438 protein-coding genes, 1 tRNA gene, 3 rRNA genes, 1 other RNA gene, 2 pseudogenes, 3 riboswitches and 8 other annotated features (1 of these 456 cut by a window edge) are annotated in these 461,373 nt (G+C 37.6%); of the genes and pseudogenes, 63 read left to right on the forward strand and 382 right to left on the reverse strand.

Annotated elements, in window-relative coordinates:
* Window positions 1-96: 96 nt before the first annotated feature.
* The 13 genes from sigF to ACWNMY_RS03160 all read right to left on the reverse strand — a co-directional run bounded on the left by sigF (window position 97) and on the right by ACWNMY_RS03160 (window position 11,729).
* On the reverse strand, window positions 97-855 hold the full coding sequence (sigF, locus tag ACWNMY_RS03100; protein ID WP_449536825.1) for an RNA polymerase sporulation sigma factor SigF: 759 nt from the start codon (window positions 853-855) through the stop codon (window positions 97-99).
* A 12-nt stretch (window positions 856-867) separates the two neighbouring features.
* Window positions 868-1,308: an anti-sigma F factor gene (gene spoIIAB, locus ACWNMY_RS03105; RefSeq protein ID WP_449536826.1), complete on the reverse strand. Its 441-nt coding sequence runs from the start codon at window positions 1,306-1,308 to the stop codon at window positions 868-870.
* Between the two features lie 2 nt (window positions 1,309-1,310).
* Window positions 1,311-1,661, reverse strand: coding sequence for an anti-sigma F factor antagonist (gene spoIIAA, locus ACWNMY_RS03110; RefSeq protein ID WP_449536827.1), 351 nt, complete (start codon window positions 1,659-1,661; stop codon window positions 1,311-1,313).
* Between the two features lie 241 nt (window positions 1,662-1,902).
* Window positions 1,903-3,066 carry a D-alanyl-D-alanine carboxypeptidase family protein gene (locus tag ACWNMY_RS03115; RefSeq protein ID WP_449536828.1) on the reverse strand — a complete coding sequence of 388 codons (1,164 nt, stop codon included), beginning with the start codon at window positions 3,064-3,066 and terminating at the stop codon, window positions 1,903-1,905.
* 219 nt (window positions 3,067-3,285) lie between these two features.
* Window positions 3,286-4,587, reverse strand: a complete 1,302-nt coding sequence (locus ACWNMY_RS03120; protein WP_449536829.1) for a pyrimidine-nucleoside phosphorylase — start codon at window positions 4,585-4,587, stop codon at window positions 3,286-3,288.
* A gap of 38 nt (window positions 4,588-4,625) precedes the next feature.
* Window positions 4,626-5,438, reverse strand: a complete 813-nt coding sequence (locus ACWNMY_RS03125) for a purine-nucleoside phosphorylase (RefSeq protein ID WP_449536830.1) — start codon at window positions 5,436-5,438, stop codon at window positions 4,626-4,628.
* Complete coding sequence (gene deoB, locus ACWNMY_RS03130) at window positions 5,431-6,633, reverse strand: phosphopentomutase (RefSeq protein WP_449536831.1); 1,203 nt, start codon at window positions 6,631-6,633, stop codon at window positions 5,431-5,433. Before deoB ends, ACWNMY_RS03125 begins: the two co-directional genes overlap by 8 nt.
* Before the next feature lie 584 nt (window positions 6,634-7,217).
* The gene (gene xerD, locus ACWNMY_RS03135) at window positions 7,218-8,108 is read right to left on the reverse strand and encodes a site-specific tyrosine recombinase XerD (protein ID WP_449536832.1); all 891 of its coding nucleotides are present in this window, start codon (window positions 8,106-8,108) and stop codon (window positions 7,218-7,220) included.
* Between the two features lie 6 nt (window positions 8,109-8,114).
* Window positions 8,115-8,342 carry a YqzK family protein gene (locus ACWNMY_RS03140; protein ID WP_449536833.1) on the reverse strand — a complete coding sequence of 76 codons (228 nt, stop codon included), beginning with the start codon at window positions 8,340-8,342 and terminating at the stop codon, window positions 8,115-8,117.
* A 257-nt stretch (window positions 8,343-8,599) separates the two neighbouring features.
* Window positions 8,600-9,073 (reverse strand): ferric iron uptake transcriptional regulator, encoded by a 474-nt coding sequence (gene fur, locus ACWNMY_RS03145; RefSeq protein WP_449536834.1) that lies wholly within the window; start codon window positions 9,071-9,073, stop codon window positions 8,600-8,602.
* Between the two features lie 115 nt (window positions 9,074-9,188).
* Complete coding sequence (gene spoIIM / locus ACWNMY_RS03150; RefSeq protein ID WP_449536835.1) at window positions 9,189-9,839, reverse strand: stage II sporulation protein M; 651 nt, start codon at window positions 9,837-9,839, stop codon at window positions 9,189-9,191.
* A gap of 149 nt (window positions 9,840-9,988) precedes the next feature.
* Window positions 9,989-11,170, reverse strand: coding sequence for an endonuclease Q family protein (locus ACWNMY_RS03155; RefSeq protein WP_449538374.1), 1,182 nt, complete (start codon window positions 11,168-11,170; stop codon window positions 9,989-9,991).
* A 7-nt stretch (window positions 11,171-11,177) separates the two neighbouring features.
* Window positions 11,178-11,729, reverse strand: coding sequence for an NUDIX hydrolase (locus tag ACWNMY_RS03160; RefSeq protein WP_449536836.1), 552 nt, complete (start codon window positions 11,727-11,729; stop codon window positions 11,178-11,180).
* A 148-nt stretch (window positions 11,730-11,877) separates the two neighbouring features.
* Here ACWNMY_RS03160 and mciZ point away from each other — a divergent pair, with 148 nt between their 5' ends.
* On the forward strand, window positions 11,878-12,021 hold the full coding sequence (mciZ, locus tag ACWNMY_RS03165; RefSeq protein ID WP_449536837.1) for a Z-ring formation inhibitor MciZ: 144 nt from the start codon (window positions 11,878-11,880) through the stop codon (window positions 12,019-12,021).
* Between the two features lie 83 nt (window positions 12,022-12,104).
* The gene (locus tag ACWNMY_RS03170) at window positions 12,105-13,028 is read left to right on the forward strand and encodes an aldo/keto reductase (RefSeq protein WP_449536838.1); all 924 of its coding nucleotides are present in this window, start codon (window positions 12,105-12,107) and stop codon (window positions 13,026-13,028) included.
* A gap of 188 nt (window positions 13,029-13,216) precedes the next feature.
* Here the strand turns inward: ACWNMY_RS03170 and ACWNMY_RS03175 are convergent, their stop codons facing one another.
* The 4 genes from ACWNMY_RS03175 to ACWNMY_RS03190 all read right to left on the reverse strand — a co-directional run bounded on the left by ACWNMY_RS03175 (window position 13,217) and on the right by ACWNMY_RS03190 (window position 16,416).
* A complete protein-coding gene (locus tag ACWNMY_RS03175) occupies window positions 13,217-13,465 on the reverse strand; it encodes a YqkE family protein (protein ID WP_449536839.1) in 249 nt (82 codons plus the stop codon).
* 391 nt (window positions 13,466-13,856) lie between these two features.
* Window positions 13,857-14,513, reverse strand: coding sequence for a CoA transferase subunit B (locus tag ACWNMY_RS03180; protein WP_449536840.1), 657 nt, complete (start codon window positions 14,511-14,513; stop codon window positions 13,857-13,859).
* 4 nt (window positions 14,514-14,517) lie between these two features.
* Complete coding sequence (locus ACWNMY_RS03185) at window positions 14,518-15,216, reverse strand: CoA transferase subunit A (protein ID WP_449536841.1); 699 nt, start codon at window positions 15,214-15,216, stop codon at window positions 14,518-14,520.
* A 12-nt stretch (window positions 15,217-15,228) separates the two neighbouring features.
* Window positions 15,229-16,416, reverse strand: a complete 1,188-nt coding sequence (locus ACWNMY_RS03190; protein ID WP_449536842.1) for an acetyl-CoA C-acetyltransferase — start codon at window positions 16,414-16,416, stop codon at window positions 15,229-15,231.
* Between the two features lie 174 nt (window positions 16,417-16,590).
* Between ACWNMY_RS03190 and ACWNMY_RS03195 the strand changes: the two genes are divergently transcribed.
* From ACWNMY_RS03195 to ACWNMY_RS03205, 3 genes are all read left to right on the forward strand, one after another.
* Entirely contained in the window at window positions 16,591-17,502 is a 912-nt protein-coding gene (locus ACWNMY_RS03195) for a hydroxymethylglutaryl-CoA lyase (protein ID WP_449536843.1), read from the forward strand.
* A gap of 421 nt (window positions 17,503-17,923) precedes the next feature.
* Window positions 17,924-18,052: a hypothetical protein gene (locus ACWNMY_RS03200; protein ID WP_449538447.1), complete on the forward strand. Its 129-nt coding sequence runs from the start codon at window positions 17,924-17,926 to the stop codon at window positions 18,050-18,052.
* A gap of 132 nt (window positions 18,053-18,184) precedes the next feature.
* Window positions 18,185-19,093, forward strand: coding sequence for an alpha/beta hydrolase (locus ACWNMY_RS03205; RefSeq protein WP_449538375.1), 909 nt, complete (start codon window positions 18,185-18,187; stop codon window positions 19,091-19,093).
* A gap of 15 nt (window positions 19,094-19,108) precedes the next feature.
* Here ACWNMY_RS03205 and ACWNMY_RS03210 read toward each other — a convergent pair whose 3' ends face one another.
* Together ACWNMY_RS03210 and ACWNMY_RS03215 are read right to left on the reverse strand one after the other, a co-directional pair.
* Entirely contained in the window at window positions 19,109-19,351 is a 243-nt protein-coding gene (locus ACWNMY_RS03210; RefSeq protein WP_449536844.1) for a DUF2552 family protein, read from the reverse strand.
* On the reverse strand, window positions 19,341-19,679 hold the full coding sequence (locus tag ACWNMY_RS03215; RefSeq protein WP_449536845.1) for an iron-sulfur cluster biosynthesis family protein: 339 nt from the start codon (window positions 19,677-19,679) through the stop codon (window positions 19,341-19,343). Before ACWNMY_RS03215 ends, ACWNMY_RS03210 begins: the two co-directional genes overlap by 11 nt.
* Before the next feature lie 197 nt (window positions 19,680-19,876).
* On the opposite strand from ACWNMY_RS03215, the gene ACWNMY_RS03220 reads away from it, so the two are divergent.
* Window positions 19,877-20,071, forward strand: coding sequence for a CDGSH iron-sulfur domain-containing protein (locus tag ACWNMY_RS03220; RefSeq protein WP_449536846.1), 195 nt, complete (start codon window positions 19,877-19,879; stop codon window positions 20,069-20,071).
* Between the two features lie 115 nt (window positions 20,072-20,186).
* Window positions 20,187-21,989, forward strand: coding sequence for a dihydroorotate dehydrogenase (locus tag ACWNMY_RS03225; protein WP_449536847.1), 1,803 nt, complete (start codon window positions 20,187-20,189; stop codon window positions 21,987-21,989).
* 32 nt (window positions 21,990-22,021) lie between these two features.
* Here ACWNMY_RS03225 and ACWNMY_RS03230 read toward each other — a convergent pair whose 3' ends face one another.
* From ACWNMY_RS03230 to ACWNMY_RS03240, 3 genes are all read right to left on the reverse strand, one after another.
* The gene (locus ACWNMY_RS03230) at window positions 22,022-22,570 is read right to left on the reverse strand and encodes a GNAT family N-acetyltransferase (protein WP_449536848.1); all 549 of its coding nucleotides are present in this window, start codon (window positions 22,568-22,570) and stop codon (window positions 22,022-22,024) included.
* Between the two features lie 275 nt (window positions 22,571-22,845).
* Window positions 22,846-23,178, reverse strand: a complete 333-nt coding sequence (locus ACWNMY_RS03235; RefSeq protein ID WP_449536849.1) for a YolD-like family protein — start codon at window positions 23,176-23,178, stop codon at window positions 22,846-22,848.
* A 36-nt stretch (window positions 23,179-23,214) separates the two neighbouring features.
* Entirely contained in the window at window positions 23,215-24,477 is a 1,263-nt protein-coding gene (locus ACWNMY_RS03240; protein WP_449536850.1) for a Y-family DNA polymerase, read from the reverse strand.
* 155 nt (window positions 24,478-24,632) lie between these two features.
* Here ACWNMY_RS03240 and ACWNMY_RS03245 point away from each other — a divergent pair, with 155 nt between their 5' ends.
* Window positions 24,633-24,827 carry a YqzH family protein gene (locus ACWNMY_RS03245; RefSeq protein WP_449536851.1) on the forward strand — a complete coding sequence of 65 codons (195 nt, stop codon included), beginning with the start codon at window positions 24,633-24,635 and terminating at the stop codon, window positions 24,825-24,827.
* A gap of 322 nt (window positions 24,828-25,149) precedes the next feature.
* Here the strand turns inward: ACWNMY_RS03245 and ACWNMY_RS03250 are convergent, their stop codons facing one another.
* From ACWNMY_RS03250 to ACWNMY_RS03270, 5 genes are all read right to left on the reverse strand, one after another.
* Window positions 25,150-25,941, reverse strand: a complete 792-nt coding sequence (locus ACWNMY_RS03250) for a MerR family transcriptional regulator (RefSeq protein ID WP_449536852.1) — start codon at window positions 25,939-25,941, stop codon at window positions 25,150-25,152.
* Window positions 25,942-26,081: 140 nt separating this feature from the next.
* A complete protein-coding gene (locus ACWNMY_RS03255) occupies window positions 26,082-26,582 on the reverse strand; it encodes a GNAT family N-acetyltransferase (RefSeq protein WP_449536853.1) in 501 nt (166 codons plus the stop codon).
* Between the two features lie 12 nt (window positions 26,583-26,594).
* On the reverse strand, window positions 26,595-27,635 hold the full coding sequence (locus ACWNMY_RS03260) for a glutathione S-transferase family protein (protein ID WP_449536854.1): 1,041 nt from the start codon (window positions 27,633-27,635) through the stop codon (window positions 26,595-26,597).
* 172 nt (window positions 27,636-27,807) lie between these two features.
* A complete protein-coding gene (locus ACWNMY_RS03265) occupies window positions 27,808-28,602 on the reverse strand; it encodes an SDR family NAD(P)-dependent oxidoreductase (protein WP_449536855.1) in 795 nt (264 codons plus the stop codon).
* Between the two features lie 8 nt (window positions 28,603-28,610).
* Window positions 28,611-29,591 (reverse strand): MBL fold metallo-hydrolase, encoded by a 981-nt coding sequence (locus ACWNMY_RS03270; protein ID WP_449536856.1) that lies wholly within the window; start codon window positions 29,589-29,591, stop codon window positions 28,611-28,613.
* 214 nt (window positions 29,592-29,805) lie between these two features.
* Window positions 29,806-30,035, forward strand: a binding site (T-box leader).
* Window positions 30,036-30,164: 129 nt separating this feature from the next.
* Here ACWNMY_RS03270 and proI point away from each other — a divergent pair.
* From proI to namA, 5 genes are all read left to right on the forward strand, one after another.
* Window positions 30,165-31,010, forward strand: a complete 846-nt coding sequence (proI, locus tag ACWNMY_RS03275; RefSeq protein ID WP_449536857.1) for a pyrroline-5-carboxylate reductase ProI — start codon at window positions 30,165-30,167, stop codon at window positions 31,008-31,010.
* Window positions 31,011-31,146: 136 nt separating this feature from the next.
* Window positions 31,147-32,343: an MFS transporter gene (locus tag ACWNMY_RS03280; RefSeq protein ID WP_449536858.1), complete on the forward strand. Its 1,197-nt coding sequence runs from the start codon at window positions 31,147-31,149 to the stop codon at window positions 32,341-32,343.
* Window positions 32,344-32,433: 90 nt separating this feature from the next.
* On the forward strand, window positions 32,434-33,573 hold the full coding sequence (locus tag ACWNMY_RS03285; protein ID WP_449536859.1) for a CAP domain-containing protein: 1,140 nt from the start codon (window positions 32,434-32,436) through the stop codon (window positions 33,571-33,573).
* A gap of 58 nt (window positions 33,574-33,631) precedes the next feature.
* Window positions 33,632-34,444 carry a hypothetical protein gene (locus ACWNMY_RS03290; protein ID WP_449536860.1) on the forward strand — a complete coding sequence of 271 codons (813 nt, stop codon included), beginning with the start codon at window positions 33,632-33,634 and terminating at the stop codon, window positions 34,442-34,444.
* 138 nt (window positions 34,445-34,582) lie between these two features.
* Entirely contained in the window at window positions 34,583-35,599 is a 1,017-nt protein-coding gene (gene namA, locus ACWNMY_RS03295; RefSeq protein ID WP_449536861.1) for an NADPH dehydrogenase NamA, read from the forward strand.
* Between the two features lie 147 nt (window positions 35,600-35,746).
* Here the strand turns inward: namA and ACWNMY_RS03300 are convergent, their stop codons facing one another.
* The 3 genes from ACWNMY_RS03300 to rnz are packed head-to-tail and all read right to left on the reverse strand — an operon-like array spanning window position 35,747 to window position 40,716.
* On the reverse strand, window positions 35,747-38,956 hold the full coding sequence (locus tag ACWNMY_RS03300; protein WP_449536862.1) for a DEAD/DEAH box helicase: 3,210 nt from the start codon (window positions 38,954-38,956) through the stop codon (window positions 35,747-35,749).
* Window positions 38,957-39,007: 51 nt separating this feature from the next.
* Window positions 39,008-39,757, reverse strand: a complete 750-nt coding sequence (nfsA, locus tag ACWNMY_RS03305; RefSeq protein ID WP_449536863.1) for an oxygen-insensitive NADPH nitroreductase — start codon at window positions 39,755-39,757, stop codon at window positions 39,008-39,010.
* A gap of 17 nt (window positions 39,758-39,774) precedes the next feature.
* Window positions 39,775-40,716, reverse strand: a complete 942-nt coding sequence (gene rnz, locus ACWNMY_RS03310; protein WP_449536864.1) for a ribonuclease Z — start codon at window positions 40,714-40,716, stop codon at window positions 39,775-39,777.
* Window positions 40,717-40,987: 271 nt separating this feature from the next.
* On the opposite strand from rnz, the gene zwf reads away from it, so the two are divergent.
* The gene (gene zwf / locus ACWNMY_RS03315) at window positions 40,988-42,469 is read left to right on the forward strand and encodes a glucose-6-phosphate dehydrogenase (RefSeq protein WP_449536865.1); all 1,482 of its coding nucleotides are present in this window, start codon (window positions 40,988-40,990) and stop codon (window positions 42,467-42,469) included.
* 76 nt (window positions 42,470-42,545) lie between these two features.
* Here the strand turns inward: zwf and ACWNMY_RS03320 are convergent, their stop codons facing one another.
* The 8 genes from ACWNMY_RS03320 to mce form a co-directional block, all read right to left on the reverse strand.
* Entirely contained in the window at window positions 42,546-43,871 is a 1,326-nt protein-coding gene (locus ACWNMY_RS03320; RefSeq protein WP_449536866.1) for a 6-phospho-alpha-glucosidase, read from the reverse strand.
* A gap of 65 nt (window positions 43,872-43,936) precedes the next feature.
* On the reverse strand, window positions 43,937-45,538 hold the full coding sequence (locus tag ACWNMY_RS03325; RefSeq protein ID WP_449536867.1) for a PTS transporter subunit EIIC: 1,602 nt from the start codon (window positions 45,536-45,538) through the stop codon (window positions 43,937-43,939).
* 121 nt (window positions 45,539-45,659) lie between these two features.
* Window positions 45,660-46,439 carry a MurR/RpiR family transcriptional regulator gene (locus ACWNMY_RS03330; RefSeq protein WP_449536868.1) on the reverse strand — a complete coding sequence of 260 codons (780 nt, stop codon included), beginning with the start codon at window positions 46,437-46,439 and terminating at the stop codon, window positions 45,660-45,662.
* Between the two features lie 101 nt (window positions 46,440-46,540).
* A complete protein-coding gene (locus tag ACWNMY_RS03335; protein WP_449536869.1) occupies window positions 46,541-47,800 on the reverse strand; it encodes a DNA polymerase IV in 1,260 nt (419 codons plus the stop codon).
* 73 nt (window positions 47,801-47,873) lie between these two features.
* Entirely contained in the window at window positions 47,874-48,338 is a 465-nt protein-coding gene (locus ACWNMY_RS03340; RefSeq protein ID WP_449536870.1) for a chemotaxis protein CheW, read from the reverse strand.
* Window positions 48,339-48,461: 123 nt separating this feature from the next.
* A complete protein-coding gene (locus ACWNMY_RS03345) occupies window positions 48,462-49,580 on the reverse strand; it encodes a tripeptidase T (protein ID WP_449536871.1) in 1,119 nt (372 codons plus the stop codon).
* Window positions 49,581-49,658: 78 nt separating this feature from the next.
* On the reverse strand, window positions 49,659-51,209 hold the full coding sequence (locus ACWNMY_RS03350; RefSeq protein WP_449536872.1) for an acyl-CoA carboxylase subunit beta: 1,551 nt from the start codon (window positions 51,207-51,209) through the stop codon (window positions 49,659-49,661).
* Window positions 51,210-51,629 (reverse strand): methylmalonyl-CoA epimerase, encoded by a 420-nt coding sequence (mce, locus tag ACWNMY_RS03355; protein ID WP_449536873.1) that lies wholly within the window; start codon window positions 51,627-51,629, stop codon window positions 51,210-51,212. It lies immediately after the preceding gene.
* A 237-nt stretch (window positions 51,630-51,866) separates the two neighbouring features.
* Between mce and prli42 the strand changes: the two genes are divergently transcribed.
* A complete protein-coding gene (prli42, locus tag ACWNMY_RS03360) occupies window positions 51,867-51,959 on the forward strand; it encodes a stressosome-associated protein Prli42 (protein ID WP_149917164.1) in 93 nt (30 codons plus the stop codon).
* Between the two features lie 46 nt (window positions 51,960-52,005).
* Here prli42 and ACWNMY_RS03365 read toward each other — a convergent pair whose 3' ends face one another.
* From ACWNMY_RS03365 to ACWNMY_RS03440, 16 genes are all read right to left on the reverse strand, one after another.
* Window positions 52,006-52,962: an aromatic acid exporter family protein gene (locus tag ACWNMY_RS03365; protein ID WP_449536874.1), complete on the reverse strand. Its 957-nt coding sequence runs from the start codon at window positions 52,960-52,962 to the stop codon at window positions 52,006-52,008.
* A gap of 148 nt (window positions 52,963-53,110) precedes the next feature.
* Window positions 53,111-53,845 (reverse strand): amino acid ABC transporter ATP-binding protein, encoded by a 735-nt coding sequence (locus tag ACWNMY_RS03370; protein ID WP_449536875.1) that lies wholly within the window; start codon window positions 53,843-53,845, stop codon window positions 53,111-53,113.
* Window positions 53,838-54,497 (reverse strand): amino acid ABC transporter permease, encoded by a 660-nt coding sequence (locus ACWNMY_RS03375; protein ID WP_449538376.1) that lies wholly within the window; start codon window positions 54,495-54,497, stop codon window positions 53,838-53,840. The genes ACWNMY_RS03370 and ACWNMY_RS03375 overlap by 8 nt, the downstream gene beginning before the upstream one ends.
* 39 nt (window positions 54,498-54,536) lie before the next feature.
* The gene (locus tag ACWNMY_RS03380) at window positions 54,537-55,322 is read right to left on the reverse strand and encodes a transporter substrate-binding domain-containing protein (protein WP_449536876.1); all 786 of its coding nucleotides are present in this window, start codon (window positions 55,320-55,322) and stop codon (window positions 54,537-54,539) included.
* A gap of 356 nt (window positions 55,323-55,678) precedes the next feature.
* A complete protein-coding gene (locus tag ACWNMY_RS03385; protein ID WP_449536877.1) occupies window positions 55,679-56,116 on the reverse strand; it encodes a BrxA/BrxB family bacilliredoxin in 438 nt (145 codons plus the stop codon).
* A 197-nt stretch (window positions 56,117-56,313) separates the two neighbouring features.
* Entirely contained in the window at window positions 56,314-57,417 is a 1,104-nt protein-coding gene (gene meaB / locus ACWNMY_RS03390) for a methylmalonyl Co-A mutase-associated GTPase MeaB (protein ID WP_449536878.1), read from the reverse strand.
* Window positions 57,410-59,608, reverse strand: coding sequence for a methylmalonyl-CoA mutase (scpA, locus tag ACWNMY_RS03395; RefSeq protein WP_449536879.1), 2,199 nt, complete (start codon window positions 59,606-59,608; stop codon window positions 57,410-57,412). Before scpA ends, meaB begins: the two co-directional genes overlap by 8 nt.
* Entirely contained in the window at window positions 59,601-61,535 is a 1,935-nt protein-coding gene (locus tag ACWNMY_RS03400) for a methylmalonyl-CoA mutase family protein (RefSeq protein ID WP_449536880.1), read from the reverse strand. The genes scpA and ACWNMY_RS03400 overlap by 8 nt, the downstream gene beginning before the upstream one ends.
* A gap of 422 nt (window positions 61,536-61,957) precedes the next feature.
* A complete protein-coding gene (locus ACWNMY_RS03405; protein ID WP_449536881.1) occupies window positions 61,958-63,238 on the reverse strand; it encodes a dihydrolipoamide acetyltransferase family protein in 1,281 nt (426 codons plus the stop codon).
* Between the two features lie 78 nt (window positions 63,239-63,316).
* Window positions 63,317-64,300, reverse strand: coding sequence for an alpha-ketoacid dehydrogenase subunit beta (locus ACWNMY_RS03410; protein ID WP_449536882.1), 984 nt, complete (start codon window positions 64,298-64,300; stop codon window positions 63,317-63,319).
* 12 nt (window positions 64,301-64,312) lie between these two features.
* Complete coding sequence (locus tag ACWNMY_RS03415) at window positions 64,313-65,308, reverse strand: thiamine pyrophosphate-dependent dehydrogenase E1 component subunit alpha (RefSeq protein ID WP_449536883.1); 996 nt, start codon at window positions 65,306-65,308, stop codon at window positions 64,313-64,315.
* A gap of 92 nt (window positions 65,309-65,400) precedes the next feature.
* Complete coding sequence (gene lpdA, locus ACWNMY_RS03420; RefSeq protein ID WP_449536884.1) at window positions 65,401-66,822, reverse strand: dihydrolipoyl dehydrogenase; 1,422 nt, start codon at window positions 66,820-66,822, stop codon at window positions 65,401-65,403.
* A gap of 25 nt (window positions 66,823-66,847) precedes the next feature.
* On the reverse strand, window positions 66,848-67,990 hold the full coding sequence (gene buk / locus ACWNMY_RS03425) for a butyrate kinase (protein WP_449536885.1): 1,143 nt from the start codon (window positions 67,988-67,990) through the stop codon (window positions 66,848-66,850).
* Between the two features lie 93 nt (window positions 67,991-68,083).
* Window positions 68,084-69,184 (reverse strand): branched-chain amino acid dehydrogenase, encoded by a 1,101-nt coding sequence (gene bcd / locus ACWNMY_RS03430; protein WP_449536886.1) that lies wholly within the window; start codon window positions 69,182-69,184, stop codon window positions 68,084-68,086.
* A gap of 124 nt (window positions 69,185-69,308) precedes the next feature.
* Entirely contained in the window at window positions 69,309-70,217 is a 909-nt protein-coding gene (gene yqiS / locus ACWNMY_RS03435; RefSeq protein WP_449536887.1) for a phosphate butyryltransferase, read from the reverse strand.
* Window positions 70,218-70,370: 153 nt separating this feature from the next.
* Window positions 70,371-72,104: a sigma 54-interacting transcriptional regulator gene (locus tag ACWNMY_RS03440; RefSeq protein ID WP_449536888.1), complete on the reverse strand. Its 1,734-nt coding sequence runs from the start codon at window positions 72,102-72,104 to the stop codon at window positions 70,371-70,373.
* Between the two features lie 397 nt (window positions 72,105-72,501).
* Here ACWNMY_RS03440 and ACWNMY_RS03445 point away from each other — a divergent pair, with 397 nt between their 5' ends.
* On the forward strand, window positions 72,502-72,768 hold the full coding sequence (locus tag ACWNMY_RS03445; RefSeq protein WP_449536889.1) for a DUF2627 domain-containing protein: 267 nt from the start codon (window positions 72,502-72,504) through the stop codon (window positions 72,766-72,768).
* A gap of 25 nt (window positions 72,769-72,793) precedes the next feature.
* On the opposite strand, the gene ACWNMY_RS03450 is transcribed toward ACWNMY_RS03445, so the two are convergent.
* On the reverse strand, window positions 72,794-73,525 hold the full coding sequence (locus ACWNMY_RS03450) for a glycerophosphodiester phosphodiesterase (protein WP_449536890.1): 732 nt from the start codon (window positions 73,523-73,525) through the stop codon (window positions 72,794-72,796).
* A 65-nt stretch (window positions 73,526-73,590) separates the two neighbouring features.
* Between ACWNMY_RS03450 and ACWNMY_RS03455 the strand changes: the two genes are divergently transcribed.
* Window positions 73,591-73,737, forward strand: coding sequence for a YycC family protein (locus ACWNMY_RS03455; protein ID WP_449536891.1), 147 nt, complete (start codon window positions 73,591-73,593; stop codon window positions 73,735-73,737).
* 77 nt (window positions 73,738-73,814) lie between these two features.
* Here ACWNMY_RS03455 and spo0A read toward each other — a convergent pair whose 3' ends face one another.
* From spo0A to ACWNMY_RS03590, 27 genes are all read right to left on the reverse strand, one after another.
* Window positions 73,815-74,609: a sporulation transcription factor Spo0A gene (spo0A, locus tag ACWNMY_RS03460; protein ID WP_449536892.1), complete on the reverse strand. Its 795-nt coding sequence runs from the start codon at window positions 74,607-74,609 to the stop codon at window positions 73,815-73,817.
* A gap of 293 nt (window positions 74,610-74,902) precedes the next feature.
* Window positions 74,903-76,192 (reverse strand): SpoIVB peptidase, encoded by a 1,290-nt coding sequence (spoIVB, locus tag ACWNMY_RS03465; protein ID WP_449536893.1) that lies wholly within the window; start codon window positions 76,190-76,192, stop codon window positions 74,903-74,905.
* 177 nt (window positions 76,193-76,369) lie between these two features.
* Window positions 76,370-78,073, reverse strand: coding sequence for a DNA repair protein RecN (gene recN, locus ACWNMY_RS03470; protein WP_449536894.1), 1,704 nt, complete (start codon window positions 78,071-78,073; stop codon window positions 76,370-76,372).
* A gap of 33 nt (window positions 78,074-78,106) precedes the next feature.
* A complete protein-coding gene (gene ahrC, locus ACWNMY_RS03475) occupies window positions 78,107-78,556 on the reverse strand; it encodes a transcriptional regulator AhrC/ArgR (protein ID WP_449536895.1) in 450 nt (149 codons plus the stop codon).
* A 224-nt stretch (window positions 78,557-78,780) separates the two neighbouring features.
* Complete coding sequence (locus ACWNMY_RS03480; RefSeq protein ID WP_449536896.1) at window positions 78,781-79,611, reverse strand: TlyA family RNA methyltransferase; 831 nt, start codon at window positions 79,609-79,611, stop codon at window positions 78,781-78,783.
* 2 nt (window positions 79,612-79,613) lie between these two features.
* Complete coding sequence (dxs, locus tag ACWNMY_RS03485) at window positions 79,614-81,506, reverse strand: 1-deoxy-D-xylulose-5-phosphate synthase (protein ID WP_449536897.1); 1,893 nt, start codon at window positions 81,504-81,506, stop codon at window positions 79,614-79,616.
* Between the two features lie 132 nt (window positions 81,507-81,638).
* Window positions 81,639-82,532 carry a polyprenyl synthetase family protein gene (locus ACWNMY_RS03490; RefSeq protein WP_449536898.1) on the reverse strand — a complete coding sequence of 298 codons (894 nt, stop codon included), beginning with the start codon at window positions 82,530-82,532 and terminating at the stop codon, window positions 81,639-81,641.
* Window positions 82,532-82,765: an exodeoxyribonuclease VII small subunit gene (locus ACWNMY_RS03495; RefSeq protein WP_449536899.1), complete on the reverse strand. Its 234-nt coding sequence runs from the start codon at window positions 82,763-82,765 to the stop codon at window positions 82,532-82,534. Before ACWNMY_RS03495 ends, ACWNMY_RS03490 begins: the two co-directional genes overlap by 1 nt.
* Window positions 82,766-84,112 carry an exodeoxyribonuclease VII large subunit gene (gene xseA, locus ACWNMY_RS03500; protein ID WP_449536900.1) on the reverse strand — a complete coding sequence of 449 codons (1,347 nt, stop codon included), beginning with the start codon at window positions 84,110-84,112 and terminating at the stop codon, window positions 82,766-82,768.
* A 12-nt stretch (window positions 84,113-84,124) separates the two neighbouring features.
* Entirely contained in the window at window positions 84,125-84,991 is an 867-nt protein-coding gene (gene folD / locus ACWNMY_RS03505) for a bifunctional methylenetetrahydrofolate dehydrogenase/methenyltetrahydrofolate cyclohydrolase FolD (RefSeq protein ID WP_449536901.1), read from the reverse strand.
* A 72-nt stretch (window positions 84,992-85,063) separates the two neighbouring features.
* Window positions 85,064-85,456, reverse strand: a complete 393-nt coding sequence (nusB, locus tag ACWNMY_RS03510; protein ID WP_449536902.1) for a transcription antitermination factor NusB — start codon at window positions 85,454-85,456, stop codon at window positions 85,064-85,066.
* A 392-nt stretch (window positions 85,457-85,848) separates the two neighbouring features.
* The gene (locus ACWNMY_RS03515) at window positions 85,849-86,259 is read right to left on the reverse strand and encodes an Asp23/Gls24 family envelope stress response protein (protein WP_449536903.1); all 411 of its coding nucleotides are present in this window, start codon (window positions 86,257-86,259) and stop codon (window positions 85,849-85,851) included.
* Between the two features lie 200 nt (window positions 86,260-86,459).
* A complete protein-coding gene (accC, locus tag ACWNMY_RS03520) occupies window positions 86,460-87,809 on the reverse strand; it encodes an acetyl-CoA carboxylase biotin carboxylase subunit (protein WP_449536904.1) in 1,350 nt (449 codons plus the stop codon).
* A gap of 255 nt (window positions 87,810-88,064) precedes the next feature.
* On the reverse strand, window positions 88,065-88,574 hold the full coding sequence (gene accB / locus ACWNMY_RS03525) for an acetyl-CoA carboxylase biotin carboxyl carrier protein (protein ID WP_449536905.1): 510 nt from the start codon (window positions 88,572-88,574) through the stop codon (window positions 88,065-88,067).
* Between the two features lie 342 nt (window positions 88,575-88,916).
* A complete protein-coding gene (locus tag ACWNMY_RS03530; RefSeq protein ID WP_449536906.1) occupies window positions 88,917-89,540 on the reverse strand; it encodes a SpoIIIAH-like family protein in 624 nt (207 codons plus the stop codon).
* Window positions 89,541-90,215: a stage III sporulation protein AG gene (gene spoIIIAG / locus ACWNMY_RS03535; RefSeq protein ID WP_449536907.1), complete on the reverse strand. Its 675-nt coding sequence runs from the start codon at window positions 90,213-90,215 to the stop codon at window positions 89,541-89,543.
* Between the two features lie 6 nt (window positions 90,216-90,221).
* Entirely contained in the window at window positions 90,222-90,857 is a 636-nt protein-coding gene (spoIIIAF, locus tag ACWNMY_RS03540; protein ID WP_449538377.1) for a stage III sporulation protein AF, read from the reverse strand.
* Between the two features lie 34 nt (window positions 90,858-90,891).
* Window positions 90,892-92,097: a stage III sporulation protein AE gene (spoIIIAE, locus tag ACWNMY_RS03545; protein WP_449536908.1), complete on the reverse strand. Its 1,206-nt coding sequence runs from the start codon at window positions 92,095-92,097 to the stop codon at window positions 90,892-90,894.
* A 36-nt stretch (window positions 92,098-92,133) separates the two neighbouring features.
* Window positions 92,134-92,523 (reverse strand): stage III sporulation protein AD, encoded by a 390-nt coding sequence (gene spoIIIAD, locus ACWNMY_RS03550; RefSeq protein WP_083849220.1) that lies wholly within the window; start codon window positions 92,521-92,523, stop codon window positions 92,134-92,136.
* Window positions 92,524-92,537: 14 nt separating this feature from the next.
* A complete protein-coding gene (spoIIIAC, locus tag ACWNMY_RS03555) occupies window positions 92,538-92,744 on the reverse strand; it encodes a stage III sporulation protein AC (RefSeq protein WP_010284588.1) in 207 nt (68 codons plus the stop codon).
* A 15-nt stretch (window positions 92,745-92,759) separates the two neighbouring features.
* Window positions 92,760-93,275 (reverse strand): stage III sporulation protein SpoIIIAB, encoded by a 516-nt coding sequence (gene spoIIIAB, locus ACWNMY_RS03560; protein ID WP_449536909.1) that lies wholly within the window; start codon window positions 93,273-93,275, stop codon window positions 92,760-92,762.
* A complete protein-coding gene (gene spoIIIAA / locus ACWNMY_RS03565) occupies window positions 93,276-94,199 on the reverse strand; it encodes a stage III sporulation protein AA (protein WP_449536910.1) in 924 nt (307 codons plus the stop codon).
* Between the two features lie 76 nt (window positions 94,200-94,275).
* The gene (locus ACWNMY_RS03570; protein WP_449536911.1) at window positions 94,276-94,557 is read right to left on the reverse strand and encodes a YqhV family protein; all 282 of its coding nucleotides are present in this window, start codon (window positions 94,555-94,557) and stop codon (window positions 94,276-94,278) included.
* Window positions 94,558-95,209: 652 nt separating this feature from the next.
* The gene (gene efp, locus ACWNMY_RS03575) at window positions 95,210-95,767 is read right to left on the reverse strand and encodes an elongation factor P (RefSeq protein ID WP_449536912.1); all 558 of its coding nucleotides are present in this window, start codon (window positions 95,765-95,767) and stop codon (window positions 95,210-95,212) included.
* Window positions 95,768-95,984: 217 nt separating this feature from the next.
* Window positions 95,985-97,046, reverse strand: a complete 1,062-nt coding sequence (gene pepQ / locus ACWNMY_RS03580) for a Xaa-Pro dipeptidase (protein WP_449536913.1) — start codon at window positions 97,044-97,046, stop codon at window positions 95,985-95,987.
* Window positions 97,047-97,487, reverse strand: coding sequence for a type II 3-dehydroquinate dehydratase (gene aroQ, locus ACWNMY_RS03585; RefSeq protein WP_449536914.1), 441 nt, complete (start codon window positions 97,485-97,487; stop codon window positions 97,047-97,049). It abuts the gene before it with no gap.
* Between the two features lie 230 nt (window positions 97,488-97,717).
* Entirely contained in the window at window positions 97,718-98,239 is a 522-nt protein-coding gene (locus ACWNMY_RS03590) for a YqhR family membrane protein (protein WP_449536915.1), read from the reverse strand.
* A gap of 295 nt (window positions 98,240-98,534) precedes the next feature.
* On the opposite strand from ACWNMY_RS03590, the gene ACWNMY_RS03595 reads away from it, so the two are divergent.
* A complete protein-coding gene (locus tag ACWNMY_RS03595; RefSeq protein ID WP_449536916.1) occupies window positions 98,535-98,942 on the forward strand; it encodes an SA1362 family protein in 408 nt (135 codons plus the stop codon).
* Between the two features lie 98 nt (window positions 98,943-99,040).
* Here the strand turns inward: ACWNMY_RS03595 and ACWNMY_RS03600 are convergent, their stop codons facing one another.
* The 3 genes from ACWNMY_RS03600 to ACWNMY_RS03610 form a co-directional block, all read right to left on the reverse strand.
* Window positions 99,041-99,925, reverse strand: a complete 885-nt coding sequence (locus tag ACWNMY_RS03600; protein ID WP_449536917.1) for a patatin-like phospholipase family protein — start codon at window positions 99,923-99,925, stop codon at window positions 99,041-99,043.
* Window positions 99,926-100,065: 140 nt separating this feature from the next.
* Window positions 100,066-102,627 (reverse strand): vitamin B12-dependent ribonucleotide reductase, encoded by a 2,562-nt coding sequence (locus tag ACWNMY_RS03605; protein ID WP_449536918.1) that lies wholly within the window; start codon window positions 102,625-102,627, stop codon window positions 100,066-100,068.
* A gap of 338 nt (window positions 102,628-102,965) precedes the next feature.
* Window positions 102,966-103,802, reverse strand: a complete 837-nt coding sequence (locus tag ACWNMY_RS03610; protein ID WP_449536919.1) for a lipoate--protein ligase family protein — start codon at window positions 103,800-103,802, stop codon at window positions 102,966-102,968.
* Between the two features lie 157 nt (window positions 103,803-103,959).
* Between ACWNMY_RS03610 and ACWNMY_RS03615 the strand changes: the two genes are divergently transcribed.
* Both ACWNMY_RS03615 and ACWNMY_RS03620 read left to right on the forward strand, forming a co-directional pair.
* Window positions 103,960-104,331: a rhodanese-like domain-containing protein gene (locus ACWNMY_RS03615; protein WP_449536920.1), complete on the forward strand. Its 372-nt coding sequence runs from the start codon at window positions 103,960-103,962 to the stop codon at window positions 104,329-104,331.
* Between the two features lie 93 nt (window positions 104,332-104,424).
* The gene (locus ACWNMY_RS03620) at window positions 104,425-105,285 is read left to right on the forward strand and encodes a hypothetical protein (protein WP_449536921.1); all 861 of its coding nucleotides are present in this window, start codon (window positions 104,425-104,427) and stop codon (window positions 105,283-105,285) included.
* Between the two features lie 387 nt (window positions 105,286-105,672).
* Here the strand turns inward: ACWNMY_RS03620 and rrf are convergent.
* From rrf to gcvT, 6 genes are all read right to left on the reverse strand, one after another.
* Window positions 105,673-105,788 (reverse strand): 5S ribosomal RNA (rrf, locus tag ACWNMY_RS03625).
* A gap of 61 nt (window positions 105,789-105,849) precedes the next feature.
* Window positions 105,850-108,783, reverse strand: a 23S ribosomal RNA gene (locus ACWNMY_RS03630).
* 408 nt (window positions 108,784-109,191) lie between these two features.
* Window positions 109,192-110,741 (reverse strand): 16S ribosomal RNA (locus tag ACWNMY_RS03635).
* The 16S, 23S and 5S rRNA genes sit together here, the layout of an rRNA operon.
* A gap of 340 nt (window positions 110,742-111,081) precedes the next feature.
* A complete protein-coding gene (gene gcvPB, locus ACWNMY_RS03640; RefSeq protein WP_449536922.1) occupies window positions 111,082-112,542 on the reverse strand; it encodes an aminomethyl-transferring glycine dehydrogenase subunit GcvPB in 1,461 nt (486 codons plus the stop codon).
* The gene (gene gcvPA / locus ACWNMY_RS03645) at window positions 112,535-113,881 is read right to left on the reverse strand and encodes an aminomethyl-transferring glycine dehydrogenase subunit GcvPA (protein ID WP_449536923.1); all 1,347 of its coding nucleotides are present in this window, start codon (window positions 113,879-113,881) and stop codon (window positions 112,535-112,537) included. Before gcvPA ends, gcvPB begins: the two co-directional genes overlap by 8 nt.
* Window positions 113,882-113,909: 28 nt before the next feature.
* The gene (gene gcvT, locus ACWNMY_RS03650) at window positions 113,910-115,016 is read right to left on the reverse strand and encodes a glycine cleavage system aminomethyltransferase GcvT (RefSeq protein WP_449536924.1); all 1,107 of its coding nucleotides are present in this window, start codon (window positions 115,014-115,016) and stop codon (window positions 113,910-113,912) included.
* 598 nt (window positions 115,017-115,614) lie between these two features.
* Window positions 115,615-115,707: riboswitch (glycine riboswitch) on the reverse strand.
* 287 nt (window positions 115,708-115,994) lie between these two features.
* Between gcvT and ACWNMY_RS03655 the strand changes: the two genes are divergently transcribed.
* From ACWNMY_RS03655 to ACWNMY_RS03670, 4 genes are all read left to right on the forward strand, one after another.
* On the forward strand, window positions 115,995-117,686 hold the full coding sequence (locus tag ACWNMY_RS03655) for a DEAD/DEAH box helicase (RefSeq protein ID WP_449536925.1): 1,692 nt from the start codon (window positions 115,995-115,997) through the stop codon (window positions 117,684-117,686).
* Complete coding sequence (locus ACWNMY_RS03660) at window positions 117,664-118,458, forward strand: YqhG family protein (RefSeq protein ID WP_449536926.1); 795 nt, start codon at window positions 117,664-117,666, stop codon at window positions 118,456-118,458. Before ACWNMY_RS03655 ends, ACWNMY_RS03660 begins: the two co-directional genes overlap by 23 nt.
* A 380-nt stretch (window positions 118,459-118,838) precedes the next feature.
* A riboswitch (cyclic di-GMP riboswitch) is annotated at window positions 118,839-118,927 on the forward strand.
* Between the two features lie 33 nt (window positions 118,928-118,960).
* Window positions 118,961-119,089: an anti-repressor SinI family protein gene (locus ACWNMY_RS03665; protein WP_449536927.1), complete on the forward strand. Its 129-nt coding sequence runs from the start codon at window positions 118,961-118,963 to the stop codon at window positions 119,087-119,089.
* Between the two features lie 160 nt (window positions 119,090-119,249).
* Window positions 119,250-119,579 carry a helix-turn-helix domain-containing protein gene (locus tag ACWNMY_RS03670; RefSeq protein WP_449536928.1) on the forward strand — a complete coding sequence of 110 codons (330 nt, stop codon included), beginning with the start codon at window positions 119,250-119,252 and terminating at the stop codon, window positions 119,577-119,579.
* 242 nt (window positions 119,580-119,821) lie between these two features.
* Here the strand turns inward: ACWNMY_RS03670 and ACWNMY_RS03675 are convergent, their stop codons facing one another.
* From ACWNMY_RS03675 to ACWNMY_RS03725, 11 genes are all read right to left on the reverse strand, one after another.
* A complete protein-coding gene (locus tag ACWNMY_RS03675) occupies window positions 119,822-120,577 on the reverse strand; it encodes a hypothetical protein (RefSeq protein ID WP_449536929.1) in 756 nt (251 codons plus the stop codon).
* Window positions 120,578-120,766: 189 nt separating this feature from the next.
* Window positions 120,767-121,744: an ATP-grasp domain-containing protein gene (locus tag ACWNMY_RS03680; RefSeq protein ID WP_449536930.1), complete on the reverse strand. Its 978-nt coding sequence runs from the start codon at window positions 121,742-121,744 to the stop codon at window positions 120,767-120,769.
* 13 nt (window positions 121,745-121,757) lie between these two features.
* A complete protein-coding gene (locus ACWNMY_RS03685; protein ID WP_449536931.1) occupies window positions 121,758-122,978 on the reverse strand; it encodes a diaminopimelate decarboxylase in 1,221 nt (406 codons plus the stop codon).
* Between the two features lie 52 nt (window positions 122,979-123,030).
* A complete protein-coding gene (locus ACWNMY_RS03690; RefSeq protein ID WP_449536932.1) occupies window positions 123,031-123,639 on the reverse strand; it encodes a sugar transferase in 609 nt (202 codons plus the stop codon).
* A 73-nt stretch (window positions 123,640-123,712) separates the two neighbouring features.
* Window positions 123,713-125,233, reverse strand: a complete 1,521-nt coding sequence (murJ, locus tag ACWNMY_RS03695) for a murein biosynthesis integral membrane protein MurJ (protein WP_449536933.1) — start codon at window positions 125,231-125,233, stop codon at window positions 123,713-123,715.
* Window positions 125,234-125,246: 13 nt separating this feature from the next.
* Window positions 125,247-126,404: a glycosyltransferase family 4 protein gene (locus tag ACWNMY_RS03700; protein ID WP_449536934.1), complete on the reverse strand. Its 1,158-nt coding sequence runs from the start codon at window positions 126,402-126,404 to the stop codon at window positions 125,247-125,249.
* Between the two features lie 30 nt (window positions 126,405-126,434).
* A complete protein-coding gene (locus ACWNMY_RS03705) occupies window positions 126,435-127,142 on the reverse strand; it encodes a CpsD/CapB family tyrosine-protein kinase (protein WP_449536935.1) in 708 nt (235 codons plus the stop codon).
* Window positions 127,132-127,893: a YveK family protein gene (locus ACWNMY_RS03710; protein ID WP_449536936.1), complete on the reverse strand. Its 762-nt coding sequence runs from the start codon at window positions 127,891-127,893 to the stop codon at window positions 127,132-127,134. Before ACWNMY_RS03710 ends, ACWNMY_RS03705 begins: the two co-directional genes overlap by 11 nt.
* 117 nt (window positions 127,894-128,010) lie before the next feature.
* Window positions 128,011-129,291 carry an O-antigen ligase family protein gene (locus tag ACWNMY_RS03715; RefSeq protein ID WP_449536937.1) on the reverse strand — a complete coding sequence of 427 codons (1,281 nt, stop codon included), beginning with the start codon at window positions 129,289-129,291 and terminating at the stop codon, window positions 128,011-128,013.
* Window positions 129,292-129,315: 24 nt separating this feature from the next.
* Entirely contained in the window at window positions 129,316-130,482 is a 1,167-nt protein-coding gene (locus ACWNMY_RS03720) for an aminotransferase class I/II-fold pyridoxal phosphate-dependent enzyme (protein ID WP_449536938.1), read from the reverse strand.
* Window positions 130,483-130,524: 42 nt separating this feature from the next.
* Complete coding sequence (locus tag ACWNMY_RS03725) at window positions 130,525-132,351, reverse strand: polysaccharide biosynthesis protein (RefSeq protein WP_449536939.1); 1,827 nt, start codon at window positions 132,349-132,351, stop codon at window positions 130,525-130,527.
* A 594-nt stretch (window positions 132,352-132,945) separates the two neighbouring features.
* On the opposite strand from ACWNMY_RS03725, the gene ACWNMY_RS03730 reads away from it, so the two are divergent.
* Window positions 132,946-133,110, forward strand: coding sequence for an anti-repressor SinI family protein (locus tag ACWNMY_RS03730; RefSeq protein ID WP_449536940.1), 165 nt, complete (start codon window positions 132,946-132,948; stop codon window positions 133,108-133,110).
* A gap of 40 nt (window positions 133,111-133,150) precedes the next feature.
* Here the strand turns inward: ACWNMY_RS03730 and ACWNMY_RS03735 are convergent, their stop codons facing one another.
* From ACWNMY_RS03735 to tapA, 7 genes are all read right to left on the reverse strand, one after another.
* Window positions 133,151-133,360 (reverse strand): hypothetical protein, encoded by a 210-nt coding sequence (locus ACWNMY_RS03735; protein ID WP_449536941.1) that lies wholly within the window; start codon window positions 133,358-133,360, stop codon window positions 133,151-133,153.
* 16 nt (window positions 133,361-133,376) lie between these two features.
* Window positions 133,377-133,673 carry a DUF5658 family protein gene (locus tag ACWNMY_RS03740; RefSeq protein ID WP_449536942.1) on the reverse strand — a complete coding sequence of 99 codons (297 nt, stop codon included), beginning with the start codon at window positions 133,671-133,673 and terminating at the stop codon, window positions 133,377-133,379.
* A 93-nt stretch (window positions 133,674-133,766) separates the two neighbouring features.
* The gene (locus ACWNMY_RS03745; protein ID WP_449536943.1) at window positions 133,767-134,384 is read right to left on the reverse strand and encodes a TasA family protein; all 618 of its coding nucleotides are present in this window, start codon (window positions 134,382-134,384) and stop codon (window positions 133,767-133,769) included.
* Between the two features lie 87 nt (window positions 134,385-134,471).
* Window positions 134,472-135,308 (reverse strand): TasA family protein, encoded by an 837-nt coding sequence (locus ACWNMY_RS03750; protein ID WP_449536944.1) that lies wholly within the window; start codon window positions 135,306-135,308, stop codon window positions 134,472-134,474.
* A gap of 60 nt (window positions 135,309-135,368) precedes the next feature.
* On the reverse strand, window positions 135,369-135,869 hold the full coding sequence (locus tag ACWNMY_RS03755) for a TasA family protein (protein WP_449536945.1): 501 nt from the start codon (window positions 135,867-135,869) through the stop codon (window positions 135,369-135,371).
* 79 nt (window positions 135,870-135,948) lie between these two features.
* Window positions 135,949-136,530 (reverse strand): signal peptidase I SipW, encoded by a 582-nt coding sequence (gene sipW / locus ACWNMY_RS03760; RefSeq protein WP_449536946.1) that lies wholly within the window; start codon window positions 136,528-136,530, stop codon window positions 135,949-135,951.
* A gap of 19 nt (window positions 136,531-136,549) precedes the next feature.
* Window positions 136,550-137,422 carry an amyloid fiber anchoring/assembly protein TapA gene (gene tapA / locus ACWNMY_RS03765; RefSeq protein WP_449536947.1) on the reverse strand — a complete coding sequence of 291 codons (873 nt, stop codon included), beginning with the start codon at window positions 137,420-137,422 and terminating at the stop codon, window positions 136,550-136,552.
* 255 nt (window positions 137,423-137,677) lie between these two features.
* Here tapA and ACWNMY_RS03770 point away from each other — a divergent pair, with 255 nt between their 5' ends.
* The gene (locus ACWNMY_RS03770) at window positions 137,678-138,040 is read left to right on the forward strand and encodes a helix-turn-helix domain-containing protein (RefSeq protein WP_449536948.1); all 363 of its coding nucleotides are present in this window, start codon (window positions 137,678-137,680) and stop codon (window positions 138,038-138,040) included.
* On the forward strand, window positions 138,037-138,162 hold the full coding sequence (locus ACWNMY_RS03775; RefSeq protein WP_449536949.1) for an anti-repressor SinI family protein: 126 nt from the start codon (window positions 138,037-138,039) through the stop codon (window positions 138,160-138,162). Before ACWNMY_RS03770 ends, ACWNMY_RS03775 begins: the two co-directional genes overlap by 4 nt.
* A 33-nt stretch (window positions 138,163-138,195) precedes the next feature.
* On the opposite strand, the gene ACWNMY_RS03780 is transcribed toward ACWNMY_RS03775, so the two are convergent.
* Together ACWNMY_RS03780 and ACWNMY_RS03785 are read right to left on the reverse strand one after the other, a co-directional pair.
* Window positions 138,196-138,804, reverse strand: coding sequence for a hypothetical protein (locus tag ACWNMY_RS03780; RefSeq protein ID WP_449536950.1), 609 nt, complete (start codon window positions 138,802-138,804; stop codon window positions 138,196-138,198).
* Window positions 138,805-138,913: 109 nt separating this feature from the next.
* Entirely contained in the window at window positions 138,914-139,534 is a 621-nt protein-coding gene (locus ACWNMY_RS03785) for a hypothetical protein (protein WP_449536951.1), read from the reverse strand.
* Window positions 139,535-139,635: 101 nt separating this feature from the next.
* On the opposite strand from ACWNMY_RS03785, the gene ACWNMY_RS03790 reads away from it, so the two are divergent.
* Both ACWNMY_RS03790 and ACWNMY_RS03795 read left to right on the forward strand, forming a co-directional pair.
* Window positions 139,636-139,980 carry a YqzG/YhdC family protein gene (locus ACWNMY_RS03790; protein WP_449536952.1) on the forward strand — a complete coding sequence of 115 codons (345 nt, stop codon included), beginning with the start codon at window positions 139,636-139,638 and terminating at the stop codon, window positions 139,978-139,980.
* A 59-nt stretch (window positions 139,981-140,039) separates the two neighbouring features.
* Window positions 140,040-140,396, forward strand: coding sequence for a DUF2512 family protein (locus ACWNMY_RS03795; protein ID WP_449536953.1), 357 nt, complete (start codon window positions 140,040-140,042; stop codon window positions 140,394-140,396).
* Window positions 140,397-140,584: 188 nt separating this feature from the next.
* On the opposite strand, the gene moaA is transcribed toward ACWNMY_RS03795, so the two are convergent.
* Complete coding sequence (gene moaA / locus ACWNMY_RS03800) at window positions 140,585-141,607, reverse strand: GTP 3',8-cyclase MoaA (RefSeq protein WP_449536954.1); 1,023 nt, start codon at window positions 141,605-141,607, stop codon at window positions 140,585-140,587.
* A 519-nt stretch (window positions 141,608-142,126) separates the two neighbouring features.
* Here moaA and ACWNMY_RS03805 point away from each other — a divergent pair.
* Entirely contained in the window at window positions 142,127-142,339 is a 213-nt protein-coding gene (locus tag ACWNMY_RS03805) for a hypothetical protein (RefSeq protein ID WP_449536955.1), read from the forward strand.
* Window positions 142,340-142,411: 72 nt separating this feature from the next.
* On the opposite strand, the gene ACWNMY_RS03810 is transcribed toward ACWNMY_RS03805, so the two are convergent.
* From ACWNMY_RS03810 to ACWNMY_RS03860, 11 genes are all read right to left on the reverse strand, one after another.
* Window positions 142,412-143,970 (reverse strand): IS3 family transposase gene (locus ACWNMY_RS03810; RefSeq protein WP_449536956.1). Its coding sequence is split into 2 segments (ribosomal slippage): window positions 142,412-143,328 and window positions 143,328-143,970, totalling 1,560 coding nucleotides; the frame shifts between segments, so codons are not numbered across the junction.
* Window positions 143,971-144,045: 75 nt separating this feature from the next.
* Window positions 144,046-144,240: a YqzE family protein gene (locus ACWNMY_RS03815; protein WP_449536957.1), complete on the reverse strand. Its 195-nt coding sequence runs from the start codon at window positions 144,238-144,240 to the stop codon at window positions 144,046-144,048.
* A gap of 22 nt (window positions 144,241-144,262) precedes the next feature.
* A complete protein-coding gene (locus tag ACWNMY_RS03820) occupies window positions 144,263-144,784 on the reverse strand; it encodes a shikimate kinase (protein WP_449536958.1) in 522 nt (173 codons plus the stop codon).
* A 95-nt stretch (window positions 144,785-144,879) separates the two neighbouring features.
* Complete coding sequence (gene comGG / locus ACWNMY_RS03825; protein WP_449536959.1) at window positions 144,880-145,263, reverse strand: competence type IV pilus minor pilin ComGG; 384 nt, start codon at window positions 145,261-145,263, stop codon at window positions 144,880-144,882.
* On the reverse strand, window positions 145,260-145,700 hold the full coding sequence (gene comGF, locus ACWNMY_RS03830; protein WP_449536960.1) for a competence type IV pilus minor pilin ComGF: 441 nt from the start codon (window positions 145,698-145,700) through the stop codon (window positions 145,260-145,262). Before comGF ends, comGG begins: the two co-directional genes overlap by 4 nt.
* Window positions 145,687-146,034, reverse strand: coding sequence for a hypothetical protein (locus ACWNMY_RS03835; RefSeq protein ID WP_449536961.1), 348 nt, complete (start codon window positions 146,032-146,034; stop codon window positions 145,687-145,689). Before ACWNMY_RS03835 ends, comGF begins: the two co-directional genes overlap by 14 nt.
* Entirely contained in the window at window positions 146,018-146,470 is a 453-nt protein-coding gene (gene comGD, locus ACWNMY_RS03840; RefSeq protein WP_449536962.1) for a competence type IV pilus minor pilin ComGD, read from the reverse strand. The genes ACWNMY_RS03835 and comGD overlap by 17 nt, the downstream gene beginning before the upstream one ends.
* A complete protein-coding gene (gene comGC / locus ACWNMY_RS03845; protein WP_449538378.1) occupies window positions 146,445-146,756 on the reverse strand; it encodes a competence type IV pilus major pilin ComGC in 312 nt (103 codons plus the stop codon). Before comGC ends, comGD begins: the two co-directional genes overlap by 26 nt.
* Window positions 146,757-146,782: 26 nt before the next feature.
* On the reverse strand, window positions 146,783-147,820 hold the full coding sequence (gene comGB, locus ACWNMY_RS03850; protein ID WP_449536963.1) for a competence type IV pilus assembly protein ComGB: 1,038 nt from the start codon (window positions 147,818-147,820) through the stop codon (window positions 146,783-146,785).
* Complete coding sequence (comGA, locus tag ACWNMY_RS03855) at window positions 147,801-148,877, reverse strand: competence type IV pilus ATPase ComGA (RefSeq protein WP_449536964.1); 1,077 nt, start codon at window positions 148,875-148,877, stop codon at window positions 147,801-147,803. The genes comGB and comGA overlap by 20 nt, the downstream gene beginning before the upstream one ends.
* Before the next feature lie 437 nt (window positions 148,878-149,314).
* Entirely contained in the window at window positions 149,315-149,992 is a 678-nt protein-coding gene (locus tag ACWNMY_RS03860; RefSeq protein WP_449536965.1) for a DUF421 domain-containing protein, read from the reverse strand.
* Window positions 149,993-150,151: 159 nt separating this feature from the next.
* Between ACWNMY_RS03860 and ACWNMY_RS03865 the strand changes: the two genes are divergently transcribed.
* Together ACWNMY_RS03865 and ACWNMY_RS03870 are read left to right on the forward strand one after the other, a co-directional pair.
* Window positions 150,152-150,844 carry a helix-turn-helix transcriptional regulator gene (locus ACWNMY_RS03865; RefSeq protein ID WP_449536966.1) on the forward strand — a complete coding sequence of 231 codons (693 nt, stop codon included), beginning with the start codon at window positions 150,152-150,154 and terminating at the stop codon, window positions 150,842-150,844.
* An 85-nt stretch (window positions 150,845-150,929) separates the two neighbouring features.
* Complete coding sequence (locus tag ACWNMY_RS03870; protein ID WP_449536967.1) at window positions 150,930-151,172, forward strand: DUF2626 domain-containing protein; 243 nt, start codon at window positions 150,930-150,932, stop codon at window positions 151,170-151,172.
* Window positions 151,173-151,365: 193 nt separating this feature from the next.
* Here ACWNMY_RS03870 and ACWNMY_RS03875 read toward each other — a convergent pair whose 3' ends face one another.
* The gene (locus ACWNMY_RS03875; RefSeq protein WP_449536968.1) at window positions 151,366-152,502 is read right to left on the reverse strand and encodes a class I SAM-dependent methyltransferase; all 1,137 of its coding nucleotides are present in this window, start codon (window positions 152,500-152,502) and stop codon (window positions 151,366-151,368) included.
* A 184-nt stretch (window positions 152,503-152,686) separates the two neighbouring features.
* Window positions 152,687-153,322: an MBL fold metallo-hydrolase gene (locus tag ACWNMY_RS03880; RefSeq protein ID WP_449536969.1), complete on the reverse strand. Its 636-nt coding sequence runs from the start codon at window positions 153,320-153,322 to the stop codon at window positions 152,687-152,689.
* Window positions 153,323-153,616: 294 nt separating this feature from the next.
* Between ACWNMY_RS03880 and ACWNMY_RS03885 the strand changes: the two genes are divergently transcribed.
* Window positions 153,617-153,790: a DUF2759 domain-containing protein gene (locus ACWNMY_RS03885; protein ID WP_449536970.1), complete on the forward strand. Its 174-nt coding sequence runs from the start codon at window positions 153,617-153,619 to the stop codon at window positions 153,788-153,790.
* Between the two features lie 98 nt (window positions 153,791-153,888).
* Here the strand turns inward: ACWNMY_RS03885 and ACWNMY_RS03890 are convergent, their stop codons facing one another.
* From ACWNMY_RS03890 to rpmG, 12 genes are all read right to left on the reverse strand, one after another.
* The gene (locus ACWNMY_RS03890; protein ID WP_449536971.1) at window positions 153,889-154,203 is read right to left on the reverse strand and encodes an MTH1187 family thiamine-binding protein; all 315 of its coding nucleotides are present in this window, start codon (window positions 154,201-154,203) and stop codon (window positions 153,889-153,891) included.
* A gap of 34 nt (window positions 154,204-154,237) precedes the next feature.
* A complete protein-coding gene (locus ACWNMY_RS03895) occupies window positions 154,238-155,365 on the reverse strand; it encodes a YqgU-like beta propeller domain-containing protein (RefSeq protein ID WP_449538379.1) in 1,128 nt (375 codons plus the stop codon).
* A gap of 181 nt (window positions 155,366-155,546) precedes the next feature.
* Window positions 155,547-156,740 (reverse strand): M14 family metallopeptidase, encoded by a 1,194-nt coding sequence (locus ACWNMY_RS03900; RefSeq protein WP_449536972.1) that lies wholly within the window; start codon window positions 156,738-156,740, stop codon window positions 155,547-155,549.
* A 238-nt stretch (window positions 156,741-156,978) separates the two neighbouring features.
* Window positions 156,979-158,874 (reverse strand): LTA synthase family protein, encoded by a 1,896-nt coding sequence (locus ACWNMY_RS03905; RefSeq protein ID WP_449538380.1) that lies wholly within the window; start codon window positions 158,872-158,874, stop codon window positions 156,979-156,981.
* 401 nt (window positions 158,875-159,275) lie between these two features.
* Window positions 159,276-160,241 (reverse strand): ROK family glucokinase, encoded by a 966-nt coding sequence (locus ACWNMY_RS03910; RefSeq protein WP_449536973.1) that lies wholly within the window; start codon window positions 160,239-160,241, stop codon window positions 159,276-159,278.
* A gap of 33 nt (window positions 160,242-160,274) precedes the next feature.
* Window positions 160,275-160,499, reverse strand: coding sequence for a YqgQ family protein (locus ACWNMY_RS03915; RefSeq protein WP_449536974.1), 225 nt, complete (start codon window positions 160,497-160,499; stop codon window positions 160,275-160,277).
* 128 nt (window positions 160,500-160,627) lie between these two features.
* A complete protein-coding gene (locus tag ACWNMY_RS03920; RefSeq protein ID WP_449536975.1) occupies window positions 160,628-162,097 on the reverse strand; it encodes a spore germination protein in 1,470 nt (489 codons plus the stop codon).
* A 368-nt stretch (window positions 162,098-162,465) separates the two neighbouring features.
* Entirely contained in the window at window positions 162,466-164,013 is a 1,548-nt protein-coding gene (locus ACWNMY_RS03925; protein WP_449536976.1) for a rhomboid family intramembrane serine protease, read from the reverse strand.
* 274 nt (window positions 164,014-164,287) lie between these two features.
* Window positions 164,288-164,467, reverse strand: coding sequence for a hypothetical protein (locus ACWNMY_RS03930; RefSeq protein WP_449536977.1), 180 nt, complete (start codon window positions 164,465-164,467; stop codon window positions 164,288-164,290).
* A 42-nt stretch (window positions 164,468-164,509) separates the two neighbouring features.
* Window positions 164,510-165,304, reverse strand: a complete 795-nt coding sequence (locus tag ACWNMY_RS03935; RefSeq protein ID WP_449536978.1) for a DUF92 domain-containing protein — start codon at window positions 165,302-165,304, stop codon at window positions 164,510-164,512.
* Complete coding sequence (locus ACWNMY_RS03940; protein WP_449536979.1) at window positions 165,297-165,872, reverse strand: 5-formyltetrahydrofolate cyclo-ligase; 576 nt, start codon at window positions 165,870-165,872, stop codon at window positions 165,297-165,299. The genes ACWNMY_RS03935 and ACWNMY_RS03940 overlap by 8 nt, the downstream gene beginning before the upstream one ends.
* Window positions 165,873-165,937: 65 nt before the next feature.
* Window positions 165,938-166,087 (reverse strand): 50S ribosomal protein L33, encoded by a 150-nt coding sequence (gene rpmG / locus ACWNMY_RS03945; protein WP_057998762.1) that lies wholly within the window; start codon window positions 166,085-166,087, stop codon window positions 165,938-165,940.
* Between the two features lie 355 nt (window positions 166,088-166,442).
* On the opposite strand from rpmG, the gene ACWNMY_RS03950 reads away from it, so the two are divergent.
* Together ACWNMY_RS03950 and ACWNMY_RS03955 are read left to right on the forward strand one after the other, a co-directional pair.
* A complete protein-coding gene (locus ACWNMY_RS03950; protein WP_449536980.1) occupies window positions 166,443-166,802 on the forward strand; it encodes a hypothetical protein in 360 nt (119 codons plus the stop codon).
* A complete protein-coding gene (locus ACWNMY_RS03955; RefSeq protein WP_449536981.1) occupies window positions 166,802-167,302 on the forward strand; it encodes a hypothetical protein in 501 nt (166 codons plus the stop codon). Before ACWNMY_RS03950 ends, ACWNMY_RS03955 begins: the two co-directional genes overlap by 1 nt.
* A 33-nt stretch (window positions 167,303-167,335) precedes the next feature.
* Here ACWNMY_RS03955 and phoU read toward each other — a convergent pair whose 3' ends face one another.
* The 10 genes from phoU to ACWNMY_RS04005 form a co-directional block, all read right to left on the reverse strand.
* Entirely contained in the window at window positions 167,336-167,995 is a 660-nt protein-coding gene (phoU, locus tag ACWNMY_RS03960) for a phosphate signaling complex protein PhoU (RefSeq protein WP_449536982.1), read from the reverse strand.
* 65 nt (window positions 167,996-168,060) lie between these two features.
* Window positions 168,061-168,867: a phosphate ABC transporter ATP-binding protein PstB gene (gene pstB, locus ACWNMY_RS03965; RefSeq protein WP_449536983.1), complete on the reverse strand. Its 807-nt coding sequence runs from the start codon at window positions 168,865-168,867 to the stop codon at window positions 168,061-168,063.
* A gap of 27 nt (window positions 168,868-168,894) precedes the next feature.
* Window positions 168,895-169,779 carry a phosphate ABC transporter permease PstA gene (gene pstA, locus ACWNMY_RS03970; RefSeq protein WP_449536984.1) on the reverse strand — a complete coding sequence of 295 codons (885 nt, stop codon included), beginning with the start codon at window positions 169,777-169,779 and terminating at the stop codon, window positions 168,895-168,897.
* A 1-nt stretch (window position 169,780) separates the two neighbouring features.
* Complete coding sequence (gene pstC, locus ACWNMY_RS03975) at window positions 169,781-170,722, reverse strand: phosphate ABC transporter permease subunit PstC (RefSeq protein WP_449536985.1); 942 nt, start codon at window positions 170,720-170,722, stop codon at window positions 169,781-169,783.
* A gap of 128 nt (window positions 170,723-170,850) precedes the next feature.
* Window positions 170,851-171,831 (reverse strand): PstS family phosphate ABC transporter substrate-binding protein, encoded by a 981-nt coding sequence (locus tag ACWNMY_RS03980; protein WP_449536986.1) that lies wholly within the window; start codon window positions 171,829-171,831, stop codon window positions 170,851-170,853.
* 212 nt (window positions 171,832-172,043) lie between these two features.
* Window positions 172,044-174,155, reverse strand: coding sequence for a peptidoglycan D,D-transpeptidase FtsI family protein (locus tag ACWNMY_RS03985; RefSeq protein ID WP_449536987.1), 2,112 nt, complete (start codon window positions 174,153-174,155; stop codon window positions 172,044-172,046).
* Window positions 174,156-174,506: 351 nt separating this feature from the next.
* Window positions 174,507-175,793, reverse strand: a complete 1,287-nt coding sequence (locus ACWNMY_RS03990; RefSeq protein ID WP_449536988.1) for an MFS transporter — start codon at window positions 175,791-175,793, stop codon at window positions 174,507-174,509.
* 299 nt (window positions 175,794-176,092) lie between these two features.
* On the reverse strand, window positions 176,093-176,701 hold the full coding sequence (gene sodA / locus ACWNMY_RS03995; RefSeq protein WP_449536989.1) for a superoxide dismutase SodA: 609 nt from the start codon (window positions 176,699-176,701) through the stop codon (window positions 176,093-176,095).
* Between the two features lie 186 nt (window positions 176,702-176,887).
* The gene (locus ACWNMY_RS04000) at window positions 176,888-177,370 is read right to left on the reverse strand and encodes a DUF456 domain-containing protein (protein ID WP_449536990.1); all 483 of its coding nucleotides are present in this window, start codon (window positions 177,368-177,370) and stop codon (window positions 176,888-176,890) included.
* 65 nt (window positions 177,371-177,435) lie between these two features.
* Complete coding sequence (locus tag ACWNMY_RS04005; RefSeq protein ID WP_449536991.1) at window positions 177,436-179,070, reverse strand: Na/Pi cotransporter family protein; 1,635 nt, start codon at window positions 179,068-179,070, stop codon at window positions 177,436-177,438.
* 278 nt (window positions 179,071-179,348) lie between these two features.
* On the opposite strand from ACWNMY_RS04005, the gene ACWNMY_RS04010 reads away from it, so the two are divergent.
* Both ACWNMY_RS04010 and ispG read left to right on the forward strand, forming a co-directional pair.
* On the forward strand, window positions 179,349-179,675 hold the full coding sequence (locus ACWNMY_RS04010) for a LysM peptidoglycan-binding domain-containing protein (RefSeq protein ID WP_449536992.1): 327 nt from the start codon (window positions 179,349-179,351) through the stop codon (window positions 179,673-179,675).
* Between the two features lie 132 nt (window positions 179,676-179,807).
* A complete protein-coding gene (gene ispG, locus ACWNMY_RS04015; RefSeq protein ID WP_449538381.1) occupies window positions 179,808-180,908 on the forward strand; it encodes a flavodoxin-dependent (E)-4-hydroxy-3-methylbut-2-enyl-diphosphate synthase in 1,101 nt (366 codons plus the stop codon).
* 65 nt (window positions 180,909-180,973) lie between these two features.
* Here the strand turns inward: ispG and ACWNMY_RS04020 are convergent, their stop codons facing one another.
* The 5 genes from ACWNMY_RS04020 to ACWNMY_RS04040 form a co-directional block, all read right to left on the reverse strand.
* Entirely contained in the window at window positions 180,974-181,369 is a 396-nt protein-coding gene (locus tag ACWNMY_RS04020; RefSeq protein WP_449536993.1) for a DUF4190 domain-containing protein, read from the reverse strand.
* Window positions 181,370-181,469: 100 nt separating this feature from the next.
* Complete coding sequence (locus ACWNMY_RS04025) at window positions 181,470-181,883, reverse strand: Fur family transcriptional regulator (RefSeq protein ID WP_449536994.1); 414 nt, start codon at window positions 181,881-181,883, stop codon at window positions 181,470-181,472.
* Window positions 181,880-182,725, reverse strand: coding sequence for a metal ABC transporter permease (locus ACWNMY_RS04030; RefSeq protein WP_449536995.1), 846 nt, complete (start codon window positions 182,723-182,725; stop codon window positions 181,880-181,882). The genes ACWNMY_RS04025 and ACWNMY_RS04030 overlap by 4 nt, the downstream gene beginning before the upstream one ends.
* Window positions 182,726-182,729: 4 nt before the next feature.
* Window positions 182,730-183,503 (reverse strand): metal ABC transporter ATP-binding protein, encoded by a 774-nt coding sequence (locus ACWNMY_RS04035; RefSeq protein ID WP_449536996.1) that lies wholly within the window; start codon window positions 183,501-183,503, stop codon window positions 182,730-182,732.
* 244 nt (window positions 183,504-183,747) lie between these two features.
* The gene (locus tag ACWNMY_RS04040; RefSeq protein WP_449536997.1) at window positions 183,748-184,617 is read right to left on the reverse strand and encodes a YitT family protein; all 870 of its coding nucleotides are present in this window, start codon (window positions 184,615-184,617) and stop codon (window positions 183,748-183,750) included.
* Window positions 184,618-184,708: 91 nt separating this feature from the next.
* On the opposite strand from ACWNMY_RS04040, the gene ACWNMY_RS04045 reads away from it, so the two are divergent.
* Complete coding sequence (locus tag ACWNMY_RS04045; protein ID WP_449536998.1) at window positions 184,709-184,966, forward strand: DUF2624 domain-containing protein; 258 nt, start codon at window positions 184,709-184,711, stop codon at window positions 184,964-184,966.
* 154 nt (window positions 184,967-185,120) lie between these two features.
* Here the strand turns inward: ACWNMY_RS04045 and ACWNMY_RS04050 are convergent, their stop codons facing one another.
* Together ACWNMY_RS04050 and ACWNMY_RS04055 are read right to left on the reverse strand one after the other, a co-directional pair.
* Entirely contained in the window at window positions 185,121-186,014 is an 894-nt protein-coding gene (locus ACWNMY_RS04050; RefSeq protein WP_449536999.1) for a deoxyribonuclease IV, read from the reverse strand.
* A 303-nt stretch (window positions 186,015-186,317) separates the two neighbouring features.
* Window positions 186,318-187,625 carry a DEAD/DEAH box helicase gene (locus tag ACWNMY_RS04055; protein ID WP_449537000.1) on the reverse strand — a complete coding sequence of 436 codons (1,308 nt, stop codon included), beginning with the start codon at window positions 187,623-187,625 and terminating at the stop codon, window positions 186,318-186,320.
* Between the two features lie 275 nt (window positions 187,626-187,900).
* On the opposite strand from ACWNMY_RS04055, the gene vrrA reads away from it, so the two are divergent.
* Together vrrA and ACWNMY_RS04065 are read left to right on the forward strand one after the other, a co-directional pair.
* Complete coding sequence (gene vrrA, locus ACWNMY_RS04060; RefSeq protein ID WP_449537001.1) at window positions 187,901-188,458, forward strand: VrrA/YqfQ family protein; 558 nt, start codon at window positions 187,901-187,903, stop codon at window positions 188,456-188,458.
* 111 nt (window positions 188,459-188,569) lie between these two features.
* Window positions 188,570-189,517, forward strand: coding sequence for a 4-hydroxy-3-methylbut-2-enyl diphosphate reductase (locus ACWNMY_RS04065; RefSeq protein WP_449537002.1), 948 nt, complete (start codon window positions 188,570-188,572; stop codon window positions 189,515-189,517).
* A gap of 74 nt (window positions 189,518-189,591) precedes the next feature.
* Here ACWNMY_RS04065 and ACWNMY_RS04070 read toward each other — a convergent pair whose 3' ends face one another.
* The 27 genes and pseudogenes from ACWNMY_RS04070 to rpsU all read right to left on the reverse strand — a co-directional run bounded on the left by ACWNMY_RS04070 (window position 189,592) and on the right by rpsU (window position 216,172).
* Window positions 189,592-190,713 (reverse strand): Nif3-like dinuclear metal center hexameric protein, encoded by a 1,122-nt coding sequence (locus ACWNMY_RS04070; RefSeq protein WP_449537003.1) that lies wholly within the window; start codon window positions 190,711-190,713, stop codon window positions 189,592-189,594.
* The gene (locus ACWNMY_RS04075) at window positions 190,710-191,414 is read right to left on the reverse strand and encodes a tRNA (adenine(22)-N(1))-methyltransferase (protein ID WP_449537004.1); all 705 of its coding nucleotides are present in this window, start codon (window positions 191,412-191,414) and stop codon (window positions 190,710-190,712) included. Before ACWNMY_RS04075 ends, ACWNMY_RS04070 begins: the two co-directional genes overlap by 4 nt.
* Before the next feature lie 118 nt (window positions 191,415-191,532).
* Window positions 191,533-191,892: a cytochrome c550 gene (cccA, locus tag ACWNMY_RS04080; RefSeq protein ID WP_449537005.1), complete on the reverse strand. Its 360-nt coding sequence runs from the start codon at window positions 191,890-191,892 to the stop codon at window positions 191,533-191,535.
* Window positions 191,893-192,651: 759 nt separating this feature from the next.
* On the reverse strand, window positions 192,652-193,791 hold the full coding sequence (locus ACWNMY_RS04085; protein ID WP_449537006.1) for an acyl-CoA dehydrogenase family protein: 1,140 nt from the start codon (window positions 193,789-193,791) through the stop codon (window positions 192,652-192,654).
* 68 nt (window positions 193,792-193,859) lie between these two features.
* The gene (locus ACWNMY_RS04090) at window positions 193,860-194,393 is read right to left on the reverse strand and encodes a hypothetical protein (protein WP_449537007.1); all 534 of its coding nucleotides are present in this window, start codon (window positions 194,391-194,393) and stop codon (window positions 193,860-193,862) included.
* Between the two features lie 140 nt (window positions 194,394-194,533).
* Window positions 194,534-195,661 carry an RNA polymerase sigma factor RpoD gene (gene rpoD / locus ACWNMY_RS04095; RefSeq protein ID WP_449537008.1) on the reverse strand — a complete coding sequence of 376 codons (1,128 nt, stop codon included), beginning with the start codon at window positions 195,659-195,661 and terminating at the stop codon, window positions 194,534-194,536.
* A gap of 53 nt (window positions 195,662-195,714) precedes the next feature.
* A complete protein-coding gene (dnaG, locus tag ACWNMY_RS04100; protein ID WP_449537009.1) occupies window positions 195,715-197,526 on the reverse strand; it encodes a DNA primase in 1,812 nt (603 codons plus the stop codon).
* Between the two features lie 319 nt (window positions 197,527-197,845).
* Window positions 197,846-198,046: pseudogene (locus ACWNMY_RS04105) on the reverse strand (DUF188 domain-containing protein); the annotation flags it as partial.
* Between the two features lie 534 nt (window positions 198,047-198,580).
* Window positions 198,581-199,393: a pyruvate, water dikinase regulatory protein gene (locus ACWNMY_RS04110; protein WP_449537010.1), complete on the reverse strand. Its 813-nt coding sequence runs from the start codon at window positions 199,391-199,393 to the stop codon at window positions 198,581-198,583.
* 63 nt (window positions 199,394-199,456) lie between these two features.
* Window positions 199,457-200,101 carry a helix-turn-helix transcriptional regulator gene (locus tag ACWNMY_RS04115; protein ID WP_449537011.1) on the reverse strand — a complete coding sequence of 215 codons (645 nt, stop codon included), beginning with the start codon at window positions 200,099-200,101 and terminating at the stop codon, window positions 199,457-199,459.
* Between the two features lie 212 nt (window positions 200,102-200,313).
* A complete protein-coding gene (gene glyS / locus ACWNMY_RS04120) occupies window positions 200,314-202,392 on the reverse strand; it encodes a glycine--tRNA ligase subunit beta (RefSeq protein ID WP_449537012.1) in 2,079 nt (692 codons plus the stop codon).
* Entirely contained in the window at window positions 202,385-203,275 is an 891-nt protein-coding gene (glyQ, locus tag ACWNMY_RS04125) for a glycine--tRNA ligase subunit alpha (protein WP_449538382.1), read from the reverse strand. The genes glyS and glyQ overlap by 8 nt, the downstream gene beginning before the upstream one ends.
* Before the next feature lie 506 nt (window positions 203,276-203,781).
* Entirely contained in the window at window positions 203,782-204,531 is a 750-nt protein-coding gene (recO, locus tag ACWNMY_RS04130) for a DNA repair protein RecO (protein WP_449537013.1), read from the reverse strand.
* 101 nt (window positions 204,532-204,632) lie between these two features.
* Entirely contained in the window at window positions 204,633-204,776 is a 144-nt protein-coding gene (locus tag ACWNMY_RS04135; protein WP_449537014.1) for a YqzL family protein, read from the reverse strand.
* Window positions 204,777-205,088: 312 nt separating this feature from the next.
* Window positions 205,089-205,997 carry a GTPase Era gene (era, locus tag ACWNMY_RS04140; protein ID WP_449537015.1) on the reverse strand — a complete coding sequence of 303 codons (909 nt, stop codon included), beginning with the start codon at window positions 205,995-205,997 and terminating at the stop codon, window positions 205,089-205,091.
* Window positions 205,987-206,451, reverse strand: coding sequence for a cytidine deaminase (locus ACWNMY_RS04145; protein ID WP_449537016.1), 465 nt, complete (start codon window positions 206,449-206,451; stop codon window positions 205,987-205,989). The genes era and ACWNMY_RS04145 overlap by 11 nt, the downstream gene beginning before the upstream one ends.
* A 72-nt stretch (window positions 206,452-206,523) precedes the next feature.
* Window positions 206,524-206,904 carry a diacylglycerol kinase family protein gene (locus tag ACWNMY_RS04150; protein ID WP_449537017.1) on the reverse strand — a complete coding sequence of 127 codons (381 nt, stop codon included), beginning with the start codon at window positions 206,902-206,904 and terminating at the stop codon, window positions 206,524-206,526.
* A complete protein-coding gene (gene ybeY / locus ACWNMY_RS04155) occupies window positions 206,888-207,358 on the reverse strand; it encodes an rRNA maturation RNase YbeY (protein WP_449537018.1) in 471 nt (156 codons plus the stop codon). Before ybeY ends, ACWNMY_RS04150 begins: the two co-directional genes overlap by 17 nt.
* Entirely contained in the window at window positions 207,355-209,526 is a 2,172-nt protein-coding gene (locus ACWNMY_RS04160; RefSeq protein WP_449538383.1) for an HD family phosphohydrolase, read from the reverse strand. The genes ybeY and ACWNMY_RS04160 overlap by 4 nt, the downstream gene beginning before the upstream one ends.
* A 236-nt stretch (window positions 209,527-209,762) precedes the next feature.
* Window positions 209,763-210,731, reverse strand: coding sequence for a PhoH family protein (locus tag ACWNMY_RS04165; protein WP_449537019.1), 969 nt, complete (start codon window positions 210,729-210,731; stop codon window positions 209,763-209,765).
* Between the two features lie 3 nt (window positions 210,732-210,734).
* A complete protein-coding gene (gene yqfD, locus ACWNMY_RS04170; protein ID WP_449537020.1) occupies window positions 210,735-211,922 on the reverse strand; it encodes a sporulation protein YqfD in 1,188 nt (395 codons plus the stop codon).
* 148 nt (window positions 211,923-212,070) lie between these two features.
* Window positions 212,071-212,355 (reverse strand): sporulation protein YqfC, encoded by a 285-nt coding sequence (gene yqfC / locus ACWNMY_RS04175; protein WP_449537021.1) that lies wholly within the window; start codon window positions 212,353-212,355, stop codon window positions 212,071-212,073.
* A 77-nt stretch (window positions 212,356-212,432) separates the two neighbouring features.
* Window positions 212,433-212,915 carry a hypothetical protein gene (locus tag ACWNMY_RS04180; RefSeq protein ID WP_449537022.1) on the reverse strand — a complete coding sequence of 161 codons (483 nt, stop codon included), beginning with the start codon at window positions 212,913-212,915 and terminating at the stop codon, window positions 212,433-212,435.
* 44 nt (window positions 212,916-212,959) lie between these two features.
* Window positions 212,960-213,949, reverse strand: coding sequence for a flotillin-like protein FloA (floA, locus tag ACWNMY_RS04185; RefSeq protein ID WP_449537023.1), 990 nt, complete (start codon window positions 213,947-213,949; stop codon window positions 212,960-212,962).
* A 23-nt stretch (window positions 213,950-213,972) separates the two neighbouring features.
* On the reverse strand, window positions 213,973-215,301 hold the full coding sequence (locus ACWNMY_RS04190) for an NfeD family protein (protein ID WP_449537024.1): 1,329 nt from the start codon (window positions 215,299-215,301) through the stop codon (window positions 213,973-213,975).
* 234 nt (window positions 215,302-215,535) lie between these two features.
* Window positions 215,536-215,982 (reverse strand): GatB/YqeY domain-containing protein, encoded by a 447-nt coding sequence (locus ACWNMY_RS04195; protein ID WP_449537025.1) that lies wholly within the window; start codon window positions 215,980-215,982, stop codon window positions 215,536-215,538.
* 16 nt (window positions 215,983-215,998) lie between these two features.
* Window positions 215,999-216,172, reverse strand: a complete 174-nt coding sequence (gene rpsU / locus ACWNMY_RS04200; RefSeq protein ID WP_015595024.1) for a 30S ribosomal protein S21 — start codon at window positions 216,170-216,172, stop codon at window positions 215,999-216,001.
* A gap of 419 nt (window positions 216,173-216,591) precedes the next feature.
* On the opposite strand from rpsU, the gene ACWNMY_RS04205 reads away from it, so the two are divergent.
* Complete coding sequence (locus ACWNMY_RS04205) at window positions 216,592-217,518, forward strand: Na/Pi symporter (protein ID WP_449537026.1); 927 nt, start codon at window positions 216,592-216,594, stop codon at window positions 217,516-217,518.
* A gap of 85 nt (window positions 217,519-217,603) precedes the next feature.
* Here ACWNMY_RS04205 and deoC read toward each other — a convergent pair whose 3' ends face one another.
* The 13 genes from deoC to gpr all read right to left on the reverse strand — a co-directional run bounded on the left by deoC (window position 217,604) and on the right by gpr (window position 233,739).
* Window positions 217,604-218,272 (reverse strand): deoxyribose-phosphate aldolase, encoded by a 669-nt coding sequence (gene deoC / locus ACWNMY_RS04210; protein WP_449537027.1) that lies wholly within the window; start codon window positions 218,270-218,272, stop codon window positions 217,604-217,606.
* Window positions 218,273-218,417: 145 nt separating this feature from the next.
* Window positions 218,418-219,776 (reverse strand): tRNA (N(6)-L-threonylcarbamoyladenosine(37)-C(2))-methylthiotransferase MtaB, encoded by a 1,359-nt coding sequence (gene mtaB, locus ACWNMY_RS04215; protein ID WP_449537028.1) that lies wholly within the window; start codon window positions 219,774-219,776, stop codon window positions 218,418-218,420.
* Between the two features lie 5 nt (window positions 219,777-219,781).
* A complete protein-coding gene (locus ACWNMY_RS04220) occupies window positions 219,782-220,525 on the reverse strand; it encodes a 16S rRNA (uracil(1498)-N(3))-methyltransferase (protein ID WP_449537029.1) in 744 nt (247 codons plus the stop codon).
* A 106-nt stretch (window positions 220,526-220,631) separates the two neighbouring features.
* Window positions 220,632-221,576 carry a 50S ribosomal protein L11 methyltransferase gene (prmA, locus tag ACWNMY_RS04225; RefSeq protein ID WP_449537030.1) on the reverse strand — a complete coding sequence of 315 codons (945 nt, stop codon included), beginning with the start codon at window positions 221,574-221,576 and terminating at the stop codon, window positions 220,632-220,634.
* A gap of 269 nt (window positions 221,577-221,845) precedes the next feature.
* Window positions 221,846-222,976 carry a molecular chaperone DnaJ gene (gene dnaJ, locus ACWNMY_RS04230; RefSeq protein WP_449537031.1) on the reverse strand — a complete coding sequence of 377 codons (1,131 nt, stop codon included), beginning with the start codon at window positions 222,974-222,976 and terminating at the stop codon, window positions 221,846-221,848.
* A gap of 490 nt (window positions 222,977-223,466) precedes the next feature.
* Window positions 223,467-225,305, reverse strand: a complete 1,839-nt coding sequence (gene dnaK, locus ACWNMY_RS04235; RefSeq protein WP_449537032.1) for a molecular chaperone DnaK — start codon at window positions 225,303-225,305, stop codon at window positions 223,467-223,469.
* Window positions 225,306-225,340: 35 nt separating this feature from the next.
* Window positions 225,341-225,937: a nucleotide exchange factor GrpE gene (gene grpE, locus ACWNMY_RS04240; RefSeq protein ID WP_449537033.1), complete on the reverse strand. Its 597-nt coding sequence runs from the start codon at window positions 225,935-225,937 to the stop codon at window positions 225,341-225,343.
* Between the two features lie 93 nt (window positions 225,938-226,030).
* A complete protein-coding gene (gene hrcA / locus ACWNMY_RS04245) occupies window positions 226,031-227,062 on the reverse strand; it encodes a heat-inducible transcriptional repressor HrcA (protein WP_449537034.1) in 1,032 nt (343 codons plus the stop codon).
* 210 nt (window positions 227,063-227,272) lie between these two features.
* The gene (gene hemW, locus ACWNMY_RS04250; RefSeq protein ID WP_449537035.1) at window positions 227,273-228,409 is read right to left on the reverse strand and encodes a radical SAM family heme chaperone HemW; all 1,137 of its coding nucleotides are present in this window, start codon (window positions 228,407-228,409) and stop codon (window positions 227,273-227,275) included.
* Between the two features lie 212 nt (window positions 228,410-228,621).
* Window positions 228,622-230,445, reverse strand: coding sequence for a translation elongation factor 4 (gene lepA / locus ACWNMY_RS04255; protein ID WP_449537036.1), 1,824 nt, complete (start codon window positions 230,443-230,445; stop codon window positions 228,622-228,624).
* 288 nt (window positions 230,446-230,733) lie between these two features.
* Entirely contained in the window at window positions 230,734-231,087 is a 354-nt protein-coding gene (locus ACWNMY_RS04260; RefSeq protein WP_449537037.1) for a DUF3679 domain-containing protein, read from the reverse strand.
* Between the two features lie 21 nt (window positions 231,088-231,108).
* Window positions 231,109-232,305, reverse strand: a complete 1,197-nt coding sequence (gene spoIIP, locus ACWNMY_RS04265) for a stage II sporulation protein P (protein ID WP_449537038.1) — start codon at window positions 232,303-232,305, stop codon at window positions 231,109-231,111.
* Window positions 232,306-232,611: 306 nt separating this feature from the next.
* Window positions 232,612-233,739 carry a GPR endopeptidase gene (gene gpr / locus ACWNMY_RS04270; RefSeq protein ID WP_449537039.1) on the reverse strand — a complete coding sequence of 376 codons (1,128 nt, stop codon included), beginning with the start codon at window positions 233,737-233,739 and terminating at the stop codon, window positions 232,612-232,614.
* A gap of 263 nt (window positions 233,740-234,002) precedes the next feature.
* Here gpr and rpsT point away from each other — a divergent pair, with 263 nt between their 5' ends.
* Window positions 234,003-234,269 carry a 30S ribosomal protein S20 gene (gene rpsT / locus ACWNMY_RS04275; protein ID WP_449537040.1) on the forward strand — a complete coding sequence of 89 codons (267 nt, stop codon included), beginning with the start codon at window positions 234,003-234,005 and terminating at the stop codon, window positions 234,267-234,269.
* Between the two features lie 59 nt (window positions 234,270-234,328).
* On the opposite strand, the gene holA is transcribed toward rpsT, so the two are convergent.
* The gene (holA, locus tag ACWNMY_RS04280; protein WP_449537041.1) at window positions 234,329-235,345 is read right to left on the reverse strand and encodes a DNA polymerase III subunit delta; all 1,017 of its coding nucleotides are present in this window, start codon (window positions 235,343-235,345) and stop codon (window positions 234,329-234,331) included.
* A 383-nt stretch (window positions 235,346-235,728) separates the two neighbouring features.
* On the opposite strand from holA, the gene ACWNMY_RS04285 reads away from it, so the two are divergent.
* On the forward strand, window positions 235,729-235,863 hold the full coding sequence (locus ACWNMY_RS04285) for a YqzM family protein (RefSeq protein ID WP_449537042.1): 135 nt from the start codon (window positions 235,729-235,731) through the stop codon (window positions 235,861-235,863).
* Between the two features lie 76 nt (window positions 235,864-235,939).
* Here ACWNMY_RS04285 and ACWNMY_RS04290 read toward each other — a convergent pair whose 3' ends face one another.
* The 3 genes from ACWNMY_RS04290 to ACWNMY_RS04300 form a co-directional block, all read right to left on the reverse strand.
* Window positions 235,940-238,312: a DNA internalization-related competence protein ComEC/Rec2 gene (locus tag ACWNMY_RS04290; protein ID WP_449537043.1), complete on the reverse strand. Its 2,373-nt coding sequence runs from the start codon at window positions 238,310-238,312 to the stop codon at window positions 235,940-235,942.
* Window positions 238,275-238,844 (reverse strand): ComE operon protein 2, encoded by a 570-nt coding sequence (locus ACWNMY_RS04295; RefSeq protein WP_449537044.1) that lies wholly within the window; start codon window positions 238,842-238,844, stop codon window positions 238,275-238,277. Before ACWNMY_RS04295 ends, ACWNMY_RS04290 begins: the two co-directional genes overlap by 38 nt.
* Before the next feature lie 150 nt (window positions 238,845-238,994).
* Window positions 238,995-239,600: a helix-hairpin-helix domain-containing protein gene (locus tag ACWNMY_RS04300; protein ID WP_449537045.1), complete on the reverse strand. Its 606-nt coding sequence runs from the start codon at window positions 239,598-239,600 to the stop codon at window positions 238,995-238,997.
* 102 nt (window positions 239,601-239,702) lie between these two features.
* On the opposite strand from ACWNMY_RS04300, the gene comER reads away from it, so the two are divergent.
* On the forward strand, window positions 239,703-240,536 hold the full coding sequence (comER, locus tag ACWNMY_RS04305; RefSeq protein WP_449537046.1) for a late competence protein ComER: 834 nt from the start codon (window positions 239,703-239,705) through the stop codon (window positions 240,534-240,536).
* A gap of 94 nt (window positions 240,537-240,630) precedes the next feature.
* Here the strand turns inward: comER and ACWNMY_RS04310 are convergent, their stop codons facing one another.
* From ACWNMY_RS04310 to ACWNMY_RS04345, 8 genes are all read right to left on the reverse strand, one after another.
* Window positions 240,631-241,374, reverse strand: coding sequence for a class I SAM-dependent DNA methyltransferase (locus ACWNMY_RS04310; RefSeq protein WP_449537047.1), 744 nt, complete (start codon window positions 241,372-241,374; stop codon window positions 240,631-240,633).
* Window positions 241,371-241,727 carry a ribosome silencing factor gene (rsfS, locus tag ACWNMY_RS04315; RefSeq protein ID WP_449537048.1) on the reverse strand — a complete coding sequence of 119 codons (357 nt, stop codon included), beginning with the start codon at window positions 241,725-241,727 and terminating at the stop codon, window positions 241,371-241,373. Before rsfS ends, ACWNMY_RS04310 begins: the two co-directional genes overlap by 4 nt.
* Window position 241,728: 1 nt before the next feature.
* Complete coding sequence (gene yqeK / locus ACWNMY_RS04320) at window positions 241,729-242,301, reverse strand: bis(5'-nucleosyl)-tetraphosphatase (symmetrical) YqeK (RefSeq protein WP_449537049.1); 573 nt, start codon at window positions 242,299-242,301, stop codon at window positions 241,729-241,731.
* Entirely contained in the window at window positions 242,291-242,860 is a 570-nt protein-coding gene (locus ACWNMY_RS04325; protein WP_449537050.1) for a nicotinate-nucleotide adenylyltransferase, read from the reverse strand. The genes yqeK and ACWNMY_RS04325 overlap by 11 nt, the downstream gene beginning before the upstream one ends.
* A gap of 271 nt (window positions 242,861-243,131) precedes the next feature.
* Entirely contained in the window at window positions 243,132-243,431 is a 300-nt protein-coding gene (yhbY, locus tag ACWNMY_RS04330; protein ID WP_449537051.1) for a ribosome assembly RNA-binding protein YhbY, read from the reverse strand.
* A complete protein-coding gene (gene aroE, locus ACWNMY_RS04335; RefSeq protein WP_449537052.1) occupies window positions 243,425-244,270 on the reverse strand; it encodes a shikimate dehydrogenase in 846 nt (281 codons plus the stop codon). The genes yhbY and aroE overlap by 7 nt, the downstream gene beginning before the upstream one ends.
* 45 nt (window positions 244,271-244,315) lie before the next feature.
* On the reverse strand, window positions 244,316-245,410 hold the full coding sequence (gene yqeH / locus ACWNMY_RS04340; RefSeq protein WP_449538384.1) for a ribosome biogenesis GTPase YqeH: 1,095 nt from the start codon (window positions 245,408-245,410) through the stop codon (window positions 244,316-244,318).
* Between the two features lie 18 nt (window positions 245,411-245,428).
* On the reverse strand, window positions 245,429-245,944 hold the full coding sequence (locus ACWNMY_RS04345; RefSeq protein ID WP_449537053.1) for a YqeG family HAD IIIA-type phosphatase: 516 nt from the start codon (window positions 245,942-245,944) through the stop codon (window positions 245,429-245,431).
* Between the two features lie 493 nt (window positions 245,945-246,437).
* Between ACWNMY_RS04345 and ACWNMY_RS04350 the strand changes: the two genes are divergently transcribed.
* A complete protein-coding gene (locus ACWNMY_RS04350) occupies window positions 246,438-246,578 on the forward strand; it encodes a sporulation histidine kinase inhibitor Sda (protein ID WP_449538385.1) in 141 nt (46 codons plus the stop codon).
* 24 nt (window positions 246,579-246,602) lie between these two features.
* Here the strand turns inward: ACWNMY_RS04350 and ACWNMY_RS04355 are convergent, their stop codons facing one another.
* Window positions 246,603-247,403 (reverse strand): phosphatidylserine decarboxylase, encoded by an 801-nt coding sequence (locus ACWNMY_RS04355; RefSeq protein WP_449537054.1) that lies wholly within the window; start codon window positions 247,401-247,403, stop codon window positions 246,603-246,605.
* A 398-nt stretch (window positions 247,404-247,801) separates the two neighbouring features.
* On the opposite strand from ACWNMY_RS04355, the gene pssA reads away from it, so the two are divergent.
* Window positions 247,802-248,341, forward strand: a complete 540-nt coding sequence (gene pssA, locus ACWNMY_RS04360; protein ID WP_449537055.1) for a CDP-diacylglycerol--serine O-phosphatidyltransferase — start codon at window positions 247,802-247,804, stop codon at window positions 248,339-248,341.
* Between the two features lie 111 nt (window positions 248,342-248,452).
* Here pssA and ACWNMY_RS04365 read toward each other — a convergent pair whose 3' ends face one another.
* Window positions 248,453-250,246 carry a M3 family oligoendopeptidase gene (locus ACWNMY_RS04365; RefSeq protein ID WP_449537056.1) on the reverse strand — a complete coding sequence of 598 codons (1,794 nt, stop codon included), beginning with the start codon at window positions 250,244-250,246 and terminating at the stop codon, window positions 248,453-248,455.
* A gap of 183 nt (window positions 250,247-250,429) precedes the next feature.
* Between ACWNMY_RS04365 and ACWNMY_RS04370 the strand changes: the two genes are divergently transcribed.
* The 4 genes from ACWNMY_RS04370 to sigK all read left to right on the forward strand — a co-directional run bounded on the left by ACWNMY_RS04370 (window position 250,430) and on the right by sigK (window position 255,408).
* Complete coding sequence (locus tag ACWNMY_RS04370; RefSeq protein ID WP_449537057.1) at window positions 250,430-251,983, forward strand: spore germination protein; 1,554 nt, start codon at window positions 250,430-250,432, stop codon at window positions 251,981-251,983.
* A 7-nt stretch (window positions 251,984-251,990) separates the two neighbouring features.
* On the forward strand, window positions 251,991-253,100 hold the full coding sequence (locus ACWNMY_RS04375; RefSeq protein WP_449537058.1) for a GerAB/ArcD/ProY family transporter: 1,110 nt from the start codon (window positions 251,991-251,993) through the stop codon (window positions 253,098-253,100).
* Window positions 253,075-254,328 (forward strand): Ger(x)C family spore germination protein, encoded by a 1,254-nt coding sequence (locus ACWNMY_RS04380; protein ID WP_449537059.1) that lies wholly within the window; start codon window positions 253,075-253,077, stop codon window positions 254,326-254,328. Before ACWNMY_RS04375 ends, ACWNMY_RS04380 begins: the two co-directional genes overlap by 26 nt.
* A 366-nt stretch (window positions 254,329-254,694) precedes the next feature.
* Window positions 254,695-255,408 (forward strand): RNA polymerase sporulation sigma factor SigK, encoded by a 714-nt coding sequence (gene sigK, locus ACWNMY_RS04385; protein WP_449537060.1) that lies wholly within the window; start codon window positions 254,695-254,697, stop codon window positions 255,406-255,408.
* A gap of 489 nt (window positions 255,409-255,897) precedes the next feature.
* On the opposite strand, the gene ACWNMY_RS04390 is transcribed toward sigK, so the two are convergent.
* From ACWNMY_RS04390 to ACWNMY_RS04525, 28 genes are all read right to left on the reverse strand, one after another.
* Window positions 255,898-256,038: a YrzI family small protein gene (locus ACWNMY_RS04390; protein WP_449537061.1), complete on the reverse strand. Its 141-nt coding sequence runs from the start codon at window positions 256,036-256,038 to the stop codon at window positions 255,898-255,900.
* A gap of 375 nt (window positions 256,039-256,413) precedes the next feature.
* Entirely contained in the window at window positions 256,414-256,644 is a 231-nt protein-coding gene (locus tag ACWNMY_RS04395) for a YrhC family protein (RefSeq protein WP_449537062.1), read from the reverse strand.
* A gap of 274 nt (window positions 256,645-256,918) precedes the next feature.
* Window positions 256,919-258,052, reverse strand: a complete 1,134-nt coding sequence (locus tag ACWNMY_RS04400; protein ID WP_449537063.1) for a bifunctional cystathionine gamma-lyase/homocysteine desulfhydrase — start codon at window positions 258,050-258,052, stop codon at window positions 256,919-256,921.
* A gap of 1 nt (window position 258,053) precedes the next feature.
* A complete protein-coding gene (locus ACWNMY_RS04405) occupies window positions 258,054-258,977 on the reverse strand; it encodes a PLP-dependent cysteine synthase family protein (protein WP_449537064.1) in 924 nt (307 codons plus the stop codon).
* Between the two features lie 16 nt (window positions 258,978-258,993).
* Window positions 258,994-259,698 (reverse strand): 5'-methylthioadenosine/S-adenosylhomocysteine nucleosidase, encoded by a 705-nt coding sequence (gene mtnN, locus ACWNMY_RS04410; RefSeq protein WP_449537065.1) that lies wholly within the window; start codon window positions 259,696-259,698, stop codon window positions 258,994-258,996.
* A gap of 21 nt (window positions 259,699-259,719) precedes the next feature.
* On the reverse strand, window positions 259,720-260,364 hold the full coding sequence (locus tag ACWNMY_RS04415) for a class I SAM-dependent methyltransferase (RefSeq protein ID WP_449537066.1): 645 nt from the start codon (window positions 260,362-260,364) through the stop codon (window positions 259,720-259,722).
* Between the two features lie 151 nt (window positions 260,365-260,515).
* Window positions 260,516-261,265 (reverse strand): YrrS family protein, encoded by a 750-nt coding sequence (locus tag ACWNMY_RS04420; RefSeq protein WP_449537067.1) that lies wholly within the window; start codon window positions 261,263-261,265, stop codon window positions 260,516-260,518.
* A gap of 96 nt (window positions 261,266-261,361) precedes the next feature.
* Window positions 261,362-263,137 carry a peptidoglycan D,D-transpeptidase FtsI family protein gene (locus tag ACWNMY_RS04425; protein ID WP_449537068.1) on the reverse strand — a complete coding sequence of 592 codons (1,776 nt, stop codon included), beginning with the start codon at window positions 263,135-263,137 and terminating at the stop codon, window positions 261,362-261,364.
* Window positions 263,138-263,300: 163 nt separating this feature from the next.
* Window positions 263,301-263,777 carry a transcription elongation factor GreA gene (greA, locus tag ACWNMY_RS04430; protein WP_449537069.1) on the reverse strand — a complete coding sequence of 159 codons (477 nt, stop codon included), beginning with the start codon at window positions 263,775-263,777 and terminating at the stop codon, window positions 263,301-263,303.
* A gap of 194 nt (window positions 263,778-263,971) precedes the next feature.
* Window positions 263,972-264,607 (reverse strand): uridine kinase, encoded by a 636-nt coding sequence (gene udk / locus ACWNMY_RS04435; RefSeq protein WP_449537070.1) that lies wholly within the window; start codon window positions 264,605-264,607, stop codon window positions 263,972-263,974.
* 1 nt (window position 264,608) lies between these two features.
* Window positions 264,609-265,886 carry a peptidase U32 family protein gene (locus ACWNMY_RS04440; protein WP_449537071.1) on the reverse strand — a complete coding sequence of 426 codons (1,278 nt, stop codon included), beginning with the start codon at window positions 265,884-265,886 and terminating at the stop codon, window positions 264,609-264,611.
* A gap of 93 nt (window positions 265,887-265,979) precedes the next feature.
* Window positions 265,980-266,909: a peptidase U32 family protein gene (locus ACWNMY_RS04445; RefSeq protein WP_449537072.1), complete on the reverse strand. Its 930-nt coding sequence runs from the start codon at window positions 266,907-266,909 to the stop codon at window positions 265,980-265,982.
* A gap of 2 nt (window positions 266,910-266,911) precedes the next feature.
* Entirely contained in the window at window positions 266,912-267,556 is a 645-nt protein-coding gene (locus tag ACWNMY_RS04450; RefSeq protein ID WP_449537073.1) for an O-methyltransferase, read from the reverse strand.
* 146 nt (window positions 267,557-267,702) lie between these two features.
* Window positions 267,703-268,836 carry an endolytic transglycosylase MltG gene (gene mltG / locus ACWNMY_RS04455; RefSeq protein WP_449537074.1) on the reverse strand — a complete coding sequence of 378 codons (1,134 nt, stop codon included), beginning with the start codon at window positions 268,834-268,836 and terminating at the stop codon, window positions 267,703-267,705.
* 151 nt (window positions 268,837-268,987) lie between these two features.
* A complete protein-coding gene (locus tag ACWNMY_RS04460) occupies window positions 268,988-269,275 on the reverse strand; it encodes a DUF1292 domain-containing protein (RefSeq protein ID WP_449537075.1) in 288 nt (95 codons plus the stop codon).
* Window positions 269,276-269,290: 15 nt separating this feature from the next.
* Entirely contained in the window at window positions 269,291-269,707 is a 417-nt protein-coding gene (gene ruvX, locus ACWNMY_RS04465) for a Holliday junction resolvase RuvX (RefSeq protein ID WP_449537076.1), read from the reverse strand.
* Window positions 269,708-269,712: 5 nt separating this feature from the next.
* Window positions 269,713-269,979, reverse strand: a complete 267-nt coding sequence (locus ACWNMY_RS04470; protein ID WP_449537077.1) for an IreB family regulatory phosphoprotein — start codon at window positions 269,977-269,979, stop codon at window positions 269,713-269,715.
* A gap of 226 nt (window positions 269,980-270,205) precedes the next feature.
* Window positions 270,206-272,839, reverse strand: coding sequence for an alanine--tRNA ligase (gene alaS / locus ACWNMY_RS04475; RefSeq protein WP_449537078.1), 2,634 nt, complete (start codon window positions 272,837-272,839; stop codon window positions 270,206-270,208).
* 54 nt (window positions 272,840-272,893) lie between these two features.
* Window positions 272,894-273,205 (reverse strand) — a binding site (T-box leader).
* Between the two features lie 108 nt (window positions 273,206-273,313).
* Window positions 273,314-274,381, reverse strand: a complete 1,068-nt coding sequence (locus tag ACWNMY_RS04480) for an AI-2E family transporter (RefSeq protein WP_449537079.1) — start codon at window positions 274,379-274,381, stop codon at window positions 273,314-273,316.
* 368 nt (window positions 274,382-274,749) lie between these two features.
* Complete coding sequence (locus ACWNMY_RS04485) at window positions 274,750-274,881, reverse strand: YrzQ family protein (RefSeq protein ID WP_449537080.1); 132 nt, start codon at window positions 274,879-274,881, stop codon at window positions 274,750-274,752.
* 24 nt (window positions 274,882-274,905) lie between these two features.
* A complete protein-coding gene (locus tag ACWNMY_RS04490; protein WP_449537081.1) occupies window positions 274,906-275,094 on the reverse strand; it encodes a hypothetical protein in 189 nt (62 codons plus the stop codon).
* 23 nt (window positions 275,095-275,117) lie between these two features.
* Window positions 275,118-275,594, reverse strand: coding sequence for a PRC-barrel domain-containing protein (locus ACWNMY_RS04495; protein WP_449537082.1), 477 nt, complete (start codon window positions 275,592-275,594; stop codon window positions 275,118-275,120).
* Window positions 275,595-275,689: 95 nt separating this feature from the next.
* Window positions 275,690-278,098, reverse strand: coding sequence for an SF1B family DNA helicase RecD2 (gene recD2, locus ACWNMY_RS04500; RefSeq protein ID WP_449537083.1), 2,409 nt, complete (start codon window positions 278,096-278,098; stop codon window positions 275,690-275,692).
* Between the two features lie 36 nt (window positions 278,099-278,134).
* The gene (locus ACWNMY_RS04505; protein WP_449537084.1) at window positions 278,135-278,806 is read right to left on the reverse strand and encodes a tetratricopeptide repeat protein; all 672 of its coding nucleotides are present in this window, start codon (window positions 278,804-278,806) and stop codon (window positions 278,135-278,137) included.
* A 110-nt stretch (window positions 278,807-278,916) separates the two neighbouring features.
* Window positions 278,917-280,029 (reverse strand): tRNA 2-thiouridine(34) synthase MnmA, encoded by a 1,113-nt coding sequence (mnmA, locus tag ACWNMY_RS04510; protein WP_449537085.1) that lies wholly within the window; start codon window positions 280,027-280,029, stop codon window positions 278,917-278,919.
* Window positions 280,030-280,040: 11 nt separating this feature from the next.
* Window positions 280,041-281,183, reverse strand: coding sequence for a cysteine desulfurase family protein (locus tag ACWNMY_RS04515; RefSeq protein WP_449537086.1), 1,143 nt, complete (start codon window positions 281,181-281,183; stop codon window positions 280,041-280,043).
* A 187-nt stretch (window positions 281,184-281,370) separates the two neighbouring features.
* The gene (cymR, locus tag ACWNMY_RS04520) at window positions 281,371-281,784 is read right to left on the reverse strand and encodes a cysteine metabolism transcriptional regulator CymR (RefSeq protein WP_449537087.1); all 414 of its coding nucleotides are present in this window, start codon (window positions 281,782-281,784) and stop codon (window positions 281,371-281,373) included.
* 20 nt (window positions 281,785-281,804) lie between these two features.
* Window positions 281,805-282,476, reverse strand: coding sequence for a YczE/YyaS/YitT family protein (locus tag ACWNMY_RS04525; RefSeq protein WP_449537088.1), 672 nt, complete (start codon window positions 282,474-282,476; stop codon window positions 281,805-281,807).
* 334 nt (window positions 282,477-282,810) lie between these two features.
* Between ACWNMY_RS04525 and ACWNMY_RS04530 the strand changes: the two genes are divergently transcribed.
* On the forward strand, window positions 282,811-284,112 hold the full coding sequence (locus tag ACWNMY_RS04530; protein WP_449537089.1) for a replication-associated recombination protein A: 1,302 nt from the start codon (window positions 282,811-282,813) through the stop codon (window positions 284,110-284,112).
* A gap of 28 nt (window positions 284,113-284,140) precedes the next feature.
* On the opposite strand, the gene ACWNMY_RS04535 is transcribed toward ACWNMY_RS04530, so the two are convergent.
* Window positions 284,141-285,082 (reverse strand): ABC transporter permease, encoded by a 942-nt coding sequence (locus ACWNMY_RS04535; RefSeq protein WP_449538386.1) that lies wholly within the window; start codon window positions 285,080-285,082, stop codon window positions 284,141-284,143.
* A 1-nt stretch (window position 285,083) separates the two neighbouring features.
* Entirely contained in the window at window positions 285,084-286,004 is a 921-nt protein-coding gene (locus tag ACWNMY_RS04540; RefSeq protein ID WP_449537090.1) for an ABC transporter ATP-binding protein, read from the reverse strand.
* A 294-nt stretch (window positions 286,005-286,298) separates the two neighbouring features.
* Between ACWNMY_RS04540 and ACWNMY_RS04545 the strand changes: the two genes are divergently transcribed.
* On the forward strand, window positions 286,299-286,979 hold the full coding sequence (locus ACWNMY_RS04545; protein WP_449537091.1) for an RsfA family transcriptional regulator: 681 nt from the start codon (window positions 286,299-286,301) through the stop codon (window positions 286,977-286,979).
* 167 nt (window positions 286,980-287,146) lie between these two features.
* Here ACWNMY_RS04545 and ACWNMY_RS04550 read toward each other — a convergent pair whose 3' ends face one another.
* From ACWNMY_RS04550 to ACWNMY_RS04570, 5 genes are all read right to left on the reverse strand, one after another.
* Window positions 287,147-287,914, reverse strand: coding sequence for a tRNA threonylcarbamoyladenosine dehydratase (locus tag ACWNMY_RS04550; RefSeq protein ID WP_449537092.1), 768 nt, complete (start codon window positions 287,912-287,914; stop codon window positions 287,147-287,149).
* A 178-nt stretch (window positions 287,915-288,092) separates the two neighbouring features.
* A non-coding RNA gene (ssrS, locus tag ACWNMY_RS04555) (6S RNA) lies at window positions 288,093-288,339 on the reverse strand.
* Window positions 288,340-288,403: 64 nt separating this feature from the next.
* Window positions 288,404-290,173, reverse strand: a complete 1,770-nt coding sequence (gene aspS / locus ACWNMY_RS04560; RefSeq protein ID WP_449537093.1) for an aspartate--tRNA ligase — start codon at window positions 290,171-290,173, stop codon at window positions 288,404-288,406.
* A gap of 12 nt (window positions 290,174-290,185) precedes the next feature.
* The gene (gene hisS, locus ACWNMY_RS04565; protein ID WP_449537094.1) at window positions 290,186-291,454 is read right to left on the reverse strand and encodes a histidine--tRNA ligase; all 1,269 of its coding nucleotides are present in this window, start codon (window positions 291,452-291,454) and stop codon (window positions 290,186-290,188) included.
* A gap of 106 nt (window positions 291,455-291,560) precedes the next feature.
* Window positions 291,561-291,925: a binding site (T-box leader), on the reverse strand.
* Between the two features lie 153 nt (window positions 291,926-292,078).
* Window positions 292,079-292,255 (reverse strand): hypothetical protein, encoded by a 177-nt coding sequence (locus ACWNMY_RS04570; protein ID WP_449537095.1) that lies wholly within the window; start codon window positions 292,253-292,255, stop codon window positions 292,079-292,081.
* A 138-nt stretch (window positions 292,256-292,393) separates the two neighbouring features.
* On the opposite strand from ACWNMY_RS04570, the gene ACWNMY_RS04575 reads away from it, so the two are divergent.
* A complete protein-coding gene (locus ACWNMY_RS04575) occupies window positions 292,394-294,184 on the forward strand; it encodes an SH3 domain-containing protein (RefSeq protein ID WP_449537096.1) in 1,791 nt (596 codons plus the stop codon).
* 62 nt (window positions 294,185-294,246) lie between these two features.
* Here the strand turns inward: ACWNMY_RS04575 and dtd are convergent, their stop codons facing one another.
* The 7 genes from dtd to ACWNMY_RS04610 all read right to left on the reverse strand — a co-directional run bounded on the left by dtd (window position 294,247) and on the right by ACWNMY_RS04610 (window position 304,153).
* On the reverse strand, window positions 294,247-294,687 hold the full coding sequence (gene dtd, locus ACWNMY_RS04580) for a D-aminoacyl-tRNA deacylase (RefSeq protein WP_449537097.1): 441 nt from the start codon (window positions 294,685-294,687) through the stop codon (window positions 294,247-294,249).
* A gap of 92 nt (window positions 294,688-294,779) precedes the next feature.
* Entirely contained in the window at window positions 294,780-296,969 is a 2,190-nt protein-coding gene (locus ACWNMY_RS04585; protein WP_449537098.1) for a RelA/SpoT family protein, read from the reverse strand.
* 239 nt (window positions 296,970-297,208) lie between these two features.
* Window positions 297,209-297,721: an adenine phosphoribosyltransferase gene (locus ACWNMY_RS04590; RefSeq protein ID WP_449537099.1), complete on the reverse strand. Its 513-nt coding sequence runs from the start codon at window positions 297,719-297,721 to the stop codon at window positions 297,209-297,211.
* Window positions 297,721-300,078: a single-stranded-DNA-specific exonuclease RecJ gene (gene recJ, locus ACWNMY_RS04595; RefSeq protein ID WP_449537100.1), complete on the reverse strand. Its 2,358-nt coding sequence runs from the start codon at window positions 300,076-300,078 to the stop codon at window positions 297,721-297,723. Before recJ ends, ACWNMY_RS04590 begins: the two co-directional genes overlap by 1 nt.
* Before the next feature lie 265 nt (window positions 300,079-300,343).
* The gene (locus ACWNMY_RS04600) at window positions 300,344-301,240 is read right to left on the reverse strand and encodes a cation diffusion facilitator family transporter (protein ID WP_449537101.1); all 897 of its coding nucleotides are present in this window, start codon (window positions 301,238-301,240) and stop codon (window positions 300,344-300,346) included.
* Between the two features lie 129 nt (window positions 301,241-301,369).
* The gene (gene secDF, locus ACWNMY_RS04605) at window positions 301,370-303,619 is read right to left on the reverse strand and encodes a protein translocase subunit SecDF (protein ID WP_449537102.1); all 2,250 of its coding nucleotides are present in this window, start codon (window positions 303,617-303,619) and stop codon (window positions 301,370-301,372) included.
* 252 nt (window positions 303,620-303,871) lie between these two features.
* The gene (locus tag ACWNMY_RS04610; protein ID WP_449538387.1) at window positions 303,872-304,153 is read right to left on the reverse strand and encodes a post-transcriptional regulator; all 282 of its coding nucleotides are present in this window, start codon (window positions 304,151-304,153) and stop codon (window positions 303,872-303,874) included.
* 148 nt (window positions 304,154-304,301) lie between these two features.
* Here ACWNMY_RS04610 and spoVB point away from each other — a divergent pair, with 148 nt between their 5' ends.
* Window positions 304,302-305,864 carry a stage V sporulation protein B gene (gene spoVB / locus ACWNMY_RS04615; protein ID WP_449537103.1) on the forward strand — a complete coding sequence of 521 codons (1,563 nt, stop codon included), beginning with the start codon at window positions 304,302-304,304 and terminating at the stop codon, window positions 305,862-305,864.
* A gap of 24 nt (window positions 305,865-305,888) precedes the next feature.
* Here the strand turns inward: spoVB and ACWNMY_RS04620 are convergent, their stop codons facing one another.
* On the reverse strand, window positions 305,889-306,554 hold the full coding sequence (locus tag ACWNMY_RS04620) for a DUF421 domain-containing protein (RefSeq protein ID WP_449537104.1): 666 nt from the start codon (window positions 306,552-306,554) through the stop codon (window positions 305,889-305,891).
* A 275-nt stretch (window positions 306,555-306,829) separates the two neighbouring features.
* On the opposite strand from ACWNMY_RS04620, the gene ACWNMY_RS04625 reads away from it, so the two are divergent.
* On the forward strand, window positions 306,830-307,213 hold the full coding sequence (locus tag ACWNMY_RS04625) for a TIGR04086 family membrane protein (RefSeq protein ID WP_449537105.1): 384 nt from the start codon (window positions 306,830-306,832) through the stop codon (window positions 307,211-307,213).
* Between the two features lie 56 nt (window positions 307,214-307,269).
* On the opposite strand, the gene yajC is transcribed toward ACWNMY_RS04625, so the two are convergent.
* The 44 genes from yajC to ACWNMY_RS04845 form a co-directional block, all read right to left on the reverse strand.
* Window positions 307,270-307,530 carry a preprotein translocase subunit YajC gene (yajC, locus tag ACWNMY_RS04630; RefSeq protein ID WP_116351614.1) on the reverse strand — a complete coding sequence of 87 codons (261 nt, stop codon included), beginning with the start codon at window positions 307,528-307,530 and terminating at the stop codon, window positions 307,270-307,272.
* Window positions 307,531-307,575: 45 nt separating this feature from the next.
* Window positions 307,576-308,715, reverse strand: a complete 1,140-nt coding sequence (tgt, locus tag ACWNMY_RS04635; protein WP_449537106.1) for a tRNA guanosine(34) transglycosylase Tgt — start codon at window positions 308,713-308,715, stop codon at window positions 307,576-307,578.
* An 89-nt stretch (window positions 308,716-308,804) separates the two neighbouring features.
* The gene (queA, locus tag ACWNMY_RS04640; RefSeq protein ID WP_449537107.1) at window positions 308,805-309,833 is read right to left on the reverse strand and encodes a tRNA preQ1(34) S-adenosylmethionine ribosyltransferase-isomerase QueA; all 1,029 of its coding nucleotides are present in this window, start codon (window positions 309,831-309,833) and stop codon (window positions 308,805-308,807) included.
* A gap of 24 nt (window positions 309,834-309,857) precedes the next feature.
* Window positions 309,858-310,049, reverse strand: coding sequence for a DUF2905 domain-containing protein (locus tag ACWNMY_RS04645; RefSeq protein ID WP_449537108.1), 192 nt, complete (start codon window positions 310,047-310,049; stop codon window positions 309,858-309,860).
* Between the two features lie 237 nt (window positions 310,050-310,286).
* Entirely contained in the window at window positions 310,287-311,288 is a 1,002-nt protein-coding gene (gene ruvB / locus ACWNMY_RS04650) for a Holliday junction branch migration DNA helicase RuvB (protein ID WP_449537109.1), read from the reverse strand.
* A gap of 13 nt (window positions 311,289-311,301) precedes the next feature.
* Window positions 311,302-311,910 carry a Holliday junction branch migration protein RuvA gene (gene ruvA, locus ACWNMY_RS04655; protein WP_449537110.1) on the reverse strand — a complete coding sequence of 203 codons (609 nt, stop codon included), beginning with the start codon at window positions 311,908-311,910 and terminating at the stop codon, window positions 311,302-311,304.
* Window positions 311,911-312,249: 339 nt separating this feature from the next.
* Entirely contained in the window at window positions 312,250-312,777 is a 528-nt protein-coding gene (locus tag ACWNMY_RS04660) for a BofC C-terminal domain-containing protein (RefSeq protein ID WP_449537111.1), read from the reverse strand.
* Window positions 312,778-313,034: 257 nt separating this feature from the next.
* Entirely contained in the window at window positions 313,035-313,940 is a 906-nt protein-coding gene (locus tag ACWNMY_RS04665) for a YhcN/YlaJ family sporulation lipoprotein (RefSeq protein ID WP_449537112.1), read from the reverse strand.
* A 231-nt stretch (window positions 313,941-314,171) separates the two neighbouring features.
* Window positions 314,172-315,581, reverse strand: a complete 1,410-nt coding sequence (gene safA / locus ACWNMY_RS04670; RefSeq protein WP_449537113.1) for a SafA/ExsA family spore coat assembly protein — start codon at window positions 315,579-315,581, stop codon at window positions 314,172-314,174.
* A 386-nt stretch (window positions 315,582-315,967) separates the two neighbouring features.
* Window positions 315,968-316,828, reverse strand: a complete 861-nt coding sequence (gene pheA, locus ACWNMY_RS04675; RefSeq protein WP_449537114.1) for a prephenate dehydratase — start codon at window positions 316,826-316,828, stop codon at window positions 315,968-315,970.
* Between the two features lie 7 nt (window positions 316,829-316,835).
* Complete coding sequence (locus tag ACWNMY_RS04680; RefSeq protein ID WP_449537115.1) at window positions 316,836-317,276, reverse strand: ACT domain-containing protein; 441 nt, start codon at window positions 317,274-317,276, stop codon at window positions 316,836-316,838.
* 148 nt (window positions 317,277-317,424) lie between these two features.
* Window positions 317,425-318,711 (reverse strand): GTPase ObgE, encoded by a 1,287-nt coding sequence (gene obgE / locus ACWNMY_RS04685; RefSeq protein ID WP_449537116.1) that lies wholly within the window; start codon window positions 318,709-318,711, stop codon window positions 317,425-317,427.
* Between the two features lie 28 nt (window positions 318,712-318,739).
* Window positions 318,740-319,279, reverse strand: coding sequence for a Spo0B C-terminal domain-containing protein (locus ACWNMY_RS04690; protein WP_449537117.1), 540 nt, complete (start codon window positions 319,277-319,279; stop codon window positions 318,740-318,742).
* Window positions 319,280-319,445: 166 nt separating this feature from the next.
* A complete protein-coding gene (gene rpmA / locus ACWNMY_RS04695; RefSeq protein ID WP_449537118.1) occupies window positions 319,446-319,739 on the reverse strand; it encodes a 50S ribosomal protein L27 in 294 nt (97 codons plus the stop codon).
* Window positions 319,740-319,920: 181 nt separating this feature from the next.
* A complete protein-coding gene (locus ACWNMY_RS04700; RefSeq protein ID WP_449537119.1) occupies window positions 319,921-320,247 on the reverse strand; it encodes a ribosomal-processing cysteine protease Prp in 327 nt (108 codons plus the stop codon).
* 11 nt (window positions 320,248-320,258) lie between these two features.
* Window positions 320,259-320,567 (reverse strand): 50S ribosomal protein L21, encoded by a 309-nt coding sequence (gene rplU / locus ACWNMY_RS04705; protein ID WP_449537120.1) that lies wholly within the window; start codon window positions 320,565-320,567, stop codon window positions 320,259-320,261.
* A gap of 16 nt (window positions 320,568-320,583) precedes the next feature.
* Window positions 320,584-320,794: a sequence feature (ribosomal protein L21 leader region), on the reverse strand.
* A 61-nt stretch (window positions 320,795-320,855) separates the two neighbouring features.
* Window positions 320,856-322,322, reverse strand: a complete 1,467-nt coding sequence (locus ACWNMY_RS04710; RefSeq protein WP_449537121.1) for an Rne/Rng family ribonuclease — start codon at window positions 322,320-322,322, stop codon at window positions 320,856-320,858.
* Between the two features lie 54 nt (window positions 322,323-322,376).
* Window positions 322,377-323,243: a M50 family metallopeptidase gene (locus ACWNMY_RS04715; RefSeq protein WP_449537122.1), complete on the reverse strand. Its 867-nt coding sequence runs from the start codon at window positions 323,241-323,243 to the stop codon at window positions 322,377-322,379.
* Window positions 323,236-324,009, reverse strand: coding sequence for a peptidoglycan DD-metalloendopeptidase family protein (locus ACWNMY_RS04720; RefSeq protein ID WP_449537123.1), 774 nt, complete (start codon window positions 324,007-324,009; stop codon window positions 323,236-323,238). The genes ACWNMY_RS04715 and ACWNMY_RS04720 overlap by 8 nt, the downstream gene beginning before the upstream one ends.
* 177 nt (window positions 324,010-324,186) lie before the next feature.
* On the reverse strand, window positions 324,187-328,560 hold the full coding sequence (locus tag ACWNMY_RS04725) for a S8 family serine peptidase (protein ID WP_449537124.1): 4,374 nt from the start codon (window positions 328,558-328,560) through the stop codon (window positions 324,187-324,189).
* Window positions 328,561-329,197: 637 nt separating this feature from the next.
* Window positions 329,198-329,998: a septum site-determining protein MinD gene (minD, locus tag ACWNMY_RS04730; protein ID WP_449537125.1), complete on the reverse strand. Its 801-nt coding sequence runs from the start codon at window positions 329,996-329,998 to the stop codon at window positions 329,198-329,200.
* Between the two features lie 2 nt (window positions 329,999-330,000).
* Entirely contained in the window at window positions 330,001-330,693 is a 693-nt protein-coding gene (minC, locus tag ACWNMY_RS04735; RefSeq protein WP_449538388.1) for a septum site-determining protein MinC, read from the reverse strand.
* 197 nt (window positions 330,694-330,890) lie between these two features.
* On the reverse strand, window positions 330,891-331,400 hold the full coding sequence (gene mreD, locus ACWNMY_RS04740; protein ID WP_449537126.1) for a rod shape-determining protein MreD: 510 nt from the start codon (window positions 331,398-331,400) through the stop codon (window positions 330,891-330,893).
* Window positions 331,397-332,260 (reverse strand): rod shape-determining protein MreC, encoded by an 864-nt coding sequence (gene mreC / locus ACWNMY_RS04745; RefSeq protein ID WP_449537127.1) that lies wholly within the window; start codon window positions 332,258-332,260, stop codon window positions 331,397-331,399. Before mreC ends, mreD begins: the two co-directional genes overlap by 4 nt.
* A 160-nt stretch (window positions 332,261-332,420) precedes the next feature.
* Window positions 332,421-333,443 (reverse strand): rod shape-determining protein, encoded by a 1,023-nt coding sequence (locus tag ACWNMY_RS04750; RefSeq protein WP_449537128.1) that lies wholly within the window; start codon window positions 333,441-333,443, stop codon window positions 332,421-332,423.
* A gap of 231 nt (window positions 333,444-333,674) precedes the next feature.
* Window positions 333,675-334,346: a RadC family protein gene (gene radC / locus ACWNMY_RS04755; RefSeq protein ID WP_449538389.1), complete on the reverse strand. Its 672-nt coding sequence runs from the start codon at window positions 334,344-334,346 to the stop codon at window positions 333,675-333,677.
* Between the two features lie 150 nt (window positions 334,347-334,496).
* Entirely contained in the window at window positions 334,497-335,063 is a 567-nt protein-coding gene (locus ACWNMY_RS04760) for a Maf family protein (RefSeq protein WP_449537129.1), read from the reverse strand.
* Between the two features lie 216 nt (window positions 335,064-335,279).
* On the reverse strand, window positions 335,280-336,365 hold the full coding sequence (locus tag ACWNMY_RS04765; RefSeq protein ID WP_449537130.1) for a hypothetical protein: 1,086 nt from the start codon (window positions 336,363-336,365) through the stop codon (window positions 335,280-335,282).
* Between the two features lie 161 nt (window positions 336,366-336,526).
* Window positions 336,527-337,339 (reverse strand): PRC-barrel domain-containing protein, encoded by an 813-nt coding sequence (locus tag ACWNMY_RS04770; RefSeq protein ID WP_449537131.1) that lies wholly within the window; start codon window positions 337,337-337,339, stop codon window positions 336,527-336,529.
* Between the two features lie 75 nt (window positions 337,340-337,414).
* A complete protein-coding gene (locus tag ACWNMY_RS04775) occupies window positions 337,415-338,944 on the reverse strand; it encodes a hypothetical protein (RefSeq protein ID WP_449537132.1) in 1,530 nt (509 codons plus the stop codon).
* Window positions 338,945-339,152: 208 nt separating this feature from the next.
* Window positions 339,153-339,941: a hypothetical protein gene (locus tag ACWNMY_RS04780; RefSeq protein ID WP_449537133.1), complete on the reverse strand. Its 789-nt coding sequence runs from the start codon at window positions 339,939-339,941 to the stop codon at window positions 339,153-339,155.
* A 1-nt stretch (window position 339,942) separates the two neighbouring features.
* Complete coding sequence (locus ACWNMY_RS04785) at window positions 339,943-340,629, reverse strand: PilN domain-containing protein (RefSeq protein WP_449537134.1); 687 nt, start codon at window positions 340,627-340,629, stop codon at window positions 339,943-339,945.
* A complete protein-coding gene (pilM, locus tag ACWNMY_RS04790; RefSeq protein WP_449537135.1) occupies window positions 340,629-341,609 on the reverse strand; it encodes a type IV pilus biogenesis protein PilM in 981 nt (326 codons plus the stop codon). The genes ACWNMY_RS04785 and pilM overlap by 1 nt, the downstream gene beginning before the upstream one ends.
* A gap of 189 nt (window positions 341,610-341,798) precedes the next feature.
* Window positions 341,799-342,566: a prepilin peptidase gene (locus ACWNMY_RS04795; RefSeq protein WP_449537136.1), complete on the reverse strand. Its 768-nt coding sequence runs from the start codon at window positions 342,564-342,566 to the stop codon at window positions 341,799-341,801.
* A gap of 64 nt (window positions 342,567-342,630) precedes the next feature.
* Window positions 342,631-343,062 (reverse strand): prepilin-type N-terminal cleavage/methylation domain-containing protein, encoded by a 432-nt coding sequence (locus ACWNMY_RS04800; protein WP_449537137.1) that lies wholly within the window; start codon window positions 343,060-343,062, stop codon window positions 342,631-342,633.
* A gap of 144 nt (window positions 343,063-343,206) precedes the next feature.
* Window positions 343,207-344,412 carry a type II secretion system F family protein gene (locus ACWNMY_RS04805; RefSeq protein ID WP_449537138.1) on the reverse strand — a complete coding sequence of 402 codons (1,206 nt, stop codon included), beginning with the start codon at window positions 344,410-344,412 and terminating at the stop codon, window positions 343,207-343,209.
* Window positions 344,405-345,448, reverse strand: a complete 1,044-nt coding sequence (locus ACWNMY_RS04810; RefSeq protein WP_449537139.1) for a type IV pilus twitching motility protein PilT — start codon at window positions 345,446-345,448, stop codon at window positions 344,405-344,407. Before ACWNMY_RS04810 ends, ACWNMY_RS04805 begins: the two co-directional genes overlap by 8 nt.
* A 12-nt stretch (window positions 345,449-345,460) precedes the next feature.
* Window positions 345,461-347,116, reverse strand: coding sequence for a GspE/PulE family protein (locus ACWNMY_RS04815; protein WP_449537140.1), 1,656 nt, complete (start codon window positions 347,114-347,116; stop codon window positions 345,461-345,463).
* 13 nt (window positions 347,117-347,129) lie between these two features.
* Entirely contained in the window at window positions 347,130-348,488 is a 1,359-nt protein-coding gene (locus ACWNMY_RS04820) for a G5 domain-containing protein (protein ID WP_449537141.1), read from the reverse strand.
* Between the two features lie 246 nt (window positions 348,489-348,734).
* Entirely contained in the window at window positions 348,735-350,387 is a 1,653-nt protein-coding gene (locus ACWNMY_RS04825) for a hypothetical protein (protein ID WP_449537142.1), read from the reverse strand.
* Window positions 350,388-350,864: a PulJ/GspJ family protein gene (locus ACWNMY_RS04830; RefSeq protein WP_449537143.1), complete on the reverse strand. Its 477-nt coding sequence runs from the start codon at window positions 350,862-350,864 to the stop codon at window positions 350,388-350,390.
* Complete coding sequence (locus ACWNMY_RS04835; protein ID WP_449537144.1) at window positions 350,861-351,277, reverse strand: prepilin-type N-terminal cleavage/methylation domain-containing protein; 417 nt, start codon at window positions 351,275-351,277, stop codon at window positions 350,861-350,863. Before ACWNMY_RS04835 ends, ACWNMY_RS04830 begins: the two co-directional genes overlap by 4 nt.
* A 226-nt stretch (window positions 351,278-351,503) precedes the next feature.
* Window positions 351,504-352,814, reverse strand: a complete 1,311-nt coding sequence (locus ACWNMY_RS04840) for a bifunctional folylpolyglutamate synthase/dihydrofolate synthase (protein ID WP_449537145.1) — start codon at window positions 352,812-352,814, stop codon at window positions 351,504-351,506.
* Window positions 352,815-352,893: 79 nt separating this feature from the next.
* Window positions 352,894-355,536, reverse strand: a complete 2,643-nt coding sequence (locus ACWNMY_RS04845) for a valine--tRNA ligase (protein ID WP_449537146.1) — start codon at window positions 355,534-355,536, stop codon at window positions 352,894-352,896.
* 80 nt (window positions 355,537-355,616) lie between these two features.
* Window positions 355,617-355,845, reverse strand: a binding site (T-box leader).
* Between the two features lie 202 nt (window positions 355,846-356,047).
* On the opposite strand from ACWNMY_RS04845, the gene ACWNMY_RS04850 reads away from it, so the two are divergent.
* A complete protein-coding gene (locus ACWNMY_RS04850; RefSeq protein WP_449537147.1) occupies window positions 356,048-356,242 on the forward strand; it encodes a hypothetical protein in 195 nt (64 codons plus the stop codon).
* Between the two features lie 270 nt (window positions 356,243-356,512).
* On the opposite strand, the gene ysxE is transcribed toward ACWNMY_RS04850, so the two are convergent.
* From ysxE to hemA, 8 genes are all read right to left on the reverse strand, one after another.
* The gene (gene ysxE, locus ACWNMY_RS04855; RefSeq protein ID WP_449537148.1) at window positions 356,513-357,526 is read right to left on the reverse strand and encodes a spore coat protein YsxE; all 1,014 of its coding nucleotides are present in this window, start codon (window positions 357,524-357,526) and stop codon (window positions 356,513-356,515) included.
* 346 nt (window positions 357,527-357,872) lie between these two features.
* Window positions 357,873-359,126 (reverse strand): stage VI sporulation protein D, encoded by a 1,254-nt coding sequence (gene spoVID, locus ACWNMY_RS04860; protein WP_449537149.1) that lies wholly within the window; start codon window positions 359,124-359,126, stop codon window positions 357,873-357,875.
* Between the two features lie 139 nt (window positions 359,127-359,265).
* Window positions 359,266-360,555: a glutamate-1-semialdehyde 2,1-aminomutase gene (gene hemL / locus ACWNMY_RS04865; RefSeq protein ID WP_449537150.1), complete on the reverse strand. Its 1,290-nt coding sequence runs from the start codon at window positions 360,553-360,555 to the stop codon at window positions 359,266-359,268.
* Between the two features lie 71 nt (window positions 360,556-360,626).
* On the reverse strand, window positions 360,627-361,613 hold the full coding sequence (hemB, locus tag ACWNMY_RS04870) for a porphobilinogen synthase (protein WP_449537151.1): 987 nt from the start codon (window positions 361,611-361,613) through the stop codon (window positions 360,627-360,629).
* Window positions 361,614-362,414 carry a uroporphyrinogen-III synthase gene (locus tag ACWNMY_RS04875; protein ID WP_449537152.1) on the reverse strand — a complete coding sequence of 267 codons (801 nt, stop codon included), beginning with the start codon at window positions 362,412-362,414 and terminating at the stop codon, window positions 361,614-361,616.
* Window positions 362,414-363,346, reverse strand: coding sequence for a hydroxymethylbilane synthase (gene hemC / locus ACWNMY_RS04880; protein ID WP_449537153.1), 933 nt, complete (start codon window positions 363,344-363,346; stop codon window positions 362,414-362,416). The genes ACWNMY_RS04875 and hemC overlap by 1 nt, the downstream gene beginning before the upstream one ends.
* A gap of 17 nt (window positions 363,347-363,363) precedes the next feature.
* Window positions 363,364-364,197, reverse strand: coding sequence for a cytochrome C assembly family protein (locus ACWNMY_RS04885; protein ID WP_449537154.1), 834 nt, complete (start codon window positions 364,195-364,197; stop codon window positions 363,364-363,366).
* 17 nt (window positions 364,198-364,214) lie between these two features.
* Entirely contained in the window at window positions 364,215-365,567 is a 1,353-nt protein-coding gene (gene hemA, locus ACWNMY_RS04890) for a glutamyl-tRNA reductase (RefSeq protein ID WP_449537155.1), read from the reverse strand.
* A gap of 286 nt (window positions 365,568-365,853) precedes the next feature.
* Here hemA and ACWNMY_RS04895 point away from each other — a divergent pair, with 286 nt between their 5' ends.
* The gene (locus ACWNMY_RS04895) at window positions 365,854-366,339 is read left to right on the forward strand and encodes a LiaI-LiaF-like domain-containing protein (protein ID WP_449537156.1); all 486 of its coding nucleotides are present in this window, start codon (window positions 365,854-365,856) and stop codon (window positions 366,337-366,339) included.
* A 70-nt stretch (window positions 366,340-366,409) separates the two neighbouring features.
* Here the strand turns inward: ACWNMY_RS04895 and yihA are convergent, their stop codons facing one another.
* The 18 genes from yihA to ACWNMY_RS04985 form a co-directional block, all read right to left on the reverse strand.
* Window positions 366,410-366,997 (reverse strand): ribosome biogenesis GTP-binding protein YihA/YsxC, encoded by a 588-nt coding sequence (yihA, locus tag ACWNMY_RS04900; protein ID WP_449537157.1) that lies wholly within the window; start codon window positions 366,995-366,997, stop codon window positions 366,410-366,412.
* A complete protein-coding gene (gene lon / locus ACWNMY_RS04905; RefSeq protein WP_449537158.1) occupies window positions 366,998-369,319 on the reverse strand; it encodes an endopeptidase La in 2,322 nt (773 codons plus the stop codon). It abuts the gene before it with no gap.
* A gap of 450 nt (window positions 369,320-369,769) precedes the next feature.
* On the reverse strand, window positions 369,770-371,452 hold the full coding sequence (gene lonB, locus ACWNMY_RS04910) for an ATP-dependent protease LonB (protein WP_449537159.1): 1,683 nt from the start codon (window positions 371,450-371,452) through the stop codon (window positions 369,770-369,772).
* A gap of 240 nt (window positions 371,453-371,692) precedes the next feature.
* Window positions 371,693-372,955 carry an ATP-dependent protease ATP-binding subunit ClpX gene (gene clpX, locus ACWNMY_RS04915; protein WP_449537160.1) on the reverse strand — a complete coding sequence of 421 codons (1,263 nt, stop codon included), beginning with the start codon at window positions 372,953-372,955 and terminating at the stop codon, window positions 371,693-371,695.
* 511 nt (window positions 372,956-373,466) lie between these two features.
* Window positions 373,467-374,753 (reverse strand): trigger factor, encoded by a 1,287-nt coding sequence (gene tig, locus ACWNMY_RS04920; protein ID WP_449537161.1) that lies wholly within the window; start codon window positions 374,751-374,753, stop codon window positions 373,467-373,469.
* Window positions 374,754-374,997: 244 nt separating this feature from the next.
* The gene (locus ACWNMY_RS04925; protein WP_449537162.1) at window positions 374,998-376,026 is read right to left on the reverse strand and encodes a tetratricopeptide repeat protein; all 1,029 of its coding nucleotides are present in this window, start codon (window positions 376,024-376,026) and stop codon (window positions 374,998-375,000) included.
* 139 nt (window positions 376,027-376,165) lie between these two features.
* Window positions 376,166-376,759 (reverse strand): 3-isopropylmalate dehydratase small subunit, encoded by a 594-nt coding sequence (leuD, locus tag ACWNMY_RS04930; protein ID WP_449537163.1) that lies wholly within the window; start codon window positions 376,757-376,759, stop codon window positions 376,166-376,168.
* 2 nt (window positions 376,760-376,761) lie between these two features.
* Window positions 376,762-378,189, reverse strand: a complete 1,428-nt coding sequence (gene leuC, locus ACWNMY_RS04935) for a 3-isopropylmalate dehydratase large subunit (protein WP_449537164.1) — start codon at window positions 378,187-378,189, stop codon at window positions 376,762-376,764.
* A gap of 96 nt (window positions 378,190-378,285) precedes the next feature.
* The gene (gene leuB / locus ACWNMY_RS04940) at window positions 378,286-379,398 is read right to left on the reverse strand and encodes a 3-isopropylmalate dehydrogenase (protein WP_449537165.1); all 1,113 of its coding nucleotides are present in this window, start codon (window positions 379,396-379,398) and stop codon (window positions 378,286-378,288) included.
* A 56-nt stretch (window positions 379,399-379,454) separates the two neighbouring features.
* The gene (locus tag ACWNMY_RS04945) at window positions 379,455-380,999 is read right to left on the reverse strand and encodes a 2-isopropylmalate synthase (RefSeq protein WP_449537166.1); all 1,545 of its coding nucleotides are present in this window, start codon (window positions 380,997-380,999) and stop codon (window positions 379,455-379,457) included.
* Window positions 380,986-382,014: a ketol-acid reductoisomerase gene (ilvC, locus tag ACWNMY_RS04950; RefSeq protein WP_449537167.1), complete on the reverse strand. Its 1,029-nt coding sequence runs from the start codon at window positions 382,012-382,014 to the stop codon at window positions 380,986-380,988. Before ilvC ends, ACWNMY_RS04945 begins: the two co-directional genes overlap by 14 nt.
* Before the next feature lie 100 nt (window positions 382,015-382,114).
* Window positions 382,115-382,633, reverse strand: a complete 519-nt coding sequence (gene ilvN / locus ACWNMY_RS04955; RefSeq protein ID WP_449537168.1) for an acetolactate synthase small subunit — start codon at window positions 382,631-382,633, stop codon at window positions 382,115-382,117.
* The gene (gene ilvB / locus ACWNMY_RS04960; RefSeq protein WP_449537169.1) at window positions 382,630-384,348 is read right to left on the reverse strand and encodes an acetolactate synthase large subunit; all 1,719 of its coding nucleotides are present in this window, start codon (window positions 384,346-384,348) and stop codon (window positions 382,630-382,632) included. Before ilvB ends, ilvN begins: the two co-directional genes overlap by 4 nt.
* A gap of 147 nt (window positions 384,349-384,495) precedes the next feature.
* Window positions 384,496-384,755 (reverse strand) — a binding site (T-box leader).
* A gap of 553 nt (window positions 384,756-385,308) precedes the next feature.
* Window positions 385,309-385,385 (reverse strand) — tRNA-Arg (locus ACWNMY_RS04965).
* Between the two features lie 133 nt (window positions 385,386-385,518).
* Window positions 385,519-386,031: a metallophosphoesterase family protein gene (locus ACWNMY_RS04970; protein ID WP_449537170.1), complete on the reverse strand. Its 513-nt coding sequence runs from the start codon at window positions 386,029-386,031 to the stop codon at window positions 385,519-385,521.
* Window positions 386,031-386,633, reverse strand: coding sequence for an XTP/dITP diphosphatase (locus tag ACWNMY_RS04975; RefSeq protein WP_449537171.1), 603 nt, complete (start codon window positions 386,631-386,633; stop codon window positions 386,031-386,033). Before ACWNMY_RS04975 ends, ACWNMY_RS04970 begins: the two co-directional genes overlap by 1 nt.
* Before the next feature lies 1 nt (window position 386,634).
* The gene (gene rph, locus ACWNMY_RS04980) at window positions 386,635-387,384 is read right to left on the reverse strand and encodes a ribonuclease PH (protein ID WP_449537172.1); all 750 of its coding nucleotides are present in this window, start codon (window positions 387,382-387,384) and stop codon (window positions 386,635-386,637) included.
* Between the two features lie 136 nt (window positions 387,385-387,520).
* Complete coding sequence (locus ACWNMY_RS04985; protein ID WP_449537173.1) at window positions 387,521-388,594, reverse strand: GerMN domain-containing protein; 1,074 nt, start codon at window positions 388,592-388,594, stop codon at window positions 387,521-387,523.
* Between the two features lie 176 nt (window positions 388,595-388,770).
* Between ACWNMY_RS04985 and ACWNMY_RS04990 the strand changes: the two genes are divergently transcribed.
* The gene (locus ACWNMY_RS04990; RefSeq protein ID WP_449537174.1) at window positions 388,771-389,691 is read left to right on the forward strand and encodes a nuclease-related domain-containing protein; all 921 of its coding nucleotides are present in this window, start codon (window positions 388,771-388,773) and stop codon (window positions 389,689-389,691) included.
* A 1,058-nt stretch (window positions 389,692-390,749) separates the two neighbouring features.
* On the opposite strand, the gene racE is transcribed toward ACWNMY_RS04990, so the two are convergent.
* The 7 genes from racE to ACWNMY_RS05025 form a co-directional block, all read right to left on the reverse strand.
* A complete protein-coding gene (gene racE / locus ACWNMY_RS04995) occupies window positions 390,750-391,547 on the reverse strand; it encodes a glutamate racemase (protein ID WP_449537175.1) in 798 nt (265 codons plus the stop codon).
* 10 nt (window positions 391,548-391,557) lie between these two features.
* Window positions 391,558-392,016, reverse strand: coding sequence for a MarR family winged helix-turn-helix transcriptional regulator (locus ACWNMY_RS05000; RefSeq protein WP_449537176.1), 459 nt, complete (start codon window positions 392,014-392,016; stop codon window positions 391,558-391,560).
* A 224-nt stretch (window positions 392,017-392,240) separates the two neighbouring features.
* Window positions 392,241-392,465 (reverse strand): spore germination transcription factor GerE, encoded by a 225-nt coding sequence (gerE, locus tag ACWNMY_RS05005; protein ID WP_010678342.1) that lies wholly within the window; start codon window positions 392,463-392,465, stop codon window positions 392,241-392,243.
* A gap of 180 nt (window positions 392,466-392,645) precedes the next feature.
* Entirely contained in the window at window positions 392,646-393,095 is a 450-nt protein-coding gene (locus tag ACWNMY_RS05010) for an acyl-CoA thioesterase (protein ID WP_449537177.1), read from the reverse strand.
* 175 nt (window positions 393,096-393,270) lie between these two features.
* Window positions 393,271-394,029, reverse strand: a complete 759-nt coding sequence (gene sdhB, locus ACWNMY_RS05015; protein WP_449537178.1) for a succinate dehydrogenase iron-sulfur subunit — start codon at window positions 394,027-394,029, stop codon at window positions 393,271-393,273.
* 1 nt (window position 394,030) lies between these two features.
* Window positions 394,031-395,791, reverse strand: coding sequence for a succinate dehydrogenase flavoprotein subunit (gene sdhA / locus ACWNMY_RS05020; protein WP_449537179.1), 1,761 nt, complete (start codon window positions 395,789-395,791; stop codon window positions 394,031-394,033).
* A gap of 190 nt (window positions 395,792-395,981) precedes the next feature.
* Window positions 395,982-396,590, reverse strand: a complete 609-nt coding sequence (locus ACWNMY_RS05025) for a succinate dehydrogenase cytochrome b558 subunit (protein WP_449537180.1) — start codon at window positions 396,588-396,590, stop codon at window positions 395,982-395,984.
* A gap of 367 nt (window positions 396,591-396,957) precedes the next feature.
* Here ACWNMY_RS05025 and ACWNMY_RS05030 point away from each other — a divergent pair, with 367 nt between their 5' ends.
* Entirely contained in the window at window positions 396,958-397,434 is a 477-nt protein-coding gene (locus ACWNMY_RS05030) for a YslB family protein (RefSeq protein ID WP_449537181.1), read from the forward strand.
* Between the two features lie 82 nt (window positions 397,435-397,516).
* Here ACWNMY_RS05030 and ACWNMY_RS05035 read toward each other — a convergent pair whose 3' ends face one another.
* The 14 genes from ACWNMY_RS05035 to zapA all read right to left on the reverse strand — a co-directional run bounded on the left by ACWNMY_RS05035 (window position 397,517) and on the right by zapA (window position 414,769).
* The gene (locus ACWNMY_RS05035; RefSeq protein WP_449537182.1) at window positions 397,517-398,761 is read right to left on the reverse strand and encodes an aspartate kinase; all 1,245 of its coding nucleotides are present in this window, start codon (window positions 398,759-398,761) and stop codon (window positions 397,517-397,519) included.
* A gap of 153 nt (window positions 398,762-398,914) precedes the next feature.
* Window positions 398,915-399,092: riboswitch (Lysine riboswitch) on the reverse strand.
* A 68-nt stretch (window positions 399,093-399,160) separates the two neighbouring features.
* Entirely contained in the window at window positions 399,161-400,933 is a 1,773-nt protein-coding gene (gene uvrC / locus ACWNMY_RS05040) for an excinuclease ABC subunit UvrC (RefSeq protein WP_449538390.1), read from the reverse strand.
* A gap of 175 nt (window positions 400,934-401,108) precedes the next feature.
* The gene (gene trxA, locus ACWNMY_RS05045) at window positions 401,109-401,423 is read right to left on the reverse strand and encodes a thioredoxin (protein WP_449537183.1); all 315 of its coding nucleotides are present in this window, start codon (window positions 401,421-401,423) and stop codon (window positions 401,109-401,111) included.
* 396 nt (window positions 401,424-401,819) lie between these two features.
* Window positions 401,820-402,797: an electron transfer flavoprotein subunit alpha/FixB family protein gene (locus ACWNMY_RS05050; RefSeq protein WP_449537184.1), complete on the reverse strand. Its 978-nt coding sequence runs from the start codon at window positions 402,795-402,797 to the stop codon at window positions 401,820-401,822.
* 70 nt (window positions 402,798-402,867) lie between these two features.
* Window positions 402,868-403,644, reverse strand: a complete 777-nt coding sequence (locus ACWNMY_RS05055) for an electron transfer flavoprotein subunit beta/FixA family protein (RefSeq protein WP_449537185.1) — start codon at window positions 403,642-403,644, stop codon at window positions 402,868-402,870.
* A gap of 105 nt (window positions 403,645-403,749) precedes the next feature.
* A complete protein-coding gene (locus ACWNMY_RS05060) occupies window positions 403,750-404,523 on the reverse strand; it encodes an enoyl-CoA hydratase (RefSeq protein WP_449537186.1) in 774 nt (257 codons plus the stop codon).
* Window positions 404,524-404,728: 205 nt separating this feature from the next.
* The gene (locus ACWNMY_RS05065; RefSeq protein ID WP_449537187.1) at window positions 404,729-405,319 is read right to left on the reverse strand and encodes a TetR/AcrR family transcriptional regulator; all 591 of its coding nucleotides are present in this window, start codon (window positions 405,317-405,319) and stop codon (window positions 404,729-404,731) included.
* Window positions 405,320-405,539: 220 nt separating this feature from the next.
* The gene (locus ACWNMY_RS05070; protein ID WP_449537188.1) at window positions 405,540-407,228 is read right to left on the reverse strand and encodes an AMP-binding protein; all 1,689 of its coding nucleotides are present in this window, start codon (window positions 407,226-407,228) and stop codon (window positions 405,540-405,542) included.
* A 261-nt stretch (window positions 407,229-407,489) separates the two neighbouring features.
* Window positions 407,490-409,048, reverse strand: a protein-coding gene (locus ACWNMY_RS05075) for an IS3 family transposase (RefSeq protein ID WP_449537189.1) whose coding sequence is annotated in 2 segments (ribosomal slippage) — window positions 407,490-408,406 and window positions 408,406-409,048 — 1,560 coding nt in all. Because the reading frame shifts where the segments join, the coding sequence is not laid out codon by codon here.
* Between the two features lie 168 nt (window positions 409,049-409,216).
* Entirely contained in the window at window positions 409,217-409,636 is a 420-nt protein-coding gene (locus ACWNMY_RS05080; RefSeq protein WP_449537190.1) for a DUF350 domain-containing protein, read from the reverse strand.
* Between the two features lie 38 nt (window positions 409,637-409,674).
* Window positions 409,675-412,035 (reverse strand): endonuclease MutS2, encoded by a 2,361-nt coding sequence (locus ACWNMY_RS05085; RefSeq protein WP_449537191.1) that lies wholly within the window; start codon window positions 412,033-412,035, stop codon window positions 409,675-409,677.
* Window positions 412,036-412,109: 74 nt separating this feature from the next.
* The gene (gene polX / locus ACWNMY_RS05090) at window positions 412,110-413,822 is read right to left on the reverse strand and encodes a DNA polymerase/3'-5' exonuclease PolX (RefSeq protein ID WP_449538391.1); all 1,713 of its coding nucleotides are present in this window, start codon (window positions 413,820-413,822) and stop codon (window positions 412,110-412,112) included.
* A 143-nt stretch (window positions 413,823-413,965) separates the two neighbouring features.
* Window positions 413,966-414,493: a CvpA family protein gene (locus tag ACWNMY_RS05095; RefSeq protein ID WP_449537192.1), complete on the reverse strand. Its 528-nt coding sequence runs from the start codon at window positions 414,491-414,493 to the stop codon at window positions 413,966-413,968.
* 6 nt (window positions 414,494-414,499) lie between these two features.
* Window positions 414,500-414,769 carry a cell division protein ZapA gene (zapA, locus tag ACWNMY_RS05100; protein ID WP_449537193.1) on the reverse strand — a complete coding sequence of 90 codons (270 nt, stop codon included), beginning with the start codon at window positions 414,767-414,769 and terminating at the stop codon, window positions 414,500-414,502.
* Window positions 414,770-414,913: 144 nt separating this feature from the next.
* Between zapA and rnhC the strand changes: the two genes are divergently transcribed.
* Window positions 414,914-415,852, forward strand: coding sequence for a ribonuclease HIII (gene rnhC, locus ACWNMY_RS05105; RefSeq protein WP_449537194.1), 939 nt, complete (start codon window positions 414,914-414,916; stop codon window positions 415,850-415,852).
* 319 nt (window positions 415,853-416,171) lie between these two features.
* Here the strand turns inward: rnhC and pheT are convergent, their stop codons facing one another.
* The 5 genes from pheT to ACWNMY_RS05130 all read right to left on the reverse strand — a co-directional run bounded on the left by pheT (window position 416,172) and on the right by ACWNMY_RS05130 (window position 422,488).
* Window positions 416,172-418,586, reverse strand: a complete 2,415-nt coding sequence (pheT, locus tag ACWNMY_RS05110) for a phenylalanine--tRNA ligase subunit beta (protein ID WP_449537195.1) — start codon at window positions 418,584-418,586, stop codon at window positions 416,172-416,174.
* Between the two features lie 15 nt (window positions 418,587-418,601).
* Window positions 418,602-419,636 (reverse strand): phenylalanine--tRNA ligase subunit alpha, encoded by a 1,035-nt coding sequence (gene pheS, locus ACWNMY_RS05115; RefSeq protein WP_449537196.1) that lies wholly within the window; start codon window positions 419,634-419,636, stop codon window positions 418,602-418,604.
* Window positions 419,637-419,861: 225 nt separating this feature from the next.
* Window positions 419,862-420,107, reverse strand: a binding site (T-box leader).
* 137 nt (window positions 420,108-420,244) lie between these two features.
* The gene (locus ACWNMY_RS05120; RefSeq protein WP_449537197.1) at window positions 420,245-420,781 is read right to left on the reverse strand and encodes a small multi-drug export protein; all 537 of its coding nucleotides are present in this window, start codon (window positions 420,779-420,781) and stop codon (window positions 420,245-420,247) included.
* A 68-nt stretch (window positions 420,782-420,849) separates the two neighbouring features.
* Window positions 420,850-421,536, reverse strand: coding sequence for a YwaF family protein (locus ACWNMY_RS05125; RefSeq protein ID WP_449537198.1), 687 nt, complete (start codon window positions 421,534-421,536; stop codon window positions 420,850-420,852).
* Between the two features lie 202 nt (window positions 421,537-421,738).
* Window positions 421,739-422,488 carry a TrmH family RNA methyltransferase gene (locus ACWNMY_RS05130; RefSeq protein ID WP_449537199.1) on the reverse strand — a complete coding sequence of 250 codons (750 nt, stop codon included), beginning with the start codon at window positions 422,486-422,488 and terminating at the stop codon, window positions 421,739-421,741.
* Between the two features lie 120 nt (window positions 422,489-422,608).
* On the opposite strand from ACWNMY_RS05130, the gene sspI reads away from it, so the two are divergent.
* Entirely contained in the window at window positions 422,609-422,818 is a 210-nt protein-coding gene (gene sspI, locus ACWNMY_RS05135; RefSeq protein WP_449537200.1) for a small acid-soluble spore protein SspI, read from the forward strand.
* Window positions 422,819-422,854: 36 nt separating this feature from the next.
* Here sspI and ACWNMY_RS05140 read toward each other — a convergent pair whose 3' ends face one another.
* Both ACWNMY_RS05140 and dut read right to left on the reverse strand, forming a co-directional pair.
* Window positions 422,855-423,940, reverse strand: coding sequence for a M42 family metallopeptidase (locus ACWNMY_RS05140; protein ID WP_449537201.1), 1,086 nt, complete (start codon window positions 423,938-423,940; stop codon window positions 422,855-422,857).
* Window positions 423,941-424,044: 104 nt separating this feature from the next.
* Entirely contained in the window at window positions 424,045-424,482 is a 438-nt protein-coding gene (dut, locus tag ACWNMY_RS05145) for a dUTP diphosphatase (protein ID WP_449537202.1), read from the reverse strand.
* A 118-nt stretch (window positions 424,483-424,600) separates the two neighbouring features.
* On the opposite strand from dut, the gene ACWNMY_RS05150 reads away from it, so the two are divergent.
* Window positions 424,601-424,996: a sigma-w pathway protein ysdB gene (locus tag ACWNMY_RS05150; RefSeq protein WP_449537203.1), complete on the forward strand. Its 396-nt coding sequence runs from the start codon at window positions 424,601-424,603 to the stop codon at window positions 424,994-424,996.
* 15 nt (window positions 424,997-425,011) lie between these two features.
* On the opposite strand, the gene ACWNMY_RS05155 is transcribed toward ACWNMY_RS05150, so the two are convergent.
* The 25 genes and pseudogenes from ACWNMY_RS05155 to citZ all read right to left on the reverse strand — a co-directional run bounded on the left by ACWNMY_RS05155 (window position 425,012) and on the right by citZ (window position 451,326).
* Window positions 425,012-425,599, reverse strand: coding sequence for a TVP38/TMEM64 family protein (locus ACWNMY_RS05155; RefSeq protein ID WP_449537204.1), 588 nt, complete (start codon window positions 425,597-425,599; stop codon window positions 425,012-425,014).
* A gap of 381 nt (window positions 425,600-425,980) precedes the next feature.
* Window positions 425,981-426,250, reverse strand: a complete 270-nt coding sequence (locus ACWNMY_RS05160; protein WP_449537205.1) for a DUF1294 domain-containing protein — start codon at window positions 426,248-426,250, stop codon at window positions 425,981-425,983.
* Between the two features lie 204 nt (window positions 426,251-426,454).
* Window positions 426,455-426,811: a 50S ribosomal protein L20 gene (gene rplT, locus ACWNMY_RS05165; RefSeq protein WP_010678372.1), complete on the reverse strand. Its 357-nt coding sequence runs from the start codon at window positions 426,809-426,811 to the stop codon at window positions 426,455-426,457.
* A gap of 29 nt (window positions 426,812-426,840) precedes the next feature.
* Entirely contained in the window at window positions 426,841-427,041 is a 201-nt protein-coding gene (rpmI, locus tag ACWNMY_RS05170) for a 50S ribosomal protein L35 (protein WP_057999468.1), read from the reverse strand.
* A 21-nt stretch (window positions 427,042-427,062) separates the two neighbouring features.
* Window positions 427,063-427,581 carry a translation initiation factor IF-3 gene (gene infC, locus ACWNMY_RS05175; RefSeq protein WP_449538392.1) on the reverse strand — a complete coding sequence of 173 codons (519 nt, stop codon included), beginning with the start codon at window positions 427,579-427,581 and terminating at the stop codon, window positions 427,063-427,065.
* A 67-nt stretch (window positions 427,582-427,648) separates the two neighbouring features.
* Window positions 427,649-427,783, reverse strand: a sequence feature (ribosomal protein L20 leader region).
* A gap of 121 nt (window positions 427,784-427,904) precedes the next feature.
* A complete protein-coding gene (gene thrS / locus ACWNMY_RS05180; RefSeq protein WP_449537206.1) occupies window positions 427,905-429,836 on the reverse strand; it encodes a threonine--tRNA ligase in 1,932 nt (643 codons plus the stop codon).
* Between the two features lie 412 nt (window positions 429,837-430,248).
* Window positions 430,249-431,100: a putative sporulation protein YtxC gene (ytxC, locus tag ACWNMY_RS05185; RefSeq protein ID WP_449538393.1), complete on the reverse strand. Its 852-nt coding sequence runs from the start codon at window positions 431,098-431,100 to the stop codon at window positions 430,249-430,251.
* Between the two features lie 209 nt (window positions 431,101-431,309).
* The gene (gene dnaI / locus ACWNMY_RS05190; RefSeq protein ID WP_449537207.1) at window positions 431,310-432,239 is read right to left on the reverse strand and encodes a primosomal protein DnaI; all 930 of its coding nucleotides are present in this window, start codon (window positions 432,237-432,239) and stop codon (window positions 431,310-431,312) included.
* A gap of 25 nt (window positions 432,240-432,264) precedes the next feature.
* Entirely contained in the window at window positions 432,265-433,656 is a 1,392-nt protein-coding gene (locus ACWNMY_RS05195; RefSeq protein WP_449537208.1) for a replication initiation and membrane attachment family protein, read from the reverse strand.
* A gap of 133 nt (window positions 433,657-433,789) precedes the next feature.
* On the reverse strand, window positions 433,790-434,248 hold the full coding sequence (gene nrdR, locus ACWNMY_RS05200) for a transcriptional regulator NrdR (protein ID WP_449537209.1): 459 nt from the start codon (window positions 434,246-434,248) through the stop codon (window positions 433,790-433,792).
* Window positions 434,249-434,532: 284 nt separating this feature from the next.
* Window positions 434,533-434,922, reverse strand: a complete 390-nt coding sequence (locus ACWNMY_RS05205; protein ID WP_449537210.1) for a cytosolic protein — start codon at window positions 434,920-434,922, stop codon at window positions 434,533-434,535.
* Between the two features lie 113 nt (window positions 434,923-435,035).
* Window positions 435,036-435,416 (reverse strand): adenosylmethionine decarboxylase, encoded by a 381-nt coding sequence (gene speD / locus ACWNMY_RS05210; RefSeq protein ID WP_449537211.1) that lies wholly within the window; start codon window positions 435,414-435,416, stop codon window positions 435,036-435,038.
* 241 nt (window positions 435,417-435,657) lie between these two features.
* The gene (locus ACWNMY_RS05215) at window positions 435,658-436,689 is read right to left on the reverse strand and encodes a glyceraldehyde-3-phosphate dehydrogenase (RefSeq protein WP_449537212.1); all 1,032 of its coding nucleotides are present in this window, start codon (window positions 436,687-436,689) and stop codon (window positions 435,658-435,660) included.
* Between the two features lie 412 nt (window positions 436,690-437,101).
* Window positions 437,102-437,704: a dephospho-CoA kinase gene (coaE, locus tag ACWNMY_RS05220; RefSeq protein ID WP_449537213.1), complete on the reverse strand. Its 603-nt coding sequence runs from the start codon at window positions 437,702-437,704 to the stop codon at window positions 437,102-437,104.
* A gap of 60 nt (window positions 437,705-437,764) precedes the next feature.
* Window positions 437,765-438,400, reverse strand: coding sequence for a sporulation membrane protein YtaF (gene ytaF / locus ACWNMY_RS05225; protein ID WP_449537214.1), 636 nt, complete (start codon window positions 438,398-438,400; stop codon window positions 437,765-437,767).
* Between the two features lie 348 nt (window positions 438,401-438,748).
* Window positions 438,749-439,579, reverse strand: a complete 831-nt coding sequence (gene mutM / locus ACWNMY_RS05230) for a DNA-formamidopyrimidine glycosylase (protein ID WP_449537215.1) — start codon at window positions 439,577-439,579, stop codon at window positions 438,749-438,751.
* Between the two features lie 139 nt (window positions 439,580-439,718).
* Window positions 439,719-442,349, reverse strand: a complete 2,631-nt coding sequence (gene polA / locus ACWNMY_RS05235; protein ID WP_449537216.1) for a DNA polymerase I — start codon at window positions 442,347-442,349, stop codon at window positions 439,719-439,721.
* A gap of 128 nt (window positions 442,350-442,477) precedes the next feature.
* Window positions 442,478-443,407: a protease modulator HflC gene (hflC, locus tag ACWNMY_RS05240; RefSeq protein WP_449537217.1), complete on the reverse strand. Its 930-nt coding sequence runs from the start codon at window positions 443,405-443,407 to the stop codon at window positions 442,478-442,480.
* Window positions 443,404-444,372 (reverse strand): FtsH protease activity modulator HflK, encoded by a 969-nt coding sequence (gene hflK / locus ACWNMY_RS05245; RefSeq protein ID WP_449537218.1) that lies wholly within the window; start codon window positions 444,370-444,372, stop codon window positions 443,404-443,406. Before hflK ends, hflC begins: the two co-directional genes overlap by 4 nt.
* A gap of 283 nt (window positions 444,373-444,655) precedes the next feature.
* Window positions 444,656-446,086 carry a two-component system histidine kinase PnpS gene (gene pnpS / locus ACWNMY_RS05250; protein ID WP_449537219.1) on the reverse strand — a complete coding sequence of 477 codons (1,431 nt, stop codon included), beginning with the start codon at window positions 446,084-446,086 and terminating at the stop codon, window positions 444,656-444,658.
* Entirely contained in the window at window positions 446,079-446,798 is a 720-nt protein-coding gene (locus tag ACWNMY_RS05255; protein WP_449537220.1) for a winged helix-turn-helix domain-containing protein, read from the reverse strand. Before ACWNMY_RS05255 ends, pnpS begins: the two co-directional genes overlap by 8 nt.
* Before the next feature lie 241 nt (window positions 446,799-447,039).
* Complete coding sequence (locus ACWNMY_RS05260; protein WP_449537221.1) at window positions 447,040-447,516, reverse strand: MaoC/PaaZ C-terminal domain-containing protein; 477 nt, start codon at window positions 447,514-447,516, stop codon at window positions 447,040-447,042.
* 90 nt (window positions 447,517-447,606) lie between these two features.
* Window positions 447,607-448,548 (reverse strand): malate dehydrogenase, encoded by a 942-nt coding sequence (gene mdh / locus ACWNMY_RS05265; RefSeq protein ID WP_449537222.1) that lies wholly within the window; start codon window positions 448,546-448,548, stop codon window positions 447,607-447,609.
* A 286-nt stretch (window positions 448,549-448,834) separates the two neighbouring features.
* Window positions 448,835-450,109, reverse strand: a pseudogene (gene icd, locus ACWNMY_RS05270) (NADP-dependent isocitrate dehydrogenase); the annotation flags it as partial.
* Window positions 450,110-450,207: 98 nt separating this feature from the next.
* Window positions 450,208-451,326 carry a citrate synthase gene (gene citZ / locus ACWNMY_RS05275; protein WP_449537223.1) on the reverse strand — a complete coding sequence of 373 codons (1,119 nt, stop codon included), beginning with the start codon at window positions 451,324-451,326 and terminating at the stop codon, window positions 450,208-450,210.
* 583 nt (window positions 451,327-451,909) lie between these two features.
* Here citZ and ytvI point away from each other — a divergent pair.
* On the forward strand, window positions 451,910-453,025 hold the full coding sequence (gene ytvI, locus ACWNMY_RS05280; RefSeq protein ID WP_449537224.1) for a sporulation integral membrane protein YtvI: 1,116 nt from the start codon (window positions 451,910-451,912) through the stop codon (window positions 453,023-453,025).
* Window positions 453,026-453,065: 40 nt separating this feature from the next.
* Here ytvI and ACWNMY_RS05285 read toward each other — a convergent pair whose 3' ends face one another.
* From ACWNMY_RS05285 to dnaE, 8 genes are all read right to left on the reverse strand, one after another.
* A complete protein-coding gene (locus tag ACWNMY_RS05285; RefSeq protein ID WP_449537225.1) occupies window positions 453,066-453,458 on the reverse strand; it encodes an FxsA family protein in 393 nt (130 codons plus the stop codon).
* Window positions 453,459-453,747: 289 nt separating this feature from the next.
* Window positions 453,748-455,508, reverse strand: coding sequence for a pyruvate kinase (gene pyk / locus ACWNMY_RS05290; RefSeq protein WP_449537226.1), 1,761 nt, complete (start codon window positions 455,506-455,508; stop codon window positions 453,748-453,750).
* Between the two features lie 88 nt (window positions 455,509-455,596).
* On the reverse strand, window positions 455,597-456,556 hold the full coding sequence (gene pfkA, locus ACWNMY_RS05295) for a 6-phosphofructokinase (protein WP_449537227.1): 960 nt from the start codon (window positions 456,554-456,556) through the stop codon (window positions 455,597-455,599).
* Between the two features lie 324 nt (window positions 456,557-456,880).
* Window positions 456,881-457,861 (reverse strand): acetyl-CoA carboxylase carboxyl transferase subunit alpha, encoded by a 981-nt coding sequence (gene accA, locus ACWNMY_RS05300; RefSeq protein ID WP_449537228.1) that lies wholly within the window; start codon window positions 457,859-457,861, stop codon window positions 456,881-456,883.
* Window positions 457,855-458,718, reverse strand: a complete 864-nt coding sequence (gene accD, locus ACWNMY_RS05305) for an acetyl-CoA carboxylase, carboxyltransferase subunit beta (protein ID WP_449537229.1) — start codon at window positions 458,716-458,718, stop codon at window positions 457,855-457,857. Before accD ends, accA begins: the two co-directional genes overlap by 7 nt.
* Before the next feature lie 271 nt (window positions 458,719-458,989).
* Window positions 458,990-459,604, reverse strand: coding sequence for a FadR/GntR family transcriptional regulator (locus tag ACWNMY_RS05310; protein ID WP_449537230.1), 615 nt, complete (start codon window positions 459,602-459,604; stop codon window positions 458,990-458,992).
* A gap of 212 nt (window positions 459,605-459,816) precedes the next feature.
* Window positions 459,817-461,046, reverse strand: a complete 1,230-nt coding sequence (locus ACWNMY_RS05315) for an NAD(P)-dependent malic enzyme (RefSeq protein WP_449537231.1) — start codon at window positions 461,044-461,046, stop codon at window positions 459,817-459,819.
* 235 nt (window positions 461,047-461,281) lie between these two features.
* A protein-coding gene (dnaE, locus tag ACWNMY_RS05320; protein WP_449537232.1) for a DNA polymerase III subunit alpha crosses the window boundary here: on the reverse strand, window positions 461,282-461,373 show its end. The gene runs 3,280 nt beyond the window's last position; the window shows 92 of its 3,372 coding nt (coding positions 3,281-3,372); its start codon lies beyond the right edge, outside the window — the gene reads right to left on this strand; its stop codon occupies window positions 461,282-461,284.

Here is a 461,373-nt window from a genome sequence, read left to right on the forward strand (position 1 = left end):
TAAGGTGGAGATTTATTGTTGCTGCATTCAATATTCATGAGGAGTCTGTGTGAATAGTTAATTTCGCAGTTATTGCACACAAAAAAACCGAATGGATTATTCATCCATTCGGTCTTTCATTTGTTGCAATATTTTCTTTTCTAGCCTTGATACCTGTACCTGTGATATACCAAGTCTTGTTGCTACTTCAGACTGAGTTTGATCTTTGTAATAGCGAAGGAAAACAATTAACCGCTCACGTTCATCTAATTCGCGTATTGCTTCCTTTAACGCTATTTTATCAAACCATTTCGTTTCATTATTATCAGCAATCTGATCAAGTAATGTAATTGGATCTCCGTCATTTTCATATACAGTTTCGTGGATAGACGAGGGTGCCCGACTTGCATCTTGCGCTAATACAACATCCTCTGGTGTTATTTCCAAGAATTCAGCAATTTCATTAATAGTCGGTACTCTTCCAAACTGTTTCGATAATTCATCCCTTGCTTTACGAATTTTATTGCCAGTTTCCTTTAATGACCGACTTACCTTTACCGTACCATCATCCCGAATAAATCGTTGAATTTCTCCGATAATCATTGGTACAGCATAGGTTGAGAATTTGACATCATAAGATAAATCAAATTTATCAACAGATTTTATTAATCCGATGCAGCCTATTTGAAATAAGTCATCTGGTTCATAGCCTCGATTTAAAAATCGTTGTACAACAGACCAAACTAACCTCATGTTTTTTTGGACGATTAAGTCTCTTGCTTCCTGTCGTCCCTCTTGGCTAAGTTTAATTAATTTCTTAACCTCATTGTCCTTTAAATACGTTTCACTTTTGTTGTTCTTGACCTCCACATCCATTGGCAAGTCTCCTTAATTGCATAACGCTTTACTCTTTGATAAATGCTTTGTTAGCCGTAAAGTTGTACCTAAACTTGAACCTGTTTCCACTTCAAACTCATCCATGAAATTCTCCATAATTGTAAAGCCCATACCAGACCTTTCAAGCTCAGGCTTTGTCGTAAACAATGGCTGCCTTGCTTCCTCGAGATCGTTAATTCCAATACCTTCATCTCTAATGGTAATATAAACAGTTCCTTCTTCAATTTTACATGAGATATAAACAATTCCATTTGGGTCACTTTCATATCCATGAATAATTGAGTTTGTTACGGCTTCAGATACGACAGTCTTTATCTCAGTAAGTTCGTCTAAGGTTGGATCTAGTTGTGTAATAAAAGCTGCCACGGCAACTCGAGCAAATGATTCATTTTGGCTTAGTGCGGAAAATTGAAGGTGCATTTCGTTTTTCATACTTATGCCACCCCCAATGACTGAAGCGCAAAAGATTCATCACGCTCTAAACGAATAATCTTGAAGAGTCCAGACATCTCAAATAAGCGTTCTACTTGTAGAGATATAGAACATACGACCATTTCTCCACCAAGGTTTTTGATTTGCTTGTATCTTCCTAAAATAACACCCAATCCTGAGCTATCCATAAATGTAAGCTTTTCAAGATTCAGCAGGATGTGATTAATTTGATTATTCTCAATTATATCTGTAACTTTTACTCTTAATTCTTCTGCTGTATGATGATCTAGCTCACCAGTTAGCCGAATACATAACACATTGCTTTTTACCTCAAGTTCAATACCAAGACTCACTTTACAATGCCTCCTTAAAAAATCGTATAGTGAGTCTTTTCGCTATTAACATGAAGGAATCCTTCTACATGACAAAACTAGTGCTCATTCGGCAAAAAAATCTGTAATGCGCAAGCGTCTATAACAATTCACACAAGCACTAGACGAGCTGTCAAAAGGCGCGTTTATTTACCTTCTTGACAGATTGGGTTTTGACCTCGTGGGGCTAGGTTGCTTGCGCTAGACACAATAAACTACCTGCTTAAGGAGTCTTATTAAAACTTCCCATTGTGCGTTTAAATAATTTCCACCAGCTAGCAGAATCAATATTCTCAGCTGCTACAAGAGGGCTTTCACTAAGAACCTTGCCATCTTTTTTAATCACTAATTTACCAATTTCGTCACCTTTTTTAATTGGTGCATTTATTTTATCTGCGACAACAATTTCTTGTTTGACATCATCTATTTTTTCACCTTTTTTTGTTAATAGTGATATTTGCTCAGAGGTAACAAGCTTAACTTTCTTTTCGCTACCTTTGCTAACCTTTGCATCTGCGACCTCTTGGTTACGCTCATAAAGTGGATGTGTCTTATATTGACTAAACCCATAATCCAGCATTTTTGTCACCTGCGCATTACGCTCCTTTGGAGTCGGTGCACCAAAAATGACTGATATTAAACGCATATCCTCTTTTTCAGCTGTTGCTGTAAGACAATATTTCGCTTCAGTAGTAAAACCTGTCTTTAAACCATCTACTCCAGGATAAAATCTCACAAGTCGATTTGTATTTACTAACCAAAACTTATCTTCTGAGTCCTCACGTAAATAATCTTCATATTTTCCTGTGAAGTTTGTAATATCCTCATATTTTAGCAATTCCTTTGACATGATTGCCATATCGTGTGCAGAACTATAATGGTTTTCAGCAGGAAGGCCAGTTGGATTTTGAAATAATGTATTTTTAAGTCCCAATTCCTCAACCTTTTCATTCATCATTTCAACGAAAGCTTCTTCCGAACCTGCTATCTTTTCTGCCATGGCAACAGATGCGTCATTGCCTGAACCGATTGCAATTCCTTTTAACATTTCTTCAACTGTCATTTCTTCGCCTGGTTCAAGAAAAATTTGTGATCCACCCATCGATGCAGCGTGTTCACTAGTTCTAACCTTGTCAGAGTAGGTAATACTACCCTTATCAAGAGCTTCCATAATTAAGAGCATTGTCATTATCTTCGTCATACTTGCTGGCGGAAGCTTTTCATCACTATTTTTCTCGTAAAGAATTTTCCCTGTATCTCGTTCAATAAGTATTGCGGATTTTGCATTATTCGCTAGATCAACAGTGGATTCCTGTGCAGAAGCGAAAGGGCTAAAAGTAAAAATCATGATTGTAAAAATTAACAGATTAATAAAAAAGCGTTTCATCTCCAAACCCTCCATTCTTTATACTTTCCCATTTTTTCCAACAAACCAAAAATTATACATAGAAAGTTGTAGGCCCACAGTCTTAGGCTCCAAGTATATAAACATCAAAAAAGCAGGCTTTAATCCCTCTAGAAAGCGAATTTCTAGACCTAAGAACCGTTTGTACATAGAAATAGACAAAAAAAATCCGAGGATTTCTATCCTCGGAAAGTGAGTAAATTAAGAAATATTATCTTTAATTAAGGTAGGTGGTGTTACTGGGTTTTGAGTAATTTGTATACTTTCAGAAAGTTTCTTCTTGATTTCATCAATCTTTTCAAAATTGCTATGAATCGTCACAAGAGTATCACCTTTAGATACTTTGTCTCCAATCTTCTTTCGTAAAACTAAGCCCACTGCCAAGTCTATCGTTGATTCCTTCGTTGCTCTTCCAGCGCCTAATAACATAGCAGCCGTACCAATTGAATCAGCTATGATTTCTGATATATATCCATCAGTTTCTGCGTTGAATTCAAACTTATATGTAGCCTGCGGCAATCTATCGGGTGAATCGACGACAGTAGGATCTCCTCCTTGTGATGATAGGAACGTTTTGAAAGCCTCTAATGCCTTCCCATTGTTAATGGATTCTTCTAGCATTTTTCTTGCTTCATCAAGAGTATTTGCCTTCTTCGCAAGTACAACCATTTGGCTCCCCAGCACAAGACAGAGTTCTTGTAAATCTTTTGGGCCTTCACCCTTAAGAGTATCGATCGCTTCTTTAACTTCAAGAGCATTCCCAATTGCGAAACCTAGAGGTTGACTCATATCAGAAATAATTGCCATCGTATTTCTGCCAACACGTTTTCCGATTTCAACCATTGTTTCAGCTAATTCTCTAGCATCCTCAAGATCTTTCATGAAAGCTCCTGCACCCGTTTTTACATCAAGTACAATTGCATCTGCACCAGCAGCAATTTTCTTACTCATTATCGAACTAGCAATCAAAGGGATACTATTTACTGTTGCTGTTACATCCCTTAGTGCATAAAGCTTTTTATCTGCAGGTGTTAAATTACCACTCTGACCAATAACCGCAACCTTATTTTGATTGACAAGATGAATAAACTCATCATTATTTATCTCAACATGGAAACCTGAAACTGACTCGAGCTTATCAATCGTTCCACCTGTATGCCCTAGACCACGCCCTGACATTTTGGCAACGGGTACACCAACCGAGGCAACAAGTGGTGCAAGAACCAATGTAGTTGTATCGCCAACCCCACCTGTACTATGCTTATCAACTTTTATTCCTTCAATTTTTGAAAGATCAATTGTATCTCCAGAATGTACCATAGCCATTGTAAAATCAGCACGTTCTTGTTTTGTCATGCCTTTAAAGTAGACGGCCATTGTAAAAGCACTCATTTGATAGTCAGGTATGTCACCTTTGGTATATCCATTTATAATAAAGGAGATCTCCTCATTGGTTAGCTCCTGACCATCTCGTTTTTTTTCGATAAGGTCTACCATTCTCATTGTATATTCACCTTTTTCAACTATTGGTTTTGTATTTCTTAGATCTTCTTCACGACTTGTTTTACTAGTGATAGAAAGTCAGCCTTTACCTTTTCAGTTGTCTCGATTACTTCATCATGTGTTAGTGGCTGGTCTAATATTCCGGCAGCCATATTGGAGATACATGATATCCCTAGTACCTTTAAATTTGCATGGCGTGCAATAATTACTTCTGGTACGGTAGACATACCAACAGCATCTCCACCTAAGGTACGTAGCATTCTAATTTCAGCAGGGGTTTCATAAGAAGGTCCTGTCATACCAACATATACACCCTCTTTAATATCAATATTTAGTTCCTTGGCTACATCTTTTGCTAATGTACGAAGTTCTTTTGTATATGCTTCAGACATATCTGGAAATCTTGGTCCAAATTTCGAATCATTTGGTCCGATAAGCGGATTTTCTCCAAAATTCAAATGGTCGGATATAATCATTAGGTCTCCTGCATGGAATGATTCATTAATTCCACCCGCTGCATTGGTTACAACTAATGTAGTTACACCAAGCTCTTTCATTACACGCACGGGAAAGGTAACTTTATCAAGACTATATCCCTCGTAGTAATGAAAACGGCCTTGCATCGCTACAACTGATTTCCCTTGTAATGTTCCAAATACAAGCTGGCCAGCATGCCCTTCTACAGTTGATACCGGAAACTCTGGAATCTGATCATAGGGAACGTTGATTGGATTTTCGATTTCTTCTGCTAATACCCCAAGACCTGAACCTAAAATTAATCCAATTTCTGGAATAGATGGGCTTTTCTCTTTTAAATATTGTACTGATTTTTCTATAACTAATTTATCCATTCTCATTTCCTCCGTTAATCTCTGAAAGAAAGCTCTTTCCGTGTTTAGGTAGAGTTACATTAAAATTGTCCGCTACCGTTGCGCCAATATCAGCAAAACTTGTCCGTAATGGAATTTCTCTGCCACCATCCATTTTTTTGTTATACACTAGTAACGGAACATATTCACGTGTATGATCCGTACCTGGATGTGTTGGATCATTCCCATGATCGGCAGTGATGATTAATAAATCGTCATCGTTTAGCTTTTCAAACACTTCTGGTAATCGTGCGTCATATTCCTCCAAAGCCTTTCCATAGCCTTCTGGATCACGTCGATGTCCAAATAGCGCATCAAAATCTACAAGGTTTAAGAAGCTTAAGCCCGTAAAGTCCATTTCTAGTGTTTGAACTAATTTGTCCATGCCATCCATGTTTGACTTCGTGCGAAGAGTATTTGTAACCCCTTCACCATCATATATATCGGATATCTTCCCAATCGCAATCACGTCAAATCCGCCATCACTTAACTCATTCATAACAGTTCGATCAAATGGCTTTAATGCATAATCATGACGATTTGAAGTCCTGCTAAAATTACCTGGCTCCCCAACAAATGGACGAGCAATTACGCGCCCTACCATATATTTTTCATCAAGTGTCAACTCGCGTGCAATCTCACATATTTTATATTGTTCTTCTATTGGAACTATTTCCTCATGGGCTGCAATTTGTAAGACTGAATCTGCTGAAGTGTAAATAATTAATTTACCAGTCTTCATATGTTCTTCGCCAAGCTCATCAATGATTTCCGTACCTGAAGCTGGTTTATTTCCTAAAATGCCACGGCCTGTCCGTTTCTCAATTTCATCTAAAAGTTCCTTTGGAAACCCTTCAGGGAAAACTTGGAATGGTGTTTCAATATGCAACCCCATTATCTCCCAGTGTCCGGTCATAGTATCTTTTCCATTAGATGCTTCTTGCATTTTTGTATAGTAAGCTAATGGTTTGTCTTGAGCAGGAATCCCTTTGATTTCTCGTATGTTACTCAAGCCTAGCTTTGCCATATTAGGCATATGTAGTCCATTTCTTGCTTCCGCGATATGCCCTAGAGTATCCGAGCCCTCATCGCCAAACTTTTTTGCATCGGGTGCCTCACCGATTCCTACTGAATCCATCACAATTAGGAAGATTCGTTTATATGTATGTCCAGACATGTGTATCATCCCTCCAAAAGTCAGCTGAGCCTAGGCGTTGTTGCGACTAGCTTTGTATTCGATCTGCTAGAAGAGCATCTAGTAGTCCTATAACAACCACCAAGGCTTTAACTATACTCAATTAATTTGATTGTATCTATGACTGAATATAATTAATCTATGCAGTATTTTCCCCTTCTAGCTACAACTTACTCAAATTTTCGTTTTTAATCACTCGTCAGAAGTCTGACATCTTTGAGTATATAGCTGAAAGTAGGTAATTTCAAGAATAATACGTAAGATTTGGCAAAACTTTATGTATGAATAGTAAAAAAGACAAAAGCTAGACAATTATTGTCTAGCACAGACTGTTGACAAACGCTCGCATACTGCGTTGCTTGCCTCTCTCGTCCGCTCATGAAGGCAACTTCTATTCGCGTCTTCGATCGGCTTCACGCCTTGTTTGACATGCGTTTTCAAGGCAGTCTGAGTACATAATGTAACCAGAGATTTTCATATTAAAAGAGTGTAGGCAAAGTCATTTCTGATTTGCCTACACTCTGAGCTAGAGCTAGTCTTTATTGTCTAGCAATCTATTAAAAATATTAAGCTCTTGGGTGATACATTTTATACACGTCCTTAAGACGCGCTTTAGTTACATGTGTATAAATTTGTGTCGTTGAAATATCGGCATGTCCTAACATTTCCTGAACAGCACGTAAATCCGCACCATTTTCTAAGAGATGTGTTGCAAACGAATGTCGAAGTGTATGTGGAGTAAGTTCCTTCTCGATCCGAGCTACCTTTGCAATTTTCTTTAAGTTTTTCCAAAAACCTTGTCTTGTCAGACGGTTCCCATGATGATTGACAAAAAAGGCATCGGTTTTCTTTTGTTTTACTAATTGCCCTCGTGCATCTTCTGTATAATGGAGCAATGCCTTTGTAGCCACACTGCCAAGTGGAACAATCCGTTCCTTGTTACCTTTTCCAAGACATCGTATAAATCCCATAGATAAATGTATATCTGATAAATTTAGATTAACTAACTCACTAACCCGAATACCAGTAGCATATAGTAGTTCTAGCATCGCCTTATCCCTGATACCTAGGGGATTGTTCAGTTTGGGAGCATCTAACAGTGCCTCAACCTCTTTAATGTTTAATACCTTAGGCAATGTTCGTTCTGATTGCGGCGTTTCAATTTGTTCAGTTGGATTATGAGTCGTTACTTTTTCCCTAAATAAAAACTGGTGAAAAGAACGTATTGAAGCAATGTTTCTTGCTAGTGTCTTTGAGGATTTCCCTTGTTCCTTCAAGTATTTCAAAAAATGAATGACCTGAAGTCGACTTACCTCATTAAATGATGTAATAGATTCAACCTTCGTTAAATATGCATAATATGTTTTTAAGTCCCTTTCATAGGACATGACTGTATTGTTTGCAAGTCTTCTTTCTACGACTAAATAATGCAAATAATCTTTTACTTGATCTTCCACTACTCTCTACTCCCCGTTTCGGTAAAAAAACAAAAGTCTGTCAACTAGGCTTTCTTCCTTCTCTTCAATCATTGAAGTCGCCTTAACTGAATTCCCTTCTGGCTCATCATACTTTTGGTAATTTTGATATTCCTCATTAATCCATATAATACCATAATAAAATAAAACCGTGCAGCCGGTAAATAGAACAAACACCTTTAACGTATCATATACGACTCGTAACCATTGTTTCATCTAGTAATCCTCCAATAATAATTAAATCTACCTTGACCGTAAAGAGATTCGAGATTTGTATTTCTCAGCCTGAGGTATTTTTCTATTTAGTCATAGGGTAGCCCTACTGAATAAATATGGTCATATTAGAAGATATGCCAAATTCAACCGGTTTTATACATGCTTATCCCATTTTAGAAGGATTTCTTACCAGAAACTTATGTACCTATGAAATTATGAAAAAATAAAAACCCTTTCCATAGTGGAAAAGGTGTGATTTATAAAAGACTATTCTCTTCTTCTCTTTTTGCTTCTTTATCATGGCATCGATGACATATACCGTGGAAGGTTAGTCGATGGTCTTTAATAATAAAGTTCCAATTTTTTTCAACAATTTCTTCTACATCCTCGAGGAGGTCTTCTTGAATTTCGTCCACTGCTCCACATTCAATACATACGAGGTGATGATGGAAATGTGCTGCACCTTCTTGACGGAGGTCGTATCGTGACACACCATCTCCGAAATTTATTTTATCAACGATTTTTAATTCAGTAAGTAATTCAAGTGTCCGATATACAGTTGCTAAGCCGATTTCTGGCGACTTTTCTTTTACAAGGAGGTAAACATCTTCGGCACTTAAGTGATCCTCTTCATGTTCAAGTAGTACCCGAACGGTCGCCTCACGCTGTGGCGTAAGCTTATAACTTGACGAATGCAGCTGTTTCTTAATTCGATCAATCCGATTTTCCATGTAAAAAATTTCCCTCCCTCGCCGTTACCTCATTATTATAACAGAAGAAGGGGCACTGTCCAAATAAAATAATTATAAATAACGCAAAATAATAATTATCTTTTAATAATAATTATTATTGTTTATTAACTACGTCAATAACTTCCTTCATTAAGACAGGAGATGCGAATGCTTCCACAGCAGAAGCGATCAATATTACAAAAGTAACGGCAAGCATTAACAGCGAATATCGTGAGAGTAAGTGTAAAATTGGTTCATTCATACGCTTCATAAACTGTTGACGAATCATTTTTAATGAGAATGCGACTGCCACAGCCCCTACAATGATGAAAGTAGGGATAATTAATAAATTTTGTGGTAGTACTGATACAAATGATAGTAAAAATCCACTCCAGCCCATTTGATTTACAAGAAAACCAACCGTAAATCCAACTACAACCCCTTTTAAGAATAGAAGGATTAATATAATGGGAAGGCCAATAATTGATATACCTAAAAGCCAAATGAGCCCAACATATTTAAGGTTGTGGAGAAAGCTTTGTTTAAACATGTCGGTTGAATTTGCATATGTTCCTTCCGATACCTCACCAAAGAATCTACTTAAATAAAAATATAAGTCTTCCTTTTGACTAAAGTTAAGACTATTTACAACAATAGCCCCAAAAATAACACCCATTAAAAATAAAATAGAAATAAACAAATATATCGATGAATGCTCCCGAAAGTGGTTGGCTATGATTGTTTTAAATGGACGTTGCTTTTTCATCTATCGTTCCTCCTATCAATCTCTTAGTAGATTCTATGAGAACGTATAGATTTCTATGACAAACTTGCAAAACAATTTCTAGCATTTCACTTTATTTGATAGAAAACAGACCCCCTATCCAGGGGTCTGTACATGATATAAATTTTAGGTTATTCGGTTTCTACACGGGAATCTACTTTACCGTATTTCCCTCCTCCACCCGCTTTAAATCGCATTGTTCCCTGGCGTGCCTTCATGATAGCGTCCACGATTTGTGAACTTACAACATGTCTTAGCTCCTTTTCAGGTATCTCGTGGAGTATTGCCATTTCTGTCTTAAAATAATCTCGTAGTTTTTGTAATGTCTTTGGACCTAATCCAGGAATAAATTCAAGTGGTACCTGGTGAATATAGGGAGGCCTATTTAGATTTGGTTCATCACTAGTTTTTAGCTCATGTAACCTATCAAATACTCCCTTGACGAATCCTTTGTGTCCACAACTTGGACAAACTTCAACCATGACATCCTCGATAATCGTTACACATTTTTCACAAGTAGTCCTATGGTATTTACCTAATAAAGGATCTAAGCCGTAATTTGCTATAATTTCTCTTCCGTCTTTATGATGAAGTGCCAGGCGAAGCTCTTCAAACGTAGGCTCATTCATTCTTACAACTTGATATTCTCTCGCAATTTTTGGTAGAGAATGGGCGTCTGAATTGGATACAAATGTGTACTGATGTAGTTCCTTAATTTGGTCAGCCATTTCAGTATTTGAACTTAATCCAAGTTCAATTGCATCGATTAACGTTTCATCAAAAACCTCGGTTAAGGATTGTGCGACTCCCTTTCCATACATGCTTTTATAGGGTGTAAACACATGGGCAGGTATAAAAATCCCCGCTAAGTCTTTTACCTTTTTTTGCAGTTCCTTCCCACTCTCATAAATTCTCTGGGAACTTAACGTTATATTTTTCATTCTCGCAGTTAACCATGTTGAGAAATCTTTCATTGTTTCAATTGTAGGCATAAAGGCGAGGACATGGATGGGACCTTTGCAGTTCTCATCATAGATTTCAAGTTCACTCCCTAAAATGAGGGTCACATTCTTAAACCGTAATCCACCTTCTTCATAGGGATAAACCTCTCCCCTTGCGATAAGCGCTTCTAGCTCTTGGATGACCTCTGGAACATGGCAATCAATTACTCCAATCATATCCATTCCCTTAATTTCAGTGGACTCCCTTAGAATATTTTCAATTGTTAAGGTCTTGGCACCAGTAATTTTTACAGGTTTCCCTGAATTTGTTCTACCTATATGGATATGTAAGTCTACAAAGTAATTGTCCATCATGGCTTTATTCTCCTAATGCTTGTTGTAGTTGTAAGTACTGAACAGCATAAGCTGTTTTTGCGTCATAAATTTTTCGTTCTTGTAAAAGATTTAAAGCTTCATCTAACGTAATTTCTAATACGTCTACAAATTCGTCCTCGTCTAACCCTGCAGGATTTTCGATTTTTCTTAAGCCTCTTGCAATAAAAAGATGAACCAATTCATCTGCAAAACCCGGTGAAGTATAGAAGGAAATCAGCGGTGTCAGTGAATCACACTCATATCCAGTTTCTTCTTCTAATTCTCTTTTTGCCGTGTATTCAGGAGCTTCTCCCTTTTCAAGCTTTCCTGCAGGAATTTCAATAATTACCTTATCCAACGCTTTGCGATATTGTTGTACCATGACAAGCTTGTTGTCATCCGTGACAGCGAGTACCGCTACAGCACCAGGGTGCTTAATTAACTCTCGTCTACTAGTATGTCCATTTGGTAATTCTACTTCCTCTATATGTAAATCAATAATCTTTCCTTCAAAAAGAACTTCCCTACTAATTGTCTTTTCTAGTAAATGATCCATCAATACCAGCTCCTTGTTCTATCAATTATCTACACTTCATATATTTTAGCATAGATAATCTTATCAAATACGCTTTGGCTTATTTGTGTCCTGATTTTTTTGAGGAATCTGTTGGAGTCATAAAGTTGAAAATCCTAGGGGGTACGCTATGAAAATTGTGATAGGGAAAAATAGGATAACATTAGTGGGCAAGGCCTGGGAAATCCGTGAAAAACTTAAGGAATATGGTCGCTCTTTTCAAACCGTACAACAGTGGATTGATCATGGAAAAACAACACAAAAAAACAAGTAAGCTGCTTTATCCTCGTATCATTTGTCGTTCGTATTTTTAAACGTTAAAATGAGAGTAGACACAGGATATGGAGGGGTAAGCTTTTGGATAAAAGAAAAATTGGTGATTCCGATTTATATGTAAGTAAGATTGGACTCGGCTGTATGTCGATTGGTACTGAAGAAAATAAAGCACTTCAAATCATTGATGCTGCGTTGGATGCAGGGATTAATTATCTAGATACGGCTGATTTGTATGACCAAGGACTTAACGAGGAGTTTGTAGGAAAAGCCATTAGACACAAAAGACAAGATATCATACTTGCTACTAAGGTAGGAAACCGTTTTGAAAAAGGAAAGCAAGGATGGTCATGGGATCCTTCTAAATCCTATATAAAAACAGCGGTAAAAAATAGTTTACAACGCTTACAAACCGATTATATTGATTTATATCAGCTCCATGGTGGAACAATTGAGGACCATATCGATGAGACGATTGACGCCTTTGAAGAATTAAAAAAGGAAGGCGTTATCCGGTATTATGGGATATCCTCTATCCGCCCAAATGTGATACGAGAATATGTCAGGAAATCTTCTATTATAAGTGTAATGATGCAATATAGCATACTAGACAGACGGCCTGAGGAGCAAATGCTTCCATTTTTAAAAGAACAAGGAATAAGTGTGGTCACACGTGGGCCAGTTGCAAAAGGCTTACTTACAAATCGACCTCTTGAGGCAGTAAGTGAAAACATGAAGCAGAATGGTTATTTAGATTATTCCTTTGAGGAACTTGAAACTGTGGTTTCTACGTTAAAATCAGAGGTGGCCAATGGCCGACCTTTAACTGACATTGCACTACAATACTGTTTATTTGATGATGCTGTTGCTTCTGTTGTTACAGGGGCAAGCTCAATCGACCAAATTACAAGTAACGTTGCTGCAGCAAGTTCACGGCCACTTACTACGGAAGAAGTACTGAAAATTAAACAGATTACAAAGGCTTCTGTTTATAATGAGCATAGGTAAGCGAGTCATAATTCCGTTACTGATTAACGATTTTAAGTTTATAAACAGTAAATTAAATTAACGACAGTATTCTTGATTTAAATACAGTAGCCCCCACAAAGTGGGGGCTACCTTATTTCTTAGGCAGTCTCTTCAATCAATATAGTTGGCACTTTATATAGAAGCAACAATCTTTTAGAAAAGAGCCTTTATTTATAATCAGACCACTTTAGGTTACTTTCGTTAAACAATTCTTCGAAAGATTTATTTTTTTCTCTTTGTCTTCTCTCTTCTCGTTGTCTTTCGAGGGCATCTTCCTGTTGCTTTTGCTCCTCAGCCTTTAGTTGCTTTTGTGTATCCTTTAACTTTGAAAGAATATCTTCATTTAGGTAATCACCAAGACTTAGCTTTTCATCTGTTTGCTTTTTTGCAGATGGCCTTTGTTTCTTTTTAGCCATATTACTCCCTCCATACTATCAAATGCACCTCGGCGTATTTGTGCCCGATTTTTAGGCCCACACGAAGTGGGTCATAAAGACGTTGCCACAGGATGTGGAGTTCTTAGTCTTTGATCCTGCGCTCGAAAAATTCACTTTAAAAAATCGTGGCATCAGCCGGAGGCTTTAGGCCCACACGAAGTAGGTCACTCAGACGTTGTCACAGGAAGTGACGTTCTTAGTCTGAGTTCCTTAATTTCAGATGGGGTTTGAACCTCATCTGAATTGTATACTCTTTTGCATACTTCCCCACTTATAAGAAGAGGGGACTTCTGCTGAATACAGTAGACCAATTCGTACCCATTATAGCATAAAAATGCGAATAACCTGGCATTGGTTATTCGCATAAATTCTAATAGGCATCAAGGACTACGTGGTCATCAATAATTAACTCCGGTTCAGTCGAGGCTTTTACATCTTCAATTGTATAGCCTTTTGCTACCTCTATTAATTTCAACCCGTTCTCAGTCACATCGATTACCGCACGATCGGTAATAATTCGGTTCACAACACCTTTACCAGTTAATGGAAGGGTACAGTTTTTCAGAATTTTTGCCTCACCTTTTTTATTTACATGATCCATAATTACAATTATCTTCTGGGCACCGTGAACGAGATCCATCGCCCCACCCATCCCTTTAATCATTTTTCCAGGGATCATCCAATTTGCGAGGTCACCAGTCTCCGAGACTTCCATTCCACCTAGGATAGCTATGTTAATATGCCCTCCACGTATCATTGCAAAGGATTCTGCACTGTCAAAATAGGCTGCTCCAGCTATAGCTGTTACAGTTTCCTTTCCTGCATTAATTAAGTCCGGATCAACATTTGCTTTTTCTGGATAGGGACCTATTCCTAGTAATCCATTTTCAGATTGGAGGACAACCTGCTTATTAGAAGATATATAGTTTGCAACAAGGGTAGGCATTCCGATTCCAAGATTCACGTAGAATCCATCGTTAATTTCTTTCTCAGCCCTTTTTGCAATCTTTTCGCGAGTATTAGTCATATTCTTATTGCACCTCCCTTGCTAATGTCAAACGCTCAATTCGCTTCTCTTGTTTTCCAACTATCATTCCTTGAACATATATACTTGGTGTTTGGACCATGTTTGGATCCAGCTCACCTATTTCATAAAGTTCCTCAACTTCAGCAATCGTCACTTTTCCAGCTGCAGCTATCATAGGATTAAAGTTCCGGGCTGTTTTGTTATAAATCAAATTGCCCATTTTATCGGCTTTCTGTGCACGAACTAGGCTGAAATCAGCTACAAAGGCTTCCTCTAATACATACTCTTTTCCATTAAATACTCGAGTTTCTTTGCCTGCTGCTATAGGAGTTCCAACTCCCGCAGGCGTGTAAAACGCCGGAATTCCCGCACCACCTGCCCGAATTTTTTCCGCTAATGTCCCCTGCGGAACAAGTTCGACCTCAAGTTCACCCGATAAGGCCTGACGTTCGAATTCCTTATTTTCTCCAACATATGAACCTATCATCTTAGTTATCTGCTTATTTTGTAAGAGCAGTCCAAGCCCCCAATTATCAATCCCACAGTTATTTGAGATGACTGTTAGGTTTTTAACCCCTGTTTCAGCTAATGCTAAAATAAGGTTTTCTGGAATTCCACATAATCCAAATCCACCAACCATTATTGTTGATCCATCTTTTATCTCTTTTACAGCTTCCAAAAACGAGGAATATATTGGTTTCATATGGTCACCCCATTATTCAATATTTTCAACAATTGTAGCTACCCCTTGACCGCCGCCAATACATAGTGTGGCTAATCCGTAGCGTTCTTTTCGACGTTTTAGCTCGTGAATTAATGTTACCAGAATTCTTGCTCCACTTGCTCCAATCGGATGACCTAAGGCGATTGCTCCACCATTTACATTTAAAATATCATGATTAAATTGAAGTTCACGATCAACTGCAATTGACTGGGCAGCAAAAGCTTCATTGGCTTCGATTAAATTCATATCACTCACATGTAAGCCAGCTCTGTCCATTGCCTTCTTCACAGCTGCTACAGGACCAATCCCCATAATACTTGGGTCTACACCAGCATTACCGTTTGCCTTTATTGTGACTAACCCTTTTATACCAAGCTGATCGGCTTTTTGCCTGCTCATCACGACAAATGCAGCTGCGCCATCATTAATTCCAGACGCGTTCCCTGCAGTTACAGAACCATCCTTTTTGAAAGCCGGGCGCAAACCTCCTAGTTTCTCTACCGTTGTCCCTGCTTTAGGGTATTCATCTGTTTCAAAGAGAATGCTTTCTTTTCTCCTTTGTGGAATTTCAACAGGTACAATTTCTTCTTTAAATTTACCTGCTTCAATTGCTGCAACTGCCCTTTCTTGACTGCGGGCAGCAAATCTATCCTGTTCTTCTCTCGTAATCTCATATTTATCACATAAATTTTCAGCTGTGATTCCCATGTGATAGTCATTAAACGCACACCATAGCCCATCCGAAATCATACTATCTATAAGCTTTTGGTCACCCATTTTGAAGCCATTGCGGCCTCCCTTTAAAAGATAAGGAGCTTGACTCATATTTTCCATGCCACCAGCAACGACTACTTCTGCATCTCCTGCTAAAATTGCCTGTGTTGCCAAGTGGACAGCTTTTAATCCAGACCCACATACCTTATTTATAGTCATTGCAGGCGTTTCCTGTGGCAGACCTGATAGTAGTGCCGCCTGTCGTGCTGGATTTTGTCCAACTCCCGCCTGCAAAACATTTCCCATAATTACTTCGTCGACAAGAGTATAATCGATTCCTGCTTTTTCTAGTGCTCCTTTAATCACAACAGCTCCTAGTTCAGGAGCCGATACTGATTGAAGTGTCCCTCCAAAACTGCCAATCGCCGTTCTGACAGCGCTTACAATAACAACTTCATTATGCATCTTCAACATCTCCCTTTTCCTATTCTTACGATGATTTATGTATTCTTATAACATGTATATTTCTAGACCTTTTTCGAAATCCCTCTTATTTTGTCTAAATTTCTATTATTCTTGCTTTTTCTAAAAAACCTCAACTAGAATAGAGTTATCATAAGTTTTGCTGGAGGGTTGTCTATGCAATTACCTAAGCAAGTTACAATTATCGAAGTTGGGCCAAGGGATGGGCTACAAAATGAAAAAAGCCTAATTCCCACTGAAACAAAAATTGAGTTTATAAAAAAGTTAAAAATAGCAGGTATTCAAGAAATGGAACTAACCTCCTTTGTATCACCAAAATGGGTTCCACAAATGAAGGATGCAGAAGCCGTCATTACTTCCTCTTTAGACAACAATCGTAATATCGTATTAGCCCCAAATCGTAAGGGGATTGAAAGACTTTATGATACAAACTGCAGAGCGGTGGCTGTATTTGTCGGGGTGAGTAATAGTTTTAATAAAAAAAATATCAATCAATCAACCAATGAAAGTATGGAGGAATTAAAGCCGCTTATTTCGGAATTAAAACAGAAAAATTACTTTGTTCGCGCATGTATTTCTACATCTTTTCATTGCCCGTATGAAGGTAAAGTGAACGAGGAAGCTGTCCTCCAATTGTGTTCAACATTTGTCCAATACGGTGTAGATGAACTAAGTGTTGCAGATACAATTGGAAAAGCTAACCCAAAAGAGGTTTATTCCCTTTTTACCAAACTCAAAGAGCAATTACCTAATACCCTTTTGACGGCTCATTTTCACGACACCAGAGGCATGGCCCTCGCAAATGTTCTATCAGCACTACAAGCTGGGATTGACCGTTTTGATACTTCTGCAGGTGGTTTAGGTGGATGTCCTTTTGCACCGGGAGCTACCGGAAACGTTGCAACTGAAGATGTTGCTTATATGCTTGCTGAAATGGGAATAGAAACCGGACTGGATCTTACCAAACTCACCCAAGCTGTTGACGTTATTAAGCCTTATTTAACACGATCAATTGATAGTAAATATTATCGATTACAAGGAACAAATGCGCAAGCGCCTTTAACGTGAACGTCCACTAAAGTTTGCCAAGTCCTGTGATAAAGGCGGACGTCAGCACATCCTCGAAAATGCTATGAATATGCTTTCGAAGCTTTCCTTGCCCTGTGCAAGTCCGACCTCGAGGGGCTAGGCGCTAGAGCTGGACGTAGATAGACTATGCTATGAATTTTAAAAATTGGTAGTGTAAAAATAATCCAAACCAGAATAAAATAGGAATATTTTTTTAAAAACTCCACAACCTATCCATGATATTTTAAGTACTTATTCAAAAGTCACAAATTAGAAGCAAGAAAATCAGGAACTCCCGGAATGAGGACCGGAGCGTATTTTTTTATACGTGAGTACCGGAAAGGCCGAGTGACGCCGAGATTTGAAGTCTTATCATTTGGTGACTTTTTGAATATCATATTTTGGAATGGAGTTGTTAAAGTTGACCAAACGAGATAAAGGTCGCTCACAAAAAGGTAAACCAAATGCAGATACTACGAATAATACAATGGCTGCAGTGGAAATGGAAAAAGCAATTCATCCTACTAAGCGTCAAAATTCAGAGCAATGACATGAAACCGTACCAGTCACAGGTACGGTTTTTCGTATTCTTTTTTGGGTTAAAATGGTAAAATAATAATGTTTATGGATGCTCGCTTTTTACACATATTTATTTTTCAGGAGGAGCGTTTTCATGAAAAGGTTGAAAAGGCTATTTATCACACTTGGAGTCCTCTTAGGCTATATCGCTGCTATTGGTATGATATTTTCAAATACCGTTATGTTTATCAAAAAGAAAACGGATGAAGAAATTCTTGAACGTGAAACTCGAGAAGGCCGGCTTACTTTAGATGAGATCGAGTCCCTTCAAAAAGAAGATGTAACCATTGAGTCTAAGTTTGGCTATACCATTAAAGGCTGGTTTGTAAAAAAAACAGAAGAAAAAAAGTTTATCATTATCTCTCATGGTGTCACTCAAAATAAATTAAATTCAATTAAGTACATGAAACTTTTTTTACAGCGAAATTGGAACGTTCTACTTTATGACCATCGTCGACACGGAGAATCCGGTGGAAAAACGACTAGTTATGGGCATTATGAAAAGTTTGATCTTCATTCCGTTGTTTCGTGGGTTAAAGAACAATTTGGAGATGATAGTGTCATCGGAGTCCACGGAGAATCAATGGGAGCTGTAACGACACTGCTTTATGCGGGGATGATTGAAGATGGAGCTAATTTCTATATCGTGGATTGTCCTTTTTCTGACTTTGAAGCTCAACTTCGATATTTATTGAAAGTTGATTATAAAGTTCCTGCTCCTTTGGTGCTTCCTTTTGCGAATATGTTTTTAAAGTTTCGTGATGGATACAGCGTGAAAGATGTTTCCCCTGTTTCCGTGATACAAAATATCAAAAATCCGATTTTGTTTATCCATAGTGCTAAAGATGATTATATTCTGCCCGAAATGACAATGGAGCTTTATAAGCGGAAGGAAGGTCCGAAACAAATGTTAATTGCCGAAAAAGGCAAACATGCGTATTCTTTTGCTGAAAATAAAGAAGCCTATGAAAAAGTTATTGATGATTTTCTGCATGAATATGTAAGGGACTGAAAAATCAGTCCCTTATTATCCTAATACATCTGTTATTTCTTTAAAGTTCTCGTCAATCCATGCTAATGCCAGTTCAATAGTCTCGAATTCCTGTACCTCAAAAGTTACTTCATCCTGTAGAAGCCATACATCCTTTTGTTCATGATTTGCCCCTGCAACAGACCAATGAAGGAGACTATATGGATGGTTATCATGCAAAAAAGAAACCCATGTTTTATTTTCTGCTATATTCCGTATTGCTTTAAGTTTAGTGCCCATTTACTTCACTCATTTCTACAAATCGTAATCGGGGATTGAGAATTTCGTTTGGACTTCTTAGCTGGTAGCAATTTGCCGTTTCAACTACGTCAACAGTCATATTTTCATCTAAAAATACCATTTTTGACTTTTCAACTAAGAGAGGTCGATAATTTGTTTCTAGTGTTAGGTCATCATAATCTTCCGATTCCACTAGCCACAATGCGGTTACCCCACTCATTACACAGCCACAGCCTTCTGTCTGGTATTTTAGCTTAAGTTTTTTATCTTCATTTTTAATTTGTGAGTTTAGTTTTTCAATTGCACGTTCTGTAAATGTTACCTTCACTTTCTCTCCTCTTTCTTCTTAATATCCTTCACATATTGAAGTGGAACTTTGCTGAATAAAGTTAGTCCTATTTTAACATATCTTAATTCCTTCTACATATCATTACAGTAACCTCAGGTTTATTTACATTTGTATTTAGGCAAATAATTCCTTATTATCAATAATAATACTATATTTTTAAAGGAGGAACATAACAGATGTCAAAGGTAACAATTAAAGTAAATGATAATGGCTCACTACGCATTACTGGTGATGTTGAATTAGTAGATGCGGAAGGGAATGCATTTCAAACCAAACAAACCTTCTCCCTATGTAGATGTGGTTTGTCTAAAAATAAACCTTTTTGCGATGGATCCCATAAGGGAAATTTTGAATCAGTAGTACGTGCTTAAAAAATGATAGGCTTAAGCAGTAACCGAACGTTTATTGCGTTCGGTTTTTCATTATGTAATAGCTCAGATATGGTACAATACTGGTAAGTATAAGACAGTCACGGAGGTACAAATCATGCCTGATTGGTCATATCATGTACTTTTTCAACCCATTTTGTCTCATCTTTCACCGTATTGGTCTAGAGAGTTTATACATAGAGGAATGAATACTATAGCTTCCCTACCTGGCGGACACCGAATCATTCATTTTCTTGGTCGAGAGGAATCTTCCACTGCTGTAAAAAAGAATATCCAAGGCTTCGCTTATGCTAACCCTATTGGACTATCCGGAAAGGTTGATCCTTTATTAACAGGTTCTAAGGCTTTTTCAAACCTCGGCTTTGGATTTATCGAGATTGGTCCAGTAACGAAAGAGTATGTAGAGACTCCAACCCTACCAATAATCGACCACCAAACACAACTTATCACTTTTCCATCAAATTATGAATCTATTGGGATTGAAAAAACAGTTCAAAAATTAAAAAAGTGGAAACCGACACAACCAGTATGGGCACGGATAGACGGTACTATAGAAGAACAACTTGAATTAATGAGAAGATTGGAACCCTTTGTCTCTGCTTTTGTTACTTCTACTATCGATGAACAGATTTTTCGAGATACTTCTGGACGTCCTGTTTATCTCTCGGTTCCTATTCAAAGGGTTAAAGAGTTACCCATTAATAGAATGAAAAGGATTATTTCCGGTATTGTGATAGACGAACCAAGTGGTACAAAAAATGACGTCTATTTGGAGGAACTAGTAAATTCTATTCATTTTTTAAGGAATCGCGGTTTCACCCTCCCTATAACTACAGTTGGAGGTGTCTATGAACCTGCTGATGCAGTAAAGCTGTTTGACGCTGGTACTGACCTTGTCATGCTTTCAGGAGGATACATATTTTCAGGTCCTGGTCTTACGAAGCGGATTAATGAAGCTCTCTTATACCAAGAACAGCCAAAGCCTCCGGTACATCCCGCCTGGATATGGTACTGGCTATTCGGACTGGCCATTTTGATTGGTGGTATAATTGCTCTTCTCTTTAGTCTGACGACGATTATTCTGCCATATGATGAACAATTTCTCGGGATGAAAAGAGAAGATATCCTCCTGTTTAATGATCGAATCCTTTATTTCATGGCGCATGATCGCATGACTCTGGCAGGTACGATGATTTCTGGTGGTATTGTGTATATGGCATTAGCTCGGTTTGGGGTTCGAAGTCACTTGCTATGGGCAAAGCAGTCCATTGATTTGGCAGCTATCCTAGGCTTTTTAGGGATTTTTATGTTTATTGGCTACGGGTATTTTGATTGGCTTCATCTTATCTTTTGGCTTATTTTATTACCAATCTATTTAATTGCTTTTAAGAAAACAAGACATATTAAAGGGACAGCCACATCACTCAATTTACGAAATCATCTCGTTTGGAGACGTAGTTTACTAGGTCAACTAGCCTTTGTAGTACTTGGATTTTCATTTATTTTAGGAGGAGCTGTCATTTCTTATGTTGGAATTACAAGTGTGTTCGTTTCAACCGATATTCTCTATTTATGTATGCCGCCTGAGATACTTGATTCTTTTAATGACAAACTGATTTCAGTAATCGCCCATGACCGTGCTGGTTTTGGAAGTGCACTTCTTAGTGTTGGATTTCTGGTCCTCACTATTACCCTCTGGGGATTTCAGCAAGGCAACAAATGGGTATGGTGGACGTTACTAGTTGGGGGAATTCCGGCTTTTTTTGCAGGGATATGGATTCATTTTGCTATTGGATACACGACATTTTTCCACTTACTTCCCGCTTATTTTGCACTTTTTCTTTTTATCACCGGACTTTGTACAACATACCGTTTTTTTCATATGGGAAAGGATATATAGAAAGGAGCCTGCAAAGTATCAGGCTCCTTTTCTCATTTCGTATTTTCCCAGTCCTCTGCTAGCATTCCATATACCACATGATCTACATAATGGTCATAGAGCCATTCACTTTGTCTAATCTTACCTTCATTAACAAAACCAAGTCTTTCTGGAATCGCCCGACTCTTATCGTTTTCTACAGCTGCACGGATCTCTACACGGTTAAGTTTCATAGTTTCAAAAGCGTACTCTGTCAGCACCTTTGCTACTTTTGTCATGATTCCATTCCCTTGATACTGTTGGCCAAGCCAGTATCCGATATGGGCAATTTTATTGGACCAATCAATTGAATTATAGCTTGCTACCCCTACAATTTCATTCTTATAAACTATGGCGGTATAAAGTCCCTTTTGATCTACATAGCTTTTTTTACAAGACTCAATATACGCTTTTGTGTCTTCTATTTTTGTTGTAGTGTCTAGCCAAGGTAGCCATTCTCTTAGGTATGGTCTCGAACCTTCAGTTAAATTAAAAATCCGTTCCGCATCATTTGTTTCAACTAATTTAAGTGCCAGGTCTTCGTCAATTTGATAGACAAACATTCTTCATTCCCCCCTTACATCTATATACTTTTCTCTATTCCCTTGTAAAAATCCTTCCTCATGGGATTACGTAATTACCCTAATAGACTGCTTACTTACCTCACGATTCTCTCAAGAAATAATGACCGTCTTACCTTTAAAAGTACTGTAGAGATTTTACCGTATAATGAAGATTTGACACCTCAAACCGTTCCTCAAACTACCCCTTGGTTGGAGGTGCGAAACCTTGTACTATTGCCAAGGATACTAAAAAAAATCCCTCTTTTTGCGAGGAATTATTCCGAAAATCTTACATCTAGCAACATATTTACAGGGATGTAATGCACTTCGCCAAATTTATCAACGACATGCAATCTCCCTTGTAGCGCATCATAGTGATGAATGGTACCTAGAAGGAGCTTATGATGTTTGTACTCATAATGTGTAAGTACTAACTCTCTACCCTCCTCCATTGCCTGACAAAGTAGTCCATTCATTTCCTCAATTTGTTGCTCATCTAATTCAGGTTTTTGTTCATACGTATCTTCTTCCGCCCAATCTCTAAGTATTTTCACATGCTCTGGCAGCATCATTGCTGTCCATTTTATTGATCCTCGGTCTCGAATCATTCTCGTCACCTTTCTTATGTCTAGCGTTTTTAGTTATTACTCTGCCTTATGTCCACCAACAAGCTTACTACGATGTCTTGAGGTTCCGGCATTGGTATAGGAAACTGCACGTAAGATTGCATCTGAACCATATTTCCCACGGATTCCATCCATTACATAGCCGAGTTTGTGTTGTTTAACCCTATTTAAATAAAACAAATCCAATTGCATTTGTGTGTCATCCTCAATATTTGAAAGTGCAATATAAATTTTGCGGACTGTCTTTTGTGCATAAAATTTTTTGAATAGCTCTAGACACACCTCATATATTTCCATTGTGATATTTGTCGCAGTTTCAATTGTTTTTGAACGGTAAAACCCTCCACCAAACTCATCCCTACTATAATCAAGCCCAAGACTAATCGTTCTTCCTGCTTTTTTATGCCGGCGAGCACGTCTTGCTACCTCTTCACACATCTCTAGAATTACATGCTTTACTTCTTCTGGGTCCGGGTAATCACGCAAAAGAACCTGGCTTTTCCCAAAGCTAATTTGTCCCTGCATAATAGGAGCACCAATTTCTGATAAATCAACACCCCACGCATGGTAATAAAGCTGATTTCCCATAACTCCAAATTTCTTTTCAAGCAGTTCGAGTGGGTAATGGGCAAGCTGACCAACTGTCGTGATTCCCATCCCATGTAAGGTCCGTTCTACCCTACTCCCGATTCCCCACATTTCCCGTAATGGAGAAACTGGCCATAGTTTTTCGGGAATATCTTCATACGTCCATTCTGCAATTCCTTTTTTCTTCGCTTCCAAATCTAAGCAAAGCTTTGACATCAGCATATTAGGTCCAATCCCGATTGCACAGGTAAGACCATACTCAGCCTCAAGTTCTTGTTTTATTTTACGAGCGATTGTTGTCGCATCTCCCCATAATTTCTCGGTCCCATCAATTTTTATAAAACTTTCATCTACGCTATAAACATGGATTGCACTTTTCGGTACATATCGATTAAAAAGCCTTGTAATTTCAGTTGAAATTCGTAAATAGGTTGCCATTTTGGGATTCACAAGCTGAATTCTTGGATCCTTTGGGATTTCAAACAATCTTGATCCTGTTTTTATCCCAAATTCTTGCTTTAGTTTTGGCGAAGCCGCAAGTACGATACTTCCCTGTCTCTCCGTATCCCCGACGACCGCCAAATAGCACTCAAGCGGATCAAGACCTAATAAAACTGCGGCACAGCTTGCGTAAAAGCTCTTTATATCCACGCACAAAATCTTTTGAACGGGTAGCTTGCTGTAATCCACCATGTACATCATCTCCAAAAAGAATGTATGTTCGTATCATATTCTTAATGATAAGAGAATATACGTTCGATTTCAATGGAAATTTAAAACAGAAGTTAGTGGAGAATCATTTCGGAAACGTACTATAATAGGGTAAGTAGAAAAAGAGGTGCCGTTTAATGGATGAGAAATTCATTCGAAAATTGATTCGAAATTACTTTTATCAATATCAGCACGATAGCGATTCCGTGCCATTATCTGAAGAGGATTATAGAGGATTAATCATAAAGATCAAAAAGCGGCAGAATGCCGAACCAGAGGAAGCCCTGTACGACATCATAAATGATGTGATATATGAATACGTAACGACTTGAAAAAACCGGTCTGAGAAAAAACACTCTGAGGGCACAGGATTAACGAGTGAAAAGGTAATAAAACAAAGAGTTTTGCGCAGCTTTGACTACAAGTGGATTACTAAAACCATTCGCATCATACAGATAATGGAAAAATATACGCTGAGAGCACGACTAATTGTAACATTCTTCCACTTGCGCATGGTTTTTAAGTAAAAAGGTAATAAAATCATGCGCAAATAGGTTTGCGCATGGTTTGACTACAAGTTGCTTCATAAAAGCATCCGCATCATACATAAAATGGCAAATCCTATTTCCGAAGGTCTAATAAAATTTCTAAAATTCACTTAGAATCGTCAACATCAACCATATTCTGAGACATATAATATTCCATTGCCTCATTGAGCCACTTTTCCTCTTCTGCTGTGTAAGGCGAAGGTGCCATTTTTTCAAGGTTCATTAAGAGAAGTTCCTCATCTGTCTCTGTAAGGTTTAACTCGGCTAAGGCATGCATAGCATCTTCACCTATAAAAGAAAAGGAAGCTTTCAAGTATTTATCTATCATAGCCTGAACCTCTAGATTATGAACTGGCTTACCATATAAACGCTTAACTTCTTTTGATAATTGAATAAACTCCTTATCCAAGGCTAGCCGCTCTTCTTCTGATTTATTATAAAAATACTCTACAATGTCTGGCTTTGTATGCTGCTCTAGCCAAAGACGTTGTTCTTTTTCGGTTTGGGTACTATTAATCAGACTCATTAGAACAGCACTATCAACCTCCCCCTCTTCTTGGAGTAACGCTATTGTACGAGTAATGGCAGAAAGTGCAGACTCAATCTGCTCTTTCTTCTCTTCAAAAGCTTTTTTCTGAATCTGTAAAGACTCGTTTAAACTAAGGTCAAAGCTAGATTCATGAATCATTTCCCCTATTTGTTCTAAGCTATAACCTAGAAATTTGAAACTAACAACTTTCTGCAAGGTAAGTAGATCTTTGTTTGTGTATTGGCGATGGCCCGATGATGGGTGCTTATCAGGTGAAAGTAATCCAATTTCATCATAATAGTGCAGGGTTCTTATCGAGATGCCCGTTCTATCGGAGAATTCCCCTATAGAATAAAAATCATTCTTCATTAAATAAGTCTCCTTTCTAGCTAAAACTTCTTCTCAATTTGATTTTACATCCTTACGTAACTGTAGGTTCAAGAAAAATTCCCCTATAAACTAAAAAAAAGAACCAAAACGCTGCAATAGCGGATTGGTTTTTTTCAGTATTATATAGACAATCGGAATGCTTTTACGATAATCCCATCATTTGCAGGTTCAAAGTCATACTGTGGTAAACGCTCAAAGCCGTGCTTTGTATATAATGTAATCGCAGCCTTCATGAACTCACCAGTGTGTAAACTGATAAACTGGTGATTTTTCGCTTTTGAACGCTTGATGCATTCTTCAATCAAAGCTGAGGCCACCCCCTTACCTCTAACATCAGGATCAACTGCCAGCATTCTGATTTCAGGGTAATCTAGTGCCTCCAGCTGGCCTTCATATGCGTCAATTTTAGCAGGGAACAAAACGACACTCCCCGCAATTTTTCCAGCAAGTTCACAAACAATAAGCTCTACACCTGGCTGTCGATCTGCTTCTGAGGAGATAGCCTTCTTAAGTGCTTCCCAGTGGGCAGCAGGAATTGCTTGCGAATGCTCAAAATACGCTGCAACTCGCTGTTTCCGAATAAAATCTACCTCATCCTGTTTTGCATCACGAATTTTCATAGTTATCCACACCTACCCTTGAATCAAGAACTTTTCTTTTTTATGGCTCAATTGCTCGCGGTTATGTTCAGTAAACCACACGGATTCATCTGGTCCTTTAGGAAGAATATTTACTTCCCCTTTCGCTGGGTCAATCGTAATGGATAAATGATAATGCCTTTTTATCGCATCAAAATCCGTTGTTTCACCGAAACCAGAAGTCTGGTACAAGTCACGGGCATAGCCCCATAAATTAGGAAACTCACGAATTAAGTTTCGGTTTGTTCGAAATGCAGAATAATAGGCTGCATCAAATCGAACCAATGTGGTATATAAGCGAACATCTGAATCAGTTATAAAGTCACCAAATAGAAAACGATGCTTAGACAAGCGTTCCTCTAACTCATCTAATCTAGTAAACAATTGATTATAGGCTTGTTCGTAGGCTTCCTGTGAGCGAGCAAACCCACATTTATACACACCATTGTTTACCTCATGAAAAATGATGTCATTCAATGCATCAATCTCTTCACGCAAACCAATCGGATATAAATCTGGAGCGTTTTCCTTATGGAATGGAGCCCATGCTGTTTCAAAATAATTGGTTAGTTTGAAATAATCATTGTTAACCGCTTGTTTTGTTTTGACATCAACCATAACTGGAACGGTCGGTCTACCAGTGTAATCAGGGTCTGCATTCTTATAGGCCTCACTTATGTACCTTACCCCAAGAACAGGATCGACCCCATTTTCATCTAAAGAAAATTCCCAATCCACATGTTCAATTCGTGGTCTCATAGGACTTACCGTACCTAAGCTAATTGCAGCTTCTAAGCCAAGGATTTTGCGAACTATAACCGATCGGTGCGCCCATGGACATGCCGCTGACCAAAGCAGGCGATAGCGCCCAGCTTCAACGGGTAACTCATTTGTCTGAGATCCGAAAGGTGTGGTAAAGCGATTGATTTGACGGTTAAAAGATCCATCAGATGTAATTTCTTGCGGTTTTTTTGCGGAATCCGCTTCGGTTTTTACCGGAACACTACAACTACTTGCTTGATTATTTTGTGACATTAGTCTCTCTCCCTCTGTTTGCTACTCTATAACCAAATTTTAATACACAGTAATGTAATCAGTTTAATGTAATTTACTCATTATCTAAAACACGAGTCAAGAAATTAGACTTAGAAAATTCAGTTAAATTCGCGAAAAAAATACCCCTCTTTTAAAAAGGAGTATTGACGGTTTATTTTTTAAAAAACGCCTTCCCTCCAACTTTTTCAACAAGTCGGGGAAATAGGGTATAAAACATACTTCCTGCATTCATCCATCCTGGTAGATTGATCTCGCGCTTAGGTGTTAGCATTGCATGTACAATTTTTGAAGCAACCACATCAGGATCAAGCATGAAACGATTTACGTTTTTTGCATAGCTTCCTGATTCATCAGCAATATCAAAAAAGCGTGTGCGAATCGGCCCTGGATTGACAGATGTTACATGTATATTTGTATCAGAAAGCTCCATTCTCAAGCTATTCGTAAAACCAAGGACAGCATGCTTTGTTGCAGAATAGACACTTGATTTTGGCGTAGCAATCTTACCAGCCTGTGATGCAATATTAATAATATGACCTGTATTTTGCTCAAGCATTTTAGGCAAGACCATCTTTGTGCATGAGATGAGACCAAACACGTTTACCTCAAACATCGCTTTCATTTGGTCGATTTTTGCATCCACGACATTGGCGAACACACCAAACCCGGCATTATTAACTAGAACATCAACGGTTTTTACTTTATGTAAAATATCTGCAAACACTTCTTTCACATTTTCTGTATCACGAACATCTAACTTATAGAATAAGCATTCCGTGTTATATTTTTCTTGAATCGTTTGTGCAATTTTTTCTAACTGATCATGGCTACGCGCCAACAAAATAGGACGAGCGCCTTGTTCAGCGACAAGATATGCAATCTTTTCGCCAATTCCACTAGAAGCACCTGTAATAACAACTGTTTTCCCTTTTAGCCTTGAACTCATTTGGTCTTTCACCTCGGAGAAGATTTATATTGATGATAGATATGTTGACCGTTCACTACTTCTATCTTAATTTCCCCTATTTCCTCAAGGAAGTCAAGTTGTCCAACCGTTTCCGACATCGTGAAAAGAGGTTGCTTTACATATACTTTTGGAAATAATTTGGTACATACTTCAAAAGCGGTCATCGGCTTTTTCGTTAACATATCTAAAACCTTATAAGCCCGCTCTTTTTGAGATAAAAGTCTTTCCTGAATAAGTTCATAGGGATTTAGAATATCGTCTCCATGCCCTGTCACGGCTTTGGATACGTCTAGTGTAACTAACTTACGTAATGAATCATTATATTGAATTAATGGTCTCGGTCTTGTTGTTTCTCCAAATTGAGGTGGTTCTAGTAATGGATTTGGCGAGATTCTTGCCAAAAGAGTGTCACCTGCAATTAGAAGTCCATCATCTTCCCTATATAGAACAATATGGCTTTGAGCATGCCCTGGGGTCTCGATTACCTTAAAGCCAGTCATTCCATCAATCGTATCTCCTTCTCCAACTCGGGTTGTTAAGGATCGGTGACAAGAATAGGCAAGATCTTCCTTCATATCTACTAACGAAACAAAAGCAGGATTAAGTCCTAATTGAAGAAAAAGCTCGTTAAAGAATGGCTCACTATTTTTAAAAAATTGCAGGTCTTGACTAATCCATGGCTGGTTTTTAGGATGGCCAATTACAGGGATATCCTTATGGAAATAGTCAAGTAGTCCAACATGATCTGGGTGGTGATGAGTGATCACGACTTGTTCAATATCAGATGGTTTATAACCTAATTGAGATAGTTGCTCATTGAAGGATTGCCATGCCTCCTCCGTTTTAGCACCAGCATCAATTAAGGTTAGGGCCTCACCCTTAACTACGTATACGTTCACATCCCCCACCGCAAAGGGTGTTGGTAAGGTTATTTTGAAAACATCTTTCGTGGTAGTAAGTTTACTCATTGATTTCTCCTTTGTTCTGTTATTCTTATATATCAAAAACGTTCGCTTTGTTACATCACTGTATTGATCCTATTTCAGTTTACCTTTTTCATTTTTATTTGTCATTATATTCGAATAACTTATCTTGTATGTAACTCATTATTAGGCTATTTTTAAAAAATAATCCCTTGACATACCGATTAATCCAGTGCATAATGACTATCAATATTAATGATGCAAAGCAATGATTAGGACTAGTAAATCATCTAATGGCAATAAGAGAATGAGATCCACCGGCTGAAAGGTCTCATAGCCCACTTCTTGATTGAACCTACCTATGAGCTGTTAGGAAAACCTAACCGTCTCCCCACGATACGGGTTCGAGTTGAACATCAAAATTCGCCTAATTTTCATGATGTTAAGTAAGGTGGTACCGCGGATAGTCAGACCTATTCCGTCCTTTATTAAGGATGGAGTAGGTCTTTTTTATTTTTACACCTGGGTCACTTTTTAGCAGTGGGATGCAAAACCGACTGAATATTTACAGTGGGAATATGCCAAGACACATTTGATTTAATTAACGGAGGGATCGTTATGGAAACGAAACAAAATATTGTGTTTGTTGGGGCTGGCTCGATGGCTGAGGCAATGATTTCTGGAATGCTACAAAAGGAGCTCTTTTTGCCGAAACAGATTTCTGTAATGAATCGCTCCAATCATGAACGATTAGAATATCTTAACACCACATATGGAGTTGTCATTAGTAAAAACAAACAAGAAACAATAAAAAATGCGGGAATCATCATTCTTGCAATAAAACCAAAGGACGTAGCCGAAACTGTTCTAGCTATTAGAGATTATGTCAATGAACAACAGCTTATCATTTCAGTATTAGCAGGAGTGTCAACCACAACTATTACCGACTTGCTGAACAAGGAGGTTGCAGTAGTAAGAGCTATGCCTAACACCTCGGCAGCAATCGGCAAATCTGCTACTGCGCTCGCGGTTGGAACATATGCTTCAGAAAAACACCTTCTCATCTCACGCGAATTATTTGAAACGATTGGGATTGTAACAACGGTTGAAGAAACGGACCTCCATGCCGTTACGGGTCTATCAGGGAGCGGACCTGCCTATGTCTATTATTTAGTCGAGGCAATGGAAAAGGCTGCTGATGAAATTGGATTGGAAAAAGGAATTGCAAAGGACTTGATTCTGCAAACAATCATTGGCGCTGCGGAAATGCTTAAAAGCTCAACCAAACAACCAGCGATGCTACGAAAGGAAGTTACAAGTCCAGGTGGTACAACCGAAGCAGGTATAAAAGTGCTGGAGGAATTTAACTATCAAGAGGCCATGATAGCCTGTATTAAACGTGCAACATCGCGATCAACTGAATTAGGTAATGCCATGTTACAAAATGTTTCCGAAGAGAATTAAAAGCATCTAAATTTGGGGAATCTTGCCGTTTAATAGAAAAATGGTGCACAACGGTATGATTCTCTTACCATTTTTGGTAAAATTTAAGTACCAATAATAGTTAGCTAAACGAAATAAAATATGATGGGGAGATACGATGAGTGCACCAGCTATTAAAGAAACACCATCTCTAAAAACGACAAAAGAAAGAATTTGGACACGAGATTTTACACTGATTTGCATTTCGAATTTTTTTATTTTCCTTGGGTTTCAAATGACATTGCCCACAATTCCACTCTTTGTTGAACATCTTGGTGGTAATGATCGGTTAATTGGATTAGTTGTAGGTATTTTTACATTTTCAGCCCTATTAATTAGACCCTTCGCAGGTCATGCCTTAGAAAAGAAAGGGCGCCGCTTTGTTTATTTACTAGGACTTTCTATATTTGTACTTTCTGTTGGCTCCTATGGCATTATTTCAAGCCTCTTATTTCTATTTATTTTTCGAATGGTTCAAGGAGTTGGTTGGGGTTATTCAACAACTGCTTCTGGTACAATTGCAACTGATTTAATACCTGCTAAAAGACGTGGCGAAGGAATGGGGTACTTCGGGCTATTTGGCAATATTGCCCTCGCCTTTGGACCCACACTAGGTATAACACTTGTTGGTAATATATCCTATACAACACTTTTTTCGATCTGTGCGTTCCTAGGATTAGTCGCACTACTTCTTTCATCAAAAATCCACTACAAAAAAGTAGAACCCATTCAAGAACAACCTAGAAAATGGGACTTTTATGAAAAAACTGCCCTTCCCCCTTCTATTCTACTATTCTTTATTACTGTTACTTTTGGAGGTATAGCAGCCTTTTTGCCCTTATACACTGCCCAAAAGGGAATACCTGGGATCGAGTTATACTTTTTACTTTTTGCCCTAGCTTTAATGATTACTCGTACATTTGCAGGGAAAATATACGATTTGAAAGGTCATCGAGCAGTATTCGCTCCTGGAGCATTTTCCATTGTAGTAGCAATGTTTCTACTAGCTTGGCTACCTACTAGCCTCGTACTCTATGTAGCTGCAATCTTTTATGGACTTGGCTTCGGTGCTCTCCAGCCGGCCTTACAAGCATGGGCTGTGCAATCCGCTCCCGTACATCGTCGAGGAATGGCAAATGCTACCTTTTTTTCATCCTTTGATTTAGGTGTTGGTGTTGGCGCAATCGCCTTTGGTCAGGTTGCTTATCTTCTTGGATACCATTCAATTTACATTGTCTCAGCATTTTCTGTTCTTATCTCAATACTGCTTTATTTTACATGGATCGGTAAAACCAATACAGGTCGCACAGAGTAACAAGGGGCCACATTGCCCCTTTTCATTCTAGAATCCCTTATCGTTTCTGAAAAATTTGGATAGAATGTATTTAGGGATAGGAGGTTTTACATGAGAAGATTCCTGCTTTTACTATCATTTTTATTCTTCTTATACGCTGGCTGGACAGTACTAGATAAACTAGCAGCCAAAACTGAAAGTCAATCAGTTTTAGATACTATTTCTTCTGAGATTGAGAGGGTTTCTGAATCTGAGGAACTTGCAGATATAAAAGATAAACTCAATGAAGGCGTCCAATTTATCGCGACATTGCTACAAACCTTGGAAGAAAAGGCTCCTGAAAACTCAATAATCGACAAAAATGAAGTAGAAAAACCAGAATTACACGCACCTAGTGAACAGGCTTTTTCTATTCATAATATAGAGCTTGGGGAAAGTAAAGAGAATGTGGAAAGCCAGGTTGGCTCCCCAAAACGAGTTAGCATAAATGAGTATCGAACAAACTGGTACACCTATCATGAAAACTATCAAAATTTTTTAATGGTAGCCTATGATTCAGGGAATAAAGTTGTAGGATTGTACACGAATCAAGACCTCATTACATCAACAAATGGAGTCAAACGCGGGACTACCAAACAAGAGGCTTTGAATCAACTCGGTGATCCACTAACAAAGATCCAAAAAGGATTTGTTTACTATGAGTTTCAAAAAGATCGAGATTATGATGTATTCCACTTAGACAATACGTATGTCACCCTCTTCTATGATAAACATCAAAATAATACTGTGACGTCCATTCAAATTATTTCGGAAACACTAGAAGAGAACCGAAATGACTTTTACACAGATGCGAGTGAACAATTAAAGCAAGGGTTTGAGTATCAATTATTCGATATTACAAATGCGTCAAGAGTTAATCATGGACTTCCTATTCTTACCTGGGATGACCATGTCAAAGAAACTGCTAGAAAGCACAGCTTGGACATGGCTGAAAATAATTACTTTAGCCATACAAACCTCAAAGGTCAATCCCCTTTCGATCGTATGCTCGAGGATGAAATACTGTTTACGATGGCTGGTGAAAATCTTGCTTATGGCCAATTTAGTAGTATTTTTGCTCATGAAGGTCTAATGAATTCAATGGGGCATCGTGAGAATATATTAAAAGAAGAGTTTAGATATTTGGGGGTAGGCGTAGCGTTTAATTCAGAGTCTCATCCCTACTACACCGAAAAGTTTTATACAAAATAGGCTGTTTCATCTATATACCTCACAAATTTTGGTTATCCTACCAAAGAGGTGATAATAAATGAAACTTGTACAATTTTTGTTACTGTTTGCACTTTTCACTGGTTTTTCAGGTGTTACGTTCGCCGAACAAACCGTAGGTGAATATGGTCCTTTTACCATTGTTCAGAAGGAATATGTTGATTTAGATGGCGATGGCAAGAAGGATATTATAGAGCTATATGCCCGAAAGAATCAATACAACCTTGCAAATGAATGGTCAATCAAAATTAACGGAAAACAATTCGGAACGTATTCAAATAAAATGGATTTATATCAGTCAGCAGACATGGAATTTACGGATGTCACTCAAAATGGAAAGCAAGATATTCTTCTCTATTTTCGTTCTATCGGAAGTGGTGGAGTGAATGGTTTACATGTAGTTAGTTATACAGGTGACAGTATCGAGGAAATCTTTGCCGATCCTAACTCTGCCGGATGGTTTGATGAGGCAGAAAAACGTTTCTCAATGAAATACATCGGGGATAATGAAGTTAAATTTATTGATACGAAAACAGACTTACAAGCTGTTATTCCCTTATCAGAAGAACGCTATAAGGATTTTCCTGATAAAGACGAACTACAAAAACGACTAAATGAAATCAATGTAGGGGTTGATCCTGCTTCAAGATTTCGATTCGAAAAATTGACAAAAATGAAGCCCCAAGAAATTGTCGTAACCCAAGCTGTATCAGGCATTGCCCACTATGATGTAATTGCCTATTTTGAAACGAGATATGCTTTTGATAACCAAAATCAACAATATGTACCAACGAAGGTCTCTCTCATTAGTTCAGAAACACAAAAAAAGCTAGCAGAAAAAACATGTAAATAACCACATTTTTTTGCATCGGCTCTCATTGACCGATGCTTTTCCATTGCTTAACACTTTAGTTGGAAGTGCACAGAAAATGACCTTATAAGAATAGTTTGTTATAATATTTAGCGAACCGAAATACATAGGAGGTATGAAATGAACTCAGCATTATTTTCTCCGTATACCATTAAGAATGTTACCTTAAAAAATAGAATTGTAATGTCTCCGATGTGTATGTATTCAAGCCATAATGAGGATGGAATGCTTCAGGATTGGCATTATACACATTATGTAAGTAGAGCTGTTGGTCAGGTCGGTCTCATTATGGTGGAAGCTACAGCTGTTACCCCACAAGGGAGAATTTCTCCCCAGGATCTAGGAATTTGGAGTGACGACCATATACCAGGATTTAAGAAGCTGGTAAATATGATCAAAGCATATGGTTCTAAAACAGCCATCCAAATTGCCCATGCGGGTAGAAAGGCCACTGTGGAAGGAGAGATTGTTGCCCCTTCTGCGATTGCGTTCAATGAGAAATATAAAACTCCTAAAGAATTAACAATAAGTAAAATAAAAGAAACTGTTGAAGCTTTTAAAGCGGGAGCAAAAAGAGCAAAAGAAGCTGGATTTGATATCATTGAAATTCATGGTGCTCACGGCTATTTAATTAATGAATTTTTATCACCTCTTTCTAATGTGCGCGAGGACGAATATGGTGGTAGCGCTGAAAATCGGTACCGGTTTCTAAAAGAGATTATTGATGCAGTAAAAGAGGTCTGGGACGGTCCGCTATTTGTGAGGATATCAGCAAATGATTATACTGATGGAGGATTAACACCATCAGACTATGTTGACTTTGCAAAATGGATGAAAGACCAAGGTGTTGACTTACTTGATGTGAGCTCTGGTGCTGTAGTACCAGCTAGTATTGATGTTTACCCTGGGTATCAAGTTGGCTACGCTGAAAAGATCCGAACAGAAGCTAACATTCCAACCGGAGCAGTTGGTTTGATCACGAAAGGAGTTCAGGCTGAAGAAATTCTAAGGAACGACCGAGCCGATTTGATATTTATCGCACGAGAACTATTACGAGATCCATATTGGCCAAGAACTGCCGCAAAAGAGCTTGGCGTATCAATTGAGACCCCAAAACAATACGATCGTGGTTGGTAATAAAGAAATGAATAAATTGCAAGGCGCATAATCGAGCGAATACGACGACTTAAGGTTACTTGCATATTGAAGTAGAATATATAGTCATGATAGCGTTCGAACAAACTAAAGGAACCCTCTTATTGAAGCAGAGGGTTCCTTTCTTGTTTATATCATGAGGATTTCGCGAATGTCTTCTTCTGTAATTGTTGCTGTTGCCTTTTCATCTGAATCAATTAATTCCGCAATCATATTTCGCTTCTTTTCCTGAAGCTCGTTCATCTTTTCTTCAATTGTACCTCGAGCATATAGTTTAATCACTTGAACGACCTTTTTTTGCCCAATTCGATGGGCGCGGTCAGCAGCTTGTTCTTCAACAGCAGGGTTCCACCATAAATCATATAATATTACCGTGTCAGCACCAGTAAGGTTCAACCCAGTACCTCCCGCTTTAAGAGAAATCAAGAACAATTCCCTTTCCCCATCATTATATCGATTGCATAATTCAACTCGTTCTTCTGTTGGAGTTTGTCCATCAAGATAGAAAAATGAATGACCACGATTTGTAAGCTCTCTTCCTATTAAATCAAGCATTTTAGTAAATTGGGAAAAAATTAATACTCTTCTGCCAGACTGTTTGGATTCCTCAACGATTTGCAGGAGCTGTTCATATTTAGCAGAACTTCCCTTATAGCCGTCAACAAAAAGAGCGGGATGACAACAAATTTGCCTCAATCTGGTTAATCCTGCAAGAATTCGTATCTTATTTTTTCTAATGGTATCTTTATTAAGATGTTTTAATGTATCATGACGCAACTTTGCCAGGTATGCCGCATACAGCTTTTTTTGTTCTGGGAGAAGCTCGGATGATTCAAGTAATTCTATTTTTCCGGGTACCTCTCCTAGCACATCTTCCTTTAATCTACGGAGCATAAATGGTCGGACTCTCCGTGCAATGGCTTTTCTAGATAAATGACTGTACTCTTTTAATCCCCTGAAAAGTTGCGGGAAAACAACATAATAAATGGACCAAAGTTCTTCTAGAGAATTTTCTATTGGTGTACCGGAAAGTCCAAAGCGATGATTTGCCTGAAGTCTTTTTACAGCTTTGGCAGTTTGAGTCACCGGGTTCTTAAAAGCTTGGGCTTCATCAAAGAAAATGGTATGGAAAACTTTTGACTCATACCATTTAATATCTCGACGTAATAACGGATAAGATGTAATGATAACATCTACACCCTCTGATTCCTTTTGAAGTTCTTGTCTTTCACTTTTAATCCCGTCAATTACAATCGCTTGAAGTTCAGGAGCAAATTTGAGCATTTCATGTAACCAGTTATACGTTAAGGATGACGGACAAACGATAAGGACCGGTTGTTTCGTTTCTCGAATGCTAGAAAACTCAGAAATAATAAAGGCAATACTTTGTATTGTTTTCCCAAGCCCCATATCATCAGCAAGTACACCGCCAAATCCGAAGGTAGCTAGTGTCTTCATCCACTTAAAACCTAGTTTCTGATAGTCTCTTAAAATGGTGTCCAAGCGTTTTGGAACTTCCATTTCGATTTTATTTGGATCCCGAATAACATCAAGAAACTGTCTAAAAGATTCCTCAACCGTAAATATTTGACTATCATCGATTGAATCTAAGAGTGAGAGACCTTCAATCATCGGCATATTTAGGCTAGCCTCAAAATTATCATCCTGAACAGGAACAGCTTTCAAAAACCGCTGGATTTCTTCCATCTCTCTCGTCTCTAAGGAAAGGAGTGAGCCATTATTAAGGCGAAAGTATTTGCGTTTTTCTTCTAAGGCTGCCAGTATCTCGCGAATCTGCTTATCCGCTATACCATCCATTTCAAATGTGAATTCCAACCAATTCATACGCTCTTTTTTTACCTTGATTCTAATTTTAGGATGGGTACCCTTTCGAATGATACGATTCCGTATAGCTGTAGTGGCATAAATTTGAGTATACTGCTGTAATTGTGGTACCACATGATACAAAAACTCATACTCGAGGGCTTCATTATGCATGTAATAACCGCCCTCTGTCTTAGAAAAACCACTCTCATCCATTAACCGAAGAATTTCATCTTCTGTTTCTACATCCCTAATAATCATTGGACCAGTAGATGTATCCCGACTTTCCAATGGCTGGATTACTACATTCTCATAGTGGAATTCAAGACCCGCTAGGAGTTTATTATTCAAACGATCTAGGAAGAGCTTTGCGACAAGTGGTGTTCTCATAAACTCCTGGGATATTGCATGGGACATATGAACAACACCAATTCTTTTCAAGCTAGGCACAATTTTCTTTAGGAAAAATTGAAAATGATCCTTTGGTATCGGGATATGGTTTGTACCCGGCGCCGCTAACATCTTCTTTAATTCTGTAAGTCGGTCACAATCCTGTTGGGCTAACTGATAAAAACTCCCATCACTTAAGACAGAATGATAGGAATTTAAAACAATCATTCTGTTAAAACCCTCAATTGTTAAGCGAAGACCCTCCCCTTCTCCTTCTTCGAATACAAAATGCAAGGGTGGTGGACCCTCTATAAGTTCCAAGCCTTCATAAGACCGCTCATTATATTCAAGAATAACAGATTGATGTTTGGCGAGTAACGGCGCAATTCCAAGCCAGGATGACGGGGATATAAGTAATAATTGTAGACTAGCCTCGTAGTTTGAAAGTTCGGGTATCGACTCTAGGAATGCCTTTTCATCATGTACGACCTTCATCAACTGATGCAAAAGGGTATCTGATTCCCGTAAAAAGCAATGACTTCTAGGGTCATAGGTTAATGATTTAGAAAGGTGATTTGACTTACCCTGTTGTATGTTCTCTAGAAATTGTCGAATGTCATGTACCTTACTTTTTGCAACATCAACTTCGATACCAAGCAAATACTGTCCGTTTGAAATAAGTACTGGCTTACATGTGAATTCCACATGTAGTACTTCTCTGTTTTCAAAATGAAGTTGGTGCCCACTTGATGAAACCTTACGATTATTAAACAGAGTGATGAAGTCTTTTGTAAGGGTATCATAATGAGGTTGTAGAGCCTCTTCACTGACAACACTTTTTGCCTGTTGTTGCTGTTCATAAATAGCATGTAATACCGCCGCAACGTGTTGACAATCCTTTTGAAAGGTAGCTAAAGTCGGACAGCTACATGTCGCCTGTAGTTTCCCTTTATTTTTTTCAATAGTCACATGAAAATCCTCTGCGCCTTGAACAGTTGCTTTACATAAGTCCTCGCTATACTCATTAAATGTGACCTTGTTTGCTCGATAAAAAGCGTCCCCTCTTTTAAAGGAGACGGTCCCACACATTTCTTTTATCAATTTTTGATTCACTTTGAAATCCATGTATACCCCCTCCTTTCTATTGTATAGGGAAACATGCGAGCCTGGGGTAGATCAGTTTTTATTGAAGCCTTGCTTCGTAACAAAGTCCTTCATATACATTCGTTTCGGCTTGTCCAACATCGATGCCATTTGCGCCGTCCATGTATCTGAACGTTTTCCATTCGTTCGTTTCGTATAGTACTCAGAGATCGTCTCGTTGTACTGTTTAAGCCCTTGCTTGTATTTTTTGGTGTCTTGTTCGTATTGCTCTTCATGATATACATGTTCTAGAGGTAGTCTTGGTTTCTTATCCGGCATCTGAGCAGGATACCCTACAGCTACACCGAACAATGGAATCACATACGGCGGTATGTTTAGTACCTTACACACCTCGTCAAGATTATTACGTAAACCACCGATATAACATGCACCTAGTCCCATTGACTCTGCAGCAAGAACAGCATTTTGAGCTGCCAATGCTGCATCAATGACCGCTACCATAAATTTTTCCGTACTTTCAAGAGAAGTTGATAACTCTTTGTCCTCTAGGTCACTTATGATGTCATGACGATGTAAATCTCCGCAAAACACAAAGAAATGTCCATTTTCCGCAACATAGGCTTGATTTCCAGCAATTTCTGCTAATTTTTGTTTTCGTTCTTTGTCCTTCACTCCAATAATCGAATATGCCTGTATGAAGCTTGACGTCGATGCCGCTTGGGCACATTCAACAATTGTATGAATTTGCTCGTCTGTTAATCCCTTTTCCTCAAACTTTCGAATCGAACGATGATTCATAATTGTTTCAATGACCGAATTCATTCGTATTTCCTCCAGTTCTAAGTTTCTTTATTGTTGACTTGGTTTTTTACCTCAAACGATAGAAAATCCTTTGCAATATATGTAGATGGAAACACTTGTCTTGCTTCCATAAGAAGCTGTTCGGAATCCTCACCTTGATACCTTGAACTAATATGTGTTAAAAGTAGCGTCTTTGCCCCTGCTTGTGTTGCAACATCGGCAGCCTGTGTCGTAGTTGAATGGAAGTAATCATGAGCTAATTCACCTTCCTTTGAACTGAAGGTTGCTTCATGAATAAGCACGTCCGCATCCTTCGCAAGCTCAATACTTTTTTGACAAACACGTGTGTCGCCTAGAATTGTAACGATTCGTCCCTTTTTAGGTGGGCCAATATACTCTTTTCCATCTATTTGACGTCCATTATCCAGTACAACTTGTTGTCCTTCTTTAATCTTCTGAAAAATAGGGCCAGGCTTAATCCCTTCCTGTAAAAGTTTTTCAACAAGAAGTGTTCCTGGTAGATCCTTTTCTATGATTCGATAACCAAAGGATTGTATCCCATGCTGAAGCTCACCAGCCACAACACAAAACTGTTCATCCTCAAAAATGACTCCTTCCTCAATTTCTACTACCTCAAGTGGGTAGCGAATATGAGTCGAACTAATCGATAAGGAACATTCAACAAAGGACTTTATTCCCTTTGGACCATACACAGTTAACAAAGATTCTCCACCTTGAAATGAGCGACTTCCTAAAAACCCGGGCAGTCCAAACAGATGGTCACCATGTAAATGAGTAATAAAAATCTTTTCAATTTTCCGTGGCTTGATTGGCGTGTATAATATTTGATGTTGTGTTGCTTCTCCACAATCAAAGAGCCATGATGCCCTACGTTCCTCTAACAATTGTAAGGCAATTGATGTAACATTTCTTTCCTTTGCGGGCACACCTGCACCCGTCCCCAAAAATACGACTTCCAATCAAATAGCCTCCATTTTAAATCTAAATTATCTGTCGTTTTGTAAATGATTTATTTTATTTATTTACTATATCATATACTTCCTTTTATTCACTAGGTAAAGCACTCGAAATTCATTTGTTGATTACTTTCTAGAATATCCGTATTATGTTAAGGAATACTGAGTAAAGAAACTGAAAAATTTGAACGAATTAGTTGATTTACTAAACAAAAAAGTTTACATTTAATAAATATAATTAAGAAAAATAATGCTTGAAAAGTGGGGAATGTAAATGACAGCACCAAAATCAATCGTTATTATTTTTGGAGCAACAGGTGACCTTGCGAATCGAAAGCTATATCCTTCTATATATAACTTATATGCGAAAGGTAAACTTTCTGAGGATTTCGCGGTTATAGGTGTTGCAAGACGTCCATTAAAAAATGATGAATTTCAACAAAATGTTAGGAACTCTGTAGCTGGGAAGTTTGAAGAACATAATGCAGACATCGAGAAATTTTCGAAGCATTTTTACTATCTTCCTTTTAATGTGAAAGACAGTGCTTCCTATAGAGAGCTTAAGGGTCTTGCGGAGCAATTAGACACCACCTATCATACAGAAGGTAATAGAATTTTTTATCTAGCCATGGCTCCTGAGTTTTTTGGTACAATTGCTGAAAATATAAAATCAGAGGGGTTAACTTCAACAGCTGGGTATAATCGTCTTGTTATTGAAAAACCTTTTGGGCATAATCTCCCTTCTGCTAAGCAACTTAATGAACAACTCCGTCAAGCCTTTTCAGAGGATGAAATTTACAGAATCGATCATTACTTAGGCAAGGAAATGGTCCAAAATATCGAAGTAATTCGTTTTGCAAATGCGATATTTGAACCACTATGGAACAATCGTTACATATCAAACATTCAAGTAACTTCGAGCGAAGTTTTAGGTGTAGAAGACCGTGGGGGCTATTACGAAAAATCTGGTGCCCTTCGAGACATGGTTCAAAACCACATGTTACAAATGGTTGCGCTCCTCGCGATGGAGCCACCTATCAAATTAAATACAGATGAAATTCGAAGTGAAAAAATTAAAGTGTTACGTGCCCTACGACCTTTAGAAGATGATGAAGTGAAAAACTATTTTGTAAGAGGGCAATATGGTTCAGGTACCATTAATGGAAAACAGGTCCCTGGCTATCGTGAAGAGGAAAATGTAGATCCTCAGTCCAATACCGCTACTTTTGTTGCCGGGAAATTGTTAATTGACAATTTCAGATGGGCTGGAGTACCTTTTTATATTCGTACAGGGAAACGAATGAAAGAAAAGTCGACAAAAATTGTTGTTCAGTTCAAGGATATTCCGATGGATTTATATTATAAAGAGGAAAATGATCGTCAAAATCCAAACCTACTTGTAATTAATATCCAACCAGATGAGGGAATTACACTTTATTTGAATGCAAAAAGACCAGGTCAAAATACAATGACATTACCTGTTAAACTTGATTATTGCAATAACTGTATAGATGGGATTAATACACCTGAGGCTTATGAAAAGTTGATTTTTGACTGTATGATGGGTGATACTACAAACTTTGCTCATTGGGATGAAGTTGCTCTTTCATGGCGTTTTGTTGATTCAATCTCAAAAGTATGGGAAAATCAAATCTCAACTGAATTTCCAAACTATCCATCCGGAACTTCAGGACCTAAAGCTGCAGATGCATTGTTAGAAAATGATGGCTTCCACTGGTGGCCTGCTGAGGATTAATACAATAAATCTCTGGTTAAAATGGAAAAGGCGATAAAGCTCACTGCTTTTATCGCCTTTTTCTTCATGTTCATTTTTAGCTTAGTTCAGGCCAGTACCCTTTATTAGCTTCGATTAAATCATCTAAGATTTCTTTAGCCACCTGTGCACTAGGGACTGTCTTTGAAAGTGTTAATGCCTGCCATAATTTTTGATAACTGCCTTCAATATAGGCTTGTACCACTAATTTTTCAACTGTCACCTGCTGGTACATTAACGCTCTTTGGAAATCTGGAATTTTCCCTTGGCTTAATGGCTCTGGACCATCGCTTCCGACAATACATGGTACTTCAACCATGGCATCATCATCAAAGTTAGCAATCGCACCATTGTTCTCCACAATTAATAGCATTCTTTCATGAGTGTTAAAGGCAATCGCTCTGGCCAAATCAACTACGAAAGTAGCATGTGCACCCATTTCAAATTCGCAGCCTTCTGCTGTTCCATTTTCAATAATGGTTCTTGCTGTTGAAAAGACTGTCTTTTCTCTGCCAGCGATAACTTCATTTGCCCTTGTGTGTTCTGGGTTAGAAGTCTTCACCACATAGTCAGGATATAAATAATATTTTAAATACGTATTTGGCAAGAATCTCGGATCAACTGCTAACAAGTCCTTTGCTTTTTTATGAGTATCCTGCCAACTAGCATCTGTATGCTGAGTATCTACTTCCTTTTGAGTTAAATAGCCATTTTCTGCAACAAAGTTGCGTAGTTGAGGAAGATATTCGTTACCCTCTTTATCTTTTACACTTGTCCACCAACCAAAGTGGTTTAAGCCGAAATAACGTACTTCTAAATCTTGTGGTTCTTTACCAACGATATGTGACATTCTACGTAGCGTGCCTACAGGCATATCACAAATATTCAATACCTTTGAATTTGGACGGAGAACACGGCAAGCTTCTGCTACAATAGATGCTGGATTGGAATAGTTTAACATCCATGCATCAGGAGAATATTGTTCCATTATATCGATTAACTCGATCATATCACCGATACTTCTCATCCCATATGCAATACCACCGGGTCCACAAGTTTCTTGACCAACAACACCATGCTTTAATGGAATTTTTTCATCTTTTTCACGCATTTCATATTTTCCTGTGCGGATATGGGCAAAACAGAAGTCGATATCAGTAAATGCCTCTTCTGGGTCTGTTGTAAAACAATACTCAATATCCGGTGCTTTTTCTTTTAATACGATATCAATTGCTTCCCCTAAAACAGCTTGTCTTTCCTTGTCATTATCGTATAATTTTAATTTTCGAAGTGGAAAGCGGTCTAGGTTATCTAATAACATCATCACAATTCCTGGGGTATACGTACTTCCTCCACCTGCTATTACTACTGAAAACTTTTTCATGTTCTCCCATTCCCTTCTATCATTCTGTAGTTTCTTTGTTTGTAGAAAGAATTTATTTCACTATTTTACTCGTTTGAACTAAACCCTAAAAAGCTATCAACTTCTTTTCGAATATTTGTTACTTGTAAGCCATACACGACTTGTACATTATTACCTTTTATCACTACACCGCTTGCCCCTGTCTCTTTTTTCAACGTATCTTCGTTTACTACCTCAGGGTTGTCCAATGTTAAGCGGAGTCTAGTATAACAATTTGTAACTGTATTGATATTGCTTGCGCCACCTAGGGCATTAACAATAACGCCTGCAATTCCAGCATTTCCTTCAGGCATAGTAGTCTCTGTTTTTTCTTGGTTTTTCTTTTCGTTATATTCTTTCTTAGAATATAACTTTGTCTCGCTTCCTTCATCTTCTCTTCCGACAGTCTTAAAGTTAAATTTCACAATTAAGAAACGGAAGACTACATAGTAGATAACGAAGTATAGTATCCCTACTAAAATATACATTGGCCAATGTGTTTTTTCGATTCCTAGTGGTAAATTGAACAATAGGAAGTCAATCATTCCATTTGGACCAATCGCTCTCACATCTAATAGATTTAGCGTAACCATACTTAAACCACTTAACGCTGCGTGAACCACGAATAGCAACGGTGCTATAAACATGAATGAGAACTCAATTGGTTCAGTGACACCAGCAATAATAGATGTAACAGCAGCTGGAATTAAAATTGCTTTTACTTTACCTTTATTTTCAGGCTTTGCTGTATGGTACATCGCTAAACAAGCCCCAATTAATCCGAACATTTTAGAAATACCACGTGCATCCCATATTACACTTTCTGAAAGAACCTTAACTGTTGGGTCGGCGATTTCTGCATAGTAGATATTTCTAGCCCCTTCAAATACTTGGCCACCAACTTCTGCAACACCACCTAATGATGTATACAAAAATGGCGTATAAATTAAATGATGTAGTCCTGTTGGAATTAATAAACGTTCTAATGCACCATATAGGAATATTCCAAAGCTTCCACTATGATTGATCAGATTTCCAAGGTTGTTAATACCAGCTTGGAAGAATGGCCATATAAACGTAAGTGCTATCGATAAAAGTACAACAACTGGGATTAGTACGATAAAGACAAATCTTGATCCACCGTATATTTGAAATGCTCCCTTAAAATCTGTATCAATGAATTTGTTATGAACCATAGCGGTGATAATTCCTAGAATCAATCCAAGAAATACACCCATATCTAGAATTTGCACACCAAGGACTAAGGTTTGTCCAGTTCCTTGTAGAGACTCTCCTTCAACAAGTACCCCACTAAGCTCCATAAATTTATTCATGGCATTTACAAATACCAAGTAGCCTAATAAAGCAGTAAAACCTGCGACAGCCTTATCTTTATTAGCCAATCCTACTGTTATTCCTACGCAAAAAATGAGCCCCAAGTTACCGAGAATTGAAACCAATGATCCTGTTAAGATTGTTCCAAATCCGGTAGTAATGGGATTATCCAAAAATGGAATAAATTCCAATAATCTCGCGTTTGTTAATAAATTTCCTAGTGCAATTAAAATACCTGCAATCGGCAAAATAAGTACCGGAATGAACATCGCTTTTGAAAAACGTTGCATGCCTTCCATGACTTTCGTTTTCATTTTGCCTTCCCCTCCTGTAAATGTTATCGTTTTCGTTGACAGATTTAGAATACAATGTAACCGTTTTATAGTCGATAGATTCTGCCATATAAAAAACGTGTTTCACACATTGAAACACGTTTCACTCACTATTATCTTTCTCTTTTTTAATAAGAAATGATTCAACGTACTGCTTAACGATGAATTCGAACATCAATGTTAGTCTAGGAAAAAAGCTGTTTGGTAGCATATTTCGATCATCTAGTTTATTATGATCGATAATTTTAAAGTTTAAATCTGATAGTTCAGCAATCCGATTATTTGTTTCTTTTGTGAAAGATACAGTAAAGATATGGTGTTCCTTTGCAGCTAGTAATTTATCAACAACCACCTGAGTTTCTCCAGACTTTGAAATGACGACCAATGCACTAATATCTTCCAGGTTATTTTCAAATACACCAATCGAATCTGTTCCACTTGCAAAGATCGTTTTCCTTCCTAATACTAGTAGTTTTTTGTATAAATACTCTGCAGCAATAGCAGAAAAACCGGTAGCGTAAATAAAAATATAACTTTGCTGGAGGTTGAGTACTTTCTGAATAAATGTTTCTATATCTTCCATCGAATTATGTTCCATGTAATCTCTCTGGTTAATCTCAAAAAAATCTTCAGACAGAGCGTTTTCTGATATATCTGCTTTTTTGACAAGTGGTAGGAGCTGATAATACATATCGACAAACCCCGCATAGCCTAACTTTTTTGACAACCGAATGACTGTTGCTGGAGAAGTAAAGTTTTCTTTTGCTATTTTCCGTACACCCATTTGCAAAACTGTGTCAATATTCGCCACTATATATTGGACGAGTTGAACATCTATATCAGATAAATTTTTCCCTTGGATAATTTTGCTAATATCAATCATTTTTTCCTCACTCTCGCTCTATGAGAGCCTTTGTTATTAATAATACTTGATGTAGTTAGGTAAACTTTCTCTTTATGTTAGGAAAGTTTATATTAAAGCCTCTACTTATTATCAGTTAAAAAGTCTTTTTCAAAACTAGTTCCATGATCATTGTTTCGTGGGGTTTGATTTTTAGGGAGTTTGATTCCATTTGACACAATCTCTTTCCCATATTTGCCCTTTAATTGATCAATCACCTTTAATAATGGCTCTTTTTTAGCTTCCTTTTCATAAGAAAAGATATCAAGCTGCTTAAATGCCTCATTTTTCTCGACTAAGTCCTGAGCTGTAACACCTAATAAACGGATGGGTTCCTCATTCCAGTGATTTTTCCATAATCGGATTGCTGCTTGAAGAATTTCTTTATCCTGATCAATAGGGTTATCCAACTTCCGACTTCTTGTAACAGTTTTGCGATCCGCATATCGCAACGTCAGTTGGACATTGTTTGTTAGCATTTCCTTTCTTCTAATTCTTTCACCTACAGAAGCTGACAGCCGTTTTAACACACCCAAAAGCTCCTCCTCATTTGTCGAGTCATATGGTAGAGTTGATGAATTACCGATGCTTTTAAACACGGAAATAGAATCAGGATCAACGGGACGATCATCAATACCATTTGCCCGTTGCTTAAGCCGCGCTCCATTAATTCCTAACAGCTGCTTTAGTTGAATTTCATTTCCCTTTGCAAGTTCGCCAATCGTTTTAATATTTATAGTCGCTAATTTTTCGGCTGTTTTTTTTCCTACGCCATGCATTTCACCTGCAGGCAATGGCCAGAGAATTGATTGAACATCTCTCTTACGTAATACAGTAATTCCTAATGGTTTTTTCATATCAGATGCGGTCTTTGCTAGAAATTTATTTGGTGCAATCCCGATACTACAAGGAAGCAGTAGTGATTTTTGTATTGTTTCTTGAATTGATTTGGCTATCTCAATGGGAGATCCCTTCTCATAACAAGTTGTTATATCAAGATACCCTTCATCAATCGAGACTGGTTCTACTAGATCAGTATATGAACGGAGAATGTCAAACATTGCCAAAGAAGCCTTACGGTATCGTTCAAAATTCGGCTTCATTACAATCAGGTTGGGACATTTTTTCCTCGCCTCCCACAAGGGCATAGTGGTTTTCACACCAAATGCTCTAGCCTCATAGCTGCAAGTAATAATGATACCCTTTCTTTCCTCAACGTTTCCTGCGATTGCAACTGGTTTCCCCTGCAAGCTAGGATCATACGCGATTTCGACTGAGGCGTAAAAACTATTCATGTCCACATGTAAAATAACTTTTCCATTTTTCGGATACATTTCTTTCATGTTTAACACTTCCTAGAAACTATTCAAACTGAATAATGATACACTATCATTAGTTTATCATAGAAAAAACCACCTATTCTTGGTGGCTGTGAATGTGTTCTTTAATAACTTCGAAACCTTCTATATCTTCAAAAAGCTTAAAAGGATCGAGCAATGTAATTAGTCTATCATTAAGCGTAGCTACTCCAGATATGTAAGGAGATAGCTGATATGTTAGATTTAATTGTTTCAGTTGACTATGAGGAATATCTAGTATTTCCTTTGCATCATCTACAAGTAAACCTACTGATAATGAATCTGTTTTCGTGACAATAATTCTTGTTTTTTCGGTAGGTTCTATCTTTTTACTAAATAAGAGAATACCTGTATCTACAATTGGAACGAGCTCATCACGAATTGTTAATACGCCTTGCATATAGCTTGGCATATGGGGGATTGTATTTAGCTGTTGTGATTTTTCGATAGAAATGACATGTAGTACAGGTATACCAAATTCCTCATTTCCAGTAGAAAACACAACGACCTTTTCATTTTCCATCAAACTTCACCTCTATATGGTACGACCATTTTACTATTATTATCATACTGCACCTATTTCGTAAAAGAAATAGAAAAAAGTGAAACTCCTAGTTTATCTCAGGACTTTCACTTTTTTGAAAAGTTATCTTGCCACTTCTTCCGCAATTGCAACTATTAATTCAGCTGTTTTTACTAGTTCCTCAATCGGCATTTTTTCATTAGTTGTATGAATATCCTCATAGCCAACTGCAAGGTTAACAGTAGGAATGCCATGTCCTGCTATCACGTTAGCGTCACTGCCTCCACCACTTTGTTGGAGTTCACTTTGTCTTCCAATTTTAGCAGCAGCACGTTTTGCTACTTCCACCACATGGTCTCCATCTGCAAACTTAAAACCAGGATACATAACAGTAATTTCAACTTCTGCTCTACCGCCCATATCTGCTGCAACTGTTTCAAACGCATCTTTCATTTTTTGCACTTGATTTTCCATTTTCTCAGTTACTAATGAACGTGCCTCAGCTAATATTTCAACATGGTCACACACAATATTTGTTTGCGTACCACCTTCAAATCTGCCAATATTTGCAGTTGTTTCTTCATCAATACGTCCTAACGGCATTTTAGAGATTGCTTTTGCCGCAATCGTAATTGCTGAAACACCTTTTTCAGGGGCAACACCCGCATGTGCGGTTTTTCCAATTATGGTTGCTCTTACTTTCGCTTGAGTAGGTGCTGCTACGATGATGTTGCCTACTTTTCCATCACTATCAAGTGCGTAGCCATATTTAGCTGTGATCATTGAACGATCAATTGCTTTTGCTCCAACTAATCCTGACTCTTCACCAACCGTAATAATAAATTCGATTTTCCCGTGAGGAATTTGATTTTCTTTAAGTACTCGAATTGCTTCAAACATTGCAGCAAGTCCTGCCTTGTCGTCAGCTCCTAAAATTGTTGTACCATCTGTGATGATATATCCATCCTGAATAGAGGGCTTAATTCCTTTTCCGGGAACAACAGTATCCATATGGGATGTGAAATAAATTGTATCTGCCTCATTCTTTGTACCTTCAAGAGTACAAATTAAATTCCCCGCACCATGCCCGGTTTGAGAGATTGTATCATCCTCCACTACATGAACACCTAATGCTGTGAACTTTTCCTTTAACACCTTAGCAATTTCTGATTCAAATTTTGTTTCTGAGTCTACTTGAACAAGCTCTAAGAATTCCTCAACAAGTCTATCCTGATTAATCATTCTATGTACCTCCAAGATGTATCGTAATGTAAATTAGCCTATCATATTATCATCAAAAATCAAATTGATTTATTTCTCTTATAATGGAATGTTGCCATGCTTTTTCTTTGGACGACTCTCCTTTTTATTACGAAGCATTTCAAGAGCCTGGATGATTTTTATTCTCGTCTCTCGAGGGTCGATTACATCGTCTACCATTCCTTGACTTGCTGCAACATAAGGATTTGCAAATTTTTCCCGATATTCTTCTATTTTTTGTGCACGTGTTTTTTCAGGATCCGCACTTTCATTAATTTCACGCGCAAAAATAATATTGGCTGCCCCTTGTGGACCCATTACAGCTATTTCCGCATTCGGCCATGCGAATACTAAATCTGCCCCGATCGATTTACTATTTAAAGCTACATACGCACCGCCATATGCTTTTCTAAGAATGACGGTCAGTTTCGGCACGGTCGCTTCAGAGTATGCATATAGTATCTTCGCTCCATGACGAATAATTCCACCGTGCTCTTGTTTAACCCCTGGAAAGAATCCAGTAACGTCCTCAAACGTAATAAGCGGGATGTTAAACGAATCACAAAAACGAATGAATCTTGATGCTTTATCGGATGAATCAATATCAAGTCCTCCAGCCATATACTTCGGCTGATTACATACAAGACCCACAACTTCCCCCTTCACCCGAGCAAGTCCAACCACAATATTTTTGGCAAAATCTTTATGAACCTCCATAAATGATTCCTCATCAACTACTTGATGTATTACCTTTCTAACATCATACGGTCTAACAGCGTCAAAAGGAATCGTATCAGTTAGGTCTGGCCGATAATCATCAGTATCTTCAATAGGGACAATAGGAGCTTTTTCTTCATTATTTTGAGGAAGATAACTCACCAGTTCTCTTACCTGTGAAAGTACATCTTCTTCCGTTTTTCCAGAAAAATGTGCGTTACCACTTATAGAATTATGTACACTTGCTCCACCTAAGTCCTCAGAGCTAATTTTCTCTCCCGTTACGGTCTCAATTACTTTGGGGCCGGTTATAAACATCTGGGACGTTTTCTCAACCATAAAAACAAAGTCAGTTATTGCCGGAGAGTATACTGCCCCACCTGCACAAGGACCCATGATCACAGAAATTTGCGGAATGACGCCTGAATATATCGCATTTCTATAAAAAATATGGCCGTACCCATCTAGCGAGACAACTCCTTCTTGAATTCGTGCCCCGCCTGAATCATTTAAACCAATAAAAGGCGCACCATTCTTAGCAGCAAGGTCCATTACATTCGCAATTTTTTTTGCATGCATCTCCCCAAGTGCTCCGCCAAAAACAGTAAAATCTTGTGAAAATAAATAGACCGGTCTTCCTTTTATTTTTCCGTAACCAGTGACCACGCCATCACCTGGTCCTTTTTTATCAGCCAAACCAAAATCAATACTACGATGTTCAATAAAAGGATTTAGCTCAATAAAAGTATCTTTATCTAGTAATATATCAATTCTTTCTCTTGCCGTTAATTTACCCTTTTCATGTTGTTTTTCAATTTTTTCATCTCCGCCACCTAATTCAACCTCACGACGTCGATCGTACAGCTCATTAATTTTTTCGTAGATGTCTACCATTTATTCATTTGCCTCCTTACTAGGTTTCTCACAGAGTTCGTATAATACACTGCCTGTTGATTTAGGATGCATAAAAGCAATTTTGGCTCCACCTGCACCTCTCTTCGGCTCGTCTTGAAGCATTTTAATCCCATTTTCTTTGATCTCTTGGATACGCTCTTCTATTGAAGTGACTCCTAATGCAATGTGATGGATGCCTTCACCACGTTTTTCAATAAACTTGGCAATTGGACTTTCAGGAGAAAGGGGCTCTAAAAGTTCTAGCTTGGATTCTCCTATTTTGATAAAAGCAACCTTTACTTTCTCTGATTCAACTTCTTCAATTCCTTCTACTTGTAGTTTAAGAACATTTGTATAGTATGGTAGGGAGCTTTCAATGGAGTTGACTGCAATCCCAATATGATCTATTTTTTTTATCATGTAACTCCTCCTCTTAGCGAGCGCTCGCTCATTATGTAAGCGTTTAATCTCATTACCTAAGTTAAAAAAGTCTAATTGCAATGGCACAAAAGTACATTGTTCAGTATTTCTATTGTAGCATGAAATCAAATAAAATTGTGTATTTTCAGTCTTTATATAACTCACTTATTGGTTGTCCAACTCTCGTTTTCGAGGTAAAATATGAAGTAAATATGTAAGCAGAAGGGAGTATGAAAAGTGTCCCGTAAAACTCAAAAAATTGTCGTTTATTTAATGATTGCTGTTATGTTAATAACAACTCTATTAGCAGGCGTTGGTATGTGGTTTTAATAATTGAGGAAGCTTGATTCAATGGTAAAAGGTGACCTTGTAGTGGTCACCTTTTCGTCTCGCTTCTAAATAATCTTTTAATAATTAAGTACTCCTCCATCTCTTTGACAAACTGGAATAGAGCAGCTCTTGACTCGAATTCTTCCCTCGTACTTGGTAACGGCATTTCTCTAAATGTTTTTCTCATCGTATCAAGCTTATCTAAGAATTTACTCGCTGTGTTACCCGGATGAATAGACCGGCTAACCTCTTCAATGAAGTCTGCAACCATTTTCCCCTGTTCTACCGATAGCGTAATTGAAGTGATGGTCGGTAACATTCTTTGAAGGATCTCAAACTGTTTTTCCCTCATAGTAAAATACGTAAAATATGTACTTTCCTCTCTTAATAAGCTATTCTCTACATCGCGGTACGCAATTCGCTTGGCCTTTTTCAATAATTCTTCAGTGGCTGTTATCTCTTTTCCATCCCAGATGCTCTCACCAGTCCGTAGAAAATGAACCATCTCATTTAAAATGTTACCAAACAAGTCTTCAATTTCTTGCTGGTATAACTTAAGTTGGTTATCCACACTTGGCATATAAAGATTTACAATTAGTGCTATCCCAATTCCGATAATGATTAATCCGAGTTCGTTTAGTACCAATCCAATTGTTACTTTTCCTGCCGAAAAGATGTGCAGGATGATAACTGTACTCGTTACAATGCCGTCCTTTGCCTTCACAGCGACCAGTGTCGGAATAAAAAATATGAGTAACAATCCTATTGTGATTGGATAATATCCAATACCCTCAAAGAATACAAATGAAAAAGCAATACCTAAAACACAGGCAACGAAACGTTCCCATGAGCTCTCAAGGGATTTTTTTCTGGTTACTTTAATACACAAGATTGTGAGAATTCCCGCCGATGCGAAGCTATCTAATTCAAGTAATTTTGCAAGTAAAATAGAAATAGTCGTCCCTATAGCAGTTTTTAATGTACGGTACCCTATTTTCATCAACATTCATCTCCTATAAGAAACCTTTCTCCATTTGATTATATAGATTTACCATGGAAAGATAAAATTTACCATAAAAAAGTAGATAAATGCCAGTTTTATTGAATCATAAGAAACAAAAAAAGAATGACCACTAGGATCATTCCCTCTTTTATAAAACCTTTTCTAAAAATTCATGTGCCCTCTTGCTTTTCGGGTTTGTAAAAAACTCATCCGGTGTTGTTTCTTCAACAATTGCACCATCATCCATAAATAAAACACGGTCTGCCACTTCACGAGCAAATCCCATCTCATGGGTCACGATTAACATGGTCATTCCAGTATGAGCTAACCCTTTCATAACATTCAGAACCTCTTTTACCATTTCAGGATCTAGAGCAGAAGTAGGCTCGTCAAACAACATAATTTCAGGCTCCATCGCCAATGCTCTTGCAATCGCAACCCTTTGTTTTTGACCTCCGGAAAGGCGATTAGGATATTCCTTTGCCTTTTCGGATAACCCAACTTGCTTTAATAATTCATTGCCTTTGGCTTCAGCCTCTGACTTTGAGATTCCTTTTACCTTCATTGGTGCATATGTTAGATTATCGAGCACTGTTTTATGTGGAAAGAGATGAAAATGTTGAAACACCATTCCAATATGCTGACGAACCTTCGTAATATTTGTTTTTGCGTTTGTAATCTCATCACTTCCAACCCAAATATGTCCTTGTGTTGGGGTTTCTAGTAAGTTTAAACATCTTAGAAATGTAGACTTTCCTGAACCAGAAGGGCCGATAATGGCTACAACTTCACCTTGTTTAAAAGTGGTCGTAATTCCTTTTAACACATCTAGTTTACCAAATGATTTATATAAACCTTCTACTTTGATATGATCGTTATTCACTACGACGCAACCTCCTCTCAAGTCTTCCACCTAGGAATGTGAGAATTGTAACGATAATCCAATAAACTAAACCAGCAATTAAAAGTGGTTCAAAATAGCGGAACGTATTAGATCCTACAACTTGAGCACGCCTCATAATATCCAATAAGCCAATTGTACTTACAAGTGCAGATTCCTTTGTTAAGGTAACAAATTCATTTAATAGTGCAGGTAAGATATTCTTGATTGCCTGTGGCAAAATAATATCCTTCATCATTGGCTGGTACGGGATTGCCAGTGCTTCTGCTGCTTCTTGTTGTCCTTTATCAACTGCCTGAATACCTGCTCGAATAATTTCTGAGATATATGCACCTGAATTTAAACCAAAAGCCAAGACTCCAGCTGCAAACTTATCTATATCATATTGAAAAAGCTGTGGAACTGCAAAATAAATAAGAACTAGTTGAAGGATAAGTGGTGTCCCTCGAAAAATAGATGTATAAATATCTGCAAACCACTTTAAATATGAGATTTTACTTATTTTAAAAATCGCTAATATTGTTCCGAGAAGTAAACCTAAAATTGCCGATACTAGTGCAAAGGATACCGTGATACCGATTCCTTCTAGTATAAACGGAATTGAAGGCACGATTCCGGAAAAATCAATATCCAAACCCATGCCTTGCACCTCATTTCTACTAAAAATTTGTTGTTATTCTTCCATCCACTGTTTCTCTAATTTTTCTAATTCGCCATTCTCTTTCATTTCTTCTAAAACCTTGTTAAATTCTTCTACTAGTTCATTGCCTTTAGAAAAAGCAATCGCCATTCCTGGTGAAGCCTCAGTTGGGTCATCAAAGCCTGTAAGACCTAGCTCTTCAATAAAGCCAATTGCAACAGTCTTATCTAAATATACAGCATCGATTCTTCCAGCTTTAAGCTCTTGAATTAGCTCAGGAGCTTTATTTAACGCTGAAATTTCAAGGTTTTTCAGTTGTTCTGCTTGTATTTTCTTAGCGCCCTCTTCTTGGATTGATCCTAACTGAACACCAACTTTTTTCCCGTCTAAATCTTCAAAAGATGTAACATCTGAATCCTTTAATGTAACAAACATTTCACCTGATTTATGATATTCGGTTGAAAATTCCACACTTTTCTTACGCTCATCTGTTGCTGACATACCTGAAATAATAAAATCAAGGCGTTCAGATTGTAATGCGCTTATTAAACCACCAAAATCCATGTTTTCGATTTTAAGTTCATATCCAAGCTCATTAGCAATATGTTTAGCTAAATCTATATCAAAACCAATATAGTCACCAGTTTTTTCGTCGATCGTTTCAAATGGTGGGAAGTCAGCTGATGTCCCCATAGTTAAAACCTTTTTTGTGTCTGTACCTTCATCTGTCCCAGATCCATTATCATCACTTGTACCACATGCAGCTAATAGCAATACTGATAGAAAAGTAATCATTGATACTAGTAAAAATTTCTTCATTATGTTTTCCCCCAATGTTGGTTATTTATATTTATTCGATAGAATGTATTTTAACACATCTGTATAAATATACAATATGTTTTTTAAAAATAATAATAGATTGATAATTCTCTCATTTTCGGTAAAAACTTCAGTTTTTTACCTTTACTATAATTTAATCTATTAAACAATAAAGACTGTCCTATAGTGATTTACAGCCAACTATCACTTTTCATCAACTTATCAAGATTGCTTTTAAAAACTTTGTATAGAATAGTATTTTGTTTTTTCCATAATGAATAATAATGTATATTTTCTTACGTTATTATTCAAAAAATCACTGCCTAAGGCAAAAAAAAGAAGCCCTAAGGCCTCTTTTACATTTCTTCACAATATTCTTCAAACGATTCTTGTAATTTATTTATAACAGCCATTGGCTCATGCCCTTCAATCTCGTGGCGCTCAATCATTTTTACAATCTTACCATCTTTTAATAATGCAAAGGATGGTGAGGACGGTGGATATCCTTCAAAAAAGGATCTTGCTTTCTCTGTTGCTGCTTTATCTTGACCTGCAAACACTGTGACAAGTTGATCTGGGCGCTTATCATAATGAATTGCATGAGCAGCAGCTGGTCTTGCAATCCCGCCAGCACAACCACAAACTGAATTAACCATAACTAGAGTTGTTCCTTTACGGTTAAGTACTTCCTCTACCTCTTCAGGTGTTTTTAGCTCTTGATATCCAGCCTCCGTAATTTCTTTTCTGGCTGTTTGAACAATATCATTCATAAATAGATTAAAATCTACTTCCATGTTATACACTCCTTCAAATAACAAAATATATTGATTATCTTTATCATATCAATTTGCTATATGTTATGACAAATCTGAGATACTTTGTAAGCAACACGTTTATTATAACAATTTTTGGGTATCATATTACTACATCTAGATCATACCCCTAAACTCCCTAGATGGAAGGAAGGCATTTAATGGCTTTCCTTCTTTTTTTATTTTTCATAAAGCCGAATTAATTCCTTCACGGCTGATGTTACGTTAACGTCCCCCTTTACCACTTTGTTTTCCACTAGAGGAAGCATGCTTTTTATCGATTCATTGCTAAAAAAGCTTGTTTCTAGGTAATCTTTTATCATGGCATAGATCCAATCCCTCGTTTGAGAATTTCTTCTATCCTGAAAGACACCAGAGGCCTTCGTAATCTCTACAAAGCGTTCGATCACGTTCCACATCTCATCAATACCTTCATTGTTTAATGCTGAGGCTGTGTAGGCTTTAGTGGACCACCCCTTTGTTGCAGGTTGGAGATAATGAAGGATTCGACTATATTCAGAGCGAGCAACCTTCGCCTTCTGCTTATTATCTCCGTCAGCCTTATTAACCAATAACGCATCAGCAAGCTCCATAACCCCTTTTTTCATTCCTTGAAGTTCATCACCTGCACCCGTTAGGACAAGAAGAAGAAAGAAATCTACCATACTTCTCACAACGATTTCACTTTGACCCACGCCAATTGTTTCAACTAAAATCACATCGAATCCGGCTGCTTCACAGAGCAAAATTGTTTCCCTTGTTTTCCGATTCACTCCACCTAAATTTCCACCAGATGGAGAAGGACGAATGAATGCATTCCGATTTCGGGCAAGTGACTCCATCCTTGTCTTATCTCCAAGAATGCTGCCACCAGTTACACTACTACTCGGATCAACTGCCAACACAGCAACACGGTGTCCCTGTTCACATAAATAGGAACCAAAACTTTCAATGAACGTACTTTTACCCGCTCCAGGGACTCCTGTAATACCAATACGAACTGAGTTACCAGTGTGAGGAAGTACTTTGTTAATGACCTCCTGAGCCTGGTCTTCATGACGTTTCGCATTACTTTCAACAAGGGTAATTGCTTGTGCCAAAATCGTACGATCGCCACTTACTATACCTTGTACATAATCCATTGTCGAACGCTGCTTCTTTTTACTAAACTTACGCATTCCCACGGGTTGTTGCTGGCTATCTTTCCCTTTTACAATTTCAGTTGTAAACCCATCTGAGGGGTTTTCCGGCACCCAATCGGGACGCTGTCGTTTTTCACTCATTTCCTTCTTCCTCATAGCCAAGGCGTCGATAAATTTCTTCAATTACTTTCTCCGCAGCTACAGGGATAACAGTTCCAGGTCCGAATATGGCTGCCGCTCCCTGTTCTCTAAGGTACTCATAGTCTTGGGCAGGAATTACTCCTCCTGCAATCACAAGTATATCTTCTCTTCCTAATTTCCGTAGCTCTTCAATCAGTTGAGGTAGCAATGTTTTGTGTCCTGCAGCTAATGAACTCATGCCAACTACATGAACATCATTTTCAACTGCTTGTAATGCTGTCTCTTCTGGAGTTTGGAATAATGGTCCAATATCTACGTCAAACCCTAAATCAGCAAACGCGGTTGCGATTACTTTTGCACCGCGGTCATGGCCGTCTTGCCCCATTTTTGCAATTAAGATTCTTGGGCGTCGACCTTCATTTTCCAAAAATTCATCGGTTAATTGCTTTACATTCATTATCTCTTCCTCATTTGAATATTCAGAGCCATAGATGCCACTGATTGATCGGATAACAGCTTTATGACGTCTTGAAGCCTTCTCAATAGCTGTTGAAATCTCACCTAATGTTGCACGAGCTCTTGCAGCATTAACCGCTAGCTCTAATAGATTACCTTCACCCGTTTCAACTGCTCGTGTTATTTCAGATAATGCCTCTTCGACGTTTTGATCATTTCGAGATGCTTTTAATTCAGTTAGTCTCTCGATTTGTTTGATTCGAACAGCGGTATTGTCAATATCTAAAATATCGAGTGGGTCTTCCTTTTTTAAACGATACTTGTTAACACCTATAATCGTTTCTTTTCTCGAATCAATTCTTGCCTGTCTCCTTGCAGCGGCTTCCTCAATGCGCATTTTAGGCAGTCCAGTTTCGATTGCTTTTGTCATTCCGCCAAGCTCTTCAATCTCCTCAATATGCTTCCATGCTCTATCCATGAGTTCCTTCGTTAACGATTCTACATAATAAGATCCACCCCATGGATCGATTACGTTACAAATCCCTGTTTCATCTTGTAAATAAAGCTGTGTGTTTCTTGCAATTCTGGCTGAAAAATCGGTTGGAAGTGCAATTGCTTCATCGAGCGCATTTGTATGTAGTGATTGTGTATGCCCCATCGCAGCAGCCAAGGCTTCAATACACGTTCTCGTTACATTGTTATAAGGATCCTGTTCCGTTAAACTCCAACCAGAAGTCTGGGAATGTGTCCGAAGTGCTAATGATTTTGGATTTTTAGGATGGAATCCCTTCATCATTTGTGCCCATATGAGTCGAGCTGCCCTCATTTTTGCCACTTCCATAAAATAGTTCATTCCAATAGCCCAGAAAAAGGACAAACGCGGGGCAAAAGCATCTATATCTATACCCTTCTTGATACCCGTTCGAACATATTCCAAACCATCTGCTAACGTATATGCCAGTTCAAGGTCTGCAGGTGCTCCAGCTTCCTGCATATGATACCCTGAGATACTGATACTATTAAACTTTGGCATTTTCTTTGACGTGTACTCAAAAATATCTGAAATAATCCTCATAGAAGTTTCAGGTGGATAAATATACGTGTTACGCACCATATACTCTTTTAAAATATCATTTTGTATCGTTCCAGATAATTTTTCTGGTGTGACACCTTGTTCCTCGGCAGTCACAATATAGAACGCCATTATTGGAAGTACCGCACCATTCATCGTCATGGAGACGCTCATTTGATCAAGTGGGATTCCGTCAAACAATGTCTTCATATCCAAAATTGAATCAATTGCTACACCGGCCTTACCAACGTCACCAACAACACGAGAGTGGTCAGAATCATACCCACGGTGTGTAGCTAAATCAAATGCAACCGATAACCCTTTTTGTCCCATTGCTAGATTTCGTCGATAAAAAGCGTTACTCTCTTCTGCTGTTGAAAAGCCAGCGTATTGTCGAACTGTCCACGGTCGATTCACATACATAGTAGGATATGGCCCCCGCAAGAAAGGTGGTAGCCCTGGCATGTAATCGAGATGTGTAAGTCCCTTAAGATCTTCCTCGGTATATAGTGGTTTCACAGAAATTTGCTCATTTGTTTCAAAAAGTAAATCCTCAATTGAGTGGTTGATTTCGTCCTCAACTTTTTTTCTCCAATTTTCAGGTGTTGAAGGGGTATCGTTTGTCTTAAGTTGTATGGTCGAAAAGTCAGGTTTTTTAGCCATTATCCTGCACCCCCATTTCCTTTTGTAAGCTTTCTAAAAATCCATAACAATCAGTTCCAATATGGATAAAGTCGAGGATTCCCATCCTTTTATATTCCGCTACCGTAGCCTCGTCCTGCTGTCCCGCAATATACAAACGTATAGCCGGGTTTTGAAGCATAAGTTCCTTAGCTATAGCAGGGATCAACTCCCCATATCTATCATCTTTTCCACAAAATACAAAGGTTTGGAGCTTCATTGCCTTTGCACCAGCAATCGCAGCCTCGATAGCTTGATACCCATCGTCTCTTACGACTTGAAATCCTCCCGCTTCAAAGAAACCAGATATAAAGTCTGCCCTAGGTTTATGTTCTGGAATCGTACCTAAGTTTAGTAAACCTATTTTCGGACGTTCTCCAGTAGATTGTAAATGGTATTCAGACGCTTTTCGTAACTTTTCAAAACTCTCGGAGATACGGACTTGTGGTATTTTATCGACTGTCATTTGCTCTTGAGTATCATTGTTTGTTAGTTGATTTCTTGTTTCATTACTGCTAACCTGCATTTCTTTAATATTCGCATACACGTTTGTACCGACAATTTTTTCTTTACGGTAATTTACATTCTTTTGTCTTTCGGATAACACTTTATTTATACTAGTTTGGACACTTCCAGCTTTTAATGCCGAAAGCATACCACCTTGCAATTCTACTTCTTGAAACAGCTCCCACGCTTTCTCCGCCAGTTCATTCGTCAGGGACTCAACATACCAAGATCCACCAGCAGGATCAATAACCCTATCTAAGAATGACTCCTCTCGAAGAATGGATTGAGTATTTCTAGCAATTCTACGTGAAAATGAATCAGAGCTCTTAATCGGTTCATCAAATGGACTAACATGTAGACTGTCAATTCCACCAATAATCGCTGAGAACGCCTCTGTTGTTGATCGAAGCATATTTACATAAGGATCATAAATTGTTTTTGAAAAAGCTGATGTTCTTGCATGGATATACATTTTAGAGGATTCTTCTTTACCTCCATATGCCTCAATAATTGTAGACCAAAGAATCTTTGCCGCACGAAGCTTCGCAATTTCCATAAAGACATTTGAGCCGATCGAGAAAGTAAAAGTTATCCGCGATGCGATTTCGTCTATCGCAAGTCCTCTCTCAATAAGTTCGCTCACATATTCTGCAGCAGTTCCCAATGAATATGCTAGTTCTTGAACAGCATTCCCCCCACCATTGTGGTAGGGGTCTCCTTTTACAAGAATTGTACGCAGATTTGAACTCTTTTCTATTGCCCATTTTACCGATTCAGCTAATTGGTCATATCCTTTCTCAAGTGGCAAAGGTAAAGTACCGTTTGTGACTAATTGTGCAAACAGGTCCATGCCAATCGTTCCTGTAAGTTCTTCAGAGGAAATATTCTGCTCATTTATGTACGAAGAAACCAGATTTAGAAATGGAAGTAGCCCGGTTTTAGCGTCAATGAAAACAGGTATAGACGAAAGTGGAATCCCATCTAAAGCTATTTTCATATCTTCTATAGTATGTAGTGGAAGTCCTACTTCTGTACTATTTTGGGGCTGTAATGTAAAATGTATCATGGTTTGCCCATTTGCAAGTCCATCCTTTAGAGCTGCATTAAACCCTTCAAGTGTTGCATCATCTATTTCTTGACTTACATGCCAAGGTTGACTTACATATCCCGTGAGGCGAGTCCCACGCACTTTTGAGCTTTCACCCGGCATTTCCTTCAGAAAAGGATTATGTTTGATATCTTCCTTCGTATAAATGGGTTTAAGTATAATATTTTCATATGTTTTGGTATGTAGTTTTTCTATCGGCTTTCCTTTTAACGATTTTTCAGCTTCGTTTTTCCATGTCTCGTAATCTATTGGTGGGAAGGTAATAGCCTGGTATTCTTTAGATTGTTTTGTCACATGGTTGCCTCCTCTTTCGTAATCGCTTACAGTTAATTCTTTATTCTAATTTTAGTATATATATTGGGATGTCGCAATGGATAGATGTATTAGTAAATTGATGATAAGTGTTTGGAATCTTGTAGAAAAGAATAAATGATTTGTATAGATCAGGCTTAAAACGGGGATTGCATGTACCTCATGTTGCATGTTGTGGTACATGCTTAGGCTAATTTTGTTATAGCTTGTACGTCTAGAGCCCTCACGGTACAGGCTCGTGCTATTTGTCGAGATAGTTTGTACCTCTAGAGCCTTCTGCTCATGCTTAACTTGTACCTCTAACCATTCACGCAATACAGGCTCTTGAATATACAGGAGATAGTGTGTAACCCAAAATCGATGTAAAAAAAAGACACTGCCAATGCAATGTCTTTATCATGTATTTAATAAATGGATGTGTTCTCTTTGGAAGTAGTTTCGATAATTTCCTTTACACGAGCTAGGAATCTTCCACAAATAAGGCCGTCCAGAACGCGGTGGTCTAAGGACATGCAAAGATTCACCATATCGCGAACAGCGATCATTCCATTAATAATCACTGGTCGTTTCACAATTGATTCAACTTGTAGAATAGCAGCCTGTGGATAATTAATAATCCCCATTGATTGAACAGATCCAAATGATCCCGTATTATTAACAGTAAAGGTACCACCCTGCATTTCATCTGCTGTAAGCTTCCCAGCACGAACTTTAGCAGCTAACTCAGTGATTTCCCTTGCAATACCTTTAATAGATTTTTCATCAGCATGTTTAATTACTGGCACGAATAGAGCATCCTCGGTCGCAACTGCAATGGAGATATTAATGTCCTTCTTCTGGATAATTTTATCCCCTGCCCACATTGAATTAATTTGTGGAAATTCTTTCAAAGCCTGTGCTACAGCTTTTACAAAAAAGGCGAAAAATGTAAGGTTGAAGCCTTCCTTTTGTTTGAATTCACCCTTAATTGAATTTCTGTATTCCACCATATTCGTTGCATCAACTTCAATCATTGTCCATGCATGTGGAGCTTCATGCTTACTACGTAGCATATTTGCTGCAATTGCTTTTCGAACTCCTGTTACCGGAATTTCAATATCTCCTACTGAAGAAGACGTTATACTTGGTGACGTAGCAGGTTTGCTAACTTGTTTCTCAATAGTTTTGTTAGGAGTTTGTGTTGCTTCTTTTTCAACCAGTCCAGCGCTAGAAGGTATTTCTCCAGACTGAATTAGCTTTTGTAGGTCTTTCCGTGTGATTCTTCCACCTGCACCTGTACCTGTTACTTGACTTAGGTCAATATTATGTTCTTGTGAAAGCTTTAATACAGCAGGAGAATATCGTAGTTTAGACGAATTATCAGCAGGTTCTTGAGCTATCTTCTCATCTCTTTCCGGCGTTTCAACCACATTCAGATTTGATGCAGTTGGTTCTGACGACCCACCCGCTGTTTCGATGATACAAATAACCTCACCAACCGCTAACGTTTCTCCTTCTTCAGCAATAAGCTCTTTTATTGTACCTGAAAAAGACGAAGGTACCTCAGCATTTACCTTATCTGTCATTACCTCTGCTAATGGGTCATATTTATTAACCGTATCTCCAACAGCAACAAGCCACTTACTTATTGTACCCTCTGTTACACTCTCACCGAGTTGGGGCATTGTAATTTTTTCAGTTGCCAATCGTGAAAACCTCCTCAATTACCAATTCAAATCACTCTAATTCCCGAAGTTAAAATACAGGAATTATACGAATTAAAGTTAAAACTCTGCAAGCTCTCTCATTGCTTTTTCTACTTTATCAGGATTCACCATAAAGAATTTCTCCATTGTTGGAGCATACGGCATTGCTGGTACATCTGGACCTGCAAGTCGTTTAATTGGTGCATCTAATTCAAATAAGCAATTTTCAGCAATGATTGCAGAAACCTCACTCATAATACTTCCTTCTTTATTGTCTTCCGTTAGAAGAAGTACTTTACCTGTTTTTGAAGCTGCTTCCACAATAGCTTCTTTATCTAATGGATAAACCGTACGCAGATCAAGGATATGTGCTTGAATTCCATCTTTAGCTAGTCGCTCAGCAGCCTGTAGCGCGAAATGAACACATAAACCGTAGGTGATTACCGTGATGTCATCACCCTGACGCTTGACATCTGCTTTTCCAATTGGTAGTACGTAATCATCATCAGGTACTTCGCCTTTAATCAGACGATATGCACGTTTGTGCTCGAAAAATAAAACCGGGTCTTCGTCACGTATAGCAGCTTTTAGCAAGCCTTTAACATCATAAGGGGTAGATGGCATTACGATTTTAAGTCCAGGCTGGTTTGCAAACACAGCTTCAACTGATTGTGAATGATATAACGCACCATGCACTCCTCCACCATATGGAGCACGAATCGTAATCGGACAACTCCAGTCATTATTTGTTCGATAACGAACCTTCGCTGCTTCAGAAATTATTTGATTAACAGCAGGCATAATAAAATCTGCAAACTGCATTTCAGCAATAGGTCTCATTCCGTACATTGCTGCCCCGATTCCAACACCAGCAATAGCTGACTCAGCTAAAGGGGTATCAATGACTCGTTGTTCTCCAAATTGCTCATAAAGTCCATTGGTTGCTTTAAATACTCCACCTTTTACTCCTACGTCTTCCCCCAATATGAAAACCTTAGGATCTCGTTCCATTTCTTCACGAATTGCCATTGTTACAGCATCTATATAGGATATTACAGGCATTTTTCTTCCCCCTTACTGTTCAGCGTATACAAACTTTAATGCGTGTTCAGGCTCTGCATATGGCGCAGTTTCAGCATAATCTGTCGCTTCATTTACAAGCTTTGCAACACGATCTGCAATTTCCTTTTCCTTCTCCTCATCCAACACACCAGTATCCATTAAATAACTTTTAAAAGAATGAACTGGGTCATTTTTCTTTGCCTCTGCAACTTCTTCTTGCTCACGATATGCACGATCATCATCATCTGATGAATGGGCAGTTAAACGGTATGAAATTGTCTCTATTAAGGTCGGCCCTTCCCCTCGGCGACCTCTGTCCGCAGCTTCTTTAACTGCCTTATATACTTCAAGAGGATCATTTCCATCTATCGTTATCCCTGGCATTCCATAACCAATTGCACGATCCGAAATTTTCTCACAGGCAACCTGTTTTTCATAAGGAACTGAAATGGCATATTTATTATTTTCACACATGAAAATGACTGGCAGTTTATGAACGGCAGCAAAATTCGCACCTTCATGGAAGTCACCTTGGTTTGAGGAGCCTTCTCCAAACGTTACGAACGTAACTAAATCTTTCCCTTCCATCCTTCCGCCAAGCGCAACACCAACAGCATGTGGTACTTGAGTCGTAACAGGTGAAGAACCAGTTACAATTCGGTTTTTCTTCTGACCAAAATGACCAGGCATTTGACGTCCACCTGAATTTGGGTCTTCAGCTTTAGCGAATCCAGAAAGCATAAGCTCTTTCGCAGTCATTCCAAATGTTAGAACAACCCCCATATCACGATAATACGGTAATACATAATCCTTTTCTCGATCGAGGGCAAACGCCGCACCAACTTGCGCTGCTTCTTGACCTTGACAGGAAATGACGAATGGTATCTTCCCTGCTCGGTTTAACAACCACATTCTCTCGTCAATTTTTCGAGCTAAAAGCATTGTTTCATACATTTCAACAACCGCTTCATCGCTTAATCCTAATGCTTGATGACGATTTTCAGACATGTACTATACCTCCCAAAAAATCATAATGTATCTATTACACACAAATTTCTATGCTATCTCTCTATAAGAATAAAAGGTCCTTTTTATACTACCTATGAATGTATCGCCTTTCCATCAACAGCTAACGCAGCTTCCCCAATTGCTTCAGATAACGTTGGATGTGGATGGATGGTGTGTGCAACCTCCCAAGGAGTAGCATCTAGTACCCTAGCTAAACCTGCCTCTGATATCATATCTGTCACATGTGGTCCAATCATATGTACTCCTAATAGATCATCCGTTGCTTCATCTACCACGAGCTTTACAAAACCATCAGACTCACCAAAAACTAAAGCCTTCCCAATTGCTCTAAATGAGAACTTACCCACTTTCACAGAAAAACCTTTTTCCTTGGCTTCCTCTTCCGTAAAACCTACACTTGCAACCTCTGGGCTACTGTATACACACTTAGAGACGAGTGAGTAATCTATAGGTGCTGGCTGTTCATTAGCTATATGCTCTACTGCAACAATACCCTCATGTGAAGCTACATGGGCTAGCTGTAGACCACCAATTACATCACCGATCGCATAGATATGAGATTCCTTTGTTTGGAAAAACTCATTTGTTGTAATATAGCCTTTTTCCACGATAATCTCTGTATTTTCGATCCCAATGTTTTCAACGTTCGCTTGACGTCCTACAGATACAAGGATCTTCTCAGCTGAAAAGGCCTTTTCTTCACCCTTATGTTCTGCTTTTATGGTGATTCCGTCGCCTTTTTCGAGAGTTTCAGGTAAAACCTTTGCACCTGTTACAATTTTAACGCCTTTCTTCTTCATCAAACGTTGCATTTCCTTTGAGACCTCATGATCTTCTGTAGGAAGGATTCTGTCAGCATATTCTAGAACTGTTACTTCTACGCCAAAGTCATGAAGCATTGACGCCCATTCAATCCCAATAACGCCACCTCCGACAATAACAATTGACTTAGGGAGACTTTCCATCTGAAGAGCTTCGTCTGAGGTCATAACATATTCGCCATCAACTTCAAGTCCAGGTAATGACCTTGGTCTTGAACCAGTAGCAATAATTACGTTCTTAGGAATTAACATTTCATTTTCCTCACCGTTGTTCATTTCAACGGAAATTGTGCCTGGCATTGGGGAGAAAATAGATGGACCTAAAATACGTCCTAATCCATCAATTACATCAATTTTCCCCTGTTTCATTAAATGCTGTACACCCTTATGCAATTGTTCGGTAATACGTACTTTTCGTTCCTGCACCTTTGAAAAGTCTAGAGAAACTTCTTTTGCAATAACACCAAATTCCTCACTTCTCTTCGTTGTAGCATATACCTCAGCACTTCTTAATAGGGCCTTACTTGGAATACAGCCAGCATGTAAACAAGTTCCTCCAAGTTTCCCTTTTTCTACAACAGCCACTTTTAACCCTAGCTGTGAGGCACGAATTGCTGCAACATAACCGCCAGTTCCCCCACCAAGTATTACAACATCATATTCTTTTGCCATAACTACACACCTTCTTACATCCACATTATTTTAGTACATGGGTTTCAAGCGGCTTTCCAGGATATTCTTTTACCATTTCTTCTCCTCGAAGCACACGTAACGCACCCTCTGCCAACGCCTGTAATTCATTTTCTCCAGGTTGTATAATCACATCTGCAATCCAATTAACATGGTTAGAAATCTGGGTTATAAACTCTTGCCCGTAGGCTAACCCACCCGTTAGAATAATTGCATCTACTCTTCCAGACAAGACCGCACTTGCAGCTCCTATTTCCTTCGCTATTTGATAGGCCATTGCATGATAGACTAATTTCGCCTTTTCGTCACCTCTCGCAATCATTCTTTCAACTTCTACTGCATTATTTGTACCGAGATAACCGACTAATCCACCTTGACCTACTAGTTTCTTCATTATTTCTTCACGGAAATATTGACCCGAATAACAAAGGTCGATCAAATCACCAGCTGGTACTGTTCCAGCACGTTCTGGACTGAAAGGACCATCACCGTGTAGCCCATTATTTACATCTACAACCTTCCCTTGCTTATGGACGCCAACTGTAATTCCGCCACCCATATGTGTAACAATTAAATTCAAGTCTTCATAGCTTCTTCCAAGATCCTTTGCAACTCTTCTAGCAACAGCTTTTTGATTTAACGCATGAAAAATGCTTCTTCGCTCAATTAGAGCAAAACCTGTTATTTTGGCAATTGGATCTAATTCATCGACAACCACTGGATCAACGATATAAGGAGGAATATTTAACCCTGACGCAATCTCGTATGCAAGGATACCGCCAAGGTTTGAGGCGTGTTGACCGGCATACCCAATTCTCAAATCAAGGAGCATTTCTTCATTTACTTCATATGTCCCACCTTGGATTGGTTTCAATAATCCTCCACGGCCACACACTGCACTCAATTTCGAAATGTTAATTCCCTCATTGTCTAATGTTTCTAGGATCGTAGTTTTTCGAAACTCATATTGATCGATGATATTTTCAAATAAATGTAACTCTGAGCTCTCATGTCTGATTGTCTTCTCAAACACTGCACGTTCATTATCATATACGCCAATTTTTGTTGATGTCGACCCGGGATTGATAACCAGAATACGATATTCTTTGTCCTGCAATGTTGCAACCTCCAGTGTTGTACAGTGGTACATAATTTGGTTCAGTTAATTACTTTTTTATAAGGCTATCCTGAGAGGTTAAGAAGGGAAAAGCTTGTTTGCAGCATTTCCCCATATATAGTCTGATTACTTGTTTCTACGACTTAAAATGTTGTGTCCATTTCGTAAAAATTGACTGCGCGAATTTCTCATTCTTTCAATGCGCTCTTCCGCAAGACGATCTGCAGCTTGATAAGTAGGGATGCCATCTCTCTTTGCAATGGCAATTACTTTTTCAATTGTGTCGTAAATTAATTCGACTTTCTTAAGTGCGCGTTCTTGATTATAGCCATATAATTCATCAGCAACATTGATAACTCCACCAGCATTAATGACATAGTCTGGCGCGTACACGATTCCAAGTTCATGAATGATATCGCCATGGCGTGATTCTTTCAACTGGTTATTTGCAGAGCCTGCAATTACTTTTGCTTTTAACTGTGGGATAGTCTCATCATTGACTGTCGCACCAAGTGCACAAGGAGCATAAATATCACAATCCACAGTATATATATCATTTGGGTCAACTGCTTTCGCCCCAAAGTCTGCAACTGCTCGGTCAACCGCATCTTTATTGATATCTGTTACGATTAGTTGAGCTCCCTCTTCATGTAAATATTTACAGAGGGTATACGCAACATTACCGACACCTTGTACTGCAACTACCTTTCCTTCCAATGAATCAGAACCAAAGGCTTCCTTAGCTGCAGCCTTCATCCCGCGATAAACACCATATGCTGTCACAGGTGATGGATTACCTGATGAGCCAAACGCAGGCGAAATACCTGTTACAAAATCAGTTTCTTCGTGGATAATATCCATATCCGCAACGGTTGTACCAACATCCTCAGCCGTAATATAACGACCATTAAGACCTTGAATATAACGACCAAAAGCACGGAACATTTCTTCATTTTTATCCTTACGTGGGTCTCCAATTATTACTGTCTTTCCACCGCCTAGATTTAGTCCAGCAGCAGCGTTTTTATACGTCATTCCTTTTGCAAGCCTTAGGGCATCCTCAATTGCTGCCTCCTCAGAAGCATATGTCCACATACGTGTTCCACCAAGTGCTGGTCCTAATGTTGTATCATGTATCGCAATAATTGCTTTTAAACCTGATTGTTTATCCTGACAAAAAACTAATTGCTCATAATCATATTTTTCCATATAAGAAAAGATTTCCATTTGTAATTTCCTCCCCAAGATAGTGATCCAAATGCGCCTATGTTTAATTCCACCAGAATTTATCTTCCTAAAATCTCAGAACTAGGCTGCAAATTTTTTTCAGTTAATTGTAAAGCTGAATGTATTAATTAGTAGTAACAGAGCAAACTGCCAATGCTAATGAATATAATTTACTTTTAGCAGTATCAGCTCTAGACGTTAACACAATAGGTGCAGTGGCACCTGCAATTACAGCCCCTACTTCTGCTTTTGCAAAATAGACTAATGATTTATATAATGCATTTCCAACTTCAATCGTTGGAACTACCAAAATATCAGCCTGTCCAGCAACTTCGCTTGTAATTCCTTTATGCTCTGCCGCATGAAAAGAGACAGCATTATCTAATGCTAATGGACCATCAATGATACAGTTCTTAATCTGCCCTCGGTTATTCATCTGAGTTAAAACGGCAGCATCCAACGTTGCCTGCATTGCTGGATTTACTACTTCAACTGCTGCAATGGGTGCCACTTTTGGAAGAGATATCCCGATTGCATTCGCTACCCTCACAGCATTGTTTACGATCTGTGCCTTTTCTTGAAGTCCTGGCGCGATGTTCATTGCTGCGTCTGTTACAAAGAGTAAACGATCATACCCAGGAACATCGAAGACTGCTACATGTGAGAGAACATTTCCCGTTCGTAGTCCATACTCTTTATGGAGAACAGCTTTTAGAAGGGTTGAAGTAGAGATATTCCCTTTCATTAATACATCTGCTTCCCCTGTATGGACAGCTTTAACTGCTAACTCTGCTGATTCTTCTTGTGAGGCAGTATGTACCACAACAAGTGCTCCATGTCCTATTGTATTCTCTGCTTTTTCTGAAAGAATCTGATGAATTCTTTCCTCGTTCCCATACAAGAGAAATTGAGCAATCTCCTTGTTAACAGCCTGAACCACGGCTTCAAGTACCTCTGCATCCTCAGCTGCAGCAACAGCAACCATAACTAGCGGCTGCCTTACTGCCTTATCAACTAGATTTTTTAAATTCATAGAGCCTTACCTTCTCTTTTCTCTATTTCTTTTTGTATCATTACATGTTCTTACATTGCAAGAATCGTGCCAACCCATAAAAACAATGTAAGCGCTTTACTGCATTAAGTTTTATTAAAGGGATATGCTGCAACAACTTGCACATGTTGCAAATTATTGCGTGCTCAAATTTGCAAGATTATATTTTTCTAACTTATAATACAAACTCCTAAGCGATATCCCTAACGACTTAGCAGCTGCGGTCTTATTCCCGCCATTTAAAGCCAATACATCAGATATGACTTTTGCCTCGTATTGTTCGACTAACTCCGAGAGCGGTATATCTTTTATTTCCGATTCAGAAATAAGAGTACCAACCGGGACTTGTTCTTTTATATCATATAAAGGTTGAATATGCTTGATATCAATTAGTCTTTCCTGATACTTCATAAAGATTACGGCTCTACCAAGTACATTTTCTAACTCCCTGACATTTCCAGGCCAATCATAATCATGTAAATAATTGATGGCTTCTTCAGTTAGTCCTTCAACATTTCTACCGTAATCTTGGTTTATTTTATGTAGCAAATGCCCAGCTAACGGTTTTATATCTTGCTTCCTCATTCGTAAGGAAGGAATGTGGATTGGAATTTTATTCAAACGATAATACAAATCTTCTCTAAAGGTACCATTTGCAATTCCTTTTTCTAAATTTACATTTGTAGCTGCAATAATTCGGACATCAATTGAGGTCGGTTTCGTTCCTCCAACTCGAAGAATCTCTTTTTCCTGCAATACCCTTAATAATTTGGCTTGCGTATTTAATGATAATTCCCCAATTTCATCTAGAAAAATACTACCATTATTCGCTTCCTCAAATAAGCCACGCTTTCCACCGCGCATTGCACCTGAAAAAGCTCCTTCCTCATACCCGAAAAGTTCACTTTCTAAAAGCGACTCCGAAATCGCAGCACAATTCACTCTAACAAATTTATTAAATTTACGTTTACTCTCATTATGTATGGCATGTGCGAACAGTTCCTTACCAGTACCTGATTCACCTCGTAGTAAAACTGTTGCTGGAGTTTTCGCACCCAATTTTGCCTGTTCAATTGCAAATTCCATCTCTTCTGAAGAACCAATGATATCATCAAATGTATACTTTGCTTCGAGGGAACGGATGATATGCCTAGCTCGGCTCAATTCCGATGTTAACTGGCTGATTTCAGACATATCATGAATAACACCAACACTGCCCTTTAACCTGCCATCAACAATTACAGGTGCAACATTAACGATTACATCTTTATTATGAGGTCCTACCTTCATACGTACCCCACGAACAGGTCTCCTTGTCTTTAGAACCTGCATATGCATACTTTCACCTTCAGAAATATCTGCATTCGCTGGCTTCCCTATTACCTGTTCCTTATCAAGGCCAGTAATGCGAGAGTAAGCTCGGTTTATTAAAATTCCACGACCATCCTCATCAACCACAGAAATTGCATCATCCGAAGATTGAATAATTGCTTCAAGCATGGTTTGTATCTCTTTCAAGTTTGTTATTTCTTCAGCAAGATTTACAACTTCGGTAATATCTTTAAATACAGCAAAGGCACCTAACAACATACCTGAATCATTTACCATTGGAATTCGTGTTGTTATAATTTTGCGGCCATTGTTCAGGACTAATTCCTGATTCACTTCAACCGCCCTTGTAGTAAGAATCTCTGGAAGTTTACTATCTGGTATACATTCATAAATATGCTTTCCAACTGCTTTTTCCTTTGAGACACCAATCATCTTACTGGCACTATCATTAAGGAGGATAACTTGACTATTAATATCAATGACAATCATGCCATCATGGGTCGAGTTAAAAATAAGATCAATCATGACTTCTTGCATACCATTCCACCACCTACTGCAAAGTATTGAGTTGTGCAATAAATTACACACTCTATTATTGCCCTTTGCAAAAAAATGCACACCTTTATAATACCCCGAAAGCTCCAGCTTGACAAATCTTTTATTTAGCTTAAATTTATAGTAAGTATTTTTTATTGAAATGAGTATTCAAAAAGGAGGATGAAAAGGACCACGTCGACAAGGACGCCACGTCCTTGTCGACACTAGCACATCCTGTGCGTCGAAAGTTCAAGGCGGCGCCGTTATGAGTGCGGAGCTTCCACAGGATGTGGTGACTTCAACGTTCGACACAGGACGTGTCGGGGGTTAGTCGAAGTTCCTACTTTAGTCATTTTCACCGGACTTTTTGAACAGCCAATTGAAAGGATCTTATAAGATGCAGCGTATACTTGCCCTACTCGTACTACTTATTCCCGGTATCATTGCGGGGATTGGAATTAAATTTATGAGAGACATGTTTTTCGGAGTGTTACACGCCCCAATTCCATCTCTAATACTCCAATTTATTATTGGCCTTGTTCTCTTCCTAGCTGGCCTCTCATTCATTGGTGGATTTATCTTATACCGCGATCGAAAAAGAAACAAAGTACAAGAAAAATTCCAAAAAGAAGGCCCTCCAAATGGAGAGCACAATAATAACTAACCCCCGCTTTTATGAGCAGGGTTTTTTATTTATGTATCAACTTGACTGCCTTTTCAGGGTAATCGGTAATAATCGCAGAACAACCATAATCGACCAATTGTTTCATCTTTTGCTCATCATTTACAGTAAAAGGGCGAACCTGTATCCCATTCAGTTTGCACCCTTCTACAATTTCTTTATTCACAGTTTGATGATAAGGATGAATTCCGTTAACCAAAAGTCTATTCGCATAATCCCAGGGTTCGTATAGTCCCTCCATATATAAAATCGCAAGTTCAACTTTACTAGACAGGTTTCTACATTTCACTAGGCTATAATGATTAAAACTTGATAAGATAACCCTTTTTTCAAACCCATAATGCTGAATCATCTCAATCGTTTTATCTTCTATTCCTTTATACGAAACAAGCCCTGTCTTAAATTCCACATTCATTAATACCTGATTTGTTGTTGCCCAATCAAAAACCTCTTCAAGAGTTGGTATTTCACAAAAACCGTATTGATCCTTGAATTTATAACTTGCGTCCATTTTTTTTATCTGTTTTAACGTGTAATCCTTAACCCAACCCTTTTCCTTCCCATTGGTTGTTCGCTTAACAGTTTCATCATGAATAACTACAATCACACCGTCTTTAGTCATTTGAATGTCTAATTCAATTCCTTCAGCCCCAACACGCGCTGCTTCTTTAAACGAAAGTAACGTATTTTCCGGATGTGTTCCTGCGGAGCCTCTATGTCCAAAAATTTTTGTTTTCATCTTTGACAATCTCCTTTTTTTGGTATACTTCTATTATAATTCATTTTACTAAGGAGCAGTACTATATGAGGCCATTACAGATTTCTGCAGAAACCGCAGAACGTTTATCTAATTTTCTACAAGTTCCAATCGAACAAATCATGCATATGCCCCAGCATATCCTTATTCAGAAATTAATGGAGTTAGAACGAGCAGATAAAGAAGAAAAATAACAAAAACACCGCTTTCAAGTAGAAGGCGGTGTTTCCATTTATAAATTATGATAAGTTCAAGATCAATTCTTACCCTCTCAAGAAGCCTTGTGCTCCAAACGCAGCTTATCAGCCACCATTGCAATGAATTCACTGTTTGTAGGCTTAGCTTTAGACATACTCACCGTATAACCGAAAAGGCTAGAAATAGAATCGATATTTCCACGGCTCCACGCAACTTCAATCGCATGACGAATTGCACGTTCTACACGACTGGCAGTTGTATTAAATTTCTTTGCAATATCCGGATAAAGAACCTTTGTAATTGAACCTAATAGTTCAATATCATTGTATACCATAGAAATTGCTTCTCTTAGGTATAAGTACCCCTTGATATGTGCAGGAACACCTATTTCATGAATGATGCTTGTAATACTAGCATCTAAATTCTTTGGTCCACTCTCTTGTTGGGAGCGAAGAATAGAATTCGATGATGATCTTTTAATGAATGGAGCTGCTTTCCCACTCACTTGTCGGATTCTACTAGCTAGGTTCTCCATATCAAATGGCTTTAAAATAAAGTAGGCAGCGCCTAAATCTACAGCCTTTGTTGTAACATCCTCCTGACCAAAAGCAGTTAACATAATTACATTCGGCTGTTTTTCAAGCTTTAATTCACGCAGCTTTTCTAAAACAGCTAACCCATCTAAATGAGGCATAATTATATCTAAAACGAGAACATCAGGTTGTTTTTCTTGAAGTAAGTTGAGGCAGTCTTGACCATTGTACGCAACACCTAACACTTCGATATCATCTTGACTTGATAAGTATTCGTCAAGCAAATTAACCAGTTCTCTGTTATCATCGACCACACAAACTTTAATTTTCTTCACTATATTTCCTCCTCAAGCTAAATCCAGAAAATTTGTATATATTCTTATTCTAAAGAAAGAATTCGACAATGCAATGAAAAATCCTTTTATTTTTTAAAAAAATAGGAAAAATTTATTGAAAAATAAATTATTCTCCATTATACTTAAATATTCGACTAAAACCGGCACAATTTCTTGGGGAAATCTTGTTTTTGTCGAAAAATCTTTGTGCCATTTTATTATATAATTCATTCTTATTTTTAGCGATAGGTTTTCTCATTATTATTAAAAAAAACCAAAGGAAAGGCGAGCCGTTAGCTCGCCTTTTTTTGTTCCTTTTTATAAATATCAATACCCGCTTCACTTAGCATCCATTCTATGTGTACACCATAGCCACTTGTTGGGTCGTTTACGAATACATGTGTAACGGCTCCAATTAGTTTTCCATCTTGGATTATTGGACTACCGCTCATCCCCTGCACAATGCCTCCCGTTTTATCCAATAGGCGTTTGTCAGTAATTTTTACAACCATTCCTTTTGTAGCAGGAATTTTCTGAGGAACAGCACTTACAATTTCAATGTCAAACTCCTCAACTTTGTCGTCCTCAACAACAGTTAAAATTTTTGCAGGTCCTGGTTTTACTTGGTGTGATAGTGCAATCGGAATCGGCTTATCCATAATTCCGTTATTCACTTGTTTGTTTAATTCCCCAAAAATACCAAAGGGGCTGTTTCGTTTGATGTTACCGATTATTTCTTTATCTGCTGAAAATCTTGCCAACTTTTCACCTGGGTCACCGTTACTCCCTTTTTCAATAGATGTCACCGTCGATCGTACGATTTGCCCATCTGAAACAACGATGGGTTCCTTGGTATCCATATCCGAAATAACATGGCCTAACGCCCCATACTTTTTTGTATCTGGGTGATAAAAGGTCATTGTCCCAATTCCAGCGGCGGAATCACGTATATATAAGCCAATTCGGTATGCCTCATCATTCTTATCCTTAAGCGGCATTAGTTTCGTTTTGATGTCTTCATTATCACGGACAATAACTAAGTTTAACGCTTCACCTGTTTTGCCCGATTCTTGAACAAATGGACCAACATCACTCATTTTTTCAATCTTTTTACCATTAATTTCTTTGATAATGTCCCCAACCTCTACTCCAGCAATTTCTCCTGGAGATTTTTTACCATCTACTGTGTCGATTTGGTGATGACCAACCACCAATACCCCTAAGGTGTTTAATTTCACACCAATCGACTGACCACCAGGGATTACTTTAAAATCTGATAAAACATTAACATCGACTTTTTTTACAGGAATTCCAGCTAACTCAACCATCATCTTACCTTCACCGCTATTATTTGCAGCTACAGTGATTTTTTGATCTTCTACAGCTGACAAAAAGGCGGGATTGACTTGGTCCATGGATGTTGTAACTGGCAATGAGGATTGAACTGTGAAATTTTGGCCTTCAAATAGAGTAAGTTGCTTTGGAATGTCTATATATTCTTTAAGAGGCTTATAAAAACCTAAAGCCACTATTGAAACAAGGAGAAATGTACCGATTATATATCTAATTTTATCTATTTTCATTATAATTCACTCTCCTCGCTCCTATCCCACGCCATTTTTTTATGGCTACATTCTATAATTTGGCCTTTCTAGGCAACATTTATAACCTCAATGAGATTAAAAAAGCTACCCAATTTGGATAGCATTACAAATATTATTCTTTTGCAACAAAGTATAAAGCCATTTTGGAGGGAACTTCTATAGTTGACGAGCAAGTTTACTATCATTTGCTAATTTCAAAAGTTCTTTTGCATGCTCTTTTGTTAGGTCGGTTATTTCCACACCAGAAATCATTCTACACATTTCCTTAATCTTCTCTTGCTCATCCAGTGGTGTAACAGAGGATGTGGTTCTCCCTTGGACGGTTTTCTTTGCAATAAAGAGATGGGTATCTGCCATCGCAGCAACCTGTGGGAGATGAGAAATACATAAAACCTGTGATCCTACAGAAATCCCATATATCTTTTCTGCAATAGCTTGTGCTACACGGCCACTAACACCTGTATCTACTTCATCAAAAATAATCGAAGTTACACCTTGATGCTTCGAGAAGATACTCTTAATTGCGAGCATAATCCTCGATATCTCTCCTCCAGAAGCGATTTTTGCCAATGGCTTCAGTGGTTCACCTGGATTTGTCGAGATATAAAATTCGATATCATCTTGGCCAGTTGGTGTAAATTTTTGATGAGTACCACCAGGTAGAAAACTTATATCAAATTTCGCTTTTTCCATATAAAGCTCTTTTAGTTCTTTTCCTATCTTATTAATCAGTTCTTTTGCCAGTTTTTTTCGTATCTTTGAAACATTTTCGGCTTCTAGTTTAACGTCTTCTAAAACTGACTCAAGTTCTTCCTTAAGATTCCCTATATGCTGTTCTCGGTTTTGGATTGTGTCAATCTCATCCTCAATTTTTGCCGCATACTCGAGGATCTCTTCAACGGTTTGTCCATATTTTCTCTTTAATTGAGTAATTTCATTCAAACGACCTTCAATAAAATCTAAACGTGCTGGGTCATATTCAAGTTGATCTAGATGGTCTCGAATCCTATAGGAGATTTCCTCTAACAAATAAAAGCTATTTGAAATGGTTTCGTGAATATCTTTTAAATCTTTATCAATGTCCACGACATCCTCTGAGTGATTCATGGCAAGTCCAACCCAATCGAGACCTTTCTGGTCGCCATAGAGAGCATTATAACTATTTTGAAGGGACTTATATATTCTTTCATAATTTGAAATCTTTCTTTTCTCTTCTATTAGTTCTAGATCCTCTTGAGGCTGTAAATTGGCCTTCCCAATTTCTTTTAATTGAAATTGGATTAAATCCAAGCGATGGGCCATTTCTTGCTCATTTTCATTAAAGTTAGTAAGTCTTTGCTTAACACTCTTATACTTTCTATACACTTCTCCATACTCGAGTAAAGCTTGTTTTATCGTCGAACCTCCGTATTGGTCAAGCATATGAAGGTGCTGGTCTTGATTCATTAAATCTTGGTGTTCATGTTGTCCGTGTATGTCAATTAATGTTCTTCCAAATTCACGTAGAATTGATATCGTTACAAGTTTGCCGTTTATTCTACAAACACTTTTCCCTGTTTTTGAAATATCTCTGCGTAAAACAATCATTCCCTCGCTAATATCAATACCAAATTCCTTTGCTTTTGTATAGCTTGGATGATTATCATCTTCAATTAAAAATAAACCTTCTATTTCAGCCCGATCTTCACCATATCTGACAAACTCTGCTGAGCCTCTTCCACCCACTAATAAATGAATGGCGTCAATTATGATTGATTTACCTGCCCCTGTTTCACCAGTTAGGACAGTCAGCCCTTTTTCTAATGAAATCGAAAGAGATTCGATAATCGCGAAATTTTTAACCGATAATTCTGCTAACAATTACTACACCCCTAACTCCGATCTTAAACTTTCTTATAGCATATCTAGAAATCGTTTTGATACTGTCTCAGTTTGTTCTGGAGTTTTACAGATGATTAAAATGGTATCATCGCCACAAATTGTACCTAATATTTCGTCCCAATCTAAATGATCTATTAAAGCTCCTATAGCGTTCGCATTTCCAGGTAGGGTTTTCATAACGAGCATATGTCCTGCTGAATCTATCTTAACGAATGCATCCATTAAGGAGCGTTTTAATTTTTGAAGTGGATTGAAACGTTGGTCGGCAGGTAAACTATACTTATATCGACCATCAATCATTGGAACCTTTACCAAGTGAAGTTCTTTAATATCTCGAGACACAGTTGCCTGTGTTATGTTATAACCCTCACTCTTTAGAATATCAACAATTTCATCTTGTGTTTCTATATCATTACTTGTGATAATTTCACGTATTTTGATATGTCTTTGCCCCTTATTCATCGTGAGATCCTCCCTAATCAAATGATCTTTGGCGGTATTTAACCGAATTTATTTGAATATTTCTTTTATGTAAACGTACGAGTAGTATTATTACATCCTATGTTAGCCGATTCTGACAGAATTGTACATTTTTTTCACCATATATATTAGTTAACAATGTCACTGACGTATTTACATTTTACCCATTAAGAAAGAGGATAGCAGTCTAGCCATCCCCTTCCCGTTTATTTTTCACTCTTTAGTATAGTATGAGCGTTCTCAACAACTTCTTGTTCAGATACAGGTAGCTTATTCTCACCGATTTCGACTGGTCCATTCCAGCGCAGGTGCAGTAAAAATTCAATATTGCCTTCTCCCCCTGTAATCGGTGAAAAGGATAAATTGATGCAATCGTAACCTTCTTTCAAGGACAGCATGATAATTTGGGTTAATACCGCTTCATGCGTTTTCGGATCACGAACAATTCCTTTTTTGCCAACTAGCTCTTTGCCTGCCTCAAATTGAGGTTTTACAAGTGCTACCACGTCACTATTAGGAACAAGTAATGTTTTTAGCACTGGCAAAATCAGCCGCAGTGAGATAAAAGAAACATCGATTGTTGCAAACTCAGGTAATCCGTGCTGCAAGTCAGCTGGAGTTACGTATCTAAAGTTGGTTCGCTCCATTACGACAACACGTTCATCCTGTCTTAGTTTCCAAGCAAGCTGGTTATATCCAACATCAAGAGCATACGAGAGCTTCACACCGTTTTGAAGTGCACAATCAGTAAAGCCACCCGTAGATGAACCTACATCAATCATAATCTTATCTTTTATTTGCAGATCAAAGTCTTTAATTGCTTTCTCGAGCTTTAATCCTCCTCTACTAACATAAGGGATCACATTTCCCTTTATCGTAAGAGGAATATCAATTTCAACTTTTTCACCAGGCTTGTCTAATCTCTCTTCATTTGAGTAAACAAGACCAGCCATAATTGAACGTTTTGCCTTTTCTCTTGTATCAATAAGCCCACGTTCAACTAATAGCACGTCCAGTCTTTCTTTTTTTGTACCCATGTCTACACTCTCTTCTGCTTTTTCGGTACTAGTTTATGAATACGCTCTACCGCATTTTCCGTTGTCAGACCGATTTCAAGAAGTAGCTCATTTACATTCCCATGTTCAATAAATTGATCTGGAATACCCATACGATCAATTTGGTTGTTTTGATAGTTATGGTCATGCGCAAATTCAAGTACAGCACTTCCAAACCCGCCTTGAAGGACTGATTCTTCAATTGTTAAAATAGGAAGATTTGAACCTAGAATTTGGTGCATCATATCGTTATCTAATGGTTTGATAAATCGAGCGTTCACCACTCTTACGGATATATCCTCTTTTTCTAAGCGTTCTGCCGCCTCAATAGCCATAGGTATAGTAGTTCCAAACGTTAGGATAACAGCATCTGTACCCGGTCTTATGATTTCCCAAGAGCCTATCGGAAGAAGCTTTAACTCTTCCTCCATCTCAACTCCAAGTCCATTACCTCTTGCATAACGCAATGCAATTGGGCCATCGTCATAATGAAAGGCCGTATTTACCATATGTTGACCTTCATTTTCATCCTTTGGCATCATGATAACCATATTCGGGATATGCCTTAAGAATGCTATATCAAAAACGCCTTGATGTGTTTCACCATCTGCTCCAACTAAACCTGATCTGTCGATTCCGAAGACAACATTTAGATTTTGACGGGCTACATCGTGAACAACCTGGTCATACGCTCTTTGTAAAAATGTTGAATAAATAGCTAGAAACGGCTTCATATCCTGTGTAGCTAAGCCGGCCGCCATAGTCGTCGCATGCTGTTCGGCAATTCCAACATCATACATTCGATCTGGGAATTCCTTTGCAAACTTTTCAAGCTTTGAGCCTACAGGCATCGCTGGCGTAATTGCCACAATTCGCTTATCATTTTTTGCTAACTTCCGAACTGTTTCACTAATGACAGCACTCCAAGCTGGAGGTGCATTTACAGGCTTAACAAAGTCACCCGTATCAATCTTATACGGTCCTGTACCATGCCAAGTACCAATTTTATCTGATTCAGCTGGATAGTAGCCTTTACCTTTTTTGGTGATAACATGTACTAATACTGGACCCTTGGTCTTTTTCGCATATTCAAACGTTTCAAATAAGTCCTCGAAGTTGTGTCCATCGATTGGACCTAGGTATGTAAACCCTAGCTCTTCAAAGAAAACACCTGAAACAAGTAAATATTTGAGGCTATCCTTCACACGTTCTGCAGTTGATGCAAGTTTGCCACCTACAGCAGGTATCTTCTTTAGTAAAAGTTCAAGCTCATCCTTTACCCAATTATATTTTCCAGCTGTACGTAATCTTGCCAGAACATTATGAAGAGCCCCAACATTTGGAGCAATTGACATTTCATTGTCATTTAATATGACAATCATGTCCTTTTTTTCGTGTCCAATATGGTTTAGGGCCTCTAATGCCATTCCACCGGTTAAAGCACCATCTCCAATAATTGGGATGACAAATTCCTTTGTTCCTTTAATATCACGAGCTACAGCCATCCCCATTGCGGCAGATAGACTCGTTGAGCTATGCCCTGTTTCCCAAACGTCATGCTCACTCTCAACACGTTTCGGAAACCCACATAGCCCCTTATATTGGCGTAAGGAATCGAATTCACTAGCACGCCCTGTTAAAATCTTATGTACATAGGATTGATGTCCTACATCCCATAGAAATTTGTCCTTAGGACTGTCAAATTCCTTATGCAATGCAATTGTTAATTCAACTACCCCAAGATTAGGACCAATATGTCCACCTGTCTTTGACAACTTTGCAATTAAAAATTGACGAATATCCTCGCTAAGCTGATTTAGTTCATCTATTGTCAAATTTTTAAGGAACTTGGGGTCTTTTATATTTTGAAGATCCAAAGGATTCACTCACTTTCATTTACTATTCAGCAGGCAAAAACACCTTTTTACTATGGCAAACCATACTCGCGCCAAGATTTGTTCAAACTGCTTTAATAGACTTTTATAAATCCGATAGGCGCGCAGGTATTTTTAATGATCTCTAGATGCGATTAAAGTGCACATATGGTCTAGTATATCATGTTTTAATTCAACACTATATAAAAACCGCCGAGCTTCATCTACATGAAAAGTTAATTTTTCCTTTGCACCTTCAAGAGTTAAAAGGGCCGGATATGTATTTTTATTATTTCCTGTATCACTACCAACCGGCTTACCAAGCACAACCTCAGTGCCCTCTATGTCTAAAATATCATCTCTAATCTGAAAGGCTAAACCTAAATGATGGGCAAATTGAGTTAGTTTGTCGATTTGCTCATTAGTAGCATTTGCAAGAATGGCTCCTGCAATTACACTATAAGCCAACAATTTACCGGTTTTATTACGGTGAATATATTCCAATTCATCCAATTTTAATACCTTGCCTTCACCTTGCATATCAGCAACTTGACCACCAACCATCCCTTCAGAACCAGAAGCTTTCGCTAACTCTGTAATTAGCTTTAGCTTTGTCACAGGAGAAATAGTATCATCTAAGCCTTCAGAAATTACTTGGAAGCTATGTGTTAAAAGCCCATCTCCTGCGAGAATGGCAACTGCTTCACCAAAGACTTTATGGTTCGTAGGCTTTCCTCTTCGTAGATCATCATCATCCATACTCGGTAAATCATCATGGATAAGAGAGTATGTGTGAATCATTTCAATCGCACATGCAACAGGTAATCCTATACTCTCTTCTTTTCCAAAAGAATGAAGTGTACCCAGTAACAAAACTGGACGAATTCTTTTCCCGCCTGCTTCAAGGGAATATCTCATCGCATCTTTTAGTATTTGAGGAGCTGTCATGTCAGAGATATAAGATGGAAGTAGTTCCTCAACTTTTTGTTTTTGAATGTTAATAAATTGCTCTACATCAGTTGGGCCCACTATTCTTCCTCCTGAATCGTAAACGGCTCAAGCTCGCCATCTTCTCGCAAAATTTGTTCCATTTGCTTTTCAACATGCTGAAGCTTATCGTGGCATAGCTTTGAAAGCTTCATTCCCTCTTGGAAATAGGAGATTGCTTTCTCTAAAGGAACATCCCCTTCTTCAAGGCGGCCTACAATATGTTCAAGCTGCTCCATTGCTTCTTCAAAGGATAACACCTTTTCTTCACTCATTTATTGTCTCTCCTCTATATCTATAACTTCACAATCAAGCTGACCATCTGTTAGCTTAACTTTAATGCGATTCCCCTGTTCTACCTGGTTTACACTTTTAACTAAACGGGTTTCATCGTCATATACCAGACTGTATCCACGTTCCATTATTTTAAGTGGACTTAGTGCCTCAAGCTTTGATACCACAGATGAAAACTCAAATTGTTTATGTTTAAGTATTTGTGAAAATTCCTTTACTAACATCTTAGTATTTAAATCCTGCTTTTGTTTCGCTTGTATTAGTTTCTCTTTCGGATGGTTATGTTGTAACCGTACGCTAAGCTTTTGGAATTCTTCTCGCTTACGGGCAATCACCATTGCTCCTTCTCTTCCTAAGCGATCAACTAATCGATCTAATTGTTGTTCTTTCTGATCATAGAGGTTTTTTGGGAAACGAAAGGCATATGATTTCTTTAATGTATCTAATCTTTTTGTATCTTGAGCAAGTTTTTCCTTTAAGGCACGTAATAACCGAGTATGTCTTACCAATAAACGCTCTGATAGCTCAGCTATATGCGGTACCGCTAACTCAGCTGCTCCTGTTGGTGTGGGTGCACGTAAGTCAGATACAAAATCAGCAATCGTTATGTCTGTTTCATGACCAACAGCTGAAATGACCGGTACCCTCGATTGAAATATTGCTCTAGCTACTTGTTCTTCATTAAATGCCCACAGCTCTTCAATTGAACCGCCACCACGGCCCACAATTAGCACATCAATGTCACCGAAATCATTTGCTTTTTCAATCGCTTTAGCTACTGATGGTCCGGCATTTACACCTTGAACAAGAGCAGGAAATACAATTACCTTAGCAATCGGATATCTTCGTCTAATTGTCGTAATAATATCCCGAATCGCTGCACCTGTAGGAGATGTTACAATCCCAATATATTGAGGAATTTTAGGAATTGGTTTTTTATAACGATCTGAAAAAAGCCCTTCTGCCTCTAACCGTTTCTTTAGCTCTTCATAAGCTAAGTATAAATTTCCGATTCCATCAGGTTGCATTTCTTTTACGTACAGTTGGTAATTACCATTAGACTCAAATACTGTAACCTCACCACGAACCAATACCTTCATTCCGTTTTCAGGAGTAAACTTCAAATCTTTGTTATAACCTGCAAACATCACGGATTGGATTCTAGCTTGTTGATCCTTTATTGTAAAATACATATGTCCACGGCTATGAGCTTTAAAGTTTGATATTTCTCCCTTCACCCATATATCTTGAAGGTGTGGGTCTGCATCAAATTTTCGTTTAATATATTTCGTTAACGCCGTAACGGTTAAATAACGATTTTGGTCCATTTCTATTGATCCCTACTTCCTTGAAAGAAGGGCAAAATTCTTAGCAGATTGAACGGTATTGTGAAGGAGCATTGTAATTGTCATAGGTCCAACTCCACCAGGTACTGGTGTTATGTAGCTTGCCTTTTCTTTAGCCTCTTCAAATATAACATCCCCAACTAGCTTACCGGTGGTTTCAAGGCGATTAACGCCAACATCAATTACAGCTGCACCTTCTTTAATATAATCCGCTGGAATAAAGTTGGCTTTCCCAACAGCAGCTACTAGAATATCTGCTTGAAGTGTCATTTCTTTAAGATTCTTAGTCCTTGAGTGACAGTATGTCACAGTTGCATTTTCTTTAAGAAATAGCTGCCCTACTGGTTTACCGACAATATTACTTCTACCTACAACCACAACATGCTTACCATCAATCGGAATTTGTTTGGATTTTACCATTTCAATAATTCCAAACGGAGTACATGGTAAAAAGGAGTCTTGTCCAGTCATCATTCTGCCAATATTAATTGGGTGGAATCCATCGACATCTTTTTCTGGAGAGATCTTCTCAATTACCGCTGTTTCATTTATAGCTGCTGGCAATGGTAATTGAACAAGGATTCCATGGATAGAGGAATCCTGATTTAAACGCTCAATCTCTTGTAGTAAAGATTCCTCCGTAATTGTGTCTGGATATTCCAGCAGTACGGAGTGAATTCCAGTTTCCTTACAAGCTTTCTCTTTTCCTTTTACATAAGAACGTGAAGCTGGATTATTTCCAACTAATAATACAGCTAAACCTGGTACAATACCGTCATTTGCTAATTTCTCTACCTCGGCCGCAATCTCATTTCGCTTCGTTTGTGCTAATTCTTTTCCACTAATAATTTCTGCTGCCATTCTCTTACACTCTCCCCTGATTTCCTATGTTCATATTCTATCGTTTTATTAGTCCTTCAATTTCACTAAAAACTACTGCAATAATGTATCTTTGACCTTTGAAAGAATTGCATTTACGAAACGGCTTGAACTGTCATCTCCAAATTCCTTTGCAAGTTCGATTGCTTCATCAATACTAACTTTAATAGGAATTTCCTCAATGTATTTCATTTCATAGACGGCAATACGTAAAATAGAGCGGTCTACATTTGCTAATCTTTCAAGATTCCATTTCTCCAAATGATCCCGTAAAATGGCATCAATGTCTTCTTTTTGCTCGACAACTCCATGTACAAGTTGCTCCAAGAAAGGATTTGTCGACTCTTCTTCAAGTACATTTTCAATAGCTTCTTTTGGATCACTTTCACTTACATCAATTTGAAACAACGATTGCAGAGCTTTTTGTCTTGCTGTACGTCTCTTCATAGTATTACTCCTTTATGTATATAAAACTTTACTTGTTCTTTATATATAGTTCTATCCATTATCATGATAATATCATAACTTTATTTTAAAATAAAAAAAATCCGTAATAAAAAAACAAAAGTCCTAGCGCCTCGAAAGTGAACGTCCACTAAAGACTGCCACGTCCTGCGCAAACGGGGACGTCAGCACTTCCTCGAAATTGCTATGCATTTTCTTCGTGCGATGATATGCTGTCGAAGCTTTCCTTGTCCTGTGCAAGTCCGACAAGGGCACCTCGAGGGGCTTGGCGCTGGAACTAGGTGTCGAAATATCTTTCCACTGTTCAAGAACTTTATAATTTCCTAAACAAGAAAAAAAAGTCTGACAGCGTTTGCCATCAGACTCACTTTTCATTATAGTTCTTGGTCGACTTGAACTTCTGTCTTCTGAGACTCTAATAAAACTCCGACTACATGGATATTTACTTCATTCGCATCTAGTGCTGTCATATTTAATAAAGCCTGACGAACATTGTCTTGAATTTGACGAGCAACGTTAGGAATCGAAACGCCAAAGTTCATCACACAGAATACATCAACGATAATACCAGTTTCTGTTAGTTCAACCTTAACACCTTTACCATGGTTTTTCTTACCAAGTCTTTCAACTACTCCAGAAGCAAAATTGCCTCTCATCTGCGCAACTCCTTCAACTTCTGAAGAAGCAATACCCGCGATAACTTCAATAACTTCTGGTGCAATCTCAACCTTGCCTAGACCGTTATTACCTTGATTCATCTCCAATAGATTCGTTTCAGCTGCCATTAGCAAGCACCTCCTACATTTAATTTTATTCAGTTCCCACTTCTATATGTGGTAGTTGAATGCTCTATAAGTAATTCAGATGGGGTCCGAATCCCATCTGAATAAAAGTAAGCCTCCGGCGGATGCCACAATTTTTAATGGAACGTCCGAGCAAGCTCGAAAAAATCGGGCGCAAATACGCCAAAGCGTACTTGAACGTACTACTTCATTACCTCATATAATTCAAGAAATTTTGTGTTGAAGTCTCCGCCAACAAATTTTTCATGATTCATTAGCTTTAGGTGGAACGGAATTGTCGTGTGTACACCCTCAATCACAAACTCACTTAGTGCACGTCTCATTCTAGCAATTGCTTCTTCCCTTGTCGCACCATATGTAATAAGCTTTGCAATCATTGAATCATAATATGGTGGGATTGTATAACCAGGATATGCTGCTGAATCAACTCTAACACCTAGACCTCCTGGTGGTAGGTACATTTCTATTTTACCAGGAGAAGGCATAAAATTCTTCTCTGGATTTTCTGCATTGATTCGGCATTCAATTGACCATCCGTTGAACGTCACATCACTTTGACTTAACGAAAGCGTCTCGCCTGACGCAACTTTAATCTGTTCTTTGATTAAGTCCACGCCTGTTACCATTTCGGTTACCGGATGCTCAACCTGAATTCTTGTATTCATTTCCATGAAATAGAATTGATCATTTACATGATCATAAATAAATTCAATCGTACCTGCACCAGAGTATGAAACGGCTTGTGCTGCTTTTACAGCTGCTTCGCCCATCTTTTGTCTTGTACCTTCATTTAGTGCTGGTGATGGTGTCTCTTCTACTAGCTTTTGCAAACGACGTTGAATAGAGCAATCTCTTTCACCTAAATGTATCACATTACCATGGTTATCTGCTAATACTTGTATTTCAACATGGCGAAAATCTTGAATATATTTTTCAATATATACACCTGGGTTACCGAATGCAGTTGCTGCTTCCTGCTGAGTTATATTAATACCTTTAACTAATTCTTCTTCATCCTTCGCGACACGAATCCCTTTTCCGCCGCCTCCAGCAGTTGCTTTAATGATAACAGGATAACCCATTTCATTAGCTAACGTAATTGCTTCATCAGCATCCTTGATAATCCCCTTGGAGCCAGGAACAACCGGAACACCCGCTTCCCTCATCGTTTCACGCGCAACATCCTTAGTCCCCATTTTATTGATTGCCTCAGGGCTTGGGCCAATAAATGTAATGTTTACTTCACGGCATAACTCTGCGAAATCTGCATTCTCAGCTAAGAAGCCGTATCCTGGATGAATTCCTTCGCTTCCTGTAAGCTTTGCAACACTAATAATATTTGTGAAATTTAAATAGCTGTCTTTAGAAGATTTCGGTCCAATGCAGTATGCTTCATCTGCTAATTGAACATGAAGTGACTCACGGTCTGCTTCAGAGAAAACAGCTACTGTTTCAATTCCGAGCTCCTTACAAGCTCGAATGATACGAACTGCTATTTCTCCACGATTGGCTATTAATACTTTTTTTAACATGAGGTCGCTCCTTACTTTATGTGATGTTCAAAAAGTCGGCCGAATATGACACATCAAGAGTGGAACTTCAACTACATGCCGACACCTGTATGAAACGTCGAAGTTACCACATCCTTAGGAAGCGCGTTGGCCTGTTTCTGCGTTCATTACGTATAAAACTTTATATGCTACGGAACGCGAGAGCTGCAAGGCCTACGCACTGGAAGTTCTTGTGTCAACAAGACTTATGGACGCAGTCCTTTTTTTGAACAAACTTTATGCTTTTACGAGGAATAATGGTTGACCATACTCCACAAGTTGTCCATTTTCAACCAATATTTCAACAATTTCTCCATTTACTTCTGCTTCAATTTCGTTAAATAGTTTCATTGCTTCTACGATACAAACAACTGAATCTTCTTTAACTTTATCACCTTTTTGAACATATGCACTTGCATCTGGTGATGGTGAAGCATAAAAAGTTCCTACCATCGGTGAAACAATTTTATGTAAGTTTTCATCAACTGCAGGTGTTTCTGCTACAACTGGCTCAGCTACTTTTGCCTGTGCTTGTGGTTGTGTTTGTTGTACCGCATTCTGAGCAACCTCAGTAACAGTTGGAACAGCCGGCTGTGCCTGTACCTTGTTTTGAACAACTGTTTCAACAATTGTTTCTTTTTGCTTCTTCATTTTTATCTTAGAACCTTCACTTTCAAATGTAAACTCATCAATATTGGATTGATCTACTAACTTAATAAGTTCACGTAGCTCTTGAATTTTAATCATTGGTTACACTCCTTGTATTTTACAGAAATAGTTCAATGTGAGAACTTCATTTTATTGCTAGTATTAGTACCACATACTAATATGATACGATACTTAAATCCATCTTTTCAATATATTGTGGAGATTTTTTATTGAAAGCGATGTCATTTTTACGTAAATAACTATCAAAAACTAGTAAAAATTGTATACGTTTCATAAGAATTATACCCTATATTGATTAGTATTGGAGGGATTAAAGAAAATAAAAAAAATGAGGCAGAAGATTGTGTTGAGCTATAATGTTGGAAAATAAAGGAAAAGAACGAAGAAAGCACGGCTTTTTGAGCCATGCTTTACAAATCATTATTCGCTTTCTTCTTCAGTTAATTGAAATTGTACAGCAACATTTTGAAGGTCGCCTAACTCGCTGCGAACAAGACGTAGAATTTCATTTGCTGCTTGCTTAGAGCTCTCTTTCGATTTAACTGTAATCTTAATTTTGTCACCTTCTACACGTACCAATGCATCTTCGTAGTTATTGCCTTTGATTAGCATTTCGATGATTTTCTCTTTTGATTCAATATCTTCTAGATTCTTTAAGTCTTCATATGCCTGGTTCTTTTGGTCAGCTGTTAAATCCTTTGATGCAGTTTGCTCTTCTAGTGTACTTCTTAATTTGCTGCGTTGCTCGTCAATTTCCAAACGTAATGCTGCAAACATATCGTCACTTGAAACAGAAGAAATCACATTTCCTTCTTCATCTTCTTCAACTGTTACACTTGAGCCTTCGCCTTCACTTTTGCCATCTTCATTTTTGTTTTCTGTAGCTGTTTCTTCTACATTTTCATTTTGAGTTTCTTTTTCCTCTTCCTGCTGCATTGCTAGATCTCCATTGTTGTTTTCCGGAGTTGTAATATAATAGACCGATAACACAACAACTAGACTTAACATTGTTAATAACCATACAGTTTGCTTTTTCAATAACATTTATGAATCCCCCTTTGTTTTCCTTGGTACTACTGCCACTTTATGATTTGGAACATCAAATCCCTTTGTAACAGCCTCAACCACCATTTGTTTTATTTTTGCATTTTCAACACCCTTAGCGACGATTAGAACGCTCCGTATGTCTGGCTTTTCAATTTTTAAGATAATTGGAGTTTCTGAATCACCACTTCGAATGATAACAACTTGTTCATCCTTCGTTACATCCTCAACTTGTCTTTTTCCACCGTCCCGATCCTCTTCATTCGTGATTTGACTCTGGGTTACGGTGTTTTTTTCGAGCACCTTTGTTTCGGTGGCATCTACACTTACTGTTACAATGACATCCTCTACTCCAGCTATGGCCTCTAGTGCTTCTTTAAGCTCGTTTTCATAACGATCTTCGTACTCGGAGATAGCCATCGTTAGCTCATCCTTTTTATGACCAAACGTAGGCTCCTCTTCGGCACTTGCATCTGAGGATGAAGCTGTCATTACAGAAGATGTTGGTTTGTCACCAGAAAACAGGTTACTTATTAACATAAAGGCTATTCCAACTGCCAATAAAAGTAAGAAATATTGGTTCTTCTTTTTGTTCCCCTTCTTATCAGGTGGTTCATCTTTCGACCCAGAGAACATTCCTTTGATGGTGTTCAAAATTCCTTTGTTTTTATCCATCTGCGACTATTTCCCCCCTTCCACAGAGACTACAATTTTTTCTGAGTCAATTTCCCATTTCGTAGCTAATGAGTTTGTAATTGCTTTAATGTTGGTCTGATCCACTTGTTTGTACACTGGTTCAGTCTGTTTGGAGGTATCAATCTCAACAGGTTTAACTACTGGGACATCATCAGGCTCGGCTGTCTCTTCTGATAACACCACCTGAATTGACTGAATGTCATCTAAAGTAACAGTCTCCTCATTGTCAACTGTACTTGAAAGGAATACATTCACTTCTTGAACAGTTAGGTCATATTGCTTTTGCACCAACTCCTCTTCTACTTCTGATTTCAATTGGACAGCCATTGTTTCTAAAATATATGCACGATGTGAGGCTTGTATTTCTTTTTTCTTCAAATCTATTAAATTTTCTAGATTTTTTTCGCTTTGAACTGGTTTTAAGTTCATATTTAGCAAGGCTTGGTCTAGATCTGAATTAAATAGGGAGAACAAAGGAGTTAGGATAATCAATATCAATAACAACCCCGTTACCATTTTTACGTATTTTTTCATACTTGAACTTGGCAACAGCATGTCCACAATCGTTGCAAGTAAAATAAATAGAATAATATTTGTAACCCATTCTGCTATGAAACTCAGATGTCCTCACCTCCTTGGCCAAATCTACTAAAGGTTATCTAACCATTAACGTTAAGTTTCCTGCAGCAATAATGACCGTTATACTTAGGAAAAACATAAGTGATACAATGGCTAATGCTGCAAAAATATAAACGACACTTTTACTAATAATGTCTAAGCAGGCTATCACAGGCCCCCCTCCAAGTGGTTGAAGAAGTGCTGCTGCAAGCTTATAGATAATAGCTAAGGACAGTACCTTAATAGCTGGAAATGCGGCAATTAAGAGTAGAATTACAACCCCAAATATACCAACTGTGTTTTTCAAAATGACAGATGCGCTGATGACAGTATCAGTTGCATCTGTAAACATCCGACCAACGACTGGTATGAAATTCCCCGTAATAAACTTAGCTGTTCGGATTGTAATCCCATCCGCTATTGCTGTTGTCGTCCCCTGAACTGAAATAACCCCGAGAAAAATGGTAAGAAAGACCCCTATAATTCCAATACTGACATTTCGTAATAGTTTTGCGAGCTGCGTAACCTTGTACTGCTCACTTAGGGTACTTACAATACTGAGTAGAGCTGACATAAACAATAGCGGTAAAACGATATATTGAATGAGCAGACCACTTGTATTCATTAAAAATAAAATCAGGGGGTGGAAAAAGGCAGCTGACGCAATTCCACCTGAGGATGCTACCAATGCTAGTAATAATGGTACAAGTGCTAATAAAAAGCTGATCATCGTTTGAATGGCTTCCTCTGTGTACATAATCGCAACACGAAAGCTATTTAACGCAATAATAATCAACACCATATATACAATTGAATACGCAACCTTACTGACTGTACTCTTTTCAAATGAATTTTGAAGTGTTTGTAGAAACATACTGAAAACGGTGAGCATGATGAGGGTACTTAGGAGTTTTCCGTTTGCGATTACTTCATGGAATACAAATTTAACAAGTCCAAGCAGCCATTCTTTTAGTGAGAGCTCTTTCTCACCACGGATGAAATCTAGTAAACTACCCTTTTGACTTTCTGGTAAATATCCTCCATATTCCGTGACAATCTCATCCCAATATTGTTTCACCTCGTCGATTCCGAGGGTTTCTAGCTGCTCCTCAACTTGATCTTGAATTTGATTCTCGATAACATCTTGTTGTTGTTGTTGTGAGGGTGAGGCTTGTACAATTTGAGGTAAGGAAAAAAAGAAAAGAAAAAGAATAAAGAATGTAAATCTCTTAGTACCATTCACGCCAATCACCCCCATAGTAAACGACTTCATTTAGATTTAACTTGGAATTAGTCCAATAATGGTTTCGATTAGAACTGTTAAAATTGGAATTGCCATTGCTAAAATTAATATTTTTCCTCCGAGTTCAATCTTTGAGGCAATCGACCCTTGACCTGCATCTTTTGTAATCTGTGCTCCAAATTCAGCTATGTATGCAATTCCGATAATTTTAAGAATGGTTTCCACATACACTGTGTTCACATTTGCATTGATGGCAACCTTCTCAAGCATTCGAATAATATCTGATATTTCCCCAACTAAAAACAGAAAAATCACACAGCCAATAAAAACGACAAGCATAAAGGCAAAGGTTGGTTTTTGTTCTTTTACAATGAGTGCTAGAAAGGTTCCAATTAAACCTAATCCAACGATTTGTATAATCTCAATCGCTCATCCCCTCCTTAGCCCTGAAAGAGGAACACTGCTTTAATCTTTTTAAAAAGATCCTCTACAATTGTTGCAACCATGAACAAGATATATATGAAGCCCAGCAGAGTTACCCATTGGGCGTATTCCTTTTTACCCATCTGATCTAGGATTGTATGGAGGAAAGCAACCACAATTCCTACACCGGCTATTTGAAAAATAATATTTACATCCACTCCCATTTGCCTCTTCTCCCCCTAAATCAATAAAATGACTACTAATAAACCTGATAAAAAGCCTAAGCTTTTCACCATTTTTTCATAGCGATATTGTCTCTCTCTGGCTTCATTTTCTTCCCGTTCAAGGTGTGTAAGTGCTAATAAAATATGTTTCTGTTGTGAGGTTCGATCATGCTGTCCAAGCGTCTCACCAAACTGTTGGAGAATTTCAATTTCTCCCTTGTGAAAAGCTGTTAGCTTGGACACCTCCTGTAAACTTTCATCCCAAGCAACCTTTACACTTACCTCCCCTGTCTGTAGCCTCTTCGCAAAGTTCTCAAAAAAGTAAGAAACCGGCTTAGGTATTTGCCTAGACAGATGGGTGGCAACATCAATTAGAGGAACATGTCCATACATAATTTCAGCTTCAAGTGATTGTAGAGCTGTCTTTAGCATTCTTAACTGTCGGGGACGTTCACTTAACTTCCGTGCCGCCTCAAACCCTATCCAAGTTGTCGCGAGTAAAATTAAAACGGCTCCAATGATCTTTATCATTTACGTCACGCTCACTTTTGATAAAAGTTGCTTTCCAGTTGGACCGAGAATGGACTTAATCGTGCCTGGGCCTTTTGTCCGTGATAGCTCTACAAATCTCTCAATAACTCCAGCTTTAACAATTCGTTCAAGTGACGGTCGCTTTAAGAGGTCTGAAACCTGGTGTCCATGAGCGGTTACTATAAGGCTAACACCAGCATTCACAGCCTCCATGATAGCTTGGCTATCTTCTTCTCTACCAATCTCATCTACAATTAGCACGTCCGGACTCATCGAACGAATCATCATCATCATGCCTTCTGCCTTTGGACAAGCATCCAGTACATCGACTCTAGGACCTAAGGAAGCCTGTGGTACCCCCTTCACACAACCGGCAATTTCTGAACGTTCATCTACAATTCCAACCTTCATAGCAGGTATTCCTCGAGCTTCAACCCCTGTACTAATAAGTCTTGCGAGATCACGTAGCAAGGTCGTTTTTCCTGTTTGAGGCGGGCCAATAATGATTGTATTCTTCCAATAGGAATCATATAGATGAGTTGCAAGTGGTGTAGCAACCCCAATTTTTTGCTTGGCTATCCGAATATTGAAGGAGGTCACGTCCCTTATTGCTTTCACCTTTCCATTTTCTGTGATGACTTTCCCAGCTAGTCCAACACGATGCCCGCCCTGAATGGTAACATACCCCCGCTTAAGCTCCTCCTCTAATGTATAGATAGAGTATTGACCCAGCTTATTAAGGAGTTGAATGGCATCTTCACTAGAAATAGTATAACTATGAAAAATGGGTAAGCCATTTTCAATAATTTCAAGTGGCCTGGACACTCGTATTCGAATTTCTTCCATATTTTCGGTTCGCTCTGGAGGATACTTAGCTATTATGGTTGCGATCGATTTTGGTAGTACATCGAGTATTTCTTTCATATAGTAAACTCCTCACATTAACTCTCATAATTCAATGTATGCAGGCTTGGACACTTTATGCCTACTCATCTTATTTCTAACGGAAGATCCCATACAAAATAAAACCAACACCAAGCCCAATGAAGAGTAGCTTAGAATATGAAAGCTGATCAGCGAGTCCAATAAGCCCAATTGACATAGTAGCAATCAAAATAAGAGGTCCCACAATCGCAAGCGAAGCATTTACCGCTAACGCCTTTTTCACATCATTAAATACAAGCATTAAAATGGCTGCCGTGATTTCGAGACATCCGGATAGGATTCGCAAACCCGCCATTGTCAAAACAGATGAATCAAACGTCGAAAAAAATCGTTTCATAATTTCCTCCACCTATAAATTTTCTTTTGTACAACCTATGCTTGTTCAAAGAAATTCAGAATGGGAAAATTTGAATTAAATTTTGGTGAGGAGTGGAGTGAGGTATTGATTTTGGGATATGGATAATGTGAAACGGGGGTAGTACGGGTTAGGCGTTTTTTAATCTCTCTACTTTTTTAAACATGTTGATAGTTAGAGCTAGACTCTTTTCGGACATGCTTAGCCTTTTTCTGCTCGAGCTTGTACGGCTAAGCCCTTCTTATGGGACATGCTATCCTTTTTTCTGCTCCAGCTTGTATGGCTAGACCCTTCTTGCAGGACATGCTATCCCTTTTTCTGCTCCAGCTTGTATGGCTAGACCCTTCTTGCGGAACATGCTACCCTTTTTCTCATCCAGCATGTACGGTTAGACTCTTCTTGCGGGTCATGCTACCTCTTTTTTTCTCATCCAACATGTATGGCTAGACTCTTCTTGCAAGACATGCTACCCCTTTTTCTTCTCCAGCATGTACGGCTAGACTCTTCTTGTGGGACATGCTAGGCTTTCCTCGAACATCTACCGCTAAGCATTTCTCATTGTTCATGTCTTATTTCAATTAAATTTCCCCACAAAAAAAGAACCCACCAAAAAGTGGGTTCTACATGCTAACAATTAGGCACGAGACACATAAGATGCTTCTGTTGTATTAATGATTAATACGTCTCCTTCATTAATGAAGAATGGAACTTGTACGCTTAAACCTGTTTCAAGAATTGCTGGTTTTGTACCGCCTGAAGCTGTGTCACCTTTTATACCAGGCTCTGTTTCAGCAACCTTAAGTTCAACAGTGTTTGGAAGCTCAACACCAAGTGTTTCATTTCCGAACATCATGATATGCACTTCCATGTTTTCTTTCAAGAACTTTAACTCATATTCAATCGTTGATGCTGGAAGTTCGATTTGCTCATATGATTCATTGTCCATGAATACATGTTGGTCACCGCTTGCATATAAATACTGCATTCTGCGGTTTTCAATTTGTGCTTTCGCTACTTTTTCACCTGCGCGGAACGTTTTTTCCTGAACCGCACCAGTACGTAGATTACGTAGCTTTGAACGTACAAACGCTGCACCTTTACCTGGCTTAACGTGTTGGAAATCCATTACTCTCCAGATTCCACCGTCTACCTCAATTGTCAAACCTGTACGAAAATCGTTAACTGAAATCATCTATTGTTTCCTCCTAAAATCAAATGCGCCTTGGCGTTGTTACTCCCGATTTTTTTAGCCCCACACGATGTGGGTCACAAAGACAAAGACGTTCCCAAGGGAAGTGGTAATCATAGTCTTTAAACCTAAGCTAGAATCGAGGCACCCGTCTGAGGCTTTACCTTAATTCAGTTTGGGTTTGAATCCCAGTGAATTAAGATATCCGACAAACCAATGTCTATAGAATAATTAACTCTTTTGTAGAGAAAGAAAGAGACTCATTGCCATCTTTTGTGACAATTGTATCATCTTCAATTCTTACGCCACCTAATCCTGCTATGTAAATTCCTGGTTCAACCGTAACAATCATTCCTGGTTCAAGCACTGTATCTGAACGTACAGATAATGATGGTTGCTCATGAACTTCCATTCCTAGACCATGTCCTGTAGAATGTCCGAAATACTCACCGTAGCCTTTTTCCGTAATATAATCACGTGTTAGGGCATCCGCTTCTTTACCTGTAATACCTGCCTTAATGCCAGCCATACCGCGTAACTGTGCTTCTAAGACGATATTGTAAATGTTTTTAAGCTCATCACTTGGGTTACCAACAGCTACTGTACGTGTTATATCAGAACAATATCCTTTATAATATGCACCAAAATCAAGTGTTACAAAATCTCCTGTTTCGATCACTTTCTCACTTGCAACACCGTGTGGTAATGCAGAGCGAATGCCAGATGCCACAATCGTATCGAAAGAAGAAGATACAGCTCCTTGTTTACGCATAAAGAATTCTAACTCAGTGGATACTTCTATTTCAGTGATACCAGGTCGGATCACATTTAGAATATGTGTAAAGGCAGCGTCAGCTATCTCCGTTGCTTCCTTTAATATCTTAATCTCTGATTCTGACTTAATCAAGCGTAACTTTTCAATCGCGCCAGATACTGGGACAAGCTCTGCCTTTACTACACTTTCGTAAGCAGAATATGTAGAGAATGTAAGGTCATCCTGTTCAAATCCTAGCTTTGTTATCCCCATTTTTTCAGCTTGTTTTGCTACTTCTTCAAGAATTGGACCTGAATGCTGCACAATTTCAAACTCTTTAACTTGCTCACTAGCTTGTTCAACATATCGGAAATCCGTAATAAAAATGGCGCTATCTTCTGATATAAGTGCTACTCCAGCTGTGCCTGTAAAATTCGTTATGTACCTTCTGTTATAGCTATTTGTAACCAATAAACCATTAATACCATAATCCGAAAAACTTTCACGTAATTTCTCTAATTTACTCATCTAGTTTCCCCCCAAATGTTCTAGAATCGCTAAAAGTGCTAGAGTGTAACCGTAAACACCCAATCCCACAATTTGACCAATCGTAACAGGAGCTATTACAGACGTGTGTCTAAATTCTTCACGAGTATGAATATTTGAAATATGTATTTCGACCACTGGTACTGTAATCCCTGCTATCGCATCTCGAATCGCGTAGCTATAATGGGTAAATGCACCAGGATTCATTACTATCCCGTCGTATTCCCCTTCTGCATCATGGATCGCATCAATGATGGCACCCTCATGATTGGATTGAAAACAAACCAAATTTGCACCTTTACTTTCTGCAAACTTTGTTACATTTTCCTCCACATCCGCAAGCGTAACACTTCCGTATATATGTGGCTCCCGCATCCCGAGTCTATTTAAGTTTGGCCCGTTGATTAGGAGTATTTTTTTCATATTTAAAACTCCTTTAAAGTAGAAGTTCAAAAAGTCTGGTGAAAATGACACTTCGAATTTCTTCGTTGGCTTGCTTTTCCGTTCCTCACGTATTAAATGCATACGTTCCGGTACTCAAAACTTCGCCGCCTCGAACTTCTTCTTGGTCCTTTTCATCCTCCTATTTGAACACTCACTTAAAAATAGAATGTTCGAACAAGAACATTCTATCATAACTATTCCTATTTTACCTACTCATTTGTGGATACAGCATGCTTTGTAGTGTTCATTTCATTTTCTTCAAATGAAATGGAATACCCTATAAATACACCATAAAGGACATAAAAGCATATAGTAGTAATCACTGTATTTCTTTTTAATTCAGCGACTGTTTTAATATCTGGGAAGATTGGATTTAACACATAAAATACAATAACCCATAAAGCAATACCAAATGCTGCACCGACCCAAATAGACTGAAACTTTTTTAAAAATGCATAATATAAAAGTGCTACACCAATTGAAATAATACCTATCACAAATACCCCGATAAATTGGCCTAAAACCCGATTTTTCCATTCACCAAGAATCCATGGTTTTAGAACGAGATTTGGACTAATTTCGGTAAAATGAAAGACATAGCTTAAATAGGACAGTAAACTCCAAAATATTCCTCCGAACAACCCAATGACAACAACCTTTGTAAGAAAGGACATCTCGCCCTCTTTTTTGTTTTGTTCAAGGTTAGGATCCTTTTTCTTAGCATCTACCATTGGTAACACCTCCATTTGCTATTATGTCCAGCTTTTTCTAATCTATTTGAAAAAGATTCATGGAAAAATGTGTAGCAATGGAAATTGATGGATAGAATAGTAACTGTTTAAATGAAGTGAATAAAATAAAATTCTCATAAATTGATGTCGGTAACATGGAGGGTTATTAGCTTATCTTGTAGAATATATATAATATAAGATTTTTACAATTATCGATAAATTAAATTGAATATATGAGCAACAACGACATCACTTCATAATACAATAACAGTAATAGCTTTCAGGAGGTGTTCTCATGAATCGTCGGAAATCAAATATAGTTGTTATGATTTTACTAGGATTAGGCGCACTTGGTTTTGTATACACCCTTATTTCTAATCCAGGTTCATTACTCATGCAAGCAGGCATGATATTCCTATTCATAGGTATTATCTATCTACTATATAGGTTTGTGATTAGTCGACGTATGGGAGGAAAAGATCAATCCGCTTATTTACGCGCTGCCAAACTTTCAAAAAGACGTTTTAAAGCTGGAAGTCAGAGGAAATCTCAGATTACGAAAATAGGCAATAAAAAACCATCTGGTGCCTCCTCAAAAAAGTCAAATGTCTCATCCATTTATAAAAAACGAAAAAACAATACAACACACTTAACCGTTATTGAAGGAAAAAAGGGAAAAAAGAAGAATAGAGCATTGTTCTAACTTTATTCAGCCGGTTGCAGATTCCGGCTGAATAAAGGTACTGCTTCGACTACTTTGGAAAATAAGGCCACAAGTTAATGCCAAGCCCATTAAATAAATCAATAACCCCAGGTTCGTAAAAAAGCTTCTGCCCGCTTTCTACCTAATTCAATCAGTTCCAGTTTTTTTTCTTCCGAAACCCCAAACTCTGTTGTCAAACCACTTTCAACCGGAATAAAAATGATATTTTTCTCATGTCTCCTCGAAATATGTCGCGCATCATGAGCATTTTTCATTGTTTCAAACAACGCACCAAATAGGTCAATAGCGTTGTTTATTTTATTTCGTTGCTGTTGCTGACTATCTCCACTAAGCTTAATTCCAAGAACAGGACGTTTTTTAAGTTTCTTTTCCTCGTCAAACAACCAAATTGGAAAATTAGATAATACACCCCCATCAACTACAATCGTATTTCCTTGAACATCCTTTAAACGAACAGGCTCAAAAAAGTATGGAAGGCTGCAACTCATTCGAACGGCTCTCGCTACAGGAAATGTTGCAGGGTTAATGCCATACCGTTCTAAATCATCTGGTAAGACAATGATTCTTCCATTTGTTAAATCAGATGCAATGATTCTCAAAGAGTCATGTGGGAGGTTTTGAAACGTTACAACTCCTTTTGCACGAAGCTTCGTATAAATCCACTTTTCCAACATTTCTCCTTTATATAAACCAAGTCTCCAATATAATAGAAGCCATTTTGTCAACGCTGTATTTAGCGGAGTTTTTCGTTCATCTAAAAAGTCACTAAGGTTTAGTTCCTCCATCAGATCAATGATATCTGTACTGGTATAACCGGCAGAAATTAAAGCGGCGATCAATGAACCCGCACTGGTACCCGCAACTCTTTTAAAGGCTAATCCCTTTGCTTCAATTGCTTGATACGCACCTATAAGTGCAAACCCCTTAATCCCCCCACCTGAAAAGACGCCATCAACTAACATCCATTCCCCTCCCATTTCTTACACTTCCTCTATACATTTGTAATCCTGTAAAAAGCTATTTAGTACGATTTTAGATGGTGTTTATTTTTGAACATAAAAAAAGAAGGAATCTTTTACGATTCCTTCTTTGCGTTCGTATATTACAATCCACATTTTAGCTGTGCACCACAGTTAGTACATGTGTTACAGCCACCTAGGTCTTCTACTGTACCTTGTCGACAAACTGGGCATGTATCTCCTACTTCAGAACCGATTGTTACATCAGTTTGACGTAAATCAATTACTGTATCCATAAGAACGACACGGCTCTTTGGCTTCTCTTCTTCAGTTGATACATCAGTGTCCTCAAATGTGTTTTCCTCAGCCTTTAATGTTAGAACTTGCGCATCACGGCTGCCGTCTACATACACAGTTCCACCTTTTGCTCCACCTTTATACAGGCGCTCATATACAGCTTCTACTTGAGAAACAGTGTAGCCTCTCGGTGCGTTAACAGTTTTACTGATTGAGCTATCAATCCAACGTTGGATCACACATTGAACATCAGCGTGTGCCTCTGGGCTAAGCTCCATTGCAGAAACAAACCAGTTTGGTAGGTTGTTTGGATCTGCTTCTGGATGTTGTTCTAAATACTCTTGAACAATATCAGCTTTTACTTCAATAAATTTACCTAGACGTCCACTTCTGAAATATGAGAAGGAGAAGTAAGGTTCTAAACCTGTAGAAACGCCAACCATGGTCCCAGTGCTGCCTGTAGGAGCCACAGTTAATAAGTGTGAATTTCGAATTCCATATTCCATAATGCCATTTTTAATATCTTCTGGCATTTTTTGCATGTAACCAGTGTTTATAAGTGCTTCTCTAATACGATTTCCTTCCTCAGGTGAATTACCTTCTAAGAATGGAAAACTTCCTTTTTCTTTTGCTAGTTCGATAGAAGCACGATATGCAGTAGTTGCAATTGTTTCAAACACTTTATCAACTAACTGATTTCCTTCTTCTGAACCATACTCTGTTTCACAATAGATCAGTAAGTCATGTAGTCCCATTACACCAAGACCAACACGGCGCTCACCTAATGCTTGTTTCTTATTCGCTTCAAGGAAATAAGGAGTAGCATCAATAACGTTATCCTGCATTCTTATTCCTGTTTCAACTGTTTGCTTAAGTTTTTCAAAGTTTACAGTTTTTGTATCCTTATCAACCATTTCAGCTAGGTTAACAGCGGCAAGGTTACAAACTGAATATGGTGCCAACGGTTGCTCACCACACGGGTTTGTTGCAACAACCTTTTGACCATAGCTTTGCGCGTTAGTCATGTCATTCGCATTATCAATGAAGAAAATTCCTGGTTCTGCTGCGTAAGTTGCACAGATATTGATTAGGTTCCAAAGGTCTCTAGCTTTAATCTTTCGATAAACACGCACTTTGTGACCTAGTTTTTCCCACTCACGCACGTCCCCAACCTTGTGCCATTCTTCATTATAAATTTTCATCTCTTCTTGGTCATAGCTTTCAACATCTGGGAATCTCAGTTCATACATACCATCATTTTCAACAGCATCCATGAAATCCTTTGTAATACAAACTGAGATGTTTGCACCTGTTAAGAACTCAGGGTTATGAACACTATATGTTCCACCAGTTACTAATTTTTGCTCAGCATCTTTAATAATTTTCTCACTAAATCCACCTAAACCAGGTATCTGTTTATAATTCACAATACCTTGATACATCTGAACTTCTTGCTCAGAAAATGGTGAGAATTTTAGCTTTTCTTGAGCATATTTCTTAATCGTCTCATCTTCTGTATTTTCTATTAAGAATCGAAGTATTCTAGGGTTTTGCATCTTTGAAATAATGAATTCAATAATGTCTGGGTGATCAGACTGTAGCATAATCATTTGAGCTCCGCGTCTAGACCCACCTTGCTCTACTAGATGCGTTAATTTTGCAATGTCATCAAGCCACGAAACAGAACCTGATGATTTACCATTTACACCTCGTGCTAATGTGTTTCGTGGGCGTAATGTCGAACCATTCGTTCCTACACCACCACCACGGCTCATGATTTCCATTACTTGCTTTCGGTGCTCTGAGATTCCCTCACGTGAGTCCTGAACATACGGCATTACGTAACAGTTAAAGTACGTTACATCAGTCTCAGCACCTGCTCCGTAGAGAACACGTCCTGCCGGGATAAAGTTTAGATTAACAAGCTCTTGATAGAACTTTTCAAACCATTCCTGACGCTTCTCCTCTGTTTTTTCAACTGAAGCTAAACCAGTCGCATTTCTCTTTGCAATTTGCTCATAGAAGATTTCAAGTGGCTTCTCAATTACATCAAGCGAACGATTAACAATTCCGGTTTCAATCTCCTCGGGCTTGTCCAACACACCTCGATATTCTTCATCAACAAGTACTTGTGCGGTCTTTTGCTCCCAATCGATGTCAACGATGAAACCTAAACCACGTGCAGGAAACTTGGGATCTTCTTTAATCGTAAGAACAACGAAGTCTCCTTCAGCTAACGTAATCTTCTCAGTATCCTTGAAAGTATACCGATCGAGCATAACTAGCCTTGATACACCTTTATGAGTAATCTTCATATCCTCCGTAATTGGATGGACTTGAGGAAAAAGGCGTATATCCTGGTTCAACCTTTCAACATTAATATTCAATTTTTCTAGCACAACAGTCATTCCCACATCTCCCTTTAAATCTATTAATTCATTCTGTTATTTTTCTAATGATAAAATTAAGTTATCATATATCTATATGAAAGACAACACAAAAATCTATATATAGTACCTAAATAATTTTCGACACTACTATATATTGATTTTTAGATAAGTGAAATCTATTTTGTCAAACTGAAAATAGTATAATAAATAAAGCATACTAGAGGAAGTTCTAGGTAAACTGAAATTTTTCATCTATTTTGATGAATTTTGTCGCTTGCCTTTTTCTTTTTAAACCAAAACCTAGAAATATCAATCTTTACACTATTTGTTCATGAAAAAACGACTTAAAAAAGTCGTCATCTTTTAAAATTCCACTCATTACTTTTGTATCTTGTTTCTGCAATATTATGAACATATCTCAATTCTTCATCTGTTAATTGATATGGCTCTAGTATGATATTTAAACCTTGTTCAAACCCCTCTTTAAAAGCTTTTTTTGCTTCTTCTATCGAAACTGGGCTCTGTCTCAATGCATTAATTGCAACTGCCTTGCTTTTAAAATTTCGTTGCATCCTTTCTCTTACTCTTTCACTAGGATACTTAAAAAGGTCAAATAACTTATCCTCATCTATATCTAGTAGGATTGAACCGTGCTGTAGTATGACGCCCTTTTGTCTTGTTTGTGCACTACCAGCTACCTTTCTCCCCTCAACAACCAGCTCATACCAAGACGGTGCGTCAAAACAAACAGCAGACCTTGGATTTTTCAGCCCTTCACGCTCTTCAGCGGTTCTAGGTACAGCAAAGTATGCATCAAGTCCTAGTTTTCGAAAGCCTTGTAGAATTCCCTCAGAAATTACACGATATGCCTCTGTTACCGATTGAGGCATTTCAGGATGATCTTCTGATACAATTACACTATATGTAAGCTCCTGATCATGAAGGACTCCTCTTCCACCGGTAGGACGTCTTACAAATCCTAGTCCATACTTCTTTACTGCTTCTAGATCTATTTCCTTTTCAGCCTTTTGAAAATATCCAATTGACAGCGTTGCTGGATTCCAACCATAAAAACGGATAGTAGGTGGTATTTTCCCCTCACTATTCCAATCAAGTAAAGCCTCATCTAAGGCCATATTAAATTCGGGCGAACAATCGCCAGAATCAATAAATCTCCATATCTCTTTTTCCATACGAAACCCTCTTTGATTAAAATTAGATTTGCCTTCCTTAGTCTATCAGAACAAAAATGATTTTCAAAATCAAATACTCCAGAGAATTCCTTTGATTCTTTATAGCTACACGAATATAATAGAAAATGAGAGATAGAAAAAAAGGAGTAGATTGTTTTTGGAAATACTATTAATTGTTTTAGCTGCAGTTATAGCATATGGAGTTTTCACGTACTTCTATCAACGAAAAATAATGACTGTCTTAACTGAAGAACAGTTTCGTGAAGGATATCGTAAAGCACAATTAATCGATGTCCGTGAGCCAAATGAATTTGACGGGGGTCATATTCTAGGGGCACGTAATATACCATTATCCCAGATGAAACAGCGATTAACGGAAATCAGACCTGACAAACCAGTCTACTTATACTGCCAAAACACGGTACGTAGTGGACGAGCAGCCCAACTTCTTCGCAAAAAAGGCTACAAAGAGCTTTACCAACTTAAAGGTGGCTTTAAGAAATGGTCAGGTAAAATAAAGAAGAAATAACCTATTCCGTCTTTTGGAATAGGTTTTTTCTTACTCTTCTGCTCTTGAACCAGAATATGATAAAATATGGAAAGCAACGATCGAGGTGATATATTGAATTTTATTACCGGTTTATATCATACCATTTTCCATCCAAGACTCATCCTTATACCATTATTCATAAACGTCATATTACTCTTTATTGGTAGCCTTGGAGTATACATAGGCTTTAGCCTGCTTCCTCATCCCACAATGGAATTTCCATTGGATATGATAGCAATCTTTCCAATTGGGTTACCACTGATAGAAGATGTAAATTTTCCGTATCGTTTTATACAAACGACCGTCACCAATAATTGGCTACTGTCCATCATTGCAGGCACTTTCATATTACTTATTAAAAGCTATGCCTTAGGGATGTACTTGGGTTCGATGAAAAGCTTTTTAGAGGGACCTGATAATACATATTCGGCTTTAAAAATTGCTGCTTATTATTATAAAAATATGGTACTTTTCTCGTTAATCGAACTAATAGTAAGCGGAATTATCCTTATATTGGGCATAGTGTTTTGGCCATTGGCTCTAGTAGCAATTATCATTGTATGTTTCTATTCACTAACTCCATACCTTATTGTTATAGAAGATACAACGATCAGCCAAGCAATAACAAAATCGCCTTATCTATTTATAAAGAACTTTCAAGCCCTGATAATATTAGTACTGATACCTTTTTTCTTTCTATTATTGATGCAAATGTTTTCTTACAATGAGAAAACATTTGCTTATTATTTCGTTTTACTTCTATATAGTTTCTTAGGAACGGCTACCATTTTTGCAATCATGAATTGTTTACACAAAAGTATATTTAACATAAGCCTACCACCAAAAAGAGTTAGAAAGTCGCGAAATCTATACCCTCTTCTATGGTTAACTGCGCTACTTTTACCTTTACTTGGCGCATGGTTGGCGACTTAGCTTTATATCGTTTAGTTCTTTTGCGTTATATCATTTATCGTTTCTCGGCACTGCTTTATATCGTTTAGCTCGCTTACTATATACCATTTATCGTTTGTCTGCTTTGCTTTATATCGCTTAGACCGTTTACGATATATCATTTATCGTTTATCAGCTTTGCTTTATATCGTTTAGACCGTTTACGATATATCATTTATCGTTTATCAGCTTTGCTTTATATCGTTTAGACCGTTTACGATATATCATTTATCGTTTATCAGCTTTGCTTTATATCGTTTAGATAAATTTGCTGTGATTAAAAAATTATATTAATCAACAATCGAAACATTATAATTGATTCTAAAATATGAACAAAAAAAGATCAGCATAATAGCTGATCTTTCGTTTGCTTAGCGACGTCCTACTCTCACAGGGACAAAGTCCCAACTACCATCGGCGCTGAGAAGCTTAACTTCCGTGTTCGGTATGGGAACGGGTGTGACCTTCTCGCCATCGTCACTAAACTATATGAAGAAATATTCATTCCTTCAAAACTAGATAACTGAAACATTCATGAAGCTGTATTTGGTTAAGTCCTCGATCGATTAGTATCAGTCAGCTACACATGTCACCATGCTTACACCTCTGACCTATCAACCTCGTCATCTTCGAGGGATCTTACTAGTTTAACACTATGGGAAATCTCATCTTGAGGGGGGCTTCATGCTTAGATGCTTTCAGCACTTATCCCTTCCACACATAGCTACCCAGCGATGCCCTTGGCAGAACAACTGGTACACCAGCGGTGTGTCCATCCCGGTCCTCTCGTACTAAGGACAGCTCCTCTCAAATTTCCTACGCCCACGACGGATAGGGACCGAACTGTCTCACGACGTTCTGAACCCAGCTCGCGTACCGCTTTAATGGGCGAACAGCCCAACCCTTGGGACCGACTACAGCCCCAGGATGCGATGAGCCGACATCGAGGTGCCAAACCTCCCCGTCGATGTGGACTCTTGGGGGAGATAAGCCTGTTATCCCCGGGGTAGCTTTTATCCGTTGAGCGATGGCCCTTCCATGCGGAACCACCGGATCACTAAGCCCGACTTTCGTCCCTGCTCGACTTGTAGGTCTCGCAGTCAAGCTCCCTTGTGCCTTTACACTCTACGAATGATTTCCAACCATTCTGAGGGAACCTTTGGGCGCCTCCGTTACTTTTTAGGAGGCGACCGCCCCAGTCAAACTGCCCACCTGACACTGTCTCCAAGGCCGATAAGGCCTTCGGGTTAGAATTTCAATACAGCCAGGGTAGTATCCCACCGACGCCTCCACCGAAGCTAGCGCTCCGGCTTCCAAGGCTCCTACCTATCCTGTACAAGCTGTACCAAAATTCAATATCAGGCTGCAGTAAAGCTCCACGGGGTCTTTCCGTCCTGTCGCGGGTAACCTGCATCTTCACAGGTACTATAATTTCACCGAGTCTCTCGTTGAGACAGTGCCCAGATCGTTACACCTTTCGTGCGGGTCAGAACTTACCTGACAAGGAATTTCGCTACCTTAGGACCGTTATAGTTACGGCCGCCGTTTACTGGGGCTTCGATTCAGAGCTTCGCTTAGAGCTAACCCCTCCTCTTAACCTTCCAGCACCGGGCAGGTGTCAGCCCCTATACTTCGCCTTGCGGCTTCGCAGAGACCTGTGTTTTTGCTAAACAGTCGCCTGGGCCTATTCACTGCGGCTTTTCAGGGCTATTCACCCTAAAAAGCACCCCTTCTCCCGAAGTTACGGGGTCATTTTGCCGAGTTCCTTAACGAGAGTTCTCTCGATCACCTTAGGATTCTCTCCTCGCCTACCTGTGTCGGTTTGCGGTACGGGCACCATTTACCTCGCTAGAAGCTTTTCTTGGCAGTGTGGAATCAGGAACTTCGGTACTATATTTCCCTCGCCATCACAGCTCAACCTTCGCGGTAAGCGGATTTGCCTACTTACCAGTCTAACTGCTTGGACGCGCATATCCAACAGCGCGCTTACCCTATCCTCCTGCGTCCCTCCATCGCTCAAACGGTAAAGAGGTGGTACAGGAATATCAACCTGTTGTCCATCGCCTACGCCTTTCGGCCTCGGCTTAGGTCCCGACTAACCCTGAGCGGACGAGCCTTCCTCAGGAAACCTTAGGCATTCGGTGGAGGGGATTCTCACCCCTCTTTCGCTACTCATACCGGCATTCTCACTTCTAAGCGCTCCACCAGTCCTTCCGGTCTGACTTCGCTGCACTTAGAACGCTCTCCTACCATTGTTCGTAAGAACAATCCACAGCTTCGGTGATACGTTTAGCCCCGGTACATTTTCGGCGCAGAGTCACTCGACCAGTGAGCTATTACGCACTCTTTAAATGGTGGCTGCTTCTAAGCCAACATCCTGGTTGTCTAAGCAACTCCACATCCTTTTCCACTTAACGTATACTTTGGGACCTTAGCTGGTGGTCTGGGCTGTTTCCCTCTTGACTACGGATCTTATCACTCGCAGTCTGACTCCCGAGAATCAAGTCTTTGGCATTCGGAGTTTGACTGAATTCGGTAACCCGATGAGGGCCCCTAGTCCAATCAGTGCTCTACCTCCAAGACTCTATACTCGAGGCTAGCCCTAAAGCTATTTCGGAGAGAACCAGCTATCTCCAAGTTCGATTGGAATTTCTCCGCTACCCACACCTCATCCCCGCACTTTTCAACGTGCGTGGGTTCGGGCCTCCATTCAGTGTTACCTGAACTTCACCCTGGACATGGGTAGATCACCTGGTTTCGGGTCTACGACCACGTACTATTTCGCCCTATTCAGACTCGCTTTCGCTGCGGCTCCGTCTCTTCAACTTAACCTTGCACGGGATCGTAACTCGCCGGTTCATTCTACAAAAGGCACGCCATCACACATAAATGTGCTTTGACTACTTGTAGGCACACGGTTTCAGGTTCTATTTCACTCCCCTTCCGGGGTGCTTTTCACCTTTCCCTCACGGTACTGGTTCACTATCGGTCACTAGGGAGTATTTAGCCTTGGGAGATGGTCCTCCCAGCTTCCGACGGGATTTCTCGTGTCCCGCCGTACTCAGGATCCACTCAAGAGAGAACGAAGTTTCGACTACAGGGTTGTTACCTTCTCTGACGGACCTTTCCAGGTCGCTTCGTCTACTCCGTTCTTTTGTAACTCCGTATAGAGTGTCCTACAACCCCAAGAGGCAAGCCTCTTGGTTTGGGCTATCTTCCGTTTCGCTCGCCGCTACTCAGGAAATCGCGTTTGCTTTCTCTTCCTCCGGGTACTAAGATGTTTCAGTTCCCCGGGTCTACCTTCTCATACCCTATGAATTCAGGTATGGATACTACCCCATTACGGGCAGTGGGTTTCCCCATTCGGAAATCTTCGGATCAATGCTTACTTACAGCTCCCCGAAGCATATCGGTGTTAGTACCGTCCTTCATCGGCTCCTAGTGCCAAGGCATCCACCGTGCGCCCTTCATAACTTAACCTATTCGGCTTCGATAAGCTTCGAATCTCTTTGTCACCGCTGTCGTCATCATCCTCACGTACCCTAAAGTACGCTCCGGTGATTCCTCCATCGGTTCCTCGACCTTCTCGCTTCTCGTTCACCTTTAAGTTTTAAAGAACTTTACTTACTTCAATGAATGTTTTGTTACGTTATCTAGTTTTCAAGGAACGAGGCTACTGACTTCAATCACATCGTGATTAATCATCAGTGTTTCGGCATCATGCTGCCTTGCGCTGAGGAATCAATCATCTTCGATTCATCTTGTAGACGCAAGCGCAATGATTTTTGCAACAAGCAAAAATCTACCTTTGAGAGAAAAAGCACTCTCAAAACTGACCACAATACAAAGCGTCTTTTTATGAAGTTCGTAGAACTTCAGTTTCCTTAGAAAGGAGGTGATCCAGCCGCACCTTCCGATACGGCTACCTTGTTACGACTTCACCCCAATCATCTGTCCCACCTTAGGCGGCTGGCTCCTTACGGTTACCCCACCGACTTCGGGTGTTACAAACTCTCGTGGTGTGACGGGCGGTGTGTACAAGGCCCGGGAACGTATTCACCGCGGCATGCTGATCCGCGATTACTAGCGATTCCGGCTTCATGCAGGCGAGTTGCAGCCTGCAATCCGAACTGAGAATGGTTTTATGGGATTTGCTTAACCTCGCGGTTTCGCTGCCCTTTGTACCATCCATTGTAGCACGTGTGTAGCCCAGGTCATAAGGGGCATGATGATTTGACGTCATCCCCACCTTCCTCCGGTTTGTCACCGGCAGTCACCTTAGAGTGCCCAACTGAATGCTGGCAACTAAGATCAAGGGTTGCGCTCGTTGCGGGACTTAACCCAACATCTCACGACACGAGCTGACGACAACCATGCACCACCTGTCACCATGTCCCCGAAGGGAAAGCCCTATCTCTAGAGTTGTCATGGGATGTCAAGACCTGGTAAGGTTCTTCGCGTTGCTTCGAATTAAACCACATGCTCCACCGCTTGTGCGGGCCCCCGTCAATTCCTTTGAGTTTCAGTCTTGCGACCGTACTCCCCAGGCGGAGTGCTTAATGCGTTTGCTGCAGCACTAAAGGGCGGAAACCCTCTAACACTTAGCACTCATCGTTTACGGCGTGGACTACCAGGGTATCTAATCCTGTTCGCTCCCCACGCTTTCGCGCCTCAGCGTCAGTTACAGACCAGAGAGCCGCCTTCGCCACTGGTGTTCCTCCACATCTCTACGCATTTCACCGCTACACGTGGAATTCCGCTCTCCTCTTCTGCACTCAAGTCCCCCAGTTTCCAATGACCCTCCACGGTTGAGCCGTGGGCTTTCACATCAGACTTAAAGGACCGCCTGCGCGCGCTTTACGCCCAATAATTCCGGATAACGCTTGCCACCTACGTATTACCGCGGCTGCTGGCACGTAGTTAGCCGTGGCTTTCTGGTTAGGTACCGTCAAGGTACCGCCCTATTCGAACGGTACTTGTTCTTCCCTAACAACAGAGCTTTACGACCCGAAGGCCTTCATCGCTCACGCGGCGTTGCTCCGTCAGACTTTCGTCCATTGCGGAAGATTCCCTACTGCTGCCTCCCGTAGGAGTCTGGGCCGTGTCTCAGTCCCAGTGTGGCCGATCACCCTCTCAGGTCGGCTACGCATCGTCGCCTTGGTGAGCCGTTACCTCACCAACTAGCTAATGCGCCGCGGGTCCATCTGTAAGTGATAGCTAAAAGCCATCTTTTAATATAAGACCATGTGGTCTTATATGTTATCCGGTATTAGCTCCGGTTTCCCGAAGTTATCCCAGTCTTACAGGCAGGTTACCCACGTGTTACTCACCCGTCCGCCGCTAATCTTTGGGAGCAAGCTCCCAAAGATCCGCTCGACTTGCATGTATTAGGCACGCCGCCAGCGTTCATCCTGAGCCAGGATCAAACTCTCCAATAAGAGTATTGATTGCTCAATAATTTGTTACTTAGAATTAAAACGTTGACGCTTGTATTGTGTTCAGTTTTCAAAGAACTTTATGGCCGCCTTTCAAAAGCGACTTTAATAATATAACATTTTCAAACAAATAAAGTCAACAACTTTTTTAAAAAGTATTTTTTAGATGAACTTTTCATTTAAAAGTTTGTTGTTCTGTCGTTCACGTTGTCGTGATGACTTAACCTATATTACCAGCTAGGGACTTTTTTTACAAGACATTATACCACGGTAATTATTGGTAATTTATAAAACAAAAGAGATCCATCCATCTTAGGATGAATCTCTTCTATATAGTAAGTAATTATTGTTTTTGATATCGTAGAACTGGTTTTCTTGCAGCTAGTGTTTCGTCAAGACGGCTTACAACTGTTGTGTGTGGTGCTTCTTGAACGATCTCTGGATTTTCTTCTACCTCTTTTGCGATTTGAATCATGGCTTCGATAAAATCATCAAGAGTTTCCTTTGATTCTGTTTCGGTTGGTTCAATCATCATACATTCCTCAACATTTAATGGGAAGTAGATAGTTGGTGGATGATAACCGAAATCAAGCAAACGTTTTGCAATATCTAATGTACGTACGCCCAGTTTCTTCTGACGTCTACCTGATAATACAAATTCGTGCTTACAGTGCTTATCATATGGCAGATCAAAATATGGTGCTAAACGACGCATCATATAGTTCGCATTAATGACTGCATTTTCAGTTACCGCCTTAAGTCCATCTGGACCCATTGAGCGTATATAAGTATATGCACGTACATTGATACCAAAGTTACCATAGTATGGTTTCACACGTCCAATTGATTGTGGACGATTGTAATCAAATTGATAACCTTCTTCTGTTTTGACAAGCACTGGTTTTGGAAGGTATGGAATCAAATCTGCCTTTACTCCAACAGGACCTGAACCTGGACCTCCCCCACCATGTGGGCCAGTAAAGGTTTTGTGTAGGTTAAGGTGAACTACGTCAAAGCCCATATCTCCAGGGCGAGCTTTACTGAGAACCGCATTTAGGTTTGCACCATCATAATATACTTTACCACCTGCAGAGTGGATAATTTCCGTCATCTCTAGTATATTTTCTTCAAATAATCCTAGTGTATTTGGATTCGTAAGCATTAATGCTGCCGTATCGGATCCAACAACACGACGTAAATCCTCTAGGTCAACAAGTCCGTTTTCATCAGATTTAACCGTAATGGTCTCGAAACCGGCTACTGTTGCAGATGCTGGGTTAGTACCGTGTGCTGAGTCTGGAACGATAACCTTTGTACGGGCAGTATCATTATTTGCTTCATGGTATGCACGAATCATCATTAATCCAGTCCACTCACCATGTGCACCTGCAGCTGGTTGAAGTGTAACCTCGTCCATTCCAGTTATTTCTTTTAAGTGTTCTTGAAGGTCATACATAAGTTCAAGCGCACCTTGAGTAGTACTTTCATCTTGTAATGGATGAATATGTGCAAATCCATTGTAGCGTGCTACATTTTCATTAATTTTCGGATTGTATTTCATTGTACAAGAACCAAGCGGATAAAAACCTGAGTCCACTCCATGGTTTCGTTTGGATAATGCTGTATAGTGACGCATAATATCTAATTCTGACACTTCTGGTAGCTCTGGCTCCTCTACTCGAAGATAATCAGCAGGGATAACCTCATCTATATTTACCTCAGGTACGTCTAAATCTGGCAAGCTATAACCAACTCGACCTGACTTTGTTAGTTCAAAAATTAATGGTTGATCTTGCTTACTCATTGCCATCCCCCAATTCTTTTACAAGTGTGTCAATTTCTTCTTTCGTACGAAGCTCAGTAACAGCTACTAGCATATGTCCTTCAAACTCAGGATAGTCACGGCCTAAATCATATCCACCAATGATACCCTTTTCTATAAGATTAGCATTTACTTCCTTAACAGAAGTACCAACCTTCACAACAAATTCATTAAAGAATGGCCCTTCAAAAACAACCTCTAATCCATTTGCAACAAATTGTTGTTTTGCATAATGAGCTTTTTGGATATTTTGTGTTGCAATTTCCTTCACACCTTTTTTACCTAGTGCTGTCATTGCAACTGAAGCTGCTAATGCATTTAACGCTTGGTTTGAACAAATATTTGATGTCGCTTTGTCACGACGGATATGTTGCTCACGTGCTTGAAGCGTTAAAACAAAACCACGTTTACCTTCTTCATCAACCGTTTGACCTACAAGACGCCCTGGTACCTTACGCATTAGTTTCGATGTAACTGCGAAATAGCCACAGTGTGGTCCACCAAATGCTGCTGGAATTCCGAATGGTTGCGCATCTCCTACTACGATATCCGCGCCAAATTTCCCTGGAGGTGTTAACGCACCAAGTGCTAATGGATTACTTGATACAACAAACATACTTTTTCCTGTATGCGCAACCGGTTCAATGTCCTTAAGTGGTTCAATTTGACCAAAGAAGTTCGGATATTGAACAACTACACTTGCTACATCGTCATCCATTAAAGAGCGTAAAGCCTCAATATCAGTTACACCATTCTTAGTAGGAACTTCAACCACTTCAATGTATTGTCCCTTTGCATAGGTTTCAAGAACAAGTCTTGATTCTGGGTGTACCCCCTGTGAAACGAGCACTTTTTTCTTCTTTGTATGACCTGTTGAAAGCATCGCTGCTTCAGCAAGTGCAGTTCCACCATCATACATTGATGAGTTTGCTACATCCATACCGGTTAGCTCGCAAATCATAGTTTGAAATTCAAAGATTGCTTGTAATTCACCTTGTGAAATTTCAGGTTGGTATGGAGTGTAGGCTGTATAGAATTCTGATCGAGATAGCACATGATCCACAATAACTGGCATATAGTGATCATAAACGCCAGCTCCTAGGAATGATGCATGGCTACGTAAATCAGCATTTTTCGCAGCAAGTGCAGAGAGTTCTTTCATTAAAGAAGACTCCGATTTCGCTTTCTTGATATTGTATTCTCCTTTAAATCGAACACTTTCCGGAATATCATTAAATAGCTCATCGACAGCAGAAACGCCGATTGCTTCAAGCATTTCAGATTTATCTTGTTCCGTCATTGGTAAGTAACGATGTTTCATGAATGTACCCCTTTCCCACTTATCTCTATTATTTTTTTGGACGCTTATAAAATGGTGTTGCTACTACAACTGCTTTTAGGCGTTTTTTACGAACTTGAACTTCTACTTCTGTTCCTAGTTCGGCATATTCCTTTTTCATAAGGACTAATCCAATATTCTTTTGCAATGTTGGTGATTGTGTACCTGTTGTTACCTCACCGACTTGCTCGTCACCTACAAAAACTTCATAGCCATGACGCGGAATACCTTTATCTATCATTTCAATTCCTACTATTTTTCTAGGAGCCCCTTCTTTCTTTTGCTGCTTTAATGCAGCCTTTCCAAAGAAGTCAGCTTCTTTATTTGGTTTTACCGCAAAGCCGATTCCAGCTTCAATAGGGGTAATATCCTTGGATAACTCTTGACCATATAGAGCAAGATTTGCTTCAAATCGCAATGTATCACGCGCGCCAAGTCCGCAAGGTAACACTCCTTCAAGCTCGCCTGCTTCTAAGATTGCATTCCATAAGAAAGCTGCATCTTCCGCTTGGCAATAAACCTCAAATCCATCTTCACCTGTGTAACCTGTTCTTGAAACTAGCGTTTTCTTCCCTGCAATCTCAACGTCATCCTTAAACTTAAAAAAGGTAATTTCACTTAAGTCAGTAGCTGTAAGCTTTTGTAAAACAGCTTCTGCTACGGGACCTTGAAGAGCCAGTTGCCCAATTTCATTAGAAATATTGACAACCTCCACATCACCGAAAACATGCTGTTTCAACCAATCAAAATCTTTATCTGTGTTTGAAGCATTTACAACTAATAGATAATGGTCATCAGACTTTTTATAGATTAATAAGTCATCCACTGTTCCACCGTCTTCATAACACATAGCGGTGTATTGGGTGGCACCATCCTTTAAAAGAGCTACATCATTTGTCATCATTTTTTGAAGATAGGCTAAGCTGTCTTTACCCTTTACATCGATTTCACCCATGTGTGACACATCAAAAAGACCTGCTTTTGTGCGGACAGCTTCATGCTCTTCCTTAATGCTTGAAAATTGCACTGGAAGATCCCAACCACCAAAATCAATTGTTTTTGCACCATGATTTTGATATTCCTGAAATAATGGTGTTCGTTTTAAATCAGACAACATAATTCCTCCTTCAAAAATAAGTTCATTATCAAATGCGCCTTGGCGTATTTGCGCCCAGATTTTTTTTCGAGTTTGCTCGAAAAACTTCCTCTAAAAAATCTGAGGCATCCGCCGGAGGCTATAACTTTATTCAACCGGGATTTGAACCCTACTGAATTAATTACCTTTTACATTCAATCCCATTAAAGTAGAGACTTCTACCTGAATAAAGTTAAATGGGTTATGTTACTGCCATATCTTCTTTTGAATTCTTACTATTAAAAGATTCTGACAACATAAAAAAGGACAGATAAACTCCACAGCGTGTGTGAAGTCTCTGTCCTTGCACCTGAAAGTTTACCTAAGATAGATGAAGTTTAAAAAGGCCGGGAAAAATAGCTGTCGAATCTCTTCGTTGGCTCGCTTCTCTGGTGCTCATGTATTAATGGCATACACTCCGCTCCTCGAAACTTCGCCGCCTCGACCTTCTCGGCTCTTTTTGTCCTCCTTTTTAAACACTATCTAAAAAGGCTTTCCCCTTTGGTGGCCATTAAGAATTAAGCAAGATCAAAAAACAATTTACCTAAATTCTGTAATTTATCGGCTCTCTCCAGAGTTGCGTCGAACAAGAGTCTTTTTGCCTGAGAGATTCACAATGTTTATTGCTTGCTCCTTCGGCGCTACAAAATGTAGTCTCTCCCCTTGTTGTCATCCGCGGTCTTCATATTTTTCATTTTTTTGGTAATACTAACAAAACGACTATGAAAATTTATCCATGTCCATCCTGAAAGCTTTATTTTCTTAAAAATAAAGTAGGGCACAAACACTTCTATAAAGCATAGAGAAGCGTTTTCGAACTACTTTTATCCTACCATCTCCAAGTCATTTGGGCAATATATTATTTTCTTAACAATAAATTATTTTTCATTAATATTGTTCGTGTTTTGGGAGATTTAATCATTTTTATACAATACTCAACTACGAAAGGACTGTGAAAATATGAATGTCGATTTTGAATTTGATCAGTCGTGGCAAGGTGACTTTCTGCAGAGAATTGACGACGACGGTCCTTGGGCGAACTGGGAGTTGTATAAGCTTGCATACGAAGTGGAAAGGCACCAGTCGATACCTGAATTCGAAGGTCTTCAGGCACCTAAGCATTTACCACAATTAACGCCACTTCCTCATCAACTTGAGGTTGCAAAGCAAGTGGTTGAAAAAATGAACGGAAAAGCTATTTTAGCAGATGAGGTGGGGCTCGGAAAAACGATCGAGGCTGGTCTTATTTTAAAAGAATATATGATTCGTGGACTTGTCAAAAAGGTGTTAATCCTTGTGCCTGCATCCCTTGTATCACAATGGGCAACCGAATTAAATCAGAAGTTTTATATTCCTGCAGTTCAACAGAAAAAAAGTTATATGTGGGAACAATATGATGTGGTTGTTTCTTCTATTGATACAGCAAAACGAAGTCCACATCGAGAAATCGTGTATGAGCAGGATTATGACCTTATCATTATTGATGAAGCACATAAGCTTAAAAATAATAAAACCAAAAACTATGAATTCGTCCAAAATCTAAAAAAGAAGTTTTGTTTATTACTTACTGCTACACCAATCCAAAATAGAATTGAAGAGATTTTCAATCTAGTGTCATTATTAAAACCTGGACACTTAGGGAATCAAGAGAATTTCGAGGAATCGTTCGGAAAGAAAAGTCGTTCGATTGAGGATCATGAGCACTTAAAAGAACTAGTGAACAAGGTTATGATTCGGAACCGTCGAGATGATACGGGAATCGAATGGACAAAACGGAAGGTTGAAGCGGTTACGATTGAGTTCTCCGAAACGGAGCAGGAGCTCTATGATGCCATTACTGCCTATCGTTCAAATATGTCAAACTTTGCATCAAGTATGTTCTCCATTTTAACGTTACAAAGAGAAGCTTGTAGTAGTCGTGAAGCTGTCTATTATACATTGAAAAAGATGCTTGAAAAGAAAAATGAGGATGGCAGTGCCCAGGTACCTGAAGACCTTGTAATGGGACTAATGAAAAAGGTCGAGGGTGTTAGCCAAAATTCCAAAGCTGAAAAAGCGGTTGAATTAATAAAGCAAATCGACGATAAGGTGATTATCTTTACCGAATATCGAGCTACCCAAATGTATCTACAATGGTTCCTTAAGCAAAATGGTATTTCCTCCGTCCCATTTAGAGGTGGGTTCAAGCGCGGGAAGAAGGACTGGATGCGAGAGTTATTCAAAGGTAACTTCCAGGTGCTAATCGCAACAGAAGCCGGTGGTGAAGGGATTAACCTGCAATTCTGTAATCACATAATCAATTATGACCTTCCTTGGAATCCAATGAGACTTGAACAACGCATAGGTCGTATCCATCGTCTTGGGCAAGAAAAGGATGTTCATATATATAACTTTGCAACTAAAAACACAGTTGAAGAGCATATCTTAAAGCTATTATATGAAAAAATTAATCTGTTTGAGCGAGTGATTGGTCAACTCGACGATATTTTAACAAGATTGGACCTTGGAAATATCGAAGACCATATTCAGGATATTATGCTTCGATCACGTAGCGAAGGAGAAATAAAGATTAAAATGGAGAATCTAACATCCATTATTAGCTTTGAAGAACAAAACGGTGGTGAGCAGCATGCAGCAACAGGAAATAGTTAATTTTCTGGAAAAATATTTTGTTTCAAACAACTGTGAAATTCTTGAAAAACAACCTGGACATATGACCGTCCAATTAACAGTTGATATAGATAAGCAATTAATGAACCGTCCCTTCTATTGGACCTATGTTGAAAAAACAGGCGGTACCCCAAATCCGATGAAGCTTACATTAATCACAGACCGGGACAAAACACCTGATAACATAAAGGGGGACTTTATCCACTTCGGAGCTCCCCGCTTACATCAAATTTTTGAGTCTTCCAAAAAACTTGCAAGCTACATTAGGCTCTATCAACAGACAACTCCCGGTATGCAGGGTAACACTCCCCTTTTTCCATGGTTAGGGTTAAATGTGAAGGTTTCATATAAATGTGATCGAAAACGAGATGTATTGATGTCTCTCGGCATACAACTTATAAACGGAATGATTATAGAGGATTTCCAAGAAAAACTTGAACGGTTACCGTTAACACCAAAAATTCCTGATTTAACCTATACGATGTCTCCACTTGTAAAACCACAAAGTGGAGTGAGTCGATTACAGCAATATATCAGAGGGTTTGTTAAGACACAGGATCACTTATGGGCAGATGAAGCTAGAAAACGGTGGGATGAAGACCTTGCTCTTTTAAATGCTTTTTATGAAGGAATCGAAGAAAAACCAGAAAGCTATGAAATTGAAAAAGAAGCACTTAGAGACCAGTACGAACCAAAAGTTCTTGTCGAAATTATCAATGGCGGGTTGTTTTATCTCTGTCAAAATGCTTTATAAAATAGGCCTATCCTCATATTCGAGGGTGGGCTTTTCCTTTTTTGAGGGTGTTTTTTGAAAAATCGTTCGACAATTAACTTGCAATTTACTGGCAATTTTACAATTTACCCCATGTGATTATTGGAATATGTAAACTGAATGAAAAGACATATTAACAATTATAGGTCTTTCACCCCATCCTTCGAGCTTTTATAACAAAATACGATAATATCTAACATATTTTAAGTAGGCGAACAAACAACAAAACTATTTTTGTAAATATTTTGACATCGACATTTTTTTACAGAAATAATATTTTTTATGTTTTATACTTCTAAATGTAATACAAAGGTTCTATACATATAAGGGACTATCGTTATAGGTCAGTCAGCTGGAGTTCAAGCAGATAAAGGCAAACCTATTGAAAAATAGGGACGCAAAGTCACAGGTCTAACGTTGGGTATTCAATTATGATGGCTGGACTGCCTGGAATACAAATTGTATTTTGGGAGGAAAACGAATAATGATTAATGAAGTACAAAACAAAAATGAACAATTGGATCAAGATTGGATTGAACTAATTTTAGAAGCAATGGAGATAGGAATGAGCGTCCAGGATATTCAAGCTTTCCTCCAAAGTAAAACAGCATAACCAACCTTACATATAACAAACCGTACTATAAACTTATACTATTATTATCAAGCTAGAGAACTCGGAACACACCGGGTTCTTTATTTTTTATTTTTTGTTCTTATTATAAAACATTTCTTCATTATATGTTATAATGGGGAAGGGAAGGAAGGTGAAATCAATGATTGGTCAACGCATCAAAACATATCGCTTACAAAAACAATTATCTCTATCAGAACTAGCAGATCGGGCAGGAGTTGCCAAATCATACTTAAGCTCTATCGAACGAAACCTCCAATCGAACCCTTCTATCCAATTTCTAGAAAAGGTTTCTTCGGTCCTCGGCGTATCAGTGAATACATTACTCCATAATGAGGACCACGATACAAAAATAGAAGAACTTGATTCTGATTGGGCCCAACTAGTACAAGAAGCTATGAAATCAGGAGTTTCGAAAGAAGAATTTAAAGAGTTTTTGGAGTTTAACAAATGGAAATCACAAAATAAATAGAAAACGTGCAATATGATCAATCAGAGTATTCATCATATTGCACGTTTTTTTCTGGAATAGTGTGTAATATGACAATGAGGATTCCTTCACCTAAATTATTCATAGCTTTAAACCAAATCGACTCAAAACGTAGATATGACAAATTCCAAACTATTACAAATAAAGAATCTATAAAAAAATAAATCTTAATCAAATAATTCAATCAATGTTGATTCTGATAGGTCCAAGAAACTATATTAAAGTTAACTAGGACAACCTTTTGAAATATTATTAATCCTAGAAGATGTCTCTAAAATTCTCATTACTTCCTCTAGCATCCCTGTGTTAATAATCGACGTTAACTCACTTTGAAATGATCCATTGTTATCAATAATGGTATGTGGAAAAGATTTTATTACTTCATTACATAATTTTTCAATTACTTTTAATTGAAATCTTTGCAACACTTCATCTTTTTCAAAGTCTACTCTTAATTTACCATTGTCTCTTAGGTTTAAACGTTCTAGATCCTTTTCTAATTCGACAGATATATATATATGCCTTACAGGTGAGTTAACCCTTTCATAAAGTTTTCTAATAACGGCTTCAATGTCAACATTCTTATAAGTAACCGACAAGGAAATAGCTGCTTGTATAATTCCTTGATCTGCTATTACAAAATCTTTTTTGTTAGTTTGGTTTACATTTGTAAGTACAAAACAAACATTAACCCATTGTTTTATCACCTCATGATAATTTCTAATAGTGACCCCACTAAACATTGAAAATAAATCACATAAGTAAGCAAAGTTTTTTATCGTAAAAGTGATAGTATTAACAGTTTTTATTACAATCCGTTTTAAGGAACTATACTCATTATTCATATAATAAATATTTTCCTGTATCTCGTAACCATTTTCGTTCAATTTATTTGCAAGCAAATGGGCAATTGTTGTTTTCCCACTTCCCGGCAAACCAAAAAAGTCAACAATAATTCCATGCTTTAGGTCATTTTCCATATTTTTTCTATCGCCTCTCATAATGAAGAGGTTTTCTCTTTGAAAGTATCAACCTCTAACCAAATTTATAGATAGGTTTATTTTCTTCACACTAGCTGAAAAGCCAACTAATCGAATGACTGGTTAATTAATTTAGATAGCTTAGGGATTTTGGTACAGCTCTTGACCCAATTTTTGTATAAGGGATTACTATATACCACTCTCCGCATTAATGATTTGATGACTATCGAACTTAATCAATATGGAGCCTTCCTCATAGTTTCCAACCACTGATTGATTTGGAATACCTTTTAGATTATTAATGATGTTTTTTAGAAAATTCTGTCCTAGTTCATGAGCATGAGGGTACCCTCCCCCAAAACGTGGATTAATTTCCGAAATAAGATACCCAGATGTCGTTTTGAAGCAATCTATATCAATAGGCCCAATCGGTCCCAACGCATCTATTAATCTTTCAACGATGTTAAAAAGCTCCTCGTCCTTGACTGCCATGGATTTATCAGTTTCTCCAGCCCTCATTCTTATTTTTCGCTTTATAAAGATATTTGTAACATGATTATTAAGTAAATCGATATAACAGTCTACACCGTACTCCTCACCTTCAACAAAAGGCTGTATAACAATATCATCATTCGCTTTAAACAAAGCATGGAGTTCTTTAAAAGAATTAATTTTATGAATTCCTAAACTTGCACTACCTTTTCTCGGTTTCAGAATTAATGGAAAATGTATTCTCTCATTCTCTAAGTCTCTTTCAACTTCCTCAATATCAATATAAGAATTTATAAAAGGCAATTGATTTGATTGTAGAAATGTAGAAGTTAAATATTTATCATAACAAATATCTACCACATCACAATTTGAAATGATTGCTTTTATATTTTCGTTTTCAAACTCACTTTTATGGCTTGCTAATAACGTTAATTCCGGATCAATAAGTGAAAGAACAGCATCTATTTTATATCTTCTACATATATCCTTAATGGTCTGTAGGTATTCGGGTTGGTCTATGCGTGGAACAATTTCATAAGCATCTGCAAAATATAAAGCTGGTGCTTTATTGTCACAATCAACTGCAACTACATTTCCACCTATTTGAGCAAGCTCCTCTTTAAAATAGGAAACTAGTTTTACTCTTCTTCCTGCACTACATATTAAGATATTCATTTTCATCCCTCTTTTAAAAGCAGTATATATCCTCATTAAAGAATTCCTTAATTGTTTCTTTTTTTCTTACAATAAATGTTTTTTTCCCATCATAAGCAATAATAGCTGGTCTTTCTTTAATAAATGGGGGATTAAAAACTATCGTATAGGCGCCAACATTTTCAAAGATAAAATAATCGTTACGGCTAGGCACTTCACCAGCAATGTCGTGTGCAAGATAGTCCTTTTCCATACATGTATAACCAACTATTTGATAAATTCCATCTTCTGTGAAATTTTCGATAGCTTTTACAGTCTGCATTGGAAGATTTCTTTTATGCATAGTAGGCTTAATGTTATGAACACTACCGTCCACTAAAACAAAGTTTGTATTATTCACCTTTTTTACATCTATTACCTTTGTTATAAAAAGAAAAGTATTAGCAACCATTGAAATACCTGGTTCTAATACTAAAAAAGGCTTCTTAACAAAATGTTTAAATTCTTCATTGACAATTAAACATATGGCTTCAGCATAATCCTCAAATCCTGGTGCATTGACTCGAAAGGATTGAGGGAGTTCACCATATATTCCTCCCCCAATATCAATATACTCCACTGTATCAGGTATATATTGTATAACTAAATCACATAGTTTCTTTGTAATCGTTTGATATGTTTCAACGCTTCTTGTTTTTGTGGAAAAATGACCATGTAATCCGGTAATTTTTACATTGCTGATCATCTTCAATTCGTTTATTACATATTCAAAATTTCCATTTTCAACGCAAATACCAAATCTGCTCGTCTCATAACCTTCCTGAAGTGGACTTTCGCCGCCTTTTGAAAGTGAAAAATTAGCCCTCAACCCTACTTTTATTTGTTTATTTTCATTAGCAGCACAATACTCTTTGATTAAGTCTACTTCATACAACGAATCAATATTTAGAATGCTTTCATTTTCAAAGGCTAAATTTATATCATTCATGTTTTTTATAGGTCCATTAAATATAATAGACTTTGGATCTACACCGATTTTTAGTGCTAAATCGTACTCTAACCGAGATACCACTTCAGCATAGGCCCCTATTTTGGATAATTCCTTACATAAATAGGGAAGATAGTTAGTCTTGTATGAATAACCTATAATGAAGTTTTGATATCGACTTTTAAATGCATACTCTATTTTTCTATAGTTTTCCCTTAGCTTTTGAACATCCAGTAGAAAAAAGGAGGTTCCATATTTTCTCTCCAATTCTTCAACTCTTTTAAAGTCTAGAAGCAATCTTCTCACCCTCTATTCATTTCTACAAATTACCTGTCTTATTTTGGCTACCCTTAAAATCCGACATAGTAGCATGACTATCTTGGTTGATACCTTCTGGCTTAATCAGTCTTTTTAAAGTCATTAAAATAATTCTAATATCCAGGAGGAAAGATTGATGTTCCACATACCATACGTCTAATTCAAATCTTTTTTCCCAGCTAATTGCGTTTCTTCCATTAACCTGAGCCCAACCTGTTATACCTGGTTTTACTTCATGACGCCTTGCTTGAAAAGGTGAATACATGGGAATATATTCCAACAATAGTGGTCTAGGTCCGACTAAACTCATATCTCCTTTTACAACATTAATCAATTGAGGCAATTCATCTAAACTATACTTTCTAATGAAATTCCCAATTGGAGATAATCTTAAATAATCTGGTAAATCTTCACCATTTTTATCCCTCTCTTCGGTCATTGTTCTAAACTTATATAGTACAAAGGACTTCCCATTATAACCTGGGCGTTCCTGCTTAAATAGAATAGGTGAGCCAAGTTTTAATTTAACTAGAATTGCAGTGATGAAAATGATCGGACAAAACAAAATTAAAACAAGCGAAGCGATTAACAAATCAAATATCCTTTTCATGTAACCCACTCCAATTTCCACTACTTCGTTTTTTCTAGATCTCCACAATGATTTTCGTAAAAAATTTGATATACTAGAGAGATTTTTCAATCACTCTCTTTATACCCTTAATAAAGTCATCAACTTCTTTTATTTTCATAAAGTACATGATTAAACAATAAGCAATAGCACCTACCAATATTGAGATCAATAGCGACAATTGTATATGAAATATTTGACCTAGCATTACATAGGAAAATTTTGCAATGAATCCCATAATGACAGAACTACAAATGATTTTCAAAAATGACATAGTCATGTTTTTAAATTCAAAAAAGCCAATCTTTTTTCCTAGACTAATAAATAAAAGAATTGTACAAACACTTGCTGATATACTTGTTGCCAGTGCTAACCCACCTATACCTAGAAACTTTGATAAAACAATATTTAGGACTATGTTTAAAATAACGGTTAGAGCAGAATTAATCATTGGGGTTCGTGAGTCTTTTAGAGAATAAAATGCTTTTGTTAAGACATCTCTAAGACCAAATGCAATCATTCCAATAGAGTAGTAAAACAAGGCAGTTGAGGTCATATCAATTGCTTGTTTCGTAAATGCACCTCGGCCAAATAAAAGCTCTACAATTGGTTGAGCGAAAATAACACTACCCATTGTCACTGGAACAAGTAGCACACTAATCACAACCATAGTTTGTGATAATGCCTTTCTCAAACCTAAAACATTATCATTTGCCGCCATTTTTGAAATGACCGGGTAAAATACTGCGGCTATTGATGAAACGAAAATTCCTTGGACAAATAAATTAAGCTGGTTTGCATAGTTAAGGGCTGAAATACCTCCAATAGCTATATTTGACGCTATTGTTCTGTCTACAAGTTTATTAATTTGTTCAACAGATGAACCTAATATGATTGGAAAAGCTAAAACGACCATCCTCTTTAGATGATCGTTTTTTACATTTAATATCGGTTTGTAGGAGAAATCTTTTTGATAAACAAAAAAGAGTAAAAATAAAAATTGTAAAAAAGCACCCAGTACTTTACCGAAAGGCAGGATCGATATTTGAATGTAAGAACTTAATACAATTGCCAAGATTAAAGCAAAATTCAATGGTAATCCCATAAGACTTGGTGCAATATGATTACCTTTTATTTGTAGATACCCACTAAAAATATATATAAGGCCGGAAAAATACATACTTAATACTGTAACCCTTGTGAATGATGTCGCTAATTCTATAGTTTCTCCATCAAATCCAGACGCAAAAATTTTTACTAAGGGCTCAGTAAATAGTAAACAGATTAAACATAAAAAGGTGGTAAAAACAAGCATAAGGTTTATTAAATAATTCGTAAATTTATCTCCTTCTTTGACACCTAACTTGCTTTCAATATTACTATACATTGGGATATATGCAGAAGATACCCCTATTCCTATGAAACCAAAGATGACACTAGGTATGACTAGCGATATAAGAAAAGCATCACTTATGGAAGAGGCTCCATAAAAATAAGCAAGAATAATATCACGTAAAAATCCTATCCCTTTTGATAATAGGCTCAATAACATAACTAAAATAATTGTTTTTTTCACAATAAAGCAAATCCTATCGTATTAATTTTAGCCTCTCTTCACACTGTAGCCCCTGTTTCTCGTATATTTTATTCATATCGTTAATTACAACCTCAATAGAATATAAGTGAATTAGATCTTTGTTTTTTGTTGAAAACCTTTGTTGTATTTCCGCTGATTTGTAAAGTCTTTCAATTGATGAAGCACAACCATGCACATCATCTGTATCAACAACATAACCGTTTAAATCATGAATAACTAAGTCTCGATTCCCTCTACAATTCGTAACAACTAGAGGTAGCCCAGTCGCCATTGCTTCCATCACATTTACCGGTAGACCTTCTTGTCTAGATGTTGAAACTGCAATATCAGAAAGTGCCATTAATTGCGGAATATCTTCCCTGTACCCTAAAAAGGCAACATTTCTTTCTATATCGAGGCTTTTGGTCAACTCCTTATACTCTATTGATTTACTTCCTGAACCAACTACTAATAATTTTAAATTTGGAATACTTCCTTTTAGCCTGCCAACTGCCTTAATTATAAGGTCCTGGTGCTTACGGTAACTAAGTTCTCCAACATATATTAAGATAAAATCTTCATCACTAAAGCCATACTGGTAGCGGAGCTTATTTTTCTTTTCAAATGTTTGTGGTACAAACTTTTGTAAATCAAGTCCTATACCATTTACTTTGAAGATTGAATGCTCTTTTCGTAGCTTCAATTTTTTAGCAGATAAATAATCCTCATCATTCATCGTTATTAATCCATCCGTCCATCTGGCAGCCATTTTTTCTAAGGTGTAGTATAAAGCCCAGTTTTTCATTGGAGCTCCTTTAAAAAAATGAAACCCGTGGGCTGTATAAAGGATTTTGACATTTTGTATATTTCTACAAGCCATGCGGGTAATAAAAGAGGCAACAGGGGTGTGAACATGTAATAGTTCATATCCTTCCTCAGCTACCACTCTATGTATCTGTTTGTAGGCACTAACATTCTCAAGATCTAGTGGATTTCTTTGAAATGTAATAGGATGAATTTCACACCCTAACTCCAGCAATTTTGGGCTAATGTCATGTACTTTGTTACAAGCTATTCCCACCACATTCCCTTTGTCTAATAGAAATTTTATATGCGGAATAAAAAAATCATTGATCGTACTGGCGATTGTTGCAACATATAAAATCTTCATATATAAAAGTGACTCCTTTTTTTCAAGTTATTATTTTGTCCCATAATAATAACTGTCCTTTTTATTAAATTTCTTCTCTTTACGATTTAATATAACTCCCAATATGTTCGCTCTCGCCTTTAGCAAAAGTTCTTTTGCTTTAGCAGCACTTTCTTTTGTTGTTTTACCATTACTTATTACAAGAACAACACCATCGCTTTTTTGTGCGACAATTTGTGCATCCGTAACGGTGAGAATAGGAGGTGTATCAAGGATAATATAGTCATACTCTAAACGCGCCTCATTTAATACCCAATCCATTCTATTCCTACTTAACAATTCCGCAGGGTTGGGTGGAATAGGACCACTTGTTAACAATGATAAGTTGGGAACGGCCGTTTTATGAACCACTTCAGATAATTTAGCTAGATTAAATAAAACATTTGTTAACCCTGATTGATTTTCAACTCGAAAAGTAGAATGGCATGTTGGCTTCCTCATATCCATATCCACTAACAATACATTATGATCCTGCTGTGCTAACACAATTGCTAAATTCGATGCGGTCGTAGATTTTCCTTCACCTGGAGAAGCTGACGTTACCGTAATCATACGTATTTCTTTTTCTAAACTAGCAAACTGAATACTGGTTCGAATGGCTCGATATCGTTCGGAAATTGGTGATCTTGACCTATAATGGGAGATTAAACTACGATTACTTTCCATTACTCGTTCTTTTCTTTTGCGTTTACGACCCAATGTTCTCACCCTCTCCTATTTGTGTATTCATCGCAATATTAGTAATATTCTCCGCAGCTCGTGGGTTTATTTTCCATTGTTTTTCACTAATTTCCGGTACCGATCCTAGAATCGGCAATCCTAAAATACTATCAATTTCTTCCTCTGATCGTAGTTTATTGTCGAGAAATTCAATTAACAGGGAAAGTCCAATCGAAAACATTAAACCTGCTAAAAAGCCAATTACAATATTTAGGAAAAAATTTGGACTCACGGGATCAACTTCTACCTCTGCTGTTGTTAGAATAGAAACATTGTTAACATTCATAATTTCAGTTATTTCTCTTTGAAAAACTTCTGCCATTGTATTTGCTATTTGCATAGCAAGTTCAGGATTTTCATCTTTAACGCGAATAGAGATTACCTGTGAGTTCCCTTCACTTTCTACGCCTACCCTTTTACGTAATGTCTTTGCTGTTTGATCTAAGGATAGTTCCTTTACAACTCCTTCTAAAATTCTTGATGAGGTAATAATGACATTGTATGTATTAATGAGATCCATGTTGGTACGAATCTCATTAGATGTATACATATCACCTTCCTCTTTTGATTGATTTACTAACAGTAAAGTGGAAGATTGAAAGAGCGGTGTTAATAAAAAATACGTAATAAGTCCGCTTGATGCCACTGCTAAAATAGTAATGGAAACAATCATTATCCAACGCTTTTTCAAAACGATTACTAATTCTTTCAGACTGAATATGTCTTTCATCTTTTCCTCCTTTGCCCCCCATTAAAAAAGACAAATCAAACAAGAAGTTTGATTTGTCTTTTAAATAGGTAACTAAAATTATCATTGAGATAGATGTGCTTAAGAAGTATATTTCCTTTACTTGATAGGATTTTTATAAGTACCTTTTACCCTTTCAAGAGTAAGAGAAGCTACAAGTGCACCTAAAAATAACCAAAGCCCTCTTGCATTATTTAACGAAATCGCCATTGATCCAATTAAGAGAATAATGATAATATCCCTTAATATCATGTTTGTTTCGGAATTAGGCTTCTGCAGATTGGTTGCTTTTCCAATCATAATAAAGATATAAGAAAACAAAGTAAATGCTAATGGAATCCCCCATTCAGAGGCTACTTGTAAATATGTATTATGTGCAATACTATCTGATTTAAACAGTTGAAACGCTATATCCGAATAGGTTCCTATCCCAATTCCCAGTAATGGGGAAAGCTGAATAATCTGTAATGCCACTTGCCAAGTGGTATCTCTGCCGGATCCATTTTCTGATATAGCATCACTAAAATTAGTTAAGAGTAAATTAATCCTTGCAAACGATGGCATACTTGATGCTATTTCATTACTAATACTTTGTAGTACAGATAAACCATAGGGTGCAATGATTAAAATCAGCACAATCAAAAAAAATTGTGATATCAATGAAACAGATTCTTTCTTTAAAAGAAAAATATACTCGAAAGTTCTAAAAATCATATAACAAAAAAGGGTTATCATCCCTGTTTTAGAACCAGATGCAATGACAGCAAGTAAAATAAGAATAAATACAAGCCACTTGTATTTATTCTGTATTTCCTTTGACCTACTTATATATACGAATGTAGTTATTTGTATAACTGCATAAAAATTAGGGTCGATCAAAAGCCCTCTAAATCTAAAATCACCATAGAATAAGAGGGAGGAAAAGATCCGTATTTTAAAAAGTGTTAATAAAACGCCTAAACCTCCAATGAAAATACCAAAAAAAGTGTACCACTTAATAAAAGATTTTATGTCAAAAAAACACATGACATTATATCCAATAATAAAATATAAATAGATGGCAACCAGTTTTAGATAATTACTCATAATTCCTATTGCTTCTGGATAGAACATGTATTTATAAGGTATAAACAAGGTCGATGTCAGTAAAACAATAATTGAAACAAGCAGGAAAAAGATAGTTGGAATCGTTGGTACGACCAAATTATTTTTAACTATGAGAAAAACGAATAAGGTAAAACAAAATAAATCTGCTAATGACATGTTTACACCAAACATTTCATTTGAATGGTTTAAAAAAATAGCAATAAAAAATAATAATACCGTTATGAATACATCTGTCTTTCTTCGGCTACTGGTTACATCTAATGAATAATCCACACCCCTCGTTACACCATCCCTACTTTAACTATATAATTTTCGTCTAACTGCATTTTCGATACAATGTATGACTCTCATTTGATCCTCCTCTGTTAAATTTGATCCAGAAGGAAGACAAATTCCCATATGAAATAATCTCTCTGAAACACTTACGTCACTATGTGGATAATACTTTGTTCCTTTAAAAAGTGGTTGTAGGTGAAGTGGTTTCCAGACAGGGCGCGCCTCAATATTCTTTTGCGCAAGTAACTCTAGTAAGGTTTTTGATGAAAATCCTGTTTCTTCTTCATTAATTAATAGCGTGGTTAACCATCGATTTGATTGAGTATCCTTCAGTTCTTCCATAAAAGTAATTCCCTTTATGTCTCTTAATTTCTCGTAGTATCGCTTAAATACAGCTCTCCTAGCTGAGACTCGTTCCTTTAATACTTCTAATTGCCCTCTTCCAATCCCAGCTAAAATATTACTCATTCGATAATTGAATCCCATTTGACTATGTTGATAATGAAGAGCTAGATCCTTGGCTTGAGTGGCTAGGAATCTTGCTTTTGCTGCAAGCTCACTGTCATGGCATATAAGCATACCCCCGCCAGATGTTGTAATTATTTTATTTCCATTAAAAGAATAAATGCCAAATATACCGAAAGTTCCACTTGCCTTACCTTTATAGATGGTTCCTAATGATTCAGCAGCATCCTCTATAATTGGCACTCCATATTTATTACTTAACGCAAATATTTCATCCATTTTTGCACTTTGACCATATAGATGCACAACAATTATTGCCTTCGGAAGCTTGTTTTCAAAGAATGCATCTTGTAGTGCTCTTTCTAATGCCTGAGGTGACATATTCCATGAGTCAGGCTCTGAATCAATAAATACCGGTTCTGCACCTTGATAAATAATGGGATTAGCACTTGCCACAAACGTAAGACTTGAGCAGAAGACTTTATCCCCTACTCCTACTCCTAATAAAGAAAGAGCCAAATGAATGGCTGCAGTTCCTGAACTAACCGCAACAGCTTCATTGACTCCAACATAACTTGCCATTCCTTGTTCAAAAGCATCAATATTTTGTCCTACAGGTGCGACCCAATTCGTTTTAATAGCCTCATCAATATATTTTTGTTCATTTCCACTTAAATGTGGTGCTGATAGATAAATTTTTTTCTGGGAGATTTCATGCCCCAAACACGTCACCTTCTTTCTACTCGTATAAAAAATGTTCAACCTCTACCCAGTACTCGTCATTACTGACTGTGGTGAAGATGAGCGATTAGCTATTAGTAGCAGTTCATCCCTTAGTTCTTGTTTTGTCATATTAGGATAAGTTAAAATGATTTTTTCTATCTCCTGAATATAAAGTTCTGTCGTTTTTCCAACATAAATATTCGGATAAACCTGTTGTTCATGAACCTCATTTTCTTTCAAAAGCTCTTCATATAATTTTTCTCCTGGCCTTATACCAGAAAATTTAACTCCAATTTCCTCAATAGAATAACCAGATAGCCTGATTAAATTATGGGCCAAGTCAATAATTTTTACTGGTTCACCCATATCCAATACAAAGATTTCTCCACCTTTTGCAAGGGCTCCTGCTTGTATTACTAATCTTGAGGCCTCGGGAATCGTCATAAAATAACGCACCATGTCTGGGTGCGTCACTGTCACTGGTCCACCTTTTTCTATCTGACCTTTAAATAGAGGAATAACACTTCCTCGACTGCCTAAGACATTCCCGAAGCGAACAGCAACAAACTTTGTATCACTATGTTTATCCATTTCTTGAACAATCATTTCCGTCAGTTTTTTTGATGCACCCATTACACTCGTTGGGTTTACTGCTTTATCAGTGGAAACCATAACAAATGTATTTACGTTATACCAACTAGCTGCTTCTGCCACGTTCTTTGTTCCGATTATATTATTTTTAATCGCTTCTTCAGGGTTTCGTTCCATTAAGGGTACATGCTTATGTGCTGCTGCATGATAAACTACATTTGGTCGGTAAGTCCCCATTACCGCCATCATCTTTTGCTTATCTTGAACATCAGCAATTACTGTTATTATTTCAATATTCGAAGATTGGAATGCCTCCGATAATTCTAGTTCAATCACATAGATACTGTTTTCTCCATGTCCTAATAAAACCAACTGCTTCGGATTAAAATTTGCAATTTGCCTACAAATCTCAGATCCTATTGATCCACCCGCTCCAGTAACGAGTACTACTTTGTTTGTGATATATTCTGAAATACTTTCAATATCTAGTTCAACTGGATCTCTTCCTAATAAATCTTCTACCTGGACATCTCGAAACTGGTTAACAGATACCTTGCCAGTAATTAAATCCTCCAACATCGGTAGAATTTGTGTTTTCGCTTTTGTTTTCGCACATTCCTGAAAAATAATATTAAGTTTTCTTTTACTTAAAGATGGGATAGCTATAATGATATTCATTATGTTTTTTTCCTTTACAATCTGCTCAATCATATCTATACCGCCTAATACGGGAATGCCTAAAATATCTAGATTATGCTTGTTAGGATTATCATCGATGAACCCTACGGTATATAACTCGGAATCTTGATTATGTTTTAACTGTCTTGCTACCATCGTACCAGCTGATCCTGCACCAATAATTAAAGTTCGTTTTCTTTTATCATTCTTTTTGATATATGTACCCCGGAATATTCTCCAGCAAAAACGAGATCCACCGATTAGAATTAGGTGGAGCATCCAGGTGACCATCATTAATCGATAAAATATCTCTTGATTTATAAGTTGCTGAGCAATCGCTGCAGTAATGATTGACAATGTAATTGCCTTAAAAATACTAACCAATTCTCCTACACTTGCATACTCCCATGACTTTTTATAAAGTTTGAGAGTATAAGCAAATAAATGATGGCTTAAAAGTAATGAAATAGATATAATCACTGTTGATGTAGTAAAAACAGAAAATGTAGCGTCCACTAGAAATCGACTATAAAAGATACAAGATAATACAATTAAAGAATCAATTATGAAAAACAAAGAAATTCTTTGACGATATGTCAACCCTATCCCCCCTTTATTTGTCTCTAATTTTCTAAGTGGATGCTCTTTTAAAGTGTTATTTAAATATTGTTAAATAGTTTACTTGATATGTCTTAAGTAAAACAGATTAAGTAAAATATTTAGAATAGTAATTCGGGCATTTAACCCACCCTCACACCACACTAACGACGACTTGCGTCTAAGGTATTTCAACCCACAGCATGACCGAGTATCTCCATTGTTATTGATAAGGAGACATCACCAATAAATCTTTAAAAGGTATGTTTTGTTTTTGATAAAGAACAACTGTGCAAAAAAATATAATCTATTCAATTTGGAAAATTATTGTTGCACTCCCATTGTTGTTCTTTTTAACAAATATACTGATTTAATTATTATATTAATCCATGCTAAATGTACTTTTGCTTTTTATGATCGATATTGTATTAGCCATTACTCTTAGCTCGACGAACATAACATTCATTTATTTATAAAATTACCTTTTTTACTCACTATATATTATGTTTACTTATAGGATTTATTCACTATTTATCTGTACGAGATGTTCTTTGTTAAGTACAAATCGCTAAAATTTTTTTGACTTAGATTCAAACAATGAATTTTTTAAATGAATGGTTTCAAGAAACATCAGAACCCGAAAATGTAGAACTTGATTCAGAATGGACAAGGCTTGTACGAGAAGCAATGAAATCAGGAGTTTCCAAAGACGAATTTAAATCTTTCTTAGAATTTAATAAATGGAAAATGGATAATAAATAAAAAAATGCTTCGGCACATTGGTTGCCTGAAGCATTTTTTATTATATGTACGTTTCAAAAGTGGGATGGTAGTGGGAATCGGTTTGTGGTGGAGTTATATATTTCATTGATAAAGTTGACTGAAATACTTCAGCGGCATCTCGAGCACTAAGGCTAGAAAGATCATTGTTGCAAATTGGGCAGTTCCATTCACCTAGCTTACTGCTGCTAAAGGATGGTTGATGACATGTTGGACAGGTTTTCATGTACATTTGAACTCCTCCATTTTTAGATAATCTGAGCGATCCAATAGCCATGGAGGAAAAAGACATAAATGTATAAGGCAGAGGCTACATAGGATAATGAACGTATTAGCTTGCTCACAGGGAAACGAATGATAAAAATGAGTGCAATTAAAAATAATGAAAGTAATAATTTTATGGAAAGAAATAAGAGCGGATTGATATCGTAAACTGTGAACATTAATGGATTAGCTTCTGAGATATGGCCGCCATGAATCCCGAAATGCGTAATGAAGGCGTCTAATAGATTTAAGATTGCTAGGAAAACGAAGATGTGTTTCATAGTGAACCTCACTCAATTGTTTTGTATAATGAATTCGTTGTTCACACTAAAGAACAAAAAGTATAAAAAGTAGACCTTGATTTTAATTTTAGGTCAAATCAAGGTCATTTTTTTATTTTCTATTTTTTTTCTCTTTAGAAAGACCATTATTGCAACACCTCCGATAATAAATGCTATTCCCATAGCTAAATAATTAGAAATGTTAGTTGCTGTGTCTGGAAGTACTTCATTATTTTCGCTTACTAATCCATTTGCCACGAAATTAAATTTAACTTTCGTTGACTTCCCCTGACTTTCATTACTAGAATCAAGAGGTAGTTCAAATAAAAACTGCAAGGTCTCTCCTTTTAAACTTAATATTTTTCCAATATCCCACTCATGTAACTCGATTAATTTACCATTATAGATTTCTTCATTATTGTTGGTAATTTTTATCCAGAGTTGTTCAAAGAGTCTTTGGTCACCAGATTCTTTTATAGCTGAAACATAATAGTTAAAATCAATGTTACCTTTATTATTAACCTCTAAAATCTTAGAAACAATGTCACCAGGTGCCATATTTTCAATATCTATAAACCTATTACTTGGGTTAGTTGAAATATTAACTTTTAAATCAGTTGGAGTTGCACTAGTTTCGTTAATTGGTAAATAAATTGTTGATAAAGTAACTATACATAACATAAGTAATATATAAGTTTTAATTAACTTCATCTATCGGTACCACCTTTATATACAAAGATGAATTATTATAGAATAGACCGCTAAATATAAAGCGGTCTATTCTATTAAATTAATAATTTAGTTATTACGAACTTGTTCAAATAATGTTTTAAAAGTAAATTTACCAGTTAAACCTTGAATGTCATCATTGTCAAAGCCACGTGAAGTTCCGTTGTTATATTTATCATTTAATAATTCAACTGTATACGCTAGATGCATCGTTTCACCTGATAGCAATTTCACTTGTCTAGTTGTATTTACACCATCTGTTGCCATCATATCTTCTAAAGAACCCACATAAACATCAACTACTTTTGCACCTAAGAGAGCTTCTATTAAATCATTAGCAACTGTATCTTCATTATAAACAAGTTCTAAAGCCCACGTTCTTAATTCTGCAACTAAGTCTGCTATATCTTTAGCAGTGGCAGGATTTGATTTTCTATACTCTTTATATTCATCATCAAACCATTCATTTAATTCTTTTAATAATGTAGCATCAAGTGCAGTTTTTCCAGGCAATTGGAATACTGCTGCAGTTACAAGGGATTGTTCTGCAAATGCTTGTGCACTATCCTTTTCTGCATCTGTTCCTTCAGGGACAGCAAACAATTTTGTTAATTTACCATCCAATGAACCATTATTTGTAATAAACATCGCTCTAGTATGTGAATCTAATGGAGCCCATACACCTGTTCCAGCCATCCCTTTACCATTATCATTTATATAAAACATTGGTCCTTCAATTGGAATATCATGACGATGAGTACTTAATTCTAAACTACCTGCAACAACCTCATTTTGATCATTTGAAGTTTGCCCTGTAAATAATGCATATGTTGCTCCACCTGCAAGTAATCCTACTGATAAAATTCCAGCTGTAGCAATCGTAGCTAATTTTTTCTTATTTAACATTTATATTCCCTCCAATAATTATTAAAAATAGTTGATTATACCTTCAAAAATTTTCTAGTATTACTCCCATGAAATAGGGCCGGAATCGTTATCATTATTTCTTAATTGAACAGCTTGGAAATTAATTGCTAATTCTCCTGTTGCTTTTTGATACGTATTATCAGCATTTTCAGGGAAATTATAAGTAAAACTAAATTCTTTAGTTTTGCCAGCTTCAATTTCAATTACACCAGTGTTATCAGTAATAGACAGTGGAGAGGTACCTTCAAATAAAGCTCCTGTTCCAACAATATCCTTAACTTTAACCCATGCATCTAAGTTTCCTGTATTTTTAATTTTCACCTTAAAGCTTTCTGAATCCCCAGGTGCTAAATTGTTAAAATACTTTGTTGTTGTAATAGACGGGTCATTTAAGTCATCTATCACAACTGTACCTGCTGTGAATGTGTTACCACTGTTTGATGCTTCTGCGGTAAATAGTGCGTAAGACCCACCAGCTAATAAAGATGCACCTAATGCTGTTGCTATTACTGCTCCACCAATTTTCTTTTTAATACTCATTTTTCTTCCTCCTTTGATTTTCCTCATTATGTAGAGGTGCTAAAAAATATATTTGAATTCTCATAGTTTATGAGAATGGTCAAATCTTGGTTTGTTCTGTTGACTCGGGTTCAGAATCTTCCATACTAGCTATCGCTCTCCAAACAGAGAATGCTGCATATCCAATTAATAGAATTCCAGGTACGATAATAACTAATACAGTTCCAATTTTTGATTTAACAAAATCTAAGATATAACCTACGAATGGTATTGTAAAATCTGTATATTCTCCAACAACATTACTCGAAGGGATTGGAGATGTGTCCTTAGCATCATTGTTATCTCCTTTAGTAATATATTGAATAGATGAATCCACTTCTTGAACTTCCATAATCCTGTGAGTTATTAGTACATTTGGGTCATCAAGTGATCTATAGGTTATTACATCGCCTTCTTTATATATAGTTGAATCTTCAGTTGGTGTAATGGCAATTATTGAACCAGTTTGAATAGCTGGTTCCATTGAACCGGATAATACGGTCAAAAGTTCTTTTCCAAATACTTTAGGAGTTCCACCTGAAATCTTAGAAGATACTAAGAAAAATACCATTAGTAAAATTACTGCTATTAATAAAACTGAAACAACATTGTTTATCCACTTTTTTAAAATTCCTATTTTCATTTTGAATCACCATTTTCTATTAATTTTGATCATCATTTGTTTTTCCATTTTCTTGTGATTCCTTTGAATCATTTATGTCCTGTTTAGTTTCATCACCCTTTGAAGTTGAATCAATTTCACTATCAGTAGGATTGTCTTCAGATTTTATATTCTCTTCTTCTACTTCTTTTTCAGTAGAAGGTATGCTTTCTTCCTGTTGCTTATTATTAATTGAAGGAGTTGAACTTTCTTCTTTTGTTTCTGTGTTTGTTGAGGGAATATTCTCTTTAGGTTTAGCTGGATTTTCACAGCTTACCTGTATTTCTTTACTCCATAATTCTCCTTTTCCTGAGTGGTCTTTATGTTGATATGCCTTAAACATGTAATTTCCAGTTTTATCAGGTTTAAAAGTTAAACGAACCTCTTGACCATTTGTTAAGGGATTGATTTCACCACTGAAGATCATTTCGCCATTCTTTGGATTTCCTTTATTGATGTAGAAGATCTCATACTTTAACTTTTCTTTCATTGGACCAGAATCTTTACCATTTATAATGGTTGCATTTATCTCATTACATGCCCCACCTTGACCCTTAAACTCCAAGGAACTCTTATCCGAATCCACATGTTTATTAGGAGGTTTTTCATTTTGTTCCCACTGCGCCTTAAACTCAGCACTGGAATTAGCAGTATGGCTTAAGAACGCATTTGTATCATTTGTTGATATTGTCGTTACAAGTAAACACAGATATGCAATTGATAGGGATTTTAACAAAAGACTAAATTTGAAATTTCTTTTCCTAAACTTTCTTACTCTAGTCTTTCTGATCGAGCTCACTCCTTTCGTTCTTTTCAGTGAACGCATTACTTTATGTATTATATTAAGAACGAAGTTGGAATATATCTTTTTCATATTCATCAACTTCCTTTTAAAATTCGATATTTTCGTTCGTTATTGTTCTTAGTAACGAACTCGATAGTCTGAGTATAAGTCATTAGTACTAACTTTGAAAATCCCAAAATTAGCCGTTTTTTCTCAATAAAGAACGTTTATCGTTCGTTTTCTCGTAATATCTCTTTTTTTCTTACTATTTTGTAATTTTATAAAGAACAAATCGTCTCTTATAATGAACATATTAAGAATACTTCATTATTAAGGAGAAGGAAGATGATAGGTTCCCGGGTTAAGGAATTACGTAAAAAGAAAAAGCTTTCTATTACTGAGCTGGCAAGGCGTGCAGGTGTATCAAAATCGTATTTAAGTTATATAGAACGGGATGTGCAGAAGAATCCTTCCCTACAATTCTTATCAAAGATCGCAGTTACACTTGATACCAGTATTGAATATTTATTAGGTGAAGATGAAGTTGACGAACTTGATAGTGAATGGACGGCACTTTTACAAAGAGCGATTGATGAAGGATTAAGTAAGGATGATTTTCGAGAGTTTCAGCAATTTATTCAGTTCCGAAATTGGCAAAATGAGAAAGAGGAATCGAGAAATACTTCTACTAATGGAGGGAAGTTATGATACTTACTGAGGTAAATGAAACACTAGATCTAGAATGGCTTCAACTACTTATTGAAGCAAAGAACGTAGGAATTACATTTGAAGAAGTACAAGCTTTTTTCCAGCATAGAAAAAACGCATAGTTAAAGCGACCCAAAGTCGGGTCGCTTTTTACGTTAATCCCTCTTCTCAACCGCTGACAACACTAGCCCTCTTTCGTTTTCCTCAGCCTTATACGTAATGTTGTTTAGGGTTGCGGTTCCATTGATTTTTTTATCTTTGTCGCGAAGGAGACCCAACTTATATGTAGTGACTCCGATGTCTTGTTCTTTGACGGCTTCTTCGGTGTTCGTCACGGCAACTAATAAGAAGAAGGCTGCAATGGTATCCTCATATTTGTCTAAGGTTGTGTTGAGATTGTCTGATTCAATGTCCTTCTTCACAATCGATAGCCGAACAACTTCATTGGTGGCTTCATTTACAATACCTTCGAGGATCATGCCATTGTTGATATCGTGTTTAAATTCACCATTTCTCACATTTATCTGGTCAATTTTGTCAGAGTCCTTCATTTCCGCTTGCGCTTCATTCCAGTTCTGGACAAGGTCGTCTGTCGTAAAACCTAGGGAACCGAGAGTAAGGATTTCTTCTTCAGCTTCTTGAATTTTTGTTGCTTTTGGATCTTCCTTCTTTGCTTGTTCTTTCGCCTTGTCATCGCCTTTACAGCTGACAAGTAGTAGTAGACTAAGTAGCATAATTACCAATATAACTAAACGTTTCTTCATAATACTCCTCCTACATACTAACTTTCACATAATGATAATATGTGCGGAGTAGAGAGAAATCATACAAGTCAACTACACAAAAAAGCGACCCTTAGGATCGCTTTTCAACTTATAATTCTTTATTAGTTATCATTGCTTTCACAATAATCACTTCATGATTTTCCTTTATTATTTTCTGTAGAACTTCCTCATCCATACCAACCCTCATACCCTTTGAACCATCTTTAACGATAATAGCAAGCGCTTGGGGTTTCTCTGCCTCTATATTTATTTTATCATCAAGCCACGTACTCGCACTTCCGAGATTTGATGTCTCAACTTCTTCAGGTATAGTTTCCATGGAGGTAGTGGATGTACCATCCGTCATCCCTAAATTCCAACGGACATATTTTGTTCCATCTTCTAGTGCAAAATCCAACTTTGAAGCTGCTAATGTCATCTCTTCACTTGCAGAGGTCATTCCCTCTGCTATGTTTTCCTGCTTTTCACCATCTATGTAATGTTCTATCCAAAATGTAACGTATAGCATTTCCGTATTTTTAACCTCAAGCTCATATAGAAAAAAAGTATCAAAACCAAGTAAGGTAGTCATTTGTGTATTTTCTTCACTTTGTTTCACTGGTTTAAGTACACCGTCAGCTTTTACAGCTGTAGTGTTTTCGCTATTACTACACCCAATTAGTGCAAGTAAAGCGAGGATAACACCATATCGTTTTACTACGCTCTTCATAGTCATGGCCCCCTATTTTTTTATAATACCATACATTTCCAGACCACTGCATAATATTTCCTTGTCGAAGGGCATCCTATAAAAAAAGCGAGGTGCAGGACATGCTACAAAAACTTCTATTAGGATGTTGTTTAACTTTCTTTTTGACACAGACGATTATGTTTACGACTGATTCCCCAGTCGCTGTTGCAGAAACCCAAAAGCAGGCTCCAGAGTATGCGAAATGGGGAAGACTTGCAATGAAGGAAACACAAAAACGTTATCCAGAGGCACAAATTATTGATTACTTACACGTAGGTAAACAACAAAAGAACAGGATGACAGTTGAGAGATTCAAGCTTTGGATGAAGCAAGGAAATCGTGAATTTGGTGCATTTGTAAATATTACGTTTGAAACAGAAACAGAAAGAGTACGAAACATCACGGTTGTTGAAACAGATCGTTAGTCCTGTTACATAATATTTTATTTTTATGTAAAAAATACCGACAAAGGAGGTGTGATGCAATGACTGGATTCTTAATGAAGATTATTGTATTACCTTTAGTTCTAGCCTTATGTTCAGGTATTTTTGGAAGTGTTGATTTTGCTTCATGGTACCAACCAATCGTGATTGGTTTGATTTTAGCGGTTGTAGGTCACTTAATGGAAAGAATGATGCTTAGAAGAAATACAACAGTTATGACAGATATTGCAGACTTTGTTACAGCGGCACTTGTAGTTTATTTCGTTTCTTTATTTTTAGATGGAGCTCGAGTAACCCTTTGGGGAGCGCTTTTAACTGCGTTAGTAATCACCTTAATTGAAATTCCTATCCATCGTTGGTTAGTTCGGTCTGGTAGAGCTGAGAAATCAACTGCATGATCAAGAAAAGAGCAAGCCTCCTGCCCATCGGCGACAAGCACTGTCTGAAGGCGTTTTCGCCTTCAGAAGTGATTGGCTTGTGACCTCGAGCCGATTGCTTCAGGAGCTAACATAAAAACTAAGTACTAACTTAAATATTTTCTAATCTCTGAAACAAAAGAGGTGCTTTTCGTAGCACCTCTTTTGTTTTACCCACCAATATATGACATTTCAATTTTATTGCGTTTCTTCGCGGTTTCTTCTGTTCTTTCATCAGAATAACGATCACGTCTAGCCTGCCAAATCGATTGTAAAGCCTCGTCAACTTCACGCTCGTCAGCTTCAGAACGGATCAATTTTCGTAAGTCATGACCGCTTGTTGCGAATAAACAAGTATAAAGCTTTCCATCCGCTGAAATTCTAGCTCTAGTGCAGCTTGAGCAAAACGACTCTGTCACAGAAGAAATGAAACCTATTTCCACATCAGTACCGACATAGCGATATCTTTTGGCAACCTCTCCAAAATAATCTGCATCTACCGGTTCCAAAGGCATTTCCTCATGAATCATATCGTGAATAGTTTTGCTAGATACAACTTGGTCAAAATTCCATCCATTCGTTGTCCCCACATCCATAAACTCAATGAAACGTAGGGTTATTCCCTTGTCCTTAAAATAGCGCGCCATAGGCAAAATTTGTGATTCATTTTTCCCTTTTTGGACAACCATGTTCATTTTTACATGTAACCCAGCTGCTTGTGCTGCCTCGATACCCGCTAGGACTGGTTTTACACCAACCGATCGACCATTCATTCCCTTGAAGACATCATTGTCTATTGCATCAAGGCTTACATTCACGCGCTGTAGCCCTGCTTCCTTCAGTTGTTTTGCATATTTCGGTAAAAATACTCCGTTTGTCGTGAGGGCAATGTCTACCACACCCTCTATATTATGTAGACGCTCTACAAGTTCATGAACATTTTTTCTTACTAGCGGCTCACCGCCAGTTAAACGAATCTTTTGCACACCTAGTTTGACAAAGCTTTTTGTCAAAGCCTCTATCTCAGAAAAGGATAATAATTCATCATTCTTCAAGAATTGGTAATCATCTCCAAAAATTTCCTTTGGCATACAATAAGAGCAACGGAAATTGCATTGATCTGTGACAGAAATACGCAAATCACGTAACGGCCTATTCAGCTGATCAACAATTTTTTCTTTGTGTAAATTCATTACCTGTCACTCCTAATATAAATAAGAGTTCAAAAAGGAGGATGAAAAGGACCACGTCGACAAAATCGCCACGTCCTTATGACTTGTCGACACTAGCACATCCTGTGCGTCGAAAGTTCGCGGCGCAGCTTTGAGTACCGGAGCGTATGGTATTAATACGTGAGGAACGGAAAAGCAAGCCAACAAAGAAATTCGAAGTGTCATTTTCACCGGACTTTTTGACATCCTTTGTAAGTACCTATTACTCTATCATACTAGTTTATAGAAGTGAATAGTAACAAAAAAGCTATGAACTTTATGTGAAATAAATAAATTTGGAAAAGGTAGACAAACGCCCACTACTTCTTGCCTATAGTTACATATCCATGTTAGTGAGGCGAGAATAAGGAGAAAGCTTTTGTTGCTGAGCAACGAGGTAAGTGTTCTAGCCCACTGTAGTATACGCGGAAAAAGAAATATAGACCGTGTTTAATCGTAACTCCTTTAAAGAAGGATATCAAAGAAACAGGAGGTAAGTAGATGGGACCTTATAGAAGACCATATGGCTATGGCAGACCAAGACGCCCATATTGGGGTGGACCCCTAATTGGTGGCTTAGTAGGAGGACTTGTGGGAAGTACTCTGCTCAATCCGTATTTCTATGGTGGTGGGTATGGTGGCTATGGCTATCCATATGGACGCCCGCCATATAATCCATACTATCCGTATGGCGGCGGAGGATACTGGTATTAATTTCCAAAAAGAGAGCTAACAACAAAATGAACTGCCCCCTGTCAAGTAGACAGCGGAAATAATAAAAATGACCTAAGCGGCTTTAGCTCTATATTCCATAGGGCTGAGGCCGTTTAGTCGTTTTTGATATCTGTTGTGATTATAGAAATGGATATACTCATCTATTGCTTTAGACAAATCTTCAAACGTCCCATACTTATGTAAATAATACTTCTCGCATTTGAGTGTTCCCCAGAAAGATTCGATTGGCCCATTATCAATACATCTGCCTACTCGTGACATGCTTTGTGTCATCTTCGCTTTATCTATCCTGCGTTTGAACCCATGAGAGGTGTATTGGAATCCACGGTCACTATGAATAAGTGGACGATCCTCGTCCAATAGCTTTGTTGCTTTATCCAGGGTTTTAAATACAAGGTTATTATTATTTGAATGTCCCAAAACATAACTAACAATCGATCCATCATATAGGTCTCGAATGGCACTTAAATAAGCTTTCTTTGACGAACCATATTTGAATTCTGTTACATCCGTTACCCATTTTTGATTTGGTTTTTCTGCAGAAAATTCACGGTTTAATACGTTTTCCGTCACATGTTGAGGGGTTGAGCGCTTATAATGTTTCTTCTTTTTACGAATAACAGACTTTATTCCGGTCACTTTCATCAGTCTATAGAAGCGTTTGTGGTTGAATTTTTTCCCGAGTTTTCGATTTATGGTCATCATCATTCTACGGTAACCATAGATGCCTTCCACTTTTTCATGAAGAGCTTTTATCTCATTAATTATTTCTTCATTCTGAAGTTCACGCTCAGATGGTTTACGTTTCAACCACTTATAGTAAGCAGCTCGTGAAATAACAGCGATTTCACAAAGTAAGATAATACTCAAGCCTTCTTGTGCATGAAGTTCTTGAATTGCGATGTATTTGTCTTCAAATCGTAATTGGCCTACTTCCGCCTCCTTTCGATCTCCTCTAACTTTTTTAAGAATAAATTCTCCGCACGTAAGCGTTCATTTTCTCTTTCTAACTTTTTCATCTGAAGCTGCATAATCTTTTCTGAGGTTAATTCCGCTTCTTCTTTTTTCCTTCCACGCTTATCCTTCAGCGCTTCATCTCCGCCATTCTCATACTTCTTAACCCACTGGTATACCTGTTGATAAGAGACCTCATAGGTATCAGCTGTTCTTTGATACTCTTTTCCGTTCCCTAAACAATCCATTACTATTTCTATCCGTTCAACCCAAGTAGTTTTTCTCCCTTTAGTCATAGAGCTCGTCCTTCCTTTCGACGTATCCTTTAAATCTCTATGACTATTATACTTATTAATCCACTTAATGAGGACAGAATCACTTGATATTTCATATTTTCTAACAACTTCACGTATTGAATAATTACCTGAAAGATAATCCTTTACTGCAGAAAGTTTTAATACCCTAGTATATTGTTTCCAAGTTGATGATTCTTCGAGACCTTCGGTTCCGTATTTATCGAATTTATATTTCCACTCCAGAATAGAAGACACATTCACCTTATACTTCTTAGCAAGTTCCCTTAATGAATATGTACCTTCCTCCCACGCTTTTAAGACCTCGAGCTTATGCTCTACAGTGAAAGCTCTTTTGGACATAAAAAATACTCCCCTTTAGTAGTCAGATTTTTATTTTTTAATCTGTCTACATAAAGGGGAGCATATCAAAAGCTGTTAGCTCTCTCCTTTTTTGTTATTCTTTTTGAACATGAGTGTTACTGCAAGCGGTAAAATTCCGAACCACCGATTTGTTAATGGTGGCAGCTCTTCCTTACGCTGCTGTTTTGTAGCTTTTCTAACTTCCTTTGGCTGGTCTATAAACTTTACAAACTGTTGGGTTACAAATTTCACATAATCGTTTGTAGACATAATAACTCCCACCTTTAAATACTTAGTAGTTATTATTTCCACCTTTTTTTAAATGTAACCTTGAAACGATATTGTTCACAATTTCGTTGAGATTTTTATCCGTTGTATCAATTATATAATGTGCCTCATTGTATAAAGGCATTCGATCATTATAAAGTTTGATTGTATTTTCCTTACGAACTGCGTCAAATAATGGTCTCGTTGGGTCAGTCTGGACCCGCTCGAAGATCTTCTCAATCTCACAGTATAGAAAAATCACATGTCCATTTTCCAGCATCCACTTCCGGTTTTGCTCCTGTATCACGATTCCTCCACCAGTTGTAATGATGATATTATCTGTTGGAATCTCCCGTAAATAAGAGCGTTCATAGCCTCTAAATGTTTGCTCACCATCTACTGAAAAGATTTCTGCAATCCTTTTTCCCACTTTTTCTTCAATATATTGGTCAACATCAATCACTTGAAGTTTCAATAACTCTCCTAGCTTTTGACCAATCGTTGTTTTTCCTGCTCCCATGAATCCTGTTAGGTAAATTGCCTTCATTCCTCTACACCCCACTTACACGTCCACCGAGTTTTCTAAATTATAGAAAAGTTGCACCGTTTTTGCAATTATTATTTCGTTACTTTCCTAGAAAGCTACCTAATTTCAATCCAGGAATCCATCTCTTTTGTCTCATAATTGTACTCAAACCGAGCACTATATTTTCGTTTTCCTTTTGTGGTACAAGTCATTGTAACCTTGGAGTTTATGGGGGTTAAAGAAGCTATATTATAAGTAATCGTACCATTCGGATAGGTAAAAAAACCGCTACGTTCAAAACTTTCTACTTCGTCTTCAAGTTCTTTTCGAATGTCCCCTATTCCAAGCTGCATGAGGTTTTCTAATATCATTATTTCTTCCGTTTCCTTTGAAAAAGATTTTTCCGTTAGATACGCATTGACTTGAAACGTAAAAACAAGAAAAAACAAAAACGAAATCGCAAGTGTTACGGGAAGGATAAAGCCATGTTCATTTTTCATACTTCCTTCCCCTCCACTCTCAAAAGAGCTGATACAATTGCTTGATAGTTATCCCCATCAACAGTTAAAACCGATATCAAGTAGCCATTTGTTTTCAACTCGAATGTAACAGACGAAATATTTTGAAGTAATACCTCATGCCCTTTTCGATTTACTCTTCTTCTCATTTTATCGGTATATTTCTCAAAACTGACTATATCGCCCGCTGCATTTACAAAAGATACTGAATGATTCGTTGAAACAGTGATCTCCTTTGCTTCCCGTATCTCCATTTTCATTTGCTGAATGAATATTTGCCATTCTAGCTGATTGAACTGTTCGTCATTACTTCGAAATAAAACACTAAGAAATGGGGAAATAAAAGAAAGAATCACAAGCATCATTGAAAAAGTTACAAGCATTTCTACTAATGTAAAGCCCCTTTCATTTCTCACCATTTATATACCCACATCTTTCAATAGATTTTGAAAGCTTGTCCTCCCAGCTTATACAAAGCTTCCATTTTTCAAGTTCATCATTATACTCTTTTGAAAATTTATATGTTACTCCGTCCCGCTCCACCGTATCATTTAATATTAAAACGTCCCCATTGTATGCTTTTTGAAGTTCCTCTGAAAGTAGTTGATTTCCATTATTAAAGATTTCTGTGTTTCTCCGTTCCATCATAAGTAGCATTAACTGTGGAAGAAGTGTTGCACATAACAAAAACCATACCGACACAGAAAGTAGCATTTCTACCATAGTGAATCCACGGTTACATTTTTTGAACATAGAATCTACCCTTTCCAATCTGGAATGTCACTTTATAGGTGTCTCCTTTACTACGAAAACGAATCTCACCAGCACGTTGTATATTTCCACTTTTAGTAAACACAAGGGTTGTTCCTAATGTTGTGTATTGAACAGTTATGGAAGTATCAATCTTTCGAAACAATACTACCTCATTTGAGATCCCCGTATTAACCCGATAATAAGATTGAGACGCATTAAAATACAGCTGTGTTGTTTCACTATGGCTGATTGCATATTGTTGCGCATAGAAAATGTCATTTTGTAGCTGTTCGAGAAAGTGATCGATTTTTTTCGATTCGTGGAGGGGCCTAAGCTGTAGAAGACTTATTGAGGAAATAATGATGACAACCGATAGGACCAGTAACGCTTCAATTAAGGTAAAGCCTTTCTCATCCACTTGTCCCAGGGCTTTCATCTACAACTCCATTGGCATCAATTGTAATGGCATTTCCATTCGGACATTTTGGTACTTCTTCTAAGTATCCATCTGTAACTATTTGACTAACTTGTGTAACTTTCTCATTCGTATCTAATTCATAAGCTTGGACCTGTGCCTCAACCATTTTTATCAAGGCATCACAGCCTTTTTCCTTTATCACAGAATTATGTTTTGTTACATTTGGAACTGTTATTAACAGTAAAATTGATACAACTAACAATACAATTAACATTTCAACGAGGGTAAATCCCTTTTGATTCAATTTGTTCTTCATCATTATCTTCCTTTCTATATTCCATTCAACAATTGAAACATTGGAATCATGATTGCCCCGTACATCAGCATGATGACGATCCCAATAATCGCAAATAATACTGGTTGTAATATGGTTAATGATTTTGTTACCTTTTCCTCAATTTTTTCAATAACATATTGGCTATAGTGTTGGAGCTCTTTAGCTAAATTTCCGTTAGACTGACCATGTGAAATGACCATGGCTAAGTCCGCCTCATAATACTCACGTTCTATAATAATTTCATCGAACCGATTCCCCGCTCGTAATAAAGACTTCATTTCTCTAGCTTCTTCCCTAAAAAAAGGCGAGTGGAGCTGTTGTTCAAACATGGTAAGTGCTTGAAAGATAGAGAGTCCCCCTTTAAGTAGGTTACTAAGCTGTACAGAAAAGAAATGCGAGTTAAATAAAATCGTTACTTTACTCAGAATGGGTATCTTTAAAAGCAGCTTCATTTTTCCAACTGGAGATAATTTTTGAAAATGAAGAACATAATACGCGAGGCCAACAATAAACAAAAATGCTAGCATGAGGAACAAGTATTTATTAAGCACTGGGAGCTGTAACAAAAGCTCTGATATCAACGTCTTTTCATAGCTCATCGAGGTAAAAAGACTTTCAAACTGGGGTAAAAGGATTTTTTCTATCATGGTAAACATGAATCCAACAAATAAAAGTAATAGAAGTGGGTAACGAATTAACTTTTTCCCTTTTTCAAAGTGTATAAGTTTCTTCTCAAGCATGGTACTTCCTTCACGAAGGGCAAACGAGATATCTCCATGCTGTTCTGCAAAATATAAATAGCCAAGGATGTCCTTGTTGAACCCCACTTCACTAAATGCTGTATATAAGGATTCACCGTGTTTACAGCTCGTAATGATTGACTCGATATCGGGACTAAGCTTTTTTGGTAGTTGAAAGAGGAGAAATTGTGAAGCTTGTTCAAAAGAATAGCCCTGGTCAAGAAGATTGCCAATTCTGCTTAAGTAGACCGATTGTTCCTTAAGGGTCCATTTATTTCGTTTCCTTTTCATCTTTGACAACCCATCTTTCCAATGCATCTGGATATAAATAGCCTAAGGCAATTCCTTTTTTAATGACATCCCTTAGTTTCTCGTAATGATAGTCGCCCTTTTCCCCTCTTGCCTCTTTCATTACCTCTGTTAAAGCATGTCCACTTAAAAGCTCGTAAACCCCAACTCTTCTGACCTTTCGATACTTTTTACAAAGAGGAGTACACTTTCCTTCGCAATACGGACAAGTGAGGTCAACGAGCCTTTGTGCCGCAACAGCGATTAAGGTTTGTTCGATTTCCTGTAATGACACATCAAATTCCAAAAGCCTGAAGATTGCGCCCTTTGTATCCCTTGTATGCATAGTCGATAACACTAAATGGCCGGTTAATGCAGCTCTAACAGCTATTTTTGCAGTTTCCGAGTCCCGTATCTCACCCACCATAATAATATCAGGGTCATGCCGTAGTATTGCTTTTAAACCATGGGCATACGTGATGCCTGCCTTTTCGTTCACTTGAACCTGTAATACATCTTCGCTTCTTTTTTCAATTGGGTCTTCTAGGGTAATAATATTTCGGTTAAACAACTTTTTCGTTGCATGCAAGAGGGAATAGAGGGTTGTTGTTTTACCAGACCCAGTCGGCCCTGTAAATATAATTAACCCATGCGAGTGTTTTAAAAGCGAAAGCAATTTTGTTGTCATTGTTGGAAATAGTGATAAGTTTGCAAGAGAGTAGGTTGGTGTTTCAGGTAGAATTCGTATGACTAAGCTTTCATTGTACGGTGTGGGAAGTGTAGATAATCGAAGGTTAATGGTTATCCCTTTTAGATTCACGGTAATGGCACCGTTTTGAGGTCGTCTCCTTTCTCCAATATCCATTCCAGCTAGGAACTTATAATGGGAAATTAAACGTTCGCAAACATCTTTGGCGATTGTCTGCTTAGTAAATAAATCACTGTCGAGCCGGTATTGTACCATAGCATCATTGATTTTTGGAACAAAGTGAATATCAGATGCACTCATTGACCACGCATCTTCAATCAATTGATCCCCGAGTTGTTCGATTTCACTCAAATAGTTCACTCCTTTTAGATGATGTTCATAAAGTGCGGTGAATATGACGCATCGGATTTCTGCGTTGGCTTGCTTCTCCATTCCTCACATATTAACTGCATACGCTCCGGTATTCAAAGCTTCGCCGCCTTGAAATTTCGACGCACCGGACGTGCTAGTGTCGACAATGTCACAGGAGGTGATGTTTTTGTAGACGCGGTCCTTTTCCTCCTCCTTTCTGAACACGCACTTATTTTTTTCTCTTGCAGGTATCATAATTCTACATGAATCTACAAAACCCTTCTTTCTAGTAGAATTATTTTTGTGGCAACTTTTTGAACACAAAAAAATACAACCACTACCAGGAGGTTGTATTTTTTCAGTTCTTGTTTTCATTTATCTATCATTAGGAGGAATCAATACATTATATGTAACAATTGATTTTAGTATGCCAAGAATTATTGTAAAAATTTTGGTGGCGGATCATTATGTGAGCCATCATCAACTTCTCTGAATAAATTATCCTCGTTTGAGTCTTCTTGTTTAACCGGAATAGCTTGCGGTGTAGGGATATTATCATATTCCTTTGTAATGACCTTAGTCTTTGGAAATTTTGTCTCAATCAGAGAACGCACCGATTGAATTTCTTCGATAAGGTAGGTAATATCCTCCTTTGTTGCAGGCTGTTTCGGTTGTTTTAGTATCAAACCGATTTGCCCATTTGGCTCCAATGTAGCATATTGAACATCACTGATTTTGTAGACTCCTTTTGTACGGAGCTGTGTTTCAAGAATATCGACCGTAAAACGTAGCTTACGCAAATTTTTTTCATTCAGATATCCATTCTCGATAATGATTTTAGACTTTCCGGTAATAAATTTTTCAACAAAGTTAAACTTTAATTGGGCATACTCAACCACGACCAGAGACAGTACAAGAACGAACCCCACAAACAACGTATTCCACACATTTTCTCCTGCAAGTGGCTGAATTAACAGGGAACCAATTCCAATCATAATAACTACTTGAGCTAGTGTTAATTGGGAGATAGATTTTCTTCCAGCTATACGTAATAGGATTGTCCCTCCTAGAACGATAAGTACTGCCTTCCAAATAAACCCCCAGCTTATATCCATCACAAATTCTCCTTTTAGATTCGGTTACCTATAGTCTTTAACATGAATATAAGACTATTCATAAATATGAACTTTTTCCTACATGTGATTTAAGTCACTTAATGACGATGTATGGGTGTACTATAATTGAATTAATAATAGGGTTCAGGAGTGATAAGGGTGGAGCAAACACTAAAAATAACGAACGTACTAGCAGATCCAACACGTTATTATATTTATCAATTTATTGTTAAACGAAATGATGAGGTTACCGTACAAGAAATCGCTGAGGAATTTGAAATCCATCCGAATGTGGCAAGACTTCACTTAACAAAGCTTGAAGATGTTAATATGCTTGTTTCTGAGGCAAAGAAAACTGGAAAAGGCGGAAGACCAAGCCGATTGTATAGGTTATCCAATGACCATATCCAAATTAATTTCCCGTTCCGTGATTATCAATTACTCTCAAGAATTGCTATTGAGACAATGGCTTCACTTGGGGACATTGGAAGAAAAGCACTTGAGCAAACCGGAAGAAGATTTGGTGAAGAACTAATTAACCACCAAACTCCTGTTTCTATTCATGAGCTAACCTTTGATCAAAAATTAGAAATTCTGAAAAAAGCGTCTACCATTGCGGGTTTTTATCCAGATCTAGGCCATAATAATGATAAGACAAAAATCTTCTTTAAGATTAACAATTGCCCTTTCAAAGAAATCGCACAAGAAAATTTTGAAGCTGTTTGTGGTATGCACCATGCCTTCTTACACGGAATGTTTGACCTACTGTTCGACGATGTTATACTTGAAGAATCAGAAAACATGATTCTTGGCTGTAGTTCATGTAGTTATCACGCTTTTGTTGCAAAGTAATGTTTACATTTATGTAATCGTTACATTATAATAATATGTGATGTTTAAATTAAGTTTAATAAGTCTAAGGGGGGAAAATATACATATGGAACGTATGTACCGAGTTTTAGGATTCTGGACTGGTATCTTTGCTGTTATGTTTTATGTTGGTGATATGGATGTTCTAGCATTACTTTTCTTTGCTCAAACAGGATTTTTCGTCCTTTTAAGCTATTTAAAATTGTCTGAAAGAATGTATATTTACGTGTTTGGCGCATACTTAACAATCTTCTTCTGTGCCTTCTCTTATTGGACAACATTTATGATGCCACTAGGTGGCACACATTAAAAAGCGATGAATTCTCATCGCTTTTTTTATTTCCCTTATCAATTACGCCTCGCCGTAATTGCGTCCAGATTTCGGACTCGTATTTTACACGAGTCAACTCCTTACGAAATCTGTGACATCCCCCGGAGGCTTAACATTGTTGAAAATTATTAGTATACAATGCCATAGGTACCGCATTCATTCATATAGCTGCCTAAAGAGGTGGGTGATTTTTACTGAACAATGTTATATTTCCCCATTGCATCTTTACATTTTTCTGTTGAATAACCACGTGAAATGCTGAACTCATTCCACCATCCATAATCAGAGATCGGACGGCTCGATTTTGTTTACTTGTTACCGAAAATGGGTTCGAATCATAATTGTCCTGTAAGTATGTAAGAATCCCCGCTGCTATCAGAAACTCATCCTGCCTCATTTTCCGAACAAACTCCAATCCAAGCTCTTCCCCAAATGATATGAGTGCGTCAAAATGAATATGTGTGGTTAAATCCATATCACCTGGATACTGAAGTGGATGATCAATTAATTGATGCTTATAATAACCCCGTAGGCTTCCGTTTTTTCTTGAAGGCTCCTGCCATTCTTCGTTTGTATATCCATAATCAACCGTAAACATGACTGCTTTTTCAAGTATACTGTTCATTTCTTCAAAAAAAGAGAGCATTTGAAGTGGAATTTCGAACCTCTGTCCATTTGTTAGCGCTATATTATGAGTCTCTAAGTAACGAATTACATCTTCATCTATTAGAGGAGCATGGGTTTCAACTAACTGATCTTCTTCGTTCATTGTAATCTTAACCTCATAAATGACATCTCCCTTTTTTTCAATGACTCTCACAGGGAATGCATCAAAAAGTTCATTTGAAAACAAGATTCCATCAAACGTATCAAAGTCTTTCTTTGCCTCTTTCAAACTACTGTATTGGATAACTTTTTCACCGACTGGCAATAGCTCCTGTTGAATACGCTGATGAAAAGGACTTGCTTCAATGATAATATATGTTAGTTTGTCGTAGGTGTCCATGAAGGATGTTTTCATTTCATCTAGTACAGCTTTAGCAAACCTTCCGTTGCCTCCGCCAATTTCAAGAATGAACGGTGGAGTTTTTTCTGTAGAGATTAAGTTATGAAAAATAGTGGCGAAAAGTTTACCAAAAATTGTTGAGATATTACTGCTCGTAATAAAATCTCCTTTTTTCCCTACCTTTTCGCCTTCTTTCATATAGTACCCTTTTTCATGATGATAGAGAACCGTATTCATATATTGTTCATACGTGATTTCTTTATTTTCAGATGCGCTTATTAGCTCTTTTAGTATGTCTATCATATGATCACCTTTACTAGTTTTCACCATTGACACAGTGTTTAGATTATTATATTGTAAGTTTAATAGCTTACAATATCCCTCCCATTATACGGATATATAAGTTTTGGCGAATGCCAGCTTAGGCTAAAACATCCCCCAGAAAGGTCTGACTCAATAGAGTTAGACCTTTCTGTTTTATATTTAGTTAAAAGCCATTTAGGAATGGATTGTGATCCATTTCAGCTTCGATTGTTGACTCGGGACCGTGACCTGATAATACAATTGTCTCTTCTGGTAATGTGAGTAATTTTTTATGAATACTATCTAAAAGTTGATCATGGTTTCCACCAGGTAAGTCTGTTCTCCCAATGCTTCCTGAAAATAAAGCATCTCCAGAAAAAACGACACCAAGTTCCTTACAATAATAGGATACACTTCCCGGAGAGTGACCAGGTGTGTGAAGAAGGTCAAATGTAAAAGCCCCTACAGTAAATGCTCCTTCCTTAGGTAGCACGGTGGCCTCTACCTTTGATGAAGTTTCATGTCCCGGAATGAAGAAGGACGATCCATTTAAGGCAGGGTCCTTTAACCAGTTCTTCTCTTTATCATGAATATAGACAGGTACATCCCAGTTTGTACACACATCATCTACTGCCCCAATATGATCGAAATGAGCATGTGTTAATAAAACCGCAATTGGTGTTAAAGCTTGTTTCCTTAACAGTGCGATAAGTTTCTGCCCGTCCCCACCCGGATCGAATATGACACAATCTTTCTTTGAATTTGCCAATATGTATGCATTTGTTTGTAAAGGCCCTAAAGGAATCCTTTGCCACTTCATATTATTCCCTCCACTGCTTCATAATCTACCATTCATTGTACACTATTGTACAAAAACGAAAAAGCATTCAATAATTGACTCACAAGTGTCACTTTTTACTCCTCGACAAAAGTGGATAAAAGGATTAGAATATAAAGTGAATCTATCTGTATCTCTACATAAAGTGTTTTACGCCTTTTATACAATTTACTATTGTTATGTTGTATATTTTCATACAATGGGCAAAATAGTAATGGAATAGGAAAAAGGCTGCTTACTACATGAAACATTGATTATAGCAAGGGGGTAAGTCACATGGGTCTTATGATTATTTTTGCATTAATTGTCATCCTATCTGCATTTGGAATTATTCGTACTTTACGTAGTAAAAACATCCTAGGCTTTATTTTCGCTGCAGGTGTCTTTTTAGTATTAGGCTGGTTCACAGTCATGACAATCTGGAAAGATGGATTCCCAACAGCGCATTAATTTCTAAAGCGAAGCACTCTTGTAGTAATTTTTTGTACAAGGGAGCTAGATGTGGAATACAACGTACCAAAAAAGCCATCACATCCGATGGCTTTTTTCTATTCATTCATCCTTCTCTGTACACTTTCAAGCTTGGAACTCATGGTCGATTTTTTATCTCTTCTGTCATCAATACGAATGTTTGTCGCAACTCGAGAGATACCTTCTTGAAACGGTGCTTCATGAATCGCTTGAATCACTGTAAAAAGAGTAGATAATTCTCCTTCAATGATTGTATTCATCGGGGTAAGCTGGTATTCGATAACCCCATTCTCCTTATACTCTTCAAGTATTCGTTGAATTCCAGCCACATATTTACTAACACTGGGTGTTTCCGTACCAATTGGAATCACAGTCACATCTACGATTGCCATCGTGCATTCACTCCTATCAACTAACGCTTTTTAATTAAAAGAGAACTAACTCCGATACACTTTCTGTTTTTAGATCAATGATTTTTTCAAATTGATATCCGTATAAACATAAGTAGCCGTTTGGAGAAAAATTTAGAGGCTGGTCATCAATCTTCTGAAGTATTACCTCTTCTTTTCCCGTATTCATGTCATAAGAGACAAGATCAAATTTTTCAGCATATGTGTCAAAAGCACCTGTGGAATATGGCTTAAAGGTATAAAATTTCTTTTGCTGTGCAGCATAGTCAGCTGAAGGTATATACCATTTAGAGTAATCACTCAAAAGCGGCATGCTAAATTCATGCATTTTTGTATTTTTCTCTGGATGAGAAAAAGTTATCCTTGCTTGTGCTTCCTGTCCTTGGATTAGTTCATATGTCACTAACAAATCAAAAAAAGTGGAGAAAGAAATAATATTTTCAAATAATAAGCCTTCCGTTTTTGTATCTAAATGATACGAATAAAGCGGTGCAAAAAAATCAAGGGAATTTTGGTCCCATTTTAAATAGGCGATGGTATTCGGATCTAACCATTGGATAAAGGGCTGGAACACCTCAAACTTTGTTGTAGTTTGTTCTGTGATATCAAGCAAATGCGTTTGAAAAGACCAATCCTCTAAAAAAGAGGTAACAAAGACTTGATCGGGCGAATAAGGATTCCAACTATAAAACAAATCAAAGGAATTTAGTTCCCATTCATGCTTAACATCTCCTTCCTTGTCAACAGCTACTAAAGTTGCCTGATTGACTGAATTTGATGTATGGAGTAAGAACATAGAATGATCTTCATTTGCCTTCATTGTCAGTACTGGAGTTGATGTTTTGAAAAACAGCTCTTTTTCACCTGTAAAAAGATGATATTTGTAAATTTCAGAACCTCCGCCATTCTCAATTATGTAAAGAATCGTCTCGTCATCATACCATTCACCAACAGTAGTAAAGGCTTCACCTTGTATCTCAAGGGGTTGAATTTGATGATTATCCCCAAAGAACTCAGTTGGAATGGGACCTTTGCTTACATTTTTTAGCCCACTCTCTGGCGCATCACTTATATCAAATGGTTGATGAGAGTTACAGCCCACTAATAAAACAAGAAACATAAAACATATACAAACATTTCTCATCAACTCAAAAATCACCTCTTTACACTACATTACAAATCAAAGAGTACGTCTCTCCGTACAATAGCAATCAACAACTTTTTTCATTATTATTCCCTTTACAGATAATACGATTATGCATGTAAAAAAGTTTCAAAGCAAGCAAAAAAAGCCGTAGTTTTACGGCCTTTTTAGGGTAACGCTTTCACATATACATGGCAGCCAAAAAGACACCAAGAGTTTCTTGATAGATCTCATCAAATTGAGAAAGTGGCAGTGGATTAACCCCTTCACCTAGCTCAAAGGTAAAGCCTGGACGCCTAAATTCCTGTATGAACCAATCCTTATACCCTGCATGACTATCCACATATTGTACTGCAAGATAACCACTGACTCTTGCAAATTCCTTCGAAATTCTTTCTGACTCTGGTGGCTCTAGGCCTTCATAGCCCCAATATATTTCCTTTCCTTGGGTATGGAAGGCTAAAACACGCGAAAAGTTAGATGACCTTGTTAGTTGCTCGACTGCGATGACTTCCGGTTCTGTAAGCGGCGCATCACCTGGATAATCTCTAGGTGCAGGAGCCTTCGGTTCTTTCCGTTCTTTTTCAATTTCCCATCTTGCAGGGAACTGATTATTTAAATCAACACCACGGATATTTGCTTTCCAATCCTTGAAATCAAGACTACCGTTATTTATCTCTACAACCTCCCTTTGATACGGTTCTTGTTCGGGAGGACCATTAAGGACCAAGTTAACTCCATCTGGGTTTACCATTGGCACTAGGGATAACATTGCTTCTAGATAAAATGGTTCTACATAAAAGCCTCTTATTGGTGCCATGTTTGTGAGCGCAAGTAAATAATCATTTAAAAAGGACATGATAACATTTGTCGTAATCCATTCATTTGCATGAAAGGATCCATTCACATGTACTCTTTTTGCTCCTCTTCCAACTCCGAGCTCCACAAGGTCATTTCCTAACACACTTTTTCCAATAGAACGCGTTTGAAGAAACGGATAAATTGACTTTAATTGCTCTATATCACTCATCATGGCAGCAAAATCATATTCTCGATTCCCATTTACAATTGGCTGCACAACCCTTTCAGGTACCAATATCGTGGTCCCAACTTGTAGGTTTTCTGCTTGAACCCCGGGATTGACAAGAAATAAGGCGTCAGCTACTAGTGTGCGGGATTTAGCCAGTTTCCATAATGTATCACCTGAATCAATGGTATGCTCTTGTAAAACAAATCCTGGTATATTCACTGATGCCCCAACTTGCAGTAAATTAATATTTAGATGTAGGTTGGAATCAATAAGTAATTGTGTGGGGATTCCAAATAATTGCCCGTAATACCATAACGTATCACCTGGACGGACTGTAACTTTCAAAAAAATACCTCCTTATTCCCTTCTCCTACTACTCTATGAGCCGAACAAGTTTATCATTCCGACGACGAGTTTTACGGCAAAAGCCTTTTTAGACATTGTTACATAACATTGCTGGAGGCAATACCTTCTTTTTCGCTTTTTAGCTACCCCTAATTCAACTATTCTATAAAACAAAAACAGAGTGTAGACCAAGTCATTTCTGACTTTGTCTACACTCTGGTAAAACTTTTACGGTACATTATTCCGCGAATTCTTCTGGTACCGGTTCACGATAAGACGTACCATTGTAGAACCGTAGAAGGTCACCATAGATAATCTCATCTGAATATTCCAACTCTAGAGTTGCTTTTTCCATATACGGCTCACAGAAGCTAAGCTCATTCTCTTCTCCAGTTTCTTTATCGTAACAAGTGTTTTTCGTAAATACATGCTTATCAGTGATAAAGCTGCCGTCTCGAAACACGGTAAACGGTAATTTTTCTTTTGAGAATATATCACTGCCGAAATGAACATCGTTACTTGTATCAATACCAAGAAGATTTAGGATAGTTGGCTTAAGATCAATTTGACCAGAAACAGTCGATATGACTTGTGGATCTTTATCCGTCACTCCCGGGATATGGATAATTAATGGCACCTTTTGTAACTGAATGGAATCTACAGGTGTAATCTCTTCTTTTCCTAAAAACTGTGCCATTGCTTTATTATGGTTTTCAGAAATGCCATAATGGTCTCCATACAAGACAAAGATTGTATTTTCATACATTCCTTCTTCCTTTAGACGCTCGATAAAGAGTTTAATGGATTCATCCATATATCGAACTGTAGGAAAGTATCGATTTAATGTTCTTGAATTTGAGTTGTATTCATTCACCATTCGGTCCTCTTCTTCAAGCTCAAATGGGAAATGGTTTGTTAATGTTATAAATTTTGAATAAAATGGTTGTGGCTGTGATTTTATCAGATCAACAGATTGTTCAAAAAAATCAATATCCTTCAAGCCCCACCCAATTGAATTCTCTTCCGTCACCTCGTAGCTATCGACATCAAAGAATGTGTCGTAGCCTAACGAATCATACATGATATCACGATTCCAGAAGGTTTTATTATTTGCATGAAAGACAGAGGAAAAATAACCATGCTCTTTAAGAATTTCAGGTGTTGCTGTATATTCATTAGAAGCATGCGTAAAGAACACAGCTCCCCGTCCAAGTGGATATAGTGAATTCTCTAATAAAAACTCGGAATCAGATGTTTTACCTTGACCTGTTTGATGATAAAAGTTTTCGAAGTAATAACTTTCATTGATAAAATCATTTAAGAATGGTGTGATTTCCTCTCCATCAATTGTTTCATTAATGACAAAGCTTTGTAAGGACTCCATTGAAATAATAACAACATTTTTCCCCTCGGCTATGCCAAACTTTTCACTTGGGTCCTTTTTATTTGCTTTTAAGTAATTTTCAATATCAATAAATGAACTACTATCTGCTAAAGCCCTCTGTGCAGAAGACTTTGATTGAAGAACAATATCATAAATTTGGTAATTATATGTTCCAATATTCTTTACTAACATTTCGCGGTCAAACGTTCTTGTAAGTAATTGTGGTCTCTGCGCTTCAGCCAATCCAAGATTAAAAAAGAACACTGCTGCAACTAAGATGAAATACGTTCTTCTTTCCTTCTTCGTTATAGCTTGAGCAACTGTAAAGCTAGGTTTATATTTATTAATCAAGATCAGAATTACTACATCAATAAAAAGGAGTGGGTCTGTTAGATGTAAGTTTCCAGTGATACTCGTTCCCAGATCCCCCATATTACTCGTTTGGAAGAGAACAGGAAGAGTCAAAAAGTCATTGAAGAATCTGTAAAACACAACATTTGCATACAAGACAAATGAAGATAGAAAACTAGCAAATATGATAAATCGATTTCTTCGTTTTTCCTTAATAAAAAAGGAAATACCAAAGAAAAGCAGCAGGAAACTTAATGGATTTATTAATAAAATAAACTCTTGCATTATGTTTTCTATTTTAATATCAAAGCTAGTTTTATAGACAATATATGTTTTTATCCATAGCATGAATGTTGCCAGAAAGACAAATTTTGATTTGGATAAGGTTGATGATTTAATCATCATAATACCTCCTTGTATTCAGGACCACGGAACCATAAAAATAAAATCTGTGGCATCCGCCAGAGAAATTAACTTTAAGCAGGTTGAAATTTAAAATTTTACTGCATAAAGTTAACTACCATTTTTAGGAAAACAAAAACCTAGAAATAATCTTAATACTTTTTTTACGTAAAATCAATCGTCTATACAACCTAATTTTATAGACTCATATCGTTTTACATTATGTATATACTTATAAGACGTTTAGTTGACTAGAAAGTTTCATAGTAAACAAAAGTAACAATCTTTTAAATTTTCTAACAAAAATGTAAAAAAAGAGATTTCGATGTTGAAATCTCTTTTTTCTATTACCTTGTAAGTAGGCTATACCCTATAACCATATGTGTAATATCCAAATATTAAAGTTTTGTTTTTGCTAAATAAGCTGCACCAATTACCCCAGCATCATTCCCTAGGGTTGCGATTGTAATTTCAGCAGCATCTCCAACTCGTGGGAAAGCGAACCTTTTAAATTGCTTTCGTAATGGCTGTAGTAGGTGTTCTCCAGCTTTTGATACACCGCCACCTACGACTATTTTCTCTGGATTGAGACCATTTGCAATATGACTTAGTGCTAACCCAAGATGGTATGTTACTGTATCAATAACTTTCTGTGCCAGTTCATCCTCTTTACGCGCTGCTTCAAATACATCCTTGGCAGTTACGTTACCTCTCTCTTCGAAAAGATCCCTCAGAATGCTTGGGGCTAATTGCTCTTGAATCGCCTCTACTGCAAGACGAGCGATACCAGTTGCAGAACCAATTGTTTCGATACAACCCGTTTTCCCACAACCACATAATGCTCCACCTTCAGGTATTGAAGTGATATGTCCAATCTCCCCTCCGGCACCGTTCGTTCCACGAACTACCTCACCATTGGAGATAATACCTCCGCCGACTCCGGTTCCCAATGTGACACATAACAGGTCCTTTGCTCCATCGCCAGCACCCTTCCACATTTCTCCGATTGCTGCTACATTTGCGTCATTATCCACAACTGCTCGTAACCCAATCTTCTCCTCAAGTTCGGATTGTAATGGGTACATCTCCTTCCAGCCTAAGTTAGTTGTCTTATAAACGATTCCTTCTTCAAAATTGACAGGTCCTGGCGCACCCATACCTACACCTACAAATTGAGCTTTGGAAAGCTGTAAGTCGGACATTTTGCTATCAATTGCTTTTGCAATATCTGGAATTATTTTATCCCCTGATTTATCAGTTGGAATTTCCCATTTGGTCACAATATCACCTTCTTGCGTGATGAAAGCAAGCTTTACTGTGGTACCACCTAAATCAATCCCTATTAGTAATTGTTCCTTACTCATATGTACTCCTCACCTTTGTTCATAGAATCAAAATCAAACGCGTTTCTTATTATTTTTTTGCTTCTTTTCAGTTTCCCTCACAATTTCTTGACGCAGGAGAAAAATTGCCATTTGATAATCCTTTGTCTCAATCAGTTGAGAGTTATAAAGTTCTTGTATCTCTGTTTCCATTAATTCAAGGTCTGCGACACGCTCACCTACATAAATAATGGTCCCGAATTTTTTCAAAAATTGTTGAATATCATAAATTGTCTTCACGTTTTTCACCTACTACATTCTAATCCATAATCTCTTCTAGCTTATTCAATATTAATGGAATCTGCAAGTGTTTTAAAATATATACAAAAATATGTAAAGGAGTGTTCGCGTGAACACTCCTTTACATTTTATTTATCTGGATCTCTCGGATGTAGAATTTTTGGTCTAGACCGCTTTAATGGGATAGGCGCACGAAATAGTACATCTTTTAAGCCCTTGTAAGAAAATGGAATAAACGGCCATAAATATGGCACATTAAATGATTTCATTCGTGCTAGGAAAAGAATCCATAACGTAATTCCAGCAACAAATCCGACTGCCCCAAATATACTCGTCGTTAGTAAGAGAAATAATCGAGCTAAACGGTTTGCGAGACTCATTTCATAGCTTGGTGTTGAGAACGTACCAATTGCTGCTATAGCTAAATATAAAATAACTTCGTTCGTAAATAAACCAACTTCAACAGCTACCTGCCCAATTAACATGGCCGCAACGAGACCCAAGGCGGTGGCGAGCGAGGTTGGCGTATGTATTGCCGCCATTCGTAATAGGTCAATCCCAATTTCAATTAAAAAGAACTGTAGAATCAGTGGGAGCCTGCCATCATCATTTGGTCCGATAAACTTTAGATTATCCGGCAGTAGTTCAGGATGGACTGCAAATAAATACCATAATGGCAATAAAAAGAGTGATGCCCATACACCAATATATCGAACAAGACGCAGGTATAACCCCGCTGCCGGGCTATTCCGATATTCTTCAGCATGCTGCATATGATGCCAAAATGTTGTTGGTGTGATTAAGACACTTGGAGAACCATCTACCATGATAATAATATGCCCCTCATATAAATGAGCCGCCGCGGTATCAGGTCTTTCTGTATATCTTACAACAGGATATGGATTCCAATGTCGTCCAGAAATGTATTCTTCAATCGTTTTTTCACCCATTGGCAATCCATCTGTATCAATTTTTGAGATGGAATCTTTTACTTCTTTCACATGATCGGCGTCAGCGATATCTTCAATATAACAGACTACTATGTCTGTTTTAGAGCGTCTCCCCACCTGCAAATACTCCATACGAAGAGAGCGATCTCGTATTCGTCTTCTCGTTAAAGCGGTATTAAATACAATAGTTTCAACGTATCCATCTCTTGCGCCTCTAACTACCCGTTCCGTGTCAGGTTCTGCTGGTCCCCTTACAGGATAGGTCCTCGCATCGATCAAAATAACCTTTTCAACGCCATCAATGACAAGGGCAGTCGGGCCAGCAAGTACCATGTCAACTACCTTATCTAAATCATCTGTACTTTCCACTTCAACATACGGAATATAAGTTTTAAGAAGCTTTTCCAATGCATCTATTTTAAACGTAGTTTCATCCAGCTTTGAAAGATATTTCTGTAATAAATGTAAAATATCATCCTTGATCAGACCATCAATTAAAAACATGGCCATGTCTTTCCCAGCATATTCTACATCCAGTTGTATTACATCGAAGCTTTTATCAACACCAAGAGCCTCTTTTAAATAGGTAACATTTTCCTTTATACTAGGCGAGACCGGATGCTTCGGCTTTTCTTTTTCATTTCCCATTTGAATCACTCCAATCCGTACAAAGACCTCAAGCTTGATTTTTTTCGTATAGGCTACTAATCCATCTTTGACGTAAAACTGGAAAATAATACTTACTGAGGAAAATGATTCAAAATAACAAAAGCTGAAAGCGCCTCGAAAGGGTACGTCCACTAAAGGCTGCCACGTCCTGTGGCAAACGCGGACGACAGCCCATCCTCCAAAATGCTATGCATTTTCTTCGTCGATGATATGCTGTCGAAGCTTTCCATATCTTGTGCAAGTCCGACAAGACTACCTCGAGGGCTAGGCGCTATAACCAGATGCCGAAGCACTTAGTCTTAAGAGGATTTTTAGACAATAAAAAAAGTGCCTCAACTGAGACACTTTTAATTTATTGTATTGTTCATGGTATTTATTTCATTAATAAGCTCTTGATAGCTTTCATTTTCCGGTTCGACCCTGATTGCCTCCTCTGCAGCTTCCTTGGCGCTGTCGTATTCCTCAAGCTGTAAATAAACGAGAGCTAGGTTATAATGAGCTTCCGAGATACTTGGTTCTTTTTCTGTTACAATCTCCAAGTGTTCTCTAGCGGCTTCAAATTTTGCTAGCTTAATTTCCGCATAAGCTAAATAAAAATAGAATTCTGCAGAATCCGCTCCTTCTTCTTCCGCATCTACTAACATTTCGTATGCTTTGTCAATCTCATTTGATTCAAGAAGCTCTTGTGCGGTTTGTACAACAAATTGCGGATTGTCAGAGTGCGGCTGTATCACATACCCTACGTAAAAAAGCACGGCAAGGGTGACTATAGTTGCAAAAAGGCCACCAAGCTGCTTTACGAATTGTTTTTGCTTTGGCAAATGTACAATGCTCGCCGCTAGAAATCCTCCTACAAGTCCGCCGATATGTCCTGAATTATCAATTCCAGGAACAACGAATCCAAACACTAAATTGATGATTATGATCCCGATTACATTTGGACCCATCGTCCTAAAAAACAGAGAGGGAAATGCGGTACCAAAAAATAACAAGGCACCAAAGCAACCAAAAATAGCGCCAGATGCTCCAGCAGCAACATTCGCATTAAACACAAAACTGGCTAGACTTCCTACAAACCCCGCAAATACATAGATAAACAAAAATCTTCCCTTACCGTATAGCCTTTCTACCTCCATGCCTAAATAATATAAGGCAAACGTATTCATCAAGAGATGAAAGAATCCAATATGTAGAATCATCGGAGTAAAAAAACGCCACCACTCCCCATTTATGATTCGAAAGTTTTCCTTTGCGCCATATTCTATTAGTGTATTTGTGTTCGTACTTCCACCATTTAACTCTAATACTGCAAACATGATTAACTGAATGGCTATTAAGATATATGTAAAGAAAGGCTTCCCATTTTGAAAAATTTGTTTTTCACTTGATATTCGTTTATTTGCTACAGTGATAACTTCACGTTTTAGTTGCTCAATAGACGAGATATCAATATACAACGAATCTTCCACATCAAATTGAGTATGAACTTGTTTTGAGACCTCTGACAAACCAACCTTCATATTTTCTGATTCAATTAATGTCGTATGTATAGTTGTTGCCCCTTTAGCCCCTACAACAAGTGGGTGTTCTATCCGAAATTTCCAATCATCCACAGGCGGGTAGGTTGAGATATAAATATTCAGAGCATCTAACTTTCGTACAAACAATCGTTTTCTAATCTGTTCTAACCGTTGTGCAGTGATTTCCATATCTCGCTGCATCCAATTACTCCAATCAAGATCATGCCGTAAAATTCGTATAATTTTTGGTTTGCTTTTTTGAGTGGACTCTAGCCAAACCTCATTATTCGATTTTGATAATTGAAGAATTCGATAGCCACCTTCTTCTTGCAGTGCCTGGATCATTTTCCAAAAGAGATAATCTTGTTTGAACACCGTATCTCCCCTTTTAGTACGTGTTCAAAAAGGAGGATGAAAAGGACCAAGAAGTTCGAGGCGGCGCAGTTTTGAGTAGCGGAACGTATGTAGTTAATACGTGAGCAACGGAGAAACAAGCCAACGAAGAAATTCGATGTGTCATTTTCACCGGACTTTTTGAACATCATATATTTTTTCTTTTATTATAAACGTTTTTACATAGTGGTTACCAAGTTTCTGTCTTATCTATGAAAAAAACCTGTTGAAAGAATATCAACAGGTTGGTAAAGATTTAACGGAAGGCTTGATTCATCATTTTGTTACGAATAAATGGGATTTTCATCGATGTACTGATAAAAATACGTCGAATTGCAGGGTTACCAAATACACGGTTAAAAATTCGATAACGGTATCTGTACACTGCATAAATCCCACCAACAAGTATAGTCATTCGGGTCAATATGCTTAACATGACAATCCCTCCTAGCTATACTTTTTGACTATCTCTTTCATTTTATCCTTGTAAAAACGAAAGGAAATATGTCCCAATTCCGGCAGCAGCGAGTATAGATAAAAAATTCACCATATCATTATCACATATAGATATTCCTTTTAAATATGAAGTTTGTTTACCACAATGGGTTGTTTTTTCTGTTTCTAATCCACATACAGAGCATGAAAATACTACTTGGATTGTTGCTCCCATTATTGTATCAAGCACATTACCGAAGAAGCCTATCAAGGTCAAGCCAATGACAAGACCAACGGAAAGTTCTTGCCAAACCAAATAGGAAAGAACACTTATTAGGAATGCGCCAGATAGGCCCGCAAGTGTCCCAAGCATTGATACGGCTCCAGAGGTTCCTGCATCTACCCGTTTCATTTGCGTAAGGAGAATTGGCCTTTTTTTACTAAGTGTTCCAATCTCTGAAGCCCATGTATCTGCAGTCGCAGCAGCAATCGCCCCAACAAAGAACAGAAGCCAAAAAACGGAATCCGTAAACGAAAACATAAGACTTGCAAATGCTGCTACTCCTCCGTTTGCAAACACTTGAACAATGTCGCGTTGCTCTCCTTTTTCCACCTTATGTTTTAAACTGTCCTTATTATGTGATTTCAATTTACTCCACAAACTTGAGCTTGCAAAGAACACTCCGAGTAATAGTAACCCATTGTACCCAAACCCTGCCGAAACAAGGGTCCCAATAATAATTGTCCCTACTGCGCCACTTTTCGTTAGGGATCTAAGCTTATATCCGATAATGGCTACTGCAAGTGTAGCTAAAATCTGGACATATAAATCAATCATGACAGTCAATCACCTTCACATTTGTCACCACTTGTTGAACTGGAATATCAAAAGATTCCACCGGGATCTCGTCAACAAGCTGAATAGGGAAAGCTAACGAAAGTGTATGTCCTTCAAATTCAGCCAAATACCGATCATAATAGCCCCCACCATGTCCCAACCTGTACCCATCTTTCACAAAGCATAGACCTGGAACTATCAGTAACTCAATTTCATTATGTAATACCTCAATTGTTTGTTCTATAATTGGCTCTTGAAGTCCATAATAAACTACTTCTAACTGAGCAAAGGATGTAATCTCATGAAATGACATTGTTTTTGACATAGGATGGCATTTTGGCACCACAACCCGCTTCTTCTCTTCCCAAGCTTTCTCAATCAGATATTTGGTATTAACCTCGTATTCTCCTGATATTGTGATTGTGATTCCAATTGTCTTCGCGTTCGTCCATTGCGGTAGTGTTACTACTTTCTCGGTAATTTCCATTGACCAGAGCTCTAAGGTTTCTTTTTCAATAGAACGTAGCTTTTCCTTCATAGTCTTTCGCATGTCGTGCTTCTTCTTCATATCGATCATCTCCCCTCTGCTTTACTATTTGTATATAAAAAAACAGCAGGAATTGCTTCCCACTGTTACTTTGTTTCGCGGTGTAGAGTAACCTTTTTTAATCTTGGGCTATATTTCTTAACTTCAAGACGGTCCGGGTTATTACGCTTATTTTTAGTTGTAATATAGTTACGATCGCCTGTTTCAGTACAAGCTAAAGTGATTTTAACACGCATGTTTATTTCCCTCCAAACATATAAAGCTTTAATCAGACTTACCTATCATACCACTTAACTGTTCAAAATTCCAGTCTTATTTTTGAATAAAAAGATCAAAAGTGCAAGCACCTCGTTCAGCCCTGACAAGCATAAGACGATTTAGAATAGAAGGCGCTCTTTGCCTTCGATTCTAAATTGGCTTATGACCTCGAAGGGCTAGGTGCTGGAACTGGACGCAAAAACACTTATCCATAGTAATATTATCATTTACTTTAGAGTAGTAGGAAGTGGCATAAATGAGGATATCAGAATTCTCATCTATTGTCCACACTATCAAGTTAGGATATGATAAGAAATGGAATGGAGTGAAGGTATGGAATACGCAATAATTACTTTACTAGCTATCGCAATTATTCTACTTGTAGCGTCCTTTTATGGTAAGGATCGTATAAAACAGATGCAAGAAGAAATGGAGCAGCTTTCGCTTTCTGTTATTCAGGAAACCTATCTACTAAAAAAGAAAATAAAAGTTCTAGAGGAAGAGCTTCTTACAAACGATATTGATTATGATATGGGACCACCGCAAACAAGTGCCATGTCACTTTCAAATTCCTCGATTCTATCTCTTTTTGATAAAGGCTTAAGCTATGAAGAAATTGGAAAAAAGACAAATCTACCTGTTGAAGAGGTTCGACTTATTCTTGAACAAGCTAGAAAAATGGGGCTCATTTAATGGATAAGTTACTGTTACGAGGAATTTCAATTGGTATTGTTGTTTCAACGATTGTGTATGGTTATTTCTACTATAATGATAAACAAGAAAAGGATTTCACAGAAGCACAGATAAATGAATATCTAGAAGCAAATGGGCTTAGAAAAATAACGATTGACGAATACAATAGACTTCAAAAACAGGAACAACCAGAAGCATCTGATCCAAAAAACAAAGAGACTAAGATGGAATCGCCAAAGGAAATTGCGGAATCTACAGAGCCTCCAGCTTCTGAACAAAAAGAGCAACCTGAGAAAAACAATTATGTGTTAACAATTGATCCTGGAATGTATAGTACCCAAATCGCAGAATCCTTGGAGATTGCAGGGATTATTACGGACTCAACTGTATTTAATGATTATCTTGTTGAACACAATTTAAATACGGCCATTCAAGTTGGGACGTATGAGGTTAGTCATGAAATGAGTATCGAGGAAATTGCGGATATGATAACAAAATAACTAAGAAAGCTCAAGCGAATGCTTGAGCTTTTCTTATGCATTTAGGTCAATTTTTTTACCCTTGACCATAAAGATGATATGTTCTGCCATATTTGTAGTATGGTCAGCGACTCTTTCAAGATGACGACAGATAAAGGATAATTGAGTGATTTGCGTAATTGAATCAGGCTTGCTTGGCATTAGTTCTAATAATTCTTTTACGATTTGTCCATATAACGTATCAATCGCATCGTCCGCTTCTGCCGTTCTAATCGCTAAATCAACATCCCTATCAATATAAGCCTTGATCACATTATTAAGCATATCTAACGCCATATCCGCCATTCTTGGAATATCCACAATTGGCTTAATTAATGGTCCATTTCCAATATGAAGAATAGACTTTGCGATATTTACGGCTAAGTCCCCAATTCGTTCAACATCGTTTGAAATCTTAAGCCCAGCAATAATGGCGCGTAAATCTGATGCAACTGGTTGCTGTTGTGCAATCAATTGAATGATTAAATTATTGATTTCTTCCTCTAACTCATTAATTTTATAGTCTTCATCGATAATTTGTTGAGCCATTACTTTATCCTGATGTGCAAGTGATTGTACTGATTTTTCAACGGCTGTCTTCGATAAGTTTACCATCTCAATTAGGAGTTCTTTAAGACGCTCAAGATCTTTATCTAAACTAGTACGTATGGCCATACCAAACACTCCTTATCTTTTTTTTCAAAAGTTCATACTGTTTTTAAGCTTTTCAAGCCTACAAATTATCCAAAACGGCCTGTGATGTAATCCTCTGTCCGCTTGTCTGTAGGATTTGAGAACATTTTATCTGTTTTTGCATATTCAATGATTTCTCCGCTTAAGAAAAATGCAGTCCGGTCAGATATACGTGCAGCCTGTTGCATGTTATGAGTAACAATGATGATACTAAAATCTTTCTTTAGCTCTTGAACTAGCTCTTCAATTTTTAATGTTGAGATTGGATCAAGTGCAGAGGTTGGTTCGTCCATTAAAATAACGTCAGGTTCGATCGCAAGGCAACGGGCAATACAAATTCGTTGTTGTTGTCCTCCAGAAAGACCGTATGCATTTTCATGAAGTCTATCCTTTACCTCATCCCAAATAGCTGCTCCACGTAAGCTTTTCTCTACGATTTCATCAAGTATTTTTTTATTCCGTATCCCATGAATTCTAGGACCATAAGCAATATTATCGTAAATCGATTTTGGAAAAGGATTTGGTTTTTGAAACACCATACCTACTCTTGTACGAAGTTCTTCTTCTTTATATGATTTATCAAGGATGTTTTTACCTCGATATGAAATTTCTCCTGATATACGAACAATCGGGATTAACTCAACCATTCTATTTAATGTCTTAATATACGTTGATTTTCCGCATCCAGATGGGCCAATAATAGCTGTAATTTCATTTTCATAGATTGGGAAGTTGATGCTTTTAAGAGCATGATCATCCCCATACCAGAGATTTAAATCCTTCGTATCAAATACAATCTTTTTTTCACTTTCATTTATATTCAACTGTTGGTTTGCAGCAACTTGTAATGACATCTGTGTATTCCTCTCCCTTTTTTCAGATTAGAATCTTCGTTGGAATTTATTTCGAATAACGATTGCAATTGAGTTCATTAAGAATAAAACCAATAATAAAATAACAATCGTTGCCGCTGCAAGGTTCGCGTATTCTGCTACTAATGCAGAGTCAAGTGTCCAATAATAGATTTGCATAGGTAATACTGTGAATTTATCAAATATACTATCTGGTAATGGAATTAATAGAGCTGGTATACCAATTACAACTAGCGGCGCTGTTTCTCCGATTGCTCTTGACAGTGCAAGAATAACTCCAGTTAAAATTCCGGGTAAGGAAGCCGGAAGTACTACGTTTTTAATGGTTTGCCATTTCGTTGCACCCATTCCATAGGAAGCCTCTCTCAAATAGCCAGGAACTGCACGAATGGCTTCTTGAGCTGAAACTACTACAATTGGTAGAACTAATAAGGACATGGTTAGTCCACCTGCTAGTACGATATTGCCTAGTCCAAAGCTACGTACAAATATTGTAAGTCCTAATATACCGAATACAATGGAGGGTACACCTGCAAGATTAGATATATTCATCTGAATAAATTGTTGGAGGCGACCTTTCTTTGCATATTCTTCAAGATAAATAGCTGTTCCTACACCTAAGAATAGTGTAATAGGAGCAACAACTAGCATTAACCATACAGTTCCAAGAATAGCTCCCATAATTCCCGCATTCTCAGCAACTGTTGATAACTTGTTTGTTAAGAAGGGAATATCAATCCAGCCAAGACTCTGGGAAATAACTCGATAAAATAAAATAACCAAAACGACTAAACCAAACAGGGTTGATAAAAAGAAAATAGTTTTGGCTACATTGTTTGTTGCCACACGATTGTTTAGTTTCTTCTGCACCTGGGCCATATTTACGTATTTCATTTTAATATTCCTCCTTAAACTTACGAGAAATATACTGTGCAAGTAAGTTCATAGCTAATGTGAACACGAATAGTGTAATAGCTACAGCATATAAACTATAGTACAAAGTTGAGCCGGCCGGCGCATCTCCACTATTTACTTCAACGATATATGAAGTCATTGTTTGCATTGATTGGGTTAGATCAAATGTAAAGTTCTTGGAGCTTCCACTTGCAATGGTAACGATCATCGTTTCACCGATCGCTCTTGAAATACCAAGAACAAATGAAGCTATAATTCCAGACATTGCAGCAGGAATAACAACCTTCCATGTTACTTCAAGTTTTGTTGAGCCAAGACCAAGAGCACCTTCTCTTATTGAATGTGGTACAGAGCTCATCGCATCCTCGGAAAGAGATGCAACCATAGGAATAATCATGATTCCCATTACGATACCTGGACTGAGGATATTGGTTGGTTCAAGACCAGGGAATATTGATCGTAAAAGAGGTGTTACGAACGTTAAAGCAAAGAAACCATATACAATGGTCGGAATTCCCGCAAGAATTTCAAGGATTGGTTTTAAAACTTTCCGTACACGATCTGAAGCATATTCACTTAGGTAGACCGCTGACATCAATCCAATTGGAATTGCGACAAGCATTGCAATAGCCGATGAAATAACCGTTCCTGTTAATAGAGGTAGTACCCCGAATTCAGCATTTTCGCCTAGGGGTTTTAACACAGTACCTGTAAAGAAATCTAAAAAAGGTACTCGTTTAAAAAACTCAAATGTTTCAAATAACAAAGTTAGAACAATACCAATTGTTGTTAAAACAGAGATAGTTGCAATTAATAGTAAGCCTTTTGGTATGACTTTTTCTATAACTGTATTTATGCTTTTGCTGCTCTTGTTCTTCGCAATCATCTCACGAACATTTACAGTTTTCGTTCCTTCCTTCATAATAAACTCCCTTCAATTCTTTTTTCTTTTTATAGAGACCAATTTTTAGAGACAAACTTTTTTCTATTTAATGAGACAAACATGAAGGTGAGATCAGAGTTTGTTCTCACCTTCTTTGTATTCGTTTCTTATTTTAAAGCTTCTAATTCTTCAACTACTTTTTGTAAATCTTCTTCTGGAAGTGGAGCAAATCCAGTTTCAGCAGCTACATCAGCAGCGTTCTTCATTGTGTAAATTGCATAATCTAATACTTGTGACTTTTCTTTAGCCATGTTCACATTTAGGTACGTAAATACTGGTCTTGTAAATGGAGCGTAGTCACCATCTTCGCTGATTGTATCAAGATTTGGTTCAACAGCACCGTTACCAAAATCAATTTTTACAATTTTCACTTTGTCCTTGTTATTCACTGCATATCCATATCCGAAGAACCCGATTGCGTTTTTATCCTTTGACACTAAATCTACTAATGTAGAGTACTCTTGTTGAAGATTTGCTTCTGCTACTAAATCTTGCTCTTCTAAGATGTTTTCCCAGAAGAATTCATAAGTACCATGGTTTTCGTTAGGTCCGTATGTTTTGATTGGTTCATTTGGGAAATCAGAACGTACATCAGACCAGTTCTTCTTACCGCCACTAGCAAGGAAGATATCAATAACTTCTTGTTGTGTTAATTCTTCAGCCCAATCATTATCAGGGTGGACAACGAATGTTAATCCATCAAGAGCTACCTTTAATTCTTTCACTTCAATTCCTAAGTCTTCAGCAGTTGCTGCTTCTTCGTCTTTAATTTGACGTGAAGCATCATTGAAATCAGTTCCGCCTTCTTCAACTAGGAACTTTTTGAAACCAGCACTTGTTCCAGCACGACTTACTTCTACTGATACATTTTCTTGTTCATTTACCATATAATTTTCTGCCATCTTTGACATGAACGGATATACAGTTCCAGATCCATCAATTACAACGCTACCTTCTAATTCTGCACTTTCACTCTCACTGCCTGATTGTTTGTCGTTTTCTTCAGTACTACTTTCGTTCCCACATGCTGCTAGTACAAGCATTGAGAATCCTATAATTGCTAAAGCTAAAAGTTTCAAACGTTTCATTTCCTAAATTCCCCCTAAGAGTGAGTTTGTATTTCTTTTGTCCTACAAACTTAGAATAATCTCATTCTATTAATCTCGTATGAATTGAATGTAAAGGTTTTGTAAATTCGAAGAAATTGATGAATTCACCCATTTTATGTAGAAAGCTGTAGTTGAGTAAATATAAAAAAGCCTAACGAAAAATTCGTTAGGCTTCTTTACTCGTGTTCAATTTATTGACCTTCTGCTTCATCTTCAGTTGTTTCTTCATTTTGTTCAGTAGTTGGTACAGCTTCATCATGAGGCTCTGTAGCTCTCTTTTCTTTTAACTCAAAATATTTATCTAAAATCGCTTCCCCAACTTTAAGGTTCATATTATGTGACGTATTACCATAGTAAGCGTAAGGTATCACTACAGCAAATGCTACCTCTGGATTGTCAAATGGAGCATACCCGACAAGTGTACTATTCACTGCCTCGATACCATTAATAAACGATTGGGCAGATCCTGTTTTCCCGGCTGCGTTATAAGGTTTACCTGAAAAAACGCTACGAGCAGTTCCTCCTGAGCCTTGAAAAACTAATCTAAAGCCTTGTTGAACACGATCGAAGTATTTTTGATCTATATCGACTTTATTCATTACGGTTGGTTCAAATGGCACCTGAATTGGACCGAGTTCATTTTCTTCCATGGTCGGTTGATGAATCTGCCTCACAATTTTTGGTTGCATTCTGTACCCACCATTCGCAATTGTGGACACGTACTGAGCTAATTGTAAGGTTGTATACGTATCATACTGTCCAATCGACAAGTCCATTAGTAGACCAGGAGTTAGTTGAGTTCCAGGATAACCTGTAGCCTCTCCCGGTAAATCTATCCCTGTCTTCACACCTAAACCGAATTGACTAAAATAGTTTCTCGCAACGCGAAATGCATCAGTGTCTATTGAAATTGGTTGACCATATGCATAATTACCACCAGCTAAATCAAGAAATGTCTTAAACATATAGACGTTAGATGACATTTCAAGTGCTTTTAAATCATTAGTGTCTCCTAAGTTTTTCCATGAACCTTTTAATGAGCCTTGTGAACCAATTTTCATTGGTGAATCATAGTACCTCGAACCAATACCAAGTACACCCGTATCGTAACCCGTTAACATGGTGGCACCTTTGACAGCTGAACCCATCTCATACGCAGCGTTCATTGTGCCTAACGCATAATCCTGGAACCCCATGTTGCCATCTTCTCCTCTTGCATAGACCTTTCCAGCCATACTTAAGAGTTCTCCTGTTTTAGGGTTCATCATGACGACAAATGCGCGGTCGAGATATTGTGTTCCACCCATTTGTTTATGTGCTTTAATCTGTTCCTCAAGGATTTGTTCAACTGCTTGTTGAAGTTCCATATCAATAGTTAGTACTAGGTCACTACCTCTTTGACCTTCTGAAATTACAATTGTTTCTTGTACTGCATTGCCTTTGATAACATTCTCTACCTTAGCCTTTTGACCATGTAATACCGATTCATATTGAGCCTCTAAATAACTCAACCCTACACGATCATTACGGTTATAGCCCCGAGATAAATAATAGTCTAATTTATCACCTGGTAACCCTTCATCCGTATCGGAAATTCTTCCAAGAATAGATTTAAGTGTATGGTCATATCTATAGTCACGAATCCAATCTGTTGTTGTATTAACACCTGGTAGGTTTTCGAGGTTTTCACTTACAATGGCATATTCCTCAGGTGTGACATTTTCATTTTTAACAATTTGAGGGACAAGCGCATACCCTTTTGTCATCTCGCGGAAAATGGCAGCTACCTCAAGCTCCTCTTCTGTGATGACTTTAAGATCCTTCTCCGTTATACGGTCAATTTGAAGCTTGTAAATGTCTGTGCTTGATAAATCCCCATCTTCCATTTTCTTAAGCTCTTTTTTTGTTACTAACTTTTCTGCTTCTTTCGGATATTTAAGCATCCAAAAATCCTTTAAGTCACGTTCGGTTACCTTATCGGTCTTCATTTCAATAATTTTAGCAAGTTCTTCAGCTACAACAAGTACTTCTTCTTGCTTTGTACCTCTTGCTCTCGTATATGTGATCGCATTTAACGCTTGATTATCAACGATAACATTTCCCTTTGCATCATAGATCTTTCCTCTAGGTACAGGCAGGTTTACAACTTCATTTTCTGTCTTTTCTACTTCTTTTTGAAACTTCTCACCGTGAACAATTTGTACTACACCTAGTCGTAGGACTAGTGCAGAAAAAAGAAGAAAAACAGCAAAAAACAACATATTTAACCGAAAAGGAACATGTGATTTTTTCTTTTTTATCATGTCTATCAACAACCTTCATATGGGTTTATTATTTATTTTATCATGCAATTGATTTCTTATGAATGAAATACACCTTGTATAAATTCACCAAAAGTCCAAGAGAGCATTGGCAAAGAACAACAGCGCAAGCCCCTCGAAAATGAACGTCCACTAAAAGCTGCCACGTCCTGTGCAAGTCCGACAGGGGCACCTTGAGGGGCTTGGCGCTGGAACTAGACGTAGAAATAAATATCAACAGTTCAAAAAATTTTATAATTCCTAAACAATTAAAAAGACACCCGGTCAGGCCAGGTGCCTTCTTTTCTATTGTAAAAGAAATTCAAGTTTTTTACCATACGTAATTAACACCAATTAAGCTGTTGAACCACCTTCGCCCTCGATGAGCTTTCTATTTGCAGCTGATTTAGATTGAACTGGACCAGCAGCATCAGGTGTTTTGATTTTCCGTATCGAAAAGTAAAGAATTAAATGTCCTGAACCTACAATAGCTAGTAGAATAGGTATACTTTGTTTGTCATCAAAAAAGGTAACTGCTAGCAAGAATAACAAAATAGATACAATTCTTCCCATATTTAAAAATAGTTCTCTCACAACTACATACTCAATTCTCATTTCCTTTGCATTCCAAGCCTTCCCTATTACATCATATGTTAATGAATTATATGGAACCAAAAGAATAGGATATGCAATTCCAATAATTATTCCATATATAATCAGCCTTATATAGGTTACCTCAAACAGAATGGCAAAGATTGCAAGATAAATCAATAAGCCCCCAACAAGGATGGACTTTTTGCGCATTTTCTTTTTGATTAACCTTGTTGCAATAAAATAAAATAAAAATGATACGGCTGAATTAATTAATCCAAATTTACCGAGAGCTAATTCGCTTCCTGTTTCCACAAAGACGAAAACGGAGATAACAAAGACAAAAGTACCCTCGCGAATCCCTTGAAAGAAATGAGCATGTAGGATATGTTTCCAGTTTGAATTGTTCTTTCGTTCCGTAAGTATCCTTCTAAATACAAAATCGCCCTCTGCTTTTCTTCTTTTTAAGAAAAAACTAAGAACAACTGCCCCCGCAAACAAACCAAGCGAAATCCCAAAGATAACGGTATACCCTGTTGTACTTTCCATTGAATGAATGATGAATCCTGCTGCAATGGGCCCAATCATTCCTGAAAATGAACCGAGCAGTCCTAAAAATCCGTTAAAAAAATCACGGGTTTCTGGCTCAGTTATTTCAAAGGTTAACACATTAAATGCCAACCAATAAAAGCCATACCCAATACCTAATAGGGCCCCTAATAGGAGAAGATACTGAGAGGCATATTCACCAATCGATAATACCGTGATATAAAAAATGGCTAAGAATGATACTCCAAGCCGCAATACGATCACTCTATCAATTTTCTTGGCCCATCTACCCGCTATAATAAAGGTTAATGGCTGCAGAACCACTACTGCTAAATTATACAAACCTAAATCTTTAAAGTCTCCTGACTGCTTCCATAGATAGACGTTCACAAACGTATTTGATAAAGCGATACTAAGTGCATACAATCCACCAATCACTAATAATAAGATTAAATCCTTGTGAACCGGCACATCACCGAGTACCTTTTTAAAACGAAACATAAGCTGACTCCCCTTTTTAATCTACTAGTTAGTGTGTCAAAAACAAGGGGAGATATTCGATTTCTGGGCAATAAAAAGCTAGTAGACGAATGAACTGGCCTTTAAACTGTTGACAAACGCTCCCATACTGCGGTACTTGCCTCTCTCGTCGGCCCATAAAAGCCGTCTTCGCTCGATTGCGCGCCTTGTCTTCGAGCGTTTTCGAGACAGTCTGGGATCAAAAAAAAGAGTGTAGACAAAATCATATCTGATTGTCTACACTCTGGAACCAGTAATCGTATCTACTGGCATAATTTTTATTATTTTGCAGCGTTATAACGGTTTGCTACTTCTTCCCAGTTAACTACATTGAAGAATGCAGCAATATAATCTGGACGACGGTTTTGGTAGTTTAGGTAGTAAGCGTGCTCCCAAACATCAAGACCAAGAACAGGAGTTTTACCTTCCATTAATGGAGAGTCTTGGTTTGGAGTGCTTGTTACTTCAAGTTCTCCATTGTTCACTACTAACCAAGCCCAACCAGAACCGAAACGAGTTGTTGCTGCTTTTGTGAACTCATCTTTGAAAGCATCTAAGCTACCGAATTTGCTGTTGATTGCATCAGCTAAATCTCCAGTAGGTTCTCCGCCACCATTTGGTGAAAGAATAGTCCAGAATAGGCTGTGGTTAGCATGTCCACCGCCATTGTTTCTTACTGCAGTACGGATGTTTTCAGGTACTGCATCTAAGTTAGAAACTAACTCTTCTACTGATTTGCTTGCAAGCTCTTCGTTACCTGCTAAAGCGTTATTTACATTTGTGATGTAAGTATTGTGATGCTTTGTGTGGTGAATGTTCATTGTTTCCTTATCGATGTGTGGCTCTAATGCATCATAAGCATAAGGTAGTTGTGGTAATTCGTATGCCATTTTTTTTTCCTCCTTAAATATGTACAATTGAACATTTGAAAACGTTACCGCCTTCAGTAGTCCTCATTTGTTAGATTACCAAAATTAGTATTATCTTTCAAATAAAAAGCACTATTGATTACTACTTACTTCGTATAAACTTACTTTCACCACGTTTATATTCTCCCTGTTCAATAGGTTTATTCATTAGAATACAACAAATAAAAAATACACAATCATAATAACCTGGATAACTCCTTTTGCAACAACTCCACTTAGAAACCCTACAAGAGAGCCTATTCCGCTCTTAAATGCACCCTTTACATCCTTCTTATGAACAAGTAGTTCTGCCACAAATGCTCCAAGAAATGGACCAATGATTATCCCTGCTATCGGAATGATAAACGGCCCTATAAGCAATCCAATCGTGCTACCCCATACAGCGGCTTTACTTCCACCATACTTCTTCACTCCAACCAGGTTGGTTGCGTAATCAGCTCCTAGTAAAAGCAGTAAAAATAGACCTTCAATTACCCAAAACCAAATCGTTAATGATTCAAAGCCCTGGAAAAGACCATAAACCAAAAAGCCTCCTGCAATGAAAAGAACGCTTGGAATAATTGGATAGACAAGACCTACAAATGAAATGACAAATAATAAAATAATTAATATCCACATTAAGATGCCCACTATAATCATTTCTCCTTTCAAAAAAATACAAGGCTTTATGCCTTGTATCCTTTGGTGTGTATGAATTATAAATCACGTTCTCCTAAAACTGCTTCAGCAATATTAACCGCATGGTCACCGATTCGTTCTAAATTACTGATAATGTCAACAAACACGATTCCAGCCTGTCCGGAGCATTGTCCCTCATTTAAACGCAAGATGTGCTTCTTACGTAATGAACGTTCCATTGTGTCAATTTTTTCTTCTTGTTTTACAACATCAATTGCTAATGTGCGATCATTATTTTGGAGACTTTGAACAGCTTCATTAACAGTATAAATCGTTAATTTAAACATTTCATTTAAATCTTCCAGTGCACCCTCAGTAAGTTTAACTTTATTGGAGAGCTGATAGTCGACTAATTCAACTATATTTTCAAAATGATCCCCAATTCTTTCGATATCACGGACAGAATTCACTAGCATTGAGTGTAATTGTGATTCCTGTGGAGATAGTGATCTTGATGAAAGCTTAATTAAATAGTCAGTAATCTTTTTATCTAAATTATTAATAGCATCTTCGATTTGCATAGATGTATCTGCGTGCTTTTGTGTTTTCTCGTTCAAATACGTATTCGATTCCTCAAGACCCTTAACTGCGAATTCACCCATTCGCACTACTTCTTCTCTCGCTTGACCCAACGCAATAGCTGGTGATTGTTGAATAAACACAGGATCAAGATGTTTCGCCTTATATTCGATAAGTGAATCTTCACCTGGAATTAATTTCGTCACAATAAATGCCAAAGCAGCAATGAATGGGAATTGAATAATTGTATTCGTCACGTTGAATGTACCATGAGCAAATGCAATTGTCATTTCAGGATTTAAGTTTAATGAACCTTGTAAAAACAAGATAACCTTTGTGAATGGTACAAGCAAAAGCATAAAAATAATTGTACCAATTATATTAAAGATAACATGTGTTAATGCAGCCCTTTTCGCCGCAACGGAAGCACCAATCGATGCTAAAACAGCTGTAATCGTTGTTCCGATATTGTCACCAAATAAAACTGGTATCGCAGCATAAATATCTAGAAGACCTTCCCCAAATAACTCCTGTAAAATACCAATTGTGGCACTTGAACTTTGAACAATAACTGTAAATACAGTACCAATGACAACACCAAGTATCGGATTATCACTCATACTAACAGTTAATTCACGGAAAGCTTCAAGTGTACGTAGTGGCTTCATCCCGTCCCCCATTAGCTCTAATCCTAGGAAGAGTGAACCAAAACCGAAGACGATTTGGCCAAAATTATGTATTTTTTTACTTTTAAAGAAAAATAGCAAGATTGCACCAAGAGCGATAATTGGAAGTGCGTAGTCGGAAATCTTAATACCTATAATAAAGGCTGTAATTGTTGTTCCGATATTTGCTCCCATAATAACGCCAATTGCTTGTCTTAATGTCATAAAACCAGCACTAACTAATCCTACAACAATAACTGTCGTTCCAGAACTACTCTGGATTAAGCATGTTACGAAAACACCAGCTAGTACACCCATGAAAGGATTAGTTGTAAACTTATCTAGAATATCCCGAAGTTTATCGCCGGCAGATTTTTGTAAACCATCACCCATGTACTTAATACCGAATAGGAAGATACCAAGACCACCAATAAACTGAAATATCATACTCTGTACGTCTAGTTCCACTTTGCCAACTCCTAAATTTTTTATCGAAATTTGTAAGCAAACACACAATAAAAATAGTAACGCAGTACTTTTTTATTGTAAAGAATTAAATTATTTAATTTTTTATTCTATTGTAATTTGGGTTTTCTATACTCTCTTTACTCTATTTTTCACTCTTGTATGTAAAAGTATGTATTTCTATCATGTCTAGTAAATTTTTGCCTCAATTCTATCATTTTAAGCATATATCGTTAGGACAAGCATATGTTGTAATAGGTAGAACTTTTGGAGGTAATAGGATGAAACGATTAGTAGCATTTCTATCAATTGTATTTATTTTATATATTATTTATTACGATGTTAGAATTGGAACCTTACCAGATGCAAAAAATGAAACAATAGAAGTAGAAGAAGTAATGACACATACACCAAGTATTCCATTTAAAGATGTCAAGGTAAAAGCAGGGGACACATTATTATCGATAGCGGAAACAATAAATGCTGGAAATCAACTCTCATCCATTGAATCAGTAATAAAAGATTTTGAGCAGTTAAATCCAGATACGAAAGCAGACCATCTTCAAATCGGGAAAACGTATAAATTCCCACTCTATACAAAAGAATAAAGGCGCTTTTCTTGTCAATTTTTCGTTTCAACTGTAAAATAGGCAGGAAGTTGTTTTTTTAACTAGATATTTTTCAAATAAAGGATTACCCTTATATAGTAATTAATAAGAAGCTTTAAACCTAAAGGAGCGATATTCGTGAGTGAAATCATCCATCGTACAAAAACAAGACCTGTTAAAGTAGGGAATTTAACGATCGGTGGTAACAATGAAGTAGTTATCCAAAGTATGACCACTACAAAAACACATGATGTAGAGGCAACAGTTGCTGAAATTAAACGTCTAGAAGAAGTAGGATGTCAAATCGTCCGAGTAGCATGTCCCGATGAACGTGCTGCAAATGCCATTCCAGAAATCAAAAAAAGAATTTCAATTCCTCTTGTAGTTGATATACATTTTGATTATAAATTAGCGTTAAAAGCAATTGAGGGAGGAGCCGATAAAATCCGGATCAATCCAGGTAATATCGGCCGCAAAGAAAAGGTCGAAGCAGTAGTAAAAGCGGCCAAAGAAAAAGGAATTCCAATCCGAATTGGTGTAAATGCTGGATCACTAGAGAAGCGAATCCTTGATAAGTATGGGTACCCAACTGCTGATGGAATGGTAGAAAGTGCCTTACATCATATTAAAATTTTAGAGGATCTTGATTTCCATGACATAATTGTATCAATGAAAGCATCAAATGTACCTCTCGCCATTGAGGCATATGAGAAAGCTGCACAAGCTTTCGATTATCCACTTCACTTAGGTATTACTGAATCAGGTACACTCTTTTCAGGAACAGTTAAAAGTGCTGCTGGTTTAGGAGCTATTTTGAGCAAGGGAATTGGAAATACTGTACGTATTTCATTAAGTGCAGATCCAGTTGAGGAAGTAAAGGTTGCTCGTGAATTATTAAAATCATTTGGGTTAGCAGCAAATGCAGCTACCTTAATATCTTGTCCAACATGTGGACGAATTGAAATAGACCTTATTAAGATTGCAAATGAAGTGGAAGAGTATATTTCAACTATTAAAGCACCTATTAAGGTCTCAGTATTAGGATGTGCTGTTAACGGACCTGGTGAGGCTCGTGAGGCGGATATTGGTATCGCTGGCGCTAGAGGCGAAGGATTACTATTCCGCCACGGTAAAACCGTTCGTAAGGTTCCTGAAGAGACAATGGTAGAGGAACTGAAAAAAGAAATTGACAAGCTTGCAGAAGAATACTACGCAAAACAAGCACAAAAATAAGCTAATAGACAAAAACAGGCCCAACGCAAATGCGTCGGGCTTGTTTTTTGCTATATATGATTTTGTTAAAAAAATGGGAGGATAAAGATGCCAACAATGATTGAGATAGCACCAATCCCGATTGCCCATGCTCCTAAACCAGTTGCTCCACGTTTGCGTGCGATAAATCCAATAATAATACCCGCTGCTCCCATTAAGACAGGCATTACAAATAAGGAAATAATTGATAATGCTAGGGCTAACCATCCCATACCAGTACCACCCACTGCATTATCGTTCGTGTTATTTCCCGTATTATTCGCTTCTCGTTTAGCAGGACCATAATTTATTGGAGCGGCAACTTCAGCTGCCGTTTCCTCATTATAGCTTGAGTCAGCATTTGCACCTAAATTAGAATCAACGTAGTAATCAAAATCATTATTCTCTAGTGAATTTTTTACGTTTTTATCTTCTTCTGCCATGCTTATCCCTCGCTTTCCTTATGGTAAAGGAGCATTTATAGTATGAGTGAAAGGAGGGATAAATATAATTGTTAATCATTTCAAGTAAAAGGTACTGATTTTATATCCTACATTCCGGGCAAGACCCATAGATTTCAAATTTATGTCCCGTAACATCGTATCCAGATAAATTATCAACGACTTTATCCATTGGGCAGGATTCGATTTCCTTCGTTTTTCCACATTCCAAGCAAATAAAATGGTGATGATGATGGGTACCACCACATGTAAATCGAAAATGTTTTTCACCTGATAGCTCCGTCATTTCCAAAATACTAAGGTCAACAAATAGAGATAAATTCCGGTAAATCGTATCAAAGCTTAGCCCAGGATAATTCCCTTTTAGTTGATCTAAAACATCCTTCGCTGTCAAATATTTATCGGAATCAGAAAATAATTCAAGCATCTCCTGTCGTTTTCCAGTATGCTTATATCCTTTTTCCTTCATAAGTTGCATCGCTTCAGAAACATTCATACCATTGCTCTTCCTTTCCACAACTTTTTCCAACCAATTGCACCTAATAAAATAAGGATTGCAAGTACTACAATTGTTCCTCCTGGAGCTAAATCAAGATAATAAGATAGCACCAATCCCAAAATAACGGATAGTTCTCCAAACACAACGGAGAGGATGATTGCTTGCTTAAACCCTTTTGCAATCCGAATACTTGCTGCAACTGGCAGTGTCATCAAGGATGATACTAATAAAATACCCACTATTCTCATAGACGCAGCAATAACCAATGCAACTGTAACAATGAAGATAAAATGAATCGTTTTGGCATTTATACCCGAAACTGCTGCATGCTCTTCATCAAAAGATAATAGAAATAATTCCTTATATAAGAAAACAACGATTAAGATAACCAAAACCGAAATCCCTACTACTGTCCATAAATCAGTGCGACTAATCGCACTCACACTTCCGAATAAATAGTTAAACAGATCTGTGTTAAAACCATCTGCTAAAGATAGAAAAATAACTCCTAACCCAATCCCACCGGATAAAATAATCGGAATCGCAAGCTCCTGATAATGCTTATATACCGTACGAAGACGTTCGATAAATAATGATCCGACTACTGAGAAGGTCATTCCCATATAGATAGGGTTAATTGGTTGGGCAAGGCCCAGTTTTTTTTCTAGCAATAAACTTGCTGCTATCCCTGCTAACGTAACATGACTTAACGCATCTGCAATAAGCGAAAGTCTTCTAACAACAATAAAAACTCCGAGCAACGGTGCAATAAATCCAATTAGCAAGCCACTCAGGAATGCATTTTGTAAAAATTCATATTGAAAAATATCTGAAAGCATTGTTTCACCTTCCATGGGTATGATTGTGAGTAATGACTTGAAGTGAATGTCCATAAAACTCGGATAAGTCCTGTTCCTTGACATGTTCAAATTCCTCGGCACTTCCATGGAAATGAAGGTCTCGATTTAAACAAGCCACATGAGAGACTTTCTGTGAAATCGTCCCCACATCATGAGTCACTAAGATTAACGTAATTCCTTTGTTCTTACTTATGTCCTCAAGCATATTGTAAAAGGTTTGAACTGTTTGTGCATCTACACCTACTGTTGGCTCATCGAGGATTAACAATTCAGGATCACTTACAAGTGCACGTGCGATAAAAACACGCTGTTGTTGCCCACCAGAAAGTTCCCCTATATTACGATCTAAGAAATGATCCATTCCAACAGCCTTCAGGGCTTGAACAACTTTCTTCTTGTGCTCTTGTTTTATAAATCGGAACAATCCTAGCTTTGCCGTTAGTCCACTCGAAACAACCTCAGATACAGTTGCTGGAAACCCGGAGTTAAAACTATTCGCTTTTTGCGAAACAAAACCGATTTTGCTCCAGTCTTTAAATTTGGTACTCTCCACTCCAAATAATTCGATGGAACCCTTCTGTATTTTTAAAATGCCAAGAATGCTTTTTAACAATGTAGTTTTCCCGGAACCATTCGGACCCACGATTGCTAGAAAAGACCCCCGTGGAACAACCAAATTGATATGGTCTAAGACGATATGTTCATCATAGCGGAAAGAAAGATCTTTTATAGTTAAAACTGGATTTGTATGTGTCAAGTTATCACCTAACTTTTAGATTATTTTACCTTTTTAAGAATCATTACGATTTGTACTCATAAAAGTATACAAGATGATATGTGTAAAGTAAAGTGGTTTTGACTATAGCCATTCCATTATAAAAAGAAAAAAATAGGATTAACCCTTTTTAAAAAAACCTGTTTTTGAACAGAACTTTTTGAAAAAGTGTTAATCACTTACCTGAATCAATAAAAAAAAGTAACATAAAAGGAGCGTAACCTTTTTAATGAACTGCAGATTTAAATCTACCACCTTTAACTTCATGTGTATCCATTATGGTGATAAAGGCATTTGGGTCAATCTCGTGGATAATCACCTTAAGTTTTGTAACCTCTAGCCTCGTCACAACAACATACACTACTTCCTTTTGTGCGTCCGTATAACCGCCTCTTCCCATAAGTTTTGTGGTCCCACGACCAAGTCGATGTAATATGGCATCTGATATCTCATCAAATTGTTCAGAAACGATTATTGCTGCTTTCGTCTCATCGAGTCCTTCAACAACCGTATCAATCGTTTTAAACGCAATGTAATATGCTAATACAGAATACATGGCGGATTCAATTCCAAACACAAAACCTGCTAATGCAAAAATAAATATATTGATAAACATGACAAATTCTCCAACTGAGAACGGCAATTTTTTCGTTAAGATAATGGATAATATTTCGGTTCCATCCATTGATCCTCCGTTACGTATCACAAGACCAACTCCGGCACCAAGGAGAAGACCTCCAAATACAGCTGCAAGGATAGGTTCTATATCAAAAACGGGAACATGGTGCAGCAAGGTCTCGATAATTGCTAATGACATTATCCCTAAAATGCTAGACCACATAAAGGTTTTTCCAATTTGTTTATAACCTGAATACATAAATGGCAGATTGAATAGTACCACAAGGAAGCCGAACGTAATATAAGACGGGGTTAAATAATCGACAATTAACGAAATACCGATTATCCCACCATCTATAATTTTATTTGGAATCAAAAACAATTCAATTGCAGCTGCAGCAAAACCAGCGCCTATAATAATCATGATTACACGGAACATTTTATGACCGAAACTCTCTTTTTTGTGCACTCTATTCATCTGATCACTCCAATCACTACTTTATGTATTGTTTTATGCACACACCTTACCCGTACGAAATAAACTAACGTGAGGAAGGTGGGAAACGGTAATGAATATATATCAACAAATTATTAACCAAAAACTTAAGACACTTACACCTGAAGATTTAATGAAATATGGTCAGCAATATGACATAGATGTAACAAAGGCACAAGCAACAAATGTATTAAAGTTAATTCGTAAAAGGAAGAATATAAATATATTTAATCCTGAAGAAAAAAATCAATTGTTAAGAGAAATAGCACAAATTACAAGTCCTGAGGTTGCACGTAAATTAAATCAATTATTCTTAAAATTCACGAGTTGAAAAAAGCTGTCAATAAGACAGCTTTTTTCAATATCTAGCCCAATGGCTCCAGCGACTCTGGTCTAATCCAACCGATAAAATGGTAAGTGACTTCTATCAACGCCTTGTCTTAAGGTTGTCACTTAAGGCTATGCGCCTTTAGCCTTTTTCCATTCTATTGATTCAGAATGTCTTCCAGTAAAGCTTTGTTAAATGATTTTGCATGAATCATTTCTATTTCATATTTATATGGTGGCTTTTTATTATTTTTGTCTTCTCCTACATAAGGAGTTTCAAGAATCTTTGGCACATCTTGAAGCGAAGGGTGATGGACAATAGTAGAAAGAGCTTCAAATCCTATTTTTCCAAAGCCTATATTTTCATGGCGGTCTTTTCTAGCCCCTTGTTCGTTCTTACTATCATTTATATGGAGTACCTTTATCCGATCAATACCAATTAACTTATCGAATTGATCTAGAACACCGTCAAAGTCATTTACAATATCATATCCAGCATCGTGGGTATGACACGTATCAAAGCAAACTGAAAGCTTTTCATTATGAGTTACCCCATCAATAATTTGAGCAATCTCTTCAAACGTACTACCGCATTCAGAGCCTTTTCCCGCCATTGTTTCTAATGCAATTTGTACCCTATGATCTTTTGTAAGAACCTCATTTAAGCCTTCGATAATCCTCTTGATTCCAGCCTCAGCACCTGCACCAACATGCGCACCCGGATGAAGAACAATTTGCTTAGCACCAAGTGCCTCTGTACGCTCGATTTCGGACCGTAGGAAGTTTACACCTAATTCAAATGTTGCTGGATTAGTGGTGTTTCCAATATTAATAATGTAAGGCGCATGAACGACTATTTCAGTTATTCCATTTTCTTTCATATGGGCTTGTCCAGCTTCTATATTTAGGTCTTCTATTTTTTTGCGTCTTGTATTTTGTGGTGCGCCTGTGTATATCATAAATGTATTTGCACCGTATGACACTGCTTCTTCACTAGCAGCTAGAAGCATTTTCTTTCCACTCATTGAAACATGTGAGCCTATTTTAAGCATTTGCTACACTCCAATCTCCCAAAACAAAACGAATTTAATCATATTGTATCACAAAATCAAAAGCATCTTGGCGAATTTTGCGCACGAATTTTGATCTGCAACTAGGTGGAATACTAAGACCTTTCCACAATGTTGTAGCGTTCTTTGTCTTTGAGCTTATACTCGAAAACAGCCTTTAAAAACCGTGATCTGCCAAGAGGATAAGCTCTGTTCAGTCAAGTTACAAAACAAAGAATTGTATACTCTTTTATATGTATCCCCCACTTATAGAAGTAGGAGACTTCTTCTTAATAAGGTTACTACTTATTTCTTTTTCAAACGTCTTTGGCGCTTCTTAATGGATTCAATTTCTCTGTTCATTTTTTTCTTATAGCCTGGTTTAACCTTTTTAGGCTTCTTAACAGAGCTCTGGGCATTTTTCTCTACTTCATCAACCTGTTTTTTTCGTGTTTTACGTTTGTTCCGCTCGCTAATCTTCACTAATTCATTTTTTTCGATATCCATATTTATAAAAGTAATACCCATCTTCTCCAGTTTTACAAGTGCATCCTCATCTGAAGGATCGTAAAGGGTAGCAGCAATTCCTGAATAACCCGCTCTTGCTGTCCTTCCCACTCTGTGAATATAGAAATCAAGGTCACTTGGTAGCTCATAATTGATAACATGGCTTACCCCTTCAATATCGATTCCTCTTGCAGCCAAATCAGTTGCGACTACATATTGAAATTCAAGTGAATTGATTTGCTTCATTGCTTTCTTACGTTCACGTGGGGAAAGGTCTCCATGTAATCTTCCAACCTTTAGTCCCTTTTCTATCAGTCCATCTGCTACTTCATCGGCCATTTTTTTCGTGTTTGTAAAAATGATTGCTAAGTATGGGTTATATGCTTCTAACAATTTTTGCAGTATAGATAATTTTTGTCGGTGTCGAAGTGGAATAAGAACATGTTCTACCTTTGCTGCAGTTGCTTGTTCTGGCGCAACATGAGTATATCTTGGATTTTCCATATACTTTTTCAAGAATGGTTTAAGTTTTTCAGGTATTGTTGCAGAAAACACCATAATTTGAAGCTTTTCAACCATTCTTGATGCAATCTGGTCTACATCCTCGATAAAGCCCATATCAAGCATTAGATCCGCTTCATCAACAACAATTGCATCAGCCGTATAAACTTGTAAAGCTTGTTCCTTTATTAAATCATTTATTCGACCTGGGGTTCCTACCACTACATGTGGCTGTATTTTTAATTTATCAATTGCTCTAGCCTTATCCGTCCCACCAACAAACAGCTTAGCTGTAATTGGATTTTCGCCACTAAATTTAACGATTTTACCGATCTCTTGATAAATTTGGTTTGCTAGTTCTCTTGTAGGTGCTGTAATAACCGCTTGTACTTCCTGCTTTGTTGTATCAATTTTATTTAAGATTGGCAGCAGGTATGCGTGTGTTTTTCCAGTACCTGTTTGCGATTGACCAATTGCACTTTCGCCACGAAGTAAGCTAGGTATTAACCGTTCCTGAATTTCAGTTGGTTTTGTAAATTTTAAATCCTGCAATGCTTCCAGTATAAAAGGTTGAAACTGAAAACGTTCAAAGTCTTGTTTTGTCATATCGATCCCTCATTTATTTTAAGTATGTATTGGTTAATAGTACTTAGTAGACATTGTATTACTATGTTGCATCAATAAGATAAGCTTTACTAAAAATTTCGCTTTTTCATTAACCTAACATCTAATTATATAGGAAATAACTAAAAAACTCCAACTAACGTATGATTCGCCTAATTCTGTTAATTCGTTAAACATTTATTTCTATCCGCGCATATTCTAAAAACAAGGTATTACTCTTTCTACTTATCTTAACCAATTTGAAAGGAGGATAAGTTATGTTTATGCAAAGGCAACCTATGAATCACATGAGACATATGAGACAAATGAGACCACCAACTATGTATTCACGCCCATTTGGGTATCCCCCACAAGGTTTGGGAAATGGAATGCAAAGTAGAGGAGGTTTAGGAGGGCTTTTAAAAAGATTATTGCCTGGAATGGGCCAATCAAATCCAATGCAAGGTATGGGAGGCATGATGCCAGGATCCTTCAACCCCTCTCCTCTTCAAGGAATGAACGCTGGTACACTACAGAATTTAGCAAATCCATCCAATATTAGTGCTGTTGTCGGTAATATACAAAAAACACTTAAAATGGCAGAATCAGTAGTCCCCGTGGTACAGCAGTATGGTCCATTAATGAAGAATATCCCTGCCATGATAAAAATGTATAGTGCCATAAAAAATGCCGGTAATGAAACTGAAGAGGAAACCGATAGTATTCCAATATCGGATATAACGTCAAATGATTTTAACGACGGGACAGAAACTAAAGAATCTGACAAACCGAAAGCAACTTCTTCAGGTAAGTCTGTTCCAAAGCTTTACATTTAAAAGTCCTTTGTAATATCCTCGATACTCAGATATAATAAATACGAGATTACGAGAGTATCAATTATACGTATTGATACAGCTGTCCGATTTATGGCTGAGGAGGAGAAAAGCATGGAAGTAATCAAAATAGCACCCCGCGGTTATTGCTACGGTGTAGTTGATGCAATGGTTATTGCAAAGAATGCCGCTTTAGATAAAACATTACCTAGACCAATTTATATATTAGGAATGATCGTTCACAATAAACATGTAACAGATGCCTTCGAGGAAGAAGGAATTATTACGCTTGACGGACCTAATCGTTTGGAGATTTTGAATCAAGTAGAACAAGGCACTGTCATTTTTACTGCTCACGGTGTATCTCCAGAGATTAAGAGAATTGCACGTGAAAGAGGTCTCGTAACACTGGATGCAACTTGCCCTGATGTGACTAGAACTCATGATTTAATCAAAGAAAAGACAGCAGAAGGGTTTCATATTATCTATATTGGCAAAAAGGGACACCCGGAACCAGAAGGTGCAGTTGGAGTAGCACCTGATTACGTTCATCTTGTTGAAACAACTGAAGATGTTGAGAAGCTTGAACTTGATAGTGAAAAGCTTGTTGTAACAAACCAAACAACAATGAGCCAGTGGGATGTTCTTGACGTCATGGAAAAAGTGAAAGAAAAGTTTCCTCATACTGAGGTTCACAATGAAATTTGTTTAGCTACTCAGGTTCGTCAAGAAGCAGTTGCGGAACAAGCCGGGGCAGCAGACTTAACAATTGTCGTCGGTGACCCTAAGAGCAATAACTCTAACCGTCTCGCACAAGTATCAGAGGACATTGCTGGAACGAAGGCTTACCGAGTTGCCGATGTGAGTGACATTCAGCTAGAATGGTTAAATGGAGTAGAGAAGGTTGCTGTTACTGCAGGTGCTTCAACTCCAACTCCAATTACAAAAGAGGTCATTAACTTCCTAGAACAATTTGACCCAGAAAAAGAAGAAACTTGGGAACGAGAAAGAAAAGTTCCACTATTTAAGGTTCTACCAAAAGTAAAAGTAAGTAAAAAATAATATAGTTTTACAGTCATCCTATCGGGACTGCTGTAAATATAGTAAAAGGTACTCATTTAGAGTACCTTTTTATTTTATAAAAACGTAAATGGATCAGTATGTAATTCAGAAGGAAATACAGATACATCAAATTTCTTTTCTGCAAAAGTCTTTGTTAATATTTCTGCTACTCCTTTTTTCATAACCTTTTCAATATGATGGCCTGGATCAACGATATTAAGCCCCATCATCATCGCATCATGGGCTACATGGTAATACATATCACCTGTTACATATACATCTGCTCCAGCCCTTTTTGCTTGAGAAATATATTTATTCCCATCGCCACCAAGTACGGCAACTTTTTTTACTTTGTCAGTCAACGAACCAACGACACGGAGTCCTTCGACTTCAAGCTTGTTCTTCACATGTAAAGCGAATTCTTCAAGTGTCATTTCATTTTCAAGATAGCCAACACGTCCTAACCCTAACACGTTCCCCTCATTTTCAAGAGGATATATATCATAAGCAACCTCTTCATAAGGGTGGGCCTTCATCATAGCTGACACAACCCTTTTTTGCAGGCTACTAGGAAACACGGTTTCAATCTTCACTTCTTCAACCTCTTCTAACCTGCCCTGTTGACCAATATATGGATTTGTACCTTCCTGCGGAAGAAATGTTCCGGTCCCTGGAGTGTTAAATGTACAATGACTGTAATTTCCGATAAATCCGGCCCCTGCTTCTCCTAAAGCCGTTCGAACGACATCTGCAGATTGTTTAGGTACATATACAGCTAGTTTTTTAAGTTTTTCTTCATAGGTTGGACTTAGCACGTCAATGTTTGTTAATTCCAACGCATCTGCTAGTAAGTCATTTACACCACCTACGGCCACATCTAAATTTGTATGAGCCGCATATATGGCAATATTATGTCTAATACATTTTTCAATAATTCTTCCAGAGGGTGTGTCTGTTTGGAGAGCTTTTAATGGACGAAAAATTGGTGGGTGGTGCGCAATAATTAGATCCACATCTTTTGAGATCGCCTCATTTACTACGTTTTCCAATACATCAAGAGCAATCATAACTGTCTTTATTGGTTTATTTAGAGTTCCTATCTGTAAACCAATCTTATCTCCCTCAACAGCAAGATGTTTTGGAGAGAATTGTTCAAACAATTGAATGACTTCGTGTCCATTTGGTATTTTACTCACTTCAAAACCTCCCTCACAATTCTGGCTTTTCTCTGTAGCTCTTCTTTTCGAATCTGATTTTCTGGAGATTCATCTGCTGCTTCAAGCTGTTTTATGATTTTTTCCCAATGTGCTAGTTCATGTGACCATTTCTTTTCGAAAACTGAACTTCTTTCTTTTGCAAGAAAAGGACCTAGTAATAGTTCAATTTCCTTGTTCACATATGGTCGAAGGGGATTACCTCTTTCAGCAACCAGCACTTCATATATTTTCTTATCTTCCTGAAGAATTTCCTCGGTCACTAATTCCCACTCATTATCAATCAACCATTCTCTAATAGTAGATGCACCGATATTTGGCTGAAGGATTAATCGTTCTACCCCAAGGAGCTTATGTTTCCCTTCCTCTAGGATTGTCCGAATAAGCGAACCACCCATACCTGCAATTGTAATACATGTGGCCTCATTCGGCTGAATGACTTCTAAACCGTTTCCTTTACGTACATCTATTTTTGTTTCTAGTTGATTCTTCGCAACTTGTTTTTTGGCTGACTGAAACGGACCTTCCACTACCTCACCAGCAATTCCTTTGGAAATTAGTCCATTTAAATATGCATAGCAAGGTAAATAAGCATGATCAGAACCTATATCCGCTAAAATAGACCCTTTTGGTATGTATGATGCAACTGTTTCTAGTCGTTTTGATAGTTTTTCTTCATTCATAATAACACCACGTCTTTTTTTAGATTAAATTTAATTATACAAGAATCGAAAGGAAACTTCCATCTAGGACAAGGAATAGAAAAAAACCCTTTACATTTTTGCAAAGGGTTTTCATGTATTATTTCTGTTCAGTTAACCAAGTAGCAATTTCTTCTACTTGAGCTGGATCTGTTACTAAACCACCTGGCATTGCTGGAGGTTTACCATTTGTAATAATGTCTTGGATTTCCTCAGCTGAGTGTCTGTCACCTACACCTAATAATGCAGGACCAGCACCACCACTAAGATCTGCACCATGACATGCAGAGCATTTTCCTTGGTAAATTTCCTCAGGAGAAGCTGCAGCTGTTTCAGGCTGCTCATTCTCACCGTTAGCCATTTCTTCCATGTTGCCTAGTCCAACAAATCCTAATAGGAACATAAGTCCAATACCGAAAACAGCAATTAAAGCAAATGGTATTAATGGATTCTTTTTCACTTTTTCTGACCTCCCTTACCCTATGTACATAATCAAATGCGCCTTAGCGTATGTAAGCCCGAACTTTGAGTTGACTCATAAATTTCGATGCATCCCGCCGGAGGCTTTAACTAATTCAGCCTAGGTATATACTCACCCCACTATAGAAGAATGTACTTTCTGCTGAATACAGTTAAAAACTGCTATAATATATATTCTATACAAACACTCTCTATTTTACTTGAAAAATGATAGAAGTTAAAGTCCTAATTGTACAAGAACGAAATTAACATATTATTGTAAAATTATTTTTCATAAAAATTTCACAAAAATGTCATAAAATTGGATAAAAGTAATCCGTCTTCAATCTATCTGGTTTAAGATTGTATTCGGATTCTAATTGAGTATATTCTTTTCCTTTTCCTGGATTTTATGGATGCTTTTTTTAATTCAATGTAGCTAAAAGCATTCGAATATTATGTTTACGGATGCTTTTATTGTATTTTCCCTTAAAAACCATCCACAGGTGGAATATTATGGGTAAAACACTTGCTTTTAGGTTCATTTTTTCCTTTTTCTGGATTTTGTGGATGCTTTTTTAATTCAATGTAGCAAAAGTATTCGAATATTATGTTTACGGATGCTTTTATTGTATTTTCCCTTAAAAAACATCCGCAAGTGGAATATTGTGGAGAAAACACTTACTTTCCCCTCGCAACAACTCTACAAAAAAAACTCCTCACCAAGTGGCAAGGAGTATTACCTTATTAGCCAATGTTCTTAGCAACCTATTGCTCGTGCAATTACGAGCCGTTGTATTTCAGATGTACCTTCACCAATTTCTAGTAGCTTTGCATCACGCATAAACCGTTCCACATGGTACTCCTGCATATATCCATATCCGCCGTGAATCTGTACAGCCTGGCTTGTAATCTCCATACAAATCTCTGAGGCGTATAGCTTAGCCATTGATGCCTCTTTAGAGAAACTACGCCCTTGATCCTTCAGCCAGGCAGCTTTGTAGACCATATTACGTGCTAACTCTATTTTCATAGCCATATCTGCTAATTTAAACTGAATCGCTTGGAAGGTTGCTAAGGATTTTCCGAACTGTCTGCGTTCCTTTGCGTATGCTAGTGCCCTTTCGTACGCTGCCTGTGCTATCCCTACTGCCATAGCCCCAATTCCAATCCTACCGCCATCAAGGGTGATTAAAAATTGCCTAAAGCCTTCTCCCCTCTTACCGAGCAAATTCTCTTCAGGAACACGAACATCTTCTAGAACTAATTCAGTCGTGTTAGATGCGTGAAGACCCATTTTCTCATAATTATCTAGGACGTTAAAACCTTTTGTATTGGTTGGAACAATAATCGCACTTATCTCTTTACGTTCCCCATCACGTCCTGTTATTGCAGTAAGTGCCAGATGTTTCGCATAGCTCGCATTCGTGATAAAGCATTTGTTACCATTTATGACAAATTCATGATTTTCTAGTTTTGCCTCTGTTTGAGTCCCACCCGCATCTGAGCCGGCATTGGGTTCTGTTAATCCAAATGCACCAAGAGATTCACCAGTACAAATTGGTGTTAAATATTTTTCCTTTTGTTCTTTCGTGCCAAATAAATGAAGGGGTGCACCACCAAGAGATATATGTGCTGAATATGTAATTCCTGTTGACCCACAGGCCCTACTAAGCTCTTCCACAACGATCGCAAAGCTAATTGTATCTGAATCTGCCCCCCCATATTCCTCAGGAAATGGTAGACCCATCATACCTAAGTCACCGAGCTTTTGAAATACTTCTCTAGGGAAACGTTTTTCTTTATCTCGTTTCTCAGCACCAGGGGCAACTTCCGCCTCTGAAAACTCTCTCATCGTTTTTTGAATTAACCTTTGCTCTGCAGTTAAATCGAAATTCATAATATCCCCTCCCGTTGTATGCGTTTTCATTATCTATTATATAGGGAGTTTATGAATATTTAAACATTTTAAATATTTAATAAAAGAATGACTGTTACAAATCCTCCGATAAGGCCAGCAAATAAGAAATACTTTTTCTTTGAGAATACCCCAATAAACAACCAAGCAACACAATTAAGGAGTACCGTAAATAACAAATATACACCTTGTCCTTTAAAAAACATTTCACTTCCATTGACTGAAAGAATAAGGATAAATAGAGCAAGTATAATTGTTCCCAAATGTAATAAAAGAGGATTATTCCGATTTAGAATCACTGATAAAATACAGATAATTATAAAAATAAAGTTTATTACCATTTGCAATATAGGCGATATTTCAGTAAAATAAGTGACAAGAAATAAAAATGGTAAAAGCAAACCAATTCCAAACAAGTAAACATATGTTTTCCCTGTAACTGAAGTAGATGGTTTTGAAGCTTCTACGCCCTCTCCCTCGGAATAAAGAGTGATTAGGAAGTTACAATAAGTTTCTGGCAGCAATTTATTATCACGCCAATAAAGAATTTCGTTTAATATAATCTTTTTTCGATCCTGATTCATGAAAGCGCTCACCTTCTAGCAATGTTTCAAAGACTTGAACACCACTTCTCGTGGCAGCGTCTCTGTGCCCACATGTGGGCATAAAAAAAATAGTTTACTTCAATTTTATGAAGTAAACTATGAAATGTAAATAAAAATGTTTATTCTAAGAAATCCTTAAGTCGTTTACTACGGCTAGGGTGGCGAAGTTTACGTAGTGCTTTTGCTTCAATTTGACGAATACGTTCACGTGTTACTCCAAATACCTTACCGACTTCTTCAAGTGTACGTGTACGTCCATCATCTAGACCAAAGCGGAGACGTAATACGTTCTCTTCACGATCAGTTAGGGTATCTAGAACATCTTCAAGCTGTTCTTTTAAAAGTTCATATGCAGCATGTTCCGATGGAGATGTTGCATCCTGATCCTCGATGAAATCACCTAAATGTGAGTCATCTTCCTCACCTATAGGTGTTTCTAACGAAACAGGTTCTTGAGCAATTTTTAATATTTCTCTAACCTTTTCAGGGGTTAAGTCCATATCTTCAGCAATTTCCTCAGGAGATGGTTCACGACCAAGATCCTGGAGTAATTGACGTTGCACACGAATTAACTTATTGATTGTTTCAACCATATGAACTGGAATACGAATGGTTCTTGCTTGGTCTGCTATTGCACGTGTTATCGCTTGGCGAATCCACCATGTAGCATACGTACTAAATTTAAAACCTTTTCTATAGTCAAACTTCTCAACGGCTTTAATAAGTCCCATATTACCTTCCTGGATTAAATCTAGGAAAAGCATTCCACGCCCGACATAACGTTTTGCGATACTAACAACTAGTCGTAAATTCGCCTCGGCTAGGCGACGTTTTGCTTCTTCATCACCTTGTTCAATTCTTTCAGCTAATTGAATCTCATCATCAGCTGAGAGGAGGTCAACGCGGCCAATTTCTTTTAAGTACATACGTACCGGATCATTTATTTTCACACCAGGCGGAACACTAAGGTCATTTAAATCAAATTCTTCTTCCTTAGCTAATTGTTGGATATTTGGATCGTCATCATCATCATCTTTACCTTCTGCGTCGCCTAATAATTCAATTCCCTGCTCTCCAAGGAACTCATAGTATTCGTCTAGATGATCAGATTCGACTTCAAATCCGGACATACGCTCAGCGATTTCTTCATATGTCAAAACACCACGTTTTTTTCCTAATTCCGTCAGTTTTTCTTTTACTTGTTCTAATGTTAAATCAGTTTCAACTTCTTTAGACTTTTCAGCCATTTGTTCCCCTCCTTCCAAACTAGTAAGCAATAGAGGTTAGGTAACCTAATTGTTTATTGTAATGCTTTTTTCATTTGAATGATTTCCATTGCAATTGTGGCAGCTTTCCGATAGTCTTTGCTACGTTCAGCTTCAAGTTTTGCAGATTCTTTTTCTTTTATCATTGACAATTTTTGATGTTTCAACACCTGTTTCATGTAATCTGATAAAACAGAATCGGTTATTTCTTCATTAACTGACATCATTGCTATATCTGTGACAATCCTTTTTAGGTTTTCATCATGGATTCTTGTAAGGAATGTACTGATATCTGGTTCGTGACCTTCTTCATAAAAAGCATATAAATAAGTTACAATTGCTCGGTGATCTTCAATATTGAATTCTGCTTGAAGCTGATCTTGAACTTTATCAGCAATTTCTCGGTTACGCAGCATGTGAGCAATCAAAAATCGTTCAGCATTATGAAAGGCTGGAAGTAATCTCGAAGTTACGAAAGTTTTTGCTTTCGTATTATTTCTATTCAAAGAAAAATTATCCCTTTTCTTCCGTTCGGCTTTATAATACTGGACCTGTTGTTGCTTAAGTGCATCAAGTGAGATCGAAAATTCACTTGATAGCTGACGTAAATAATGATCTCTTTCTACAGCTTTTTCTAAAGAGGAAATTTCCTTAATAACTTCTTCTATATAACGGATGCGTTCTCCTTCATCTTGAAGATTTTTTCCTCTCCGTAAATACTGCATTTTGAATGCCATTAATGTAAGACTTGCCCCTATTACATCATTAGTAAACTTTTCTGTACCATATTTTTTAATGTAGTCATCAGGATCCATACCATTTGGCATTGTAGCAACTCTTACATAACAGCCTGCCTCCACAAGCATAGTAGATGCTCGTAAAGCGGCATCTAATCCAGCCTTGTCGGAGTCGTAACAGATTATAACGGATTCTACATTCCTTCTTATTATCTTCACATGTTCATCTGTTAAGGATGTGCCCATTGTGCATATTGAATATGGAACATCCGCTTTATCTGCTGCAATAACATCAGCAAATCCCTCAAAAAGAACGACTTGTTGATTTTTACGAATATGCAATCTGGCATTATGAAGATTATAAAGAGTCTTACTCTTATTAAAGATAATCGTTTCAGGACTATTTAGATATTTGGGTTCTTGTGTTTTGTCTAGTACCCTTCCAGAAAAGGCAATGGTTTTACCTTGATGGTCCCAAATCGGGAACATTATACGGTTTCGAAAACGATCAAAGAAGGAACCCGTATCTTCCTTCTTAACAAGCAAACCAGCTCGTTCCATTAACTCTGGCTTAAAGCCCCGTTTTTGGAGAAATTTCGTAGCGAAATCCCATGAGTCTAATGCATACCCAATTTCAAACTTGTCAATGATTTCTCTAGTAAAACCCCTACTGGTTAAATAGTCTAATGCTGGTTGACCCTCTTTGGTATTAAGTAATAAGTGATGGTAGAATTTTTTAAGCAATTCGTGAGCTTCTTGCATTTTTGATGCATCATTATTGTTTTTATTAGATACAGCAGTTTGCTGTTCATAATCTGATAAATCAATGTTCACTTTTTGAGCTAAATTAACTGCAGCCTCTGAAAAAGAATATCCTTCTAAGTCCATTAAAAAAGAAAATACATTTCCACCTGCCCCACACCCAAAACAATGAAATATTTGTTTATCAGGGGAAACAGAGAATGAAGGGGTATTTTCACCGTGAAATGGACATAAGCCAAAATAATTTCTTCCTTGCTTCTTCAATTGAACATATTCACTAATAACATCAACAATGTCAATAGATATACGAATTTTTTCGATTGTTTCTTCGGGAATTCGATATCCCATATTATACATCCCCAAGTAATCAAATGCGCCTTGGCGTATTTGCGCCCGATTTTCATTCGAGCTTGCCTCGAAATTATCCTTTGAAAGATCTTGGCATTCGCCGGAGGCTTACCTTAATTCAGTCGGAATTAACCTCCCACTAAATTTTTCAGTTTTTGTTTTCATCTCACCACTTTTGTAAGTAAGGACTTCTGCTGAATAAAGTTAATATATTCTATATTCAAAGTTTAAATCCTGCAAGTTTCGACAAACTTTTTTCAAAAACTTTGATAAAATGTTGTCTGTGGTCTTCAGTAAAGGGTTTTGGCCCTTTTGAGTATTACCCGCTCCGACGTTCCTTTGCAGATAAAAAGTGTAGATGTAGGATTTGCTCCATGTCTTCTTCCTTAAACTCTTTGCCGCGTGGGGAGATGACCGTTACGCCTCTGTTTACTAAAATACTGGCTAATCCCGTATCCTGGGTTATGACGACATCCTTATTCCTTGCGTGATTCATAATATAGAGATCTGCCGCTTCTTTCTCTTCATCAACCTAAACCCACTTTCCACCTGTGGGATTTGACATGACGTGAGCATAGGAAGCCACAAATACAACATTGATAGTATATGTATCAGCTATTCTAAGTATTTCTTCTTTAACCGGGCATGCATCCGCATCAACCAATATTTTATTCTTTTTTTCGCCATATTTCTCTATTCTACATCACTCCACAGATTCCTTCTTTTCCTTTGAAAGATTTAAAATATGTTCAAAAAATGTGTGATTGTCAGACTTTAGGCGAGTCATGTTTTTTCGGTTTGTTTTCATCAACTACAAGAATGATCATAAGAAAGAAAAAAATGTCGAAAAATAATCCACCTATTTTTCATCTTCCTCTTGACAACCTTCAATACATAGTTTATTCTATCCAATCCAACTCTAAACCTAAAAATATGTATTTTTATCACAATTTTTTATTATAATACAAAAGTCTTTCCCACGCCATCATTAATTGCCGTTTTTTTTTGGTAAAAAAAACATATCTAAGACAGATATGTTTAGGGAAATTCGTTTTTATTTTGTGTTACGGAAATTTAGTTTATTTAACATAATATTAGCGGTCTCTTCTACTGCCTTATTTGAGACATCAATGACATCGCAGCCAATTTTATTAACAATCGTTTCAAAGTGATCAAGTTCTTCTTTAATACGGTTAATATTTGCGTAAATGGCTTGGTCATCTAACCCCAATGATTTTAAACGCTCTCGTCTAATATGATTTAATTTTTCAGGACTTATTTTAAGACCAAAGCATTTTTTAGGTGATACCTTGAAGATTTCTTCTGGAGGGTCTACCTCTGGCACTATCGGTACATTTGCTACTTTAAAACGCTTATGTGCAAGATATTGTGATAGAGGAGTTTTAGAAGTTCTAGAAACACCAATTAATACAATGTCAGCACGAAGGATCCCTCTCGGATCACGGCCATCATCATATTTAACTGCAAATTCGATTGCTTCTATCTTTTTAAAATATTCTTCATCTAGCTTTCGGACTAGCCCAGCTTCATATCTTGGACTGCTTTCATAGAGGCCTGACATCTTCGAAATAAGAGGGCCAAGGATATCATTCACTATTACGCCTTCACGTTCTGCTTCTTGTACGAGATAATCCCTTAGTTCAGGGACAACAAGAGTAAATACTATAATTGCATTATTGAGTTTTGCAAGTGCCACTACCTCTGATAAGGTTGCTGTATCTTCAACATAAGGAATTCTTTTTATATCAGTATGGGACCCATTAAATTGACTAACAGCAGCTTTTACTACTAATTCTGCCGTCTCACCAACTGAATCTGATACTACATATACTATTCGATTACCCATTTGTCTCCCCCATCTCCTTAATAAAACACACACCAAGCACGTTTTACTTACTGCACTGAAAGACTAGATTATTTCATCTCCAGTTAGTGCAACTAATGCTTTGGTCATATTTGTCTTCGTTATTCTTCCAATAACCTCTATTCCGCGTTCGGAACGTTTTACCACTGGTAAAGCATCAATTTGCTTTTCTATTAATTTATGTGCCACATCTAATAAAAGGTCGTCTTTTTCACACATTGTTATATTTGGCATTCTCGTCATGATTATATTTACTGGAATGGATTTTAAGTCTTGGTTTCCTAGACTGGCTCGAAGTAAATCCTTTCTTGAAAGCACGCCAACTAAAAGGGAGGATTGATCTACTACAAACAAAGTACCAACATCCTCTAAAAACATGGCAACAATAGCATCATATAAGGAAATACTCTCATTTATGACAACCGGGATTGATTGATAATCCTGTACTTTAATTTTCATAATTTTATCCGCAAGTAACTGTTGTCCTGTTTTTCCTGTATAAAAATAGCCAACACGAGGCCTTGCTTCAAGGTAACCTGCCATTGTTAATATCGCAAGGTCCGGTCGCAGTGTTGCTCTTGTCAAATTTAAACGCTCTGCAATCGCTTCACCTGTAATAGGTCCGTTATCTTTAACGATTTGCAAGATATGCTCTTGCCTTTTGTTCAGTTCGATTGTACTCACCACCATTCCTAAATACATTATTCTTATGGCATTATGTATATTTTTAAGCTAAAATATCTCCTAAACTTTACTGGTTTGTATGAGATTAACTTTTTGGGAAGGCTAAAACTTCCATTTCTTACAGATTGTTTTCGAATTATGTTACAAATATTATATACTATTTTATTGACTCACGTATAGAAAAAGACTAGGAGCATCTTGCCCCTAGTTTTTCTACATTATTTCACTATAATCGAATTCATGTCTCCAATTAGGTAAATCACGCTAGCTAATTGGACCATTTGTGCGAGACGGTTATTTCGAATTGACTTATCTTCAGCCATGACCATTGTATGTTCAAAGTATTGGTCAATTAACTCTCTTAATGAGGCTAATATACGGAAGGCATCCTCTACTTGATGATTTTCCAGACTTTCAATTACCTTAGGCTTAACCTCAATAAACTTCTCATAGAGATGTTTCTCCTCGTCGGATTGGAAAAGACTTGGGTCAATATCGGCTTTCTCACCTTTTTTCGAAATGTTTACAACCCTACTCAATGATTCAATCATCGGTTTGAAATCTGGTTGTTCTTTCATTTTTTCAAGCATTTCTGCCTTTTTAATGATCAATCCTACATTGCCAATAGAAGTTCCAAGTACGGCATCAATAATATCGTATCGAATATTCCTTGAGTTCAACTCATGCTTGATTCTAAGTTTAAAGAATTGAACAAGTTCTTTATCAATTTCTTGTTTTTCTGACTTAGCAATGTTAGCTACTACAAATAAGTCCAATACATAATCAAATAGTTCTTCAAGGTTAATTTTCCAACCTTTATCTAGTAATATTTGGACAACCCCTGATGCCATACGACGTAATGCATACGGATCTTGTGAGCCTGTTGGGATAATCCCAATTGAGAAACATCCAACGATGGTGTCTAATTTGTCTGCCATACTAATCAATGCTCCAATAGTTGAACCTGGGCTCTGGTCCTCAGCATGTCGTGGCATATAATGTTCATTAATCGCGATTGCTACAGACTCCGACTCGCCATTTAATCTAGCATATCTTTCACCCATTACACCTTGTAGCTCTGGGAACTCGTATACCATATTTGTAACTAAATCAAACTTACAAATCTGTGCTGCCCTGTTTGCATGATCTTTTGTTTCGTTATCAAGTCCAAGTAGATCAGCTACATGTTTCGTAATTAGTTGAATCCTACGAACTTTGTCCCCGATTGAACCTATTTCTTCATGATAGATAATTTTATCAAGCTTCTGTATTAACTCATCAATCTTTAACTTTTGATCTTCCATGTAGAAGAAATCAGCATCAGAAAGTCTAGCTCTAAGTACCTTTTCATTGCCTCTAGCAACAGTTTCAAGATGTTTATGATCACCATTACGAACTGCAACAAAGAATGGTAATAGTGATCCATTTTTATCTTTTACAGGAAAATATCGTTGGTGTTCTCTCATGCTTGTAATTAAAACATCTTCAGGTAAAGTTAAAAATTCTTCCTCAAATTTACCGTAGAAAGCAGTAGGGTATTCAACTAGATTCGTTACCTCTTCAAGCAAATCAGCATCAATCGGTACTTCCCACTTGTTATCCTCTTCTAGGATTTTGATTTGATTTTGAATCGCTTCTTTACGCTCTAAATAATCAGCAATTACATATTGAGACATGAGTAACTTTTCGTATTCCCCAGGTGATGTTATCTCAACTTCTTCTCCTAAGAAACGATGCCCCCATGTTTTATTACTTGACGTTACGTTGGTGATGGTTAGTGGAATAATTTCATCCCCAAACAATGCAACAATCCACTTAATCGGACGTACATAACGTAGGTCACTATCACCCCAACGCATGTTTTTAGGAAAGGAAAGATGAGTTACAACGTCTTGAAGCTCACTCAGTGTTTCTTTTGTATCTTTTCCTTTAATAAATTTATTGATATGTGCGTATTCTACACCATTAATTTCTTTAAAATAAATATCCTCTACAGTAGCACCTTGACCTCTTGTGAAACCAATTGCTGCTTTTGTCCAATTACCATCCTGATCCAACGCTATCTTTTTAGCAGGTCCCTTCGCCTCTAATTCAATATCTTCTTGCTTTTCTGCTACATTATGAACTAGCACAGCAAGTCTTCTTGGAGTGGAGAAAGGGTCAACTTGTTCAAATGCTACATTATGTTCAAGTAACCAATTTGTTACCTTATCGGAAAGCTGATTCATCGCATCTGTTACGAATCGGGCTGGCATCTCCTCTAGTCCAATTTCAATCAATAAATCTCGATTACTCATTATGATCGTCTCCTTTTGCCTTTAGCATTGGGAAGCCTAGTTTTTCTCTTTCTTCATAGAACGTCCTTGCTACTTTTCTAGCCAAATTACGAACTCTTCCTATATACCCGGTTCTTTCCGTCACTGAGATTGCTCCCCTTGCATCTAGCTGGTTAAAGGTATGTGAACATTTCAACACATAATCATATGCCGGATGAACAAGTCCTTCGTCCATTTGACGATGTGCTTCCTTTTCATAGATACTAAATAAATTAAAAAGCATATCTGTATCTGAAGTTTCAAACGTATATTTAGAATGCTCATATTCAGGTTGATGGAAAATGTCTCGAACGGTAAATCCTTTTGTCCATTCAAGGTCAAACACATTTTCTTTATCCTGTATGTAAGAAGCTAAACGCTCAATCCCGTATGTAATTTCAACTGAGACTGGTTTACACTCAATTCCACCTACTTGTTGGAAATATGTAAATTGAGTTACTTCCATTCCATCAAGCCATACTTCCCAGCCAAGTCCTGCTGCTCCTAGAGTTGGCGCCTCCCAGTTATCTTCTACAAATCGGATATCATGCTGTAGGGGATCAATTCCTAATGCACGTAAAGATTCTAGATAGAGTTCTTGGATATTATCTGGTGAAGGCTTCATAATTACCTGAAATTGATGATGCTGGTATAAACGGTTTGGATTTTCTCCATATCGACCATCTACAGGGCGTCTAGATGGTTCCACATATGCCACATTCCAAGGCTCCGGTCCTAGGCTTCGTAAAAATGTATACGGACTCATGGTTCCAGCACCCTTTTCAACATCATAAGCTTGCATAAGAATACAACCTTGATCTGACCAGTGCTTTTGTAAAGTTAATATCATTTCTTGAATATTCATCATCTTGCACCTCCGAAAAAATATAAAGCGGTAGCACCTTTACCAGAAATGAGAAAACTGGCCGACTAAAATCGCCACGTCCTGTGGCGACGTTTGCACTAACAAACCCTGTGAATTAGACTCCGAATAAGAGCCGTTTTTTGCCTCTGTATGAGGTTTTCAAGTTTCTCGAGTTTCTGGCGCTACAGCTAATTTCATAAACTATACTGGAAAATAAAAAAACTCCCCTCCTCTATGCCTAAATAGTAGACATAGGGACGAGAGTTTACCCGCGGTTCCACCCTACTTGCTATCAACCCTAAAGAAGGTTGTAGCCACTTTCAATGAATACACTCTGGAACGCCTTCCTTATCTGCCTATACCCTAGCTCACACCATCCTAGGTTCGCTTTTATAGACAACAGCGGACGTTTGCATCCACTAAAATAAGTACTACTTTCCTTCACCGTGTCATATTAATATTTGCACTATAATCCAATTTCATCTGGTTGTCAAGCAAACCATATCTTACGACTTATGAAAATTTTCAAGCTGATTTAAAAATCGTTTTGATTTTAAATATAAACCTGAGTACTCCTCATAATACATATCAATGATTGTCTTTAACTCTTTTTTTGTTTCTTCCTTAACGGCAATGTTACCTAAGCGACTTAAATCAAAATAATAAAACAATCGCAGTAAGCGGATTGTGGCTTGTGTCACTTTTATATGATAAGGCTCTTTTTCGTAACAACGATGACAGAGTAAGCCACCTTCTTTGATTGAAAAGGCAAATTCGCCTTCCTTGTTGTTGCAAATTGTACATTCATCGAGCCTCGGATACAACCCTAGTAAAGGTAGTACCTTAAGCTCGTAAATATACAAAAGAACATCTGAATCAAAGCCTTCATTTAAGTAGTTTAACGTTTGATATAGCATTTCAAACAAGAAGGGGTTTGCCCTTTTATCTTCTGTACATTTATCCGTTAATTCTATTACATGTGCAGCATATGCAGTAAGAAAAATATCTTCTCGAATCGATCGAAATGTTGATATCGTTTCACCCTGCTGCAACACACCTAAACCAGATGTTTTTTGAAACATAAATTGACCATATGTAAAAACCTGGGTAATAGCAGCTAGGCGGCTGCTAGGTTTCTTAGCCCCTCTTGCCATTACCCCTATTTTTCCCCATTCACGGGTATACAACGTAACGATTTTATTCGTTTCACCATAATCACTTGTTCTTATGATAATACCTTCGCACTTTTGTAGCATGAGTGTCACCATCCAATAGGCAACAAGGCAACCATTTTACCATTGTTACTAAATGATGCGTCTGTCTGCATTGGACAGATTAGACGCGAATAATAGGATGGTCAAGTAACTGGAAAATCTATTTCTGCTAGCTCCTCATTTTGTGACTCGGGTCTCTCATTCTTCTCTTGTTCCATTTCCTTAAAAAGAAGATACGTATCAACATTACCTGTTTGACTAAACACTTTCCAGGTAAAATCTAACATAGTAACCCCACCTTTCTGTTATTTAACTAGCAAAAGACTATTCCAATTTCATTCACTTGTATGAATATCTTGACCGAAAACCTTAGAAAAAATGTTACATAAATTTTGCTAATCGATGTATTTTTTCGTAATATTTAATTTTTGAAAACTTAGTTTTCGATATCTAGCTTCAGGTGCCCAACGACTAGCGAGACTTCCCTCACCTTCGTACGATAAGTCAACATTGAATCGTTGCACTCTTCGTGTTTCCTTTATTTCCTACAGGTTCAGTCCAGTCCGTAAGTCGTTGAACGGGCACCTTACGCTGTTAAATTAATATTCGTCTTCTCTAAAGCCATAGTCTCTTAACTGGGACATTTTGTTGCGCCAGTCCTTTTGAACCTTCACCCAAAGCTCTAAGTAGACCTTGGATCCTAATAAGGCTTCAATATCCGCTCTTGCTCGTTTTCCTACCTCTTTTAGCATGCTACCTTGTTTACCTATAACAATTCCTTTTTGAGAACTACGTTCCACAATAATAGTCGCACCAACATAGATTGTGTTACCACCTTCTCTTCTTTCAAGAGAATCCATCACAACCGCAATGGAGTGTGGAATTTCTTCCCTTGTCAGGTGCAGAACTTTCTCGCGTATTAATTCAGTAATGATAAATCGTTCAGGATGATCTGTTACCTGATCAGCTGGATAATATTGAGGTCCCTCTGGTAAATATTGTTTGATTTGCTCAACCAATCTGGGAGTATTCGTCCCTTGAAGCGCTGAAATAGGAACAATTTCCTTAAATGGATAAAGCCCTTTATACTTTTCAATTACTTCTAATAATTTATCAGGGTGAATTTGGTCTATTTTATTAACAACTAGAAAAACAGGTGTCTGAACAGTTTTTAAACGTTCAATAATGAATTCATCACCACGTCCATACCCTTCTTCCGCGTTAATCATAAATAATACGATATCAACTTCTTTTAGTGTATTCTGTGCAACCTTCATCATGAAATCCCCGAGCTTATGCTTTGGTTTATGGATACCAGGAGTATCAATAAAAATAATTTGAGAATTTTCTTCAGTGTATACGCCTTGCACTTTATTTCGTGTCGTCTGAGGTTTATCGCTCATAATTGCGATTTTCTGCCCGATAACATGATTTAAAAAAGTTGATTTTCCTACATTCGGTCGTCCGATGATTGAGACAAAACCGGATTTAAATTCTTTATTTTCCATGTAAATCCTCCGGTGTAAAGGCCCCTGGTAATAAATCTTCTATAGATATTTCTTGTATTTCGCCTTTTAGATTGGTTAAATAAACTTTTGTATCACTTTGACAAAGCTCCGAAATCACTTGTCGACAAGCTCCACACGGTGGTACTGGTCTTTCTGTATCCGCAACTACTGCAATTGCTGCAAATTCCTTATCCCCTTCAGAATATGCTTTAAATAACGCTGTTCGTTCTGCACAATTTGTCACACTATATGCTGCGTTTTCGATATTACAGCCATGGTAGACCTTTCCATCCTTTGTTAGAAGGGCTGCTCCTACGTTAAAGTTTGAGTAAGGAACATATGCTAATTCTCTAGCTTTCTTGGCTTCTTCAATGAGTTGTTCAATTTTCACTAGTCTCTTCCTTTCTGTGTCTGTTAGAAGATATTCAACTGTAGTACGGAAGTGTATCTTCATTTTACATGTAAAACGCTATAATTTCATGGATTCATTGAAATTGTTACATAATTGTAAGAATTTTCTTTCTATTTATCTTCCCAAATAAGGAGCGAATAGAATGATTCCAATGATAACAGCTATCATTGCATACATTAGTACAGCTCCTGCTGCAATATCCTTCGCTTGTTTTGCCAATGGATGAAATTCACTTGTTACTAAATCAACTACTTTTTCAACCGCTGTATTTAATAATTCAACAGTAAACATTCCTCCGATTAAGAGGATAATAATAATCCATTCTACTCGTGCAATCTCGAAAAAGAAACCACAACATATGACAAGTATTGAAAATAGTAAATGGAATTGTAAATTTCGTTCCGACGTAAATGCTACCGTTAGGCCCTTTAAGGCAAACGAAAAACTTTTAAAAAAGCCTGACCATTTACTTTTAGATTTATCTTTTAAGTCCATAGGCCTCTAAAATTTCCTTCTGCTTCGAGAACATTTTTTCTTCGTCCTCTTTCGTTTCATGATCATAGCCAAGTAAATGTAGGAAACCATGAACAGCAAGGAATCCTAATTCTCGAACAAAGGAATGACCATAATCGTCTGCCTGTTCCCTTGTTCTTGGGATGGATATGATAATATCCCCTAAAAGAGTTGGCAAATCTTCACCTTTTATTTCCATCTCGCCCTCACCCATCTCTTCCATAGCAAAGGAGATAACATCTGTTGGCTGATCTTTGTCCCGGTATTCTCGGTTAATTTCCTGTATCCTCTGGTTATCAACAAAGGTAATCGAAACCTCGGTCCCTTCTTTCACACCTTCTGTATCAGCAGCTAGAAATAATAATTCTTTCAGTAGTGCACATTCTTCTTCTGATACTTCACCAATTTCATCATTAAAATCAATTTCTAATCTCATGCTTCCTTCACCTTCTGTTTAGTAGACTCTGCGGGGTATTCTATCCTAGAATGGAAAATCCCTTTTAACGATTCACATAACGTTTTTGCGACAATATCTAGTTCTTTTAGTGTGATATCACATTCATCAAATTGACCGTCCTGTAATCGGTCAGCAATAATGCTATTAACAAGCGTTTCAATCTTTTGTGGCGTAGGATTCGATAGAGATCGAACGGCCGCCTCAACACTATCTGCAATCCCAATCACGGCCGCTTCTTTTGTTTGCGCCTTTGGACCTGCATATCTAAAATCAGACTCTAAAATTTCTCTTTCGCTTTGCTGCTTTGCCTTATGGTAAAAGTATTTTAAAAGAGTAGTTCCATGATGTTGTTCAGCGATATCTACGATTTCCTTAGGCATTTTAAAATTCCGTAACGTCTCAGCTCCATCAGTAGCATGTGCAGCAATGATTGTTTTACTAAGTTGAGGTGCTATTTTATCATGTGGATTTTCAATATTCATCTGATTTTCGATAAAGAAATGCGGTCGTTTTGTTTTTCCAATATCATGATAATACGATGACACCCTCGCTAATAATCCATTCCCACCTATTGCTTCACATGCAGATTCCGATAAATTTGCAACCATGACACTATGATGATACGTACCAGGCGCTTCCGTTAATATCCTTCTAAGTAAAGGATGATTAGGATTAGATAGCTCAATTAATTTCATTGTTGATAAAATATTGAAACCTGCTTCAAAAAATGGCAGTAATCCAATTGTTAGGACTGCGGCGATTACGCCTGATAAAACAGCCATGATAATAGATGATCCATAATCTAAACTAGAATAACTTCCGTTTTGCAAGAGCATAATTGACAAGATGACCAAGATATTAATTAATGCCACAAATAGCCCCGCTTGTAGTATTTTTGCCCTTCGATTGTGCTTACTTAAAAAGAGGACACCTGCTAAACAGCCAAACAAGAAATAAAGTCCAGCTGAAAAATTAAGTGTACCAGTTACACCTTCGTTAAAGATAATACTTCCACAAACTGCAAAAATCATGCTAGAGAGAATCGCTACTTTTTCATTTATTAGTAACTTTATTAACATAGCCCCCATTGCCACAGGAACAATATAGCCTATATCAGAGTAATCGATTTGTTGGAATAAACTTATACCCTTCATTAATAGGATAGTAATAGTAAAGATTATCGCAAATATTAATAAATAAATATTTCGATGTCTGTCTGTAGGGATCAACTCATTATGGAAATGGTACACAATAACTGTAACAACCAAAAGTATAATCAGCGACAAACCAATGAATGGTTGAATAGGACTATTACTACTGGTCATTCCAAGTAGCTCTAGCTGACGATAAATATCCCTGCTTATTAAATGACCTTCTTCAACAATAATTTGTCCTTGCAAAATCTTGATGGGTTCCACAGCTTCAATCGCTTGTTGTCGTTTTTCTTCAGTAGCTTCCACGTCATAGTATACGTTTTGAACAACTGCAAAGCGTGCCATTTCACGGACTGGTTCTCTTAAAGCTGTATCTAAGCTAGCATAACGTAGTTCTTCCACTACTTTATTTTTTGCATTCTCTACTTCCGATGCAGGTATTCTCGTATTCATCACGTTATTCACTGCAGTAATTACCGCATCTTTTGCGCGTGATAATTGACTTTGAGTAGACGTTAACAAAGCAAGAAATACATCATCTGGGATTCGCTCTGTTAAATCCTCAGGTAGCTTTGTTTTTAAGCTTTTTAGTTTTTCGGCCGGTCCAACCTGTTTAGGCTCTTCCCCTCGATTCTCTTCCGAAAGATTTTCCCACTCTTTGACTTTAGCGTTATAAGACTCGAGTGCTTCAGTATTCGTTTCCTCAATTGAATCGAAAATAGAAATAACTAAATCAACTTGATTATCCGCATATTCGGTTTTTAACGTAAAAACATCTTCAACTTCCTTAGCAGCTTCATCCTGTTTTGCTTTCGTTGCAAATTTATCCTCGATTGTTATTGGTGAACGGATTGTCTGTTCTGATGGCCGTAATTCTTCTATATGTAAAACATCTGGTTTGACATTACTATACATAACTAAAAACATAATACCTGCTAGGAGTATATAGATAACGATATGGATGGATTGATAGCTTTTGACAATGGACAGCATATTTTTCAATTTATTTTTATTCCTCACCTATTCAAGCCTCCTTTATACTAATCCTTATTTTACCATATTTTTATTAAATACGCCTTTTGGCGTATATTTTTCACCAGAGAACTTTTCGAGATTCAATCACATAACTTCTTTTGTTAGTTGGAGGCATTAACTTTATTTAGCCAGGGTTGGTACCCTGGCTAAATAAAGTTAATGGTAAAAAAGACCCACTTAGTATGGGTCTTTTCCTACTGCTGTTCTTCAGCTTTTTCATAAGCCTCAATAATTCGAGCAACTAATGGATGTCGCACAACGTCGGACTGTTCTAGGTAAATAAAAGTTGAGCCATAGACATCCTTCAGTATTTGCATTGCTCCACGCAAACCGGATTTAACACCTTTAGGCAAATCGATTTGTGAAATATCTCCTGTTATTACCATTTTAGAACCAAACCCTAAACGTGTTAAAAACATCTTCATCTGTGCCAATGTAGTATTTTGAGCCTCATCTAAAATGACAAATGCATCGTCTAATGTACGCCCTCTCATATAGGCTAAAGGAGCAATTTCTATTGTTCCACGTTCCATGAGTCTCTCTGTATGTTCTGCGCCAAGTACATCGTGTAACCCATCATATAGTGGACGTAAATAAGGGTCAACCTTTTCCTTTAAATCTCCGGGTAAAAACCCTAAACTTTCACCTGCTTCAACAGCTGGACGAGTTAAAATAATTCGTTTCACTTGTCCATTTTTTAGTGCATTTACCGCCATAACCACAGCCAAATATGTTTTACCAGTTCCAGCAGGACCGATACCAAATACTAAATCATTCTGTTTGATTGCAGCAACATATTGACGTTGCCCATGTGTCTTAACACGAATGGATTTACCTTTTGCAGTCTTTGTTATTTCTTCATCATATAACTCTGCGAACGAATCAAGTTTTCCACTTTTAGCCATTTGAATACAATAAATAACGTCTCGCTCACCCACATGTATTCCTTTTCTTATTACACCAAGTAACTTTTCGAGGATTTCTTCAACAAGTTGAACGTTTGTTGGATCACCTGATACATGCAGTGCTTCGCCTCTTGTTATAATGGAAACGTTTAATTCCTCTTCAATTCTTTTAAGATGGAGGTCATTGTTTCCAAATAAAACAATTGCTTCATTTGGATTTTCTATTTGTTGTTTACTCATTACTAGATCTTCGGACATCCTTTAGTCTCCTTGAACTAATGGTATCGTAGTGACAATATTCTCAATAACATTATATTTTATTTCCAATTTTACTTTACCATTGTTGGTGGTCTGAAGCAAAACTTTTTCATCTATAATTTCAGCATCACTAGCCAATTCCTGTTCTAAAGCTCTTCTTCCGATTTTCTTTGCTTCACTAATTGCCTCTTCTTTTGTATAGGTTCTTGTGATTTCTTCGCTTTCCCTAAATGTTTTGTTTACATATGAAATTGGGAGCTCCCAATTGAAAAATTTAATATTTTTTTTAGTTGTCTCAGTCTGATATTCCTTATATTCGACCTTTGAGAACCCCCAAACGGGTACTTGAAAATTTCCTATTTCTATAAGATGCTTTTGTTTATTTTCCCCGGTTAGTACGTTAAGTTTCGTTGTAAATTCTACCTTTACTTCAGACTTGTACCATGTTTCACCAAAAATTTGACCCCGTGCCGGGACGTAGACCTCTTCTCCTTCTTTTCCAATTTTTCCTGAAACCAAAAGATCTCCCTTATTTACTAAGTCATTTTCCATTACAACTGGCTTTCCTTCTTCAACGAACATTCGCTTAATAATTGCTTTTTTATTAGCCACAAGGTTTCTAGGACTATATTGCTCTGGAGCTTCGGGTTGATTTTTCTCAACAACCTCAAATTGATAGGTCGTCCCATTTAATTCCACACCAATCCAGGTTATATCGTTAATTGCCTCTTCTAAATGCCTTTGAAGGGATTCATTATCTTCAATAAAGAATTGAAACTTCCCCTTTTCAACTCCCAGCTTTTTTAGTTCCTGAATGATTAGATGTTCTGTTTCAGGCTTTGCTCCCTCAACCTTTATTCCCCAAACCATATTAGACAACAGTGTCACAATGATAAAAAAAGAAATAGCTCCAATTACGAAGCCGCTATTATACAACGCCTTGTGAATGAGAAAAGGAAGCCCTTTTCTTCCTATAAAACGTAGTTTACACTTGTTCTTACGTACGATGCTCCGTATTTTCTTAATGTCTTTCAGATACATGGAGAAGCTCAGAGCATGGGTTCCTGGCTTCTTTACATCCCAAACAACAATACCTTGTCTAACACACTCATTAATGAACCGTTCCGTTCCTTTTCCAGAGATAACAACCTTGACACTCCCACTAAAAAAATGCATCCAATGATTTTTCATGCTTATCCCCCTAATCAAATGCGCCTTGGCGTATTTGCGCCCAGGCTTACCCTTTATTCAGTCCTGGTTTTAGATTCGCTAAAACTAGAACCTTATCTGCCTTCATCCTACTTATTGAGAAAGGGACCTCTGTAGAATGAAAGCTGAATTAATTCTCGATATATTGAACGTGTTCAATTTTCCCTTCAAGCATGATCTCTTCGGGTAAAATTGTCTTTATGACAAATGAACTGCCCTTAATCAGAAGTTGTCCCTGTTTCAGTAATAGCCTGACTTCTTTATCTGAAAAGGTTAATAATCCACGATGATTCTCTATGTATATATGTAATTGTCCAATCATTGTAATTCTAGGAAGATCCATCATGACGTCAGCAGGAAGTTCCATCTTGTGTGTAATCCAACTTTTCATACGTTGTTTTAGGTTTTTAGGCATAACAAAGAACCCCCTTTCATCTCATATTTATGAGTGAAAGAGGGTTCATAGAACATTTTTGTATAGGTCCCTATATTTTATCGACGGGTTTGAAATGGCCTTTTTGCTCTAGGTGGCCCAAGTATTTCTGACCAAATGATACCTTCAACAACCTTGTTAGTTGAGAAATTTTTAATTACCTTAGGTTCGGTAGTATCAATTGGCTTTGAAATTGTAAGGACAGGTTCCTCTATATCCTCTGTGACGTTTCCTTTTTCACTATAGGTACCTTTTTGTTGAAGCTCTAGATATCTATCATAAAAGGGATTAGAAACGTTTGAATCGGGAACTACCTCTGGCTCCGCATCGTTCTTATACGTTGACTCATAAGCGACTTCTTTTTCCTGTTTCGTTTCTTGGTCAAATGGATTAAACTGCTTTGGTAACGGAACCTGAGTAGTGGGTTCTGAATCACCACTGTTAAACCGTTTAATTGTATTAAAGATAAATCCGGCTATGATCACAAGGACCCAGACATTTGACATAATAAATTCAAATAATTCTTGTATAGGTGAATCCACAGAGTAAACCTCCTTTCAATTTTGAGGTTTATTTTTATTAGCTATTACTTTTGATCTTCGTCATTACCCTTTGTACTTTTACCAATTGAATCTCTCATATCGGTATCAGCCATGATATTTTTTAAATTTGTATAGTCTAATACACCAAGGTTACCAGAACGTAATGCCTCTGCCATTGCAAGAGGAACCTCAGCCTCTGCTTCCACAACTTTCGCTTTCATTTCTTCTACACGAGCGCGCATTTCTTGCTCGGTTGCAACAGCCATTGCGCGACGTTCCTCAGCCTTCGCTTGCGCAATTTTCTTGTCTGCTTCAGCTTGGTCAGTTTGAAGCACAGCACCGATGTTTTTCCCGATATCAATATCCGCAATATCAATGGAAAGAATTTCAAACGCGGTACCAGCATCTAATCCTTTTGCTAGAACAGTTTGAGAAATCATATCTGGATTTTCAAGTACCTTTTTATGATCCTTTTGTGAACCTATCGTACTAACAATACCTTCACCAACACGGGCGATAATCGTTTCTTCTCCCGCACCCCCGACTAAGCGGTCAATATTCGCACGAACTGTAATACGAGCTTTAGCTTTAACCTCGATCCCGTCCATTGCAACACCCGAAATAAAAGGTGTTTCAATTACTTTAGGATTAACACTCATTTGTACAGCCTCTAATACGTCACGACCAGCTAAGTCGATAGCAGCTGCTCTTTCGAATGTTAATTCGATGTTTGCACGTTGTGCAGCAATAAGCGAATTTACAACTCGGTCAACATTACCACCTGCTAAGTAGTGGCTCTCCAATTGGTTTGTATTGATTGTAAGTCCTGCTTTAACAGCCTTAATCAATGGAATAATTACACGATTCGGTATAACCCGACGTAATCTCATCCCTATTAATGTAAAGATACTAACACGAACACCTGCAGCAAGCGCTGAAATCCACAGTGCTACTGGTACAAACGTAAATAGTACAGCTAATAAAATAATACCTAATGCGACAAATATTAAAATCGCTATCATTCCTGATGGCATTCTATTTCCTCCTCATTCTGCTTTTATTTATCAATATCAGCAACTTCTCGAACAACAATTCGAGAACCTTCTGTTTTGATGACTTCCACTCTAGTATTTCTTTCAATATAATTCCCCTGTGTGACAACATCAAGTCTTTCATTATTGATTAATGCTGTACCAGAAGGTCTTAGTGTGGTTAAGGCAACTCCATGCATTCCTAGTAAATCATCTCTATTTTTATTTGAAACATATCCACTTTCAGTAGTCGTTGAGTCGAATAGAATAATCTTTTTAAAGGCATGCAATTTCTTCCCAAATACTTTGACTAAAAGAATTGAAACGATAATTGTAACTATCAAAGCAATTAAAAGTGAAGTACCAATTAACCATACACTACTTCCCGCTAAGAAAAAGCTTGTTAGTATAGCACCTAATCCTATCAAACCTATGATCCCCCCTGGTAATACAAACTCCAGTAATATTAAAACAATACCAACTACAAATAGGATGATGGATTCCATTCCAGCAAGACCCGCTACTAAATGACCATAGAAAAAGAGTAATAAAGCGGATAATCCCATTATACCAGGTATTCCAAATCCTGGTGAGTAAAGTTCAACGACTAGTCCTAAGCTACCTATTGATAATAAAATAGGAACTATTATCGGGTTTGTTATAAAACGTGCAATCTTTTCAGCAAAGCTTACTTCAGCTTCTTCAATAGCTGCCTTTTCATAACCCAGTGTTTGAAGTAAATCAGCTCTATCCTTTACAACACCTTCTGCATACTCCACTTCAAGTGCTTGCCTTGCAGTTAATGTTAAAAACTTTCCTTTTTCTGCTCCATATTCAGGTAGGTCGATTTCCTTATCCGCCATTGCTAGGGCATATATTGGATTACGATTATTATTTTCAGCAGCACCTTTCATTGCTGAAAGCCAGTAGGATACAGCTTTTTCATCTGCTGTATTACCAGATTGGTCAATAATCCCTGCCGCTCCCATCCTACCATTTTCTGTCATATATATTTCATCAGCGTTTAGTGCTATAAATGCACCCGCTGAGATGGCATCATTATTAATATATGCGACAGTAGGAATGGTTGCTTCCTGTATTCGTTTACCAATTTTTGTAGCTGCATCCACTGCCCCGCCTGGAGTATTAATCTCTAAGACAATGATATCTGCCCCTTTTTCTTCAGCATCCGTAATCGAACGGTCAATAAAAGCACTTAATCCCTTTTCAACAGTTTCCTCTATCGGGATAATATATACCACTTGATCCGCACTAAAACTCCTATTTGGTGTAAATGTAAGGATTAGTGGAACTATAATAATGGAAAGGTACAAAAATAGTCTCAGTTTTTTCAAGTCGTTCCCCCCTCTCATATCATTTCTATTATTGATAATATGTAATACGTTTGAAATGTAAACTGGTTTCATATTTTATGTGACTTTACGCAATTTATTTTATGGTATTTATTGGAGATAGTATGTACTAACATATTTTAAGACGATTCCAATTTTTATTTTTCCCAACTTTTGAGAAGAAGTTAAAGAATCACTATAAAAGAAAAACACCTTACGATATGTAAGGTGTTTTGTTTAAGATAATTGCTGTTGAACAACTTTGTTAACGAGACCGCCGTCTGCCTTCCCTTTTACCTTTGGCATAATGGCAGCCATTACTTTGCCCATTTCAGCCTTTGAAGAAGCATTGACCTCATCTATTGTTTCTTTTACAATCTCAACAAGTTCCTCTTCGGATAATTGTTTTGGAAGGTATACCTCTAATATCTCAATTTCAGTTTGAATTTTATTAACAAGATCTTCACGACCAGCGTTACTAAATTCACGGAGGGAATCTTTACGTTGTTTTAATTCACGAGTAAGAACCGTTAGTTCTGCTTCTTCTGATACTTCACCGGTACCTAGCTTAATTGCTTCATTTTGAAGTGCAGCTTTTACCATTCGAATAACAGATAGCTTATCTTTCTCCTTATTCTTCATCGCTGTTTTCATATCATTATTTAAACGCTCGAGAAGACTCATAAAACTACACCCTCTTTTAGAATTTACGCTTTCTAGCAGCTTCAGATTTCTTCTTACGCTTTACGCTAGGCTTTTCATAGAATTCGCGCTTTCTAGCTTCTTGAATTGTACCAGATTTAGATACAGTACGTTTGAAGCGGCGAAGAGCATCTTCAAGCGATTCGTTTTTACGAACGACCGTTTTTGACATTCTAATTCCCTCCCTCCGAAAACAACCACTAACATCGATTTAAGACACATGTTCTATTAGTTGTTTCTTACTGCCAATAGAAAAAGTATGGCAAAAAATAAACATGTACTTTGCAATTATAATATATGCATTATTTTTGGTCAACTGTAATTCACGAGAGTCTGATTAGAATACTTTAATTCTTTTCTATAATTATTAGAAAATGAAGCGTCATCACATATTTGAAAAACCAGGTCAAATAAGGCTTTTATACCGTCTAAGACACTAAACCAATCTTACAATAAAAGTCTTTTTTTCTAGAACAGTTTTTTTGAATTTCTTCATTTTTTTAAAAAAAATATCATGTAACATTTTTTAATATCTCAAATAGTCATTTTCACATATTCTTGTCCATACAATGTGGTAGGGGTGAGAATGTCATGATTGAACTGATTTCATTATTTGCGGTTTTTATTGCTATTTTTTTATTTGGAATGACAGTTATGAGGACAGGCCTGTATAATCTTACTGGTGATAAATTAAAGATTTGGTTAATTCGGTTTACAGATAACCCATTTAAGGGTTTAGTTACGGGAATGATCATTACAGCAATTATCCACAGTAGCTCCGCTGTCATGGTTCTAGTTGTTGGATTAATTGCGACTGGATATCTAACCTTTAAGCAATCGATTGGAATCATATTGGGTACTAATATTGGAACAACTGTTACAGCGGAAATGATTACCTTTGATATTTTTGAATGGATTGTTCCTATATTACTTATAGGATTCCTGTGTTTGTTTTTTCGAAACCAACAAGTGTTCAGTTTTGGGGCTTTCTTATTTGGATTAGGCTGTATGTTTGTTGCAATGAATGGGTTTGAACAGCTCGCAAGACCAATTGCACAATTTCCATCTATCCATACTTTTTTTCAACACACCAATGAAAGTGACCTTTTTGGGGTAGGGGTAGGGACATTGCTTACTTCCATCATACAATCAAGCACCGCCACTACGGGGATCATTATGGGATTTATGAATGAACAGCTATTAACTTTAAATGCCGGGATTGCCATATTATTAGGTGCAAATATCGGGACATGTATTACTGCATACATCGCAAGTTTAGGAAGTAAGCATGAAGCTAAACTTGCTGCATACGCACATATTTGGGTCAATATTTTAGGTGTACTCTTATTCTTCCCTTTTATTTCTATACTAGGTCAGGTTGCTGTGTTTTTAACTTCACACCCCGATGTCCAAATAGCTCATGTTAGCTTAATCTTTAATGTATTGACCTCATTGCTATTTTTACCTTTCGCTGGTTTGCTAACAAAATTTATCTTGAAGGTTCACCGTGCGGCATGATACAAACAAAAGGAAAGCTGACCCCAATGGAGGTCAGCTTTTTAAGAATATAACAATAGTCAGTGATGAGTATGTCTTTTAAAGATTAATAATCTGATGACCCTGTTAATCCATTTACTATTGCAACCCCTGCACTAGCTCCTATTCTTGTTGCTCCTGCTTCAATCATATCTTGTGTCCCTTTGACATCACGAACACCACCTGAAGCTTTCACTCCAATATCTGGACCAACTGTTTTTCTCATTAAACGTATGTCTTCTACAGTAGCTCCACCAGTTGAGAAGCCAGTTGATGTTTTAACAAAATCAGTTCCAGCCTTAACAGCGATTTCACACGCTCTTACTTTTTCCTCTTCTGTTAGTAAGCTTGTTTCGATAATTACCTTTGTAAGGGCTTTACCTTTAGCTGCTTCAACTACAGCACGGATATCCCTTTCAACTAATTCATCATTCTTGTCTTTTAGCGCACCAATATTTATTACCATATCAACTTCTGTCGCACCTTTTTCAATGGCGTCCTTTGTTTCAAAAGCTTTGGTTTCGGGAGTATTTGCTCCCAATGGAAACCCAATTACTGTACAAACCTTTACCTCTGAGTCTTTTAACAGTGATGCAGCTGTTTCAACCCATGTTGGATTCACGCAAACAGACATAAAACTATATTCTTTTGCTTCAGCACAAAGCTTTTCAATTTGTGCTTTTGTTGTATCAGCTTTTAACGCTGTATGGTCAATCATCTTTGCAATATTCGTCATTATGTATACCCCTTTCAGTTGTACGTACCTCTAACATCATATCATTGTTATGTTTAGTTGCCTAGCATCTTAGCAGTAATAGTATGTGACAAAAAAAAGAAGCTAATCAATTGATTAACTTCTACTCATTTCTCTAGTAGCAGGACTATGCTGTTGTTCGAGCTTCTTCTTCAATTGGTAACGTCTCTTCTACCTTTACAAATTGGCCTTCATTATAAGGATAGCCTGCTTTTGTGATTTTCACCTTCACAATTTTTCCAATCATATCCTCAGTAGCATTAAACTTCACTTTTAGATAGTTATCTGTATATCCGATATATAATCCACTTGTTGGGTCTTCCTTATCGACTTCTTCAGGAATGACCTCTAACACTTCACCTTCATAATGTGAAGCATATTCCTTTGCTAACTGGTCAGAAAGGGTAATCAAGCGGTGTACACGCTCATTTTTCACTTCTTCATCTATTTGGTCATCCATGCGTGCTGCAGGTGTTCCTGTACGCTTAGAATACGGGAAAACATGCAGTTCAGAGAATTTATGTTCTTGAATAAAATTATACGTCTCCATAAATTCTTCCTCAGTTTCACCAGGAAAACCGACGATAACATCTGATGTAAGAGCCAAACCTGGTAAGGCTTCACGAAGCTTCGTTAACCGCTCAGCAAAAAATTCCATGGTGTATTTACGTCTCATCCGTTTTAATACTGTGTTTGATCCAGATTGAAGCGGAACATGAAGATGTCGTACAACCTTGGTTGATTTATCAAGAACTTCAATAATTTCATCCGTTATTTGGCTTGCCTCGATTGATGATATACGAATTCTCTTTAAACCAATTACCTTTGATTCTAAATCACGCAAAAGAGCAGCTAAATTGTAATCCTTCATGTCCTCTCCATATCCACCTGTATGGATTCCTGTAAGGACAATCTCTTTGTAACCGGCATTAACTAATTGTTGAGCTTGCTTGATTACTTCTTCAGGGTCACGAGAACGCATAAGCCCTCTTGCCCAAGGTATAATACAGAAAGTACAGAAATTATTACAGCCCTCTTGAATTTTAAGTGACGCACGTGTGCGGTCTGTAAAGGATGGGACCTCTAGCTCCTCATAAACACGTGTTTTCATAATATTACCAACGCCATTTATCGGTTGACGTTCTTGCTTATACTGCTCAATATACTCAAGCATTTTTTTACGATCCTGTGTACCTACAACAATATCAACTCCAGGAATCGCCATAATTTCTGCTGGTGATGTTTGAGCATAGCAGCCTGTAACGCAAATAACTGCATCAGGGTTCTTACGAATTGCTCTACGAATTACCTGTCTACTCTTTTTATCACCTGTATTTGTAACCGTACATGTATTAATAACATACACATCTGCAGTGCTTTCAAATTCTGTACGCTCATACCCTTGTTCTTTAAAAAGCTGCCAAATGGCTTCTGTTTCATAATGATTTACTTTACATCCTAGTGTGTGGAATGCAACTAATGACATCGTTGTCACCTCGCTAATTCAAAATGATAGGAAACAGCCGACAATACATATAATGGTGCTGTTTCAGTTCGTAAAATTCTTGGTCCAAAGCTACACGAAATAAAATCATGCTCTATCAGCGTTGAGACCTCTTTTTCAGTAAGCCCACCTTCTGGTCCGATCACAACAAAAAGAGATTCACCTTTTTTCAATTGTGAAAATACATGTGCTAAATTTGAGTTTTCACCGCGCTTTGCATCTTCTTCGTAAGCTATTATCTTATAAGTATAGGATTGACTAAATGATAATAACCCCTGCAACGTTAAGGGTTTGTGAACCTCGGGGATACTTGCTCGGTGCGACTGTTCGGCCGCTTCTTTTGCAATTTTACCCCAGCGTTCTATCTTTTTCTGTCCCTTTTTTTCATCCCATTTAACAATTGAACGTGCCGCAACAAAAGGGACAAACTCAGATGCTCCAAGCTCCGTCCCCTTTTGAATAACATATTCAAGCTTGTCCCCTTTAGGTAGTCCACCTGCAATACATACCCTTATGGGGAGTTCATTTGAGTTCTCTACCCATTCTACAACATCTGCTAAAACTGTATCATTGGTAATTTCAGTAATCTTACAAATTGCTACCTTCTGAGAATAACAGCAGTAAATAGCGTCACCAATAGACATTCTCATTACTCTTGTTATATGATGTACATCTTCACCTGTAATTGTAGCATGAGTATCGGTCATATTGTCTACAAAGTATCGTTGCATAGTCTACTCACCACCTGCTAGATCCATTTTTGAGGAGATTCAAAAAGATTGGTAAAAAGAAACATTAAAGGTATCCTTTTTCATCCCTCGTTTTGAAACACGCATATTATACACTTTTCTTTCTAGCAATCATTGATACCCAGTCTTCCATCACAAGTACTTCTTCAATCAGAAAACCAGACGCGAGAAGACTATCTTTAACCTCTTGCTTCTTTGTATTAATGATTCCTGAAACGATAAAAGCTCCATTTGGCTTTAGTATTTTAGCAGCATCCTCCGTAAAGCGAACGATAATCTCAGCAAGTATATTTGCAACAACTACATCTACCGGCCCCTCTACACCATCAAGAAGGTTATTTTGAGCGACAGTCGCGATATCATGTACCTTGTTTAATTTGATATTAAGCTTTGCACTTTCAACTGCCACTATATCAAGGTCTAAAGCACTTACTTTCGTTGCTCCAAGCATTGCTGCTGCAATACTTAATACACCGGAACCTGTTCCGACATCAATAATTGTGTCACCTGTATTTACTGTTCGCTCGAGCGCTTGAATACTCATAACAGTTGTTGGATGAGTTCCAGTCCCAAAAGCCATTCCAGGGTCTAATTCGATAATTAACTCATCACTCGTAACAGGTTCATACTCTTCCCATGTTGGAACAATAGTAAACCTCTCTGAGATCTTCACAGGGTGGTAGTACTTTTTCCAAGCAGTTGCCCATTCTTCCTCATGGACTTCACTTATTGTTACTTTATTGTGACCTAAGTCAATATCAAACAGTAAAAGATTATTGATCGCTTCCTTAATTTCTTCTACTGTTTCCCCTAAAAAGCTATTTACAGGAAGGTATGCCTTTACGATGACCCCTTCTTCAGGGTAATCATCAGGATTAAGCTGGTAGATTTCACCAAACACATCTTCTCGTTCTTTTGTTAAGTCAAATGGATCTTCAATCACAACCCCACTCGCACCTGCTTCGTGAAGGATATTCGAGACCGGCTCTACCGCCTCTTGTGTTGTGTGTATGCTAATTTCAGACCATTTCATCTCTACCAACTCCAATCCAATTAATACATGGACATTCTTTTTTCTTGTCCAGCTGCTGCGCCTAGAAACTCGAGAATCTTTAACTCCTCCTTCAAAGCAAAGAGCGCTTCTACGTCGGAGCCTTTTACGTACTGGATGTGCTAGTGCCGACTTTGCTACATGACGTGGCGATTTAGTCAGCAAGAATTCTCGTTCCTGTGCACTAAAGAGGGTACTGCGAATTTTTAATTCGCAGAAAAGTGCTTTGCTTTTATCGCTGGCGCTTCTTTTTATTCGCCTTTAAATGCTCGCTTTACTTTCGCAAAGAAATTATCATGTTGTTCATCTGGAGCCCCATTGCCGCTAATTTCCGTAAATTCACGGAGCAATTGTTTTTGCTTTTCTGTTAGCTTTGTTGGGGTGATAACGCGAACGCGAATATGCTGATCTCCTTGACCGTATCCACGTACGTTTGGAACACCCTTTCCGCGAAGACGGAATTTTGTACCAGTTTGAGTACCTGCAGGTATTTTTAATTTTACCTTTCCATGTAAGGTAGGTACTTCTATTTCATCACCTAGCGCAGCCTGTGCAAACGTTAATGGCATTTCACAATATATGTCGTCACCATCTCGTTCGAAGAATTCATGTGAACGCACATGGAAGACAACATATAAATCTCCAGGAGGTCCACCATTTACACCTGGTTCTCCTTGACCAGATACGCGAAGCTGTTGTCCGTCATCAATGCCCGCTGGTATCTTAACATGAATTTTCTTACGTTTTTTCACATTACCAGTACCACTACAGGTTGAACATTTTTCTTTAATAAATTTACCCGTCCCACTACAGTGATGACATACTCTTCTATTTACAATTCTTCCAAAAGCGGTATTTTGTTCAACATTTATTTGACCAGAACCATGACAATGTGAACATGTCTCTGGTTTGGTTCCCGGCTTTGCACCTGAACCATGACATGTAGAACACTCTTCTTCTCTTGGGATTTCAATATCAGTCTCTTTTCCAAATACAGCTTCTTCAAACTGCAATGTCATCGTGTATTGTAAATCTGCTCCTTGGCGTGGTGCATTTGGATCTCTTCTTCTCGTTCCGCCCCCAAAAATAGAGCTAAAGATATCTTCAAATCCAAATCCGCCTCCAAAGTCTTGACCTCCAAAACCGCCTCCAAAGCCTTGGTTTGGATCAGTGTGACCAAACTGGTCATAATGGGCGCGCTTATTGTCGTCAGTTAGAGCGTCATACGCTTCTGTAATTTCCTTAAACTTGTCGGCAGCATCTGCCTCTTTATTGATATCGGGGTGATATTTTTTTGATAATTTTCTGTATGCTTTCTTTATTTCGTCTTTGCTTGCACTTTTTGAAACCCCGAGTACCTCGTAATAATCTCGTTTACTCATTAAATCCACTCCCGCATCATTCACATAAAGAATATTTTATCATTTATAATTGGTAAAAGGCAATAATACTTACTTCAAGCATTAGTGTTCATAATAATCTAATTCTTTCTTAAGTAAAAGATTATCGTTATAACTAAAAAAAGTCCAAGCCAAGACAGGCCTGACTTCGACTTTTTTCAATTAGATTCGTATTTATCGAGCATTTTGCGCCTAGACCTCATCGATTCTAGATCAAGATGTGTGTGCCGACATTAGCACAATCGTGGTAATGCCGGCACTTTCATTTTATATGACGGTTATGCTACTTATTATTTATGTCTAGTTGCAGCGCCTAGAAACTCGAGAAACTTCAACTCCTCCTACAGAGGCAAACTACGCCTCTTTGTCGAAGTATCCGACGCACAGGATGGTGCTAGTGCCGACATTGCCACAGGACGTGGCGATTTTGTCGGCCAGTTTTCTCGTTTCTGAGCAAGGCGCTTACGCTTTTCTATTTATCGTCTTTTACTTCTTCGAATTCAGCGTCTACTACATCATCGTCTTTTTTATCTGATCCTGCGCCTGCGCCATCAGCACCACCAGCTGCTTGTGCTTGCTGTTGTGCTTGCTCATAAAGTTTAACAGATAGCTGTTGAACGATTTCTTGTAGAGCATCTTTCTTCGTTTTAATTTCATCAAGGTCATTTTTCTCGATTGCCTGTTTAAGAGCATCTTTAGCTTCATTTGCTTTTGTTACTTCAGCTTCATCAACCTTACCTTCAAGATCCTTAAGTGTTTTTTCAGTTGTAAACACTAATTGGTCTGCTTCGTTACGAAGTTCAACCTCTTCTTTACGTTTCTTGTCAGCTTCAGCATTTTCTTCAGCTTCACGTACCATGCGTTCAACCTCATCATCAGATAAACCTGAAGAAGATTGAATTGTAATAGCTTGTTCTTTGTTTGTTCCTAAGTCTTTTGCACGAACATTTACAATACCGTTCTTATCGATATCAAATGTAACTTCAATTTGTGGAACTCCACGTGGAGCTGGTGGAATGTCTGTTAATTGGAAGCGACCTAATGTTTTGTTATCCGCAGCCATTTGACGTTCCCCTTGAAGCACATGGATATCAACAGCTGTTTGATTATCGGCAGCAGTTGAGAATGTTTGAGACTTACTTGTTGGAATTGTAGTGTTACGATCGATTAATCGTGTAAATACTCCACCCATTGTTTCGATACCAAGGGATAATGGAGTAACGTCTAATAATACTACATCCTTAACATCACCTGTTAGCACTCCACCTTGAATTGCTGCACCTAAAGCAACAACCTCATCAGGGTTAACCCCCTTATGTGGTTCTTTACCGATTTCTTTCTTAATAGCTTCTTGAACGGCTGGAATACGAGTTGATCCACCAACAAGAATAACCTTATCAATCTCACTTGCAGAAAGACCCGCATCAGATAGAGCACGGCGAGTAGGTCCCATAGTACGCTCAACAAGTCCTGCTGAAATTTCATCAAACTTAGCACGTGTTAGGTTCACTTCTAAATGAAGTGGTCCTGCTTCGCCAGCAGTGATGAAAGGAAGTGAAATTTGTGTAGAAGTTACACCTGATAGATCCTTCTTCGCTTTTTCAGCAGCATCCTTCAAGCGTTGTAACGCCATTTTATCTTTTGAAAGATCAATTCCATTTTCTTTTTTAAATTGTTCTACTAAATAATCAATAATTACTTGGTCAAAGTCGTCTCCACCTAGACGATTGTCACCAGCAGTTGACTTAACCTCGAATACTCCATCACCAAGTTCTAGGATAGATACGTCGAAAGTTCCACCACCAAGGTCATATACAAGGATTGTTTGATCTTCTTCTGTTTTATCTAAACCATATGCTAGAGCAGCAGCTGTTGGCTCATTGATAATACGCTCTACTTCAAGCCCAGCAATTTTACCAGCATCCTTTGTTGCTTGACGCTCAGCATCATTAAAGTAAGCAGGAACAGTAATAACTGCTTTTGTTACCTTTTCTCCAAGATACTCTTCAGCATATGTTTTGAAATATTGAAGTAGAATAGCAGAAACTTCTTGTGGTGTATATTTCTTACCTTCGATTTCAACATTGTAATCTGTTCCCATATGACGTTTAATTGACATAATTGTGTTTGGGTTTGTAATTGCCTGACGTTTTGCAACTTCCCCAACTTGTCTTTCTCCGTTTTTAAAAGAAACAACTGATGGAGTTGTGCGGTTACCCTCTGGATTCGGAATAACTTTCGGTTCTCCACCTTCCATAACAGCAACACATGAGTTTGTAGTACCTAAATCTATACCAATGATTTTACTCATGGAAATTCCTCCTTAAATTAAAAAATACATTAGAATTATTGATTCACTTTTACCATTGACGGTCGTAATACTCTATCTTTGAGCTTATAGCCTTTTTGGAATTCTTCTAGAACAACATTTGATTCCGCATCTGGCTCATCCGCCTGCATAACAGCTTGATGTAACGTAGGGTCAAATTGAGCTCCAACAGATTCAATTGCCTCTACACCCTCTTTTTTCAGGGCCTCCACAATGCTTCGATAGACCATTTCTACACCTTGCATAATTGATTTTGCTTGATCATTTGTAGCTTCTATTTGAAGAGCTCTTTCAAAATTATCTAGAGCTGGTAATAACTCATTTACAAGGCTTTGTGCTCTATATGTAGTAGCAGTTTCTAAGTCTAAGCGAGCACGTCTCTTATAGTTTTCGAAATCGGCAGCTTGACGCAAAATGCGATTTTCTGCCTCTTCTAGCTTCACTTCAAGTTCAGCTATTCTTTCATTGGCTTTCGAAAGTTCGGCATTCACATCTTCTTCTGTATCTTCAACCAATTCTGCTTCAGCCTGTTCAATCGTTTCTACCACATCATTTTCTTCGTTATTATTTTCCATTTCAATTTCTTCTTTTACAACATCTTTCTCGTTAGCCAATTTATTCACCTCCCTTAAAGGTTGTGTGTATTTTCATAGTACCTAGTATATGTATTAGAGGGGTATTGCTCCCTCTACTAAATATTGCCACCGCTATTCATTTTGATACAACTTTGTAAGCACCTTCGAGAAATCCTGACTAATGTGTTGCAATAGAGTGATCACACGTGAATATTCCATTCTTGTTGGACCCAAAATTGCAATTGAGCCAAGATGTTCGCTGCCAACAGAATATGTTGCTGTAATTAAACTACAATCGTTAATCGCAATATTGTTATTTTCATGACCAATTTTTATATTGATACCCGCTTTATCTGATCGTAAAAGACGTGAAAATTCATGTTCACTATCAATCATCGTTAATAACGAGCGAACTTTATCAATGTCATGGAACTCGGGTTGGCTTAACATATTTGTTTTACCACCTATATATACTTTTTCTTCTGTTTGAAGCGAAAGTGTTTGATCCAAAACGTTAATAACAGTATCATAATTGCGAATGTTTGTCTTTAATAATACGGCAACTTCTTTGTAAATCTTGTTTTTCAAATCTGTGAGCGGAACGCCTACAAGACGTTCGTTTAGAATATTTACCATTTTTTCAATATCACTTGGGTCCATTGACTCAGGAAATGATATCGTACGATTTTCCACATGACCATTGTCTGTTACGATAATTGCAACAGCCGTTTCATGATTAATCGGAACAATTTGAAGCCTCTTTACTTTATTTTCCTTAAAGGCAGGACCTAATACAATTGCTGTGTAGTTTGTTAGGTCAGATAAAATTTGTGCGGATTTTTGGACAACCTTTTCAAGTTCATAGATTTTCTCTGCAAAAATTGACCTTAACTCCTGCTTTTCCTTTACGGATAGTCGGCTAGGAGATAACAAATGATCCACATAGTACCGATAGCCTTTTTCAGATGGCACTCTACCAGATGAACTGTGAGTTTTTTCAATAAAGCCTAGATCTTCAAGATCTGCCATTTCATTGCGAATAGTTGCTGAGCTAAACACAATCCCATCCTTTTTCGACAATGTTCTTGACCCTACTGGCTGTGCAGATCTTATAAAGTCATCGATAATTACTTGAAGAATCAATAGTTGTCGATCTGTTAGCAAGGAACATCACCTCTGTTAGCACTCTTTTGTCTTGAGTGCTAATTCTATAATTAAATTACCAAATACAATTATCATTGTCAACGATTTAACATTATTCAGATTGGGGGCAACCTTATACAAAAAATGGAAAAACATATGCTTTATTCGCTATTCTAGGAAGCAAAAGAATCTGATGTAAAGCAAGATTTATTCAGATACTCCCCGCCTTTTTTATAGCAGGAAGGCTTGAAAGACTTCGTTTCCAAGAAATTTCCCTTTGTGTGTTAAGCGAATAGTGTCTTCTTGTTCTTCTAGTAGCCCTTTTTCTTTCTGTTCAAGAATCTGATTAGCAAAAACATCAAAAATACTCACTGAAAATTTTTCCTTAAAATGAGACATCGATACACCCTCAGTTTTGCGTAATCCTAAAAAAAGTTCCTCTTCCATTTTTTCTTCTTTTGTAACGGTATGTGTTTCAACATGTGGGAAGCCTTGTTCGTCAATGGCTGTCATATATTTTTTGATTGGGCCAGCATTTGATATTCTCTTTCCAAACACATAACTATGAGCACCTGCACCTATTCCGTAGTATTCCTCATTGTTCCAATAGGTTAGATTATGCTGGCTCTCAAACCCTTTCTTCGAGAAATTGCTTATCTCATATTGAAGGAAACCATGCTTAGCCATCTCTTTCAGGAGCAATTCATACATTTGTGCTTCATTTTCTTGGCTAGGTAGGTGAAGCTTTCCCTTTCTCATCAAATTATAAAACACTGTTTTTGGTTCGATGATAAGTGAATAGGCGGAAACATGCTCTACATCAAGTGAGAACCCTAGATCTAGAGATTCTTTAAAGCTTTCAAGGGTTTGATTTGGCAGGGCGTACATTAAATCAACACTAATGTTTCTAAAACCAACACGTCTAGCTAGTTCTATTGACTTGAAGACATCTTTCTTACGATGGGTTCTCCCGATAGCCTTAAGGAGATGATCATCGAAGGTTTGAACTCCGAAACTAAGCCGGTTGACTCCTGAGTCAAGTAACACTCGTAGCTTATCTTCTGTAAGGTCTCCAGGATTTGCCTCGAAGGTAAATTCAAGATCATTACTTCTTGGTAGTAAATGCCGATTGATGCTTGTAAGAAATACTTCAAGCTGTTTTGCCGAAAGTGCAGTAGGTGTTCCTCCACCAACAAAAATCGTATTGAAACTCGATGGTGGATATGCTGAAACAGTATTTATCATTTCACGATCCATGTATTGTAGATATTCATCAACAGGCTGTCCTTTTAAAAATACTTTGTTGAAATCACAGTAGTGACAAATATGTTCACAAAAAGGGATGTGAAGGTATGCTGCTTGTACCAAAAGATCACTTCTTTCTAAAATAGAGAATACCGCAGATTAGTCTGCGGTATTTCTTTTTTATTTGTCTAGCACCGGCTGACAGCGACTAGCGAGACTTCCCTCACCCTCCGTACGATAAGCTCAACATCGGCTCGCTTCACTCTCCGTGTTTCCTTTATCTCCTACAGGCTCAGTCCAGTCCGTACGTCGCTCTACGCTCGCCTCTGCTTTTCTTATTTATCATCCATTTTTAATACGGCCATGAATGCTTCTTGAGGTACCTCGACTGAGCCAACTTGCTTCATTCGTTTTTTACCTTCTTTTTGTTTCTCTAGAAGCTTTCGTTTACGAGAGATATCCCCACCGTAACATTTCGCTAGTACATTTTTACGCATAGCTTTAATAGTTGAACGGGCGATGATCTTTTGACCGACTGCTGCTTGGATTGGCACTTCAAATTGTTGCCTTGGAATTAATTCCTTCAGCTTTTCTACGATCACTTTTCCACGTTCATATGCAGAATCCCTATGAACAATGAAGGAAAGAGCATCCACTTTTTCAGCATTCAGTAGAATATCCATTTTCACAAGCTTAGATGGCTTGTAGCCAATCAATTCATAGTCAAATGACGCATAGCCTTTTGTACTGGATTTTAATTGGTCGAAGAAATCATACACGATTTCTGCAAGTGGTATTTCATAGACAATACTCACTCGATTTTCGTCAAGATATTGCATATCAATAAAGATACCACGTTTGCCTTGACATAGTTCCATAACAGCACCTACATAATCATTTGGTACCATCATAGTGGCTTTTACATATGGCTCTTCGATTCTGTCAATTTTTTGTGGATCTGGCATATCTGACGGGTTATCGATTCGTACATCTGTGCCATCAGTTAAAAACACATCATATATAACACTTGGCGCAGTTGTGATTAGATCTATTTTAAATTCTCGTTCAATTCTTTCTTGAATGATTTCCATATGCAATAATCCTAAAAATCCACAACGGAAACCAAAACCTAACGCCTGTGAAGTCTCTGGTTCAAATTGAAGAGCAGCGTCATTTAATTCAAGTTTTTCTAATGCTTCACGTAAATCATTATATTTAGCAGTATCAATTGGGTATAATCCACAATACACCATAGGGTTTAAACGTCTATATCCTGGCAGAGGCTCAGTAGCTCCATTTTTCGCATTAGTGATTGTATCACCCACACGTGTGTCTCCAACATTTTTAATAGCTGCTGTTAAAAACCCAACATCACCTACGGTTAACTCATCCTGTAGAGTGGCACGAGGAGTAAATACACCCGCTTCAATCACTTCAAACTCCTTACCAGTTGCCATCATTTTTATTTTGTCTCCAGGTCTAACTCTTCCTTCAACAACACGAATGTACGCAACTACACCTCGGTAAGGGTCATATAAGGAGTCAAAAATAAGTGCTTTTAAAGGGGCTTCAGGATCACCCTGTGGCGCAGGAACTTTCTCAACAACTTGCTCCAGTATCTCTTCTATACCGATTCCTGCTTTTGCAGATGCTAAAACTGCCTCTGAAGCATCAAGCCCAATGACATCCTCGACTTCTTGTCTTACTCGTTCTGGATCCGCACTTGGCAGGTCAATTTTATTAATGACTGGTATGATTTCTAAGTCATTATCTAAAGCCAGATACACATTTGCTAGAGTTTGGGCCTCTATACCTTGTGCAGCATCTACAACTAATACCGCGCCTTCACATGCCGCTAAACTACGGGAAACTTCGTATGTAAAGTCAACATGTCCTGGGGTATCAATTAGGTGGAAAGTATATTCCTCTCCATCCTTCGCTTTATACTTTAGTTGGACCGCATTTAATTTAATCGTGATTCCACGTTCTCTTTCTAAGTCCATTGAATCTAGCAATTGCTCCTTCATTTCACGATGCGTTAACGCATTTGTCTTTTCAAGGATTCGGTCTGCTAAGGTAGATTTACCATGGTCTATATGAGCAATGATTGAAAAATTTCGAATTCTAGATTGTCTATTACGTCTCTCTTCTTGATTCATTAAAGATCCTCCTGATTAGAAAAGCTCAAGGTGCCTGCCTTTCGGCGACAAGCATAAGACAAGCGCTGACAGAAGGCGCTTTTTGCCTTCAGAAGCGATTGGCTTATGACCTCGAGCCGATGGCACCTGGAGCTGGACATGTAAAACTAATTATTGCGTTCCTCTTTATAAAATTATAAAACTACACTAGATTAGATTATACAGAAACATTTATCCACATTCAATTACGAAAATACGACCTACGCCCAATAAAAAAGGAGCTTGCCATCTCTAGCAAGCTTACCTTCTCTAAAGTTTATCCAGAATACTTCCAATCCCGTTTCCAATGGCAACCATAATTTTCTCAAATAAAGAGCTAATTCCATTCCCAAGCTTCTCACCGATACTTGAAAAAAAGTTAAAAGCTTCTACATCCTCTAATTGTTTTTGTTTCTCTTCCAAATCATGACTCGTTACTTTTCTACCTAATACAGAAGCCTCAACCTCACCATTATTGTCATTAATATGAAAAGCACCTTGAAGAGAGGGGTCGTTATAGCCCCTCATCTTCTTCATCCCTTCATTCGCTTGCTGCATTCCGATCAACACTCCAAGTAGGAGAACGGTAACCAGTAAGAAACATTTCATCATGAACTTTACCATTGGAAAAATCCCCTTTAAAAGCTATTCCTTATTTGTTTCGTTTGAATTTACTTTTTCTGCCTGCCAGTAATACTCAGCGAAAACATCTGCTATTGCAGCTGATGTTCTTCGGAGTTCTTCAAAATTATTATCAACACCACCAAACTCAATTAACATTGCATTTCCTGATTTATCTTGGTTATATACACCATTATTACCTTCTCCACCCTGTTGTATTACTCCTCGGCTTAATCCTGGATATTTTTCCTCTAACATTTCATGTAATTTAGAAGCTATTTCAATATTCTGCTGAATATTTTTATTATCAGTTCCAACAATAAACGCTATTTTCGCGAACGCTTTCCCATCAATGGTAACTGTTGTTGTTTCTTTTCTATGTGCATCTCGGTGAATATCAATTAAATAGGTTAAATCCCTATTACTTGCCATTGCACTTGCGACCAATTCACCTGAGCCTTGATATGATTGATACCAATTATAACCTTTTCCTTTTAGATATTTGTCCATGTTCGTTTTATCTAGCTCTGTTCCGATTCCTCTTGCTTCCAATTCTTGGCTAAGCATTTCTCCCACCTTAGTTACATTAACTTCCGGATGTCTCGCATTATTCGCATTAGTTGTATCGACACCTTTTAAATGCGGAAAATACGATTCCGAAGAGTGGGTGTGATAAATATAAGCAACTTTCTTATCTCCAGTTGTCATTGTTGGAGGTGGTACAGTTTCAGTTGGTTTTTCTGCTTGTTCTACATTCTGAGTAGCAATTTCTCTTTCATCTAACATAACATCCAATGGAGGTGGCGACTCAATCGGCATATTCGTGTAATTTGTCCCTTCACCTGCTACAAGTATCTTTCCATCAAATATCGAGAATCCTGGGAGCTCTCTACCTAAAAAGCTCCTTGGATCGTCCAAACTCAGATTAGTAGCAGCTTTAAAGACTGCACCAAGATAATCTGGTTTTGTAGTTGATTCTGGAAGTCCTTGGACAAAGTAATGGTTTTCGTATCCGAGCAAATGAACCAAAGCTTCTCCTGAAAGATTTGTTGCCACATTACTTATGGAAGAAGACGAAATTCTATACTCTGGCTTAAGAGAGACAATAGCTCCCGTAATCGTAAATAATAATATAAAACTGAATATGAGGAATAGAATTCCTTTGACAATGCTAGTTCCTTGAATTGAGATCATCATTCCTTGAGTTCGAAAACTCTTCATATTCTACCTCCTCAACGTTTGTCTATCATATTGATATGATAAAACTTGATTTGGTAGAACCGAATTGATAGATTTCATTTACGTTTATTTTTCTTTACTGGATATCTAAAAATCGAGTGAACTGACGCATCATCTACCTTTTGACTACATTACCCCACTGGTGAACTAACATCCTTCTTATGGTTCATGGAAATGGTTTGCACTTATTCCTACGTTTGTTGCACCTCGCACTTATTAACACAGAAGTCGACAAAGCCACTAGATAATGGCCTTATCGACTTTACACATGTTCATCTTTACTATTATTTAGTGAGTGTATGCACCTAAATCATCCTGACCAATTTGACCATGCAATGCGGCGTTTAAACCACCTGCAATTACATTCGCCATATCCTCAATAAATACATCAACCTCTTTTGGAGTGACCATGAGATTATGTCCAAGTGGTGAGAGCACCTCATGTATCAACTTTCGTTTCTCGTCTTCAGGTAGAGTCCCTACTATACCTAAGAATGTATTCCGTTCTTGTTCTTCAGGTAGATCATCATCTGTTAACACTCTTTTTTCACCAAAGCTCATACCTGCTGGTACAAGTGCTCTTGAAGGCTTATCACCCTCTCGTAACTCTCTACCAAAATGCTTTAGTATAAAATCAATCGCATCACTTGTAATAGAAACAGCATCAACCACGGTAGGGATTCCGATTGCAATGACAGGAATACCAAGAGAGTCTTGGCTTAATTCCTTCCTCTTATTACCTACACCTGACCCTGGATGAATCCCTGTGTCAGAAATTTGAATCGTAGAATTCACTCGGGTTACAGATCGTGCAGCCAAAGCATCAATTGCAATAACAAAATCAGGCTTAGATTTTTCAATAACTCCATAGATAATGTCACTTGTTTCAATACCCGTTAACCCCATTACCCCTGGTGCAATTGCACTTACAGGTCGAAATCCTTCCTGTACACTTTCTGGTTGTAGTTGAAAGAGATGTCTGGTAATCACTAGGTTTTCGACTGCCATTGGGCCGAGAGCATCTGGAGTTACATTCCAATTCCCTAAACCAACAACTAGACAGCTTGCATCTTTCCCAATATTTAAATTTGATAAGAACTGACTAAATTCTTTCGCAAATACTTCCTGGACTTTTTTCTGAAGCTCAGAATCCTTTTGCCGAATTCCTTGAACCTCCAAGGTTAAATAATTACCTTTTTTCTTTCCGACTGCATTTGCACCTTCCTCCGTAATTTCCACGGTAGAAATCATAATGCCATCTTCTTCTCTTTCTTTAATAATGACACCTTCAATATCAGAAACAGGCTGCTGATTTCCCTTTATAGTTTTATTACGCTCTTCAACTGCCATCGTGCGCGCTTCTACAGCTAAATCAGTACGAACTGAATATTTGCTTAGATCTAGTTGTTCTCCCAATCCAATTCCCTCCATTTTTTCACATAGTACCTATATCTTTACCTGAGAAAATAAGGTTCATTCAATTTTTATTCTTTATGAAATATATTGGTATTGCATTATTACACCCAATTTGATAGAATATCTCTTGTTGTAACATCAGAGTATCAAAGACTATATTCTGATCATTAGGCGAAGGAAAACTTTAAAAATAAAGGTTTTCAACCATATTCGTAAATGATTGATCGTGTTAGATCATCTTGATATTCGCAGGAGGTGAAAGTATGCCAAATATTAAATCAGCTATCAAACGTGTAAAAACTAGTGATGAAAGCCGTGCACATAATGCAACTGTAAAGTCTGCAATGCGTACTGCTGTTAAAAATTTCGAAGCTACAGTTGCTAACAACGACGCTGAAAACGCGAAAGCAGCTTATGTTACTGCTGCAAGCAAGCTTGACAAAGCGGCTCGTAAAGGTCTTATCCATAAAAATGTTGCTGACCGTCAAAAATCTCGTCTAGCTAAAAGACTTAACGAGGTTAACGCGTAATAAATAAAAACGACTCCTTTTGAGTCGTTTTTTTATGTCTTCTTTTATATCAACTAATCTTACTTTGCTAAATTCATAATAAATAATTCCAAAATTAACTGTTTATCCCTTTTCCCACTCTTCATTTCATAGTCGGCTTCCGCGAGCTGGCTAATTATTTTGAAAAGCTCTTCCTGTGTGAAAAGAGTAGCTTGTCCACTTGCTAGCTTTACACGAAACGGATGAACCTTTAAACTCCCCGCAATTTGTTGTTGCCCATACCCTTGTCGTGAAAACTCCTTCACTTGAAAAATCAATCTAAACTGAGTTGCTAGGAGGGATAAGATTTTTATCGGTTCCTCATTATTTTGTAAAAGGTCATAGAAAATCCGTAACGCTTCATCAAGTCTTCGATTTACAACCTTGTCAATTAAGGTGAAAATATTTTGTTCTAGGGACCTTGGAACAAGCAACCTCACAGTTTCCTCACTTATTTCTCCGTCTGTTCCAACATATAAACACATTTTATCAATTTCCTGTGTAATATTCATAAGGTTGGTTCCTGCTACTTGTACTAACTCCTGTACGGCTCTTGAATTTATGGTTACACTCTGCTGTCCGGCTCTTTCATCTATCCAGCTATGTAGATCCTTTTCAGACAACGTATTAGCAGTTAAAATCTCAGCATTCGCTTTCAGTTGCTTTACAATTTTTCTTCGTTCATCTAATTTTTCATATGGGGCTGCAAATACAAGAATTGTAAAAGGCGCTGGTTCTTTAATATACTGTTCAAGTACCGATACATTATGTTCGACCTTTTCCTTATTCTTTTCCGCAGTTAAAAACGAAGGGTTTTGTAGGATAACAATTCGTCTCTCACCCATAAAAGGGAGGGTCTCCGCATCAGCTAGCGCTACCTCAATTGGAGTTTCTTCTAGGTCAAAAATAGATAAATTAAAATCCTTCTCGTCCTCTTCAATGCTATATTCAATAAGCAAATCCTTTGTTTCTTTTATTAAAAAGCTCTCTGTTCCATGCAATAAATAAATGGACGCAAATTGTTTTTTCTTAATTTTTTTCCATAGATCTATGTTCATATCGTTTCCTCTTTCGCGTAAGCCTTCAACTATCTATTTAATCGTATAAGGAAATCATAAATATTTCAACCTATACATATTCTCTTTGAAATGTAAAAGGGAATTGACATAGGTCAATTCCCAATCTATATGAAACATTACCGGACAAGCCCCGGGTATCTTGTCGAGTAATGATTATTTTTGCGTTTCTAGAGCTTTGCGATTATTTAACTTTATGTACTACTAGTGTTCACACGTTTTATTTGAACTATTTGTGACAAGTGTTGTTAATCAAGGAAGAGTATCGGATAATAGGGGTAATAGGTTACTGCTTTTTCTTAAAAGGAATTATAGATTTTTTTGATTAGTTAGGCTATACTATAACTGTTTAGGAGGGGTTATTCGTGAACGAATTTGAAAAGAACATTAAAAACACACGTAATGATGTTATAGATGCTGGTGTGGCCTTCGTTGCTTCATTTGGTTTCTTTGCTACAATTTTCATCATTGCAACATTAATTAAGATTATCGGATCATAATAACCGACAGATACATACTGTCAAACGAGACTGCCTATTATGGCAGTCTCTTTTCGTTCCTTTTGTTCACTTTATCTTATGGAATGGATGTCATAAAGGTTCCTGAATTTCTGAAAAAACGATACTGAATAGCACCATCTTGATCAGTTCGGTATATCTTTACACTTGATTCTTTAAAACGATTTACTACATCTGGGTGCGGATGGTTAAAACGATTATTTTCCCCCACAGGAATTAAACCAATTTTCGGACGTATTAATTGGATAAACTGTTCAGTTGATGAGGTCAAGCTTCCGTGATGCCCTACTTTTAATACATCTGCCTTCAGGTTTACATACGTTTTAATTAACTCAATTTCACCGTCCTTCTCAAGGTCACCTGTAAATAACCATTTTAATCCTCCTAGCCTTGTATATATCACAATTGAATTGTCATTTTCATTCATTTCATTACCATTAGGAGCAAGTATATGAAAGGTATGGTTTTCATTCTTCCATGAATATCCGCGTTCAGCGATTGTGATCTTTATTTTTTCTTTAGACGCATTCTCTTTTAACTCTTCTTCAAGCTTTGAATCTTCAAGGTTTTTTCCAAGCAGTACCTCCTTTACTTTTATATTTTCAATAAGTTTTTTGGCCCCTCCAATATGATCCTGATCACCGTGCGTAATAATAACCTTATCCAGATGCCGTACACCTTTTGATTTTAGAAAAGGAATAATAATATCTTCGCTAGTTGAAAACTCTTTTCTTCTTTTTCTCCATGGTTCTTGTGCAAATGAAATGATTCCTCCTGTATCAATGAGGTATACCCCTTTTCGGTAAGGTAATTCAATTACTATGCTATCTCCTTGCCCAACATCTAGCATTGTGACCTCCCCATAGGGATTTATGTATGGCACCAATAAATGAATCAGAAAGACTGTTATCGGACCTAGGAGCGATACCTGTAAAAAGTGTTTCTTTTTCTCCCAATGAATGAGATATACAAAAATGGAAGCGCAATATAACATCATCAGCAACACGCCTGGCTTACCTGGTGTCAGAACGGAAAAAGCAGAATCTGAAAACCAAACAGTTACTTGATTCAATGTCTCTATTGAATACGAAAGAATATAGGCAAAAAATTGACCAACAGGCTCTAGTAATCCTAGTAATAACACTGTAAACAATGCAAATGGTAATATACACACTGAATATAATGGGACATAAAGAATATTAAGAGGTAGGCTAAGGATGGAAAACTCATAAAAATGATAGAGTAGAATTGGTAGGGAACAAAGTTGTGCCAGGAATGAGACCACAACCAATGATGATAAACTAGTCGTATATTGTTTAAATAGTACTCTAGAAGATACGATGAGAGACGCACTTACAATGAAGGATAATTGAAAGCCGATATTTACTAACAGGTAGGGATTACTTGCTAACATGCCGATGCATGCAATACTTATGACATCTAGCATGCTACTTTTCTTCCACCACATTATGCTGACAAGTAAAAGTATGGACATGACTGCTGATCGAATAACTGACGGAGACCCTCCGGCAATAATGATATATGCTGGCAGTAGAACTAAAAGTAAAGTAGTAGCATTCTCACGTGTCATGCCAAATCGAATACATAAAAAGTAAAACATGCCTGTCATAAGGCTAACATGCAGTCCCGAAATGGCTAGTAAATGAATTAAGCCTAAAGACTGGTAGGAGTCAACAATATCAACTGAGATGTTTGTTCGTTCCCCATATATCAGAGCTTGAATAATCCCTGCAGTTGATCCTTCAAAATGGGAGTCAATTTGATTTATCCCCACTTCCCTGATTTGTAACAACCATCTTTTAATTGACCAAGTATCTTGAGGCATACACTTTTCTAGTGAAATTTCACTTGCCTCATAGATCCAATGGATTTTTTGTGTATATAGATATCTTTGATAGTGAAATGCGTGTGGGTTTCGAGAGACTTGAGGTTCATTGAGTGTCCCAGTAAACGTACAAACAAATCCAACCCTCAACTCTGATCTCAGCTGGATCATTTCTTCTTCAGTTTGGAAATAGTAGGTGAGTAGAAGCTTTTCCTCATTTGTTGTGTTAACAATTACAGAAAACTTATCTCCATTAATATCTGGTGTTTCCAGTAGTTCTGCAGTAATTGATGTAGCTGTAGGAGGTAGTTTTGTTTGGTTTTTCGAATCGATTATTAAAAAAAGAACCATGAATGAAAAAAGAGTGATGATACAGAGAAGGATGAGTGTGAGTTGGTGGCGGAATATCACATAACCAAGTAAGAAGAGTGTAAGGAGTATAGGTAACCAATAAAAGGAGGTATAGGGAACCAGTATTCCAAAAATCGAAAAAAGAGCAAGAAAAATAAATTTTCCTGTTACATGGTCCCTATACTTTCCTATAAAATTAACTGACGCTCGAAAATAGAGTTGCAGCCTGTTCATGCAATCTTTTTATCTCCCTTTCATCCGCACCTGATTCCGTTAATTTTTCAAGTAAATCATTCACAAATTCCAACTTTTCCTTTGACTTTAGATCAACCACCATTTCTTCCAGTGGTACCTTCTCAATTCTTACATCTGATTTCTCAAACATTTCAATTGCATATGGATGATTTTTGTAATCCTCTGCATAATAAACTACCTTGATACCCGCCTGAATGATTGCCTTGCAGCATTGCAAGCATGGAAAATGAGTAACATAAATTTCAGCATTCTGAGTAGGAACTCCGAATTTTGCGCATTGCAGCAGCGCATTCATTTCTGCATGTACAGTTCTAACACAATGATTGTCGATCACATAACAGCCTTCGTCAATGCAATGAGTTCCTCCAGCAATAGAGCCATTATAGCCCCCAGCAATAATTCGTTTGTCTCGAACAATTGTTGCACCAACTGTCAATCGCGTACATGTACTACGTAATGCAAGTAAATGGCTCTGTGCCATAAAATATTGATCCCATTTAATTCGATTCAAAATTCCCCCAACCCTTCTGAGTAAGTATAAGCATAATTTCAACAAAATCTTACAATTATTTTAAATGTTTCTACAGCAAACCGTCAAATTGAAATACTGAGGTATCCTATCCCGTCAGAGGCGTACACATTGATACATTTTGAGGATAAGCTAATTTAGTGTGAGCTCATCTTTTATTTTTTCAAAGGACTTTTGTCCAATTCCACTAATTAAAAGCAAATCCTCCAGCGCCTTAAATGGTCCAACTTCTTCTCGGTAAGAAATAATAGCAGCTGCTTTTGATGGACCAATCCCAGTTAATGTTTCCAGCTCCTCTTGAGTTGCTTTATTAAGTGAGACTTTTCCATCATTGTTTTGTGTCATATCACGTAAGCTAGGATTCAAGTTCTCACCAATACGAGGAACGTAAATAACCATTTCATCTACCACTCGTTGCGCTAAATTTACTTGTCTGTGTTCGGCATCCTTCGTAAATCCTCCGGCCATATCTACTACATCTTTTACCCTCATCCCATCTTGTACTTCAATAACTCCTTCCTTATGTACTCCACCTTTAATATCCACAAGGATTGTTTTCTCTTCCTCTATGGGATCGATTTCTTCTTCTAGCGCAGGCTCAACCAGCAAGTTTTCCTCCTCTAATAGAGGTTCTGAACTTGCGTCATCTACAATAAAGTTATACAAGAAAATAAAAATGACAATGCTTATTCCACATAAAAGTAGGATTAGTTTTATCCTTTTGTCTCTGATATTCATATTTCCTTTCCTTTCTTTTATCTTTTTTATTAACTATCGTTCATATTTTAGTTTAGAAATACATATTGTGTTAGGAGAATAGTCTGTAGAGGAGGGACGAACTTGAATATAGGGTTTATCGGTACAGGAAACATGGGGAAAATTTTAATAGAGGCTTTTGTAGATTCTCTTGCTGTTCCGCCTTCAAAATTAACCATTACAAATCGTACTATTGAGAAAGCATTTGCTATCAAGAACTCCTTACCAGATATCAATGTGGTGGCTACCAATGAAGATGTTGTGAAGGGTTCAGATTTAATTTTTATTTGTGTGAAGCCTTTAGAAATTCACCCCCTTTTACACCAACTATCTTCTTCCATAACGAATAATAAATGTATTGTTTCTATTACAAGTCCAATATCAGTCGATCAGCTTGAGTCTATAGTAAGTTGTCAGGTAGCGAGGATCATCCCAAGCATTACAAATCGTGCACTAACTGGCGTTTCCTTATTTACTTTTGGGGAAAGCTGTAGTAGCAGGTATCGAGATTATCTGGAGTATCTTTTTGAGCAAATATCCACTCCTGTTCATATAAAAAATGACATCACAAGAGTTGCATCTGATATTGTAAGCTGTGGCCCCGCTTTCTTTAGTTACTTGTTACGGAAGTTTGTAGATGCAGCGGTGAAGGAAACGAAAATTTCTGAAGAACAAGCTACAGCATTAGCAAGCGAAATGATTGTAGGAATGGGGAAATTACTTGAAAAGGAAATTTTCACATTACCAACTCTTCAAGAAAAAGTATGTGTCAAAGGCGGTGTAACTGGAGAAGGAATTAACTCGATGGAAGAACATATTGGTGAATTGTTCGAAGAATTATTCAGAAGTACCCATAGAAAGTATCATGAGGATATATCAGAGGTAAATAAGCAATTCAATGAGACTCCGTCTCGCTAAATATACCACTCTAAAAAGAAATGCGCAAGGCTCGTGGAACTAGGCAATGGAAACTAGGTTAAAAAGAAAAAAAGGGCAGACATTCGTCTGACCCTTATTTTTTCGAGGTAAATAAGATTCGTTCAGAAGTTTCTTTCACAGAATTACTAAAATCAGCTGTAATTTCCTTTACTTCAAACCCTGTTTTCTCTACCCATTTTTTATAAGTGTCAATCGGATACGTTCGCTGTGTATGAAATTCATCGAACCTCACGTACTCTCCGTTATGCTCATTTTTCACAAAAAAGGATAATTCATGCTCAACACTATGAGGGTACTGGCCCTCGAAACAGCTCCATATATAACTAACATCTTCATCACTATTAACAAAAGGACCATCCATAAAAATAAAATCCATTTTGTATACTGAGTGAACATCAAACAGAAATAACCCACCATCTTGTAAAAGCCGATAAGCATTTTGAAAAGTTTTTTGCACTTCCTCTTCAGTTTGCAAATAATTTAGCGAGTCACAGAAGATTACTATAATATCGAATGGATCAAAACCTTCAAGCTCAACCATATCCTGTTGGTAAAACTCGATGTTAATCCCTGCCTCCAACGCCTTACTGTTAGCTACTGATAGCATATCTTCAGAAAGGTCAACACCTACAACTTCGAAACCTTCCTTTGCAAGTCTAATGGATATTTCTCCAGTGCCACAGCCTAAGTCCAGAACTCGTAAAGGTCTGTTATTAATAAAACGTTCTGCTTTTTCCTTTAGAAAAGTAATCCATTGATCATAACCTACATCATTCATCAGTTCATCATAAATGTAGGCAAACTGACCATAACTCATAAACTAAGCACATCTTCAACCGTTTCGGTTGGCGCGTCACCCCAGAGGCGCTCTAGATTGTAGTAGGTACGTTCGTCTTTGTGGAATACATGTGCAATAACATCCCCTAAATCAACTAATACCCATCTTGCCTCATCAAAACCCTCAAGACGTTTAATATGAATCCCCTTCTCGTCAGCCTGATCTTTAATTTCTCGAGCAATCGCTTGTACCTGTTTTTCTGAATTCCCATGACATATTAAAAAATAATCTGCTACAAGGGACAAACCTTTCATATTCAATGCAATAATATTTTCCGCACGCTTATCATCTGCAGCTTGAACTGCTAACGTTAAAATATCTCTTTCACTCACTCTATAATTCCCCCTTCTTTTCAAAAATTAATGAATTATATGTTTTCAATGTTTCTGGATAAATCGGTTGATTCTTTTTTGCTAAAAACATGATTGTATTGCGCAATGAATAAATAAGAGCTGTGTTCAAATCCTGTTCTGCTACTTCTCTTACCTCTTCAACACCAGGAAACTGTCTACCAGGCTCAATATAATCTGCTACAAAGATTACCTTTTCAAGCAGTGTCATTTGTTCTCTTCCAGAAGTATGATACATAATCGCATTAAGGATATCTTCCTCCTCAATACCTACCTCTGTTTTCACAAGAAATGCTCCTACAGGTGCATGCCAAAGCTCTGTATTATGAGTTAGTAAATCTTGTGGCATGCTCTGGTCAATTATGATTTGTTTCATTTCATCTTTCGGTCTAAACTTTGCATAGTCATGAAAAATCGCCGCTATTTCGGCTTTTTTTTCATCTACATGATACCGTTTCGCAAGCCGGATTGCGGTTTCCATTACACCAATTGTATGCTGATAACGATGCTCTGTTAATTGCTTCTTAACAATTGAAAGAGCCTTCTCACGTTCCATATAAATGTTTCTCCTCTATATAGTTTCTTACTTTTTCAGGGAGTACATACATTGTATTTCCCTTTTCTCGGAGTCTTTTTCGAATCAAGGATGATGAAATCTCAAGTTGCGGGATATCTACTTCCGTTACTGGATATTGAGTTGGAAAAGAATAGCCAGGTCTTTTAACACCTACGAAAGTAACCATTTCAACAAGCTCATCAATTTTATGCCAATGGGGTAGATATTCAACCATATCCCCACCGATAATAAAATAAAATTTTGTATCCTTGTGTTTTTCTTTCAAAATTTTAATTGTGTCATATGTATAGGAGGGGCCTTCTCTTTCTAGCTCGATTAGCTCTAATTTAAATTTAGGCTGGTCCGAGATAGCAAGTGAAAGCATTGAAATCCGATCCTCGTCGCTTACATAGCTTTTCCTATCTTTGTGAGGAGGAATATTATTTGGCATAAACCAAACTTCCGAAAGATTCAGCTTTGTTAATACCTCCGACGCAATGAATAAATGACCTATATGAGGCGGATCAAATGTACCACCGATGATTCCGATATGGTTCACTTTTTACCCTCCATGTCTGATGAAAATGACCCATCGCTAGTTGAGCTTCGACTAAATTCCGACACGTCCTGTGTCGAACGTCGAAGTCACCACATCCTGTGGAAGCTCGTTGGCTTGCTTTTCCGTTCCTCACGTATTAGTTGCATACGCTCCGGTACTCAAAGCTTCGCCGCCTCGAACTTTCGACGCACAGGATGTGCTAGTGTCGACAATGCCACAGGACGTGGCGTTGTTGTCGACGCGGTCCTTTTCATCCTCCTTTTTTGAAAACTTATTTTGACTTTGGTAGTTCCAGTTTTTTATTTTCCTTCGACTCTTTGTAGAGCACAATTGTATTCCCAATGACTTGAACTAACTCAGCTTTTGCACCTTTACTTAATCCTTCTGCAACAGTGTCGCGGTCATCCTCACAATTTTGAAGTATACTTACTTTTAGTAGTTCTCTTGCTTCAAGAGCCTCACTAATTTGTTTAATCATATTATCATTTACCCCACCTTTTCCCACTTGGAATATAGGGTCTAAATGATGAGCCTTTGAGCGTAAAAAACGCTTTTGTTTTCCTGTTAACATGTCTTTCCTCCCAATAACTTTGTTACTAGCCTTTCCATTCTGTCCGTATCTGGGAATATTCCAGTCCATTTTTCAAAAGCAAGGGCACCTTGATACACGAACATCCCAATCCCATTTTGAGTAATAGCACCACGTTTGCCTGCTTCAAGTAACAGCTTCGTTTCAAATGGATTATAAATAATGTCACTAACAATCGTATCAGCTGTAAGGTTCTCCACTGATATAGGAAGTTCCTCGATGTTTGGATGCATTCCCACGGATGTTGTATTTATAATAACCTTATATTGACCAAGGTTTGCTTGTGCTTCTACATATTTAAGCGGAAATGATTCAACCTCGTATTGACAATCATCAATAATCGCCTTAGCTCTGTCAAGGGTACGATTTACAATATCGATCTTCTTAACACCCATTGCAGCAAGCGATATAAATATCCCTCTTGCCGCACCTCCAGCACCAATAATAAGAACTTTAGCTGAGCATAGATCTTCACTGCTAATAACTCGATTTAATGAGCGAATAAACCCATAACCGTCTGTATTATAACCTATTAATTTGCCATTATCATTTACAATCGTATTAACAGCACCAATATTAGCTGCAACTTCTTCCACTTCATCTAAATACTCCATTACCTCAACCTTATGAGGTATTGTCACATTCATCCCTGCTATGCCAAGTCCCCTCATTCCTTCAATTGCAGACCTTACATGACCTGTTTCAACGTGAAAGGCGTGATACCTCGCTGACAGCTTGTAATGGTCAAGTAGGTCATTATGCATCAAAGGGGACATTGAATGTGATATAGGATCTCCAATAACACAAAATACCTTTTCCATATCCCTCTCCCATACTCTTCTATTTTCTCTATATTGTTATCTTCCCTAGATTAGTGATTTTCTAACAATAACTCCGACTCCCTTTGGAACATGAGCAACTACCTTCGTGTGTGGTTCGTTAATTGTTACCCAGCCCAATCCAGAAAACACAATATCCGTTTTTGCCTCTTTAATCATAAATTCATGGGCAACCAATGGAGGGAAATCATCGAGTTCATTTTTTCCAGGAGGCTGTAATAGTTCTCCTTTATGTGTTTCGTATAGTTCATCTGCATTCTCAAGCTTTGTACGATGGATATGTAACAAGTTTGAAAAATGACAAACAAATGACTGCCTGTCCCCACTTACAAAATCAAACCTAGCCAAGCCTCCAAAAAAGAGGGTCTGTCTTTCATTTAGTTGAAACACCTTTGGCTTAATTTCTTTTTTAGGTGTTATAATTTTCAGATCTTGTTTCGATACAAAGTGGGCCATTTGATGATGATTAATAATTCCTGGAGTATCAAATAGTGAATGATTATCATCCAATGGAATATCAATAATATCTAGAGTTGTACCAGGAAAGTGAGAAGTTGTAATGACATCGTCCTTCTCTCCACTATATTCCTTGATAATGCGATTAATAAATGTGGATTTCCCTACATTTGTACACCCGACAACATAGACATCCCTTCCAAAGCGATAATGCTCGATTGCTTCGGTTACCTCTTGGATCCCTATTCCTTTTTCAGCACTTATTAGGAAAACATCAACAGGCTTGAGTCCTAATTCTCTAGATTCTTCCTTCATCCAATTCACTAGTTTCTTTTCTTTAACAGACTTTGGTAGTAAGTCCACCTTATTTCCAACTAGTAGTATATTATTGTTTCCTACAAAGCGATGGAGACCAGGCAACCAGCTGCCATTAAAGTCAAAAATATCAACAATCTTGACAATTAATGCATCTGTCTGTCCTATTCCATGTAAGATTTTTAAAAAATCATCGTCTGTTAACGATACATCCTGCACCTCATTGTAATGCTTTAATTTAAAGCAGCGTTGGCAAATAATTTTCTCCTTTTCAAGTGAAGAAGGTGGTGCATATCCCAATTCTGTTTGGTCAGTGGTTTGTATTTCAACTCCACAGCCAATACAGCTCATCTTATTTTGTTCCACTTATTAATCCTCCCAATAAAGCATTCCTTTACGTTTCATCCAAGAAAGTATCTTCCTTTCGACAAAACGGTTAAACTTTGTAAAAAAGCCATCTGTTTGAGCAACAGGAACCACCAGTATAGTGTGTAATCCTGTACGGTTACCACCAAATACATCTGTTAGCAATTGATCCCCAATTACAACAACCTCTTCATTTTTTAGTCCCATTTCCCTTATTGCTCTTTTAAAGGCTCGAACCAACGGTTTTCTGGCCTCGAAGATAAAAGGGATTCCTAATGGATCTGCGAAATCCTTGACTCGCTTTTCATTGTTATTTGAAACAATGGTAACAGTAATTCCAGTATTCTTAATATCCTTGAACCAATCCACCAGTTCAGGTGTTGCGTTTGGACGGTCCCATTCTACTAATGTATTATCTAAATCTGTAATCACACCTTTTATTCCAAGCTCCTTAAGCTTACTTGGGGAAATCTCAAATACGGATTTCACATGTTCATTAGGTAGAAAATTGTTTAACAATGTCGTACACCTCATTACCAAAATTAAGATTCAAAAGTATGATGCTATGACCACGTTAGTAGAGTCGATGGAATCTTTTTTGTGTGTCAGTTCATACAGCTTTTGAACATCCTTTATATGTATCCATCCTATCATAACGAATTAATGGCATTTCCACAAAGCAAAAACACGACAAAATTCGCCTTCATTTCACTTTTCCACCCGCAAAATAAAAAAGTTTTCGACAAAAGTCAGTATATTTCAACAACTGTGGATAAGCTTATGCACAATTTACACAGCGATATACTTAGATTTCCATAAATTATAAACAAAATACTCACAGGTTATCCACTATTTCCTGTGGATAACAGAACGGTTGTTCTATCGTTTTTTTCGTGATAGAGTTAGATTACAACAAGAACAACATAATAGTATATGACATCATGACATCAATTAGAACGCATTACCCCTTACTTTTTTTTGGAGGTGAATGGCCAATATTTGGCAACATGACATGAAAAAATTATCAGATGACTTGTTAATTGAATCTTATTTTAAAGCAAAAAAACTAAAGCTAAGTCCTGATTTTATTCACCTTATAGAAACTGAAATCTTGCGCAGATCATTAGGACATAGAATCAGAAATATATCATAATAGTGGACAAGTATTCAAAAGAGCCTACTGGCTCTTTTTTTCTTTCTCCTCTATATACCCAAGAACCTCACCAACTTTAATATTTGTTGAAGCCTTCCTTTCAGGGTTAAGTTTGAAACTATTTTTTTCAAATAAAAGGATGACGGTTGAACCAAATGAGAAATATGCAATTTCTTCTCCTTTTTCCACCTTGTCACTCTCATGTGTGGTTTCGATACTATTTACAAACATAGCACCAACCTTCACCATGGCAATATGTTTCCCGTTTGCCTTTATTTCGGTTATTTTTCTAAAATTCTTTGTTAACGGGTCTCTCCCATATTTTAACCCTAGTTTATTCACTGGATACGATTTACTTCCTAGTACCCACTGCTTTGTAATGAATCCAGAAATTGGACTATGAATTCGATGATAGTGACTAGGACTTAAATAAAGAATAAGGAAAGTACCATCTATGTATTTGGAAAGCGCCTTTTCATCACCTAGCATTTCTGAAATAGAGTAATGCTTATTTTTGACAATCATTTCTTTTGTTGCTGTAATAACACCTGTATCTTCTATCACTGCATCAACTGGACTTATGACACTATTCTCATTCTTGTCAATTAGCCTACTTTCTTTTTTAAGCTTCCTTATAAACAAATCATGTAGAGTTGGAAAATCCCCCAAACCTTTTTCCATTTCTGCTTGGTTAATCTTGTATATTTTCGCATAACTCGGAATAAGTATAGCACTAACTGTAGATTGTGAAAATTTTTTAATGATTGCCGAAGAAAAACGATGGTTCGTTAATTCAATTAAGAAACGATAAAGCCATTTTTGCAAATTTGGTTACCTCCCAAAATTCAGATTCGCCTTGGTGTATTTCGCCCGATTTTATGCCCACACGAAGTTGGTCATGAAGACGTTGTCACAGGATGTGTCGTTCTTAGTCCTCGTTCCTATGATCGATAAACTCTCCTTTGGATAATCGTTGCACCCACCGGAGGCTTAACTTTATTCAAAAGCTAGTTTTTGCTAAGTAAAGTTAATCAATTACTCTTTACTTTTTAACAAATATAAGAATAAAATAATATAATAAAGCAATACTATACTATTTTATTTATTTTACAATGTTTTTACAAAGAAATTATGGCGGAAGTTCAAAAAGTAAAGTAAAGTAACTATAAGTTCCCCTATGTGGCCGACTCTTTTGAACATCCTTTTACGAAAGGAGTGATGGAATGTTTTTATTAGAGTATCTAGATTCAACAATTAAAAAGCTAAAAGCACATACAGCTAATATTCTAACTCTAATCAACCTAAGCTTAGGTGGTTTTTCAATTTTATTTGCGTTGAAAGATGAATTAAATTTAAGTTTATTATTAATTTTTTTAGCTGCACTCGCTGACCGGTTTGATGGGATGGTAGCTCGACGATTCCAAATCGAGTCAGAACTTGGAAAGCAACTTGATTCCATGTGTGATATTATTTCATTTGGAGTTGCACCGGCACTTTTATTATACCAAGGTATCATCCATGAATTCGGAGCACCAGGTATGTTTTTCACCGTTTTCTATATCGGTTGTGGAGCATTTCGATTAGCAAAGTTTAATATTAGCGACAACAAAGGCTTCTTTGTTGGTTTACCAATAACTGCAGCAGGCTGTCTCTTAACTCTTAGCTTCTTAGCTATTCCGTATATTTCTCCTCAATTTTTTATTTACCTAATCATTATTCTTTCCTTCCTAATGGTCGGTACATTTAAATTAAAGAAAGTATAAAAAACACCTATCCTTTACGGGACAGGTGTTTTTGCTGTCTAACCAAGTAATTGAAAATTGATAAGGGCAATTACTTTAGATGCGAAGGCTTAGAGCCAGCGTTTTTCGGAATTATTTAGTAAGTTCCAAAAACTCTTCCACATCTCTAATGGAGAGTTTTACGGCTTTTTCCCAGAAATCACGCTTTGTTAAATCTACACCTAAGTGTTTAGCAGCCAAATCTTCAACCTTCATACTAGCAGTATCCTTTAATAGCGCAATATACTTCTCTTCATAATCTGTTCCCTCTTCTAATGCTTTCGCATAAATTCCTAATGAGAATAAATATCCGAATGTATATGGGAAGTTGTAGAATGGAACTCCTGTAATGTAAAAATGCATTTTTGATGCCCAGAATTGAGGATGATATTCATCAAGTGCCCCACAATACGCTTCCTTCTGTGCCTCAAGCATTAGTTCATTTAAACGCTCAGTACTAACAATTCCTTGTTTACGCTCCTCATAGAATCTAGTTTCAAATAGGAAGCGAGCGTGGATATTCATATAAAACGCAACACTTCTTTGGATTTTATCTTCTAATAGAGCAATCTTTTCTTCTTCACTCTTTGCATTTTTCACCGAAGCATCTGCAACAATCATCTCTGCAAATGTCGAAGCCGTTTCTGCCACATTCATAGCGTAACTTCGATTCAATGTATGAACCCCTGCCATTGCATGCTGATGGAATGCATGTCCTAGCTCATGGGCAAGCGTTGAAACATTCGAAGGTGTTCCAGAGAAAGTCATAAAAATTCTAGATTGATCACTTTCTGGGAAGCTTGTACAAAATCCTCCTGGGCGCTTACCTGGACGATTTTCAGCTTCAATCCAGCTATCTTCAAACGCCTTTTCCGTGAATTCGGTTAGCTTAGGTCCAAACTTGCCAAATTGCTCAAGAATAAACTCGGCACCCTCTTGATAGCTAACTTTGCTCTCAGCTTGACTAACAGGTGCATCTAAGTCATACCAACTTAATTTATCTAAGTCTAGAAGATTTGCTTTTCGGTTTAAGTATTCAACAAATGGCGCCTTGTATTCTGTAATGACTGACCACATCGTATCAAGCGTTTCCTTAGACATACGGTTAATATCAAGTGGTTCTCTTAATACATTATCCCAGCCACGTGCCTTATAGACATTTAATCGGTACCCACCCAAGTGGTTTAATGCTTCACTTATATAGTCTGTATGCTCCCCCCACGCTTTTTCCCATTGTTCAAACATCGTTTTACGTACATTGCGATCAGAGCTTGAGAATTTGTTAAAAGCCTGTCCAACTGAAAGCTGTTTGGATTCACCATTTTCCTCAAAAGAAACCTTGATGTTTCCAACAACCATATTATATAACTGCCCCCATGCATGATACCCATCTACACCTAAGGCATTAATAAGGTTCTCTTGCTCAAGTGATAGCTTTTCCTTTGCTCTCGTTCTTCTCTCCTCTAATACGTAGGAGAGCTCGTTAAGTGGTTCCTCTGCTAAAAGCACTTTCCAAACTGACTGCTCAATAGATACAAGCTTTTGATCAAAAGCTGTAAGAATGGATTGAAGTTCACTACTTAGTTGAGTTGTTTTTCCTTGTAGTAAAGTCGCTCCACGATCTGTTGTATCTTGCGCTGTTAAACAACTAACAAACGCGCCAGCCTGGCGAAGTTTTTTAAATGATGATTGAAACGCATTAAGAATACCTAAAAGTGCGTCTTTGTCTTTTGCATTTGTTGGTACTTCGAAAGAATCAACCAAGGCGCTGAAATCTACTAATTCATTTTGTAACGCTTCCAAGAAAGATGCAAATGCTGGTGAACTGCTGCCACCTTCAAAGAATACATCTAAGTCCCATTTTAATTCGTATGTACTTGTACCCAAAATTAATTCCCCCTTCTTCAATTATTTAGACTCACTAAATAATTTATATGATTCATTATAAAGGGACTTTTGTAAAATTTCTATCATTTTGGACATTTTTTTATAAATTCCATAATTATCAATAGATGCATGAAATGTACCGTTAGTGGCAAAATAAAGAAAAAGTTCGGAGTTGCTAGTGTAATGAAAAAGCACCCTTTTCAAAATTATATAGAAAAATTTAAAATTTCGAATCAAGAAGCCGAAAAGTATCCTGAAAAGCCAGCAACAGAAGATATAGAAAGAAAAAATAATGAAATAGATACGAAACTAGAAATAAATGTCTCATTACTAAAGAAGATTTATTCAATTCCAGAAAACAACGATGTAAAAATCCACAATTTTACGATTAGTGGGTTGGATAAAAAAGCTGCTTTACTGTTTATTTCTACAATTATAGATGTAGATGTTGTGAATGAGCATATACTTGAACCTTTATTAAAAAATGAGGATTCAACAAAGGAAGTAGTAAACCTAATTGAAGTACAATCGTTGTCAACTGTTCAACAAATAAGCGATCTAGTGAACGGTGTCAATCAAGGAAATACAATTTTACTAGTTGATGGTGAAAAAGAGGCCTACATAATTGGGACGGCAAACTTTCAAAGTAGATCGGTTGAGAAAGCTGAAACTGAAGTTGTCCTCAAAGGTCCAAAAGAGGCATTTAACGAAAAGGCAACGACAAATATCTCGTTAATTCGAAAAAAGATTAGAAATGAAAACCTAATCGTTGAGCACTTAACCATTTCGAAACGTTCCAAGAATGAACTATTTTTACTTTATGTTAAAGATCTTGCAAACGAAAAAATGATAAAAAATATTAAAGAAAGAGTCAGTGCGTTAGATGTGGATGCCATCCAAAATCTGTCTCTTTTAGAACAATATATTGAAGAGAGACCTCGATCGATATTTCCTAGTATTTTATATACGGAACGACCGGATCGAGCTACTTCGTTTTTAGAAGATGGTTATATCGTTTTGTTGATGAATAACTCGCCAGCCTCCTTGATATTACCTGCAACATTTTGGTCGTTTATTCATAACCCTGAGGATCATTATCTGCGATTTATATATGGAAATTTCATTCGAGTCCTACGTGTTTGTGCGTTATTTATTACAATTTTCACATCGGCAATCTATGTTTCAGTCACAAATTACCATTCAGAGATGGTTCCAACGGATCTTTTATTAGCGATATCAGCAACACGTGAAAAAGTTCCTTTTCCATCACTCGTCGAAATATTAATGATGGAAATTGCATTTGAACTTATTAGGGAAGCTGGACTGCGTGTCCCTAATCCGATTGGACCCACAATCGGAATCGTAGGGGCACTAATATTAGGTCAAGCAGCTGTTCAAGCAAATATTGTCAGTCCTATCGTGGTAATTGTAGTAGCACTAAGTGGTTTATGTTCGTTTACCCTCAGCGACGTTAGTATGAATTTTGCCATAAGAATAATACGGTTTGCACTAATTTTTTCGGCAGGTGTATTTGGGATCTATGGGATGACAGCCTTTTTTACAATTGGGATGTTTTATATGGTATCCATTAAATCATTTGGCGTCCCTTACCTATCACCTATGTCACCAAAGTATATATCGTCTGAGGATACAATTATCAGAAAAATAATTAAGAATGAAAGATTCCGTCCAGGTTATGTAAAACCTAAGGATGTCATAAAAAAAGCAGAGGAATAATGAAAATATGGAAAAATCACGGGGAAAAATTGGTATAAGAGAATATGTTGCGATTTTACTCTTAGTGGTTGGTGTTAAGCTAACGGACGATACACCAGCTATCTTGGTCGATCGCCTTGATTCTGCATACTGGTTAGCCCCACTCATTATTGGGGTATTAGCCGTTATTCCGACTTATCTCCTGTTAAAAGTCATAACAGCTTATAAGAATAAGAATTTACATGATGTAATTCTTCATTTATTCGGAAAGTATGTTGGTACATTTCTATCATGTATTCTTTTATTATCAGGGTTAAATGCTCTCATTTTTGACTCAGCCATATATGTAGATATTATAGGTACAATGTATTTTACAAGAACGCCATCATTGCTAATTTATATCGTATTAATGGCTGTTTGTACGTATGGCGCAAAAAAAGGACTAGAACATATCGGTTCCGTAGCATGGTTAGTACTTAGTTATATTAAAATCTCTCTGTTAATAGCTCTATTATTATCACTACGGGAGAGTAATACAGCCTTTATTTTCCCAATTATGGGACCAGGGATTATAGAAGTCATAAAAGAAAGCACTTCTCATGTATCATTGTTTGCAGAATTTTTTTTTATCGGATTAATTGCACCGTACATAGTATCACAGAAAGCGTTTAAAAAAGGAACCTGGATTGCCTTAGTAATAATAACCTTAGAATTATCTATTTGCTTTCTTGTCTATTTAATGGTATTTGATTATGAAGGTTTAAAAATGATTAATTATCCTTATCAAGAACTTATCCGGTTAATTAGGGTTGGTTTTTTAACCAACATCGAATCGTTTTTCTTTCCTTTTTGGATTATTGCTACTTTTATCCGTTTTACTTACTATCTATACTCCATTGCTATTTTTTTAGGAGGAATTTGTAATATAAAAAGCTTCGAATATCTAACCCCAATTATCGCAACCATTGTTGTTATTATTGGAATGATTCCTGAGGCACCCACTTTAACAATCTTTCATATTAGAGATTTGGTTCTACAAATCATTAGTCCAATGTTTCTTCTAATTCCTTGCCTAATGTGGCTCATTGCAAAGTTAAAAGGAGATTTGAAACATGAAAAAGCTAAGCAAAACAGCTAGACTTATCTCATTATTCACCATTTTATTGTTGGTCGGATGCTCGGATTTACAGGAGATTGATGAAAGAGCTTATGTCCTTGGTATAGGTCTAGATAAGGCAGAAAATGAAGGTATGTTGAAAATTACTTATTTAATATCCAATCCAGAGGCTGGATCCACACAACAAGGCGGTGGTTCAACTGAACCAACACATGAAATTATTTCATTTAATGCTACCAGTTTTATACAATCTCAAAACATAGCAAATGCTGTCATAGCAAAAGAAATTACTTATGATATTTTAGACTTCTTTATTATTTCAGAGGAATTGGCGAGGGATAAGGCCTTTATTCGATGGATATATGATGCAACAAAGGATCGAGAAATTCGACGTGACACGAAAATTATGGTTTCTAAGGAGAATGCCTTTGATTTTATAGAAAAGAATAAACCAAAACTTGAAACGAGAAGACATGAATACTTCGAAATAATGTTTAGAAATGCAAATATGATTGGGTTAATTCCGATGTCCTCCATTCATCAATTTTTTAGAATAACGGAAGCAGATGCAGATTTATACATTGCTGCTTATGGAACGACTGAAAAGGATAAAGATACAGCAGATAAAAATATTGATGACGAACTAATCGCTGGAAAATTGAATGTTAGTGGAAACACAAATCCAGCACAATTTCTTGGTTCAGCAGTATTTAAAGAAGGACAAATGATTGGTACATTAACAGTGGAAGAAACCCGAATTGCTCATTTGCTAAATAAATGGGCTAACAAACCAAGTTTTTTGGTTACTTTTCGGGATCCATTTTTAAAGGATTATTGGATAACTGCACGTTATACACAATTATCTAGTCCACAAATAACTACGGATGTATCGACGAAACAACCAAAAATTATGATTACTGTTCCTTTACAAGTTGAGATTTTAACAGACCACAGTATGGTCAATTATGCTAAACATGAAGAGAAAAGGAAAGAATTAAAGGAGCATATTACAAAAAGAATCGAAAAAAAGATGAAAGAGTTTGTTACACGTACTCAAGAGGAATTTCAGGCAAATCCTTTTGGCTTTTCTTTAGTTGCAAGAAAACACTTCCTAACCATCCCTGAGTGGGAGAAATATGATTGGATGAAAGCATATCCAGAAGCAGATGTGAGCATTAACGTCGATATTAAATTTGGAGAATTCGGCAGGCAATCAAAATTACCAGAATATAATAGAGTAAGGGATTAGATATGACCATAATTAGTTACTTTTTAATGTTACTCATGATTGTGTATACTGTAGGTTTTTCTATTTCTCTATGGAAGGAAAAAAACAAAACGGGTTCAATCGTTGTTTTTGGTATGGCTTTGATAATAGCCATAGTGCCATTTTTCACGATAATTTAGTTATAAAAAGTATTCCGGTATATATGTGATTTTACAAATATCATGCTGATGATGTATACCTTGAATGGTCTTTTTTACTAACATCAGCTTTTTTCTAATGGACAGACACAAGCAAGCACTTACCCTCATAACATTAAGTATAGGCAAGTGCCTATGAAAAGTAGTGTACCTACAAATACATACACTACGATTTTGTGGAGGTGAGCGAATGTCTGGAATTTTAGCAGCATTAGGTTATTTTGTTAAAGAATTATTATTTTTAGTATCTTATGTGAAAAACAATGCTTTTCCTCAACCGTTATCATCTTCAGACGAGAAGAAATACCTACAATTATTGGCCGAGGGCAGTGAACATGCTCGGAATATCTTAATTGAACATAATTTACGGTTAGTCGCTCATATAGTGAAAAAGTTCGAAAATACCGGAGAAGACACGGAGGATCTTATCTCAATTGGAACAATTGGTTTAATAAAAGCAATCGAAAGCTATTCACAGGGGAAAGGAACAAAACTAGCTACGTACGCTGCAAGATGTATTGAAAATGAAATTTTGATGCATTTACGCGCGTTAAAGAAGACTAAAAAGGATGTTTCTCTTCACGATCCAATTGGCCAGGATAAGGAAGGAAATGAAATAAGCTTAATTGATGTGCTAAAGTCTGAAACTGAAGACGTGATTGAAACCATTCAGTTGAATATGGAGCTCGAGAAAATAAAAGAATACATTGATGTTCTTGATGAAAGAGAGAAAGAAGTCATTGTTGGCAGGTTTGGGCTTGATCTAAAAAAAGAAAAAACACAGCGCGAAATTGCAAAAGAACTTGGAATCTCAAGAAGCTATGTATCACGTATTGAAAAGCGTGCTTTAATGAAGATGTTTCATGAATTTTATCGGGCGGAGAAGGAAAAAAGGAAATCATAAGAACAAAAGGTGGATTGCTCAATAGCAACCCGCCCTTTTTGTTTTCACCAAAATTTATAATTCTACGCTTACTTCAGTTCCAACGATAATAGCAATTACTGATGTAACAACTAACCCCATAACAATCATAAACATGTCATCTACCTCCAAAGAAAGGATTGTTTTCTTACTTTTACTTTATCACTTTTAAACTGTGTAAACGTTACCCACTTTTGAACATTGTGTTAAGGAAATTTGACAGAAATAAGGCAGTATCACAACATAAAAGGAGTGCCACGTTTTGGCACTCCCTTCAAATTTTATTATTTATTTTTCTTTGAAAATAGAATTGTAAATATGAGCACATGAAACGATAACATCTTTAGGCTCCTCCCATCAGCATTCAATTAGGTGGAATCTTTCTCCACAAATAGCCAAGCAGTAATTGGATTTCTTTTCATAATCATTTTACATTCCCCTTTCCTATTAATTTTGTTGTTACATACATTGTTAGTATGGTCGCATCATTGAGTATTGACGGTCCTTCATTTCTTCCATTCGTTTAGAAACCTGTTCTTCATGAGCAAGCTGCTCAATTGATCTTTTACGCGTTGAAATAGAAATAGTTAAAAAGAATAAGTTAATGGTCATTATTATCTCACCTCCTTTAGAAGTTAATTTTCAAATGTCTTAGTGTACTAATTTTTAGTTAAAAAAGCACACAAAAATACCACAGGCACATAACACCTGTGGCGAATAAAGGCGAAAAAAAGCCACAGGTATCTATTCCACCTGTGGCATGATTCATGTATTTTTTAATAAAAATTACAAATTAATCACCAGTGCGGTCGAATAGGTTGTTGCATATAAAGTTTTTGACAAATCGATTGTTGCTTTGATCATTTCATTCGACCTCCTTTATAATTAATTTTTCCTACAATGGTAATTATAGCCAATCTAATACTATTTGTAAACACATTTTTTGTAAAAAAAATCCTTCTCCTATAAAATACAGGAGAAGGACTGTTATTCATCTAATTGTTTTCTAGACTTCATGGCTAATATAAAGAATAGTAAAGACAAGCTTAAGAGAATTGCTGTTGAACCCATTAAAGTATATAGTTGAAACGGAGAACGATCCTCCGGAATAATGACACCAATATATAAGAACACACTTAATGCTAGAAGGACATATCCGAAGTGTGTATAATCCGTAATTTTACTACGTAGACTTTTCATCTCTTTGTTCTGTTCCATCATGCATCACACCTACCATATTAGTAAACTACCACCTAATCATACCACAATCAATATACGGATTATGGATGTAAATATTAGCAGTTAATCAGGGTGATGCTACATTAATTAAGAACAAAAGCACAAGGCGCTTTTTGCCTTGTGAAGCGATTGAATTGTGACTTAGAGTGATGGCGCCTGTAGCTAGCATTGAAATCTAAGTACGAAATTCTTTACTTCTTTCCTGTCTAAAGAAACCCCAATCACATTTTATTGTGAGATTGGGGTTTACGAATTATTTCAATGCGTTTTCAAGGTCTTGAATTAAGTCTTCGCTATCCTCTAAGCCTACGGAAATACGTACAAGACCATCGCCAATACCGAGTTCTGCACGACGATCTGCTGGAATAGATGCATGTGTCATTTTCGCTGGTACAGAGATTAAACTCTCAACAGCCCCTAGACTTTCAGCTAGTGTGAAGTATTTCACCTTATTCAACAACTTATCAGCATTTTCAGCACTACCAACATCAAAGGATACCATTCCACCATATCCTTTTGCTTGATCCTTCGCTATTTTATGATTTGGGTGTGTCTCAATTCCAGGATAATAAACCTTTGACACAGCGGGATGTTGTTGTAGATATTCCACAATTCTACGTGTATTTTCTTCATGTTCTTCCATCCGAATTCCTAATGTGCGAATTCCACGGATTAATAACCAGGAATCTTGGGGACCGAGTACCCCACCAGTTGAGTTTTGAACAAAATGCAACTCTTCACCTAATTCTGCTGAATTAACAACTACTAGCCCTGCCACAACATCACTATGTCCCCCGATGTATTTGGTAGCACTGTGCAACACGATATCTGCACCTAGTGTAAGTGGTGTTTGCCAATATGGGGTCGCGAACGTATTATCAACAATGGTTAAGAGGCCATGTTTTTTGGCAATATCTGCTGCTCCTTTAATGTCTGTAATTTTCAACAAAGGATTTGTAGGTGTCTCAATATATATTGCTCTCGTGTTATCACGAATTTCACCTTCAATATTATCAAGATTACTCGTATCAACAAAAGTTGAATCGATACCTAACCGGTTTAGAACCTTTGTCATCACTCGATAAGTTCCACCATACACATCATCAGTTAAGATAACATGGTCCCCACTATTGAAAAGCATCATAACGGCTGTTATAGCAGCCATTCCTGATCCAAAAGCAAACCCTCTTTCACCTTCTTCAATATCCTTAATTAATTCTTCAAGGGCATGTCTAGTTGGGTTTCCTGTCCGTGAATATTCAAATCCCTTATGGCCACCGATACCTTCTTGTTTATATGTGCTCACCTGATATATGGGTGTAGTAACTGCACCAGTATGTGGGTCTCCACCGATTCCACCATGAATAAGTTTCGTTTTTCGTTTCATGTTATAAGCCCCCCTCATATATTTTTTTACTTAAATATCGTTCACTACTGTCAGGGAAAATTGTAAGAATAGTTGTTCCAGGTACAGCTTGTTCTGCCTCAAGGAGTGCAGCATGAAGTGCTGAACCTGATGAACTCCCAACGAGGAGACCTTCCATACGAGCAACCTCTTTCACACGACGGAAAGCTTCCTCATCCGAGACAGTATAAATTTTATCAAAATAAGATATATCCATGTATTCCGGAAGAAACTCCATCCCTATTCCTTCTGTCTTATGTGGGCCAGATTTGCCACCATTTAGGATTGACCCTTCTGGTTCCACGATGACAGTCTTAATCGAGTTATTCATTTCTTTTAAGTACTTAGATGTCCCCATAAAGGTTCCACCTGTACCCGCTCCTGCTACAAAAACATCAATTTCCCCATCTAGCTGTTTCCAAATCTCAGGTCCTAACGTTTTATAATAGGTTTCAGGATTTGCAGGGTTTGCAAACTGTTGCGGACAATAGGAATTGGGAATTTCAGCAAGAAGCTCCTTCGCTTTTTTAATTGCACCACTCATACCATCCTTTGTGGGCGTATGAACAATCCTTGCTCCTAGAGCTTTCATTAATTCTTGCTTTTCAATTGAAAATTTCTCTGGAACACAAAATATCACATTAATATTATGGTTAATTGCTGCAAGCGCAAGTCCAATCCCTGTATTCCCAGCAGTTGGTTCAATAATAGTTCCACCCTCGGATAACTGACCCGTACGGAATGCGTGCTGAAGCAGTTCAATTCCTAAGCGATCTTTTACACTTCCACCGGGATTAAAGTATTCGAGCTTTGCTAAAAGACGAACACCATTATGTAACGGGAACTTGGTAATTTCCACAATTGGTGTATTTCCAATTAGCTCATGAACATTCTGAAACACTTGCATAAGTAACCCTCTCCATTTATGATGATTTATTGATTTGTTCAACCATTTTTTCTACAACCATAGAAGAATTTACTGCGGCTGTTTGTAAGAATTGCTCAAATGAAACATTAGACTCTTTTCCTGCTATGTCAGATAATGCCCGAATGACTACAAAAGGTACCCCAAACTGATGACAAACTTGCGCTACGGCTGCTGCTTCCATTTCAACTGCATATAGGTCGCCAAACTTTCCACTTACAAATGCAACCCGCTCTGGGTCGTTCATAAAAGAATCACCCGTTGCAATCAGGCCAGTTACAACTTGAACATTAGTATTTCCTTCTGCACTTTTTTCAGCCAAAGCAATTAGGTTCTCATCTGCTTTAAAAGCAGCTGGCAGGCCAGGAACCTGCCCGTATTCATAATTAAAAATCGTAACATCCACATCATGGTGTCTAACTTCAGATGAAATGACGATATCTCCAACATTAAGTGTTGCTAAATGACCTCCAGCTGATCCAGTGTTGATTACATAATCTGGTTTAAATTGCTGTAATAGGATCGTTGTTGAAATGGCTGCATTTACTTTCCCAATACCTGACTTCAATAGGATTACATCATAGCCATTAAGTGTTCCCGTATAAAATACACTTCCCGCTACAGTTGTTTCTTGTCTATTTGAGATTTTTTCTCGTAAAATTGCTACTTCCTCATCCATTGCTCCAATTATTGCTACATTCATAAGTACGTATCACCTTTCATCCTACTTTTTTGTTGCCTCCATCACCCAAACAAAATGATTAAAACGTGTAAATTCAACAGTAAATCCATTTTGATTGGCAATTTCCCGTAACACAGGAATCGTCGTGTAATATTCCGTTTCTAAATCCTTTGCAAGGTTTAGGAAGCCCATTTGTTTTGCAGATTGAATTGTCATTGTATATTCTTGATTATTCTCAAACATTGTATCCGCAAACACTATTTTACCACCTTTTTCAAGTAAGATGCCATATTGTGAAAAGGCCTGATTTTTTTCAGTATCAGTAAGATGATGGAACGCATACGTACTTACAATTGTATCTATTTTTTTATCCGGTTTTTTATATTCTAAAAAATCTCCATCTTCTATTGATAATTCATAATTATCAAGTTTTTCTAACGCAATTTCACGCATTGGCTTTGAAGGTTCGATCCCAAAGACCTGTTTGTTTTCATTTAGTAACTTTTGAGTTAGATTACCTGTTCCTACACCAAATTCTAGTACAGTGGCACCAGACTTTTGAACAACATTGTGGAGTATATCATCATAGCGATTAAATACCTCTTTATATTCCAAATCATGTCCAGTTACAGTCTGATCGTAAGAATCTGCCCAGCACTCAAAAACCTCAAGAAATTCTCTCCCCATTATGCTCACTCCCTAGAATTTTATATTATTCCTATAAGTATACTATGAATTAAAAATTGAACTGTTCTAAATTTATCATAGAAACTGTAGTTTATCAATTAAGAAGTGCACAAATAAACAACAAAAAAACGCAGGAATTCCTGCGTTTAACTTAGTCTTCATTTTCATCTGGTTCATCTTCGTCCATTTCATTTTCGTCTTCGTCTTGTTCCGATTTTTTCTTGTTATATTCGTTTTCTTTCAGTTCCTCAATTTTAACTGGTTTCCATCCCTCGTTTGGTACCCAATCAAGATAAACCCTTTGTACTTGTTTTGTTGTCTTAGATGAAACAGTTGCAGTAATGGAATTTTCACCATTTCTGCCAAGCCACCAGACAACCATATCAGATCGATCGAAACCAGTTGCATAGCTTGCTGCCATTTCCATCTCATTTCGATCAGTAGAGCCTTCATCATAAACAATCGAATGTGGCTCCGTTTGTTCGGTCCCAATTGGTTTCCAAGCAGGATTCTCAATTACTTTTGCAACATTTGAGTTGGGATCGCCTTCTGTAACAACAGCTGCTTCCTCTGATTTTGGTGCAGTTTTATCATCTTTATCTTTCTCGTTTTCTTGCTCTTTATCTTTATCACTTTTTTCAGTAGTAGTCTGTTCTTCTTCCTTAGTTTTGTCTTCCTTCTCATCAGGAGCGGTAGATTTATTATCTTTAGGTTGGTTAGACTGATTTGAAGATACAGTATCTTCTACATTTTTATCACCAAAGATAAGCTTACCGCCAAAGAATACAATTAAAATTATGACCAGGCCTATTAAAACATTTAAAATTCGGTTTACCTTTTTTCTTTTCGCTCTTCTTTCAGAGCGAGGACCTTCATTAAACTTATCTAGATCATACCCCATTTAGTCATGTACCTCCTAAAACGACTATTACTTGATAATCTAATTCATCCTCTTATTCTAGCATGACTAATGGATAGGGTGAAGAATTTTCTTATCTCAGTCACTTTTATCGGTACCTTTTTCCTGTTCCAACTGAAAAATACCTTGAACCATATCATAAAATACATCATTCGAAACGTACCTAGAGCTTGGTTGCTCTAAATCAACTACAACGAGTGCGTATTTTGGATTTTTGAAAGGAAAATAACCTGCAAACCATTTATTCACAAGGATTGTATCTCCCTGTTTTTTTCCTGTTTCAGCTGTTCCTGACTTTCCAGCAACTTCATATGGTAGACTTGCAAATCTTTGGCCAGTTCCAGAAGTAACAACACCTCTTAATAGTTCTTGGAGCCTACTAGCTGTATAGGAAGCGATTTGTTGTCCTTCCATTTTTTGTTCTGAGAAAGAAAATAATGTCGTTCCGTTTTTGTACAGAACGTCACTTACAGTTCGAACTTCCTTCTTTTCCCCTCCTCTGGCAATGGTGGCCATCATATTTGCAATAGCTAATGGAGTCACCCTTACATCCTTTTGGCCAATAGCAGTTTGCGCAATCGCTTTTTTTGCGCTTTTGTCACGCTCATCTGCCCATATTCTCCCGTTGTACTCATTGGGAAGTTGTTTAAATTCTCGAAACCTAAATACATCTCCATTCCAACCGATTGGTCCAAGTAACCCAAGCATTTCAGCATATTTTTCGATTATATCTTTGTCTGTTTGAAGTAACTCTTGAGCAATCGTTGCAAACGTATAATTACAGCTTTTTGCAAAGCTATTGTGGAAATTCAACATGCCATGTTGATACTCAGCAGGTCCCTCTCCATATAAATCTAAGTCACAATTAAACATCCTATCATTTGAAATTTGTTCCTTTTCAATCGCAGCTGCTGTGACGACTGTTTTAAACACGGACCCAGGAAATTGTGGCATAATCATTTGATTTTCTGCTGTCCCATCTCCAAATGGGTTCGTATGATTGATATCCGGTTTACTTACCATTGCTAGTAAATCATTGGTTTCTACATCAAGAAGGACAATTCCACCCTTATTCACTTTGTGTTTCTCCAATACTTCCTCTGCTAGTAACTGAAGCTCTTTATCTAGAGTTGTTTGAATCGCCACAGGATAATAAGGATTTGCTGGTGCCGTATACTTTACATCAATACCAAATAACGGTCCTCCATCTCCCGCAACATGGTATAAGAGCTTCGCCTCTCCTTCCGGTAAAAGGAACTCATCAAATGTTGATTGCAAACCAGTGATTCCTAGCTTCGTATTTTTACTTAAATAGGTTTTCTCAGGGTAACGCTTCTGAAATAATTCCTCGTTCTCACGTATTAATCCGATTAGATGCTCGGCTATTTGACTATCAAGTTCATACTGGCGATGAACGGCAAATACACCTGGGATTTGAAGGTTATTGATTTTGTTCATTTGGGTCTCGGTTAATTCTATGGGTGTGTCTCCACCTACAATAACTGGTTTTTTAGCATCTTTTAATTCTCTTTGTAATTGATTGGTAGATATATTTACGATCCCAGCTACATCTTCAATTGGCCATTCAATATTTTTCAAAAAAGGAAATAACACTAAGGTCGGATAATATTCATGTGTCAGGGCCTCTTTGTGGCGATCGATAAATCTACCTCTACCTTGGTCGATGACTAATTCTTGCGTTCTTTGTGAAACACTTGCTTCGATTAAGTTTACATCTCTATCAGAAAATGATTCCGTACTTACTAACTGGAGCTGAATTAGTCTCCCTATTAGCCCGGTTAAAACCAACAGAATTACTAAAAGAATGGATAATGCACGTTTTTTTATCACCATAGAAAAACACCTCGTCAACAGTTTCGACGAGGTGTTATAAGATTTATACATTTCAGACAAAAAACAGTTCTTATTTGCTATTTATTTAAATTTCAGTTGTCCAAAAACGTACCAACTATAAAGTTTCCGACTTTCACACAGTCATGACAAGTATGGTATGAAATTAGTCAATCTTTGTAATTTCAACAAACATTTCTCCACCAGGAGTTTGAACAGTAACTTTATCTCCTACATGTTTACCAATCAGGCTCTTCGCAATTGGAGAATCGTTTGAAATCTTCCCTTCAAATGGATCGGCTTCAGCACTACCTACAATGGTATATGTTTCTTCTTCTCCATCTGGAAGCTCGATAAAGGTAACTGATTTCCCTAATGAAACCTTACCTGCACTATCTGCATCCTCTTCAATAATTTTTGCATTTCTGATCATATTTTCAAGTGTAGTGATACGTCCTTCAACAAATGCTTGTTCCTCTTTCGCTGAATCATATTCTGAGTTCTCAGAAAGGTCACCAAAGCTTCTAGCAATTTTAATACGTTCCACTACTTCTTTACGTTTAACCGTTTTCAAGTGTTCTAGCTCTTGTTCTAATTTTTGCTTACCTTCTAATGTCATTGGAAATACTTTCTCTACTGCCATAATCCCTTCACTCCTTCAGTTGTTACAATCCCCCTGTGATTGCTCTATAAATCATCAAAAAAAGTATGTAGTACGATATTAGTTCTATTCTATTACTACGCTATTGTATAGTAAGGAAAGGAACGATAGGAAAACACTACCATTCCTTTCCTTACAATTTGTACTATCATAACATCTATTTCTCTGTTATGTTATTACAAAATTACATTTTGTTCAAGAATTGTTTGAATTTTGGTTACCATTAAGTCGATTGCAACGAAATTTTGTCCACCTTCAGGAATGATGATATCAGCATATCGCTTTGTAGGTTCAACAAATTGATTATGCATGGGGCGAACCACCGTTTCATATTGTTCTACAACCGACTCCAATGTGCGTCCCCGATCTCTTATGTCTCGTAGCATTCTTCGAATAATTCGGATGTCGGCATCTGTGTCAACATAAAGCTTTATATCCATTAAATCACGTAGTCTCTCATCCTCGAGTACTAGGATACCTTCCACAATGATAACATCTTTTGGCTCAACCTGAACAACTTCAGATGACCTTGTATGAAATTTATAGTCATAAATCGGCTTACTTATACCTTTATATTCAAGAAGATTTTTTATATGTTTGATAAGTAAGTCATTGTCAAAAGCCAATGGATGGTCGTAATTTGTATTTAATCTTTCTTCATAGGGCATTTCACTTTGATCTTTATAATAAGAATCCTGCTCAATCATCAAAATAGAATGTCCTTTAAAATGCTCATATATTGCTTTTGAAACACTTGTCTTTCCAGACCCCGAGCCTCCAGCAATGCCAATAACTATTGGCTTTCTGCTCATCTTACTTCCCCTTTCGCATCATGTTGTTCGGGTAGACTAGTTTGTCCACTTTGAACGAAACGATTTGTAATGGATGTCTTGCAGCCTGTATCTCTTGTCCATCCTCATCCCAAATCGACTCAATTATTTGGGTAAAGTTTTCAATTTCCGGGCCGAAAAACTCAACCTGATCACCTTTTTTAAAGAAATTACGCTGCTGTAATGTTACGATACCTGTTTCCTTATCATAGTCTAACACCAGACCTGCAAAATCATAAGTTGTTTTTTTACTATGTGTTCCATACATTTGCTCATTTACACCAGGAACCCCTTCAAAGAAGGCAGGAGCAGTCTCACGATTTGCACATTTATCAAGTTCTTCAAGCCATTCTTTTTTGATAACAAAATTATCTGGATCAGCACTGTACTCATCTATAACTTTTCTGTAAACACTCACAACAGTAGCTATATAATGAATGGATTTCATACGTCCTTCAATTTTCAAACTGTCTATTCCTAATTCAATCATTCTTGGAATGGACTCAATTAATTTCAGATCCTTAGGGCTCATTGCAAACGGTGCATCCTCATCCTCAAAAAGGGCAACTTCGGATCCAGTTTCATCAAGTCTAAATAAATCATAGTCCCATCTGCACGATTGGCAGCAGCCACCACGATTTGAGTCACGTGCTGTCATATGATTACTTAAGGTACACCGACCAGAATAAGCGATACACATTGCACCATGGATAAAAGTTTCAATTTCAATATCAACTTTTTCCTTCATTTCTCGAATTTCTTCAGCACTTGTTTCACGTGCTAATACAACCCTCTCCAATCCTTCCTCTTTCCAAAATTGAACGGCTTTCCAGTTGGAAAGAGACTGTTGGGTGCTTAGGTGAACCTCCATTTTAGGAGCCACCTTTTTACAAGTTTCGATAATTAGTGGATCAGCAACGATAATACCGGAAACTCCAGCTTTTTCTAACCCCATCAGATAGTCATCAAGTCCATCTATATTTTCGTTATGAGCATAAATATTTGTCGTTACATATATTTTAGCCCCATATTTTTTAGCGAATTCGACACCTTCTGCAATTTCTTCTAACGTAAAATTATCTGCGTTTGATCTCAGTCCATATTCTTGACCACCGATAAAAACAGCATCTGCACCATAGTGAACAGCAATTTTTAATTTTTCAAGGTTTCCTGCTGGAGCAAGCAACTCTGGCTTTTTAACAATTACGCGCTTGCCATCAATTATTTTTGAAATGGGGTCTTTCACAACTGCTGTTGACATGTTTATTCCTCCTCACAATCAATATCCCTGGGCATATGGACCATAAAGATTACCCTCGCCAGAGGCACTGTCTTTTTATGGCCTTACTATTCGTTAATAAACCGTTTCTTTGAAATAAAAGCCAGTATCGAGAGGTCGATTAATTGGTTGAAGCTCCTCTAGCTGAGCTAAGAGATCGTCCTTGATATCCTCATACTCGTCACGATTTTCAACACATAAGTCAATGGCTTTACGATAGATTTTTGTAACTTCTATGAGATAATCGGTTGATTTTAAAAGCCCATCAATCTTAAAGCTATCAACACCCGCATTAATCATCTCTTCCAATTCATCAACGATACAGACGTCATTAGGACTCATGATATGAGTTCCGTTCTCGTCTTCATATATGGGGTATTTGTTACCTCGTTCGTTATCAAATAAAAACATGTCTTTTTCTTTTTTACGATTTTCAACTTCCATGACTTTGCCTTGATATTCGAAATAGTTACCTATTAATGAACGTTTAGATTGAAACATACACATCATTCCATGTACCTGTACTTCAATTTCAACCTCAGCATTTTCTTTAATTTCTACTATAGAATCCATATTTAGCTCACGAGCTAATACCGCACGTTTTGCACCTTTACGTCCCCAGTAGTTACATGTATACCAATTTGTTGCAGTAGTTTCCGTATTCCAGTGTAGTTTCATTTCTGGAGCAACCTCACGTGCAGTAAGAAGTACTGCTGGATCACCGAAAGAAATTGCATCTACCTTGCTGTCACGTAAGAATGCAACATAATTAGATAATTCTTCGATTTTTTCATTATGAAACAGGGCGTTTACAGCAACATAAATTTTCGCTCCATGGCTGTGAGCAATTTCAACCGACTTAACAATGTCTTCACGATTGAATTCTCCTGCGAGACGCAGGCCAAATTTTTGTTCACCTATCATAAATGCTGTTGCACCAGCATGTATTAATGGTTCAATATCTCCAACGCTTGTAGGAGTTACAAGAAGCTCCGGCTTTTGCATTCCTATACACCTCTTTTTTTACTAATTGCGATACCGTCACCTACAGGCAAAATCGTAGTATGATACTCCTGGTGAGCCAGTAACCACTCGTTATATGCTCTAATTTTTGTTACAAGACTTCTGATTCGTTTACTCTCAATTTCCTCTTCTGCAACGAGCCCTTTAAATAGTACATTATCAGTAACAATTAGACCATCCTTTGAGAGGCATTTTTCATAGATGTCAAAAAAATGTCGATATTGTCCTTTGGCAGCATCAATAAAAATACAATCGAATTCCCCTAAATCTTTAATTTCGGAAGCCACCTCTAAGGCATCTCCAAAAATGACCTTTATTTGAGAGCTTGTCCCTGTAAGTTTTATATTCTCGAGAGCTTTTTCATATCTTTCCTGGTCTCTCTCAATTGTTATAATTGTCGTTTTAGGAAGTGCCTTGGCCATTCTAATAGCCGAATACCCTATTGCTGTGCCTATCTCAAGAATCTGTTTTGGTTGAGAAATACGTAATATTTGAAGCATCGTTTCGATGCCTACTAATTCCATTATTGGCACATTATTTTCTTTTGCATAATGTTCCATTTCTTCTACGATTTCGTCCCGTTTGGGTAGTAGATTTTCTAAATAATCGGTTAGTTTACTTGATAACAAGAAAAAAACCTCCATTCAATATGGTGGTAGTGGTTACGAATAAGAACTGATTAACTTTTGTAAAATACTATTGTTTTTTAACTCGGTTTATTTTACCACAAAGAAAAAGGGAACGCTATATTAGCTTCCCTTTAGTCGTACATTTATTATTGATTTGTAATATGTTGATTCTTTTTCACATTATGCTCTTCCAGTGTTTTAGAAAATAATACCTCTCCAGCTGGAGTTGCAAGGAAGTATAAATAATCGCTTTCTGCCGGATTTAATGCCGCCGATAAGGATGTTTCTCCCGCATTGGCAATAGGTCCTGGAGTAAGGCCTTTTATTACATAAGTGTTGTATGGCGAATTGACTTTTAGATGGTCATATAACACGCGATCCTTATGTTCACCTAATGCATATAGAACAGTAGGGTCAGTTTGTAATGGCATCCCGCTATCTAATCGATTATAAAACACGCCTGAGATTTGTTCACGATCTGTTTGAGCAGTTGCTTCCTCTTCTATTAAAGAGGCAAGAGTTAATAGTTTATGAGTTGAGTCAATATACTTATTCCCTTCCATAAGAGCCGTATATTTTGCTAACACTTTCTCCGTCTGCTCTAACATTGTTTCTACGATGGATTCAATAGATGGCTTTTCCTCGTAAAACGGATAGGTTGCAGGGAATAAATATCCTTCTAGTGGATGCTTAATATCCTGGTGTAGGATTTCATCTGTTAAAATAGTTGGATATTTACCTATTAGATCTTGTATATATGCAGGGTCATCAAGCTTTGTCATGACCTCTTCTTTCGTATACCCTGTTTGTTCGGCTATAATTATTGATATTTCTTCTAGTTGTTTTCCTTCTGGAATCACTAGTTTAAAAGTTGGGTCTCCCACAAGGATTCCTGATTTAAGGCTTTCAATAATTTGATCAAAGGTCATAGATTTGGTGAATTGATATTCCCCAGCTTGAAAACCAGATTCATTCTTAAACTTCGTATAATAGCGAAATACTTTCGCGTTTTTCACGATGTCGTTTTCTTCAAGGATTCTCGCAATCGCTGTCGGAGATGAACCAATCGGTATCGTTACTTCTACCGGCTCTTTACTAGTAGGGTCTACCGGTTCAAGAGCTGATTTAATATATAAATAGCCTCCACCAATTAGTCCAGAAAATACAATTAAAATAATCATAAATGTTATAAACACAATTTTACGGACCATTTTGGCTTCACTATGCCGTTCAAGCAATCTTTTTTTATATAGATCCTTTTTCGATTCTTTATCTGACATAAATAGTAAATCCTCCCCTCACTCGAAATATTATACTACATTTTTTTATGTAATTCGTCAATTTTAGGAAGAATTAACTAGTTTTTGTTGAATTTTCTTGAAAATTATTTAAATTCTTTAATAAAAAGAAAAAAACAGCCCATCGGCTGTTTTATTCGTCTCCTTCTTCGTCTAAGAATGTATTTAACATTTCTTCGATGAGGTCCCATTCTTCTTCCGTTTCTATTGGTTGTAACTCGCCATCTTCTCCATCCGCTGAAGGGCTGAAACTTGAAGCATGAATTTCGATATCTTCTTCATCCTCTTCGCCTTCTCCTACTGGATAATATAAGACATACGATTTACCGAATTCTTCTGATTCGAAGGTAAATAATACCTCACAAAGTAATTCATTACCTTGCTCATCAATTACAGTTATTTGCTTTTCACCATGTTCCATTTCATATCCACCTCTCTAATTTTTACTATCAAGATATCCTTGGAGAATCATGACTGCTGCCATTTTGTCGATTACTTGCTTTCGTTTCTTTCGACTAACATCAGCGGAAAGAAGGACTCGCTCTGCCGCAACTGTTGAGAGACGCTCGTCCCATAAAACAACAGGTAATCCGAATCTTTCCGTCACCATATCGGCAAAATGCTGACTTGCTTCACCACGTGGTCCAATTGTTCCATTCATATTCTTTGGTAAACCGATTACGACAGATTCTACCTCGTACTGCTTAATAATTTCTCCAAGCCGTTCAAACCCGAACAGCTGTCGTTCTTCATTAATTTTGATTGTCTCGACGCCCTGTGCAGTCCATCCCATTTCATCACTGATGGCTACCCCAACTGTCTTCGAACCGACGTCTAAACCGAGAATCCTCATTCGTTTTACCCCTCACGATGAATCTTTAAATAGGATTTTACTAACTCCTCAATTATTTCATCTCGTTCAAGTTTTCGGATAATATTTCTCGCATCATTGTGACGCGGGATATACGCAGGATCACCCGATAATAAGTATCCTACAATTTGATTAATTGGATTATACCCTTTTTCTTGAAGAGCATCATAGACAGTAAATAATACTTCATTTACATTTGTTTCAACCGGTTCCTCCGGAAAATTAAATTTCATTGTTTTATCAAATGAGCTCAAGTTTGGCACCTCACTCTCAGATTCGGTTGTTGGAATCTGTGCATGTAAATCTTACCATTCATTGTACACTAATCACAACTAATTATAAAGAAATCTTAACAAGAAGTGACAATTTGTATCATCAAGAGATGATACAAATCATCTCTTCTCAATCAAATTCGCCAAAATCAATGTGGCTTTGCGCAGTATGCCAGATACTAACTCGAAAAAATAAACAGTGCGGAAACTAAATGGTTTTAACCCATTCTTCCACAAATTGTAATGCGGAATCAAGCTGCTCTGGATTCTTACCACCAGCTTGAGCCATATCTGGCCGGCCACCGCCGCCTCCACCACAACGAGTAGCAACTTCCTTTATAAGCTTTCCTGCATGGAATCCTTTTTCAATTAAGTCCTTAGTAACGCCTGCTGTTAAATTAACCTTATCTTCATTAACAGATCCTAACACAATTACTGCTGAACCAAGCTTTTGTTTTAAGTCATCTACCATACCACGTAGATTGTTCATATCCTGTGCGTTTACCTTACTATACAACACAGTAGTTCCATTAATATCTTTCGCCTTTTGTACTAAGCTACCTGCTTCAATATTACCCAACTTTGCTGAAAGTGATTCATTTTCACGACTTAATACACGTATCTCATTCTGCAATGCTTCAATACGACTAGGTACCTCAGCTGGCTTCGTTTTCAATAATGAAGCAGTTTCCTGTAACAGCTTTACCTGGTCATTAATAACATGGTAAGCCGCTTCTCCTGTTACTGCCTCAATACGTCTTGTCCCAGCTCCAATTCCTGTTTCAGTAACGATTTTGAATAGACCAATTGTTGATGTATTTGGCACGTGACAACCACCACAAAGCTCAAGGCTATAGTCACCGACTTGAACAACACGGACGATATCTCCATATTTCTCACCAAATAATGCCATTGCACCCATAGCTTTTGCTTCCGCTAAGGATTTATAGTCAATGTCTACTGGAATACTGCCCCAAATCTTTTCATTTACAATCGCCTCAATTTGCTCAAGCTCTTCTGGCTTAATTTGACCAAAATGAGAAAAGTCAAAACGCAAACGGTTTGAAGTGACTAATGAACCTGCTTGATTCACATGCTCCCCTAATACATCTTTTAGAGCCTGATGTAGAAGATGTGTTGCCGTATGGTTCTTTACAACTCCGCTTCGATTTTCCTTATTAACTTTAGCAGAAACTTGATCACCTTTCGTTACAGATCCTTTTTCAACAATAACTCTGTGAAGGTTTTGGCCATTTGGTGCTTTTTGAACATCTTTTACAACAATCTTTGTCGTTTCAGTTTCAAGTGTACCTTCATCCGCAATTTGTCCACCGCTCTCAGCATAAAAAGGAGTTTTGTCTAGAATAAGCTGAACCTCTTCCCCCTCATTTGCTGCTTCAACGATTTCACCATCTTTTACAAGTACTAAAACAGATGATTGAGCTTCCAATTGGTCATACCCTACAAATGTACTTTCTACTTTTATCTCACCTAGTACACCACTTTGGACCTGCATTGAGTCTACATCTTGACGTGCAGATCTTGCTCTTTCACGTTGGTTTTCCATTTCACGTTCAAAACCATCGTGATCAACCTTCATGCCTTCTTCCTCTGCGTACTCTTCCGTTAGCTCTACAGGGAAACCGTAGGTATCGTATAATCTAAATACATCTTCACCTGAAATTGTGTCGCTGCCTTTTTCTTTCTCTTTCTTAATGACTGTAGATAGGATTGCTAATCCGTCATGCAAGGTTTCGTGGAAACGTTCTTCTTCCGTTTTCACAACCTTTTGAATAAATTCTGTTTTATTCTTTACCTCCGGATAAAAATCAACCATGATTTCGCCAACCACAGGGACAAGTTCATGCATGAATGGACGATTAATTGAAATTTGCTTTGCATAGCGAACAGCACGTCTTAACAATCTTCTAAGTACATAGCCTCTTCCTTCATTAGAAGGGAGTGCACCGTCACCAACTGCAAAAGTTACAGTTCTGATATGGTCTGCAATCACTTTAAACGCAACATCCTTTTCTTTCTGTTGACCATATTTTTCACCAGAAATAGCTTCTGTTGCTTCAATAATTGGCATAAATAGATCTGTATCAAAGTTCGTTGGCACATTCTGGATAACCGAACACATTCTTTCAAGTCCCATACCTGTATCAATATTCTTCTTCGGAAGTGGAGTATATGTACCATCTGGATTATGATTAAATTGTGAAAATACTAGGTTCCAGATTTCAAGATAACGCTCATTTTCTCCACCAGGGTATAATTCGGGATCGTTCGGATCATTTCCAAACTCTTCGCCTCTGTCATAGAATATTTCTGTGTTTGGACCACTTGGCCCTTCACCAATATCCCAGAAGTTACCTTCTAATCTAACAATACGCTCCTCAGGAATTCCTACTTTTTTATTCCAGAGATCGAATGCCTCATCATCTTCCGGATGAATCGTAACAGAAAGTTTTTCAGGGTCAAACCCAATCCAGTCTTTACTTGTTAAGAATTCCCAAGCCCACTCAATGGACTCTTCTTTAAAATAATCACCGATTGAAAAATTCCCAAGCATTTCAAAGAAAGTATGGTGACGAGCCGTTTTCCCTACATTTTCGATATCGTTTGTTCGGATTGATTTTTGTGCATTACAGATTCTTGGATTCTCTGGAATCACACGTCCATCGAAATATTTTTTTAGAGTTGCCACTCCACTGTTGATCCAGAGTAAAGAGGGATCCTCATGTGGAACGAGTGAAGCACTCGGCTCAATTGCATGCCCTTTTGATTGGAAAAAGTCTAAAAACATTTGTCGAATTTGTGCTGATGTTAGTTGTTTCATATAATAACCTCCTATATTATTTTTGACATAAAAAAAATACTCTAATCCCTAAAAAACAGGGACGAGAGTATTGCTCGCGGTACCACCCTGATTATGAACGTTATATGCGCTTTAGCTGATGAACCTAGATTCTTGTGGAACCTTAGGTATTCGACAGCGGCTTTTAACGGAATTCTATGGGATATCATACCCAAAAAATTACGTTAAAACGTCCATCACCTTCGTATATTGATAACGGTATTCACCGGTAGGTTTGCCTACACTCAGGAGTAGCGTTCTGTTACCCTCATCAAGAATTCTTTCAGCCATGGAATTCCTCTCTGATTTGATGGTGCTGTAACATACTCGTTCCTTCATAGTTTTTCATTTTTTAAGATAAAACTGTCACTTTATGTATTATCTATTTTCTTGTCAATTATATGCAAGTCAAAAAAGTTTGTCAATGTTGTGTTTATAGACAGATTAAGGTGTACTCTATTTGTTGACGACAGTGAAATGCTGCTTTGCATGCATGATAGAAACCTTTAAAATCGCAACTACAGGTACTGCAATAATGAGCCCAAGTACTCCCCCTATCTCTCCGCCAACTAAAAGTGCTCCAATAATGACAATTGGATGTAGTCGAAGGCTCTTTCCTACAATAATCGGTGACAATAGATTCCCCTCAATAAATTGAAGTCCAAATACAACAATGACAACAATTAATAGCATTTTCATTGATATAGTTGCAGCAATAATGGCTGCGGGGATTGCACCAATAATTGGTCCAAAATACGGAATGATATTTGTTACACCAACAATGCTACCCAATAACAAAGGATACTTCATTCCAGATAACCAAAACGCAATTGATGCAATCGTGCCAACGAGTAAACACACAAGTAATTGACCTCTAATATAGTTTCCCAATGACTCATCTACATCTCTAAAAAACAACTGGCCTGCTTTGCGCAGCTTTCTCGGTGTAATATACCATAGGGCTTTCAACATTTGATTGTAATCCTTGAGCATATAAAAAACGATAAAAGGAATGATGGCTATTAAAAAGATAGAATTCAATAAATCCTTTAACACCTCGATGGTATGTGAAAGTAAATAGTCCACATAATTTTCTACTGAATACAGTATTTCATCTAACTGACTGTGAACAAAAGGCGGTAGATTTGAGGTACCAGATTCTATCTGAATAAGCCACGCTCGATATGTTTCACTGAACTCAGGAAAGCTTTCCGCTAAGTCCTTGAGCTGTTGAAGGATAACCGGAATCCCCTTATAAAGCCCAAAGCCAAGACCTCCGAAGAACAATAAATATATGAATAAAATGGCTAATGAACGTGGTAGTCCCTGATGATGTATTTTTTCAATAACCGGGTGTAGTAAGTACGTAATGAAAATAGAAATCACAAACGGAAATAAAAATGTCTTCAGCACATGTACGACTGGAAGCCAAATTGGAGCCAATTTTAAAAAGACAAACAGTGTTAAAAACGTGAGTAATAACAACGATATTCTAAAGATCCATTTCATTCTGTTCTCATGCATCCATCTCACCACCTTGTAGTAGTTTTTGAAATCATGATGGTTTTATACAGATTTTGCGGTTGAGAGAAAACATTGTAAAGAGACAGATTGTTTTGTAAAATGATGCTCCTGCGCTTCCGTTACCGTTTTAAGTTTTTCCCTGGGCAATCGGGCACATTTCCTGTGCTTGCGTTACCGTCTTAACCTTTTTCCTGGACAATCGGGCACGATTCCAGCGCTTCCGTTACCGTTTTAAGTATTTCCCGGGGCAATCCGGCACGATTCCAGTGCTTGCGTTACCGTTTTAAGCTTTCTCCGGGGCAATCGGGCACGATTCCAGCGCCTGCGTTATCTTCAAACCAAAAAACCCCACCAAAGTGGGGTTTCCTTTAAAACATTTTAGTTATACGCTTGCGCATTTTTCTCATGTTTCGGTTAGACATTACATTCGTTTTAGACATTACTCCGTATGCCGCAGCACCTAGACCAATAGTAATTAGAGAAGTCATTGCTCGATTCATAACCTCTTCACCCCTTGATTAGGATTACATACTTATTCTTCTGTCATCTTCAGCAAACAGATCATCCAACGAACTGAGTGTGCCATCTTCCTCTACCTGATGCGTGAATATTTGACCTTTATTAACCGAAAGCTCGATAAAACATCCCCAGCAGTAAAATTGATTTACACCAATTTTACCAATATCTTTACTCTTACAATTTGGGCACTTCACAGGGTACACCTCACATCATGGAATCATACATCAACGACGATGACATCTTCGCTTATTTTCAGAGGCTGGTTCGTTTTCACTACCTTTTTTCCTTCTGTGATGTCAGCAAAAAAGCCATCCGTTATTTCATACCCTATAATAGTGCCCAATTCTTCTGAAAAATATACATCTTCAAGTAAGCCTAATTTTACCCCATCTTTGGATAAAATCGGCTTTCGAAATAATCCATGATGAGTGTGTAAAAAATAAGTGGGTGCTTGGGCTTCGTTATCTAATCGTTCGATAAGCTGTCTGTCCGAAACCATCACACCGTCATCCCCAAGAGAGGAAATGCTCTCGATTGGGACTACCCGATACTTGTCAAACAGTCCCTTTCCTTGCATGATCAACGCGCTAACCTTGCCATTAGGTGTAATACAAAGGTCTGAAACTCTGCCAAGGATTTCTGCTGAATTTTCATCGTAAACCGGTAGATCTTTTAGTAATGTGAACGTCCGCAAAGATAATCGCCACCTTTCCGAACATTACTTATCATTCACTATCTAAGGTGAAGTCATACCGTACAAGGTTTTCCATTACGATGTCCCGTCTTTATTTACTCCATAAAATCATACGGTGTAAGATTTTCCATTCCGATATTAGGATCAGTTTGAAAAATGATATCGTAATAACTTTCGGCTTCTACTGGCTCTTTTACTGAAACTGTTCTGTCAGTAGTCCCGCCTGTACCAAATTGAGCTTTTAGCTTTTCACATAATGTTGTTTGGCGATTTGTATCGTTTGCTCGCTGAACACCTTGTCGTAAAGCCTCTTCCTCGCCACAAAGTATCAAGAAATTTTTACTTCGTGTGATGGCTGTATAGATTAAATTTCTTCGTAGCATCCTATAATAGCCCTTTACAATCGGTAGAATGACAATTGGAAATTCACTACCTTGAGATTTATGGATGGAGCAACAATATGCGTGAGTGATTTGATTCAAGTCCTGTTTCGTATATGTCACTTCATTACCTTCAAAAGACACAACGACCATATCCTGTTTTTCTGTGTTTTCTTTTGCGTAAAAGATAGAGACAATTTCACCTATATCGCCATTAAACACATTGTTTTCAGGTTGGTTTACCAGTTGAAGCACTTTATCGCCTCGCCGATAGATGAGATCGCCGAACTTTATCTCACGTTTGCCTTGTACCGGTGGATTAAACAGTTCCTGCAGCATTACATTTAAACTGTCTATACCAGCAGGTCCTCGATACATAGGCGCCAAAACCTGAATATCCTTCACAGAATAGCCTTTTTTCTTGGCATTATCTGATACCTGTCGGACCACATCGAGAATCTGACCTTGGTAACATTTTAGAAAAGACCTATCTTTTTTAGGTGCCGAGATGTCCACAGGGAGCATACCTTTTTTTATCTCATGAGCTAATTCAATAATGGAGGATCCTTCTGCTTGGCGATAGATATCTGTAAGTTGTACAGTTGGTAAAACTTCGGACGCCAATAAGTCTTTTAAAACCTGACCAGGGCCAACCGAGGGCAATTGATCCTCGTCTCCAACGAGAACAACCTGTATATGTTCTGGTAGTGACTTAAATAATTGATTGGCTAACCACGTATCTACCATCGACACCTCATCAACGATTAACAGCTTACCATTTATGGGATTGTCTTCATCATGATTAAAGCCTTCCACTCCGTTCCATCCTAGCAATCGGTGTATTGTAACAGCTGGAAGTCCAGTTGATTCAGTCATACGCTTTGCAGCTCTTCCTGTTGGAGCAACTAACAAAATCGGAAAAGGATTTTCTGCATTATAGTCCTTCGGGTCTAGGGAGCAGCCGTGTAATTCTCCATATAATTCAACAATACCTTTAATAACCGTTGTTTTTCCAGTTCCTGGACCACCTGTTAACAGTAACATTGGAGACATCAGTGCTTTTTGGATTGCGTCTTTTTGTGATGGAGCATACTGGACATGAAGCCTTTCCTCGAGGGCACCTAATGCCAACAAGAATTCAGACTCTGGAAAAAGATCCTTATATTCGGTTTGTTCCATTACACGTTTAATATTGGTAATTAAACCTCTTTCAGAAAAATATAGCGAGGGTAAGTAAGCCTTGTCCTCTTCTATAATTAATTTTCCCTCTTCTGTTAATTGTATGATTTCCTGAGAAATGTCTGTTGCAATAATTTCTTCTTGGCTGCTTTGTTCTAACAATTGTTGCACTCGTAAAATTAATTCCTCGACAGTAAGATAGACATGTCCATCCTGCAAGGAATCATGCTCAAGTATGTATAAACAACCTGCTTTAATACGGTCTGGATGATTCCCGGATATCCCTAGTTGTCGCCCTAGTTCGTCTGCTCTCCCAAATCCTATTCCTTCAATATCCTCAACTAACTTATACGGACTTTTTTGTAGGATTTCTAGTGTTTGTTCCTTGTACATTTGATATATTTTCATCGATAACTGTGGACCAAATCCATATTGTGAAAGTCCAATCATAATTTGTTCAAGACCCTGGTGTTCTTGTAGTGTTTCATATATTTCCTTTGCCTTATCTCCTGAAAGCTTATCAACCTCTTGGAGGACAGCAGGATTGGCCATAATTTTTGAAATAGCACCTTCACCCAGGGTTTCCACAATTTTTTCTGCCGTTTTTTTCCCGATACCTTTGAATAAGTCGCTAGAAAGATATTGAATAATACCCTGTTTTGTATGAGGTATCTCCTTTTGAAATTGCTCTACGTGGAATTGCAAACCGAATCTAGGATGTTCCTTTAATCGGCCAAAGAATATGTAGGTTTCGTTCTCATGGATTCGAGGGAAATATCCAGTCACAACCGCCTCTTTTTCTTCGTAATTTTCGTTTGTTTCTTGAAGACGAATTCGAACAACTGAATATAAGTTTTGCTCATTGTGAAAAATGGTTACTAAATGAGTACCTTTCATATATTTCCTTTGTTCATTGAATAAGTCTAGTGTATCTTGTTGGTCCATACGTTATTTCCCTCCTTACAATCCAATGATTAGTGGTTATTCGTTTTCTTCATTTATGGCTTCGGTCACAATTTTCTTCCCGTTTGCTGCAAGGACATGGTCGGGTTGAATTTCTAAAGCCTTTGAAAACATTTCGAGTGCTTTATCATAATCGTTTTTAAATCCCGCATAGGCAACACCTAAGTTGTAATAGGCGTCTGAATGTGAAGGATCGAGTTCAATGACACTGTTAAAAGTTTCGATTGCCTCATCAATGACCGATTCACCCGCAAGACATAGGCCATATTGGAATAATGCATCTGTATCATTCTCATTAAGTTCAACTGCACGCTTCATATAAGGTAACGCTAATTTTGGCTGCCCCAACTGAATTAGTGTCATACCTAACATAAAATAGGTATCACTATTGTCTACACCTTTTTGTATCGCTTTTTCAAACATATCTTTTGCTTTTACGAAATCCTCTTTGTTATATAGGAGACTTCCGATTCCATAGTATGCAGTACCCACATTTGCGTCAATCTCAAGTGCTTTATTAAAAAATGCTAAAGCTCTTTCAGCATCCCCTACAGCTGATAGCAGATTTCCAAAGTTTATATAAAAAATGGGGTCATTTGGATTCTCTTCAATTGCTTGCGAAAAGCATTTAGCTGCTTCTTCGTATTTACCTTCTTGCATATATTCGATACCTTGTTTATTTAAATCCAATTTACATTCACTCCTACACATATTCCTCAAATTTAATCGTATAATTAGTTATTTTGCATTTTATATTATAACATAGGAAAACCCCAACCCTATATAGAGTTGAGGTATCATTAACCAACATAGGTTAGGCGTTTACCATTTTTAAATACATGATCGATTGTAGCCCCACCTAAACATTCATCGCCATTATAAAATACAACAGCTTGTCCTGGTGTAACAGCACGAATTGGTTTGTCAAAAATTACTTTTACTGTGTTTTCATCAACCTTTTGAACTGTTACATCATTATCTTCTTGGCGGTAACGGAATTTTGCCGTACACTTTACATCTTGATCTGGTTCATTATCTGATACCCAGCTAACATTCGTTGCTAGAATTGAGTCAGAGTATAGGTGTTCGTTATGAAAGCCTTGGTCAACATATAGAATGTTCTTCTCTAAATCTTTTCCAATCGCAAACCAAGGTTCCCCGCTTCCACCAATACCAAGTCCATGTCGCTGACCGATTGTATAGTACATCAAGCCATCATGTTTCCCTTTTACTTCACCTGAAAAAGTAACCATATCTCCAGGTTGTGCAGGTAAATAATTGCTTAAGAATTCTTTGAAATTTCGCTCTCCTATAAAACAAATCCCTGTACTGTCCTTTTTCGTTGCAGTGGCCAGATTTGCCTCTTTTGCAAGCTCACGTACTTTCGATTTTTCAATATTTCCTATTGGAAACAAAACTCTTGAAAGTTGCTCCTGTGTAAGTTGATTTAAGAAATAGGTTTGATCCTTATTCTCATCAACCCCTCTTAACATCTTATACTCACCATCTCTATATTCTACTCGTGCATAGTGGCCTGTTGCTAGATAATCCGCACCAAGCGTCAGTGCATGATCTAAAAATGCTTTGAATTTAATTTCCTTATTACACATGACATCCGGGTTTGGTGTTCTGCCTGCCTTATACTCATCCAAGAAGTAGGAAAACACTTTGTCCCAGTATTGTTTTTCAAAATTAACGGCATAATACGGAATCCCGATCTGGTTGCATACTCGGATTACATCCTCATAATCCTCTGTTGCCGTACAGACACCATTTTCATCGGTATCATCCCAGTTTTTCATAAAAATCCCAATGACATCATAGCCTTGCTCCTTTAACATAAGGGCCGCAACAGATGAGTCAACACCACCTGACATACCAACCACTACGCGTGTATCTTTTGGTTCTTTCATTGTTCCACCTCCTAGCTTGTTAACCTATTCACTATTTTTGCCGTTTCAAATGCAGCCTTTTTCACTTCATCAATCGTATTTCCTAAACCGAAGCTAAAACGAATGGAAGCCGCGATTCGGTCCGACTGTTTGCCGAACATGGCAACTAGCACATGTGATGGGTCAATCGATCCCGCTGTACAAGCTGATCCACTTGATGCTGCTATTCCAGCTAAATCAAGGTTCACAAGCATTGATTCCACATTTGTTCCGGGAAAATATACATTTAACACATGCGGTAACGATTTTGACAAATCGCCATTCACTTCAAACACAATACCCTCTTCTTTTAAAACTGAAAGAAAGGTTTGTTTAAAATCTAGATAAAGAGAGCTTTTTTCACTGATTGATTGCTTCGCTAATTCAGCTGCAGATTGAAGGCCAACTATACCAGCGACGTTTTCTGTTCCAGCTCGACGCTTCTTTTCTTGTTCTCCCCCAAATACGAGTGGAGCAACTTTATTACCTTCACGGATATATAAAAATCCAGTCCCCTTAGGACCATTTATTTTATGTGCAGATACTGACAATAAATCAATCTTATATTGATCTACATCGATGTCTACCAAACCATAGGCTTGAACCGCATCTGTATGAAATAATGCTTGGTGATTTTCTAGAAGCCTGCCGATTTCCTCAATTGGTTGTAGAGCACCTATTTCGTTGTTCCCAAACATAATAGATACTAGAATTGTTTCATCCGTGAGTGCTTTCTCTATATCGCTAACGGCAACAAGCCCTGCCTCATTAACTGGTACATACGTAACTGTAAAGCCTAGCTTTTCTAAATGTTCACATGTATGAAGAACAGCGTGATGCTCGATAGCTGAGGTAATAATATGCTTGCCTTTTTCCTGCATGGCAAGGGCTGTTCCGGTAATGGCTAAATTATCTGCCTCTGTTCCCCCGCTTGTAAATATAATTTCGTTTGGCTTTGCATGGATACTTTCTGCAATTGTTTGCCTTGCCTCATCTATGGCATGGCGACTCTTTCTACCAAAAAAATGAATACTTGAGGGATTACCAAAGGATTCCGTCATATATGGGAGCATGCTCTCCACAATATCAGGGTGCATAGGCGAAGTAGCTGCATGGTCTAAATAGATTCGTTGCAACAATGCCACCCTCCTTCTTTATCAAATGTGCCTAGGCGGTATGCGTTAGATTGGTTATTTGATGTGGTCTCAAAGGCGTACACCACAGGACGTGTCGTACTTAGTCTTTGTTCTTATCTATCAAAAATTCCATATAAAAATAAAGCATCTACCAAAGCATTAACTTTTAGATTATGACATGTTTTTCTTAGATATAAAACATATATGCATCATTACCGTCACTATGGCTAGCAAGATCTTCTAACGTTGTATTATCAAGTACTTCTTTTACTGCATCTCGTATTCGTATCCATAATTCCCTTTTTGCAGGCTCTTCATCCTCTAGAACTTCCACAGGACTTATTGGACCTTCAAGAACAAGAATTACATCGCCTGCTGTTATTTTTTCGGGCTCGTCACCCAAAATGTAGCCTCCATAAGCACCACGAATGCTTTTTACAAGTCCTGCATTACGTAGTGGAGAAATCAATTGCTCTAAATAATGTTCAGACAAATCATGCTTTGCAGCAATTGATTTTAATGATAGTGGCCCTTTACCATGATTCTTTGCTAACTCAATCATGATCGTTAACCCGTATCTTCCTTTTGTTGATATTTTCATAAAAATACACTCCTATTTACCTAATTACTAAAATGATTCACCTCAACGACAGGCGTTTTTTCAAATCTACGTTTCAAACCATCGAACAGACGTTGACACTGAGGTAATGCAAATCCTGCTATATAACCAATTCCAACACAATACACCAATGTTCCCAAGAAAACGGGACCACCCAACAACCAGCCTACCGTTAAAACAATGACTTCCATCCCGGAACGAATGTATTGTACCTTCCAGCTCGTAATTTCAGTTAAAGCCAGCATAAGACTATCTCTTGGACCTGCACCAACTCTTGCTGAAATATAAATTCCCATACCATATCCGTTTATCATAAGCCCCAAGAACAACATAATTATTTTGCCTGTTGTGGATTCTGGTGTTACAAAGAACGGTATCATCATGTACATATCAATAAAAATACCTACCGAAATCATATTTAAGAAAGCACCAATTTGTGGCAAACGCTTTGTTAAAAACGCGGAAATAAATAAAACCAAAAAGCCAACAATAATTGACCATGATCCGATTGTAAGACCTATTTGTTTATATAGTCCAATGTGCAATACGTCCCACGGTGAAGCTCCGAGATCTGCTTTAATAATCAATACAACACCAAGTGACATAATTAATAAACCAATAAAATAAGTTGACCACTTCAAAGCGTGGTTGCTAAAGCTAGACTGTACTTTCATTCTCCTCACTCCAACTCAAGTTAAACATACGATGATTATAATTTTTTCTTTATATAAAGGTAATCGTATTTCTTCTAAACTCACGACATTATAACACAAATCGCAATTCATTTGTATTTTATCAGTACTAAACGTATGATAAAGTTAACATTATTCAGTGGTGTTCAATCGACGGGAATACAATCAAATTTAGTGAGGCTAACACAAGGAAAAAATCGTAACCACTAATGACTGCCTCGGATTTTTCAAAAGAAGTTTGTTCGAACAAGATTCTGTGGGCTAAAAAACAGGTTCGTGTATTTCGAAGATTGAATTGTGTAAGGGGATGAACTTTTTGCTTTTTGAATCACTTATCGAAGCACCTTTATCGTATCGAATGCGACCAAGACATATTGAGGAGATACTTGGTCAAAAGCATGTTATTGGAAAAGATACTGCTTTATATAAAATGATCATGAATGGACATGTACCATCCATTTTACTATACGGAGAACCTGGTATCGGGAAAACATCGATTGCAACAGCCATTGCTGGAACCGTTGATATGCCCTTTATCTCGATTAATGCCACAACGGCAGGAAAAAAGGATATTGAAGACGCAGTAGCTGTTGCAAAAACGGAAGGAAAGCTATTATTTTTCATTGATGAAGTTCATCGTTTCAACAAAGCCCAGCAGGATTATTTACTGCCACATGTTGAGCGTGGGCTTATTTCCTTAATTGGGGCAACGACAGAAAATCCTTTCCACGATGTAAATCCAGCGATTCGAAGTCGTTGTGGACAGATTAAAGAACTACGACCTTTAACCAGGGAAGACATACGTGAATTAATACAACGAGCTTTAGAGGATAAAGAACGCGGGCTCGGTGACATGCAAATATCCATTTCTGAGGAAGCTATTAATCTTATTTCAGCCTCTACGAAAGGCGATGCTCGCTCAGCCATGAATGTGTTAGAAGATGTCGTAATGGCATCCAAAACAAAGGATAGTGAGTCCATAAAGGTTGATTTAGATTTAGTGAAAGAATGTGTTGAAAATAAGGGCTTTTCACACGACAAAGATGGGGACCTTCATTATTCTTTATTATCTTGTCTCCAGAAGAGTATTAGAGGTAGTGATGTGAACGCAGCTCTTCACTATTTAGCTAGACTTATTGAAGGTGGAGACTTAACTTCCATTTGCAGACGTTTAACTGTTATCGCGTACGAAGATATTTCATTAGCAGCACCAGAAGTTGCTGTTCACACTGTTACTGCTTGTAATGCTGTAGAACTGCTTGGACTTCCAGAGGCACGAATCCCACTTGCGAATGTAGTCATTGAACAATGCTTGTCTCCGAAAACAAATAGTGCGTATAAATCATTGGATAAGGCAATAGAAGATATTCGAAAAGGAAACATTGGGGAAATTCCAGATCATTTACGGGATGCCCATTACAGCGGAGCAAAAGAGCTCGGACACGGTATTGGTTATAAATATCCACATGATTATCCAAATGGTTGGGTTAAGCAGCAATACCTCCCTGACTTACTTAAAAACAGAGAATATTTTAAACCAAAACAAAATGGTCAGGAAAAACATTTCTCAAAAGTGTATGAACGGCTCGACCAATTACAAAAAGAAGGGCAGAAATAGATTAACCCTATTTCTGCCTTTTTCATGTTTATGCTGCTACATCACGCTTTGTAAAGACTAGCCAAGTGAGTGCATTAAAAATAACAAAATAGATAATCAACATTATGATTGAAAATGTCATTGTCATACCTTCAATTAATATACGCCCTGTAAGGTATTGGGATAAATCTGTATTCGCAAACAGAATGTATTTTGCCCAATCGAACTTCATTGCTAGTAACGATGTGACATTAACACCTGCGAACATTAGGAAGATCGCTAAACCAATCGCTAAACCACTATTTCTAAATACAGTTGAAATCATAAAAGCAAATGTTGACATCATGATTAGGTTAATTGATTTTAATCCAAAGATTCCTAAAATATGAGAAACCATTGAGACCTCTTGGACTGCACCATCTCTATACACTAGATGTGGATACGACTCACCAACACCAAAGAAGATAGCTCCTACAATAAAGGAGACCAGAAATAGAATCACCAAAGAAAATAAAGCGAATAGGATTGTTGCCAAGTATTTAGAGAGTAGAATTTTTGCACGTGATACCGGACGAATCAATAATAGTTTGATTGTCCCCCATGTAAATTCGGAGGCAACACTACTTGCACCAACAACGATTGTAAACAATGTAATTAATGAAACTATTTCTGCTGCATTACTCATAAAGTTCCAAATAGACCTTGCTTCCACCGGGGCTAGATCGTGTTCCAGACGGTATTCATTTATTGCCAATTCTTTTTCTGAATAAACCTTTGCCAAGTCTGGTAAATTTTCATTCGCCATATCAGCCTTGTACATTTCATTCTGTTGCTGCAGGTTTTGTTCCCAGTTTTCCGTATCTGAATCAGATGCTGTAATATTCATTACAATTCCTACAATTACAGCCGCACCTATTAAAATTACGAGCATAATCCAGGTAGAAACACGACGGTAAATTTTCATATTTTCATTTTGAATAAGTTTAATCATATTAGCCAATTTTGTTTCCTCCTGTTACCTCTAAGAATCGATCCTCTAATGATTTAGAGATCTGGGCAATTCCGAACACCTGAATCTCATTTTTTACAAAACTAGCATTTATTTGTGGAATCATTTCTAGTTCAATCGATAACTCGATTCCCTTTTCCACTTTGCTAGTTGTAATAGCAGGAAACTCTGATGCTAGAACCGCTATCGCTCGGTCAACATCACCCACCTGGAAAAGAACTTTTATACTCGTTTCTTCGCCCATAAAGTCGGTTACCTTCTGGACACCCACTAATTTACCGTTCTGGATGATTCCTATTCGATCACACATCATTTCCATTTCTGAAAGTAGATGACTAGATACAATAACCGCAAGTCCCTCTTCTCTAGCAAGTTTTCTTACATAATCACGTACTTCCCTTATACCCGCGGGATCCAATCCATTGGTTGGTTCATCTAATATCAAAATAGAGGGGCTATGTAACAAGGCTTGTGCAATTCCTAATCGCTGCCTCATTCCTAGCGAATACGTTTTTACCTTATCATTTATTCTTTTCCCTAACCCAACTAACTCCGTCACTTCAAGAATTCTTTCTTTCGATACCCCTTTAACCATCCTTGCATAATGAATAAGGTTCTGATACCCTGTCAAAAACTTGTACATCTCAGGATTTTCAACAATTCCCCCTATATGCTGAACTGCCTCTTCGAAATTCTTAGCTATATTTGTTCCTTTAATGAGTACTTCACCATTTGTGATGGACATAAGTCCAACAAGCATCCGGATTGTTGTCGTTTTCCCTGCTCCATTTGGCCCTAAGAAGCCGAATACTTCTCCAGGATATACGTCAAAGGATATTCCCTTGATTATCTCTTTTCTACCTATAGTTTTTTTCACATTCTTCAATTGTAAAACTGGTTCCACGTTGTTTCCCCCTATCAGTTTGTGAGATTCAATACTAGAAGAATCTCGCTTCCGCCTATTGCTTCTTCGAAATATGTCACAATACTACCTACGTATTATAGATGAAAAAGTTCCCATTTTTTTAGGTTATGAGAATTTTTTACAGTAATGAAATATTGAAAAGCTTTTACCTACGCCTTTAGGTGTATTTTCATTTTTTACAAAACTACTAATGTATAAAACAAAAATAACGTGGTCATGCTAGATATAAAGAAAATACTAATGAAAATCTAGTAAAATTAGGGAGTTGGTTACATGAAGGTTAGACAAGATGCATGGTCACACGAAGATGATCTACTATTGGCTGAAACGGTACTTCGTTATATACGTGAAGGCGGAACTCAGTTAGCAGCATTTGATGAAGTAGGAGACAAATTAAATCGAACTTCAGCTGCTTGTGGATTTAGATGGAATGCAGAAGTTCGTAACAATTATGAACAAGCAATTGCCATTGCGAAGAAACAGCGAAAAGAAAGAAAAAGAGCATTAGAAAGAATGAAAAAGGATACTGAAACAATTAGTAAGCCTGAGCAACCTATGAAAACGAATTATGAGCCACAGATTGAAAATACGCCAGTTACGTATACTGAAGAAGTATCAGCTGAATTAATTCCATCATCAAATAAAATTACACTTGATGATTGTATTTCATTTTTATCTTCACTGCGGAAAAATGATCTTCTTACGAATCAACTAGAGTATGAAAACAACAGATTACGCAGAGAGAATGAAGCTCTACAACAAAAGACAAAAGAACTTGAGAAAAAGCTTGATAAGTTATCTGACCAACAGACTATCATTCAAGAAGACTACCAAGCACTTGTTCAAATAATGGACCGTGCTAGACGATTAGTCATGTTTGAAGATACAGAGGATCGAAATTCACCTGCATTTAGGATGGACAAAAACGGAAACCTCGAACAAGTAGCGAAGTAAGCAAAGGGCGACTAGCCCATCGGCGACAAGCCCATCGGCGACAAGCACAAGTCAGGCTCTGACAGAATGCGCTTTTAAATCTTTTAGAAGCGATTGGCTTGTGACCTCCAACCAATGGTGCCCTTGAGCTAGAAATAAACAAAACGTGGCCAAACTGGCCACGTTTTTTATTTTTCATCCTTAACTCTAGAAATTTTTATATCCTTAAGTAGCTCTTGAACAACGTAGCTTGCCATAATTAATCCACATGCAGAAGGAACAAATGCATTTGAGGAAGGTGGCATTTTTGCTTTACGTATTTTGGCATTTTCATCAGTGATTTCCTTACGAACATCTTCTCTTATTACAATTGGGCTTTCATCAGAGAAAACAACCGGTATACCCTTACGAATTCCTTCTTTTCGTAATTTTGTACGGATCACTTTTGCAATTGGGTCTGTATGTGTCTTCGAAATATCCGCTATTTTAAAACGGGTAGGATCCATTTTGTTAGCGGCACCCATACTTGAGATAATTGGAATATTCCGTTTAAGACATTCTTTAATAAGGTGAATTTTATACATGATTGTATCAGAAGCATCTATTACAAAATCTAGGTCATAGCTAAAAAAGTCCTCAAACGTTTCTTCTGTATAAAACATTTTCAATGCAATTACTTCGCATTCAGGATTAATATCTGCAATACGCTCCTTCATTACATCTACCTTTGATTGACCAATAGTAGATAGTAAAGCAGGAAGCTGTCGATTAATATTTGTAATATCAATCGTGTCCTTATCAACTAACACTAGTCTTCCGACACCTGAACGTGCAAGGGCTTCAACCGAGAACGAACCAACGCCCCCGACCCCAAGAATAGCCACTGTGCTATTTTTTAATATATCAACCCCGTGTTTTCCTATTGCTAATTCATTACGCGAAAATTGGTGTAACATATCTTCAACTCCAAATTAAGTATCAAATCCAACATATTCATTTTCGTATTTTTCCCGAATTAGAATATAACATACTTTTGACTAATTTCAAGTATTTCTATGTGAATTAAAGTAATTTTTGCACAAAAAACCCTGTTTACAATGAGTAAACAGGGAGTTAATTAGTAAGTAAAACTGTAGAAGTCCCAATCATGCCGTCGCTCCTTAGTTTTGAACCCGCTCACCGCAGGTGGGTACCCTGTTTCGACTTTTGTAAGTCCACTTTGAGTATGTTCAAAAAATCGAGAAAGGAAATCCTTTCAACCTCTTTTTTGAACATGCACTCTTACGAATGAGGCATTTACGCAAGTTGAAAACCCCGGGCTCCCGTATAATCTATTGTTCGGTCAAAACAATAGGTTATACGACAAACACATCAGGACTTCTATTTGTCACAATAGTAACACACGACATAGGTGTTTACAAGTTGACCAATTAAGGTTTTGTTCGCTATTTTCGTACATTTAACGACAAATACAGTTCATTTAATTGTGCTTTGCTTACTTCACCAGGTGCATCTGTTAACAGGTCGCCTGCACTAGCTGTTTTAGGGAAAGCAATCGTATCACGCAGGTTTGTTCTACCTGCTAAAAGCATGACAAGTCTGTCTAATCCTAGTGCAATACCACCGTGTGGCGGTGTACCATATTCAAATGCTTCTAATAAGAAGCCAAATTGCTCTCTTGCTTCCTCTTCCGTGAATCCTAATACATTAAACATTTTTTCTTGGATATCTCTTTCAAAGATACGAAGTGAGCCTCCACCCAATTCATAACCATTTAACACTAAGTCATATGCTTGCGCCTTCACTTCCCATGGCTTACTGTCGAGAAGTTCGATATCTTCTCTAACTGGCATTGTGAATGGGTGGTGCGCTGCATAATAACGGCCATCTTCCTCATCAAACTCAAACTGTGGCCAATCAGTTACCCATAGGAAATTAAATGCAGATGTATCAATTAAATCAAGTTCTTTTCCAAGTTTTAATCGTAAAGCACCAAGTGCGTCCGCTACTACATTTGGCTTATCCGCCACAAAGAATAATAGGTCACCCGCACTTGCTTCTAGTATAGCTCTTAAAGACTGTTGCTCTTCTGCATCGAAAAACTTAGCGATTGGACCTTTTACTTCTTCTTCCTCAACCTTTAACCATGCAAGTCCTTTTGCACCATATCGATTCACATATTCAGTGAGGCCGTCGATGTCTTTACGTGTATACTTATCCGCAGCACCTTTTGCATTGATTGCTTTAACTTGCCCACCAGTTGCTACTGCATTACTGAATACTTTAAATCCACTTTCCTTTACAATTTCGGAAAGGTTGACTAGTTCCATTCCAAATCGTGTATCAGGCTTATCAGACCCGTAACGATCCATTGCATCGTTATACGTTAATCTTGGTAGTGGAAGCTCTAGTTCAGCTCCTTTTACGTCTTTCATTAGCTTTTTCATCATCTGCTCTGCCATTGCCATGATGTCTTCTTGGCTCATAAAGGAAGTCTCAATATCAATTTGTGTAAATTCAGGTTGTCTGTCCGCCCGTAAATCCTCATCTCTAAAGCAACGAGCAATTTGGTAATAGCGGTCAAATCCACCAACCATTAATAGTTGTTTAAAGATTTGAGGAGATTGTGGCAAAGCATAAAATTCTCCTGGGTGTACACGACTTGGTACGAGATAGTCGCGTGCACCCTCAGGTGTACTCTTTGTTAGAATCGGTGTTTCAATATCAAGAAAACCTTCACCATCTAAGTATTCACGGATCGATTTCGTTACATTATGGCGCATTTTGAATGTTTCAAACATAACGTTTCTACGTAAGTCCAAATAACGATATTTTAAACGTAGGTCTTCCGATACATCAGTTCGATCCTCGATCATAAATGGAGGTGTTTTTGCTGCATTAATAATTGTGACATTTGTTACCTTGATTTCAATTTTACCAGTCACAAGATTATCATTTACTGTACCCTCAGCACGGGCTACAACAGTACCTTCTACAGCGAGTACATATTCGTTTCTGACTGTTTCTGCAATTTCCAAGGCCTCTTTTGATTCTTCAGGATTAAAGACAATTTGTACAATTCCAGTTCTATCTCTAAGGTCGATGAATATGAGGCCACCTAGATCTCTACGACGTTGAACCCAGCCCTTTAGGCTTATCTTTTCTCCAATAGCTTGCTCTGTAACTTCACCACAATAATACGTTCTTCCAAACATGTTACCCACTCCCTAGCGACTTTTTTCAAGTATATATGTTATAAATTGATCGATTTGTACCTCTTGTTGTTCTCCACTTTCCATACTCTTTACGTTGATAACGTTTCTTTCCATTTCTTCATCACCTAAAACTGCAACGAATTTCGCTTGAAGACGATCTGCAGCTTTAAATTGAGCCTTTACCTTTTTATTTAGGTAATCCTTTTCAGCTACTACACCAGCTTTTCTTAGCTCATTTACTAGTCCTACTGATTTTGCAGCTGCATGTTCACCAATTGCAGCCACATAACAATCGACCTGCTCTTCAATTGGTAATTCAACTCCCTCAGCATCCAATGCTGCAAGAAGTCTTTCGATACTTAAAGCAAACCCTATACCTGGGGTTTCAGGTCCACCAAGTCCTTCAACTAAACCATTATAACGACCACCACCACATAGTGTAGTGATAGCACCAAATCCTTCTGCATTACTCATAATTTCAAATGCCGTGTGATTATAATAATCTAGACCTCTAACAAGTCCGGAATCCACCTCGAAGTCAATCTGTAAGTCTGTTAGATAAGATTTCACCTTATTAAAGTACTCAGCTGATTCCTCATTTAAATATTCAATGATAGAAGGCGCTGATTGCATGAGCTCATGTTCTCTATCCTTTTTACAATCAAGAATACGCATAGGATTTTTCTCTAATCTAGATTTACAATCGGAGCAAAACTCATCGATTCTAGGAGAGAAGTGAGCAATGAGAGCTTCTCGATGTGCAATTCTACTTGCTTGGTCACCAAGGCTATTAATGACAAGCTTTAGCTTCTTTAATCCAAGGGATTGGTAGATTTCCATTGCAAGTGCAATAACTTCTGCATCAATCGCAGGATCATTACTTCCTAGTGCCTCTACACCAAACTGTACAAACTGACGATAACGACCTGCCTGAGGTCTTTCATAACGAAACATCGGGCCACAATAATAAAGTTTCGTAGGCTGTGATGGGTTTCCAAACATTTTATTATCGACATACGATCGGACAACCGCTGCTGTTCCTTCTGGTCGAAGAGTTAAACTTCTTTCTCCACGGTCTTCAAAAGTATACATCTCTTTCGTTACGATATCGGTTGTTTCTCCTACGCTTCGTAAGAAAAGCTCTGTATGTTCAAAAATAGGTGTTCGGATTTCTTTATAGTTAAACCTTTTACAAATATCTCTAGCTCTTTCCTCAATAAACTGCCATTTTTCCACTTGGCCTGGAAGAATATCCTGTGTACCTCTAGGAATATTAACCATTTCTAACTCCTCCTCTAAACCTCTCAAGGATATGTACTCTTTTACACATCTCTTCTTAGAAATTTATCTAATAAAATAAAAAAAGCTCCCATCCCTACAATAAAATTGTAGGGACGAGAACTTGAGATCCCGTGGTGCCACCCTAGTTAAAACTAAACGGCCAATAAGCGGCGAATCTCTTCGTTAGCTTCATTTTCTGCGATACGCGTGCACCAAATACGTGCACTTACGTTTCTCGAAAACTTGCTGCCTCGACCTTCTTGCTTCTTGGCCGTTTAGAGATTAGTTTAGTTTTCACTCGATCAGTTAACGCCTGAAACGTTCACCTCCTACTAAAGCTTAGTGCTTTTTCAGAGAGAAACCTACGAGGTGTTCTTTCAATAAGTCATCATGCAGGAATGTTTTCAGCCCATGACATTCCCTCTCTAGTCATGTGTAATCTTATTTACTCTTCCCCATCACTGGTTCAAAATATGTAGAATGGTAAAAAGCCCATTTTTATCCAAACAGTTCGTCATTCGACCTTATGTTCGTAATAGCTATTTATCCATACATTTTTTGTAGAATTTTATATTATCATACGTATGAACGCACTTGATGTCAAGTTTAAGTTATGTTTTTTATTTAGTTACGATGTAATTGCTTCTTTAAATTTCGAACATCTCTTATAGAAACACCAAACTCTGAAGCAAGTTCTACATATGTTGAAGACTGTTCCTTTTGGATAAAATCATGGAAGTCAACCCCAAATACATTTCCTCCACTAGCTTGTACATTGTTACTTTTTTCGCTGAATCTCATTCAAATCCCCTCTTTTCGTTTATGAACTATTACGTATCTTTCCCTTTTTTTAGATTTTATTTCTTTTTATAACAGGATTTTTTTTATTTATATCGAATTGTAATAAAGCTATGTTTTTTTATTCAAGGAGGCTATCAAGTGTTACATAAGATTTTCAAAATGGGACTTGCGTTACTACTCGCAATAGTTTTTTCGGTTTCTACTAATCCCGGGGAACTGACAAAGGCTGAACAAATAGCAATTATCGATACACCTATACTAAATGTGAGAGAAGGTCCAGGACTGTCCTATGGCCGGACTGCACAGGTTAAACAAGGAGAGAAATACTCCATTATAGAGCGAAAAAATGATTGGGTTAAGTTGCAGCTATCTTCTGGAAAAACGGGATGGGTTGCTTCATGGCTTATAAAAGAAAACCAAGTCAATACGACACCTGCAGTTTCCTCCTCAACAGTTGTATCAACCGTTGATGGTTTACGTTTCCGTAGTGGTCCAGGAACAAGTTTTCAGGTAATCGGATCGTTAAACAAAGGGACCGAAGCTAGTTTTATTGAAAAGAATGAAAGTTGGATGAAAATATCTCTTAAAGGAAATAGCGGTTGGGTTTCCTCGCAATATATGACAACAAAACAGGGATCAGGTCAATCAAATACTGGATCAACCCCTTCCACCGGTAGTGCAAATAAAACTGGAACTGTAACAGCTTCTATTCTTAATGTGAGGGATAAACCTAATTTACAAGGTAGAATTGTTGGTAAGTTAAAACAACATGCAAAAATTACAATCCTAAACGAACGAGAGAATTGGCTAGAAATTCAGTTCGGAAATAGTTCAGCATGGATACACCGAGATTTTGTTGCAGGTATATCAAACAATGGGAGTGGACAAACTCCGACACAACCTACAACACCTCCTGAGAGTCCAAAATCCGGTAAGGCAGGAATTGTGACAGCATCGAGTCTGAATGTGAGAGATAGTGGTTCATTATCTGGGAGAATAGTAGGGAGCTTGAAGCAAGGAAACAAGGTTACAATTGAAGAGGAAGTAAACAACTGGAGCCGTATCACGTTATCCAACGGTACGAAAGGTTGGGTAGCAAGCTGGTATTTAGAGGTACAGCTAGCTTCACCTTCACCTTCAGATAAACCGAATTCTGGCCAGTCAACAGTTAAAATCCTTTATAACGGTACGAATATTCGTTCAGGTCCAGCAACTTCACATTCCGTAGCAGCTCGTGCAAACGAAGGTGATTCGTTCACTATGGTCGCAAAGGAAGGTGATTGGTATAAAATAAACCTTCCTGGAAATAAGGTCGGTTATGTTGCAGGTTGGATCGTTTCGATAGATGGTACAGAGGAAATTGTGGAAAGACCTGGTGTGAATCAATACCTAAAAGGAAAAACGATTGTAATTGATCCAGGACATGGCGGAAATGATTCTGGGGCAATTGGGGTAAGTGGCACACTCGAAAAAAATCTAACAATACGCACCTCAAGAATTGTATTTGATAAACTAAGTGCATCAGGTGCGAATGTAGTACTAACACGTAATAGTGATAATTATGTTAGTTTACGAAACAGGGTAAGTATTTCTCATTACCGGAATGCTGATGCTTTCATTAGTGTTCACTATGATAGTGTGTATGATCGAAGTGCTCGTGGGGTTACATCCTATTACTATAAAAATATAGATGTTGGACTTGCATCTGCACTTCAAACAGAAATGGTTAAGAATACAGGATTTAAAAACAGACAACACCGTGAAGGAAATTTTCAGGTATTACGGGAAAATCGTAATCCTTCAGCATTGCTAGAATTAGGATTCATTAGTAACCCGACTGAAGAATATACAGTCAACACTAATAGTTTCCAAGAGAATATCTCAAACGGTATCTATTATGGACTAGCACAGTATTTTAAAAGCAAATAAGGTTCTTAAAACAACTGGTAAACATAGAAAAGCCTCCAAGCAAATTGCTCGGAGGCTTTCTCTTATTTACTTTCCACAATCAAGGTCACTGGCCCTACGTTTGTAAATTGGACATCCATCATTTCTCCAAACGACCCTGTTTCTACGTGTACACCTTTTTCTTTTAACTCGGTGTTAAATAAATTATACAATTTATCTGCAAATTCAGGCTTTGCAGCCTCCATAAAGTTTGGTCTTCGTCCTTTTCGGCAATCGCCGTATAAGGTAAATTGAGATACCGATAAAATCTCACCCTTTATATCAAGCAGAGACAGGTTCATTTTGCCATCGTCATCCTCAAAGATACGCAGATTCACTATTTTATCCGCTACATATTTTATATCATCCACTGTATCAGTATGTGTGATTCCTACCAAAAGCATTAGGCCATTCTCAATAGAACCTACTTCTTCACTCTGAACAGTCACCTTTGCATTTCTAGCTCGTTGTACAACAACTCTCATACTTCGTTCACTTCCTATGTATCCATTGTGCCTTTTCATCATTTTGTTAGACGTATTCTGCAGGGGGCTAGCCCTCCGCAGAATACGATTGATTAACTCATTACACGTCTAACAGAATATATATCCCGTATCTGCTTAATTCGTTCAACAACCTTTTGTAAATGACTTACATTTTGAATAGAGATAGACATATTAATGGTTGCCATTTTATTTCGGTCGGATCTACCTGAAACAGCTGTTATATTAGTCTTCGTTTCGTTTACTGCTTGTAGAACTTCATTTAACAGTCCTCGACGATCATATCCAGAAATCTCTATTTCTACATTAAATTCTTTGCGATCATATAAGTTACTTTCCCACTCAACCTCTATTAGTCGTTGTTGAGCATCCTGGGTATGAACATTTTGACAGTCAGCACGGTGTACGGAAACACCTCGTCCCTTGGTGATAAAGCCGACAATTTCATCACCTGGTACCGGATTACAACATTTTGATAGACGAATAAGTAAATTATCTATTCCCTGTACCTGTACGCCTGAATCACGCCTTTTTGTACGGGTAGACACTTGTTTAATATCGGCTACCGTTTCAGCTACCTGTTCGAGGTCACGTTGCTTTCGCAGTTTATCAGTTAGACGATTCGCAATTTGAGCAGCTGTGATTCCGTTATACCCAATTGCTGCATACATATCCTCTTCATTCGTAAAGTTGAATTTTTCAGCAACCCTTTTGATATTATCTGGTGTTAAAATCTCTTTCACTTCGAATTCAAGGTTACGAATTTCTTTTTCAACTAATTCTTTCCCTTTTTCCACGTTTTCTTCACGACGTTGCTTTTTGAAGAACTGACGTATTTTATTTTTTGCCTGTGACGTTTGGGCAAGTTTAATCCAGTCCTGACTTGGACCATAGGAATGCTTCGAAGTTAAAATCTCAATAATATCGCCGGTTTTTAATTGATAATCCAACGTTACCATCTTACCATTTATCTTAGCACCGATCGTCTTATTTCCTATTTCAGAGTGAATCCGATAGGCAAAATCTATCGGCACTGAACCTGATGGTAATTCAATCACATCTCCTTTAGGAGTGAATACAAAAACCATGTCGGAAAACAAGTCGATTTTTAAGGATTCCATGAATTCTTCTGCATTAGAAGCATCGTTTTGCCATTCTAAAATTTCACGGAACCAGGTTAATTTTTCCTCAAAGGTAGACTGTTGGTTTACTTGTTTCCCTTCTTTATATGCCCAGTGTGCAGCAATACCAAATTCAGCAATTTGATGCATTTCTACTGTTCGGATTTGAACCTCTAGAGGATCACCTTTTGGCCCAATCACTGTGGTATGCAGAGACTGATACATATTTGGTTTCGGCATGGCGATATAGTCCTTGAATCTTCCAGGCATTGGTTTCCAGCATGTATGAATAATTCCTAAAACGGCATAACAATCTTTTATGCTGTTAACGACAATCCTTACTGCAAGTAGGTCATAGATCTCATTAAACTGTTTATTTTGAATGGCCATTTTACGATAAATACTGTATATATGTTTTGGTCGTCCAGAGATTTCGGCATTAATTGAAACCTCACCCACACGCTCTCTTACCTCATTAATAACCTCTTCAAGGTATTCTTCACGTTCTGCACGTTTCTTCTTCATAAGATTCACAATGCGGTAATATTGCTGTGGATTTAAATAGCGTAAGGCTGTATCTTCAAGCTCCCATTTGATCTTAGATATACCAAGACGATGTGCCAATGGCGCAAAGATTTCTAGCGTTTCATTGGAGATTCTGCGTTGCTTTTCTTGTGGTAGATGTTTAAGTGTACGCATGTTGTGCAATCGGTCGGCTAATTTTATTAAAATAACACGTATGTCTTGAGCCATTGCAACAAACATTTTCCGGTGGTTTTCAGCTTGCTGCTCTTCCTGAGATTTATACTTGATTTTACCAAGTTTAGTTACACCATCAACAAGCATGGCTACTTCAGGACTAAAGGCATCACTAATATCCTTTAAAGTGATATTTGTATCCTCTACTACATCGTGTAGGAACCCACCTGCAATTGTAGAGGGATCCATCTCAAGATCGACCAGTATGCCAGCTACTTGAACCGGATGGATAATATAAGGTTCACCTGATTTTCGAAATTGCTCCTTATGAGCATCCTCCGCAAATTCATACGCACGTTGAATAAATTCTATATCTTTATCATTCAAATATATTTTTGCTTTTTCTATTACTTGCTCAGGAGCTAAGACCTGTTCGTTTGCCATGGATTTAATCACCTTTTTAGAAATTGAAGATTCAAAGAGAAACTCTTTGAATCGTTTGAATTTGAATTTATTGAATTAATTATAGAATTAAAATGATTATTGTTACTATTATCTTGAAAATCTTGAAAGATGTAAAGGGAAATAAGAGAAATATTGCTTACATTACGTAAAAATTGTCTTTTAACCTGTAAAAAATAGAGTTTATGAAAAAAAGCACTCGTTTAGGAGTGCTACTTAGGTTAAAACTGCATTAAAGTTAGTACATCATAACCATCTAGTTTTTTACGACCGTCAAGATATGTGAGTTCGATGAGGAAAGCAATTCCTGCAACAATACCACCTAATTCTTCAACAAGTTTAATTGTTGCTTCAATTGTTCCACCAGTTGCTAATAAGTCATCTGTGATTAATACACGTTGACCCGGTTTAATCGCATCTTTATGGATTGTTAGTACATCTTTTCCGTACTCAAGACCATAGTCTACTTTAATTACATCTCTAGGAAGCTTTCCTTCCTTTCTAACAGGGGCAAAGCCAACACCGTGTGAATATGCTACTGGACACCCGATAATGAATCCACGAGCTTCAGGACCCACTACTAAGTCGATGTCTTTTTCTCTTGCATATATAACGATTTGATCGGTAGCATATTTGTATGCCTCTCCGTCATTCATTAGTGGTGTAATATCTTTAAACTTTATCCCTGGTTTTGGATAGTCTTCTACAATCTCAACAAATTTTTTTAAATCCATTAATTAAGTGCCTCCTCAAGCGAATGCGAACCTCTATTTATTGAATCAAACCACTGCTTTAATTGTTGATATGACGAATACAATAATTGCTTTTCCAATTCAATTCTCTTTTCTTTTGATTGGTACGTTTTTGATTCAGTCAAATCTCTTTTTATAGCCTGATTTGATAAAGAAATAAATCCATTGTCTATTTTAACAAATTCTAATTCAAAAAACACCTTTGACATAAAATCGATTGTCTCTAGTGACCATCCTCTATATTTTGCTAGTTCATGTGCATACCGATTCATATCAAATGGTCCTTTTTTTGCAAGGAATGCATAAAACCATTTAAAGTGCTCTCTAGTAGGTATCGTGCTAAAAAAGTGATCCTGCTCTTGAAAAAATAAAGTATAAATCCGGTTTGGGAAACCTTTAAAAAATAGTTCTTTTAATAGTGTCTCTTCCTCTGGAAAATCAAGTAAGACAACATGTTTTGAATCCAATTGAATATCTTTTGCCTCTTCTAGAGAGGAAACAACAAAAGTCTGATCCAATTCTAGTAAACGAAGCTTATGGAGCGTATCAACTGAAAAAGCAATTATGATGAGTTTATCATTTTTGATTTTTTCTAGATAGGTAGCAATATCACGCATTCCACGAATATCAAATAACTGCCACTCGTTAACAGCAATATCCTGTAGCATCATTTGTGGTTTTCTATTATTGTTCCATTCATTGATTGATAATTCCCCAATAACAGAAACCTTTGACAAAGGGGAAATTCCTTCGCAAGCATGTCCTAACCCAAATCCGACTCCATCTAAGACGTTTGGTTCTTGCTGTAGAACAACTTTTAAATGACTTTGGTCTGCCCCGATTCTTTTAATCGTTGAAATTTCAGCATCATTTATTTGGAACTTTGGTTTAGGATTTCCCATTCCAAATGGAGCTAGCTTGTTTATTTCCATGATTAACTCGATCGTTACTTCTTGGATGCTACAAACGGCATCAACAGATGTAATAGGTTGAAAATCTTCAGGTTCGAGCACTTCAGCTGCAATCCCATTTAGTCGAGTTCTTAATTCATCCACATGATCAAGGTTTAGTGTCATTCCTGCAGCCATTGGATGCCCACCGAAGTGCGGCAAAATATCTCTACAGGTTGATAGACTTTCATATAAATTAAAGCCTTCAATACTCCTTGCTGAACCTTTCGCCAGTCGTTTTTCTGGATCCACACTTAACACAATTGTTGGACGATAAAAACGATCAACTAGCCTGGAAGCGACAATTCCAACAACACCTGAGTTCCATCCTTCTCTAGCAATTACAAGAACTGAATTCGTTTCTGGCGGATAGTTTTCTTCGACCTCTTTAATTGCTTCTTGTGTCATTTGGTTGACCAATTGTTGTCTTTCTTTATTCAATTCATCTATTTCTTCCGCAATATATGCAGCTTCCTCTGGGTCGTTTGTCATTAATAAATCAACCGCAGGGTCCGCTGATTGTAAGCGCCCAACCGCATTAATTCTTGGCCCAATTGCAAATCCAACAGTTTCTTCACTGATGTCATTACTCTCAACACGCGCTTTTTTCAATAATGCTTTGATACCAGGACGACTTGTTGTTTGCAATGCCCTTATTCCCTTTTTGGCGAGAAGGCGGTTCTCCCCGTGTAAAGGTACTAAATCTGCGATTGTCCCAATAACAGCTACATCAAGCAAATCAGTAGGCACTTCACCGCGAAGAGCATGAGCAACCTTAAATGCAACACCTACACCAGCTAATTCTTTGAATGGGTATTGGCTATTTGGTTTTTTCGGATGGATAATAGCAGTTGCTAAAGGTAGTATTGGTCCGACCTCATGGTGGTCTGTAATTATTAAATCAATTCCTAATTCTTTCGCAACCTCCGCCTCATGAAGGGCAGAAATTCCCGTATCTACGGTAATAATTAGTGAGAACCCTTCTGTTTTGGCCCATCTAAACGCGGCCTCATTTGGACCATATCCCTCGGTAAAACGATTTGGTATATAAAATTCTACAGTTGCACCTTTTTCTCTTAAGGCAGTGAGCATAACCGTGGTACTACTAACCCCGTCAGCATCATAATCACCAAATACTAATATCTTTTCCTCATTTTTAATAGCTTGAGTAATTCGATCAATTGCAATTTCCATTTGATCAAGTAAAAATGGATCATGGAATTCGCTTGTGTCTGGTTCTATAAAGTCACGTGCAGACTGAGTGGTAGTAAGCCCTCTATTGACAAGCAGGGATGCTACTAGAGGTGTAACTTGTAGCTCATTAACTAGTAGATTTGTGATTTCATTGTTGCTTTCATTTACTTTCCAACGAGTTTTAGATTGTAACAAAAGTCTCACCCCTTTAACCTCACTATTATACCGGAGCATTTCCTATGTTACAATCATTGACTTTTAACTTTATTTGGCAGAATCCTGAATAAAGTTAAAGCCTCCGTCGATTGCCTAGATTTTTAAAGGTAAGTTTCCGAGCAAGTAATCGAAGACTAGAACGCCACATCCTTGTTTAACGTCTTCATAACCATCTCGTGTTGGCCTAAAATCTAGGTGCAAATATGCCAAGGCGAATTTGATTTTTCAATAATAATCTTACGGGTTAATCATCCTCTGAGTAAGGGTTAATATGTATTAGTACATTTTGGACTTCCGTATACTCCATGAGCTTTGCTTTCACCTTTTTCCCCACATTATGACCTTCTTCAACAGTCATATATGGGTCAACTGATATTTTTAGATCGACTATTACATAATGACCATGTTCACGTGCATGTAGCTGGGTAATTTTCTTTACTTCTGGAACAGAAAGAACAATCTCCCTGTACTCTGTTGTATCCTCATCATGTAAGACATGATCTAATGTATTATGTATCGCTTCTGTTCCAAATTCCCATGCCATTTTCAATATTAAGATAGCAACTAGTAGTCCTGCTACCGGGTCCGCATAGACAAGCCAATCAAGTCCAAGATAACCACCAAGTATCGCACCTACGATTCCAATAAGTGTTGCTATAGAGGCAAATACATCTGAGCGATCATCATAAGCATTAATGATTAAAGCATCACTTTTTATGCGTTTTCCAAGATTGTATTTATATCGAAACATTACTTCTTTAATAATTATAGAAAATAATACTGCATAAATGGCCATCATTTTTGGTACTGCGATAGGTTTGAAAAATGACTCAAACGAGGCTTTCCCAATTTCAAATCCTATCAATGCTAATAATACCGCCACAATGATTGCAGCAATCGATTCTGCCTTACCATGACCATATGGATGGTCCTCGTCAGGAGGTCTTTTTGCTGCTCGCACTCCAATGTATACTGCTAATGAACCCGCTACATCTGAAGCAGAATGTACTGCATCTGCAACAAGCGCTCGACTATTTGACTGGATCCCAATTACCCATTTAATGACAGCCAGAATGATATTACCTATAACCCCTACGATAATGGCTTTTTCTGCCAGTTTAAAACGGTCGTCTTCCTTCAAAATACCTCCCCCTCCTTGTAAACCTTATCTATTTAATCCCTCAAGACATGTTTTTTAGTGTATCCAAATTTGGTTATTACTCATCAAGTAAAAAAAGAAAAAGTCGTGAAATTCCACGACTTTTCTCAACTACATTTCTTCTGGTTCGACTTCTTTATTCACAGTACGTTTTCTAGTAATTTGCTTTGTTTTCCAAACTAACCAAAGCTGTGCTGCGATAAAGATTGAAGAATACATACCAGCAACTAATCCAATTGTTAAGGCGAAGGAGAAGTTTGTGATAGCTTGCCCACCAAAAATAAGTAATGCAACACTTGTAAAAATTACAGTGATGGCAGTATTCACAGATCGACCTAATGTTTGTCTTAATCCTCTATTTACGATAAGCGCAAGATCCTCGTATGTTTTAATACGTTTTTTCTTTTTGTAAAGTTCACGAATTCTATCAAAGGTAACAATTGTATCATTTATTGAATAACCGATAATGGTTAAGATGGAAGCTATGAATGTAATGTCAACTTCTAGTCTTGTAATACTAAAGAATACGATAACAAAAAATGCATCATGAGCAAGGGCTACAATTGCCGCAAGTCCCATTAGCCATTCAAAACGAAATGCGACATAAATGATAATGCCTAGCGCTGCAATTAAGCTTGCAATAAAGGCGTTTCTGGCAATTTCCTTACCGACAGTAGGTGATACTGTACTTACGTTCGGATCTGCCCCATATATATCATGGAAATGAGCCTTTACTTGATTTACTTCATCCTTTGAGAGATCCTCATCAAAGCGAGCAACACCTATTTCATTATTATCGCCAGAAATTAGTACTTCCTTAGGTTCAAGCTCTAATTTTGCAAGTTCTTCCGTAATTTCATCTTGTGTAATTGTCTGTTCGGCAAGAATCTCAACTCGAGTCCCACTTACAAAATCAATACCCAGATTCATCTTAAATATTGCTAATACTGCAATTCCCACAATTACCATAATTCCTGAGGCAATAAAGAATTTATTTTTGTGTTTCGCAAAGTCAAAACGGTCAAACCTAGTAGGGTAATCCCCTTCCTCGTCAGCATCTGCTAAATTACGTATCTGACTTTGTTTTACTCCAAAATAACTAGGTTTCTTATTTAAGAACTTACTGTTCACCCAGAGACCTAATAATAATCGACTTCCGTACACTGCAGTTAAAAAGCTTAAAAGAATACTTACAATTAACATTGTAGCAAAGCCTTTAACAGCACTATTACCAAAGATATATAAAACTACCCCTGCTAAGATAGTTGTAATGTTTGCGTCAAATATCGTCCAAAATGATCCTTTGGTACCTGCTCGATATGCAGATAACACGGACTTTCCAGACTTTATTTCTTCTTTTATCCGCTCATACGTAATGATGTTGGCATCGACTGCCATACCTACTCCTAAAATTAAGGCTGCAATTCCAGGTAACGTAAGTACTGCATTCATCCAGTCAAAGACGAGTAGATTTAAATAAACAAAGATACTTAATGTAATAGCAGCAATCATACCAGGGAATCGGTAAAAAACAAGCATAAATAATAGCACTAAACCGATACCAATTGCCCCAGCAAAAATTGTATTATCTAAAGCTTGTTCACCAAACTTAGCTCCAACTGATGTCGAATAAATCTCCTCTAAATCAACTGGAAGCGCACCGGCATTTAATAATGATGCAAGCTCCTTAGCAGATTCAACTGTAAAGTTATCTCCTTCAATTGTAACAGATTTTGTGTTAAAAACTTCATTAACAGATGCTGCAGAAAGGAATTTCGGATTTGGTTTTGCTTTTTCTGCTTCATAAGAGTCTACACCCTCTTCAAAATCTAACCAAATTACCATTAAATTGTTCGGACGTTGATCAAGAACCTTTTGGGTCGCATTTTTTAGATCATCCGATTTATTCACTGTTAGAGCTACTGCAGGTCTTCCTAATTGGTCAAATGCCTGACTTGCTCCATTTTGTGCAAGCTGCGAACCGTCCAGCAATACATTGTCTTTTACATCCCTAAAGGTTAGTTTCGCTTGTGTTGATAGAATTTCACGTACTTTCGTTTGATCTTCTACACCGGCTAATTGCACCCGGATACGATCGTCACCTTCAATTTGAATATTTGGTTCACTAACACCAAGAACATTAACACGATTATTTAGGGCATTAACGGTACTCACTAATGCTTCTTTATCAATGACATCGCCATCTTTAGCTGGTTTTACCTCATAAAGAATTTCAAAACCACCTTGAAGATCAAGCCCTAGTTTAATATTTTTTGCTGTATCTGTACCAGTCACTCCAATTAACGCACCAAATAGAAGTACTAATACAAAAAACACCACGATGCGGCCTTTTTTAACCATATGTATGTAAATCCTCCTTTAATAGAAAAGCTTTAGGGTGCCTGTATATCTACGACTAGCATAAGACGAGCGCTAACGGAAGGCACTTTTTTCCTTCATAAATGCTTGTTTTATGAACTTGAGCCGAAGCGCCTAAACTAGACATTGCTAGCTGAAAAATATAGCCTGTCCTTCAAGCCCTCCTCCATAATTATGAAACAATAGGAAATTCATGTCAATCTCGGCTTTTACCATTTTTGACCTGCCACATCCTTATAATAACTTTTCTAAAACATCCTTCCCTTCACCCTCAAACCAGTTTGGCTCTTTAAACGCTTCTACTGTTGCATAGTTCATGAAATCTCCAACCTTAACAGATAGGATATCACTTACTATTTGATGTAAGGGTTTTTCTTCCTTTTCCTTTCTCCATGTTTTATTCCTCAAGAATCCCCAAAGTTCATCTTCTTTCACTTTATCATATCCATATAATTGAAACTCTTCTAGCTTACTTTTTAGAAATGGACGAACATTTTCGCGATACTTGTCATACATATGAGACTCTTTTTGATTCACATGTCATCTCTCCTACTTTTCAACTCTATCTTTTTAACTTTTTTAATACTTGTCATGCTTGGACACCTTACGTGCATATAGTTAATTGTAAATGATATCACCTTTTTTGAGAAGGTAGGGAAATAATTTGTCAAAGCAAACATTCCTAAAAGGAACATTAATCTTAATCATCGCAGGTCTAATTACCAGAATTTTGGGATTTATTAATAGAATCGTTGTCGCGCGGCTAATCGGTGAAGAAGGTGTAGGGCTTTACATGATGGCCATTCCAACATTTGTGTTAACCATTACATTAACTCAGATGGGATTACCTGTTGCGATTTCGAAATTGGTAGCAGAGGCCGAGGCACAAGGCGATACACGAAAAATAAAAAAAATCCTAGTCGTGTCTTTATCCATTACAGGAACATTGAGCCTTTTATTTACGCCAATGATGATTTTTCTAGCGCCAATGTTATCTGAAACACTTCTCACTGATAGCAGAACGTATTATCCATTATTAGCGATTTCACCAATTGTCCCGATTGTTGCGATTTCATCCGTACTTCGCGGATATTTCCAGGGTAGACAAAATATGAAGCCACCTGCTTATTCACAGGTAATTGAACAGGTGGTTAGAATTACGCTTGTTTATGTGTTTACAAAAGCATTTTTACCGTACGGGATTGAGTATGCGGCTGCCGGTGCTATGCTTTCAGCTGTTGTAGGCGAGTTGATGTCTCTTCTTTATCTATTCTTTATGTTTAAGATGAAAAAACGAATTACAATTCGGAAGAACTTTTTTAAGTCAGCAAAAAACGGAAAAGATACATTTAATGATTTAACAAGAATTGCGGTTCCAACTTTAGGAAGTAGGCTAATAGGGTCTGTATCCTGGTTTTTCGAGCCTATAGTTGTAGCACAGAGTCTTGCAATTGCTGGGGTAGTTACTCATATGGCAACAAGGCAATACGGGGAACTAACCGGTTTTGCTTTACCACTACTCATGCTACCATCGTTTATTACGTACTCACTTTCAACAGCACTTGTACCAGCTATTAGCGAAGCCGCTGCAAAGAAACAATCGTTATTAATTGAGTATCGACTCAAACAAGCTTTACGGTTATCACTTGTTTCAGGCGGATTAGCAATTGTCATCCTCTATGTCTTCGCTGCACCAGTGATGGAACTTATGTATGGAAATAGTAATTCTGCAATCTATATTAAAGTAATGGCTCCATTCTTCATCTTTTATTATTTTCAAGGTCCACTGCAAGCAACCCTTCAAGCACTGGATTTAGCAAAAGCAGCAATGATTAACAGCTTTATTGGGAATATCATTAAAACAGGGGCTATTTTTATTCTTGCTACACGGCCTTCTCTCGGGATAATGGGTGCAGCTTTAGCGATTGTAATCGGTATGATGCTCGTTACATTACTTCATTTTTCAACAATTGTTAAAGTAATCTCTTATAGTTTTTATATAAGGGATTATGTAAAGAGTGCTGTAACGATGGTACTTTCAGGTATAGGCGGCCATTACTTTTACAGCACGATCTTAACCGATGCGGGACTTACGATAAGAACTCTAACAGCCATTTTCATTACTTCGCTCATCTACATTATACTTCTATTCATTTTTAAGCTTCTAACAAAGGATGAAGTAAAAAGAATTCCCTTTATCGGGCCAAAACTAGCTTCACTTTTATAAGGATACAAAAAAGGTAACCACTGGTTACCTTTTTTCATCCTTTATATCTACATGTAATTGACCACTGTGATAGCTGCAATAAGATATTTTCTTCAAATCAGTATGTCCCAGTTTCTTCAACTCAGATCGCAACCAAAACTCTGTTTTGTTGAGTTGCTCTACATGTTCTTCTTGGATCTCGCCATCCAAGATGAGTGGTAAATCAATCGTAAACTCTTCCATATCTGACGATTTATTCTTATCTTTTTCTAATACTGATAATTCACCAGATGATTCTAAAATGGCAAATTCAACATCAGCTAGATTTTTCACATTCTTTTCTCGTAGCTGCATCATAAGATCATCAAAATTGTACCTTTGTTTCCTCATTGCATGCTCGTCTACTTTTCCTTTATTGACGATAACGGTTGGACGCCCATCAATGATTTCTCGTAACCTTTTGCTTTTTAAGGAAAGCAGTGCAAGAAAGTATTGTATTCCCATGAGCAGAACCATTGGGACAACAGAATGTAGAATAGGGTCATTCGTTGATTCAATTCCGATAACAGCCATTTCTGCAATCATCATAAATACAACTAAATCCAATAAACTTAGTTCCCCAATTTCACGTTTGCCCATTAAACGAAAAATCGTAAGTAGAATAAAATAAAGTAAGATTGTCCTTCCGATAATTGTGAGGTATTCCTCCAAATTGAAAACCTCCCCCATTGAGCTCTTTGTCAACAAAGACATAGTAATAATAGGTTGCTCGAATCTTACAAAAATCATAATTCGCAGGTTTTACCAATCGAGAAACACTTCTGGATGTGTTGTTGTAAAATGTCTTCAGATTCCTTAACAAATCTGCACATAAAGTTTGTACTTTTTTATTCTAATTCGTTGTGGACATGAATATGCTCGTACTAGGGTTACTTGTATTTTAATAATATCAAGTCGCATTTGAGATTAAGGGGGAGTGTATACGCATGAGAAAAATGGGAGTTGCAATGATTTACGGTGTTGTCTCAATCTTATTGATTGTGATCGTGTCAAGTTTACTAATTTCACTCTTACTTCGCTTTACTTCACTACAAGAATCATCTATATCCTGGGTTATTCTAGGGGCTTCGTTCCTTGCACTTTTCGTTGGTGGATTTGTTTCAGGTGGAAAAGGGAAGGAGAAAGGCTGGCTTATTGGTGGTGGTACAGGAATTTTGTATTCCATCATCGTATTTATCGTTCAGTTCTTAGGTTTTGATGCTACATTTTCGACAGAACAAACAATGTATCACTTAGGGTTTTTAGCTGCTGCTGTGATTGGTGGTATTTTCGGAGTAAATATGACAACTCCTTCAAGAAGAGAAGCTTAATTGAGTACAATCTAAAAAAAGAGCGTTTTTTATACGCTCTTTTTTTATGTATTTCATTAGTCCTTAATGACATCACGTACAGCTTGTCTGTCATATGTAAGATTAGCGTTACCAGATTTAATGACTACCTTGTTTTCGTCAATAGAATCAATAATTCCGTGTAAACCACCAACTGTTACTACCTTATCTCCCTTTGCAAGGTTAGATTGCATTTGCACAGTAGCTTTTTGACGTTTTTGCTGTGGACGAATCAACAAGAAATAAAAAATAGCAAACATAAGAATTAAAGGACCAACCGTTCCTAAAATACCCTCCATTTATTTCACCCCTTTCCCTATTTTGTTTTTTTCATGTGTTTGTAATTAGAAGTTTCTCGCGTTTGGCTTATTGAACCCATATCGCTCAAAAAATTCTTCACGGAAGTCGCCAAGACGATCCTCACGTATCGCTTGTCGGACTTGCTCCATTAATTTTAACAGAAAATGCAGGTTATGATAAGTAGTAAGTCTTATTCCGAATGTTTCACTTGTTTTAATTAAGTGTCTAATATAGGCGCGGCTATAATTTTTACATGTATAGCAATCGCAATTTTCATCTAATGGTCTAAAATCACGAGCATATTCTGCATTTTTCACAACCAATCTTCCCTCACTCGTCATGAGTGTACCATTACGTGCAATTCTTGTAGGAAGTACACAGTCAAACATATCGATTCCTCGGATTGCACCATCAATTAAGGAATCCGGAGAACCTACTCCCATTAGATATCTAGGCTTATTTGTTGGTAGAAGTGGCGTTGTAAATTCCAAGACCCTATTCATAACATCCTTTGGCTCTCCAACGGATAGCCCTCCTACTGCATACCCCGGAAAATCCATTGAAACTAAATCCTTTGCACTTTGTTTACGAAGTTCTTCATATTCGCCTCCTTGAACAATACCAAAAAGACCTTGGTCTTGTGGTCGACTGTGAGCTTGTAAACATCTTTCTGCCCAACGGCTTGTCCGCTCAACAGATTTCTTCATGTATTCAAAAGTAGCCGGATATGGAGGACATTCATCAAATGCCATCATAATATCTGAACCTAGTGCATTTTGAATTTCCATCGCCTTTTCAGGTGATAAAAATAGTTTGTCACCATTTAGGTGATTTCGAAAATGAACTCCTTCCTCTTGGATATCACGAAATTCACTTAAACTAAAAACCTGGAAGCCGCCTGAATCAGTCAAGATTGCTCTATCCCAGTTCATAAATTTATGTAAGCCACCCGCTTCTTTAATGATTTCATGGCCAGGTCTTAGCCAAAGGTGATAGGTGTTACTTAGAATGATGCCAGCTCCCATTTCTTTTAAATCTTCTGGGGACATCGTCTTAACTGTTGCAAGTGTACCTACTGGCATAAATGCTGGGGTATCAAATGAACCATGTGGTGTATGTACCCTTCCAAGTCTTGCACCCGTCTGCTTACAAGTCTTAATATGTTCGTATCTAATTGCGGTCACGTATATTTCTCCTTTATGTGGGCGGTAATCCACCACCCGGTTTTTGATCACAAGCAAGTGCCCCTCACTATTCTAGCAGGGATAGGCACTTAGAGTATCAGCATCGCATCTCCGAAACTGAAGAAGCGGTACCGTTCTTTTACCGCCTCATTATAGGCATGAAGAATATTTTCTCGGCCAGCTAACGCACTGACAAGCATAATCAACGTTGATTTCGGTAAGTGAAAATTGGTAACGAGTCCATCTATGGCTTCGTATTGATATCCAGGATAGATAAATATATTCGTCCATCCACTCGACTCGACAAATTTACCCTCATTATTTTTTACAATTGTTTCTAGAGTCCTTGTCGATGTAGTACCAACTGAAATAATTTTCCCACCGTTTGCCTTTACTTCGTTAAGCAATCTGGCAGTACCTTCTGTCATCTGATAAAATTCTGAATGCATATCATGTTCATCAATTGTTTCTGCACTCACTGGACGGAACGTACCTAAGCCAACATGTAATGTAATAAAGGCAGTATGTACTCCCTTATCACGTATTTCTTGTAAAAGCTCCTCTGTGAAATGTAACCCTGCTGTTGGAGCAGCAGCGGAGCCCCGATGTTTAGCATACACTGTCTGATACCTTTCCTTATCGTCCAATTGCTCTGTGATATATGGGGGCAAGGGCATTTCTCCTAAAGCGTCTAATACCTCATAAAAAATTCCCTCATACTGAAAGTCTAACATCCTTCCCCCATGATCACCTATACCTGTACAAATTGCTTTTAAACTTCCCTCACCAAAGCTTAGCACAGTCCCTTCTTTGACACGTTTTGCCGGCTTTACAAGCGTCTCCCATGTGTCCCCGTTTTCTTGTTTTAAGAGTAAAACTTCTACTTTTGCTCCGGTATCCTCTTTTACTCCATACAATCGAGCAGGTAGAACACGAGTATCATTTAAAACCAAACAATCCCCTTCTTTTAAATAAGAAAGGATGGACTTGAAGTGGGTATGGGTAATGTTTCCTGTTTCTTTATCTACTACCATAAGGCGTGATGCTTCCCGATCTTCTAGCGGTATTTGCGCAATTAACTCCTCTGGTAAATAAAAATCAAATAAATCTACTTTCATGCTTTCACCTTTTTCTCATTCTTCTTACCGAAACCGACCAATTACATAAAAAATTAATGATAAAATAACGCTAACTACAATCGATGTCACGATAGGAAAATAAAATGTAGTATTACCTTTTTTTACAACAACATCTCCGGGCAGTCTTCCAATAAAATGCATGATAAGCCCAACTACTAGCAGTATAATTCCCAATATCATTAGCATTTTCCCCATGATTACCTTTATTCACTCCTTATAATAGTGGTGAAATGAAGGGACTTTGAGTTATACACGATTCATGGTGAACGAAAAACCAACTGCATAAGGGGTCTCAGCCGAATGCCTTGATTCTTCAAGGATTGTAACGCGCATAAAATCAAAGAATAAAAAGCTACATCCTGTGGCAATGTTTTTGCAGCTCAATAGGTGTAACTGCAAAAATAAGCTCAACGGCCTAGACGGAAATAATTCCTACTCCTTAGGAGCTTCCATTTGAAAGTGGTGATAAACGAGCTCTGTTACCACTCTCCCTCGGGGTGTTCGCTGTAAAAAGCCAATTTGCAAGAGATACGGCTCGTATACATCTTCAATTGTGTGTGACTCTTCCCCAATGGTTGCAGCAATCGTTTCTAGTCCTACTGGGCCTCCACGAAACTTTTCAATGATCCCTTTAAGTAATTTATGGTCAATATGGTCTAGTCCTAAACGGTCGACCTGTAGTAATTCTAATGCTTCGTTTGCCATTTTGTTCGTAATCGTACCATCTCCGCGGACTTGAGCGAAGTCCCTCACTCTACGTAATAAACGATTGGCAATTCTCGGTGTGCCCCTAGACCGTCTAGCGATTTCATGGGATGCTTGGCCCTCAATTTCAACGTCTAAAAGTTCAGCTGTCCGTGTTACAATATTCGCTAATTGGCTTTCATTATAATATTCCAACCTGCTAAGTACACCAAACCTGTCACGTAGCGGAGCAGACAATGAACCTGCACGTGTTGTAGCTCCAACTAAGGTAAATGGGGGTAAGTCAAGGCGAACAGACCGTGCACCTGCTCCCTTTCCAATTACGATATCCAAACAAAAGTCCTCCATTGCAGGATATAATACTTCCTCAATAGAGCGCTGAAGGCGGTGAATTTCATCGATAAAAAGGACATCTCCTGGTTCAAGCGCAGTTAAGATAGCGGCCAAGTCCCCAGGCCTCTCAATTGCTGGGCCTGAGGTTGTTCGAATATTGACTCCCATTTCGTTCGCAATGATTGTTGCTAGGGTAGTTTTCCCAAGACCTGGTGGGCCATATAATAACACATGGTCCAAGGTTTCTTGTCTCATTTTCGCAGCTTCTATAAATATCGATAGATTCGACTTCACCTTTTCTTGTCCAATGTATTGCGCCAACGTTTGAGGTCTAAGGCTTTGCTCGATTGCTGACTCTTCGTAATTAGCACTGCCTGAGACGATTCTGTCCTCCATCAAAGCATCCCCCTTACTTTAGTAACATTTGCAGAGCTTTCTTTATATATTGTTCCGTTGATAACTGCTCTTGCTTCAATCCAGGCAATACTTTATTGATATCTCTTTCTGCATATCCTAACACTTTTAGAGCCTCTACCGCTTCCTCTAGCTGTGTATAACCGGTATTTCCGTTCATTTCAAGCTCGTGTTCTTCAGTAAACAAATCGGGATGAATAGTAGGAACTAGGTCTTGAAGCTTTCCTTTTAAATCTAGTATGATTTGCCGGGCCGTCTTTTTCCCGACTCCTGGGAACTTAACTAGGAATTTTTCATCTTCATTTTCAATCGCACGTATCACTTGCTGGGGCTCACCTGAAGCTAGGATAGCTAGCCCCCCTTTTGGTCCAATCCCCGTTACGTTAAGTAGTTTTACAAACAATGCACGTTCTTCACGTGTTTTAAAGCCATACAGCGCTAATATATCTTCTCTTACATGCTGATATGTATAAACAGTCTCTTGCTTTTCTTTTGTAAAAACAAACGGATTAGGGGTAAAAACCTGATAACCAATTCCATTGTTATCTACAACTATGTATTCAGGATTTATATAGTCAATTGATCCTTTAATAAATTCAATCAAACATCTTCTCTCCTCTTCTTTGCTGTACCCCATTTTATCATATTCGTCAAAAAAAGACATCGAACTAATTTCAAATACGCACTGGCGTATTTGTGTCTGATTTTTTAGCCAACTTGGAGTGGGTCATATGACGTTCCCACAGGACGTGACGGACTTAGTCTTTACTCTTACACTCGAAAAGCATTACTCGTAAAACCGTGGCTACACCGGAGGATTTAACTTTGTTCAGTTGGGGTTGAACCTCGCTTTATTGTAAGCCCATTAAATGGGGGACACAGGTAACTAAAGTTAAATAAAAAGAGAGACTAGAACAATCACTAGTCTCTCAAAATTTTATATTTAAGGGGATGTTGTATAGGTTTTATACGTTTCAATTACATTGATATATTCGTCCTTCGAACCAACCTTGATTCCCTTCTTTAGCAAATCATGCTGGTAGCTCTCAAGTTTCTTTACATCAATCTGAAAGAACGACTGGATTACCTTTTCCGATTGATCCGGCTTTCCATTAAAGATTGACAATATCCCATCTTCGGTCAATCCAAAATATCCATTTGATTTAAGTAATGGGGAAATGTCATCTACTCGTCGTTGAAATACCATTTGTGTATCATCCTGGTGGACTAAGTCCCACTCCTCATATTGAGCCCAAAAATCCTCCATCGATAGTATTGTTTCCTTTACTATCTCTTCACTAACCTCGCCATCGACATACACACGTTCCAGAATAACTGTAACTTCCAATGGCCCAGTCACTTCTTGGACTGTTTCTTCATTTTCTTGAGTTAGTTCTGCTCCGGTTCCAGTAAAGCTAGGCAATATAAAAACAACCGCTAGACAAACGATTACCTTTATGATCGTTTTCACTTTGGCATCACCTCTTACAATTAGTTGCCAACACTTTTTTGTATTAAAAACTTTATAACCTACAATTAGTTTGACCATAAATAGAAAGTTTATCCAAACTAGCCTATAAATTTTTTTCATAAAATAGGATGATATTCGTTTATGTATTACTCTTTAGCCTTAAGAAGAAAAGGATGCCCAAATGGACATCCTAGCTAATTAACCCTGACTTATGTGTAATTGGAAATTCCATCATAGGGTTTTGTATAAAGTTACACTTATCCTCTATTTTCATTTGTAAATGGGGCTCTGATTGTATCGCCAATGTTGTCAAAGAGGTCATTTATATCCGCATCAATTGACTCTCTTCGGTTCCCATTACGTATGTCATTATCAATGTCACGGACACGTGTAAATGTTCCCTCATCTGTCACAACATTCACGTTCTTTCCTTTAGCTAATGGTTCTACAGCCTTCTTGACAGCATCTTTCACGTTTTGATTGTTGTTGTCGTTCGTATCAACAGCTACCAAGATGTTTTCGTCTGTTACGATAACACGAGTTTCATCAACATTTTTTACTTTGGAAGCTCGTTCTTTAATTTTTGCTACTATATTTTGGTCATCATTATTGTAATATCCGTATGAATGTACTCTGTGGTTATTATCATTTAGATGACTATGATAGTTTTGATCAGAATATCCATGGCCATTATCCCTATTTGTGTTTGGATTACCATCGTTAAAGGGGTTAACGCCTCTATTATTGTTATCATGGTTATTCAATATCTTCGTCCCACGATTGTTACCGCGATGATTCATGATTCCATTTTTACGTTGTTCATCACGATAGTTCATGATACCAGATCTGTTTTCGTTGTTAGGATTCATTTTGTAATTAGCACGGTTGTCTTTATTTTTTCTATTGTCGTTCATGACACCCGTCCGGTTATTACGATTGTTATTTTCAGCTCCGGTTCGATCCATAATTTCTGTTAATGGACCATCGTTATCACGGACATTTCCATTACGATCGGTACGATCACGGTCATTTTCATTTGAATAATAACCAATCGGTCTGGCATTATCGGTGTTGTAGGTAGAAGCCCCTTCATCGGTATTACATGCTGTCAATCCACCAAGCATTAATGCTGCTGTAGAAAATGTGTAGAGAATCTTCCTCAATACAATAACCCCCTTTGACCATTTGAACATAAATACATGTTCTCCTTTAGGTTGTCTAATCAAGAGAGGGAATATTGCTGTTAGTTATTTGCAGTAAATAAAATTTTGGACGTAAAGCCTATGTAGCATGGTTTGTCCTTTTTATTGCCATTAAAAAGCAGTTTCGTTCATACTAAAAAATTAAGGACGAATGTTTATTCGCCCTTACCAAGTTGTTGTTTGTTGAATATATTAATCGTCTAAATCATCATCAACATCAGGCATGTTAAACATTGGGTTAAACGGCATCTGTTGATAAGGATTTACTCCGTATGGAGCTTGTTGAACAGGAAACCCACCTTGGAAAGGTTGAGTATTAAATTGCCCTGGAAAAGGTTGTTGCCCTACCGGATGATGGCCTTGTGGTGGAAAATTTCCAACAAAAGGCGGCTTAGGTCCTCCACAACCACAATCTTTCTTATTGTAAAATTGTGATGGCATCATCTGTTGGTTCATATGCCCGGGGAACATACCCATTGGATTTCCTACAGGATTATTGTTCATTGCCGGACTAATAGCCTGTGGTCCTGCTTGCATTGGCATCCCAGATCCAAAAGGTGAAGGTCCCGGAAACCCGCCATTAAAGCCATAACCAGGCATTACTGGTGATACAGGAACACAATTACCCATAAATGGTGGTGCTTGCATAGGTGCCATCTGAGGCGGCATTTGCGGAGGCATTTGTGGCATTTCCTCCATTTCATCCTCTACCCCTGCAAACATTCCAGGTTGTGGTGCTTGCATTTGCATTACGTTAAAATTATTGATATCGATTTCAAACGGCTGATATTGAGGCATTTGCGGCATTTGCACTTGCGCAATTGGAGCCTCCTGGACGCCTTCTACGTCTTCCGTTCTTTGAAAGCCACCCATTGGATTAAATGGACCTTGTTGCGGGAAGCCACCTTGTTGTCCTGGTACATAGTTAAAGCCATAACCAGGCATTACTGGCGTCATTGGCACACAATGATTAAACATCCCTGGTTGCTGTTGAAAAGGCATCTGCTGCATCTGTGGTGGCATTTGTGGCATCTGTGGCATTTCAGGCATGTAGTCATCTTCCGATTCAAAATCCTCTTCCTCAGGAGCCAACATACCTGGAAGTACGTTCGGTGGTGGTGTTGGAACTTGAGGCATACCCATAATGTTATAGTTATTAATATCAATTTCAAATGGCTGGTACTGTGGCATTTGTGGCGGCATAGTTGGCATAATTGGCATTTGTGGTAGTTGTGGCATTTGAGGAATGTAAGGACCTGTTTCAACACCCTTAACTTCCTCTTCTACTTCTGGGAGTTCCTCTTCTTCCTCCTCTATATCCATAACTGGGAACGGCTGTGGAGTAATATCAGCAAATGGATGTTGAACTTGCTCCTCTTTTTGAGGAGTAATGTTGATTTGTGCTTCCTTTTGGACTCCACCAATTTGTGCTTCTTTTTTCACATGTACAGTTCCCGTTGGAACCTTAATCTTCATACCTGGCATAAGCGCATCCGGATTACTCAGCTGAGTATTTACAGCTTTGAGTTCTTGAAAGTCGACGCCATATTTGTTTGCAATATTCCATAGAGTGTCGCCTTTTTGAACGATATGGATTTTCACGCGATTTCCCCTCCTATACATAAGTCATTACATACTATGTCGTAATAGGCAAATTGCCACTATTCTCATCACAACTTATGCATAGGCTTCACAAATTATGTGTAGCGCGTTAGGTGGTCGAGCCTTAAAATCAAAGAAAAAACTCGGTAAGAAACCGAGTTTGCTTTGCGCCTTGGCGTCCTTGGCGTCCAATTTATTTCAATCATGCTATGTTGACTTTTGCCCTACAAAGGGCTTAGTACCAGTTGATGCGAAAAAAATACTTCTTTTAAAAATCTGGCATCCGCCAGAAACATTATTTTTACACTAGGGGTTTAATACCCAAAAAATATAACAGTAAAGCACTGTCCCTCCAGCTAAAAAATGGGGGATCATGCTCAATAAAGTTAAATTCTATAGTAGGGGTACGTGCCAAGTACAGTAACTCCACTTCCTAATGCTTCTAATTCTGCAATTGCACTTGGTATTAAAATTTCATCCAGACGTTGTTCAATATCAATTAAAAAGAAATAGTTTCCTAGTCCTGTTTTCATTGGTCTTGATTCGATTCTAGATAGATTTAATTTTCTCCATGCAAATACAGAAAGAACTTGGTGTAAAGCTCCCGCTTGATCAGATGGTAAAGTAACCATTAACGTTGTTTTATTTCCGGAGTTGTTTGAATGGTCTACGTTTAGATCAATCATCTCTTTATGTAATACGACAAACCTTGTATGATTGTTATCAAAATCATGAATATCATGTTCAACAATCGTTAAACCGTATTCCGTTGCAGCAACTGAATTAGCTATAGCCGCAAGTTTTTGTTCTGGGTGCTCACTCACATATTTTGCTGCTGCACCTGTTGAACTCGTCTCTTCAGGCTGGATATTTGGAAAGTTACTAAATAAAAATTTATGACATTGCGCAATCGCATGTGGGTGTGAATAAATCCCTTGTACAGACTCCCAATTTTTTATATTTTCAGGATGTACCATTAAATGCTGTTTAATAGGTATAATGACTTCACCAACAATTTTCAATGGTTTTTCATGAATTAAATAGTCAATTGTTAAATTAACCGTTCCCTCGATTGTGTTTTCTACGGGAACAACAGCCACATCCACTTCTCCCTTCTCTACTGCATCAATACATGCAGGGATCGTTCTGTATGGCCTACTGTCCTTTTCAGGAAATAATGCAGCAACAGCTTGTGCTGTAAAGGTTGCATTAGGTCCTAAAAATCCAACGTTCTTAATATTTATCATTTTTCCCCTATGCTCCCGTTCCAAGAATTTCAACTTTGTCCACGAATTCGAGTTTTCGTAGTTTTGCTAAGAGATCAGTTACTTCACCTTGCATGCCAGATGTATTTAATGACAGTGTAACGTTTGCTTTCCCTCGTAAAGGTATCGTTTGGTGGATTGTTAATACATTACAGCCTGTGTCAGCTACAGTCCTCAATAATTGAGAGAGTGTACCAGACCGATCCTCTAAATGAAAAAACAATGAAATAATTTTCTCCTTAACGGTTGTATGAAAAGGAAATACAGTGTCTTTGTATTTGTAATAAGCACTTCTGCTTAAGTCTACCTTTTGTGTAGCTTCTGCAATCGATTGTGCTGCCCCACTGTCTAAAAGTTCCTTTGCATCCAAAGTTTTACGAACCGCTTCTGGAAGGACATCCTCACGAACTAGATAGAATTTACCATCCATGCAAGCTACTCCCCCTATTACCTTCTCTTTATTGAGTACAAAAAGTGGATGAAAAGCAAAGTATAGAACTTTGATCAACCCGTATCAACGTCAGGCTCACCATAGTTCTATCACTCATAATATTTCTTCCAACTTTTTGAATACCGTTTTATTCTATAAATTCAAATTCATATTCAAGTAATCGAACGATATCCCCATCTTTTGCACCTCGTTCACGAAGTGCATCGTCAATTCCCATTCCACGTAGTTGCCTTGCAAAACGTTTCACAGACTCGTCTCTCGAAAAGTCAGTCATCTTAAACAACTTTTCAACTCTTTCGCCAGAAATCACAAATGATCCGTCTGGTTCACGTGTAATGATAAAATCTACTTCCTCTTTCTCATGACGATACATAACACGATGATTGCCAGTATCTTCTTCCACCTCAAGTGGGAATTCAGGAGTTGTTTCAAGTAAATCTGCAATGGTAAACAAGAGATCACGAAGACCTTGTCTTGTTATGGCTGAAATAGGAAATATTTTAACATCATCTTTTAGTTTTTCTTTAAATGTTTTTAAATTTTCCTCGGAGTCCGGAATATCCATTTTATTTGCGACAATAATTTGCGGTCGTTCGGTTAACCGAAGATTGTATTCCCTTAGTTCTTGGTTGATCGTTACATAATCATCATAAGGGTCACGACCTTCCATTGCGGACATATCAATGACATGCACAATGACTCTTGTTCGTTCAATATGTCTTAAGAATTGATGCCCTAGTCCAACACCTTGATGAGCTCCCTCAATCAGACCTGGTAAATCTGCCATAACAAAGCTACGGTTATCTTCCGTTTCAACAACTCCAAGGTTTGGAACTATCGTAGTAAAATGGTATTCTGCAATTTTCGGTTTTGCTGCTGAAACGACAGATAATAATGTAGATTTTCCTACACTGGGAAACCCTACAAGACCAACGTCCGCTAATACTTTTAATTCTAGTCTAATGTAGCGTTCCTGCCCTGGTTCACCATTTTCAGCGATTTCTGGAGCCGGGTTAGCTGGTGTAGCGAAACGTGAATTCCCTCTTCCTCCACGGCCACCTTTAGCAATAACAGCCTTTTGACCATGCTGTGTTAAATCAGCAAGTACTTCTCCAGTATCATCATCTGTAACAACTGTTCCCGGGGGAACTTTTACAATCATTGGCTCCGCATTTTTACCATGTTGATTCTTAGACATCCCATGTTCTCCACGCTTTGCCTTGAAATGACGTTGGTAGCGGAAGTCCATCAAGGTTCGTAATCCTTCTTCAACCTCGAATATAACATCTGCTCCTTTTCCACCGTCACCACCAGCAGGACCACCCATTGGAACATATTTTTCACGACGATATGCAACCATTCCGTTGCCCCCGTCTCCGCCTTTTACATACACTTTGACCTGATCGACAAACATGTTTTACCTCCGTAGTTATGCACCTATATTATGCAATCTGTAATGTAATACTTATTTCCTCATTATGTACAGTATATTCTTTAACTTGCAGGAAACTATCTGATTGGCTTTTTACAGATAGCCAATTTGTAAGCTTCTCATTTTCTTTTAGTATTCCACTAAAATCAAAAAAGAATCGAGTTTTCTCGGTCGAACAATCAATTGTAAGTGATAAATGATTTTCTCCCATTTCATCAACAGAATTCTCAACCTCTGTAAAAAACTGAGTACACCATTCTGTTATCTCAGTATCGTAGTTTGATAAATCTCGACTATCACCTACTACTTCATATTCCAATTGATACTTATGTGGCTCCCAATTAAAGGTCATAATGAGTGCAGCAAAGGTTGGAATTTGTAGATTAGTAAGATGTGATTCATTTTGAGCTTCAATAACGATTTCTTCAATAATTACCTTAACACGATCAAGTTTCTGCAACGCGATGTTCCCTTTAATTAGTTGAATTTTATTTAACCAATCATGGCGTGTGTGCTTAATTACATCGACCGTACTCCAATTCTTATTCATGTCATTTCCCCTAATATATTTGTTTATACAAAACGAACTATTCCTTAGAATTCGAATCTTGTCTAAAAATTATATCAAACCTTGGTAAATAACACTACTTTAAGAGGATGAGTTTCATCGTAAAAAAAGAAAACTCTAACCTTATTGGTTAGAGTTTTATAAGTTATTACGCTTCTTGAGCAGTTGGGTATACACTTACTTGTTTACGGTCACGGCCTAAACGCTCAAATTTAACAACTCCGTCAACTTTAGCGAATAGAGTGTCGTCACCACCACGGCCAACGTTTACACCTGGGTAAATTTTAGTACCGCGTTGACGGTATAAAATTGATCCACCAGAAACGAATTGACCATCTGCACGTTTCGCACCAAGACGTTTCGAGATTGAATCACGACCGTTTTTAGTACTACCTACTCCCTTTTTAGAAGCGAAGAATTGCAAGTCTAATCTTACGAACATTGTTGTTCACCTCCAGATATGATGTTCAAAAAAGTCCGGGAAAAATGGCTGTCGAATTTCGTTGTCACTCCGCCTCTCCGGTCCTCACGTATTTAAACCATACGCTTCGGTCCTCGAGACTATCGTTCCTAGAACTTCTCTGCCCTTTTTGTCCTCCTTTTTGAACGCTAATTTATTTTATTTATGATTGAATTTTCATATATTGTCCATAATCAAGTTCAATCGTTTGTAATGATACAAGCATTCCTTCTAAAAGAAGCTGTACCTTTTCCTCTTTTACCTCATCCTTCAATGAAGGAATTTGACAGCGGAGGAAACCATTTTTTTCTTGTTCCAGTATCGGCTCTACTTTACATAAAGCATATATGGAATTAATGGTACCAAAGGCAATTGCCGAAGCACCTGCACAAACGATATCCTTCCCAGGAACATCATATTCGGCATGTCCACTCATTGTAAATGAGTCGATTCTACCAGAACTATTACGATTAATAGTTACATGTATCATGGCAGAAAACCTTATGCATTAATTTTTTCGATAGTAACTTTAGTGTAAGGTTGACGATGACCTTGCTTTTTACGATAGTTCTTTTTAGCCTTGTATTTGAAAACAATGATCTTCTTAGCGCGACCTTGTTTTTCAACTTTAGCAGTAACAGTTGCACCTTCAACAGTAGGGCTACCAACTTTAACGTTTTCGCCACCTACGAATAAAACTTTGTCAAATGTAACTGTTCCACCTTGCTCTACGTCAAGCTTTTCGATGTAGATTTCTTGGCCTTCTTGAACTTTGATTTGCTTACCGCCAGTTTCAATAATTGCGTACATATTTGCACCTCCTATAATTATGACTAAGACTCGCCACTACACAGGCGTCTCGGCAAATGATAAGCTGCGAACTTCCTCGTTGGTTTGCCAGTCCGTTCCTCACGTAGATATAACTACGTTCCGGTACTCCTGACTGCACCGCCTTGAATTTCTTGCTTCTAATTTGCCTCGGTTTATTAATAAACCATGAAAGCTTAAATACCTGGAATGTGCGGTTGTAGCAGTGGGTGCTACTACAAACAATAACATGAAAATATTATCACAAAGACCTGACAGAGTCAATATAAATTATGTTTGATAGCTTAGTCTTTCACGAACCTCTGAATCTGTCCCTATGTGTCTTATTATATATTCATGACGAGGTGAGGGGACTTCCGTTATATAAATATGAAACGCTAGTACCTCTTCAAGTCTATGTTTGTGCACATTTTTTTCACCTAGAAACACACGTTTCACGTCTTCTGTTGCTTGAATCCAGACAGCTTCATGATCCAACCCTCGGAGTTCCCATAATTCGCGTTCTAGCTTAAATGCTATTGTTTCAGCCGATTCAATTCTCCCAGTCCCTGAGCAAGTTGGACAGCTTGTTTGCACGATTGCAGATAAGTCCTGGCGCGCCTTCTTTCGAGTAAGCTCCATGATTCCTAGAGATGTAAATCCATGAATTGTCACTCGATTTCGATCTTCCTTTGCAACGGAACGTAACGCTTGTATAACCTTTTGTTGTTGTTCCTTGTCCTTCATATCGATAAAATCAATTAACACAATCCCACTAATATTACGGACCATTAATTGATAGGCAATTTCTTTTGCTGCAGCTATATTTGTTTTAAATACTGTATCACGCAAATTTACTTTTCCTTGGAATTTACCGGTGTTAACATCAATAATGGTTAGTGCTTCTGTTTGTTCGATTAACAGATATGCACCGTTATCAAGCCAAACAATATGCTTGAGTGCCTTTTCAATTTCTTTTTCAATTCCGTAAAAAGAGAAGATATTTTCTTTTTCTCTATAAAATGAAGTCTTCCCTTCTCCAATTTGATCTTTTACTTTTCTGAACGTTTCCGCATCATCAATTAGAATTTCCTCAACAGTTTGTAAGGGATACTCAAGTAAAATTTTATCAATAAGATTATTGGCATCCACCAACAGACTAGGAGACTTCAGCCGATTCTTTTGTTCCAGCATCGTTTTGTATCGTTGTCTTTGCATTTGAAGCTCCTGTACTACTTTTGCCTCATCCTGATTTTCACATGCCGTCCGTACGATGAGTCCTTCAGGCTCTTGTAGCTGTGATTGAAAAAAGGTACGCCATTTTTCCCTTTTTTCCTCCTTCATTTTCCTAGAAACAGCAATATAGTTTCCCAATGGAGAGTAAACAATGGAATCACCAGGAAATTCAATAAGTCCAGTTAACTTGGGACCTTTCCGATCTGCCCCTTCTTTTGTAACTTGAACAATCATTTCTTCACCTTGACGAACAAAACTTGAAATACTTTTTTCTTTTTCACCAGGAGCTGCTAACTGGTACGTTCCCAGCTGTTCTCTTCCGATATAACCATTTCTTTCTAAACCGATGTCAACAAAAGCAGCTTGCATCCCTGGTAGTACATCAATAACACGACCCTTATAGATATTCCCAACAATCTCGGTATGGTTCGGTTGTAAGACTGTTAACTCGAATACCTTATTTCCTTCTAGAACTGCTACCCGTTTTTCACTCGTTTTTACATTCATTATTATTTTCTTCAAACTATTATCCTCGCTTTGACGTTACTAATTATCAATGTACCCCAATTTACAACGTCAATACAAGTAGAGAAGCTCTCCAACGGGTTGGGTTATCTTTTTTTCTTTAAAATAGGCATGCAAAAGCTCGTTTTCATCAAGTGGTTGTTGATGTTCCCCATCTTTACTTATTACAATAGGGTGTTTACATCCTCGTTGGAACATAGATAGCACTGTATAGACCATTTCTTTTTCATCGACAATTAACGGTTTTAATTTTGTAAAAGTATCTTGCTTCCCATAATAACGTTCTAACAAGAACCTCATAAAAACAAAATGTCGTTTTCTCCATTCCATAATAATAGAGAATAATAGAAACAGTAAGATAACCCACAGATTGAGATTCGTAGGACTATAAAAAATTATTCCAATGATTATAATTCCTACAAATAATACCGAGGTAACCAGCATTCGTTTATGCGCCTCAAAAAAAGAGTGCTTATGGGAAAAGAGCAAATAAAGTAACTTTCCGCCATCTAGTGGCCATATCGGAAGAAGGTTAAAGAAAAAGATTACAGTATTATGATAAAAAAAGAGTTCAAAGGTTTTCGGTGATATGACGGAGCCTAACGTTAACAAATAGGCAACACCTACTAACCAAATATGTTGAACAGGTCCTGCTAAAATGACAAGAAGCTCCTCTTTCAATGGCCGGTTTCCATGTTCATCCATCTCAGCGACTCCACCAAATGGAAGGAGTTGTATCTTTTTTATTCTCCATGAAAAAAAATGGGCGCATGCAGCATGTCCCATCTCATGGACCAATATGATAAAAAATAACATCAATAGCTCTCGAAAGTGTGCAGTGATAACTGCAACTCCGACTATAAACCATAGTAATGGATGTATTTCTATTTTTCCGAGAAGTTTCATATAACTATTCAAATTTTATCACCTGTATTGGGTCAATAAATGTTTCCCCCTGCTGTATTGCAAAATAATACGTTCCTTTATTTTCACCTTCAGGGTCCTCAACTTCCCCGACTTCTTGACCTGTAGCTACATAATCGTATAATTTCACATTAACCGTTCCTAAATTTCCATACCATGTTTTACTACCATCACTATGCTGAATAACGACTGTTTTTCCTAGATTTCCCTTTACCGCAACCTCGATAACATTTCCAGCATTCATTGCTTCTACAACCTTACTATTCGTTTCGACAATGATACCTTGACCATTTGTTTCAAAATTCTCAGTTACTTTACCGGCTGCTGGAAGTGCGTATTTTCCTGGAGTAACATCTTCTATCTGGTCTTTATTTTCCTTAACCGGTAGTAATGCTAGCGGACTACCAAACGTATCTTCATACCATTCTGTTACGGCAGCGAATTGAAATTCCGTTTCCATTGTACTGGTAACAAAGTGGCGAACATTATCGAACGTGGACGACTGATTTTTAAATAGAATCCCTACCGATAATACTAAAATAGCAGACAGCAAGATCTTAAACAGAAACACTTCTTTCTTAAATAGCGGATGTCCTCCGCCTGATCCCCCCTCAAAGGAAGTATAGGGACTTCCTCCATACTTTTCCTCATCACCTACAAGAAACGAGGGACTCGGCTTTTTTGGATATGATTGGCTGGCGTATTTTGAACGTTTTCTTTTCTCAATCCTCTTCCTTATTTCATTCGCTCGATTACTCATCTTTTCACATCATCCCTTGTCCATATTGTTTGTACAAGTTTATGAGGAAGGAAGCCCGGATATGACAATATGTAGCTTTTTATCCTAGTAAATAAGATGAATCATCATGGCTATTTTGGAAAAATAAAAAAAGAAAGATGGGGATTTCTCCTCATCCTTCTCTTCTATTCTACTGACTTATTTATTTTTACCTGGTTTATCCGGCTTACCTGGTTTTCCAGGCTTACCCTTTCCTGGTTTACCGTCATCTTCTTGTACATTGATGATTAATTTACCATCTGCAATTTTTCTAGCTTCGTTACCAAAATCATCTCTTACGATAACCTCAATTTCAGCACCATCTGCAATTACGCTAGAAACGGCTGTCCAGTATCCTTCGTAGACACCAGGTGAGACTTCTCGCATAGGGAGTTCTGTAACATTGCTAAGTCCTTTTGTATTTGTCAATGGCATACGAATTGCGTAGGTAGCGTCTAATCCTGGTTCACTTGTGAATTCAATCTTCACACTTTCACCTGACTGTAAACGTACATCCTCAGTAGGAGTTAGATCACTGATCGTCAAATCACCAAATTTCGCAACTACAGTCACTTGACTGTTCGACACATTCCCCGCCTTATCCGTTGCAACCACTTCAATGTTGTTTTCGCCATTTTCTAAGAGAATACGCTTAGTAAAGCTACCATCTGTAACAGGTGCATTCTCACCATTTACTGTTACAGTATCAACATTTTCATCTTGGACTGTACCAGTTACAGTAATCGCTTCTTTATTCGTCTTTAATCCATCTTCTGGACTAGTAATCGCTAGTTCAGGTACTGTTTGGTCAAGTGTAACAACCACAGCCTCTGATTCGTCTGTAGTACCAGATTCTGTTGATGCCTTAGCAGTTAATGAATTTTCACCAGCTTGTAATTCCACATCCACAGAGTACGTTCCATCAGCAGTCGTATCAGTTGTTGCTACCTCTTCACCATTGTTCAATACGTGTACAGTTGTTGTTGGAGAAGCTTTTCCTTCAACTGTAACAGTTGATTCATTTGTAAATGAACCAGTAACCGGTGAGGTAATAGTTGGTGCTGTTACTTCATAATTTACTGTCGCACGAATCATATAGTTACCTTCTGCTTCTGGTGCTAATGACCATGCACCGCCCACATATTGCCAGCTTCGTGAAGTATATTCGCCATCTTCGTCAGTTCCAAGTCCAGGAGCATTTGGATTGGCATCTGCTTGAATATATACCATATAGAAGTCTCCTTCCACGATGATACCTTCAGCAGATAAGTCAACATTTGTCCATTCTCCTGTACGAAGTGCGGTTGCATCGATTGGTCCAGCTAGCTTTTTACCTGGAGCACCGTCTGTTCCAGTTGCGTCCCATACTTCAACCTTGAAATTAGTTCCTCCAGGAGTTGGCCATGTTGTATCCCAGAAACGGAAAAGACCGCCTGTTACAAGTGCTGCATCTTGCCCTTCTGATAATGACATTTTCACTGCCCAACCATTACCAGCATCATAGAATGCACGAGCATTTTCTGCAGTACCATCATCATAACTAATTTCACCAGGATACCCGATGAAAGGTCTTAGTTCTACATTTTGTTCAACTTCTCCATTAAGTTCAACTTCAAATGATTCACTATAATAAGAAGGCGCCATTACACGAACCGTATAAGTTCCTTCATAAGCAGTAAGTGAATATTGACCATTTTCGTCTGTTTCAACAGGAGTTACATTTGCATCTTCAACAAGTAATAATGTAGCACCTGCTACCGGATTGCCTGTTGCAGCATTCGTGATCGTACCAGATACAGTTCCTTGTGCTTTTTCCTCTAGTACAAAATTCGCTACAGCTTCACCATCAGCCTCAACCGTTACAGTTTGTTGAGCAGAATGATATCCATAGCTTTCCGCCACAATTGTAAAGTCTCCAGTTCCGTGAATTAATTCATATGCTCCAGTTGCAGGGTCGGTTGTAACGGATCTACCTGATTCAACCACACTAATCTTAGCTTGTAATGGTAATGCTTGTGGACTAGTTCCCTCAACATCGACTGCTTTCATGTCAAAGTGCGAGCCCTCTGGCTTAATTTTTGCAGGGTCTATTTTTTCTCCATCTTTCAGAGCAACTGAGCTACCACCTTTAGTCGGCATGACTCCTAATTGTGCTTTATTTCCTACCGATTGTGGCTCATTTGAAAGACGTACATCGTCAATGTACCAGCCATCTCGAACTACACTTCCATCGGTTGTCACATTAAACCCAATATAAATTCTTTGACCGGCATACTCGGATAAATCAATTTCTGCTGGTTGCCAATCGGAAGTTACATCAGTGATCCGATGTAGCTGCGTCCAGTTTTCCATGTCTGTTGAAACAAATACATGACCGTAATCCCAGTTTCGCTCTAGATTATGCCAGTTCATGTATTGAAGGTACGCTGGATCATCAGCAGGTAAGTCAATAGGGGGCATGACTAGAGTCATATTAGCACTACTATTATATGTTCCTGCTAGATTAGTAGCATAAACCTTTTCCCCTGAAGACGCTCCATTCGGCCCGCTAGTTGGAGCACCCCATTGCCAACTGTCTCCAGCACCGTAAGAGAACCATCCTACAGGATTAGATTCAAAATCTTGGAAATATCCAACTGAAATCCCTGGTTGCACTGACACTTCATACGTGTCTGTTGTTACATCATTTTGGCCAAAATCGACAACTTGCCAACGATAAGTCACGGAAGGAACTGCAATATCTTCACCTGGAATAACCGCCTCAAACGTACCCTCGTTGTAAGTCCCTGATGTTTGAGTAGCTGTTACATTTACCCATTCACCATCTTGATTTTGGTATTGAAGTACTACAGATGTAACACTTACATTGTCTTGAACAGAAATAGAAACTGGTAAATCCATACCTGCGTAAGTTTCAGAAGGAGCTGCATGTTCATACGTTGGAGCTTCTTCATCCTCACCATCCTTTGCAACTTGACCCTTAATTTTTCCAAGACCAGATGCAACAGATGATACAGCTAAATAAGCATTCACTAGTCCATGTCCATAACCAAAGTTAGGTGATTCTGGGAATGTACCGTCTGTTAAAGGTGTTGCAGTTGATGTAATAATCTCTTCGATTTCTTCAATCGATAATGATGCATTTGCTTGTTTTAATAGAGCTACTACAGCAGAAATATGCGGTCCAGCCATTGAAGTTCCGTTCCATCCACCCTCATAGCCACTTCCAGGTACCGAAGAACGAATATTTACACCTGGAGCTGAAATATCAGGTTTGATATCCCCTTCATATGGAGAAGGACCTTGTAACGAGAAGTTTGCTAAACGATCATTGATATCTGTAGCTCCTGTTGCAAATGATTCTGGATAGTTTGATGGTGTTGCAATTGACCCAGGTCCACCTGGATTAAATAATGTGGTATTACCTGCTGAGAATTCAGGGAAAATATCCGCTGCTCTCCAGTTTTGAACCATTGGACGATACCATTCATCTAAGCCCGGTCCACCACCCCACGAGTTGTTAACAACATCTGGAGCCATATCCGGGTTTCCACCTGGAGCGATTATCCACTCTCCAGCTTCAAGTAAGTCTGCATCTGATCCACCCGATGCTGTGAATGCCTTAACAGCGATCCACTTTGCACCTGGAGCAACACCGATTTGATTAGCACCATTTGGTTCTGCACCAACCATTGTCCCTGTAACGTGCGTTCCATGACCTTGATCATCATATGGGGTAGTTTGACCAGCAGTTGCATCAAACCAGCTATACTGATGGTTTGGATTGTTAGGATTAGCTGGATCATACCCACGATACTGTTCCATAAGTGCAGGATGGTTCCATTGAACCCCAGTATCGATACTAGCAACAACTGTACCTGATCCATCAATGCCCATTTCCCAAACTTGAGGAGCACCCACACGATCAATATTCCACTCGATGTTTTGAGGGCTTACTTTTGATTCTACAGCTGTTGTAGCTTTTTCAGTAACTGGAGCATGTAATGTTCTTGTTTCATTTGGCAGCACTTTTTCAACTTCAGGGAATGATGCGATTTTCTCCATTACATCCTTCGTTGCCGTTACCGCCATTCCGTTTACGATAAAGTAGGATTTAATATCCTTCGCATTGCCTGCAGCCTCTTCTTTTTCGAGATATGTCTTTACATCCCCTTGGGTTTCAATCGCAGTAGTACGTAATTCGGATACGATCGCATTACGTTTTATAGATTTTGTTTTTGCTACTGTAGATTTTTGTAGACTAGCTTTCTTAGCAGCTTCTTTTGCTACTTTTGCTGAATCAACCTGTTCCTTAAATTTAACAAGGAATGTAACCATTTTGTCGTCAGCAAATTGGTCTTTTAGGCTTTTAGATATTTTACTAGTCGCCACTTCCTTCTTGTTTCCTAGATAGGAAATGGAAGATTCTTTTGATTGTGCTGATGCTTGCGACGTTACAGTCGGTACAAGTAAGAGCGCGCACATTAACACACTTGCAACCTTAGTTAAGCTACGTTTACCTTTTTTCTTCATCAGGTTTCCTCCCCTTGAAATTTTTGTCTGTAAATAAGCTGCCTCCTCCCTTTTAAATTCCTATACTCCAAATGCCTCGGGAAGCTCTCCCATTTTTTCTCTAGATAGAAATCGCGATTTTCCATTAGAAATCGCATTATGTAGAAGTACAGGTACATATTAACTGTAGCCATTTAAAAGCAGAAAAAGTGTCGAAAAATGGTATATTATTTTGAACATTCAGAATTTGGTAAATTCGACTTATCTTGCTATCGACAAAAAAGGAGTTTAGTACGAAGTATTATATATTCGAAGAATAATTATTTTTATAGGGGTTCTTCCAATAAATTGAGGTTTTTCCTATATCTTTCCAATTAAAAGACTACTAGTTCTACAATAGGTAGAATGGCTTAAGAAGTAAAAGTTATCTTTCGATTGTTAAAAAATGATTATATTTTCCTTGCTTGTTTTAAGGAAAAGACAATATCGTTACAATTATGGTAATTTATTCCTCCTTAATTTCTTCAATCGATAGGTAAAGTCCCCTATTCTATAATCATCTTTCCCAAGAGTAAGGACCTACTCCTCATGAATATGTTCTGTCATCCTTCATATTTATTTCAAGCATAGAAAAAACCACCCTATTTCAGTAAGGTGGTTAACGAACTCCGAAGAATTTTTTAATCTTTGAGAACATTCCTTTTTGATCACTATCCAGTGATTGAAGTGGGATGGATTCTCCTAAAATTCTACGTGCAATATTTCGATATGAGATAGCAGATTTGCTATTTGAATTCAGTGCAATCGGTTCACCGCTGTTAGAAGCTTTGATTACTTCATCGTCATCCGCAACAATTCCAATTAAATCAATGGAAAGATGAGTCACAACTTCATCAATATCAAGCATTTCCCCTGTCTTAACCATATGATTTCGAATTCGGTTTAAAATAAGTCGAGGTGGCTCAATTTCCTCTTTTTCTAGTAATCCAATAATTCGGTCTGCATCTCGAACAGCAGATACTTCAGGAGTGGTTACGACAATTGCTTTATCCGCTCCAGCAACCGCATTTTGAAAGCCTTGTTCAATCCCTGCAGGACAATCAATGATAATGTAATCAAAATCCTGCTTAAGCTCTGTAATTAGAGTCTTCATTTGACTAGGCTCTACTGCTGTTTTGTCACTAGTTTGGGCAGCTGGCAGTAAGTAAAGATGGTCTTCGAATCTTTTATCTTTTACTAATGCCTGCTTAAGCTTGCAACGACCTTGAATGACATCAACTAAGTCATAGATGATACGATTTTCTAGTCCCATTACAACATCTAAATTTCGCAGGCCAATATCTGTATCTACTAAACACACTCGTTTCCCTAGCATAGCCAAGGAAGTACCTACGTTAGCAGATGTGGTTGTTTTTCCGACTCCACCTTTTCCTGATGTAATAACTATAGCCTCTCCCACAGCTAGATTCCCCCTTCTAACCTTGTTAAATTAGGTCGTAAATGAGATAACTGTTGTAATCTATCTACTACAATTGTCTCATTTTCATCCACATACGCACACTCCATAATATTTGTATCGCTTTGGCTATTATCTGGTGCTCTATTTAAAATATCACCGATACGTAGCTGTGTTGGCTTCATAACTGAGGCTGCAATAATTGCATCTCGTCTTCCATAGAAACCGGCATGTGCAACTCCACGAAGAGAGCCCATAATAAATATATTTCCACCTGCCATCACGGTAGCACCAGGATTAACATCGCCAACCAGCAAAAGATCTCCATCTACTTTCAGGACTTGTCCAGATCGAACAACCTTTGTCACCGAAACAATCTCAAGCCTTTTTTTCATCTCTTCAGCTTCTTGTTTCGTGATGACATTGCTGTCAATTATATCTACGACGAGATGTTTTTTATTTCTGATAATGGCGCGTATTTGTTCTTCCTGATTTTGAGATAAATAACGATTACCAATTCTTACTTTAACAGGAACAATCGGAACATCATCATTCCGTTTCTGATTCAAGGAAAGCTTGATCTCCAGGTCTGAGATTAGTTCTTCAAATGAACAAGAATCATCGAGATGTAACGTAAGTCCGTCTTTTGTCCCTTTTATTGTAACATACTGCTGTTTTTGTCCTTTCACGACGTTCACCTCAACGATAATATATTTCAACAAGAGACTCCCGTTTTCCTGTTAGTTATCAAAGATTTTTTAAGAGGATGTCCAAAAAATCACAAAAAAAGAAAAGACTTCGAATCTCAGCGTCACTCGGTCTCCGGTCCTATAGCACGAGTTCCTTATCCATCTGATTTATCGACTCTTTGAACACTCACTTATAAGAGAATCGATTATTCTTCTATGTACAGCTTACCAAGCAACCTCTTAAATGGATAAGCAAATAATAGTATAAAGGCACTATTTATTATAATCGTAGGTAACACACGAATTTGAAGAAACCGTTCGAATTGCATATTCGTTGTACCAATCGCCAAATTTACCCCGTACACACAAAATTCCAAAGCAAAGATTCCAACAAGACTTAAAAACGAAATAATAAAAATACTCGTTTGCAATGCCCTACTTGCCCAGGAAATAAGGTAGGCCATAAATGTAAACAAAAATAAATAGACTCCCAATATCTCTGTGTGGATAATATCATAAAGCAATCCAAAGATTGCCCCATATAATAATCCCTTGGGTTTATTAAAGTATACCGTAATAAATGCGATCAATATAAATAAAAACCTAGGGACATATACATATTCTTTATGAAAGATTTCTGCTGGTACTAAATCAACAAAACTACTTTCAAACAAAAATACAAAGGACATTAATAGTGGAAGAACGACACGCCTCACGATTCTTCCTCCTCTTCGTCAGGAAGAATCATCGTTCTCTCTACAATTATAACATGGTCTATTTCATAAAAATCAGCCGCAGGCTTAATATAGGCCGTTTTTGTTAATCCATAATCATCAGGAACCACTTCCATGACTTCACCAATATATAGTTCACTTGGGAATACCCCACCCAAACCGGAAGTAAGAACTTTTTGGTCCTTTTCAATTTTTGAATCTGGTGTGTTAATTTTAAATAGAAGAGCTTCCTTTTCTTCGTCATACCCTTCTAGCAGTCCCATTATTTTTGTTTCACCTTGAATATAGGCAGAAATTCGATTAATTCGATTTGGCGAGCTCAATAACTGGATTGAAGACGTAAATGTATTCGCATGTTTTACCTTTCCAATTAATCCTTTAGAGGTGATAACAGCCATATCAACTTTCACACCATGTTGTGTACCTCTATTAACTGTAATAATTTCATGCCACTGATCAGGGTTTCGTCCAATAACAGTTGCTTGAATTTTATTAAAATCGTCAAGTGTTTCCGTTTTTTCTAAAACATCTTGTAATTTTTCGTTTTCTTTTTCTAGCTCTTGAACTTTCGCTTCTAGTTGACCATATGAATCAAGCTTTTCCTTTAGGATCTTATTCTCATCAAATGTGTTTTGAATATCATTCACATTTTTAAAAAATCCAGCAATGGCTTGTGATGGTTGATGAACTATGCTTTGAACCCAACCTACTGAATCCTTTATAAACTGTTCTGGCCATGATAATTTTTCTCGCTCTTTTAGGGAAAATCCAATCAATGCCACTAGAACAATTATGCAAACCAGCAAGATAATTAATCTTTTATTGAGTAAAAAATGTGGCATGTGTTACACCCTCTAACTAAACTTAAAATTTCAACACATATAATGTATGTACAAAAGGAAGTTGAAAAGAAACACGTCACAGAGGACATTCCCTATCACCAAACTTATTGAACAATCACATATAGTGGGGAAGAATCTTTCCCCACTACTCTAACATACATTATCGTAATTCTTTAGATTTCCCTTTAAATAAATGAATATGATCTAATGCTTTACCTGTTCCGATTGCCACGCAGTCTAATGGGTTTTCCGCAATAAGGACAGGCATACTTGTTTCTTCACTAATAATCTTATCTAAATTACGTAAAAGTGCTCCCCCACCTGCAAGAACAATTCCACGATCCATAATATCTGCAGCCAGCTCTGGCGGAGTCTTTTCAAGTGTATTCTTAACAGCATCCACTATGGCATAAACCGTATCGTGAAGGGCGCGAGCAATTTCTTCAGCTGTAATTTCAATCGTTTTCGGTAATCCTGTTAATAAATCTCTTCCCCGAATCTCCATGTTTTCTACACCTTCAGGCGCACCAGCTGACCCAATTTCAACCTTAATGGCTTCAGCAGTTCGGTCCCCAATCATCAGGTTATACGTTTTCCGTATATATTGAATTATGGCTTCATCCATCTCATCACCAGCAATTCGAATCGACTGGCTTGTTACAATTCCACCTAACGAAATAATAGCGACTTCGGTTGTACCACCACCGATATCAACAATCATGCTACCTGTTGGCTCCCACACAGGAAGGTTTGCCCCAATTGCAGCAGCAAATGGTTCTTCAATAGGATAAGCATCCCTTGCCCCTGCCTGTCTAGTAGCATCAATTACAGCACGTTGTTCAACAGCTGTAATGCCTGAGGGTACACATACCATTATATATGGCTTTCTTGCAAAGAAATTTTTCGTTTTTACTGCTTGATTTATGTAATATTTCATCATTGTAGCCGTTGTTTCATAATCGGCAATGACGCCATCCTTCATTGGACGTAGTGCAATAACGTTTCCAGGAGTACGTCCAATCATATTTTTTGCGTCATTTCCGACAGCCACAATTTGTTTTGTATCTGTTTGCATTGCAACAACAGATGGCTCCCTGACAGCAATCCCCTTGCCTTTAATAAAAACAAGCGTATTTGCTGTCCCTAAATCTATACCAAGGTCTCGTGTACCAATTCCAAACATAGTATGTATCTTCCTTTCTGATACGAGATGCTAAAGTGGAGGTTCAAAAGTATTTAAATTAGAAGTACTAACCTTTGCGTTACTTTGCCTCAATCTATGAGGTAGTTGTTCATTGGCTGCGGGCTTCCAATTTCCAAAATTTTGAACTTGAATTACTAATATTAATGTATGTTAGCAATCAAAAAACTCATAACCATAATTATATCGTACTACAAAAAAAAATAATAGTAGTCATACATATCCTTTTTCTTTTAAGCTCACATATTTGTGCTCACCAATGATTAAATGGTCTAATAGCTCAATGCCAATTATCCGGCCACATTCAACGAGTCTTTTTGTTACTTCGATGTCCTCACGACTTGGAGCTGGATCACCAGAAGGATGGTTATGAATGCAAATAATGGATGCAGCTGATCTACGAAAGGCTTCCTTATACACCTCTCTAGGGTGAACAATGGATGCGTTTAGGCTACCGATGAAAACAGTTTGGCGATGGATTACTTGATTTTTTGTATTCAGGTACAGACATACAAAATGCTCCTGTGTTAAAAAGCGCATGTCTTCCATTACATATTTGGCACCATCCTCTGGGGATCGAATTACATACCTATCTTCGTATTGAAGCTTGCCAATCCGACGTCCGAGCTCAACAGCAGCCATAATTTGTACTGCCTTTGCCAATCCAATTCCCTTGATCGATGTTATTTCTTCAACAGATGCATCCTTTAATAATCGTAACCCCTCAAAATGGTGTAATAATCGGTTTGAGAGCTGAATGACCGATTCTTCCTTTGAACCTGTGCGTAAAAGTATAGCTAACAGCTCATGGTTTGAAAGGCTTTCTGCTCCATCGGAAACCAAACGTTCCCTTGGCCTTTCTTCATTAGGATAATCACGTATCATGAGTGAAGAAGATTTCAATTGGGTTCCTCCCACCTATTGTAATAGATACTTGGACCCACTCATGAATATACGCCAGGCTCTATGTAAGTAGGCTTACACAAACACTACCCATAAGTCCTTAATTAACTAGGATACCTATTTATTTTACAATCAAGAAGTAAATCCTATGCTTCTAAGTTCTCGCAGTGTTCGTGAAACAGGTAATCCAACCACACTAAAATAATCTCCTTTTATATACTTCACGAGGGTAGATCCAAGTCCTTGAATGCCATATGAACCCGCTTTGTCTATTGGTTCGCCTGAAGCAACATATGCTATGATTTCCTCATCCGTTAAATCCCAGAACGTCACTTCTGTTCTTTCAAAGAAAGTTACTTGTGTATCTTTGAAAAGAATAGCAACTCCTGTAATTACTTCATGAGTTTGATTTGACAATGTTTTTAATACTTGTATAGAGTCTTGTTCGCTTTTAGGTTTTCCTAAAAATTGGTTTTGAAACACGACAGCTGTATCCGCCCCAAGGATATAGGAATTAGGATTATCTTGAGAGACAGCCTTTGCTTTTTTTAAAGCGATTGTCATGACCTTTTCTTCAGGAGTAAGTGTTTCGTCAACGGATTCATCAATATTACTGACGGAAACATCGAAGGAAAGTTTCACATTTCTAAGAAGTTCTTTTCGTCGTGGAGAACCTGAGGCTAAAACGAGGTGTTGCATAATTTTTCTCACCCTTTACCATTTTATCAGATTGGAAGATACGTTATTATCCTAACAAACAAACCTTAATGAAACAATTATATAAAATTAAATTTTATAGTTGATTTATTGTTTGAGAAACAATATCTATTTATGTAAACTTCCTGTAAATTATGGATCTAAAAAAGGAAAGGAGTCAAATTCTCCTTTCCTTTTCGTTACAAAATTAAAATTTACTTAACTCAACCCAGAAACCCAAACATGATAGCTTTGATAGGCATTTAGCAAGGATTGTTGTGACTGCCACAGAACCTTGTTATCTCCACCATCTTTAAATGTTTGTAGTTGATTATATGCGTTCTCTATTTCAGTATGGAAGTCTTTCAACTCAGCATGAAGGCCATCCTTCTTTACCTCTTTTACGCCACCAAATAGCTTTGAAAGATTTCCCCACTGCTCATCCGTTATTTCAGCAGTTCCAAAAGCCTGAGACGATAATGCAAGTAATTCCTTAAAAGCTGGAATGCTCACTTTAATTGCCTCTGAATCAGCTTTACCCGCGTTTGAAAACGAACCACCCTGAACTTCAATTGTTTTAGTGAAAAATTCAGGGAAGGCTCCTTCATATGCTGTCTTCATTCCCCCAACTGCTCCTTGTTCAAGGCCAATGCCCGCAAGTACAAAAAAAGCACCATCTAGTTCAACAGTTGTTGCTGCAAAACCTTTGCCTTTAATATCTCCTACAATCGTACTTGCCGCATCTGCAGTGGAAAACTTTCCACCTTGAACAATACCTGTTGATAGGGACTCTAGTTCAATGGCAACTGGATTTTCAGCTGGAGGGTTGTCCCCTTTGGGAGCCGGTGTTGGGTTTTGATTTACTGGCTGAGAGGGAGCCTCCATTCCTGCTGGCTGAGAATTTACATCTCCAACTACTTTTAAAATCATAATGCCAAAACCTGTGCCAAGAACAATCGCTAAAGAAAATGAAACAATAATTTGTTTTAAGGAAAACAGTTGAAAACCCTTTGGCTTCTTAGGAAAATGCTTGATTTTACTAGAACCTTTTGTAGTTCGTACATCCTCAATTGGGATAATAGGAATCTTTCTGTCCTTTGAAGAATGATGTGTCAGTGTTTCATCTGGTAGAACCCAACTAAAATCATCATCCTCTTCCTCTTTGGCAGCTGCAACTTCTTCATTTTCTATGATAATAAGAGGTTTTTCGCTTTCGACAAATTCAGTTGTTTTATCTTTCTTTTCTTTTTCTACCTTCGGCTCTTTGCCATTAATTTTGATAGAAATCTGATTATGCTTGTCCATTTAACCACCACCTATTTATAGACGACCTACTTTTTTTCAATGCTATCATATCTATAAAAAAAAAGAACAAGACATTTGTCGTCTTGTTACTAGAGGTTTTCGTCAAATTCCTACATTTGTGAACATTAGTGGTAGGCGGACAACTATTTTATTGGTTCAAATTACTCTACATTCATTGATAATTCAACAAATACACTTGGACCTTCTTCTTGTACTTTTAATATATCATCAACAGTTAGGCGACTTCCGGCTGGTAGAAGTACATTCCCATCTTTGTCTAGGATATCTTTTTGTACTGTTTTCCCGTATAAAAGATCAACTTGCTTTAAACGTAATGCATTTGCTTCTGCTTCTTCGTGTTTATCTATAGAAGAATTTATTTCATCAAATGGGCTTTTTTCTTCCGATGAAGCTGGTAAAATTTCTTCTAGTAGTGAATCATTCTGATCAGAAAGATCCGTTTCTTGTTTAGGGTTTTCAAGATAGTCAACAGAATCTAAGAACTTAGATGAGGCTTCTTCCTCGACAATAATAATATCTTTCCCATATGTAAGGACAGAGTCAGAGGCAAGTGCAACTTCGTTTCCAGATACCTTTAATAAAGTACCTAACAGGTTACCTGTTTCATCATCCACATAATATTCAAGTACTTCTCCTAATAACTGACCTTTTCGAGTCATGACCTTTGTATTCGTAATTCTAATTTTTTTATTTACAAGTGAATTGGCAATTGGTATTTCATTTAAGTCAATTACAGAGCTTTCACTTTCAATTGTTACGGCGTATTCCCCAATTCCAACAACCTTTTTGAATGGAATTGCTTTTACACTAACCTGCCAATCCTCATGTTCAATAGTAAGGAAATCAACAGACCCCTTTTCAGGATTGATTACTAATGATTTAACTTTTCCTATTTCCACACCATCTATAATACTTATAATTGGTAACCCAACGATTTCAACACTTTTCTTCATTTCATTCACCACACCTAGTTATTTTTAAAGAACGGCTTTTTTCATTCATTCTATCATGTTTTTCGATAAAATTCGTCATATTCTGCAATATTCTTGTAATAAAAAGTTAATTTCTTGTAAAAGTACTGGATATTTTTCAAATCTGCTACTATTTTGCAACAATAATGAGGATAGTTTCTCATATTGTTTAGTTAGGATATAATGGTCAATTAATAAACTTACAAAGGTATAATAATCATGATCTGATAATTCCGGGTGGAGATGATCCACTATCAGTTTTTCATAGTCAGTGCTAGATAATTGATTTCGAGAGAGTTTAATTTGAGAGACTATTGTCGTAAAAAGTAACTCCCTCGTTTTATTATTTCCTTCATTATATTGTTCCGTACTCTCCAGGTTATCCTGGGCGGATACGTTCTCAGTAGCTTCATCAAAGTTATTTTCAATTTCTTGCTTACTCTCGGTATCATATTCTGATGATACTTCTTCGTTTATCTCTATTGTATCCATTTCGGATGATTCTTTCTCTTCTTGCACTTCAGGATTAGATTCCAACTCTGATGCAGTTGTTGGGAGAGTAGTTTCTGTATCCTCAGATGACTCTATATCATTTGAATCTTCTCGTTTCATTTCTTCTGGCTCACCCTGGTCATGATTTGGTAAGTTGACTTCTGCATCTTCAGATGACACTACATCACTTGAACTATCTAGTTCCATTTCTTCTGGCTCTACATGATTTGTATCAACGAATTCTTCTTGTTCCTCTTTGTTACTAACTTGTAAACTATCAAATTGAAGATCCTCTAGTTCAGGTTCTTCGTGAGAGATATATTTACCTTCATCAAGTTCGGTATCATTTTGGTCAATTGTGTTTAGTTCAGAAACATCAACATGTTGATCCAAATCGATTGTTTCTGGCTCCACATATATATCTTCCATAGTAACTGATTCTATTTCATCGTTTTCTTTTTCGTCTGGTTTAGGCAGAGTTTTTATTTCTTCTAACTCCTCTATCTCATACGTTTGATTATTAGTACCGCTTAATTCGAACTCTAGTTCTTTAAGAATGTCATCAAAGGATTGGTCATTTGAAACCTCTGTACTTTTGGAAGTAACCACATTGTTAGTATCACTTTGTTGATATTCTATCTCCTCTAGTGCCATGTGTTCATCTAGTTGTTCATCACGCATTTCATTTGGAGTAATCTCTGCTTGTTCTGAAGATGTAGCGATTTCATCCTGTGTAGTGTCGAGAATGTTTCTTTTCTTATGTAATGCCTGAGTACGAATTTCTTCTTCTATTTCATCCTCAAGCTCAAATTGAATGACCCTATCCTCTATTTTTTCATTATGTAGCTTTTTTTCAAACAGGTTTGAACCAAGACGCTTGTCTAATAAAAAAGAGATTCCTGTAATTAGCAGTATAATCACTATCCCCGTCTGCCATACGTTTAATACAGTTCTAGCAATTACCCCTACAATAAAAACAAGAAAAGCACTTAAAACAATGAGTAACTTTCCTTTTCTCGTAAAGCCAAACGGTAGTAAGTATACAATTGGTATGACTAAAATAAGCGAGATAATAGCAAATACAATAGATTCCAAATTGGCCTCACATCTTTCTATATAATTCGTACTTCTTCCAAAAAACTTTATTATTCCAATAAAGGAAAAGACTCTCTGTTATTTTATACTAATAAGTTGATTTTATGAAGAATTAACAGTAAAGTTCTTGTGTTAACAAGCCTAAAGTCAATATATAACTAAACTTCCAATAAAAAACGAGACAAAATGATGCCTCGTTTATGATAAATCAATCTTTATCTCCACTCTGTCCTTCTAATCCAGTTGCTAAAGGATTATTCTTTTTACTCGGTGGAGGAACGGTAAGCTTAGGTGCTTCCTCCGCAAGTTCTGCATATTTCGGCATATAGAAAGCTGAAATTGTGACATTATAGACTAATGGTGCAGGAACTTGTTCAACAGAAGTTAACTCCGAAGTTCCAGTAAAACTTAAAGCATCTACCTTTGTTATCCTCGTTTGGTGTTCTACAACGGATAAAAACTTCTCTAATTCAAGATAATTTGGGGACTCCACACTTAACGTCACCACCACTTGGCTTAATCCATCTATTAGTTCTGGATCAATTATTGTATCTGTTTCTTCCGTAGATGAAGCTTCGTTTGCTGTATCATCTTGATTTGTTTCAGTCTCGGTTTCAGTACCCTCTGCATTTTCCTGTTCCTCAGATTGACCTTCCGGATTAAGCATAAATTCGCTTTCACCGTAAGACATGTTGAGAACTCTACTTTCCGATAAAGTTTCAGCACGCTCTATATCCAAAACAATTTGCTCAACTAACGGGATCACCGGTATCTTCTTCTGAATTTCGGTTGAACTAACAACAGGAGCTTCATTTGTTCGTTTTTCAGTAATTAACTCTAATAATCGTTCCTCAGTTTTTACACTGTTCTCTAGTTGGGATATCTTTGCTTTCACTGGATTCACAACTAACAAATAAGTAAATACGAAAGCACTAATCAACAGTACCAGAATGATACTTAGCTGGATAATCAGTTTTCGTGAAATTTGGAGAGTCATTTCAATTCCCCTCCTTTTGAAGCAATGTAAATTCAGACTTATCAATTTTGACTTCAAATTGTGCAAGATACCTCGGTAATACATTGTCATCTTCTATTTGTGCCGTCCGATTGTTTGTTTGCTCACCCTCTGGCTGAGTAGCAGGGTTATTATTCGCTACATTTTCCTGATTTTCACTTATTTGTCCTGTAGCCTGATTTTCTTCAGAAAGAGGACTCGTAGAAATTGAAAACAGGATCGCCGATTTAATATAAGGTGATTCATTGAGCAAGGCAAGATAATGAGCAATTTGAGTATTTGTATCAAATTGGACTTGAAAAGACACTGCCCCATTATCCACATAAGAAAATGACTGTACAAAGCCTCTTTCTGGTAATAACTCGGTTAAATGATTTAAAATTGGCACCGTTTCTGCAAAATAACCGTCTGCCCATTCTACCGTTTTCTCCAACTGAATGACATTACTTGAATTGTTAGCTGAGGCATACTTTTGTTCTTCAGCAGCACGAGTTTCTTGTAATGTAACAATTCTATTCTTTAGTTGTTCTTCTAGGGACGTAACTTTTTTATACTGTAAAAAAACAAATAAGAAGCCAGCTATGAGTACCAAGGCAATTAGTAATATGATAAGTAAATTAGCTCTATTTCTATATTCTCGTCTTGGGAGTAAATTAATATCTACTAGCATTATTCCACCTCTTTAAGAGCTAATCCCAATGGTAAATAGTAATGAGAAGGAAGTTTATCAAACTGATCAATTGTATGTACAGGTATTTCATATCTTTCAAATAACGCTGACGTTATATCTGGAAGATTAGGGTGGTCTCCACTAATGAGGAGATTTGTAATCTTCCCTTTACTCTGGGTCATATTAAAACGATAAAAATTCATCACATGTTCAATTTCTTTCAATAACTCATCCATAAGGACTTCAAGTTTGCTTTGATGGCTATTCCATCTGATGTCAGCCAATGTATTCGAAGAATTTTGCTGAATCTCCCAATCCCCAATAGAGGTCTCTAACGTGATATGTCTCATAAACAAAGGTATGTCCTGATGAAAAATACTCAAATTAACCGATTGTAAATCAAACTGTATTAACAATGAATGTTCTTCTTCATTAGTCTTATTACAAAAGTGAAAAAGTCGGTACATACAAAGTGGTGAAATATCGGCTGCAATTGGCTTTAAATCTACCTCCTCTAAAAGAGAGGAGTATTCATAGGCAACATCCTCAGGAGCTGCAAAAATAAGTACTTCCTTTCTCTTCTCATCCTCATTTTCCGAAAGCAATTTGTAATCAAGAACAGGATCTTCAAACGGTAGATGGATGGTTGCCCCAAGCTCTAAATAGACATACCCTAGTATCTCATCATCTTTTACTTCAATAGGAATTGAAATCTTACGTATGACAACAAACGGATCTGGGATGGTAAATTGCACTTGATTGTTCTTTATCCCCCAATCAGTTACACATTCATCTAAAATTAAATGCAATGTATCCTTTTCAATAATTTTTCCTTCTTGAATAATTCCAGGTGGTAAATATTTTTCTCGGAACTTTTGGACTGTGATAGGGTTTGATTGCTTCACACCCACATATCGGATGGCATGATCCTTAATGATAATATTTGCAATTTTAGGTGTTGAAAAAAATGTAAAAGCCATTTTGTATCCCCTTATGTAAAATCAAATAACGTTAACGTAATTAAAGCTAAGATTTTTCTGGCCCGCACGGAGTGAATCAAAAAGTTATGGCCACAGATGTAGCGTTCTTAGTATTTGTTGATAAGCCCTTAAAACTTCGAATGAAAATTTGAAAGATCTGCCTAAAGCTAGCGTTAGTCTAAAATAAAGTTAAAATGTGATAAATGCGATATACCATGCGATAAAATCCTGTCCGAAGAAATAAGCAAGCAATGTTCCAATTACAATGGATGGACCAAACGGCATTGGTTTCCCTTTCTTTATCTTTCCAAATGCCATACCAATTAATCCAAGAATTGTACCAACGATGGTGGCAAAGAAAAAGGATAGAAGCACAAGCTTCCAGCCTAGTACGAGTCCAATAACAGCATAAAGCTTTACATCTCCTCCACCCATGCCGCCTTTGCTGACTACAGCAATTATATATAGAAGTAGAAATCCAACTGTGCTACCTATAATCATGTCCCACCACGGTTCCAACGGAATGAAAATACGTTCCCCAATAAAGACAGGTGCAAAAAAAAGTAACACTTTATCCGGGATAATCATGTATGTAAGATCTGAAACAAAAATAATCATTAACAATGAGACCAGTGTCCAAGCAATAAACAATTCCTTTGACCATCCCACCAGCATTGGAGAAATCGTAAAAAGAATTGCAGTTACAAATTCAACCGAAGCATATATAGGTGAAATCTTCGTTTTGCAATTTCTGCATTTGCCCCCCTGGAATATGTATGAAAAAACGGGAATCAATTCGAATGCCGTAAGTTGGTGCTTACAGGTTGGGCATGCAGAACGGGGGTGAACTATGGATTGACCCAAAGGGATGCGAAGACCGACTACGTTGAAGAATGAGCCTAAAGATAAGCCTGCTAAAAATAAATAAAAAATTGCTAAATATAGTAGTGCTGACATATTTACACCTGCTAGTTAAGGTTACCCCCACTATAAGGAGTAACCTTGTAAAGTATTAAAAGCTTTAGTCTAGTTTTTGAAGTATCTCGTCTTCGGTCAATGATGCATCAGCATCGTCCCCACCAACACTATTAGCTGCATGATTAGTTAACGTAAATGTAAGTTCCCCAGTATTTGTATCCTTTGAAATAACTAACTTGTATTTATCTGGTTGTTTTTGAAGATAACCATTTAATTGATTTGTATCAGCTGTATCCGCTCCTAACCCTTTATTTATTGTAATGGGGTAAGTTTGAGGATTTTCACCTGCAATATATAGCTTTGCAGCGTCAATTATTTGTTGAGCTTCTGCGAACGCAGCTTTATCCCTAGAATTATTAATTACATTACCAATAGCAGGAATAGCAATCGCCGCTATAATCCCTAAAATTACAATTACAGCTAATAGCTCAATCAATGTCAAACCTTTTTGATTCTTCAAATACTTTTTAAACATTCGTCTTCTCTCTCCTTTTATCGGAACTAGTCCATTTATACTACTAATTATAATAGCAAATCATGTAAAATACACTATTATTTTGTTGTACTACCTCATATTTTTGTGCATTTTGTTGTATAAAATGTAATATTTTTACGATTTTTATTGAATTTGGTTAAAAATATCAAACATCGGAACAAGAATAGCTGTGACTATAGTCCCGACTATACCACTTAAGAATACAATCATTAATGGTTCAATTAGTGATTTCAGTTGGTCTGTTGCATTTTCAACTTCATCTTCGTAAAAATTTGCAACTTTGCCGAGCATCTCATCAAGAGAGCCAGTACTTTCACCAATGGCAATCATATGGGTGATCAGGGGTGGAAAAGCCCAATGAGTTTTCATTGGAATTGTCATTGACTCACCTTGTTCAAGAGCCCTCCTTGACTGTTTTATCACCTTTGCGATTACTTCATTTTCTACAATTGTTTCAACAATGGCCATTGCTTGTAAGACAGGGACTGAACTTTCGAGCATAGAGCTTAACGTCCTTGTCATACGAGCAAGAACTGCCTTTTGTAATAGCTTTCCGAATATCGGCATTTTTAATATGGCATAATCTAGATAATATCTGGTTTCTTTTCTTTGCTTAATGATCATGAAAACAGAATAAACAAAAACAAAAAACAGTATAACAAGCCACCAAAATTTCTGCATAAATACACTTGCATTCAAAACAAATTTTGTGATTCCCGGAAGATCAGCATTAAAATCGGCAAACATATCTACAAAGGTTGGAACAACTGAAACTAATAAAAATATAACGACAGCTACCGCTATAATCCCAATTACCGCAGGATAGGCCATCGCAGACTTTACCTTTTGTCTAGTTTTGTTTTGTTTTTCATAATAAGTCGCAAGGTTTTCAAGGGTGTCGTCTAAACTACCTCCAACTTCTCCGACACGCACCATGTTCGTAAACAAGGTCGAGAAAATTCGCTTATGCTTTGCAGTTGCTGCAGATAGGGAAGTACCTTCCCTTAAGTCATCTGCTACTTCAAGTAACGCATGTTTTAGGGGCTTACTGTCTGTTTGATTCGCCAATATATTCATAGAATCAACAATAGTTACCCCTGCCTTAATTAGGGTTGCAAATTGCCTTAAAAATATCACAAAATCTCTCAGCTTGACTGGATTCCCAATCGCAATTTCTTTTGTTAATAAAGTTGCAGGAATTTCCTCAATATTGATAACGCGAACTCCTTTATCACGAAGTGTTGCTATCGCGTCTGTTCTTGAAGTTCCTGAAATCGTGCCGGACTTTTTACCAAATTTATCTCTTCCCTCAAATTTAAACCTAGGCATTTGTTCTCTCCTGTATATATGGCTGTGCAATATCCTTCGAAATAACCCCGGCACGGACTAAGTCTAATAAATTATTTTCTAATGTATGCATACCTTCTGAACGGCTAGTTTGCATGACATTTTTAATTTGATGGTTTTTCTCATTCCGGATTAAATTGGCTACAGCCGAATTATTAATTAATACCTCTGTTGCGGCTCTTCTACTCTTCCGATCGGACGTTGGAAACAGACGCTGTGAAATTACACTTACTAGTACATTTGCAAGCTGGATTCTAATTTGCGGTTGTTGAGAAGAAGGGAACACATCAATGATGCGATCAATGGTTGAAGGCGCATTAACCGTATGCAATGTACCGAACACAAGGTGACCTGTCTCCGCTGCTGTAATAGCAGTGTGTATTGTTTCTAAATCTCTCATTTCTCCAACGAGAATTACATCAGGATCCTGTCTGAGAGCTGCTCGAAGGCCGTTAGCAAAACTATGAGTATCACTTCCAACCTCTCTTTGGTCAATAATACTTGATCCATGCTTATGCAAATATTCAATAGGGTCTTCTAGTGTAACAACGTGTTTACTCATCGTCTGATTTATATATTGAATCATAGCTGCCAGTGAAGTTGATTTCCCGCTACCAGTTGGCCCTGTTACAAGAACTAATCCTTGAGGCTTTTGACATATTTTTTTAAGCACTTGTGGTAGTTCAAGATCCTCAATTGTTGGAATCGATGTAGGAATAACACGGAATGCAATAGCAGGACATCCCCTCTGTTTGTAAATATTGACACGAAACCGTGAAATCCCCTGTATTCCATACGAGAAATCCAACTCGCCTTTTTCCTTAAAATATGGCCACATCTCTTCAGGTACAACTGCTTTTGCAATTGATTCAATCACTGACGGTACTAATACTTCTTTTCCGTACCTTTTTAAATCACCATTAATCCGAAAAATGGGAGGAACACCTGCTGTGATATGGATATCAGAAGCTTTCAATTCATGAGCGGAATGCAATATTTTATTAATTTTATCTCTCATATTATTCTCCACCTATTCAGCAGTCGCAACTCGAAGAATTTCCTCTGTAGTTGTAATCCCTTGCTTTACCTTGAGAAGTCCATCGTCGATTAAAAAGATTGTCCCATTTTTGATCGCGATTTCCCGAAGTTTGGTGTAGGGCTCCTTATTCATTATGACTCTTTTCATATCATCATTAAGAACTAATAGTTCATGGATGGCAACTCTGCCTTTGTACCCCGTCATATTACAAGTGCCACAACCTTTACCTCGATTCACCTTATCTATCGTAATCCCACGCTTACCAAATATCTCTACTTCTCGAAGGGTTGGATCCTGTACCTGGCCACAATCTCTACACACACGTCGGACAAGGCGTTGTGCAACTACACCAGATAATGAAGAAGCAACAAGGAATGGTTCAACACCCATATCAATTAAACGGGTAATGGTCCCGAGCGAGTCATTCGTATGGAGCGTACTTAGTACTAAATGACCTGTTAGCGATGCCCTTACAGCAACATCTGCAGTTTCCCTATCTCGTATTTCCCCGACCATGATGATATTTGGATCTTGCCGTAAAATTGCACGTAAACCCTTCGCAAATGTCATCCCTACATTAGCATTTACTTGAATCTGATTAATCCCTTCTAGCTGATATTCGACAGGGTCTTCAATTGTTATAATGTTAACATCCTCAGAATTTAGATGGTTTAGGGCTGCATATAAGGTAGATGATTTACCTGAACCAGTCGGACCTGTTATTAATACGATACCCGTAGGCTTTTGAATCAACTTTGTAAATCTTTGTAAGTTTACGTTGTTAAAGCCTAGTTGAGTAAGATTATTTAGTGAGCTGCCAATGTCCAGAACACGCATAACAATTTTTTCACCATATACGGTAGGAAGTGTGGAAACGCGCAAATCGATATGGTGAGCCTCTAAATTTACTTTTATCCGTCCGTCCTGCGGGACTCGACTTTCTGTAATATCCAGGTTTGCCATAATTTTAATTCTTGCTGTTAAAACACCTTGCATACTTTTCGGTAAGGACCGTTCTGAACGCAGTACGCCATCAACTCGGAATCGAAGGACCACTTTTGTTTCATGAGGATCCATATGAATATCGCTTGCTCGTTGTTGAATCGCATTTTGTAAGATTTGGTTTACTAATTTAACAACAGGTGCGTCTTCATTTGTAATTTTTTCTTCCTGTATTTCTGCAGGTGTTTCATCGAGAAATTCCTTTACTCCATCATCCAAATCATAAAACTTATTTATCGCCCTCAGGATTTCATCTTTTGTAGCAATCGCTGGTTCAATTTGAAATCCAGTTCTTAGACGCAAATCCTCAATTGCGTAAAAATCCATCGGGTCAGCCATAGCAACAAAAAGTCGATCTCCCTCTTTCCTAAGTGCTATTAGCTGGTACCTTCTAGCCATTTCTTTTGGAATCATGGATGTTAAGCTCGTATCAATTGGGTATCGAAATAAACTAACATGTGGGATTCCTAATTGAAATTCTAGAACTTCTATCAGTTGTTGTTCTGTAATAAACCCTTTTTGAAGTAAAATGTCACCAAGCTTTTGTGATTCTTCTTTATCCTTAAGAGCTTGTTGGAGTTGTTCCTCTGTAAGCAGTCCAGTTTCTACCAATAAATCCCCTAATCGCTTTCGAACTTTACGCATGGAATTTCCCCTTTTACGATTTTATTTCATGGAGTGGGTCCGGATCTTCCCAAAGGTCGGTTTTGGGATTATCTTTATTTTCATCTAATTCGTTTTCTGAATCAGCATTTGGATTATCACTTTCACTTCTACCTGTTGTTCCTTCATTTGTTTGTGGATTATTTGGATCTGTATCTATATTAGGATTTGTAGTATTCGGGTCAGAGTCAATTGGGTTTTCAATCACTTCTGGCACGATAATACTATTCAATTCAATCGTGTGAATTGGTGGATAATAGTCTTCCGCAACCAACACCTTTTGGTCTACCTGTCCAGTTTCCTTAATGACACGGTAGATTTTACCTGATTGTCCTGCAATCCCCTTTTGTTTCTCAACAGTTTTACCTTTTGGAAGTTTGCTATCATATTGCTTAATAATTTTTGGTGCAAAGGATTCTTCGTCTTTTATCGAGATTTCTATTGTTTGCCGCAAATCTGCTCCGACTAATTGAACCTCAAACCCCTCATCCGTTAATGAAAAAACAAATTTATATTCATACGGGTTATCATTATAAACGATTAGGTCCTTTGTTTCCTTCTCAATCATTGCCTCATTACCAAATGTTGTGTAATATGGTAGTTCATTGCTAATATGACGCTCAATAATGGCAAAATTTGTAGGCAATACAGTTGAGTATATAGCTGTAGCAATTACGCTTAATGTTTGATTTGAGTATTTTTTTGATACATCTTTTTCTGAAAGAAATGTAAGTAATGAGAACGGTTTATTTGAATCTAGATGTATTGTTCCAAACTCTTTCACCCAGTTTAGTATTTCACTTTCATCCTTTAGATTCTTAATAATTGTATTTGAAACAATATTTTGTTCATCAACTTTAACGAATTGTTCGAGGTTGAATGCAAGTTCCCCCGGATGTAGAGTTGTTGCAGGCTGTAACAGTTCATCTTTTAGTTCATCAGATTTAAAATCCTGAATGCTTACAGAACTAAAATCTTGAATTACTCGCTCAACTTCATTTTCCTTGAAACCTGCAATTAATGGGTTTTGAGTTCCGTGAACAGCGGTACGTACACTCTCAAGAACATCAAAGCGGTAGGTTTCGCGTTTATTAAGTACATAGTTTTTATCACCAGTCACTAGTGAAATTTGCCCCATATCATACCATGCTTCTATTTCAGCTAAAATGGCAATTCTAGCATCTTTCTCTGTGAGACCAGATATATCTACAGGACCAATCATTGTACCTTCTTGAAAAGAATCTTCGGCGAAGAATGCATGATAGGTAGTTGATCCAAGAGTCGAAAAAAGCGATAAAAATAACACACAGATTAAGAGTAGACTAAAGATTTTTACTGCGTATAATTTTTGCATCTTTTTCCCCCATTCTTTACTTTTAATGTATCTATAGATTAGTGTCCCCAGATTCAAACACATGATTGTTCAAAATGACATTTAGTTCTTATAATCAAATAGTAATTTATACCTATTTCTCAACTTTCATTTTATATGAAACTTTGAAAATACTAAAGATGAATTTCTAAAATCATGTAACTTATTGAAATACTTTGTCACACCTTGTCATCTTCACCAAAAAAAAGAGGCATGAGCCCCTATACTTTATTCATATCTAGAGTCGACAATTTCATATGAAACCTTATCGACAGTAGGTATTCCACTCGGTGGATCTTTAATGATATTTTTATTAAAAATAACCGAAAGTCTTGAACTTGTAGCCGGTAGAGAGGTTTGTCCTCGTTGGAAATAATAGTAACCCACCCTATCATAATCGATAGAAGGGTCATAATCGAGATCCCTATAATTAGGTATTGTTTGTTTCGAACTACCCTTAACAGCGTTTAATATAATATTCTTTCCAAACAAACCACCAAGTATTTTGATATTAGAACCAACTCCATATATTTCTAATTCATCATTCGAGTATAAGAAGGCATTTATCACCTTAGGATTATTGGTCCATTCACTATTATTTGAAAGAGTAATGGAACCTTGGGACATAATAACTAAGGTACCTGCAGCATTTGAAAGGTTCTGAACATTTGCCCCAAGTTTCGTGTAGATCGTTCCATTTGTATTAATATCATTCCTTGAAACTAAATTACCACTCGTATACAAGATCCCCTCAAGTGTGAAGCTATTCCCAGGTGCATTCACACAATCATTTGAGCTGTAGCCACAATTAAGGCTCGTATTTCCTTGTACATAGATATATCGATCATCTGTTTTAACTGCATTTTCTAACTTTATACTACCACTTACGCTTGCAGAGCCAGTCACATGGATATTTCCATCAACCACTTGTAATGATGCATTAGGTCTTACTATTAAATTTCCATTTATATATACGTCTCCTACATATCTTTTTGTACCGGAACTAATTTCGAGGGTCCTATTTATTCTATTAGCTTTTGTATTATTCCTATTGGATTCGTTTGAAATTGTATCGACTATTTGCCCCACATTAAAATAATACTCATTTGTATTCAAATCTCGATTTATTACAGACGGTGTTATAGAAAAGTACCTGTTAAGATTTGTACTGTTTTGTGTAAAGGTTGTCCATTCAGAGTTATCGCGGCACCAAAATAAAAAACAGGATTCCTTTTTCTCCCAATATTTATAGTCCTTTTTAACAGTTAATTCTCCATCAATAGCAGTATAGGACGTTGGTACATAATATTCTGTTGAACCACTCATATACTTCCCTTCATTCCTAGTATAAATACTGTCTCCTACATATACTTCACCCTTTAAATAAGAAGCACCATTTAGGGTTAAATTGCTTGGTGTTACAATCGTGTACTTAAAAACATCCGCGACGGTTGATAACACAATTCTTCTTGTATATGTTTTATTTGCGTCTCCTACATCACTAGAAATATCTATTTCATACTGTATTGCTCTAGTGGCGTTTTGACCATTTTTGATGACCCTATAAGTCAGATCAAAATTAGGTTCATTTTTCATACGGTTTAATGTCGAATTGAGGGTGGATACAATTGTAGTAGCATCAACATTATGATTTTCAATGTCAAAATTCAGTTCTTGTAATTCATATTCTAATAGGGCCGTTCCTTCTGTAACAGCATTTTCAGCATCTACCCTATTTTCTACGTTTCCTTCTGCAATGGTTACATTTTCCCGAGATTGTATCACTAATCCAAGCAACAATGCCCCCACTACCATAAGAAGGGTAAACACAAGCAGGACTGTTAATAAGGCATAGCCCTTATTGCTTTTTAACACATTCATTTACTCCCCCTCCAGTGGATAGATCAGATTTACTTTCTTTGAATTGGATGTATTGGACTTATCTACAATATCAAAAGAGAAATATAGAGAGTTATTTTTCTCAGAAACTTGAGGATTTGTTATAGTAACTCTTGTAGAACTAATGGTTTCGGTATCAACAGAAAGAGCTTGATTCTTGATTTTTACGTCATATTCAATATTTCTATTTGTAATTCGGTTGATATCTATGACTTTAAAGCTTATATTTCCAGCTATAGAGGAATTAATATCTTCAACCAAATTTGCATTTTCAAAAACCGAATTTAAACGCTCCGTTATTATGATTGATTCATTTCGGAGGTTTGTATCTGTTTGCGTATTATTACTGGACTTTAACATGGTGGTTGTGAAGCCATATATAGAAGAGAGGATAACCGTTGCAATTGCGAGTGCTACCAACAATTCAATAAGAGTAATTCCTTTTTGATTTAGTTTCATTTCGAATACCCTTCCAATACCGTTTCATTTTTTATACCATTGGTATTTGATTCAACTACAACCTTAATAACGAGCACATCATTCTTTATTCTAGGATCAGAATGTTTATTAAACGTAACAAACGCCCTTCGTCCACGGTAATATTCCTCTTGGTTAGGGTCAACTTCTAGCTCATCTAATATGCTAACTTCCAATCGCGCATTCCCTATTTTATCTTGTAATGTGCTTTTATCCTTTCCCTGATAAACAGCTAAGATATCCTTAGCAACTTGTAAATCAGAAAACTTTTCATCAGTTACTTTTGAAAATTTTGAACCTTGGATAAAAAAATTTGCAGAAACAAGTATGATGATGGAAAGGATTACAATGCTTGCTAGTATTTCAATAAGTGTTAATCCCTTTTGATTGTTCATTTCCATCCCCCGTTTCTGTTAAAAAAGTAGTTCTTTAGCACCATTATATTTTGAAAATGGTTTTTATACAAAGAAAATATATTTTTTCGTCGAAAAATATCAACATATGTCAACAATAACAAAAAGAAGACTTTTCTCAGTCTTCTTAACGTTTACTTGAGCCGGAGCCCTACTATTTGATTTATTATTTCCTCTTTATAGCAGTTTATTTGTATTTGTTCACATTTCACCTTAGATAAGTGAGGACGAATTGTCTTACATTAGAGATAAAATAAAGAGATCCCGTGATGATTAACACTTTCCCTGGTTTTGAAATAAGCTTGATTTTGCGTTGTATTGCTATTTTCCAATCATCGACCACGACTATCTTTTCACTACCCGATGAATTTTCATACAGTTCTTCCGTACTTGCTGCCCTAGGAAAATCAAAACTTGTCAATGTTAATGAATGGGCTACATCTTCCAACTGCCTAAGCATCGTTTCCAGTTTTTTATCGCTCAATGCACTAAATATGATATGAACTTCTTTTCCGGATAAATGAGCTTTTATTGTTTCTACAAGACTCTTTACTCCTTCTGGATTATGAGCACCGTCTAAAATAACTTGGGGATCGCTTGATATCTCTTCAAATCTGCCAATCCATTTCGTTTTCTCTAACCCTTTTCGCAGGTCATTTTCTACTACATTTACCTTCCTATTTTTTTGTAATAGTTGAATGACCATTACCGCTAAGCTAGCATTATAAACTTGATGGGTGCCCTTCATTGTAATCTGGATATTTTCTAAAACCTTATCCGATGTCCTTACAGTAAACATTTCTCCATTCTGTTTTTGAGTATGACCCTCTACTTTAAAATCCTCTCGAACTTGATAAAAAGGGCTATTCATCTCACTAGCTGTCTTACGAATGACCCTGATTGCTTCTTGTTGGTCTACACATGATACAACTGGTACATTTGGCTTTATAATCCCAGCCTTTTCTCCTGCAATTTCCTCAAGAGTATTACCAAGTATATTCATGTGGTCAAACCCAATACTTGTAATTACGGAAAGTAGTGGGGTTATGACATTAGTGGAGTCTAGTTTCCCCCCAAGTCCGACCTCCATGATCACAAAATCGATAGTGTCGTTAGTACCAAAATAATAAAGAGCCATTGCTGTAATAACCTCGAATTCTGTTGGGCCACCTAACTCAGTTCCCTCTAGCTCTTCTGCTAATGGCTTAATCTTTTGTAAGAGTGAAACAATCTCGTCATTTGAGATTGGTGTGCCATTTACACTGATTCGCTCATTAAAAGTTTCTATATAAGGTGAAGTAAATGTTCCTACAGTATATCCAGCCTCTTCTAGTATGCTGCGTATATAACTAACGGTTGAACCTTTTCCATTCGTTCCAGCAACGTGGATTGCTTTTATCTTTTTTTCTGGGTGATTTAGTCGTTCCATCATCCACTCCATACGAGAAAGACCTGGCTTCATCCCGAGTCTTAATCTACTGTGGATCCAAGAAAGTGCTTCTTCATAGGTATGTATCATCTGCGTCCTCCACATAATTCATGTGATCTTAAAATAAAGGAAAGACGAATCTAATGATATAGATTCGCCTCCTACTCCATTACCCTTTTAACTCTGTAATTCTTGTACGAACTGTTTCGCGTTTATCTAGGTAATCTTTTTCTTTTGCACGTTCCTCCTCAATTACTTTCTGAGGAGCTTTCTTTACAAAGCCTTCATTTCCGAGTTTCTTTTGTACTCGTTCTACTTCTTTATCAAGTTTCTCAAGCTCTTTTTCTAAACGTTTAATTTCTTCATCGATGTTGATCAGACCCTCAAGTGGAAGAATTAATTCTGCTCCAGTTACAACTGCTGACATTGCTTTATCAATTGATGCAATATCAGTAGCTAGTACAAGCTCACTAGGGTTACAGAAGCGTTCTAAGTACGAGCGATTCTTTTCTAGCTGAGCTAGAACTGTCTCATCCTTCGCTTTGATGTTTAGCTTGATTTGCTTGCTCATTGGTGTATTAACCTCTGCTCGAATATTACGAACTGCGCGGATTATATCAACCAATAGACGCATGTCAGATGCTGCATTCTCATCTGATAGCTCTTGGTTAACTTCAGGCCATTTGGCAACTGTAATGGATTCGCCATAATGCGGCAGGTTCTGCCATATTTCCTCGGTAATAAACGGCATGAATGGATGTAATAGTCTCATTGTATTATCGAGAACATAAGCAAGAATAGATCTGGTTGTTTTCTTCGCTTGCTCATCTTCGCCGTAAAGAGGAAGCTTAGCCATTTCAATATACCAATCACAGAAGTCATCCCAGATGAAGTTATACAATACTCTTCCCACTTCACCAAACTCATATTTATCAGCAAGTTTTGTTACTGAATCAATTGTTTCATTGAGACGGGTTAATATCCATTTATCTGCTACAGATTTTTCACCACTTAGGTCAATGTCCTCAACCTTTAGATCGCCCATATTCATCATGGCAAATCGTGATGCATTCCAAATCTTGTTTGCAAAGTTCCAGGTAGACTCAACCTTCTCCATACTAAAGCGTAAGTCTTGACCTGGTGAGCTACCGGTTGAAAGGAAATAACGTAATGAATCTGCGCCATATTGTGCAATAACATCCATTGGGTCAATTCCATTTCCTAATGATTTACTCATTTTTCTACCATCTTCTGCACGAACAAGTCCATGAATTAATACATCTTTAAATGGTCTTTTACCAGTGAACTCAAGACCTTGGAAAATCATCCGTGATACCCAGAAGAAAATGATATCATAACCAGTTACAAGAGCATCTGTTGGGTAATAGCGTTTGAAATCAGCTTCTTCCGTGTTTGGCCAGCCCATTGTGGAGAATGGCCATAATGCAGAACTAAACCATGTATCTAATACATCATTATCCTGTTCCCAATTCTCAGCGTCTGCTGGTTCCTCGTGGCCAACATATACCTCACCAGTTTCTTTATGGTACCAAGCTGGAATTCTATGACCCCACCATAATTGACGTGAGATACACCAATCGCGAATATTTTCCATCCATCGTAAGTATGTCTTTTCAAAACGATCTGGTACAAAATTAACCTTTTCGTCTTGTGATTGGAGCTTAATCGCTTCATCAGCTAGTGGCTGCATTTTTACGAACCATTGAGTTGATAGGTACGGTTCAACTACTGCCCCGCTACGTTCACTATGTCCAACTGAGTGGAGATGGTCTTCAATTTTAAACAGAACACCTTCATCTTGAAGATCTTTCACAATTTGTTTTCTGCATTCAAAGCGATCCATACCTTGGTATTTACCAGCTTTTGCATTCATCGTTCCGTCTTCATTCATAACTAAAACACGCTCTAGGTTATGGCGGTTTCCAACCTCAAAGTCATTTGGATCATGTGCAGGAGTAATCTTAACTGCTCCGGATCCAAATTCCATATCTACATAATCATCTCCAACAATCGGAATTTCTCTCCCTACGATTGGGAGAATAACAGTCTTGCCAATTAAATGCTTGAAGCGTTCATCTTCCGGATGAACAGCAATTGCTGTATCACCAAGCATTGTCTCTGGTCTTGTTGTGGCAATTTCGATATAGCCTGAACCATCTGCTAGCGGATAGCGCATATGGTAGAATGCACCCTGAACATCCTTATAGATTACTTCAATATCGGATAGTGCCGTTTTTGTTGCTGGATCCCAGTTAATAATATATTCACCACGATAGATAAGTCCCTTTTTATAAAGCGTAACAAATACTTCGCGTACTGCTTTAGAAAGGCCCTCATCAAGTGTAAATCTTTCTCGTGAGTAATCTAATCCAAGCCCTAATTTAGACCATTGCTCGCGAATATGACTTGCATATTCTTCCTTCCACTTCCACGTTTCCTCTACAAATTTTTCGCGCCCTAAGTCATAGCGAGTTTTTCCTTCTTCTCGAAGTTTCCCCTCAACTTTTGCTTGAGTCGCAATACCAGCATGGTCCATACCTGGTAACCACAGCACATCATAGCCCTGCATTCTTTTAATACGGGTAAGGATATCCTGAAGTGTTGTGTCCCATGCATGCCCTAGGTGTAGTTTACCTGTTACGTTTGGTGGCGGGATTACAATGGTATATGGCGTTTTCTCAGAGTCACCAGTTGCCTCAAAGAATTTTCCATCCAACCAATATTGGTAACGGCCCGCTTCAATTGCTTGCGGATCGTACTTTGTTGATAACGTTGTTTCTTTTCCTTCCATGAAAATTCCTCCTTAATACTTATCCAATGCACTATTGATTCAGCTTCAGCTGAAGAAAATAAAAAACTCCACTCATCCTGTAAAAGGACGAATGGAGTCTATTCGCGGTACCACCTTTTTTCATAGATATCATAATCCTATCTATGCTCTCAAAAAAAGATAACGGCTCTTCACCGGCTTTTACTACTTAGTTTCATAAAAGCTACTTAAGGGCGACCTTCCATCGTAACGATCCTAAGAAATCTCACACCAAATGATTTCTCTCTCTGAAGGAGTTAGTGATGTACTCTTCCCTATCACTGTATATATCGATATATAATCTGTATTTGTTAAAATTCTACTACTAATAGTACCCAATTTCAATACCTATCGTCAATAAGGGTTGCCAAGTTTTTTATACTTTATTCTCTTACAAATAAGTTTGTTACATTTATTTATTGGATAACAGTGGAACTTTTCAAGTTTGACCAGCATATCCTAGTTATAGGTATTCTTGAAGGGAGAGTTCAGCATGAGAAGACGTCGATTCAGAAAATACTCCTACCCTCCTTGGTTGCGACATTGTAGAGATGTTTGTGCACAATTTATTATCCCGATTACGATTGTTCAAGGGGTTCGTACTGTGTTTCTTCCAACAACATTTGATGTGCTCTTTTTAGCTATCTTAATTTTACTCGCGTGTTCCTTCCATCTTGATTGGATTTGACTTATCACCCAAACCTAAAAATATTGGGTGAAATGCAAAAATTTCATTCTATATGGGATTCCAGAGTGTAGCCTAAGTAAGAAATGACTTTGGTTACACTCTTCTTGTATGAAAAATCCTTTATTGAATTATTATCCCAGACTGTCTTGATAGCGCTCGCCTAGGCGCGCAGTCGAGCGAAGACGCGAATAGAAGTAGCCTTCATGAGCGGACGAGCGAGGCAAGCAACGACGTATGCTAGCGTTTGTCAACAGTCTGAAGTCCCATACATTATTCTGTATGGGACTCCTCTTCTTCCAGATATTCCTGCTGTTTTCTGTTTTGTTCTGCTTCCAGAAGTTTAACAGAAACATATTCAATATTTTTGGTAAGCCAATATGCTCGCTGCAATACTTGGACATGCTCTCGTTCAGATTTCTTTTGCTTGTTCCTGGAGTAATTGTATACACATTTGTATATGGGTTCAGGGAATGTTAAATGACTTAGGAATAAATAGAATTCTTCTTCACGTAGTGGAAAGCGGCTTTGGTAAGAATTAAACCCTTCGAGACAGTCATCACAAAGCACGGGGTATGTCTTCAAGATTCTGTAATACAGACTAACCAAATCATTGGTTGGGTTTGCATAACCTGCCTTTTCAAAATTTGATAGATAACCCTTTCCATTTTCATCATAAAGAAAGTGTGAGGTTGATAGATTGTTGAGCGTTAAGACTGTTCTATAGGACTTTTTCTCGATTAGTAGGTTATACCACTTATCTAGTTGCGTTCTTGCAAAAGAAGCCGCAAGATTACTCTCATAAAAGTACGTACAAAATTGGAGTTCAAATGGAGACATATACCATTCTTTCTCAGCTGACTCAACAAATGTCTCTAAAAACTGATTCCGTTCTTCCCATTTCTTTATAATTGTCTCATAGTGTCCGGTAATCTCTTTTTCATCGTTAATTTTATGTTTTCTCATCGTGGTGAGATGCATTCTTGCAACCTCATTAAAAAAGGCGTGCTGATGATTTTCACGTTGTTCTGGAGGTTTATTTTTCAACCATGGCATCAGGTAATGGTATTTATGATCGTGGTACACAAGATACCTACCCTCTATGGTAGGATAAATCGGTACTGCCCTTGTAAAGCCCTGTTGAAATAATTGTTGAAGAATAGTCGAAAAGGTAGGATTAATTTTATCTGAAATGGATTTTAGGGCAAACGTGCCTTTGTTAGTAACAACCTTAGTTACCTTTCCAAAATCCTCAATTGCAGATGGCAGCAAATTATATTTTTTCAAGATGGGCCCGACTCTACTTAGTTCACCCTTACTCATCGAGGCCAATCACTCTCTTTCCGGACAGATTTTATTACATCCTAATAAGCAAAGCGCAAGGAACGCAGCCTTAGGCAACAAGCAAAAGACAAGCGCTGACTGAACGCGCTTTTTGCCTTCAGAAGCGATTGTCTAATACCAAAGAGCCGATGGCGCCTGGAGCTAGACAACGTTAAATAAGAAAAACAGGATGAGGCTTCTTCCCTCACCCTAGCTTTATTCAACAGAACTCCCCCACTATTTTTTGTGGGGGAATAATAATTTTTATATACTTAGAATGTGCTTTAGTCGTACCTAGTTACTTTTTGTTTTAACTATTTGCGTGAACAGGTATATATAAAAGCTGACCTTCTGATATAGAATCTGTGTTCAGTGAATTGACACGAACTAACTGTTGAACAGAAATCTCGTAGCGCTCTGAAATCTTTTCTAAGGAATCACCGTTTTGTACGATACAAATTTTCATTGTTGTATGATCATCCACTTCGTCCCTACCAAAAATCTTTGTTAATAGGAGCTCATTTTCACTTCGTTTAACTGTGTCTGCTTGTTCTTCTCTCTGCTGTTTTGCTACTTCTTTTTCCTGTACAGCAGTAGAACTTTTCTTTTCTTTATGGTCTGAGCCAAAGGTCAATAAGTTGTCATGTCTAGCTTTTACCTCAATTTGAGGTGTTAACACTTCTTGAACCTCTTCTTCTTGAATTACCTCGACTGCTTCTACCTCATCGTGCTCTTGGTAGGCTTCTTTTCTAGCTTCCACTTCAAACGGAACAAATAAATCTGCATCTGCTTCATTATCCTGTTGTTCATTTACTTCGTTAAATTCTATCGTTTCCACTTCTTCAGTCGAGTTATGTAGTACCACATCGTCCTGTTCTTGCAGCACTACGTCTTCCTGCGGCTCTTCTTGCGACACTAGCTCTTCTTGGGACTCAGCTAGTTCTGGTTCAACTTCCTCTTCTTGCTGTCCCGACTGTTCTGCTCTAACATGCACCTCTATAGCTTCATCTTGTGCTTCTTCTTCATCATCAAAAGTAGCGCTTCTGACAAGCTCTGGTTCTGCTTCTGCAGGCTTTTCTGCAACAACTGGAGTTTCCTCCTCGTTTGTCACTTCCTCAATTACATCCTCTTTTGGAGGTTGAGTTACGCCATGAATCCCACTAATTGCAAGATCAGCAACAATTTGTAGACAGCCTCGCTTTGGAATTTCATAGTCAAACGTTTCGATGGAAACATATACCTCATCCAAGCTTTGAATACGGTTTTGTGGGATTGTTATATCTACAGGAAAGCGATGGTTTAGCTCACTTACACCATCTTCACGTGTGATGACCTCATTTACTAAACGAACGGAAGCAAAGTCCCGATCTTCCTCTTCTGAAGCTTCTTCATCTATACGATATTCACCTGTTAGCTGTAATGCACCGCGAATGGACACATATTGGTCATGCTCTTGAATGACAATATCTGGATCAAGTGATATTGAGATGAGCTCTGAGACTTCCTGTCCCTTTTGAAACCAGACTGATTCTTCTACTGAAAATCGTAAGTTTTCAGATGACACAGCTACTCCTCCTTTCAGTCCTTCTATACAGATTTACTATGACATTACAATTTTTATGATAAAACAGAGGCTTTTATGATAATTTATTAAAATAAAAAGACAGACTCAGTGAGAATTGAGTCTGTCTTTTTTCTGTTTTTTAGCCTCTGAGCTTTGAAAAAGCTGTTTCAGCCGCTTGAATTGTTTTTTCGATGTCTTCATCTGAATGAGCAGTTGAAAGGAAGAGTCCTTCAAATTGTGATGGTGGAAGAAATACCCCTTCATTTGCCATCTCACGATAATAGGAAGCAAAGAAATCTAGATTTGATGTTTTTGCTATATCATAGTTGATTACTTTTTCATTTGTAAAGAAGAAGCCAATCATCGAGCCGGCGCGATTGATACAAAGTGGAATATCGTACTTCGTTGCAGCCTCAGTTAATCCTGCTTCTAATCGATCTGCTTTCTTCTTAAATTCTGTATAATCCTCAGGAGTAAGCTGTGAAAGTGTTTCATAGCCTGCAGTCATCGCTAATGGATTTCCCGATAGCGTACCAGCTTGGTAGATCGGACCACTTGGAGCAATTTGCTCCATAATTTCAGCTCTTCCACCATATGCGCCTACAGGTAGTCCGCCACCAATTACCTTACCAAGACATGTGATATCTGGAGTTACTCCGTAATAGCCTTGGGCACAGTTATAATCAACACGGAATCCTGTCATAACCTCATCAAAAATTAGTAACGCACCGTATTGTTTAGTAATCTCGCGCAGACCTTCTAGGAATCCAGGCTGTGGAGGTACAACACCCATATTACCAGCAACTGGCTCAACGATAAGTCCTGCAATATCGTCACCAAATTGCTCAAACGCATATGTAACGGCTTCTAGATCATTATAAGGAACAGTGATTGTGTTTTGGGCAATACTTTCAGGAACACCTGGGCTATCCGGTAAACCAAGTGTAGCAACACCTGAGCCAGCTTTAATGAGTAGTGAATCACCGTGCCCATGATAACAACCTTCAAATTTCATGATCTTATTGCGTCCTGTAAAACCTCTAGCCAAACGTAGCGCACTCATCGTTGCTTCCGTACCAGAGCTAACCATTCGAACAATCTCAATTGAAGGTACTCGTTCAATAACAAGCTGTGCTAACTTATTTTCAACAAGAGATGGGGCACCAAAACTCGTTCCAAACTCGGTAACCTTTTTGATTGCTTCAACCACCTGATCATTTGCATGACCGTGAATAAGTGGTCCCCACGATAAGACGTAATCTATGTATTCATTTCCATCTATATCATAAATTTTTGAGCCTTTTCCACGCTCCATAAAAATCGGATCCATTTTTACGGATTTGAAGGCACGAACAGGGCTATTTACTCCACCCGGCATTAGTTGTAAAGCTTCTGCAAAAGCCGCTTTTGACTTCTCATAACTTCTCATTAACGTAACCCCTTTCCATGTAGGTATTGGTCCCTTCCTAAATTGACGGAAGGAACCAAAAATCTAGAGACCTATTTTTCTTGTAACCATCGTGCAACGTCCTTAGAGAAATATGTAATAATAAGATCTGCACCCGCACGCTTCATGCCGGTCAACATTTCCATTACAATTTCTTTTTCATTAATCCAACCATTTAAAGCTGCTGCTTTAATCATGGAATATTCACCACTGACGTTATAAGCTACCACTGGTGCATTAAAACTATTTTTCACATCACGAACTATATCCAAATAAGATAATGCTGGCTTCACAATTAAGAAGTCTGCACCTTCTTCAATATCTGATTCCGCTTCACGTAAAGCTTCCAAACGATTCGCATAATCCATTTGATAAGTTTTACGATCACCAAAGGAAGGTGCACTTTGTGCAGCATCACGGAATGGGCCATAGAATGCGGATGAGTATTTAACAGCATAGGACATAATCGGAATATGGTCAAAACCAGCTTCATCTAAGCCATAACGAATAGCCGCCACAAATCCATCCATCATATTGGATGGTGCAATGATATCTGCACCTGCTTTTGCCTGGCTTACAGCAGTCTTTGCAAGTAGATCAAGGGAAGGATCATTTAAGACTCTTCCATCCTCAATAACACCACAGTGACCATGTGAAGTATATTCACATAGACAGGTATCTGCTATTACTACTAACTCAGGATGCTTTTCTTTTGTTACCCCAATGGCTCTTTGAACAATTCCATGATCATGAAAGGCGCCTGTACCTTCTTCGTCTTTCTCTTTTTCATCAGGTACTCCAAATAAAATAACAGACTTAATACCTAGCTCAACAATTTCATCTAACTCCTGTCCGAGTAAATCTAATGAAATATTATAAACGCCTGGCATTGAGGACACTTCTACCTTTTTATTTTCACCTTCCACAATAAACAATGGATAAATTAAATCATCTATATGTAGATGTGTTTCACGTACCAATGCTCGAATATTTGCTGTATGACGTAATCTTCTGTGTCTAGCAAATTGTAATTTCTCCATCTACCTTTCTCCTCCTTGCATATGAATAAAATCAATCATTTCTGCTAGCAGATCATCAATCGTGTAGTTTTCAGGGACTATATGGACTGGAATATGTACTTGCAGTGCTGCCTTTTGTGTTTCTGGTCCAATACAAGCAAATACAGAGTTGCTCGTCCATTTCAGCCAGTCTGTGTCTTTCACCATTTTATAGAACTGATTAACAGTAGAAGGACTCGTAAACACAATAAAATCAATACCTTTTTTCAACTGTTTGCAAAGTGTCGCTTTATCACCATTATCTCCAATTGTATCATAGACAATTAAATCAACAGCTTCGGCACCCTTTACTGTCAATTCATCAACTAAGTAGGAACGAGATAAATTCCCACGTGCAAGTAAAAAGCGACTCCCTGGTTTCACAAATGGTTTTAAACTTTCGAACAAACCCTCTGCTATATATTCATCTGGAACAAGATCAGGTCTATGTCCCTTTTCAAGTAGAGCTTTTTCCGTTTTCGAACCGACAACTGCAATTTTAGGAAAAGGAGGACTCACACCTGATTCTTCGGTTACCTGAGCATAAAAATCGAAAAAAAAGTCAATTCCGTTTTTACTAGTAAAAATGAGCCAATCAAACGTGTGAAGCTCTTTAATTGTTTGGAATATAAACTCCGTGTTTGTTGGTTTTTGAAACGCAAGTAACGGAATTTCGATTGGAATTCCTCCTGTTTCAATGATTTTATGCGAAAAATCAGCAGCCTGCCTTTTCCCCCTCATATTTAACACAGTTTTCCCCAACAGAGGTTTTTCTGCCTCCATTACTGATTGAGCTCCTCTTTTACCTGGTCAATTAGTTTCTTTGCTCCAAGATCGGATAATTTCTTGGCCGCTTCATGACCAACTTTAATTGGATCTGTTCCATACACCTGCTCTTTATAAATAGTCTTTCCGTCAGGTGAACCTACTAATGTTGTTAAAGCAATTTCCTTGTCCTCAGACATAGTCGCATATGCTGCAATCGGGATTTGACAGCCGCCTTCCATCTTATCAAGGAAAGCACGTTCAGCAGCAACTGTGGTTTGTGTGTATTCATCATTTAATTTTGAAAGTGTCATCAAGAGTTCGGCATCATCTTCACGACATTCAATCGCAAGAGCTCCCTGACCTACCGCTGGTAAACAAACCTCAGGCTCAATGTATTCTGATACTACATCATCAGACCATCCCATACGCTTTAAACCAGCAGCAGCTAGCACAATCGCATCGTAGTCCTCATTTTCAAGCTTCGCAAGTCTTGTATCAATATTTCCACGAATCCACTTAATTTCAATATCGTCTCTTTTCGCAAGGAGTTGTGCACTTCTACGTAAACTACTAGTTCCTACAACCGCTCCACTCGGAAGCTTATCAAAGGACACATGATCTTTTGAAATAATGACATCCCGATGATCCTCACGTTTGGGAACACACCCAATAACAAACCCTTCTGGTAATACAGCAGGCATATCTTTCATACTGTGAACTGCCATATCGATTTCCTTATCATAAAGAGCTTGTTCAATTTCCTTAACAAAAAGGCCCTTGCCTCCAACCTTTGATAACGTAACATCAAGGATTTTATCACCCTTTGTCACAATTTCTTTTACCTCAAACTCATATGGAGCACCTAAATTTTTCAGTTGGCTGATAACCCAGTTTGTTTGTGTGATAGCCAATTTACTTTTTCGAGACCCTACAATTATTTTACGCATAATAATCCTCCTACTTCTTATGTATGCCAGAAATGAAACCGCGATAAGCTTCCAAATAAAAAGAAATTAACAAGTAGAAGCAAAAACGCCCCTACATTCCAATATGCAATTGTTCTTCCTTGTAGCTTTTGTACAACTCTTTTATAAAGGTACCAAGCGTAGATAAGCAACACAAAAAAGGACCCTAGTACCTTTGCATCGAAGAGATAAAAATTCTCTACCTTAATGTAGGCCCACAATACTCCTAATATAAGAGACAATAACAGCATTGGTACGCCAATGATATTTAATACATATGACATATGGTCAAGCTTTGAGAGATCATTCATTCGCAGTAGACGTTTTCCCCACTTTTTCTGTTTTAACAAATTGTACTGAATCAAATACAAGATTGAAAAAACAAATGACAAAGAAAATGCTCCGTATGAAAGAATGGCCATTGAGATATGTATCATCAGTAATTCTGAAATAAGCTGGCTTTCGACTGCACTTGAACCATGTTGACCAGGTGCAAAGGTGTGTAACGCCATGATGAAAAATCCTAATAGATTAGTAAAAAATACAATAAAGTCTACTCGTAAAAACTTATTAAGGATCAACGAAAATGTAATAAGAACCCAGGCATAAAAATAGAGTCCTTCAAACATGGACAGTAACGGTAACCTTCCCGTATCTATCAGTTTTGTAAGTAGAAATATCGATTGAATTACCCATACAAATGCAAGTAACCAGAAGGCAAACTTATTTACCTTCCGGTTGTTATGAAGAAAGTCTATAAAATAGAGTAGGACACTAAGGGCATAGAGGATTACTGTAAACTCATGTAATCTCATTACGTTCATCTCTACCATTTACGATTTTCCTCTCATTATGACTGTAGAGAAGGCTGCTTTCGATCAGCTACTACAAAGTTCATATTACTCTGTTCCTTTTGTGAACCTGTTTCTGAAACAACAGCATCTTCAATATCAAAAATCTTCATAAATAACGCTAAAGATTCCTCAGCATTTGGCTGTGCAGCAAGTTCTTTCGCTTGTAAAATAGGATCACGTAATAACTGATTAATTATACTCTTCGTATGTTTATTCAACACTTTTTTCTCACGATCAGAAAGATTTGGTAGCTTCCGCTCAATACTTTCCATTGTTTCAGCCTGAATTGATAATGCTTTACTACGAAGCGCCGATATAACGGGAACTACTCCCAGTGTATTTAACCACGTCTTAAATTCAACAATTTCACTTTCAATCATAAGCTCAATTGCTTCAGCAGCAACCTTACGCTCTTGAATATTTGCTTCTACAATACCCTCTAAATCATCTATATCATATAAAAAGACACTGTCTAAATCAGCAAGTCCTGGATCTAAGTCTCTCGGTACAGCGATATCGACCATAAACAAGGGACGACCTTTTCTCATTCGTTCTACGTCTTGCATCATGTCTTTTGTGATAACATAGCCTTTGGCACCTGTTGAGCTTATCATAATATCAGCATCGACTAACGCACATTGAAGTTGCTCAATTGATTTTGCTTCTCCTTGGAACTTCTCTGCAAGATTTTGAGCTTTTTCAAATGTTCGGTTCATCACTGTAACTTTTCCAACACCTGATCCATGAAGGTTTTGTACAGCTAATTCACCCATTTTGCCAGCACCTAAAATCAGTACGTTCTTTGATGCAAGGTCTCCAAATATTTTCTTGGCAAGTTCGACTGCTGCGTAACTAACAGAAACAGCATTTGACCCAATTTCCGTTTCGGAATGAGCACGTTTAGCAAGTGTAATTGATTGTTTAAACAAATGGTTAAACACAGTTCCTGAAGTATTCTCTTCTTGAGCAGATAAAAAGCTCGAACGAACTTGTCCGAGTATTTGAGTTTCACCGACTACCATCGAATTTAATCCACAGGTAACATGAAACAAATGATCTACTGCGCCTTCATCTTCAAAGATAGTTAAGTACGGAGTAAATTCTTCTTTTGTAATCCCGAACCATTCAGAAAGAAAATCCTTTATATAATAACGTCCCGTATGCAACTGGTCTACAACAGCATAAATTTCAGTACGATTACATGTTGAGACAATAATATTCTCTAATATACTTTTCTTCCCTTTTAGTACTTTCATCGCCGCAGCGATACTATCCGGTTCAAAAGTAAGTTTTTCACGTATTTCAACAGGGGCTGTTCTATAGTTTAATCCGACCATTAGTGTATGCATATTCTTTCACCCCATCTTTTCAATATTTATCACTGACGAATGTAACATGACATAATTTGTTCAATAATCTTTCACAAAAACTACTACTATTATAGCATGTACAAATAGAACTATATTCGAAAAAAGTATGAACAGTTTATGACAACCTGTGCTAAGATTATGAATAGAAATTTATAAATAATTACAAATAAAGTAAGTCTTTTTACATGCGATAAGTCACCTAGACTTCAATGGTTACATTAACAAAAAAACAGCGTCAAATCAAGTAACTAGCACGGGGGATTCTATGAAAAAAAATAATATCTTTTCTGGCATCATCTTAGTAGGGTTTGGTTGTTATCTTCTACTTCAACAGTTAAACATTCCATTATTTACTAGCTTTTTTTCTTGGCAAACACTCGTTACGATTGCCGGGATAGCGTTTCTTGTTCAAGCATATGGAGAAAACAATCCTAGTAGTATTTTACCAGGTGTTATTCTTGTTGGGTTTGGTTTTCATTTCCATAGCATTAATCTACTTTCCTTTTGGCCGAAACAACCTGGAACTTTACTCTTTATTATTGGCGTTGGCCTACTGCTTACCTATTTTAAAACAAAAAATGGATTAATCCATAGTGTCGTTGTATTATTTGTTTCGCTATTATTTCTTAACTATAATCGATTTATGAGTTGGTTAGGATTTATAGAAGGTGGTTTTTCATTTATTTTGAACTATTGGCCCCTTCTCCTTGTAGGTATCGGTTTCTACTTATTATTCATTAAGAAAAAGTAAAATATACCAACATGACGAAAACCCATGAGAAACTCATGGGTTTAAACGTGTAGGAAATACCTTATAATGTTTAGTCGTTCATATATGATTGTAGAGCTGCCCACGCTTCGTCTTTTCCAAGGCCGATTTCTGAAGAAAATTTGATGAGTTTATCACCTGGTTCAAGTTCTAATGTTTCTCGAACCACCTTTAAATGCTTATCCCATTTCCCTTTTGGAATCTTATCTGCTTTTGTTGCAATGACGATTACTGGTATTTGATAATGCTTCACAAAATCATACATCAACACATCATCTTTTGTTGGAGGATGACGTAAATCAACAATGAGAACAAGTGCTTTTAACTGTTCTCTATTTGTTAGATATGTCTCAATCATTTTCCCCCATGCTGCTCTTTCTGTCTTCGACACCTTCGCATATCCATAACCTGGAACATCTACAAAATGAAGCATTTCATTTATTAAATAAAAGTTCAAGGTTTGTGTTTTACCTGGCTTTGAAGATGTTCGGGCTAAAGCCTTACGATTTATCATCTTGTTGATAAATGATGACTTCCCAACATTTGAACGCCCAGCTAACGCAAACTCTGGTAATGGCGTATCTGGATACTGTTCTGGTTTTACGGCACTAATTATGATTTCTGCACTTGTTACTTTCATTTAATTCTCCCCTGTTAACGCATGTTCCAATACTTCATCTAAATGAGATACTGCAACAAACTCCATATCATTCCTTACACTTTCCGGTATATCATCTAAATCTTTTTCATTATCCTTTGGAAATAACACTTTAGTTAATCCTGCACGATGAGCACTCAATGATTTTTCCTTTAGTCCACCAATTGGAAGGACACGGCCTCTTAACGTTATCTCACCAGTCATTCCAACTTCCTTACGAACGGCTCTTCCTGTTAAGGCAGAGATAAGTGCTGTTGCAATTGTAATTCCCGCTGATGGTCCATCCTTCGGTACTGCCCCTTCTGGAACATGAATATGAATATCATTTTTCTCATTAAAATCGGAATCAATTTTTAGCTCCACAGCTTTTGACCGAATATAACTAAAAGCAGCTTGTGCAGATTCCTTCATGACATCTCCGAGCTTACCTGTAAGAACAAGTTTGCCTTTACCGGGTGCCACAGAAACTTCAATGAATAGCGTATCTCCGCCAAAAGCTGTATACGCTAACCCAGTAGCCACACCAACTTGGTCTTCGATTTCAGCTTGGCCATATCGGAAAATAGGTTTCCCTAAGAAGTCAATTACATTTTTATCAGTTATCACAACACGTTTCTTCTCTGCCGCAACAATAATTTTTGCAACCTTACGACAGATTTTTGCCAATTGGCGCTCTAAACCACGCACTCCGGCTTCCCTTGTGTAATAACGAATGATGTTTTGAAGACCATCCTCACGAATTTGCAGTTTCCCTTTTGTTAATCCGTGTTCTTCAATTTGCTTTGGTAACAAATGGTCCTTTGCAATATGAACCTTTTCAAGCTCAGTGTAGCCTGCTATCGTGATAATTTCCATTCGATCTCTTAATGGCCCTGGAATCGTAGCAAGGTTATTTGCTGTTGCAATAAACATAACCTTTGATAGGTCATATGGTTCTTCAATATAATGATCACTAAAATTGAAATTTTGTTCCGGATCAAGTACCTCTAGCATAGCAGAAGATGGATCTCCTCTAAAGTCATTCGACATTTTATCAATTTCATCTAAAAGGAATACAGGATTGATCGTCCCTGCCTTCTTCATTCCTTGAATAATACGACCAGGCATCGCCCCTACATATGTTCTTCGGTGACCTCTAATTTCAGATTCATCACGAACACCACCAAGGGAAATACGAACAAAATTTCTACCTAGTGATTTTGCAATGGATTTTGCGAGGGATGTTTTCCCCACTCCAGGAGGCCCTGCAAGACATAAAATCGGTCCTTTTAAAGAATTTGTAAGTTGTTGCACGGCTAAGTATTCAAGTACTCTTTCTTTTACCTTTTCTAGACCAAAGTGATCATTATCAAGGATTTCCTCAGCACGGTGGATATCTAAGGAATCTTCAGTAGCTTTTGTCCACGGTAAAGCTATTAGCCAGTCAATATAATTTCGTATAACTGAACTTTCTGCAGATGTTTGAGGTATTTTTTCGTAACGATCCAATTCCTTTAACGCTACCGTTTTTACATGCTCTGGCATTCCTGCAGCTTCAATTTTATCTTTTAGGGAAGAAACCTCTCCTGTTTTTCCTTCTTTATCTCCGAGTTCTTTTTGAATGGCCTTCATTTGTTCTCGTAGATAATATTCTTTTTGAGTTCGCTCCATTGATCGCTTCACACGTTGACCAATCTTTTTTTCTAAACTTAGCACTTCTTTTTCATTATTGATAATCGTAATTACTTTGTTCATCCGGTCACGTACATCGATGGTTTCCAGAATTTCTTGTTTTTCCTTTAGTTTCAGAGGAAGATGAGAGGCAATGATATCTGCCATTCTGCCTGGCTCCTCAATATCTGTTACAGATGTGTATGTTTCAGCAGATATTTTTTTAGAGAGTTTTATGTACTGTTCAAAATACTCAAGCATCATGCGCATCAGAGCTTCTGTTTCAACATCCTTCGTCTCATCTTCTTCAAAGTTCTTTACCTTAACCGAAAAATACGTATCATTGTCATAGATTTCTTTGATTTCGGCGCGGTTAAGACCTTCGACGAGCACGCGAATCGTACCGTTTGGTAACTTAAGCATCTGTTTGACTTGTGTTAATGTTCCTATGTTATATATATCATCCTTTGTAGGATCGTCGATTGAAACATCCTTTTGGGTTGTTAAAAAAATGATATGTTCTTCTACCATTGCCTTTTCCAAGGCTTGCACTGATTTGTCACGGCCAACATCTAAATGCAAAACCATTGTTGGATAGACGAGTAATCCTCGTAGTGGTAAAAGGGGAACAATGATTTCCTTTTTTATTGTCATTGTAAACACCTCAAAATTGAATATAGTTCTTAAAGTAGATGTTCAAAAAGTCCGGTAAAAATGACACATCGAATTTCTTCGTTGGCTTGTTTCTCCGTTGCTCACGTATTAACTGCATACGTTCCGCTACTCAAAACTGCACCGCCTCGAACTTCTCGGTCCTTTTCATCCTCCTTTTGGAACACGTTCTTAAATGTAAATTTTATCTTATTTAAAAGCTAGTGTCTATTTTGGTGGATTTATGTTTCTATAAAATACACCTTGGCGTATTAGTATCCGGATTTTTATTCGAGTTAGCTCGAATCAATTCCTTTGAAAAATCGAGGCATCCGCCGGAGGCTTTTACTTTTATTCAGTCGGTTCTGGCCCTCCCCCGACTGAATAAAAGTAAATAGAAAGAGACTTCGACCTTCTTAGTATGTCGAAGTCCCTTTAATCAAATACGTCTAGTTACACTGATTCTGACCTTGTATAATCCGTAGCGGCCGGAATGATAGTTTGCTTTGACTCTTTTTGACGTTCTGGTGTCTCAATTGCAATCTCAAAGACTTGTTCTAAATCTGTAACCGGAATAATTTCAATTCCGTCAATTTCCATTAAGATTGATTGCATGTTCTCCTCTGGGATAATAACCTTTTTCGCCCCAGCTTGCTTGGCTGCTTTTATCTTAGGTACTACTCCACCAATCGGTTTCACATTTCCATGAATGCTTATTTCACCTGTCATTGCGACTGTATGGTCAACTGGGAACTTATGAATGGCTGAATAGATACCTGTCGCCATCGCAATTCCGGCAGACGGACCATCAATCGGAATGCCACCTGGGAAGTTAACATGAATGTCATAGTCATGTGCCGGTACACCCATAGAGCGAAGAACTGTAATCACATTTTCAATAGAACCCTTTGCCATACTTTTTCTTCTAACTGATTTCCCACGGTCTCCAATACTTTCTTCTTCAACGATACCTGTAATATTAATGGTTCCTTTATCCTTAGCAGCAGGAATAACTGTAACTTCGATTTCTAGAAGCGCACCCGTGTTTGGACCATATACAGCTAGACCGTTCACAAGTCCAACTCGTGCACTTGGATAAATCTTTTTATCATAACGTGGTGTTAACTGACTAGAATGTAATACCCATTCAATGTCTTCATCCTTAATAAAATCACGTTCCTCTGAAATAGCAATACCAGCAGCGATTTGTACCATATTAACAACCTCACGTCCATTTCGAGCGTAGGAAGCAAGTATAGATACTCCTTTTTCAGTTGCCTTCATATTCACTTTTTCAAGTGCCTTTCTAGTAACAATCGCTAACTCATCTTGGTCTAATTCGCGGAAAAATACTTCAAGACATCTCGAACGGATAGCAGGTGGAATTTCGCTTGGAGTTCTAGTTGTAGCTCCAATCATACGAAAGTCAGCTGGTAAACCATTTTTAAATATATCATGTATATGATTTGGAATTTGTGTGTTTTCCTCACTGTAGTAGGCGCTTTCGAGGAAAACCTTTCGATCCTCTAACACTTTCAACATTTTATTCATCTGAATTGGATGAAGCTCTCCAATCTCATCTATAAATAATACACCGCCATGAGCATTTGTTACAGCTCCCGGCTTTGGCTGCGGAATACCCGCTTGTCCCATAGCACCTGCCCCCTGATAGATAGGGTCATGTACAGAACCAATCAATGGATCAGCAATTCCACGTTCATCGAATCTTGCCGTCGTCGCATCTAACTCCACAAAAACAGCATTTTGTTTAAATGGAGATTTTGAATTACGTTTTGCTTCCTCCATAACGAGCCTTGCCGCCGCTGTTTTACCTACACCAGGTGGTCCATATATAATGACATGTTGTGGATTTGGTCCACAAAGAGCTGCTTTTAAGGATTTAATTCCATCCTCTTGGCCAACAATGTCAGAAAAGCTAGTTGGTCTTACTCTCTCAGCTAGAGGCTCTGTTAAAGATATAGCCCTCATTTTTCGGAGCTGTTCCATTTCTTTTCTAGACTCTTTATCTATAGATACCTTTTGAGTTCGCTGGTTTTTAAGGAGATTCCAAAAGTATAGACCGATGATAACTCCAAAGAATAGCTGTACGAACAATACAATACCTGTCCAACTCATAATATTCCTCCTGCTCTCATGTAGACTACTATATGCTATTATCTCCTGAGTAAAGGTGGAATAAACCAATTTTGAGGGATTTTTGAAATGTAAAATGGTATTGATGGCGAATTTGATACTATCTACGATAATCTTCTACTACCAAAGATATATGGTACGGTTGGCCTCCCATTCGTTTATCGACAATTGCAAGAAACAGAAAAAATCCCGAGGGTACCTTCCCTCGGGATTAAACAGGCATTATGCAGAAATTTCTTTGTTTTCCACAACAGTACCATCATCTAAAAGTAACTTAGGTGGAGTACTGTTTGTTACCGTTTCAGCAGTTATGATACATTTTTTAATATCTTCTCTTGACGGTAAGTCAAACATTACATCAAGCATGATTCCTTCGATGATTGAACGTAAACCACGAGCACCAGTCTTGCGTTCAATCGCTTTTTTCGCAATTTCTACGAGGGCGTCATCTTCAAAATCCAATTCAACTTCATCTAACTCAAGCATTTTTTGGAACTGCTTCACTAGGGCATTTTTTGGTTTAGTCAAAATTTCAACCAATGCATCCTCATCAAGCGGTTCAAGGCTTGCAATGACTGGAAGACGACCAATAAATTCTGGGATTAACCCAAATTTTAATAAATCTTCAGGCAACGATCTAGTAAGTAATGATTTTTTATCTAATTCTTCTTCCACAACATTAGATCCAAATCCAATTACTTTTTTACCTAAACGACGTTTAATAATTTGTTCGATACCGTCGAATGCTCCACCACAAATAAATAGGATATTAGTGGTATCAATTTGAATAAATTCTTGATGTGGATGTTTTCTTCCACCTTGTGGGGGAACACTTGCAACTGTTCCTTCAAGAATTTTCAAGAGAGCTTGCTGTACCCCTTCACCTGATACATCACGTGTAATAGAAGGATTTTCAGACTTACGGGCTACTTTATCGATTTCATCTATATAGATGATGCCCTTTTCTGCTTTTTCAACATCATAATCTGCAGCTTGAATTAATTTGAGAAGGATGTTTTCCACGTCTTCCCCAACATATCCCGCTTCAGTTAATGAAGTTGCATCCGCAATAGCAAAAGGAACATTTAAGATTCGAGCTAACGTTTGTGCTAATAATGTTTTACCACTACCGGTAGGCCCAATCATACAAATATTACTCTTAGATAGTTCAACGTCATCTATTTTGCTATTTGAATTAATACGCTTATAGTGGTTATAAACTGCTACGGCTAATGACTTCTTCGCCGCATCCTGACCTATTACGTATTCATCTAATATTTCTCTAATTTCTTTTGGCTTAGGTACATCCTTGAATTCAACTTCTTCTTCTGTACCAAGTTCCTCTTCAACGATTTCTGTACATAATTCAATACATTCATCGCATATATAAACGCCGGGACCAGCAACTAACTTGCGAACCTGATCCTGAGTTTTTCCACAAAAAGAACATTTAAGTTGCCCTTTTTCATCATTAAATTTAAACATTATGTCACCCCTTATTTGTTTCTTCTCTCTACAGTAAGCCCTATAGCAACTTTCTATTTTCTTAGACCAGCATCCGCTTTTCTAATTGTTATGTATTGCATTGTACCATAATTCTTCCTTAAACAGGTAATAATCAGATTCGCCAAGGCGAGTTGCGCCCGATTTTCAGGCAAAAATTTCCTTTGAAAATCGTGGCATCCGCCGGAGGCTTAACTTTATTCAGTAGCAGTGAACCAATACTGAATTGACCAAATCATTTTGTATTTATTCCCCACTTATAGAAGTGGTAAGCTTCTGTTGAATAAATTTAACTCTTGCTCATTATGTAGGTATGTTTGTCTCTCTTTTCAAAAATCCTAGTGAATAGTTTTTAAGCCTGCCCTCCTTTTAAGTGTTCCCAGAATCCTAAGAATAAAACTACTACCAATTGCTTATTGTATGTACTACTTCAAGTTTTTGGGTATAAAACAAGGCACGATCATATCGCGCCTTGATATTCCCTTATTTATTATTATGCAACACTTTTGCTATTTTCCACAAGAAAATCGATTGCTTTTCTTATTTTTAAATCTTCTTTAATACCTTCTGCTCCACCAAGCATATTTTTAAGCTCTTCAACAGAAACGCTGTACATGCCTGCCATCTTTTCTAACTCTTCGTTGATTTCTTCTTCAGAAACCTCGATATTTTCAGCATTTGCAATTGCTTCTAAAGTTAAGTTGATGCGTACACGTTTTCCAGCATCTTCTTTCATTTGTTCACGTAGAGCATTTTCATCTTGACCTGAGAATTGGAAATAAAGATCAAGGTTCATGCCTTGCATTTGTAAGCGTTGTTCGAATTCACGAACCATACGGTCTAATTCAGTGTTAACCATAGCCTCAGGGATATCGATTTCTGCGTTTTCAGCAGCTTTTTCGATTAATGTATCTTTTAGGTTATTTTCAGCATCACGCTTTTTAGTTTCTTCTAGACGAGTTCTTGTTTTTGCCTTTAACTCTTCTAATGTTTCAACTTCATCGTCTACGTCTTTTGCGAACTCATCATCTAGTTCAGGTAATTCTTTTGCTTTGATTTCGTGAACTTTCACTTTGAATGTTGCAGGTTTACCAGCAAGGTTTTCAGCATGGTATTCTTCTGGGAAAGTAACTTCCACGTCTTTTTCTGCACCTGCAGCTACTCCAACTAGTTGTTCTTCGAAGCCTGGAATGAATGAGCCAGAACCGATTTCTAGAGTATAGTTATCAGCTTGTCCACCTTCAAATGCTTCTCCATCAACAAAACCTTCGAAATCAATAACAACTGTATCGCCATTTTCAACTGTGCCTTCTTCTTTCACAACAAGCTCAGCGTTACGCTCTTGTAATTCTTTGATTTCATTGTCAACTTCTTCATCAGTAACAGTTTCTTCAAGTTTCTCAACTTCAAGACCTTTGTAATCACCTAATCTAACTTCAGGCTTTACAGTAACCTTTGCAGTAAAAATAAGGTTTTTGCCTTTTTCGATTTGCTCAACGTCAACTTCTGGACGATCCACTGGCTCAATACCAGTTTCTTTGATTGCACTTTCGTATGCATCTGGAAGAATAATATCTAAAGCATCTTGGTACAATGATTCAACACCAAAACGTTTTTCAAACATTCCACGAGGCATTTTTCCTTTACGGAATCCAGGTACGTTTACTTGTTTTACTACTTTTTTAAATGCATCATCTAGTCCTTTGTTAAATGTTTCTGCGTCAACTTCAATAGTTAAGACACCTTGATTTCCTTCTAATTTTTCAAACTTTGCGGACATAATTTATTTCCCTCCAACATCTATTTACTAACTATTTTTTCCGATATGTAAATTCGTTAACAATTACCTTTATGTCGGTAACCTAGTATTTTACAACCATTACATTATAACATAGATAAGCAAGCTTTCAACATATAGAATATTTTTATATTGTTAGAAAGTTTACCCATTTTCTCCCGAATCTAAAATCTATAATTTCTACATTAGGTTCGCTTTCTCCTAATTAAATAACTAGAGAAAAAAATTATTCGATAATAGAGCCTCGTTCTACTTTTTCTAGTTTTTCTAACGTAAACTTTAATTCAAATAGACTAACACCATAATACTGCTCCAGTGTTCTATTTTCGATGTCCAATCCGTGTAGCTCAGAACTATATAGATGTAAAGCAGCTGCATACATAGAAGGATTCTCCTCTTCCAATGTAAATGGATAAAGGACAAATAAATGACGTAGCCATAACTCTTTTGCTGTTTCGAAAAGGCTTGGATTCTCATTTTCTAACTTTTCTTCTAGAATAGATAGAATCCTACTTGTAATAGGTGATACTGATGGATCCTCTAATTCAGATGGATTCACCGTTACCACTTCACCAAATTTCTCTGCTTCTATCTCCATATCTACCTTATTTTCAACAAGGAGCTGCATAATGATTGTTTTGACAATAGGATGCTTCTCTTTCATGGATAAAAAAGGAACTAAAAGTTCTAGGTATTTTCGTACGTTGAGATCTTTAATAGATTGTACTAATGCTATCTGTTTTGCGATGTTGTCCTCATTATATAAGGTAGTACGAAGCTGTTCCATAATTTCCTCACTAGAGATTTCAACTTCTTCCCCCACATCATCTGAATAGAGCATTCTACTACTTAGTTCTAGTAACTGAGTGAGTGTGTCAAGATACTCTGGTGGTACCGAATCTTCATCTAACACTGCTTCAATCGTCGTTTTCACTTCATCATATTGCCCGAGCTGGATCAGGATTGTAACATAGATTTGTAATACATGAAAATAATCTCCTATATCTTCCTTAAGCATAGCCAAGCAATTTTCCTTTGCTTGTTCTAGCTCTCCTAATTCAAAGAGGCAAATCACAATGCCAAGTTCTATCTCATGGTTACCTTCTTCCATCTCCTGGGCTTGCAATAACAATGATAGTGCTTCTTTAAACTTCTTGTTCGTTAAAGCATCGAGGCCTTTTTCCATTAGCCTTTCCTTCAGCTTTGGAAACTGTATTATTTTTTCCTGTTTATTACGATTAGTATCTTTTTTCATAGAGTTTACCCAACCCCAAATTTTTCATTTCATTTGAGTACTAAGTGTATCAATCAATACTGCAGAAAACAATAGGGCGGAAATAATCCAATATCAACATATTGTAAAAAAATAGACAAAGTCAAAATGACTTTGTCTATTAACGAATCCCGCCTATTTTTAATTCATATTCTTTAATTTGTTGCTCATAGGATAATGTTTTATCAATTTCATCCCATCCATTAATGAGCATTTCCTTCCAATACGAATCAATAGTAAAGTCTGTCTTAAAGCCTTTTGAATCCACTATCGTCTGCGCCTCAAGAGAGATGGTGCACGTATATTCTGCATCAGTTGCTTCTTTTAATAAGTATTCAATTACACTTTTCTCTAAAATGATCGGAAGCATGCCATTCTTTAAGCAGTTATTGTAAAAAATATCTGCAAAAGATGGAGCAAGGATTACCTTAAATCCAAAATCCTGCAACGCCCAAGGTGCATGTTCACGGGATGAGCCACAACCGAAGTTTTCATTCGCCACGAGGATCGTAGCACCTTCATTTTCTTTTCTATTTAATTCGAAGTTTGGATTAGGGCTTCCATCCGCCTCAAATCGCCAATCGAAAAAGGCATATTTTCCAAATCCAGTCCGTTCAATACTTTTCAAAAATTGCTTAGGAATAATCTGGTCTGTATCCACATTATTTCGATCCATACCTGCAACTTTACCTTGATGAGTGATAAAAGGTTCCATTCTTATGCCTCCTTCCCAGTTACTGCTGGTTGAACTTTTCGTACATCTACGAATCTACCATATATTGCAGCTGCTGCAGCCATTGCCGGACTAACTAAGTGTGTACGTGCTCCTTTTCCTTGTCGTCCTTCAAAGTTGCGGTTAGAAGTAGAAGCACATCTTTCACCAGCAGGTACTACGTCCGGGTTCATACTTAAGCACATGCTACAGCCTGCGTCACGCCATTCAAAACCGGCTTCACGGAACACATCTGCTAGTCCTTCTTTTTCCGCTTGAATCTTAACTTGCTGAGATCCTGGAACAACTAATGCTCGTACGCTAGGTGAAACCTTCTGTCCACGAATCACATCTGCAGCTTCTCTTAGGTCACTAATACGTGAGTTAGTACAAGAACCTATAAATACATGTTGGATTTCAATTTCGTTAATAGGAGTTCCAGGTGCTAGATCCATATATTCATAGGCACGCTGGGCAGACTTCTTGTCAACTTCCTCTTTAAAATCTTCTGGAAATGGTACAGTATCTTCAATCGTTACACTCATAGAAGGATTTGTTCCCCACGTAACGGTTGGCAAAATTTCATCTGCATGTATTTCTAGGACTTTATCAAAAACAGCACCTTCATCTGTTGCTAATGCTTTCCACCTTGCAACAGCCTGATCAAATTCAGCACCAACCGGGCTATATTTTCTTCCTTTTAAGTAAGAGAATGTAACTTCATCCGGGCTAATTAGACCAGCTTTTGCGCCACCCTCAATTGACATATTACAAATCGTCATTCTTTCTTCCATAGACATGGAACGAATTGCTTCACCCGTGTATTCAATAACGTGACCTGTACCAAAATTGATACCATATTTACGGATAATTGATAAAATAACATCCTTTGCAGATACACCATGAGATAATGGTCCAACAACGTTAACTTGCATCGTTTTAGGCTTTTGTTGCCATAGACTTTGAGTTGCAAGTACATGTTCTACTTCACTTGTCCCAATTCCGAAGGCTAATGCTCCGAAAGCACCATGTGTAGAAGTATGACTATCTCCGCATACAATTGTTTTCCCAGGTTGAGTTAAGCCAAGCTCAGGTCCAATTACATGAACAATCCCTTGTTCAGGGCTATGTAAATCGGCTAAGGGAATCGAAAATTCTTTACAGTTTGCTTCGAGTGCGCTCATTTGTTTTGCAGCAATTTCATCCTTAGTTTGGAAGCGATCACTTGTAGTAGGCACATTGTGATCCATCGTAGCAAAAGTTAAATCAGGTCTTCTAACCTTTCTATTTTTCAAACGAAGACCTTCAAATGCCTGTGGAGAAGTTACTTCATGGACTAGATGTAGGTCGATATACAGTAAGTTTGGTTTCCCCTCTTCATGATTGATTACATGCTGTTCCCAAATTTTCTCGATAATAGTTTTCGGTGCCATCAGTATCTACATCCTCCTTTTATTTCAAATTTTAGAAAAGTGTAGCTCGGTTAGTACCGAGCTACCAGTGGCTTCCTATACATTTCCTACAGTTGCTTACGCATAAGCAGACATAATATTAGAAATTGCCCCATCCTCAACCAAGGCTTCTTTAATTTTCTCTACCATTTCAGTTGTTGCTATAGCACGCTGTTGTGACCCAGCAACATCTGCAGTTCGGTAACCCGCAGCAAGTACTTGGTCAACCGCTCTTTCTATTGCAGTAGCTTCGTCCTCTAATCCGAAAGACAAGCGAAGCATCATAGCAGCAGATAAGACTGTCGCGATAGGGTTTGCGATATTTTTCCCAGCTATATCCGGTGCAGAGCCATGGATTGGCTCATATAAACTTGGGCCATCTGTAGAAAGACTTGCTGATGGAAGCATTCCTAGTGAACCAGTTAACATAGATGCTTCATCGCTCAAAATATCACCAAACATATTTTCTGTAACCACTACATCAAATTGTTTTGGGTTGCGAATTAGCTGCATGGCTGCATTATCCACTAGCATATGCTCTAACGAAACCTCTGGATAAAAAGCAGCTACTTCTTCTGCAACTTCCCTCCACATACGACTCGATTCTAGAACATTCGCTTTATCTACTGAAGTTACCTTTTTCCGTCTTGTGCTTGCCATCTCAAATGCTTTTTCAATGATATTCTTCATTTCTGAACGTTTGTAAGATAGTGTATCTACAGCCGTTTCCTCACCATTTTCGATCTTTCTACCACTTGGCTTTCCGAAATAAAGTCCACCAGTTAACTCTCTAACAATCACAAAATCTGCACCTTCGATTACTTCTTGTTTAAGTGGAGATGCATCTAGTAGACTAGTAAAACATGTTACCGGTCTTACATTTGCATATAAATTTAATGATTTGCGGATCTGTAATAACCCTTTCTCAGGACGTAAATGCGGAGGATTTGTATCCCACTTTGGTCCACCTACAGCTCCTAATAATACTGCATCACTACTTTTACATACTTCCAGTGTTTCTGCAGGTAGAGGAGTACCTTCTGCATCTATTGCTGCACCACCTATTAAAGCGTGTTGAAAAATAAACTCATGATTGTATTGTTCTGCCACGGCCTTCAATACTTCGATTGCCCCTTTAGTCACTTCTTTACCTACGCCATCACCACGAAGTACGGCAATACTTTTCTTCATCTTGACTCCTCCTCTTTTGTCTTTCACACACTGAAAATAGTACAATTGATTATTTCTTACACGCCAACTTTTTCAAGTAGCTTGTTATTCTTTTCAACTGCTAATAGTCTATTTACAGCATTCACATATGCTTTTGCGGAAGCTTCTAATACATCTTGTGCTGAACCTCTTCCACTGCTTTCGAATTTATCATGTTTTATTTTTACAAATACCTCTGCAAGTGCATCACGTCCTGCACCAACTGATTGGATACGATAATCATCCAATGTAATGGAAATGCCAACACAACGCTCAAGTGTATTGTAAAGAGCTTCCACACTTCCTGAACCAGTTGCAGCTTCTTGAACTTGATTACCTTCGCGATCTGTTAAGGTAATCGTTGCAGTAGGGATTTGATTTGTTCCATATTGAACTTGCATTGACGTTAATTGGTAAGCATCTTCTACGTTTGCTACCTTTTCATTAACTAATAAAGTAACCAGATCTTCATCTGTAATTTCTTTCTTTCTATCTGCCAAATCTTTAAATTGCTTAAAAACAAGATTCAATTCTTGATCTTCTAGGGTATATCCTAATTCTGCGATTCGGTTTCGGAACGCATGTCTTCCAGAGTGTTTTCCTAGTACCATTGAATTCGATTTAACTCCAACTAATTCTGGAGTGATAATTTCATAAGTAGTCTTTTCCTTTAATACACCATCTTGGTGAATGCCAGATTCATGAGCATAGGCGTTTTTCCCAATTACTGCTTTGTTAGGAGGAACAATCATCCCAGTTAACTTGCTTACTAAGTCACTTGTACGCTTAATTTCATCTAGCTTTAATCGAGTGTTAGCTTTGTAAAAATCTTGGCGGATATGCAAGGCAACTGCTACCTCTTCTAGAGATGCATTTCCTGCTCTTTCTCCAATTCCATTAATTGTTCCTTCTACCTGTAATGCGCCATGTTCAACTGCTGATAATGAATTAGAAACAGCCATTCCAAGATCATCATGACAGTGTGTAGAAAGAATGACTTTATCAATATTTGGGACGTTATTTAACAGATACGTAAACATTTTGCCATACTCTTCTGGAGCTCCATAACCCACTGTATCAGGAAGGTTAATGACATTGGCCCCTGCATCTATGACTTCTTTAATAATTTTTGCTAAGAAGTCTAAGTCCGATCTACTTGCATCCTCTGCTGACCATTGGATAATCGGAAAGAATTTAGAAGCATATTTTACGCTTTCTACAGCGGTTTGAATTACTTGCTCAGGTGTCTGCTTAAGCTTATATTTCATGTGAATAGGGGATGTAGCGATAAAGGTGTGGAGACGAGGCTCCGCTCCACCCTTTAAAGCTCCCCAAGCTGCATCGATATCACTTTGTACAGCTCGTGCAAGACCTGTTACGGAAACATTTTTAATGATTTCAGCAATTTGTTTCACTGACTGAAAATCACCTTCAGAGGCAGCTGGAAATCCGGCCTCCATGACATCCACATTAAGTCGTTCCAGCTGCTTTGCTATTTCAAGTTTTTCATGTAAGTTTAAATTCACACCAGCAGACTGTTCTCCGTCTCGTAATGTAGTGTCAAAAATATTAATTTTCCGCACGGGCACCCACCACTTCTTTCACTTGTCTTTGTTTAACAAATGGCATCATTTCACGAAGCTTCTTACCTACTACTTCAATTTGATGTTCAGCTTCAATTTTGTTAATTGCATTAAATTCTGGACGATTCGCTTGGTTTTCTAAGATCCAACCCTTAGCAAACTTACCAGTTTGGATGTCTTTTAAGACTTCTTTCATTTCAGCTTTCACACTATCGTTCACGATACGTGGTCCAGTTACAAAGTCTCCCCATTGAGCTGTGTCAGAGATTGAGTATCTCATACCTGCTAAGCCATCTTCATACATTAAATCAACGATTAGTTTTAATTCATGTAAACATTCAAAGTATGCAACTTCGGGTTGGTATCCCGCATCAACTAATGTTTCGAATCCTGCTTTAACTAATGCAGAAACCCCTCCACATAATACTGCCTGTTCACCGAAAAGATCAGTTTCAGTTTCTTCTTTAAATGTAGTTTCAAGAACTCCTGCTCTTGCAGCTCCAATACCTTTTGCATAAGCTAGTGCAATTTCTTTTGCATTTCCAGTTACATCTTGCTCGATTGCGAATAGTGCTGGTACTCCTGCGCCTTCAGTATATGTACGACGCACTAGATGTCCTGGTCCTTTTGGAGCAACTAAGAATACATCAACGAAACTTGGAGGTACGATTTGGCTGAAATGAATGTTAAATCCATGTGCAAATACTAATGCATTTCCTGGCTTTAAGCCTGGCTCAATTTCTTCTTTATATACTTTCGGTTGATTTTCATCTGGTAGTAATACCATTACAACATCTGCTTGTTCAGCTGCTTCCTTAACTGAATATACTGGAAGGCCATCCGCTTTTGCTTGCTCAAAAGATTTTCCTTGACGTAAACCAACCACAACATCAATTCCACTTTCACGTAAGTTTAGTGCGTGTGCGTGTCCTTGTGAACCATACCCAATGATTGCAACCTTCTTGTTTTGTAAAGCAAAATCATTAACATCTCCGTTATAATATACCTTTGTCATTTTGTATTCTCTCCCTTAATAAATTTAGATTTTATATAGTAATGTGATTAAACCCATAGTCGTTGTTCAAAAGGGGTTTGTTAATTGACCTTTTGAAACTTTATACGATAGAAAAAGACTTCATATTCGAAACTACTTTTTGATTACCTCTTGTAAAGGCGGTTGTACCTGTACGGGCAATTTCTTTTATGCCGTATGGTTTTAACAGGTCAACTAAAGCTTCTATTTTTTCTGATTCACCAGTTACCTGAATAACTAAGCTATCCTTACTTACATCAATAATTGTTGCGCGGAAAGGATCTATCAGGCTATAAATCTCATTTCTATTAGAAGGACTGGATGCTACTTTTATAAGTGCAAGCTCCCTAGCAACAATGGCCTGATTCGTTATATCCATAACCTTAATAACATCAATTTGTTTATTTAATTGTTTTGTAATCTGTTCCACTACTGTTTCTTCATCGACATGGATCACAAATGTCATCCGGGATATTCCCTCTGTTTCAGAATGTCCCACTGTGATGCTTTCAATATTATAATGACGCTTTGTCAGCAGGCCTGTGATCCGATTTAAAACACCTGCACGGTTATTAACTAATAATGTGATAATTCTTTTCACAGCTTAACACCTACCATTTCGTGGTGACCTTTTCCTGGAGCAACCATTGGATACACATTTTCAAATGGAGTCACTCTAAAGTCCATTAAGACTGGTCCATCGTGTTCTAAAGCTTCTTTTAGGATTTGCTCTGCCTCTACTTCAGTAGTAGCCTTTAATCCTTTAATTCCGTATGCATCAGCTAACTTTATAAAATCAGGCTGGTTATGCAGTAAAGAATGGGAATATCTTTCTTTATAAAAGATTTGTTGCCATTGTCTTACCATTCCTAATGCTTGATTATTTAGAATGATAACTTTAATTGGAAGATTCAGTTCTTGAATAACAGAAAGTTCCTGAGATGTCATCTGGAAACCTCCATCTCCAAGAATCGCAACAACTGTCGAAGACCTTTCGGCAAGTTGTGCTCCGATACTAGAAGGTAAACCAAATCCCATTGTTCCTAAACCACCAGATGTTACCCATCGGTTTGGTTTAGTAAATTGATAGTATTGAGCTGCCCACATTTGATGCTGCCCAACATCGGTAGTAACAATTGCTTCACCATTTGTTTGTTCAAAGATAAGCTCTATTAATCTCTGAGGCTTCAACTCTTCATCAGATGGTTGGTAAACGAGTGGATATTCTGCCTTCCACCCTGCTAGCTTCTCTCTCCATTCCTGTGACTCTCCTGGTTTTCCATTTTGGTGGACCAAGCTCTTTAGAACCTCTCTTGCATCACCTACTACAGGAATCTTGGTTGGTATGTTTTTACCAATTTCTGCAGGGTCAATGTCAATATGTGCAACAGTTGCATTTGGAGCAAAATGTTGGAGATTTCCAGTTACCCTATCATCAAATCTTGCACCAATGCTTATTAATAAGTCACATTCGTGTAAGGCCATATTGGCTGTATACGTTCCGTGCATACCAGCCATTCCTAGATAAAGGGGATGATCTGCTGGAAATCCTCCTAATCCTAGGAGTGTATGTGCTAATGGAATATTTTGCTGTTCAACATATTCCTTTAATTCATTTGCTGCTTTCGCATGTAGTACCCCAGCCCCTGCCAGTATTACAGGCTTCTTCGCTTGGCTTACAGCCTCAACCAACTTTCGAATTTGTAAATGATTTGGTTGGATTGTTGGCTGATAGCCTGGTAAGTGAATGTCTTGGTCATAATCAAATTCAGCTTCATTTACCGTCATATCCTTTGGAATATCAATTAATACTGGTCCCGGTCTACCTGAAGTAGCGATGTAGAAAGCCTCTTTAATAATCCTTGGTAGGTCCTTAACGTCCCTTAATTGGTAACTATGTTTTGTAATCGGCATTGTAATTCCAAGGATATCCGCTTCTTGGAAAGCATCAGATCCAATTACCGTTGATGCAACCTGCCCTGTAAACACAACGAGTGGAAGTGAATCAATCATCGCATCTGTTAATCCAGTTACTATGTTGGTAGCCCCTGGCCCAGAAGTAGCAATGACTACACCTGGCTTTCCTGAAATTCTTGCATACCCTTCAGCTGCATGTATACTGCCTTGTTCATGCCTGGATAATACATGAAAAATACCTGAATCATATATACTATCGTAAATATTTAGTACAGCTCCGCCAGGGTATCCAAAAATGACTTCTACGTTCTCCCGCTTTAGTGCTTCAATTAGCATTTGAGATCCATTCATTTTTGTAGAAGCTTTACTTTGTTCTTCCACTTTTGCATTTACGCGCATTTTTTCTTACATCCCTTCCTTATATAGTTAAATGTAATTAATAAAAACTTGACATTCCTTGTTTACTTTAGCGAGTCCTAAAGTATTTAGGTATGTTTATGACTAAAAAAATAAATGCCAATCCACCCACTAGACCAATTTCTTGGTCGAAGGGGCGAAAAGGCATTTATCACTTTCCACGGTACCACCCTTGTTTATGATCAGAAGATCACCTCAGGAACAACGTTTTGTTGTTCATTTTGATAACGGGTGAGATTTTACCATACACCCGGTTAGCCCTACTAAACTAGATTTTCAAGCTAACACTCAGAGGTGAGTTCATCATACGGGATAACGCTGGCTTCCACCAATACCAGCTCTCTGGAGATATCATTCGTAAGACTACTTATCCTCTTCAACGTTTATGTTTATCTACTTTTTTTGCATTGTTTCATTATATGCACTACTGCTATCAATCAAAATCAGCTACAAGTCAAAAACATTCACTAACACATTGATTCAACCATTATCCCTTTAACACCTTTAAGCATAAACGCTTTACACTAGTGAAAGATAAGGTACAAAAAATAATCCAAATCCAGAACTTCCATCTCACTTTTTGAGGATGGATTGGTTATGTTAGGATTGTTCTTATGGTGTCAAATTCACACTCTTAAGCTTTCTTTTCTTTCAAAAGAAATATTTATATTAGAGCCTATATTACGCCCATTTTTTATCAGAGTCAACACTATTTTAGAGAATTGTTAGATAATTTTGATTAGTGAAATACAGTGAATCCGCTTACAACTTTGGTGCGACGCGGTTTCCGATAAAAAAGAATTTTTGAATAATTTGTGAAAAGTATTTTATGGTGATAGACAACATTATCTAGCAACTTTGCGAGGATTTTTAGCATTTATATTTAGAAGATAAAAATAAAAACACTTCTACTAAATAGAAGTGTTTGCTAATTATGTAATATGGCGTCCCAGGAGAGATTCGAACTCCCGACCGTACGCTTAGAAGGCGTATGCTCTATCCGGCTGAGCTACTGGGACATTAACTTTTTTCAATTCGCTGTTCCAAACTCATTAGCGACATTTTTTATTATAGTCACATAAGAATCATATGTCAACAACTTTTGAATATTTTTTTTGGAAGAGGGAGTAAAATTTTACTCCCAAATATATTTTATCGTAATGTTACCTTTGTGGAAAGCTCTTTGATAACATTCCCTTCAGTATCATAAAAATCTATTTCTGCACGTTTGTCTTGTACGTTTACTATAACATATGTTTTTTCTTTTCGCATTCTTGGCATTCGAATGCTTCCCGGATTAATAAATAAAATATCTTCAACTAGTTCAGCACCTGCAATATGTGAATGACCGAAACAAACGATAGAAGCCCCAACCTCCTGAGCACGATATGCAAGATTCATCAAGGTCATTTTCACATTATATAAGTGACCGTGAGTGAGATATACCTTTTCTCTATCTAATAGAACGACCATATCATCCTGGTAATTGGAATCAAAATCACAGTTTCCTCTGACAGCTGAAAAACCACTCATTTCCTCAGATCGAGAAGAAAGCTCAGAATCCCCTAGGTGGAACATAAAATCAACTTCATCCTTATGTCGTTCCTTAATTTCTGTTAGTTCCTTCATTAAACCATGACTGTCACTAATAATTAGTATCTTCATTATCCTAGCTCCTCGTGACCTTTAAGGAGCTCGTCCAATTTCCTAAGTGCATTTCCACGATGACTAATTTGATTTTTCTCATCCTTAGACAACTCCGCCATCGTTTTACCTTTTTCAACAACAAAAAAGATTGGGTCATAGCCAAAACCATTCTCACCAATTGGCTTTTCCGTAATAACGCCTTCGCAGGTACCTTCCACTATCTTAGATTTCTTCCCAGGGATCGCTAATGCAAGTGCACAATGAAACCTAGCCGCCCTATTTTCTTTCGGCACTCCCTGTAGTTCACTTAATACCTTATTAAGATTATCGATATCACTTTTATGCTCACCAGCGTATCTTGCAGAATAAACACCAGGTCTGCCATCAAGATAATCTATCGCCAGTCCAGAATCATCCGCAATAACTGGTATATGTAATTTGGAACAAATGGCCTCTGCCTTAATCTGCGCGTTCTCTGCGAAGGTGATACCGGTCTCCTCAATATCTTCTATGTTTGGGTAATCGAGCAAGGATTTTACAACAGTCCCTTTACTTTCAAATAAATCACTAAATTCCTTTACTTTTCCTTTATTCTTGGTAGCAATCATTATTTCCTTCACGCTATGAATCCTTCTTTCCTATTAATTCTGCTACATCGCCTAAGGATTCTTTTTGAGCCGAAATCAGCTCCTGTATCCCTTTTTCAGCTAATTCTAGTAATGTAGATAACTGCTTACGAGTAAAAGTAGATTCTTCTCCAGTTCCTTGGAGTTCAACAAATTCCCCTTCTCCGGTCATGACTACATTCATATCGACGTCTGCAGCTGAATCTTCTATGTAATTTAAATCAAGTATTTCTCCTTTTTCCGGATCAACTCCAACAGAAATAGCGGCCAAAAAATCAGTTATAGGAAATGATTTTACCTTTTTATCCTGATAGGTCTTATAAACAGCAAGAACCATCGCCACAAAAGCACCAGTAATTGAAGCTGTTCGGGTTCCTCCATCAGCTTGAATCACGTCACAATCAATCCAGATTGTTCTTTCACCAAGTACTTCTAAGTTGACTACAGAGCGAAGTGCCCTTCCTATTAATCGTTGAATTTCCATCGTCCTACCTGATACTTTCCCCTTGGTAGATTCACGCATATTACGCTGCTCAGTCGCTCTTGGTAGCATCGAATATTCTGCCGTAATCCATCCCTTCCCAGAGCCACGCATAAATGGGGGAACTCGGTCATCAATACTTGCATTGCAGATCACCTTTGTATCTCCTACTGTTACTAAAACGGACCCTTCTGGATGCTTAATATAGTTCAATTCAAATTGAATTGGTCGTAATTGATCGTTCGTTCGTCCATCTACCCTCAAGCATGTAACCTCCTAACTTCAGTAAAATGGTGCAGCTTATTACTGCCCCACCATTCCTTATATAGTATAGCAAATTTCCATTTTTATATCGCACCCATAAAAAAAAGGATGTGAACCATGTCACATCCGAAACTTTTTAGAAACTTCCAGTATTCACATTTGTTGGACGAGTTACTGGTTCAGTAAGTGATTTTCCATCCTCAGTAACAACATCTGCACTTCCATTTACAGTGATTGATACTCCCTTAATTTCTGGTTGCTCGGTTAAGGATAAAACTAATGAGTTTATAACATGTTTTGAAATCATTTTTTCATTAAAGGCACCAAAGATTGCTTCATTAAAATCTAAAGTTACTTTACCATCTTCCATACTTGAATCTAGTAATTCTACATTCTGATGTATATCACTAATAAGGTTTGATGTAATATTCGGCCCATCAATTAATGCATTTACAACTGCAGCTACTTGGTCGTCACCTGTATTTTCAATTCGCTTTGTTACTGGTACATAGTACTCTGCATCTTCATTTTGAACATAAAAATATAAAGTTACCGGACGGCTATTTGTAATATCGACGACCTCACTATTATCAATATTAATACCGTCTGCTCTGCTTAAATCAGCCGGGATCGGTGTACTGTTAACAGGCATTTCTTCTAATACATGACCATTCACACTGATCACTACGTTTTTCACATTATCGAATTGTGTTAAAGTCCACGTAATTGCTTGTAATATTTTCGCTTCGTCCTCTGCATTGTATGTGCCAAACTCTTTCGAGAAGTCAGCAGTAATTGTCCCGTCTTTCAAATTAACACTTACTTCAGTATCCTGTGGGATGACCGCTCTGAAACCATCTGGCAGTATTTCATTAATTGGTCCTCCCGCTACTAAATATTGAAGTACTTGTTTCGCGGCACCATCTTCTTTAGGAAGATCAACAGCATACGGTACAACTAACCCATTTTCATCAATGAGAAATAGGTCACGCTTGACGGTTTCAGTTGTAGCCTCTTCTTGGTCTGTACCTTCAGTAGCTTCCTCTTTGTTTTGATCTTCCCCTTTTGCAACTGTCTCATCCACGGCTTCAGTTTGTGGTGGATCCATTTGCTTTACTTCTTCTTCTCCACCAAATAAGCCACATCCTGAGAGTAGCACTGTTGACGTTACGACTGTTGCAGCTATTGTTGTTTTAGTTATTTTACGCATTCTTTTCCCTCCTAAGGCAGTTTGTACTACTATGTATACGAGCCCTAATTTTAAATTAGACCGCTTTTTCGCGAAAAAATTGGACAAATTGTTTGATTTTTAGCAAGTTATAGATTGAAAAGTAGTAGATGGAAGATTTACAATTATTTTAAGCTTATGAAAGGAAGTGTTTTTTATTGATTATCAAAACTCGTTTTAAACCTCTAGAATTACAACTCCTTAGATGTCTACATACTCGGGGAAAAGCTACTGAAAAAGTAGATGGCCAAATCACTAGTCTTGAAAAAGGATATATTGGTGAAGAGCTATTTGATCAAAAGTTAGTAAGCCTCACAATTGATTGCCTCATCCTCAATGACTTACTACTCGAAACTAATAACACCTATTATCAGATTGACTCACTCCTCATTTCTGAACACAAGATTCATATCTTTGAAGTAAAAAACTATGAAGGCGATTATGTGATTAATGGAGATCGCTGGCAAAATTTAATAACTGAGAAGGAGATCAAGAACCCCCTTCTGCAACTTATGCGAAGTGAATCCCTCTTTAGACAATTACTCAAGCAACTTGGATCTAATCTCACAGTCGAAGGTCACCTTGTTTTCATCAACCCTGGGTTTTTCCTCTACCAAGCTCCACCGAACCTGCCTATTATCTATCCATCACAACTAACTCGGTTTATGAACTCGTTAAATACACAGTCCTCGCGAATAGTTGAGAAACATCATAAGTTCGCGAAAAAACTTCTAACACTACATATAAAGGAATCCCCCTTTTCATTGTTACCAGCGTATAGTTTTGACGAGCTCGAGAAAGGGATTTTGTGTGGGAGTTGTGACAAGGGATTTATGAGTAATGAAAATCAACATAAATTAACTTGCTCTAGATGTGGTAGTTGGGAAGGTAAGGAAATTGCTGTGCTGAGAAGCATAGAGGAATTTGATCATCTTTTTCCAGATATGAAGATTACGGTAAGTACTATATTTGAATGGTGTAAGGTAATTAAAGATAAAAAGACGATTAGAAAAATACTTTCAAAAAAATACAAATTAATTCAGTTAGGAAGATCATCTTATTATGAAAGGCGCATTTAAGTCTTTTCTAACACTTATTTGTGCAGGGAAGATCTCTTAAAGAGATGATTGTTACACAATCTTAGTTTTGGGGTCTTAGTGCGGATATGTAATTGTTTGGTTTCTTACCCCACTTTGTACTAGATCTCCGTGTGAAGGTACGATTAGACCGGTTTCTTACCTTCACCTCAATCTTGAAAGCTGTGTGAGTGTACGATTAGGCTCGTTTCTTACCTTCATTTTGATCCAGAGCGCCGTGTGGTGGTACGATTAGGCTCGTTTCTTACCTTCACTTCAATCCAGAGGGCCGTGTGGTGGTACGATTAGGCTCGTTTCTTACCTTCCTTCAATCCAGAGCGCCGTGTGGTGGTACGATTAGGCTCGTTTCTTACCTTCCTTCAATCCAGAGCGCCGTGTGGTGGTACGATTAGGCTCGTTTCTTACCTTCCTTCAATCCAGAGCGCCGTGTGGTGGTACGATTAGGCTCGTTTCTTACCTTCACTTCGATCCAGAACGCCATGTGGTGGTACGATTAGGCTCGTTTCTTACCTTCACTTTGATCCAGAACGCCGTGTGGTGGTACGATTAGGCTCGTTTCTTACCTTCACTTTGATCCAGAACGCCGTGTGGTGGTACGATTAGGCTCGTTTCTTACCTTCACTTCGATCCAGAACGCCATGTGGAGGTACGATTAGGCTCGTTTCTTACCTTCATTTTGATCCAGAGGGCCGTGTGGTGGTACGATTAGGCTCGTTTCTTACCTTCACTTTGATCCAGAACGCCGTGTGGTGGTACGATTAGGCTCGTTTCTTACCTTCACTTCAATCCAGAGCGCCGTGTGGTGGTACGATTAGGCTCGTTTCTTACCTTCACTTCGATCCAGAACGCCATGTGGAGGTACGATTAGGCTCGTTTCTTACCTTCATTTTGATCCAGAGGGCCGTGTGGTGGTACGATTACTCGATACTCACCCTCTTACTAAGAGAAAACAAGTCCAGAGGCTATGCTTAGTAATCCTATTAGAAATCGTGACAAACAAAAAAAGCCCCATCACGGGACTCCATCATAATCATATACACTTACAATTTTACAGATTTGACATTCTCCACAGGTTCTTCAAACCAATTGGTTGCAATTCGTTGGAAGATTTCCTTTTCACCGGTTGTGAGGAACAGATGATTTTTACTTGACGAGATGTCTTTGTTTAACATGCCACTATAGAATAGAACCGTGCTGACTTCACGTGCTGTTTCAGCTCCGGAATCAATAAGGTTAATTTTATCTCCAAGGAAGTCTTGGATCGTCGGACGGAGAAGTGGATAATGTGTACAGCCTAGGATAAGTGTGTCAATTTCCTTACCTTTTAACACTTCAAGGGACTCTGCCACAATTTGTTCCGCTTTTGCCCCAACGAATTCTCCAGCCTCCACGATTGGAACAAATCGAGGGCATGCGTGACTTTCTACTTGAATTTGATTGTTGATTGATTTGAGTGCATCTTCATATGCACCACTTTCAATCGTATTGAGGGTTCCGATTACCCCAACATAATGATTTTTTGTTACCTTTAAGGCTGTTCTAGCTCCAGGGTAGACTACACCAATTACCGGTATGGAAAGCTCTGCTTGAATTTCATCTAACACCAAGGCAGTTGCTGTATTGCATGCGATGACAAGCATTTTTATTTCATGGGACAATAAATAATTCGTCAGCTCCCACGTAAACTGACGAACCTCTTCTTTTGGTCTTGGCCCATATGGGCATCTCGCATTATCACCTAAGTATATGATTTCTTCGTTCGGTAATTGTCTTATAATTTCTCGAGCCACGGTTAGACCGCCCACTCCGGAGTCTATAATTCCAATTGGTCTTTTCAAATGATTCGCCTCATTCTACTCGCATTTCTTGATGTAATTTTCTTAGACTTTTCTCTAATTGTATAACTTCATCTCCTGAGAAGTTCTCCATAATTTCTTGAAGGTAATCTTGTCTTTTCTTGATTACTTCTTCAATAATACGTTCTCCTTCCTCAAGTAAATGAATTCGTACAACACGACGATCTTTTGGGTCTTTTACACGAACAACTAGATTATTTTTTTCCATCCTGTCAACAAGATCGGTTGTTGTACTGCAAGCTAAATACATTTTATTAGATAATTCGCCGATTGTCATGTCTCCATGTTCTAGTAACCATTGAAGAGCAATAAATTGAGGTGTTGTAATTGTAAAATTACTTAAGATTTCACGGCCTTTTTGTTTAATAATTCCTGAGATATAACGTAGTGATTTTTCGATATCTGCAATTACTTGGTTGTCCTTGGTTTCATTACTCTCTTTAACAGTCATTACATCCTCTCCTAGTAAAATGATTTAGTGGAAAAATTCAACTGTGCCTCTCTCTTTACCACAGCTGAGAAGTGTATTATTGGCTACTAATACTTTTTTAGAAAAAAGTCTATATTAGTCTTATTTTCTACTTTTTTCTCACAAAAAGCAAGTTGAAGTTATATGTAGTCTACTAAATAAGTAACCGGCTACCTTACGCATTGTAAAAGGTAGCCGGTGATGCCTTAAAGTTCAAGTTCTCCCATACGAAGGAGCTCTACAACTGCTTGAGAACGCCCCTTAACTCCCAGCTTCTGCATCGCATTCGATATGTGGTTACGAACTGTTTTTTCGCTAATGAATAGTTCACTTGCGATATCTTTCGTTGTCTTGTCTTGAACTAATAATTCAAAAACTTCTCTCTCTCTTTTTGTTAGTAGCGGTTTTGGTTGAAACTCTTTCTCCTTCAAGTATTGTAACCCTCCTTGCTAAGGTTCGAGCTGAACTACTGGATGGGTATATATTTAGTCACAATATAGTATGAGAAGGAGAGGGTTGCTGTGACTGTTATAAGATTGATATGTAGACTTTTTCGCGTCTATTTTTTGATGTATTGGAATATTCGTTCTACTAAGCTCATACAATATAGATTAACGTATTTTAAACGATTGCTTCAACTCTTCAGTCCATGGTTCGCCTTTTCCGGTTAATTTAGACATTTGAACTAGTACACTCTTCCCTACAAAACAGATTGATCCATCTTTCGCTTCAGCCATATAATGAATATCCATTGAGGAATTGCCAAATTGATTAATTTTAACATACAGCTTTAATTCCTCACCGAAAAATACCTGTTTCAAATAATCACATTGCTGGCTTGCGACTACTGGAATTGTATCACTCGACTTTTCAGTCCATTTTTGCATGAGTCCTATATGTTGAAAAAATTGGATTCGTGCCTCTTCAAAGTAGGTAAAGGGTACTGTGTTATTTAAATGTCCAAACATATCTGTTTCAGAAAAGCGTACTTGAATTGGTTGGTAAAAATCAAATGTATTCTTCCATGTCTCAAAATTATCAATATACGTAACTTGTTTCATTCCAATAGCTCCCTTACATAAGATTATTCAAGAGTGTGTAAAGTGGTGCCTTGTTTCAATTGGAAAACGTGGAAAATCAAGATTCACATGCCGCTTATCCGGTTCGAGAGCAATGATTTCATATAGATAAAAAACACTCCTCCACTTTACATGAAGGAGTGCAGTTATTTTTCTATTAGACTTGGTCACTACCAAACATATCTCTAAATGCTTGAATTGTAGTGTCTCTGTTTAAAGCGGCAATTGATGTTGTAAGTGGAATCCCTTTTGGACAAGACTGCACACAGTTTTGTGAGTTACCGCAGTTAGCAAGTCCTCCATCTCCCATAATTGCTTCCAAACGTTCAGATTTATTCATTGCACCAGTTGGATGGGCGTTGAATAAACGAACTTGAGATAAAGGAGCAGGTCCCATGAAATCAGATTTGCTGTTTACATTTGGACATGCTTCTAAACAAACGCCACAAGTCATACATTTTGATAATTCATATGCCCATTGACGTTTCTTCTCAGGCATACGCGGTCCAGGACCCAAGTCGTACGTACCGTCAATTGGAATCCATGCTTTCACTTTTTTCAGTGAATCAAACATTCTCTTACGGTCGACCTGTAAGTCACGTACCACTGGGAAGGTTCTCATTGGTTCTAGCTTGACTGGTTGCTCAAGTTGATCAATTAGAGCAGAACATGACTGACGCGGCTTGCCATTAATAATCATTGAACAAGCACCGCAAACCTCTTCTAAACAGTTCATATCCCAAGAAATTGGAGCTACCTTGTTTCCATTGATATCAACCGGGTTACGACGAAATTCCATCAATGCAGAAATAACGTTCATATTCGGACGATATGGTACCTTAAATTTTATAACATAAGGATCGGAATCGGGAGTTTCCTGACGAGTAACATGAAATTCAACCATTTTTTCACTCATCTTACTTTTCCTCCTTTTTCTTTGTATAGTCACGTTTACGAGGTGCGATTAATGAAGTATCTACTTCTTCATAATGGAAAGAAGGAGCAGTATTTTTACCAGTAAATTTAGCCATTGTAGTCTTCAAGAAGTCCTCGTCATTACGATCAGGGAACTCTGGCTTATAATGCGCTCCACGGCTTTCATTACGGTTGTATGCACCTATTGTAATAACACGTGCAAGCTGTAACATATTTTGTAATTGACGTGTAAATGTAGCACCTTGGTTACTCCATTTAGCAGTGTCATTAATATTGATGTTTTGGTAACGTTCTAAAAGCTCTTGTAGCTTTTCATCAGTCTTTAATAACTTGTCATTGTAACGAACAACAGTTACGTTATCTGTCATCCATTCACCAAGTTCCTTATGAAGTACGTAAGCATTTTCAGTTCCATCCATTGCCATGATGTTATCCCATTTTTCTTGTTCTTGTTTTACATAGCCATCGAATACTGACTGAGGAATGGAATCTGTACCTTTTTTAAGTCCACTAATGTATTCAACTGCATTAGGACCAGCAACCATACCACCATAAATAGCAGATAATAATGAGTTAGCACCTAGGCGGTTTGCACCATGCTGTGAGTAATCACATTCACCAGCTGCAAATAATCCAGGGATATTTGTCTGTTGATGATCATCAACCCATAAACCACCCATTGAATAGTGTACAGCAGGGAAAATTTTCATTGGAACTTTACGTGGATCATCGCCCATGAATTTTTCATAGATCTCAATAATTCCACCTAATTTAATATCAAGCTCTTTCGGATCTTTGTGTGATAGATCAAGGTATACCATGTTTTCACCATTGATACCAAGCTTCATATCTACACATACAGAGAAAATTTCACGTGTTGCAATATCACGTGGAACTAGGTTTCCATAAGCAGGATATTTTTCTTCTAGGAAGTACCATGGCTTACCATCTTTGTAAGTCCATACTCGTCCACCTTCACCACGAGCAGATTCACTCATTAAGCGGAGTTTATCATCTCCAGGAATTGCCGTTGGGTGAATTTGAATGAACTCACCGTTTGCATAATATGCGCCTTGTTGATAAACAATAGATGCAGCAGAACCAGTATTAATGATTGAGTTTGTTGTTTTACCAAAGATAATTCCAGGACCACCAGATGCCATGATAACAGCATCAGCAGGAAATGATTTAATTTCCATTGTATAAAGGTCTTGTGCAACAACGCCACGACAAACTCCTTCGTCGTCGAGAATAACTCCCAAGAACTCCCAGCCTTCATATTTTGTTACAAGGCCAGCAACTTCATGGCGACGAACTTGCTCATCTAATGCATAGAGCAATTGTTGTCCAGTAGTTGCACCAGCAAATGCGGTACGGTGATGTTGAGTTCCACCGAAACGACGGAAATCAAGCAGACCTTCTGGAGTACGGTTAAACATTACACCCATACGGTCCATTAAGTGAATGATTCCTGGCGCTGCCTCACACATTGCCTTTACTGGCTTTTGGTTTGCCAAGAAATCTCCACCGTATACTGTGTCATCAAAATGGATCAAAGGAGAATCGCCTTCACCTTTTGTATTTACAGCACCATTTATCCCACCTTGTGCACAAACAGAGTGAGATCGTTTTACAGGTACGAGTGAAAATAAATCAACTTGTGTTCCTTCTTCAGCAGCCTTGATGGTAGCCATTAAACCAGCTAATCCACCGCCGACTACGATAACTTTTCCTTTACTCAAAGTTACTCACTCCCCAATAAAGAGATCGTTCAATTGTCAAACTAGTGAACGGTCATATTTTAAAAGATCAAATACGCATTGGCGTATTTGCCCGAATTTCATTGCCCACACGAGGTGGGTCAGAAAGAACGTTGCCACATGATGTGACGCTCTTAGTCTTGAACTAATACTCAAAGATTTCCTTTAGAAATTAAATGAATGCAAGTATTGTAGACACACCTACGTATGTTAACGCTACAAAAATAATCATAGTTACATATGTTGCTACTTTTTGAGAACGAGGAGTTACCGTTAGTCCCCAACTTACTGCAAATGACCAAAGACCATTCGCAAAGTGGAAGATGGTAGAGATTACCCCAACTAGGTAGAATGTAATCATCCAAGGTGAACTCAAGATATCTTCCATCATGTTAAAGTTAACTTCCGCACCAAAAGCTGCGGCAATTCTCGTTTCCCATACATGCCAAGCAACAAAAATTAGAGTAATTATACCGGACACACGTTGTAGTGCAAACATCCAGTTACGGAAAAAGCTATAATTGCTCACATTGTTTTTTGCTGTAAAGGCAATATAGAGACCGTAAATTGCATGAAATAATAATGGTAAATAAATAACAAAAATTTCTAAGAAAAGTTTAAACGGAAGACTTTCCATAAAATGAGTAGCACCGTTATAAGCCTCTTCTCCTCTTGTCGCAAAATTATTCACTACTAAATGCATCACTAAAAATAAACCTACAGGTATTACACCTAGTAATGAATGAAGCCTGCGATTAAAAAATTCACGATTTCCTGCCATGCTTTACCCCCCTTAATAATAAACCGCGCCGCAAAGGCACTCCTTTTTAAAAAAACTCATCCCGCATAATTATGTTAAAAAGGACGATATAAAAACTGATAATTGAAAACCCTTGCATGAACCTACATACTAAACCAAAATTGGTAAATGTATGTAGAAGATTTTCTTTTATCAGTATAATGTAACAAATACATTTTACCCCCATAAAGCAAGAGCGTCAAGGAAACATATCCACAAATTATTCACGAAAATGATAATATTTGTACACTTTTTACAAACTTAATTACGCATAAAATTCCGATTCATTATGACAAAATGAAACAAAAAAATCATGTGTTTCTTATCCCCTCATGTTATATAATAAAGAATGGAGAAAGAGGGGAATGCAGTGAAGAACATCAACATCAATGAACAAAATGTAAATTCAACTGAACAGTCCATTTCAGTTTTTGGGTATGAGCTAATACGTGAAATCTTACTTCCTGACATACTTGGGAAAGAGACTCCACAGATTTTGTATTGGGCTGGAAAAAACCTTGCTCGAAAATTCCCCTTACCGTCGGTTGAAGAAATCATCTCGTTCTTCGAAGATGCTGGTTGGGGAGACCTTAAACTTAAACGTTCAGATAAAAAAACAATGGAATTTCATTTAGACGGAACAATCGTTTCTTCACGTTTCAAACGGAAGGACATTTGTACGTTTCATCTCGAGTCTGGTTTTCTTGCACAACAAATACAACAACAACGTAACCAAATTACTGAAAGCTATGAACAGCAGAAAAGAAGAGCTCAAAAAGTAATTTTCACTCTCAAATGGGATCAAAAAGATAATACGGAAGAGTAAACCTGCACAAAGTTGTGGATTTATGAAAAATCGGGCTGTTTATAGGTATTTTACCACCTATGAACTGCCCGATTTTTTTATTTTACAATTTCACTTTTGCCTTCTCTTCTTCAACAGCAGCCAGATTAAATGCATCATGTAATGCTTCAACCGCGCGTACCATCTTATTTTGCTCAACGACAGTTGAAACTTTGATTTCTGACGTACTTACCATTTTTACTTCAATGTTTTCCTGTGCGAGTACCTGGAACATATCAGCAGCAACCCCTGGATTTGAGACCATCCCAGAACCAACAATAGAAACTTTAGACAATCCGTCCTCGTGCTGTACTTCTTCATATTGTAATAAATCTTTGTTATTTTCTAGTACAGTAAGTGTATCTTTTAAATCTGGTGTTTTTACTGAAAAAGATATGTTTTGATGATCTTGATCAGTTGTGTTCTGAATTATAATATCAACATTCAAACCATTTTTTGCAAGGGTACCAAAAATGGTTGAAAGAGTGTGTAACTCATTTGGTAAACCAATCACAGTAACTCGTGTAATTTGGTCTTCAAAAGCAATCCCTCTAATAACTAAACTTTTTTCCATTGAAACTTCCTCCTCGATGATGGTTCCATTTTCAAATTCTAAACTTGAACGGACTTCAAGTGGCATCTCAAAATTTTTCGCAAATTCCACAGCACGTGGGTGTAATACACCAGCACCCAGGTTAGCAAGTTCAAGCATTTCATCATACGAAATCGAGTGAAGCTTACGTGCTGTTGGAACAACGCGAGGATCCGTCGTATAGACGCCCGTCACATCTGTGTAGATATCACATTTATCAGCATTTAATGCTGCTGCCAAAGCTACTGCAGTTGTATCAGAGCCTCCACGGCCAAGTGTTGTAATATCACCAGAGCCACTTATTCCTTGGAATCCAGCAACCACCACGATTTTCCCTTCATTCAGCCGATCGCTCACCCTTGATACTTCAATATTCTGGATACGAGCATTGCTATGTATAGCCTCTGTTTCGATTCCAGCCTGCCACCCTGTATAGGATACAGATTCATAGCCTCTCTCTTGTAGTGCCATCGATAATAGGGCAATCGTAACCTGTTCCCCCGTACTTAAAAGCATATCCATTTCACGTTTACTTGGTGAGGTGGTTATCTCACTTGCGAGGCTAACTAGTTGATCTGTTGTTTTTCCCATTGCTGAAACAACAACGACAACTTGGTTACCTGCTTGCACTTCTTGAATAACTCGTTGCGCTACATTTTTAATTCTCTCTGGTGACCCTACTGAAGTGCCTCCAAATTTTTGAACAATAATCCCCATGCCCTCAACCTCTTTTCTAAATAATCATGTGCATCATCATGCTGTTTTGAATTGGTTACCTCTATTTGCATACATCTTTTCTACAAAGTAATGTAAAAAAAACAGCAATGAGAGATTCTCTCATTGCTGTGATATACGTAAAAACGATTCACATCGTGAGATAGCCCTCCAAGACTTTGCATCTTGACAGTCTCATGTCTCTTAAACATAAAACCAGCAAAAAAAGGTATGAGCCTTTTCTTACTTCGGCAAACTTTCCTTTCAGCAATTTTCACTAGGGCTCATCCCCCTCCAATTGCATACTGATAAAGTTTGCACCTCTATCGTCACTTCAACGTGCTGAAGTGTCATATTATATTAGTTAGGATTATATCAGACTATTTTTAATATAGCAATCATTTATTCCTTTAATTTTTCAAAGATAGCTTCTGCAGTAGATCTTGGAATGCTAGCTTCTTGTAATTCCTCTACCGTTGCCTCCCGCATCCTTTTAATAGAGCCAAAATGTTTTAATAAAGCCTTTTTACGTTTTTCTCCAACACCTGGTATATTATCCAGCACGGATTGAAATGCATTTTTCCCTCGGATTTGTCGATGGAATGTAATTGCAAAACGATGGACTTCATCTTGAATCCGTTGAAGAAGATAGAATTCTTGACTATTTCGAGGAAGCTCCACAATAGAAGGTGGGTCTCCAATTAGAAGTTCTGAGGTCCTATGCTTTTCATCTTTAGCGAGACCAGCTAATGGGATTTCTAATCCTAGCTCGTTTTCAAGAATATCTCTCACTGCTGCAAGATGACCTTTTCCTCCATCAATGATAATTAAGTCGGGCAGCGGAAGGTTTTCCTTTAATGCACGAGAATACCTTCTACGGACGACCTCTCTCATTGATTCATAGTCATCAGGTCCCTTAACTGATTTTATTTTATACTTTCGATATTCTTTCTTGTCCGGCTTTCCATCAGTAAACACTACCATAGCCGAAACAGGATCTGTACCTTGAATATTAGAGTTATCAAAAGCCTCAATTCGGTGTGGTGTATAAATCCCTAACGTCTGACCAAGGTTCTCCACCGCATTAATCGTTCGTTCTTCGTCGCGTTCTATGAGGGCAAATTTCTCTGTAAGTGCAATTTTTGCATTTTTCGTGGCAAGTTCAACTAGTTGTTTTTTCTTGCCTCTACTTGGCTGTTGAACGGATACTTCTAGTAATTGCTCTACTATCTCTTTATCAATTGAACTCGGAAGTAGGATTTCCTTTGGCTTGAAGTGGTCTTCTCTTAAATAAAATTGACCTAAAAATGTTAAAAAGTCTTGTTCGGGCTCATTGTAAATAGGAAACAAAGAAACATCACGTTCAATTAATTTTCCTTGGCGAATAAAGAATACCTGAACACACATCCAACCCTTGTCATAGGAATATCCAAACACATCACGATCGATAAAGTCTGTCATTGTCATCTTTTGTTTTTCCATTGTTGTTTCAATATGTGATATTTGATCCCGGTATTCCTTTGCTCTTTCAAAATCTAGCTCTTCAGATGCCTTCATCATTTTTTCGGTTAATTCTACTTTTATATCCTTATATCCACCATTTAAGAAGCGAATAATATCGTCTACCATTTTCTTATTTGTTTCTTCAGACACCTCGTTTACACATGGTGCCAGACATTGTCCAATATGATAGTACAAACAAACCTTATCTGGTAGAGTCGAGCATTTTCGCAAAGGATAGATTCGATCCAATAGTTTTTTTGTTTCAGTTGCTGCTTGTACATTCGGGTATGGCCCAAAATATTTCCCTTTATCTTTTTTAACCTTACGAGTTATTAGTAGGCGCGGGTGCTTTTCAGCAGTTATCTTGATAAAAGGATACGTCTTGTCATCCTTAAGCATAATATTATATTTTGGATCGTGTTTTTTAATTAGGTTTATTTCAAGAAGCAGTGCTTCAATATTTGATGATGTTACAATATATTCAAAGTCCTCAATCTCATTAACAAGTCGAAGTGTTTTACCATCGTGAGAGCCTGTAAAATAAGATCGAACCCGGTTTTTTAACACTTTTGCTTTACCAACATATATCACGGTTCCTTGGCGGTCTTTCATTAAATAACAACCAGGCTGGTCCGGTAATATTGCTAGTTTTTCTTTGAGATGTTCGTGAATAGTAACCACCCCATCTATCTATAAAATAAGTAAGCCGTACCTTATATTTTAACATGTTTACGGAGAAGTTTAACCTGAAAAATAAGGAATTATTGAGCAAACAAAAAAACAGCCTGAGGCTGTTTTTTATCAGTATTGCCGGAGGCTTATTTTAGTAGAGCCTCTATTGATTATCTTAATAGTGTGCAGAAAGTTTACCAGCAAGAGCTTCTTTTGGTTGGTAACCAACGACTTTATCTACAACTTCACCGTTTTTGAAAACAAGTAAAGTTGGGATGCTCATTACACCAAACTTTGCAGCTGTTTCTTGATTATCATCTACATCAAGCTTAACAATTTTAACTTTATCTCCAATTTCAGTGTCTAATTCTTCTAACACTGGAGCAATCATTTTACAAGGTCCACACCAAGGTGCCCAAAAATCAGCTAATACTAATCCTTCACTTGTTTCTGCATCAAAATTTTGGTCTGTAACATTTGTTATAGCCATTCTAACCCCTCCTATAAATAACAACTTTGAAATTCTACCAAGAGTATACCATCTAGATATTCATTTTACGAATGTTTTGCTTCATAAGTGAATGTTTATAAAATCAGCAAATGATTATACATGTCATTTCGTCATTCAAAATCATTTTTCCCCAGTTTTTAGCTAGTTATGTATCAAAATATTGATGCTAGGCATCAACTACTTGTATTCTAAACCAAAAAAAAGACGCCCAAAGGACGTCTTTTTGCGTATTGCGGCGAGAGACAGCACTCCACATAGTGCCTTGCCAAACGGCGTGTCAATCTCGACTTATGCAAATCAGCTCATCGCTTGATAAGTATAACATATTCCTTTTAAAAGTAAAATGGAAGAGTTTGTATAGCTCCATTCTTACCTTTATGCATTTACTTTTAATTTTTTAAATTCTTCTGTCAGCATTGGGACAACTTCAAATAGATCGCCCACGATACCATAATCAGCAACTTTAAAGATATTTGCCTCTGGATCTTTGTTAATCGCCACAATAACTTTTGAGTTTGACATTCCTGCTAGGTGTTGGATTGCGCCTGAAATACCACATGCGATATACAGGTCAGGTGTTACAACTTTCCCTGTTTGACCAATTTGAAGTGAATAGTCACAGTAGTCTGCATCACATGCACCTCTAGAAGCCCCAACCGCTCCACCAAGTACATTCGCAAGTTCTTTTAATGGTTCAAATCCATCCGCACTTTTCACTCCACGACCACCCGCAATGACTACTTTTGCTTCAGATAGGTCCACCCCTTCTGTCGCCTTTCGAACTACTTCTTTCACGATTGTTCGTAAATCTTTTATTTCTACAGATACAGATGAAACTTCGCCTGTTCGTGATTCATCTTTCTGAAGAGGAGCAATATTGTTCGGCCTTACAGTAGCAAAAATGATTCCTTCAGTAACAATTTTCTTTTCAAATGCTTTTCCGGAATAGATTGGGCGAGTAAACACTATGTTTCCGCCTGCACTTTCTATAGACGTTACATCTGAAATTAGACCTGAATTAAGCTTTCCTGCAATTTTTGGTGAAAGATCCTTCCCTAATGCAGTATGCCCAAAAACCATTCCCTCAGGTGATTCAGATTCAATAACAGCTAGTAATGCTTGCGAGAAACCGTCTGGTGTATATGAACTTAATTTTGGATCCTCAACAGTCACAACACGGTCTGCCCCATATTGGATCAACTCGTTTCCTAATGAACCAACAGACTCGCCTACTAAAACTGCAACTACTTCTCCACCCTCCGCCACTGTTTTACCAGCCGCGATTGCTTCAAAAGATACGTTACGTAACGCACCATCACGAACTTCTCCTAGAACTAATACTTTTCTTGACATTATGCGTAACCCCCTAGATTAGTTGAGTGAAATTTAGAAATCATGTACATTGCTTTTAAAGGATTGAAGATTATACAACCTTTGCTTCTGAATGAAGAAGTGATACAAGTTCCTTAACTTGATCTGCTAGCTCTCCTTCAAGTACTCTGCCAGCCTCTTTTTTAGGTGGTAGATAAATTTCAATCGTTTTTGTTTTAGCTTCCACGTCGTCTTCTTCTAGATCTAAATCGTCTAACTCAAGCTCATCTAGTGGCTTTTTCTTAGCCTTCATAATACCTGGTAAAGATGGATAGCGTGGTTCATTTAACCCCTGTTGACAAGTAACCAGTAGTGGTAAGGAAGTCTCAATTACTTCAGAATCACCTTCAACGTCTCTCACTACAGTTACCTTTGAACCATCTACATCAAGTTTTGTGATAGTCGTTACATAAGGAATATTTAGCAATTCCGCTACGCGTGGGCCGACTTGTCCAGAACCACCGTCGATTGCAACATTACCACTTAAAATAATATCTGCATCCTTATCTTTTAAATACTCTGCTAAGATCTTTGCGGTTGTGAACTGATCTCCATAATCAAGATCATCTTCCGTGTTTATTAGTACAGCTTTATCTGCACCCATTGCTAATGCAGTACGTAGTTCTTTGTCAGCTTCGTCAGTGTCAGCTACAGTTACAACTGTCACTTCTCCACCATTCGCATCACGTAATTGGATTGCTTCTTCTACGGCATACTCATCATAAGGATTTATAATAAACTCAGCACCATCTTCACTGATTTGGCCATTGCTTACAACAATTTTTTCTTCAGTATCAAATGTTCTTTTCAAAATAACAAAGATGTTCATGGATTTCCCTCCTAAAGGTTTTGTGCATTGTTTGAGTTTTAACTTTTCTACTACAACTCTATTTTTCTACTATTCTACTTTTGAGATTGTCAAACTCGTTATCTACTATTTCCCTTTGAACGTAGGCTGTCGTTTTTCAATGAAGGCAGAAATCCCTTCCTGACCATCCTCTGAAGTGAATACCTCACCAAATAAAACGGCTTCCCTTTGAACAGTTGTTTCATATTGTTCATTTTTCATTGAATTTAGTAATTCAATTGTTGCTCTGATGGAAACGGGGCTTTTCTTCGCAATTTTTTTGGCAATTGCGATTGTTCCTTCATACAGAGCCTCTTCTGGAAAAGCTTGATTTGCTAATCCATATTGGACAGCTTCTACACCAGTTATTGGTTCACTTGTCCAGAGCATTTGAGCAGCTTTTGCAACACCAACGTAGCGTGGTAAACGCACAGTACCTGCAAACCCTGGGATAAGCCCCAACTGAAGTTCAGGCAATCCAAGCTTAGCCTTTTCACTCACAAGTCGGAAGTGGCAAGCCATTGCTAGTTCTAGGCCACCACCAAGAGCAGCACCATGGATGCTAGCGATTATTGGTTTAGAGAAACGTTCCATTCTTTCGAACAAATCCTGGCCTTTTCTTGCAAGATTTGAAAATTCTTTACCAGAGCTAATGGTTGTAAATTCCTTTATATCTGCGCCAGCAGAGAAAAAACGTCCCTCCCCATGTAACACGACAACTCTAACAGCTTCATCCGTTTCAAGCTCATCCAGGACCATTGTAAGCTCTTTCAAAACATCGGATGATAGTGCATTAGCTGGAGGTCGATTAAAGGTAAGAGTTGCGATGAACTCGTCTATGTTTACTTTAAAAAACTCCATCGGCTTCCCTCCTTAATTATGTATGTATACACCTCTAAAAAAATTCTTGAGAGTAGGTTCAAAAAGTCACCAAATGATGAGCTTCAAATCTCGGCGTCGCTCGGCCTCTTCCGGTCCTCACGTATTTTTACCATACGCCACGGTCCTCAAGCCACGAGTTCCTTGATTTTTTCGCTTCAAATTCGTTAACTTTTTGAACACTCATTTAAAGGTGTGCTTTGCCACAACCACTTACTAATAGGGCATGAACCGCTTCCGCTAGGGATGGTAAGTCATATTTTTGTTCATTCATAACCCATGTGGTTGCTGTTTCATCAATTGAGCCGAATATCATTTGTCTAGCTAATCGAACATCGAGATCTGGAGCAAATTCTCCGGTTTCTTTGCCAAACTGGATAATGGATTCAATTGTTCGTAAATAACCTTTTAGTACTTCATTAATCCGTAATCGTAATTCCTTATTTGATTGACGCAATTCAAGCTGTGTAACTATAGCCAGATGATGATCCGCAGCTAAAAGTTCAAAATGTTTTTCTACTAATGTTAATAACTTCTCCGCCGCAGTCGATTTTCCTGCTATTTCAGCTTCAATTTTCTCGATAAATTCTCCCATTTTTTCTTGGAACAATGATACAAGAATATCTTCTTTATTTTTAAAATAAAGATAGATTGTACCATCAGCAACTCCTGCTTGCTTTGCTATTCTTGATACCTGAGATTGGTGGTAGCCATTCTCCGCTATGACAACAACGGCTGCGTCTATAATTTGCTTGTATTTTGGTTTTGTATTTTTCAAGACCTTACTTCCTTTCAGAAAAATGAATGAACAGTCATTCATATTTCTATAATAAAACCTTTTGAAAGTACTGTCAATATTATCTTATTAATTTTGACAGATTTCAAATTTATTTACTAGCCCGTTTCAAGAAAGAAATAAGAGCCATAGGCTCACATCATGGCTCCTCACAACTGTCCGATACACTGGTGTCTATAGAGCTGATATATACCTATTCAGATTAATTAATTTTTGTTAGTTTTTCCTTTTCCTCTTCAACTAATACTCGTCGTAATACCTTTCCAACGATTGTCTTTGGTAATTCACTTCTAAACTCGTAAATTCTAGGAACTTTATATGCAGCTAGATGCTTTCTACAGTGCTTATCGAGTTCTTCCTCGGTACAATTCTGTCCTTCTTTTAGTACAACATACGCCTTCACTGTCTCTCCACGATACGGATCAGGGATGCCTGCTACAACAGCCTCTTGAACCTTTTCATATTCAAACAATACTTCTTCTACTTCCCTTGGATAAATATTAAATCCACCTGCAATAATCATATCCTTCTTACGATCAACTACATAAAAATACCCTTCATCGTCCATATATCCTAAATCCCCAGTTAACAGCCATCCATCCCTAAATGTGTTTTCTGTTTCCTCCGGTTTATTCCAGTATCCCCTCATTACTTGAGGTCCTTTTACTGCAATCTCACCAATTTCTCCAGATGAAACAGGTTCGCCTGTCTCCATTGAAAGTACCGCTGCATCCGTATCTGGCCAAGGCAGTCCAATACTACCATTCACGCGTTTTCCCCAAAGAAGATTAGCATGCGTAACAGGGGATGCCTCGGATAATCCATATCCTTCAACAAGCTTACCACCCGTTATTTTCTCAAACTGTTCTTGAACCTCTAAAGGTAGTGCGGCTGAGCCACTAATGCAGGAATCTATTGAGGATAAATCATATTTTCCGATATCTGGATGATTAAGTAATCCAATATACATTGTAGGGGCACCTGGGAATAATGTTGGCTTTAATTTATGGATTGTTTTTAAAGTATCTCCAGCATCGAATTTCGGTAAAAGAATCATTTTGGCGCCCATCATGATTGAAAGGTTTAACACTGTTGTCATTCCATATACATGAAAAAATGGCAGGATAGCTAAAATAGATTCTTCCCCTTTTCTACACTTATACATCCATTTTGAACACATAATTGTATTTGCGACTAAGTTCTTATGCGTTAACATTACTCCTTTCGGAAATCCTGTTGTTCCGCCAGTATATTGAAGTAGTGCCAGGTCTTCTTCTGGATCCACATCAATGTCAATTTCCTTCGCTTCTGAAGTCCTAATAATTTCCCTTAATAAGTGGTTTGCTCCTTCATGCTCGACCTTCACTACAATCCCATATTGTTTCTTTTGAATAAAGGGATAGATCACATTCTTAGGAAAGGGTAGATAGTCCTTAATTTCAGTTATTACGATGTGTTCCAGTTGTGTTAGCGCTTTCACTTTTGAGACTCGAGGAAAAAGTATATCTAGTGTAATAATCATTTTTGAACCTGAATCTATCAGTTGATATTCAAGTTCTCTCTCTGTGTATAACGGATTTGTCTGAACGACAATTCCACCGGCAAATAATACACCGTAATAGGCAATAACTCCTTGTGGACAATTTGGAAGCATAATTGCAACACGATCACCTTTTTGTAATCCTTTTTCCACCAAATAATTTGCAAGCTTTAAAGATTGGTCATAAATTTGAGAAAAGGTTAATTCTTTTCCTTGAAAATGAACGGCAATCTTCTGGGGAAACTCACGTACTGTGTTTTTCAAGTACGATTGAATCGGAATACTTTCATATTCAAGTTGATGCGGAACTTCCTCGGGATAGTTAGCCAACCACGGTCTTTCTAGCTCCATATGGTACCCTCCTTTAAATTTCTGTACAAATACGATGACGTATTCAAAAACCAGTTTGAATTTTCAAACCATTTACACTTATTATATTATATAGGCTATCTCGTGACAATTATATTAATGAATTGTTTGTCAAATACTGATTCACTAAGAAATAATACTCAAGCATTGTAGTACATTACTACTAACTGTCCATAAAAATAGGGCTGACAGGAAACTGAACTGCCCCCTGTCAAGTAGACAGTGGAAATAATAAAAAATGACCTAAGCGGCTTTAGCTCTATATTCCATAGGGCTGAGGCCGTTTAGTCGTTTTTGATATCTATTATGATTATAGAAAAATATATACTCGTCTATCGCTTTAGATAATTCTTCAAAAGTCCCATACTTACGCAAATAATACTTCTCGCATTTAAGCGTTCCCCAAAATGATTCCATAGGTCCATTATCAATGCATCTTCCAACTCTGGACATGCTTTGTGTCATCTCTGCCTTGTCTATTCTGCTTTTGAATCCGTTAGAAGTGTATTGGAAACCACGATCGCTATGAATAAGTGGATGGTCTCCATCCAACAATTGTGTAGCTTGATCGAGGGTCTTAAAAACAAGTTTATTGTTATTTGAATGTCCTAATACATAACTCACAATCGATCCATCATATAGATCACGAATAGCGCTTAAATAGGCCTTCTTTGATGTTCCATATTTAAATTCCGTGACATCAGTTACCCATTTTTCATTTGGTTTTTCAGCCGTGAACTCGCGGTTTAATACATTTTCTGCAACATGTTGAGGGATAGAGTGCTTATAACGTTTCTTCTTTTGCCGGATGACAGACTGTATACCAGCGACTTTCATTAGTCTATAAAAACGTTTGTGGTTGAAGTTTTGCCCAAGTTTTCTATTAATGGTCATCGTCATTCTCCGATATCCATAGATGCCTTCTACCTCTTCATGAAGGTCTTTCATCTCTTTAATAATTTCTTCATTCTGTAGTTCCCGTTCAGAAGGAGTACGCTTTAGCCACTTATAGTAAGCTGCCCGTGTAATACCAGCGATATCACAAAGTAACAAGATGCTTAGATTTTCTTTCTCATGAAGTTCCTTAATAGCGATGTACTTGTCCTCAAATCGGATTTGGCTTATTTTCGCCTCCTTTCGATCTCCTCTAACTTTTTTAAGAACAAATTCTCCGCACGCAAACGTTCATTTTCTCTTTCTAACTTTCTCATCTGTAACTTGATCTTATCCTCTGGAGTTAACTCAGTTTCTTCTTTTTTTCTACCACGATTATCCTTAAGCGCTTCATCTCCACCATTTTCATACTTCCTAACCCATTGATATACCTGTTGATAGGATACTTCATAAGCCTCAGCTGTTTTCTTAAAATCCTTCCCGTTCCCTATACAATCCATTACTATTTCAATTCGTTCAACCCAAGTAGTTTGTCTCCCTTTAGTCATAGAGCTCGTCCTTCCCTTCGACGTATCCTTTAATTCTCTATGACTATTATACTTGGAAATCCACCTCTGAAGGACACTTCTACTTGAAATTTCATACTTTCGAACAATCTCATATTGTGAATATTCCCCCGATGTGTAATCTAGAACAGCGGCTAATTTCACCTCTTTAGAATAGGACTTCCAGGTGCTAGAGTATTCAAATCCTTTTTCCCCATCTTTATCAAATATCTCTACCCATTTATATAAAGTAACTTTAGGTATTTGATATCTCTCGGTGAGTTCTTTAACTGTATAATCTTCGTTCTTATAAGCTGTTACTACTTCATACTTAAACTGACTAGAATAGATTTTATTGGACATAAAAAACTCCCCCTAAGGTAAAACAGATTATATTTTTTAATCTGTCTACCTAAGGGGGAGCATATCATACCCTGTAACAGCCCTTTTTTCTATAACACTAAATAAAGTATTCCTATAACAACGAAGATTGCACTTACAATTAATAAAATTTTTGCTAATTTCTCCATATTAAAAACCACCATTTCCTATACCAGCGCCAATTACATACGAAAGTCCCACCGATATGATCAAAGAAATTAATCCTACTGCACGGTTATCATTTTGAATTTCAACGTCTATATTAAATTTGGGAGTTAAAAATTCAAAAATGAAGTAGCCGATAAGTAATAGAAAAAATCCAAATACTCCCCACCCAATCATTACTAACAAGGAATCATGATTTTCAATGGAGTATCTAAAAATATTTGCGATCCCGAAAATCTTTCCGCCTGTTGCCATGGCTACTGAAAGATTCCCTTTTTGAATTTCTTCCCAATTTTTATACTTAGTGACCAATTCAAAGATGGCCATGGCTAGTACTAAGCACAATATAACAACACTGTAGTTAGCAGCAGTTAAAATGTATTCATTATCCCAAAATTGCTCCATTTTCTTCTCTCCCTATTAGAGATTGCGTATTATTTATTTTATTTTAGTTCTACAACAGTAACTCCAGTACCACCTTCGCCTGCTTCCCCAAATCTCGAAGATTTTACAGATCGGTGATTTTTCAAGTATTCCTGAACACCCTGTCGTAAGGCGCCTGTACCTTTTCCATGGATAATGGAAACCCGAGGATATCCAGCCAATAGCGCGTCATCGATATATTTTTCTACCCGTGAAAGTGCATTTTCATAGCGTTCTCCACGTAGATCAAGTTCTAAACTAACATGATAGTCTTTGCCTCTTACAGTGGCCAATGGCTTTGTTTCAACTGGTTTAGGGCTGCTCACAAATTCAAGATCAGTTTCTTTTACCTTCATCTTCAATATCCCGATTTGCACCTGCCATTCATTGTTGCTCACTTTTTCGAGTAGATGACCTTTTTGATTGAGGCTTACCACTTTCACCTCGTCACCTGGGACAAGTTTTCTCTTTGTTTTTGTAGAAACAGTTTGTTTATTTGTTTTATTTGACAGATCTGGAACAGCATTTTCCAATCGTTTTTTCGCATCAATTAATTGGTGTTCTTTCACAAGTGAACGTTGATCAAGCTTCATTTTTCGTAATTCGCGGATAATGTCTTCTGCCTCAGCAGTAGCCTTTTTGAGTGTCTCTTCTGCTTTTTGTTCCGCTTTTTCATACAGCTTTTCCCGCTGTTCATTAAAATCAATAATTTGTTCTTGAAGTTGCTTATGAAGAATTTGCGCTTGCCTACGAATCTCTTCTGCCTCATCAAGCTCTTGCTCCGCTTCTTTTCGGCTCTTTTCCAAGGAGGCAATCATATTTTCTACAGTGTTTGTTTCAGAGCTAATATGACTTTTCGCAGCACGAATGATGTTATCAGAAAGCCCGAGTCGTTTTGAAATTTCAAATGCATTACTTCTTCCTGGGACACCTATTAATAGCTTATAAGTTGGGCTAAGTGTTTCAATATCAAATTCAACGCTTGCATTAATAACACCTTCACGGTTGTATCCATAGGCTTTTAGTTCAGGGTAATGGGTTGTTGCAATTACTCTGGCGCCCCTATTGTAAACCTCATCAAGAATAGAAATTGCAAGTGCAGCACCTTCTTGAGGGTCAGTCCCTGCACCAAGCTCGTCAAATAAGACGAGGCTGTTATCATCGACTCTTTTTAAAATATCAACAATATTTACCATATGTGATGAAAATGTGCTCAGACTTTGTTCGATTGATTGTTCGTCTCCAATATCGGCATACACTGATTGAAAAACGGCAATTTCGGATTCGTCCTTTGCAGGAATTTGTAGACCAGATTGTGCCATTATTGTTAATAGACCAATTGTTTTCAATGTAACTGTTTTCCCACCTGTATTGGGTCCAGTTATAACAATGGAACTGTAATCCTTACCAAGCTCAATATCATTTGGTACTACCTCTTCCGGATTAATTAAAGGATGTCGTCCCTTTTTTATTAATACATAGCCATTTCCGTTGATTAAAGGCTTCGTTCCCTTCACCCGTTTACTGTAGCTTGCCTTTGTAAACATGAAGTCTAGTTCCCCTAATGTCTCCACATTTATATAGAGATTTTCTGCCTCTAAAGCTACCTCATTTGATAATTCAAATAGTATTCGGTCAATCTCTTGCTTTTCTCTTACCCTTGCCTCTTGTAATACATTATTTAATTCTACAACCGATTGAGGTTCAATAAATAATGTTGCACCAGAAGAAGATTGGTCATGTACAATCCCTCCATATGTCCCTCGATATTCCTGTTTGACAGGGATTACGTAACGGTCATTTCGGATTGTAATAATCGCGTCAGAGAGTGTTTTTTGAGCAGACGATGAACGTATAATGTGCTCTAGTTTTTCTCGAATTCTCGCTTCACTGCTTCGTAATTGGTGTCTAATGGTACGTAGCTTATCACTTGCACCATCCATAACAACACCGTTGTCATCAATACAGTTTTTAATTTTTTGCTCTAACTCGAATAGAGGCGTGATACTCGTTACCAGCTCCCCTAGAATCGGTAGCTCTATATCGTCTTCTATCATTGTTTCAATGAATTTTTTCATTTGACGACCAGCGTAAATTGTTCCAGCAACATCTAGTAATTCCATTGTATTTAATGCTCCACCAATGCTTGCACGCTTAATGGCAGCTCGAATATCTGTTAATCCACCAAGTGGAACATTCCCTTTAAGACGTAATACCTTTGCAGCCTCGTCTGTTTGCTCTTGTAGATAGACAACCTCCTCTACACTCGTAGAAGGTATCATCTTATCAACCTTTTCCCTACCTAAGGAAGATGAGACATGTTTTTTTAGCTGCTCCTTTACCTTATCAAACTCTAATACCTTTAAAACACGTGGTTGCATGCTGTAACTCCCTTCTAGCTACCTTCTACCATGGATAATGGTAAGACAGTAAAATCTCATCATTTGCATCACATTTATAAGTTTCTTTTTAAATACGCAAGTAAGTCTTCTTTTTCCCACGTATTAAGGACATTATCTTTTTTAATCCAGCCTTTCGTTGCAGCTGAAATTCCATACATCATATCTTCTAGCATTTCTATATTATGTGCATCTGTATTAATTACTAGTTTAACTCCTGCATCCTGAGCCTTTCGAATATATTCTGAAGAAAGATCTAATCGGTTCAGGTTCGCATTTAATTCGAGTGCCGTATTCGTTTCTTTGGCTAATTCAATTAACATATCCACATCCACGTCATATCCTTTTCTCCGCCCAAGTATTCTACCTGTAGGGTGGGCAATGATATCGACATGGAGATTATCTAGAGCTGTTTTTAATCGATGCATGATCTTCTCTCTTGGTTGTGAAAAGCTTGAATGAATGGACGCAATCACAACATCCACATCACGGATAAGATCATCATCATAATCAAGTGTTCCATCTGGAAGGATATCCATTTCAACACCTGTAAAAATGGTAAAATCATCATATTTTTCATTTAATCTCGCAATTTCCTTGTGCTGTTCTACTAGACGTTCAGGCGTAAGACCATTGGCTACACGAAGAAATTGGGAATGATCTGTTATTGCAATATAACGATAGCCTTTCTTTCGACAAGCCTCTACCATTTCCTCAATCGTATATGCACCATCACTCCATGACGTGTGCATATGAAGATCTCCTTTGATATCCTCTAGCCTAATATGCTCTACTTCTTGTTGGAATGCATCGACCTCTGATCCATCCTCTCTGAGCTCTGGAGGGATAAAGGTTAGACCAAAATATTCGTAGAATTGCTCCTCTGTTTCAAAGGTTTGGATTTCCCCTGTTTCAACATTTTCAACACCATATTCACTTATTTTTTCTCCACGATCCTTCGCCAGCTGCCTCATTCTTACATTATGTTCTTTACTCCCTGTAAAATGGTGGAGTGTCGTGGCAAACTCATGAGGTTTTACAAGCCGAAAATCTACTGAAATATCATAGTGATAGGAAATTTGTACGGAAACCTTTGTATCACCGCTTGCTATAATTCCATTAATCCCATTAAGTTGTAAAAGTTGTTCGCGTACTTTTTCTGGTTCATTTGTAGCAATAATAAAATCAAGATCCTTAATGGTTTCTCTCATTCGTCGTAAACTACCTGCACGAGAATACGTAATAACCCCATCCATTGTACGTAGCTCTTTTTCAATATCATCAGCAAGAGCCAGCATTAATGCTATCGGTAAGCGATCAGGTCGTTTTCCGTACTCCTCAATGGAAGCTAGTATTTTCTCTTCCGATTTCTTTCCAAAACCTGCAAGAATTTGAATTTTCTCATTCAAACAAGCCTGCTTAAGCATTTCCATGTCTTCAATACCTAGCTCCTTATATAGCTTGGCAATTTTTTTACCACCAAGGCCTGGAAGGTTAAGTAATGGAATAAGACCTTCTGGTACTTGCTCTTTTAATTCTTTTAGTACATTGGAATCTTCTGTTTCGATATATTCCTTAATAACAGCTGCAGTACCTTTTCCTATACCAGCTAATGTTGTAAAATCATCAATTGTTGTTAAACTCCGGTCATCATTTTCAAGTGCTGCTGCAGCCTTGCGAAATGCCGATATTTTAAAGGGATTGTCTCCTTTTAATTCCATATAAACTGCAATCGTTTCTAATAAACGGATTACATCCTTCTTATTCACTGTCACTAAATCCACCTACCTATATTCCATACGATTAACTATCCAAAATGATACAGATTTTTTATAAAAATGTCACTTATTGTTATCGTCTTAAATAAGGAACAAAAAAAACTTCTCCATTTAGAGAAGTCTATACATACTTATCATATCCACATGTCTTTAATTTTTCCAGTAAAAAATGGTGTATGTTGAACGATGAATTTGGCCATAAATGAATCATTTAAATTAGATTGAACCAGTTCTACTGGAAGAAGTGCTCCGATATAAAGGACGATAAACACTAGTAAGTACACTTCGACAAAACCAAGTAAACCGCCAGCCCAACCGTTTATTTGTTTTAGTATTGGTAAATTAGCAAGAAAATCAAGCATGGAACCGAGGATCTGCATTAAGAATTTAGTAGCAAAAAAGATAATAGCAAAGGCAATCGCTCGGTAATAGGCTGTCTCTAAATTTGTACTTTCGAATAAAAACTGCATAGTTTCAGCATCACCAAAAGTAGGATATGGAATCCATAATACTAATTTGGGTGTAAGTTCATCATAGTAAAGGTATGCAACGATAAATGCAACGATAAAACCAGTAAGATGAACGATTTGAAGAATAAAGCCTCTTCGTAAACCAATTATAAATCCCAATAACAGGATAATAATCAACACTAAATCGAACATATCCCTTCAATCCTTTTCATTTATTACTTGTTCTAATTGTTTTTCAAGTTTTTCGTAGTCTTCTTTCAGCTTTAGATGTTCGTGTACGACATTAACCGCAGTTAGTACAGCTAGTTTATTAATATCAAGTGTCGGATTTTTATCGCTTATTTCTCTCATTTTATCATCGACAATTGAGGCCACGAGGCGTATATGACTTGTGCTCTCAGACCCGATTATTGAATATTGTTGTCCATATATATCTACTGTTGTTTTTGTTTTTTGTGGCTGTGACAAGTAGTTGGCCCCCATTCTAGTCAATCCTACACATAATAATACCATGAACACGATATCTATGGAAAGAAATCTCAACAAACGATATGATAGAATACATAGAAATCTATCGAATATACTATAAAAATTAAAATAGGAGATGTTATTTTGTCAAATACCGTCTTAAAAAGTAGCCTCGAATCAATTGGGAAAATGAAAACTCATTATTCTAATTACTTACTAGATAAAGTACCACCAGGTGGCGTTTTTGCAGCAAAGTTATCTGGTTGTACAATAACAGCATACAAATCGGGAAAAGTTTTATTCCAGGGTGGAGGTGCTGCCCAGGAAGCGCAAAAATGGGGAACTGTAGAGTCCACTACTTCAACAACTAAAACAACTTCCAAGCAAACAGTTTCCAGTAGTAATCTACCGAAAAACATTGGCACTATGTCTATGATTGGTTCTGATGAGGTAGGTACAGGTGATTATTTTGGACCGATGACCGTAGTTGCTGCATATGTTTCAAATGACAAGATCCCCTTGCTGAGGGAATTAGGAGTGAAAGATTCGAAGGATTTAAATGATAAACAAATTTGTGAGATTGCAGAATCTATCATTCATGTTATTCCATACAGCCTACTGGTTTTACATAATGAAAAGTACAACGACCTCCAAGCAAAAGGAATGTCTCAAGGGAAAATGAAAGCATTATTGCATAATAAGGCTATTGGTCATGTACTAAAAAAGATTGAACCTACAGTTCCTGAAGGTATCTTAATCGACCAATTTGCAGTACCTCAAGTCTATTTCAAACATTTATCAGGTCAAAAAGAAATCATTAAAGAAAATGTATATTTCAGTACCAAAGCCGAAGGTGTCCATCTATCAGTCGCTGCGGCCTCTATTATAGCACGCTACGCTTTTGTAAAAGAGTTTGAAAAACTAAGCAGGAAAGCTGGTCTTGAATTAAAAAAAGGTGCCGGTGCCCAGGTTGATAAAGTTGCCGCAGAGCTTATCAAAAAACAAGGGCTAGCATCATTACGCACATTTACTAAGCTACATTTCGCAAATACGGAAAAAGCGAAGAAAATAGCTAGAATGTAACAAATTATATACTTGTCTCATCACCTACATGACTCATTTAGGAGCACTATAGATAAACAAAAAACGGAGTGGACAATCGTCCACTCCTCAGAGAGTAGACAAAGTCATGAAATGACTTTGCCTACTCTCTTTTAGTATGAAAATCTCTGGTTACATTACGTACTCAGACTGTCTTGAAAACGCTTGTCAGACAAGGCGTGAAGCCGATCGAAGACGCGAATAGAAGTTGCCTTCATGAGCGGACGAGAGAGGCAAGCAACGCAGTATGCGAGCGTTTGTCAACAGTCTGCGGAGTGGACAATCGTCCACTCCTCTTTATTTATGAACGTAAAGTTGCATCGAATTTTTCAGCAACAGCTGTTAATACTTTTTCATGAGCTTTGGTAACTTCTTCCTCTGTTAAGGTGCGTTCCGGATCAAAATATTTAATGGAGTATGCAACTGATTTTTTGCCTTCTTCCATACGCTCCCCTTCATATAGGTCAAAGATTGTAACATCGCGAAGTAGCTTACCACCTGCTTCAATGATGACTTGCTTCATATCCCCTGCTGCAACAGATTTATCAACAACAAGTGCAATGTCGCGGCTCATTGAAGGGAAACGTGGGATTGCTTCATAACGAATTTCCTCGACGTCAGCCTCTAAAATATCCTTCAATGATAATTCAAATACAAAGGTTTCGGTTAAATCGTATTCTTTTTGTACATTTGGATGAATTTGTCCAATAAAGCCGATTTCTTTGTTATCCAATAAAACAGATGCTGTACGGCCTGGATGCATTCCTTCAACTCTTGCTTGAAGGAATGTGGTTCTCTTTTCAAGACCAAGCTTTTCAAATAAACCTTCTAACACTCCTTTTACCACAAAGAAGTCCGTTGCTTTCTTCTCTCCTTGCCATGTTGGAGATAGCCATGAGCCTGTTAGTGCTACAGCCAGATGTTCCTTTTCTTCTGGAAGCTCACGATTTGAATCTTCTAGGAATACGGAACCAACTTCATAGGTAGCAACACTATCAATTTGTCGTGCAAGATTATGACCGACCACCTCTAAAACATGGGGAAGTAGACTCAAACGAAGAACACTTCTTTCCTCGCTCATCGGCATTGCTAAGCGAATTGGCTCTCTTTTCTCAAGTGCATACTGATTTACTTTTTCAGCGCTTGTTAATGAATATGTGATGCTTTGATAGAGCCCTACACCCTCAAGATACTGTCTAACTAATCTGCGCTTTGCTTGATAGTCAGTCAATCTACCAGGTGTAGATTCGCCAACTGGCAATGTTTTTGGCAGCTCATCATATCCATAAAGTCTCGCAACCTCTTCAATTAAATCCTCTTCAATTGTTATATCACCTCTACGGGTAGGTGCTGTAACATGGAACGTTTCATTATCTACAGTAAAAGGGAATTTTAGATTTGTAAAAATTTCTTCCACTTGTTCTCTAGATATATCAGTTCCTAATACTTTATTAATTCGCTCAAGAGTTACAGATACATTGACAGGTTTTACATCAAGTGTGTCTACTGCAACTACACCATCAAGAACTACACCGCCAGCAAGTTCTGCCATTAACTCGGCCGCACGATCAGCCGCTTCACGTGTACGTTTTGGATCAATTCCTTTTTCGTAGCGTGCACTTGCTTCACTACGTAAACCATGGTCCTTAGAAGCTTTACGAATCGTACCGCTATTGAAATAAGCTGACTCGATCAAAACAGTGGTTGTATCATTTTGAACCTCAGAGTTTGCGCCACCCATTACACCCGCAAGTGCTACTGGTACCGTTCCATTTGTTATGACAAGATGCTCATCTGTTAATGTACGTTCTGCATCGTCTAATGTTGTGATTTTTTCCCCATTTGTTGCACGTCTCACGAGAATTTCCTTTGAACCAAGACGATCATAATCAAATGCGTGTAGAGGTTGTCCATATTCTAATAATATGTAATTCGTAATATCAACTACATTATTATGTGGACGAATACCTTCAGCCATTAGACGTGTCTGTAACCATAATGGTGATGGTCCAATTTTCACGTCTTTTACTACTCGTGCCACATACAATGGATTGTCTTCTTTTGCTTCAACTGAAATCGAAATATAACCTTCTGTTTTTTCTGATGAAGTTGTTACTTTTGGTTGTGGAAGCTTTACATCTTTTCCTAAAATAGCTGCAACCTCGTATGCAACACCTAACATACTTAAGCAATCAGAACGGTTCGGTGTTAATCCTAGTTCTAGCACTTGATCATCAAGGTTAAGCTGAGCAATCGCATCTGCTCCAGGTTCTACATCATGTGGAAAAACAAAGATTCCTTCTGCATACTCTTTCGATACAAGCTTTGATTCAAAACCAAGCTCTTGAAGAGAACAAATCATTCCATTTGATGCTTCACCACGAAGCTTTGCCTTTTTAATTTTAAAGTTACCAGGAAGAACAGCTCCAACCTTTGCTACTACAACTTTTTGGCCTTTTGCTACATTCGGTGCACCACAAATAATTTGTACAGGTTCTTCCTCACCTATATCAACAAGACATTTATTTAATTTATCAGCATTTGGATGTTGTTCGCATTCTAGAACATGCCCTACAACTAACCCGGTAATACCTTCTCCTAAATGATCTACACCTTCAACTTCAATTCCACTTCTTGTTATCTTTTCTGCTAACTCTTCTGCCGATACTCCTGTTATATCAACGTATTCCTGCAACCATTTATATGAAACAAACATTTTTCTTCTCCCTCCTTAAGCCCGATTAAACTGTTTGATGAAACGATTATCATTTGTATACAAATGACGAATATCATCAATACCATATTTAAGCATTGCAATACGCTCTGGTCCCATACCGAACGCAAATCCTGTATATTTCTTTGAATCAAAACCAGACATTTCAAGTACGTTAGGGTGAACCATTCCCGCACCTAAAATTTCTATCCAGCCCGTCTTTTTGCACACATTACAGCCATGGCCTCCACACTTAAAGCAAGAGATATCCATCTCTACTGAAGGCTCAGTGAATGGGAAAAAACTTGGACGCAAACGAATTTCACGGTCTTCACCAAACATTTTCTTAGCAAAGGTATCCAGTGTCCCCTTAAGATCACTCATACGAATGTTTTCATCTACAACCAACCCTTCAATTTGCGTGAATTGGTGTGAGTGTGTCGCATCATCATTGTCACGACGATATACTTTTCCTGGACAAATAATTTTCACAGGTCCCTTTCCCTTATGCTTTTCCATTGTTCTTGCTTGAACAGGGGACGTTTGTGTACGTAGGAGAATTTCCTCGGTAATATAAAATGAATCCTGCATATCCCTTGCTGGGTGGTCTTTCGGTAAATTTAATGCTTCGAAATTGTAATAATCCTTCTCTACTTCAGGACCCTCCGCAATCGAATATCCCATTCCTAAGAATAAGTCCTCAATCTCTTCAATAACAGCAGTTAGTGGATGTGGTCCACCTACCTTTACCGGTCTCCCTGGTAATGTTACATCAATTGTTTCGGAAGCTAGTTTTCTTTCTACTTCAGCTTTCTCTAGTACATCTTGTTTCGCAGTCAATTTTTCAGTAATTTGCTCTCTAACCTCGTTAACAAGAGCCCCCATTTTCGGACGTTCTTCTGCAGAAAGCTTACCCATACCTCTCAGTACTTCGGTAATTGGTCCTTTTTTCCCTAAATATGCAACACGAATGTCGTTTAACTCTTTAAGATTCGTAGCTGTTTCCACTTTTGCGAGAGCTTCGTCTTTAAGCCCAAGTAATTTCTCTTGCATTACATTTCCTCCTTTTTATTTGAAATGCGTAAGCGCCTTGTTCAGCCCCGACAAGCGCTTAGAACCCTAATGTGGAGGCTCAAAAATAAGCAAAGCTTATTTTCTGCGAGGTTACCCTCATGAAGCTTTCCTTAGTGTTGCCGCCGTAGGAAGGGTGAAGCGACCTCGGAGGGGCTAGGCGCTGAAGCTAGACAGGATGATAAATAAAAAAAACCTCAATCCCAAAAAAGGGACGAGGTTTATCTTCGCGGTACCACCCTTGTTAACAATTACAAATGTGTAATCATTCACTCAGTTTCGATAACGGCAAATGCCGGTACACCTTTACGTTTTTTTATGTATTCTAAAACGGTCCAAGTGCCAACTCAAGAGGTGAATTCACTTTCTTCTTCTATAAAAATGCTTGCAGTCACGGCATTTTCTCCCTGAAATAGTGTGTGGAAAGCTACTAGTCTCTATCACTGTTTTTCCTTTATTAGGCTGTTCAAAAAGGTATGGAACACACTTTGAACATGCTCATTATGTAAGCCATATAGATTATATTATACGTATCTTACTTGTGCAAATCAAACTCATTTTTAATTATTTTCTAAAAGGTACGCAATACCTTATTTAAACATACGAACTAAAAATCCATTTTCCTGAATATCTGGGGCAAAAAAGCCAATGCCAGAACTAGCTAACCCAGTAAAAACGATTGTCCATAACAATAAACTTGCAACCATCCAACCTGTTACTAATTTCCTACTTGAACCAAAACCCATGCTCATAAAAGCAGATATGTGAGATCCAACCAGTAAAGGACCTAAAATCGTCAACCCTGGTAAGCCATATTTGTCAAAAATAGACCGTGCACGTTTTTCTTTCTTTGACTCTTCTACAGGCGTTATCCCTTCACTTCCTTGAGTCTCCATTCCTTCCGCTTCCCTTACTTGGACATTCTTTTGTTTTCTAGCTTTCATCCAGCCTTTGACTTTATCGACAAACAGTATTAAGAGTAATACGGTTACTAAGTTTCCTAAGAATCCTAGGATGGCTACCGGTATAGGAGACAAACCACCAACAATTGCGATAGGGATGACCGCAATTAATTCAAATAATGGGATTGCAGCAAATAAAAAGACTAATAGATACGATACTAACACTTCCAACACCTCAGTTTACTAGATTCATATACTTATATACGCTCCTACCATCCATAAGTTTCATTTTTTTATAACTCTGATCTATTTTTAATAAAAAATGGCAAATACAGAATAAAAAATAAAACCAGTGCGACAAGCTCTAGCGATAAAATATACCAAGGATATGGACCCATCAGATCGATTAAACTCGGATTCGTTGGTTTCCTTGCTAGAAACATATAGTTTCCACCAGTTGCTTTATTGATGAAAAAGACAAATAAGGCAAGGACATTTAATGCAGCAAATGCCTTCCAAACGGACTTGGCAGTAGGTCTGCAATTTTCATACCAAAGCATATAAAAGCTTGCTAGAATGATTGCGATATGAGCAAGAAAGAAGTGAAAATAGCGATAGTGTGGAAAGTCATAGGCAAGTTCAGGGGTAAGCATTGCCTGAATCGCACCCCCGATACCTAAAAAATACGTAATCTCAAATAATAAGAACTTACGTGTAATAAGCATGATAATACTCAAGAATAATGAAAGGGAGCAAAGCTGAAATGGGAGCGAATCAACCGGATTCCATACACCATTATAAGCGTACCAAACATAAAGAGACAGCTCACTACCTATGAGAGAAGTGACCAATAGATAGCGAATGATTAATTTTCTTTTTGCAAGTTTTGTCCGAAAGAGAAATAATAAGACAGCGAAAAAAAGAAGTATAACTACCATTATAATATGGGAAAAGGATAACCATTGAAATGGATCTCCCATTAGTGACCTTCCAAAATACCCGCCTATGATCAACACCCCCTCTTTGCCAGTATAAAACTTCTCTTTTGAGAATACAGAATAGTGGATTGTACGAAAATTTTTAGTTTGCGAGGACATAAATCATTCATGCTTGTAAACAGAAAATAGAGGCGATACTCATTCACGCTTTCGATGTTTTCATCGCCCCACCAAATCTTTTTATTTATCGCAAATGATAAAGTAATATTCCCGCTGCAACTGCTACATTTAAAGATTCACTTTTACCGTAAATTGGGATGTACAGATTTTGGTCTGTCTTTGCTAATAATTCGGGATGTACTCCATTCCCTTCATTTCCGACAAGCAATGCAAAGGCATCTTGAGCAGATACTTTTTTATAATCAATTGCATCCTTAAGAGATGTACCGTAAATGGGAATTCCATTTTGTTTGAGTTGGTCTATTGTTCTATGTAAATCTTCTTTTAATATAGGTATATGAAAAATTGAACCTTGTGTAGAACGAATGACCTTTGAATTATACACATCAACACTGCCATCACCAATAATAACTGCATCAATTCCTGCCGCATCTGCAGTACGAATCATTGTCCCTAAATTTCCAGGATCCTGTACAGCATCCACTAATAATAATGTAGTGAAATGCCCTTCTCCGCTTTGAGAATATTGTTCACAAATTGCAGCAACACCCTGTGATGAATCTGTATCACTAATCTCCGTCATAATCTTTTCCGTTACAATTGTGATCGATAAGTTATCTACATTCCAACTTGAAGGGATGTCTGTTGTTTCACTTATAATTAACTCTTGAATAATGGCATTGCTTTTTAATGCCTCTTCAACTAAATGAAAACCTTCAATAATAAAAGTACCCGTTTTATCTCGTTCTTTTTTTGTATGTAATTTTTTCCATTGCTTGATCTGTGGATTCTTACTAGACTCTATACGTTTCAACTTATGAAAACTCCTTTTTACTAATTCTTTTTCCATTATATCCTAAGAAAGATACATAATAAAACGAGATATCGCAAAACATACTAAAGAAAAAGATACATAGGAAAGGTGTGCATATCAATGAATTTGAATTTACGAAATGCAGTTATACACAACGTAACAGGGAATTCTCAGGCTGAATTACAAGATACGATCGTCGACGCGATTCAAAGCGGCGAAGAAAAAATGTTACCAGGTTTAGGGGTTCTTTTTGAAGTACTATGGCAAAATGCAAGCCAAGAGGACAAAGAAGAAATGCTTTCCACCTTAGAACAAAGTTTAAAAAAGTAGTAAGTAAGCCGATGGTTCAAGAACCATCGGCTTTTTTTAGTCAAATTTAATTTTATCTACAGTCTCACGATCAAGACGTTTAATTACTTCTGCAATCAGCTTTACTGCATTTTCATAATCATCTCTATGAAGAATTCCTGCATGTGAATGGATGTAACGTGTAGCAATGGTAATAGCTAATGCTGGTACACCTTGTAATGTAACATGAATCGCTCCTGCGTCTGTTCCCCCACCTGCAATTGCATCAAATTGATACGGGATGTTTAAGTCGTCTGCTACACCAACGATAAAGTCACGAAGGCCTTTATGTGACACCATTGAAGCATCATATAAAATAATCTGTGGACCTTCGCCCATTTTGCTTAGTGCTTCTTTTTCAGAAATACCTGGTGTATCACCAGCAATCCCTACATCAACTGCAATTGCGATATCAGGCTTAATCATTGTTGCTGAAGTTTTTGCACCACGAAGTCCAACTTCTTCTTGTACGGAACCTACTCCATACACGATGTTTGGATGTTGTGCATCTTTAAGATACTTAAGTACATCAATTGCAATTGCACAGCCTATACGATTATCCCAAGCTTTTGCGAGTAACATTTTATCGTTATTCATGACCGTAAATTCAAAGTATGGAACGACTTGATCACCAGGTTTAACACCAAATTCAAGAGCTTCTGCTCTACTAGATGCACCAATATCAATAAACATATCTTTGATTTCAACCGGTTTTTTTCGTGCCTCTGGAGATAGAATATGGGGTGGCTTTGACCCGATTACTCCAGTAATATCACCTTTACTTGTAACAACGGTTACACGTTGTGCTAACATAACCTGAGACCACCAGCCGCCAACTGTCTGGAAGCGTAGAAAGCCTTTATCATCAATTTGTGTAACCATAAATCCTACTTCATCTAAATGTCCAGAAACCATGATTTTAGGGCCATCAGCGTTTCCAACCTTTTTAGCAATCAAACTACCTAATCCATCAGTTGAAACTTCGTCAGAGTATGGGGTTATGTATTGTTTCATTACCTCTCGAGGCTCACGTTCGTTACCTGGTATCCCTTTAGCATCTGTAAGATCCTTCAGCATGGTTAGCGTTTCATCGAGCTTTGTCATTTTCCATTCACCTAGCTTTCCTTTATTTCACATTTTATTATACAGAATATAATAACAAATGAACAATCAGTAGTTATGTGATTCTAAAAACAAACCTTACATTCTTATTTTGTACCAGATGATCCAAACCCACCTTCGCCTCTTGCTGAAGTACCTACCTCTTCAACCTGTAACAAATTAACTTTTGCAACTTGAGCAATCACCATTTGGGCAATCCTCATCTGCTTCTCAACAACAAATTCTTCTTTTCCATGGTTAATGAGGATGACACCAATCTCTCCTCGATACCCTTCATCAATTGTACCAGGGCTATTTAGTACTGTTACTGAGTGTTTTAGGGCAAGTCCACTTCTAGGCCTAACCTGTGCTTCTGTTCCAGGTGGCAGCTCAATTTTTATACCTGTTTTAATTATGGCCGCCTCACCTGGTTTCATTCTTTTTTCTTCAGCGGAAAATAAGTCAAGTCCTGCATCCCCAGGATTGGCTTGCAAAGGAAGCCTCGCATCCTCATGAAGCAGCATTATTTTTACATTATATGTCATGTAATTTCTCCTTTTTTAAAAAACTATAAAAAAAGTATAACAAAAATATAAAAAGTTGAAACCTTTTGCTGGTCTCATTCGTAAAGAAAGGCAGATTAAGAATGGAGGGAGTCCTCTTATGTTTGTCCTACTTATTCGCTTTATATTGTTACTGCTAATCATCTTCTTGTTATACCGGATTTTCAAGTATGTTCTTAATCCTAAGAGGAAGCTTGAACTTGCTCAAGAAAAAAATGAGTTTTATTGGTTGGATGATCAAGCAAATGTTCATAAAAATTTTTTATTGACCTATAAAGGAGTTTTATTTGAAGGGGAAAAATATTTAGGAACAACAAAGAAATCTTTTGAGGTCGTTTCCATTTTTGTCTGGGCTAAGCATGATAATTTAAAAGGGTTAACCTTTACAGATTTTCAATATATTGAACGAAGAATTAAGGAAATTTACCCAGACGCCAAGGTTGATTGGAAAAGTCCAATTAAGGAATTACTAAAGGAAAACAGTCGTGAGCGATAACCCACGACTGTTTTTTTATAGATAAGATCTTCCTGTTTTTGGCTTGAAAAATTCATGCCACTTGATAATAACCTGTTTTTCACGTAATAAATAAAACAAAAGAGTGAGTGCGAGGAGAATGGCTAGAATTACAGTTGTAGAGAATGCACGGATAAATTGACCAAATACGGTATATAAAAGAGCTACTGGAACATTCGTATACAATGAACTTTTGGCATATTCTCTAAAATTTCTTGTTACATCCATAATACATAATGACAAGAGATGAAAATTAATAAATGGAATAAGTCGTAAGATACCAATTTGCCCCACTGTAAAGTTAACCTTATTTCCTAACCACTTAAGTTTTAGTCTATCTATCTTTTTAGATAGACTAGGCACCTGCCTATATAAAATATAAAAAATAATACTAAGTAACGTTAAGCCTATTATAGAATAAAGGGTACCAAACACTGAGCCAAATAAAATACCACCTACAATACATATAACTGGTACAGGAATAAAAAAGAATGGACGAATAAGGTGTATCCCAATAAAAATGAAGGGTGCTAGCAATCCAGTGGATTCAATAAATACAAACAATAATGTCATTGTGTCATCCAAACGCAAACCACCTCTTTCAAGAAAAGGATACGATCAAAAGCGCAAGCGCCTCGAACAGCCCCGACAAGCATAAGACGATTTAGAATAGAAGGCGCTCTTTGCCTTCAATTCTAAATTGGCTTATGACCTCGAGGGGCTAGGCGCTGGAACTAGATGTCGAAATAAATATCTACAGTTCAAAAATATAATAATTTCCTTAACATCAAGAAAAGCGCAAGGCACCTGCTTATCGGTGACATGACATGCTTAAGCCGATCGTTAACACAAGGCGCCTTATACTTTCAGAAGCGTTGACGAGACCATAAAATCTTGTCGCCTGGATCTAGTCAGCTTACCTTATAATTAGGTTTGCTATTTTAACATATACAATCGTACAAGTAGTTATGACAAGTTTAGATAAATATACATATAGATTGCTATTGTAAGAACGGAAAGGATAGGCAATAAAATCGTGAACTGCTTATGCTTTGTTTTATGCCGGAACTGCTTCATTCCAAATGTTGCACCAAGTGCACCACCAGCAACTGCGACAATCCAGATTTGTCTTTCAGAGATCCGCCATTTGTTGTTTCTTGCTCGACTTTTGTCAGTGTACATAAGCAGGTATCCATATATATTAAGGATTACATAGATTATGAGAATAGTGTTCATTATACTCCTCCAAGTTTACAATTTTTGGCTCATTTATGAGAGACAAGTTTTCACGACTTTTAGCAATAGCCAAGGTACTAAATCTTTAAAGTAACCTTTGAGCAGCAAACTTGCTTGTTGTTTCTTTCACATTTCACATAATGAGCATAAATAAAAAGGTTACCCTCATTTTACATGGGAGTAACCTTTTTACATAGCACTAAATTATTTTAGGTTGTTTTTAGCTACAGTTGCTAATTCAGCAAATGCTTTTTCATCGCTAACAGCTAGGTCAGCAAGCATTTTGCGGTTTACTTCGATACCAGCAACTTTTAATCCGTGCATTAAACGGCTATAAGAAAGTCCGTTCATACGAGCTGCTGCGTTAATACGAGTAATCCAAAGCTTACGGAAGTCGCGCTTCTTTTGACGACGGTCGCGGTAAGCATACATTAATGATTTCATTACTTGTTGATTTGCAACTTTATATAAAGTGTGTTTTGAACCGAAATAACCTTTAGCTAATTTTAATACCTTTTTACGACGTTTGCGTGTAACAGTTCCGCCTTTTACTCTTGGCATTTTGTTTCCCTCCTAAGATCAATAACCGATTATTTAATGTTGTCTAACATATGACGAATACGTTTGAAATCGCCTTTGCTAACTAATGTAGCTTTACGAAGCTTACGCTTTTGCTTTTGAGATTTATTTCCGAATAAGTGGCTTGTATATGCATGAGAACGTTTAAGTTTACCAGATCCTGTTTTCTTGAAACGCTTTGCAGTACCACGGTGTGTTTTCATTTTTGGCATAGGGAGTTCCTCCTCAATTCATTACTTTTCGATTTTAGGTGCTAGTACTAAGAACATACTTCTTCCATCCATTTTCGGATGAGATTCAATAGTAGCTACTTCCGCACAAGCTTTAGAAAAACGATCTAACACACGTTGACCGATTTCTTTATGTGTAATCGCACGACCTTTAAAGCGAATAGACGCTTTTACTTTGTCGCCCTTTTCTAGGAATTTAATAGCGTTACGAAGCTTTGTATTAAAATCATGCTCATCAATTGTCGGACTAAGTCTAACTTCCTTAATATTGATAACCTTTTGGTTTTTACGAGCTTCTTTTTCTTTCTTTTGTTGCTCAAAACGGAATTTACCATAGTCCATAATACGACATACTGGTGGTTTCGCGTTAGGTGCAACCAATACTAGATCAAGATTTGCTCTTGCAGCGATTTCTAATGCTTCAATTTTGGACTTAATTCCAAGCTGATCACCGTTTTGACCAATCAAACGAACTTCGCGGGCACGAATGCCTTCGTTAACCATCATGTCTTTGCTAATAATTAGCCACCTCCAAGGTTTTTTAAAGAATGCCTCGTTTGAAATCTTTTGCGCATTTTACAGATTTGAGACAAATAAAAAAGTGTGAATGTATACACACCCACACTATTACAATTCATTTATACAAAAGTGATTAATGAACGTAAAACCTACCAACTGCAATTTGCGTCAATCAGGTGAGAAGCGGGTGCTTCTACTTTACTCAAACAAGTATTCAATTTACCTTCAAAAGTATAACATTTAGAATAACATCTGTCAAACAGCATAGCTAGAATAAGACAACGAAGATTATTCTAGCATGCATATTTGTCTATTACAAGCCTTTTTTATTTTTTTACTTCCTGAAGAATAGATGATAGGAAAGATTCAAATGAAATTGTCTCAGATTTTTGCTCACCGTACTTCCTAACATTCACGGCATTCTCCTGGATTTCATTATCTCCGACCACTAGCATATAAGGGATTTTTTGCATTTGAGACTCACGAATCTTATATCCAATCTTTTCATCACGATCATCTAATTCTACGCGCAATCCTTCTGCTTGAAGTTTTTCCTTCACACTTTTTGCATAGTCTAAATGAGCATCAGGAGATACTGGAATTACTTGGACTTGGACAGGTGCTAACCAAGTTGGGAACGCCCCTTTATATTCTTCGATAAGGTAAGCTACAAATCGTTCCATTGTTGAAACGACACCACGGTGAATAACAACTGGTCGATGTTGCTTCCCATCTTCGCCGATATATGTTAAATCAAAACGCTCAGGTAGCAAAAAGTCTAACTGTACAGTTGATAGTGTTTCGTCTTTTCCTAATGCTGTACGTACTTGAACATCTAGCTTAGGACCATAGAATGCAGCTTCTCCTTCTGCCTCAAAATAATCAAGACCTAGGTCATCCATTGCACCCTTTAACATTGCTTGTGCTTTTTCCCACATTGCATCGTCGTCGAAATATTTTTCTGTATCAGCAGGATCACGATAGGATAATCGGAAGCTATAATCATCTATGTTGAAGTCTTTATACACTTCAAGAATAAGATTTACAACACGCTTAAATTCTTCTTGAATTTGGTCTGGTCGTACAAAGATATGAGCATCATTTAGTGTCATCCCTCTAACACGTTGTAGCCCTGACAATGCTCCACTCATTTCATAGCGATGCATCGTTCCTAATTCTGCGATACGAATTGGAAGCTTACGATAACTATGGATTCCATTTTTATAAATCATCATATGATGTGGACAGTTCATTGGACGTAACACAAGTTCTTCATTATCCATTTCCATAACTGGGAACATATCTTCTTGATAATGATCCCAATGCCCTGAAGTTTTGTATAGATCAACATTTGCTAGAACTGGTGTATAAACATGGTCATATCCAAGTCTTACTTCTTTATCGACAATATAGCGCTCCACAACACGACGAATTGTTGCACCCTTTGGAAGCCATAAAGGTAATCCTTGCCCTACCTTTTGAGAGTTTGTAAAAAGGCTTAACTCTTTACCTAGTTTACGATGGTCACGTTCTTTTGCCTCTTCCAATAAACGGAGATGCTCATCAAGGTCTGCTTTCTTAAAGAATGCAGTACCATATATACGTTGAAGCATCTTATTATCGCTATCTCCACGCCAATATGCACCAGCAATGCTTAGTAGCTTAAACTCTTTAATTTTTCCTGTTGAAGGAACATGAACTCCACGGCATAAATCAAAAAATTCGCCTTGTTCATAAATTGTTACTGTTTCTCCCTCAGGAATAGCTTGAATTAATTCAAGTTTTAGTTCGTCCCCAATTTCTTCGTATCTTCGAATTGCATCTTCACGAGAAACCTCAACACGATGGATATCAAGATTTTCGTTAATGATCTTCTTCATTTCTTTTTCAATCAATGGTAAGTCTTCAGGTGTTAAAGACTCTTCCATATCTATATCGTAATAGAAACCATTTTCAATAACAGGACCTACACCAAGCTTAACGTTTTTGTATAAACGTTTAATTGCTTGAGCCATTAAATGGGCTGTACTATGACGCATAATTTCTAATGCTTCATCAGAATCCTGTGTAATGATAGCTATCTCACCATCTTCAAGAATTTCAGTTCGTAAGTCAATTTGCTGATTATTAAATTTGCCAGCAATTGATTTTTTCTTTAAACCTGGACTAATTGATCCAGCGATATCTTCTGTTGTTGTGCCTTTCGGAAACTCCTTCACTGCTCCGTCTGGAAATGCAATTTTTACTACATCTGACATCAGTATTCAACTCCTTTTTTTTATGAAAATAAAAAATACCCGTCCCTATAAAAAGGGACGAGTATATGTATCGTGGTTCCACCCTTGTTCCCATGCAGACAAACTGCTTCTCCTTTGTCTGATTAAGACAATAGAAAACGAAGTCTATACATGGCTCAAGAAATAAGTAACGGTTATCCCGTCAGTAATTACAACTTTGTAAACAAAGGTTCACTACTGAAGTTTGGAGGTGGTAAATGTATCATTCGTGTTAGGAAGCTTCCAGCCTAGTCTTCCCTCTCTGACAACCGTAATCATACAATCGTGTCCTCGTCATAACTTTTAAAAGTATAGTAATAATAAACTATAGTATTTGTAATATGTAGGTATTATAGTCTTATTTAAAAGTTAAATCAAGGGCACTTCGTACATTTTATATTTTTTTTGCTTTAATTCGTGTATTTTCAAATGATTTCTTTGTAAAGATCGTAACATGCTCCAAAAAGATATTATGAATGGTTTGGACCATCCCATTATCAATTTGATCTGTATAAATTGAGATCGATTTAGGAGCAATCGAAACTAAAGGTGCCAAAACTGCAGAATCAATATACATTGGCTGATGTAAAATCAGCTTTCGATCGATAAATTTAAATAGCTCATCTCGTTTAATTTCGGTAAAGTCTTGGTTATAAAAATAAAATTGCTCATCATGTAAAATATGTAATTCGTCTAATTTCGGTTCGCGTTTTTCTCGAAATTCTCTCAATCCTTGGATAAATGTTTGATACTCCTGTTCAAGCTTATATTCATCTATTGCTGACTCGATAATTTGTAGTAACGCATCATTATAAGCTCGCAGTCGGAACTTTAAAAAAGATTCAAATGAAAAGGAAATTGGTACCTGTAAAAAATCATTAAGTGCTTCTGCAATTAATTGTTCTCTTGGAGCTACACCCTGAACTGCTGGAATATCTGGGTTATTCCCATCTAATAGTCCCTTTGTAATTTCTAAAATTTGCTTTTTCTCCTCATAATCCGTAAAGTAGAATATTTCCTCAATGTACTCAAGAATCCATTGATCTTCTTTGTTTTTAATAATTACTTCTGTCATTACCGGAATGACTACTACTTGTACGATGTATTGAGTTTTTTCAGGTAATACGACAGTAACGTTATTATCGTTTTCCTTGACAACCTCTATGTAATCTATTGAAAGAGCCTCTGCTTTCGCAAGTAAGCCCTCATACATTTTTTGTGCATCTGTCATTTCTTGAAAATGCATTTCAATCAAGCTAGTCCCCCCATTTCACCAATACCATTACCCTGTTACATGTATATGGCAAATAGGACAACTTTAGAATAGAAAAAATGGCTATCACTTTTATGTGATAGCCACTACCTTATTTAGTAAAGACAACCACAATAAGTGGCCGACTGTTATCCCGTAGTATGCGCATAAAATCTTGGCGCACATACACGAGGCTTATTTCATTAATAACGTCTGTTATTTCCTTTTAATTCAACTGGCTTAGCCAAATACTTAATTCGTTCCATTATTCTTGCTGCTTTCATTTTTTCCTCTTCACCACGTTGTGTATAGGAAAGATGATGTTCAAGCCCTTTGAAATCAAAATTAGATGTGAAGAAAGTTGGTAGGTTCTCAAGCATTCTGTATTGCAAGATACTACCCAGTATTTCATCACGAGCCCAGCTAGACATCGATTCAGCCCCGATATCATCTAGCATTAGAACAGGAACCTGTTTTACAGCATCAATTTTGGAATTAATTGATTGATCCTGTAATGAGCCTTTTATTTCCCTCATAAATTCCGGAACAAAAACAAGCATGGAAGAGACTTTTTTACGTGCTAAACCATTAGCAATCGCACCTAAAAAGTAGGTTTTTCCAATACCAAAGGATCCGTGTAGATATAACCCTTGCATTCGTTTGCCAGGTTCATAATTATTAAGAAAGTCCTGTATTAATAAAATGGCGTCTGAACGTCCTTCATCAAAATCTAACGTTTCAAGTGATGCTTCAAGAATATCCTTTGGTATATACATACTTTTAATCAAGGATTTATATTTGATTTGTTCATCATGCATTACTTTTCGTGGACATCTGTCATACTTTAAATCAATTGAATTTCCGGTTATTTCTAAGTGAGGGTGATAACCTTGTAGCATGTTTTTACAGTTTTCCAAGCCTTCACATTTACTGCATTCCTTACTTTGGTCGATAAACTCGTACAGTTTACCGAGGCTCCTGTTAATCATGTCATTCGTTATCTGATCTTGATGAGTATCAATAAAACCCCTTACTTCTGGATGATTAAGAACCTCGTGCTTCATTTGTTCAAATCGTTGCTGAAACCCTATATTATTACCATAGTTTTTAAAAGAATCCTGCACCGGCTTCACATCTTCACCCCCATTTTACATAATGTTACTTTTTCTGTTGTTTTAGTCTTTCCTCAAATAAGCGCTTCTTTTCTTCGAATGAGGAATCTTTCACCGCTTCTTGTTTAATAGTACCTTTTTGCTCTACTTGCTCTTCTTGTTTTAACCAGTCGGGTAGTAATTCCTGCCTAATTGGTTTTCTTTTATTTTTACTTGCTTTTTTATCTGCCGTCCAATTATGCTTTTTAGCTGTCTCCATTGCATCCTTCACTGTCTTGATTTCTAAACGTGCCCAGTTACTTGCAATCGTTTCGACATATGACTTTGTTAGCCTCATATCTGATTTTAACATGACATAATATATCAGTACATTGACAACCCCTGGAAGAAGGTTTTGCCTAAACATGACGTCCTCAATAATCTTTAATTCTGAAACCGAAGGCTGTGCCCCTCCAGATATATCAACTAAAAATTCCTTTGGTGAAATTCTTTCAAGTTTTTGAATTAACTCTTCCTCTTTCGTTGAAGGAGTCTTATTTGCCATTGTTTGTATCTGTATTGGTTGAACTCTTTCCGTTAAGCTAGGTAATTCATTACCCGTTTCGAATTGATACCAGTCTCTTGAAGACTTTCTCAATTTTTCAATGTCTATGTTTTCATTGGGGTCAAGTGAGCTCATAACAATACCTTGCATTTCAATCGGGTCAATTCCATATAAAAAAGATAGCTTCTTAATCGCTTGTTTTACCCTAGGAGTAACTGATTTTTTCGGAATCATAACCTCAGAAATTCCAGCAAAAAATAAGTCAAAGTTAAAACTTTCATTTTCAATCAACAGATTTTTGTTTGAACTCCTATGCATATATTCCTGATGTTCTTCAAGTTCAAGATTGCTAATCATTTCCTCACCCATTGTGGAAACCATTTTTGTCGTTTTAACGGATGCAAATACCTCGTTAAAGGATTTTGTAATAGGCTTGTACGTATCTAAATCAGCTTCTTTATCTGAGAAGAACTGTTTAAGCTTTAAGAATTTACTTTTTCCAAGTCGATTATACAAATAAACATTGAGTACACCATCTGTAAAAAAAGCTCGAGGTGAGAGGGGGGCTTGTAATTCATAGATAAAGCTCCTAGATTCCTCGTCTGACCTTACATAGGTTTTTAAAAGACCAATTCCTTCAAGCTTCAAGCGTTCCTGATAGATCTCCTGAAGATTTGTTTGAAGTAATGCCATTAGACTATGATGGGTAGATTCTTCACCCCAAAGTCGATTTTGCTCCAACTCACTCCACAAGGTCATATATAAACTGAAGGCTTTCATTCCAATCAATGGCTGGTAAAGCAATGATATAATTTTACGATCATAGTCATGCAATAGGTCGGCTGCATGTACTATATAACGATCGACTGGTACTAATTCTTTCCAATGTTCCATTTTTAATCAATGCCTTCCATTTCTATAATATAAAACTTTCTATATTTAAAATCAGAAAGTATACCTTAGCGTCATTTTATATCGATTTTTAGAACAAAGCTAAAAAAGAGCCTAAAAAAGATTCTTAAGCCCTTTAGCGTTCCCTTTTAATTAATTCCTTTAATTCATCAATAAACACATTGATATCCTTAAATTGGCGATACACTGATGCAAAGCGAACATACGCCACTTCATCAATTTTTGCTAAGTGATTCATCACATATTCGCCAATAATATCACTTTTCACCTCTGAAACCCCAAGGTTACGTAATTCCTTTTCAACATCATGGGTGATATCTTCTAATTGCTTTAAAGCAACTGGACGTTTTTCACAAGCCTTAATGAGACCCCGAAGCATCTTTTCCCTGCTGAATTCTTCTCGTATACCTTCCTTTTTGACAACAATTAATGGGATTTCTTCTACTTTTTCAAACGTTGTAAATCGATATTGACATTCCTCACATTCGCGTCTTCTACGAATGGACCGTCCGTCATCAACAGGTCGTGAATCTAGAACTCTTGTTCCGTTATGTTGACAAGTAGGGCATTTCATAAATAACAACTCCCTTCTAGGAGAATCAGCTAAAATCAAATACACCTAGGCGTATTTGCGCCCAGATTTTATCGAACTTGTTCGATAAACTTCCTTTGAAAGTCTGTGACATCAACAGGAGGCTAACTTTATTTAGCTATGGTTAAGACCGTATATAAAAATTAGAACCTTATTGAATTTATCTGATCGAAGTGAGAGCATCAGCTAAATAAAGTTTATGTATTTATCTTATAAGAAAGATTTTTATAGGACAAGGGTAAATTACTCCTTTCCTATACTCTTAATTATCTTTTTGATTCACCTTTTCCTATGAGTGGAAGTTCCTTGTCTAAGCGTTGATATAAATTTGTGATAACCTTTTTACTGTAGCCAAAATCAACGGGAATTAATATAGTTTCTGTTGTTACTGCAAAGTCAATTGCAGTTTCAAATGGTCGTACTGAGACGATAGTAGCAACAATAAAGGCTTTTCTTCCTTTTTTGATTGAAATACTTATTTCTCCGCGCTCTTCTGAAACAGAGTTAATGTGGTAGCCATCTAGATTGTTAATGACTCTTGTCACTGCTTCAATTGCCTTCTTGTTTGTTGTTTTATAATAGTGACTTCTTAATAACTCGTCCGAGTGCTTGTCTCTTGTTTCACTGTGATTCGAAAAAAACGTTTGCAATCCCATTTTTATTCCACTCCTTATTTATATATCTATATTACATTATCTATAAGTCAAAATGTAAAAAAAGAGGTGTATCATATACACCTCTTACTATTTTAGTTGATTCGTATTCATTTTTAAAGTACTTTAACTTGTGCAGGCTTAACTTGTACAGGGCCCATTCCACGAGGTAGTTCAATATTCTCTCGAGTCTGTGCTCCTAATGCCTCAGCAATATAGTCTGCAGCAATGTTTGGATCTAAATCACCACATGTATACACATCAATGCTTGCGTATCCATGTTCAGGAAAACTATGAATGGTTAAATGCGATTCAGAAATGATAACAACACCACTTACTCCTTGTGGAGCAAATTTGTGAAATGCTACCTCACGAATTTCTGCACCTGACTTTAGAGCAGCTTGAACAAAAGTTTCTTCAATACCATGTACATTGTTTAATTTTTCAAAATCGCAACCCCATAGTTCAGAGATTACATGACGTCCCATAGTTTCCATAATTAAATTGTTCCCCCTTCAAGGTAATTTCGGGTGAGTTCTTCGCGTAAAGCATGAGCATAACTACCACGGGGGAAAGTTAGTCCAGAGAGGTCCTAACCCTTTAAGTAGCTACAAAAGCAAAAGCTTTTAAGAAGTTCACGAAAACTAGTATACTTTGTTTATATGTATTTAGCAATATCTTTTGTGAATTTTAAATTAAATGACTAAAGACCTTCCCTTGATTGGGAAGGTCTTAAAATTAACTTACCTTTGCTTCTGTTTTTTCAATGATTTTTGAACCGACGTATTTAGCTAAATCTACAACTCTACAAGAATATCCCCATTCATTATCATACCAGGCTAAAACCTTTATTTTACGGTCTCCGATCACCATTGTCGATAGACCGTCAATGATTGAGGAATGCGGGTTAGTATTAAAGTCAATAGATACAAGTGGCTCTGTCGTAAAATCTAAAATTCCCTTCAGCGACCCCATGGAGGCTGTAATAAAGGCTTCATTTATTTCTTCAATTGTAACATCGCGTTCTACATCTACTACTAAATCGACTAATGATACATTAGGAGTTGGAACACGAAGTGCCATTCCATGCAATTTTCCCTTTAATTCTGGTAAAACAAGTGATAATGCCTTTGCTGCTCCAGTTGAAGTAGGAATAATGGATTGCGCACAGGCGCGTGCTCTTCTTAAATCCTTATGAGGATTATCTATATTTTTTTGATCATTTGTATAAGCATGAACAGTTGTCATTAATCCATTCACAATTCCGAATTGCTCATTTAATACTTTCGCAACAGGAGCTAAACAATTCGTCGTACAAGAAGCATTTGAAATGATAGTATGGTTTTCATGATCATATTTATCTTCATTAACACCCATAACTAATGTAATATCTTCATTTTTACCAGGAGCGGTTAGTATTACTTTTTTTGCCCCAGCTTGTATGTGTAAATCAGCCTTTTCCTTTGAGTTAAATTTCCCGGTTGCTTCAATGACGATATCTATATCTAGCCTTTTCCAAGGTAGCTCTAAAGGATCGCGAGAGTTTAAGAGCTGAATGCGCTTACCATTTACTAATAACGAGTTCTCCTGTGGTATTACCTCAGCATCAAATTTCCCATGATTTGTGTCATACTTAATTAAGTGTGCTAATGTTTCTGCAGGGTAGCTAGCATTAATTGCAATTACGTCTAATTCTTCATCGATAATCGCTTTTCTGAATACCATTCTTCCAATACGGCCAAATCCATTAATTGCGATTCTTGGCTTCATCAAAAACCCCTCCAAGATATATGTTATACTCATTAATGTAATTTTCTACAATTAGTATAACACATTAAAGAAGATATGTAATACCCTAATTCTGTTTTTTTGTAAAAATGGTTATTTATATATCTTTTGAACAATATAGAGTAGGTCTAGTTGGGTATAAAATTCCTTTATAAAAAATAATAAAGAGGCATCCCCTTTTCGAGATACCTCATTTCTACTTAACGATAACCTGTTTTTACAAACTTCGTTGCATTTACATCGCTAACCTTCGCTGCATGCGGACGTTTCCGAGGTGTAGCTTGAAATCCTAGTCGCTGTCTCTCCTGCGGGATTTCAAGTTTCACGTTTTTCTTAGAAATCGCGGCCCTATACACCAATCAGCTTATTTTAAAAGCAACAATCTTTTAAAATTTTATATAGAAATTCCCCATTGCTCACATATAATATGAAGTTGATCCTTTGTAGCATCTACTGTTCCATTGTTGTCGATCACAGCATCCGCAAGTTTGACTTTTTCCTTCAACGGCATTTGTGAATGAATTCGTGCTTCTGCATCCTCTTTACTGAGACTATTTCGATTCATGAGGCGCAATAATTGTGTCTCGTAATCTACATAAACAAGAAGAGTACGATCGACAAGTGTGGTTAACTTACTCTCAAATAACAATGGTATATCAAGTACTATTGTCTCTTCTCCATTAGCAATGTGTTCTTCTTTTTCTTTTAACATTTGCTTTCGAATAGCAGGATGCACAATTGAGTTTAATAAATTTCGTTTCTCTTCATCAAAGAAAACAATGGATCCTAGTTTTTGGCGGTCGATTTCTTTGTTCATTAGTAGAATATCTTCTCCAAAGACTCCAATAATTTGTTCATAAGCTTCTTCTCCAATTTCTACAACCTTACGGGCAATAAGATCTGCATCAATTACTACTATACCCGCCTCTTTAAGCATCTGTGATACTGTACTTTTCCCACTAGCTATTCCACCTGTTAATCCTATTGTTAAAGCCACTTCTTTGTCTCCTCAAAATTATAATTTCTACATTCGTTAGCATAAATAAGAATTCAATTGTTAAAATTTCCACAGTCCAATTAAGATAAGCAATACTCCTGGTAAAAAAGAAAATCGTTGAACCCATTTTTTCTTTGAAAAGACAGCTCCACTTTTCATACCCGTATAAACAAATAAAGAACTCATAACAGCTACTAATACAGCCATTCCCCATGGAGACAAGCCTAACAACGCTGCGCCTATTCCTGCTCCAAATGCATCAAGTGATAGTGCCAGCCCTAACATAAAGGCTTCTAGGCCCGTAATCGTTCCTGATTTGTCAAAGTCCGCCACCATTGGCTTCTTTAAAATATTTATCACAAGTCCTAGAGATTTAATTTCAACCTTCACCAAAAGCTTTTCTTCAATTTGTTCGTGTATATGTGATGAAGGACGGAAGAACTGAAACAAAACCCACGCACCGATTAAAACTAGTACAATACCACCTAGTCGGTCAGCAACAACGGGTGATACGAACATCGCGATTGATTTACCTAAACCCATGGCAGCTGCCATGATAATAGCTGAACAGAACGCAATGGTAATGATTGATTTAAACGGTATTTTCATTTTTCTCATACCGTATGTGAAACCTACACTAAAACTATCTAGGCTAACAGCAAACGCTAATAACATAAGTGATGCGAATTGGGACATTACGTAGAGACTCCTTCCTATCTAATTGCTAAGATAGTATATGGAGTCGGCGCTTCTCATGTGAAATGTCCTGTTGATGTCAAAAAAGTCGGATAAAAATGACGGATTGAAAGAGGAACTTCGACTAAATACCGACAACACGTCCTGTGTCGAACGTCGAAGTCACCACATTCTGTGGAAGCGCGTTGGCTTGCTTCTTGAGTTCCTCACGCAGTAACTGCATAAGGCTCCGGTACGCAAGAGCTGCGCCGCCTTGAACTTTCGATGCAGAGGACGTGCTTGTGTCGACAAGACATACTGCCGTGGCGTTCTTGTCGACGCGCTCCTATTTAAACGTTGATTTGGTTATCAACTTTTCTTTTGACACTTTGGACAATAATGAGTTCCTCTCCCACCCACAACTGTTTTTTCTATTTGTGTTCCGCATGTCTTACAGGCTTCCCCCTTTTGGCCATATACAAAGAGCTGGAGCTGAAACAATCCAATTTCCCCCTGTGTATTAACATAGGATCGAATTGTGCTACCACCTTTATCAACAGCCTCATTTAATGTTTGTATTATTTCATGGTGTAGCTTTTTTATTTCTTTTTTGGTAAGAGAATTTGCTGCTCTTTCTGGATAGATGCCTGCTCTAAATAAGGCTTCATCTACGTAAATATTTCCTAGGCCCACCACTTTTGTTTGATCAAGTAGTGCAACCTTGATTTTGCGATTCGTCTTTGCTAGCTTCTCTTCCAGGTATTTTAGTGTAAACTCTTTTGAAAATGGTTCTGGTCCTAATTGGGATAAGGGAAGACTTTTCTCTTCTTCCCCTTTAGTAAATAGATGCATCGTTCCGAACTTTCTAACGTCCCGATAGCGTAATTCCGTTCCATCTGTAAAAGTAAACAAAACATGGGTATGTTTATCATAAGGCTCATTGCTGTCATAGAGGCCATACCTTCCCTCCATTCGCAGATGAGATACCATTACATAGTCGTCTAACATGAATTTTAAGAACTTACCCCTTCTGTCTACATCATGGATTGTTTGTCCACGTAATGCATCTGAAAATTGTTCTACCTCTTCAGGCTTTTTAATCATTTTCGGCCAATGAACAGTAACCTTTTCTATCGTCTTACCTTTTACAAGTTTTACTAAAGTACGCCTTACTGTTTCAACCTCTGGTAGTTCAGGCATATTGTCACATCCTTTTTCAATCAAAAAAGCATTAGCGTAATGTTCACACTTGCTGCCTAATTCACTATATTCTTATCATGATCGAACCTGTATTGAGCACATTTTTAAAAGTGGGAGACCTTTGTTAATTAAGCTACTATTACTTTGCATCATACCAGGTTTTGCCGTAATCATAGTCAACCTTTAAAGGTACCTTTAAGGAAATTGCATTCTCCATAACTTCTGGTACGATTTTTTTCAACACTTCAATTTCATCCTCTGGTGCCTCAAAAATCAATTCATCATGAACCTGCAGAAGTAATTTCGTTTGAAGATTCTCTTCTTTTAACTTTGCGGCCATATCAATCATAGCTTTCTTAATAATATCTGCAGCACTTCCTTGTATTGGTGTGTTCATAGCTGTTCGTTCTGCAAAGCTACGCACATTAAAATTACGGGCTGTAATTTCAGGGATATATCTTCTTCTTTGTAGTAATGTAGACACATATCCTTTTTGCCTAACATCTTCTACAATATCCTCCATATATTCCTTTACACCTGGGAAGCTCGCAAAATAACGTTCAATAAATTGCCCAGCTTCCTTTCGCGTAATTCCAAGATTTTGTGACAATCCAAAATCACTAATCCCATACACAATTCCAAAGTTAACAGCCTTTGCCTGGCGACGCATATTAGAGGTCACTTCCTCCTCTTTTACATGAAAGACATCCATTGCTGTCTTTGTATGTATATCTAAATCGTTTGTAAAAGCGTCTATAAGGTTTTCATCATTTGCGATGTGGGCTAGGACTCTTAACTCGATTTGTGAATAATCAGCCGCAAAGATAAACCAATCCTTATTTGAAGGTATAAAGGCCTGTCTAATTTTCCGCCCCTCTTCTAGTCTTATTGGAATGTTTTGTAGGTTAGGATCTGTTGAACTGAGTCTTCCCGTTTGTGTTAATGCTTGTTGGAAACGTGTATGCACTTTACAAGTGTCCTCATGAACAACTTTTAATAAGCCTTCAATGTAAGTGGATTGAAGCTTTCCAACTTGACGATAGTGGAGAATATATTCAATAATTTCATGCTCGCTCGCTAACTTTTCAAGTATATCAGCCGAAGTTGAATAACCTGTTTTCGTTTTCTTATATACCTTCAATTGAAGTTTTTCAAAGAGAATAACACCAAGCTGCTTAGGTGAATTTATATTAAATTCTTCTCCTGCTAGCTCATAGATCTTTTGTTCAAGCTCTTGAAGATGAGCTTTTAATTCTTCCCCCATTGTTTTTAAACGCTCGACGTCTACCTTTATACCGGTTGATTCCATTTCAGCCAGTATGATGGATAACGGCATTTCTAAATCTGTAAATAATTCATACTGTTCATTATCAGTTAGATCTTTAAAGAAAAGTTCCTTTAAAGTGGTTAAGCAAACTGCCTTTCTGACTAGATGCTCTGCCAAAACTTTCTCTTCAGGTATTCTTCGTTTTGCACCTTTTCCATACACAGCTTCATCTGATTTCAGATTTGTAATTCCCTTTAACTTAGCAACTGCAGCTATATCCTCTGTTGAGTCAGATGGATTTAAAATATAGGACGCAATTAAACAATCAAAATCGATTCCTTTTAATTCAATCCCCTTCCACCCTAGGGCAACAATAGACTTTTTCCCATCAAATACCGTTTTCTTTTTGTCTTTATCTTTAGCCCATGCTTGAAATGCTTCAGACTCTAAAGCTAGCTTTGTTGGAATATAGAAGTTCCCATTCTCATTAGAAACTGCAATACCAACGATATCAGCTTTGTGATAGCTTTCATCGAGCACCTCAACAATAATGGATGATTCTAAAGTTAAAACGTCCTCGGTTATTTCAGTAATGATTTGATAGGCTATCTCTTCTAAAGGTTTGTCTTCGGTTTCCTGGTTTCCTTCAACTTTATCAAGTAATGAGTTAAACCCGAGTTCCTTGAAAAGTTGGACGACCTTTTCACTGTCATAGCCCTGATACTCTATACTGGATAACTCGATGTCTATTGGAGCCTCACGAAGTATTGTTGCGAGCTCTTTACTCATAATCGCTTGGTCTTTATGTTCTTCAAGTTTCTCTTTAAGCTTCTTCCCACTAACTTTATCAATCGAGTCCAATAGCTCCTCTAATGTGTTGAATTCCTGCAGTAGTTTCAGCGCTGTTTTTTCCCCAACCCCCGGAACTCCAGGTATATTATCAGAGTTATCACCCATTAGTCCCTTCATATCAATAATTCGGTCAGGTGTGATTCCGTACTTTTCTCTAATGAATTCTGGTGTATACGAATCTACATCAGTAATACCCTTTTTAGTAATATCTACTGTTACACGATCTGATGCAAGCTGTGTTAAATCTTTATCACCTGATATAACTTTAACCTCAAAGCCTTCTTTTTCAGCTTGAAGTGATAACGTACCGATAATATCATCGGCCTCATAGTTTTCTAACTCATATCTAGCAATATTGTATGCATCTAATAACTCGCGTAAAAAAGGAAACTGCTCGGATAACTCTGGTGGAGTTTTTTGTCTTCCTCCCTTATATTCACTAAAGGTACTATGCCTAAATGTCGTTTTTCCTGCATCAAAAGCGACTAATATATGTGTTGGTTTTTCCTGCTCCAAAATTCGGTTCAAAATCATTGTGAAGCCATATATTGCATTGGTATGTACACCTTTATCATTATTTAATAGGGGTAAGGCAAAAAATGCCCGATATGCTATACTATTTCCATCAATTAAGACAATCTTTTTATCCACAAATATCCTTCCTTTCTTCCATTACAGCGGAAACATTCCACCACATAAAAAAGCCGTATTTTCCTACTGTTCATTTTAGCATGTCGTGAACAGAATGGAAAATAACGGCTTCTTATATAGGTTTGTAGTTATTCAGTATAACCCATTAACAATTGTGCATATGGAGAGTCAGCAGGTAAAATGATAACAGTTTCTCCATCAATTGTGGTCTTATAAGACTCTAATGTACGGAAAAGGTTGTAAAACTCAGGGTCTTTTGAGAATGCTTCGTTATAGATACGAGCTGCTTCTCCTTCCCCTTCACTTCGAATAACCTCTGCATCGGCTTGTGCCTTCGATATAATAACTTTTACTTCTCTATCAGTTTCAGCTTCGATTTCATTCTTTCTAGCGTCCCCTCTTGATAGATAATCTTGAGCAGTTGAATCACGCTCTGAAATCATTCTTGTATATACAGATTGTTCGTTTTCAGCAGGTAAATCCGTACGCTTCATTCGAATATCTGTCACAACAATCCCATATTTATCTTCCTTGAGGTTTCCATTTACGATTTCCGTAATTCGGTCATTAAGACTTCCACGCTCTGATTTTTCATCATTGATAATTTCGTCATAGTTTAAATTACCAAGTTCTGTACGTATTGCTGAGTACACGAATTCATCTAGCTTTGCTTCTGCATTAACAACCGTTCTAGTTGTTGAAATCATTTGTTTTGGATCTTCAATACGCCAAATCGCATAGTTATCAATCATCATACGCTTTTTGTCTTTCGTATTGATTTCCGCCTCTTCTACATCATAAATCATTTGATATTTAGGCAATGTTTCTACTGACTGAATGAACGGTATTTTATAAGATAGACCAGGTGTTTCAACAATTCGAACAACCTCACCGAATTGTCGAATTACCTTATATTCGCCTTCTCGTACAATAAATAGATTAACCAAGACAATCCCAATCATAATCAAAATGATAAGTAGAGTGATACCACCCTTTGTATATTTGCTAAATTTATTGGAGCCTCTTTGTTCATTTAAATCAACAACGTTTTCACTCATTGGTTACCACTCCCTTCTGTTTCTACAGGAGGTACCTGTGTTTGGCTTCCAGGCTGTCGAATTGGCAAGTATTTCATTGTATTGCCATCATCTTTCATAATATAAATCTCAGTATCTGGTAAAACTTCATCCAATGTTTCAAGAATAAGTCGTTGTCTAGTAATCTCAGGATTTTTCGCATATTCATTGTATAGTGCGTTAAATGTAGCTACATCCCCACGTGCAATTTCAATACGTGCAGCTTTATCCCCATTTGCACGGGAAATTAGGGCTGCTTTTTCCCCTTCTGCTTCATTCATTTTTTGGTTTCGGTATTTATTTGCTTCATTTATTTTTGTATTCATCGTTTCACGAGCATCTGTTACATTTGTAAAAGCCTTACGAACTTCTTCGTTTGGTAATTCTACATCCTGTAATTTAACGGCTGTTACGGATATTCCAATATCATATTTTTCTAGTAGATGTGCTAATAGATCTCTTACCTCAGCTTCTATCTTTGCTTTCCCTGAAGTTAAGGCATCGTCAATTTTAGAACTACCGATAATACTCCTCAGTGAAGCAGAAGTAGAATTATATAAAATTTGCTCTGGGTCCTCTGAATTAAAAATAAATTTTGAAGGATCAGTAATTTGCCATTGAACAACCATATCAGCAAGGACTATATTTTCGTCACCGGTTATCATCTTTGTGTCTTTTGGCACATCTGTTATTTCACCATCTTTTTGGTCGTACCCAAACTGTAAACTAAACGTAGTTTTAGATAACTTTTCAACATCCTGTATTGGCCAAGGTAACTTAAAATGGAGACCTGGCTCTGTTATTCCTTCATCTGCCTTACCAAAAGTTAAAATAATTGCTTGCTCTGATTCATCGACTGTATACCATGATGTAAAGGCAACAACACCTAAAATCAAAACTAGCACACTTAGTCCAACAATCGTATAAATACGTTTTAAACTAATCATGCTTTCCCCCCTCAACTTATTTCTACATAGTTTAATACGGATTAAATACAAAAAGGTTTCATTATTGTAAAAAAAGTGACAAGGACATTATGCCCTTGTCAAAAAAGTTTGGCCTCCGAAAATGAAGGGGTTCTCAGTTATCATGATACGGGTTGTATATTAAGGGAATATTTACTAGTTGTAAACATTTTGTAAAGAAACCAAATCAAATGAGCCAGGGCGTATTGTTCCTCTTTCATATTTGAGCATTCCCAACATTACTACTCTAAAAATTAAGGCAAGTTTACAACTGCCTTTTAAGTCGTATCGTAACCGTAGTTCCTTCACCAACCTTGCTGTTTATCAGCACTGATCCTTCATGAGCTTCGATGATATGTTTAACGATTGCAAGGCCTAAACCTGTACCTCCAGAGTTCCTACTCCGATCCTTATCCACTCGATAAAATCTTTCAAAAATTCTCGGAAGTTCTTTTTCTTCTATCCCCACTCCGGTATCAATAACTTTGATTTGTATAAATTCATTCTGACTTGTAACTTGAACGGAAACCTTCGCTCCTTTTGGTGAATATGACAAACTATTATTGATGACATTGATAAAAACTTGTTTCAGACGATCCATATCACCATCAATAGTAGCTGATTCATCCTCAATAAGAAGCTCCAAATGTATATCTCGTTCTAATGATTTTGACCGAAGCATTAGTAGACAATTGTTTAAAAGCTCTTTCACATTAACTCGTGTAATAGTAAGCTTAAAGCCCTTATTCTCCATTTTGGATAGATCTAATAAATCCTGAATAAGCACTTGAAGGCGATGGCTCTCATTTAAAATGATGGAGAGGAATTCTTGTAGCACTGCTTCATCATTCATTGCACCATCCATCAAAGTCTCCGCAAAACCCTTGATTGATGTAATTGGTGTCCGAAGTTCGTGGGACACATTTGCAACGAAGTCCTTACGCATCTGTTCAAGTCTTTTCAAATCAGAAATATCATGGAAAACGAGAACGATTCCCTTCCATTCCGCATTTGTACCAATAATTGGTGCCCCATACACTTCAAAATCTCTTTGTTCGTTATCGATTGAAAGGTGCACTTGTCTTCTTACTCTCCGCTCAGTCATAAAAATTTCTTCTACTAATTTGGTAATTTCATTGTATGTAAGGGCCTCATAGTAAAGTTTCCCCCGTAATTCCTCTTGACTGTTTTTAAAAACTTCATTGATATATTTATTAAAAATACTAATATATCCTTTTCCATCTATAAATAATAGGCCACTACCCATATTTTCAATCAAAGTAAATAATCTATCATGCTGCATTTCATACGACTTCGTCATGGCTTCAATATTTCTTGCAACAATATTAATAGATTGTCCTAGTACCCCTTCTTGACTATCATAATCTTCATAGGTTCTTGCCCTAAAGTTTCCTCTTGCAAGTTCTTTCGCTGCCCTTGTTGCAGCATCAATTGGTTTTGTGTAGGCTGTCGTTATTTGTACAACGATTGATACGATGAGGATTAGTGCAAGTCCTAAGCAAATGACAAGACCTACCCATACCTGTGTACCTACTTTTTCAATAGGGGTACCATGCTGAACACCATTCTCGATAAAGCCTGTAATAAGCTGACCTAAAACAAAACCCAAGCATAGAAAAACTACGATAATTGATGAAATAATTGCAAAAAGAAGGCGAGATTGGATTTTATGCATGAAGCTTTGGCTCCTCAAGCTTGTAGCCTAATCCCCTAACTGTTTTGATAAAACTTGGTTTTTTCGAATCCCTTTCAATCTTTTCACGCAGGTGACTAATGTGAACATCTACGATTCTCGTGTCACCAGCAAAATCATAATTCCATACAGCGCTTAAGAGCTGATCACGTGTTAATACCCTTCCTTTATGTCTTGCTAGATAAACGAGTAGTTCAAATTCCTTTGGCGTTAATTCAAGTGCTACATTATTAAAGTAGGCCTCAAAATACTCAGGCAATATGCGTAAGGAACCTATTACAATTTGATCGACCTTATGATTATCTTCGACTTCTGTTCCCTCGGACTTGCTTGTTCTTCTAAGTATTGCTTTAACGCGGGCAACTACCTCTCTCGGACTAAAGGGTTTTGTCATATAATCGTCGGCACCTAATTCCAAGCCTAAAACTTTATCAAACTCGTCATCCTTTGCAGTTAACATAAGGATGGGGATATCAACTTTACTTTGGCGAAGCTGTTTACAGACTTCGATCCCATCAAGCTTTGGTAGCATCAAGTCTAGTACGATTATCTGAGGACTTTCATCTATGGCTTTCTGTAAACCCTCTTCTCCATCTAAAGCAGTGATTACTTCGTAGCCAGCCTGTTGTAGGTTATACTGAAGTAATGTAATGATCGACTGTTCATCATCTACAACCAATACCTTTTTATTCATTGCCTTCCTCCATTTAAAAAGATAAACCCCATCATCTTTCTCTCTATCTATCTATATAAGTCATTATAGAATAACATACCATACTTACCAAGCATTTGTTTCCCTATAGTCACACAATAGGTATATATATCCAAAGTACAAGTATTTAAAAGGCTGGTGTAAAATTTGCCTTATGTTCCCCTTCATACAATAAAAACAATGATACATCTTAAAATAAAAAAAAAGAGAGCTTTAGACTCTCTTAAAAGTTTTCAAGAATTTTCCCTTCCATAGGTGAAATTCTTTGTGGAGGACAGACCAATAATTTCCCTTCGATTACTTGTGCTTCCTCTTCATCTATTGCTGATACTGTAATTTCAACAGTGTGATCATCATAGTTAATTTTTGTGACCTCAAATAAAAACTGTACTGTTGCATAGTGGAAAAGGGGCTTCAAGAATTCAATATCCTGTTTAAGGACATGGCTACCAGGACCTGGTAAGTATTTTGAAACCGCCGCTATTATAATCCCAGTTAACATCACTGTTGGAACAATTGGCTTTTTAAAAGGAGTTTGGGATGCATAATCATGTTGAATATATAGTGGATTTGCATCGTTCGTTAATCCAAGATACAGAAGTAAATCTTTATCTTCTATTTTCTCAGTCAAGGAGAGCTTCTCCCCGACTGTCATCTCCTCAATCCTTCTACCTAATTTTCGTTTTTTCCCTAGTAACATGAAAACGGTAGCACCTCCATTGATTTTAAATAATCTATATATGTATGTATAAAAGATTCGGGTTTCCCCGAATCTTTTTTTCATTTATGCTTAAACAAGGATGTCCATCACATTTTTAACCGAAGCGGCTGATTTTGCAAGTTCTGCTTTTTCTTGATCAGTAAGCTCGAGTTCGATGATTTTTTCGATGCCGTTTGCCCCAAGAATCGTTGGCACTCCAAGGTAAATCCCCTCAAATCCATATTCACCCTCTAAATATGCAATTGCAGGAAGAACACGTCGTTGATCTTTTAGAATAGCTTCTACCATTTCTACTAAAGAAGCAGCAGGTGCATAGTAAGCACTTCCGTTCCCTAATAGATTTACAATTTCTCCGCCACCTTTTCGTGTTCGTTCAACAATGGCATCTAGTCGTTCTTTAGGTAATAGAGTTTCAAGAGGTATACCGCCTGCATAGGAGTAACGAACGAGTGGAACCATGTCATCACCGTGACCACCTAGAACAAAGCCAGTAATATCCTTTACAGATAGATTTAATTCTTGAGCAATAAACGTACGGAAACGTGCAGTGTCTAAAACCCCTGATTGACCGATTACACGATTTTTAGGGAAACCACATTCCTTAAATACAGTATATGTCATTGCATCAACAGGGTTTGTTAGTACAATGATATAACTAGTAGGAGAGTATTTTGCAATTTCTTGTGCAACGCTCTTCATAATCCTTTGATTTGTTTGAACGAGATCATCACGACTCATACCAGGCTTACGTGCAATTCCCGCTGTAATGACAACTATATCCGAATTTGCTGTATCCTCATAATTAGAAGTACCAGTAATAGATGCATCAAATCCTTGTACAGGACCAGCCTCCAACATATCCAAAGCTTTTCCTTTTGTTGGATTTTCCATCTGTGGTATATCTACTAAAACTACATCACCTAGCTCTTTTTGCGCAATAAGAAATGCAGTTGTCGCACCTGTGAATCCGCTTCCAATAACAGAGATTTTTTTACGTTTAAATTGGCTCATTCTAAATCCTCCCTGAATGTATATAAGAGACTACCCTAAAACTACAGACTGTTGACAAACGCTCGCATACTGAGTTGCTTGCTTCGCTGTCCGCTCATGAGGGGCAACTTCGATTCGCGTCTTCACTCGGCCTGCGCGCCTTGACTGACAAGCGTTTTCAAGACAGTCTAGGATCATACGTCACTCTTTAGATTACCATACATAACTGCGTGTAGACAAAGTCTTAACTGACTTTGTCTACACGTTGAGACTACCCTTTGACTAGGGTAGTCACTTTTTTAAAATATTAACCTAAGTTCTTAATTAGTTCAGTAGCAAATTCAGAACATTTCACTTCTGTTGCGCCTTCCATTAGGCGAGCAAAGTCATATGTTACAACTTTAGATTCAATCGTTTTTTCCATTGAATTCATAATTAAAGTAGCTGCTTCATTCCAACCAAGGTGTTCTAACATTAATACACCTGAAAGTAATACAGATGATGGATTTACTTTATCCAATCCTGCATATTTAGGAGCTGTTCCGTGTGTAGCTTCAAAAATTGCATGTCCAGTTTCATAGTTGATGTTAGCTCCTGGAGCGATACCAATTCCACCAACTTGAGCTGCTAATGCATCAGAAATGTAGTCACCATTTAAGTTCATTGTTGCTACAACATCAAATTCACGTGGACGTGTTAAGATTTGTTGTAAGAAAATATCTGCAATTGAATCTTTCACAATGATTTTACCTGCTGCTTCAGCATCTGCTTGTGCTTTATTTGCTGCATCTTTACCTTCTTCTTCAACGATACGGTCGTACTGAGCCCATGTAAATACTTTGTCACCGAATTCTTGTTCAGCAAGCTCGTAACCCCAGTTTTTGAATGCACCTTCAGTGTACTTCATGATATTTCCTTTATGAACAAGAGTTACAGATTTGCGTCCTTGCTCGATTGCATAGTTAATTGCAGCACGTACAAGACGTTTAGTTCCTTCTTCAGAAACAGGCTTAATACCAATACCTGAAGTTTCTGGGAAACGAATTTTATTAACTCCTAATTCATTTTTCAAGAAGTTAATTAGCTTTTCAACTTCTTCAGAACCTTTAGCATATTCAATACCTGCATAAATATCTTCAGTGTTTTCTCGGAAGATAACCATATCTGTGTCTTCTGGACGCTTTACTGGTGATGGTACACCTGTAAAATAACGCACTGGACGAAGACAAGTAAATAAATCAAGTTCTTGACGTAATGCAACGTTTAGAGAACGGATACCACCACCAACTGGTGTAGTAAGAGGTCCTTTAATTGCAATTATGTACTCACGAATAACGTCTAATGTTTCTTCTGGTAACCATTCGCCAGTTTGATTAAAAGCTTTTTCACCTGCTAAAACTTCTTTCCATACGATTGATTTTTCACCATTGTATGCTTTTTCAACAGCAGCTTCTAACACACGTGATGCTGCAGCCCAGATATCAGGACCAGTGCCGTCACCTTCAATAAATGGGATAACTGGATTATTTGGTACGTTTAATACACCATTTGTTACTGTAATTTTTTCACCTTGAGTCACTAGAACTACCTCCTGATTTCATAGAAAGTATTTCAAGAAAATGAAAAGAAACCCTCTTGAAATACTTTTCTTTTTTATTTTAATATATATTGTTAGATTTATTAACCTCTTTGCTCTAATTGAACATATTTTTGCATACCTGGACCAGTGTATTCAGCACGTGGGCGGATTAATCGGTTGTTGTCATATTGCTCAAGAATATGAGCTAACCATCCTGATACTCGGCTTACTGCAAAGATAGGTGTAAATAAATCATGATCAATACCTAAGCTATGGTATACAGATGCTGAGTAAAAATCAACATTTGGTGGAAGTGGTTTTTCACTTGTAACAATTTCTTCAATCTTTGTTGACATCTCATACCATTTCGGCTCACCAGTTAATGATGTTAATTTTTGAGACATTGCCTTCAAGTGTTTTGCACGTGGATCACCTTTTCTGTATACTCGGTGACCAAATCCCATAATTTTTTCTTTGTTTCCTAATTTTGTTTTAATATATGTTTCTACGTTTTCAACTTCACCTATTTCAGAAAGCATTTTCATAACAGCTTCGTTTGCACCACCGTGAAGTGGACCTTTTAAAGCTCCGATTGCAGCTGTAACACCTGAATAGATATCAGATAAAGTAGCAACGCATACACGCGCTGTAAATGTAGACGCGTTTAATTCATGATCCGCATGGAGAACTAATGCTTTATTGAATGCTTCTTCAGCAATTTCGCTTGGCTCTTCACCAGTCAACATATATAAGAAGTTCCCTGCAAAGCTTAAATCAGTTCTTGGTGCAACTGGTTCTAATCCTTTACGAACACGTGAAAACGCTGTAACAATTGATGGTAGTTTGGCTTGTAGACGAATAGCCTTGCGATAGTTTGCTTCTGGTTCCATTACGTCTGACTCTTCATCATATAAGCCTAAGAGTGAAACAGCTGAGCGAAGAGCAGCCATTGGGTGAACCTTATCAATCGGGTATGATTTGAAATGATTAAGTACTTCTTGTGGAAGACTTGCGTTTTCTGCAAGTTGCTTTTTCAATTCAACTAATTCTTCTTTATTTGGTAGTTTACGATGCCATAGTAGGTAGACAACTTCTTCAAAACTAGCATTCTCCGCTAAATCATCAATATCGAATCCTGCATAAGTTAACGTATCATCAATAATTGAACTGATTGAAGACGTTGTAGCTACAATTCCTTCTAGACCCTTTGTTGCTGTCATAAGATCCTTCATCTCCTTTTAAAAATTTCCCCTGCCCCTTTAAGAGGTAAAATGAGCGCATGCTCAAAAAGAAAACATACCTTATCGTCATAATCTATTTGAGTATGAAATTAGCCGATTCATTTATAAAGTAAATGCTTTCATTTTGAAAAAAATCGCTCTAAACCACAAATAACAAAATAGTATTGTGACAATAAAAAATTGCTATGCAAGTGAATGAATAAATACGTAGAAAAATATGTAACCCCTGATTCTATTATAATAAATAATCAGACTTTTGTGAATCGAAAGAGCCAAATTTACTAATAAAATATTATTACAATAAAGCAATTTCCTATTACACCAACTTCATTAGGTTATATGCACAACTATGGTGAATATCAAAAAACTGACTCTTTGTCTAATTTTATCCTAATTTGCAGTTTGCTTACGACAGATTTTCACTCGCTCATAACGTATAATATCACATATATAACTTTTTCTCCATAATTGGAAACTTTAATTACCTTTTATCCGTATTACTTTTAAAGATTTTTAATAGATTGTAAAATAAAATTATAGATTTGCCTAGGGAGGAAAAAGTTTGAATATTAATTATGTATACGGTTTTCTTCGCTTTCTATTAGTTTTAGCTTTATCAGTCATCGGGGTTATTCTTTCTTATTATCTTTTTAGACTTACATATCCATTTTTAATTGCTTTATTGCTTGCATTTTTAATTAATCCTCTTGTGAACCTTTTTGAACGCAAAGCAAGAATGCCTCGTGGTTTATCGGTATTTTTAGGCATATTTCTAGTGTTCGGGCTAATTACTGCTTTCCTAACGTTTTTAATCGCCGAGATCATCTCTGGTGCAAATTATTTGGCAAGTGAGGTTCCACAACACTTTGAAAAACTGGTAATCTATTTTGAAAATCTAATTGTCGGCCAAGTCATACCTTTATATGAAAGGTTGACTAGTATGTTCGATAATTTAGAACAAGGTCAACAGCAAACAATAATGGATAATATTAGTAATGTTGGTACAACCATTGCTACAAATGTAGGGGAATTCGTAAAGGCATTTTTAGAGAATATTCCAAAGTTTTTAGGATGGCTACCTAATGCAGCTACTGTTATTGTTTTTTCTCTGCTTGCTACATTTTTCATTAGTAAAGACTGGAATAAGTTTGTTATTTACGGAAGAAAGTTTATACCAGTTAAAGCGAGAACGAGTGGTAAATCTGTATTTATCGAGCTAAAAAAGGCTCTCTTTGGTTTTATTAAGGCTCAAGCGACGTTAATTTCTATAACAGCAGGAATCGTGTTAATTGGATTATTAATTTTACGAGTAGATTACGCAATTACTATTGCATTGTTAATTGGAATTGTCGACCTTCTTCCTTATTTAGGAACAGGACTTGTATTTGTTCCGTGGATTATATACTCAGCCTTTAGTGGTAACCTAGCCTTTGCGATAGGTCTTGGAATCTTGTATTTAGTTGTTATTGTTCAACGCCAAGTAATGGAGCCTAAGATTCTTTCTTCAAGTATCGGTTTGGATCCACTAGCAACCTTGATATCCCTTTTTGTTGGTTTTCAGCTGTTTGGATTCCTTGGCCTTATTATTGGTCCTGTAATTTTAGTGATCATTCGAACTTTATACACAACTGGTGTTTTTCAAGATATTTGGAAGTTTATTATGGGAAAAGAAGTATAAAAAGAGGAAGCCATTGTTACTGCAATGGCTTCCTTTACTGTTACCAACGGCGGATTACAGTATATTGGCCTTTTTCGACCATACGTCTAATCCAATTCCCTATAATAGGCTTAAAAAACTTTCTCGTAACTGGAAGTAACAAAAGAAATCCAATAAGGTCTGTAATGTATCCAGGAGATAGAAGTAATATACCCCCTACAAGGATACATATCCCATCCAATATGGATTCACCAGGAGCCTGACCATAGTTCATTTGCTCTTGGGCTCGTCTAAGTGTTTCTAGTCCCTCTTTTTTTGCGAGCCATGCCCCTATCACTCCTGTAAGGATAATTAGCAGGAACGTAATTGGAACTCCTAGCGTTTTTCCTGATAAAATAAGGACACTTATTTCTAAAGCAGGTACAATAATGATTAATGCAAGTAAGTATCTCATTTTATATTGTCCCCCTAATCAAATGCGAATTAGCGTATTTACGCCCATATTTTAGGCAACCACAAGGTGATTACAAGACGTTGCCACAGGATATGTGGCATTCTTACTCTTTCATTTAGTACTATCAAAACTTTCTTTGAAGGTCTGCGGCATCTGCCTGAGGCTATACCTGTATTCAGTCGGAATTTGAACCTGACTCAGTAAAGGTAAGCTTTCTTTAATTATACGTTACTTTTTTTGAAAGAGTAGTCCAAATATAGAAAAAAAGAGAAGGTTTCCCTTCTCTTTTTTATAGAACGTTCGCATGTCCTTCGTATATCACACCACGTGATGAATCAACTGTTATATCTTGACCATCTTTTAAGAGTGCTGTTGCATTTTCTACCCCTACGATAACTGGGATACCTAAGCTTAATCCCACTACTGCTGCATGGCTAGTAAGACCGCCTTCTTCAGTGATTAGAGCAGATGCTTGCTCAATGTATTTAACCATGTCACGATCAGTTGCTGGGGTTACGAGGATAGCCCCATCATACATTTTCGCTTCTGCTTCTTCACTAGTAGCAGCCACTACTACCTTACCGAAAGCAGTTTTCCGACCAATTCCTTGACCGTTTGCAATTGTATTACCGACTACATGAATTTTCATAATGTTGGTAGTTCCACATTCTCCTACTGGAACACCTGCAGTAATCACAACTAAATCACCTGGTTTGATAATCCCAGTGTTTAGCGCACTTTCTACAGAGTTATCTAGCATTTCATCAGTTGATTTTGCAACATTACCAGTTTGCGCATAGACTCCCCAAACTAGCGAAAGTTTTCTAGTTGTTGATTCATTTGCCGTTACTGCAATAATCGGAGCCTTTGGACGATATTTTGAGATCATTCTTGCCGTATGTCCGCTCTCAGTAGGAGTAACAATAGCAGACACATCTAAATTTAATGCAGTATGTGCAACAGATTGTCCAATTGCATCTGTAATGGTGATACCGGAAATTCTGCTACGCTGTGATAAGATTTCTCTATGAACTAGAGCCTGTTCCGCACGAGAAGCTATGTTATGCATTGTTTGAACAGCTTCTACTGGATATGAACCAGCAGCCGTTTCACCAGAAAGCATAATTGCGTCAGTCCCGTCAAAAATTGCATTCGCAACATCACTTGCTTCTGCTCGTGTTGGTCTAGGATTTCGTTGCATGGAATCTAGCATTTGTGTTGCAGTAATAACTGGTTTACCAAGAGCATTACATTTTTTGATTAATTCCTTTTGAACAAGTGGTACTTCTTCAGCAGGAATTTCAACACCTAAGTCCCCACGTGCAACCATTAAGCCATCAGATACCTCAAGAATCTCATCAATGTTGTCTACGCCCTCTTGATTTTCAATTTTAGGGATAATCTGAATAGTTTCACCATTATTTTCTTCTAATAATTCTCTTATTTCTAATACATCAGATGCACGGCGTACGAACGATGCTGCGATATAGTCAACATCCTGCTGGATTCCAAACACGATATCATTTGCATCTTTTTCCGTGATACCAGGTAAATTCACACTTACCCCTGGTACGTTTACACCTTTTTTATTTTTTAATGTGCCACTATTTAATACTTTTGTAAGGATTTCTTGTTTTTGCTCATTAACTTCGACTACTTCAAGACCAATTAAACCATCGTCAAGTAGGATTCTTGAACCCGGTTGTACATCTTGAATAAGACCTGAATATGTAATAGAGAACTTTTCTGGTGTACCAATTACCTCTTCCATAGAGATAATTACAGTCGACCCTTCAACTAATTCGATTGTGCCATTTTCCATCGTATGTGTACGAATCTCAGGTCCTTTTGTATCTAATAAAATGGCCACATTTTTCCCTGTAAGCTTTGATGCTTCACGAATGTTTTTGATACGTGCACCATGTTCTTCAAAATCACCATGTGAAAAGTTCAATCTCGCAACATTCATTCCTGCATTTACCAGTGCTACTAGCTTTTCTACACTTTCACTTGCAGGACCAATCGTACATACTATTTTTGTTTTTCTCATTATATTTCCTCCTCTATAATCCCCATTTTCAAATGAGCGATTACCAATACCTCTAAATCAACTGTACCCGACTAGGAATCTTACCACACTAGATTGATAATTCTTGTGATAAGTTATACATTTTTTCGTCTATCGTATGTTTGCGATCTAATATTTCAAGAATATCGTGATCCACTAATTTGTTTTGCTGGATACCTACTGCTCGTCCGCCTTTGCCTTCTAATAACAATTCAACAGCTTTAGCACCTAAGCGACTAGCCAATACTCTGTCTGTTGCAGTTGGTGATCCTCCACGTTGGATATGTCCAAGAACACTTACTCTTGTTTCAAAATTTGTAGCCTCTTCAATTTTTTTACCTATTTCTACTCCGCTTCCTACACCTTCAGCAACAACGATGATACTGTGTTTTTTGCCACGATCATGTCCACGGTTAAGTTTGGCAATCACTTCATTCATATCATGTTCAGCTTCAGGGATTATGATCGTTTCTGCTCCACCTGCTAGCCCTGCCCATAGAGCTAGGTCCCCAGCATGTCTCCCCATAACCTCTATTACATATGTACGTTCATGTGAAGTTGCAGTATCACGAATCTTATCGATGGCATCGATTACGGTGTTTAGTGCAGTATCAAAACCAATAGTAAAGTCAGTTCCTGGTATATCGTTATCAATCGTGCCCGGAACGCCTACACACGGAAAGCCAAGTTCAGTTAGCTTTTTAGCTCCACGGTACGAACCATCTCCACCAATTACAACTAAACCTTCAATTCCAAGTTTTTTAAGTTGCTCTATTCCCTTTTTTCGACCTTCTTCTGTTTTGAATTCTTCACATCTCGCTGTGTAAAGCATTGTACCACCACGATGAATGATATCACCAACAGAACCAATCTCTAATTTTTTAATTTGTCCACTGATTAATCCAGCATATCCTTGGTATACTCCATATACCTCTAGATCATGATAAATTGCTTTACGTACAACAGCACGTATCGCTGCGTTCATACCAGGTGAATCTCCACCACTTGTTAAAACACCTATTCTTTTCATGCTTCCACCTCTATGTAAAAAATAATCTAGACACTTCCATTGTTCTTGGTACAACTTTTCAATTACCTCATTATTTTGTCGCAATATGTATAAAATAACACTAATATATAAGTAAAACAACTAAGTTTTCATATTAAAATTAGAAAATGTTGCAGAATTATGACAGAAAAAAGAGAAATGTAAGGTATTGAATTGATGGAGAAAAACACAATAAAAGTATGCTATGAACGGTTAATTATTATTAGTAGTATAGTCTAAATTTTTAAGGATAAACAAAAGAAAAACGTGCCCCACACATTGTGTGTTAGACGCACGCCTTCTATGTTAATGGGCACTTATATACTCTTCTTCAGTTTTATTATATTGACCAATTTTTTTGTATTTTTGATATCTATGCTGAACCAATTCTTCTTTGCTAAGCTTTCGTAATTCCTTCAACGATTGTAGAAGGATGGAATCGATAGAAATTGCTTGTTCAGTAATATCTTTATGGGCACCGCCTCTAACCTCAGGAATAATTTCATCTACTATCCCTAATTCTTTTAGGTCCGGAGCTGTTATTTTCATTGTTTCTGCTGCTTTTTTGGCTTGACCCGCGTCTTTCCATAGTAATGCGGCTGCCCCTTCTGGGGAAATAACGGAATAGGTTGAGTTTTCTAGCATGTGTATGTGATTTCCTACCCCCAAGGCAAGTGCACCACCACTTCCCCCTTCTCCAATTACAATACAAATAACTGGGACAGTTAAACTAGCCATTTCGAACAGATTTTTTGCTATTGCTTCACTTTGCCCTCTTTCTTCAGCGGCTTTACCAGGATATGCTCCCTTAGTATCGATAAAGCAAATAATTGGCCGATTAAACTTTTCAGCTTGTTTCATTAGCCTTAGTGCCTTACGATATCCTTCAGGATGTGGCATACCAAAGTTTCTTCGAATGTTTTCTTTTGTATCTTTGCCTCGTTGGTGTCCGATCACTGTAACGGGTAAGCCTTGAAATTTTGCAATTCCACCTACAATCGCTGCATCATCACCATAGTAACGATCACCATGACATTCGAAGAAATCCGTAAAAATTCGATCTATATAATCAAGCGATGTTGGTCGTTCCGGATGACGAGCAATTTGAACTCGATCCCAAGGCTTTATATTGCTATATATTTCATTTTCAAGCTTTAGAAGTCTCGTTTCGAGCTTTGAAATTTCATCAGAAAGGTCTACATTAGAGTCTTTTGTAAAATCTTTCAACTCCGTAATTTTTCTCTTTAATTCTACCACTGGTTTTTCAAATTCTAGTTCGCCTACCAATTACCTGCACCTCCATCCGTATGAATATCTACTATATTGGCCAACGTATCTCTTAATTCATTTCTGTGGATTACAGCGTCTAATTGGCCATGCTTTAGTAGGAACTCTGCCGTTTGGAAATCTTCAGGTAATTCCTCACGTATGGTTTGCTCGATAATTCTTCTACCTGCAAATCCTATTAATGCTCCTGGCTCAGCAAAATTAAAGTCTCCTAAAGAAGCAAAGCTTGCAGAAACCCCACCTGTAGTAGGATGAGTCATAATTGAAATAATAAGTCCACCCTGATCACTAAATAGCTTTAGAGCCGAGCTTGTTTTTGCCATTTGCATTAAGCTTAGAACACCCTCTTGCATTCTAGCTCCCCCGGAAGCCGTAAAAATGAGGAATGGGACTTTCTGCTTCATTGCCATCTCAATTGCTCTGGTGATTTTTTCCCCAACGACAGAACCCATACTTCCCATTCGGAAACTTGAATCCATGATGGCCAAAATAATTCGGTTTCCACTGATCGTGCCTTCACCTGTTACAACTGCTTCATTAATCCCTGTCTTATCTTGATCCTTCTTAAGCTTTTCAAGATAATCTGGAAAATCAAGTGGATTTTCAGAAACCATATCTTTATCAAATTCAAAAAATGAACCCTCATCTAACAAACTTTCAACTCTTTCATAGGCAGTCATTTGGTAGTGATAATCACAATTCATACAAACCTTGTTGTTTTTAACTAATTCTTTTGTATACATAATTTTTTTACAGTTAGGACATTTACTCATAATACCTTCTGGGACATCTAGCTTTGCTTGTTCTGAAGGTATTGAAGCATACTTTTTCTTTTTAACAAAAAAATCTTTTAACAAAAAGGAACCTCCTCACACATTTCAATTGAATGGCTTCTTCGACCAGTTAATATCTATCGCATATTTTGGAACAAAAGCTTTGTAACGTAAAAAAGGAAAATTATATATCTTCCTTCGTTGCCAAAAAAGCATGTACTTATACTTTACTGAATGTCTTCTACATTTTTTGTAGGAATATGTCACTGACTTCACGACAAATTCCTACAAATTGTCTAGCAAGACTGGAAGTCTTATTTTGTTACCCTTAACGCCACACATAACTACTAAATTGTTAAGGCAACATGCTTAGTTTTTCATATGCAGATAAGGCTTGGGAAACATTGCGTTCACGTAAACCACTAACCAATTCATCGAAACCTTCTTTATTTATTACTTGAGTCTGTTCCTCATAAACAAACTTCACATACTCATATACAACTAGCCAGATACGTAGCACTAGTCGGTTACCTGTTGCCTCAACTATCATTTGTAGTAAGAATTCCTTAGGATTCTCAACTTCTAACAGTTTAGGTGACAGTTCATCAAACAGATTAACGTCTTTTCTAGAACAAACTAATTCAATACATGATTTTTCTATCATGGTCTTTGTTTCAAGAAGATCATCTTTTGTTTTATCTCCTTGAATAATGAAGGTACCTATTAAGTTGATTAATTGATGATTTCCAAAATCCTTTAAGAAAGTACCTTCGCCTCTTCTTGTCTCAATTAACCCTAGTAATTCTAAGGAACGGAGTGCCTCCCTAACGGAAGAGCGACCTACTTTAAGACGATCCGATAGCTCTCTTTCAGATGGTATTTTATCACCAGCAGAAAGACCATCATCATGAATAATCGACCTTATTTGATTTACAATTTCAATAAACACCTTTGAATTAGACGATGTCACAGTATCTCTTCCTATCAAATCAAATACGCCTTGGCGTATTTGCGCCCGATTTTTAGGCCCACAGAAAGTGGGACATAAAGACGTTGCCACAGGAAGTGGCGTATTTAGTCTTTGGATCTTACTCCTCGAAAAAAATTTTCTTTGAAAAATCGTGGCAACCGCAGGAGGCTTTAACTATAAATAACAAGGGTTTGAACCCCTGCTGTTTATAGTTATTCAATAATAGCCAAACGTCGTGTTTTCTCTGCAACTTCTTCTGGATCTACATCAATTCTTGCAACGCCAGTTTCCATCGCCGCTTTAGCAACACTTGCAGCAACGGCAGGAGCTACCCTAGGGTCAAAAGGAGCAGGGATAACATAATCTGCTCGTAGTTCCTCAGTTGAGACCAACGAGGAAATAGCCTCTACGGCCGCGATCTTCATTTGCTCATTAATTGTTGTTGCTCTAACATCTAGCGCACCTCTAAAAATACCTGGGAAGGCTAACACATTGTTAACCTGGTTTGGAAAATCAGATCTTCCCGTTCCAACTACTTTCGCTCCTGCTTCTAATGCAATCTCTGGCATGATTTCAGGATTTGGATTAGCCATTGCAAAAATTATCGGATCCGGCCTCATGCTTTTTACCATCTCTGCTGTAAGCGCACCTTCAACAGATACACCTATAAAGACATCAGCATCCTTTAGTACATCTTGAAGTGTTCCTTCTAAACGGTCACGGTTCGTATATTTTGCCACTTCGGCTTTTACATTGTTCATACCAAATGTGCGCCCGTCAAATATTGCCCCTCTTGAGTCACACATAATGATGTCACGAACTCCATAGCGGTATAGGAGCTTAATGATTGCAATTCCAGCCGCACCTGCTCCATTCGCTACAACCTTTATTTCGGACATTTTCTTTCCAACAAGCTTTAAAGCATTCACTAATCCTGCAACTGTAACAATTGCAGTGCCATGTTGGTCATCATGAAAAACCGGAATATTTGTCTCTTTTTTGAGACGTTCCTCTATGACAAAGCAATTAGGAGCTGCAATGTCTTCTAAATTTACTCCACCGAAAGTTGGCTCTAGTAATTTTACTGTTTCAATAATTTTTTCAACATCAGTTGTATTTAGACAAATTGGAAATGCATCTACACCAGCAAAACTCTTAAGTAATACAGCCTTACCTTCCATGACCGGCAGAGCTGCCTCTGGACCAATGTTCCCTAAGCCTAAGACTGCAGTACCATCAGTTACAACAGCGACCATGTTTCCCTTCATTGTGTATTCATACACTTTGGACTTATCGTCATAAATAACTTTACATGGTTCAGCAACACCTGGTGAGTAGGCCAAGCTTAAATCCTTTGCGTTTTTTACCGGAATTTTTGATTTTGATTCAAGCTTTCCTTTGTTTATTTGATGAATATGTAGAGCTTCTTCTCGTAGAGTCATTTACCTTTTTCACTCCTTGTTTTAAAGAAAACTCGGTGACTGCAGATCCATAGAATAACAGCACCATTTTTTAGTCATACAAATACAATCCTAAACCTTGTCCAAACTTCACTTCTGGTATTTCATAAAAACCTAGTCATATAGAATTCCAATTTCAAATGATAATTCAGTGGTCTGGCCACATCACTTTTATTTAACAATATAACATATCTAATGCTGTTGTAAAGAGAATATGTCATTTTAGAACCACATTTTGGGGTCCTATCATATCTTTCAACTGCTCTATAAACTGTGTGGTTGGATTAACCCAAAGCTCCCTTTGAAGCT

It is taken from the genome of Ferdinandcohnia sp. Marseille-Q9671 (assembly GCF_976954385.1).

Bases quoted from the DNA above. Each gene is read 5' to 3' on its own strand.
- sigF (WP_449536825.1), bottom strand. From the start codon at position 855: ATGGATGTGGAGGTCAAGAACAACAAAAGTGAAACGTATTTAAAGGAC.
- spoIIAB (WP_449536826.1), bottom strand. From the start codon at position 1,308: ATGAAAAACGAAATGCACCTTCAATTTTCCGCACTAAGCCAAAATGAA.
- ACWNMY_RS03115 (WP_449536828.1), bottom strand. From the start codon at position 3,066: ATGAAACGCTTTTTTATTAATCTGTTAATTTTTACAATCATGATTTTT.
- ACWNMY_RS03120 (WP_449536829.1), bottom strand. From the start codon at position 4,587: ATGAGAATGGTAGACCTTATCGAAAAAAAACGAGATGGTCAGGAGCTA.
- ACWNMY_RS03125 (WP_449536830.1), bottom strand. From the start codon at position 5,438: ATGGATAAATTAGTTATAGAAAAATCAGTACAATATTTAAAAGAGAAA.
- deoB (WP_449536831.1), bottom strand. From the start codon at position 6,633: ATGTCTGGACATACATATAAACGAATCTTCCTAATTGTGATGGATTCA.
- ACWNMY_RS03140 (WP_449536833.1), bottom strand. From the start codon at position 8,342: ATGAAACAATGGTTACGAGTCGTATATGATACGTTAAAGGTGTTTGTT.
- fur (WP_449536834.1), bottom strand. From the start codon at position 9,073: ATGGAAAATCGGATTGATCGAATTAAGAAACAGCTGCATTCGTCAAGT.
- spoIIM (WP_449536835.1), bottom strand. From the start codon at position 9,839: ATGAAAAAGCAACGTCCATTTAAAACAATCATAGCCAACCACTTTCGG.
- ACWNMY_RS03155 (WP_449538374.1), bottom strand. From the start codon at position 11,170: ATGGACAATTACTTTGTAGACTTACATATCCATATAGGTAGAACAAAT.
- ACWNMY_RS03160 (WP_449536836.1), bottom strand. From the start codon at position 11,729: ATGGATCATTTACTAGAAAAGACAATTAGTAGGGAAGTTCTTTTTGAA.
- mciZ (WP_449536837.1), top strand. From the start codon at position 11,878: ATGAAAATTGTGATAGGGAAAAATAGGATAACATTAGTGGGCAAGGCC.
- ACWNMY_RS03175 (WP_449536839.1), bottom strand. From the start codon at position 13,465: ATGGCTAAAAAGAAACAAAGGCCATCTGCAAAAAAGCAAACAGATGAA.
- ACWNMY_RS03180 (WP_449536840.1), bottom strand. From the start codon at position 14,513: ATGACTAATACTCGCGAAAAGATTGCAAAAAGGGCTGAGAAAGAAATT.
- ACWNMY_RS03185 (WP_449536841.1), bottom strand. From the start codon at position 15,216: ATGAAACCAATATATTCCTCGTTTTTGGAAGCTGTAAAAGAGATAAAA.
- ACWNMY_RS03190 (WP_449536842.1), bottom strand. From the start codon at position 16,416: ATGCATAATGAAGTTGTTATTGTAAGCGCTGTCAGAACGGCGATTGGC.
- ACWNMY_RS03195 (WP_449536843.1), top strand. From the start codon at position 16,591: ATGCAATTACCTAAGCAAGTTACAATTATCGAAGTTGGGCCAAGGGAT.
- ACWNMY_RS03210 (WP_449536844.1), bottom strand. From the start codon at position 19,351: ATGGGCACTAAACTTAAAGCAATACGGAATATAGCAGAAAATAAAACA.
- ACWNMY_RS03220 (WP_449536846.1), top strand. From the start codon at position 19,877: ATGTCAAAGGTAACAATTAAAGTAAATGATAATGGCTCACTACGCATT.
- ACWNMY_RS03225 (WP_449536847.1), top strand. From the start codon at position 20,187: ATGCCTGATTGGTCATATCATGTACTTTTTCAACCCATTTTGTCTCAT.
- ACWNMY_RS03230 (WP_449536848.1), bottom strand. From the start codon at position 22,570: ATGTTTGTCTATCAAATTGACGAAGACCTGGCACTTAAATTAGTTGAA.
- ACWNMY_RS03235 (WP_449536849.1), bottom strand. From the start codon at position 23,178: ATGATTCGAGACCGAGGATCAATAAAATGGACAGCAATGATGCTGCCA.
- ACWNMY_RS03240 (WP_449536850.1), bottom strand. From the start codon at position 24,477: ATGGTGGATTACAGCAAGCTACCCGTTCAAAAGATTTTGTGCGTGGAT.
- ACWNMY_RS03245 (WP_449536851.1), top strand. From the start codon at position 24,633: ATGGATGAGAAATTCATTCGAAAATTGATTCGAAATTACTTTTATCAA.
- ACWNMY_RS03250 (WP_449536852.1), bottom strand. From the start codon at position 25,941: ATGAAGAATGATTTTTATTCTATAGGGGAATTCTCCGATAGAACGGGC.
- ACWNMY_RS03255 (WP_449536853.1), bottom strand. From the start codon at position 26,582: ATGAAAATTCGTGATGCAAAACAGGATGAGGTAGATTTTATTCGGAAA.
- ACWNMY_RS03260 (WP_449536854.1), bottom strand. From the start codon at position 27,635: ATGTCACAAAATAATCAAGCAAGTAGTTGTAGTGTTCCGGTAAAAACC.
- ACWNMY_RS03265 (WP_449536855.1), bottom strand. From the start codon at position 28,602: ATGAGTTCAAGGCTAAAAGGGAAAACAGTTGTTATTACAGGTGCTTCT.
- ACWNMY_RS03270 (WP_449536856.1), bottom strand. From the start codon at position 29,591: ATGAGTAAACTTACTACCACGAAAGATGTTTTCAAAATAACCTTACCA.
- proI (WP_449536857.1), top strand. From the start codon at position 30,165: ATGGAAACGAAACAAAATATTGTGTTTGTTGGGGCTGGCTCGATGGCT.
- ACWNMY_RS03280 (WP_449536858.1), top strand. From the start codon at position 31,147: ATGAGTGCACCAGCTATTAAAGAAACACCATCTCTAAAAACGACAAAA.
- ACWNMY_RS03285 (WP_449536859.1), top strand. From the start codon at position 32,434: ATGAGAAGATTCCTGCTTTTACTATCATTTTTATTCTTCTTATACGCT.
- ACWNMY_RS03290 (WP_449536860.1), top strand. From the start codon at position 33,632: ATGAAACTTGTACAATTTTTGTTACTGTTTGCACTTTTCACTGGTTTT.
- namA (WP_449536861.1), top strand. From the start codon at position 34,583: ATGAACTCAGCATTATTTTCTCCGTATACCATTAAGAATGTTACCTTA.
- ACWNMY_RS03300 (WP_449536862.1), bottom strand. From the start codon at position 38,956: ATGGATTTCAAAGTGAATCAAAAATTGATAAAAGAAATGTGTGGGACC.
- nfsA (WP_449536863.1), bottom strand. From the start codon at position 39,757: ATGAATTCGGTCATTGAAACAATTATGAATCATCGTTCGATTCGAAAG.
- zwf (WP_449536865.1), top strand. From the start codon at position 40,988: ATGACAGCACCAAAATCAATCGTTATTATTTTTGGAGCAACAGGTGAC.
- ACWNMY_RS03320 (WP_449536866.1), bottom strand. From the start codon at position 43,871: ATGAAAAAGTTTTCAGTAGTAATAGCAGGTGGAGGAAGTACGTATACC.
- ACWNMY_RS03325 (WP_449536867.1), bottom strand. From the start codon at position 45,538: ATGAAAACGAAAGTCATGGAAGGCATGCAACGTTTTTCAAAAGCGATG.
- ACWNMY_RS03330 (WP_449536868.1), bottom strand. From the start codon at position 46,439: ATGATTGATATTAGCAAAATTATCCAAGGGAAAAATTTATCTGATATA.
- ACWNMY_RS03335 (WP_449536869.1), bottom strand. From the start codon at position 47,800: ATGAAAGAAATGTATCCGAAAAATGGAAAAGTTATTTTACATGTGGAC.
- ACWNMY_RS03340 (WP_449536870.1), bottom strand. From the start codon at position 48,338: ATGGAAAATGAAAAGGTCGTTGTGTTTTCTACTGGAAATGAGGAATTT.
- ACWNMY_RS03345 (WP_449536871.1), bottom strand. From the start codon at position 49,580: ATGATTAATCAGGATAGACTTGTTGAGGAATTCTTAGAGCTTGTTCAA.
- ACWNMY_RS03350 (WP_449536872.1), bottom strand. From the start codon at position 51,209: ATGGTAGACATCTACGAAAAAATTAATGAGCTGTACGATCGACGTCGT.
- mce (WP_449536873.1), bottom strand. From the start codon at position 51,629: ATGATAAAAAAAATAGATCATATTGGGATTGCAGTCAACTCCATTGAA.
- ACWNMY_RS03380 (WP_449536876.1), bottom strand. From the start codon at position 55,322: ATGAAGAAATTTTTACTAGTATCAATGATTACTTTTCTATCAGTATTG.
- ACWNMY_RS03385 (WP_449536877.1), bottom strand. From the start codon at position 56,116: ATGGAAGTAGATTTTAATCTATTTATGAATGATATTGTTCAAACAGCC.
- meaB (WP_449536878.1), bottom strand. From the start codon at position 57,417: ATGAGTGAAAAACGACAGCGTCCCGATTGGGTGCCGGAAAACCCCTCA.
- scpA (WP_449536879.1), bottom strand. From the start codon at position 59,608: ATGGCTAAAAAACCTGACTTTTCGACCATACAACTTAAGACAAACGAT.
- ACWNMY_RS03410 (WP_449536882.1), bottom strand. From the start codon at position 64,300: ATGCCTGTAATATCCTATATAGATGCTGTAACAATGGCAATTCGTGAA.
- ACWNMY_RS03415 (WP_449536883.1), bottom strand. From the start codon at position 65,308: ATGTCTGAAAATCGTCATCAAGCATTAGGATTAAGCGATGAAGCGGTT.
- lpdA (WP_449536884.1), bottom strand. From the start codon at position 66,822: ATGGCAAAAGAATATGATGTTGTAATACTTGGTGGGGGAACTGGCGGT.
- buk (WP_449536885.1), bottom strand. From the start codon at position 67,990: ATGTACCACTGTACAACACTGGAGGTTGCAACATTGCAGGACAAAGAA.
- bcd (WP_449536886.1), bottom strand. From the start codon at position 69,184: ATGGAAATCTTTTCTTATATGGAAAAATATGATTATGAGCAATTAGTT.
- yqiS (WP_449536887.1), bottom strand. From the start codon at position 70,217: ATGAATTTAAAAAATCTAGTTGATAAGGCAGTAAGGCAGCCGCTAGTT.
- ACWNMY_RS03440 (WP_449536888.1), bottom strand. From the start codon at position 72,104: ATGCAAGAAGTCATGATTGATCTTATTTTTAACTCGACCCATGATGGC.
- ACWNMY_RS03445 (WP_449536889.1), top strand. From the start codon at position 72,502: ATGCAGCGTATACTTGCCCTACTCGTACTACTTATTCCCGGTATCATT.
- ACWNMY_RS03450 (WP_449536890.1), bottom strand. From the start codon at position 73,525: ATGAAAACAAAAATTTTTGGACATAGAGGCTCCGCAGGAACACATCCG.
- ACWNMY_RS03455 (WP_449536891.1), top strand. From the start codon at position 73,591: ATGAGGCCATTACAGATTTCTGCAGAAACCGCAGAACGTTTATCTAAT.
- spoIVB (WP_449536893.1), bottom strand. From the start codon at position 76,192: ATGAAAATAGATAAAATTAGATATATAATCGGTACATTTCTCCTTGTT.
- ahrC (WP_449536895.1), bottom strand. From the start codon at position 78,556: ATGAATAAGGGGCAAAGACATATCAAAATACGTGAAATTATCACAAGT.
- ACWNMY_RS03480 (WP_449536896.1), bottom strand. From the start codon at position 79,611: ATGGGTACAAAAAAAGAAAGACTGGACGTGCTATTAGTTGAACGTGGG.
- ACWNMY_RS03495 (WP_449536899.1), bottom strand. From the start codon at position 82,765: ATGAGTGAAGAAAAGGTGTTATCCTTTGAAGAAGCAATGGAGCAGCTT.
- xseA (WP_449536900.1), bottom strand. From the start codon at position 84,112: ATGGACCAAAATCGTTATTTAACCGTTACGGCGTTAACGAAATATATT.
- folD (WP_449536901.1), bottom strand. From the start codon at position 84,991: ATGGCAGCAGAAATTATTAGTGGAAAAGAATTAGCACAAACGAAGCGA.
- nusB (WP_449536902.1), bottom strand. From the start codon at position 85,456: ATGAAGAGACGTACAGCAAGACAAAAAGCTCTGCAATCGTTGTTTCAA.
- ACWNMY_RS03515 (WP_449536903.1), bottom strand. From the start codon at position 86,259: ATGGCAGCTGAAACGAATCTATTGGAGATGAATCAAGGTAATAACGGT.
- accC (WP_449536904.1), bottom strand. From the start codon at position 87,809: ATGTTAAAAAAAGTATTAATAGCCAATCGTGGAGAAATAGCAGTTCGT.
- accB (WP_449536905.1), bottom strand. From the start codon at position 88,574: ATGATTAAAATTCAAGAGCTACGTGAACTTATTAAGTTAGTAGATCAA.
- ACWNMY_RS03530 (WP_449536906.1), bottom strand. From the start codon at position 89,540: ATGTTATTGAAAAAGCAAACTGTATGGTTATTAACAATGTTAAGTCTA.
- spoIIIAG (WP_449536907.1), bottom strand. From the start codon at position 90,215: ATGGATAAAAACAAAGGAATTTTGAACACCATCAAAGGAATGTTCTCT.
- spoIIIAC (WP_010284588.1), bottom strand. From the start codon at position 92,744: ATGGGAGTGGATGTAAATATTATTTTTCAAATAGCCGGTGTAGGAATT.
- spoIIIAB (WP_449536909.1), bottom strand. From the start codon at position 93,275: ATGATAAAGATCATTGGAGCCGTTTTAATTTTACTCGCGACAACTTGG.
- spoIIIAA (WP_449536910.1), bottom strand. From the start codon at position 94,199: ATGAAAGAAATACTCGATGTACTACCAAAATCGATCGCAACCATAATA.
- ACWNMY_RS03570 (WP_449536911.1), bottom strand. From the start codon at position 94,557: ATGAAACGATTTTTTTCGACGTTTGATTCATCTGTTTTGACAATGGCG.
- efp (WP_449536912.1), bottom strand. From the start codon at position 95,767: ATGATTTCAGTTAACGATTTTCGTACAGGTTTGACAATTGAGGTAGAC.
- pepQ (WP_449536913.1), bottom strand. From the start codon at position 97,046: ATGAGTAAATTAGAGAAATTACGTGAAAGTTTTTCGGATTATGGTATT.
- aroQ (WP_449536914.1), bottom strand. From the start codon at position 97,487: ATGAAAAAAATACTCCTAATCAACGGGCCAAACTTAAATAGACTCGGG.
- ACWNMY_RS03590 (WP_449536915.1), bottom strand. From the start codon at position 98,239: ATGGTAGATGCTAAGAAAAAGGATCCTAACCTTGAACAAAACAAAAAA.
- ACWNMY_RS03595 (WP_449536916.1), top strand. From the start codon at position 98,535: ATGAATCGTCGGAAATCAAATATAGTTGTTATGATTTTACTAGGATTA.
- ACWNMY_RS03600 (WP_449536917.1), bottom strand. From the start codon at position 99,925: ATGTTAGTTGATGGCGTCTTTTCAGGTGGGGGGATTAAGGGGTTTGCA.
- ACWNMY_RS03605 (WP_449536918.1), bottom strand. From the start codon at position 102,627: ATGACTGTTGTGCTAGAAAAATTGAATATTAATGTTGAAAGGTTGAAC.
- ACWNMY_RS03610 (WP_449536919.1), bottom strand. From the start codon at position 103,802: ATGGAAAAAGAGATATGGAGATTTATTGATTCTGGCGATTGTTCGCCC.
- gcvPB (WP_449536922.1), bottom strand. From the start codon at position 112,542: ATGAGTAAGCAAGATCAACCATTAATTTTTGAACTAACAAAGTCAGGT.
- gcvPA (WP_449536923.1), bottom strand. From the start codon at position 113,881: ATGAAACATCGTTACTTACCAATGACGGAACAAGATAAATCTGAAATG.
- gcvT (WP_449536924.1), bottom strand. From the start codon at position 115,016: ATGTTGTCTGATTTAAAACGAACACCATTATTTCAGGAATATCAAAAT.
- ACWNMY_RS03655 (WP_449536925.1), top strand. From the start codon at position 115,995: ATGAATGTCGATTTTGAATTTGATCAGTCGTGGCAAGGTGACTTTCTG.
- ACWNMY_RS03660 (WP_449536926.1), top strand. From the start codon at position 117,664: ATGCAGCAACAGGAAATAGTTAATTTTCTGGAAAAATATTTTGTTTCA.
- ACWNMY_RS03665 (WP_449536927.1), top strand. From the start codon at position 118,961: ATGATTAATGAAGTACAAAACAAAAATGAACAATTGGATCAAGATTGG.
- ACWNMY_RS03670 (WP_449536928.1), top strand. From the start codon at position 119,250: ATGATTGGTCAACGCATCAAAACATATCGCTTACAAAAACAATTATCT.
- ACWNMY_RS03675 (WP_449536929.1), bottom strand. From the start codon at position 120,577: ATGGAAAATGACCTAAAGCATGGAATTATTGTTGACTTTTTTGGTTTG.
- ACWNMY_RS03680 (WP_449536930.1), bottom strand. From the start codon at position 121,744: ATGAATATCTTAATATGTAGTGCAGGAAGAAGAGTAAAACTAGTTTCC.
- ACWNMY_RS03690 (WP_449536932.1), bottom strand. From the start codon at position 123,639: ATGAAAAGGATATTTGATTTGTTAATCGCTTCGCTTGTTTTAATTTTG.
- ACWNMY_RS03700 (WP_449536934.1), bottom strand. From the start codon at position 126,404: ATGAAGATTTTATATGTTGCAACAATCGCCAGTACGATCAATGATTTT.
- ACWNMY_RS03710 (WP_449536936.1), bottom strand. From the start codon at position 127,893: ATGAAAGACATATTCAGTCTGAAAGAATTAGTAATCGTTTTGAAAAAG.
- ACWNMY_RS03730 (WP_449536940.1), top strand. From the start codon at position 132,946: ATGAATTTTTTAAATGAATGGTTTCAAGAAACATCAGAACCCGAAAAT.
- ACWNMY_RS03735 (WP_449536941.1), bottom strand. From the start codon at position 133,360: ATGTACATGAAAACCTGTCCAACATGTCATCAACCATCCTTTAGCAGC.
- ACWNMY_RS03740 (WP_449536942.1), bottom strand. From the start codon at position 133,673: ATGAAACACATCTTCGTTTTCCTAGCAATCTTAAATCTATTAGACGCC.
- ACWNMY_RS03745 (WP_449536943.1), bottom strand. From the start codon at position 134,384: ATGAAGTTAATTAAAACTTATATATTACTTATGTTATGTATAGTTACT.
- ACWNMY_RS03750 (WP_449536944.1), bottom strand. From the start codon at position 135,308: ATGTTAAATAAGAAAAAATTAGCTACGATTGCTACAGCTGGAATTTTA.
- ACWNMY_RS03755 (WP_449536945.1), bottom strand. From the start codon at position 135,869: ATGAGTATTAAAAAGAAAATTGGTGGAGCAGTAATAGCAACAGCATTA.
- sipW (WP_449536946.1), bottom strand. From the start codon at position 136,530: ATGAAAATAGGAATTTTAAAAAAGTGGATAAACAATGTTGTTTCAGTT.
- tapA (WP_449536947.1), bottom strand. From the start codon at position 137,422: ATGAAAAAGATATATTCCAACTTCGTTCTTAATATAATACATAAAGTA.
- ACWNMY_RS03770 (WP_449536948.1), top strand. From the start codon at position 137,678: ATGATAGGTTCCCGGGTTAAGGAATTACGTAAAAAGAAAAAGCTTTCT.
- ACWNMY_RS03775 (WP_449536949.1), top strand. From the start codon at position 138,037: ATGATACTTACTGAGGTAAATGAAACACTAGATCTAGAATGGCTTCAA.
- ACWNMY_RS03780 (WP_449536950.1), bottom strand. From the start codon at position 138,804: ATGAAGAAACGTTTAGTTATATTGGTAATTATGCTACTTAGTCTACTA.
- ACWNMY_RS03785 (WP_449536951.1), bottom strand. From the start codon at position 139,534: ATGAAGAGCGTAGTAAAACGATATGGTGTTATCCTCGCTTTACTTGCA.
- ACWNMY_RS03790 (WP_449536952.1), top strand. From the start codon at position 139,636: ATGCTACAAAAACTTCTATTAGGATGTTGTTTAACTTTCTTTTTGACA.
- ACWNMY_RS03795 (WP_449536953.1), top strand. From the start codon at position 140,040: ATGACTGGATTCTTAATGAAGATTATTGTATTACCTTTAGTTCTAGCC.
- moaA (WP_449536954.1), bottom strand. From the start codon at position 141,607: ATGAATTTACACAAAGAAAAAATTGTTGATCAGCTGAATAGGCCGTTA.
- ACWNMY_RS03805 (WP_449536955.1), top strand. From the start codon at position 142,127: ATGGGACCTTATAGAAGACCATATGGCTATGGCAGACCAAGACGCCCA.
- ACWNMY_RS03815 (WP_449536957.1), bottom strand. From the start codon at position 144,240: ATGTCTACAAACGATTATGTGAAATTTGTAACCCAACAGTTTGTAAAG.
- ACWNMY_RS03820 (WP_449536958.1), bottom strand. From the start codon at position 144,784: ATGAAGGCAATTTACCTAACAGGATTCATGGGAGCAGGAAAAACAACG.
- comGG (WP_449536959.1), bottom strand. From the start codon at position 145,263: ATGAAAAATGAACATGGCTTTATCCTTCCCGTAACACTTGCGATTTCG.
- comGF (WP_449536960.1), bottom strand. From the start codon at position 145,700: ATGGTGAGAAATGAAAGGGGCTTTACATTAGTAGAAATGCTTGTAACT.
- ACWNMY_RS03835 (WP_449536961.1), bottom strand. From the start codon at position 146,034: ATGTTCAAAAAATGTAACCGTGGATTCACTATGGTAGAAATGCTACTT.
- comGD (WP_449536962.1), bottom strand. From the start codon at position 146,470: ATGAAAGCCCTGGGACAAGTGGATGAGAAAGGCTTTACCTTAATTGAA.
- comGB (WP_449536963.1), bottom strand. From the start codon at position 147,820: ATGAAAAGGAAACGAAATAAATGGACCCTTAAGGAACAATCGGTCTAC.
- ACWNMY_RS03860 (WP_449536965.1), bottom strand. From the start codon at position 149,992: ATGGATATAAGCTGGGGGTTTATTTGGAAGGCAGTACTTATCGTTCTA.
- ACWNMY_RS03870 (WP_449536967.1), top strand. From the start codon at position 150,930: ATGGAACGTATGTACCGAGTTTTAGGATTCTGGACTGGTATCTTTGCT.
- ACWNMY_RS03875 (WP_449536968.1), bottom strand. From the start codon at position 152,502: ATGATAGACATACTAAAAGAGCTAATAAGCGCATCTGAAAATAAAGAA.
- ACWNMY_RS03880 (WP_449536969.1), bottom strand. From the start codon at position 153,322: ATGAAGTGGCAAAGGATTCCTTTAGGGCCTTTACAAACAAATGCATAC.
- ACWNMY_RS03885 (WP_449536970.1), top strand. From the start codon at position 153,617: ATGGGTCTTATGATTATTTTTGCATTAATTGTCATCCTATCTGCATTT.
- ACWNMY_RS03890 (WP_449536971.1), bottom strand. From the start codon at position 154,203: ATGGCAATCGTAGATGTGACTGTGATTCCAATTGGTACGGAAACACCC.
- ACWNMY_RS03895 (WP_449538379.1), bottom strand. From the start codon at position 155,365: ATGAGAAATGTTTGTATATGTTTTATGTTTCTTGTTTTATTAGTGGGC.
- ACWNMY_RS03910 (WP_449536973.1), bottom strand. From the start codon at position 160,241: ATGAGTAAGGAACAATTACTAATAGGGATTGATTTAGGTGGTACCACA.
- ACWNMY_RS03920 (WP_449536975.1), bottom strand. From the start codon at position 162,097: ATGGGAAATGAAAAAGAAAAGCCGAAGCATCCGGTCTCGCCTAGTATA.
- ACWNMY_RS03930 (WP_449536977.1), bottom strand. From the start codon at position 164,467: ATGTTAAGCATATTGACCCGAATGACTATACTTGTTGGTGGGATTTAT.
- ACWNMY_RS03935 (WP_449536978.1), bottom strand. From the start codon at position 165,304: ATGATTGATTTATATGTCCAGATTTTAGCTACACTTGCAGTAGCCATT.
- ACWNMY_RS03940 (WP_449536979.1), bottom strand. From the start codon at position 165,872: ATGAAGAAGAAGCACGACATGCGAAAGACTATGAAGGAAAAGCTACGT.
- rpmG (WP_057998762.1), bottom strand. From the start codon at position 166,087: ATGCGTGTTAAAATCACTTTAGCTTGTACTGAAACAGGCGATCGTAAC.
- ACWNMY_RS03950 (WP_449536980.1), top strand. From the start codon at position 166,443: ATGGAATACGCAATAATTACTTTACTAGCTATCGCAATTATTCTACTT.
- ACWNMY_RS03955 (WP_449536981.1), top strand. From the start codon at position 166,802: ATGGATAAGTTACTGTTACGAGGAATTTCAATTGGTATTGTTGTTTCA.
- phoU (WP_449536982.1), bottom strand. From the start codon at position 167,995: ATGGCCATACGTACTAGTTTAGATAAAGATCTTGAGCGTCTTAAAGAA.
- pstB (WP_449536983.1), bottom strand. From the start codon at position 168,867: ATGTCATTACAAGTTGCTGCAAACCAACAGTTGAATATAAATGAAAGT.
- pstA (WP_449536984.1), bottom strand. From the start codon at position 169,779: ATGAAATACGTAAATATGGCCCAGGTGCAGAAGAAACTAAACAATCGT.
- pstC (WP_449536985.1), bottom strand. From the start codon at position 170,722: ATGAAGGAAGGAACGAAAACTGTAAATGTTCGTGAGATGATTGCGAAG.
- ACWNMY_RS03980 (WP_449536986.1), bottom strand. From the start codon at position 171,831: ATGAAACGTTTGAAACTTTTAGCTTTAGCAATTATAGGATTCTCAATG.
- ACWNMY_RS03985 (WP_449536987.1), bottom strand. From the start codon at position 174,155: ATGATAAAAAAGAAAAAATCACATGTTCCTTTTCGGTTAAATATGTTG.
- ACWNMY_RS03990 (WP_449536988.1), bottom strand. From the start codon at position 175,793: ATGTTTCGTTTTAAAAAGGTACTCGGTGATGTGCCGGTTCACAAGGAT.
- sodA (WP_449536989.1), bottom strand. From the start codon at position 176,701: ATGGCATACGAATTACCACAACTACCTTATGCTTATGATGCATTAGAG.
- ACWNMY_RS04010 (WP_449536992.1), top strand. From the start codon at position 179,349: ATGAAACGATTAGTAGCATTTCTATCAATTGTATTTATTTTATATATT.
- ACWNMY_RS04020 (WP_449536993.1), bottom strand. From the start codon at position 181,369: ATGGCAGAAGAAGATAAAAACGTAAAAAATTCACTAGAGAATAATGAT.
- ACWNMY_RS04025 (WP_449536994.1), bottom strand. From the start codon at position 181,883: ATGAATGTTTCTGAAGCGATGCAACTTATGAAGGAAAAAGGATATAAG.
- ACWNMY_RS04030 (WP_449536995.1), bottom strand. From the start codon at position 182,725: ATGCTTTCAGATATTTTTCAATATGAATTTTTACAAAATGCATTCCTG.
- ACWNMY_RS04040 (WP_449536997.1), bottom strand. From the start codon at position 184,617: ATGAATAGAGTGCACAAAAAAGAGAGTTTCGGTCATAAAATGTTCCGT.
- ACWNMY_RS04045 (WP_449536998.1), top strand. From the start codon at position 184,709: ATGAATATATATCAACAAATTATTAACCAAAAACTTAAGACACTTACA.
- ACWNMY_RS04050 (WP_449536999.1), bottom strand. From the start codon at position 186,014: ATGCTTAAAATAGGCTCACATGTTTCAATGAGTGGAAAGAAAATGCTT.
- ACWNMY_RS04055 (WP_449537000.1), bottom strand. From the start codon at position 187,625: ATGACAAAACAAGACTTTGAACGTTTTCAGTTTCAACCTTTTATACTG.
- vrrA (WP_449537001.1), top strand. From the start codon at position 187,901: ATGTTTATGCAAAGGCAACCTATGAATCACATGAGACATATGAGACAA.
- ACWNMY_RS04065 (WP_449537002.1), top strand. From the start codon at position 188,570: ATGGAAGTAATCAAAATAGCACCCCGCGGTTATTGCTACGGTGTAGTT.
- ACWNMY_RS04075 (WP_449537004.1), bottom strand. From the start codon at position 191,414: ATGAATGAAGAAAAACTATCAAAACGACTAGAAACAGTTGCATCATAC.
- ACWNMY_RS04085 (WP_449537006.1), bottom strand. From the start codon at position 193,791: ATGAATTTCGATTTAACTGCAGAGCAAAGGTTAATTCAAAAAACGATG.
- ACWNMY_RS04090 (WP_449537007.1), bottom strand. From the start codon at position 194,393: ATGAATCAGGATCGAAAAAAGATTATATTAAACGAAATTCTTTATTGG.
- rpoD (WP_449537008.1), bottom strand. From the start codon at position 195,661: ATGGCTGAAAAGTCTAAAGAAGTTGAAACTGATTTAACATTAGAACAA.
- dnaG (WP_449537009.1), bottom strand. From the start codon at position 197,526: ATGGGATATCGAATTCCCGAAGAAACAATCGAAAAAATTCGTATATCT.
- ACWNMY_RS04110 (WP_449537010.1), bottom strand. From the start codon at position 199,393: ATGGGTAATCGAATAGTATATGTAGTATCAGATTCAGTTGGTGAGACG.
- ACWNMY_RS04115 (WP_449537011.1), bottom strand. From the start codon at position 200,101: ATGGTGGTGAGTACAATCGAACTGAACAAAAGGCAAGAGCATATCTTG.
- glyS (WP_449537012.1), bottom strand. From the start codon at position 202,392: ATGAGTAATCGAGATTTATTGATTGAAATTGGACTAGAGGAGATGCCA.
- glyQ (WP_449538382.1), bottom strand. From the start codon at position 203,275: ATGAATATTCAAGAAATGATATTAACTTTACAAAAGCACTGGTCAGAT.
- recO (WP_449537013.1), bottom strand. From the start codon at position 204,531: ATGCTACAAAAGTGCGAAGGTATTATCATAAGAACAAGTGATTATGGT.
- ACWNMY_RS04135 (WP_449537014.1), bottom strand. From the start codon at position 204,776: ATGTTAGATTTTACCTGGAAAGTGTTTAGTCAAACAGGTAATGTTGAT.
- era (WP_449537015.1), bottom strand. From the start codon at position 205,997: ATGGAAAATAAAGAATTTAAATCCGGTTTTGTCTCAATCATCGGACGA.
- ACWNMY_RS04145 (WP_449537016.1), bottom strand. From the start codon at position 206,451: ATGAAGATACACTTCCGTACTACAGTTGAATATCTTCTAACAGACACA.
- ACWNMY_RS04150 (WP_449537017.1), bottom strand. From the start codon at position 206,904: ATGGACTTAAAAGATAAATCTAAAAGTAAATGGTCAGGCTTTTTTAAA.
- ybeY (WP_449537018.1), bottom strand. From the start codon at position 207,358: ATGAGATTAGAAATTGATTTTAATGATGAAATTGGTGAAGTATCAGAA.
- ACWNMY_RS04160 (WP_449538383.1), bottom strand. From the start codon at position 209,526: ATGCTGTCCATTGTCAAAAGCTATCAATCCATCCATATCGTTATCTAT.
- ACWNMY_RS04165 (WP_449537019.1), bottom strand. From the start codon at position 210,731: ATGTCCGAAGATCTAGTAATGAGTAAACAACAAATAGAAAATCCAAAT.
- yqfD (WP_449537020.1), bottom strand. From the start codon at position 211,922: ATGAAAAATCATTGGATGCATTTTTTTAGTGGGAGTGTCAAGGTTGTT.
- yqfC (WP_449537021.1), bottom strand. From the start codon at position 212,355: ATGCCTAAAAACCTAAAACAACGTATGAAAAGTTGGATTACACACAAG.
- floA (WP_449537023.1), bottom strand. From the start codon at position 213,949: ATGCCATCAGGAATGATAGCGATTTTAATATTTGTCGCATTAGGTATT.
- ACWNMY_RS04195 (WP_449537025.1), bottom strand. From the start codon at position 215,982: ATGAGTCTTCTCGAGCGTTTAAATAATGATATGAAAACAGCGATGAAG.
- rpsU (WP_015595024.1), bottom strand. From the start codon at position 216,172: ATGTCAAAAACGGTCGTTCGTAAAAACGAATCGCTTGAAGATGCTCTT.
- ACWNMY_RS04205 (WP_449537026.1), top strand. From the start codon at position 216,592: ATGATTGAACTGATTTCATTATTTGCGGTTTTTATTGCTATTTTTTTA.
- deoC (WP_449537027.1), bottom strand. From the start codon at position 218,272: ATGACGAATATTGCAAAGATGATTGACCATACAGCGTTAAAAGCTGAT.
- mtaB (WP_449537028.1), bottom strand. From the start codon at position 219,776: ATGTCATTAGTTGCATTCCACACACTAGGATGTAAAGTAAATCATTAT.
- ACWNMY_RS04220 (WP_449537029.1), bottom strand. From the start codon at position 220,525: ATGCAACGATACTTTGTAGACAATATGACCGATACTCATGCTACAATT.
- prmA (WP_449537030.1), bottom strand. From the start codon at position 221,576: ATGAAATGGTCTGAAATTAGCATACACACAACACAAGAGGCGGTAGAG.
- dnaJ (WP_449537031.1), bottom strand. From the start codon at position 222,976: ATGAGTAAACGAGATTATTACGAGGTACTCGGGGTTTCAAAAAGTGCA.
- dnaK (WP_449537032.1), bottom strand. From the start codon at position 225,305: ATGAGTAAAATCATTGGTATAGATTTAGGTACTACAAACTCATGTGTT.
- lepA (WP_449537036.1), bottom strand. From the start codon at position 230,445: ATGAATCAAGAAGAGAGACGTAATAGACAATCTAGAATTCGAAATTTT.
- ACWNMY_RS04260 (WP_449537037.1), bottom strand. From the start codon at position 231,087: ATGGTAAAGTTCATGATGAAATGTTTCTTACTGGTTACCGTTCTCCTA.
- spoIIP (WP_449537038.1), bottom strand. From the start codon at position 232,305: ATGAAGAGTTTTCGAACTCAAGGAATGATGATCTCAATTCAAGGAACT.
- rpsT (WP_449537040.1), top strand. From the start codon at position 234,003: ATGCCAAATATTAAATCAGCTATCAAACGTGTAAAAACTAGTGATGAA.
- holA (WP_449537041.1), bottom strand. From the start codon at position 235,345: ATGAACATAGATCTATGGAAAAAAATTAAGAAAAAACAATTTGCGTCC.
- ACWNMY_RS04290 (WP_449537043.1), bottom strand. From the start codon at position 238,312: ATGAACAGGCTGCAACTCTATTTTCGAGCGTCAGTTAATTTTATAGGA.
- ACWNMY_RS04300 (WP_449537045.1), bottom strand. From the start codon at position 239,600: ATGAATATCAGAGACAAAAGGATAAAACTAATCCTACTTTTATGTGGA.
- ACWNMY_RS04310 (WP_449537047.1), bottom strand. From the start codon at position 241,374: ATGAGTTATGGTCAGTTTGCCTACATTTATGATGAACTGATGAATGAT.
- yqeK (WP_449537049.1), bottom strand. From the start codon at position 242,301: ATGGAACGTGAGAAGGCTCTTTCAATTGTTAAGAAGCAATTAACAGAG.
- yhbY (WP_449537051.1), bottom strand. From the start codon at position 243,431: ATGTTAACAGGAAAACAAAAGCGTTTTTTACGCTCAAAGGCTCATCAT.
- aroE (WP_449537052.1), bottom strand. From the start codon at position 244,270: ATGGAAAAGGTATTTTGTGTTATTGGAGATCCTATATCACATTCAATG.
- yqeH (WP_449538384.1), bottom strand. From the start codon at position 245,410: ATGAGCTGTATTGGCTGTGGAGTTGAAATACAAACCACTGACCAAACA.
- ACWNMY_RS04350 (WP_449538385.1), top strand. From the start codon at position 246,438: ATGAAAAAATTATCAGATGACTTGTTAATTGAATCTTATTTTAAAGCA.
- pssA (WP_449537055.1), top strand. From the start codon at position 247,802: ATGTTTTTATTAGAGTATCTAGATTCAACAATTAAAAAGCTAAAAGCA.
- ACWNMY_RS04370 (WP_449537057.1), top strand. From the start codon at position 250,430: ATGAAAAAGCACCCTTTTCAAAATTATATAGAAAAATTTAAAATTTCG.
- ACWNMY_RS04375 (WP_449537058.1), top strand. From the start codon at position 251,991: ATGGAAAAATCACGGGGAAAAATTGGTATAAGAGAATATGTTGCGATT.
- ACWNMY_RS04380 (WP_449537059.1), top strand. From the start codon at position 253,075: ATGAAAAAGCTAAGCAAAACAGCTAGACTTATCTCATTATTCACCATT.
- sigK (WP_449537060.1), top strand. From the start codon at position 254,695: ATGTCTGGAATTTTAGCAGCATTAGGTTATTTTGTTAAAGAATTATTA.
- ACWNMY_RS04390 (WP_449537061.1), bottom strand. From the start codon at position 256,038: ATGACCATTAACTTATTCTTTTTAACTATTTCTATTTCAACGCGTAAA.
- ACWNMY_RS04395 (WP_449537062.1), bottom strand. From the start codon at position 256,644: ATGGAACAGAACAAAGAGATGAAAAGTCTACGTAGTAAAATTACGGAT.
- ACWNMY_RS04400 (WP_449537063.1), bottom strand. From the start codon at position 258,052: ATGAAACGAAAAACGAAACTTATTCATGGTGGAATCGGTGGAGACCCA.
- ACWNMY_RS04405 (WP_449537064.1), bottom strand. From the start codon at position 258,977: ATGCAAGTGTTTCAGAATGTTCATGAGCTAATTGGAAATACACCAATT.
- mtnN (WP_449537065.1), bottom strand. From the start codon at position 259,698: ATGAATGTAGCAATAATTGGAGCAATGGATGAGGAAGTAGCAATTTTA.
- ACWNMY_RS04415 (WP_449537066.1), bottom strand. From the start codon at position 260,364: ATGGGGAGAGAATTTCTTGAGGTTTTTGAGTGCTGGGCAGATTCTTAC.
- ACWNMY_RS04420 (WP_449537067.1), bottom strand. From the start codon at position 261,265: ATGGGGTATGATCTAGATAAGTTTAATGAAGGTCCTCGCTCTGAAAGA.
- ACWNMY_RS04425 (WP_449537068.1), bottom strand. From the start codon at position 263,137: ATGGTGATAAAAAAACGTGCATTATCCATTCTTTTAGTAATTCTGTTG.
- greA (WP_449537069.1), bottom strand. From the start codon at position 263,777: ATGGCAGTAGAGAAAGTATTTCCAATGACATTAGAAGGTAAGCAAAAA.
- udk (WP_449537070.1), bottom strand. From the start codon at position 264,607: ATGAGCAGAAAGCCAATAGTTATTGGCATTGCTGGAGGCTCGGGGTCT.
- ACWNMY_RS04440 (WP_449537071.1), bottom strand. From the start codon at position 265,886: ATGTCAACAGCAGTTGTGAAAGACCCCATTTCAAAAATAATTGATGGC.
- ACWNMY_RS04445 (WP_449537072.1), bottom strand. From the start codon at position 266,909: ATGCAAAAGCCGGAGCTTCTTGTAACTCCTACAAGCGTTGGAGATATT.
- mltG (WP_449537074.1), bottom strand. From the start codon at position 268,836: ATGTCAGATAAAGAATCGAAAAAGGATCTATATAAAAAAAGATTGCTT.
- ACWNMY_RS04460 (WP_449537075.1), bottom strand. From the start codon at position 269,275: ATGGAACATGGTGAAAAGCAAATAACTGTAATTGATGAGCAAGGTAAT.
- ruvX (WP_449537076.1), bottom strand. From the start codon at position 269,707: ATGAGGATTCTCGGTTTAGACGTCGGTTCGAAGACAGTTGGGGTAGCC.
- alaS (WP_449537078.1), bottom strand. From the start codon at position 272,839: ATGAAACAACTAACATCAGCACAAATTCGACAAATGTTTTTAGACTTT.
- ACWNMY_RS04480 (WP_449537079.1), bottom strand. From the start codon at position 274,381: ATGCATGAGAACAGAATGAAATGGATCTTTAGAATATCGTTGTTATTA.
- ACWNMY_RS04485 (WP_449537080.1), bottom strand. From the start codon at position 274,881: ATGAATCGAGCAATGACTTCTCTAATTACTATTGGTCTAGGTGCTGCG.
- recD2 (WP_449537083.1), bottom strand. From the start codon at position 278,098: ATGGACCAACAAGATACACTAGACTTATTCAATGAACAAAGGAAATAT.
- mnmA (WP_449537085.1), bottom strand. From the start codon at position 280,029: ATGAAAGAACCAAAAGATACACGCGTAGTGGTTGGTATGTCAGGTGGT.
- cymR (WP_449537087.1), bottom strand. From the start codon at position 281,784: ATGAAAATATCAACAAAAGGAAGATACGGGTTAACGATCATGATTGAG.
- ACWNMY_RS04525 (WP_449537088.1), bottom strand. From the start codon at position 282,476: ATGAAAGTACAGTCTAGCTTTAGCAACCACGCTTTGAAGTGGTCAACT.
- ACWNMY_RS04535 (WP_449538386.1), bottom strand. From the start codon at position 285,082: ATGATTAAACTTATTCAAAATGAAAATATGAAAATTTACCGTCGTGTT.
- ACWNMY_RS04545 (WP_449537091.1), top strand. From the start codon at position 286,299: ATGAAGGTTAGACAAGATGCATGGTCACACGAAGATGATCTACTATTG.
- ACWNMY_RS04550 (WP_449537092.1), bottom strand. From the start codon at position 287,914: ATGTTACACCAATTTTCGCGTAATGAATTAGCAATAGGAAAACACGGG.
- aspS (WP_449537093.1), bottom strand. From the start codon at position 290,173: ATGTTTGGAAGAACGTATTATTGTGGTGAAGTTACAGAGCAAGCTATT.
- hisS (WP_449537094.1), bottom strand. From the start codon at position 291,454: ATGGTTAATATTCCTAGAGGTACACAGGATATTCTTCCAGGCCAAGTG.
- ACWNMY_RS04570 (WP_449537095.1), bottom strand. From the start codon at position 292,255: ATGAGATTCAGCGAAAAAAGTAACAATGTACAAGCTAGTGGAGGAAAT.
- dtd (WP_449537097.1), bottom strand. From the start codon at position 294,687: ATGAGAGTTGTTGTACAACGAGCTAGAAATGCAAAGGTGACTGTTCAG.
- ACWNMY_RS04585 (WP_449537098.1), bottom strand. From the start codon at position 296,969: ATGGCAAACGAACAGGTCTTAGCTCCTGAGCAAGTAATAGAAAAAGCA.
- ACWNMY_RS04590 (WP_449537099.1), bottom strand. From the start codon at position 297,721: ATGGATTTAAAAAAATTTGTTGAGATTGTAGAAGACTATCCAAAACCA.
- secDF (WP_449537102.1), bottom strand. From the start codon at position 303,619: ATGGTTAAAAAAGGCCGCATCGTGGTGTTTTTTGTATTAGTACTTCTA.
- ACWNMY_RS04610 (WP_449538387.1), bottom strand. From the start codon at position 304,153: ATGTATGACAAGTATCGCGAAAATGTTCGTCCATTTCTAAAAAGTAAG.
- ACWNMY_RS04625 (WP_449537105.1), top strand. From the start codon at position 306,830: ATGAGAAAAATGGGAGTTGCAATGATTTACGGTGTTGTCTCAATCTTA.
- yajC (WP_116351614.1), bottom strand. From the start codon at position 307,530: ATGGAGGGTATTTTAGGAACGGTTGGTCCTTTAATTCTTATGTTTGCT.
- queA (WP_449537107.1), bottom strand. From the start codon at position 309,833: ATGAAAGTAGATTTATTTGATTTTTATTTACCAGAGGAGTTAATTGCG.
- ACWNMY_RS04645 (WP_449537108.1), bottom strand. From the start codon at position 310,049: ATGGGGAAAATGCTAATGATATTGGGAATTATACTGCTAGTAGTTGGG.
- ruvB (WP_449537109.1), bottom strand. From the start codon at position 311,288: ATGGAGGACAGAATCGTCTCAGGCAGTGCTAATTACGAAGAGTCAGCA.
- pheA (WP_449537114.1), bottom strand. From the start codon at position 316,828: ATGATAAATATTAAGAACGTTGGATTTTTAGGACCTAATGCAACCTTT.
- ACWNMY_RS04680 (WP_449537115.1), bottom strand. From the start codon at position 317,276: ATGGATGGTAAATTCTATCTAGTTCGTGAGGATGTCCTTCCAGAAGCG.
- obgE (WP_449537116.1), bottom strand. From the start codon at position 318,711: ATGTTTGTCGATCAGGTCAAAGTGTATGTAAAAGGCGGAGACGGGGGC.
- ACWNMY_RS04690 (WP_449537117.1), bottom strand. From the start codon at position 319,279: ATGAATAAGAATTGGAGTACGGTCGATGTAATTAAGCACACACGCCAT.
- rpmA (WP_449537118.1), bottom strand. From the start codon at position 319,739: ATGTTCGTAAGATTAGACTTGCAATTCTTCGCTTCTAAAAAGGGAGTA.
- ACWNMY_RS04700 (WP_449537119.1), bottom strand. From the start codon at position 320,247: ATGATACATGTAACTATTAATCGTAATAGTTCTGGTAGAATCGACTCA.
- rplU (WP_449537120.1), bottom strand. From the start codon at position 320,567: ATGTACGCAATTATTGAAACTGGCGGTAAGCAAATCAAAGTTCAAGAA.
- ACWNMY_RS04720 (WP_449537123.1), bottom strand. From the start codon at position 324,009: ATGAGTAATCGAGCGAATGAAATAAGGAAGAGGATTGAGAAAAGAAAA.
- ACWNMY_RS04725 (WP_449537124.1), bottom strand. From the start codon at position 328,560: ATGAAGAAAAAAGGTAAACGTAGCTTAACTAAGGTTGCAAGTGTGTTA.
- mreC (WP_449537127.1), bottom strand. From the start codon at position 332,260: ATGCCACATTTTTTACTCAATAAAAGATTAATTATCTTGCTGGTTTGC.
- ACWNMY_RS04750 (WP_449537128.1), bottom strand. From the start codon at position 333,443: ATGTTTGGAATTGGTACACGAGACCTTGGTATAGATTTAGGGACAGCA.
- radC (WP_449538389.1), bottom strand. From the start codon at position 334,346: ATGATACGTGATTATCCTAATGAAGAAAGGCCAAGGGAACGTTTGGTT.
- ACWNMY_RS04760 (WP_449537129.1), bottom strand. From the start codon at position 335,063: ATGCAACACCTCGTTTTAGCCTCAGGTTCTCCACGACGAAAAGAACTT.
- ACWNMY_RS04765 (WP_449537130.1), bottom strand. From the start codon at position 336,365: ATGGACAAGCATAATCAGATTTCTATCAAAATTAATGGCAAAGAGCCG.
- ACWNMY_RS04770 (WP_449537131.1), bottom strand. From the start codon at position 337,339: ATGAAGAAAAGTGTTGAAATCGTTGGGTTACCAATTATAAGTATTATA.
- ACWNMY_RS04780 (WP_449537133.1), bottom strand. From the start codon at position 339,941: ATGACTCTCCAAATTTCACGAAAACTGATTATCCAGCTAAGTATCATT.
- ACWNMY_RS04785 (WP_449537134.1), bottom strand. From the start codon at position 340,629: ATGCTAGTAGATATTAATTTACTCCCAAGACGAGAATATAGAAATAGA.
- pilM (WP_449537135.1), bottom strand. From the start codon at position 341,609: ATGGCTTTTACATTTTTTTCAACACCTAAAATTGCAAATATTATCATT.
- ACWNMY_RS04795 (WP_449537136.1), bottom strand. From the start codon at position 342,566: ATGTCAGCACTACTATATTTAGCAATTTTTTATTTATTTTTAGCAGGC.
- ACWNMY_RS04800 (WP_449537137.1), bottom strand. From the start codon at position 343,062: ATGTTTAAAAAGTATTTGAAGAATCAAAAAGGTTTGACATTGATTGAG.
- ACWNMY_RS04805 (WP_449537138.1), bottom strand. From the start codon at position 344,412: ATGCCTAGGTTTAAATTTGAGGGAAGAGATAAATTTGGTAAAAAGTCC.
- ACWNMY_RS04810 (WP_449537139.1), bottom strand. From the start codon at position 345,448: ATGAGAGATAAAATTAATAAAATATTGCATTCCGCTCATGAATTGAAA.
- ACWNMY_RS04815 (WP_449537140.1), bottom strand. From the start codon at position 347,116: ATGCGTAAAGTTCGAAAGCGATTAGGGGATTTATTGGTAGAAACTGGA.
- ACWNMY_RS04820 (WP_449537141.1), bottom strand. From the start codon at position 348,488: ATGCAAAAATTATACGCAGTAAAAATCTTTAGTCTACTCTTAATCTGT.
- ACWNMY_RS04825 (WP_449537142.1), bottom strand. From the start codon at position 350,387: ATGAATGTGTTAAAAAGCAATAAGGGCTATGCCTTATTAACAGTCCTG.
- ACWNMY_RS04830 (WP_449537143.1), bottom strand. From the start codon at position 350,864: ATGAAACTAAATCAAAAAGGAATTACTCTTATTGAATTGTTGGTAGCA.
- ACWNMY_RS04835 (WP_449537144.1), bottom strand. From the start codon at position 351,277: ATGAACAATCAAAAGGGATTAACACTTATTGAAATACTAGCAAGCATT.
- ACWNMY_RS04840 (WP_449537145.1), bottom strand. From the start codon at position 352,814: ATGATACATACCTATGAAGAAGCACTTTCTTGGATCCACAGTAGATTA.
- ACWNMY_RS04845 (WP_449537146.1), bottom strand. From the start codon at position 355,536: ATGGAAGGAAAAGAAACAACGTTATCAACAAAGTACGATCCGCAAGCA.
- ACWNMY_RS04850 (WP_449537147.1), top strand. From the start codon at position 356,048: ATGAGAAGACGTCGATTCAGAAAATACTCCTACCCTCCTTGGTTGCGA.
- hemL (WP_449537150.1), bottom strand. From the start codon at position 360,555: ATGAGAAGTTATGAGAAGTCAAAAGCGGCTTTTGCAGAAGCTTTACAA.
- hemB (WP_449537151.1), bottom strand. From the start codon at position 361,613: ATGGAGAAATTACAATTTGCTAGACACAGAAGATTACGTCATACAGCA.
- ACWNMY_RS04875 (WP_449537152.1), bottom strand. From the start codon at position 362,414: ATGGAGGCAGAAAAACCTCTGTTGGGGAAAACTGTGTTAAATATGAGG.
- hemC (WP_449537153.1), bottom strand. From the start codon at position 363,346: ATGCGTAAAATAATTGTAGGGTCTCGAAAAAGTAAATTGGCTATCACA.
- ACWNMY_RS04885 (WP_449537154.1), bottom strand. From the start codon at position 364,197: ATGGTAGAGATGAACGTAATGAGATTACATGAGTTTACAGTAATCCTC.
- hemA (WP_449537155.1), bottom strand. From the start codon at position 365,567: ATGCATACACTAATGGTCGGATTAAACTATAGAACAGCCCCTGTTGAA.
- ACWNMY_RS04895 (WP_449537156.1), top strand. From the start codon at position 365,854: ATGAAAAAAAATAATATCTTTTCTGGCATCATCTTAGTAGGGTTTGGT.
- yihA (WP_449537157.1), bottom strand. From the start codon at position 366,997: ATGAAAGTAACAAGTGCAGAAATCATAATTAGTGCCGTAAAACCAGAA.
- lon (WP_449537158.1), bottom strand. From the start codon at position 369,319: ATGACAATAAAAAAGGAAATCATTGTTCCCCTTTTACCACTACGAGGA.
- lonB (WP_449537159.1), bottom strand. From the start codon at position 371,452: ATGAGTTGGACAGGTATTGTATTGTTCGTACAGCTATTCTTTGGAGTT.
- clpX (WP_449537160.1), bottom strand. From the start codon at position 372,955: ATGTTTAAATTTAATGATGAAAAAGGGCAACTTAAATGTTCTTTTTGT.
- tig (WP_449537161.1), bottom strand. From the start codon at position 374,753: ATGTCCGCAAAGTTTGAAAAATTAGAAGGAAATCAAGGTGTCTTAACT.
- ACWNMY_RS04925 (WP_449537162.1), bottom strand. From the start codon at position 376,026: ATGAAAAAAGATACTAATCGTAATAAACAGGAAAAAATAATACAGTTT.
- leuD (WP_449537163.1), bottom strand. From the start codon at position 376,759: ATGGAACCTTTTATCACTCATCAAGGTAAAGTTGCAGGTATGGATCGA.
- leuC (WP_449537164.1), bottom strand. From the start codon at position 378,189: ATGGCACCGAAAACTATTATCGAGAAAATTTGGGAACAGCATGTAATC.
- leuB (WP_449537165.1), bottom strand. From the start codon at position 379,398: ATGAAGAAAAGTATTGCCGTACTTCGTGGTGATGGCGTAGGTAAAGAA.
- ilvC (WP_449537167.1), bottom strand. From the start codon at position 382,014: ATGACAAAGGTATATTATAACGGAGATGTTAATGATTTTGCTTTACAA.
- ilvB (WP_449537169.1), bottom strand. From the start codon at position 384,348: ATGCGCGTAAATGCAAAAGTGGAAGAACAAAGTAAAGCTTCTACAAAA.
- ACWNMY_RS04970 (WP_449537170.1), bottom strand. From the start codon at position 386,031: ATGAAGATACTAATTATTAGTGACAGTCATGGTTTAATGAAGGAACTA.
- ACWNMY_RS04985 (WP_449537173.1), bottom strand. From the start codon at position 388,594: ATGCGTAAAATAACTAAAACAACAATAGCTGCAACAGTCGTAACGTCA.
- ACWNMY_RS05000 (WP_449537176.1), bottom strand. From the start codon at position 392,016: ATGACTGTTAAAGAGAGTAATGAAACCAAGGACAACCAAGTAATTGCA.
- ACWNMY_RS05010 (WP_449537177.1), bottom strand. From the start codon at position 393,095: ATGAAACAAGTTACGTATATTGATAATTTTGAGACATGGAAGAATACA.
- sdhB (WP_449537178.1), bottom strand. From the start codon at position 394,029: ATGAGTGAAAAAATGGTTGAATTTCATGTTACTCGTCAGGAAACTCCC.
- ACWNMY_RS05025 (WP_449537180.1), bottom strand. From the start codon at position 396,590: ATGGCAGGAAATCGTGAATTTTTTAATCGCAGGCTTCATTCATTACTA.
- ACWNMY_RS05030 (WP_449537181.1), top strand. From the start codon at position 396,958: ATGGAGAAAGAGGGGAATGCAGTGAAGAACATCAACATCAATGAACAA.
- ACWNMY_RS05035 (WP_449537182.1), bottom strand. From the start codon at position 398,761: ATGGGGATTATTGTTCAAAAATTTGGAGGCACTTCAGTAGGGTCACCA.
- trxA (WP_449537183.1), bottom strand. From the start codon at position 401,423: ATGGCTATAACAAATGTTACAGACCAAAATTTTGATGCAGAAACAAGT.
- ACWNMY_RS05050 (WP_449537184.1), bottom strand. From the start codon at position 402,797: ATGTCAAGAAAAGTATTAGTTCTAGGAGAAGTTCGTGATGGTGCGTTA.
- ACWNMY_RS05055 (WP_449537185.1), bottom strand. From the start codon at position 403,644: ATGAACATCTTTGTTATTTTGAAAAGAACATTTGATACTGAAGAAAAA.
- ACWNMY_RS05060 (WP_449537186.1), bottom strand. From the start codon at position 404,523: ATGGAGTTTTTTAAAGTAAACATAGACGAGTTCATCGCAACTCTTACC.
- ACWNMY_RS05070 (WP_449537188.1), bottom strand. From the start codon at position 407,228: ATGGAGCTAGAAAGACCGTGGTTGGCTAACTATCCCGAGGAAGTTCCG.
- ACWNMY_RS05080 (WP_449537190.1), bottom strand. From the start codon at position 409,636: ATGGAGCAATTTTGGGATAATGAATACATTTTAACTGCTGCTAACTAC.
- ACWNMY_RS05085 (WP_449537191.1), bottom strand. From the start codon at position 412,035: ATGCAACCACGTGTTTTAAAGGTATTAGAGTTTGATAAGGTAAAGGAG.
- ACWNMY_RS05095 (WP_449537192.1), bottom strand. From the start codon at position 414,493: ATGTTCGATTTAGTGTTGATTATTATCCTGTTATTGGGATTTATAATT.
- pheT (WP_449537195.1), bottom strand. From the start codon at position 418,586: ATGTTTGTTTCATATAAATGGTTGCAGGAATACGTTGATATAACAGGA.
- pheS (WP_449537196.1), bottom strand. From the start codon at position 419,636: ATGCAAGAGAAATTACTTGGGCTTAAAGACGAAGCTCTCGCAAAAGTG.
- ACWNMY_RS05125 (WP_449537198.1), bottom strand. From the start codon at position 421,536: ATGGGAGATCCATTTCAATGGTTATCCTTTTCCCATATTATAATGGTA.
- sspI (WP_449537200.1), top strand. From the start codon at position 422,609: ATGAATTTGAATTTACGAAATGCAGTTATACACAACGTAACAGGGAAT.
- ACWNMY_RS05140 (WP_449537201.1), bottom strand. From the start codon at position 423,940: ATGACAAAGCTCGATGAAACGCTAACCATGCTGAAGGATCTTACAGAT.
- dut (WP_449537202.1), bottom strand. From the start codon at position 424,482: ATGACATATAATGTAAAAATAATGCTGCTTCATGAGGATGCGAGGCTT.
- ACWNMY_RS05150 (WP_449537203.1), top strand. From the start codon at position 424,601: ATGTTTGTCCTACTTATTCGCTTTATATTGTTACTGCTAATCATCTTC.
- ACWNMY_RS05160 (WP_449537205.1), bottom strand. From the start codon at position 426,250: ATGAACACTATTCTCATAATCTATGTAATCCTTAATATATATGGATAC.
- rplT (WP_010678372.1), bottom strand. From the start codon at position 426,811: ATGCCAAGAGTAAAAGGCGGAACTGTTACACGCAAACGTCGTAAAAAG.
- rpmI (WP_057999468.1), bottom strand. From the start codon at position 427,041: ATGCCAAAAATGAAAACACACCGTGGTACTGCAAAGCGTTTCAAGAAA.
- thrS (WP_449537206.1), bottom strand. From the start codon at position 429,836: ATGTCAGATGTAGTAAAAATTGCATTTCCAGACGGAGCAGTGAAGGAG.
- ytxC (WP_449538393.1), bottom strand. From the start codon at position 431,100: ATGCATTTTCAAGAAATGACAGATGCACAAAAAATGTATGAGGGCTTA.
- ACWNMY_RS05195 (WP_449537208.1), bottom strand. From the start codon at position 433,656: ATGGAACATTGGAAAGAATTAGTACCAGTCGATCGTTATATAGTACAT.
- nrdR (WP_449537209.1), bottom strand. From the start codon at position 434,248: ATGAAATGCCCTACTTGTCAACATAACGGAACAAGAGTTCTAGATTCA.
- ACWNMY_RS05205 (WP_449537210.1), bottom strand. From the start codon at position 434,922: ATGGGATTGCAAACGTTTTTTTCGAATCACAGTGAAACAAGAGACAAG.
- speD (WP_449537211.1), bottom strand. From the start codon at position 435,416: ATGGAAACTATGGGACGTCATGTAATCTCTGAACTATGGGGTTGCGAT.
- ACWNMY_RS05215 (WP_449537212.1), bottom strand. From the start codon at position 436,689: ATGAAGCCAAGAATCGCAATTAATGGATTTGGCCGTATTGGAAGAATG.
- ytaF (WP_449537214.1), bottom strand. From the start codon at position 438,400: ATGTCCCAATTCGCATCACTTATGTTATTAGCGTTTGCTGTTAGCCTA.
- mutM (WP_449537215.1), bottom strand. From the start codon at position 439,579: ATGCCTGAACTACCAGAGGTTGAAACAGTAAGGCGTACTTTAGTAAAA.
- hflC (WP_449537217.1), bottom strand. From the start codon at position 443,407: ATGAGTGAAAACGTTGTTGATTTAAATGAACAAAGAGGCTCCAATAAA.
- hflK (WP_449537218.1), bottom strand. From the start codon at position 444,372: ATGATTAGTTTAAAACGTATTTATACGATTGTTGGACTAAGTGTGCTA.
- pnpS (WP_449537219.1), bottom strand. From the start codon at position 446,086: ATGCATAAAATCCAATCTCGCCTTCTTTTTGCAATTATTTCATCAATT.
- ACWNMY_RS05255 (WP_449537220.1), bottom strand. From the start codon at position 446,798: ATGAATAAAAAGGTATTGGTTGTAGATGATGAACAGTCGATCATTACA.
- ACWNMY_RS05260 (WP_449537221.1), bottom strand. From the start codon at position 447,516: ATGTTACTAGGGAAAAAACGAAAATTAGGTAGAAGGATTGAGGAGATG.
- mdh (WP_449537222.1), bottom strand. From the start codon at position 448,548: ATGAGCCAATTTAAACGTAAAAAAATCTCTGTTATTGGAAGCGGATTC.
- citZ (WP_449537223.1), bottom strand. From the start codon at position 451,326: ATGACAGCAACAAAGGGTCTAGAAGGAATTGTAGCTACAACGTCTTCA.
- ACWNMY_RS05285 (WP_449537225.1), bottom strand. From the start codon at position 453,458: ATGAGATACTTACTTGCATTAATCATTATTGTACCTGCTTTAGAAATA.
- pyk (WP_449537226.1), bottom strand. From the start codon at position 455,508: ATGAGAAAAACAAAAATAGTATGTACGATTGGTCCTGCAAGTGAAAGT.
- pfkA (WP_449537227.1), bottom strand. From the start codon at position 456,556: ATGAAAAGAATAGGTGTTTTAACAAGTGGTGGAGATTCACCTGGTATG.
- ACWNMY_RS05315 (WP_449537231.1), bottom strand. From the start codon at position 461,046: ATGACTCTACGAGAAGAAGCTCTACATATTCATCAAATAAACAAAGGA.